Origin of the sequence: Pseudarthrobacter sulfonivorans, assembly GCF_001484605.1 — a bacterium.
Lineage (GTDB): Bacteria > Actinomycetota > Actinomycetes > Actinomycetales > Micrococcaceae > Arthrobacter > Arthrobacter sulfonivorans_A.
The window spans coordinates 2066401-2526478 of record NZ_CP013747.1 but is presented as its reverse complement, the minus strand read 5'-3'; the positions used below and the strand labels follow the sequence as shown (position 1 = coordinate 2526478).

Here is a 460078-nt window from a genome sequence, read left to right as displayed (position 1 = left end):
AGCTGCAGCGTGACATTACGGCGCAGGGACGGAACCCAGTAGCGCTTCTTCTGGATGTTCGGATCGAACCGACGCTTGTTGCGACGGTGCGAGTGCGAAATGCTGTGCCCAAAGCCCGGCTCGGCTCCGGTCACTTGGCAGTGTGCTGCCATGACTTCTCCTCAAGAATTGAATGTAATGATCCGCATATCTGCTGCAGGATCATGCGGCTAAGTGCGACCCAAAGTGATCAGGGTGAACGGTTCGTCACGCAACTTGAGCCCCTAACTACCGGCTACCCTGGAGAAAATTACCGGGCCACCGGAGCAATTGCGCACGCTCCGCGCACTTAGCGCTCACCAAGTCTACGAGTTCACGCAATTAAAGACCAATCCGGGCTCGGACGGTGTATAAGGGGGCGTTGCCTCAGGGGCGCGTGAGCTGGGCGTACTTGGGCTCCAGTCCGTCGCCCGAGGACTTGCCGGTGACGCGGCGGACCACCCACGGGCCGGCGAATTCGCGGACCCAGCGGGCGTTGGCGCGGAGGGCTTCGGCCCGGTTCAGCTCGGGCACCGGGGTCATGGGCGGGACTTCGATCGAGTGGTCGTGCTCCAGGACGGTAAGGACGCGTTTGGCCATGTTGGCGTGCCCGGCGGCGGACATGTGCATCCGGTCCTGGGCCCACATGCCCCAGTCGTAGTACTCGTTAAAGCGCCAGTAATCCACCAGCAACGCTCCGTGGTCCCCGGCAATGCCGCGGACCAGTTCGTTGTAGATGGCGGTGCGGCCGCGCATGGTGCTGAAGACTTTGGAGCCGCGGGCGTCGAAGCCGGTGAACAGCACCACGGTGGCTCCGGTCGCCGCCAGCTTGCGGATGCCGGTGTCGTATTCCGCCAGCAGATCGTCGATGTCGATCTTGGGCCGCAGAATGTCGTTGGCACCTGCGTAGATGGTCACCAGGGTGGGGTTAAGTTCGACGGCGGCGTCCACCTGTTCTGCCATGATCTGGCGGAGCTTCCTGCCGCGGATGGCGAGGTTGGCGTAGCCGAAGCCGGGATCTTCCGCGCCCAGCTGCTCCGCCACGCGGTCCGCCCAGCCGCGGACGCCGTTGGGGCGGCTGGGATCGTCATCCCCGACCCCTTCCGTGAAGGAATCGCCGAGCGCTACATACCTGGTCGAAAAGTCCATGGCGTCAGTCTTTCATCTGTTGCCGGGAGCAACCAAGGCGGGGCCTGTCCGGACGGTGTCCATCAGGGCGACGGCTTATGGCCGGCTTTCGGTCTCGCGCAGGATCCAGTGGTCATCGTCCAGCCGGGCAACGATCTTTTCGCCGATGCGGGCAAGGTCATTGACGTCACGTTCCGTCAGGGCGTCCAGGAACTTGGTGCGCACCGCCTCCACGTGCCCCGGTGCGAGTGCCTCCAAAGTGGCCATCCCGACGTCGGACAGGTGTGCGGTGGTGACCCGTGCATCGCGGGGGTGCGGACGCCGCTCCAGCCATCCGCGCTTCTCCAGTTTGGCAACCACATGCGAGAGCCGGGACAGCGACGAACTCGTGCGGGCGGCCAGCTGGCTCATCGGCAGGAAGCGGCCCTCGGCCTCGGACAGCATGGCCATGACGTTGTAATCAAACAGGGACACCTTGCCGGCCGTGTGGAGCTGGTTGTCCAGGGCAGCCGGCAGCAGCGTGTTGATGCTCAGGAGTGCCAGCCAGGCACGGCGTTCGTCGGCGTTGAGCCAGCGCGGTTCGGTCATGCGTCCATTCTAGAAGCAGAGCGTGGTTGAGCGTTCAAGTGACGCACCAGTTCCCGTGGACCCATCCGGGTAGGCTGACTTTATGTTTGTTGTATCGCTGACCTACAAGGTGCCCGAAGACATCGTGGACTATCACCGCCCTGCGCATATGGCGTGGGTTAAGCAGGCGTTCGACGACGGCGTGTTCCTTGCGTCCGGACGCCTGGTTCCGGCGGTGGGCGGTGTGCTGTTGTCCAAGGCCGACCGAATCACACTAGATGCTGCGTTGGCCAAGGACCCCTTCTACAGCAACGGAGTGGCCGAGTTCGAAGTTATCGAATTCACCGCCACGACCGTGGCTGAGGGTTACGAAAACCTGCTGGACAACTAGGCCCCTGGCCCCTGCACCAGCAGGCTCCGAGGAACTGCCCGGCATCCGCGGCAGTTCCCCGGGAGGACCTACTGCTCCAGAACCAGCAGCTGCGCCTTGTCCGGCTCCCAGGTCACGAACAGCTCCGCGCCTGACGCGGGCCGACCCGACGCATCGGAACTGAGTTCGCGCACCTGGAGTTCGTGGCCGCCGGCCGTCAGACGGTGGCGCACCGTGGCGCCCAGGTTGGTCGAGGAGACCAGCGACGCCTTGCCGCAGTTGTCCGTGCTTGCCTCGGAGCTGAACTTGAGGTTTTCCGGACGGATGGACACGGCGTATTTCTCGCCGGTGACGCCGCGGTCGCGAACCCTGCCCAGGCCCAGGCCGCCGAGGTCAACCAGCGCCTCGCCGTCCTTGCGTTCCAGGACGGTGCACGGGATGAGGTTTGTGTCGCCCAGGAAGCTGGCCACCCAGTCCGTGAGCGGGTGGTTGTAGACCTCTTCGGGCGGGCCCGACTGGACGATCCTGCCGTCCTTCATGACCACGATCCGGTCCGACATGGCCATGGCCTCGTCCTGGTCGTGCGTGACGAAAAGGACGGAGATGCCCAGGCTCTTCTGCAGCGTCTTGATCTCTTCCTGCATGTGTTCGCGGAGCCGCTTGTCGAGGGCAGCCATGGGCTCGTCGAGGAGCAGTGCGGCCGGGTTGAACACCAGGGAGCGGGCCAGGGCCACGCGCTGCTGCTGCCCGCCGGAGAGCTGGCGTGGCTTGCGGTCGCCCATCTTGCCCAGGCCCACGCGTTCCAGCGCGCTATCGGCGCGTTGACGCCGTTCGGCTTTGGGTATCTTGCGCATCCGGAGCGCGAACTCCACGTTTTCGCGGGCGCTCATGTGCGGGAAGAGGGCGTAGTTCTGGAACACGACGCCCAGGTTCCGGTCCCGGGGCGGGAGCGAATCCACGGGCTTTCCGTCGATCAGGACGCTCCCGGACGTGTGCTCCTCGAAGCCGGCCACCATCATCATGGTGGTGGTCTTGCCGGATCCGCTCGGTCCCAGCAGGGTGACGAATTCGCCGGGTTCCACCACCAGGTCCAGTTCGTCGACGGCAACTACGTCGCCGTACGTCTTGCGGACCTGCCGGAGTTCAATGGAACCCTGCGCGGACGCCGTCGTCCGGGTGCTTGCTGCTGCGGAAATCACTGAAGTAGTCATGGGCCTTCCTTAGTTTGGTGCGGACACGGCCAGCGGCAGCATCCTGGCGGTGGAACGCCGTTTGAGAACGAACATGACCTGGAACAACAGCCCCAGGGTGGCCACGGTGACCAACAGAGCCGAGGACACCGCGATTTTGGGGGTCAGGTTGAACTGGATGTCGGTGAACATCTTCACGGGCAGGGTGGTGGCGCTGGGCGACTGCATGAACAGCGACATCACGGTCTCGTCGATGGAGACCGAGAAGGCGAACAGCGCCCCGGAAACCAGCCCAGGCAAGATGACCGGCAGGTAGACGTGTCGGAACACGGACAGCCATCCGGCGCCCAGGCTCTGCGCCGAATTGACCAGCGCCGGGTTCAGTCCGGCAAGGCTGGCACGCGTGGTCAAGTACACGTACGGGGTGGCGATGACGGCATGCGCCAGGCCGATGGGGAGGATGCTGCCCAGCACGCCGAGCGAGATGAAGAACTGGTAGAACGCCAGCGCCAGCACCACGGTGGGGACGATCATCGGCGCCAGGATCAGCCCGACGACAGCCTGCTGGCCCGGGAACTTGCGCCCGTGCAGGCCGATCGCCGCGGTCGCGCCGAGAATCACACCGATCACGACGGCGATCGCTGCAGATTGGAGGCTGGCCGTCAGGGCCGAGGTCCAAGCCTTATCAGCGAAGAAGCCGGCGACGGCGGCGAACGAGATTCCTTCGGGCGGGAACGTGATGTAGCGGCTGTCATTAAGAGCAACAGGCACCACGATCGCCGTCGGGACCACCAGGAACAGGAACACCGGAATGGAAAGCAGCGTCAGCAGTCGCTGCCGGGGATTAGTTGTCTGCATGTTGGCCTCCCGCCTTGAGCACTCGCTGGTAGATGGCAACGAGGATGCTGACCAGCACTGTCAGGATCACGGCCAGGGCCGCGGCCCCGGAGAAGTCGGTGAGCTGGCGCGCGTAGTAGTCGATCTGGTTGGCGATCATCATGTCGCCGGGTCCGCCCATGACCACCGGGGTGATGAAGAAGCCGGTGCTGATGATGAACACGAGCAAGCCTGCCGCGGAGATGCCCGGCGTGCTGAGCGGCAGGGTGATCCGGCGGAAGATTGAGGCTTCCTTGGCCCCGAGCGAACGCGCCGCCAGGGCAAGCCGGTCATCGATGGAAGTCAGCGAGGAGAAAATCGGGAACACCGCATACGGGAGCAGGCAGTGAACCATGCCGATGATCACGGCCAGCCGGTTGTGCAGCAGCTCAATGGGAGCATCGGTGAGGCCCACCGTCTGGAGGAAGGAGTTCACGATGCCGTTGTCCTGCAGGAGCACGGCCCACGCGAAGTTCTTCACCAGGATGCCGGTCCAGAAGGGCAGCAGCACCACGGCGAACAGGATCACGCGGGTCACCGTGCCGGAGCGCCACAGCACCAGGGCAATGACGTAGCCCAGGACCACGGTGACGACGGTGGATGCCAGGCTGATGCTCAGGGTGTTGATCAGGGAACGGACCACCAGCGGGTCTTCGAGGACGCGCTGATAGGCGTTGCCGGTGAAGCTCGAGCCCACCAGTTTGCCCAGCGGGCTGAGGAACAGTACGACGTCGAAGGCCAGGATCGGGGCCAGCAGCAGCCACCAGGTGGTGCGCCGCCGTCGGGGTTTCTCCTGCTCCGGTGCCGGGGCGCGTCCCTCCGGACGCGCGCGTTGCAAGGTTGCGTTGCTCATGTCAGCTGGCCTGCCACAGCTTGAACTGCTGCTCGGTCTTCTTCAGGTTCTCCGACCACCACTTGTCGTCACGGACCAGGATCTTGTCGGCCAGGCGCGGACTGGTGGGCAGGGTGTCTGCGACTTCCTTGGGCAGCTTGGACAGTGCCGGAGTGTTGGCCAGGGTCAGGTTGGTGACCGTATCGAAGGCGGCGCCGGCCTCGGCGTCGTTGGACATGAAGTTCATCAGTTTGAAGGCGGCTTCCTTGTTCTTGGCCCCCTTCGGCACCACGAAGTAGTCGCCGGCCAGCACCGCGTTCTCCGCGCTGAAGTTCAGCTTGGCGCCGTCGTTTCGGGCCGCGTTGATGCGGTTGTTGAAGCTCGTGGACAGCGAGACCTCGCCCGAGGTGAGCTGCTGGATGGGCTCCTGGTTGGCCGCGTGGTAAAGCAGGCGGTCCTTGCCGGGGTGGTGGCCCAGCACGCGCAGGGCCCGGTCGACGTCAAGCGGGTAGATCTTGTCGAACGGCACGCCGTCGGCCAGGAGTGCGGCCTCCAGCACGGAGCTGTCCGAGAGCTGGTTGTAGACCGAGCGCTTGGTATCGTACTTGCCCTGGTCGAAGAACTGCGCCCAGTCCTTGGGGGCCTGCGCATCGGGGATGGCCTTCTGGTCCCAGGCCATCACGAACAGGAAGCTCAGGTACTTGATGCCGTACTCCGCCTTGGCGTAGCCGGGCAGGCCCTTGTCGCTGATGATGTCGTAGTCGAACGGCTCCAGGAGGCCTTCTGCCACGGCCGTTTCGTATTCCGGGGCGGTGATTTCCACGAGGTCCCACTGCACGTCCCCGGACTGCACCTGGGCCTTGAGGGAGGCCAGGCTGGTGTTGGCCAGCAGCGTGGTTTGGATCCCCGACTGCTTGGAGAAGGGGTCCAGAATCGTCTGGGTCAGCTGGTCATTGTAGGAGCCGCCGTAGGAGGTGACCGTGACTGTCTTGTTGGCTGCCGCGCTATCGGCGGGCTTTGCCCCGCAGCCGGACAGTGCCAGGCCTGCGAATGGGGTCAACGCTGCTGCTTTCAGGAGTTTCCTGCGGTCAAAATGAAGGGAACTGTCAGTCATCGCGGTGGTGCCTCTCAAGGCTGGGGCCCTCCCGGCGCACGCCAAAGGACGCCGTGTGCCGAAGGGGCAGGTTGGGGATTCCGCGTTCACGCTGGCATCCCGACGGCGGCGGTTCACGCCCCGAACGGCCCACGCAGCGCTGAGCGGACTAGAGCTGACGCGTTGAGTCGTCGTCAGTGCCGCAACAGTATCTGTGATGTTGCACACAAGTCAACAGCTGTTTACAAACCGCTTGCTTTCGGGCTGTTCTTGAGCACCGCGTCCCGGTCCATCAGCTTCTTCAGCCCGCGCTTCCGCGGCACCTTGACCGGTTCTGGCCAGCGCGGCGCCAGTGCATCCCCGAGGGTGACGCCCCTGATTTTGCGGCCAAAAAGCGGCAGCACCCAGTCGTTAACCCAACGACGCTGCCGCTGTTCCCACTCCCGGAGGCTGAGCCGCGCCGGCGGGTCCCAGTCCTTGAGCCGGATTTTGTGGGGCACCCCGAGCTGGTCCAGCACCTGCCCGGCGAGGTATTTGTGGCCCGCCTTGGACATGTGGAGGCGGTCCGAGTCCCACATCCGCCGGTCATGGAAGGCGTCCAGGCACCAGTAATCCACCAGGACTGTCCCGTATTTCGCAGAGATCTCGCGGACGCGCTGGTTGTAGACCGTGTTCCGCTTCTTCAGCAGCTCCAGAACGGCCGAGACTTTGACGTCGAAGCCGGTGAACAGGACCACCGTGGCCCCCGTCCCGGCGAGTCGCGCCACGAGGTCCTCGTACTCGTCCATCAGGGCAGCCATGTCCGTGCCGATGTCCAGGATGTCGTTTCCGCCGGCGTACAGCGTGATCAGCGTGGGCCTCATGGCCAGCGCCGGTTCCAGCTGCTCGGTGATGACGTGGCGCAGGCGCTTGCTCCTGATGGCCAGGTTGGCATATTCCCACCCCGGCTCAGCCTTGGCCAGCTTCTCGGCCACCCGGTCAGCCCACCCCCGGACCCCGTTGGGCAGCCGCTCATCCCGGTCCCCAACACCTTCTGTAAACGAGTCCCCCAAAGCGACAAACACCCGCCGGCCCTCACGGTCCGAAAGCAAAGGATTAGAACCCATCCACTGAAAGTAACCGCCCAAAGAAACACCAAGGTAAACGGACAGCAACAGGATGTGCAGAAGGGTTGAGATCTAGGGGCAGAGTGCAAGGGAGCGTTTGCAGTGCCGGGTGCAAGGCGTGTCCACCAAGCCGCCGCCTCTGATCATCAGCAGCTGCTCAGCCTCTGTCACATTTTTGCGACCGATGGTCACGATCAGGTAACGTTGGCGGCTGGCCCCAATGCAGGGCCCCGGGCGCCCGATCACTGGACCCCCGATGCGCCCCTTCGGCGCCTGCTAGCTCCGGCCCCACCAAGGGGCCCAAGGATGCTTTCCGCACTCGTCATCGTCTCAAGTGCATCAGTCGTTTTCTTCCAGTCCTAGCCCGGAGGTATCTTGTTCAAGAAAATAGCCATCATAACGACCATGGGTGCTTTGTCCCTGACAGGATGCGGCCTAGCCCCTACGACCAATGGGGCGTCTGCCCCATCCTCGGCTGGCCGCGCGTCAGCACCTGCCACTCCAGCCCCAACTGCCGCAGCCACGGCGTCTTCAGCCGCAGCGTCTCCGGCGCCCACGGCTTCGAGCAGCGAGACCCCCGCTTTGGCGGCGGCAACCCCGGCGGCAGCCGTCACGCCGCCGGCGCCCGCGCTTGCCGCTGCCCCGGCCCCGGCCCAGCCGGGGCCCGCAGCCGGCCAGGCTCTCGCCACGACGGGTGACGGTGCGCAGGCAGCTGCCGCCTTCGGTTGGGGCCCGGTCCTGACGGGCGACGAATTCTCCAACACCGGCGCACCGGACCGGACAAAATGGAGTGTCTATAACAGTGCAGGGCATGCCGGCAAGGGCCTGCGCAGTCCCCAGGCTTGGTCGGTTGCCAACGGCGTGGCCACCGTCAGCGGAGACGCAGCCGGCACGACTGGCGGCATGTCGGCAAAGTTCGCGGAACAAAAGTATGGTCGCTGGGAAACGCGCATGAAAACCAATTCACGGGACCCGAAATACCACCCGGTCCTGATCCTCAACAACAACGCTGCCCCGAACTGTGCCGAGATCGATTATGCCGAGGGCAGCTCAGTCACCTCCGTGATGAGGTTCTTCCTGCACTACGCCTGTGGTGGAGCGGATTTCCAGACCACAGCGGCGACGCCCGTCGATGGCACACAGTGGCACAACTACGCGGTGGAGTGGACCCCGGCCGGGATCAGCGGATACGTCGACGGAGTAAAGACCTTCACTGACACGAACCCGGCGCACCAGCCCTCTGTGGCCATGAAGCAGACATTGCAGCTGGATTGGTTCCCGGACGGCTCCGCCACCAAGCCCTCGCAGATGCAGGTCGACTGGGTCCGCGTCTACCGGTAAGACAGACCCACCGGGACCTGGCGAGTTCCAGCGGTCGTTGCAACACCCTGACTTTCGGGAGTGGCAACGACCGTGGTTCGTTAAGGTGATGATTCATCAAGATCCCGGTGGTAGGGGAAGGGCCAGAAGCGCTCGGCTAGACCTCGGCCTTACCCTGGCGCCAGTACCCCATGAACGCAACCTGCTTGCGGTCGATCCCGACGTCGCGCACGAGGTACCGCCGCATGTCCTTGATAACGGCGGCCTCGCCGGCGATCCAGGCGTAGAAGGGCATGGCGCCGGCGGGCATGGCGGGGTTCTTGGTGGCCTCAATTTCGGCTGTTTCCATCCGCGCGGGGGTCTCCCAGAGGATGTCCACGTCCACATTGACGTCTTCGGGCTCCGGGCCCGCGCCGGCGTCGGACGCTTTGATTCCCACCCAGCCGGGAACGGGAACTGCAGTGCGCACTGCCTGCTGCAGCAGCTCGCCGTGCGGGCGTGAGCGGCCGATCGCGGCACCCCGGGCAAGCCAGGTGATGTCGACGTCGGCGGCTGTCTTGAGATCGAGGAAGTCACCGGCCTCCGGTACTTCCAGGAAGGCATGGCCGCTCATGTAGGACGGCAGGTTTTCGAGGATCGCGGAGATGGCCGGGATGGCGGTTTCGTCGCCGGCCAGCAGGACACGCTGGGCCATACCCGGCCGCCACTCGATGCCGGAGTAGATCTCGGCCGTGACACAGTGGGCGGCGCGGTTGTTGGGGCCGATGAGGGTGATGGCGTCACCCGGCTTGGCGTTCAGGGCCCAGTTCGCGGCGGGTCCGCCGTGTCCCTCGGCGTCGAAATGCATCACAAAGTCAACGTCAATTTCCGGATAAACGGCATCAAGCCGGGACTGACGGACCGTGTAGGTGCGCATCGAGCCGCGGACTGCGGGGTCCATGGCCAGCCATTCCTGGTACCAGCCGGTCTGCGACATTTCGAAGACCGGCAGGGGCAGCCGGGTCCCATCGGACGCCAGGGACGGGATCATCAGCTTGATCCGCAGGTCCATGGTCTCGCCGTGAACGCCGAAGTCCCGCAGCGAATAGCCGCCGAAGGTGATCCGGCGGAAGTTGGGGCTCAGCTCCTGCACCGAGGAAACAGTCACCTCGAAAGCCAGGGTCATGGGCTCGGTGGCGGCGATGTCGCGGGTCTTCATGAAACGAGCTCCAGTTCGGTTGCGGTGGCGTGGTGGCGGCCGATGGGGATGATCAGGGGTGTGCCCGAGACCGGATCGGGAATCACCCGGGACTCAAGGCCAAAGACGTCACGGACCATCTTTTCGGTGACAACGGTTATGGGGTCACCCAGGGCCACGATCTCGCCGCCCTTCATGGCGATGACATGGTCGGCGTAGCGTGCCGCGAGGTTCAGGTCGTGCAGGACGATGGCCACGGTGGTGCCGCGCTTGCGGTTCAGATCCGTGATGAGGTCCAGGACCTCTACCTGATGGGCAAGGTCCAGGTAAGTGGTGGGTTCGTCCAGCAGAAGCACTTCGGTTTCCTGGGCCAGCGCCATGGCGATCCAGACGCGCTTCCGCTGGCCGCCGGAGAGTTCGTCGACGTTCCGCTCAGCGAGTTCCAGCGTTTCTGTCGCTTCGAGCGCGCGCTGCACGGCGGCGTCGTCCTCGGCGCTCCAGCTGCGGAAGAAGCCCTGGTGCGGATACCGGCCGCGGCCCACGAGGTCGCGGACCGCGATGCCGTCCGGCGCCGTGGGGTGCTGCGGGAGGAGGCCCAGGGTGCGCGCCAGTTCACGGGCCGGGCGGGCGTGGATGTCCTTGCCGTCCAGCGTGACCACGCCGGCTGCCGGTTTGAGGAGGCGGGACAGGCCGCGGAGGAGCGTGGATTTGCCGCAGGCGTTGGCGCCTACAATCATGGTCACCTTGCCCTCGGGGATATCCGCCGTGAGGCCGTCCACCACGCAGCGCTGGTCGTATTTGAGGGTGAGGTCCTGGGCGCTAAGAACGGCCATGTCAGGCATCCTTTCGGTTGGCGGTGACCAGAAGCCACAGCAGGAACGGGGCACCGAGCGCGCCGGTGATAACGCCGACGGGCAGCACGGTGCCGTCCAGCAGCAATGGGGCGAGGTTGGCCGCGACGTAGTCGGCGGTGAGGACAATCAGCGCACCTACCAGGGCCGACGCCGGGAGGCTGGCTTTTCGGGTGAAGCGCCGGGCGATGGGCCCAGCCAGGAACGCGACGAATGAGACCGGCCCGGCAGCCGCCGTCGCCACGGCGGCGAGTGCGACGGCGGTGACCACCACGGCGAGGCGCGTGAACCCGACGCGGATGCCCAGCCCGGCCGCGGCGTCGTCGCCGAGTTCCAGGATGCGCAGCGGCCCGGCAAGGGCGATGACGGCGGGGACCAGGACCAGCAGCGCCAAGGAGAGCATGCCCGCCCGGTCCCAGTTGGCGGAGTTGAGGGAGCCGTTAAGCCAGACGAGTGCGTCAGCTGCCGTGCGGATGTCCGCGCGGGTCATCATGAAGTTGACCACCGCGTGGAGGGCGGCGGCGATGCCCACACCGGCCAGAATCAGCCGGTTGCCCGCGGCGTTCCCCCGGTTGCCGCCGCCTGAGCCCAGTGACGGTCCGCGGGAGATGGCGTAGATCAGCGCTGCGATACCCAGCGCGCCGCCCAGTGCCGCTCCGGACACGGCGGGACCTGTGGCGCCGAAGATCACGATGGCGGTGACCGCGGCCGCGCTCGCTCCGTAGCTGATGCCGATCACGTCGGGGCTGGCCAGCGGGTTGCGGAGCATGGTCTGGAACAGGCCGCCGGAGAGGCCGAACGCGGCACCGATCATCACCCCGATGACGGCCCGGGGCAGCTTGTTCTCCATGACAATGAAGCTTGCGCCGGGGATTTTCTCGCCGCCGGTCAGGTGCCCGATGAGGATCTTGAAAAAGTCCGGGACAGTCACGGTGTAGCTGCCCAGGAGGACGTACACGGCGAACATAACCACGACGCCGAGGGCCAGGGCGGCGGTCCGCCAATGTTGCTCTATCAGTTTTGGTCGTTTAGACCCGGTTTTGGCAACCGGAAGTGATAGGTCAACGGGGGGTTTGGTTTCGACGAGGTTCACAGGCCGGCCCCCTTGCCGCGGCGGATGAGCCAGACGAAGACCGGCGCACCCACGAGTGCGGTCATGATGCCGGCCGGGACCTCGCCGGGAAGCAGCACAACGCGGCCGATGATGTCCGCGCCGAGCAAAAGTGCCGGCGCGAGGACCAGGGAGAACGGCAGGATCCAGCGGTAGTCGGGGCCAGTGAGTGACCGGACCGCGTGCGGAATGACCAGGCCAACAAAGCCGATGGGCCCAGCCAATGCCGTCGCGGAGCCGCACAGCAGCACGATGCCCAGGGCGGTGACCCCACGCGTCAGGCCCACACGCTGGCCCAGGCCGCGGGCGATGTCATCACCCAACGCGAGGCTGTTGAGGATGCGGCTGGTGCCCAGAATTATGAGTGCCCCGACGGCAAGGAACGGGAGGCCCGGGAGCACCACTGCCCAGTCGCGGCCGGAGATTCCGCCCACCTGCCAGAAACGGAAGCGGTCCAGGGTGTCCTGGCTGGAGACGAGAATGACGCTCATCAGGGAATAGAGTCCCGCACTGAGGGCTGCCCCGGCGAGGGCGAGCTTGACCGGCGTCGCACCGTCCCTGCCCATGGACGCGACGAGATAGACCACGACGGCGGCGGCTCCGGCGCCGATAAACGCGAACCAGATGTAGCCGCTCAGGGAGGTGACGCCAAAAAGGTAAATGCCGGTGACCACGGCCAGCGCGGCGCCGGCATTGACACCCATGATGCCCGGATCTGCCAGCGGATTGCGGGCAACGCCCTGCATGGCGGCGCCGGCCAGGCTCAGGGCACCGCCAACGAGGATGCCGAGGACGGTGCGCGGGATGCGTGCGTGGACCACGGCGTGGTCCCCGTTGGCGGCGTCGAACTGGGTGAGCGCCTGCCACACGGTGGTCAGGGAAAGGCCCCGGGCGCCGATGGCCAGGGAAGCGGCGGCTAACAAAGAAAGTACGACGACGGCGGCCAGCAGCCAGGCAACCTGCCTGGTTCTGGCCTTCCCGCCGGCGCTAGCCAATCGACCGGCGCGAACGGACACTTGGGGCCCTCGTTGCGACCCGATCGGGGCCCAAAGTGTCCGTTCGCGCTGTCCGGCGGGTGCCGTCATCGTACTTTCCGTCATGGAGCGGTGCTTACTTCACTGCATCCGCGGCGGTGGCGAGCTGCGGGAGGAAGGTGTCCAGCGCCCACGGCAGGCTCAGCGGCGAGGAGGCGGAGATTGCCAGGACCAGGCTCTTGTCCGCGTCGGCAACGAACGCGCCGTTCTTGACGGCCGGAATCTGGCCCAGCAGGGGGTCGTTCTTGACCGCCGCGGCGGTCGCGGTATTCTCAACCGAGCTCAGGAAGATATCGGCCTCAAGTTCGTTGGCTTTCTCGGCGGACCATGTCACGAAGAAGTCCTTGGAGCCGGCGGAAGCCTTCTCGGCGACCGGGGCAAGCTTCATCCCGATAGCTGACAGGAACTTCGGACGGTTGTCATTGGCGGTGTAAAAGCCCGTTGCCGTGAGGTCCGCGGGATCGGTGTAACCGTAGATGTAGCTCTTGCCGGCGATCTGCGGGTACTTGGCAGCTTCCGTCTTGACGGTGGCCTCAGTATCGGCGATGAGCTTGGTAGCTTCAGCCTCCTTGCCCAGGGCCTTGCCGATGATCGAGGTTGAATCCTGCCATGAGGTTCCGTAGGCAACCTCGGGGTGCGCCACCACGGGGGCGATCTCGCTGAGCTTCTTGTAGTCCTCTTCGGTCAGGCCGGAGTAGGCAGCCAGGATGACGTCCGGTGTGAGCTTGGCGATCTCGGTGAAGTTGATGCCGTCAGCCTCGGAGAACTGGACCGGAGCCTTGTCGGAACCGAAGCCCGCGCCGAGTTCCTTCAGCGCCGCGTCCTTCCACGGCGTGGAGCCCTGCTCGTTGCCGCCCCATTCGTTCTTGGGGACGCCCACCGGGACTACGCCGAGGGCAAGGGCAACGTCGTCGTTGACCCAGGAAACGGTGACTACGCGCTTGGGCTGTTCCTTGACGGTGGTTTCACCGAAGACGTGCTTGATGGTGACCGGGAACTGCGAGCTGCTGGAGCTGGAGGTGCTGGCGTCCGAGGTGGAGGACGCGGGGCCGGTGGAGCAGGCGGACAGTGTGAGTGCCGCGGCGGCCAGAACGGCCGTTGCCTTGCCGGCTGACTTGAACAGCGTGCGGCGGGTGGCGCTCGGGCCGGAGAAGAGGGGGGAAGTCACGGAACTCCTTAGGTGAATGATGCGAACCTAAGTAAGGCTAGCCTAGCCTGCTCAGAATTAGAAAAGCTTTCCATTGCGTAATTGATTATGTGACGCAACAAATAGCGCCAGGTCATTGCCGGCAGGGGTGAACGGTGGTTCACTCTTAAGAGGGTAAACATGCGTTCACGACGCCTCACCCCGTCCCGGTCCACACCTGAAAGCACCTGATGCCGCGTTCCAACGCCCTGAACACCAAACGGAGCCCGTCCCCGTCCGCCATCACCGCCGTCCTGGCCCTCAGTGGCACGGTGGTGGCCCTCATGCAGACACTCGTGATTCCGCTGCTTCCGGATTTCCCCGAACTTCTGGACGTGACCGCCGACGACGCCTCCTGGCTGGTAACCGCCACTTTGCTCTCCAGTGCCGTGGCAACGCCCATCGTGTCCCGCAGCGCGGATATGTACGGCAAGCGCAAGATGATGGTGGTGTGCCTGGCGATCATGGTGGCCGGTTCCGTAATGGCAGCAGTTGGCGGATCCTTCGTGTGGCTGATCATCGGCCGCGCACTCCAGGGCTTCTCCGCCGCCCTGATTCCGGTGGGCATCAGCATCATGCGCGATGAACTGCCCAAAGAGAAGATGGGCTCCGCCGTTGCGTTGATGAGCGCCACTTTGGGAATCGGCAGCGCCTTGGGCCTGCCCCTGGCGGGACTCTTGTACGAGAGCCTGGGGTGGGCCTCGATCTTCTGGGTGTCCGCTGCCGCAGGTGCACTGCTGCTCGTTGCCGTGCTGCTGGTGGTTCCGGAATCAAAGGTCCGCACGGCCGGGCGCTTCGATTACGCAGGAGCGCTGGTGCTGTCCGCGGCTTTGGCAGCCCTGTTACTGGCGATTTCCAAGGGCGGCACCTGGGGCTGGGGCTCGGAGCCGGTGCTGCTGCTGTTCCTTACGGCCGCAATACTCCTGGCCGTCTGGGTTCCGTACGAGCTGAAAGTCAGCCAGCCGATGGTTGACCTGCGGACATCCGGGCGCCGACCGGTGCTCATGACCAACGTGGCCTCGCTGCTCATCGGTTTCGCGATGTTCGCCAACATGCTCCTCACCACCCAGCAGCTCCAGCTGCCTACCGCCACGGGCTACGGTTTCGGACTGAACGTGATCACCGCTGGCCTGTGCATGGTCCCGTCCGGGCTCGCCATGATGGTTTTCGCGCCTGTTTCCGGACGTATCATCCGGGTCTCCGGCGGCAAGTCCGCGCTGATCGCCGGTGCCATTGTGATGATTGTGGGCTACGTGGGCCGCGTCTTCTTCTACGACTCCATCGCGTGGGTGATCATCGGTTCAACCGTGGTCAGCGTCGGCACAGCCATCGCCTACGCCGCCATGCCGACACTGATCATGGGCGTGGTGCCGCGCACCGAGACGGCCTCGGCCAACGGGTTGAACAGCCTGGTCCGGTCCATCGGCACCTCGACATCCAGCGCCGCGGTTGCCGCCGTCCTCACCTCAGTCAGCATGACCGTCGGGGCGGTGCAGCTTCCATCCTTCGACGCTTTCAAGGACGTCTTCTGGCTGGCTGCGCTGGCATCGGCCGCCTCGGTGGTGGCCACGGTCTTCATTCCGCGGGCCACCGCGGGCCACCGCTCCCCCGTCTCCGGATCTGCAGCGGCGGAAATCGTGGTGCAGGGGCGCGTCCTTGCGCCTGACAACCGCCCCGTCACTCCCGCCGTCGTGACCGTGCTTCAGACCGCCGGCGAGCCGGTGGACTGGAGCCGGGTGGATGCGGAGGGCAACTATTCGGTGGCCCTCCCCGGCGCCGGGAAGTACCTCATGGTGGCCAACGCAGCGGGCTGGGCACCGATGGCCGAGGTCTTCGACTTCGACGGCCGCACCCGCCACCAGAACTTCCTGCTTCGGGACCGGCTGGAGATCGCCGGCCTGGTCACCGCCGGCAGTGAGGCTGTGGCAGGCGCGGTGGTGACCCTCCTCGAGGCAGGCGGCGGTTATGTGGCAACCACGCTTTCGGACGACGACGGCGCGTATGCGTTTCCGCTGCCCCTCGCCGGCCGCTACATCGTGACCATGCTTCATCCGATGACCCACGAGGCCATGGCGCAGAAACTCGCGGTCGACAACCGCTCCATGACGCTGGACTTCGCCGCGCCGCGTGTGGAGGAAAAGTCCACAGAGCCGGTGGGCGCATGAGCAGCCCCAGCCACGACGCGATCCTCAGCGCAGCCGGACGCCTTTTCGGGCAACGCGGCTACCGTGCCGTCACGGTGCGGGACATAGCCGCGGACGCTGGCGTTTCGGCGGCCCTGGTCATGAAACTGTTCGTCTCCAAGGAAAAGCTCTATGCCGCCGTCCGGCCCGACGAATCGCAGCTCGCCGAACTGGAGGTCCCGACGTCGGAACTCGGCAGGGCCCTCGTCTTCCGTGTGTTGATGCGCCGGGAACGCGGAACGCAGGAGCCGTGGGCCGTCATCCCGTTCGCCGTGCTGGACTCTCCCGACCCCGAGGCAGCCCGGACGGATGTCCGCGAAAGGTACCTCGCCGCCATCGCGAGCCTGATCGGGGACACAACACCGGAGCGGCGGTTCGCCTCCACCGTGGTGGCCCTGATGACCGGCTTCGGCGAGACCGTCCGCACGCTGGGCCTCTTCGACGGCTGGGACTTTGACGAGCTGGTGGGACACTACGGCGCAATCGTCCAGGCCCAGATCGACGCCTGCACGGCTGCCCTCAACCAATAGCAACGCGGGGTCACATATGGCCCTTCCCGGCGGGAATTTTGGGCGTTATGTGACCCCGCGTTGGAGTCAAGAAGACTGGTTAGCGGAGCACGATGTCCACGGGGTTCGCCTCGGACCGCCACTGACCTTCTGCGCCGGGCCTGGGCCGGATCACCGGTGCCGTCAGCACGCCTGAACGGTTGGTGCGCTTGTCCCGCAGGATTTCGGTGACCGAGCCCAGATGGCGCGACAGGTCGATCACGTTCTCCGGCGCCGCCAGCAGGAGCTGGAAGCCGAACTCGTGCAGCGCCTTGATGCCCGCACCCGCGAACTCCTCCGACGCCAGCACAAACGCCTCGTCCATCATCACCGTGCCGTAAGTGGTGAACCCCTGCTCGGCGATGCCCAGCTGGTAGCTCAGCGCCGCGGCCATGATAAACGCGGTGAAGCGCTGCCGCTCGCCGCCGGACATGGAACCGGTGTCGGCGTGCATGTACACGTCGGTCCGCTTGCCGCCGCCCTTCCTGCCCGACGCCGGCCCGGTCACCTCACGGTGCTCCTTGCACTGGATAAACAGGTGCCCGCGGACGTCCAGGACTTCGGCGCGCCAGCGCCGGTCCTCGGGGGTGGGCGAGCCGAGCCGCTTGACGAGCGTTTCGAGGGTCTTGTAGCGGGCGGTGAGCTCGGCGTCGTCGCCTCCCCCGGCTTCCGGGCCGGAACCCGCGCCGGATCCGGCGCGGGCGGGGCGCGTGTGCCGGGCTTTCAGCGCGTTCTGGATGGCGTCCTTGAACTGCTTGGCCGTGGCCGGCAGGGTCTGCTTGATGTCCAGCTCCAGGAAACTGCCCTCATGGAAGTTGACCTCCGACAGGATGCCGTTGAGCGGCAGGATGCGGCTGGTAATGGACCGCCGCTCCTCGTCCAGCAGGTGCAGCAGCGTGCTGAACGATTCATGCGTGCGCTGGTTGAAGAACTGCCGAAACTCGGACTCCTGGGCGGGCAGGCCGTCGCTGACGATGGCGTGGTAGCGGCCTTCAAACTCCCCTGCCGCACCGATGGAGGTGCCGTGGTCCGCGGAGATCGCGGAGCCCCACTCGCGCACAAAGCCCTCGAAGATCCGGGTCAGCCGCTCGGAGGTTGCCTGCCCGCGCGTCTCGGCGGCGTGCAGCTCCCCCAGCAGCGCCGTCCGTACACGGTTGGCAAGGTTGTCCAGCTCGTGCATCTCGCTGACGTCGCCAAAGTCCGTGAAGTACGGTTCCAGCGCCGTGACGGTGGCGTCCGACGGCGGCGCCTGCTCCAGGCGGGCCCGCGCGGCTTCCAGCAGCGAATCGGCAGCGCTCATCTGCCGGTCCAGGGCCTTGTATTCGCTCTGCAGGACTGCTGCGGCTTCGGTGCTGGCCTGGTGTTTCTGCCGCGCCGCCTCAATGTTGGCCCGCAGCGGTTCCAGGTCCGCCTGTGCTGCGAGGGCGTCCTTGAGGCGCTGTTCAATCCGGGTGAGTTCCTCCGCGGCGACTGCAGCCGATACCTGTTCCCAGGGGCGGTGGTCCTCCGCAATCAGCCGCAGGGCGTCGAGCTGCCGGCTCATGCCCTGGTGCGACTCTTCGCGGCTCTGGGCCAGTTCGGCCGCCTTGGCCAGCTCCTGTTGCAGGTCCTCTACCTGGGCGGCCACGAGTTCCAGTTTGGCGGCGTTGTCGAAACCGAGCACGTAGTCCTGGCGGCTGGTGAAACGGTCGTCCTTCTCCACCGTGTGCCGGTTGCGTTTGACCACACCGCCCAGGCTCAGGCCCTTGTCCAGTGCGGCCAGCTCGTTGGGGTCCTCGACGCACGGGTAGGCGAAATCGAGGGCGATCCGCTCCCGGATCCATTCCCCGGCGTCCGCCACCGCGCCGCTGGCGAGGATGTCCAGCTTGGTGAGCAGATCGCCGTCGCGCGCGTCCTCCACGGCGAGGGCGCCGCCCGCGAGCGGCTTGGATACGTCCACCGCGCGCAGGGCGCCACGTACTTTGTTGTCGTTCAGGTAGCGGGTCACCGCGGCGAAATGTTCGCCGGGGACCAGCAACGTGGTGGCGAGGTTCCGGAGGGCACGCTCCGCGGCCGGCCGCCAGTGTTCCTCCCCTTCGGCGAGGTCCATCAGCTCGCCGCCGAACGGCATCCGGTCCTCAGGAACGCCAGTGGCCGCGGCTATGGCCGCACGGTTTTCAATGCTCGACGGCGGCAGCAGGGACTTGCGCGTCTTCAGTGACAGCAGCTCCTGCTGGGCTGCCGCCAGCTCACGCTTTTTGGTGGCGTGGCCGTCGAAGGCTTCGAAGCGGAGCTCCTGCAGGGCCTGGGAGTCGTCTTTGAGCTCGGCCGACCTGGCGGCAGCCTGCTCGTGGGCCTGTTCCCAACCGTCAGCGGTCCACTCCAGCTGCAGGCCGGCGTCGGACAGGGCCTTGCGGGCCGCTTCCTCCACCTGCTCGCGCAGCCGCAGACCCACCTTGGCGTTGTCCAGCGACTGCTCGATCGCGGAGATCGCGTTGCCGCCCTGGTTGTTGTAATCGGTCTCCAGCTGGCGCAGATCCTTGGCCAGCCCGTCGCGGACCGAGCGCTCCGCGCCCAGCTCTTTGGCTTTCGCCTGGGCCAGCTCCTTGAACCGCGCCAGCGTTTTCTGGTGGACCGTGACGGCGAGCTGCTGCTTGTAGGCTTCGAACTCCTCGCCGGACAGCTCACGGAGCCGGTTTGCGTCGAGGAGCGACTGCGCGTATTCCTTGTTCAGGCCGGGCACGGGGGCCAGCTGGTCCCGCTGCTGCCGCACGTCCTCCAGCCGCTGCCGGATGGACATGAGGTTGCTGAATTCCTCCACCACGTCATCGGCCGCGGCGAGGGTGGCGGGGGCGTCCAAGACCTGGTCGCGGAAGAAGGTATTGACGCTGCCGCCCAGGCCCTTGCCGGCCTGGATCACGCGCAGCAGGGGCAGAGCCTGGTCCGAACTGATGCCGAGGAGCCGTCGGAAACGCTCCGCGAAGGCCTTGTGGACATCGAAGATCTGGGCGTCCGGGAAGATCGTCTCCAGCGCAGCCTTGGTGAAGCGCTTGTCCGCGATGCCCTCGATGGCCGGCAGGTCCAGCGGCTTGCTGTCGATCACGTAGAAACGCCCAACACTGGACTCCGTGCCGTTTTTGGGCAGGTCGAACAGTGCGGACACCGTGATGCGGGTGCCCGCGGCGTTATCAAACGTCAGGGCGACGGCGGACCAGGTGGCACCCGGGCGCTGGAACGCACTGGCCGAGCCTTCGCCAACGGCCTTGTCGCCCACCTTGCCGCGCATGTACGTGAAAGTGGTCCTCTTGTCCTCCACAGCACCGCCGGCACGCTGGGCCGCGGCCTCGTTGGAGCGCGGCCGGGCATCGAATACGCGCAGCATGGCGTCAAACAGCGTGGACTTGCCCACGCCCGAGTTGCCCGTCAGCAGGGTTCCGTTCCGGTCCACGTGCATCGTGTGCGCCCCATGGAACGTGCCCCAGTTGACCACCTGCACCAACGCCAGGCGCATCTGACCGGGGTTCGTGAGATCGCCCATCGGCAGCATGGTTGCGATGCTCATGCTTCTGCCCCCTCGATGGGTCCGTTCGCGGCGCCACTCGTGCCCGGAACCTGCGCACCCACGGACGACGACGCCGATGCCGCCCAGGGAGTGGCATCGGGCCTGTCGGAGCCGGGCGACTCGCTGCTTGCAGCGGAGTCGCCCGGCGGAGGGGCGGGGGCGGCATCGGCGTCGTCGTCCGCACCAGAGTCTGTGTCGAGTTCTATCAGTGCTTCTGTGCCTGTTGGGTCTGCGGTTGCTGCTACCAGGGCTTCGATTTGGGCGGGGATGTCGCCGATGTTTTCGAAGGGGAGGGCCAGCGGGAGGGCGTTGGAGATGGTGTAGACGTCATCCAGGCCGGTGGTGAGAAGCAGCTGGCGGGCCAGGAGCTTGGTGATGGCCCGGGTGACCACGTCCGAATCCCGCAGCGCGTCCTGCTGTCCGGCGGGCTGGTAGTGGGCCACGAGGTCGGCGATTTCCTCGCGGGTGATGGTGGCATCGGTCTGGGCCGTGACGTGGCGGTCCAGCAGCATCCGCAGGCGGAGCAGCACGATGGTCTCCACCCGGCTCAGCGCACGCTGTTGGCGCAGGATGCTCGACCGGCTACTGCCGCCGATGGCCTCAGGATCCACCGGGCGCAGGACGGCGATCTTGCGCTCGTGGTCCAGCTGCAGGGTCAGGAACAGCTCGGACAGGCGGCTGCGCAGGATGATCTGATTGTCCAGCAGCGTGGTCCACAGCTTCTCGTCGCGGCCGCCGTCAACGTACGGACCCTTGAGCAGCTTGACCAGCGCCTGGCGCACCTTCATCGAGAGAACGCCGGTGTCGCCGGGAAACAGTGCCGCGCCGTCCACAAAAGTGTCGCGGGGAGTGACTCCGGCGCCCCTGGTGATTGAGCCTGTCGAAATCCCTTGGATCTCGGGCTCAACCGCCGGTGCGGCCTCCTCAACGGGAGGTGCCGCCGTCGTAATTTCTTCAGTCATCGTCAATCCTTCTTGAGGGTGACCACCGGCAGGTACGCCGTGCGGGTGGTGCCGTCGATCTGTTCGTAGTCCAGGCCATCCCAGGCCTCGCGGTCAAAGGCCGCGCCATCCTGGAGGGCGTGCGAGAGGAGTGCGCGGATGGAGTTGATGTGCTGTTCCTCCGGCGGCAGCTGCCCCCAGGCCTCGGCCAGGGTGGACGCGCCGGCCACGGCGGCCCGGATGGCGTCGGGACGTGCTTTGCCCGTCCTCGGCGAGCGCACCCGGTCTGAGTCGCTGAAGGCGATGGGGTCAGCCAGCTTGGGCGGAACGGCGAACTCGTCCGGGTCGTAGAGCTTGACCATGGCCAGCGATTCGAACCCGGCGTTGAACAGCACCGGACCGCGGACCAGGCCCGGCCGTTCGCGTTCATACGGCAGGGACCTGATGGCCTGCTCGGCCTCGCGCAGCACCTTCCGGAGACGGACGGACTGGCGGAAGTCGTCGCTCTGGACGTAGGTGTTCAGGCTTTCGCTGAGCTTGCCGTAGATCCGCTGGATCTGGCTGTGCTGGTGGCGGAGCTCGGCCACCAGGTTCTTGAGCGTCTCGCGGTCCTCCGGCGAAAGGTCGTCGGCGAACTGCCGGCTGAGGACCTCACCGATGGCCGACCGGAACCGGAGCTGCTGCTGCGGGTCTTCGAGGAATGCGGTGAAGGAGCGGAAGGTCCTGCCCTCGGGGCTCTGCCGCAGCCGCTTGTCCGCGTCGAGCACCTGCGCCATGGTGGCGCCTTTGCTCAGCGACTCCTCGATGATCTGGTTGCGCAGCTCGCCCACCAGTTCCTCGATGCGGTCGCGCATCTTTTTGTAGTCGGCGGGCAGGCTGGCGGCGAGGTCCAGGATGTTCCCGGCGGCTTCCACCGCTTCGTCGTCGTCCAGCAGGCCGTCAAAGTCGCCGGAGCTGATGTCCTGGATCAGCTGCTGCCGTTCCCCGATCTCGTCCTCAAGGGATTCCAGCCGGGCACTCTGGTCCGGATTGGTCTCATTGGCCAGCTTCTCCACGTCTCCCAGCAGGGTACCCAGCCGGGAGCCGTTCAGCGTGGACCGCTCGCTGGAGAGGCTGTCCAGGAATGCAAGCACGCGGGCGGCCGGCTCGGTCACCTCGTAAACGATCTGCCCCGACTGGTTGCGGCGGGTCAGGAAATGCTTGCGCGTCCACTCGTCCGCATAGTTCCTTCCGGACGACGTGCCGATGGCGGCACCACCCGGCCCGGGTTCCTGGCGCCGGAGCTGCTCAAGGAAGGAGTCGACGTCGGCGTGGAACTCCTCGAGCGGAAGCTGCGGACGGGTGCGGGTAAAGGATGCCTGCAGCACCGCGATCACCCAGGGCGCCGAGCGCGTCAGGGCCCAGGCGGGTCCCTTCGTGAGGAGTTCGAGGTCCCGGAGCCGGGCACTGATCGCGTCAGCGGATGACCTGGCGGAGCGGGGCACGCGCTCTCCTTCAGCTGCTGGGGGATGGTTGGGCAGCGCGGATCGCGAAAACTGCCAACTACAAGGTTAACGCAGGCCCCGCGACCGAATAATCGTTGTACCTTGCTGGCCGCGGGAGCACACTGTTTAGATCACCTGAGAGGAGTTTGTCATGCGTGAAAAAGCTGTACTGATCACCGGCCTGGCGGCTGCGGCAGTCATTCTGGGTGGCGCGACAGTGGCGGTCGCCGCGAGTACGCGGACCAGCGGAGATCAGCCCTTGAGCAAGATCGGGGTCAACGTCGACCGGTCAGTGCCGGTGTCCACCGTCCCGGGGCCCGAGCGGGACGACGATTCCAATCTGGCACCACTTAACACTGCGGACCATGACCAGGCCGCGAACGCCGCATTGGCCAGGGTGGGCCAGGGCAGTGTCATCGAGGTGGAACGGGAAAATGACGGGAACGTCGCGTACGAGGTTGAAGTCAGGCTGGACAACGGTTCCCAGGTTGAAGTGGGGCTCGGCGCCGACTTCGCGGTCCTGAACCAGGCCGCCCCGGAGTTCGACGACGATTAAACGCAAGCGCGGACAGTGACTTCCGCGACCGCTCCGTGACCTACGTCCCGGTAGCATTGCGATCCCGTATCAACCCGCCATGACGGCGGGGCAGGTCTGGCTGGGACGCCTCAGCACCCCCTACGCTCATGCTACTGATCTCAACCGAAGCAACGGCGCAGCAGGGGGAACAATGCAGTTCGACTTAAGTGCAGTGGAGACGGCCACCATGGTGTTCATCGGAACCCTGGTGTTTGCCCTGGTTCTGGTGGGTTTCGTCCTGACAGCGGGCTTCCTGGCCCTGGTCATGGTGGGGGTAGGCAAGTTCGCCTGGTTCCTCGCCTCCACGACGCTGCTGACGGTGGTCCACGGGATCAACAGCGGCTGGGACAGGCTGGTCCACCACGCCTCCGCCGGATCCCCGGGGGACTTCCAGGGCCAGCCATCCCCTAGCACTGGAAGCTACCCGCGGGTAATGTTGAGAGACAGCTGAAGGGTTCTCCAACCCGGCGGATCCATGGCTTGAACCGGCCATCCCGGTCAGAGGAGATACCCCATGAGCTTCGCCACTGACAGTCCCGCCACGAACCCACCTGCCACCGAAGTTCCTGCCACGGATGCCCCGGACGCCGAAGTCCCCGTCGCCGCGGCCAATATCGGGCCCGAAGCCACCGCGGCGGACGCCCGGGCACTTGCTGAAGCCTCCCGCGAACTCGACTGGGACCGGCCCAGCTTCGCCAAGGGACTCTACCTGGGGAATTTCGACCTCAGCCTCATCCACCCCTGGCCGAAAGCGAACGCCGATGACGTGGAACGCGGTGAGGCCTTCATGGAGCGCCTCACCGCGTACGCCCGCACCATGTCCGGGCGCGTGATCGAACGCGAGGCCCGGATCCCGGACGAGTACCTCCAGGGCCTGGCGGGCCTGGGCGTCTTTGGCATGAAAATCCCGCAGGAGTACGGCGGACTCGGCTTGTCCCTGGTCTACTACGGCCGGGCCCTGGCGCTGCTCGGCAGCGTCCACCCGAGCATTGGCGCCCTGATCTCCGCGCACCAGTCCATCGGCGTCCCCGAGCCCGTGAAGGTCTTTGGCACGCCGGACCAGAAACGCGAGTACCTGCCGCGCTGCGCCGGCGGTGCCATCACGGCTTTCCTCCTGACGGAACCGGACGTGGGCAGCGATCCCGCCCGGATGGGCAGCACCGCCGTTCCCACGGACGACGGCGGGAGTTACGTCCTGGACGGCGTGAAACTTTGGACCACCAACGGTGTGATCGCCGAGCTCGTGGTGGTGATGGCCGTGGTGCCGGCCCACACCGATGCGGACGGCACCGAACATAAGGGCGGCATCAGCGCCTTTGTGGTGGAAATGGACTCCCCCGGCATCACCGTGGAGAACCGCAACACGTTTATGGGGCTGCGTGGGATCGAAAACGGCGTCACCCGCTTCCACCAGGTGCGGGTGCCTGCGGCAAACAGGCTGGGCCGCGAGGGCCAGGGCCTGAAGATCGCCCTCACCACGCTGAACACGGGCCGGCTTTCCCTGCCGGCGTTGTGCGTCGCGTCCGGCCGCTGGAGCCTGAAGATCGCCCGGGAATGGTCCAACGCCCGCACCCAGTGGGGCCAGCCGGTGGGGAAGCACGAGGCCGTGGGCAAGAAGATCGCCTTTATCGCCGCGTCCGCCTTCGCCCTGGACGCCGTCTTCGAACTGTCCGCGGAACTCGCCGACGCCGGGCAGAAGGACGTGCGGATCGAGGCTGCCCTGGCCAAGCTGTGGTCCTCCGAGATCAGCTACCGGATCGCCGACGAACTGGTCCAGATCCGCGGCGGCCGTGGCTTCGAGACGGCGGAGTCCTTGGAAGCCCGGGGAGAACGCGCGGTTCCGGCCGAGCAGCAGCTGCGCGACCTCCGGATCAACCGGATCTTCGAGGGCTCCTCGGAGATCATGAAACTCCTCATCGCCCGGGAAGCCGTGGACGCCCACCTGGCCGCCGCGGGCGACCTTGCGTCCGTGGACGCGAGCCTCCAGGACAAAGCGAGGGCCGCCGTCGGGGCTTCAGGTTTTTATGCCCGCTGGCTGCCCAAACTGGTGGCCGGCGCCGGAATGGACCCCCGGTCCTACAGCGATTTCGGCAGGCTGGCCAAGCAGCTGCGCTTCGTGGAGCGGTCCTCGCGCCGGCTGGCCCGCCAGACGTTCTACGGCATGGGGCGCTGGCAGGCGAAGCTGGAGTACAAGCAGGCGTTCCTGGGCCGGGTGGTGGACATCGGCGCCGAGCTGTTCGCCATGGCCGCATGCTGTTCCCGGGCCGAAATGATCCTTCGCACCACGCCGGAACGTGCCGCCAGCGCCTACGAACTGGCAGAGGCATATTGCGAGCAGGCCCGCGTCCGGATTGACGAGTACTTTGACCAGCTGTGGCGGAACACGGACGACGGCGACCACATCCTCTCGCGCAAGGTCCTGGCCGGGGATTACACCTGGCTTGAGGCGGGCGTACTGGATCAGTCGGAGGGCACCGGCCCGTGGATCGCCGATGCGACGCCGGGGGCATCCAGCAAGGAGAACCTGCACCGGAAGTACCGCTAGCAACTCATAAGCAGGCTTGTTATCGCTGGTCGCCAGTGGTTGAGTTGACCCATGAGCAACCAAACGGACCCCGAGGACAGATTTCCGCCAACGACGCGGAACGAGAATCTACGGAATGAAACTGCTCGTGACCAAGCCTTCGCCAATAGCGAGCCCACGCGCGCCTTCGATCAGACGCCGGCGCCGTATGCCGAGCGGGACTATGCTGAGCAGGCCTATGCCCCGGCAGCCGAAGCGCCGGTGGCCGACGCTTCGGTGCTGGATCCACGCCTGACGGATCCGCGCCTGACCGACCAGCAGACGGCCGTGGCCAGGGAGAAGGAACAGTTCGGCGGCATCAAGGTGGGCTCGGCCTTTTTCGGCTGGCTCGCTGCCACCGGCATGGCCGTCCTGCTCACAGCCTTTGTGGCCGCAGCCGGAACCGCGGTGGGCCTGGCGAACAACACCGACGTGAACGAGGCCGTCAACCAGGTGACGACGAACGGCGCCGTAGGGCTGGTAGGCATCATTGTCCTGCTGGTGGTCCTGTTCGTCTCCTACTACTCCGGCGGCTACGTCGCCGGCCGGATGGCACGCTTCAATGGCGCCCGGCAGGGTTTTATGGTGTGGATCTGGGCGCTGATTGCCGCGGTTGTGATTGCTCTGCTGGGCATCATCGCCGGCCAGCAGTTCAACGTCCTAGCCAATTTGAACAGCTTCCCGCGGATCCCCATCAATGAAGGCGAACTGACCCTCACCAGCATCATTGCCGCCGTTGTGGTGGCCCTGGTTGCGCTGGGCGGTGCCGTGCTAGGCGGCCTGGCGGGCATGCACTTCCACCGCAAGGTGGACCGCGCCGGCTTCACCCCGGACGAAACGTACAGCGGCTGAGTCTTACGAGGCCAACCGCTCACGGGCGTTGCGTCCGGAGCCGGTCGGTTCTACACCACGTTCGGGCTGATTGATCTCGACCCACACCGCATCGAGGGAGAGGCCAACGACGTCGGCGATCGCTGCGATGGTGGGGAAGGCAGGGGTGGCTACGCGGCCCGATTCGATTTTCCGGAGGGTCTCCGGTGAGACCCCTGCCTCGAGCGCGGTCACGAGCATCGAGCGTTCTCCCCTGGCGCGACGCAGCAGGGCACCGAGGCGCTGTCCTCGTTCGACTTCAGCGGATGTGAGCGGCATTCTGACCATGGCTCCAATACTAATACCGGGATAATATGGCCGGGATAGTTATTGGTTCCGCGAGAAAAGGCGCCGCATGATTGAGATCCTGAACCACACCGAATTGGCCCGAGCAAAAGTCGCCGGCGCCCTCGTCGCTGACATCTTGCACACACTGAAAAGCCGGAGCACGGTCGGCACAAACCTTCTCGACATCGACCGGTGGGCTGCGGCCATGATCGTCGAAGCTGGCGCGCTGTCCTGTTACGTCGACTACGAGCCATCGTTCGGCCGCGGGCCATTCGGCCACTACATCTGCACGGCCGTCAACGACGCCGTGCTCCACGGGCTGCCCCACGACTACGCACTTGCCGACGGCGACCTGCTGACACTCGACCTCGCCGTCTCCAAAAACGGAGTCGCTGCAGACTCTGCCATCAGCTTCATCGTGGGCGCCTCCAAGCCCCCGGAGAGCGTCGCCATGATCAGCGCGACCGAGCGGGCATTGGCCGCAGGAATAGCTGCTGCCGGACCCGGGGCCCGCATCGGCGATATCTCGCATGCCATCGGCTCCGTCCTCAGCGAGGCGGGGTACCCGATCAACACCGAATTCGGCGGTCATGGCATCGGGTCAACGATGCATCAGGACCCGCACATAGCGAACACCGGACGGCCAGGCCGCGGATACCAGCTGCGCCCCGGGTTGCTGCTCGCGCTTGAGCCATGGGTCATGGCCGACACCGCGGAACTCATCACCGACGCCGACGGGTGGACGCTCCGAAGTGCGACCGGCTGCCGGACAGCACACAGCGAGCACACCATCGCCATCACCAACGACGGAGCCGAAATCCTCACCTTGCCGACGCAGGCGCAACCCTGAGGTGGAAGCCACGCCCGGGCTTTTCCTCCTGACGCCCCAGGGCAGTTAGGCGAGCATTACGGCGTCGACGTAGTACCAGCGGCGGTTCTCGCGGACAAAACGGCTCGTTTCGTGGTGGACTCTGCGTTCGCCGTCGTGCCGGTAGTGGGCTTTGAACTCCACGGTGCCCTCAGAGTCCAGCGGGCCGCCGCGGCTCGTGGACAGAATGTCCAGACGGCGCCACTCCATGGCCGGGTCCAGCTCCAGATCCGAAGGCGCGGTATCCGGGTGCCAGGTTTTCCGGAGGTATTCGACGTCCAGCAGGACAAACGCGCTGTAGCGGGAGCGCATCAGCTGCTCCGCCGTGGCCGCTTCGGCCCCGCCATTGTGGAAGCGCCCGCAGCAGTCCGTGTAAGCCTCGCCGGACAGGCAAACGCACGGGGCGGCGGTGATCGGATTCTCGGTCATGGTGCTCCTGTCGCGGTTGTCCGGACCGCTTTCGGCGGCCTCGTGGATCCCTTCCGACTATAGGCCGCAGCCGGTGTTGTCATATCCGGTAACAGCTTCGAAACAACCTCGGACGAACCACGCCCGGGAGCGGCAGGACCGAAAAATAGTCCGTAAGGTGGAGGAGGGCTGTTGCCCGTGGTGATGAGTGCCGGGACGGACTCCGCCGCCGGCAGAGAGGAGAGATGACGTGGGAGATTCAACGACGATCGCTCTCAACCTGACTTTTTTCGGCACGCTCGGCCTGGCGCTCCTGATGTTCCTGGGCCTGTTCCTGCTGGTGGTCATCACCTTGCTGCTTGCCGGCGCCGGGCGGCTGTTTGTGCTGACCGTAATGGCCCTCTTTGGGCGGCTCCCCAAACACGAAACCCTCCCCCTGATCCGCCTGACCGGGGAGTCCGTGCCGCCGTCGGGCGCCCCCGTTGAAACGCACGACGACGGCGCTGCCGCCCCGTCTGCCGGCCAGCCGGCCCGCGCCGGGGTGCTGCGCTCAAAGGCCGGCGCCCTACGGACGACAACCGGAGCGGCCCTGTCCACGATGTTTGCCCACGGCGCGGCCGCCGTGGCCGCAGTGAGCGCGCCGCGCAACTGGCGCAAAGCCCTTCAAGACGCCCGCACCTTCCTGAAACCCTCCGAACTCCGGCCCCGCTTCCACCATGCGGCGGAGCATCACCCACTGCTCACCGCGGCCCGCAAGGAACCCCCGATGCTCGCCGAGGACTGGGCTGCCGCGGTGGCCGAAGCGGATGCCCGGGCCATGGCGCGCGCCCGGGCCGCCGCCCCCGAAATCAAGATCTCGGTCCGCGACCTTCCCGGCCCCTCCGTTCCCGCAGCGAAAGTGGAAGCGGTGGCTCCGTTGGTGGAGTCGGCGCTGCACCAGGACAACCCTGCGCGGGACAATTCCAACCGCGACCCCAGCCGTGAGAGCGCCGGCCTTGGTGCCGCCCGCTCCTTCACGAAGCCGCCCGCCCCCGCGCCCCTGTCCGTGCTGGACACCGGCTCGCTGGTGTCGTTGTCCGGCCACGCGAACGTCCTCAAGGCCAAGCTGCCTGCCGACCGGAGCTGAGGACCGTGCGGCTCCCGGGCCGTCACAAACCGTCACTGCCCCGGCCCGCGTTACCCCGTGCTACGAAAAGCGAAGCAGCATGGCGCTTTCCTGCAGCACGGCGCCGAATTTGTGTAGCGTCGTGACGATCCACAGCAATCCGCGTGGGAAATCGATCGTGAGGAGCCGGGGATGAGCCTCAGCGAACTTCGTATGTTCGGGCGGTCCGGCACGCCCATCAGCCCGCTCACACTGGGCACCATGAACTTTGGCGAAGGGCCGGGCGGCGCAGCCGGCGGCGCCCAGGCAGGCGGCGCCCCCACCGGTGCGGATGAAAGCATCCGCATCATCCAGGCCGCCCTCGACTCCGGCATCACCGCGGTGGACACCGCCGACGTGTACTCCCAGGGTGAGTCCGAACAGGTGGTGGGCCGGGCGCTCCGCGGCCGCCGCGACGACGTCTTCCTGGCCACCAAGTTCCACGGCCAGATGAGCGCCAACCCGGCCCACTCGGGGAACTCCCGGCGCTGGATCATGCAGGCGGTGGAGGGCAGCCTCCGGCGGCTGCAGACGGACCGGATCGATCTGTACCAGGCGCACCGGCCGGACTACAACACCGACGTGCTCGAGACCATCACCGCCCTGAACGACCTCATCCGGCAGGGAAAGATCCTCTACTACGGCACCTCGGTGTTCACCCCGGCGCAGCTCGTGGAGGCCCAGTGGCTGGCCACCACCAACCACCTGATCCCGCCCGTAGCCAACCAGGTCCCGTATTCGATGCTGGTCCGCGGCAACGAACGCGATGTCCTGCCCATTGCGCAGCAGTACGGCCTGGGTGTACTCGCCTACGGTCCGCTGGCCGGGGGCTGGTTGACCGGCGAGTTTGTTCTCGATGCCGGCAAACCGCCAACCCGAGTCCATTCACTTCCGGGACGCTACGACATTTCCGGGCCGTCCAGCGAGCGGAAGCTGCTGGCTGCGGACGCGCTGGCCCGGCTGGCCGACAAGCTGGAAATCTCGCTCGTGGAACTGTCCATCGGGTTCGCGCTGAACCACCCCGCCGTCAGCAGTGTGATCATCGGCCCGCGCACCGAGGACCATCTCAAGGCCTATCTCAAGGCCGCGGACACCCTCCTGGGCGAGTCCGTGCTGGATGCGATCGACGAACTGGTGCCGCCCGGGACCAACTTCGTGGAGCGCGACGCCGGGGCGATAGTGCCGTCCCTGGAGTACGCGGAACTCCGCCGCCGCTGATCGCGGGGGCGGCCGCACCGCCGTCGTGCGTTTGCGGAAAGCCCTTTCCCTCAATAACTATCTCCGCTAGCGTGGAAACCATGGAATTCAGATACCTCGGAAACAGCGGCCTCAAAGTCTCGGAAATCACGTTCGGCAACTGGCTGACGCACGGCTCGCAGGTGGAGAACGACGTCGCCACCCAGTGCGTACGCGCAGCGCTCGACACCGGCATCAGCACGTTCGACACGGCGGATGTCTACGCGAACACCGCCGCGGAAACCGTCCTCGGCGAGGCACTGAAGGGCGAACGCCGCGAGTCACTGGAAATCTTCACCAAGGTCTACGGCCCCACCGGCCCCAAGGGCAAAAACGATGTTGGCCTGTCCCGCAAGCACATCATGGACTCGATCAACGGCTCACTCAGCCGGCTCCAGACGGACTACGTGGACCTCTACCAGGCCCACCGATACGACTTCGAGACGCCGCTGGAAGAAACCATGCAGGCGTTTGCGGACATTGTCCGCCAGGGCAAGGCGCTGTACATCGGCGTCAGCGAATGGACCGCAGACCAGCTCCGCGACGGCCACGCGCTGTCCAAGGAACTGGGTTTCCAGCTGATCTCCAACCAGCCCCAGTACTCCATGCTGTGGCGGGTCATCGAAGCCGAGGTTGTGCCGGCGTCGGAAGAACTGGGTGTGTCCCAGATTGTCTGGTCCCCCATGGCGCAGGGCGTGCTGAGCGGCAAGTACCTGCCCGGCCAGCCAGCACCCGCGGGCAGTCGCGCCACGGATGACAAGGGCGGCGCCAGGATGATCGAGCGCTGGATGCGTGACGACGTCCTCGCCGGTGTCCAGGACCTCAAACCGATCGCCGCGGAAGCCGGGCTCTCCATGCCCCAACTCGCGGTTGCCTGGGTGCTGCAGAACCCGAACGTTGCCTCCGCCATCGTCGGGGCGTCGCGCCCTGAGCAGCTCGCAGACACCGTGGCCGCCGCGGGTGTGACGCTGGAGCCGCAGACCATGAAGAAGATCGACCACGCCATCGGCCCGCTCGCGGAACGCGATCCGGCGCAGACCAAGTCCCCCGCCACGCGCGAAGCGTAGAAGCTCCTCTCCTGGAGTTTTTGTCCAGATAATGGCCGGAAAATGCACGAGCGGCCCCATTATCTGGACAAAAAATCCGGGCTGGGGCGGGGCGGGGCGGTCTTGCCGTGGAGAAGCCCGGTGGTGCCGCCATCCCGGTGTGCCATGGCCTTCCTACCTCTCGGTAGTGGTAAGTCCCTTTATAGTGTTCCTGCGCGTTGAGGCTGGCAAGAGCAGCCTTCCGAGAACGCGACGCCGTATACTCGGTGCCAGCCATGACCAGTCTTCCGTCCTCCCCCGCCAGCGTCCGCATTGATGCCTGGCTGTGGGCGATCCGCGCCTACAAGACACGCTCTGCCGCCACCGCTTCCTGCCGCGCCGGGCACGTGCGGCTGAATGGAAGTCCGGCCAAAGCTTCGGCCACTCTGGTCACGGGCGACACCGTCACGGTTCGGATGTCCGGCTTCGAACGGACACTCGAGGTCCGCCGCCTGATCGCCAAACGCGTGGGCGCAGAGGCCGCTTCGCACTGCTTCACCGACCACACACCGCCGCGACCGGTAGCACCGGCCTTGGGTCTCCCGCAGCGGGACCGTGGTGCCGGGCGTCCTACCAAGAAGGACCGACGCGAGATGGAACGGCTTAAGGGCTCCTAGTTCCGCACCTTGGCCTGCACGAGATTCGCGAACGGCAGCCGGCCATGCTCCGCAACAAAAGCTGCGTGATACGCGGCCTCGGCTTGGTTTACTTCTTCGGCGGGCACCTCTTTCCACGCCATGATGAGTTCATCCGTGTGGGTCAGCTGCCAGATAAGGCGGCCGTCCCAATGGCCCGGCGGCCTGCCCCGCCCAAAATCCAGGAACTCCTTGATCTGATTCCGAAGGCCGCGGTTGCCCTTGCTTCCCGGCCCGGCCTTGCCAATGTAGAGAATGTCCGCGCCGTCCACCCATTCCGCCAGAATGGCCGCCGCAGGCAGGGTGGGATTCTTTTTCTTGAAGGTTCCGGCGGTGCTGATCTTCAGGAAATGCGGCTCGAACTCATTCGGCCGAAGGACGGCGAACACCCCGGTGCCCTGCGGAACCCTGATGATCTCAAGGCTGTCGAAGCTCCGGAAGCCGGCAAAGCCGTCGGACTTGAGCGTTTTCCTGTTCATCATCATGACGTTACCCGGCCAGGCGCCGGTCCGGAGCTAACTTGCACTGCGCACCTAAACTCCCAAAAGCGTAGAGTGGGCATAGACGCCTGTTTCTGGACGCCGTGCTGCTGAGGGAGAGATCGTGACGATTGACTGGGACGAAAAAAAGGCCCTGCTACAGGAACCAAACATCGCGGCGGTAACGCAGCTCTGCGATGAACTGATGGAAAAGAAGCCAGGGTCCGTCGTCCCCTACATCGACCCCGTGCACGACGAGGACGAATGCCGGATCGTCAGCCTCCACGTCAGTCCGGGCAAGGGCACCGAATCCGGCTTCGTCTCCCATTTCAACGATGACGAAGCCGCCCGCCGGGCCACCCAGATTTACGAACTTGCCGAGCTTGATGCGCGCTATGTGATGCCGTGGAATGCGTACCCGTGGGTGCGGGATCCGGAGCTTCCATCGGCGCTGAACGTCCAGGAGAAGACTGACGGCCTGCGGCCCTTCCGGCAGTTCCTGAAGATCAACCGCCGTGTCTCCGCAGTCATCGCCCACGGCACGGACGCTTCCACGTTCCTCACCCTCTTCGAGAAGACCTACCATTCTTCCCTGAAGAACAGCGGCATCAAGATCTACAAGGCCAGCGCGCTCGGCGGGCGGGCCTTTGCTGTTTCCGAAGCAAAACAGGAGGATCTCCTCACCAAAAGCGTGGACGTCTACAAGGACGCCATGCAGCGGGCAGGCATCCAGCACCTCTAGCCACTCGCGAGATGGCAGTTCGCGGCAGTTCCGGAGCCGGACACTGCTGCCAAGTGCCATCTCGTGGACGCACGACGGCGGGAAACACGTCTCTGCCGGACAGCCCACCGCGGTGCTAGGTTGGGCGAATGGACGTGCTCAACTGGCTGCTCGACTCTGATCCCGCCATCCGCTGGCAGGTCCTGGGCGACCTCGCCGACGCGCCTGCTAACGAGATTTCTGCCGAGCGGCACCGCGTTGCCACCCATGGTTGGGGCGTGCGGCTGCTTCAACTGCAGGGCACCGACGGGCAATGGGACGGCGGCACGTATTGGCCGGCAAATGACGACGATCCGAACAGCCAGCCCTGGACCGCCACGACTTACAGCCTGTTGCTCCTCCGGGACTTCGGATTGGACCCTGCCAGCCGGGAGGCCAGGCACGCGATCACTCTGGTGCGCGACAACAGCCGTTGGGAGGCAGGCAAGCAGCTCTTCTTCGAGGGTGAAATCGAACCCTGCATCAACGGCATGGCCGTGGCACTCGGGGCATACTTCGGCGAAAACGTGGACGCGGTGGTGGAGAGGCTGGGCCGGGACCAGCTCGCCGACGGCGGCTGGAACTGCGAGGCAGAAAGAGGCTCCAGGCGCTCCTCTTTCCACACCACGATATGCGTCCTGGAGGGTCTCCTTGAGCACGAACGTTCCACCGGCGGGACCTCCCAATCGCGGCAGGCGCGGCGGCTCGCAGAGGAATATCTCCTGGAACGCGTCTTGCTGCGGCGAAAGTCCACTGGCGAGATGATTAGCCCGGACTGGCTGCAATTCTCCTACCCCACTCGCTGGTACTACGACGTGCTCCGCGGCCTGGACTACTTCCGCGCCACCGGCCGCAATCCAGACGAACGCATGTCGGAAGCAGTGGACGTGGTGCGATCCAAACAACAGCCCAACGGCACATGGCTGTTGGAGAACACCCACCCCGGTCGGGTCCACTTCGCTCTGGAAGCCGGCGACGGACAACCAAGTCGGTGGAATACTCTCCGCGCCCTGCGAGTGTTCAAGTGGTTCGACGCTTCGTGACGGCATACCTGCTCCACCCTGCTTAGCCTTCCAGCAGCCTCCGCCGGTGTTTCAGCTCCTTCACCCACGCCCTGGTGACCATGTCGGGGAACGGCGAGCCGCCGTCGTCGTCCTTCGCCGGACCTCCAAGTGCGGCGAACGCGGTGCCCGCCTCCAGGTCGGCGATCAGCGGACCTGACGCCCTCAGCGCGAGCTCCAGCACCTGGGCGGCCGTGCGGTCAGTAAGCCCCAGGTCCTTGCTCCAGCCCAGAAAATGGCGCCGCGAGATCCCGCTCCGCTTTCCTTTCAGGGTCAGTGCAAGGGTCTTATCCCCGTAAACCACGGTGGAGGGAATGTCGTAGACCGGGGCGATGGTCCACTCGCCATGCGGCTGCTGGACCATGGAAACGTTCTTGGCGTGCAGGTCCCCGTTGCCGCTCAGCCACGCAAATGCCCCCTGGATGGCCAGGTTCCGGAGTGCCGGGAGAGGCGCCGAGCAGTAGTCGGCCAGAGCATGGCAGACCTGGCCGAAAGCCACGTTGTACTTATCCGCCGGGTAGAGCTTCAGGACCTGGGCCCCGTCCTCCACCGCCAGCCGCCTGACGTCGTCGGGCCCGCCGCCGGGAAGCGGGATCCGGTCGAAACGCTCCACCAGCAGACCCGGCCGGCCCGCGACGTCCCGGATCAGCCGGACCCGGCTCAGCGGAATCCGCAGCCTGGCCGCATACCGGAACATCACCAGCTCGTTCTCCACCACATGCGGGAATTCGGGGGCGTTGAGTTTGAGGATGAACCGCCTGCCGGCGCTGGCCACAGGGAGCGAGATCATGCCGGCGGACAACTTGTCCTGCACACCGGCGAGCGCCACGGGGTCAATAAGGTCCGGATCGCCGAGCAACTTGTCGAAATCAACCGGCAGCTTGGGATCCAGCTGGACAGCGTGCTCGTCCGGGTCCAGCGCTTCGCCGTGGCCTACGATCTGGACGTCGCCCACCGGATTCCCGCCGGCTGCGATCAGCAGGGACAGGTCGTCGTCGGCGCTGGTCTTGATGGAGCGCCGCAGCGCGTTGAGCCGGCGGCCCTCGGGCAGGAGGCCGGTGAAGTAGGGCGGCGCCGCCCCCGCCGCGGAACCGACGGGAGCAGCGGTGAGCGGCAGGGAACTGGCGACGGCGGGTCCCCCTGAAGCGAGGTAAGCCGGCACGTAGCGGAACCGGGTGCCGCCGTCGTGCCGTTCAAGCCGCGCGGCGAGCACTCCGGCCTTATAGACGTCGGCGATGCGGTGCCTCATCGCTGAGTTTCCTGGCTGCTGGAGTGGCCTGCGAGCGCACGTGCCCCCTTGCCGGTCCTGGTGGTGAGCCGGAGCTCCAGGCCCAGCGTGTCCAGGACGGCCAACAGGGAATCCAGCTGGACGCTTGGCTTGCCCTGCTCAACGAACCTGACAAAGCGTTCCGAAACCCCGGCCATGTCGGCGAGGTCCTGTTGGGTCAGGCCCAGCGATATGCGCCGCGAGCGGACCTCAGCGGGCAGCAACTCGGTGAAGGCTTCATCCATGGCGCTCCAATAGGTACGATCGTTCCGTTTTGCTGACAATTTCGAGCCTACTCCGGGTGCGGAAGATTGAATAGGTGCAGACCGGCACGAACGTACCGGCACGCGAGTGGACCCCACCACCCCCCGCCGCAAGCCGTAGCGCGCACCTTGACACGGCTTAGTGACAAGTGCCATAGTCGTCACATGGACCTGTTGGACAGCTGGACAGCTAGACAAGATCGCGTGGTGCGAGTGGGCGCTGCCGAAGCCGTCTTCGCCTCACTCCGGGGGGCCATCGAAGGCGGCAAGATTCCCGTCGGTACCCGTCTTGACTCGGAAACTTCGCTGGCCAAGCAGTACGGCGTGAGCCGCACCATGGTCCGGGAAGCCCTGCGTTCATGCACCGCACTCGGGCTCACCGCCACGCACACCGGAAAGGGCACGTTCGTCATCGCTGACCGCGTTGCCCCTGACCTCAAGCTCGGCAAGTATTCCGCCCGCGCCCTGGTAGAGGCGCGGCCGCACATCGAAGTTCCTGCAGCGGGCCTTGCCGCCGAGCGCCGCAGCAACGAAGATGTGGAGGCACTTCGGGAAATTCTCCAGGAGATGTCCCGCGCGGATGATCTGCAGCAGTGGGTGCTCCTGAACACCGAGTTCCACGCCACGATCGCCCGGTGCAGCGGAAACGGCGTCTTTGAACAGTTTCTGTCCGACATTGTCGATGCAATGGCGAACCAGTCGAACACGCTCAACCTCGTGGCGGACCGGCGAGCCGAGTCCGGTGAAGAACATGCCCGCATCTTCGAAGCCATCGAGAGCGGCTCGGTAGAAGGTGCACGCGAAGCGATGACCCAGCACTTGCATGGCGTGGAATGCGCCTTGAGCACTGTTGTCCCCGGAGGAAAGACGCCGCCCGGCCTCATCCCTTAGTCCACTGGCCCTAAGTCCCCCGTCCTGCCCGCCCTCCTCCTGAGTGTGCTGGTTATCTTGCCCAACTGTTCGCCGCCCGCCTATTCTGCGGCGCAGTTCAAACGTGCCTCCCGCACACGCTGAACGTATTCCGTCCAAGCCCGTCAACGAAGCCCTGTGAGGACCAGCATGACCACCAGCCAGACCACCATTGATGCCGTACCCGAAACCCGGTCCGAGCATGACCTCCTGGGTGACCGCGATGTCCCCGCGAACGCCTACTGGGGCGTCCACACGCTCCGGGCCAGGGAAAACTTCCCCATCACGGGGCAGCCGCTGTCCTCCAACATGCACCTGGTCCGGGGACTGGCCGCAGTGAAGCTTGCCGCCGCTCGCACTAACCGCGAGCTGGGTCTGCTTGACGCCGAACGCGGCCAGGCGATCGAGCAGGCGTGTACCGACGTGATGAACGGACAGCTCAGCGACCAGTTTGTGGTGGACGTGATCCAGGGTGGCGCCGGGACGTCGTCGAACATGAACGCGAACGAGGTCATCGCCAACCGTGCCCTCGAAATCCTCGGCCACGCCAAAGGCGACTACGCCCGCCTGCACCCCAACGACCACGTGAACCTCAGCCAGTCCACCAACGATGTCTACCCCACCGCCGTGAAACTGGGCACCATCTTCGCCGGCCGGGAACTGCTGGACGCACTGGCCGAACTCGAAGAGGCCTTCGCCGCCAAAGCACTGGAATTCCGCACGGTGGTGAAGATGGGCCGCACGCAGCTGCAGGACGCCGTCCCCATGACGCTGGGCCAGGAGTTCGGCACCTACGCCATCACCATCGGCGAGGACCGGCTGCGCCTGGCCGAGGCGGAACTGCTCATCCACGAAATCAACCTCGGCGCCACAGCCATCGGCACCGGCCTGAACGCCCCTGCCGGCTACGCCGAGGCAGCCTGCCGGCACCTGGCCGAGGTCACCGGGCTCCCCCTGGTCACCGCCGTCGACCTCATCGAAGCCACCCAGGATGTGGGCGCCTTTGTGCACCTGTCCGGCGTGCTCAAGCGCGTGGCCGTAAAGCTCTCCAAGATCTGCAACGACCTCCGCCTGCTCTCCTCCGGCCCCCGCGCCGGCTTCGGTGAGATCAACCTGCCGGCCGTCCAGTCCGGCTCCTCCATCATGCCCGGCAAGATCAACCCGGTCATCCCGGAAGTGGTCAGCCAGGTGGCCTATGAGGTCATCGGCAACGACGTCACCATCACCATGGCCGCGGAGGCCGGGCAGCTTCAGCTCAACGCCTTCGAACCCATCATTGTCCACAGCCTCCACAAGAGCATCTCCCACCTCGAAGCAGCCTGCCGCACCCTCACGGCACGCTGCGTGCGGGGCATCACCGCCAACACCGAGCACCTCCGGCTCACCGTGGAACAGTCAATCGGCCTGGTCACCGCCCTGAACCCCCATCTCGGCTACGCCACCGCCACCGCCATCGCCCAGGAGGCTCTCGCCACCGGCAAGGGTGTGGCCGAGCTGGTGCTCGAACACGGCCTGCTCACCGCCGCCCAGCTCCAGGAACTCCTCAGCCCCGAACGCCTGGCCAACCTCAGTAAGTAGTTCCACCCGCACGTCCCTCCGATCACCATCCTGATACGGGGCACATCGTTGTGCCCAAAATCCCGCCGGGGCTCAAGGCTCAAAGACGAGGGCCCTTCCAGAGGGCTGAATCTCGGCATCTATCAAAGGACTGACCTTGAAAAACAAATCAACGAAATGGATCCTGGCCTCGCTCCTGATGGGAATCATCAGCGGCCTGGTGTTCCACTGGCTTCTCCCCGCGGATGTGCGGGGCGCCTTCGTTGCCGTCTTCGACACGGTGACACACATGTTCCTGAACCTGATCAAGATGATCATTGCCCCGCTGATCTTCGCCACCCTGGTTTCCGGCATCGCCGGAGCTGCGAAATCAGCGGGTGTGGGAAAGCTCTTCGGCCGTTCGATGATCTGGTTCCTCTCCGCCTCAGTCCTGGTGGGCGCCTTTGGCTTCATCATGGCCCACCTGCTCAACGTGGGCTCAGGCCTTCACCTCGTGCCCACCGGTGATGCCGGGCTGGAGTCCAAGCCGCTCGACTTCCAGGCTTTTATCACCAACATCATCCCCACCAGCGTCTTCTCGGCCCTGACCACGAACAACCCGCTCCAGATCCTGGTGTTCGGCGCGCTTTTCGGCATCGCCCTGCTGAACCTCCGGAAAAAGGGCCACTCCTCCATCGCTGACGCGATCGACGAACTGATGAAGGTCATGTTGAAGGTCACCGGCTACGTGATGCTGGCAGCCCCGGTGGGCGTTTTCGCCGGAATCGCCTCGGCATTCACCGCGAAGGGCCTCGACGCGTTCGCCACCTACGCCTCATTCATCGGCGGATTCTATGTATCGCTCTCGGCCCTGTGGGTCATCATGATCGCCGTCGCCACGGCGTTCCTCGGCCGGGCGGCCTTCCGCCTGGTGCGAATGGTCCGCGAACCCATGGTCATAGCGTTCGCCACGTCCAGCAGCGAAGCGGCGCTGCCCAAACTCATCGAAGGCCTGACCAAGTTCGGCATCGAAAAGCGCACCACCGGCTTCGTACTGCCACTGGGATACTCGTTCAACGTTGACGGTTCCATGATGTACATGACCTTCGCTTCGGTCTTCCTCATCAACGCCTACGGTATCGATATGGACCTGGGCCAGCAGATCGCCATGACGGCCATGCTTCTGCTCAGCAGCAAAGGCATGGCCGGCGTGCCACGGGGTTCGCTTGTGGTGGTGGCTGCCGTCATCCCCGGCTTCGGGGTCCCGGCCGCCGGTATCGCGGTACTGCTGGTAGTGGACCAACTGCTGGACATGGGGCGCACCGCCACCAACATCCTCGGAAATGCTATAGCCACCGCCGTCATCGGAAGGAAACACGACAACGCTATGCCCGACGCCACGGGGCTCCCGGTTGCGGACGCAGAAGAAGCCCGGGCCCCCGCTCCAGCAATGCACTGATCGAGTCACACCCGGAAGGCATTAGAAATGGTTCATTCATTCAGGTTCCCCGAACACACAGACCGTCCCCGCGACGTCCGGTCGAGGATCATCGAGCATCTTGCCCGTAATGGAGCGAGCAAGGTGTCCGACATCGGCAGCGCCATCAATTCCTCCAGGGAAAACGTCCGCTACCACCTGGCGGCACTTGAGGCCGCTTCGCTGGTCCGCTCCAACATTTCCCCCGGGACAAGGACCGGCTGCACTCCCTTTTACGCCCTTGCCCCTGCGACTGCTCAGACCAGGGAGCGCATCCACTGATCCGCGGCTGATGCACGGTTGCGGAGCTCGCCCGAGGAAGATGGCCTGCCCCTCCTCGGGCGAGCTCGCCCGTATTGCCGGTCAGTCAGCACCTTGGTTGACACGGCGTGTGACTAGTGCCATATTTTAGGGGTGAACCTGTCAGACAGCCGGACAGCAGGACAGCCTGCGGAGTCCATCCGCGAGCAGCCCCCCGGAGCCCAGCCCCTGGCCCGCCTCAGCGCTTCCGAGGCGGTGTTCAACGCCATCCGTACCGACATCGAATCCGGTCAGGTACCGGTGGGTGGAAAGCTCAGCTCCGAGGCCACCCTTGCCCAGCAGTACGGGGTCAGCCGCTCGGTCATCCGTGAGGCCCTCCGCTCCTGCACTGCCTTGGGCCTGACCGTCACCAAGACCGGTAAGGGCACGTTTGTGGTGGCCAGCAGCGTGGCCAATGACCTGACCCTCGGGCAGTATTCCGCGCGGGACCTTACCGAGGCCCGCCCGCACATCGAGGTTCCCGCAGCAGGACTGGCAGCGCAGCGCCGGACGGATGAGGAACTCGAGACGCTGCGGCACATCGTCGCCGCCATGAGCACTGAAACGGACCCTGAATCGTGGGTGGCCCTGGACTCCAGCTTCCACGCCGCCATCGCCCGCGCCAGCGGCAACAAGGTGTTCGAAAGTGTCGTCGCGGAGATCAGGGACGCGCAAGCCCACCAGTCGGAAACCCTGAACATGGTGGCCGACCGCCAGCACGCGTCGGACATCGAGCACCAGCAGATCCTCGCCGCCATCGAGGCGGGCTCCGCCGAAGCCGCAAGCAAGGCTATGGTCGAACACCTCCGCGCCGTGGGCGTTGCCCTCGATTCCATCCTTAACAAGTAGCCCTAGGACTCCATGCCAGCCCCTGCCCTTTCCGCTGCCCAGACTGCTGCCCCCGGCACCGCCGCAAGCGGCTCCCGGACCGGCACCGAAGCCGGGACGCTCCCCCGGCACGCACCCCTGGTGGTCGCCACCCGCGACGGCCTGATGGAAAGCGTTCACTACGGCTCGGCCATCGCCACTGCAGCCGACGGCTCGATCCTCGCGGCAGCCGGCGACCCCCTGGCCCCGTTCTACCCGCGCTCTTCCCTCAAGCCCCTGCAGGCCGTGGCCATGGTCCGCGCCGGCCTGAACCTCCCCGCCGACCTGCTCGCCCTGACCGCAGCCAGCCACTCCGGCGGAGCCATACACCGCGGCGGCACCCAACGCATCCTCGCCATGCACGGGCTTGCTGTGGGCGACCTCGAGAACAGCACCGACCTGCCCTATGGCACCAGCGAGCGTGAGGACTGGCTGCGCACCGGCTTCCTCGCCACGCAGCTGACCCAGAACTGCTCCGGCAAGCACGCCGCCATGGCCGCCACGTGCGTCATCAACGGCTGGCCGGTGAAAGGTTACGTCGACCCGTCCCACCCGCTGCAGCAACTGATCGCGGCCACGGTCACCGAGCTAACCGGCGAGGAGCCTTTCGCCCGCAGCACGGACGGCTGCGGGACACCCCTCTTCGCTCTCACCCTCCGCGGCATGGCCCGCGCGTTCGGCGCCATCGCGGCAGCCGCGGCGGCCGCCACAGCGGTTACCTCTGTCAGCACCTCCGACGACGGCGGGACGGCCCCGCAGCTTGCGGAAGCCGCCGTCGGACTGGCTATGCGGCAGCACCCGGACATGGTGGCCGGCGAGCGCCGCGATGTCACCGAGCTGATGAGGTTGCTCCCCGGCTCAGTGGCGAAAGATGGCTTCGAAGGCGTGCAGCTCGTCGGCCTGCCCGATGGCCGCGGCGTGGCCGTAAAGATTTCCGACGGCGGCGACCGCGCCCGGATGCCCGCCACCGTCCGCATGCTCGAATCCCTCGGCGTGGCCACCGCGCCGCTGGCCGGCATAGGCACCGCCCCGGTTTTGGGCGGCGGCCGCACAGTCGGACTCCTCCGTACCACCGATTTCCTGTCCAAGCCCGTCAACGAAGCCCTGTGAGGACCCCTATCATGACGAATTCCCCCATCACGGACCACACGGTCCCGCCCCAGGCGCATGCCAGCGAGTCAGCCCTGCACGCGGAGGACAAGGGCTACCACAAGAGCCTCAAGCCGCGGCAGATCCAGATGATCGCCATCGGCGGGGCGATCGGCACCGGCCTGTTCCTGGGCGCCGGCGGCCGGCTTAACGCCGCGGGCCCGTCGCTGGTCATCGCGTACGCCGTGTGCGGTTTCTTCGCGTTCCTGATCCTGCGGGCGCTGGGTGAACTGGTGCTGCACCGCCCCTCGTCGGGCTCGTTTGTTTCCTACGCCCGGGAATTTTTCGGCGAGAAGGCCGCGTTCGTCTCCGGCTGGTTCTACTGGCTCAACTGGGCCACCACCACCATCGTGGACATCACCGCCGCCGCGCTCTACATGAACTTCTTCGGCAACTACATCCCGTGGATGGCTGCTGTCCCGCAGTGGGCCTGGGCCCTGATCGCCCTCGTGGTGGTCCTCGCCCTGAACCTCGTCTCTGTGAAGGTCTTCGGCGAAATGGAGTTCTGGTTCGCCCTGATCAAGGTCGCGGCCCTGGTGGTCTTCCTCGTGGTGGGCACCTACTTCGTCATCTTCGGCACGCCCGTGGACGGCCAACCGGTGGGCCTCAGCCTCCTCTCGGACAACGGCGGGGTCTTCCCCAACGGCCTGCTCCCCATGATCATCCTGATGCAGGGCGTCCTGTTCGCCTACGCCTCCATCGAACTCGTGGGCACCGCCGCCGGCGAGACCGAAAACCCGGAAAAGATCATGCCCAAGGCCATCAACTCCGTGGTCTTCCGCATCGCGGTCTTCTACGTCGGCTCCGTCATCCTGCTCGCGCTCCTGCTGCCGTACACGTCCTACGAAAAGGGCGTCAGCCCGTTCGTGACGTTCTTCGGCTCCATCGGCATCCAGGGCGTGGACGTCATCATGAACCTCGTGGTCCTCACCGCCGCGCTCTCCTCGCTGAACGCCGGCTTATATTCCACCGGACGCATACTCCGCTCCATGTCCGTGAACGGCTCCGCCCCGAAGTTCGCGGGCCGGATGAACAAGGCCGGCGTCCCCTACGGCGGCATCGCCATCACCGCCGGAGTGTCCCTGCTCGGCGTCCCGCTGAACTACCTGGTGCCCGCACAGGCCTTCGAAATCGTGCTGAACGTCGCGTCCGTGGGCATCATCATGACCTGGGCAACCATTGTGCTCTGCCAAATCCAGCTCCAACGCTGGGCGAACAAAGGCTGGCTCAAACGCCCGTCATTCCGGATGTTCGGCGCCCCGTACACCGGCTACCTCTCGCTGCTCTTCCTCGCGAGCGTCCTCGTGATGGTGTTCATCGAATCCCCGCTCACCATGCTGGTCACCGCCATCGCCTCCGTGCTGATGGTGTTCGGCTGGTACGCCTGCCGGGCCCGCATCCGTGAAATCGCCGAGACCCGCGAAGGCTTCACCGGCATAGCTCCCGTCGTGGCCAACCCGCCGGCGGATACCTTCAAGAAGTAACGCCCTGCCGGCCAGCCGGCCGTGACGCCCGACGGCGGCACCCGGGTTCTGTTTCCACGGAACCCAGGTGCCGCCGTCGTCACTTCCGCAGTCCTCTTGACGCCTGACAGGCGCAGGTCTAACGTCGGCCGCATCCTGCTGTTTCAACGTCGAACCCAGTTAAGGAGCACCAGAGTCATGCCGGAATTCATGGACGTTCATCGCAACATGGTCGGAATCACCCAGGAAGCCCTGCGCGCAGCCCACGACGCCGATCTTGCCATCCAGAGCGACGAGAGCGTTGACTTCAAATCTGCCTGGGCCGATCCCGAGTCGGGCCTGGTTTACTGCCTGTCCGAGGCCCCTTCGGCGGACGCCGTACGGCGTATTCATGAGCGCGCGGGCCACCCCGCCGACGAGGTCCACCCCGTTCCGATCAAGGTCTGATCAGGCAGCAGAGTCCGACGGCGGCACCTGGGTTCTGTGGACACGGAACCCAGGTGCCGCCGTCGTACGTTCCGTAATGCAACGCTCCCGCAACCCTTCGCCGCGGGTCGATCGCCTATGCTCAGCAGAGCGCCTCACAGTGCGTTTGCAGTTCCACGACGAAGTTTCAAAGACACGTTCAATGACGAACCACCCGGGAGACACGGCATGACCAACTGGCGCATCAGGGATTTCCATTCAGCAGACCTGGACGGGATCCTGCACCTCTGGGAGTCGCTCAAGGCCACTGACGTGGAGCCCGTCTACGCCCTCTCCGAGGTGCTGGCATCCTGCGAAAAGGACCACGCGGTGGTGGCGGTGCAGGGCGATCAGGTGGTGGGCGCCGCCGTCGGACGCGCCGCGCATGACCAGGGCTGGATCGTCTTCCTGGCTACGCTGCCTGAATACCGCGGGCGCGGGATCGGCACGTCGCTGCTCGCCGCCGTCGAAAACCGCATGGCCCCGCACGGCCTCAACAAACTCTCCGCGCTGATGCCGGAAGCGGAAACCCGGGTGGAGGCGTTCCTCAGCCGCGGCTTCGCGCTCAAGAAGAACCTGCGTTATTTCGAGCGGACCATCCCCGTCCAGCGTCAGGAGCTCGGCGCGTTGGGCCAGCTGGGCGGCCGGATTCTGGCCCGGGACCTGTGGGAGAACGTGGCCGGCATGCGCAAGGAAAAGGAACTCCTGGAACGCCGGCTTGTCCTACCCCTCGCGGAGGCCGACCTCGCCGATGAATACGGCGTGGTGCCGCCGCGTGCCGTGGTGCTGTTTGGTCCTCCCGGCACCGGCAAAACCACGTTTGCGAAGGCCATCGCGTCCCGGCTCGAATGGCCGTTCGTGGAGGTTTTCCCGTCCCGTCTGGCCTCCGATCCCAAGGGCCTCGCCGGCGCCCTGCGCGAAACGTTCCTCGAAATCGCGGAGCTGGAGCACTGCGTGGTGTTCATCGACGAGGTGGAGGAGATCGCCTCCCAGCGTTCGGGTGAACCGCCGTCCCCCTTGCAGGGGGTCACCAACGAGCTCCTGAAGATCATCCCGGCGTTCCGCGAACAGCCCGGCCGCCTGCTGGTCTGCGCCACAAACTTCATCCGCGCGCTGGACAGCGCCTTCCTTCGCCACGGCCGGTTCGACTACGTCATCCCCATCGGCCTCCCGGACCGCCAGGCCCGCGAAGCCATGTGGCAGCGCTTCATCCCGGCCACCGTGGTGGACGATGTGGACGTGGAGCTCCTGGTGGAACGGACCGAGGGCTTCTCCCCCGCGGACATTGAGTACGCCGCCCGCAGCGCCTCCCAGCGCGCGCTGGAAAAGGCAGTGTACGACGACGGCGGCGCGGCTTCCGCGGGCAGCGTTTCAGTCCGCGAGGCGGTCCGGAAGGGGCCTTGCACGGAGGACTACCTCGACGCGGTCGGCGATACCCGGACCACCGTGAGCCAGGAGGTCCACGAGCAGTTCCTTGAGGACATCGACGCACTGGGGCGGGTCTAAGCCACCGGCCCGGGGCGCGAACGGACACTTAAGCCCCCGCGCGCGAACGGCTCTGCACTGCCGCGGCGCCCCTTGAGGTCGAGTCCTTGCGGGTTGCTCCTGGCCGCTGAGTTATGCACATAGGCATTCATCCTCGCGGTCATTGTCAGACCCTGCTGGGATGCTTTGAGTATGGATAGCAGAGCGGCTGTGGCGACGGCGGAGGCCCTTTCGGCGTCCTTCGCAGGGCTGGCTTCTGCGATCCGTGAAGGTGCCGAAGCCTCCGGTCCCTGGGAGGCTGATCCGTTGCGCCGGGTGGCGGGTGGTTTCCTGGACGGGCTGGCCGAGATCTCGCGGTTGGACGCGAAAAGTGCCGCCCTGAAGGTCTGGCTGGCCGCCGGTTACAGCGCTGCTGCCGAGGCCCTGGCGGGTCCGGCCGAGTCGCCGCAGGACCACACAGGTCAGGAGATGGCTGTCGTCGCTGAGGTCGCTTGCGCCCTGACGGTCAGCGAACGCAGTGCCGGTGCCCTGCTCGCCGAATCCCACGTACTGACCACGGCCTTGCCGCTGACGTTCGCGGCATTGCAGGCCGGGACGATTTCGTGGCAGCACGCCCGGATCATGGTCGACGAAACCACCAACCTTGACCCCACCGGGGCGCAGGGGTTGGAGGCACATTTCCTGGACCCCTTCGTCGTAAATCCGGCACGTGGCCGCGCCGGTGAGCTCATCCCCGGCCGGTTCCGGCACAAAGCCCGGACCTGGCGGGAGCGGCACCACCCGGTCAGCATCGAAAAACGCCACACAAGGAGTGCCGCGGACAGACGGGTGGAGTATGCCCCGGACCGGGACGGTATGGCCTGGCTCTCCGCCTACCTGCCCGCGGATCAGGCCGCGGGGATCTGGGACCGTACCACCGCCGGCGCCCGCGCCCTCCAAGGCCCCCATGAGGACCGGCCCCTCACTCAGCTCCGCGCCGACACCGTTGCCACCTGGCTCCTCACCGCCGGCACTGAGACGACGGCCGAGAAAAGCACCAATAACGGGGTTGGCACCGCTGGTGTGCCTTCGCCCGCGGCGCAGGTACTGGTGACCGTGCCGGTGTTCGCGCTCATGGGCCTCACAGACGAACCCGCAACCCTCGACGGGTACGGGCCGATCCCGGCCTCCATCGCCCGCCGACTCGTGGCCGACGGGGCATCCTCGTTCCGCCGGGTCCTCACCGACCCGCGCGACGGGGCGCCGCTCGAGATCGGACGGACCAGCTACCGCATCCCCCCTGCGATGCGGCAGTGGTTGAGACTCCGTGACGGGAAGTGTCCTTTCCCCGGTTGCAGCAACCAGTCCCTGGACAACGAAGCCGATCACCTCCTCGCTTGGGCCGACGGCGGCACCACCGGTATTTCGAATCTTGGCCAGCCGTGTCCCAAACATCACCGGTTGAAGCACACCACCGGATGGAGACCCACCGAAGCTGGCACAGACGAACCACCCGGCTGGATATCACCCACCGGCCGCCGGTATCAAAGTGAACACCAGGACTGGGAACCTCCCCAGTGGCCAGGCCAGATCATGAAGCAACTGGAGCGCCGAGGGCTTGGTCCGGCGCTGCCCGAACATGACCCACCCGACCATCCATTGTCTAAAGCCCTGCCCACAGATCCCTTCCCGGAGTGGGCCTGGCTACGGCAAGTTCTTCTCAAAGAACCGGCTCCAAACCCGTACTTGCCCGTGCCTGACCTTTTTTGGCTACCTGCGCTCTGGAGCTGGCCACGGCCCTGACGGTAATCTTTGACCCATGTCATCCAACCCCCTCCGTCACGCCCTTTCACGCATGGGTGGCCGGGATCCCCATGAGAAGCACCGGGCCGCGACCCCGCTGGAACTCTTTTTCGACCTGACCTTTGTTATTGCCTTCGGGGTTGCCGGCAGCCAGTTCGCCCACCAGATTGCGGAAGCCCACTTCGGCGCCGGGCTGCTCGGATTCTCCTTCGCGATGTTCGCCGTGATCTGGGCCTGGATCAATTTCACGTGGTTCGCCAGCGCCTACGACACCGACGACTGGGTGTTCCGCGTGGTCACCATGGTCCAGCTTCTCGGGGTGCTGATCCTGGCCATGGGCATTGAGCCGATGTTCCACTCGCTCGTGGAGGGCGACCACGTGGACAACGCCGTGATGGTGGGCGGCTACGTGATCATGCGCCTGGCCCTGGTCTTCCAGTGGCTGCGCGCGGCACGGCAAGATCCGGCACGCCGGCGGACCTGCCAGCGGTACGCCACGTACCTTGGCGTGGTGCAGCTCGGCTGGATCGCGGTGCTCATCATTGACGCGGACATCCTGACCACGTTCCTCGTGGCTGCGCCCCTGTTCATCCTGGAAATGGCCACACCCTACGCCGCGGAGCGCAGCATGCGGACCCCGTGGCACGCGCACCACATAGCCGAGCGCTATGGGCTACTCGCCATCATCGCCCTTGGCGAATGCCTGATCGGGGCGATCGAAACCCTACGCGCCATTGTGGCCCTCCATGGCTGGAGCGTCGACGCGGCGCTGGTGGGATTCGGCGGAACGGCCCTCGCGTTCAGCATGTGGTGGATCTACTTCATCCTGCCCGCCGGCCCGGCCCTACATTTCCAGCGCCACCGCTCATTCTTCTTCGGCTACGCGCACATGCCCATCTTCGCTGCCATCGCCGCAACTGGCGCCGGGTTGCACGTGGCGGCCTACTATGTCGACCATGAGGCCCACATCAGCGCCGCCGTGGCCGTGGCCAGCATCGCGGTCCCCGTGGCGCTGTTCAAAGTCTCCCTGACCTGGCTCTTCAGCATCATGATCTGCGTGGACCGGACCGTCATTGCAGTGGCGGCCGGCGTCGTGGCCGCGCTGGCGGGCAGCGTGGGACTTGCCACCGCCGGGGTCTCGGTGCCGATCTGCCTGCTGGTGGTTGTGCTGGCGCTGGGCGTGTCGATTGTCATTGATGAGAAGCGCGGGATCGAACGAATGAACGCAGCCCTGGAGCAGATGAAAGCAGGAGCCTAAGAGGATCCGTCCGGCCGGCTGTCCGCCGTTTCCGGGGCCTGGACAGGCTCAGCGACTGGAGAGTCTTCGTAGGAGAGGTTCTCGTAGTCCGTGTCGTCCTCGTCGTCGAGCCGGTCGTCCAACTCCGCCAGCAGCCAGGGATTAACCCGCGCAAGGATCTTGCGGACTTCCTCGACGTCGACGGCGGCATACAGCACCGGACGGGCATCCCGGTACTTGGTGACCGGCGGTTTGTCAGGCCACTTCGCGGCGAGAGCTCTGACCCGCTCGGGCAGGGAATTATGGGCATTGTCCGCGATCTTCACGAGTGCCGCGTCGTGGTCCTCGGCAATGAAGTGCATCCCGGCCTGATAGTCATCGGGATTGTCGTGCAGCCGGTTGGTGACGCGTTCAATGATGTCCGCTGCCCGCTCGGAAACGCCCATATCCAGCAGTGCCTGCCGCGTGATGGGAGTGTCCTCGGCAATGTCATGAAGGTAACCGGCAATCCGGATATCGTCGTCGAAATCTGCCAGGGCATCACCTACCGCAATCACATGGTCACGGTAGGGCCGCTTGAGCTTGTCCTTCTGCCGATTGTGGGCCACCTCGGCCAGGACCTTCGCGGTCTCGACAGTGAATCGCGGTTGAGGGATTTGTGCTTCAGTGAATTCGGGTGCCGACATAGCTTCAGCCTACGCGTACGGCAGCAAGTGGCCTCACGTCCGCAGGGCCACAAGGATCCGTTCGCGCGCTGCCTAGGGGCCGGTCCAGACCCACGCTTCCCGCGGAAGAGCACCCGGCTCGAACGCCGCGAGTGCGTTTTCCAGCGTCCCGGCCGGCAGCCCCAGGGACTGCAGGATGAGGTTCCGCACGTCAGCGGCGGAAACGCCGGCACGGGCGAGATCGGCCAGCGTCACGGCGCCGTCGCGCTTGGCCAGCCGGGCGCCGTCGGAATTCACAACCAGCGGCACATGCGCATATTCCGGGACAGGAATATTCAACAGCCACGCAAGATATGCCTGCCTCGGCGTGGACGGCAGCAGGTCATCGCCCCGCACCACCTGGTCGACGCCCTGTGCAGCGTCGTCCACCACGACGGCCAGGTTGTAGGCAGTCACGCCGTCGTTGCGGCGAAGGACAAAATCGTCCACCACGCCGGTGAAATCACCGTGCAGCACATCCCGTACGTTGTACTCCGCTACCTCGGCGCGGAGCCGAATGGCAGCCGGTCGGGTGGAGCGTTTGAACTCCAGCTCGGCAGGATCGAGGTCCCGGCAGGTGCCCGGATACGCGCCCTGGGGCGCGTGCGGCGCGGACGGCGCCTCCTGGATTTCGCGGCGCGTGCAGAAGCATTCGTAGGTGCGGTCCGCAGCAGCCAGCCGGCCGATCGCTTCGGCGTAGACGGCGCCGCGGTCCGTCTGGCGCACGACGGCGCCGTCCCATGTCAGGCCCACGGCCTCCAGATCGCGGAGCTGCTCCGCCTCCGCGCCGGCCCGCGCCCGGTCAAGGTCCTCGACGCGCAGCAGGAAGTCGCGTCCCGTGGACCGGGCGAACAGCCAGGCAAGCATCGCGGTGCGGAGGTTTCCTACATGCAGTTCGCCGGAGGGGCTGGGGGCAAAGCGTCCGGCAGGGGTCATGGACCAACCCTAGTCCGGGGCAGCACAAGAGCCCCTCAGCTACCGATGACTTCGGGGATCCGACGTCGGTGGCTCAGGGGCTCTTGCCGTGTGTGCAGAATGACCGTGGTGTGAACAAGTGTCAATCAGCGGCGTCCTCCTTGCGGGAGGCGGTGTCCAGTTGCCGGGTGGTGTGCCGGGGTTCCTGTAGCCTGCGGGATTCGGCGGTAGCCTCAACCCTTGTTGCCACAATTTGAGCAGACGCCATACAGTTGGCACAACTAGCAAGCATTTCGTTGGTCAGTCTGACCAATAGGGACCACAAGCTCCGACGGGAACTGATCAGATTGCAGCAATTGGACGCCACGGACAAGCGCATCCTCAATGCCCTGGACGAGGACCCGCGCGTCCCCATCATGGTGCTGGCCCAGCGGCTGGGCCTGGCGCGCGGGACCGTCCAGTCGCGCCTGGAGCGGATGACGGCGTCGGGCGCTCTCCGTCCCAACAGCAGCCGCGTGCTCCCCTCCGCCCTGGGCAGGGGTGTGGCCGCGGCCGTCAGCGCCGAACTGGACCAGAGCCACCTCAACGAAGCCATCGCGGCCCTCCGAAAAATCCCCGAGGTCCTGGAATGCCATGCGCCTGCCGGCGACACCGATCTGCTGATCCGCGTGGTGGCCACCAGCCCGGACGACCTCTACCGCGTGTCCGAAGAGATCAGGCTCTGCCCCGGCATTGTCCGGACGTCCACCAGCATGTTCCTGCGGGAAGTCATCCCGTACCGGACCACCGGACTGTTGCAGGACTGAGTTCCGTCTCTCCGGGCCCGCACTCGACCCCGCACGGGGAGCTCTCCCCATCGCCCTCGCGGACGCATCGCAGCTAGGCTGGCACGGGAATCCATTCAGGGGGAAACATGGCGGGAAACTTTTACGGCGGCGACGTTGCCCAGTTGCGGCAGCTCGCCAAGGACCTGGCAGGTGGCGCCACCAGGTTGAGCGTGCTCGGCCAGCAGTTCAGCAGCGTCATCGGCACAGGCGCCTGGAAAGGGCACGACGGCGAGCGCTTCCGCAGCGACTGGACGTCATCGCACATGAAGCTGCTGAAGTCCGCAACGGCAGGGTTGGAGTCGGCCTCCAAGACGGTGCTCGCCAACGCCGACGAGCAGGACAAGGCCAGCGACGGGGCCGGTTCCGGCGGCGGCTCCGGGAGTGGTGGCATCGGTTCCGGGAACGGCGCTGCCCAGGACCTGACGGACCGGCTGAACGGCATGACCCCCGAAGAACGCCAGTCCTACCTCGGCAGCGAGGAATTCAGGCAGTGGGCGCTTGAAAACCCCGAGGCCGCAAAGGCCGCCATGGATGCGGCCGCCGATTCGGGGCTGATCGACAAAAGCTCCGAGGAGTACGCGGATTTCCTCAGCGACTACTGGAACAACCAGGCCATGCTGGACATGGGCATCGACCCCGCCAGCTGGGACACCTCCAAAGGCACAGAACACAACTGGGAGACCATCAAGAAGGTCTACGACTTCTACGGCCAGGCATACCTCTCCAACCCGGACCTGCAGTGGGCCGGTATGGCCAACATGATCGGCCCGTCCTTCGCCGGCGGCTTCAAGGACATGGCCATGCTGCGGGACCTCGCCCAGCAGATCGCGGACAATCCGGCCTCGGACATCCCGCTCCCCATCCTTGATCAGATCGAACAGCTCGCAGGCATGACCGACCAGGAGATCCGTTACTACGAGACCAGCATGCTGGATATGAACAAGGAGATCTTCCTGGACCAAGCCCGCCAACATGAGGCCTACATGAACGGCGGAATCGACGAGATCAATAGACTGCGGGACTCGGGTGCCATCGATACGGGTACCGCCGAGGAATGGGCGAAGATCGATTCCGGCGACCCGGACCTGATCCAGGAAGGCAACACCGCCCTCCTGTACCGCGAGCAGAACGAAATCATCGCGGACGACTACGACGACATGCGGAACCACCCTGGCGGAGAGGCCGTGACGTACATGGTCACGCTAGCTGGCGAGCCGTCCATCCCGGGCGCAAAGAGCTACCCGGAAGTCTTTCCCTACACCTTCAGCGTGGAGAGCCCCGGCCCGGAAAACGTGCCCTTCACCAACTGGGACAACCCCACCCAGTTCCGCACCGACTTCACCACCGGCTTCCCAGATGGGAACATCTCCAACGCGGACCAGCGGTGGGAGCTCATCCGGCAGGACACCCTCCCGGCATACCAGAACCTCCTTGCGACGGATCCGGGACGTGCGGAGCAGATTATCGGTTCGGACTTCAACGACCGCGTGGACCAGCACCGCCCCACCAACAACATCCCCGGCCTCATGGACCGCTTTGTGGATGGCTTCGGCGCGGAGGTCCACCAGTGAATGGCACATGCCCAACCGCACCTCGGCGCCAGAGGCGCCAACCCGCGGTCGTACTCCTCGCCCTTTCCGCTTGCCTCGCCCTGACGGGCTGCCAGATCAGTGGCACCACGAACGAACCGACCTCTCAAGGGAGCACCATGAGCACCTCGGAATTTTCCACCCTCGACGCTGCCGGCGTTGACCGGATCCGTGACTCCAAGACCGCCCGGCTGGACATGAGTTCGGGAAAGCTGGAAAAGGCTGCCGTCCGGGTCACGGAAGACAGCTATGGGCCCGAGATCAACACCAAGGACTCGGGAAAGATCAAGCTCACCATCGTTGCTCCGAGCGGCGAGATCAGTGGGGAAACGGACCGCATCCGATTGAACACCACGAACAAGCGACCGGACTTCAGCGAGGTCACTTACTTCCTCACCGCTGGCTCTCCTGACGAGTATTTTGAGCTCATCCGGGACGGTGTGGCGCGGTACGGGATCGACGCCGACTCCGCCGAACGCTGGATCGCCGGTGCCCAGCGGGACCCGGAACGAAAGACCGATTTCTCCATCACCTCCGGCACCTCCACAGGCCTGGACGTGAACTACGACCTCCGGTACGACGGCGGCAAGGACACCCAGGTGATCATCGTCCACGTCCGCCCCACGGACTGAGGCAACGCAGGACGGACGCATCTCAAGGGCACAAGCGCTAAAGCGGCGGGCCCGCATTGGACTTGATGTTCTTCATCACCAGCGTGGACGTCAGCCGCTCAACCCCGGGCAGTGACGTGAGCTCGGCGTCGTAGAAGCGCTGGTAGCCGGGCAGGTCCTCGGCGATGACCTTCAGCAGATAGTCCGGGGAGCCGAACAGCCGCTGTGCCTCCACGATGTTGGGATTGTCCGCCACCCGGTTCTCGAAGATCTCCATGGTGGAGCGGTCCACCTGGCGCAAAGTCACAAAGACAATGGCCTCAAAACCCAACCCGACGGCGGCCGGATCGATGTCCGCCTTGTACCCGCGGATCACGCCCGACGTCTCCAAATCCCGGAGCCTCCGGTGGCATGGCGCCACCGTGAGCCCGACCTTCGCGGCCAGCGCCGTGGCGGTCATCCGGCCATCTTCCTTGAGGTGGCGCAAAATGTTTCTGTCAATATGGTCAATCACGCAAATATCTTACCAATTCTGGCTCGAACTGAGCGAAAAGGGTAAGCACTTATGGCCGGAAACTTCATAAGGTTTGTCCTGTATCTAATCGGACAGGAGCCCGCCATGAATCCCCAGTTGTTTTTCGCCTTTGTGCTGGTGGCAGTCGCCCTCGCCTGCACCCCCGGCGTGGACTGGGCCTACTCCATCACCGCCGGGCTGCGGCAGCGTAGCTTCGTCCCGGCCGTGGCCGGACTCTGCGGCGGCTACCTCCTGCACACACTGTTGATGGTGGCAGGCCTCGCGGCCCTGCTGTCCGGCCTGCCCGGCGTCCTGGGCTGGCTGACCGTGGCCGGCGCGGGCTATCTGCTGTGGCTGGGCATCAGCACCCTCCGCTCCTGGCGCGGGGCCTCCTTCAGTGCGGCAGACGCCGTCGGGAAGCCCGCCAACCAGCTCCGCACCTTCCTTCAGGGCATGGGCACCAGCGGCATCAACCCCAAGGGGCTGCTGTTCTATGTGGCGCTGGTGCCGCAGTTCGTCAGCCCGGAGGCCTCCCTCCCTGTCCCCGTCCAGTCCGGCCTGCTGGGCCTGACGTTTGTCCTGCTGGCCGGGGCCGTCTACACCTGCGTGGCGCTGCTGGCCCGCAAACTCCTGCAGTCACGGCCCGGCGCTGCACGGACAGTGACCCTGGCCAGCGGCATCATCATGGTTGCCCTCGGCCTGGTGCTCCTCTCCGAGCAGCTGGTTCCGCTGGTTGCCGGGCTCACGCAGCAAGCCTAGGCCTTGCGCTCCATAAACCATTCCGTGAACTCGGACGCCCGTCCGTCCGGTTCGAGGCGGATGACCCACAGGTTGTCGTAGCTGGGATTATCGCCGAGATAGTCCGTGAACCCCTGCACAAAGGCCAGCCCGCCGTCGGTCCCCAGCACGCTATCCGCCCCCAACAGCGTCCAGTCAAAGGTCCAGTTCCCGGGGTCGTCCTGCGCCTCCAGCCAGCCGGCCACGATCTGCTCGCGGCCCCGCCATGCGTCGGCATCGTGCGGCCGGGTGGCGTAGACGGCTTCCTCGGTGAACAGCGCCCTGATGTCCTCCGGGTCGTTGGAGGTCCACGCCGCGATGTACTTTTCCATCCAGGACCGCACTGCGTCGCTCATCCCTCCGTTGTACTCCGGGGCGGCCTGGTCCACAAGGCAACTCCACAAGGCAACGCCACCAGGCAAGTCCCTAAGGCCGCCCGCACCCGAAGCCTATTTCCCGTCCAGGTTTTCCCACTCCTGCTCCCACAGTCGGCGCTCGTTGATGTCCTTGCGGATGACTTCGAACGTTTCCAACTCCGCCGGCCGGCCGCGGAGCCAGTCCCGCGGGTTGAGGGATTTGCGGCCGTTGTCGAGCACCAACAGGGCACGGTCGGTGAGGGCGTCGTTGCGGAGCACCACGTCTGTTTTCCGACGGCGGAGCACCTCCTTCAGGGCCTCGTGCGCCTTTGCGCGGGCGCCGAGTCGCCGGAGCGCGCGCCCGCGGAGCAGCAGCAGGGCCGCCGAGAGGTCGTCGGAGTTCAGCAGCCCCTCGGTCCAGATCACCACTTCCTTGTCGCGTCCCAGCGCGAATGCCAGTGCGCAGCGGGCCAAGGCTGAAGGCAACGACGGCGGCAGCCCGGCCACCGTCTGCAGCGCGGCTTCCAGCTGGCCCGTCTCCCGCAGGGAGTGCGACAGGGCCAGGAAGACCGATTCCTGGCTGAACAGCACGGGGACTTCGATGCGCTCGGCAACTTCCACCCGGGTGACCACGCGCGTGAGATAGGTGGCCGCATACTGGTTGGCGTCGTCGTCGTTCCTGATGGACAGGCCGCGCTGGAGGAGTTCGGACGCGCGCAGGTAGCCGCCGTGCTGGTACGCCAGGAGGCCTGCCATAACGGAGCAGAGCCCCGCCCAGCCCGGATACATGCGGCCCACGGCGATGAGCCGCTCAGGTTCCCTGCTGGTGAAGATGGCATCGTGGACTGCTTTGGGCGCCTTGCCCGGCATCCGCTTGAGCCTGGGGACCTCGCCGTCCACGGCAATCAGCGCGGCATCCCGGCCGCCCAGCACTCCGTGGATCAGCCCGCCCACACTGCCGGCGAGTTCCCGGACGGGGGTCTGCAGGTGGACGTTCCCGAACGGCGTCAGGTCACGGGTGTCCCGGTAGATCGGTCCTCTGGCATCCCCCGCGGTCATATCTCCATGCTACGTGGCGGACCTACGTGGAGCCTTACGTGGCGGCGGCCACCCAGAGCCCGATCACCCAGGTGCTGGCAGCCAGGCATGCCAGCCCGAACTCGGCGAGCATGCCCAGGCCAGTGGCTTTGAGGGCGGCCCAGCTTGTGGTGGTTGCGGTGCCGAAGTTCCGGGTGCGGAGGAACTCGCTGAGCAGCAGTCCCACGGCGAAACCCACAAAAAGCCCCACCACCGGGATGACGAACATGCCGGCCACACCCGCTGCCAGGCCGATCACCACACTGCGGTTGGGAATGCTGTGCTCCCTGAGCTTCCGTCCGGTCAGCACGGCGCTGGCAGCCATACCGGCCAGCACAAACACCATTCCCACCGCGAAGACCACCCAGCCCGTGGTCCCGGCGCCACCCCAGATGGCCCACGCCAGCAGGCTGAGCCCGATCAGGAAGCTGCCGGGCAGGATGGGGATGATGGTGCCGGCCACACCCACCAGGATCGCCAGACCGCACAGGATGCTCACCACGGTTTCGGAGTTCATGAGCCCCAGTTTAGGGTGGCGCAGCGGTGAGCCCGGCAGCTTAACGCCCGACGGCGGCGTCTCCCCTGCGCGAGGAGGCACCGCCGTCGAGCGTTATGTCAGGTTGTGGCGGCGGAGGTTACTCGGCTTCCACGGCGGCGGCGACGGCGGCCGTCACTGCCGGGGCAACGCGCGGATCCAGGGGACTGGGCACGATGTAGTCCACCGAAAGGTCAGCTTCCGCCAGTTCGGCAATGGCTCGTGCTGCGGCAAGCTTCATGGCGGGCGTGATCCGGCGGGCACCAGCATCCAGCGCGCCGCGGAAGATTCCAGGGAAGGCCAGGACGTTGTTGATCTGGTTAGGGAAGTCGCTCCGGCCGGTGGCCACTACAGCGGCGTACTTGGCGGCCACCTCGGGGAGGACTTCGGGATCCGGGTTGGAGAGGGCGAACACGATGGAGTCGGCGTTCATCAGCTTCAAATGTGCCTCGTCCAGCTTCGAGGAGGAAACCCCGATGAACACGTCAGCGCCGAGCAGCGCTTCGCCGGGGCCGCCTGTGACACTGCGGGGGTTGCTGCGCTGCGCCATCTGGGACTTTTTGCTCTGCGGGTCGGCGGCGATGTCGGCCCGCTCCCGGTTGATGACGCCCTTGGAGTCGAGCAGGACAACATCCGTGATGCCGGCGGCGAGCAGGATTTCGGCGACGGCGATGCCAGCGGCTCCGGCACCGGAAACCACCACACGGAGGTCCGCGAGTTCGCGGCCGGTGACCTTGGCGGCGTTCGTCAGGGCGGCGAGGGCCACCACGGCCGTGCCGTGCTGGTCATCATGCATGACGGGGCAGTCCAGCGCCTCGATGAGCTTCTCTTCCAGCTCGAAGCAACGGGGGGCCGAGATGTCCTCAAGGTTGACGGCGCCGAAGCTGGGGCGGAGACGGACCAGCGTTTCCACGATCTCGTCAACGTCCGTGGTGTTCAGGACCAGGGGAATGGAATCCAGCTCGCCGAAGGTCTTGAACAGGGCGGACTTGCCCTCCATCACGGGCAGTGAGGCGGCGGCGCCGATGTTGCCCAGGCCCAGCACCGCGGTGCCGTCGCTGACCACAACCACCAGGCGCTGCGCCCAGGTGAGGGTCTTGGCGAGTTCCGGGTTGTTGTGGATGGCGCGGCTGACCTCGGCCACACCGGGGGTGTAGGCGATGGAAAGGTCGCGCTTGTTGGACAGCGGGACCGTGCTGGTCACCGAGAGCTTCCCGCCCTGGTGGGCGTCGAAGATCTCGGCCTCGCTCAGGGCAGTGGCTGCTGAATTGTCGGTCGGTGCGATTACGTCAATGGACACGTCGTTGTCTCCTGGGGCTAGCCGTGGGCGCACGGCGCAGAATGGCTCAAGCACAGGGAGGCTCAAGGTGGTCATATTCGGCGCTTCGTGGGCCCAATGGTGGCGGGCCCGGGGTGAAGCCCTTGCAGATGCTGGTTGCCAGCCACTCCGGTCCTGCCATAATAATCAGCGCTGGCGGGCCAAAAAGTGCATTCGACGCTCCGGGACCGTGCCAAATCGTTTAATCAGGCCGTTTTGTGAGCCACGTCACGGTATAAAGACGTATTTATTGGCTGATTGGTCTAGACCAGTTACGCCGATCGGTGGGCAGCGCGGGCCCCGGAAGCTACCGGAGCAAGCAGGGTGCAGGCCTTTTTGAGGTCTTCTTCGGCCTCAAACAGCGAGAGCCGGCGGTTGCGGACGGACTGGACCAGACCAGTGACGGTCAGCAGGAGCACCCGGGCCGCCACGGCGTCGTCGGAGGCGGTGGCTACAGCCGTTTCGCTCAGGGCATCGATTTCATGCAGGAGCGCCGTGGTGTCCTTGTCTTTGAGGTACACGCAGCGGGTCAGGCACTGCTCGACGGCGGGCTGCATCACCCGCATATGGAAGATCTCCATCACCACGCCGGTGAGGGCGCGGCCACCGAAGCTGGCCGCCGACGTGCGGGCCCTGCCCTGAAGCTCGTCCAACTGCTGGCGGTAGAGGGACAGCATCAGGTGGTTGGCCGTGGGGAAATAGCGGTAGACGGTACCCAACGGCACGCCGGACTTCTCCGAAATTTCCGCGAGGTCCACGGACTCCAGCCCTTTGCGGGCAAACCCTGCGGCAGACTCAAGGACGCGCGTATAGCGCAGCCGTTGGCGCGGGGTGGAGGGCCGGGCGGCCATGGACGGATGGGCTGAAAGTGTCTCGGGCATCAGGATTCCGGGGTTGTGTTCCTATGGTGCAGCGGCAGGGAGAGTCCCCATCCCGTGTGCCTGCAGTCCGCCTCAACTATACGGCACAGGCAAAAGCCGGAATCAGTCGACCCCTCGGATCTTGACCACGAACACCGCGCCCAGCAGGCCGATGACGGCCGCCGTGGTGAACAGCGTGAGGTACCCCCCGAAGTACGTCACGGCGAGGAATGCGAGGACGGGCGCGAACACCTGCGGAAGGGAGTTCGCCACGTTGATGATGCCCATATCCTTGCCCCTGTCTGCGGCAAGGGGAAGGACCTGCGTCAGCAGCGCGAAGTCAACGGCAAGGTAGGCACCGAACCCCACGCCCAGGATGCCGGCTCCAATAAGGGCGCCGGTCCACACTGGGAAGAAGGCCATTGTCAGGCCCGCCGCGGCAATGATGGCCGAGGACCCGATCACAAACGGCTTCCGCCGGCCCAGCCGGTCGCTCCACGGCCCCGCTATCACCGCAGTAATCATCACCATCACCGCGTAAATGCCGGTCAAGGTCAGAACCCCCAGGGCCGGGTCCTCGTGTTTGAGGACATCCCGGAGGAAAAAGAGCAGGTACACAATGATCATCTGGTTGCAGACGTTGACCAGGAAGCGGGTGAGCCAGGCCCAGGCGAAGTCCGGGTGGCGGGCGGGGCTGATCCAGAAGCCGCGCAGGAATCCGGTCCAGGTGAACGGCGGCCGGGCCTCCCGCGGGAGCGGCGGATCGTTGCGGTGGAAGAGGTATGGCAGCACGGAGAACAGCAGGGCGGCCGCACACATGGTGTACCCCACCATGAAGTTTCCCGAGACCACCGCCCCGAAGACCGCGCCGAGGAGGATGCCCACCGTCTGGCCCATCGCCGCCAGGCCGCCCACGCCACCGCGCTGGAGTACGGGCACCCGGTCCGGGACGGCGGCGGTGATGGCGGCGTACGCGGCGTTGGCGCCCAGCTGGACCAGGCACCAGAAGAGGACCATCAGGGCCACGGCCGTGGCCCCGGACATCGCCAGCAAGGCAGCGGTGGCCAGGACGGCGCCGGCCAGGACCCACGGGGCACGCCTGCCGAACCCGGAGACCGTCCGGTCGGACAGGGCCCCAAAGAGCGGGTTGGCCACCAGCGAAACGGCGGCGCCACACCCTGTCACGAGGGACAGGATGGCTTCCTTGTTGGCCTCGTCGATGCCGATGGCCTGCTGGCCGATAAAGACGTTGATGGGACCAAAAAAGGCCGCATTAATGCCGACGTTGACCAGCACCAGCCCGGTCACCCAGCGCGCGGTGACCTTCTGCGTCGGCTCGGCGAGCGCCGCCGTCGGACTTTCCGATCCTGCTCCGGGAGCCGACGCCGCGCTGGGATCCGGTGCTGCGGGTGTGTCGGACAGGCTCATGCTGGTTCCCCCTGGAACGGTTACTGATTCTGAAAATCAGACTATCGTGGGCTGCATCGCCCCGCTTTGTTATTCGGAGCCCAACTTGTGCGGCAAAGGAAAGCGCGGAGCCCGCCACGACAACACCTGGAGATCCAATGACCGCATCTGCTGCAGGCAACACCACCCGCCCCGTCAACACCGCCGACCTCTACGACGAGCGCGGTGAGGATCTGGCGTCAGTATCACTCCAGTTCCAGTCGCTGGGCGGCCGTTCACACTTCAGCGGCCCGGTGCGGACCATCCGCTGCTTCCAGGACAACGGCCTGGTCAAGTCCACTTTGGCCACCCCCGGCAATGGCGCCGTGCTGGTGGTGGACGGCGGCGGCTCGCTGGCCACTGCGCTGATGGGGGACATGATCGCCGAGAGCGCCGTGGCGAACGGCTGGGCCGGCGTCGTAATTAACGGCGCCATCCGCGACCGCGAGGCGATCTCCCAACTGGATCTGGGCGTCAAGGCGCTAGGCAGCAACCCGCGCAAGAGCGCCAAGGCCGGCGCCGGTGAGGTTGACGTGGACGTAGTGCTCGACGGCGTGACCTTCCGTCCCGGCGTCACCGTCTGGTGCGATCCGGACGGCATCCTCGTGGAGCGCTGATCGGGGCCCGCCAGCTGCGGTGGGGGCCGGCCGGGGGCCCGGGCGGGGGCTGCCCGTCCGGAAGAAAGATCTGGCTGCGGGAATGAAACGCGAACTAACATAGTTACTGAAAGCAACTATCGAGCGTGATCCCTTTTTCTTTCCTGGAGTAGCCCATGTCCAAAACAACCGCTGTGCGTGCCGCCGGCGAAACCCTGACGCAGCGTCAGATCGTCACCGTGATGGTGGGGCTCATGCTGGGCATGTTCCTGGCATCCCTGGACCAGACCATCGTGTCCACATCCATTTACACCATCGCCAACGACCTCGACGGGCTGTCCCTCCAGGCGTGGGCCACCACCGCCTACCTCATCACCTCCACCGTCAGCACGCCGCTGTACGGCAAGCTGAGCGATATTTTCGGCCGCCGCCCGCTGTACCTGACCGCCATCGTCATCTTCCTGGCCGGCTCGCTGTACGCCGGCTCAGTTCACTCCATGACGGAACTGGCCATCGCCCGCGGTGTCCAAGGCCTGGGCGCCGGTGGCCTGCTGGCCCTCGCGCTGACCATCATCGGCGACATCGTGTCCCTGAAGGACCGTTCCAAATACCAGGGCTACTTTATGTCCGTGTTCGGCATCTCCTCCGTGCTCGGCCCGGTGGTGGGCGGCGCGTTCGCAGGTTCGGCCAACATCCTGGGCTTTGACGGCTGGCGCTGGGTGTTCTTCATCAACCTGCCCATCGGCCTGGCGGCCCTGGCCGTGGTGTTTATGTTCCTGCACCTGCCGGCCAAGCACGTGAAGCAGAAGATCGACTACTTCGGCGCAGCCGCCATCACGCTCGCCATCGTCCCGCTCCTCCTGGTGGCGGAACAGGGCCGCAGCTGGGGCTTTACGTCGCTGAACTCCTTCCTCTGCTACGGCCTGGGCGCGATCGGCATCGTCTGGTTCCTGCTGGCTGAAAAACGCGCCGGCGACTACGCCCTGATCCCGCTCCGGCTCTTCCGGAACGCTACTTTTGGCCTGTCCTCGCTGCTGAACTTCATCATCGGCATCGGCATGTTCGGCGCCATCGCCATGCTGCCCATGTACCTGCAGCTGGTCAAGGGGCTCACGCCCACCGAAGCCGGCCTGATGATGATCACCTTCACCCTCGGCATCCTGACCGGTTCCATCACCGCGGGCCGCACCATTTCGGCGTCGGGCACGTACCGGATATTCCCCATCGTGGGAACGGGCATCCTCACCGCCGCCGCGCTGGTTATGGGACTGTCCCTGGGCGTGGAAACGGGCCTCTGGGTTCCCGGCGTGATCGCCGTGTTCTTCGGCATGGGCCTGGGTTTCTGCATGCAGCCGCTCACGCTGGCCATGCAGGTCTCCGTGCCCCCGAAGGACATGGGTGTGGGCACCTCCTCCGCGGCGTTCTTCCGGTCCATGGGCGGCGCGGTGGGCACGGCCGTGTTCATCTCCATGCTGTTCAGCCTCGCCGCGAGCCGGATCGCCGACACGATGAAGTCAGCCATGTCCAGCGCCGACTACCAGGCCGTGCTGCGCGACCCGGCCGTGGCCGCGGACCCCGCCAACGCCAAGCTGTACGAGTTCTTCCAGAATGGGGCATCGAACGAATCGCTCAATGACACCAGCTGGCTCCATACGGCCAACAGCGTGCTGACCCGCCCCATCACGGAGGGCTTCGCCTACGCGATCGACACCGTGATGCTCACCGCCGCCGTGCTCACCGGGATCGCGTTCCTGATCAGCTTCGCCCTGCCGAACAAGAAGCTGACGGACCCGAAGGTCGCCAAAGAGCCTGTGGCGGCGCACTAAGCCGCTAGATTCTCCGCACTCGCGCGGCAACCTGTCACGGCAGGCAGTCTTTTGGACTGCCTGCCGCTGTCGTTCCGCGGAATCCCGGGCTTTTCCGTGCCGACCGGCCCAAAAGCGTGCCCTGCGTGACGCGCGGGCGCACCGGACCCCCTTACGGAGGTGGCGGACGACGACGGCGGAACACCCCGCCGTCGTCGTCTTTCTGTTTCGGAGGGTACAAGTCGCAAGTGGAACGGCGGGCGGTGACGTGCCACACTGTTTAGCGCGTGTGCGCCGGCCTGTGAGCCGGTACCGCAGCCGACGACGTCCGCACCGCATCCACCCGACCCCCAAACCCAGGGAGCAGCATGCCCACCGCCAAGGAGCAGACCACCGCCAAGATCCCGCAGCGGGTGATCTGGCTGGCACTCGCAGGCGCGGTGGGCGGATTCCTGTTCGGCTTCGACTCCTCCGTGGTGAACGGTGCAGTGGACGCCATCAAGGACGAGTTCGCGCTCTCCGAGGCCGTCACCGGCTTCGCCGTGGCCATCGCCCTGCTGGGCTGCGCGGCAGGCGCGTTCCTCGCCGGCAAAGTCGCCGACCGCTACGGCCGCATCCCCGCCATGAAGCTCGGCGCGCTGCTGTTCCTGGTCAGCGCCATCGGAACCGGCTTCGCCTTCGGCGTCTGGGACCTGATCTTCTGGCGCCTGGTGGGCGGCCTGGGCATCGGCCTGGCCTCGGTGATCGCACCGGCCTACATATCCGAGATTTCCCCGCGGCAGGTCCGTGGCCGGCTGGCGTCGCTGCAGCAGCTGGCCATCACCACCGGTATCTTCGCCGCACTCCTGTCCGACGCGCTCTTCGCCACCACCGCCGGCGGGGCGGACCAGGCCTTCTGGCTGGGCCTGGAGGCCTGGCGCTGGATGTTCCTCGCCGCGGCGGTTCCCGCCGTGGTTTACGGCTGGATCGCTTACACCCTCCCGGAATCCCCGCGGTTCCTGGTGTTCCAGGGCAAGGAAGACGAGGCCCGCAAGGTGTTCGACTCCATCGCGCCGTCCGAGGACACCGACCGGCACATCCGCGAGATCCAGGACGCCATCGAAGAGGACAAGCTGTCCGGCCAGAAAGGCTCGCTCCGCGGCAAGACCTTCGGCCTGCAGGCAGTGGTCTGGGTGGGCATCGTCCTCTCCGTCCTGCAGCAGTTCGTCGGCATCAACGTGATCTTCTACTACTCCACCACGCTGTGGAAGGCCGTCGGTTTCCAGGAGAAGGACTCGCTCACCATCTCGGTGGCAACCTCCATCACCAACATCCTGGTGACACTCGTGGCCATCGCCCTGGTGGACCGGATCGGCCGCCGCCCCATTCTCCTGGCCGGGTCCATCGGCATGGCAGTCTCACTGGGCACCATGGCGCTGGCGTTCTCCGCCGCGGTCGGTTCAGGCTCCGAGATCTCCCTGCCGGGCGCCTGGGGTCCGGTGGCCCTCGTGGCGGCCAACATCTTTGTGGTCAGCTTCGGCGCGTCCTGGGGCCCGCTGGTCTGGGTGCTCCTCGGCGAGATCTTCCCGTCCAGGATCCGGGCCCGCGCCCTGGGCCTGGCCGCGGCCGCGCAGTGGGTGGCCAACTTCGCTATCACGCTCAGCTTCCCCGTGATGGCTGCCGCTTCCCTGCCCCTGACCTACGCCATGTACGCACTGTTCGCAGCTGCGTCGTTCTTCTTTGTGATGTTCAAGGTGCCGGAGACCAACGGCATGTCCCTGGAGCAGGCCGAGACGCTGTTTGTGCCCAAGGGTTCCAAGAAGGCATAGCGTCCCGGGGTCAGAGCGTGAGCTTCATGCCCTCATGGCTGGCGTCAAAGCCGAGGCGTTCGTAGAACCGGTGGGCGGCCGTCCGGGTCTTGTGCGTGGTCAGCTGCATCAGCGTGCAGCCGCGGCGCCGGGACTCGTCGATGGCCCACCCCACCATCAGGTTTCCCAGGCCCTGGCCACGAAGGCTGCCCGCCACGCGGACCGCCTCAAGCTGCGAGCGCCAGGAGCCCTGCCGCGAAATGCCGGGCAGGAAACTCAGCTGGAAGGTGGCCACGACGGGGCCGTCGGCTGCCCCCATCGGGTCGTACTCCCCCACTACGAGCAGGTGGCAGGGGTCGGCGTCGATCGCTTCGAAGGCCCGCTCGTAGGGCTCCATCCCGTGGCCCAGTTCGCGGCTGGCGCCCAGGGAATCGTCGGCCAGCAGAGCCACGATGGCAGGCAGGTCCCCGGACACGGCGTGCCTGAGGCGGAAGGTCCCGCCGTCGACGTCGGCAGTCAGCAAGGCGGTCAGGGCGCCGGGGTTCGTGGTCATCTCCCCAGCATTCCACAAGGCTTGCGACCCTATCCCCCCGAGACCCTCTCTCACTTTCGGTGCCTTAAAACGCCAACGCTCGCTCATCCATGCAGTTCACAGGTGAGAGAGCGTTGGCCAAAAACCCGCAGGAAGTGAGAGAGGGTTCCGGGAAAACCCGCAGGAAGTGAGAGAGGGTCAGGCCGGGGCCTTCGCCCCTTCCGCCTGGCGTTCCTCCACCAGCGTGGACACCGCCGCGAACAGCGGGTGCTCCGGCGCCAGCCCGGTGATCTTGGCCGTGGCGTCAGCCGCCGATGATGCCGCCAGGATCTGCGCGAGCTCGGTGGCCTCGGCGTCGGCGGGGTCGGTGAAGCGCAGGGCAGCGGCGATGGCACCCAGGAGCGCCTCCGGCACGATCCCGCGTTCGGCCAGTTCGGCAGCCGGGCCGATGAACCGTTCGTGCCGGCTGAGCTTGCGCATCGGGGCGCGGCCCACCCGGTTCACGGTGTCCGGCAGATGTGGGTTGGAGAACCGGACCAGGATCTTCTGGACGTAGGCCTCCTGCTCATCGTTGTTGAAGCCGTGCTTGGCCACAAGGAGCTGCTTGGTTTCCTCGAGGACCGCGCGGACGTCTTCCGCCACGTCCTGGTCGGCCATGGCCTCGGAGATCTTTTCCAGCCCGGCCTCAAAGCCGAAGTACGCAGCGGAGGCGTGCCCCGTATTCACGGTGAAGAGCTTCCGCTCGATGTAGGGCGAGAGCTCGTCCACGAAGGTTGCGCCTGGGATGACCGGGGCCGCATCGCCAAACGCTGTCCGGTCGATGACCCACTCGTAGAACGTCTCCACCGTGACGTCCAGGCCCTGGCCCGGCGCCTGGTTGGGCACAATCCGGTCCACGGCGGTGTTCGCAAACACCGCCGCGTCGTCCAGGGAGCCGGCGGCGTCGTCCCAAAGGGCGGCGACTTCGGCCCGCAGGATGTCCGTGGCGTTAATGGCGTTCTCGCAGGCCATGACCTGCAGCGGCGCCAGCCCGGCAGCCCGCGCCGCGATGCCCTTGGTGATGGCGGGGGCCACGAACTTCAAGATGTGCGGCCCCACGGCTGTGGTGACAATGTCCGCCGTCGCGATTTCCCGCACCAGCGCCGCTTCCTGCGTGCCGGAGTTCAGTGCGCGGAAGTTGTCCACCGTCCGGACGATGGGGTTCTCCCCCACCTCGTGGACGTTGTAGCTGTCTGCTGCCGCGAGCTGGTCGATGAGTGCGTCCGCGACATCCGCGAAGACCACCTCATAACCGGCCTGGTGCAGCAGCAGCCCCACAAAGCCGCGGCCGATGTTCCCGGCTCCGAAATGTACTGCCTTCACTATGCGTTCACCTTTCCGAACAGCTCCAGGACTTCCTCAACGGACGTGGCCGCTTCCAGCTGCGCCACCTGGGCCTTGTCGGTGAAGACCTTCGCGATGGAGGACAGGATGTGGAGGTGTTCGTTGTTGATGCCGGCCACGCCCACCACAAACTTGACCTGCTTACCGTTCCAGTCGATGCCGTCCGGGTAGCGGATCACGGACACCGCGGACTTCAGGATGTGGTCCTTTGCGGCGTTGGTGCCGTGCGGGATGGCCAGGAAGCTGCCCATGTACGTGGATACGGATTCCTCGCGCTCGTGCATGGCCGCGAGGTAGCCCTCGTCCACGGCGCCGCGGGCCAGGAGAAGCTGGCCTGCTTCGTCGATGGCCGCGTCACGGGTGGTGGCGGTGCCGTTGAGGATGACGCTGTCGGCCACGAGGATGTCCGACGGCGCGACGGCGGTGGGTGCCGTACCGTTGCCAGCGGCGGGTGCCGCATTCACCGGGGCACTGGCAACGTGCGCGCCGTGGCCGGCGCCAGCTGCGGTGCCGGCAGCACCGGCGGCGGCAGCACCGGCGTCGGGCGTTGCGCCTTCGGTGTTGTGCTCCTTGACCAGTTCCACAATCTCGTCGTACCGCGGGCTGTTCATGAAGTTATCCACCGAGAAGTGCGCGGCGCTGGACGTGACGGGCTTGGCGCGTTCGGTCAGGTCCTGGTGCGTGATCACCACGTCGTAGGTGTCACTGAGGTTGGCGATCGCCGCATTGGTGACCTTGACGTCCGGGAAGCCGGCAGCCTTGATCTTGTTCCGCAGCACCGAGGCGCCCATGGCACTGGAGCCCATGCCGGCGTCGCAGGCGAACACGATGTTCTTGATGGGGCCGGCCAGGACAGCCGTGCCCACGCCTGCACCGGCGCCGGTCAGCACCGAGGAGACGGAGCTCTTTTTGCCCTTCATCGCTTCCATCTTGGACGTGGCATCGCTCAGGTCCACCTCGTCGCTGTGCTTGGTGGTTTTCAGGATCACCGAGGCCACCAGGAACGAAACCGAGGTGGCGAGCACCACCGCGAGGATCACCCCGACGTAGCTGTCACGGGACGTCTGGGCGAGCACGGCGATGATTGAACCAGGCGCCGCCGGCGCAACGAGGCCGGAGCCGGTGATGGCCAGGGTGGCGATACCCGTCATGCCGCCGGCGATCGCGGCCAGGATCAGCAGCGGGCGCATCAGGACGTACGGGAAGTAGATTTCGTGGATGCCGCCGAAGAAGTGGATGATCGCTGCGCCGGAGGCCGAACCCTTGGCCAGGCCCTTCCCGAAGAACATGTACGCGAGCAGGATGCCCATGCCGGGGCCGGGGTTGGCTTCAAGCAGGAACAGGATGGACTTGCCCTGCTCCAGCGACTGCTGGATGCCCAGCGGGGTCAGCACGCCGTGGTTGATGGCGTTGTTCAGGAACAGCACCTTGGCGGGCTCGATGAAAATGCTGGTGAGCGGCAGCAGGCCATTGTTGACCAGGAACTGGACCACGTTGCCGGCGGCCGTGCTGAAGGCCTGGACCAGCGGCGAGATGCCGTAGAAGCCCAGCATCGCCAGCAGCGCGCCCCAGATACCGGCCGAGAAGTTGTTGACCAGCATCTCGAAGCCGGGGCGGATCTTGCCCTCCCACAGGAGGTCGATCTTCTTCATGGTCCAGCCGCCGAGGGGGCCCATGATCATGGCGCCGATGAACATCGGGATGCCGGCGCCCACAATGACGCCCATAGTGCCGATGGCTCCCACCACGCCGCCTCGGACGTCGTAGACCATCCGGCCGCCGGTGTAGGCGATCAGCAGCGGCAGCAGGTATGTGATCATGGGGCCAACGAGGCCCACATTGGGCACTCCCTCGGCGTTGGTGCCGAAGCCGCCCAAGGCAGGGACCGGGATCCAGCCCTTCTCAATGAAGAGGGCCGTGATGAGGCCCCACGCGATGAACGCGCCGATGTTGGGCATGATCATGCCGGACAGGAACGTCCCGAACTTCTGGACGTGAACCCGCAGGCTGGTGCGGGGTTTCGCAACTGTCTCTGTTGCCATGTGCTTTCCTAACCGTCATTCCTGCTGCAGCGCAGGATGGGTCCGATACTTACGACGACGTGTTGGTGGAGATTCGGTGAAGCCATTCGAGGAAAAGTTTGAGTTCCGAGCTTGAAAGCTGGTCTGAGTGCGAAGCCTGAAGTGCGGCATTCAGGGCAATCGCAGCCACCACCACCGAGGACTTGCCGGAGTCTTCCGGGGCTGCCCCTTCGGCCTGTGCCGCAGACACCGCAAAGATCATGGCGTCCCGGGTCATGGTGGACAGTTCAAGGTTCCGTTCGGCGGCGGGTTCCGCAATCAGCATCAGGGTCACACCCACGTTGGCGGCCAGGATGGACCTGGCTGCTTCGCGCGGCTGGACGTTCAGCTGGCCCGCTGCCGCTGCCTTGTTCAGCATCTCCTCCATGAGCGCCTCGGCATCGGCAACGATGGCGGGGCGGCTTTCCGGGCGGATATTGCCGAACATCACCAGGTACAGTTCCGGCTGCTTGAGCCCGAACTGGACGTGGTTATCCCACATCCGCCGGATATCTTCCAGCGGATTTCCGGACGGGGCGAAGTCCCTCTCGCCCGCAACATACTCTTCAAAACCTGCGGCGACGACGGCGTCGAAGAGACCTTCCTTGTCACCGAAGTGGTGGTACAGCGTGGGCGCCGTAACCCCTGCCAGCTGCGTGATCTGGCGGGTGGAGACGGATGCTCCCGCGGACTTTGCCAGCAATTCGGCCGCTGCACGCAACAGACGCATTTTGGGGGGAAGCTGGCCATCCAAACTCATAGCCGCTACCCTATCACCTATAGCATTGCTATATGAACTGAATCACATACAATTTTTTCAGGCACGTTTCCGCCCTCGCACATAGTGGTCGCGGCGGCCCCGGCATGGCGCCGGGATAACCTAGGCGGGCCTGGCTACCGGCAGAGAATGAGGACCTTCAGTGCAGACCTTCCCAGGAGTTGGCGTCAGCCCCGGCCGCATCATCGGAACCGTCCGGCAGATGCCCAAACCGATCAGCGAACCCCCTGCAGGTGAGCAGCTGGCCGGCGGTACGTCCGCCGAAGAAGCCACGGCCGGGCTCAAGGCAGCCTCTCAGTCCGTCCACGACGAACTTAAGGCCCGGGCCGCGCACGCCACCGGAGATGGCAAGGCCGTCCTGGAGGCCACAGCGCTGATGGCCAAGGACACCATGCTGATCAAGGGCGCGGCCAAGCTCATTGCCCGCGGTCTCTCGAGCGAGCGCGCCATCTGGGAATCCGGTTCCTCCGTCGCGGAGATGCTCCATAACCTTGGCGGCTACATGGCCGAACGCGCCACCGACGTCCTGGACGTCCGCGCCCGGATCGTGGCGGAACTCCGCGGCGTCCCTGCGCCCGGCATCCCCACCTCCAGCACGCCCTTCATCCTGGTTGCCGAGGACCTGGCACCGGCCGACACCGCAACCCTGGACCCGAACAAGGTCCTGGCACTCGTAACAGCCGGCGGCGGCCCACAGTCCCACACCGCCATCATTGCGCGTTCGCTTGGCCTGCCGGCCGTCGTGGCTGCTATCGGAGTGGACGAACTCCCTGACGGCACGGAAGTCTATGTTGACGGCGCCGCAGGCAGCATCACCGCCGATCCCGATGGCTCGCTGCGTGCCGCAGCGGATGCATGGGCGGCCACAGCTTCCCTGCTGGCCGAGTTCAGTGGCACGGGCACGACGGCGGACGGCCACCTGGTGCCGCTCCTCGCCAACGTGGGCGGCGGCAAGGACGCCGAGGCGGCCGCCAAGCTGGGCGCCCAGGGCGTGGGCCTTTTCCGCACCGAATTCTGCTTCCTGGAACGCGATACCGAACCCTCCGTGGAAGAGCAGGCAGCCGCGTACAAGAGCGTGTTTGATGCCTTCCCGGGCAAAAAAGTGGTTCTGCGTACGCTCGACGCCGGCGCCGACAAGCCGCTTCCGTTCCTGACCGACTCCACGGAGCCCAACCCTGCCCTGGGCGTCCGCGGCTACCGCACGGACTTCACCACACCGGGCGTGCTGGACCGCCAGCTGGAAGCCATCGCCCTGGCCGAGAAGCAGTCCGAAGCGGACGTGTGGGTCATGGCCCCAATGATCTCGACGGCGGAAGAGGCGGCCCGCTTCGCCTCTATGTGCACCGACGCCGGCATCAATACGCCCGGCGTGATGGTTGAAGTCCCCTCCGCCGCACTCACCGCCGAGGCCATCCTGCGCGAGGTGGGTTTCGCGAGCCTGGGTACCAACGACCTCACGCAGTACGCCATGGCGGCCGACCGCCAACTCGGCCCGCTGGCAGGACTGAACACACCCTGGCAGCCCGCCGTGCTGCGCCTGGTGGGATTGACCGTGGAAGGCTCCCGCGCGGAAGGCCACAACAAACCCGTGGGCGTCTGCGGTGAGGCGGCCGCTGACCCGGCCCTCGCCGTCGTACTTACCGGGCTTGGCGTCAACACGCTGTCCATGACCGCGCGGTCCCTGGCCGCCGTGGCCGCGGTGCTGAAGACCGTTACGCTGGCCGAGGCGCAGCAGCTGGCCAAGCTGGCGCTGTCCGCGCCCAGCGCCACCGAAGCCAAGGCCTGGGTACGGGAAAAACTGCCCGTCCTTGAGGAACTCGGCCTCTGACCGGCCGGTTCGTACCAACCGCCCGCCTTCGACCCACCGCCCGCCGCTAGCCACAAAGAAGCACCCACCAGGAGGAACAATGCCCGAACGCATCGCCACCATCGCCAGCCGCTCCGGCCTGCACGCGCGCCCCGCCGCGCTGTTTGCGGAAGCCGCCGGAGGCGTGGGAGTTGAGGTCACGATTGCCATGCAGGGCGACCCGGAGGACGACGCACTGGACGCATCCAGCATCCTGTCGCTGATGACCCTGGGCGCCGCCAAGGGCGATGTTGTGGTGCTCCGGGCTGAAGGTGACGGCGCCGACGCGGCACTGGATTCGCTGGTCAAGCTCCTGGAAACGGACCTCGACGCCGAATAGGGGCCCAGCTGGTGATCGCGGCGGCCGCTGGTCCCGGGGCAGTGTGCTGGAAAACGTGGCCATGGCCGGAGATTTCCGTCATGCTGCCCTGGGGGGCCTGGGAAGCCAGCCGACGGCACCAGTCGGGCCCGGCCACCGGGTCCCTGCTGCCCCGCAACACCAGCAGCGGCTGGCTGATTCCGCGGATCCTGGCCTCAAGGGGATACTGCATCATCACTGGCAGCTCGGTGAGGTACCAGCGTGGGCCGGCCCGGAAATAGTCCGCGAAGACGATGGCATTCGCCGACGGGCTCTCGCTGAACATGGCGTCGCGGGTCAACGCCAGCGCCTGCCGCGCAACCGACCTGCGGCGGGGGTCCACCACGGGACCCATCAGCACCACGGCGTCCACGAGCTCCGGCTCCTGCAGGGCGAGTTCAACGGCATGCTGGGTTCCCATGGAATGCCCGATCACCACGCAGGACGTCACGCCGGCGGCGGCAAGCGCTGCCCGCACAAAAGCCACATACTCACCCACCGGCACCTGGCGCCGGGGCTTGGGCGCGTCGCCAAACCCTGGGAGGTCAAAGGAGTAGACGTCGGCTGCGAGGGACAGCTCCCGGTGCAGCCGAGCGAAGTAGCGGTGGGAAACGCCGATGCCGTGGAGAAGGACATACGTCGGTCGCTGCACATCGCCTGCTGGCGCCACGGAGCGGTACAGCCTGCCCGCTAGCCCGCCGGATTCAATGTCCTCGCCATCACTGAGCTTCATCCCGCGAGCTTACCGCCGCCGCCCGGAAGTGCGCGGGTTAGGCTTCTGGCATGGCACTGATAGCTCCACGCGTCACGGCTGGCCTGCCCGCCGACGACGCCCTGAACCTCGCGCGTTCCCTCCAGGACAGCAACGACATCACCGTGTTCGTGGACGGCACGGTCCACCGGCTGACGCCCCAGGCGAGGGACGCGGTTGTGGACCTGCTCGCTCGGCTGGGCCGCGGCGAAGCGGTGACCGTCAGCAGCGTGGAGGAAATGCTCACCACCTCCCAGGCGGCCGAACTCGCCGGGATTTCCCACACGTACCTGCGCAACATGACCGATCGCGGCGAGATCCCCGTGGAATACCGCGGCACGCACCGCCGGATCAGGCTGGCCGCCATCATGGCCTGGCTGGACCGGCAGAAGAAGCCAGAGCAGCCAGAGCAGGCCTAGCCCCGTCGTGAGCTGGCTCAGGGGTGGGCGGGTCCCGGGTGTTGAGTCCCGGCGCGCGAGCTAGATCCGCGGGCGCGCCGCCCAGCGCCGCATCTTCAGTGCAGCGTGGAGTTCCAGCCGGGGCATCCCCTTCAGCGGGTCCACGCCCAGGAGCTGCCGGATGCGGCCCAGCCGGTTGTAGATGCTGCTGCGGTGCAGGTGGAGTTTGGTGGCCACGTCCTGGACCGAGCCGTCGTTGTCATAGATGAGCTCAAGTACAGGGAGAAGCTCATCGTTACGGTCGTGGTCCTCCAGCGTCCGCACATAGACGGACCCGGAGTCAGCCCAGGCGCCGGCTCCCCCGCCCGCCGATGCCAGCAGCTGGTACACCCCGGTGGCACGGCAGTCCACCAGCTCGCCGAGCTGGGGGTCCACAGCCGCCGCCTGCGCCGCCAGCCGGGACTGCCGGTAGGCCTCGGCAAGCTCGCGCGGCTTGGCAAAACCCTCACTGATGCCCAGGATGATCCGGTGCACCGGCCGGCCCGAGCGTTTGGCCAGCTCCAGCTGGTAGTGGACCAGCACCTGGGCATGGTTGGCCCGGCCCACCGACTCACGGAACAGCACCACCGAATGGGTTTCCGTGCCGGCGCTGAACAGCGCCACGTCCACCCCCACCGTGGCCTGCAGGGCGGCTGAACGGTGGATCAGCGTGGAAGCGATGGGATCCGGGCCGCCGGCCCAGCCATCGGCGTCGAGCACCGTGACCATCTGCCACGGCCCCTTGCCCTGGATTTCCTTCCAGCCCGCCACGGCGGCCACCGCGTTGGCCTCGCCGGAACAGGCGGCCAGGAACTCGCGTTCGCGGCCCCGCCGAAACTCGGACTCGGCGGTGTTGGAGTCCAGCAGCAGGCCGGAAAGCAGCTCGATCTCCGGGGTCACGTCCGGCAACTGGGAGAGGATCGCCGTCGGACTTTCCTCTGCCGAGTCCTGCTGCACCCAGAGGTAGCCGACGCGGAAACCGCGCACCATCAAGGGGACGCACACCCGGCCCAGCATCCCGAGCTCCTGGTTGGCGGGAATCGCTACCGGGCGGACCGCCGTGGCGATGCCATGGGAAAGCTGCCAGGCGCTGACATCGGCCGGGACCCGCTTGCTCAACAAAAAGTTCACCCGGACCCGGTCCGCGTGGGACTGGTTGGAGCTGTAAGCGAGCAGCAGGCCGTCCAGGTCCTCCAGCGACAGCCCCCGGCCAAGCTTCTGCGCCACCTGCTCCACCAGTTGTTCCACGTCCTGCTGCATGGGGTAACCCTACTGCTCCGGCAGGCATCCCGGCGAACGAACAGCAGGCGACACCTGACGCCCTGACGCTGAACATTTGTCGACCCACGAAAGCAGAAATTCCCGGAATCACGGGGAGCTTACGCGCCCCGAACCCTGCTTTCCTGTCAGTTGGGTCACAACCGGATTTATTCTGGAATCACAACTTCCCCCGCAATTTCGGGCCTACCCGGCCCGAGAATATGGAGCCACAAATGATCATCGGTGTCCCCAAAGAGATCAAGAACAACGAATTCCGCGTCGCCATCACCGCTGCTGGCGTTCACGAGTTCCGCACCCACGGCCACACGGTCCTGGTAGAGCGCGGCGCAGGCTTGGGCTCAGGGATCACGGACGAGGAATACGCGATCGCCGGCGCCGAAATCGTTGCCGAAGCCGACGACGTCTGGGGCCGGGCCGACATGGTCATGAAGGTCAAGGAACCCATCAAGGCCGAGTACCACCGCTTCCGCAAGGGCATGATCCTCTTCACGTACCTCCACCTCGCCGCCGAACCGGAGCTCACGCAAGCGCTCATCAACTCCGGCGTCACCGCCATCGCCTACGAGACCGTGCAGGAAGGCCGCACGCTGCCGCTGCTGGCCCCCATGTCCGAGGTTGCCGGCCGTTTGTCCGTGCAGGTCGGGGCCACCTCCCTGATGGCACCCGCCGGCGGCAAGGGCGTGTTGCTCGGCGGCGTACCGGGCGTCCGCCCGGCCAAGGTGGTTGTCCTGGGCGCCGGTGTTGCCGGCACCAATGCCGCCGCGATGGCCCTGGGCCTGGGCGCCGACGTCACCATCCTGGACATCAACATCAACCGCCTCCGCGAGCTCGACGCCCAGTACCAGGGCCGACTCAAGACAGTTGCCTCCAACTCCTACGAGATCGAGAAGTCCGTCGTCGACGCCGACCTCGTCATCGGCTCCGTCCTGATCCCCGGCGCCAAGGCCCCCAAGCTGGTCAGCAACGAACTCGTGTCCCGCATGAAGCCCGGCTCCGTGCTCGTGGACATCGCGGTGGACCAGGGTGGCTGCTTCGAGGACACGCACCCCACCACACACCAGGAACCGACGTACAAGGTCCACAACACGATCTTCTACTGCGTTGCCAACATGCCGGGCGCCGTACCCAACACCTCCACCTACGCGCTGACCAACGTCACCCTGCGCTACGCCGTGGCCCTGGCCAACCTGGGCGTCAAGGCCGCCTTCGACCGCGACCCGTCCCTCGCCGCCGGCCTCAACATCGCCGGCGGAAAGGTTGCTCACCGCTCGGTCTCCGAGGCGCACAACCTGCCCCTCGTTTCGGACTGGCACGAGCTGGTTTCCGCGTAACTCTCCCCATGGTGCGAGAACGACCGCGGGAATCGCTGCGCACTTATCGCCGGATTGGCAGCCATCCAGTAAGCGTGCGTCAAAGCGACGAAGGAGCAGCACGCGTTGGATGACTGCCAATCCGGCGGACTTCGACAGGGTTAGCCGCCGATCGCGCGGAGAGCGTTCACCTGGCCGTGGCCGTTGAACCCGTTGTAGCCGGCACCGCCCTGGCACACCTGAGGTGCGCCGTTGTCCGTTGCAGGGAACGGGGCGTACACACTCATGTCAGCCGGGCAGTCCATCTTGTCGGCGGTGGTGTTGATCCGCGATGCCACGGTGCCCGGGTTGCTGACTCCGGTGCTGACCACCAGCGCCGCGACACCGGCAACGTGAGGTCCGGCCATCGATGTGCCTTGCAGGTAGCAGTACGTGGCGCCGCTCGAGTCGATCACCCTGCTGGCGCACGGTGCGGCGGACGGCCAAGCGGAGAGCACGCGGCCGTTAATGGCGGCCGCCGTCTGCTGCAGGATCGAGTCTCCACCAGGCGCGATCACGCTGACGGCGCCCACACCGTAGCTGGAGTAGAACGACTTGATCAGCTTGTTGCCGTTGGCGCTCACGCCGATCACGCCGGGAACTTCCACCGGAACCACGGCGCAGGCGTTGGTGATGTCGCGCGTGACCGGGGTGGTGTTATCCGGGCTGGTGACATCCTGGGTGGGATGAGCCAGGTCGTCTGACTGATTGCCTGCCGAGGCCACAATTGTGGTGCCGTTTTGCTGGGCAAACTTGATGGCCCGGCGCTCGGCTTCCCAGATGGCCCGCTGGGTGGGGTCATTCTTGCAGTTGAAGAGCCAGGGATCGGCAAAGTAGCTGTTGTTGGTGACCTGGATACCGTTCGATCCTGCCCACATGAAGGCGCAGACCACGGCCTCGGGGAAGAAGAAGCCGTCATCATTGCCGGCCTTGATCCCTGCAATCTTTACGTTGGGCGCAACGCCCACCATGCCGATGCCGTTCTTCGCGGCGGCAATGGTGCCGGCCGTGTGGGTGCCGTGGCCGTTGTTATCCATCCAGGCCGCCGGGGTCTGGTCCGGGACGCCGCCAACGCAGGAAACGCTCTTGGAGAAGTCAACATTCAGAGCCAGGTCCGGGTGCGTGTAGTCCAGTCCGGTGTCGATGTCGCCCACCACCACCGAGGCGCTGCCGCCGTTGATGGCGCGCGCCGCCGCCGGGGCCTGGATCTGGTCCATATCCCATTGGAGCGCGGCCAGGTTGTCGTCACCGGGTGCCGGGGTGCCGGGTGCTATGGCCGCCACAGCCGCACCGGAGTTGTCGTCTTCGACAGCCACGGCGAAGCCTGCTGTGGAAGCGGCCCCCTTAACGGAAGAGTCTGCCGCGCGCAGGGCCGCATCGAAGCCGCCTCGGTCTGACTTCACGATAGCCACACCGATCTGCGGATAGGCCTGCACCACGGTGCCGCCAGCGTCCCGCACAGCCGCAAGCGACCTGCCGGAAACCCCGTTGGCCTTGTACAGGACGATGTAGGTTTGGGTTCCCGCTTGGGCATTTGCCTGCATTCCGGTTTTGGCAGGCTGTCCATTGGCCGATAACGCCGCAGGAGCCGCGGCGGTCGAAAGGCCAATGGCGAGGGCGAATGCCCCGATTGGCGCCACAAGCTTGGTGAATCTTTGCATGGTGTTGCTCCAATTCTGCCGGCGGGCACCACGCGATCGCAGGTGCCGCTGGCAAGAGTCAATCGATCACGATCCTGACGGCTGTTTGCCTCGGATCCTTCCGGGCTACACCTGCCCAACAATTCGGTATCACCCGCAACAAGTGACATTAGTGACTCACCTCACGCAATTTCAAGAGCCGGCGGTTTCGGAGGCCCGGGCTGATTCGATAATCTTCAGCACCTCGACGGCGTCTGCCGGGTCTACCGGGAGGGGCAGCGCGGAGGCGGTTCCGCCGTCGTCGATCTTGGCTGCCAGGAGCCGGTAGAACTCGGGGTAGGCACCTCGTTCCGTGGGCAGCGGATCGAGGTGGCCGTCGCGGCCCAGGGATCCTGCCCATTCCGGTGCCTCAATGCCGTACTCAGTGTCCAGCGGGCTGCCGCCGGCAACGATGTACGGTTCCTGAGGGTCGATCCCGTGCTTGGTGAACGCGCCAGTGGCTCCGAGAATGCGGAAGCGCGGGCCCTGCTGGGCGCAAAGCATGTTCATGCTCAGGTGGCTGGTCACCCCGGAGTCGTGGTTGAGCACCAGGAAAACGTCATCGTCCACCTTCTCGTGCGGACGCCGCGCCTGCAGTTCCGCGTGGGCCACGGCGGCTGGACCGAAAAGCAAAAGCGCCTGGTCGATAAGGTGCGTGCCCAGGTCGAACAGCACGCCGCCGCCGTCCGCCGCCGTGGCGCTGGCTTTCCACGCCTTGGAGATGTCCGGGGACCAGCGCTCGAAGCTGGACTCAAAGCGGGTCACGCTGCCCAGTGCTTCGCCGGCCAGCAATTTCCGGACCGTGAGGAAATCGCCGTCCCAACGCCGGTTCTGGAAGACCGTGAGCACCCGGCCCAGCCGCTCCGCGAGGGCGATCAGTTCCTGCCCCTCGGCAGATCGGACCGCGAAAGGCTTGTCCACCACGACATCCAGCCCGGCCTCCAGGGCGGCCTTCGCCAGCGGGAAGTGAGTGGCCGGCGGGGTCCCCAGCACCACAAGATCAAGGTCACTGGCGAGCGCAAGGACCGCATCGCCGTCGGGCACTGTTTTGGTGCCGGTGTACCGCTGCGTCGCGGCGGCCTGCCGGCCGGCGTCGGACGTCGCGATCACGTCCAGCGCGTAGCGGGGATCCGCCGCGATGAGCGGCGCGTGGAAAACGCTCCCTGAGAGTCCATAGCCGACGACGGCGGTGCGGATACGGTGTTCGGGTTCAGTCCAGGTCATAGGGGAAACGGTACCCGCACGCTCTCTCACTAGTCCGAAAATGGAGGGGACGTGACCGCGGTCGGTGCGCACTGTGGTGCACTCCGTCGTGGTCTGGCGGGTGTTGGTGTTGGTATGAAGACGGGGTAGGGTCAGGCTGCGGGTGCGAGGGTGACGGTGTAGCCGAGGGCTTCGAGCTGGCGGATGTGGCCTCGTTTTCTGCTCTCGGGGTCGGTGCGGCGGCTGAAGTAGTCGGGGCCGAGGTCGTTGAACCGGGCGTCCGGGTCTTGGAGCAGGTGCCAGATGATCACGAGGATGGAACGTCCGGTGGCGACGATAGCGCGTTTCTTGCCCCGCCGCCGCGCGATCCTCTGGTGGCGTTCGCCCAGAAAGGTGTGAGTTTTGCTGGCCCCGACGGCGGCCTCGCCCAGGACCCGGGCGAGATAGCGGTTGCCGTGTCCGGTCGAGCCGTTTCCCTTGGTCTTCCCCGCGGAGGAGTTGATGCCCGGGGAGAACTTCGCCCAGGAACACAGGTGCCCCGCGGTCGGGAACCGGGTCATGTCTACCCCGATTTCGGCGATAATAGCGGCAGCAGCGACGGGGCCGATGCCCGGGATCTCATCCAGGCGTTCCGCTGCCGCCGCGAAAGGGGCCAACTGCCCCTCGATCTGTTCATCGACCGCGGCGATATCGGCATCGATGCCGTCGATCCTTGCCAGCATCCGGGCCAGCAGGAAGGCGTGGTGGTCATCAAATTGGCCGGTGAAGGCCTCCTCAAGTTCGCTGATCTTCCCCCCGCATCCGGGTCCGGGCCAGCTGCGCGAGCCTACTCGGGTTCCGTTCGCCGGCGATGAGCGCCGCCATCATTTCCCGCCCGGACACCCCGAAAATATCCGAAGCGACGACGGAGAGCTTGATGCACGCGTCCTCGAGGAGTTTTTCGACCCGGTTCTTCTCCGCGGTCCGGGTTCCGACCAGATCAGCGCGGTACCGGGTCAGGTCCCGCAGCCGGCGGATCGGGGCAGGCGGGACGAAACTGGGCCGCAGCATCTGCCGCTCGGCGACCTTGCACAGCCACACGGAATCGAGCACGTCCGTCTTCGGCCGGCCCGGCAGATGCTTCACGTCGCGGGCGTTGACCAGCCACGGCTCGAGCCCGTGCGCCTCCAGGAGGTAAAACACCGGCTTCCAATAGTCCGAAGTCGCCTCCATCACGACCCGCTCGATCCGGAGGTCCACGAGATGGTTGGCCAGCTCCATCAACGACCGCGTCATCGTGGAGTGCGTGGACACCTCCTGCAACCGTTTCCTCCGGTCCCCTTCCGCGGGGACCCGGACACAACACACGAGTTCGGCCTTGCCAATGTCGATCGCGGCGACTCTGGCAATGATCTGATCCTCATCCTGGGTTTCAGCCAGCATGGCTACTGCTCATCTCCTCACAGAGCGGAACTTCTGATTATCGAAGCGGCCGCCCGCGGGGATCACCGGGAAAAATCGGAATCTAGTCCTCGTTCTCGGTAAAAGGAAACAGTGAAGGGCCCACGGCGTGATCCCCGGCGCCCGGCTTAATGACGGACTGAAAGAACCATAGTGACTACGGCGTCGGCAGGCGACCACAGGCACATTTTCAGCCCGGAACGGGCGCCCCGCAAGGGGCATACAGGCTTAATGTGCATTAAAGCCAAACGCTCTCTCACCTCCCGCGGATGACTGGCCGGAAGTGAGAGAGCGTTGGCGAAAACCCTGCGTTAAGTGAGAGAGCGTTGCAGGGAGGGTGTTACTTCTTGATCCAGCCCAGGGTGGACCAGTCCGGAACCTGGGAGAGGCTCTGGAACAGGGACGGGCCGTAGTTGGCCAGGCCGGTGCGGACGAAGGAGATCTGCGGGCCGTTCATCACAACACCCATGGAGAAGTACTTGGCCATGTGCTCCTTTTCAACTTCCATGGCTGCCTTGTTGCGCTCGGCGTTGTCCTCGATGGAGGCGAGATCGGCGATCTTCTTGTCCAGCTCGGCATCGCCAAGACCGTTTTCGTTGACCTTGGAGTCGTAGTACTGCTTGACGGCATCGGTGGAATCCGGGCCAACGGTGTAGCCGGAGACGCTCATGTCGAAGTCGCGGCCGCCGATGACCTTGCCGAAGTCGGCGGAGGCACGCTGGTCAATACCAACATCCATGCCGCCGGCCTGGAGCTGCTTCTGCAGGGTCTGGGTGAAGGCGAGGGTGGTGGGGTCGTCACCGAAGTTGCTGATCTTGAAGGCGGCGGGCTTGCCGTCCTTCTCCATGATTCCGGCGGCGTTCGGCGCGTAGCCAGCGTCGGTCAGGACCTTCTTGGCAACGTCCGCGCCGGTTTCCTTCACAGGGTAGTTGTCCTGGTAGTAGTCCGAGAACGGCAGGACCATCATGGAACCGGAGCTGGGCTCTTCCCAGTTCAGGCCATTGAAGCGGACCTTGCGGAGGGCTTCGCGGTCAACAGCGGCGAAGATGGCCTCGCGAACGGCGACGTCGGTGATCTTCTGGGCATTGATGTTCATGCCACCGGCGAAGAGGCGCTGGCCACGGCGGACCTCGGAGTCCTTGGTGCCCTCAAGCTGCTTGTACAGGGCGATGGTGTTGGCGGACATGGCATCGATCTCGCCGTTCTTGAAAGCAGCGATCTGTGCGCTGGTTTCCAGCTGGCGGAAGACGACGCTTTCCAGGACCGGCTTGGTGCCCCACCACTTGTCGTTGGGAACCATGGTGACGGTCTTGGCTGCGGCGTCGTACTGGTCCACCTTGAAGGGGCCGGCCATCCATTCCGGATGCATTTCGCCCACGAAGCCTTCGTTGAAGATCGCAGGCGTGTTCACGGCCGGGTGGATCAGGCCGAAGAAGAGCGAATCCACGGGGTAAACCGGCTGGGTGGTCTTGACGATGATTTCTTTGTCGCTGCTGCCAGCCTCGACGGACTCAACGAATTCATAGGCCCCCGAGCTCACAATGTCGTAGCCGGCATCCGGACTCTTCAGGATGTTCCAGGTGTTCTGGAAGGCCTTGATGTCGATCGGGGTGCCGTCGTTGTACGTGGCCTTGTCGTTGACCTTGATGGTGACGGTCTGCTTGCCGTCCACAACCTTGCTCTCCACCGACTCGCAGAAGTCCTTGTTCGGCGTTGCCTTGCCGACGAAGTCGACCTTCCAGCAACCGCCGATGCCGCCACTGTTCACGGCCACCGGGTTGATCGGGGCCATCATCGCGGAGTTGTCCGAGCTGTTGCCGTTGTTGGAGAACCCGTTGAAATCCGGCCCGATGCTGCCCAGCGGCAGGGTGACCTTGCCACCAGGCTCAAGATCAGCGGCCGGCTTCTCGTTGATGCTGATGAGCTTGGCCAGGTCACTGCCCGTTCCCTGCCCCTTGGCGGTTTCCGGTCCGGTGGGTGTTCCGCCACCGCCGCAGGCCGTCAGCGCCAGGGCTGCGGCAATGGCCGCTGCGCCGCCGATCTTGGTCAGATTCCTCATGGTTTTCCCTTCATAGGTGCGGGTGGTGCTTGTGATGGGTCGAAAAAATCTAGGGTGCATGGGGTTCCGCCGTTTCGTGGACCACCAGCATGTGCTCGTCCAGTTCACCATCCGGGAAGAAGCAGGCGAACTGCTGATCCGGTGTAGGCGCCGGGCCGGCCTCCAAAATCTCCACGGCAGCGGAAGGCTGCACGGCCTCGAGCGGGGGCTCCAGTGCCAGGCAATGCTCCTGTTTCGCAGCGGGAAGCGCCGCGAAGACGGGGCAGCGGGTGGCGAAGTTGCAGCCTTTCGGGGCATCCAACGGAGAAGGCAGGTCGCCTTGAAGGATGATCCGCTCCCGAGTGCGCTCGAACTGCGGGTCCGGGACAGGGATCGCGGACAGCAGCGCGCGGGTATACGGGTGGCGTGGGTTATCGAAAACCCGGTCCACCTCCCCGATCTCCACAATCTTGCCCAGGTACATCACCGCCACCCGGTTGGAGATGTGGCGGACCACGGACAGATCGTGGGCCACCATGAGGTAGCTCAGGCCCAGCTCCGCGCGGAGCTTGTCCAGGAGGTTGATGACGCCGGCCTGGACCGAGACATCCAGCGCGGACACGGGCTCGTCCAGGACCACCAGTTTGGGGTTCACGGCCAGTGCCCGGGCGATGCCCACGCGCTGCCGCTGTCCGCCGGAGAACTGGTTGGGGAACCGGTTGACGTGGTCCGGCTGCAGGCCCACCAGATTCATCAGTTCCATGATGCGTTTTTTGATGGCCCGCTTATCCATGCCGGCGTTCTGGAGCGGCTCGGCCAGAACCTCGTAGACGGTGAAGCGGGGGTCCAGGGCGCCGGTGGGATCCTGGAAAACCATCTGCATTTCCCGGCGCATGGCGCTTTTGGTCTTGGCGTCGGCGGCCTGCTTGTTGCTGATGCCGCCGATGATCACCTCGCCGTCCTGGTCCTTGTGGAACTCCATGATTTCCAGCAGGGTGGTGGTTTTGCCCGAACCGGACTCGCCCACAATGGAGAAGCACTCACCTTCGCGGATGTCGAAGCTCAGGCCGTCCACGGCCTTCACGGTGCCGATGCGCCGCTTGAGCAGGGCACCCTTGGTCAGCGGAAAGTGCTTACGGACATCCCTGAGTTCCAGCACGGTTGAGCGCTCCCCGCGGGGGATGAGGTCAAAGCGCGAGACCGGGACCGGCGGGGCGGAAAAGATCTCGTGGACATCCACGTCCCCGCCGAGGGAACCGGATTTGATGCAGGCTGCCTGGTGGTAACCAGTTCCCGGAACCGGGCTCAAAGAGGGCTCGCCGTCCAGGCAGGCATCGGTCACCAGCGGGCACCGCGGCGCGAAGGAGCAACCGGTGGGGGTGTGCAGGAGGTTCGGCGGGATGCCGTCGATGGGGACCAGCGAGGATTTCTCCGCGACGTCCACGCGTGGCACCGCCCCGAGCAGGCCCATCGTGTAGGGCATCCGGGGATCGTAGTAGATGTCATCCACGCTGCCGGTTTCCACCGGCTTGCCGGCGTACATCACCATGATGTCGTCGGCGATGCCCGCCACCACGCCCAGATCGTGCGTGATCATCACGACGGCGGCGCCCGTTTCCTCCTGCGCCGTATGCAGCACCTCAAGCACCTGGGCCTGGATGGTGACGTCCAGGGCCGTCGTCGGCTCATCCGCGATCAGCACGCGCGGGTTGTTGGCGATGGCGATGGCGATCATCACGCGCTGGCGCATGCCGCCGGAGAACTCGTGCGGAAAAGCCCTGAGCCTGTTCCGGGGGCTGGGAATGCCCACCATTGCCAGGAGTTCGACGGCGCGGGTTTCCTTCGCCGCCTTGCTCATGCCGGGGTTGTGGATGGTGAGGGCCTCGGTGATCTGGGTGCCCACCGTGTACACCGGCGTGAGGGAGGACAGCGGGTCCTGGAACACCATGGCGATGTCGTTGCCGCGGTACGCACACATGGCTTTGTCGCTGAGGCCCAGCAGTTCCTTGCCCTTGAGCCTGACCGAACCGGAGATCTCGGCGGTGGCGGGCAGCAGGCCCATGATGGCCAGCGATGTTACCGATTTGCCGGACCCGGACTCCCCCACGATTCCCAGCGTTTTGCCGGGCATCAGGTCGAAGTTGACGCCCCGGACGGCATGCACAGCCCCGTTTTCGGAGTTGAAGCTGACGTTCAGGTCCCTGACGGACAGGACAGCGTCCGACGGCGAGTGGAGACCGGCGATGTGGAGCTGCTCAGCGGCTGTGGAGGCCGGGTCAGCCGGCTCAAGGAAGGTGCTCATTTGCTCTTCTTCTCTGCGCTGTTCTTTTTGGCCCGGCCAACCGAACTGGAGCTCGGGTCGAAGGCGTCGCGAAGGCCATCGTTCATCATGGCCAGGGACCCCGTAAGCAGGAACATCACGGTGAGCGGGACCCAGAACATCCACGGGAAGGTCTGGACCTGGGACGTGGCGCCGCCAATCAGCACGCCGAGGCTAACATCCGGCACCTTGATGCCGATGCCGATGAAGGAGAACGCCACTTCGGCCAGGATGGCCCCGGTGACGCCGCGGGTGATGTCCAGGACCAGCAGCGACCCGATGTTGGGGACCAGGTGCCGCCACACGATGCGCCGGGGCGGGACGCCCATGTACTGGGCCGCCTTGACGAAGTCCCGCTGCATCAGCGACATGGACATAGAGCGGATAAGCCGCGCGGTCCCCATCCAGCTGAACACCAGGAGCACGATGATCAGCAGGAGCCAGCTGGGGAGGTTCTTCTTCAGGCCGTCCCCTCCGCCGCTGGTGGCCACTGCCACCACCAGCAGGGCGGGCATCATGATGAGGGCCTCCAGGACGAAGAGCATCACCTTGTCCACTTTTCCGCCGAAATAGGCCATGGTGCAGCCATATACCGCGGCGACCAGGACGGACACGAGGCCCACGATCAGACCGATCAGGATGGAGATCCTGGTGCCTTCGACAGTCATGGCGTAGAGGTCGATGCCGGCCTGCGACGTGCCGAGGAAGTGGTCGCCGGAAGGCGGCATGCCGATATTGAACGGGTCGATGGTCTCCTTGTCCCAAGGAGTGAAGTACCCGCCGACGAAGGAGAAGATGGTGAGGCCCAGGAAAACCGCCAGCCCGGCGACGGCAGTCTTGTTCCGCATGAAGCGGCGGAAAATGATGGTGGACTTGGCGATCACCACATCGGTTTCGAGGTGCGCGTCCTGCGCCACGGCTGCCGGATCAACGGCGTTGAGGTTGGTCATGGCTACTGCACCCTCACTCTCGGGTCAACAAGCGTGGTGGCGAAGTCGGCGAGGATGGCGCCCAGGGCGAAGATGACCGAGCCGTAGGCGAGGGTGGCCGTGGCCGCATTCACGTCCTGCAGCGAGATGGCGTCAATGCTCCAGGACCCCACTCCGGGCCAGGCGAAGATCTTCTCGGCGAAGAAGCCGCCGGCGAAGATGGCCGGGATAGTGAAGGCGATGCTTTGGGCGACCGGGATGAAAGAAACCCGGAGGGCGTGCCGGGTGATGGCCTGGTTCCGGGTGAGCCCCTTGGCCCGTGCCGTCCGGACGAAGTCCGCATTGACGTTATCCAGCAAGTACTGGCGCTGCGCGATCTGGTACGAACCCCAGCCGACGAGGGTGATGGCGATCGTTGGAACTGCATAGTGGCCCACCATGTCCACAAACTGCGCCCACCCGGGCTGCATGCCCGGAGTGGAGATGCCCGTCACGAAGAAGATGCGCTCCCCGACGGTCTCGTTGATGTTGATGGCACCAAGCTGGACCAGGAAGTAGGCAATGGGGGCGGGCACGATGTATGCGAGGTAGCTATAGGACGTGATCACGCGGTCCTGGAACTTGTACTGCCGGGCCGCCGAGTAGACCCCGAGGGCGACGCCGATGACCAGCGTCAGGATGATGGATGCGAGGAAGAGCCGGGTGGAGATCCACACACGGTCCCCGAATTCAGCGTTGATGAAGGCGCCGTTGGGGCTGCGTCCCCAGTCCCAGCGGGTCACGATCCCGGTGAGCCACTCAACGTAGCGCTCCCATGGGCTGAGGTCCGGATCCAGACCCTTCAGACGCATGGAATTGGCGACCTGCTCGGGGGTGGGACGGGGAATCCGTTCCTGTTCGAGGAGGGCTGGCTTGAGGGAGCTGACCGCCAGGAAATAGCCGGCTGACGTGGTCAGGAAAATCATGAAGACGTAGGTGATGCCGCGCTTGGCGAGGTACCTGATCATGTGGCAGCTACTTCAGGATCGTTGCCGCCGGGATTCTGGAAGAACCCTGCAAGGGATCGTCCTGGGCTGGCAACGGACTTCCTGCCTTCACTACATCCACGTTCCAGATCCTTCCGATTTCCCCGCCAGCAACGGGTCTCGCCGCCACCGGGTCTCCACCAGCGTGTGGCCGGCCTCCCGCGACCAGCGCAGAGTAAGTCCGGGTGGACTATGTTGCGGGTCACATTCCAGAGGAAACTACCACAGAGTAGCGTCGGAAATGCGGGCACCTGAGCGGAATCCGTGCGCTCCGTATCAGATTGTTATGAATAATTCAGTGGAATTGATATGACTGGACGAGCCACTGGATTCAGGCGTACTCTACCGCCCGCGGACCACCCGCGTAACAAGTTCCCGCCAGGAGTCCGTCAGCCGCTCGGGCGCCAGGCCGTGGACGCGGACGGCGTGCAGGAGCCGGTCCGGATCCAGTGTTGCGGTCAGGGACATGGCCATCAGCAGCGGATCCGCATCCATGCCCTCCTCCCGGAGGAGGAGCTCGATGTGGCGCTGCCACAGCTTGGCTGCCGGGACCTCGTACCGGCTGCGGGCCGAAGCCTCGGCGGCCCTCGCAAGGTCCCCATGCTCCATCACATACGCGATCCGCTCCGCACCGAAGGCGATCAGCCGCTCCAGGCCCGGGGCGCCCGGCCCCAAGGGCGGCGGGCCGAACATAAAGCGGGCCTGGAATGCGGCCTCGGAATCGCTCAGCAACGTCATCATCAGCCCGGCGCGGCTGCCGAATCGGCGGAAGACGGTGCCCTTGCCCACGCCGGCCCGCTCGGCCAGCCTGTCCATGGTCAGGGCGTCCGGGCCACACTCGGCAATCAGCTCCCGCGCCGCGCCCAACAGCCGCTCACGGTTCCGGGCAGCATCACTGCGCTCAGCGGGCGGGCCGGAGAGCGAACCGGGCAGCAGCGGGATAAAGCTCACAGTCCATATCCTAGACCCGGGAATAATAATCGGACTACGGTCCGTTTAGTCCATGAAGGCACCAAGCCTCCACCCTTCCACCGGCCAGCGGTCCCGCCGCGGCCCACTAAAGGAGTCCGTATGTCGAAGAAGAGCACCGTCCTTACCCTTGTTGGCAGCCTCCGCGCCGAATCCACCAACCAGAAGCTCGCCGAAGCAATCCAGCTGAACGCTCCCGAGCAGGTTGACGTGGTCATCCACGAAAGCCTGGGCAACATCCCGTTCTACAACGAGGACATCGACGTCGAGGGCCAGGTTCCCGCCGCGGCCGCCGCCCTCCGCGCAGCAGCCAACGACGCCGACACCATTCTCCTCGTGACCCCGGAGCACAACGGCACCGTGCCCGCATCGCTGAAGAACGCCATCGACTGGCTGTCCCGCCCCTTCGGTGCCGGCGCCCTCTCCGGCAAGCCCACCGCCGTCGTCGGTACCGCATTTGGCCAGTTCGGTGGCGTGTGGGCACAGGACGAAGCCCGCAAGGCAGTGGGCATTGCCGGCGCCCAGGTGCTTGAGGACGTCAAGCTCGCCGTCCCGGGCTCCATGGTCCGCTTTGCCGAGCTGCACCCGAAGGACGATGCCGAGGTAGTGGAGCAGATCAAGGGCGTCTTCGACGCACTCGCCGTCGCCCAGCCGGCAGCGTAAGGCAGCCGCACGCAGCAGCGCCAAGCAACCAAAAGCCCCGGGCACCGCAAGGTGGCCGGGGCATTTGTTATCGCACCGTGAGCGGACCGGCGCTCACGCCCGTACGTGTGACCAAGTCTTGTTCCAACCGGTACCTCGCGGGCATTTTCAGGGCTGATGGACCGCCGTAACGTTTAATGCACGGAAAGCATTCGGGGATGGAACGCGGTGCGGACATGGCAGGCAGGCGGAGCGCCGGAAAGCTGATGGCGACGGCGGCAGCACTTACGCTTCCGCTGTGGCTGGGATGCTGCGCCCCCAACCCCAACCCGTCTGCCGGGAGCAGCGTCGCGCCCGGCGCAACCACCATTGAACACTCTGACCGCGCCCACCCGCCCTTGGTTCCAATTCCCCAGCCGCAGGCACCTCCGCCGGTCACCGCTGCGCCCGCCGAAACCACCGGCCCGTCCGACGCTTCACCCCCCGAGCCCTCGGGCCACGCCTCAGGCGGGACGCCCGGAACACCCGAGCAGAGCTCCGGCACCACTCCCTCGTCCGGAACGGCTTCGCCCGGAGTCGGTGCGGCTCCCGGTTCAACTACGCCCATGGGAGCAAGCCCCTCGCCGGCCCCCGAGCCTTCGGCGCCGCCCCCGCCCCAGCCGGCCCCTGGCCAGTCCGGCGGATCCCAGACGGTGACTGTCTACTACGTGCTGCTCGAGGACGGCGGGGCCGGAGGTGTGCGCTTTGGCTGCAACGACAGCCTGGCCGGCGACCGCCGCACCGTGGCCGGCTCCACGGAGCCGTTGGCCAATGCCATGCGCGCCCTGCTGGACAGCGCCGCAGAACCTGCCCCCGGCCTGTACAACTCCCTGTCCGGCTCAACCCTCACGTTCCTGTCCGGCACCTTCGACGGCACGGCCGTAACGGTCTACCTGTCCGGCTCGATCCGTCCGGCGGGGGTGTGCGACATCCCGCGCATCGAGGCCCAACTCACGCAGACTGCCGTCGCCTCGGTGGGCGCCATCCGCGCCGAGGTCTACGTCAACGGCGTGAGGCTCGCCGACGCACTACGCCTCAAGTAGCGCAATTGATCAACAGATGTTGCCTTATCGGCAACTGCCGGCTGTATCCTGAGGATGTGAGCCACGAAACACTTGATGCCGGCGAAGTGCAGTTACCGGCCGAAGCCATTGATGCCATCGAGCGCGCGGCCACGTCCGCCCACCGCGCCGCCCATCCCCACGAGGCGCTTTTTTCGGAGCGCGCAGCCAACATTAAGCAGTCAGCAGTGCGGGACGTTTTTGACATTTCGATGCGCCCCGGTCTGGTGTCCCTTGCCGGGGGCAGTCCGTACCTGCAATCCCTTCCGCTTGAGCGGCTGGCCGCCACGGCGGCAAGCATCATCGCCAACGAAGGGCTCACGGCTCTGCAGTACGGCGGCGGGCAGGGCACGGAAGAACTGCGCACACAGATCTGCGAGGTGATGGCGGCTGAAGGAATTCTGGACGCGCTCCCGCGGAATGTGGTGATCACCGCGGGCTCCCAGTCGGCCCAGGATGTAGCCACCAAGGTCTTCTGCAACCCGGGGGACGTGGTGCTGGTGGAGAACCCCACGTATGTAGGCGCCCTCAATACGTTTGAGGCCTACCAGGTGGAGGTGGCCACCGTGGAGATGGACGACGACGGCCTGGTGCCTGAGCTGTTGGAGGCCCGGATCGCCGCCCTCCAGACAGCTGGGAAGAACATTAAGTTCCTCTACACCATCCCCAACTTCAACAACCCCTCAGGAATCACCCTGGCCGGGGAACGCCGCCAGCGGGTTGTTGATATATGCCGGAAGGCGAATATTCTCGTGCTGGAAGACAACCCGTATGGGCTCCTCCGGTACAACGGGACACCGCTGGAACCGCTCCGCGCGGCCAACCCCGCCGATGTCATCTACATGGGATCGTTCTCCAAGATCTTCGCCCCTGGTCTTCGCATCGGCTGGGCATTGGTCCCGGAGCACCTCCAGCGGCGCTACTACCTGGCATCCGAATCTGTCACGCTATGCCCTCCGACGCTGAACCAGATGCTGGTGTCCGCCTACCTCAGCGACTATGACTGGAAGGGCCAGATCGAGACCTACCGCGGACTCTACGCCGAACGATGCACGGCGATGCTGGCCGCCCTGGACGAACACATGCCAGCCGGCACCAGCTGGACCAGCCCGGAAGGCGGCTTCTTCGTCTGGGTCACGCTGCCGGCAGGCGTGGATACCTATCCCCTGCTGCAGAAGGCGATCGACGCCGGCGTGGTCTTTATCCCCGGGGCTGCCTTCACACCGTCCGATTCGCCGTCCAATAAGCTGCGGCTGGCGTTCAGCGCGGTGCCGCCCGACGCCATCAAGGAAGGTGTCCGCCGTTTGGCCCCGGTACTGCGCGAAGCCCTTGGAGCGCTGTAACGTTGGCCGGACTGAGTGTGGCCAAGAGTGAAACTGAAAGAGGAGTACAAAGCATGAGCGGAATTATTGTTGTTGGCGTTGACGGCAGCGGCACCGCCAAGAAGGCCGCCGAATCGGCCCGGGATCTCGCCGCCGCCGTGGGCGCCTCGCTGCACGTCGTCTCAGCCTTCGACAGCGACCGTACCGAGATCTTCGGCTCTGGCAGCGACCAGTGGATCGTTTCCGACGCCGACGGTGCCGAGCATGTTGCCAAGACAGTGGCCGAGTCCCTGGCCGGTTCCATCAAGGTGACCTACTCGGCGGCCCGCGGCAAGCCTGCCGAAGCGCTCATCAAGGAAGCCGAGCGCCTGGACGCCAAGATGATCGTGGTGGGCAACCGGCGGATGCGCGGCATTGGCCGGGTCCTGGGAAGCGTGGCCAACAGCGTGGCCCACAACGCCACCTGCGACGTCTATATCGCCAACACCTACGACGCCGACTAACTGGCAACGGCACACCATGCACCAGCCGCACCGCAGCGGTGCATGGTGTCTGTTCTCACCCCCTTAAAGCCGGTTTCGGCACCGGGCAGGCGATAAAATGGAAGTGCCCTCAACGGAGCGGACAACCACTCTCCACTCCAGCCAAAGGGGCCCCCTTGCTTACTCTTCAGCGCCGCCAACTTGTAGGCCACGACATCCTCCTGGCCCGCCACGGCAACCACATCTGCTCCATGCGGGTGGACCGCGGCAACGGCCGCGTCATTGCGCTGCTGGATGACGGCTCCGTGGACAGCGCCCCCAACCTCATCGCGCCGGGGCTGCTCCTGCCGGAGACCCTGGAGAGCGTGCTGCGCGGCGACTGGAAATTCTTCGCGGCCCTCTCAGGCATTGCCCTGGTTCTGGGCGGCCTGATGTTCGCCACATTGCCTGCCTTGGCTGGCGCCATGGCGGGTAATCCCGAGATGGTCGAGATGATGACGGCCTACTCCGCCTACGGCTACTGACGCCAGGCTTCCGCTAGAGGAGCCAGCCGCGCAAAAGCCACCACAGGCCGGCCATCACTATCCCGCCGAACAGCGATCCGGCCACCACCTGCGCCAGGGTGTGTGCGCGGAGCACCACCCGGGACCAGCCGACGGCGGGAACCAGCAGGAGTAACGGCAGCCAGGCCGGACCAAGCATCAGGACGGAAATAACTGCCGCCGACGACACCGCCGCCGCGTGGCCGCTGATCTTCCAGAAGGGGCTCACGGCGGCCAGCACAACGATGCCGCCGACTATGGCCAGCACCATGACCATCACGCTTCGCGGCGCACCGGCGGCTTGCAGCACCACCAGGCCGGCGGCCACGGACGCCAGTGCCATGAGCAGCACGGGTGCCCGCTGTTTGCGGTTGCTGACGTGGTGGTCCGTGACCTTGCCCAGCCTTACGAGCCCCAGGAGTACAACGAGCGGCAGTACGCACACAAACAGCGCAGCCAAGGCTCCATAGCCGATGGTGCCTGGGAATCCGGCCTCGACCACAGGGCTGACCAGGAGCTGAAGCGTCACCACCACCGGTGGTTGGAATACCTCTGTCAGCCATCTGGCTGCCCGGTTCCTGGACTGAATGGCGGTTTGGTTCACGGTGTTGATGTTCTGACTCCCGGCGTCCTAGTCCAGCAGGAGCGCTGGCTCCTCAAGGATCGCGGCGACGTCGGCCATAAAGCGGGCGGACAGGTCCCCGTCCACCACCCGGTGGTCAAAGGACCCGCCGAGGGTGGTGATCCAGCGCGGGATGACCTCTCCGTCCAGGACCCAAGGCTTCTGTTTGATGGTTCCGAAGGCAACAATGGCCACTTCACCCGGGTTGATGATCGGCGTTCCGGTATCAATGCCAAGCGCACCGATGTTGGTGATGGTGAGCGTTCCGCCCTGCATTTCGGCTGGCTGGGTCTTGCCCGCCCGGGCCGTGGTGGCCAGGTTGTTCAGGGCCAGCGCCAGCTCCTTGAGCGACAGGTCCTGCGCATCCTTGATGTTCGGCACCATCAGCCCGCGCGGGGTGGCTGCAGCGATGCCGAGGTTCATGTAGTGCTTGACCTGGATCTCGGCGGCGTCGGTCCCGTCCACGTTGTCCACCCATGTGGCGTTGACGCTGGGGTTCCGGGCGGCGGCCCAGATGACGGCCTTGGCAAGGATCAGCAGCGGGGAGACTTTGATTCCCTCAAAGTCGCGTGAAGCCTTCAGCCGCTTGACGAATTCCATGGTGCGGCTGGCATCAACATCAACAAAGATGCTCACGTGCGGCGCGGAGAAAGCCGACTCCACCATCGCCTTGGCCGTCGCCTTGCGGACGCCCTTGACCGGAATCCGTTCAATCCGCTGGTCCTGGGGCTTACCTGCCTTGCCCCAGAAGCCCTCGGCCTGGTCCAGCTCTGCATCGCGCTGGGACTGGTAGCTGACCAGGTCTTCGCGCGTGACTTCGCCGCGGGAGCCGGTGGCCACCACATCGGCGAGATCGATCCCCAGATCCCGGGCGATCTTGCGGACGGGAGGCTTGGCCAGGACGCGGTTCACGAGGCCTGTGATCGTTCCGCCGAGAGTGGGCCGGTTATCGACCATTCCGCTGGTTGAGCTCGTCTGGGTCTCGACAGGCTCGACCACCGGGTTTTCGGTGATTGAGCTTGCCGAAATCGCTGGGACCGGGGCTGACCCGGCCTGGGCGGCAGGTGCCGCCTTCCGGGGACGGCGCTTGACGGCGTCGGCCTTGGGGCCAGATCCCACCAGCGGACCGCCGGCCAGGGCACTGCCTGAAGTGCCGCCGTCGTCCGCGGGAAGCTTGCCATAGAGGGGCTGGACGGGAGTTTCAGGGGCCGGGACATCGGCCGGCGTCGGGTCACCGGAGACGGCGTCAGAGACGCTGATGATGGCGGTTCCGACGTCGATGGTCACGCCCTCGGGGACCAGCAGTTCGGTGACGGTGCCGGCGAAGGGGGACGGCAGCTCAACGAGCGACTTGGCGGTCTCGATCTCGCACAGGACGTCGTTGATGGCAACGGTGTCCCCCGGCTTGACCTTCCAGGCGACGATTTCCGCCTCGGTAAGGCCTTCGCCCACGTCGGGCAGGTTGAACTTGTTCAGAGTCATGGTGTCCTCTTTCGCGGCAAGCGTGAGCGGGAAGCGTGAGCGGGGAAGGTGCCTGCGCCTAGTAGGCCAGGGCGCGGTCCAGCGCCTCGAGGATGCGGTCGATGTCGGGGAGGTAGTCTTCCTCGACCTTGGCCACCGGGTAAGGCATGTGGAAGCCGCCCACACGGATCACGGGAGCCTCCAGTGAGAGGAACGCACGTTCGCTGATCCGGGCAGCAATCTCGCCGCCGATGCCGCCGAACGTCGGTGCCTCATGCGCCACCACGAGCCGGCCTGTCTTCTTGGCGGACGCCGTGACGGTGTCGAAGTCGATCGGCGAAATGGAGCGCAGGTCGATGACCTCGATGCTGTGGCCGTCCTCGGCGGCGGCGTCGGCAGCGGCAAGGGCCACCGGCACGAGCGGGCCGTAGGCCACCACTGTGGCGTCCGTGCCCTCGCGGAGCACATGCGCTTTGAAGGGATCGGCCGACGCGCCGGGGTTCTGGGTGTCGACCTCGCCCTTGAGCCAGTAGCGGCGCTTCGGTTCGAAGACGATCACGGGGTCCTGGCACTCCACGGCCTGCCGGATCATCCAGTAGGCGTCGTGGGCGTTGGACGGTGTGATGATGCGCAGGCCTGCCGTGTGGGCGAACAGCGCCTCCGGTGATTCCGAATGGTGCTCAATGGAGCCGATGCCTCCGCCGTAAGGGATCCGCACAACGACGGGAACGGTGAGGTTGCCGTTGCTGCGGGCGTGCATCTTGGCCAGCTGGGTGGTGATCTGGTTGAAGCCCGGGAACACAAACCCGTCGAACTGGATCTCGCAGACGGGCAGGTAGCCGCGCAGGGCCAGGCCGATGGCCGTGCCGATGATGCCGGACTCGGCGAGCGGCGTGTCCACCACGCGGTCGGCACCGAACTCCGCGAGGAGTCCGTCCGTGACGCGGTAGACGCCTCCCAGTGCCCCGATGTCCTCGCCCATGAGCAGGGTCCGCGGATTGTTGTCCAAGGTGGCGCGCAGGCCCTCGTTAATGGCCTTGGCTATGGTCATGGTGGTCATCAGCGGGCCACTCCTGTCGCTGCGTCATCCGGGTCCGGGCTGCCAGGTTCAGCGCTGTTGTGCTCCGGCGTTTCGGCGAAGCCTGCGCTGTACTCCTCAAACCAGGCCAGTTCCTCGGCCACCAGGGGGTGGGCCTCGACATAGGTGTTGGCGAAGGCGGTCCGGATGTCCGGGGTCTCGAGGTCGTAGGTGGTCTTGCGGACGTAGGCGGCGAGTTCGTCGCCGTCGGCCTTGACCTGGTCAAAGAACGCGTCATCGGCCAGCCCCTGGGCACGGAGGTACTTTTCCAGACGGTCAAGCGGATCCTTGGCCCGCCAGAGGGTTTCCTCGGCGGATTCCCGGTACTTGGTGGGGTCATCAGCCGTGGTGTGCGCACCGACGCGGTAGGTGAACGCCTCGATCAGCACGGGCCCCTTGCCCTCGCGGGCATGTTCGAGCGCCCACTCGGTCACGGCGTGGACGGCGATCGCATCGTTGCCGTCCACCCGGATTCCCGGGAAACCGTAACCCTTGGCACGGTTGGACAGCGGAATGCGGGTCTGCACCGAGCTGGGAACGGAGATGGCCCAGTGGTTGTTCTGGCAGAAGAACACCACCGGCGCGTTGTAGGAGGCGGCGAACACCATGGATTCGTGGACATCGCCCTCGGAACTGGCCCCGTCACCGAAGTAGACCATCACCGCGGCCTTGGGCTCGGCCGGCCGGTCCTGCGCCCCATCCGCGGCGACTGCGGCGGCCGCCTTCTGGTCCCGCTGGATCCCCATTGCGTAGCCGACGGCATGCGGCGTCTGCGCGGCGAGGACCAGGGTGTAGAGATGGAAGTTGGTGTCCTTCGGGTTCCAGCCGCCGTTCGAAACCCCGCGGAACTGGCGCAGGAGCTCCGCCAGGTCCACATTGCGGGTCAGCGCCACGCCGTGCTCGCGGTAGGTGGGGAAGATGTAGTCCTGCGGCTGGCTGGCCCGCCCGGAGCCGATCTGCGCGGCCTCCTGGCCGGTCAGCGGGACCCACAGGGCCAGCTGGCCTTGGCGCTGGAGTGCGGTTGCCTCCACATCAAAGCGGCGGATCTTGGCCATGTCAGCGTAGAAGCCACGCAGCTTTTCACCGTCCAGCTTTTCCGCGTACGCGGAGAAGACCGGATCCGTCCCCAGGGTCCCGTCAGGCGCCAGCAGCTGCACCATAGGCTCGGCCGGACTGCCCAGTTGGGCCTCGGCCTCAGCCTCGAGTTGGTCGTCTGCCGCTGTCTCATCGAACTCGGTGGAGGGCAGATGTGTGGCGCCCATACCGTCTCCTTGCTTGCCGCATGCGGATGCATTGCAATGTCGCTGGGATATATGCCGCTAGAGGAATGCATTCCTGTGCTGGCATATATATTGGCTTACTGGTCCTTACTTTATCTTCAGTAGGTGCCGCTCCTGATGCATGTTAAGCGCTAGGAACGTCGTGGCGCCTTTGTATAGTTTGCACAGAGATCGAGAAACCGGCTGTTGGCCTCTGCCTCGCCGATGCTGACCCGCACGCCATCGCCGCCGAAGGCGCGCACCGAAAGCGCCTGCGTGCCCGCCAGTTCGGCAAATTCCGAGCTGTTGTCGCCCAGGTTCAACCAGACGAAGTTGCCCTGCGCCTCGGGTACGAACCAGCCGAGTTCACGCAGTCCGGAGGTTACGCGGGTTCGTTCGTCCACGATGCTTTGTACCCTTTCTACAACCAGGGGGTAATTCTGCAGCGACACAATGGCTGCATTTTCAGCGATCTGTGACACGGCGAAGGGTGTGGCCGCCACGCGCAGGTACTGGGTCAGCACAGGGTTCGAGACGCTGTAGCCCACCCGCAGGCCCGCCAGTCCGTGTGCCTTGGAGAACGTCCGGAGCACCACAACGTTCGGGTATTTGCGGTACATCGCGATGCCGTCCACAGCATCGCCGGCGCGGATGAACTCTTGGTAGGCCTCATCAATCACCACCACGACGTCGGACGGGACGGCCTGGATGAACCGCTCCGTTTCGGCAGTGGTCAGGATGGGGCCGGTGGGGTTGTTCGGGGTGCAGAGCAGGATGACTTTGGTGCGGACCGTTACGGCTGCAGCCATGGCATCCAGGTCGTGGCGTCCCTCGGCCGTCAGCGGAATGCGGACGCTCTCCGCACCCACAAGGCCCACGCTGATGGGATACGCCTCGAAGGACCGCCACGCATAGATCACCTCGTCCGCTTTGCCGTCGTCGTTCTGGCCGGCGAACGTGGACAGCAACTGGTTGAGGGCGCCGAGGCTTCCGGCGCCGGTGACCACGTCCTCGGCCGGCACCGCCAGGAACTCGGCGAGCGCCGCACGAAGCTTGCTGCTGAGGGGGTCGGGGTAGCGGTTGAAGTCCGTCTGGTTGGAAATTGCCTCCAGCACTGCCGGAAGAGGGGGCAGGGGGTTCTCGTTGGAGGACAGCTTGTAGCTGGCAAGCCCATCCACGGCGACGGGAGGCTTTCCTGCGGCGTACCGGGGTAGCCGGCTAACCACGGGGCGCGGCCGGATTTCGCCAGGCAGGATCTCCGATGAAGTCATGCAAACTAGCCTACTTCGCCTGACCGGCACGGGCCGGGTGGGCGCTCAGGCGGGGCCCAGGGGCAGTGTGACAGCATGGGCCTATGCGCTCTTTCATTGTTCGAGTCCTTATCAACGGGCTGGCCCTCTGGATTGCCAGCTGGATACTGCCGGGCCTGGATATCTCAACTTCCGCCACTACCGAGGCGGTGGCCACCACGGGCGTCACGCAGGGCACGGAGACCATCGGCGTCGTTCTCGCGTACCTGTTTATCGGGCTGATCTTCGGCGTGGTGAACGCGTTTGTCCGCCCCCTGGTCAGCTTCCTGTCCTTGCCCATCACCATCCTCACGCTGGGACTGTTCACCATCGTCATCAACGCCGCCATGCTGTATCTGACGTCCTGGCTCAGCAGTTACACGCCGGTGAACTTCAGCATCGATTCGTTCTTCTGGACGGCCGTCCTCGCGGCCATCATCATCACACTCATTTCGCTGGTTGCCGGGCGGCTGACCGGCGCCGGCAGGCGCTGACCGGCGAGCCAGATCTGCTCGGCCGGATTGCCTAGCAGCATCATTTAGCGCTGTGTCGGCTGCGGCGACGGCACCGGACTATCACGTCGCACCGGCTGGGGTGAGGACGGTTGCGCTGAGGGTTGCGGCGGCTGAGGTGGCGCCTGCGCCATGGGCGTTGGCACCGCCCCAGGGGCCATCGCGGTCTCGGGAGGCTTCGAACGGGACAGCGCGAAGCGGGTGGCCGTTGCCATACCGCCTGCCCCCAGGACGCCGCCAAGAACCGCGGTTGACGCCATCAGAGAGGGATCGTCGCTTGCTGCGACGAGCCGCGCGGCTCCCTGGTAGTTGTTGAGATTGTGGCCCGGCCCAATACCGAATTCGCCACCTTCGGGCGTGGTTACTGGGCTGTTGAGGGTCACCGTAACCCGGTTTCGGGCGTCCGGGTTCGGTGTACCGTCAGTGCCGGGCACCCAATCCTGCCTGTGCTCCAGGTGAAGAGCAGTGACGTCGGCGTCCGGAACAATGCCACCCACGGGAGACCCTGCGGTGAGGACATATTTCATGTCGTACTCGTTAAGGAATAGATCGTCGGCCGCCAGGTTCATTGCATGGATTCCACCTTGGCTGTAACCCACGGCCACTACGGGTGCCCCCTTTTCCGCGCCGGCAGCCTGCAGGGCCCGTAGCACCGCCGCGTTGATTTCTGCGGAGTTGTGCCCCAGCCCTTCAACGATGCCGGCTTCGTCGAAGGGATTCACTCCGCCCATTTCACCTCCCGTCTGCGTTCCGGGAATGACCACCACGTAGGCCTTCTTTCCGCCGTTATCCACCTCGATGACTTCGATGTAGCCTTCACCGCGTTCATCGATGATCCGTGCCCGTTCCAACAACGCAGCCGGAGAACCGTCGAATTCAATGGGCAGCGTCTCCTTCTCTTCCAACGTGACCGAACGCGGCTGAAGGATTCGGTTTGAACGCCCGGACACACCGGCGAGCAAAGATACCGCCGCCGCAATATGCCTGCCCGCCGCCATGTCTGCCGCGAGCGCTACCCAAAAGCGCTCCGGGGAGACTGCCAGCAAGGCAGCCATGGCAATAGGTCCCACGGCGAGTTCTGTGACTTCCCTGTTGGGAACCGGACCCAAGCCGAGGTCTACCGCCTGCCTGCCAAGGGTTTCGGGGCTCGTCAGTCCGCCGCCAATTCCGCGCGAGAATCCCGCCCACGCTTCCGCCGTTTCGTAGTCCCTTTTGCAGTCCCGCACCTGGCTGCTGATTCCCTGCAGCTCCGTACGGACAGCCTGGACGCTCCACTGCGCCTCTCCGACGCCAATCAGGGCCGCCGTTCCGGTGGGACGCGCTTCATCCTGGTACGGGCACAGGTCTTCCCAGATGCGGCGGACCTCCAATTCCACGGCAGCCAGCTCCCCCGCGGCAGCGTCGAGCTTCTCCGCGCCGCCTACGAGCTCCTCCAACTGAAAACTGATCCCTCCGATGCCGCCCCTGATTTCCATGCCCCCGTCCACGGCAGGCCCTGTCAGCTGGATAGGGCCGCCGCTGCCGGATGGCGTCACCTCGGCCATCAGTACCGCCCCGCAGGGTTGCCGGCGGACGTTCCCACCGCCTGCGCGTGGCGTTTCACCGAAGCCAGCGCGTCCTCGAGCCGTACCCTCGCCCTCCCTAGAGCCACCTCCTGAAGAGCCACCGAGTTCCTGTACGCCCTCCCGGCAGGTGACTGCCAGTCCAAAAGCTGGATCTCGCGAAAGCCGCCGAGGACCTTTTCCACCCTCCCCAAGCAAAGGTCAACCCGGGCCGCCAACTGCTGAACCTCATAACCTCGGGACATGCATGCCGCCATGTCGGCTGCCGTCACGTCACTGCCCATGCCCGTTCCCCCGTCCCGGATACCCGCCCGAACTTCTCGTCCGTCAAGGCCAACTCCTGAACCCCGACGCTACGGAATGCCGCCCCCACGACGGAAGCACCGCCGTCGGCTATGTGGACAAGTCACGCCGCTGTTCACATGCGACGGACCGCTTAAGCGGCAGTGAGGAGTTCATGAAAGAATCAGCACATGCCTGAAACTGCCGCCACAGCTGATACCCGCACGCCCTCCGGACGCCTGGCCCTCGCCGCGTCACCGGACCAGATCGCCCTGGGTCCGCTGGACGGCCGTTACCAGTCCGCCGTTGCGCCCCTCGTTGACTACCTGTCCGAGGCAGCCCTGAACCGTGACCGCGTGGCCGTGGAAGTCGAGTGGCTCATCCACCTGACCAGCAACAATGTCCTTCCCGGCGCAGGCCGGCTCACCGCGGAACAGCAGGAAAAGCTCCGCGCGATCGTCACCGAATTCAACTCCGCCTCGGTGTCCGAGCTCGCCGAAATCGAAGCCGTTACCGTCCATGACGTGAAGGCTGTGGAGTACTACATCGGCCGCCGGCTGCCCGCCATCGGCATCGAGAACCTGACCGCCATGGTCCACTTCGGCTGCACGTCCGAGGACATCAACAACCTCTCCTACGCCCTGGGCGTCAAGGGTGCTGTGGAGGACGTGTGGCTGCCCGCCGCACGCGCCCTCGTTGCCCAGATCAGCAAGATGGCCGAGGACAACCGCGCAGTCCCCATGCTGTCCCGCACGCACGGCCAGCCGGCCACGCCCACCACCCTGGGCAAGGAACTGGCCGTCATCGCGCACCGCCTGACCCGCCAGCTGGACCGGATCGCGGGGACCGAATACCTGGGCAAAATCAACGGCGCCACCGGCACCTATGCAGCCCACGTGGCCTCTGTCCCCGGCGCTGACTGGCAGCAGGTGGCCAAGTCCTTCGTCGAGGGCCTGGGCCTGACCTGGAACCCGCTGACCACCCAGATCGAAAGCCACGACTGGCAGGCCGAGCTCTACGCCGACGTCGCGCGGTTCAACCGGATCCTGCACAACGTCTGCACGGACATGTGGAGCTACATCTCCATCGGCTACTTCGCCCAGGTCCCCGTGGCCGGCGCCACCGGATCCTCCACCATGCCGCACAAGGTCAACCCCATCCGGTTCGAGAACGCCGAAGCGAACCTGGAAATTTCCTCCGGCCTCCTGGACGTGCTGGGCTCCACGCTGGTGACCTCCCGCTGGCAGCGCGACCTCACCGACTCCTCCAGCCAGCGCAACATCGGTGTGGCGTTCGGCCACTCCCTCCTGGCGATCTCCAACGTCGCCAAGGGCCTTGACCGCCTCGATGTTGCCGAAGACGTGCTCGCCGGGGACCTGGACACCAACTGGGAAGTTCTGGGCGAGGCCATCCAGATGGTCATGCGTGCCGAAGCGATCGCCGGCGTCGAAGGCATGGAAAACCCGTACGAGCGCCTCAAGGACCTCACCCGCGGACAGCGTGTGGACGCCGCCCGTATGCAGGAATTCGTCCAGAGCCTGGGCCTCTCCCCCGACGCCGAGTCCCGGCTGCTCGCCCTCACACCCGGCAAGTACACGGGCATCGCTGACCAGCTGGTGGACCACCTCAAGTAAGCACGCCCGCGGGCACAAGAAGTACGACGGCGGCGCCGGGTCCTTGGAGGGCCCGGCGCCTTTCGGTGGTTGAGCTTGCCGAAACCGGTTGCGGTGGGCGCGCCCGACGTCGGCCCGGCAGGCAGACGCCGGATCTCGCCGCCGGATGCGAAACTGGAGTCATGAAGCTGCTCCTCATCCGCCACGGACAGACCCCCGGCAACGTACTCGGCCAGCTGGACACCGCCCACCCGGGGCCGGGGCTGACCGAGCTGGGAGAACGCCAGGCCGAGGCCATGGCACGGTCCCTGGCCAACGAGCAGATAGGCGCAGTGTACGCATCAACACTTCTGCGGACCCAGATCACGGCCGCCCCGCTGTCCCGGCTCCACGGGCTTGAGCTTGAAGTCCTGGATGGGCTGCACGAGATCGAAGCAGGGGCGCTGGAGAAACTGACCGACCACGAGTCGCACATGCGCTACATGGGGACAGTGTTCGCATGGGCAGCCGGTGACCTGGAGCGCCGGATGCCGGCGGGCCCGGACGGCCACGAGTTTTTCGAACGGTACGACGCCGCGATCAACCGGATTGCCGAGCACGCGGCCAGCAATGGTGGCTCCGCCGTCGCGGCCGTGGTGAGTCACGGAGCGGCCATCCGCACCTGGACCGGGCTCCGCGCCGCCGGCACCGACCATGAGTTCGCAGCCCGCCACGTCCTGTCCAACACGGGCATCGTGGCCCTGGAAGGGGACCCCGGCGCCGGTTGGAAGCTGATCCACTGGGACGGGAGCCCGGTGGGCGGCCTCGCTCTCGCGGATCCGACCGCCGAGGACCCCACGGGCGGCGCCGCGTAGCCGCTGCGAAACACTGGACGCCATGTGGCGGGGCGTCCATGATGAAGTCAGGCATGGGGCTTCCCCAGGGGACCACGGCCAGTGGTGCCAGCCCTTGCCGTGGAGGCGCAGTGGAATGTCACGCGAAACCGCACCGGCTGCCCAGGGAGGGGCTGCCGGCCCGTTCGAGGCCAACGATTCCTTCTTCGCGGACTACTACGAGCACGTCGCGGCGGAGGACCTCCTGGACTACAGTCCGGAGACCCTGGGCCGGCGGGCCCGGTACCACGCGGAATTGGCGGGGATCCGCGCTCCCGGACAGTCCGTCGTCGGGGTCCTGAATGAAACCGATGCGAGCATCGTGATGGTGGTCGCCAATGACATGCCCCATCTGGTTCACTCGGTGACAGCCGAGCTGACCAGGGAGAGTGCGTCGATCCGGCTGCTCGTGCACCCCACGTTCCGGGTGCGGCGGGACCCTGAAACGCATGCGTTGCTGGACGTCGCGCATGGGCCATCGCGGGCCGGACTGACAGCGGCGAACGCGGGCCATGCGGAAATCCCGGACGTCCGCCCGGACGAGTTGGACGGCATCCAGGATGGGACCACAGAGACTTGGGTGGCCGTGGAAATCGGCAGGCTGCCTGGGGACTCAGGCGCCGAGGAAGTCATCGCGAACCTCCACGGGGTGCTGGCCGATGTTCATGCAGTCGCCGAAGACCTCCCAGCCATCCATGCCCAGGTGACGGCCGCCGTCGGCTCCGTTGACAAATTCCCCAGCGCCACGGTCCCGGCTCCGGATCAGCTCCGGGAACTGCTGCTCTGGCTGGACAACGGCAACTTCGTGTTCCTCGGGTACAGCGAATATGAGCGCACGACGGCGGGCGGCCGGGATGCGCTGCGCGTGCGGGCGGGCGCGGGGCTGGGGCTGCTCCGGGAGGACCGTCCGGAAGGCGGGGCTGGTCCGGCCTCCGGCGCACCTCACACAGAGGAGTCCGGGGAGGCAAGCCTCCACAGCCCGCGGGCACTCACCCTCGCTACCTCGGATCTGCGTTCCTCGGTCCCCCGGCCCGCCTACCTGGACGAGATCCGTCTTCGGATCTTCGACGATGGCGGAGCCGTGGCCGGAGAACGGCGCTTTGTGGGCCTGCTCGCCCCGGGCGCCACAGGCCAGTCCGTACGCCGCATTCCGGTGGTCCGGGACAAGGTCCTGGCCGTGCAGGAGCGCCTTGGTTTCAAGGCTGCCTCGCCCCAGGGCAAGGAACTGCTGGCGGTGCTGGAGTCGTTTCCACTCGACGAGCTGTTCCATATGGAACAGCTCGATCTGGCCCAGCTGGCCACGGAGATCCTGCGCCTGCAGCAGCGCCGCCAAACGCGGCTTTTCCTGCGGCCGGACAGCATCGGCCGCTTCATGTCCGCCCTGGTTTTCCTTCCCCGGCGCCGCTACAACACTGCGGTCCGGCTCAGGATCGAGCAGGAACTCAGGCACGCCTTCAAATCCCCGTCCATCGAGTTCGAGGTCCGGCTGGGCGACTCCCCCATGGCCCGGGTGTTCTTTCGGATCCGGCTGGGCCCCGGGACGCCAGCACCCGGCGTCGACCCCCTGGAGCTGGAGCGGCGTGTAGTGGCGGCAAGCCGCTCGTGGACGGAGGGCCTGGACGAGTCCCTCCGTGACCGATTCACCGCAGAGGAGGCGGCGCGGCTCTCGACACTGTGGTCGGGCTCGTTTCCGCCCGGCTACCGTGCGGACCACGACGCCGAGGACGCGGTCCGCGACATCGCCGCCTTCGAGGAATTCGACCTTGACGGGACGGGCGGGCGGGCGCTGGACGACCCTCTGTTGACTGTCTATGTCCGGCCGGAAGCCACGCGGCCGCCGGCAGAGGACGCACGGATGCGCCTCTACCTGACCAGCGCCCAGAGCCTCACCCGGTTCCTGCCATTCCTCCACAACCTGGGGCTTGAGGTGCTGGACCAGCGTCCCTTTGAGCTTCGGCGCGCCAACGGCCAGGACCTCTTCCTCTACGACCTCGGGCTGAAGTACCCGCCCGGCATCGATCCCCTGGAAACCAGCATGCTGCTGGCGGATTCGTTCTGCGCGGCCATGCGCGGAGACATCGAGTCGGACGGCTTCGATGCCCTGGTAATCAGGGAGGGGGTCAGCTGGCGCCAGGCCGTGGTCCTCCGCAGCTACGCCAAATACCTGCAGCAGCTGGGCACCCTGAATTCCTATGGCTTCATGGCGGACAGCCTGCTGTCCAACACCCGGGCCACGCACGCACTGCTCGCGCTGTTCCACGCCAAATTCGTTCCCGGCATTGACTGGACCAGGCGCCTCCGCGACACGGCCGCCGCCAGGAAGGAACTGATGGCCGCGATCGAGGAAATCCCCAGCCTCGACGCCGACCGGCTGCTCCGCACGTTCATGAACCTGATCGAGGCCACACTCAGAACCAACTACTTCCTGGACAGGCCCCATGTGAGCTTCAAGCTCAGCCCGGCCGCCATCCCCAACGCACCGTTTCCGAGGCCCAAGTTCGAGATCTGGGTCTACTCGCCGCGCGTGGAAGGCGTTCACCTCCGCTTCGGCATGCTGGCCCGCGGCGGCCTGCGCTGGTCGAACCGCAGCGAGGACTTCCGCACCGAAGTCCTGGGGCTGGTCAAGGCCCAGAACGTCAAGAACTCGGTCATTGTGCCCACCGGGGCCAAGGGCGGCTTCTACGCCAAACGGCTTCCGGATCCTGCGATTGACCGGGCCGCATGGATGGCCGAGGGGCAGGAGAGCTACCGGATCTTCATTAGGGGAATGCTCGATGTCACGGACAACCTGCTTGGTTCCGGAAACGGCGGCACGGTGGTAGCCCCCAAGAATGTGGTCCGTCACGACGGCGACGATTACTACCTGGTGGTGGCCGCAGACAAGGGGACGGCTGCTTTTTCGGACACCGCCAACGAGGTGGCCCACGCGTACAGCTTCTGGCTCGACGACGCCTTCGCCTCCGGCGGGTCCGTAGGCTACGACCACAAGGAAATGGGCATCACGGCCCGCGGCGTGTGGGCGTCGGTGAAGCAGCACTTCAGCGAGCTGGGCCTGGACACGCAGCAGGAGAATTTCACGGTCGCGGGCATCGGCGACATGAGCGGCGACGTCTTCGGCAACGGGATGCTGCTCTCCCGCCATATCGTGCTGGTGGCGGCCTTCGACCACCGGCACATCTTCCTGGACCCAAACCCCGATCCGGACACCTCCTATGCAGAACGCCGGCGGCTTTTCGGGCTGCCCCGGTCCTCCTGGGCCGACTATGACGCCCGGGCCATCAGCGCGGGCGGCGGCGTCTACCCCCGGTCCGCAAAGACCGTCCCGATCAGCGATCCGGTCCGGATCGCGCTGGGCCTCGAAAGGGGCCGGAGCAGCATGGCGCCGCAGGAACTCCTCCAGGCCATCCTGCGCGCCCCCGTGGATCTGATCTACAACGGCGGCATCGGCACGTACATCAAGGCCTCCAGCGAAACCCAGGCCGAGGTGGGAGACAAGGCCAACGACGCCATCCGCATCAATGGACACGAACTGCGGGCCCGGGTCATCGCCGAAGGCGGGAACCTTGGCGTCACCCAGCGGGGCCGGATCGAAGCCGCGCTGCACGGCGTTCTCCTGAACACCGACGCGATCGACAACTCGGCCGGCGTCGACTGTTCCGACCACGAGGTCAACATCAAGATCTTCGTCGATGCGATGATCGCGGCAGGACTGATGCGCCGGGAGGAGCGGACCGGGTTCCTGCATTCGCTCACCGATGAGGTGGCCAGGCTCGTCCTGAAGGACAACACCGAGCAAAACGCGCTCCTCGTGGCCGAGCGGCAGCTCGTGCTGAACTGGAGCCCCGGGTTCGAGCGGACCATGGACTGGCTGGAAACCACGGCCGACCTGGACCGGAACCTCGAAGGGCTGCCGAGCACGGCGGCCCTGCACGCCCGCCTGGAGCACGGGGAAGGTCTGACCTCCCCCGAACTGTCCGTGCTGGCCGCCTACGCCAAGATCGAACTGGCCCGGGAACTGAACGCCAGCGACCTCGCCGACGACCCCTGGTTCCACCAGGCCCTGCGCAGCTATTTCCCCCGCCAGATCGTGGAACGCTTCGGCGCCGAACTGGACAGGCATCCGCTGCGCCGTGAGATCGTGGGAACCGTCATGGCCAACGACATCGTCAATATCGGCGGAATTACTTTCGCGTTCCGCGCCATCGAGGAAACCACGGCCAGCGCCGCCGCCGTGGCCAGGGCCTTCGTGGTCCTGCGGGAGGCTTACGATCTGGATTCGATAGTCGCGGCCCTGGCCGCACTTCCCCCGGAATTCCCCAGCAAGGAAAGCGCCGGGGTGGCCTTGCACATGCGCAGGCTTTTGGACCGCGCCACCCGCTGGTATGTGACCCATGACCACAGGGACCAGCCGATCGCCGAAGCCCTGGCCCGCATCAGGCCGACGCTCGACAACCTGCGAAACAGGACCTCGGACTACTTGCGCGGGGCCGGTCTCGACCTTGTGGAGGACCGTCTGGCGCACTGGGACCGCGTTGGCCTGCCTGCTGAGCTCGGCAAGCGTGCCTCTGATTTGCTGGAAAGCTTCGCCCTCCTGGACATCTCGCTCATCTCGGAACAGGTCCGGGAGCCCGTCACCGCGATCCTCGACGTGCACTTCGCAATCTTCGAGCGCATTGGCGTAGTCAGGTTGTTGCTTCGCATCACGGACCTCCCCAGGGCGAACCGCTGGGAAGCCCTTGCCCGGGCGGCGCTGCGCGACGATGTCTATTCGGCCGTCGCCGACATGACCACGTACGTGATGAAGTCCACTCCGCAACAAGCTGCAGGAGTCGATGCCGCTGAACGGGTCGTGGCCTGGGAACGCGGGCACCAGGAGCAGCTTGCCCGGATCAAGGACACGTTTGCTGAAGTGACCAAACCAGGGGACGTGGACATCGCTTCGATCTCCGTCGCCCTGAAGCTGCTGCGAACCCTGGTCCGCCGGTAGCCCGTAGTTCTCCATCCGCTTACGCGCAGGAAACACCGCGGTAACCGCAGCCTCTTAGGCTTATCAGGCATCACCCTTCGGCGAAACGAGGCAGTCATGCAGACCAACCCACGGCTCAACATCAGGCAGGTCACCTGGGCCAACCCTGTGGGTGCCGATCTGCGCAGGGCCCAGCAGGCGGAACTGGACGCCCGCTTCGGTACCCCTGACCACGAACCGGGGACCCCGCCGTCGGGCGCTGACTGTGCCGTGTTCCTCGTGGCGTACGACAAAGGTTCGGGACAGCCCGTGGGCTGCGGCGGACTCAGGCTGCTGGACAGCGCCACGGCCGAAATCAAGCGGCTCTATGTGCTCCCGTATACGCGCGGCTCTGGCGTGGCCAGCTCCATCCTGGCAGCCCTCGAAGCCGAGGCGCACAAGCAGGGCATCACACGCATCAAGGCCGAAGCAGGCTCGGCCCAGCCGGACGGCCGGAACTTCTACGAGAACTCCGGCTTCGATTCCGTCCCCAACTTTGGCGCTTACGTGGGCGTGGAGCACTCGTACTGCTACGCCAAGTCGATTGACTCGCACAGCGCCGCCCACACTGCCATGGCCTGAGCCAAATCCGGGCGGCGGCCCGTTACACAACAACCGCTACGACGTAACGTGCGCCGCGGCACGCTAACCTCGCCATATGGAATCCACTGACATCACCTTCCGCACGCGCAAATGGATCCGGCCGGAGGACCTGAACGCCAACGGGACCCTTTTCGGCGGAAGCCTGCTCAAATGGATCGATGAGGAAGCGGCGATCTATGCCATCCTTCAGCTTGGCAACGGCCGCGCGGTCACGAAGTACATCTCGGAGATCAACTTCGTGAGCTCGGCAGTGCAGGGAGACCTGGTGGAGATGGGCCTGACGGCGACGCGCTTCGGCCGGACGTCCTTGACTATGCGCGCCGAAGTCCGCAACATGATCACGCGCCAAAGCATCCTCACCATCGAAGAGATCGTCTTTGTGAACCTCAGCCCGGCCGGCAAGCCCGAGCCCCACGGCTACACCGAAATCACCTATGAGCGGGACCGGATTCCCACGCATCACCTGACGGAAACCCTCATTCAGGACTGAGCAGGACGTGTCAGTCATCCGTCACTGACACGTCAGGAGCAGGTCCCTCAACGTTCACGGCCCGTTAATGAACCGTGCGCTGGATGTTCCCTTGACCGGACAAGACTAGTCAGCCGGGCTGTTTATCAAATCGATAGCATATATAGCCCTTATCTGACCGGTCCGGCTATAGAGTTGCCGGAATATGCTCCGGTTCGTTCCAGTGAAGAAATGAGTCCTGATCGTGCGTAAAGTCCAAACCCTGGCCGCCGCCGTCCTCGCCGTCACCCTGCTTGCCGGTTGCGGCGGAGGAACGCCCACCCCTGCAGCCTCCGGGGATGCTTCGTCCGCGCCGGCCGGAGGTTCCGGCGAAACCCTCGTGATCTACACGAATTCCAATGGTGAAGGCCGGGGTGAGTGGCTGACCGCAGAGGCCGCAAAAGCAGGCTACAAAGTCGAAGTTGTTGGCGCCGGCGGAGCAGACGCCACCAACAAACTGATCGCCGAAAAGAACAACCCGATTGCTGATGTGGCCTTTGGACTGAACAACATGTACTTCGCACAGATCAAGGCCGCGGACGCCCTTGAGGCCTACAAACCGGCCTGGGCGGGCGAAGTTGACCAGGCGCTCGGTGACGGCGAAGCCTATTGGCCGCTGGTAAAGCAGGCCATCCTCCTGGGCTACAACTCGGACAAGGTCACCGCCGACGCCGCTCCCAAAGACTGGACGGACCTCTGGACCAAGGACGAATTCAAGGACCGCTATGAGCGCGTCACCGGCATGGGAACTGCCACGGCACAGCTCGTGTTCGCCGGTATCCTCACCCGTTACAAGGACGACTCCGGTGACCTCGGCATCTCCGACGAAGGCTGGAAGCAGGCTGAGCAGTACTTCCAGCACGGCAGCCCCGCGGTACCCAAGACGGATCTTTTTGCCCGCATAGCCAGCGGCGAAGCGGACATGGGCCAGATGCCGTCCTCGATCATCGCCGAACGCGAGAAGACCTTCAAGGTCAACGTGGAGACCGTCAAGCCATCGGTCGGCGTTCCCCTCGCCGTCGAGCAGGTGGCCCTCGTTAAGGGGACAGACAAGAAGGAAGAAGCGCAGAAGTTCATCGACTGGTTCGGCAGCGCGGATGTGCAGGGCGCCTGGGCCAAGAAGTTCAATTCGATGCCTGTGAACAAGAGTGCCGCAGCGAAGGCCAACCCTGACGTGGTGGACTTCTTCGCCGACCTCAAGCAGCAGGACATCGACTGGGAATTCGTCCAGGAAAACATGGGCTCGTGGGTGGAGAAAATCGAACTGGAATACATGCAGTAGTCGTCCGGCCCCCTTCCAGCCCCACCAGACAGGTTTCACCATGATCCGCTTGGACAACATCGAAGTCACGTTCGGCGATTTCACTGCCATCCCCAACCTTGACCTCCATGTCAGGCCGGGAGAATTCTTCACCCTGCTGGGTCCATCCGGCTGCGGCAAAACAACGGCGCTCCGGACACTGGCGGGCTTCATTGAACCTTCCAAGGGAAGCGTGCATGTGGACGGGAAGAACGTCACGAAGCTGCCCAGCGACAAGCGCCAAGTGGGCATGGTGTTCCAGAACTATGCGCTGTTCCCCAGCATGAGCGTGTGGGAAAACATCGCCTTCGGCCTCCGGGTCCGAAAGGAGAAATCAGCCGAAAGCGACCGTCTTGTGCGTGACATCGCGCACCGCGTGGAGCTCAGCGATGAACAGCTGCACAAGAACGTGGCGGAGCTTTCGGGCGGTCAGCAGCAACGCGTGGCAGTTGCCCGTGCCCTGGTGCTCAAGCCCAAGATCCTGCTCCTGGACGAGCCGCTGTCCAACCTGGACGCGAAGCTCAGGCACCAGTTGCGCCAGCAACTCAAGGACCTGCAGAGCGAGTTCGGGATCACCACGGTCTACGTGACACACGACCAGGACGAGGCCCTGGCCATGAGCGACCGGGTGGCCGTCTTCAACAAGGGTGTCGTGGAGCAGGTGGGCACACCCCAGAGCATCTACGACCAGGCAGCCACGGAATTTGTCTGCAACTTCATCGGCGACAGTTCCGCCCTCACTCCCGAGTTCATGGCCGAAGTGAACCGGATCTCTGGCGCCGGACTCAGCCTCGCAGCAAACTCCTACCTCCGCGTGGAAAAGGCGTCCCTGACCCCGCCCGCGGACGGAAGCGCTGCCGTCGGCCTGTCCGGGAAGGTGGTGTCGCGCACCTACCACGGCCTCCACAGCCGCTACGTTGTGCGCAGCCACGGCGCGGAGATCCGGCTGCTGGTCAGGGAAGACGGCGGCGTGCACCCGGAAGCCGGCACCGCGACCACCCTTTACGTCCAGCCCGGACACATCCTGCAGTACCACGCGGACAGCGGCAAGGCGCTGGACAGACTGGACCAGGCGGTGTCCCTGCCATGAGCGCCGCGTCCGCCAAGGTTATGGTGCGCTCCCCGTTCGTCCTGATCGTGGGCGTAATCCTGACCTGGTTTATTGCGGCGTTCCTGGTGTGGCCCAACCTCAACGTCCTGATTGCCACGTTCTTCCCGGACGGCAGCTTCTCCGGCCGCGCCGCCGAAAAGCTGTTTTCCTCGCAGCGGGCCATGAAGTCCCTGGGTAACAGCTTCCTCCTGGCCGCGGCGCTGTCTGTCACGGTCAATGTGGTGGGGATTTTCATTGTCCTGGTCACGCAGTACTTCAGGATCCGCGGATCCAGGATTTTGTTCCTTGGGTATGCCTCTACGTTCATCTATGGCGGCATCGTGCTGGCGGCCGGATACAAGTTCATCTACGGGGACAAGGGCATCGTCACGTCCCTGCTGCTGCAAGTGTTTCCCACCATGGATCCGGCGTGGTTCTCCGGCTTCTTTGCAGTCCTGGTGGTCATGACCTTCGCCACCACCACGAACCACATGCTGTTCGTGGCCAACGCGCTTAAGGGTGTGGATTTCCAGACCATCGAGGCCGCCAAGAACCTCGGCGCGTCCGACTGGACCATTCTGCGCCGTGTTGTCCTTCCGATGCTCAAGCCCACGCTGTTCGCCGTCACCATTCTGTCCTTCCTCACCGGCCTGGGTGCCCTCAGCGCCCCCCAGGTGCTCGGTGGCAGGGATTTCCAGACCATCACTCCCATGATCCTGACCTTCACCAACAGCCCCACATCGCGGGACCTGGCAGCCCTGCTGGCCGTCATCCTGGGTGTGGCCACCATCCTGATGCTGGCCGTGATGACCCGGATGGAGAAGGGCGGCACCTACTTTTCGGTGTCCAAGGTTTCGTCCGCCCTGCAGAAACAGCAGATCACCAACCCGTTGGCCAACGCTGTCGTCCACACCGTCGCCTACCTGCTGTTCGCCGTGTACACCTTGCCGGTACTGCTGATTGTGCTCTATTCCTTCGCCGACGGGGCGGCCATCCAGACCGGGCAGCTCTCGCTGGGCAGCCTGACACTGGACAACTACATCCGCGTCCTGACCCAGGAATCCGGCCTGCGGCCGTTCATCGTCAGCGTCGTTTACAGTGCCCTCGCCGCGATCATCGCGGTGGGCGGGCTGCTGTTTGTGGCCCGGCTGCTGCAAAAGTACAAGAACTGGGCCACCACGGTTTTCGAGTACCTGCTCCACATCCCGTGGATCCTGCCGTCGGCGCTCCTCGCCCTCGGACTGATCATCAGCTACGACCACCCGAATCCGCTGGTGGGCGGTGCGGTGCTCACGGGCACCACTGTGATCCTGCTGATCGCGTTCGTGACCGTCAAGATCCCGTTTACCCTCCGCATGCTTAAGGCCTCATTCGCCTCGGTGAACTCGTCACTGGAGGAAGCGGCGGCCATCATGGGCGCCAAGACCCTCTACGTGTTCCGCCGCATCCTGCTGCCCTTGGTACTTCCGGCCGCTGCCGCCATTACAGCGCTGAATTTCAACAGCCTGCTGGACGACTACGACACCGCCATCTTCCTGGCCCACCCGCTGGTCCAGCCGCTGGGCCTGGTCATCAAGGCCAACACCGATGGCGCTGAAGGCGTGGCCGGCGTGGCCAACACGTTCGTGTACACAGTGCTGCTGATGGTCATCACCGGATTGACGATGTACTTGGTCTACGGCCGGACCAGCAGACGCCGCACCACGCAGAAGCCCCGCGGGATCCCGGGGACGGCACCGGTTCCGGGTTCGTCGTCGGTCGACGTTCCAGGCGACAAGGAGCCAGCGGCGCCCATACGCTGACCGGCTGGCGGAACATGCCCGACGACGGCGTGCAAGGTCCGCAGGACGGGCTGCAGCCGTGTCCTTGGGGCGTACGGCATAAGATCGATAGCCGGACCCATTGAAAGGACCCCCTTGGCCAAGCTCTACTTCCGCTACGGCGCCATGAACTCGGGAAAGTCCACCGGGCTCTTGCAGGCCGCCTTCAACTACGAGGAGCGGGGCCAGCGTGTCCTGCTCGCCAAGCCCGATGTGGATACCAAAGGCGATACCGACATTGTGTCCCGGCTGGGCATGACCCGGTCCGTGGACTTCCTGATCTCCGCCACCACGCCCGTGCGTGCGGTCTTCGCCGCCCATGCTGCCGGCGATGACCCCGATGCTTTGCTTGAGCACGTGGACCAGAAGCCGGTGGCCTGCCTGCTGGTGGACGAGGCCCAGTTCCTCACCCCGGACCAGGTGGATGACCTGTTCCGCGTCGCCGTCCTGGACAACGTGCCGGTACTCGCCTACGGCATCAGGACAGACTTCCTAACCCGCGCCTTCCCGGGATCACGCCGGCTTATGGAGGTCGCCCACACGCTGGAAGAGCTCAAGACCATTTGCCGGTGCGGGCGCAAGGCCATCTTCAACACCCGTCGCGTCGGCAACGAGGTGGTGTTCGACGGCGACCAGGTGGCCATCGACGGCCAGGACGTCTGGTACGAATCCTTGTGCGGCTCCTGCTATCTCGAGGAGTCCGGCGGCCGCCTGGGCTCCTGAGTTTGCCCCCGCGGCACCCGCCGCACCCGCCGCCAAAGGACAGGCGCCAGCACCACCACAATGCCGACGGCGGCGCCGATCACCGTCTCAACGATCCGGTCGCGCAGGAGGCTGGTTGGCGAGGCCGGCGCCACCAGCAGCGTGGAGATCAGGGCCAGCGGCGTCACGAAGACCTGCGCCAGCAAGTACTGGCGGGCAATGAACAACTCCGCACCGAACTGACACAGGGCCATAACCAGCACGGTCTGCCACGGTTCCAGGTTCAGCAGCAGGATCCCGGCCAGCACCACGAGTCCAAGCACCGTGCCGATGATCCTCTGCACGCCGCGGCGGACCCGGTACACCGTGGTGTGCCCCACCAGCGGCACCACCGCAGCCACCATTGCCCAGTAGTTGTGGCCAAAACCCAGCCTTTGCCCGGCCAGGGTGGCCAACGAACCGGCCAGCCCGGCTGCCACGAAATAGCCCAGGCCCTCCAGCCAGGCCGTCCGCCGCTCATCCGGAGTGCGGCGGAGCGGACGCGGCCAGACCCAAGGGGTGCGGTGGCTGGGAAGCAGCCGCGAAGAGAAGCCGATCAGCAGGCAGAGCGCGGTGGTGAGGACGGCCACCAGCATGCCTTCCCACAGCGGCGGCTGGTTGGGGATCGAGGCAATGGCCGCGAAAGCGAAGATGTGGAACAGTGACCCGGCAGGCCGCAGCCGAAGCCAGGAGATAGCGACGGAACAGCCGCCGGCCACCACGGTCGTGGCCAGGACCAGGAGCCAGGTGGTGCTGGGCCCGTCCAGTCCCCAGGCACCGCCGGCGCGGGCCGCAAGCGAGGCGAGGAGAATGACCAACAGCATCAGCAGGCCGGCGCGGAGCTGAAGGAAGAAACGCGAACCGTGCGGCTCGCCGCGGCCGTAGATCCCGGTGAATGCGCCGAAAGAGGCGAAGATCGCGAGGTCCAGCCGGCCCAGCAGCACCAGCGTCAGAAGCGGGACGAACACTCCGACCGCACATCGGAGGGCCGGGTCGTGGTCCTTGGTGGCTGGAGCGATGCTGAACATCTCAGCGAGGATCTTCACGTGCTGATGGCGCCTTCCTGCAGTACAACCGATACATCACTGGCGGGCGGCCGCGCTGACGTCCCCATCGATCCTACGCCGCCGCCTGTTCCCACAATCGGAACGGCAGGGCAACGCCGCCGAAACACCCCGCTGTGATCCTTGAGGCATGAAGCCCACTGCAACGAACCCTGCCGCGGCTGATTTGAGCTGTGAAGTCTGCGGCCTGATGCCGGAACCCACCAAGACCCGCCTGACCTTGGCCAACGTGGCCGTTATGCTCCCGATCGAACTGCTGGTCCACGCCCTCGTGGTGGGAACGCACCTGCCGTATCTTGCCAAGGTGCTGGTCCTCACGCTCACGGCCACCGTGCTGGTGATCTGGGTGGCCGAGCCCTCCGCCGCCCGGATGCTCCGCGGCTGGCTGCACGCGCCGGCGCTCCGGCACCGACGGAAGCTGGGCAGCGCACCGGCGTTGTGGCGGGCGCGGACGGTGCTCCAGGACCACCCGGGTTCGCTGCAGAAGATCACCCGGGCCCTGGCCCGCCTGGACACCAACATCCTCAGCATCCATGTCCACCCTGTTGCCGGCGGCGTGCTGGACGAGTTTGTGCTCTCGGCGCCGGGGAACCTCAGCGAACGGCACCTGCTGGAGGCACTGCACGACGGCGGCGGCTCAAGTTCGCGGGTCTGGCCCACCACCGCCCTGGCCATGGCGGACGGCCAGACGAAGGCGCTGAGCCTGGCGGCCAGGATCGCCGACGCCCCGGACGAACTGCCGTTGGCAGTAGCCGAACTGCTTGGCGCCCGCATTCTCACGCCTGCGGAGGCGGTCCTGGAAAAGCACGACGCCGGCACCCGACTGAAGATCCCCACCGCCTGGCACGGACCAATCACCTTCGCCCGTCCCGGCGAACCGTTCACACCCGCCGAGTCGGCCCGCGCGCACCGGCTCGCCGAGCTGGCCGAAATCCTGGCGCACCGGCCGGCGTCCGCTCCCCGCACGTAGGCAGCGCTACCCAGCTGGGGTTACATCCGGATGGTCAGCGCGCCGGGCTCAATGGTCATCAGGACGTGCTTGCCGTCGCCTTCGTGGTCGCCGTCGAGCTGGTAGTCATCGTTGTGCTCGAGGGTGATCTCTACGGATTTGCCCTGGTAGTACTCCACGGATGTGTCCTTACCGCGGCCCTTGCCGATCATGCCGGCCACCACGGAGAACCACCCGAATTTCCCCCTCGGTGCCAGCACGGCCACGTCCAGCAGGCCGTCATCCATCTTGGCGTCCGGGAAGATCTCCAGTCCGCCCTGGACCTTGCCGCAGTTGCCCACCATCACGCTGCGGACCCCGCGGTGCACTACTGTTTTGCCGTCGAGGACGATGGTTGCCTTCACCGGTTTGCCGGGCAGGTTCCGGATGCCGGCGTCCACGTAGGCCAGCCAGCCCACCTTGTCCTTGAGGTCCTCGTTGGTGTCGGCCATGATGGTGGCGTCGTAGCCCACTCCGGCCATGACCAGGAAGACCTGCTCCTTGTCCGGATCATTGCGGGCGGCCCGGACCACGTCGATCGTCCGCTCCGTGCCCGCCAGGGCCCCGGCCATGGCGCCGTCAAAATCCGTGACGTCCATGCCCAGATTCCGGGCCAGGAGGTTTCCCGTGCCGAACGGAAGCAACCCCATGGGCACGTCCCCGCCGGAAAGAACCTCGGCCACACACCGCACGGTGCCGTCGCCGCCGGCGGCAATAACGACGTCGGCCCCTTGCTTGAGTGCCTCCTTCGCCTGGCCGACGCCGGGGTCCTCCTTGGTGGTCTCCAGCCAGATGGGATCTCCCCAGCCGTTCTCCGAGCAATGCTTCGCCGCCAGGGCACGCACGTCGATGTCCACCGGCTTGGCTGGATTGATGATGATGGCCGGGCGCTTGAGGGCAGTGGGGCTGTTGGCTGTCATGGTTTCCTTCGCTGACATGGGAATTGGGCCTTGGGGACAGCGTACTTCGCTACAGCGCCTTCACCGCGCCCAGCACCTTGGCCAGGGAATCCTTGGCGTCGCCGAAGAGCAGCGAGGTCTGCGGCTCGTACAGGAGCTCGTTCTCGATGCCTGCGAATCCTGGCCGCATGGAGCGCTTCAGGAAGATCACCTGGCGGGCGTCGGCCACTTCCAGGATGGGCATACCGTAGATCGGCGAGCCGGAGGACGTCTTCGCGGCCGGGTTCACCACGTCGTTGGCGCCCACCACCAAAGCGACGTCGGCCATCCGGAATTCGGAGTTGATCTCGCCCATCTCCTTAAGCGATTCGTACGGCACATTGGCTTCGGCCAGGAGCACGTTCATGTGCCCGGGCATGCGGCCGGCCACGGGATGGATGGCGAAGTCCACCTCGATGCCGCGGGCTTCGAGGGCCAGGGCCAGCTCGGCCGCGGTGTGCTGGCCCTGCGCCACCGCCAGGCCGTAGCCGGGGACAATGATCACCCGCTGCGCATAGCCCAGGAGCACGGCCACGTCCTCCGCGCTGGAGGACCTGACGGGACGTTCGCTCACGGCGGTGGATCCCGCCGTCGAACCTCCCTTGAAGGCGCCGAACAGGATCCCGGCCACGCTGCGGCCCATCGCGGCGGCCATGGCCCGGGTGAGGATGGTACCGGAGGCGCCCACCAGCGTGCCGGCCACCACCAGCAGCACGTTGCCGAGCACCACGCCGGACGCCGCCACGGCCAGGCCGGTGAACGCGTTCAGGAGCGAGATGACGATGGGTACGTCCGCGCCGCCCACCGGCAGCACCAGCAGCACGCCCGCGGCCAGGCCCAGCACCATCAGCAGCACCGCGAGCGCCAGGGAACCGGTCAGGACGACGGCGACGGCGGTGCCCACGGCGGCGAGCAGCACCGCGGCCATCACCACGGGAAGGCCCGGAAAAACGATGGGCCGGGTGGTCATGAGCTCCTGAAGTTTGGCGAAGGTGACCCCGGAGCCCGCGAAGGACACGGCCCCCACCAGCAGGGTGAACACGATGGCGACGCGGACCCAGGGGTCGGCGGTGTGGCTGAGTTCCAGCAGCGCCACCAGGGCTGCGGCGCCGCCGCCCACGCCGTTGAACAGTGCCACGAGCTGCGGCATCTGGGTCATCTGCACGCGCCGTGCCACCGGTGCGGCCACAGCCGACCCCACCGCGATGGCACCGATGATCCAGGGGATGTTGTCCAGCCGGGCGGATAGGAAGACCGTGACGACGGCGAGGAGCGCACCGAAGGCACCGATCAGGTTGCCGCGGCGGGCAGTCCGGGGCGAGCTGAGGCCGCGAAGGGCAAGAATGAAGAACACCGCGGCGGCGAGGTAAAGGAGCGAGGTCCAGACCGGGTCGAGGAGGGTCACTTTGCGTCCTCCCTGCCGGTGGCTTCCTTGAGCGGGGCTTCCTGGCGGACCACGTCTTTCCGGGCACGGAACATATGCAGCATCCGGTCCGTCACCACAAAGCCGCCCACCAGGTTGGCGGTGGCCAGCACCACGGCCAGCAGCGCCACGGCCAGGATCCCCGGGTCCGCGGCCTGGCCGGCCACGATGATGGCGCCCACCAGGATGATGCCGTGGATGGCGTTCGCGCCGGACATCAGCGGAGTGTGCAGGGTGCTGGAGACCTTGGAAACCACTTCGAAGCCCACAAACACCGCCAGCACGGTGACCGTCAGCAGGCTCATGCCGTCCATCAGATTCCCCCCTCGTTCTGGACCCTGTCGTGCTGGAGCCCCTCGATCCGGATCCCGTCGTTCCGGACCTGATCGTCCTGGACCCGGGGCGGATGGTTGGGCAGGGCGGGGACAAGTGCCGCCAGGGCCTCGGCCGTAGGCAGGTGCCGCACCGCGCCGTCGTGCGTGAGGCACGCGCAGGCGATCACGTCGTCGTCGAAATCGGGGGCAACGGTGCCGTCCCGGACCATCAGGGCGAGCAGGTTGGCCACGTTCTTGGCATACAAGCGGGATGCGTCCTGCGCCATCGCGGACGGGGCGTCCTTCAGCCCCACCAGCGTGACGTGGCCCTGCCCGTCGGCGGTCGGAACCAGGATGTCCTCACCGGGAACAGCGCCCTCGACGTTACCGCCGGATTCCGCAGCGAGGTCGACGACGACGGAGCCGGGCCGCATGCCCTGCACCATTTGGCGGCTCACGAGGAGCGGTGCGCGCCTGCCCGGGACGGCCGCCGTCGTAATCAGCACATCCGCCGCGGCGACGTGCGGGGCGAGGAGTTCACGCTGGAGCGCGCCGCGGTCGGCGCTGAGTTCACGGGCGTAGCCACCCGAAGCCTCCGCCGTTTCCAGATCCAGCTTGATGAACGTGCCGCCCATCGACGCGACCTCGTCAGCGGAAGCGGGCCGGATGTCGTTGGCGGAGACCCGGGCCCCCAGCCGTTTTGCGGTGCCGATGGCCTGCAGCCCGGCAACCCCGGCGCCTAGCACCAGCACCCGGGCAGGCGGGACAGTGCCGGCGGCAGTCATGTACAGCGGGAAAAAGCGCGGGAGCCGGATGGCGGCTTCGAGCACGCAGCGGTAGCCGGCCACCAGGGCCTGGGAGCTGAGCGCATCCATGGACTGGGCGCGCGAGATGCGGGGCACCAGTTCCAGGGCGAAGGCGGTGACGCCGGCCTCCACGAGCGCCTGCACGGTGGCGAGTTCGGACGACGGCGAGGCCAGGCCAACGGTGACGGCGCCCCTCTTCAGGGCTGCCGCCGTCGGGGGTTCCAGCGGGCGGACGTGGACCAGGACGTTCAGTTCGCCGGGATCCAGGTCCTGGACGATGCGGGCGCCGGCGTCGGCGTAATCGTGGTCTGAGTGGCCGGCGGCGGCCCCTGCTCCTGCCTCGATCAGGACGTCCAGGCCGAGCCCCGCCAGCTGCTTGACCGTTTCCGGCGTGGCGGCCACACGCCGCTCACCCTCATGACGTTCCCGCGGTATGCCCAGTTTCAAACCGCCAACTCCCTTACGGACGTAGTTGGCTCGAGTCTATGACCCCTTGCGCGAACTGGCAGCTAATTCCCTCAGATTCGCGTTTTGGGGGCATTTGCTGCCTGTTCGCGCGACTGCCTGCCGCGGCCAGCACCGGGCGTTTAGCGCCGTGCGGTCAGGTCCGCCGAGACGAGCTTCGCGGTAGCCACGATTTCGCGGGCCACGGCGGCCAGATACGCTTCCGGGTCCGGCTGGGCCGCCACCGATTGGGCCTGGAGGGACACGTTCACCGCGGCCACCACTTTGGTTGGCCCGTCGTACACGGGAGCGGCAACGGACATCAGCCCGATCTCAAGCTCCTGGTCCAGCAGGCACCAGCCCTGGGCGCGGACGGTGTCCAGCACCGCCAGCAGCTCGGGAACAGTGCCCAGCCCGCGCGGCGTCAGCGGTTTGATGTCCGCCGCCGCCAGGTAATCCTTGAGCCCGGCGGGCGGCAGGGCCGCGAGCAGCACCCTGCCCATGGACGTGGCGTAGGCCGGGAAGCGCGTGCCCACGGTGATGCCGACGTTCATGATGCGGCGCGTGGTCACCCTTGCGATGTAGGCGATGTCCGTACCGTCCAGCACCGCCGCCGACGTGGACTCGCCCAGCTTGAGGGACAGTTCCTCCAGGTGGGGCTGGGCCAGCTGCGGCAGGGACAGACCGCTGAGATAGGCGTAGCCGAGCTGCAGGACCTTGGCCGTCAGCGCAAAGGTCTTGCCGTCGGTCCGTACGTAGTCCAGCTCCACGAGGGTGTGCAGGAAGCGCCGGGCAGTGGCTCTTGTCAGGTCCGTCCGTGCCGCCACCTCGGTGAGGGTCATAACCGGGTGGTCGGTATCGAAGGCGCGGATCACGGCCAGCCCGCGCGCCAGCGACTGCACGTACTGGTCGCTCGCCTGCGGGGCGGCCCGTGAGTCTGCAGGTGCGTTGGTCATGGTTACCAATCCTATTCGGCGCGAAAGGACAGTTGCGGCCCTCCCGACCGGCGCGACAGGACAGTTGCGGCCCTGGAAACGCCGGTCCTCGGGGGCTTAAGTGTCCGTTCGCGCCGGGGGGGTTTAGTTTCGACAGGCTCAACCAACGACGGCGGCGGCTGACTTGAGCGGGACGGGCACCAGGTCCTGGAGTTCCTCGAAGGTGCAACCGAACGTCTCACGGACAGTGACGCCGTCGGGCCCGGTGAGGAAGACGGCCTTGTCCGTGTACACGCGCGTCACGCAGCCCACGCCTGTGAGTGGGTACGTGCACGCTTCCACGATCTTCGACGCGCCCTCGCGGGTCAGGAGCGTCATCATCACAAACACGTCCTTGGCGCCGGTGGCGAGGTCCATCGCGCCGCCCACAGCGGGGATGGCGTCCGGGGCGCCGGTGTGCCAGTTGGCGAGGTCACCGGTTGCCGAGACCTGGAACGCGCCGAGCACGCAGATGTCCAGGTGGCCGCCGCGCATGATCGCGAACGAGTCCGCGTGGTGGAAGTAGGAGGCCCCCGGCAGCTCCGTGACCGGGATCTTGCCGGCGTTGATGAGGTCGCCGTCGATGTCGTCCCCTTCAGCCGCCGGACCCATGCCCAGCATGCCGTTCTCCGTGTGGAGCGTGATGTTCTGCTCCGGCTTGAGGTAGTTGGAGACCAAAGTGGGCTGGCCGATGCCGAGGTTCACGAACGAGCCGGGCGCGATGTCGCGGGCCACGAGTTCGGCGAGCTGATCGCGGCCGAGGGGCTTGTCGGACGTCTGAATACTGGCCTGGCTGTTGGTCTGTGCGCTCATGTTCAGGCCACCTTCACGATGCTGTTGACGAAGATTCCGGGGGTCACGATGTTCTCGGGGTCGAGACCGCCGGTGGGCACGATCTCGGACACCTGGACCACCGTGTGCTTCGCGGCGGCGGCCATGATGGGGCCGAAGTTCCGGGCGGTCTTGCGGTACACAAGGTTCCCCACGCCGTCGGCCTTCAGGGCCTTGATCAGTGCCACGTCGGCGTGTATGGGTGTCTCGAACACCTGGCCACGGCCGTCGATGATGCGGGTTTCCTTGCCCTCGGCCAGCATGGTGCCGTAGCCGGTGGGCGTGAAGAACCCGCCGATGCCGGCGCCGGCGGCGCGGATCCGCTCGGCCAGGTTGCCCTGCGGCACGAGCTCCAGCTCAATCTCGCCGGCGTGGTATTTGGCGTCGAAGTGCCACGAATCGGACTGCCGCGGGAAGGAGCAGATCATCTTCTTCACCCGGCCTTCCTTGATCAGCAGCGCCAGGCCCTGGTCGCCCTGTCCGGCGTTGTTGTTCACCACGGTCAGGTCCTTGGCGCCGCAGTCCATCAACGCGTCGATGAGCTCGAACGGCTGGCCGGCGTTGCCGAACCCGCCGATCATCACGGTGGAGCCGTCCTTGATGCCGGACACGGCCTCGTTTACGGAATCAACAAATGTCAGCATCGCTTATGCCTTTCCTGCAGTTACGTTTTCGAGGACAACGGCGAGGCCCTGGCCGACGCCGATGCAGATCGCGGCGACGCCCCAGCGCTCACCGGAGGCCTGCAGGCTCCGGGCGAGGGTGCCCAGGATCCGGGTTCCGGACGCGCCCAGCGGGTGGCCCATGGCGAGCGCGCCGCCGTGCCGGTTCACAATTGCCGGGTCGATGCCCCAGGCGTTGATGCACGCCAGGGACTGCGCTGCGAACGCTTCGTTAAGTTCGACGGCGCCCACCTGGTCCCAGCCGATGCCCGCCTTCGCGAGGGCCTTGTTCGCGGCCTCCACCGGGGCGTAGCCGAAGAACTGCGGATCGTTTCCGTGCGCCCCGCGGCCCGCGATGCGCGCCAGCGGTTCGAGCCCGAGCAGCCCGGCGGCAGCTTCACTGCCGATCCAGGCCGCGGAGGCGCCGTCGGACAGCGGGGACGCGTTCCCGGCGGTGACGGTGCCGTTTTCGGTGCGGAACACGGTCTTCAGCCCGGCGAGCTTCTCCGCCGAGGAGCCAGCGCGGATGCCTTCGTCGCGGACCAGGTCGGTGCCCGGGACCGGGGCGACGAGGTTGTCGTAGAAGCCCTCGTCCCAGGCGGCGGCGGACAGGTTGTGCGAGTTGGCGGCGAACTCGTCCTGCTGCTCGCGGGTCACGCCGTACTTCTCGCGGAGCCGTTCGGTGGCCTCGCCCAGGGAAATGGTCCACTCCTTGGGCATGGCCTTGTTCACCAGGCGCCAGCCCAGCGTGGTGGAGGCCAGGGTCATGTCCCCGGCCGGGTAGGGCTTCTCCGTCTTGGGCAGGACCCAGGGGGCGCGGGACATGGACTCTGCGCCGCCCACCAGCATCAGCTCGGCGTCGCCGGCGTTGATCTGGCGCGAGGCGATGATCGCCGCGTCGAGTGACGAGCCGCAGAGCCGGTTCACAGTGGTGCCCGGGATCGAGACCGGCAGGCCGGCCAGCAGCGTGCCCATCCGGGCGATGTTGCGGTTCTCCTCGCCGGCGCCGTTGGCGTTGCCAAAGACAACCTCGTCGATCCGCTCGGGGTCCAGACCAGGGGCACGCTTCACGGATTCCTTGATCACGTGCGCGGCAAGGTCATCCGGGCGGACACCGGCAAGGCCTGAGCCGAACTTGCCGAAAGGCGTGCGAACGGCGTCGTAGATAAAGGCCTGGTTCATGAGTTGTTGTCCATTTCCTTAAAAACCTGCTGGGCGGTCTTGAAAGCGGTGTTGGCGGACGGAACCCCGCAGTAGATGGCGGTCTGGAGCAGGATTTCCTTGATCTCATCCCTGCTCAGGCCATTGGTGAGGGCCGCGCGGATATGCATGGCCAGCTCTTCCCAGTGCCCGTGCGCCACCATCGCGGTGATGGTCACGGCCGAGCGCATCTGCCGTGAGATGCCCGGCCGGGTCCAGATGCCACCCCACGCGATCCGCGTGATCATGTCCTGGAAATCCTCGGTGAACCCGTCCTTGTTGGCGTTGGCCCGGTCCACATGCGCGGCGCCCAGCACCTCGCGCCGGACCGCCATGCCGCCTTCGTAAATCTCCTGGCTGGTGGCATCGGGCTGGACGACGCCGTTCCGTTCTCCCCCGTTCGGGGCTGCGCCGCTCACTTGGCTGCCCCGCGGGATTCGCTCCAGGTGATGAGGGTCCGCAGCAGTTCGGCAACGTGGGCGGGCGCCTCGGCGGGGGCCAGGTGCGCCACTCCCTCGAGCGTCACGGCATTCGCCGTGCCGCCGCCGGCGGTAATCCCGTCAACGATTTCTTCCGCGAACGACGGCGGCACAACAGTGTCAGCCGCGCCCGCAACCGCCTGCGTGGGGACGGTGATGCTGCCGAGTTCGGCACGGACGTCGAAGCCTGCCAGGGCTTCGCAGCAGAAGGCGTAGCTGAAGCGGTCGGTGTCGCGGAGGGAGTGCAGGAGCCGGCTGCTCCGCTCGGGCTCACGGTCCATAAAGCCCGGCGCGAACCAGCGCTGTGCGGAGCCCTGGATCATCACGGGAGTGCCCTGGCTGCGAACGGTTTCGGCGCGTTCCAGCCAGGCTTCGGGGGTGCCGATTTTGGCCCCGGTGCACTGGATGGACAGGCTCTTGAGGCGTTCGCCGTGCTTGATGCCCAGCTGCAGGCCGGTGGCGCCGCCGAGCGAAACCCCGGCGTAGTGGAAGGCTTCGCCCGGCGCGATCGAGTCCACCAGCTCCACCACTGAATCCGCCAGCGCGGCGACGTCGAACGTCTCCGTGGCGGCGGGTGAGACGCCGTGGCCGGGGAGGTCCCAGGCCACCACATCGTAGTCGTTGCCGAGCAGGGTGGCCGTGTCGGACCACAGGACGGAGGACGTACCCAAGGAGGGTCCAACCACCAGCAGGGGACGATCGCCAAAAGCCCGTTCAGGTGAAAGCAGAACTGCCTTCAGGGTCGGTTTAGCCACGGTTGGCTCCGTTCTGGGTAGGTGTTGAAAAGTCGGAGTAGGCGGCCAGGATGCGGCGCGAGATTTCGGCTGCCTGGCCCAGGTAGCTGGCCGGTTCCAGGAGTTCGGCGAGCCGCAGATCGGTGAGCACGCCCGCCGGGACGGCCTCGCGGAGCAGCCGCCGGTAGGTGGTGCCTTGTTCGGCGGTGGGCGTCTGGAGCGTCCGGTCCACCACGGACTGCAGCTGCTCTTTGCCACTGCGGCCATCCTGTTCGGTCAGCAGCGGGGCCACTGCGGCGCCCACGCCTTCGGCCAGGAGCAGCGGACCGGCAAGGTCCAGGTTGCGGCGCATGGCGTCGGGGTAAACGTGCAGGCCCTCGACAAGTTCCCGGAGGTGTCCGGCAGCGCCGAGTGCCAGGCGGAGAAGCTGGCGCAGGGCCGGCCATTCCGTGTGCCAGGCGGCGTCGGGGCGTTCGTCGTTGAAATTGGCTGCGGCCAGGTGCAGCTGGGCCACCAGCTGGGGCGCCTGGAGGGCGGCGCCGCGGATGAGGACCGACAACACCGGGTTCTGCTTCTGCGGCATGGCCGAGGATACGCCGCGTCCTGCGGCGCGCGGTTCGGCGAGTTCAGCCACCTCGGGCCGGCTCAGGAACAGGACGTCCGTGGCGATTTTGCCGGCGGCGTCCAGCACCGAGGCCAGCGAATTGCCGAGCGCCGTGACGGCCAACCGGTTCGTGTGCCATGGTGCCGGGGCTGCGGCCAGGCCCAGTTGCCGGGCCAGCGAGTCGGCCAGGCCAAAGGGGTTGGTGGAGGAGCCTGCGGTCAGCACGGTTCCGGCGGCCAACGTTCCGGCCGCCCCGCCGAACTGCACCGGGAACTGCACGGTGCCCAGCTGCCGGCCGGCGGCGGCCAGCCCCTGGAACCACTGCGCTGCCCGCAGCCCAAACGTAAAGGGCAGGGAATGCTGGGTCAGGCTCCTGCCCACGCCCAGCGTGTCCGCATGCTGTTCCGCCAGCGTAGCGAGCGCCGCCGTCGTGCATTTCAGGTCTGCCAGCACCGCCTCCACCGTGTTGCGGGCGAGCAGCATCAGGGCTGTGTCCAGCACGTCCTGGCTGGTCAGCGTGGTGTGGACCGCCTTCAAGGCACCCACACGGCCGGCATCGAGCGCGGTGACATGCTTGCGCAGATCTGCCAGCAGCGGGATGACGGGGTTGCCGCCGCCCTGGGCCCGGAGCGCGATGTCTGCCGCGTCGTATCGGCCCGCCTCGGCGGCGGAGGCCACGACGGCGGCAGAACCGGCAGGCGCCAGGCCCGCCTTCTCCAGCACGGCGGCCCAGCCGGACTCGACGGCGAGGATCGCCGCCAGCACGGCGCGGTCACCGGTCAGCGCCGTCACCAGGGGCGACGCCGAGACAGGACTCAGCAGGCCGACGTCGCCGTCCGCAGCGCTTCCGAAGTGGCCCGTACCTTCCATGCCGGCGGCGTCCGTCACTGGAAGTCCAGGAAGACTGTTTCGCCCTCGCCCTGCAGGCGGATGTCCCAGGTGAGTCCGCCGTCGGGATCGCGGCGGGCAATGAGCGTCTTGCGGCGCTCCGGGTCCAGGGAGCTCAGCAGCGGGTCCTTGGCCAGGGCTTCCTCGTTCTCCGGCAGGTATACGCGGGTGAACAGGCGGTTCATCAGGCCGCGGGCAAACACGGCCACGGAGATGAAGGGTGCGGCACCGGATTCGGTGGGGCCGGGGTTCAGGGTGGTAAAGGTGTACACGCCAGAGTGGCCCACGGAAGCGCGGCCCCAGCCGGTGAAGGTGTAGCCGTCGCGGACCAGGGAACCGGTCTGCTGCACGATACTGCCGTCGGCGTCGGGCTGCCAGATCTCCAGGATGGCGTCCGGGATGGTCTCCCCCGCGCCGTCATACACGGTGCCCTGGAGGCGGATGGAGCCGGGCGAGCCGGGCGCCAGGAGTTCGTTGTCCTTCACGAACGGCAGGGCGTAGCCGTAGAACGGGCCGACGGTCTGGCCGGGGGTGGGAACAAGCTTGGTGGTTGTGCTCACGTTATTCCTCGTCTCCTGCTGCGCCGAGCGCCTCGTTTTCGGTCCAGGTCCGCTTGGAGCCGGTCAGCACGATGTCCCAGTTGTAGCCGAGGGCCCATTCGGGCTCGGTCAGGTTGTGGTCGTAGTTGGCCACGAGCCGGTCGCGGGCGTCCTGGTCCACGATGGACTGGTAGATGGGGTCCAGCGGGAAGAGCTGGTCGCCGGGGAAGTACATCTGCGTGACGATCCGCTGGGTGAACTCCGTGCCGAACATGGAGAAGTGGATGTGGGCCGGCCGCCAGGCGTTGACGTGGTTCTTCCACGGGTAGGCGCCGGGCTTGATGGTGGTGAACCGGTACGAGCCGTCGGGGCCGGTGATGCAGCGGCCCACGCCGGTGAAGTTGGGGTCCAGCGGCGCCGGGTGCTGGTCACGCTTGTGGATGTAGCGGCCGGACGCGTTGGCCTGCCAGATCTCCACGAGCTGCCCGGCCACCGGGCGGCCGTCACCGTCCAGGACCTTGCCGGCCACGATGATCCGCTCGCCCTGGGGTTCGCCGTTGTGCTGGATGGTCAGGTCCGCTTCCAGCGCGTGCACGTCCTGGTGGCCGAACGCCGGCGAGTAGAGCTCGATGGTTTCCGGGTCCGCGTGGTGCAGGCTTTTGGTGGGGTGCCGCAGGATGCTGCTGCGGTAGGGCGCGTAGTCCAGCCGGGGCTGCGTTTCGGCCGGGGCGCCGTCCTTGAGCGCCCGCGCGTAGGCATCGCCCAGGGCGTCGATCTCTGCACTGAGATCCTGCTGTGTCTCCACTGCGGCCTCCTTTTCTCTGGTTGTTGCTGCTAGGTGGTTGTTGCTGCTGCTGAGTAGCGTTGGTGGTGCTGTCTTACCGGTGCTGCAGGTGGTCGTACTGGACTGCGTGCCGCACGGGGGCGTTGGGAGCGCCGTAGCCGTCGTAGGCGCCGCAGCGTTCCACCATTTCGAAGAACACACTGCCCACGGTGGCCGTGTAGAAGTGGAGGAATTCGCCGTCGGCGTCCCGGTCGTACAGCAGGTTCAGCTCCTGCAGTGTGGCCAGGAAGTCCGGTGCCAGCCCGAAGCGTGCGTCCAGGTCCTCGTAGTAGTTCGCCGGGATCTGCAGGAACTCCAGGCCGCGGGCCCTGCAGTCCCTGGCGGTGGCCACCAGGTCATCCACCGCGAAGGCGATGTGCTCCTGGTAGGTTTTGCGCTGCTGGTTCAGCGGCGCCAGGTTCAGCACCAGCCGCACGGCGCGGTCCCCGGTGGCCATGACCTGCGAGCGGACCAGGCCGGTGGGGCTGGGGACCTCCGCGAACGGCTGGGGCTCCAACGCCAGTGCGCTCGTGTAGAAGAGGACGGCCTCGTCGAAGTGCTGCCACGGCTGCGCCAGGTTGACGTGGTCGATCACAGCGGTGGGGCCGGCGGTGGGATTTTCCAGCCCCTCTCCGAATTCACTGGTCCACGCTGCGGTGCCGTCGGAAGTGCCCTGGCACAGGAAGATCTCGGTGGAGTCCGGGGCGGCGAAGCCCTGGAACACCTCCTCGTTGGCCTGGCTCTTGCGCGGGACCGCGGGGGCCTTCAGCTGCTGGGCGCGGGCGGCGGCAATCACCGGGGAGGCGACGTCGAACCCCAGTGCGGCGATGGCGGGCGACGCATCCCCCGTTGCGCCGTCCCCGTCTGCCGGTGCGGCCTCGTTGATGATCACCCGGGCGTGACCCATGCTCCAGAGCTGCACGTCCTTGGTGCGGTGCCGGCCGTTGAACTCGAAGCCCAGCTGGCCCAGGACCGTTTCCAGCCCCTGGGTGTCCGCGGCCCTGACTTCGGCGAAGTTGTAGCCTGCGGGTTCGGCCACCTGTGGGAGTGTGGCCAGTTCCATGGGATAACGACGGCGGCCGGGGGCCGGGGTGCCAGCAGCGCCAGTGCCCGTCCCGGCGTCGGAAGCAGCGTCCAGCCATTTGGCGCTCTGTTCCTCCAGCCAGATGAGCGAGCGCATGGCGTCGACGGCCGTGCGCTCCACGTCCGACTGGCGGAAGACGTCGTTGAAGATCTCCAGCGACACCGGGCCGCTGTACCCGGCCCGGACCACGTGGCCCATGAACTTGGCGAGATCGAACTGGCCCTCGCCCGGGAAGACCCGGTAGTGCCGGCTCCAGGAGAGGACGTCCATGGAGAGTTTGGGGGCGTCTGCCACCTGGACGAAGAAGATCTTGTCCGGGCTGAAGGCCTCGATGGGGGCGGTGTCCCAGTTGCGCGACAGGATGTGGAAGGAGTCCAGGCAGGTGCCCAGGTTGGGGTGGTCCACGGCTTCCACCAGCTTGTGGGCGTGCTCGTAGTCGCTGACGTACTTGCCCCAGGCCAGGGCCTCGTAGGCAACCTTGACGCCGTGGTCCCCCGCCAGCGCAGCCAGCTGGCCGAGCTGTTCCGCCCGGAGGTCGTCGCTGTCGATGCTGGCGGTGGCCACGTTGGAGCAGACCAGGATGGTGTCCATGCCCAGCCGCGCCATGAGTTTGAATTTGGCTTCGGCGCGCCGGAGGTTGGCGGTGAGGAGGTCCCCGGACACGCTGTCGAAGTCGCGGAACGGCTGGTAAAGATCCAGCGTGAGGCCAAGGTCGGCCGCCATCTTGCGGACGTCCTCGGGCGGGAGCGGCGACGTGACCAGGTCCGGTTCGAAGATTTCAATGCCGTCAAAGCCCGCGATGGCGCAGGCCTGCATCTTTTCCTTCAGGGTGCCGGAGAGGCATACCGTGGCGATTCCGGTGCGCATCAGGCCGCCACCCCTTCCTTGGCCACGAGCGCCAGGAAATGGCTGCGCATGCGGTCCGCGTTGGCTTCCAGTCCCGTGAAAATCCGGAACGAGTCAGCCGCCTGGCCCACGGCCATGCGGCCGCCATCCAGGACCTCGCAGCCCTTGGCGCGGGCACCCAGGACCAGTTCCGTTTCGATGGGCCGGTAGACGATGTCCGCCACCCAGTGCCGGGATTCCAGCAGGTCCAGGTCCAGCGGGACGCCCGGGTGGGCGGCCATGCCGACGGGCGTGCAGTGCACCAGACCGTCGGCCAGGGGCATCAGCTGCGGCAGCTCCGCCGTCGTACGCGCTGTGACGGTGCTGCCCGGGAAGAAGCCGGCCAGCTCTGCGGCGCGAGCCGCGCAGCGGGCGGGGTCCACGTCCACCAGGTCCAGCGCCTTCACGCCGGCAGTGAGCAGGGCATAGGCGACGGCGGAACCGGCGCCTCCCGCGCCAAGCTGGACAACGCGGTCCAGCCGGGCACCCGGGAGGCCGGAGGCGAGCGCGGCGGCGAAGCCGGAGAAGTCGGTGTTGTGCCCGATGAAACGGCCGTCCTCGATGACCACCGTGTTGACGGCGCCGAGCCTGAGGGCATCCGGCGAGACCTCGTCCAGGTGCGCCAGGACAAGCTGCTTGCACGGATGGGTGATGTTCAGGCCGTTGAAGCCCAGGCTGCGGGCACTCTTGAGCAGGTCCCCCACGGCTTCGCCGGAGAGTCCGAGCTCCAGCAGGTCGATGGGGCGGTAGAGGTAGCGCAGGCCCTGCATATCGCCTTCGCGTTCGTGCATGGGGGGAGTGAGTGACGGCATGACGCCGTCGCCGACCAGTCCCACAAGGTAGGACTCAGTTCGATTGCTCATCCGGGCAGCTCCTTTGATACGGCACCCGGCGGGCGGTGGCGCTCAAGGCGTCCGCGGCGGGTCGGGTGATAGGGATTACAGTACAACACTTGTTCACTTCTCGCACGCTTGTTCTACATACGAACATTTCAAGGCTTTTTTACCGTTGCGGCAAGCGCGCAGCCAGCTCTGCCGCGGCTTCCTGCAGCAGGGGCACATGTGCCAGCAGGGCTTCCATGCTGAGGCGGAACACGGGAACGGCGGTGGCCAGGGAGGCGAACGCGTGGCCCTGTGAATTAAGCAGCGGCACAGCCACGGCGCGCATGCCGTTCTCGTTCTCCTCGTCCATTACGGCATATCCCTGCCGGTGGACCTTCTCGATCTCCGCCCGGAACGCGGCACGGTCTGTGATGGTGTGTTCGGTGAGGGGTTCCAGCTCGAGCTCTTCAAGCAGCGCCGCACGCTCCGAATCCTCGGCAAAAGCCACCAGCGCCTTGCCCACGGCCGTCGCGTGCAGGGCGCCCAGATGCCCGGGATCGCTGGTGACGCGGAAGGTCTGCGGGCCGTCCACCTTGTTGACCGTGAGGTGGCGGTGGCCGTCGCGGACACTGAGGATGGTGGCCTCCCCCGTCTGCTCGGTCACGCGGCGCAGGACCGGCAGCGCCGTGCCGGCAAATCCGTGATGGTTGGAGACGCGCTGGCCGAGCTGGAAGATTCGAAGGCCCAGATGGTAGCGGCGGCCGTCCGGCTCATAGTCCACAAACCCGTCCCGCGTCAGAGATCCCAGCAGGCGGTATGTGGTGCTGAAGGGGAGGTCGGCGCGCCGCGAGATCTCCGCGGCGCTGGCGCCGCGCGGCTCGTCGCCCAGGAGGACCAGCAGGCCCAGGGCCTTGCCCACCATGTCCGTACGGTCAGCTTTGGGCGTCTTGGGCTCAGCGGCGAGGTCGTCGGGCACTGTGGTTTGATTCACACTCATACGTCGATGTTGCCACATCGTGGGAACTATTTCTAGATGGTGATTATTTTCTTGACAAGTGACTGCGCTCACAGCCATCATTGCTGTATCGCACAAGTAGCTCCCACCATGTGGCTACTAGTCCGGGTCTTTCAACGGACTCCAGCCGCACCGCACCAAGCCTCCACACAGGCAGCTGCGGCTGCGACCCTCCAGATCCATCCGCGACAACGTCGTCACACCTAAGGAACTCCATGAGCCAGACACTTCCGTCCGCGGGGCCGGGCACCGTTGCCCCGTCCGGGACGCCAAAGAAGGCAGCCCTCGCCAGCTTCCTGGGCAGCGCCGTCGAATACTACGACTTCTTCATCTTCGGTTCCGCCGCCGCCCTGATCTTCCCAACGGTGTTCTTCCCGGACGCCGGCGCCAACGCGGCCGTGATGTCCTTCGCCACCTTCGGCTTCGCCTACGTGGCACGGCCGGTGGGCGCCGTTATCCTGGGCCACTTCGGTGACCGGGTGGGCCGGCGGAAGGTCCTGATGTTCACGCTGCTGCTGATGGGCGCCTCAACGTTCCTGATCGGCTGCCTGCCCGACTTCAACACCGTGGGCTGGTGGGCTCCGGCCCTGCTGGTGCTGGCGCGGCTTTGCCAGGGCCTCTCCGCAGCGGGCGAGCAGGCCGGCGCATCATCCATGACGCTGGAACACGCACCGGACAACCGCCGCTCCTTCTTCACGTCCTGGACCCTCACCGGCACGCAGGGCGGCCAGATCCTCGCCGCCCTCGTCTTCATCCCCGTCCTGGCACTCCCGGACGAGATCAAGTACGGCATCGGCTGGCGTGTCCCGTTCTGGCTCAGCGCCGTCGTCGTTCTTGTTGCGTTCTTCATCCGCCGCACCCTGCATGAGCCGCCGGCGTTCGAGGAAGCCCAGAAGACCGCCCAAATCTCCAAGCTGCCGGTCGCCGACCTCCTCAAGGACCACTGGCGCGACGTGCTGCGCGTGGTCTGCTGTGCCTTCATCGCCGCCGTCTCCACCGTGTTCGGCACGCTCGCCATCAGCTACGCCAAGACCGTGGCCGGAGTTGACGGCACCACCACGCTGTGGCTGGTGGTCGGCGCCAACCTGGTCGCTTTGGGCACCCAGCCGCTGTTCGGCAAGCTCGCCGACAAGATCGGCCGCAAACCGGTCTTCATCTACGGTGCCGTGGCCAGCGCCATCCTGACTCCGGTGTTCCTGCTCAGCCTGGAATCCGGCAGCATCCCGCTGATGTTCCTCGCGGCCATCGGCTTCTTCTCCTGCGGCTACGCGGCCTCCAACGCGGTCTGGCCGTCCTTCTACGCCGAGATGTTCAGTACCAAGGTCCGCTTCTCCGGCCTGGCGATCGGCACCCAGCTGGGCTTCCTGATGGCAGGGTTCGCCCCGGCCATTGTGGCGGCGATGGGCGGCATCAAGCCCGGCGGCTGGGTCCAGATCAGCATCTTCACCGCCGTCATCTGCGGCATCTCGGCCATCTCCGCCCTGACGGCCAAGGAGACGTTCAACGTCCCCACCAAGCAGCTCGGCCTGAAGTAACGCACTAGCCCAATTTTGAGACCGGATAGCCCGCCATTCCCCCAAATGGCGGGCTTTCCCTGTTGAAAAGTGGGCTATTCCGCCAGCAAAAAGTACGACGGCGGGCGGCGGGTTGGGTGCCTACGGTGAACTGGGCGCCTGCGGCCGGCCGGTCTCCAGCACCGACGCCAGGTCAAAGTTCACCGGCTCCTCCAGCTGGGCGTAAGTGCAGGATTCGGGATCCCGGTCCGGCCGCCAGCGCGAGAACTGGGCGGTATGCCGGAAGCGCTCACCTTCCATGTGGTCGTACCTGACCTCCACCACCAGTTCGGGCCGGAGCGGCACAAAAGTCAGATCTTTGCCCGCGCTCCACCGGCTCCCCTCCGCGTTGCGCGGCGTCCGTTCGCCTTCCGCCTGCTTGGCCCAGGCCCAGGGATGTCCGTCGAAGTCCGTGACCAGCGTCTGGAGTTCCTCGAACAGCTCCTGCCGGCGCTTCATCGGGAAGGCGCCGATCACGCCCACGCTGGCCAGGCCGCCGTCGTCCTTGTACAGGCCCAGCAGCAACGAGCCGATCGCGTCCGGTCCGCTCTTGTGCACGCGGTAGCCGGCCACCACACAATCGGCCGTACGTTCGTGCTTGACCTTGAACATCACGCGTTTGTCCGGCTGGTAGCTCCCCTCCAGCGGCTTGGCCACAATCCCGTCCAGGCCTGCACCTTCGAACTGCTGGAACCATTGCTCGGCGGTGGCCTTGTCCTGGGTCGCCGCCGTGAGATGGACGGGAGCCTTGCTGCCCGCCAGCGCCTTTTCCAGCGCTGCCCGCCGTTCGGCGAAGGGCCGGCCGGTGTAGTCGTCGTCGCCCAGGGCCAGCAGGTCAAAGGCCACAAACTTGGCGGGGGTCTGTTCGGCGAGGAGCTTGACGCGGCTGGCGGCAGGATGGATGCGCTGCTGCAGGGCATCGAAATCCAGCCGGTCACCGGATGCCCCCACCAGGACAATCTCGCCGTCCAGCACACAGCGGGGCGGCAGGTTTTCCTTCAGGGCTTCCACGAGCTCAGGAAAATACCTGGTCATGGGCTTTTCGTTGCGGCTGCCGATCTCCAGCTCATCGCCGTCGCGGAAAATGATGGACCGGAACCCGTCCCACTTGGGCTCATAGCTGAGGGCCCCGTCGGGCATTCCGCTGACGGCCTTGGCGAGCATGGGCGGGACGGGAGGCATCACGGGAAGTTGCATAGTGCCCATTCTTGCCCGGGAGGCCCGCCAGCGGTAGGCCTGTTTCAGCAAGAGCCCAGCTGAAAGCCTCGACACCGCACGGCGCGGGCCTGTAGACCTTAACGATGGTCACCGTCGGCTTTCACGCCTCGCATGAACAGATCAGCCCTGGGCAGCTTCTCAAGGACGTTCAGCACGCGGAGCAGGCAGGCTTTGACGCTGCCATGTGCTCGGACCACATTGAACCGTGGTCCGCCCGGCAAGGCCATTCCGGCTTCGCGTGGTCCTGGCTTGGCGCCGCGCTGGCTACCACAGACCTCCGATTTGGCGTGGTGACTGCACCGGGCCAGCGGTACCACCCCGCCGTCACCGCCCACGCCTCGGCCACGCTGGCGGCCATGTTCCCGGGCCGTTTCTGGATGGCCTTGGGGAGCGGCGAGAACATGAACGAGCACGTCACGGGCGAAGCCTGGCCGCCCAAGGAAACACGGCAGCGCAGGCTTGAGGAATGCGTGGACATCATCCGCCGCCTGCACCGCGGCGAGGTGGTGACCCACCACGGGCTGGTAACCGTTGAGCAGGCCCGGATCTGGGACGTCCCGCAGCCGCCTCCGCCGCTGATCGCCCCGGCCATCAGCGTGGAGACGGCACGCCGTGCCGCCGGTTGGGCGGACGGCCTGGTGACGGTGAACCAGCCGCCGGAGAAGCTCACGCGCATGCTGGCCGCGTACCGGGACAACGGTGGCCAGGGCAAGGCCGTCCTGCAGGTTCACCTGTCCTGGGCGCGGCGGGAGGAGGATGCCGTGGCCACGGCCCTGGACCAGTGGCGGACCAACACCTTCGCCCCTCCTGTGCCGTGGGACCTGCCCACCGCCGCCCATTTCGACGGCGTCAGCGGCCACGTGGGCGAGGACCCGGTGCGGGAATCGGTGAACATCTCCGCCAGCCTCGACCAGCACGCCGAGTGGCTGGCCGGCTACGCCGCGCTGGGCTTCGACGAGCTGTACCTGCACTTTGTGGGCCAGGACCAGGCGCCGTTCATCGACGCGTTCGGCGCCGGCGTCCTGCCGCAGCTGCGCGGCACGGCCCATCCCGGTTCACGTGTGCAGGAGGCTTCAGCGTGAGGATCGCCGAAACCTCGGACCTCTGGTGGAAGAACGCCGTCATCTACTGCCTGGACGTGGAGACCTTCTTCGACGACGACGGCGACGGAACCGGCGATTTCGCCGGCCTCACCCAGCGCGTGGACTACCTCGCGGCGCTCGGCGTCACGTGCATCTGGCTGATGCCGTTCTACCCGTCGCCGGACCGCGACGACGGGTACGATGTGACGGATTTCTTCACGGTGGATCCGCGGCTGGGAACCATGGGCGACCTCGTGGAGTTCATCCGCGGCGCCAAGGACCGGGGCATGCGGGTGATCGCCGACTTTGTGGTCAACCACACCTCCAGCCAGCATCCGTGGTTCGTGGAGGCCAGGAAGTCGAAGGACAGCCCGTACCGGGACTACTACGTCTGGCGAGCGGATACACCCCCGGACACGTCCTCCGAGGTGGTCTTTCCGGGCGAGCAGACGTCCCTGTGGACCAAGGACGACGCCACCGGCGAGTGGTACCTGCACATGTTCGCCGAGCACCAGCCGGACCTGAACGTGACCAATCCCAAGGTCCGGAACGAGATCGCCAAGGCCATGGGGCTCTGGCTTGAGCTCGGCTTGGACGGCTTCCGGCTGGACGCCGTGCCGTTCTTCCTGGAGACCCGGGGCCAGCCCAAGGACGAGGCCGCCAAACTCGACCCGCACGAGTACCTCAGCGCGCTCCGCAGCTTCCTGGGCCGACGCAACGGCAGCGCGGTGATGCTCGGCGAGGTCAATCTGCCCTACAAGGAGCAGCTGGAATACTTCGGCGGCACCGCGGGCAACGAACTGAACATGCAGTTCGACTTTATGACCATGCAGCACCTCTACCTGTCCCTGGCCCGCCAGGACGCCCGCCCAATGGCGGAAAACCTGAAGAGCCGTCCACCGCTGCATCCGGACAACCAGTGGGCCATGTTCGTCCGCAACCACGACGAGCTCACGCTAGACAAGCTCACCGACGCCGAACGGCAGGAGGTATTCGCCGCCTTCGGTCCCGAGAAGAACATGCAGATCTATGGGCGAGGACTCCGCCGCAGGCTGCCGCCGATGCTCAGCGGTGACGCCGAAAGGATCCGGATGGTGTACTCGCTGATGTTCTCGCTGCCCGGCACCCCGGTCCTCTTCTACGGCGAGGAAATCGGCATGGGCGAGGACCTTCGCCAGAAAAGTCGGGCCGCTGTGCGCACCCCCATGCAATGGAACGCCACGAAGAACGGCGGCTTCTCAAGCGCCAAGGCATCCGATCTGGTTGCCCCTCTGGCCCGCGGTGACTACGGTCCGGAGAACGTCAACGCGGCGGCCGCAAAACGGGACCCTGATTCCCTCTGGAACTTTATGGCCAGGCTGATCCAGCGCTATCGCGAGTCGCCGGAACTGGGCTGGGGTGAGTTCGTGGTGATCGACCAGCCCGAGCCGGCGGTCTTCGCCCACACCTGCACCTCGGACGGGGCCACCATGGTGCTGCTCCACCATTTCGGCACGGGGAAAGTGAAGGTCACCGGCAAGGTCGGCGGCGAGGATGCGCCGAAGCGGGCGTATAAGGGTGCCACCCTGCTGGACGTGCTCGACGGCGGCAACGTGCCGCTAGAGCCCGACGGCGGCTTCACCGTTGAACTGGGCCGTTACGGCTATCGGTGGTTCCGGGTGCAGCAGCCGGGTGACCAGCTGGCACCTTAGCCGGCGACGCCTGCCGCCGGCGGAAACGTATCGATCGCGGAGAACTAACCGGCTCCTAACGTTGAGGAAACCAGGGCGCAACATTGCCCAGCCACACTGGAAGTGCCGGCAAGCGCAGGCACCAGCTCCAGCCAGGAGGCCCCCATGTTGAAGGAAGCCAAAGCCCATGTAACAAGAGTCCGCGCCCTGGACCAGCTCCACCGCGGTGATGAAATCGAGGCCCGCCTCTCCGTAGGCCCCAGCTACGACGACGTGGTCATCCGCCGTGGCCGGGTCCAGGAGACAGCACCGGGAATCGGCGTTGTCTGGATCATGGACCATCACACCGGCTCGCGGAAAGCGATCAATACGGACGAATGCAGCGTCTGGCGGATTGCCTGACCGCGTGTTGGGCCGCTGGCGCAGCACCACTTGCGGAATCTTGCACCCTTGAATCTTGTACTCCGGAGTCTTGCACGACGACGACGGGCGCAGTCAGTCAGGACTGCCCGCCGGACCGCCCGAGAGATACTTCGGCCCTAACCTCCGGCCACCGACTGGATAACCAGTACCTCCTGGCCGGGCGACACCTCGGTTTCCAGGCCCTGGAGCCGGCGCACCTCGTCACCGGCAACGTAAATATTCACGTACCGGCGAAGCGCCCCGGTTTCGTCCCGCAGCCGCCTGGCCAGCACCGGGTAATCCCCGGTCACCGAATCCAGCAGGCTTCCCACCGTCACCGTCCCGTCGGCGGGCGCAGTCAGGATGGACTGGCCGCCGGCCAGCGGCTGGAGGATGCTGGGTAGTACCACGCTGATGTCAGGCACCGCGGGCCGCTGCCGTTTCCGGAACCGGCAGTCCAGCCGTAGAGACTACGGCGGCGCGGACACACAGGACGTCGGGGAGATGGCTGACAACCTCAGCAAACGTCTCCCCTTCATCCGCGCTGGCGTACACGGTGCCGCCGCGCGTTCCGAAGTAGACGCCGGCCGGCTCGGATGAATCCACGCCCGCGGCGTCGCGGAGGACGCTGTTGTACTCCCCCTTGGGCAGGCCCGTATCCAGGCGCTTCCAGGTGGCCCCGGCATCGTCCGTTCGGTGCACGGCAAGCTTCCCTTCGGGCGGGATCCGCTCGCCGTCGGCCTTGAGCGGCACAACCCAGGCGGTTCCTTCCCGGCGCGGGTGCGTCAGCATCACAAAACCGAAGTCGGCCGGAAGTCCCTCGGCGATGGAGTTCCAGTTTTCGCCATTGTCATCCGTGCGGTACACGCCGTGATGGTTCTGCGCGTACAGCCGTCCTTCCACGGCAGCATCCGCCGCGATCTTGTGGACGCACTGGCCGAACTCAGGATTGGGGTCCGGCATGAAGTAGGCCGAAATACCCTTGTTGCGGGGCTCCCAGGACTCACCGCCGTCGAGCGAGCGGTACACACCGCCGGTGCTCATGGCGACGTGGACGTTGTCCCCGGCCGGATTCACCACGATGGAGTGGGCGGCGGCGCCGCCGTAGCCCGCACCCCAGTCGCTGCGGTGAGGGTGGTCCCATAGCCCGCGGTTGAGTTCGAAATGCTCGCCGCCATCGGTGGATTTCCAGACCGAAATCGGTTCGGCACCTGCCCATACCACCCCTGGCCGCGACTCTGCGTCCGGGTAGATCTGCCAGATGCGCTCCACGGCCGCGCCGGTGTCTTCGGGAAACGTGATGGCGCCCTGTTCAGGTTCGGTCCAGGTGGCGCCGAGGTCATCGGAATGGGCCACAGTGGGGCCCCAGTGCTCGGACCTGACGCCCACCATGATCCGGGTACGGCCGTCCCGTGTGTCGATCCCGATGCTGGGGATTTCGCTCATCAGGAAATGCGGGCCGGAGAAGGACCATTGCTTCCGGTCCTGGCTGGTGGCCAGCCAGAGGCCTTTTTTGGTCCCGATCGCTAAGACAAAGTTCTCTGCGGTTGCCATGCACCCATGCAACCACCCCGGCCGGAGGGCCGCAACGCTTTTCTTCGCTATGTGGACTGGTCCGAGGGGACTGCTCCGGGTGTACCGGTCCGGCGTGGCCGTGCCGGCGGCGCCAGGGGCGTCCGGTCAGTCGACGAATTCGGACTGCGTCTCGATGAAATCCCAGTCGGCTTCGGTGAGGACAGCCACCGGGGTACCCGGATGCGGCCCGCCGGCTTCGGCGATGCCCTGCAGCACCGGCAGCGGCAGTTCCGCCGCACGGAGGTTTTCCCTCAGCCATTCCTTGGTTTGCAGGTCCAGATCCAGCCACCACATGTAGATTTCCATGCCGGTCACGCACCTTTCGTATGCTCCAACGTTAGGCGCCGCCCTGTCCACGTTCAAGGGGGCCACAACCTGGCAATGCTCCCGATTCCGCGTAGACGCAGGTAACGCCGCAGGTCAAAGGCGGAAAAAGACGAGTACCCGCTACTCGCGACCGCGCCCGTCCGGCGCCCCTAGCCTGAAGCCACAAGCAAAACTGATCATGCTTGCTGGGGGCATACAGAACCGTCGCTTCTCCCTTGCCGCCATGGTCCTTTCTGACAAGTCTGGGGAAACATCATGAAACGAACTTTCGCAACTTTGGGGGTTGTGGGGCTGGCAATGCTCAGCGTCACGGCCCCGGCCAGCGCGGCAGACAACTTCAGTCTTTGCCACAACGGACACACCATCAGCATTGACCTTAGCGGGGTGAACGGCCTGGGTGCCCATAGCGGTCACTCAAGGGACGTCATCCCGCCCAATGAGCTGCTGCCTGGCGGATTGAACTGGGACGAACAAGGGATGGCGGACTTTGAAAATGACTGCGAGGCCGTGACGCTGCCGCCGGTTGTGGTCCCACCGGTTGTGGTCCCACCGGTTGTTGTGCCGCCCGTCGTGGTCCCACCGGTTGTTGTGCCGCCGGTTGTTGTTCCGCCCGTCGTCGTGGACACACCGGCAGTGGTGGCTGGGGCCGCCGGCGCGGTCACACCGGCTGCGCAGACACCGGCACCGAAGGCAGCTGCTGCCAAGGCGCCCGCCGCAGCAGCAGCCGCTGTCAGCCAGGGCACCAACCAGGGCTTCAACGCGCAAACCGCCATCGGCGGATCAGATGAAAATACTACCTGGCTGGCCGGGCTGGGCGTCCTGCTAGGTGCGGGCACTGTGGTTGCAGTGCGCCGCAAATCCCGGACGGAATCGCCGACGGCGGGCTGACGCCCGCCAGAGCCTCCGGGGTCTGTTACCGAGGGCGTCCCGCCAAAACCTGGCGGGACGTCCTCGGCGCAATTTCAAGCGGGCGCACCCTCCCCTTTCTGAACGCAAGGCGTCTGAACGCAAAGGAACATCATGTCCAAGCACTCCAGCACTCGCGTCGTCCGCCGTGGCGTTCTGCGTGTCCTGGAAGTCCTGCGCGTCCGTGGATGGAACCGTGGAGATCTGGCAATCCTGCTGTGCGGAGTCCTGGGTTTCCTGTCCCTCACCTTCGGTGCACCCCTACTCAAGCACGGGGAAGCCGCCGTCCCCACAGCGGAACTGTCGGCACCATTCCGGGCCACGCCGTCGTCCGCTCCTTGGCCGCTGTCCGGCACGGGCGAAGCTTCGGGGGCAGCTCCAACGACGGCAACAGCCCCGGCCGCAGACGCCACCACCCCCGGCCCGGCCTTGCCGGAAGCCTCCGCACCCGTGCGTATCCTCTATCCCGCTGCGGCAATCGACACGGCAGTCCATCCTCTTGAACCGGACACCTCGGCCGTCGCCACCCGTACAGTGGAGCCGCCCACAACCATGGACGGGTATTGGCTGACACCGTTCGGGACTCCCGGCAACGGGTCGGGCAACACCACGTACATCATCGGACACAGCTGGGAGGGCCGGGACGCCCCGTTCAACCACCTCAGCTCCGCTGCCGTCGTCGGCGACACCTTCGACGTCGTCACCGCGACCGGCACCATCCCTTACCGGGTGGACAGCGTCACCACGTACCTCAAGGACAGCCTCAAGGACAGCCCCATCTGGGACATGGTGCCCAGCCGTGTGGTTCTGATCAGCTGCTACACGGAAGACCCGTGGGGCAAGAACGTGGTTGTCTCGGCGTCCCCCGCTGCCGCCTGACACGTCCACGCGCCGTCGGCCCTGTTCAAGTCGGCCCTGTTCAAGTGGCTCCGCGCAGGCACAGAATGGTCCTATGAGTCCCGAACGATTCAGTGGTCCGCCTCCGTTGCTCGTGGGCGTGTTGCCCCATCAGCACCCGGAAGTGCTGAAGACCGCCACCTCCCTGGCGGCCAAACTGGCCGTGCCGTTGCTGTGCGCCTATGTTGACGAGGCCAGCTACCTGGTGGAATGGGATCCCACCAGATCCGCACACCGGCTGTCGCTGCACCCGGACAAGGACGACGACGACATCCGCTCGGTCACCACGGAACTCAGGGGGGTGATCGCGGAAGCCGTGGCCGACGCCGCGGCGCCGGCCACCCCCGTGGACTGGACGCTGCGGACCCTGGCGGGGGATCCGGGCCGCGCCCTCGCTCGGCTCGCCGCGGAAAGCAACTCCCCCATGATCATCGTGGGAACGTCGGAACGGGGCCTGACCCACCGGATCTCCGAGATGCTCAACGGATCAGTGGGACTCTGGCTGACGCACCATCAAAGCCGGCCGGTGCTGGTGGTTCCCTACCGAAGGCCGGCGCATCAGGACGATGCCAGAGCCGTTAGCTGAGCCGTTACCTGAGCCGGCTGCCTCGCCCCACTCGAGCGGTTTTCGGGTGACCGATATAATAAAGCGAAAGTAGTTATTCGAGGTGGTAGCGGACGGCTGTACTGGCAAGTAAGCTAATTCAAGCAGAACGATCCGGCCGCAGTGGCCGGGTGAATCTGCCCAAATGCTGCTCCGGAGTGCGTATCCCCCAATAACGCACTCCGGAGCTTTTTTGTGCCCGCCCAGAGCCGCACCCACCCAACCTCGTGGCGCTCATCTCCGAATTGGATACCCCCAGGGGGTACTTGCCATATACCCCTATGGGGTATATGTTGGCTGTATGGAACCTTCGCAGGAAACTTTGACCACACACGCCGGCGTTGACCCGGCGCCTCCGCATGGCTACACCGCCAACAAGGAGGCATACCTGCGCAGGCTCAAGCGCATCGAGGGCCAGGTCCGCGGGATCGCCCGGATGGTGGATGAGGACAAATACTGCATCGACATCCTGACCCAGGTCGCCGCGGCCACCAAGGCCCTGCACGCCGTGAGCCTGGGACTTGTGGAAGAGCACATCGGCCACTGCGTGGTGGGCGCCGCCGGGGAACCCGATCCGGCCCTTCGCACTGAGGCCATAGACGCCAAAGTCCGGGAAGCCACAGCGGCCATCGGCCGCCTCCTGCGCTGACCAACCACCGCTAACCACCTGCCACCCATTCACGGCCGGCCACCGCCGGCCCCTTTGAAGGAGCCAGCCATGAGCACCACCTCCACCACCGTCAACGTGTCCGGCATGACCTGCGGCCACTGCGTTTCGTCCGTCAGCGAGGAGCTTGAATCGCTCGCCGGGGTTGAAACGGTCGACGTCGAACTCAACGCCGGCGGCATTTCCACCGTCACCATCACCTCAAGCCAGGAACTGTCGCCGTCCGAGATCGGCGAGGCAGTAGCCGAAGCCGGCTACCTGGTTGTTGCCAACGACGCGTAACGCTGTCCGATCGGGGGATCCCACATGAGTACAGACCATCTCCAGCACCAGCCCCAAAGCCGGGTGGTTGAACTGGATATTGAGGGCATGACCTGCGCCTCCTGCGTGAACCGCGTGGAAAAGAAGCTGGGCAAGCTCGACGGCGTCGAAGCCTCCGTCAACCTGCCGCTGGAATCCGCCCACGTCACGGTCCCGGCCGGCATCACGGACCAGCAAATAGTGGACACAGTCAACGCCACCGGCTACAAAGCAACGGTCCGCCCCACGCGCTACCCGAGCCAAAGCACCGCCCAGGAGCACCACGCCACCGATCACGAAACGGAACACGACCACAGTGGCGACATGAGAGACATGCGGCAGCGTGCGTCTAAGCGAGGCACGAGCGAGCACGCCGAGCATGTGTCTCATGGCGCCACGTCAGACGACCACACCGACCACATGTCCCACGGCCCGGCCGCCGCCAAGCTGCGCCCGCGCCTGATCGTGGCCGCGATACTGACGCTCCCGGTCCTCGCGATTTCGATGGTTCCGGCCCTGCAGTTTCCCAACTGGGGCTGGGTAGCCGGGGCCTTGGCGCTTCCGGTGGTCAGCTGGGCGGCCTGGCCCTTCCACCGCGCGGCGGCTGTCAATGCGCGCCATCTGGCGTCCACCATGGACACACTGGTGTCGATCGGCGTCGCCGCCGCCTACCTCTTCAGCCTCTGGCAACTGGCACTGGATCCCCGCATGACCGAGCACCCGGCCATGGAGGGGATGGAATCGGGTGGCCTGTACTTCGAAGTGGCCGCCGTGGTCACCACCTTCCTGCTCCTGGGCCGGTTCCTCGAAGCCAACGCCAAGCAGAAAGCCGGCGACGCCCTCAAGGCGTTGCTGAACCTCGGCGCCAAGGACGCCACCATCCTGCACCACGGATCCGAACATAAAGTCCCCGCCGATCAGCTCCGCGTGGGAGACGTCGTGGTGGTCCGCCCCGGCGAAAAAATCGCCACGGACGGTGAGGTGATCGACGGCGTTTCAGCCGTGGACGCGTCCCTGCTGACCGGCGAATCCGTTCCGGTGGAGGTGGAGCCCGGGAGCAAAGTCACCGGCGCCACCATCAACACTTCCGGCCGGCTGCTGGTGCGGGCCACCCGCGTGGGCGCCGAGACCACACTGGCCCAGATGGCCCGGCTGGTCTCGCAGGCGCAGACCGGCAAAGCCCCCATCGCCCGCCTCGCCGACCGGATCAGCGCGGTGTTTGTCCCGATTGTGCTGGCCATCGCTGTAGTCACGTTTGGGCTGTGGCTCGCGTTCAGCGGCCCGGTGATTGAACCTGCCGAGCTCAGGGCCGCCTTTACCGCCGCGGTCACCGTCCTGGTCATCGCGTGCCCGTGCGCCCTGGGCCTCGCCACTCCGGTGGGACTGCTCACCGGAACCGGCCGGGGCGCCCAGCTGGGCATCCTGATCAAGGGCCCGCAGGTCCTCGAAGACACCCGCACGGTGGACACCATCCTGCTCGACAAGACCGGCACAGTCACCACCGGAAAGCTTGCCGTGGGCAATACTCTCGCGTTTGAGGGTTTCCCAGGCACCGACTTGCTGCGGTTCGCCGGCGCCGTGGAGGCGGCATCGGAGCACCCGATCGCCCACGCCATCGCGGCCGCGGCGGTTGAAGCGCAAACCGGGGACGACGACGGCGGGCGGCTTCCCGCCGTCGAACACTTCCGTTCGGCACCCGGAGGCGGAGTGGTGGGAACCGTTGAAGGACGCGTGATTCTGGCGGGCCGGACCGGCTGGCTCACGGAGAACGGCGTCCGCCCTTCCGGCACGCAGCTGGAGGCGCTGGCCGCCGCGGAAGCCACCGGGGCCACGGCCATCTGGGTGACGGTGGACGGCACCCCTGCCGGCATCATCAGCCTCCGTGACACCGTAAAGCCGGGATCTGCGGAAGCTGTGGCAAAGCTGAAGAGGCTCGGGCTGCGCCCCATCCTGCTGACCGGGGACAACGCCGCGGTAGCCGCGCAGGTTGCTGCCGCCGTCGGCATTTCCCCTGACGATGTTTATGCAGGTGTCCTGCCTGCCGGGAAGGTGGACGCCGTCCGTCGGCTCCAGGCGGGAGGGTCCATTGTGGCGATGGCCGGCGACGGCGTGAATGACGCCGCCGCGCTGGCGCAGGCTGACCTGGGCATCGCCATGGGGTCCGGTACGGATGTGGCCATCGAGGCGGCGGACCTCACCGTCATGGGAAACGATCTGGGACAGGTGGCACAGGCCATCGAATTGTCCCGTCGGACGCTGGCCACTATTAAGACCAACCTGTTCTGGGCGTTCTTCTATAACGCCGTCGGCATTCCCGTGGCCGCCCTGGGCCTCTTGAACCCGATGATTGCCGGTGCCGCGATGGCGGCGAGTTCCGTCCTGGTGGTGGCAAACTCGCTCCGGCTGCGCAGCTTCGGCAAGTAGGCAGCGCCCACCCCAACTAGGTCGCGCTAACTGTCGTTATGGACGCTCAAAACGACTGTTGGCGCTACTCAGTTTGAGGGGACGCGCGGCTCAGGCGGTGCCGAAGCGCACCGCCGCGCGGGCCCTGGCCTTGGCGGCCTCTTCGTCCCGGTGCTTGGCGGGAGCGTGGGTGACCAGCGCATCCAGCAGGTGTTGGGTGATGTGGGCGATCTCGTGCACTGCCGCTTCGAAGGCGTCTTCGTTGGCCTTGGACGGCTTGGTGCTGCCGCTGACCTTGCGCACATACTGCAGCGCGGCGGCATGCACTTCTTCAGACGTGGCGTGCGGTTCAAAGTTATGGAGGGTTCGGATATTCCGGCACATAAGCCCATGCTAGGCTCTGGAACGCTTGGGATCGACCCCTGGCCCCGTACTGGATACGGGCCGCGCCCATGGGGAGTGGTGCATGGGCAGCGGTGCCCATCGACAGTGTTTTGGGGCCGGGATAGGTTCTAGGTAATGGATCTTCCGGATGAGCCGGGGGCCACTGGGGATGCCGATCTGGATCGGATCCAAGACAACGAGGAGAAAACTGATGGCTATTTGGGGCGCAGATGTAGAGCAGCTCAGGACTCTTGGCAGCAAGCTGCAGGCCGGTGCCGGCGAGATCGAGCAGCAGCGGTCCAACCTCTCCCGCGTGCTGGACAGCACCAACTGGGAAGGCCCGGACGCCAAGGCCTTCCGTGACGAATGGTCAGGCACGCACACCGCGGCGCTGAACCAGGTCGTCCAGGCGCTGAAGGATGCCGGCCAGAAGGCCACCAAGAACGCCAGCGAGCAGGACCAGGCTTCACGCTAACGGCGGAAGCTCTGCCGTGGGGCCCGGACACAGCACAGTGTCCGGGCCCCCTCGGCATTTAACGGCCGGGGCACAACGAAACGGAGGCACAACGGCGGGGCGACGGCGGTGCCCGAGCCGTGGCACGCGCCCTTTAGGGCAAGTCCTGCAGGACCAGGCACCCGGGCACTCAGGGCACGGGTTCGACGTCGTTCGCGTGGTCCAACGGGGCTGGCACACCGACAGTTGCAGCGGCCGTGCCGGAGCGCAGCTCGTCCAGCCGGACCAGAACCACCCCGCCGACAATGAGGACGCCGCCCAGGAGCTGGATGGCGCCGGGCAGCTCACCCAGAAGCAGCCAGGCCCAGGTCACGGCGAACAGTACTTCGGTCAGCGAGACGAAGGATGCAACCTTGGAGCCAAGGGCGCGTGCAGCGACAATGCCGGAAACGTACGCCAGGACTGTTGCCAGGATGACCAGGCCACCGAGGGAGACCCACCAGGGTGTGATCCAGGGGCCGAGCCTGGTATCCGCGGTGCTGAAGGCCATGGGAAGCAGTCCCGTGGCGGCCGCCAGCCACATAACGGCTGCCCCCACCAGCAGCCCGGCGGACGCCAGGACGATGGGCGGCAGGGAATCATTCTCCTTGGCCGTGATGAAGAAGTAGATGGCAAGGCATACGGCAGCGGCCACCCCCCACAGGACCCCGATGATGTCGATCTTGACCGTTCCGGTGAGGTCCAGGACGAGGACCAGGCCGCCGAGCGACAGCACTGTTCCGCCGAAGGTCAGCGCCCGTGGCCGCTTCTTGCTGGCTCCCCATAGCCAAAGGACGATGAGGACGGGAGCCAGGTATTCAAGCAACAGCGCTACACCCACGGACAGGCGGGCTACCGCGTTGAAGTAGAACAGCTGGCACGCGGCCACGCCGATCAGGCCGAATAGACCGATGGTGACCCAGTTGTCGCGCAGCTGGTACCACCGTCCGCGCAAAGCCAGAACGGCAGGAACGGCGAGAATCAGCGCGGCACCGGTCAGCCTTGCCGTCACGGCAGCGCCCGGGGACCAGCCGGTTTCCAGGAGCGCCTTGGCGAAGGAGCCGGAGAGCCCGAAGACGGCAGAAGAGAACAACGCGATTCCAAGGCCGGAGCCAAGCAATCCGCCCGCGGCTGCGGGGTTAGGGGCGGCAGTCACCGACGCCTCCTGTCAGGAGTAAAGTGGGGTAATGGTCCTGACATTACGCCCCACCTCAGTAAGGAGTCAAGATGGTCTTTGCCCCTGACACCGAAATAGCCCTGCGCGCCGTCGTCAACCTGATCAACACCGCCGCCAACGGACGCGAATCGCTCGCCAGGGTGGCGGACCTCGATGAGTTCCTTCAGTCCGAGGGGTTCAGTGGAGCCCGCGCCGGCGATGCGGCGGAGCTGTCGAGTGTCCACGAACTGCGCGGGCGGCTTGCCGCCCTCTGGACTGCAGACGAAGACTCTGCTGTGGCGGGTGTCAACCGCCTGTTGCGCGAGGCCAACGCACTCCCCCAGCTGATGAAGCACGATGAGTGGGACTGGCATCTGCACGCCACTGCCAGGGACGCGCCGCTGGCAGAGCGCATGGGCACCGAAGCCGCCATGGCCCTGGCGGACGTCATCCGGAGCAAGGAGATGGACCGCATGCTCGTGTGCGAGGCCGAGGACTGCGACGCCGTGGTCCTGGACCTCAGCCGCAACCGGTCGAAACGGTATTGCGATACCGGGAACTGCGCCAACCGCGCGCACGTGGCAGCGTACCGCGCGCGGCAGGCTACCGTTCGCTAGGAGTGGCTGGAGCCGGTACCGTCAGCGTCCGGAGTCTCAGGGGCGCCGCCGGCCTGGCTGGGGCCGTGTCCCCCGAATCCGTGCGACGGTTTCCGGGCTGAACTCAGGTTGACGCCGGATCCCTTGCCCAGGTGTTCGGAGTTCTCCTTGTGGCTCATGGCCAGCATGGCCGCGATCACCAGCGTGACGATGAACGCGATGCCGGCGCCCGTGAAGGCGAGGTCGAACCGCGGGGTCTTCGAGCTGCCGCCGGAGGCGAAGATCAGCACCGTAACGAAGGCGAGGACGGCCCAGAACGCAGAGAACATCAGCGGCCCCTTCACCGAGGTCCGCAGCTTGCGCGGTTTTCCTGGTTTCTGGTCTGCCAAGGTAGTTCCTCTCCTACAGCCATGCCGACGGGCGTGCTGGTTCGAATGTGTGTGGGGTTGTTCCGGGCACGTTTTCTACGCCGGGTAGAACCTTTCGCTTCTAGTTTACGGCTTCGCGGAGGCGGGCCGGGAATCGTGCCTTAGAGTCAGCCCCGACAGGACCCAGAGCACACCGGAGATGATGGCTCCGCCGCCGGCGACGCCCAGCAGGGCATGGGCTCCGAGGCTGATGAAGAAGGGAAGGATCGCCGCGGTACCAAGCCCGATGATGCCCGAGGCCAGCCAGTCGCGGGCCAGCATGTGCCGGCCGCGATACTTGAGGCCGCAGTACAGCTCCACGGCTCCGGCCAGGCCAAGTCCCACCGCCGCGACGACGCCGAAGACGCGGTCCCCGTGAAGCAGCGCCAAGGCAACACCGGCGCCGGCCAGGGCGGCCCCTGCAGCGGAGAGGATTTTGCCGGGCATGCCGTCCCGCGCGTAGCCGGTCTTCGGGATGGCCCAGAGCAGCAGCAGGCCCGTGACCAGCAAATACAGCCCGCCCGCCCAGCCCATGACCTGGACCGATGGTCCGGCCCAGAAAATGGTCACGGCGCCGAACACCAGTGCGGCCACGGCCCGGAGCAGCACCGGCTTCCACAGGTCTGCCTGCTGGGCGGTGCCGGCGGGAGCATCTGTGGGCGTCAGTGGTTGGTTCACCGGTCCAGTTTAGTGGCCGCCGGCCCTATGGCGAACCCAGCACCATCCAGCGGTCCGACCGGGCGCGCAGGCCCAGCGTCAGCGCCCGGGCGGCCATATACCCCAGCGCAAAGGCGGCCCACAGCCACACGAGGCCTGCAGCGGCGGACATGCCGGAGACGGCAACGGCCACGAGCATGGGGACGTAGACAGCGAGGTTGACCACGCCCGCCAGCGCCAGGTACTTGGCGTCTCCGGCGCCGATCAGCACGCCGTCCAGGACAAAAACATAACCGGCAAGAGGCTGACCGGCGGCCAGGATCCACAGGGCGTAGGTCAGCACGGACTGGACGCCGGCGTCGGAAGTGAAGAGCGCCCCTGCCCAGGGCGCCGCGACGGCCAGCAGGGCCCCCGTGACCACGCCGAATCCGATGCCCCAGCGGATCATGGTCCGGGTCAGGTGCCGCGCCCTGACGGCGTTGGAGGCGCCCAGTTCCTTGCCGATCAGGGCCTGGGCGGCGATGGCAAGGGCATCGAGGGCAAAGGCGAGGAACGAGAAGATGGTCATGGCCAGCTGGTGTGCCGCCAGGTTGACGGCACCTTGCCCCGTGACCACAAATACCGTGGCCAGGATGGCGATGCGCAGGCTCAGCGTGCGGAGCATAAGCCACGAACCGACCCGGGTCATTGCGCGGATGCCGCTCCAGTCGGGCCACAGGCTGATGCCATGCCGGGCGGCATTGCGCTGGACCATCACCAGATAGACGGCCGCCATGGCCCATTGCGCCACGCTGGTGCCTGCCGCCGAGCCCGCAACGGACCAGTCCAGCCCGTAGACCAGCCACAGGTTAAGGACAATATTCAAGGCAAAGCCTGCGGTGGCCACGAGCAGCGGCGTCCTGGTGTCCTGCAATCCGCGCAGGACGCCGGTGCCCGCGAAGATGAGCAGCATGGCCACCAGGCCGGGCATGGACCAGCGGAGATAGTCCACAGCGAATGAACGGACTTCGCCTTCCGCCCCCATAGCGGCCACCAGCGGTTCAGCGGCCCAGAAGCCGGCCACGGCCAGGACCACGCCGAGCAGAAGTGCCAGCCAGACGCCGTCGCGCCCTGCGGCGAGTGCCTTGCCCAGCTGGCCGTGTCCCATCGCGCGGGCCACCGCCGGGGTGGTGGAGTAGGCGAGGAAAACCATCAGGCCGACGGCGGTGTGCAGCACAGCGGAGGCGAGCCCCACGCCGGCCAGCTGGGCCACGCCGAGATGGCCCACAATGGCCGAATCCGCGAGCAGGAACAGCGGTTCGGCGATCAGTGCGCCGAACGCCGGCACGGCGAGCCGCAGGATTTCCCGGGCATGGCTGGCGGGACGCTGGACGGCAGCGGGGGCGGATTGGTTGGGCACGGTTTCAGCCTAACGGCCGGCACCGCCCACCTGGCTGCTCCGCTTCCGTGACGCCGGAAGTCATGACAAAGGACACAATGGCGGACCATTAGTTGACACTTCAACTAATGGTCAGGGAGACTCGATTTATGAATCAGTCACGCCTCACCACCACCGCCATCACCGTCCTGCGCGTCGCCCTCGGCTTCCTCTTCGCCGCCCACGGCTGGCAGAAGTTCAACGAATGGACCATCGCCGGCACCCAGGCCGCGTTCACCCAGATGGGCGTTCCGGCAGCCAACGTGTCAGCGCCCTTCGTCGCAGGCCTCGAACTGATCGGCGGCATTGCCCTGATCCTCGGCGTCCTCACCCGCGTGGTGGCCGCCCTGCTGGCCGTCAACATGATCGGCGCCTTCTTCCTGGTGCATGCCTCGGCAGGAGTTTTCGCCGACAAGGGCGGGTACGAACTGGTGCTGCTCCTGGGCGCTGCCGCCCTCGCACTCGCTCTCACCGGAGCCGGCCGCGTGTCCGTGGACCGCGCCGTGTTCGGCCGCATGAACAACAAGCTGGCAGTCCTCGCCTAAGCGGACTCCTCTTCAACGAGCAACGCCCGACGGCGGACAGGCACCCACGTGCCGGTCCGCCGTCGGGCTCTTAACGTCTTTGCAGTGGCCGGAGCGTCAGCCGGTCACCCCGGTCAGTTCGTTGGGCACGTGGTCCAGGTCCGCGCTTTTGATGATTTTCCCGGATTTGAGATCCACGGCATGGATCCTGGAAGCCGCCGGCTCCGTGATGAAGGCGGTTGAACCCTGGACAAACAGGGTGGGCCGGGGATCCTGCCAGGCATCCGGCTCCGTCCAGGCGCCAACCACGGAAATGGCAGCGGTCTCCTCGCCCGTCGTCGGATCAATCACATGAAGCGCCCCGTCCGTGCCCAGCACCAGAGCCTCCCCGCCCGGACCGCGGCCCAGGGAACGGAAGGAATAGCTGGCGCCCAGGTCCACCAGCTGCAGGGTCCCGGTGTCGGTGTCGACCAGCGAGATCCGGGTGGGCCGCTCCAGGCCGGCGTCCCTGTCCACCTTGTAATCGCCGAGGATCACGGGAGATTCGTGGCTTCCGGCCTGGTTGCCCATGCGGCCGTACGGGTCAGGGCTTGCAACCTTGGTGAAGGCGCCGTCGCGGTAGACCAGCATGCCGTCCTCACAGCCCACAACCACGGTTTCATGGCCCGCCACTGCCTCACCATGCACGCCGGGGCACTCCTCGTTGCGGAGCAGTTCACCGCGTCCCTGCCCGCCGCCATTTCCCGGCGCGCTCAGCAGCGCCAGGCCAGTGCGGCCCTCCTCGTTCCCGAGGGTGACCAGCAGCTTCCCATCCTCCAACGCGATGGCGACGCCGTGGTGGGCTTCGGGTGCGGTGTAGGTGCTGGTCTCGGGCAGGCCTGCCTTGAGCGCGTCAGTCAGCGCGGCCGGATCAAAGACCTCCACCTTCCCTGAACCGTCATTGAACAGCACTGTCTTCCCGGCGTGGTTGACCACGTGGCCGGCCTTGCTGGCGCTGAAGGCCCGGTCCGTCAGCCGAGGCGCGGCGGCATAGGAGTGCCCATGGTCGCCGTGCGCCTCGGTCCACACACCGGCATCGAAGACGCGGAAGGAATCTCCGGTGGCCACCAGAACGTGGCGGCCGTCGCCCGCCGGGCTGAGGCGGTTGAAGCCTTCCAGCGGCACTTCCTCCACGGGCTTCAGCGTCTTCGCGTCAAGAACCGTGATGCCCGCGTCGTGGGTCAGGACCAGCCGAGGGGTGGGGGCCTGGCCTTCCTTCGCCTGCCCTGCTGTGGCAGAAGCGGAAGTGCCGGCCGAGTCAGGGCCTGCGCCCTGCGACGGTCCGGAGCCCGCGCCCGGAGCAGCCCCGCACGCAGTGAGGAGCAGCGCCGAAACCGCAAGAACTGCCGGGAGAGCCTGCGGATAAGTGCGCATATGGACGGGATGTGAGTGAGTTTTTATCATATCGCTAACGATAGTCATTATCAATAGTGATGCAAATTGGATGACCTCGGCTGCGTCATGGCGGGACGCTCAAGGCGTCGCATTTTCACCCAAAACAAACACTTGACATCAAAAACTCCCAGAAAACCACCAGGAAACCCTTGACCTCTATAACGTTGTACTGATAAACCTGTGAGCGATAGTCCACAGAGAGAACTGCCCTGTCCGCCCCAAAAGGGCGGGCGGGGCAGTTCCTGTTGCGGGTATGTGTCGGCCCCGACCCTCCGGTAACACCGCGCCTCAGTAAGATCGCAGCATGACTGAGACCGCGGCCAATTCCGTAACCCTCCGCTTCCTGGCTGCCCCCACGGATGTGGGCCACAGCGGCTCGGTGGATGCGGGGACCGTCCTCGAATGGGTGGACAAGGCTGCGTACGCTGCAGCCGTGGGCTGGGCCAAGTCCTACTGCGTCACCGCCTACGTGGGCAACATCCACTTCGCGGACCCCGTGAACAGCGGCGACATGGTGGAGGTGGAGGCCACCATCGTCTACACGGGACGCTCCTCCATGCACATCCGGACCGTCGTCTCGTCAAGCGACCCCAAGGGCGGGCCTGCCACGATGCGCAGCCAGTGCATGGTGATCTTTGTGGCGGTCGGCGACAACGGCAAGCCGATACCCGTCAAACAGTTCGAACCGGTCACGGCCGCGGAGATCGAACAGCGGGACCACGCCCTGGCGCGGATCAAGGTCCGTGAACGGATCGTCGAAGCCATGAACGCCCAGGAATATACCGACGCCGGGACCGCCGAACGCGTGACGCTGCGGTTCATGGCCGCCCCCACGGACGTGAACTGGGGCGGGAAAGTGCACGGCGGAATTGTGATGAAGTGGATCGACGAAGCCGCCTACGTCTGCGCGTCCCGCTACTGCGGCATGGACACCGTGGCGGTATTCTCCGGTGGCGTGCGCTTCTACCGGCCCCTGCTGATCGGCCATGTCGTGGAGGTCGAGGCCAGGCTGGTCTACACCGGGACCAAAGGCATGCACATCGCCGTACACGTGCGCTCCGGAGATCCGAAGGGCAAGGAACTGAACCTCACCACGTATTGCCTCACAGTGATGGTGGCACGCGATGCCGACGGCAACTCGGTGCCCGTCTCCGGCTGGGTGCCGGTCTCGGCGGAGGATACGCGGCTGCACGCCCACGCCCGCGAACTGCTCGAAATCCGTGGGACCGCCCCGGGGAACCGGCTGCCCAACCACCTGCTGGGGCAGGGCTAAGACAAAGGGATCCACCTGCTGGGGCAGGGCTCAGCCAGCCGGGCGGGAACGACCCTAGAAGCCGCTGCCTCCGGCGTCGGCCGCCATGTTGGCAAACCGCGAGTAGTGACCCTGGAATGCCACCACAATGTCCTTGGTGGGGCCGTTACGGTGCTTGGCGATCAGGATGTCCGCCTCGCCCGCGCGCGGGGATTCCTTGTCATAGACGTCCTCACGGTGCAGCAGGATGACCATGTCCGCATCCTGCTCGATGGAGCCGGATTCGCGGAGGTCAGAGACCATGGGCCGCTTGTCCTGGCGCTGCTCGGAGCCACGGTTGAGCTGCGACAGGGCGATGACCGGAACCTGGAGTTCCTTGGCCAGCAGCTTCAGCGCACGGGAGAACTCGGAGACTTCCTGCTGGCGTGACTCCACTTTCTTGCCGGAGCTCATGAGCTGCAGGTAATCCAGGATCACGAGCTTCAGGTCATGCTGCTGCTTGAGGCGGCGGCACTTGGCCCTGATTTCCATCAGCGACATGTTGGGGCTGTCATCGATGAAGAGCGGGGCATCATTCATCCGGCCCATGGTGGTGGCGATCTTGGACCATTGCTCGTCCTTGATGGTGCCCTTGCGGAGGTCCTGCAGGCCGATGGTTGCCTCGGCGGACAGCAGGCGCATGGCGATTTCGTTCCGGCCCATTTCGAGCGAGAACATCACGGTGGCCAGGTTGTTCTTGATGGCCGCAGAGCGGGCGAAGTCCAGGGCAAACGTTGACTTACCCACTGCCGGACGGGCGGCAATAACGATCATCTGCCCCGGGTGCAGTCCATGGGTGAGTTCATCGAGTTCGTAGAACCCCGTTGGCACACCGGTCATGCCTTCCCCGCGGTGTCCGGACGCTTCGATCTCGTCCACGGTGGCTTCCATGACGTCCTTGAGAACCACATAGTCCTCTGCTGTGCGCCGCTCCGCCACGGCGTAAACCTCGGCCTGTGCCTGGTTGACCAGGTCCTCCACCTCACCGTCGGAACCGTATCCCAGCTGGACGATTTTGGTGCCTGCGTTGACGAGCCGGCGCAGAATGGCGCGCTCTGCCACGATTTCCGCGTAGTAGCCGGCATTGGCGGCCGTGGGGACAGTCTGGATTAGCTCGTGCAGGTAGGCGGGTCCGCCGATCCGGTTGATCTCTGCGCGCTTGGTCAGTTCGTCCGAGACGGTAACCGCATCCGCCGGCTCGCCGCGGCCGTAGAGGTCGATGATCGCCTCGTAGATGGTCTCGTGCGCAGGCCGGTAGAAGTCCTGGCCGCGGAGGATTTCCACAACGTCCGCGATGGCGTCCTTGGACAGCATCATGCCGCCGAGGACGGACTGCTCAGCGGGAATGTCCTGTGGTGGCTTACGGCTGCCTTCTGATCCGCGGGTACCCTCGATCGAGTCCAGGTGCGTTACTGACAAAGCTGCCGTCCTCCATAGTGTGCCGCGACTTGATGCGGCGAGTAAGTCATTCACCTGCCGGGGTGCCCTCCCGCGGGACCTCCACGGGACGGCATACGTTCAGGTCTATCAGCGGCCTCCGACAATGAAGCCCGGCGGGCCCGATTGAAGCCTCCGCAACGTTGAGTCTGCGCAACGCGTGTGGGAGTTATCCCCATGTTCCGCAAGTTATCCACAGAAAGCGCCGCAGCAGCCGGACCGAAGTCCTCCACTGCTGCGACAGCACATGTCCGCGACGGCGTCATAGCGCCCCAAAAGCAGGTATCCCGCAACGGTAGCCGCCACCGCCCCAGCGTCCAAGCCCACCAACCGGGAGGGCTGTGGATAACCTGTGCACTAAGGGGCATAGCTTGTGCACAGCCTGTGGGTGAACCTGTGGAAACAAAAAAACTTTTGCCGTATATAGGCCTCTGACCTGCGAAAACGTTCGTCGAGGATGTGGACTAAATTCTTTTTTTCCTAACCTTCATCCACAGCTTGCGGCGCGGCGCTGTTGAAAGATCCGGCTTTCCGGGCGCCTCCACCGGCGATTCATACCCGTTTAGTGATGCATCGCACACCTGCCGGCATCTTTTGACGCCGCAGCGAATCGGCTGTATGCGACGGCAGGAATGTGCTGTGGATAACGGGCATCTGGCATAAGCTCTGACTATGGGCGATGTACTGATGGTGTTTCTGCCGGCCGGCGTGCTGGCGGCAATAATCTGGGCATTTACGACGGCCCTCAGACCCCGTAATTCCGGGACCTCCGACGCCGAGAAGTACCAGCAGGACCTGGCGAGGCGCTCCGCGGAGCACTATGCCGAGCAGGTACGCGTGGCAACAGCCGTGCGTGCCCGCCTGGAAGCCAACACCCGGCCCAGCCAGAACGAACAGCAGCAATCGCAGCAGGAAGACCATGCCCGGGCAGCACGGCGCGGGCAGCCAGGAGCGGGTGCCGGCCAGTATGGCTATGCGGCGCTCCCCGGCGGGATTCTGGACCCTCAGCTGGCCATGCAGTTGCAGACAATGGCGCACGACGGGCACAAGATCCAGGCCATCAAACTCCTCCGCCAGGCAACCCAAACGGACCTGGCGACAGCCAAAAAGTATGTAGATCGGCTTTAGAAATGGAATCGCTCGTGATCCCCGTTATCATCCTCGCGGTCGTAGCCGCCGGTGTCGCATTGGCTGCCCGGGCGGTCAGCAGGCGGCAGGCGGCCGTCAAGCAGGCCGGCACGGCCCCTGCGCCGGATCCGACTGAGGTGGCCCGCCGGGCCGCCGCCAAGCTCTCTGAGGACCAGCACCGCAGGTTGTACGCGCTGATTGCCCAGGGACAGGCGATGGCGGCCATCAAGCTGTACTACGAGGCCACAGGAGAAGGACTGCGGGCATCCCGGGACGCGGTGGGGGCGTTGGCTGCCCACCCGCAGGCCTACCGCAGCCCTGCCGCTGAAGCGGCGGAGGCAGAGCCCGACGATGACGACACGCCCCAGCGGTTCCCCTACCGCTACCGCGCCATTGCCAGCAAGGGCGATGTGACGCGTGAGGTCAGCAGCAATATGCTCAACGACGAGATCTACGGCCGCATCCGCACGCTGGCGCGCAGTGGCGACACCGAAGGCGCCGCCACTGCCCTGACCAAGCACTCGGACATCTCCATGAAGCAGGCACGCGAGTTCATCGCCCTCCTGGACGACTAGGGCTCCTGGGCGACAGGGCTTCTAGGCGACTACGCTCCTGGACTCCAGGGCTCTCAGCCGCGGCACAGTGCGCCGTCCGGCTGTCAGAAGTCGAAGATGTCTCCCAGCCAGCCTTCCTTCTTTTTGGGCCGCCGGCGGTCGTGGTCGCGGTCATACCCCGGCTTGTCGTACTTCCGGTCATCGTAGCGCGGCTGGTCGTAACGGGGCTGCTCGTACCGCGGCTGCTCGCGGCGGGGTTCAAAGTTCGGATACAGAGGGGGCGGAACCGGAGCAGCGACAGGCGCCGCGGCCGCCGGGCGCGCCGGCGTAGGAGCGCGGCCGTTCATAGCGTCGTTGGCGCGGTCGATGATCTTGTCCAGCTCACCGCGGTCCAGCCAGACGCCGCGGCACTGCGGGCAGTAGTCGATCTCGACGCCGCTGCGTTCGCTCATGATCAGGTCAATTGAATCCACAGGACATTTCATGTTCCGGTCAACGACCGGGGAGACCGAATAGTTCAGCAGCCGGGATCCCGGGGCTGACGGGGGAGCTTTGCGGACGGGCGCGGACTTTGCGGACCGGCGCGCCTTAGCGTCCGCCGGAAATGCCTGCCAGGAGCTGCGCGAACGGCAGGGACTCCAGTGCCGACGGCTTGCGGCCGGGCTGATCCTCCGCGAGGAGGGCGGCAAACTCAGCCGCCGCACGGTCGATCCGCGACGAGAGGGGTGAGCCGCCGTCGTCCGTGTTTCCCCAGTCCTGGGGGCCCGCGAAAACGGCCGTAGCGGCCATCCTGGTGCGCAGGTAGCTGAACAGCGGGCGCATCGCGTACTCGAGAACCATCTGGTGGCGGTCCGTGCCACCAGTGGCACCCAGGAGGACAGCCTTCCCGTCCAGGGACTTGGGATCCAGGACGTCAATGAAGGACTTGAACAGGCCGCTGTAGGAGGCGCTGAACACGGGGCTAACGGCAATGATGCCATCGGAAGCCTCCACGCCGGCAATGACATCCGCCAGGCGAGGGGCCGCATAGCCGGTGACAAAATTGTTGGCGATGTCCACCGCGAGGTCCCGGAGCTCGACGACCTCAACCTTCACCTCGAAACCCGCATCGGCGAGGCGGTGCTCTGCTGCAGCGGCGAGCTGGTCGGCGAGCAGCCTGCTCGAGGACGGCACGCCCAGGCCGGCGGACAGTATGGTGATGCGGCGGGTTTCCACTTGGACTCCTGAGGTTCGATAAAGCCAATGCTACATGCATTTGCATGTATCTAGATAACTGATGCCTGTCCGCGTTTATTCCAGCGGTGCTAGGTCACCGGCGGTTGCACTCCGGGCGGCATGAAACGAGCATCTGCGTTTTCCGGGATGCGCGGGAGGGGCACCCCTCTACCTAAAGCGCTTACGGGATAAGTCCCCAATGCACCTAACAGATCACTCGGCGTTGCCCCTCCACACCTAGCTCTGGAGGGAGCACGAAATTCCCTATGTAGGACGCGATATAAAAAGCGAGTACTCAGTACTGGTGTTTACCTGGCCGGGCTGGCCATATGCTCAATTTACGGGCAGAGTCACTCGGCCGGGGGTTTCGAATTCCTCTAGAGGCACTGGCTGGATTAGTCGCCGGGGCCGAGACACCATCCGACCGAGACCACCCAGACAGGAGATGACCATGCGCACCTGGCAGACCAAGGCACTGCACTTCGACATCCACGGCCGCATCACGATCCGCGTTGACGCAAAGGCGCCGTCAGCGACCCAACTCCAGAGCATGTTGGCGTGTTTCGCCACCGACACCGAACGGCCGGCCGACATCGTCGTCGATGCCGGGCCGGAGCCTATGCCGGATGCGGGTCTGCTCGAGCACGAGCTCGCGTACACGGGGAACAGCGTGCGTTTCCAAGCCGATCGGGTCCAGGTCGTGAGGGACGGAGAGCAGTGGCGCATTCACGGGCCGGGCGAGCTGTTGACCTCCGTGGTCCCTGTTCTCGATGCCGCCATGGTCGGTCGAGGAGCCGGCATGATCCACGCGGCAACGATGGCGTACCGGGGTCACGCGATTGCGCTTCCCGCCGCCGGAGGGACCGGTAAGACGAGCACCGCCGCCAAGCTGATGCGGCGCGAGGGGTGGTCGTTCATGGGTGACGACTGGGCCTTCCTCGCCGAGGACGCCACGCTGCTCGGCTACGCGAAGCCGATGTTCATCAAGCCGCACCACCGGGACATCTACCCGCACCTGTTCGAAGGTGTCCGGAAGCCCCTCGTCCCGTCACGGCTCTCGGGGAGCGTCGGCCGTCTCACTACGGTGGTGCATCCGTACGTCATCCGTTATCCGCGCCTCGCGGACTTCTCCCGGCGATGGTCGCCGGAGCACCGCATGGTCGAGGCGGGGACCGCGTTCCCGGGGCGAGAAGTGACGACCTCGGCTCCGCTCGCGGCCGCCATCTACATCGAGCGCTTCGAGGGCGACCGGTCTCGGATCGTCGAGCGGACGACCGAGTGGATGGTCGACCGCATGATCGGCAATTTCCACATCGAGATGGCGGGCTTCTCGCAGCGGGTCGTGACTGGCCTGGCGGCCACGTCCGTCCTCCCGTGGCGCGAGCACTTCGCGGCGAAGGGGGTCGTGCTGAGCAAGGCACTCGACGGACGTCCCTGCCACCTGCTGCAGGTGCCCTCCGCGTACACGGCGGACGAAGCGTCGGACGACATCGTCCGGTATCTCGAGGAGCTGCTGCCGTCGGTCCTCGACCAGGAGGCCTGAGGTGCGGGACACAGAGCGTCACAGCCCTGCCGAGGTCACCGCGGTCACCGCGGTCGTTCCGGCCCGCAACGCCGAGCACCTGCTCCCGCGCTGTCTGGGGGCCCTGCGTCAGTCAGGTGTAGCCGAGATCATCGTGGTGGACGGATGCTCCACCGACCGCACCGTCGACCTCGCCCTCGCGGCCGGTGCCCGGGTCCTGAGTGACGAGGGGCGCGGCCTGCCATGGGCTCGAACGCTCGGTGTGCAGAGCAGCAGCACCCGTTGGGTCCTGCTCGTCGACGCCGACGTCGTGTTCGGGCCCACGGGGGTTGCCGACCTGCTCACGGAGCTGGTCGAGGGCGGCTACGACGCCCTCCAGGCCGGTCTGGAGAGTGTTGCTGGACCGGGCTACTGGGGGCAGGCGCTGGCACATCACCATCGCACCGGCCGCAGCCGCAACTGGTTCGGGCTCGTGGCGACGGTCGTGGACCGGGACCTGATGCTGGGCGTGGGTTTCGACGACTCGTTCAAGTCGGGAGAGGACATCGAACTGCGTTGGCGGATGCGGGAGTCAGGGCTGCGAACGGCGGTGTCACGCCGGGTCGTCGTCGAACATCGTTTCGCCGCAGACGACTTCGACTTCGCGCTCGACCAGTTCCTCATGGACGGAACGGGACTGGGACGGATGGTCCGCAAGCACGGCTGGCGCGGTGCGAGATTGGCGCTGCTGCCCTTCGCCGCGGCAGTCCGGGGCAGCGCCTTGAGCCTCGCCGCGGGCCAGCCTCGGTGGCTGCGCTACTACTTCGCCTTCTGCTGGTATAACTACGCCGGCCTGGCGAAGGGGTTGCGTCGTGAGCGCTGAGCGGGGGACCACTGTCAGGGACGGCTCGACCGTCCGGCACTCCGCCTTGCGCAGCTCGCTCGGCCTCATCGTGGGCAAGGCCGCCCAGACGGGCGCGGGTTTCGCCTTCTGGGTCGTGGCCGCGCGCGCGACGTCCGACCGTGAGGTCGGGCTCACCATGGCCGCCGTCGCGGCGGTGATGATCTGCACGCAGCTCGCGGTGCTGGGCGCCGGGTCGGCCGTGATCGTCGCCGTGGGGCGAGGGGAGCCGCCCGCGCGGGTGCTGGACGCGGCGTTCGCCATCGTGGGGGTCGCCGGCACCGTGCTGGCCCTCGGCTACCTCGTGCTGCAGTCGGCCGTGACGCCGGACACGGCCTCGCTATCGGTTCTCTTCTGGCTCACGTTCCTCGTGGCTGCCGTCACCGGCACCCTGGTCATCGTGCTGGACCAGGCGCTCGTGGCGTTGGGACGCGGTTCCAGCGCGAGCTTGAGGTACGCGTTGGGCGGCGGGGTCTCACTCGGGGCTGCAGCGCTCGTGTCCTGGGGGGCGCATGGCGCCTCCGCCGACGTGCTGATGGCCTGCTGGACCCTCGGGACGACCGTGGCATGCGTCGTCGGTGCAGTCCAGCTGCGAAGACTGGTCGGCTACCGGCCGCGATTGTCCTTGCGCCCGGCGCGCGGCCGTCCACTGCTGGCGGTTGGCCTTCCGTACCAGCTCCTCACCCTCACCGAGCGCGCTCCGGGGCTAGTGCTGCCGCTCCTGCTCGCGCACATGGTGGCGCCGGAGGCAGCTGCCTACTGGTATCCCGCATGGATGATGGCCTGGGCCGCCTACTCCGCTCCGATGCTGATGGGCATCGTCCAGTTCTCCGAGGGTGTCCGCGACCCGGCACGCCTGGTGTCGACCACCTGGGCGAGTCTCCGTTGGTCACTCGTCGTAGGAGGTCTGGCTGCCGCCGTCCTCGTCCTCCTCGCCCACCCGCTGCTCAGCCTGCTGGGGGAGCGGTACGCCGACGCGTCCGCCGGAGCTCTGCGGTGGTTGGCGGCCGGACTGGTGCCGTACGCGGTGCTGCAGGCCTACAACGCCGTGTGCCGGGCCCTCGGTCGCTACACGGAGGCGATCGTGGTCGGCGTGATGCTCGGAGTCGCCCTCTGCGCCGCAGCGCTGTGGACCGCCGACAGGGGCCCCAGCGCCATGGCCCTTGCGTGGCTGGTGGTGCTCTCCATCGGTGCCGCGGCGGTCGGCCTTCGGCTGGTCGCGGTCCTCCGGCGCCTAAGGAAGGACGCGCGATGAGACACACGATGACCGGCACGCTCGATGCGACCAGCCGCACGGAGGGACGCTGGAAGCCCCGTGACGTGTGGTGCGCGCTGGCGGGAGTTGTGTCGCTGGCGCTTGCCGTGGGGGCCGCCTCCACGGTGACCGTGCCCGTGAACAGCGATCTGGGGCTCGTCGCCGTGCTGCCCTACCCGTTCTGGGCGGGGGTCCTGCTTCTGAACGTCGCCTTCGTCGTGGCGCTGCGGGGGGATACCGCGGGCCCGGCGCGCCGCCCGGTCATGATATGGCTTGTCGTGGTGCTCGTGCTTGTGCTCTTTGGGACCGCAGCCTTCGTGACGGACGTACCGCGGGGTGAGGTCGCGTTCCGTCACCTCGGCGTCGCCGACGCCCTCTCGCGCACCCAGGGGATCGACCCGGACATCGACGGGTACTTCAACTGGCCGGGTTTCTTCGCGCTCCTGGCGACGCTGCTCCGGGCGACCGGTCTTGACCCGGTGGCCGTTGCCCTGTGGGCACCGGTGCTCAACATGGGTCTGTGGCTCGCTGCCCTGGGCGTGCTGACCGGCTACCTGACGCGCGATCCGCGACGGCGCTGGCTCGTGCTCTGGGTCTTCTGCCTCGGCAGCTGGCAGGACCAGGACTACCTGTCTCCCCAGGCCTTCGGCTTCTTCCTGTACCTCGTCGTGGTCGCGCTGCTCGTCGGCCCGTTGGCCGCGCGGGCTCCCGAGATCCGCGGCTACCGACGCGCCGACCTGGTGGCGTGGTGGCGAGGGCGGTCGCCCGCCGAGCCCCGGTCGGGGCACCGGGTGAGCGCGCTCGTGGTGACCCTATTGCTCGTCACGGTCATCTGCGCGAGCCATCAGCTGACGCCGTTCATGGTGCTTATCGCCATCACCGCTCTCACCCTGAGCGGACGTGTCTGGCCCAGCCGGCTGCCCCTGATCACCGTGGTCGTGCTGACGCTGTGGCTCGCCTACCCCGCGAGTGCATACCTCCTCGGGAACCCACCCCTCGCGGAAGCAGGACTGCAGGCCGCGACCGAGGCGAACGTCATCGACCGCCTCGACGGGACCGCTGGGCACGTGCTGGTGGTGCAGGTCCGGATCGTTCTCACCCTCGTGCTGTGGGCGCTTGCCGCGGCGGGGGCGGTGCGCGACTGGCGCAGAGGACGTCTCGACATCCGGGTGGTCCTCCTGGCCGTCACCCCACTGCTGCTCTTCCCCGCGCAGTTGTACGGCGGGGAGATGCTCATCCGCGTCTCGCTGTTCGCGCTGCCCTTCATCGCCGTGCAGGCGTGCTCGGTCCTGCTTCCCATGGAGGGCAGCACACGCTCCTCCTCCCGCGCCGCGGGGGGCCTTGCGCTCACCTGCTTCCTGCTGGCCGTGCTGACCGTGACGGGCCGGTTCGGGAACGCCCAGTATGACGTCTTCACCGATGATGAGATCGCCGCCGTCGCCGCCGTGCAGCGTCTCGCGCCCCCCGGCTCAACGATCATCTCGGCTGCCCACCCGACGCCGTGGCGCAGCGAGGCCTACCTCGAACACCGGGCCCGGACGATCGACGACATGTGCCGGTCCGACTTGTCGACGGCGACGTGCGGCCCACTTGTTTACGACTACGCCCGACACAGCCCTGGCGGTGCCGTCGTGTTGCTCACGCGCTCGTCGGAGGCGAGTCTCGTGGTGCAGGGCGCCAGCAGCGCGGGCGGCTTCGCCGAGCTGGAGAAGTGGCTGAGCGTGCAGGACGGCGTGGAGCTCGCGTTCAGCAACGTCGACGCACGCGTGTACCGGGTGACGCCATGAGCGGCGGCGGCGTCAGCCGGCTCACCGTGGCGCTCGGTCTCGCGGCCGTCGCGCTGTCGGTGGTGACACTCGTCGGGCTGCCGACACCGCTGCAGACGGTCGCCGCGATAGCTGTCCTGATCCTGCTCCCGGGGCAGGCACTGGCCCGACTCATGCAGGTGACCGACCTCGCGCTCGGCGTGCTGCTCGTCCTGGCGCTCGGCCTCGCCACGCTCACGGCGGTGTCCACGGCGATGTTCTACCTCGCTGTGTGGTCCTGGCAGGCGTGCGTCGTCACGATGGGCGTTATCACCATCCTCGCGTGCATGGCACGCGCACGGCAGGAGGCCGCGTCATGATCGACGTCATGTTCAACCTGGCGGGACTGCTCGCGGCTGCTGCCCTGCTCATCACCCTCATCGCGCTCGAGGTCCGACGCGCCGGACCAGACACCGGGCAGCCCACACGCCCGGGGCTCCTCGGCCGAACTGTGAGCCCCTGGGTCGTCGCCGTCATGTGGACGATGTACCTGCTCCTCTTCCTTCCACGAGTGCTGGGACTACTCGTGTGAGCCACGCGGCGCGGTGGTGGCTCCTTAGCGACCTCCACCTGGGCGTGTCGGACGATGACCCCCGGTGCCCCGGCAGAGTGCTATCCGAGTTCCTGTACCGCCAAGTGCTCGCAGCCTCAGGTCCGCAGCAGCACGTCGCCTTCGTCGGTGACACGTTCGAGCTGGTCGGGTTCGCCGAGGACGAGAGCCTGGCCCGGCTCGAGTCCATCCTCGCCCGCCACCTCGACACGTTCCGGGCGCTGAAGGCGTGTGCGGCGCGCGGCGTGCAGCTGCACTTCGTGTGCGGCAACCACGACGTGGAGTTGGCCCGGCCCTCGGTTGCCGCCCGCCTGTCGGCGCTGCTGTCACCCGCCGAGCCCACGCGGGTCCGGGTGCACCCGTGGTTCCTGCACGTGCCCCACGTGCTCGTGGCCGAGCACGGGCACCAGCACCACGCGCTGCACCGGATGCCCGAAGTGCTCCGCGCGGCGGTCAACGGCACCGACGAGCTGAACCTACCCCCGCTCGCCGCCTGGAACGCCCATCCGTCGAGGTCGCACCTGAGCCGTGCCGGGGCCGTTGCCCGGGCCTGCCTGGCGTCCGAGCGGGCGGAACGCCGCGTCCGGGAGCTCGCTTACGACGAGCTGTTGCAGACCGAGTCACTGCGGCTCGCGCTCGACGGGGTGGCCGTTCGGGACCTGGCGCGCCTGTCCCGGTTCCGGACGGTGTCGGCGCTCCCCGTCGCCGCGACTCGCATGGTGCTCTCGGCCACCGGGCGCAGAGTCACCGGCGAGAAGGCTCCTGCTGCAGCGGGCCGGTTCGCACGTACCCTCGAGGCGCACGGTTCCGGAGTGTCCTGGTACGTCTCGGGCCACACCCACCGGGCCCTCGAGTCGGCGCTCGAGGCGTGCCCCACCCGATACGTCAACACCGGCACGTGGTGTTCGGACGTCCGCGGTCGCGGACCTGACCAGTCGGACCGTCGGGCGTTCCCGTACGCCGTGGTCGACGTCGCCCGCGACGGCACCACCACCGGCGGGCTGCGGTACTGGCGTCCGAACGGTGGCTGAGCCGTACCGGTGTCAGCGCGCGGGGGGAGTATTCTGGCTCACCGCCGCTGGCTACCACCCGGACCGGCGCGGCTGACAAGTGACCTGGGCTCTGCGAGACTTCCGTCATGGCTGAAAACAAGACCCAGGCAACCGGCGCCTCAGTGGACGAATTCCTGGCCGCAGTCGAGGACTCTGTCAGGCACCGTGATGGCCTGCGGCTGCTGGCGCTCATGAGGGAGATCACCGGCAAAGAGCCCGAGATGTGGGGGCCGACCATCGTGGGCTTTGGGCGGTACCACTACAAATACGAGAGCGGCAGGGAAGGGGATGCGGCGGCGGTGGGCTTTTCACCTCGGAAGGCAAGCCTCTCGCTCTACGGGCTGATGTACGGGCCCGAGGCTGCGGAACTGCTGCCCCGGCTCGGGAAGCACAAGACCGGTGCGGGGTGCCTGTACGTGAACAGGCTCGAGGACGTGGACCAGGCGGTGCTGGCCGAGCTGATCAAGGCAGGCTACAGGCACGTGACCACGGCCCTTCACAGCCCCTGACTTCCCGCCTCCTGGCCAAAGCAACGCGGGGTCACTTAATGCCCCTCAAGAGGCCTTTTTCGGGCATTAAGTGACTTCGCGTTGCCTATGGAAGAGGGCACAAAAAACCCCCGCCGCCGGTGACGGCAACGGGGGTTTTTGTGCAGTTTGAGGCTGCGTAACCGGAAAGGCTACTTGCCTGCGACTACGTTGAGTTCGATCACAGCGGCAACGTCAGCGTGAAGGCGGACGTTGGCCTGGTAGGAACCAACCGACTTGATGTGTGCCGGCAGTTCAACCTTGCGCTTGTCGATTTTGCCAAGGCCAGCGGCCTCAACAGCGTCGGCTACGTCGGCCTGCTTGACGGTGCCGAACAGGCGTCCGGTCTCGCCAGCCTTGACGACGAGCTTGACCGGCTTGGCGGAGAGTGCAGCGGCCTGCTTCTGAGCGTCTTCCAGGGAAGCGTGCTCGCGGGCGGCGCGGGCAGTCTTGATGGACTCAACCTGCTTCTCGCCACCCTTCGACCAGGTCAGGGCGAAGTTGCGGGGCAGCAGGTAGTTACGTGCGTAACCGTCCTTGACCTCGACAACGTCGCCAGCGGCACCGAGACCGGTTACTTCGTGGGTCAGAATGAGCTTTGCCATGTTAGTCAGTCCCTTCCTTAGCCGCGGCCAGCGCCGGAGTAGGGCAGCAGTGCAACTTCGCGGGCGTTCTTGATTGCCTGGGCGATCTTGCGCTGTTCCTGCACCGTGACGCCAGTGACGCGACGGGCGCGGATCTTTCCGCGGTCGGAGATGAACTTGCGCAGCAATGCTACGTCCTTGTAGTCGATGACAGTGATGTCAGCGGCCTTCAAGGGGTTGGACTTTGGTTTGGGCTTACGGAGTTCAGCCTTAGCCATCGTGGAGCTCCTATTCTATGGAGCCCGTGGATGTTGATCCACGGGATGGTGGTGGTCCGACGGCGGCAGCCACGTCAGGTGCCTTGCGGCACTTTCGGCGGTCCCGGCGTCGGGCCTAAATGATTGGTTTAGAAGGGAGGTTCGGAATCGGGGCCGTTGCCCCAGCCACCACCTGCATTGGAGACACCGGGCGTCGCCCAGGGATCCTCCTGTGCAGCCGGCTGGTTGCCGCCACCGAAGCTTCCACCGGAGTTGCCGCCCTGGTTTCCACCAGTGTTGCCGCCTCCGAAGCCACCGCCGCTGTTGCCGCCGCCGAAGCCACCCTGACCACCCTGACCGCCGGAGCGCTGGGTGCGGTTGACCTTGGCATTGGCGTAACGCAGGCTCGGGCCGATTTCATCGACTTCGAGCTCGATAACGGTGCGCTTTTCGCCTTCTTTTGTTTCGTAGGAACGGCTCTTCAAACGGCCGGAAACGATCACACGCATGCCCTTGGTGAGGGACTCGGCGACGTTCTCGGCTGCTTCACGCCAAACCGCTGCGCGGAGGAACAGGGTTTCCCCGTCCTTCCACTCATTGGACTGGCGGTCAAAGGTGCGCGGGGTGGAAGCGATGGTGAAGTTCGCGACTGCCGAACCTGACGGTGTGAACCGCAATTCCGGGTCACTGGTGAGATTACCGATGACCGTAATAGTGGTTTCGCCTGCCATCTACTGCCTCCTTGTTCGATCCTGGGTGAAGAATTCGATCCTGCGGGGTAAAGAATGAAAATCGGAGCTGAAATTACTCAGCAACAACCTTCTGCTCTTCGGGGCGGGTGATCTTGGTGCGCATGATGGTCTCGTTAAGAGACAGCTGGCGGTCAAGTTCCTTGGCGGTGTCCGGCTTGGCGGTGAAGTTCACCACGGCGTAGATACCTTCGGACTTCTTCTTGATTTCGTAAGCCAGTCGACGACGGCCCCAGATGTCAACCTTTTCGATGGTTCCACCATCGTTGGTGATGACGTTCAGGAACTTCTGAAGCGACGGCTCAACGGTACGCTCTTCGACCTCGGGGTCGATGATTACCATCAATTCGTAAGGACGCATATGTGAACCCACCTCCTTTGGGCTAAGCGGTTACGGCATTTCCGTAACAGGAGGTTCATTTGCGATGCCGTGCGATGCCCGGCCAACAGAACGTAGGCAGGGCGCAGCACAGACTTCAATATCTTAGTGCATTTGGACCGGATAGGCGATTCGCGCTTGACTCAAGGCTACGGGCAGCGCGCGCGTCGCCGGAAGCGTCCGGCGGGCTATGTGGATAACCCGGGGAAACAGGCTCCGCGCATGAGGAAAAAGTCTCTGGTGCCCGCCGCGGAACAGGGCTATATTTGCAAGAACGGCTGGGTACCGTGCTGGGCGCAATGACGCGGCCAGGAAAGCCGGTCCGCGTGTCGCGCAAGCGGCTGGATGGACCCAGGATTTTGGATAGAGCAAGCAGTTCGGTCTCCTTCTTCGATGGATGGGGACCACATGTCGTTAATAGGCAGAAGCAGGGAATTGGACCGGATACTCTCCGTAATCCGGGGTCCTAAAGATTCAGCCCTCAAGGTGGTGGGCCGGCGCGGGATGGGCAAATCCGCCCTCCTGTCCGAGATTCCCCGCCTTTCCGACTTCCGGACCGTTTTTCTCACCGCGAGCGTGTCCGAGTCCGACTGGCCGCTCTCCGGCCTTACCGCGCTCCTCACCGGCATCGACGACCCCGTCCTTAATCGTTTCGCCGATGAACTGCTGCGCGATTCCAGCGGCGCCATGAACGTCCCCACTGTCTCCACCATGCTGCTCAACGGGCTGCACCAGCGCTCGTCATCCCGGACGGTCATCGTCATCGATGATGCCGACCAGCTGGACCCCAGCAGCCAGGCCGTGATCGGCTACCTGGCACGCCGGCTGACCGGGACGGACATGGCGCTGTTTATGAGCGTGCGGGAAGAGACTGCCGAAAGTCCCTTCGCCTCCCTGCCGGCCCTCCAGCTGGCGCCGCTGAGCTACAACGACACGGTCCGCATGTTGGAGTCCATTCCGGCTCGGCAGACCGCGACAGCGGCGGTCCACGCAGTTGCCGCGGCCACCCAGGGGAACCCGCTCGCCGCCGTCGAGCTTTTTGGGCTGCTGCTGGAACGCCAGGCCGAGGGAAAATACGCACTCCCCGTCCCGCTCCCCGGCAAAGGCAGCTTCGAGGCCGAGTTCGCCGCCACCGTGGGCGGGCTCTCGCCAGGTGCGAGGCAGGTCCTGGATCTCCTCTCGCTGTCCTGCCGCAGCGATATCGCCACCTTGGAACGGGCATACGACCAACTGTGGGGCGGGATCGACGAACTGCTGGCAAATGGCATGGTCAACAGGTCCGGACCACACCTGAGGATCCAGGACCAGCTGCTCCGGGGCTACGTTTATGCTGCCATGACACCGGCAACGCGGACCGCCAGCCACCGTGCCATGGCGGCCGCGGCGGAGCCCGCGGATCCCTATGCCCACCGCTGGCATCTGAGTTTTACCGCTTTGGAGCGGCAGACTCCGTTTGGCCTGCTCCGGTTTGCCGTTGACCTGATCCGAAGCGGCGAAGTGCCCTTCGCCGTCGAGTACATTGAACGGGCCCTGACTATCAACCCCTGGGAAGCGGAGACCACCGCCAGGCTCACCACGGTGGCCGAACTGCTGTTGAACAGGGGTGAGTTCGTCTACGCCAAGCGCTACCTGGACTGGGCCCAGCGGGTGACGAGGAACCCTGCCTTGGTCCTTCGACTGACAGGCCTCGCCTTCGAGATCCAGTTCATCCAGGGTGGCGCCGTGCGCTCCAGCATGGTGCTCCGGCTGGTGAAGGAATTCGGACAGCATGATCCGGCATTTGCAGCCCGCCTGCTCGTGGCCGGTGCGCTGTACTACGCGGACCGTTGGGAGCTTGAGGATGCCACGGGCCTGGTGCAGTACGCCGAGAAGTACCTGGACCATGCCTCCCCCGACTGCCTGGCGCTGGCGGAGAGCGCCCGGCGACTCATCGAGGTGATCAGCGGGAAGTCCGGACAGTTCGGCCGCAAGCCTGACGGCGGGAACGAAACGGTGGCGGCCCTTCTGGTACAGGGCCGCGCGCTGGCCTATGCCGAACACCATGCTGCCGCCCAGGAGGCCTTTGCCCGGGTGCGGAACGTCCTTGAGGCCAATACCGTCAATTGGCGGGAAACCGCCGATTTCTTTGCTGTGGACAACGAAATCCGTGCCGGCAACGTCCGGAAAGCCGTGAAACTGATCGAGGACCTTGAACTGGCCGAACCGGAAACCAAATACCACCGTGGAATGCGGCACGTCTTCCGGGTCTGGCGGGCCAATGCGCTCGGAAACGAGGAACTCGCCCACGCCTACGCAACAGACGCACAGCACTTCTCCGGGGCGGAAAGCCACCCGGCCATCACGGCGCAACTGGCCGCGTGCCAGGGGCATTTTGCCCTCATGCGCGGAAATCTCGCCGAGTCCTTCGCGCAGCTGTCCCGGGCAGCGGAGATCGGCCAGGCCTTCAGCAACCCGACTCTGCTGCGCTGTGAGGCCGATCTGGTCGAAGTCCTGGTCAGGCTGGGCAGGCACAGGGAAGCCGCCCAGGCACTGTGGCACTTGGAAAGCCGGGCGGTGGGCCTGCGTTCTCCCTGGCTCATGATGGCGGTTGCCCGGAGCCGGGCGATGCTGGCTGACGGCGAACAGTCCCTCCAGATGTTCAATGATGCACTTGCAGGCAGGAACGCCCAGGAGTCCCTGCTGGAACGCGCCAGGACACTGCTCTGCTACTCCGAACGCCTCAACGCCTTCGGCCGCCTTCGGAGCGCCCGGGACGGTCTGCTTCGTGCCAAAGTGATGTTCGACGAAGCGGGTGCCCATGCCTGGGCCCAGCACGTGGACTCGCTGCTGCTCGACGAGCGGGTGGAACGAGCCGGCACGCCCGACAATCCGGCGATGCTGATGCTTGCAGACCACGAACGCGTGCTGGCCCGAATGGTGGCCCGCGGAATGCGGAACAAGGAAATCGCGGCCACCCTCTATGTGTCCGTCCGTACCGTGGAGGTGCGCCTGACTGCGATTTACAGGAAGCTCGGAGTCGAATCACGAGCCCAGCTAACGGCCCTTGCGGCCGGCAAGGAAGCCGCCCTGGCTAAGGAGCCGTTCGTCCTTCCTGCCGTCTAGGACAGTAGCCGGGCGGCGTGCCCGGATGGGGTGCCTCCCGCCGCCGCGCCCCCGGCTGAGGCGCCCGCGTTGCAGGTACCCGCAGTTCCCGCATTGTTCCCGGTCAGCGCCCGCAGTACCGCCTCCGTTCCGCACCGGAACGGGACGGAACGGACTAATTTTGCAATAGGCAATGCACATCCCGGAGCTGCACGTGGGAAGGACTCGGACATGAGAACGGCCACCAGGAAGGCCGGTGCACGGTGACTGCGGAAACCGTCCTTGCCCGCATCAACGTCATGGAACCCTGGCTCGGCGACAAAGAAGCCCGAGCCGTGGCGGACGTCCTGGCCTCCGGTCTGCTCTCGCAAGGGCCCAAGGTCAGGGAGTTCGAAGCGAGGTTCAGCGCCTCTCAAGAAGTGCGCCACGCTGTCGCAACCTCCAGCAGTACCACCGCACTGCACTTGGCGCTGATAGTGGCCGGCATCGGTCCCGGCGATGACGTGGTGGTGCCGTCGCTGGCCTTCATCGCCACGGCGAATGCGGTGACGTATATCGGGGCACGGCCGGTTTTCTGCGACGTGGACCCCGCCACCGGAACCGTGACTGCGGCCACGGTCCGGGCGGCATTGACCCTGGATACGCGGGCCGTGATCGTGGTGGACCAGGCTGGCGTGCCCGTTGACCTGGACCCCGTCCGCGAGCTGTGCGACCGTCACGAAATCACTGTGATCGAAGACGCCGGCTGCGCGGTTGGCTCGGAATACAAGGGCAGGCCCGTGGGCTCGGGGGCCGACATTTCCGTGTGGTCGTTCCACCAGGACAATGTGCTGACCACTGGCGAGGGCGGCATGCTGACAACCCACCGGGCGGACTGGGCGGCACGGGCCCGGAGCCTCCGCGGCCACTCCCTGAACGTGCCGGCGGCGGACCGTCGCGGATCCCGCATTGCCGCGCCGGAGGTGTACGTCGAGGTCGGCTTCGACTACCAGATGACGGATCTGCAGGCCACCGTCGGCATCGTGCAGCTGGGCCGGCTGGGCGAGATAGTGGCTCGCCGCCGGGAGATCGCCGCGAAGTATGAGGCAGGGCTTTCCGGCCTGGCTGGTCTGCGGTTTGTGACCGACCCACCATACGGGACGGCCAACTTCCAGTCCTTTTGGGTCGAAGTCCTCCCGGATTTCGCCATTGACCGCGAAGAGCTCCTGGCCCGCCTGGCCGATGCCGGAATTTCGGCGCGCCGCGGCGCCATGGCGGCTCACCGGCAGCCTGCCTACCGGTGGCGCGAAACTGGCAACGCAGGGCTCCAGAACACCGAACGGCTGACGGACCGAACCCTGGTTCTCCCGATTTTCCACGGCCTAGACAACGTGGGCCTGAACCGGGTCATGAACAGCGTACGGGCGGCCGCCGGTGTACGCCGGTGAGCGAACTCGTGCTGATCGCAGCAAGCGGGCTGGCCCGGGAGGTCCTGACCATGGTCCGCGCCAGCGGGCAGTACGACGTCGTCGGGCTGCTCGACGACGATAAGGAAATGGCAGGCGTCACCGTGGACGGCGCGCCGGTGCTGGGGACCATTGACGACGCCTCCAAGTTCACGCACGCACTGGTGCTGGTATGCCTGGCCTCGGGAAAATCCCGGGAAACCGTTGTGGAACGGCTGGCGGTCCAGGGCGTGCGCGATGCCCGGTACGCCACAGCGATCGACCCCACCGTGGAGTGCCCCGAGGGTTGCCGGATCGGCCGGGGCAGCATCATGCTGCGGAATGTGACGCTGACGGCTTCGGTCACGCTTGGGGCGCATGTTGTGGCCATGCCGTCCGTGACTTTCACGCACGACGACGACGTGGCGGACTTCGCGACGTTCGCGGCCGGTGTGTCGCTGGGCGGCGGAGTCCGGATCGGCCGGGCGGCCTACCTGGGACTGAATTCCAGCGTACGTGCACGGACTTCAGTGGGGTCCTACGCGACCGTTGGAAATGGGGCGGCAGTGTTGAGCAACGTACCCGACGGCGAAACATGGGTCGGCGTCCCAGCCCACCCTATCGATCAGGAATGAGGCAGGGAAAGCACTCCGGCGGCAAGGCGCACTCCATGGCGGGGGCCAGCTTCAGTGCAGCCCGGTCCTCGACCGGGCTAAGTTCGTCGACGCGTTCGCTCACTGGACCTCCCTCCATGGTGTGCCTATGAGCGCTGTCCCGGCCGATGCGCGGCCCTCGATATGCGCGATCCGGCGCCCTCGCAGATAGCCAGCGGCAGTGCACGCCAGAACGGCCATCACCGCACCAGCGCGGCCCAAGCCCTGGGGGTTTGATCCCCGGCCCCAGTCACGAATCCCGGAAAAAACGGCCCGCGGCAGTACGCTGCGCACGTATCGCCGCTCAGGGCCGAGTGCCCGCTTGTGGCCAACGATCTGGCTGACCTGGGCTTTGGAGATACCTTCGGACCAGGAACGCGACAACATGTAGGGGATGGTTCCCCTGTCGGCAGGGACGTGGTGACGAACCAGAGCGGCCGGCTCGTAGACGATCCGTGACCCAGGCGCGCCCATCTTGGAGCGGATGCAAATTTCGGTCTCCTCGCACCCGAGCGGTTTCGTGCCCTGCCGGCCGAGGGAGACATTGAAGCCGCCAACCTGGCGGAGGACTTCGAGCCTGAAGGACATGTTTGCGCCGATGACGTTCCGGACCTCGGAGGCCACCTTGGGCATTCCGCGGTGGCTGCATCCTACGATCCAGTCGAGCTCTTCACCGAAGTAGCCCGGACGGCCCGTTTCCCACACCGGTTCCACGCGGCCGCCGACGGCCAGGACATCAGGATCGTCATAAAGGGCAAGCAGGCGCTCCAGCCAGTCCGGCGCGGCTTCGGCATCGTCGTCCAAGAAAGCCACTACGTCGGAATCTGCCAGGCCCACCCCGGTATTTCGTGCGCCTGAGAGCCCCGGGGGGCCGGAGCTCTCGACTACTGTCACGTTGTCCACGATCTCGATGAGCCGCTCATACAGAGCCTCGTTGTGGTCAATCACCACCAGGACCTCCTGGGGCGCGACCGTTTGGGCCCGGACGGACTCGATGACATCCAGTAGCAGGTCCCAACGCTTCGCGGTGTAGGTACAAATGACAATAGAGGCCGTCGGCGGCGGGTTAAGGCTAAACATGCTGGCCTCCCCGAGCCGCGGAGAGAACCGTTTGGGGATCCATAGGCGTCCGCGGGACGCTGACATTTGCGTAGGTGTATTTCACCCGGCGGAGGGCTTCAGGTCTGGCGCCTGCGGTGGGCGCCTCCCACATGGTGCATTCGCGCGCCAGCGTTCCCAGTACCCGCCAGCCATCACGGAACGTCTGCAGGTTCGACGCGCCGGAGATCCGGTCCAGCTCCAGGCTGGGGACTTCGGCAATGCGCAGACCGGCCTTTGCCGCCCGGACAATCAGCTCGGTCTCAATTTCAAAGCCGTCCGATTCCAGCTGAAGGATCTCCAGGCATTCCCTCCGAAACGCAATATATCCATAGCAAAGGTCAGAGTAGTTGCTATGCAGGACCGCATTGGCCAATCCGGTCAGAGCGCGGTTGCCGGCCTTCCTCAGCCGGGTCAGGTCTTCGGATCCTCCGCCCGTGACATGGCGCGAGCCCTTGACGAAGTCGAAATCGTGCTGAAGCGGGGCAACGAACCAGCCGATCTCCTGGGGATCCATGCTGCCATCCGCATCCAGCATGACAATGATGTCCCCTGAGGCTGCGGCAAAACCCGAGCGGAGGGCCACGCCCTTACCCTTGCGCTGCTCATCGACGATGACAAGGTTGTCACGGATAGCGCGGGCTACCCCCACCGTGTTGTCCGTGGAACGGCCGTCCACGATGACAACCTCGTCCACATACGAGGGAATCCGGCGAAGAACCCACGGGATATTCCTCGCCTCGTTCAGCGTGGGAATGACGACACTGACTGACGCCCTCGGAGCTTCGAAGGCCAGCATCGGGAATGTTATTGGGAGCTGGGTTGAAATAGACAAATGCCTCACCACTTCATGACGCTTGCGGATTTAGTCAACTCCGCACTCGGCTCGGAAGTCGGGCGCGGCACTAGCGCTTCATCCGGTCATGGGTCTGGTCTCTGGCCCAGCTCTCATTCATTGCCATTGACTCTGGCCGTGCAAAGAGCCTACGTGGCGCTCCATGAGCTATCACGAGTAGTCAGTACTCGCTTTTAAGAGCACTCCCGCTGGCCGTTCGTAAGTACAGGGATTTACCAACGGGTGAATTCTTTAGGTATGGGGTATTAGGAACACAGTAATTATTAGGTACAGGGCTGTCATTGTGCGGCCTCATTGGGCGCTCCTACGCTGGGTGCCTAGGGCTTCTGCCGTCGTTTCTGTCGACGCATACACGGAGCTCAGGCGTGACATCCAAGAACCCAGGAGATCAGCCATGAAGATAAATAGGCCCGTCAAGTGGCTAAGCCAGGCACTCGCCCTTAGCACCCTATGCGTAAGGCGGGGAGGTGGTCGCTCGGCTGGTCTTCGTCTACGCGCGTCGCGGAATCTGCGGCTCCATGCACTGCTGACAGCGCTGCTGCTTGCGCTGGGTGGTGTTCTGGTGGTGCCGGTTGCGGCGTCGGCTGCTCCGGGTGATGTTGGGGTTGAGGGTCCGTCGCATTCGGGGACGGGGACGCCGACGGGCTCGAAGCGGGCGACGAGCGGGTTGTGGTTCAACGACGGGCTCTGGTGGGGGAACCTGTGGGACACTGCCAGCTCGGATTTTCATATCTTCCGGTTCAATGCCGCGTCGAGTTCGTGGGTCGATACGGGTGTGGCGACGGACCCGCGGGCGAACACTCATCATGACGTGTTGTGGGACGGGACGACGTTGTTTGTGGCGAGCTATCGGTTCGTCAACGACGGTGTGCCGGCTGAGGCGGGCTTCCCGACGACGATGCGGCGTTACAGTTACAGCTCGAGTACAAAGACGTACTCGCTGCTGGCGCAGAGTCCTACAAACATCAACAACTACCGCGTTGAGGCCCTGACCATCGATAAGGACTCGACGGGTCGGGTGTGGGCCACGTGGCAGCAGGGGAACCGGATTTATCTGAACGCCACCGGCACGGATGGCAAGACGTGGGGGACGCCGTTCCAGCATCCTGCGTCATTGAGCAACGTGTCTGTGGACGACACGTCGGCTCTGATCGCGTTCGGACCCGGCAAGATGGGTGTGATGTGGAGCCGGCAGGTCGGTGGCTCCACCGACGGCATGTACTGGAGCCACCGTGCCGACAGTGTCGGCGGAGCCCCGAACACCGGCTGGACCACTCCTGTGGCGGTGGTGTCGGGGCAGGGCAGCAGCGATGACCATATGAACTTGAAGTGGCTGGACTCCTCGGGTGATCGGGTTTTCGCCGCCGTCAAGACGTCCTTCACGTCGGCGCCGCAGCCGCTGATCCAGCTGCTGGCATTGAATGGCACGACCTGGTCGGCGCACACGATCGCGCCTGTCTCGGAGTGCCCGAACCGCGTGATCGTCCTGATTGATGAGAGCACGCAGAGGCTGCGTACCTTCGCCACCTATCCGAAGCCGAGTGGCACGACGAACGCTGGTGTCTGCACCACCTCGGGGGGTGCGATCTACGAGAAGTCCTCGCCGCTGAACAACATCAGCTTCACCTCCGCGAAGACGGCTCGTATCGTGGACGCGGACCAGTATGTCCACAACGTGACGTCAACGAAGCAGAACCTCAACAGTGCGGCGTGGGGCACGGCCAACAGCGGTCTGCTGTTGCTCGCCGATGTGAACGCCACAAACCGGTACTGGCACTCTTACGACCCCAGCGGTGGTGGTGGTGATACTACGGCTCCGACGGTGACGGGTACGTCTCCGACTGATGGGGCGACTGGTGTGGCAGTGACGGCGAATGTGACGGGGACGTTCTCGGAGGCGATGAATGCCTCGACGGTCACCTCGAGCACGTTCACGTTGACGGGGCCGACGGGGACGGTGCAGGCAGCTGTGACGTACAGCAGCGCGGGCAACATTGCGACGTTGAACCCGAATGCTGACCTGACCGCAAACACGACGTACACGGCGACGATCGAGAGCGGCCCCAATGGGGTGAAGGATGTTGCCGGCAACGCGCTGGCGACGGACAAGACCTGGACCTTCACCACGGCTCCCGCGGGTGGCGGCGATACTACGCCTCCGACCGTGACGGGAACCTCTCCGACTGACCTGGCAACTGGTGTGGCAGTGACAGCGAATGTGACGGGGACGTTCTCGGAGGCGATGAATGCCTCGACCGTCACCTCGAGCACGTTCACGTTGACGGGGCCGGGGGCAACTCCGGTGCCGGCCGCTGTGACGTACAGCAGCGCGGGCAACGTTGCGACGTTGAACCCGAATGCTGACCTGACCGCAAACACGACGTACACGGCCACGATCGAGAGCGGCTCCGCTGGGGTGAAGGATGTTGCCGGCAACGCGCTGGCGACGGACAGGACCTGGACCTTCACCACGGCTTCCGCAGGCGGCGGCACGCCGGAAACCGTCACGCTCACGGCCACCGCTGACAGCTATGTGACGAGCGCGGCGCCGGGGACGAACAATGGCACAAGTACCTTGCTGGGTGTGGACAACAGCCCGGTGGAGATCACGTACCTGAAGTTCGACCTGTCAGCGTATGCGGGCAGGACCATCCAGAGTGCAACGTTGCAGCTGCGCAGCGCCGGGAGCGGGTCAACGGGCACGCAGAACATCAAGCTGGTCGCCGATGACAGCTGGACCGAGACTGGGATAACGTACAGCCTCCGCCCGGCGCTCGGCACCAGCATCGGCACCCTCGGCCCGACAACCACCAACACCAACTACAACATTCCGCTGACGGTCAGCGGACTGACCAGCGAGCTCGGCCAACAGCTCTCCCTGGGAATGGACACCAGCAGCGGCGACGGCCTGGACCTCAACTCCAAGGAGGCCGGCAGCACCTTCGCACCCAAGCTCATCCTCACCCTGAGCGGTGGCGGTGGTGGCGGTGATACGACGGCTCCGACCGTGACGGGTACGTCTCCGGCTGCTGGTGCGACTGGTGTGGCGGTGACGGCGAATGTGACGGGGTCGTTCTCGGAGGCGATGAATGCCTCGACGGTCACCTCGAGCACGTTCACGTTGACGGGGCCGGGGACGACGCCGGTGCCGGCCGCTGTGACGTACAGCAGCGCGGGCAACATTGCGACGTTGAACCCGAATGCTGACCTGACCGCAAACACGACGTACACGGCGACGATCGAGAGCGGCCCCAATGGGGTGAAGGATGTTGCCGGCAACGCGCTGGCGACGGACAGGACCTGGACCTTCACCACGGCTCCCGCGGGTGGCGGTGATACGACGGCTCCGACGGTGACGGGTACGTCTCCGGCTGCTGGTGCGACTGGTGTGGCGGTGACGGCGAATGTGACGGGGACGTTCTCCGAGGCGATGGACGCCTCGACGGTCACCTCGAGCACGTTCACGTTGACGGGGCCGGGGACGACGCCGGTGCCGGCCGCTGTGACGTACAGCAGCGCGGGCAACATTGCGACGTTGAACCCGACTGCTGACCTGGCCGCAAACACGACGTACACGGCCACGATCGAGAGCGGCTCCGCTGGGGTGAAGGATGTTGCCGGCAACGCGCTGGCGACGGACAGGACCTGGACCTTCACCACGGCTTCCGCGGGCGGCGGCACGCCCGAGACCGTCACGCTCACGGCCACCGCTGACAGCTATGTGACGAGCGCGGCGCCGGGGACGAACAATGGCACAAGTACCTTGCTGGGTGTGGACAACAGCCCGGTGGAGATCACGTACCTGAAGTTCGACCTGTCAGCGTATGCGGGCAGGACCATCCAGAGTGCAACGTTGCAGCTGCGCAGCGCTGGGAGCGGGTCAACGGGCACGCAGAACATCAAGCTGGTCGCCGATGACAGCTGGACCGAGACTGGGATAACGTACAGCCTCCGCCCGGCGCTCGGCACCAGCATCGGCACCCTCGGCCCGACAACCACCAACACCAACTACAACATTCCGCTGACGGTCAGCGGACTGACCGGCGAGCTCGGCCAACAGCTCTCCCTGGGAATGGACACCAGCAGCAGCGACGGCCTGGACCTCAACTCCAAGGAGACCGGCAGCACCTTCGCACCCAAGCTCATCCTCACCCTGAGCTAGGTCAGGCAGGAAGAGCACTAAACATGGCCGGGACCCCATCCCTAGGGATGAGGTCCCGGCCACGTTTAGCCAAGGTCGCAGTACGTGAGTTCACTCCGCGGGGTGACCGTAGATTCATCCGTCACCCGTTGAACGTCATTGCGCACATCCGCATGCACATCTCCCTTTTTCAAGCCCGGTTTCCCGGGACTTTCTACCAGATGACAGAGAGGTCACCATGCGTATGGTCATCAGAATCCTCACCCCCTTGACGGTGGCTGGACTACTTGTGGGGCTCGCCGCTCCGGTCGCGAGTGCGGCCGTATTGCAGGTGAGCGCAACGGTCGAAACTGCCCCGATACACGGATCAGGGGATGCTGCGGACGACCCAGCCATCTGGATCCATCCCACCGACCCGTCGAAGAGCACCATCATCGGCACGGACAAGAGCACGGATGGGCACGGTCTTGTCGTCTACGACCTGTCTGGACGGGAGTTGTTCTACTACCCCGACGGACGGATGAACAATGTTGATGTCCGCTACAACTTCCCCCTCGGCAGCAGCCGCGTCGGCTTGGTCGGTGCCTCGAACCGGGCACGGAGCCTTGACTTCTACAAGGTCAACGAGTCGGATCGCTCGCTGACTAAGGTCGGCAGCTTCGCGCCCACTGCCAACATCGGCACGCCCCGCGGGTTCTCCTTCTACCACTCCCCGGAGACCGGTAAGTACTTCGCCTATGTCACCGATATCGGCAAGGTCGAGCAGTGGGAACTTGACGGCTCCACCGGATCAGTTACCGGCCGGCTCGTTCGCAGCTGGACGGTGAGCGGCCCGGCCCACACCGAGGGCCTGGTGGCCGATGATGAGATGAAGCGGCTCTACCTTGCACAGGAGGACATCGGCGGAATCTGGCGCTACGGCGCCGAGCCCGGGGACTCGACCGTCGGGACGAAAGTTGTCAACACGATCGAGAATGGCGGCGACATCGTCCAGGACATCAAGGGCATCAGCATCTACTACGGTAGCGGTGGCGCCGGTTACCTGCTGGCCGCGAGCCAGGGCTCCAACCGATTCCACGTCTATGCCCGCGACGACAACCGGCCGCTGGGAGCCTTCGCCATCCCGGCCGGGAACGGGATCGACGCTGTCACCGGCATGGACGGAATAGACGTCACCAACTTCGGCGTCGGTGGGCCTTTCCCCCAGGGCTTCTTCGTCACACAGGACCACGGCAACGACAACGGGCAGCGCCAGAACTTCAAGGTGGTGCCATGGCAGTCCATCGCTGCCGCCTACGCACCGGCTTTGCTCGTCGATGCGGCCTACGACCCGCGCAAAATCGGGGCTGGGACCACCACCCCCGATCCGCCTGACACCACGATCACGGGCAAGCCGGCTAACCCGACGAACTCCACAACGGCTCAGTTCAGCTTCACCTCGACATCGACCAGCGCGACCTTCGCCTGCTCGCTCGACTCGGCAGCATTCGTCAACTGCACCAGTCCGGTGTCGTACCCTGGACTGCTCGATGGCGCGCATACCTTCCAGGTTCGTGCCTCTGACCAGAACGGCGATGACCCGACCCCCGCCAGCTATACGTGGACCGTGGACACGACGCCTCCGGAGGGGGACACCACGCCCCCGGAGACGACGATCACGTCGGGACCACCTGCGACATCGACGTCGACCAGCGCCTCCTTCGCATTCACCTCGAGTGAAGCCAATTCGACATTCCAGTGCAGCCTGGATGGTGCGTCGCGCGTCGCATGCACCTCGCCCCAGACCTACACCGGGTTGTCGATCGGATCCCACACATTCGGTGTCTGGGGCACCGACGCAGCCGGAAACACCGACGCGACAGCAGCGACGCATCTCTGGAGCGTCGGCCCCAGCGATACGACGGCTCCGACGGTGACGGGTACGTCTCCGGCTGCTGGTGCGACTGGTGTGGCGGTGACGGCGAATGTGACGGGGTCGTTCTCCGAGGCGATGGACGCCTCGACGGTCACCTCGAGCACGTTCACGTTGACGGGGCCGGGGACGACGCCGGTGCCGGCCGCTGTGACGTACAGCAGCGCGGGCAACATTGCGACGTTGAACCCGAATGCTGACCTGACCGCAAACACGACGTACACGGCCACGATCGAGAGCGGCCCCAATGGGGTGAAGGATGTTGCCGGCAACGCGCTGGCGACGGACAGGACCTGGACCTTCACCACGGCTCCCGCGGGCGGCGGCACGCCCGAGACCGTCACGCTCACGGCCACCGCTGACAGCTATGTGACGAGCGCGGCGCCGGGGACGAACAATGGCACAAGTACCTTGCTGGGTGTGGACAACAGCCCGGTGGAGATCACGTACCTGAAGTTCGACCTGTCAGCGTATGCGGGCAGGACCATCCAGAGTGCAACGTTGCAGCTGCGCAGCGCCGGGAGCGGGTCAACGGGCACGCAGAACATCAAGCTGGTCGCCGATGACAGCTGGACCGAGACTGGGATAACGTACAGCCTCCGCCCGGCGCTCGGCACCAGCATCGGCACCCTCGGCCCGACAACCACCAACACCAACTACAACATTCCGCTGACGGTCAGCGGACTGACCAGCGAGCTCGGCCAACAGCTCTCCCTGGGAATGGACACCAGCAGCAGCGACGGCCTGGACCTCAACTCCAAGGAGACCGGCAGCACCTTCGCACCCAAGCTCATCCTCACCCTGAGCGGTGGCGGTGGTGGCGGTGATACGACGGCTCCGACCGTGACGGGAACCTCTCCGACTGACCTGGCAACTGGTGTGGCAGTGACAGCGAATGTGACGGGGACGTTCTCGGAGGCGATGAATGCCTCGACGGTCACCTCGAGCACGTTCACGTTGACGGGGCCGGGGGCAACTCCGGTGCCGGCCGCTGTGACGTACAGCAGCGCGGGCAACGTTGCGACGTTGAACCCGAATGCTGACCTGGCCGCAAACACGACGTACACGGCCACGATCGAGAGCGGCTCCGCTGGGGTGAAGGATGTTGCCGGCAACGCGCTGGCGACGGACAGGACCTGGACCTTCACCACGGCTCCCGCGGGTGGCGGCACGCCGGAAACCGTCACGCTCACGGCCACCGCTGACAGCTATGTGACGAGCGCGGCGCCGGGGACGAACAATGGCACAAGTACCTTGCTGGGTGTGGACAACAGCCCGGTGGAGATCACGTACCTGAAGTTCGACCTGTCAGCGTATGCGGGCAGGACCATCCAGAGTGCAACGTTGCAGCTGCGCAGCGCTGGGAGCGGGTCAACGGGCACGCAGAACATCAAGCTGGTCGCCGATGACAGCTGGACCGAGACTGGGATAACGTACAGCCTCCGCCCGGCGCTCGGCACCAGCATCGGCACCCTCGGCCCGACAACCACCAACACCAACTACAACATTCCGCTGACGGTCAGCGGACTGACCGGCGAGCTCGGCCAACAGCTCTCCCTGGGAATGGACACCAGCAGCAGCGACGGCCTGGACCTCAACTCCAAGGAGACCGGCAGCACCTTCGCACCCAAGCTCATCCTCACCCTGAGCTAGGTCAGGCAGGAAGAGCACTAAACATGGCCGGGACCCCATCCCTAGGGATGAGGTCCCGGCCACGTTTAGCGACGCGCCCGTCGCAGGATTCGAACCTGCGACACAAGGTTCAGGAATTTGATAGGCCGCACTTCTCGCCTGTTTATGCCGATGTTCGCGTTATGCGGACCTTTATGCGTCGTCACAGGTCAGATGGGGTGGAGAGCCTGGAATTATCGGCATAACCGCGGGGGCTGGCCCAAAGCACGGCTGCTGCTCACGTGTTGCGGGCAAGCCGTTTCATCGACACGTTCGCTCACTGGACCTCGCTCCACGGTGCGCGCGCAATGACGGTCCCGGACAGCGGGCGGCCCTCCACGTGCGCTAGCCGGCGTCCGCGTACGTACCCGGCGGCCGTCCAAGCCAGGACTGCGATGACGGCTCCCGCCCGGCCCAGCCCCTGCGGGTTGTCGCCCCGGCCCCAATCACGAATCCCGGAAAAAACGGCCCGCGGCAGTACGCTGCGCACGTATCGCCGCTCAGGGCCGAGAGCCCGCTTTTGGCCTACCACCCGGCTGACCTGGGCTTTGGAGATACCCTCGGACCAAGAACGCGACAGCATGTAGCGCAATGTCCCCCTGTCCGCCGGCACATGGTGACGGACCAAAGCCGCGGGTTCGTAGACGATCCGCGATCCGGGTGAGCCTATCTTCGAACGGATGCAGATCTCGGTCTCCTCGCAGCCAAGGGGCAAAGTGCCCTGGCGCCCCAGCGAAAGGTTGAAGCCGCCAACCTGGCGGAGGACTTCGAGCCTGAAGGACATGTTTGCGCCGATGACGTTCCGGACCTCGGAGGCCACCTTGGGCATTCCGCGGTGGCTGCATCCTACGATCCAGTCGAGCTCTTCACCGAAGTAGCCCGGACGGCCTGTTTCCCACACCGGTTCCACGCGGCCGCCGACGGCCAGGACATCAGGATCGTCATAAAGGGCAAGCAGCCGTTGAAGCCAGTCCGGGGCTGCCTCGGCGTCGTCGTCGAGGAAGGCCACAATGTCCGAGTCGGCAAGTAAGACGCCGGTGTTCCGCGCTCCGGACAACCCGCGTGGACCGCTGCTCTCCACCACCGTCACGTCATCCACAATTTCGGTGAGCCGCTCGTAGAGGCCCGCGTTATGGTCAATCACCACCAGGACCTCCTGGGGTGCAACTGATTGGGCCCGGACGGACTCTATGACGTCCAGCAACCGGTCCCAACGCCTTTCGGTATAAGCACAAATGACGATCGTTACGCTCGGGCGTGCACCACGATCCAGCATGCTACGCTCCCCGAACCAGGGAGAGAACCGTTTGAGGATCCATAGGCGTCCGCGGGACGCTGACATTTGCGTAGGTATATTTCACCCGGCGGAGGGCTTCAGGTCTGGCGCCTGCGGTGGGCGCCTCCCACATGGTGCATTCGCGCGCCAGCGTTCCCAGTACCCGCCAGCCATCACGGAACGTCTGCAGGTTCGACGCGCCGGAGATCCGGTCCAGCTCCAGGCTGGGGACTTCGGCAATGCGCAGACCGGCCTTTGCCGCCCGGACAATCAGCTCGGTCTCAATTTCAAAGCCGTCCGATTCCAGCTGAAGGATCTCCAGGCATTCCCTCCGAAACGCAATATATCCATAGCAAAGGTCAGAGTAGTTGCTATGCAGGACCGCATTGGCCAATCCGGTCAGAGCGCGGTTGCCGGCCTTCCTCAGCCGGGTCAGGTCTTCGGATCCTCCGCCCGTGACATGGCGCGAGCCCTTGACGAAGTCGAAATCGTGCTGAAGCGGGGCAACGAACCAGCCGATCTCCTGGGGATCCATGCTGCCATCCGCATCCAGCATGACAATGATGTCCCCCGAGGCTGCGGCAAAACCCGAACGGAGGGCCACGCCCTTACCCTTGCGCTGCTCATCGACGATGACAAGATTGTCACGGATAGCGCGGGCTACCCCCACCGTGTTGTCCGTGGAACGGCCGTCCACGATGACAACCTCGTCCACATACGAGGGAATCCGGCGAAGAACCCACGGGATATTCCTCGCCTCGTTCAGCGTGGGAATGACGACACTGACTGACGCCCTCGGAGCTTCGAAGGCCAGCATCGGGAATGTTATTGGGAGCTGGGTTGAAATAGACAAATACCTCACCACTTCATGACGCTTGCGGATTTAGTCAACTCCGCACTCGACTCAGAAGTCGGGCGCAGATTTATCGCTTTATCCGGTCATGGGTCTGGTCTCTGGCCCCAGCTCTCATTTAGCCTTCGACTCTGGCCGTAGAGATGAGCCTATGGCTGGCCTGAAGCGCCTGTCACCAGTGGCAGGTACTCACTTTTGAGCGCCGGACATACGTTTCCTACCCAAGTACAGGGGTTTGGCCGCCGGTCCGAATGTTAGGTATAGGGTTCTCATTCCGCCCATATTGTAGGGATTTGACCGCTGTATCTGGGCTAGCGCGCATAAGGGACTTCAGGTTGACGATTTCCAAGTGCCCGGGAGCCCCGATGAAAATGGCCCGTAGCGTCAGGTGTCCCGCCTTCCACGCAGCACCGCCGACATCCGCCAGCGGGCGGACCGAACGCTGGGAGGCCCCTTCCGGCCAGATAGCCGAATTGGCTGACCGCGTTCAGGCCACGCCTACATCGCAGTCCGGAAGAAAAGCTCCGTGACCGTTGCCAGCCGGTGCGGGTCCGCCACGCCGCAGAGCTCACGTGCGGAGTGCATCGAGAGCAGGGGCACGCCGACGTCGACAGTCCGGATCCCCAGGCGCGTGGCGGTCAGGGGGCCGATGGTGGAGCCGCAGGGCATCACGTTGTTGGACACAAATTCCTGGTACGGCACCTTCGCCTCCCCGCACAGCCTGGCCCAGAAAGCCGCGCCGGTGGCATCGGTCGCGTACCGCTGGTTGGCGTTGATCTTGAGCAGCGGGCCGCCGTTCAGGACCGGGTGGTTGGCCGGATCGTGCCGCTCCGGGTAGTTGGGGTGGACGGCGTGGCCGGCGTCCGCGGAAACGCAGAACGACGCCGCCAGCGCCTGCCGCCGTTGGCTCACCGTGGCGCCGAGTCCGTCGGAGATCCGCACGAGGACGTCTTCGAGGACGGGCCCGCACGCGCCGGAACGGGAGTTGGAGCCGATTTCCTCGTGGTCGAACGCCGCGAGGACGGCGATCGGCCCACCTGCCGCGCCGCCAGACGCAGCTGAAGAATGCGCGATCAGCGCCGCCAGCCCGGCGTGCGTCGCGGAAAGGTTGTCCAGTCGCCCGGAAGCGAAGAACTCACTGTTGGCCCCGAAAACCCCAGGTGCCTGCGTGTCTGCAATAACGACGTCGTACCCGCCGATCCTGGCCGGATCAACGGAAGCGCCGGGCACGTGGGACGCCAAAACCGCCAGCAGGTCAAAATCGGCGGGGTCCCCCAGGCCCCACACGGGGTTCATGTGCCGCTGCTTGTCCAGGGTGAGGCCGTCGTTCACGGCACGGTCAAGGTGGATGGCCAGCTGCGGGAAGCGGAGCATCGGCCCGGTGGCGGTGAGGTGCTCTGTGCCGTCCAGCATGACCAGCCGGCCCGCCAGCCGAAGTTCGCGGTCCAGCCAGGAGTTGAGCAGCGGCCCGCCGTAGACCTCCACGCCGGCCTGCAGCCAGCCGAAGGCTCCCGTGGTGGGCTTGGGCTTGAGCTTGAAGGACGGGGAGTCCGTGTGCGCGCCAAGGATGTTGAACCCGGTGGTGGGTCCGGCGTCTTCCGGGACCACCCAGGCGATCAGCGCGCCGTCGCGGACCAGGTAGAACGAACCGGCCCCGCCGGCCCAGGGCTCACGCTCGTCCAGGCCGGTGAACCCGGCTTCATCCAGCCGGCGGGCGGCCTCGTGGACGGCATGGAAGCTCGACGGCGATGCGCTGACATACGCGCCCAGGTCCTGGATGTGGTCACTGGCACTGGAGGCGGCGGCACTGGAGCGTGAAGGCATGGTTCCGAGTCTAGATGGTCACGTTGAGCCCCGCGGTGTAGCCGGCCGAAGCCGATCCGGTCATGGTTGCCAGCTGGTAGATGCCGCCGTCATTCCTGAAGACGTTGTCCGACTGCAGGGTGGTCCGCTTCATGTTCGCGACGCTGGCTTCGTAGCCGGGCGTGGCGTAGACGTCGTCGCAGGCGGCCTTGGTCAGCGCGATCTGCGATACCGCCAGCACCTGTCCGGCAGCCGTGGCGTTGCTCATGGACTCGAACACCTCGAAGTGGATATGCGGCCAGCGCCCGGAATAGGCTCCGGGGAAGATGGAGGTGAAGGTGACCTGGCCATTGACGTCCGCCTCCTGGACGCCGCGGAGGTAGTTTTCGTTTGCCAGTCCGGAATCGTACATGGAGTACCTGCCGTCCCGGTCGCAGTGCCAGGCGTACACGGCCGCACCTGCCAGCGGGACGCAGCCGTTGGCGTTGTCCAGCAGCGTCAGGGTGAACGTCAGCGGCACGCCTTCAGCCGAAGCAGACCCGGTTCCGAAGCTTGAGGTGATGTCCTGCCGCACTACCCCGGAGGCTGCCAGGACGTTGGGGCCGTTCGAGCCGTCACCGGGGTAGGGACCTGCTGTTTCCTCGGGGATCTCCACACCGCACTCCGCGATCGCCCGGGTAAGCGTGGGGCTGGCGGTGGGTGTCGCCGTCGTGGTGGCCGCACTGGCGGTGGCTGTGGCACTCTCCGTGGCGGCCGACGTCGACGTGCTGGCTGTGGTGCCTGACCCGCCGGGGGTGCACGCTGCCAAAGCGGCTGCCGCACCGCCGGCGCCGAGGAACATTCCGAGGGAACGGCGGCTGATCATGGTGGACAGATCAAACTCAAGGCCGCGGTCGTGGTTGGGGTGGGGAAGGTGGTTGCTCATGGCTCCATCCAACGCGCCCCGCCTATCCCCTGCATAGGCCCTTCCTGTGCGGAACCTGTGCGTCAGTAGGCCGCGCCAGCGTCAGTCGTCCGCGCCAGCGTCAGTAATCCGGATTGCTGGGGACCACCAGGCCTGTCTCGTAGGCGTAAACAACTGCCTGGACCCGGTCGCGCAGGTGAAGCTTGGTCAGGATCCGGCGGACGTGGGTCTTCACCGTTGCCTCGGAGAGGAAATACCGGTGCGCGATCTCGGCATTGGAGAGGCCCTCCGCCATGGCTTCGAGCATTTCTGTTTCGCGCGGCGTGAGGTCTTCGAGCAGCGAATCCCGCGGCGCGGTGGAGGGGGCCGGCACGGCTGCACCGCGGACATAGGTCTCCAGCAGCCGCTGCGTGACACGCGGGGCCACCACGGCATCCCCGCTGGCCACCACCCGGACGGCATTGACCAGATCCGACGGCGCCACGTCCTTGAGGAGGAACGCGGACGCGCCTGCCTGGAGCCCGGCGAAGGCGTATTCGTCCACATCGAAGGTGGTGAGGATGATGATCCGGGCGCAGGATCCGGAGGCGGTGATGGCGCGGGTTGCCTCGATACCGTCCAGCACGGGCATCCGGACGTCCATCAGCACCACGTCGGGTTTGAGGTCGCGGACCAGCCGGACCGCCTCGGCACCGTCGGAGGCTTCGCCCACAATATGCAGGTCTTCCTCGCCCTCGAGGATAAGGCGGAACCCCATCCTCAGCAGCGGCTGGTCATCAACCAGCAGGATGGTTATGGGTTGGGTTTCAGTCACGTGTGCCTTGCAGTCGGGGTGGACGGTTGTGGGGCTTCCGCGGGCTCGTCGGCCGGCCAGGTCAGGACGGCACACACGCGCCAGCCGCGGCCGCGCCGCCCGGCCACCACAGTGCCTGCGTAGATGCGCGCCCGCTCGGCCATCCCCGCCAGCCCCTGGCCGGAACCGGGCCCGACGCCGGAGCCTGGGAGTCCTGAACCCGGCCCGCCGCCATCGGAGGTGCCCGGGCCCGGGACTCCCGCGCCGTCGTCGAGCACTTCAATGGTGACCGTGGAGCCGGCCCGGACGATGCCCACGTCCACGCGTCCCAGCGACCGGCCGTAGCGGAGCACATTGGTCAGTGACTCCTGCACAATCCTGTAGACCGTCAGCTGGAAGGCCGCGTCGTCGGGCAGCGCCGGGCCGGTGTGCGAGTAGTGCAGCGGCAGGCCCGCGGTGCGGAAGCCCTCCAGGAGCTTCGCCAGGCTGTCGCCCGAAGCGAGCGGCAGCCGTGGCGCCGTGCCGCCGGCGTCGTCCCGGAGTACGCCCAGGACTCGCCGCATGTCCGCCAGGGCGGTCCGGCCCGTCCGCGACAGTTCGCCCAGCACTTCGCCGGCGCGGTCGGGGCTTTTCCGGACCACGACGGCGGCGCCATCGGAGAGGCTGACCATCACCGTCAGTGAGTGCGCCACGACGTCGTGCATTTCGCGGGCGATCCGGTTGCGTTCGTTGACGGACGCCAGGCTGGCCGTCCGCGCCGCCCAGGCGGCGATCTCCTGCTCATGTTCCCGCCGCTGCCGCACCGAGATGCCGATCCCGGTGGCGATGACGTTGGACAGGGCGATTGTGGCGCCGGTGGCGATGCTGGTCAGGAGGTGGAAGTCGCCGGGATTGCCGCCGGCATCGTGGACGAAGGAATTCTCCATGGGACCAACGGCGGCCAGCAGGTACAGCAGGGCCAGCGGCGCCGTGGCGGCGGCCATGGCCACCAGCGCGAACCGGCGCGTGTGCACCACGGCCACGGCATACAGCGAGAACCACAGGCCCGCCGAGACATTTGAGCCCCACGGGTGCAGCAGCGTGACCGCTACTTCCATCACCGCGACGAAGGCAGCCAACGCCACGGAGTGGGAGCGCCGGAAGAACAGGGCCCCGGCGACCACGAAGAGGAGCGCCGCCGCCAGCCAGGCGCCGGACATGACCGAGTCCACCACGGTCGGCGCCACCAGCAGCGCGTAGCTGAACACCACCACACCGTCCATCACCCGGGGGTGCTGGTAAAGGTAGCGCCGGAGCAGCCCGCGGCGCTTGGCCGTGATTTCGGCAAGGGACGCGTCGGCCTGGCTGGCCGGCGCGTCCCTGACGAGAGCCGCTTCATTCATGCTTAGAGCCTAGTGTCCGCCTAGACGTCGCGTTTCTTAAGCACAATCATGGCCGGTACCAGGAACAGCAGAACGTAGCCCAGGAATATCAGGCCGCCATGCCAGGGATCGATGATGCCGTCGATGTGGCCAATGGAGAGGAACCGTCCGCCGGCATCGCTGGGGAGGTACTGGGGCACGTACTTCCAGAAGTCGCCGGGTATGAACGTCATAAAGCTGGCCGCGATGGACAGGACAAAGAACAAGCCCACCAGGACTGTGATGCCGCCGGCGGAGTTGCGCAGCAGTGCGCCGAGCGACAGGCCGATCAAGGCCACACCGGCCACGTAGAGGCCGCCCGTGAAGACGCTGTACAGCACGCCTTCCGTGGACCAGTCCAGGTCGAAGCCCAGCCCTTGGAACACCGGCATGGCGATCAGGAAGGTGGCAACAGCAGCGATGGTGGTGATGACGTAGGAGATCACGGCGAGCAGGATTGCCTTGGCCACAAAGGCCGGCGTGCGGCGCGGGACGGCGTTCATGGTGGAGCGGATCATCCCCGTGGCGTATTCGGAGGAGATGAACAGGACGGCCAGCGAGCCCAGCACCAGGATGCCGATCTGCAGGCCGGCGTTGGGCAGGTTGTACAGGTCGAAGCCCGAGCCCGGCGGGAAGGACTGCGCCATCATTTCCGGCGTCAGGGTCTGGCCCTGGTCCCGCGCCTGCCTGGTCATTTCGTCCAGGAACGTGAATCGGATCAGGACGGCAAGGGCCCCGACGCCGACAATCGCGACCAGGGTCAGGAGCAGCAGGATGCGGGTGGACATCAGGGAGAACAGCTTGATCCATTCGGACCGCAGCACACCGGCGAAGGTCACGCCCTTGGTACCAGCGGTGGAGCGGACCCGGGAAGTTTGGGTTTCAGTCATGGTGGTCATCGTCCTTACTTTCCTGCCGTTGCCGGGGCGGTTTCCCGGGCGAACTCGCCGGAGGGTCCACCGGTCAGGTGTGAGTGGTATTCCACTTCGTCCTTGGTGAGATCGAAGTAGGCGTCTTCCAGAGACGACTGCTGCGGGGTGAGTTCGTAGACGAGAACCCGGTTGTCCAGTGCCACCTGGGCGATCTGGCGTGCGTCCAGGCCTGTCACTTCCAGGGTTTCGGGCTGGCCCTGGTCCACGGTCACGCCATCGCCGGACAGCAGGGCGGACAGCTGGGTGGCTGCGGACGTGCGGACCAGGGTCTTGACCTGACGGGTGCCCGCAATGATGTCCTGCACGGGGGCGTCCGCGATGATTTTGCCGCGGCCGATCACAATCAGGTGGTCTGCCGTCTGGGCCATTTCGCTCATGAGGTGTGAGGACAGGAAGACGGTCTTGCCCTGCCCGGCGAGGTAGCGGACCAGGTTGCGGACCCACAACACACCTTCCGGATCGAGGCCGTTGACCGGCTCGTCCAGGATCAGGGTCTGCGGGTCGCCAAGGAGCGCGTTGGCAATGCCCAGGCGCTGCCCCATGCCCAGCGAGAAGCCGCCTGCCTTCTTCCGGGCCACTGCCTCCAGGCCGGTCATTTCGATGACTTCATGCACCCGGGACGTGGGAATGTTGTGCGTCGCCGCCATGGCCCGCAGGTGGTTGTAGGCGCTGCGGCTGGTGTGGACTGCTTTGGCGTCCAGCAGCGCACCCACCTGGTGCAGGGGGGCCTTGTGATCGGCGTAGTGCAGGCCGTTGACGGTGACCGTGCCCGACGTCGGCCGGTCCAGTCCCATGATCATGCGCATGGTGGTGGATTTGCCGGCACCGTTCGGGCCCAGGAAGCCCGTTACCTGCCCTGCTTTGACGGTGAAGCTGACGCCGTCAACCGCCGTTTTGCTGCCGTAGACCTTTGACAGGCCTGTTGCCTCAATCATGGAAATGTTCCTTAGAACAGCAGCCTGGTGGCTGCGGGATGCGGGGAAGTTTTCGTGTGTACGCTCCACGCTACCGACGGCTCGGCCGGATTTCGCCTGTCTCAGGGATGATTCAGGGTCGAATCAGGGTAGTCCGCACGGATGATCAGGGGTCCCCTCAGGGGGCGCAGCAGCCTTAGGTGCGGGGCGAGTAGTAGGTCAAGGCACGCGGTTCCACCCGGATCCGGACGCTGCGCACGCCCGCCAGCGCCTCGCCGTCGACCGCCAGTGCCAGGGGGGAGCCCTCCGACTCAATCCGGACCTCGGTAGCCTCCCGCAGATGGGTGATCCGGGAGGTCGCCACCGTGCCGGTCAGCACCGACCACAGGAGCCGGAGCCGGGCAAAGGATTCGTCGGCGGTGATCATGCGGACATCCAGGACGCCGTCGTCCAGCACGGGCCGCGACAGGGGCGCGTGGTCCCGGGGGTAGTAGCGCCCGCGTCCGATGTACGCGATCCAGAGTTTGTGCCGGACACCGTCCACGGTCAGGGTGGTGGGTGTTCCCGCGGCGAAGGTCCGGAACATTGCCACCACGCCGGCCAGCGGTTTGCCGAGGGCCGGCTGCAGCTGCTCCCTGCGCCGGACCAGGTTGGGGTAGAGGCCGATGCTGGCCGTGTTCAGCATGACCAGGTCAGCCGTTTCCGGGTTGCCCGCCAGCCCGCGCTCCACGGTCACAAGGCCGACGTCGGCCCGCGCGGCTTCACCAGCGGCCGCGGCTGCCACAGCGTCCTTGAGGTTGGCAGTCCCCGTGTCCCGCGCGAAGTGGTTGAGCGTCCCGCCCGGGAGCACCAGCAGGGGAAGGGAATGTTCGACGGCGGCTGCGGCGGCGGTGCCAACAGTACCGTCGCCGCCCCACACGCCCAGGGCACGGGTGCGCGGGTGGGAAGCGGTGGCCTGGATGGCCTCTTCCAGGCTCTCTCCCAGCTCGACCGTTTTTATATACGCCTTGGGGAATACTTCCTGGAGTGCGCCTGCCGTTTGTTCCGTGAAGGAGCCGCCGAGCGTATTCACCACGATGCTGAGACCTTCACCGGCCGGCAGCTCCGGGGCCTGGGTTGCGGTGCGCGATACTCCGGGAAACGGTGGGCGGACGGGCCACCACTTACGGGTCACCAGCGCCGCCCCTGCGCCGATCGCCGAACCGAAGAACACATCCGATGGCCAGTGGGCCCCCGTGTGGACGCGGGAATAGGCCACCCCCAGCGCCGCCGGCGCAAGTGCCGCACCGACAACCGGCTTGACCAGGCCGGCGCCGAGCGCGAAGGCGATAGCTGAGGCCGAATGCCCCGATGGCATGGACGAACTGGTGGGCTGCGGATGGACGAACCGGAAAACCGGCAGATGCTCAGGGAGCGGGCGTGCCCGCGGCAACAGGGTCTTGAACACCACGTTGGTCACCGCCGATGCCACCGCTTGGGCGATCAGCCCGTGCAGGGCGGCCCGGCGGGGTTTGCCGGGGAAGGCGGCCATGATCGCCGCTGCCCCGATCCACAGTTTGCCGTGGGTGGCGGAGGCGGAGAGGCGCCGGAAAAACTCATCGTGGTTTCCACCCGGGAACGACGACACGCCGCGGACCAGGTGCCGGTCAAAGCGGCTGATCCAGCCCGGTCCATTGCGCCACACTCTGTACATCTCCCCACCCTAATACCGGTGGGGTTCCCCTACTTGGAGGACTGGGGCGCGGAGGACTGGGGCTTGGAGGGCTGGGACTTGGAGGCCAATGGCCTCGCGGCGCCGGCGAGGAGCAGTGCCACCAGGATCGGGGCGAGGATCGCGAGGAGCGCCAGGTGGATTCCCGTGAGGTCGCCCAGGTAGCCCAGCAACGGCGGGCCGGCGAGGAACGAAACATACCCCAAAGTGGATACAACCGAGACCCGCGCCGCTGCATGCTTCGGATCGTCGGCCGCCGCTGACATTCCCATGGGGAAGGCCAGCGCGGAGCCCACGCCCCACAGCGCAGCACCAACCCCGGCCAGCCAGATGTTCCCCGCGAGCACAAACAGGCACAGACCCGCGGTGGCCGCGGCCATGCTGGCCCGGAGCACTACGACGCGGCCGTAGATGTCGATCACGCGGCCGCCAAAGAGCCGCATCGCCGTCATCGCCAGGACAAACAAGGCGAACATCAGGGCACCGGTGGATTCCGAACTGCCCAGGCCGTCAACAGTGGCCTTGGCGATCCAGTCGTTTCCGGCGCCTTCGGTGAGGGTTGCACCCAGGACCACAACGCCGATCAGCAGGGTGCGGCCGTCACGCCAGGCCGATGGCCCCTTCACGGCCGTCGGTTCACCCTCGACCGGAGCGGCCTGGGCCGCGTGGGGGAGGAAATAGCGGGGCGCCACGAGGGCTACCACCACTACTACAGCGGCGATGACCAGCAGGTGCAACGGCAGGCCAATACCGAGTGTTGAGAGGCCCGCACCGATCAGTGCCCCCACAAAGGCCCCGCCGCTGAAGGCCGCATGGAACTGCGGCATGATGGTGCGCCGAAGCTTGTGCTCGACGTCGGCACCTTCAATATTCTGGGAAACGTCCCACAGCCCGACGCCAATGCCGAAGAAGAACAGGGAAACGGCAGTGCCCGGGATAGATTCCGCCGACAGGGAAAGGGCAATGCCCACCCCGGCCAGGGCTGACAGCAGACCGCCTGTGCGCACGGCATTGGCGGTGCCGATCTTCCCCACCACAAGTCCCGCCGTCGGAAGGGCGAGCAGGGAGCCGACGGCGATGCACAGCAGCAGCGTGCCCATCTGGCCGGAGGTCAGGTGCAGCGTCTCGGTGACGGCGGGGATCCTGGCGGCCCAGCTGGCAAAGACAAAGCCGTTGATCCCGAAGACCACAAAAGTGGCTGCGGCGGCTGCCCTGAGGGACGGTCCGGCCGTCGTGCTGGTGTTGATGCTCATGCTTTGACTACTTCCACCGAGAGCTTGTTGAGGTGTGCGAGTTCGTCCGCACTCAGGTCTTTGTCCGTAACTATCACGTTCACTGCGTCCAAGGGGGCAACCAGGGCCATCGCGGTGGCATTCCATTTGGCGCCGGCGCAGGCAACAATCACCCGCGCCGCGGATTCGAGTCCGGCCCGCTTCACTGCGGCGTCTTCCAGATCATGGGCCAGGAGACCGTCCCTGAGGTTCAGGGCGCAGGGCGTGACCACCGCCGTGTCGAAGCGCAGGGACCGGATGTTGGCTTCCGCGAGCGGGCCGCGGAAGGAGAGCTCGCCGGGAACCAGGCTTCCGCCGGGGAGCAGCAGGGCGGGACGCTGGCCGGCATGCGGGTCGTCGTCGGTGACCGTCGTCAGGGCGCGCATGGACATGGGCATCAGCGTCAGTTCGCGCCCGCGGAGGACGCGGGCAATTTCCGTGGCTGTGGTGCCGCTGTCCAGCCACACGAGTTCGCGATCTCCCAGCAGGCCTGCAACGGCGACGGCGATCCTGGCCTTCACGGCCTGGTCTTCGAGTTCGCGCTGGCCGTAGCCCGGGTTTTCGCCGCCGGCAATCAGGCTCCTGGCACCGCCATGAACCCTGCGCAGCACACCATGCGATGCGAGCAGCTCGAGGTCGCGGCGGATGGTGGCGCCCGATGCGTCGCACGCCTGGGTCAGCTCTTCCACCGAGATCTCGGCCTGGTGGCGAAGCAGCTCCCCGATCAGGCGGTGCCGCTCTTCAGTCTTCATGCTCATATGATAGCAATTTTTGATCATATGAGCGCCGTCCGATGCTCAGCGGGCGCGCTGAACCCGCTTTTCGTCCCACACGGGCTCGGCGGATTCGTAGACGCGGCCGTCGGAACCGAACACCAAGAACCGGTCGAAGGTGCGGGCGAACCAGCGGTCGTGGGTGACTGCCAAGACGGTTCCCTCGAAATGGTCAATGGCTTTTTCCAGTGCCTCGGCCGAATGAAGGTCCAGGTTGTCCGTGGGCTCATCCAGCAGTAGGAGTGTGGCGCCGGAGAGCTGCAGCAGCAGGATCTGGAACCGTGCCTGCTGGCCGCCGGAGAGGGAGTCGTACTTCTGCTCCGACTGCGACGCCAGGCCGTAACCGTCCAATGCGCCGGCGGCTGCCTCGCGGCCCAGGCCGGACCGGTGCTCGTCGCCGCGGTGCAGGATCTCCAGCAGGGTCTTACCCAGGAGGTCGGGCCGGACGTGGGTCTGGGCGAAGAAACCGGGGCGGATACGGGCGCCGAGTTTCACGGTCCCCTCGTGCGGCACTTCGGCAATATCGACGTCGGACACGGGGACGTGCTCCCGTTCCGGGTCCGTCCCGCCCGTGGCCAGCAGGCGCAGGAAGTGACTCTTGCCGGAGCCGTTGGAGCCGAGCACACCCACGCGGTCCCCGAACCACACCTCGGTGGAGAACGGCTTCATCAGCCCGGTCAGTTCCAGTTTCTCAGCCACAACGGCCCGTTTGGCGGTCCGGCCGCCCTTCAGGCGCATGCGCACGTTCTGCTCGATCGGCAATGCTTCCGGCGGGCCGGCCTCGAGGAACTTGGCCAGGCGCGTCTGGGCGGCCTGGTAGCGGTTGGCCATATCGGAGCGGAATGCCGCCTTGTTCTTGTACATGTTGACGAGTTCTTTGAGCTTCACGTGCTCCTCGTCCCAGCGCTTGCGGAGCTCTTCGAAGCGGGCGTTCCGGTCGGCGCGGGCGTCGACGTAGGAGCCGAAGCCGCCGCCGTGCACCCAGGCACCTGCGCCGTTGATGCCCGGCTCGAGGGTCACGATGCGGCCGGCGGCATTGTTGAGCAGCTCGCGGTCGTGGCTGATGAAGAAGACAGTCTTTTTGGACTCGTTGAGCTTGTCCTCCAGCCAGCGCTTGCCAGGCACATCGAGGTAGTTGTCCGGTTCGTCCAGGAGCAGGAGTTGGTCAGGTCCCGCGAACAGGGCCTCCAGCACCAGCCGCTTCTGCTCGCCGCCGGAAAGGCTCGACGCCGGGCGGTGCTGTGCGCGGTCAAAGGGCAGTCCCAGGGCGGCCATGCAGACCTCGTCCCAGACAGTCTCCACGTCATAACCGCCGGCATCTCCCCAGTCCACGATGGCCTGCGCGTACCGCATCTGGCTGGGCTCGTCGTCGTGCTCCACCATCGCGAGCTCGGCCTCGTCCACCTCCCTGGCCGCGGCGGCCAGGGCCGGCGGAGCGGCGGACACCAGCAGATCTCGGACCGTGGAATCGTCCCGGACCTGGCCCACGAACTGGCGCATGATGCCCATGTTTCCGGAGCGACCGATCACGCCTTCGTCCGGTACGAGGTCGCCGGAAATGATCCGGAAGAGCGTGGTCTTGCCCGTGCCGTTGGGGCCGATCAGGGCGGTTTTGGTACCGTCCGGGACCTTGAAAGTCACGCCGTTGAGCAGCTGCGTGCCATCGGAGAGGAAGTAGTCAATACCGGAAATGTCTATGTGGGCCACGCCAACAATCTTCCCACGCCCGCCCGACCCGGGTTTTTGTCCAGATAATATGCCTTCGAGGCAGTTCTGCGCGCATTATCTGGACAAAAAGTCGGGGGCGCTAGCCGGCGGCGGCGGCGGTCAGGAACTGCTTGAGCAGCGGACCCGACGTGGTGGCTCCGAGTCCGCCGTCCTCGACAAACACGGCCACGGCCAGGTCACCGTGGACGGCCACAATCCAGGCGTGCGTCTTGGGCGGGTTCTCCTTGCCGAACTCCGCCGTGCCGGTCTTGGCGCCCACCGGCGCGCCGGGAACTGTCGTCAGGAAGCCCGCGTGGCCGGACGTGACTACCGCCCGCATCATGTCGGACAGCGCCGCGGCCTCGGCGGCAGTGATGGGCTGGCCGGACGCCTTGGCCGGTGCTTCCGGCGTAACGGTCGACGACGGCGACGCGCCTTCCGCCGTCGTCCCGCCGGAGGTGTCTGCCGCGGCAGCCCCGGCGTCGGGGTTCAGGACCAGCTGCGGTGAGACGGGGGATCCCTTGCCCACGGAACCGGCCATGATGGCCGCTGCCAGCGGGGACAGGAGCACCTTGCCCTGGCCGATCATCGAGGCGGCATGTTCGGTGCCCGCAGCCTCGCCCGGAACGGACCCGAGGAATGCCGCGGCGCCCAGCGCGGGGGCCTCCACCGCCACGCCCATGGCGACGGCGGCAGCCTCCAGCTGGGCCTGCGTGACAGTGTCGCGCGCAGCGATGAACGCCGTGTTGCACGAGTGGGCAAAGGCATCGCGGAGTGCCACGGACCCCAGCGACGTTTCCGGGTAACCTTCCGCGTTCTTGAACGTCCGGCCGTCCACGGTAAGGGTGGGTGTGCATTCCACCTTCGAATCGGGCGTCAGGCCGTTGCGGAGCATGGCAAGCGAATCGACGATCTTGAAGGTTGACCCGGGCGCGTACTGGCCCAGCATGGCGGTGTTGTAGCCGTTGCTTCCCGGGCCTGAGGCCGCGGCGAGAACGGCCCCCGTGGAGGGGCGGAGCGCCACGATGGCCGACGCCGGGCCTACACCGGCAAGGGTGCTCTCGGCGAGTGACTGGAGGTTCGGATCAACGGTGGTTTTCAGTGGCGTGCCCGGGGTCGGGGCCATCTCGAAGACCACCCTGCGGGGATCCGTTCCGGCGGCCTGGATCTGTTCGCGGGTCAGGTCGGCCAGCTGCGCACGGATCACCACGGCGTCGGTGCCGCGGAGTTGCGCGTCGTACTGCTGCTGGAGCCCGCCGATGCCAGTCACGTCGCCGGCGGTCAGGACGCCGCCGGACGCCTCGATCTGCTCGGCCGTGGCCTCGCCGACGGTGCCGAGGACTGCCCTTGCGAACGTGCGGCTGGGTGCCAGCGGCTGGGCTTCCGGGATGGCGCGGGCACCGGGAATGGCCGTGATCTGCGCGTCCGTGACGGTGCGGCCCTCATCACGGAGAGTGATGGCCCGGACGAACGCCTCGGCACCGGAGGCCGCAACCTGTTGGGCGTAGGCGGCGGGATCCACACCCACCAGTTCGGCCAGTTTGGTGGCTGATGCGGCGGCGTCCGCGGATCCCAGTAGCAGTCTGTCGATCCCCACGTTGACCACGGGACGGTACGTGACCAGCTTCGCGTCATCCGCGCCCAGGATGTCGGCGCGTTGCGGCGACTGGGTGCCCTTGCTCAGGATTTCGTTGTCGGCGAGTCCGGGGACCAGGGCTGCCGGGTTCCAGACCGCCAGCCAGTTATCCCCTGACTTCGTGAACTCTGCGGAGACCGTGTATTTCCACTCGCCGGTGCCGATTTTCCAGGTGTAGTCCAGCGGAACGGTTGCAGTGTCGCCGTCCAGGGTGAGCTCGCCGGCCGCCACTGTGGGCTTGTCCGGCTCCAGGGCCTTGAAAACGTCCTGGACCTGTTGTTTGGCCACCCCGGAATCCTTGCCATCAAAGGCGACCGAGCCGACGTCGAGCGTGGAAAGAGCGGACGCAAACTGCTTGGCCGCGCTTTCGGCACCCCCTCTGCCGTCGTCGCAGGCAACCAAGGAGGCGCCGAGGATGAGTCCAGCTATGGCAAGCGATAGTTTCTTTGAGTTCCCCACGGCGCTATTATGCCCCGATTTGGAACGCGCCTGCTGTCACCCATTCCGCGCGAACGGACAGTTGAGGCCCTACCGCTGTGCGCGAAAGGACACTTGAGGACCGCTGTCAGGGGCTTAAGTGTCCTTTCGCGCCGGCATAGAGGCGGGGTTCAGAGGCCGAGCGAAGGGACCCCAAGACCAAACCTGTCTTTCAGGGCATGTTTCGCGGCGAAGAACCCTGGCATGCCCGTTACGCCGGGGCCGGGCGGCGTAGAGGAGGAACAGAGATACACGCCGGGCACGGGCGTCCGCCATGGAACGCGGGAGACGACGGGGCGCTGGATAAGTCCGCGCACATCCATGATGCCGGCACTGAAGTCCCCGCCCACGTAGTTCCGGTTGTAGCTGGCCAGTTCCGCCGCAGTGGTCACCCGGGTCTGCATCACCACATCCCGGAACCCGGGCGCGAAGCGCTCCAGCTGCGCGGTGACGGCCTCGCCCATGTCGCGGGTTGATCCGGCAGGCACATGGCAGTATGCCCACAGGATCTGCCGGCCGGCTGGCGCCCGGCCCGTGTCGAACCGTGATGGCTGGGCCACCAGGACGTAAGGGCGTTCCGGGTGTTTCCCGGCGGATACTTCGTTCTCGGCACGGGCCAGTTCAGCACGCGTGCCGCCGACGTGCACCGTTCCGGCGTCCCCCAGTTCCTTTGCTGCCCACGGAACGGGTCCGGACAGGATGAAGTCCACTTTGCAGGAACCATTCCCATAGCGGAACGCCTCCAGGGCTTGCCGATACTTGGCCGGGAGGCTGTCGCCTGCAATGTTCAGCAGGTCCCGTGGGGCCACGTCCAGCAGAGTGGCCCGCGCGCCGCGGAGTTGTTGGAGGCTCTCGATCGTCGCCCCCGTCCGGATCACCCCGCCGTGGGCACGGATGTCGGCCTCCAGCGCGGCCGCAATGGAGGCCGATCCGCCCAGCGGAATCGGCCAGCCTTGGGCGTGGGCCAGTGCGGTGAGCATGAGCCCGGCGCCTGCAGAGGCCAGCGAGGGCAGCTGCGAAACCGCATGGGCGGCCACGCCGCTGAGCAGCGCAGGCGCAAGGTCCTCGTGGAACCCCGCGTTCCACAGCCGCGATCCCTGCTCCAGTGTCCGCAGCCCGAAAAGCGCCGCCGCCAGGGGATCCCGGGGGATCCTCAGCAGCTGGTGCTGCGTCAGATCCATCACGCCGTCAATGCGGTCAACCAGCGGGCCAAGAAGCCTGCGGTAGGCGTCGCCGTCCCGGCCCAGGCCTTGGACAGTCCGTTCGAGGCTGTGATATCCGAGGGCCGCCCGTCCGCCGTCGAGCGGTGATCCGAACGAAAGCTCCGGGACCACCAGGTCTATCCGGCGGGCCAACTCGAAGTCGCGGAAGAAGGGTGATGCCAGCGCCATGGGGTGCACGGCCGAGCAGATGTCATGGAGGTGCCCCGGCTGCATCAGTTCGGCGGTGCGGGTGCCGCCTCCGATGGTGTCTGCCGCCTCGTGGACTTCGACGGAGAGGCCGGCGCGGGCCATTACGGCGGCTGCAGCCAGCCCGTTGGGTCCGGACCCGACGACGGCGACGTCAGGCATGGTGTTTCGCCCGCCAAGGGAGCACCGCATGCGAGGGATGGCGGGGGCTGAACCGCAACCAGTCCGGGAGTCCGTCGAACGGCCCTCCCTGTGGATCATCGAGGTGATGGCGGCGGACGGGATCGTAGTCCGGATCGTGGATGTCCCATACAACCCGGAACATCAAATATGCCGTTGCAAGCATATGTGCTGCCACGGCCAGGACGTAGTAGGGCATGTCAATATTGTGCTGGGTCGGGCCCTGGCTGGCCACCTGGCCCAGGTACATCCAGACGGCTGCCCAGTGCAGGCCTTCAACGCCCTGCCAAATAAGAAAATCCCGCCACCGCGGCCGGGCCAGCGCCAACAGCGGGATGAGCCACAGGACATGCTGCGGCGAATAGACCTTGCTGGTCAGGACAAAAGCACCCACGATGAGGAATGCCAACTGGGCCAGCCGCGGCCGGCGTGCTGCTGTCAGCGCCACCGCGGCAATCATGGTGCAGGCCAGCAGGAACACGGCCAGCGCCAGCCAGTTGATGGTTGCGGGATCCAGCACCGGCCAGCGCAGCCGCCGGGCCACCAGGTTGTAGGCGAACCATAGGGACCCGTAGCCGGCTTCCCTCGTCTCGGTGAACCTGAAGAAGTACCCCCAGCCGGACGGATTGGCCACCGCAACAGGCACGTTAATGGCCAGCCAGGCCGCTGCGCTGGCGCCCGCAGTGACCAGGAAACCGCGGATCCGCCCGGTCCGCAGGGCCAGCAGGAGGACGGCTCCGAGAACCAGGGCGGCATAGGGCTTCGTCGCTGTGGCGAGGCCAATCAGGGTGCCGGCGAGGACCAGCCTTTCCCGCGAAAAACACAGCATCCCCAGCGCCAACAATGCCACGGCCCACATGTCCCAGTTGATGGTTCCGGCCAGCACGATGCCAGGTGCCAGCGCCACCATGGCCGCATCCCAGGGGCGCCGCTGTGACATCCGGGCCGTAGCCAGCACGGTGACAATCCAGACGGCTGCAACCAGAGTGGCATTAACGTCGAAGTAGCCAAGAATCCGCGCGTCGCTGATGCCCTGGCCCGGGACCATCCAGGCAGTCACCCCGGCAATGAGTCCCATCAGGACCGGGTCTTCAAAGAGAGATCCCGGGCTCAGGACCGGGAACGTGCCGTCCCCCAGGCCGCGGTTGCGGAAGAATTCCGGGAAGTCGGAATAGCACGTGGAATAGAACTGGCCGGGGCTCGCCCAGCCGTTGGCCCGGCAGTAGCCCTTGATGGCGAGGCCGGCCAGCGCCGCCACGACGGTCAAGATGATCAGGACACGTTCCACGGTAAAAACGCCGGGGGAGACGAGGCCGGGCGCCGACCGGGCACCCATCGGCCCGCCGATCAGTTCCGTGAAGTTCTTCAGCAGCAGGTCGCTGCGGCTCGGAACAACCAAGCGGGCGCGCCGTGGGTGCGCCGGTGGCTTCGTCTCCTGCATGTCTGAGAGCTTACCCGGGACGTGCGCTGCCGGACCGTGGACTCCATACTCGGGCCCCGCCTCAGTTCATGCCGCCCATCTGCTGGTGCAACAGGACGAAAACGTCTTCGCGTTGCCGTTCCAGCAGCTGCCCGTTGAATTCCCGGCGCGCATCCCGGACGGGCCGGTCATCCCGGACAGGCTTCCGCAGGAAGAATAGTGCGTTCTTGATTCGTTTGATCATGGTGGTCACCTCCTTTCGGCGTGTAATTGGGCATGACAAATAAAGCCATTTAATGTCGGAGCAATAACGGCATAATTAGGCAGGGAAATGCCCGGTGGTTATGAATTGTTCGCGAATGCGAAGAAGGACCCAGTTGCAGCGGCAGTGCAGGCCCCAACAAAGAAGCTTGAGTTCCGAACTATGGGGATGCTGCGGCGCCGCGCGGACCAGCCCTGAAGCTATGCCGACAGGAGACTTCCAGCAGGCGTCGCCTGAGGCGAGCCACTAGCGCGAGCCATCCGAGAAGGAGGTGGCCTGGATATACCTCATTGCAAGTGACGCCGCCGCGTGGACGGGATCAGTTGCGGGAAGGCTAGGAGGCAGGGACTCCGTTAAGACGGCGCGCAAAAGCATCAGAGGCCGGGTTCGCGGTGATGGTCATCTTCCATCCGCTAGTCAAAGTAATCATTTTTCCCAACCTCCTTTTCCGTTATGCCGCTACCTCGGCTGACTGGCCTGGCAACGCGCGCCGCGACCCCGGCAAAGACGCTCTGGGGTCAGGAATAAAATTACCCTACGAATGCGGCAATGCGCCACTTAATTCGCAAAGTTTTTCAAGAAAGTTTATGAATGCGCCATTAGAGTCCCCAGCGGACAATGGCCGGGGTCCGCTTATCCCAGCCGAGCGTGCAGACTTTCGCGGTTCCCAGGATGAAATGGCGGCCCTCGGCAGGCGGCAGTTCCAGCCAACGCGCGGTGAGGATCCGGGAGAAGTGCCCGTGCGCCACGATCAGAACGTTGTCCAGGCCGGATTCAAGCACGCTGGCCACAATCTTGTCGGCGCGGGCTGCCACTTCGTCCAGGGTCTCGCCGTTGGGCACACCATGGGTCCAGATCAGGTAATCCGGGTTGTCCTTGCGGATCAGGTCCGAACTGATGCCCTCATAGTCGCCGTAGTTCCATTCCACCGCCAGCGGCTCATGCTGCGCGTCAGGGTAACCAGCCAGCTCCGCGGTCCGCCGGGCGCGGCGCAGCGGAGACGTCAGGACCAGGTCGAAGTCCACCTGGTCCAGCACCTTCCGGGCCTCCACGGCCTGCTGCTCGCCTTCCACGGTCAGGGGCAGGTCGGTGAGCCCGGTGTATTGCCCGCTCTTGGACCACTCGGTCTCGCCGTGGCGCAGGATCCAGAGCTGGGGGCGGGGCGCGGTCATCGGGTTATTCATTTGGACTCCTCGTTCGGGGAAAGTTCGACGGCGGCGGGAGACTCTTCTGCTTCCGGAACCGGGGGTGCTGCCTCGGGCTGCTCTGACCACCAGGCGAGCAGCCTCGCTTCGGCGTCGTCCGGTTGCAGCGGTCCGTGTTCCATCCGTTCCTCGAGCAGGAACTTGTAGGCACGGCCCACCACGGGACCAGGTTTGAGGTTCAGGATGGACATGATCTTGGCGCCGTCCAGATCGGGCCGGACCGCGTCCAGGGACTCCTGCTCGCGCAATACGGCGATCCGGTCTTCCAGGTCGTCGTAAGCGAAGGCGAGACGCTCAGCCTTCCGCTGGTTGCGCGTGGTGACGTCCGAGCGGGTCAGCCGGTGCAGCCGCTCCAGCAGCGGGCCAGCATCTGTGACGTAGCGGCGGACGGCCGAGTCGCTCCACCCCGCATCACCGTAACCGTAGAAACGCATGTGCAGCTCCACCAGCCGGGCCACCGCCTTAATAGTGTCGTTGTCGAAGCGGAGGGTCTTCATCCGCTTGGCCGTGAGCTTGGATCCCACCATGTCGTGGTGGCGGAAGCTGACCGCGCCGCCCGGTTCGAAACGCCGCGTAGCCGGCTTGCCGACGTCGTGCATCAGCGCTGCGAACCGCAGCACAAAATCGGGGGCCGGCACGGCGCCGTCGGCATCCGTTTCCAGGGCGGCGGCCTGTTCCAAAACCTGAAGGGAGTGCTGGTAGACGTCCTTGTGGCGGTGGTGCTCGTCGGATTCCAGCCGGAGCGCGGACACTTCAGGCAGCACAAACTCGGCGAGGCCGGTGTCCACCAGCAGGTCCACACCGACCCGGGGGTTCGCACCGCAGATGAGCTTGACCAACTCATCACGGACCCGTTCAGCCGAGATGATCTTGATCCGCTCGGCCATCTGGGTCATGGCCAGCCGCACGTCATCGTGCACGGAAATACCCAGCTGCGATGCGAACCGGGCGGCGCGCATCATTCGGAGGGGATCATCGGAGAAGGAGGCCTCGGGTGAACCGGGCGTCGCCAGGACAGAGGCGCTGAGGTCCCGGACGCCGCCGAACGGATCAATAAGTTCAAGGGAGGGCAGCCGCAGCGCCATGGCGTTGATGGTGAAGTCGCGGCGCAGGAGATCGTCCGTGAGTGACGTGCCGAATGCCACCGCGGGTTTGCGCGACTCCGGATCGTAGGCCTCGGCGCGGTAAGTGGTGATCTCGATCTGGAAGCCGGCTTTCCGCATGCCGATCGTCCCGAACGCACGGCCGATCTCCCAGAAGTTGTCCGCCCATTTCTTGATCAGGGCAACTGTCTGGTCCGGGCTGGCGTCGGTTGTGAAGTCCAGATCCGGCGACGTGCGTCCCAGGAAAAGATCCCTTACCGGACCGCCCACCAGGGACAGCTCGTGGCCGGCGTCGACAAAGCGCTGCCCGAGCTCCAGGACCACCGGGTCCACCTGGAAATCGACGGTGTTGGAATCAATCTTGTGATGTGCGTGCGCCATAGTTACTTAAGCTTGTCAGAAACCTGCGGCTTGGCAGGCCAAAATCTCCTCAAGATCGCTCCTATTCGCCTGCAGCCCCTCAAAGTGCGTCATACGCAGTCCACTTTGATGTCATGTTCCGGTCATCATGATCGGACAAGAGTCGTTAGAGTGGACTCCATGGCCCATCCCGTACCGAGCGCTCCCGGCAGGAGGACAAACGCACCGTTGCCGTCGGCAATTGGTGCCCACGTCGCGCCTGTCTTGCACTCGGCCCCGGCCTCGCTGCCTACGGTGGAGGAAATTTCCGCCGGCGGCGTTGTGGTGGACACGTCCGACGGCGAACTAAGGGTTGCCATCATCGCCCGCCTTAACAGGGGCGGACGGCTGGAGTGGTGCCTGCCCAAGGGCCATCCTGAAGGCAAAGAAGACAACGAGCAGGCAGCAGTCCGCGAGATTGCCGAGGAAACTGGCATCGAGGGCGACATCCTGGCGCCGCTGGGCAGCATCGACTACTGGTTCACTGTCAGCGGGCACCGCGTGCACAAGACCGTGCACCACTATCTGCTGCGCGCCACCGGCGGCGAACTCACTATCGAAAACGATCCGGACCACGAAGCCGTGGACGTCGCCTGGGTCCCCATCAAGGAACTCGCACGGAAGCTTTCGTTCCCCAATGAGCGCCGCATCGCGGATCTGGCCCGGGACGTCCTGCCCGAACACCTTTAAGGCTGCGTCCGCCGGAGCCGCATGTATGCCTGCTCCGGCATACAGCCTGTCCGTTGCGATACAAACAGCATCCGGGTGAGACGATGAACTCGATGTCAGCTACCAATCCCCCCTCCGATAAACCAGGCCGCGCCGCCCCGAGCGAAACCTCGAGTGAAACCCGGTCCAGCGCCATTATGGCTGCAGGCACCCTGGTATCCCGGTTCCTGGGCTTCGGCAAAACGTGGATGCTGGGAGCTGCCCTGGGGCTGAGCTCCACTGTCAACGACACGTTCATCAACGCCAACAACCTGCCCAACCTGATCTTCCTGCTGGTGGCAGGCGGCGTGTTCAACGCCGTGCTTGTCCCGCAGATCATCAAGGCCAGCAAGGCGCCGGACAGGGGAGCGGACTACATCAGCCGGCTGCTGACGCTCGCTGTACTCCTGCTGCTGGGCCTCACCGCCCTGGTCACGCTGGCGGCGCCCCTGATCATCGACCTGACCACGCAGGGATATTCGCCCCAGCAAAAATCGCTGGCCATCGCGTTCGCCTTCTGGTGCCTGCCGCAGATCTTCTTCTACGGCCTCTACGCCCTCCTCACGCAGGTACTCAACGCCAACGGCGCCTTCGGCCCGGCCATGTGGGCGCCCATCCTGAACAACCTCGTGGCCATCGGCGGCCTGGGGATGTTCATCTGGATTTACGGCGCCAACGAGATCAATTCGCACACCCTGGACAACTGGGGTCCCTCGCAGACGCTCTTTGTGGCGGGCTTCTCCACAATCGGCGTGGTGGCCCAGACGGCCATCCTGCTCATTCCGGTCTTCCGGCTGAAACTGGGCCTCCGTCCCCGGTTCGGCTGGCGCGGCGTGGGACTGGGGCAGGCAGCAAAACTGAGCGTATGGACGCTGCTGACCGCCGCCGTCGGGCAGCTTGCCTTCCTCTACGTCATGCGGATCGCCACCATCCCCGGCGCCGAACGCCTCCGCCTCGAACAGGCGGGGGACCCCGCCGCCGACTTCCTGCCCGGAAACGCCGTGCTGGAAGTGGCCAGCCAGCTTTATCTGCTGCCGCACTCGATCATTGCGTTGTCCCTGGCGACGGTCCTTTTCAACCGGATGACCCGTGCCTCGCAGGACGGCAACAAGGCCGAGCTGCGTGACGCGCTGTCCCATGGCCTCCGCACCATGGCCGTGGCCACTGTTTTTGGCGCCCTTGCCCTGTTCGCGCTGGCAGGGCCGCTGGGCATGTTCTTCTCCGGCGGGGAAAAGCAGGACGGCGTGATGCTGGCGCAGACGTTGACCATCCTTGCCCTGAGCACCCCGTTCATGAGTGCCAACTTCATGATGTCCCGGGTGTTTTATGCCAACGAGGACGCGCGGACGCCCTTCTACATCCAGCTCCTCCTGGCAGTTGTTTATGTGGCCGGCGCCTTCGCCATCCAGTTCCTGCCCGTGGGCCAGGTCATCTACGCGATCGCCATCCTCTACATGATCGGCAACATCCTCTCCGTGGTGATCAGCGCCTTCTTCCTGCGCCGGCTCCTGGGCCACCTCGACGGGCCGCGGATCGCCAACTCGTATATCCGGATGGGTTATGCGGCGCTCGGTTCTGCGATCGCGGGCGCCGGGGCCCTGTGGCTGATGGGCAGCTACAGCGCCGGCGGCTTCGCCTGGAAGGACCGGCTCGCCGCCCTGGTGACCGTTATCGTCGTCGGACCCATCATGCTGGTTGCCTATGTCTTCCTGCTGAAGGTCTTCCACGTCGCCGAACTCCGGGACCTCATGCGCCCCCTGTTGGGACGGCTGGGACGCGGCACGGGACCGTCCGGCGGCGGGGGAACGCCGTCGTCGGCTGCGGGTGCCGACGTTTCCGGAACGGAACGTCCGACGCCGGAACGCGCCACGGTCGCGGTGGACACCGGCCTGATTCCCCGGATTTCCGGCGAATTCGACGCCGCCTCCTTCCGCGCAGGACCCGTACCGGAACAACAGGCAGCGCCTACGGCGCCAGCTGACGGCGCACAAGGGGAAACTGAAGCAGTGGCTAACGGAGGCACTGAAACCGCCGCGGGATACCTTCCCGCAGAGGACGTGCCCGGCACAGCGCGGGGCGGGCTGCTGCGCGACGAGATTCCCCTTCCCGGCCGGCGCACGTTCCAGGGCCAGGCCGGACAGAACCCCCATTTCAGGCCCCGCCGGCCTCGAAAAAAGTGATCTTCTCGCGGTTTTTGGTTGCCTGTCGGCCACGGCGGCCATAGCCGATCGGCTAGGATCGACAGTGAACAGGGGTAGTTGCAGGCAAGCGCAGACCGGCTCGCCGGCTGGCTTTTGGCCGGTTTCTGACCGGCGGTGGCATCATCTACGCCGGCATTCCCGGACAGTCTAGGAGGAACACGTGTCCCACCCGATCGACGTTGGATCAGTACTCGGCGGCCGCTACAAGGTCACAGCCACGGTATTGACCTCACACGACCAGGATCTGGTGCTGGACGGGGTGGACCAGGTTCTCAACCGACCGGTCAGCATTCTGGTCGCCGGCCCGGACAACACCGAACAGGTGGCCCAGAGCGCCCGCGAGGTGGCTACCGGTGAGCGCCCGGGCAACGTCCAGGTCCTGGACCTTGGGGTCACTGAGGCCACCACGTACCTCATCACCAACCACACGTCCGCGGCAGACCTGTTGGACCTCGTGGTTGCCTCCGACGCGCCTTACGTCGAGCCGTTCTTCACGGATACCCTGGGCAGCGAAATTTTCGGCCAGGTGCGTTCACACGAACCGGAACCGTACGACGACGAAGAGAACGTCGACGCCGGATATATCAACTATTCGGACAACCACCACAGCCAGGTTGACCCACGCCGGTCGGCCGCACCGGTTGCTCCACCGCTTGTACCCCCGGTTGTTCCGGCCCGTCCGCCGCTCCGCCCGGCGGTCCGTCCGGCGTCGGGGCCTGCCAAGGCCGGAGCCGTTGGAGCAGGGGCCGCCGCTGCTGGCGCCACTGCCGCACATCAGCACGTCACTGCGCCGCAACCGGTGCAGGCTGCGGAGAACCGGCCAGTTTCCGGACCGGCCGAGCCCAAGGCAGGTGCGGGATCCGATTCGCCCAAGGTCTCCCTGTGGTCTGAGGACGACTATTCCAACGGCTCCCAGGACGCAGCCTACGACGAACCCGTGATCTCCCGAGCGCCGGAACGCTCCGATCGCGCCGCGGGCGCCGCGGGCGCCTTCCCGTCGCTTGCCCGGAAAGTGTCTCCGGCGGCCGCAGTACCGCCTTCCGGCGGGACGGATGACTATTACGATGACGACGAGCCCGAGCGTGAGCCCCGCTCGATGCGCTGGCTGGTGGGCGGGCTGCTTGCCGTGGTGCTGATTGCCGGGCTGGTCTTTGCGGTCACCAACCTGGGCAGTCTATTCAAAACGGGTCCTCAGGCGGCCCCATCCTCCACGTCGACGGGCTCCACCCAGCCAAACACCGGGTCGCCTTCACCCAACCCGAGCTCCGCAGCGCCGGCGGCACCGCCTGCCATCGACAGCATCACCCGCCAGGGGGATTTTGACTTCGCAGGCACCTACGACGTGGATCTTGTGAAGGCTTTTGACGGCAACGCAGCCAGCTACTGGTCAGACATGGAATTTGCCACCGAGGGCTGGGGCGGCCTCGCAACCGATGGCGTGCCCTTGTTCGTCAAGCTGAAGAATCCGGCGAAGGTTTCATCCATCACCCTGACTCAGCTCGGAGCCTCGGGCGGCAATCTCAGTGTCTTCACCAATGACCGGCCGTCACTGGACGGAGCCAAACTGGTGGGGACCAACAGCTTCACGTCAACAGATCTGACCATGCCACTGGCCGAGCCGGTGGAGGCACAGTACGTGATCGTGTCCATCAAGACGCTTCCCAAGCTGGCTGCCCCGAAGACCCGCTATGGCTTTGGCATCCGCCTGGCGGAGATCAAGATCCAGTAGGACCACACCTGCGTCGTTCCCGTTGAGCCGCGGCTGTTCTGCCCGGAGCATTGCTCCGCAGTAACAGACGCGGCTCAGCTGTTTTCAGACGGTAATCTGGTAGGGCGTCCCGTCCACGTGACGGGGTTATGGCCGCTGATGGTTCCTCCGTTCGCGCGGCGCCCGGAATATTCACCACCTAGATTCAGTTGTGCCATGTGGCCGGCCGCAAAAGCCGGCGCATCGACTAAGGAAGAGGTTCACCGTTCAGTGAGCAACGCAGAAAACACCGCGTCCGAAGTACGTGATGTCATCATCGTCGGCTCGGGCCCGGCCGGGTACACGGCCGCTGTCTACACGGCGCGCGCCAACCTGAAGCCCTTGCTTCTGGCCGGATCAGTTACCGCCGGCGGCGAACTGATGAACACCACCGACGTCGAAAACTACCCTGGCTTCCCCGAAGGGATCATGGGGCCGGACCTCATGGAGAACTTCGAGAAGCAGGCAGCCCGGTTCGGAACGGAAATCCAGTTCGAGGACGTCACAGCACTGGACCTCGACGGCGACATTAAGACTGTCACCATCGGTACCGGCGAGACCTTCCGTGCGCGGGCGATCATCCTGTCCACCGGATCCGCTTACCGTGAGCTGGGCCTCCCGAACGAAAAGCGCCTCTCCGGCCACGGCGTCAGCTGGTGTGCAACCTGCGATGGTTTCTTTTTCAAGGACCAGGACATTGCGGTCATCGGCGGAGGAGACTCGGCCATGGAAGAAGCCCTCTTCCTGACCAAGTTCGCCAAGTCCGTCACCGTTGTGCACCGCCGCGACACACTCAAAGCTTCCAAGATCATGGCGGACCGTGCCCTGGCCCACGACAAGATTTCGTTCATCTGGAACAGTTCCGTTGACGACGTCATCGGAGCGGACAAAGTCACCGGGCTCAAGATCAAGAACCTGCAGGACGGCACCGTGTCCGACCTCGCCGTCACCGGCGTCTTCGTCGCCATCGGAAACGACCCCCGCACCGACCTGGTCAAGGACTCCCTGGAGATGACGGCGGCCGGTACCATCGCCGTCGAGGGCCGGAGTTCCAAGACCAGCATCCCTGGCGTCTTCGCCGCCGGCGATGTCGTTGATCCCACCTACCGTCAGGCAATCACGGCCTCCGGTTCCGGATGTGTTGCCGCGATCGACGTGGAACACTACCTCGCAGACCTTCACGCGTAATCTCGCGTACCCGCCGTTCGAAGAGAGAGACAAGGTTATGAGCAACGCTAAAGACGTAACAGATGCAAGTTTTGCTGCGGACGTACTGTCCGCCGACAAGCCGGTAATTGTGGACTTCTGGGCTGAATGGTGCGGCCCCTGCCGCAAGCTGGGACCCATCCTCGACGAGATCTCGGTGGAATACAGCGAGAAAGTTAATGTCGTCAAGCTCAACGTCGACGACAACCCCGCCATCGCCGCCGAGTACGGAATCACGTCCATCCCCGCCGTTTACCTCTTCCAGGACGGCCAGGTGAAGAGCACTGTTATCGGCGCAAGGCCGAAGCAGTTCTTCGAAAAGGAATTTGCGGACGTCCTGTCCTAATCAGGTAGGGGACTTCTGTCCCATATGACCAGTGACACCGGCCTGTGGCCACTGCTTCCATGAAGCGGTGGCCACGCGTCTTTAAGACCGAGCCCGTCGACGCACAAGCACATTGCATCAACCTTCATTTGTTTCTTAACTTCAGTGATTGCTCAGAGTCGCTTCTGGAGACCCAGTGCAGGGATTGAGGGTCTTACCTATGAGGGCTAGTGGGCTGCAAATTCCAGTCAGACGTCCCCGCCGCCATCCTGGAGTTCGCCTTTCCGGATTCGGATTCTTGTTTCACGTGAAACATTGGCGATCGAGATGCAGAGCCTCGTACGTCTGGCCTCGCGCCCGTGAGGGAAAGCGTACGACAATGCGAGACACTTCGCAGGATGTACGGTCTTCGTTGGCTTCGGCCGCCGGGCCGCGGCAAGAAGGCATAGGTTCGCCGACAGTAGACAAGGTGTTTCCAGATTCCAGCTCGCTACGGGACTTCTAATGCCCGCCTACGCGAACCCGAGTGCTCTGTTTCACGTGAAACATTGGCGCTCGAGAGACATGGACTCACGTGAAACATCGACGATTCGTCAAGCCAAGCCGCGTACGGCGTGGCCACGCTCGCCGGACGGGCAAAAACTTCTTCGGCGTCGGTGCATGCTGATCCTTACATCCGAGTGCCCTTGCCGCACGACAATGCCGCAGCGATTCAGTTCGACATACTTGAATTCAGTTCGACTCACGACGGTAAGCAATCAACCCAGGATCCCACTTTCGCGACGATCATACTCTGCGCACTGATGCGTACCCCGCGCTTTGTTTCACGTGAAACACTGCCCAAGCCTGCATGAGTCTGCTCCCTCCAGCTCGTACTGGCCTGCCCGACGGCAACTCGAGCCAGGCCTCATGGATCGGGTTCACGCGATGAAGCACGTAATGCGTCCCGTCCATTCCCTGAGGAGAATAGCCGCGGCGCACTCAGACATTGGATCGAACTCTGAGCAGCGAATGCCAATTGGATTAGGTGGCTTAGTGGCCTTCACGCCCCTTTTCACCTCGCGGGGGACAACATGGAACCGGAGCATCGGACTACCGTAAGCACCCTGACCAGGCCAGCGTTCCAGTCTCGCTGGGCGTCCATGGTCTGAATCAAACTCCGATTCTCCCAGTTGACGCCTAGAAGATCGGGTGACGCCTTAGAAGATCGGGGTTCCAAGGGTTGGTCAGAGTCAACGCCGGTGGTCGGGGGAGACGGCGTGCGTCGGGAGAGACGGCGCTGGTCGGAGGAATCCAAGGAACGCCGGCGACGCCAGGTGACTGATATAACGCTAGGATCCGAGCAATTGGAATAGATCCCCGACAGCAAATCGCTCTGGCCCCTCGTAAATGACTGCTAGGTCAGAAATGCGCCCAAGCCTCATCGCCAAACCGCAGCATGTCGGTAATCTGCCACGACGGTATCCAGTTCAGTGGCAGCCTGACCAGTTGCCACAGTTCAGTCTTGTCCACCGCATGTCGACGACACGGCAGCGGGCAACTCAAGATTTCAGCGGCCCCCGGGAGCACACTCACACAGCGCTGGGACCCGCCAGCACCGACAAGTTGCCTGCGGACGAATTCGGGACCGTGGGCCTGGAGACTCACAAAGCCCGTCCGCCGATACCTCCAGCCTCGGATGGTGATTCGGGAACCGCACGGAGAGGCCCCGCGTCGCGCATTCGGCCTGTGCTCGCCGCTGGTGGGTCCATTCGGGATCATCGTCGTATTGTGCGAGGTGTCCATTGATGCCGATGGCCCGAAGACGAAGCACATGCGGAGATTGTCCAGGCCCGATATTGGCCCCGACCGCACCCAACGACGGTCTCGACACACACCTGTTGCGGCCTCATCCCTTGACAACGCCGTGCTCGTCTCAGCGGGGCCATACCAGGAGACGGGCCATACCAGGAGACCTCCTGGGCGCCATGGGCCGGGCCGGCAAAGACGGCACGAGGACACGGATCTTATTCCGGGCCGGATTGTTTCACGTGAAACAGTCCGTCCCCGGCGACGGCTTCGTGGATGGCAAGAGCTCGAGCGTACTGTTTCACGTGAAACGAACTGACCGAAAACTCCGTCCAAGCCTTCCCGGAATGGGATGCTAAGGACGCCGGCTTCGCATGTACTGGATGCTATCCCCTGAGGCCAACTGCGAGATGGCCGCAACCCCACGTCAAGCTCGTTGCGCCACGACCGACAATACGTACACACCCGGACCACCCGTACACAGCCCAGGCACACGAGGCATATTCTCCTCACCGCAGGTATTCTCTGCACTGCCAAGCCCCAATCTTGCCACAGGGCCCTATGCACGCTTGCGTGACGGTTGAGCCCTCGCCCAAGCCCTGCTGTCTACTGCGCCAGTGGGGGATCGACAGCCTGACCCTGGACTGGAGGAAGGTGATCTCCGTGTATCTGCCCGTGGCCCAACTAGGACCCGTGGCTTCGCCGCCACGCACATCTCTGTTGGCAAGATCGCTACGGCTGCCGTCCAGTCGGCGAAGGACGGTACCAGAGCACCCTTGCTCGATCATCAGCCAAGGACGGTACCAGAGCCGCCTGCTCGGTCGTCAACATGTCAGTCCGCACTGCAGATCCCGACCGGAGCGACACGCCTCCGCATGTGCCGATAGGATGCTCGTCTGAGCAAGGCACCAGGCACCGGCCGCGAACGCCTGCTAGGCCAGGTCATGAATCAGCTGGCCAATGCCGACTTTCCTGTTCGAACGGCGGCGCCCTAGGTGCCCGACCAACTCCACCCCAAAGACCTAGAGCAGGTGACAAATGTCAGCGGATGACGGAATCGTATCCATCCGAAGTGTGACTGTTCGGTTCGACTGGAGGGTTCCATCGCGTTGATGTCCACCGACTTCGAAGTTATCCCCAAATGTTATCCACACCGATATCCACAGGCTTATCCACCGGCCTGCAAATCGTGGATGCAGTACCCCTAGTGCCGTTCTTTAGATCAGCCGATACCCTCAAGCCGGCGTTGCTCCCAGGACAACTACCACGGACGAAGCGCATGCTCACGTAGGACTGGAAATATCGCCGGAAATCCAACTATTGAAGTCGCTTTCCGTCCCAAAAGAGAGTCAGGATCGGCCTTGGTAATGTTTCACGTGAAACGGGACTGCAGACGCTAAGCAATGCTCGTGCGGACCGCGCGTTGCAGGATCCGCTGGTGTGGGCCAAATCTCTTCGTGATGCCTGCCACCAAGCAATCTATCCACAAAGTTATCCACAGCGATATCCACCGCGATATCCACCGGGCAGTTCACACCTATGGGCCCAAGGCTGTCTTGGTTCCATCTGTTGTTGTGGCAAGTTTGCCGCACACGATGATGAAGAGTGGGCCGAGGAATCATAATCTTTCGGGCATTCTCTTTCCCGTAAACCAGGCTGCCGTCCGCCTGGCAAGCTGATTCACCTTCCGCCGGGCCATGATCAGACGTGGTTGCACGTGTGGTCGCTTCCCGATCGGCTCCGAACCTTTCCGAACAGTCCGGTCTGTCTCGATCTGCTGCACAGCAAGAGGACTCGGCTTCGACCAATTCCTTGTCCTCCCGGACACTCCAAGACTGGGCCTATTCTGTGCATCCCGCGGTCACGTCCTAGAGGGGCGAAGCCAAGTCACGGAGCTGGTCCAGGGACGCACTATGGCGAGCTACTCAGCGACATGCTGTGACGTCTTGGAGTGTCGCAGTCCCTGCCCAATGGTGGTTCCGGATGCGGCAGTTGGCGACCCTATTGGCCAAGCCAGGGGATCGAGGCGCCCTCCTGAGACTCGTATGTATCAAGGCGCCCTCCTGAGACTCGTATGTATCAAGGCGCCCTCCTGAGACTCGTATGTATCAAGGCGCCCTCCTGAGACTCGTGTGTATCGAGGCACCCTGCAGATTCGATTCCGTCGACTTCCCATCTCCACAGAAGACTGTTTGACGAAAGGCCCCGGGGGCGAGGTCGTACCTGCCTGCCTGCCTGCCTGCCTGCCTGCCTGCCTGCCTCAGCCGATGCTACCTATGCGCCGGCGTGCGGCCAGCAGCCCGACCCTAGCCCGATCATTCTGAGGTGCCTCGGTCTCGGGCATCGACACTGGCTGCCAGCTCAAGGGTCCTCGGATGTGCCAGGAAGCTATCCGTTCAGGCTAACGGCCCGGCGGATGGAACTCAGGCGTCAGGGTTGGGCCACGGCGGACGGATAAGCTTGACTCATGCCATGGCTCTCCACTGGATACGAACCCTCCGGACGGTTTGCCAAGGTCCCCGAGACATAGGCGGGCATGCGCTGGGTCAGCATGTTGTCGCCAGTCGCGGGCCGTCACTGCCGGCGGGGGATTGGGGGCGGCATCATCCTCAAGGCGTGAAGAGGACATCGTAGGCTCTATGCCGTCAACTCCCAAGGTCTGTGAATTGTCTCTGTTCCCACGGCGATCGAGATGGGAGGGCGCCTGGGCTGCATGTTTACAATCTGCGTCGCAGCCCGCTTGCCGACGCCGTGAGGGCGTCGGGTGTCGGGGCCATGGAGAGATGCCGGGCACAGTGCGCTGGACTCGTCACGATGTTTCACGTGAAACCATTTGGAGAACGACTGGGCGCAGGCCGCGTTTGCTCAGCAATCCCGGCTATCCTCACGAAGCTTGATGACCTGCTTCTGTTGGAGTGGTTCTGCCCGGCTTTGGCTGCGGACGAAGCCCCCCGGATGCTGCAAACCGAATTCACTTCACCGCAGCCGCAGCCGCAGATCAGGTGGCGCGCTGGCGACATCACGCGCCGAGAGCTTTAGACCATACCAACTTCATGTTTGTTCTCGATGGCACAGTCGCCTACATCCGGCACCTACCCTGTTGATGTTTCACGTGAAACAGCAACCGCGAGGCGACTTCCCATCTGAACCAGACGTTGCCGAACCCGGATGTTGCCGAACCAGATTGAAGGTCAGAATACTATCTGGCGACAGCTCCGGGGGAGACGTCCACCCTGGCGCATCCCCGTAGTCAACGAGCCAGCCGCAGGCTGAGACCAGCACCTGCACGCGTACGTGCGCTGCGCACCAGCTCCCTGGCACAGACCGGGGCAAGAGCATCGAACACGGTGTTCCCGCCGCTTGGCAGGATGAGCACAGCACCGACTGATTGGAAATTATGCGAATCGACGCAATCTTCACTACTTCGGAGCAATGGAACCCATTGGGTGCGCAACATCACGAGTCGCATCGAGGTGTCCAGCGATCCGTCGAATCCTCCACTCCTGCCTGATCGCCGTCTCGAGAGTTCGCGGCACCGCCATCCCCATCGCTCTCAGTGCCCACCTCCAGTGCGTCAGCAAACCCGAAGCCACAGAAGTCCACCGCTGCCGCGGGGACACAAGCAGAGACGCCAGTCGTTAGAGGAGTCCAGTCTTTAAGGGAGTCCAAGGCAGCAGACAGTGCCAAACTCGCGTCCACAACGGAACTATTCCACCGGGCCCAGAATGGTACGCCACGCGAACCGCGGGCTCGATCCCGGGGCGCGTCACAACAACGATGTCCACGCCAGTATTAGCTCCGGAGTGCAAAGATGGCGTCGATACAGACGAAAGAAGGGCCTGTTTCACGTGAAACAGGCCCTTTCTTTGAACAGAGAACGCTAGTTCTCAGATCCTGGCGCAAGAACTTCCATGATGCGGTTCAGGTCTTCAACACTGGCGAATTCAATGCTGACACGCCCCTTGCGGACACCCAGGGAAATCTTGACGTTGGTGTCTAAACGGTCTGACAACGAGGATGCCAGATAGTCCAGGCGCTCATGGCGGGCTCCCGGACGAGGGATGTTGTTCTTGGCAGGCTTCGCAGGATCCTGATAGAGAGTGACGGCCTCTTCGGTTGCCCGAACAGACATGCCTTCAGCCACGATCTTCTGGGCGAGGCGTTCCATGGCTGCCGCATCCGGCAGGGCGAGCAGCGCGCGCGCGTGGCCAGCGGAAATAACGCTGGCCGCCACACGACGCTGAACCAGGGGCGGAAGTTTGAGGAGACGCAGCGTGTTCGAAACCTGCGGACGTGAACGGCCAATGCGGTCCGCAAGTTGCTCGTGAGTGGTTCCGAAGTCTTCAAGCAGCTGCTGGTAGGCCGCTGCCTCTTCGAGCGGGTTCAACTGGCTGCGATGCAGGTTCTCCAGCAGTGCATCCCTGAGGAGGTCATCATCAGTAGTGTCCCGGACGATGGCAGGGATGGTCGCCATCCCGGCCGCCTGTACTGCCCTCCAGCGACGCTCACCCATCACCAGCTCATACGGTTCTCCACCTTCTTCGGTTGAAGTACGAACCACAATTGGCTGGAGGACGCCGATTTCGCGGACGGAGTGGATGAGCTCCGCCATGTCATCGTCATCGAAGACTGAGCGGGGCTGCTTACGGTTCGGATGGATGTCGGTGACCGGAATCTCGGCAAAACGCACGCCCGGGACTTCCACGAGGTCAACACCGTTATCCGGCATGCTGCTCTGGGATTCAGGCGCCTCGGACACAGACTCGCTAGTCGCGTCTTCACCTGGCGTGGGCGAACCGTCCACCGTCGATGTAGCTGCACCGCCCTTTACAGGAGCTTTCGCAGGAGCCTTGGCGGGAGCTTTTGCGGCCGGCAGCTTGTCTGCTGCCTTGGCCGGCGGATTCGCAGGGGAGGCCGTTCTCGGCGCGGCTGCTTCCTTCGTTACCGAAGCGTCGTTGGCCTGAGCCGGCGCAACCGACTCGGAAGCAACCGACTCGGAAGATGAAGCATCTGAAGCTGCCCCACCATTCCCTGAAGCGTCGTCAGGGGACGCGACTTTCTTACGGCCTTCAGGGAAGAAGAGATCCACAGGCCGCGACACAGCGCCGCCGTTGCCCGATGCACTACCGGCGGAACTTGGAATGAGTGCGCCAAGACCGCGGCCTAGGCCACGTCGCTTTTCGCTCATGGATAAATCCCTCCGATGGAAGAGCCAGACCTTGCCGGACTCCGGTTGTTGCAGTTCTTGAAGATTCTAGCGTTCAGCGATTTCGGCTGCGGCTTCCAGGTAAGACAGGGCTCCACTGGAGGAAGGATCGTACGTCATGACGGTTTGCTGGTAGCTCGGAGCTTCTGAAATCCGCACGGAGCGGGGGACTACAGCACCAAGGACCTGCTCGGGGAAGTGGAGGCGAACTTCCGCTGCCACCTGGGCTGCAAGATTGGTCCGTCCGTCATACATCGTGAGGAGAATAGTGGAGACCACCAGATCCTCATTCAGGTGCTTCTGGATCATCTCAATGTTCTTGAGGAGCTGACTGAGGCCTTCCAGTGCATAGTACTCACACTGGATGGGGATAAGGACCTCACCGGCAGCACAGAAGGCATTAACCGTGAGCAACCCGAGGCTGGGCGGGCAGTCAATGAAGATGTAATCGAGGCGTTCTTCGCCGTTCTTTGCCCGGGTCTTGGCATAGACATCGATCGCCCGGCGGAGCCGCTGTTCACGGGCCACAAGCGAAACAAGCTCAATCTCCGCGCCCGCCAGGTGAATGGTGGCAGGAGCACAGATCAGGTTGCTGATGTCCGGGCAGGGGGCCACGACGTCAGCAAGAGGGAAATCGTTGATGAGGACGTCGTAGATGCTGTCCACATCGGCATGGTGCTCGACGCCGAGGGCGGTGGAGGCGTTGCCCTGGGGATCGATGTCAATGACCAGGACGTTCAGGCCGGCTGCGGCCAGGGCAGCAGCGATGTTCACGGTGGTGGTGGTCTTGCCCACGCCGCCTTTTTGGTTGGACACCGTGAAGATACGGGTCTTCTCCGGCTTGGGAAGTTTCCGGCCAACCAGCCGTTCGCGGCGCCTGGTCTCGTGCGCGAGTTCCCGGGCGATAGGACTGGAATCGTCCATGGTGTCCATGACGTTGATCCTGCCACCCGTTGTTGTTTCACGTGAAACAGAGGCAAGAATTGCCATTTCCGCAACCGGATTAGGGTGACTTTCCCCTCGTCCGGGCGCGGAACCCATGCCCATGCCAGCAACTGATCGTGCTGACCCCAAAGACACAAACGGGGGTATCCGTTGTGTGGAGGCTTCGCTACTGGTCACTGGGACACACTCACTCTCGTTCGGCTTTTGCTGCCGTTGTCTAGCCTAACCGCTTCGCCCTGCAGACCAAGGCTACCGGGCCAGGACTAGGAGATCTTTCGGGACTTGTTAACGACGATCCGTACCACCGTGGTGGGTTCCTCCAGGAGGTTTTCACCGACAGTCACTACAGAGGTCTGGACGCCACCGAGTTTCCGGATGACCTTCGCTGCTTTTTCGATTTCCTCGCCTGCGCTGCGTCCCTTAATGGCCACAACTTCGCCCTTGCCGGCGAGCAATGGGATCGTCAGGCCGGCGAGGTTGCTCAGCGCGGAAACAGCCCGGGCAGTCACAACATCAGCTTCCACCATGCCAACCGCAAGCTCCGCGCGGGTCCGCATCACCGTGACGTTTGTCAGGCCGAGATCGTCTACCACTTCCTGGAGCCAGATCACCCGGCGTTCCAGCGGCTCGATCAGTGTCAGCTGGAGGTCCGGACGCGCGATGGCGAGGCAAAGTCCGGGAAGTCCGGCTCCGCTTCCGACGTCGGCAACATGGCTGCCGTGCGCGATCTCGCTTTCGATAACGGCACAGTTAAGGACGTGCCTGCTCCACAGCCGTGGGATTTCGCGCGGCCCGATCAGCCCGCGTTCGGTTCCGGACGTGGCCAGGTGCTCCACGTAGCGTTTGGCCAGGTCCAGGCGGTCACCGAAAATCTTCTCGGCCGCCAGCAATTCTGCTGCCGTGATGTCAACCATGATTAGCGGTTCAGCATTCTCTAGTCTGCGGACACTACGATGTGACGCCCGGCGCCTTCGCCCTCGGACTCGCTGACGAGTCCCAGGTCAGCGACGGCGTCATGAACGATTTTGCGTTCGTAGGCACTCATCGGCTCCAGTGCCACGGCTTTGCCGGACTCCTTGACCGAAGCTGCGGCGTCCTCGGCGATCTTCTGGAGGTGGCCGGCGCGCTGCTGACGGTAGCCGTTGATGTCCAGGACCAGGCGTGAGCGGTTCTCCGTTGCGGAGAGAACAGAGAGCCGGGTCAGTTCCTGAAGGGCTTCGAGGACTTCGCCGTCTTCGCCTACGAGGCTGTCGAGACCATCGGTTTCATCCTCGGCAACGATGGAAATGTAAGTGCGGCCGTTCCGGACTTCAATGTCAATATCGCCGTCGATGTCAGCGATATCAAGGAGTTCCTCCAGGTAATCGGCAGCAACGTCGCCTTCCTCTTCGAGGCGGCTGGCAGCGGATCCCTTGGGCGAAGCATCGGCGTCCGTCGAGGCTTCGTCCTGATCGTCAATGACCTCGTCGGAAAGGGCGTGTTCGGTGCTTTCGGCTGACATTACTTTTTCTTCCTGTTCTTACGCTGGGGCTGGACGCGCTGTCCCTTTTGTTCGATGACCGCAGCTGCGGCAGCTGCCTCCGCTTCGGCGTCGGCCTTCTTCCCGCCCAGAATGGGCAGGACCGGCAGGCCCTTGGCAGCCCGGCGCTCAGCGAGTGCCTTGGCGGCGGGGGAACCCGGCGTCGGCATGCGGCGGATAACGAAGAACTGCTGCGCCATGGTCCAGAGGTTGGTGGTGGTCCAGTAAATGAGGACACCGATGGGGAAGTTGATGCCACCGACGCCGAATACGATCGGTAGGATGTAGAGCATCATTTTCTGCTGGCGCATGAACGGGCTGGCCATGGCCTCTTCGGACATGTTCTTGGCCATGATCTGCTTCTGCGTGATGAACTGCGAGGCCGTCATGGCCAGGATCATCACGATCGACAGCGTCCACACGGCCACCACGTTGCCGCCCTCAGGCGTTCCGTGCAGCAGGGTTGCCGACAGCGGAGCACCAAAAATGCTCGACTCGTCGAACTGGACAACCTGTTCGTGGCTCATGGCCCCGATGCCCTTTTCCTGGTCACGGGCGGTGCTGATGCCGGACAGAACCTGGAACAGCGCAAAGAAGAACGGCATCTGGATCAGCATGGGCAAGCAGGCAGAGAACGGGTTGGTTCCGTGCTTCTTGTACATGGCCATCTGTTCCTGCGCCATTGCCTGGCGGGAGAGCTGGTCGGTCTTGCCCTTGTACTTGTCCTGGAGTTTCTTCAGGTCCGGCTGCAGCAGCTGCATGCCACGCTGCGCCTTGATCTGCTTGACGAATACGGGGATCAGGGCGGCCCGGATCACCAGCACCAGCCCGATGATGGACAGCGTCCACGTCCAGCCTGAGGCCTCAGGCAGCCCGATGCTGCTCAGGCCCTCGTGGAAGCCCACCATGATGATGGAAACCAGCCACTTGAACGGAAACATGATTGTTTCAAAGAAGTCCATACGATATCCCTATTCGTCAGGCCGCAAGGCGGCCTTCTCCATCAGTCTGAGCAGCCAGGTACTTGTCCGGGTTGTTCAGCACAACAATTGTGGGGGTCCGGTGATCGGGCCAGTGGCGGTGGCCGGCGGGGACATGGTCCACACCGCCGGCATTCCACGGATGGCAGCGCAAAAGGCGACGGGCCGCAAGCCAGCTGCCCTTCACTGCCCCGTGGACAGTGATCGCCTCAAGGGCGTACGCCGAGCAGGAAGGAAAGAAACGGCAGACCTGGCCATACAAGGGAGAAATCACCTTGCGGTAGGCCATCAGCAGCAGAATAAGAATGTTTCTGGGCAGGTTCCAGAGGAAGGTACCTACGGCGGCAGCAACAGGATGAAGGTAGTGGACGACGGCGGCAGTTACCTTACGCACGCTGTGTCCCTTCCTGTGTTGTACCGGTTGAACCGTTTACAGCAGCCCGCGGAAGGCGGCTGCCCAACCGGCTCATGGTTGATTCCAGTGCGGCGTTGTAGTCCGCCAGCAGTTGATCCCAGCTGGCGGCAGCGGACGCAGGCAGCGCCCGGACCACTATGGCGAACCCGGTACCGTACTCCCGCAGCGAGGCAGCACCGGCTTCTCTCAGTCTCCTCTTAACGAGGTTCCTGACCACAGCGTTCCCGACACCTTTGGAAACGATGAACCCGATCCGGCTGGGTTCGTCGGCAGCAATAGCTGCCGCATATAACACTACGTTCCGGCGTCCATTGCGGACACCGGAACGTACGGTTGTTGAAAAATCGGTTGCAGTCCTCAAACGGTTACGGGTGGCCAGCACCTTAAACTCGCAAAGAAAAGTTAAACCGACGAGTCAGTTATCTAGGCCGACAGTTCGGTGCGGCCCTTGCCACGACGGGCTGCCAGGATGGCACGGCCGGCACGGGTACGCATACGAAGGCGGAAGCCGTGCTTCTTGGCTCGACGGCGGTTATTCGGCTGAAAAGTCCGCTTGCTCACGTTAGTTACTCCAGTGGATCAAAGGTGCGCCCACCCGATCAGTAAAAGGGGAAGAACTGGCCGACGCTAAGTTTTGTATATGCACGCTTCCCCCGGCTGCTCCAACGCGGTGCGTCAGAGAGATTCAGAAGGGGCTAAAAAGCGTACACAAAGGACTTCACAACGTTAGGGCAAAATGCCTGCCAGAGTCAAACCGGGGTACCCCTGCGTCCCTGTCCCCGGCTGTGGTTAACCTGGCCCCACAGCCTGTGGATGAAGTGGCTCACAAGGCCTGTTTTCGAACCACAACGGTGTAATTATCCACAAGCTACTTCCCAGCTATCTTCTGGCCTTTTGTTCCCCTAGAGTGGCTCAGTAGCCGATTATCCACGGACTGTGCATAACCCTGTGGATGAAGCTGAACCAGCATCCTGGTTCGGGACTTGGGGCTGCACGTAATGCAGGTACGCAAGTTTTGAGGAACTGATTGATGACAGTAGACGAAGCCAACCACGCCAATACTGTCGGAAGTTCCTGGCGTCGGGTTGTGAGCCTGCTCGAGCAGGACGACCGCGTATCTCCACGGCAGCGGGGCTTTGTCATCCTGGCGCAGGCCCAGGGCCTGATCGGATCCACCCTCCTGGTGGCCGTTCCGAACGAACTGACCCGTGAAGTCCTTCAGACCCAGGTCAAGGACGCCCTGGATGACGCCCTGCATAACGTTTTCTCCGAGGACATCCGCTGCGCGATCGACGTGGACACCGATCTGGTGCCGCTCCACACGGAGCCGGAACCCGTCGTCGAACCTTCCTACTCGCCGGACCAGCTGATCGAACAGAAGCCGCAGCCGATGCTGCCGAGCACTTCCCACGAGTTCGGCCGGCTGAACCCCAAGTACGTCTTCGATACCTTTGTGATCGGTTCGTCCAACCGCTTTGCCCATGCAGCTGCCGTGGCCGTGGCCGAAGCGCCCGCCAAGGCCTACAACCCGCTGTTCATCTACGGTGATTCCGGGCTGGGCAAGACCCACCTCCTGCACGCGATCGGCCACTATGCCCGCCGTCTGTACAGCGGAATCCGGGTCCGGTACGTGAACTCCGAAGAGTTCACCAACGACTTCATCAACTCCATCCGCGATGACGAAGGCGCCAGCTTCAAGACCACGTACCGCAACGTGGACGTGCTGCTGATCGATGACATCCAGTTCCTGGCCGGCAAGGACCGGACGCTGGAGGAGTTCTTCCACACGTTCAACTCCCTGCACAACAACAACAAACAGGTGGTCATCACCTCGGATCTGCCGCCCAAGCAGCTGGCAGGTTTTGAGGACCGGATGAAGTCCCGCTTCGAGTGGGGCCTCCTCACCGATATCCAGCCGCCCGAGCTCGAGACTCGCATCGCCATCCTGCGGAAGAAGGCCCTCAGCGAAGGCCTCTCCGCCCCGGACGATGCCCTGGAATACATCGCTTCCAAGATCTCCAGCAATATCCGCGAACTCGAAGGCGCACTGATCCGGGTGACGGCATTCGCCAGCCTGAACCGCCAGCCGGTCGATGTTGCGTTGGCTGAGATGGTCCTGAAGGACCTCATCACGGACGACGGCGCCCAGGAAATCACGTCGAGCCAGATCCTGATCCAGACGGCGGAGTACTTCAAGCTCACCATGGAGGAACTCTGCAGCAAGTCCCGGACCCGCACGCTGGTGACCGCCCGGCAGATCGCCATGTACCTCTGCCGCGAGCTCACGGACATGTCCCTGCCGAAGATCGGCCAGGAACTCGGCGGCCGCGACCACACCACGGTGATCCACGCGGACCGCAAAATCCGTGAGCTGATGGCTGAGCGTCGTGTGATCTACAACCAGGTCACCGAACTCACCAACAGGATCAAGCAGCAGCAGCGCAACTCCTGAGCCGTCGCCTCTATACCTTATTAACAGGTGCATGTGGATAACCCTGTGGATACTTAAGGGGACAACCGAGCTTAATGGGCTTAAAACCCTTAAGCCGCCTGTGGATCAGCGAAAACCCAAAAATTGTTATCCCCATCCACAGCCTGTTTAAAACCTGCGTCACCCACAATCCATGAACAGGGCTTAACCGCTGGATCCTGCGGCCGGATCGAGTTATCCACAGTATCCACAGCAGTTATTAACACTACTAATCCCAAGAAATTGATTTCCCTCAAATAACAATCTCGATCCGCACCCCGAACCGGCCCAGGCCCAAGGGCCTCCGGACCCCAGGCGTCCTGACCGGGGATGGGTTAATCAGCAGTCTTGCGGCTAAGCTGTCAGCAGCGCTCCCATCCTCGGGTTTCTTTGTGGTTCAGCACTCGATGAACCATGCAGGTTCCGTTGTTGGGGCGCCACTACTTTTGGGCTCCCTGTGGGAGTTTCCGGTTCAGACAAGGCAGCAGCAATGAAAGGCGGCACCCTTCCGTGAAGTTCAGAGTCGAACGGGACGTCCTGGCAGAAGCCGTCACCTGGACAGCCCGGTCGTTGTCTCCGCGGCCGCCGGTTCCAGTGCTGTCGGGCCTGCTCCTGAAGGCTGAAGCCGGCACGGTCAGCCTCTCGAGCTTTGACTACGAGACCTCCGCACGGCTGGACATCCCCGCGGACATCACCGCCGAGGGAACCATCCTCGTTTCCGGACGCCTCCTCGCAGACATTTGTCGAAGCCTTCCTTCCGCTCCGGTGGTCGTGGAGACCGATGGCAACAAAGTGACGCTGACCTGCCGCCGCAGTAGCTTCCATCTGGCCACCATGCCCGAGGCCGAATACCCGCCGCTGCCTGCGTTGCCCGCCATCAGCGGCACCGTCCCGGGTGATGCATTCGCCCAGGCTGTGTCCCAGGTGATCATTGCGGCCAGTAAGGATGACACGCTCCCCATCCTGACCGGCGTTCGGATGGAGATCGAGGACGACCTCATCACGCTTCTGGCCACCGACCGCTACCGTCTGGCCATGCGCGAAGTACCGTGGAAGCCCACCACGCCGGGAATTTCCACCAGTGCGCTGGTCAAGGCAAAAACCCTCAACGAAGTGGCTAAGACCCTTGGCAACAGCGGCGACATCAACCTCGCCCTTGCTGACGATGACAGCCGCCTGATCGGTTTCGAAAGCGGCGGCCGCACCACCACGTCGCTGCTCGTGGATGGCGATTACCCCAAGATCCGCTCGCTGTTCCCGGATTCCACGCCCATCCACGCAACTGTCCAGACGCAGGAACTTGTGGAAGCCGTCCGCCGTGTGTCGCTGGTGGCCGAACGCAACACACCGGTTCGCCTCGCCTTCACCGAAGGACTGCTGCACCTGGACGCCGGCACCGGCGAAGATGCCCAGGCCTCCGAAGAACTCGAAGCCCAGCTCTCCGGAGACGACATCACCGTCGCCTTCAACCCGCACTACCTGGTGGAGGGCCTGAGCGTCATCGAAACGAAGTACGTCAGGTTCTCCTTCACCACGGCGCCGAAACCCGCGATGATCACGGCCCAGGCAGACGCCGACGGTGAGGACCAGGACGACTACCGTTACCTGGTCATGCCCGTCCGCCTTCCCAACTAGGTAGCAGAAACGTCGTTATGGGCGCTCATGACGACACTTAGTGCGACCTAGTTCGGCTGACCCGTTCAGCAACAGCCAACCCCGCGCAGAAAAGAGACCCACGTGCATATTGGACTGATCGGCCTTGGCAAGATGGGTTTCAACATGCGCGAACGCCTGCGCAAGGGCGGCATTGAGGTCACCGGCTTTGACCGCAACCCCGAGGTCACCGATGTTGCCTCCGTGGATGAGCTCATTGCGGCGGTTCCGGCCCCGCGGCTGATCTGGGTCATGGTCCCGTCAGGCGACATCACCGATGCCGTCGTCACCGAACTCCGGGACAAGCTCGACGCCGGCGACCTGGTGATCGACGGCGGCAACTCCCGCTTCACCGACGACCAAAAACATGGTGTCGCTCTGGCTGAGAAGGGGATCCGTTTCGCCGACTGCGGTGTTTCCGGCGGAGTGTGGGGCCTCCAGAACGGGTACGGGCTCATGGCTGGTGGCGACGCCGCCGATATTGAGCGGGCACTGCCGGTTTTTGATGTGCTCCGTCCCGAAGGCAAGCGGGCGGACAGCTTTGTCCACGTCGGCGGAATCGGTGCGGGCCACTACGCCAAGATGGTCCACAACGGCATCGAATACGGCCTGATGCAGGCTTACGCCGAAGGCTACGAACTGCTAGCTGCCAAGGACATTGTTGACGACCTGCCCGGTACGTTCCGCGCTTGGCAAAAGGGCACCGTAGTCCGCTCCTGGCTCCTGGACCTCATGGTCAAGGCGCTGGACGAGGACCCGGGACTGGAATCCATCGATGACTATGTCGAAGACTCGGGCGAAGGCCGCTGGACCGTTGAGGAAGCCATAGCCAACGCTGTCCCGGCACCGGCCATCACGGCTGCACTCTTCGCGCGCTTCTCCTCCCGCGAGGAAAACTCGCCCGCCATGAAGATGGTTTCAGCGCTGCGCCACCAGTTCGGCGGGCATGCCACCCGTCCCGCCAAGTAACATCCACCCCGGGACCCGCAGGTTCCGAGAATTGTCGAACACCGCGTGTACCTAGAACACCTTTCGCTCACTGATTTCCGCAGCTACGCCCAGGTTGACCTTCCCCTCGAACCGGGGGTCACTGTGCTCGTCGGGGCAAACGGCATCGGCAAAACCAACCTCATGGAGGCCATCGGGTACCTGGCCACCCTCAGCTCGCACCGGGTCAGCTCCGACGCCCCGCTGCTGCGGTTCGGCACGGACCGCGCGCTGGTCCGGGCCCGCCTGGTCCGCGGCGGGCAGACCACGGTCCTGGAACTTGAGATCAACGCCAGCCGCGCCAACCGGGGGCGGATCAATCGCAGCAATCCCGTCCGCGCCAGGGATCTCCTGGGAATCTGCCAGACGGTGCTTTTCGCCCCCGAGGACCTGGCGCTCGTCAAGGGAGATCCGTCCAATCGCCGCCGGTTCCTCGACGAGCTGCTTGTCAGCCTGATGCCCCGGCATTCGGCGACGCGCACGGACTATGACCGTGTCCTGAAGCAGCGCAACGCCCTGCTCAAATCCGCCCGGGCCGGAAAATTCACTGCCGGGCACGAGGCCACCCTCGATGTCTGGGACCAGCACATGGCCCGGGCGGGCGCCGAGCTGCTGCACGCGCGGCTGGAACTGGTGGAACTGATAAGCCCGCACCTGGCCAAGGCGTATGCCCAGCTCACGGATGGGTCCAAGGACGCCAACGCCGTCTACCGGTCCACCCTCCAAAACCTGATGGACGACGACGGCGGCGCGGCACCGGGTGCCGGTGGCGGTTCGTTGACGGATGGGTCCGGCGCTGCCGAAGATCTGCGGGACCTCACCGTTGAGGACCTCACCGGCCGCTATGTCCAGGCCTTTGCGGCCTCCCGCCGCAAGGAACTTGAGCGCGGAATTTCCCTGGTGGGGCCGCACCGGGATGAGCTCGAACTGATCCTCGGCGAAGCGCCCGCCAAGGGGTACGCCTCGCACGGCGAAACCTGGTCGATGTGCCTCTCCCTCCGGCTTGCCTCCTATTACGTCATGCTCGATGATGCGAGGACCGGCGGGTCCGCCCCGATCCTCATCCTCGACGACGTTTTCGCCGAGCTGGATGTGGGGCGCCGGCGTAAACTGGCGGCAATAGTCTCCGGCGCGGAACAGGTCCTGGTGACCGCCGCCGTCGACGCCGATATCCCGGAGGAGCTCTCCGGCCGGCGGGTGAAGGTCATCCCGGGAGGAATCGATGAATAAGGATGAAAAGGGCGGGCTGCAGCCCGGCCGGGATCCTGACAACATCGACGCGCCGCAGGCTGCGCTGAACCGCATGCGTGAGGCCGCGGCCGCACGCGGCGAAATCCGCCGGAAGGCACCCCCCAAGGCCGGCGCCGCCAAGACAAAGGGTGGGATCCGGGATACCCGGGGTTTCAGCCAGTTCCATTCCACCGGCCGTGATCCGCTGGGGCTCGGCAAAGTGGTGGGACGCCTTGTGGCCGAACGTGGCTGGAGCTCTCCGGTAGCGGTGGGCTCGGTCATGGCAGAGTGGGCCACGCTGGTGGGCCCGGAGATTTCAGCGCACTGCATCCCGGAGAGCTTCACCGATACCACCCTTCATGTGCGCTGCGACTCGACGGCTTGGTCCACGCAGTTGCGCCTGCTGAGCAACAGCCTGCTGGAGAAGTTCCGCACGGAACTGGGCGATGGCGTGGTCACCAGCATCCAGGTGCTCGGACCGTCAGCACCCAGCTGGCGCAAGGGCGGACGTACCGTCAACGGCCGCGGGCCGCGCGATACCTACGGCTAGGCACCGCCGTCGACCCTTGAATATTCGTCCGGCGGCGTGTAGGGCGGGCTAACGCCCTTGGGGCGTATAGGAACCCGGAGGCGGGACCTCGAGGGCGCCCTAGGCGGGGTCAATGGCCTCGCATCGGCACATCAAGGTCCCGCGACGCCCGCCGGAATGCGGGTTTGCAGCCCATTTCACGATAGAATCACAGCAGATAACTGGGCGCCGGTGAAACGTTGACTGAGTCCGTTTTCCGCACGCTCTCCGCAGGCGGACTGCGGTCCCGCACGTCGACGTATCCGTCAGCGCCATCAGCTTGTGCCTGTTGGCGGATGCTTTCCCCATGGAAGGCGGCCGCCGGCCATCATCGAAAAAGAGGAGTCGACAGCACCTGTGGCTAACGACAATACAGATACCCAGGCAGTGGAACGCGCAGCGGAGGACGTACCTACCCCCGATACGCCGGCGGAGGCCGTGACACCCCGGGAATACGGCGCAAGCGACATCACCGTACTTGAGGGCCTCGAAGCCGTCCGGAAGCGCCCGGGCATGTATATCGGCTCCACTGGCCTGCGCGGCCTGCACCACCTGGTCTATGAAGTGGTGGACAACTCTGTTGACGAGGCGCTGGCCGGGTACTGCACACACATCGAAATAGTCCTGCAGGCCGACGGCGGCGTCAAGGTTGTTGATGATGGCCGCGGAATCCCCGTGGACATGCATCCCACCGAGCACAAGCCCACTGTTGAAGTTGTTATGACCATCCTGCACGCCGGCGGCAAGTTCGGCGGCGGCGGTTACGCCGTCTCGGGCGGCCTCCACGGCGTGGGTATCTCCGTGGTAAACGCGCTGTCTAGCAGGGTGGACACTGAAGTCCGGCGGCAGGGCAATGTCTGGCGGATGTCCTTCGCCGACGGCGGCAAGCCCCAGGGCGGGCTGGTCCAGGGTGAAGAGAGCGCTACCACCGGCACCACCCAGACCTTCTACCCTGACGCTGGCATCTTCGAATCCACGGAATTTGATTTCGAGACGCTCCGCGCCCGCTTCCAGCAGATGGCCTTCCTGAACAAGGGCCTGCGGATCACCCTCACGGACGAGCGCACCGCAGCGTCGAACGCGGACGCCAATGATGACCTTGACCTTGACGTGGTGGTCACCGAAGGTGAAGTCACCGCTGAGCACCGCACTGTGGTGTACCAGTACGACGACGGCCTGCTGGACTATGTGAAGCACCTGAACTCGGGCAAGAAGGTTGATGTTGTCCACGAGGACGTCATTTCCTTCGAAACCGAGGACACGGAACGGCACATCGCGCTGGAGATGGCGATGCAGTGGACCAATGCGTATTCCGAGAGCGTCCACACCTACGCCAACACCATCAACACCCACGAGGGCGGCACCCACGAAGAGGGTTTCCGTGCCGCGATGACCTCCCTCATCAACCGCTACGCGCGGGAGAAGAGCATCATCAAGGAAAAGGACGACAACCTCACCGGTGACGATATCCGTGAAGGCCTCACGGCGGTCATCTCCGTGAAGCTGGCCGAGCCGCAGTTTGAGGGCCAGACCAAGACCAAGCTCGGCAACTCCGAGGTCAAGGGCTTCGTCCAGCGCGTTGTCACCGACGGGCTGGGCGACTGGCTGGAACGCAACCCCGGCCCCGCCCGCGATGTCATCCGCAAGGCTATTTCCGCGGCCCAGGCCCGGATGGCCGCCCGGAAGGCCCGTGACAATGCGCGCCGCAAGAGCCCGCTGGAATCCTTCGGGATGCCCGGCAAGCTGTCCGACTGTTCCTCGAAGGATCCCGCCCGCTGCGAGGTGTACATCGTGGAGGGCGACTCCGCCGGCGGTTCCGCCAAGCGCGGCCGCAACCCTGAAACCCAGGCCATCCTGCCGCTGCGCGGCAAGATCCTGAACGTGGAACGGGCCCGGTTGGACAAGGCCCTGGGCAACACCGAGGTCCAGTCCATGATCACCGCGTTCGGCACCGGCATCGGCGAGGACTTCGACCTCAGCAAGCTCCGGTACCACAAGATCGTGCTGATGGCCGACGCTGACGTTGACGGCCAGCACATCACCACGCTGCTCATGACGCTGCTGTTCCGCTACATGCGCCCGCTGATCGAAAACGGCTACGTGTACCTGGCGCAACCCCCGCTGTACCGGATCAAGTGGTCCAACGCGCCGCACGACTACGTCTTCAGCGACAAGCAGCGCGATGCCAAGCTCCTGTCCGGGCAGGCCGCCGGCCGCCGTATCCCGAAGGACAACGGCATCCAGCGCTACAAGGGCCTGGGCGAGATGGACTACACCGAGCTGTGGGACACCACCATGGACCCGGACCACCGGACCCTCCTGCAGGTCACCATGGACGATGCCCTGGCAGCGGACCAGACCTTCTCCACACTGATGGGCGAAGACGTGGAGTCCCGCCGAAACTTCATCCAGCAGAACGCCAAGGACGTCAGGTTTTTGGATATCTGACCGGTTCACCGAGTAGATATTCCAAACCCGACATATACCTGAAACGGAAAATATAAACGATGAGTGACGAGACACCCGAGAACCCGGCGGAATCCGCCGATCTTCCGGAAGCCGTTCTTGAAGGCGACGTGCTGGTTGACCGTGTGGAGCAGGTGGACCTGCAGACGGAAATGCAGCGCTCGTACCTGGACTACGCCATGGCCGTTATTGTGGGCCGTGCCCTTCCCGACGTGCGCGATGGCCTCAAGCCAGTGCACCGCCGCGTGCTGTACGCGATGTTCGACGGCGGTTACCGGCCGGAACGGTCCTTCAACAAGTGTGCCCGTGTGGTGGGCGAGGTCATGGGCCAGTACCACCCCCACGGCGACACCGCGATCTACGATGCGCTGGTCCGCCTGATCCAGGATTGGACCATGCGCTATCCGCTGGCCCTGGGCCAGGGCAACTTCGGTTCGCCGGGCAATGACGGTGCCGCCGCCCCGCGGTACACCGAAACGAAAATGTCCCAGCTGGCCATGGAGATGGTCCGGGACATCGACGAGGAAACCGTCGACTTCCAGGACAACTACGACGGCAAGAACCAGGAACCTACCATCCTGCCGGCGCGTTTCCCCAACCTGCTGGTCAACGGTTCCTCCGGCATTGCCGTGGGCATGGCCACCAACATTCCGCCGCACAACCTCCGCGAAGTAGCTGACGGCGTCCAGTGGTACCTGGCCAATCCGACGGCCAGCCGCGAGGAACTGCTCGAAGAGCTGCTGCTCCGTATCAAGGGACCCGATTTCCCTACAGGGGCAACGATTCTTGGCCACAGGGGCATTGAGGACGCGTACCGGACGGGCCGCGGCTCCGTCACCATGCGCGCCGTGGTCAATGTCGAGGAACTCCAGGGCCGCACGTGCCTGGTTGTCACCGAACTGCCCTACCAGGCCAACCCGGACAACCTGGCCATCAAAATCGCCGAACTGGTCAAGGACGGGAAGATCTCCGGCATTGCGGACCTCCGCGACGAGACCTCCGGCCGCACCGGCCAGCGGCTGGTCATTGTGCTCAAGCGCGACGCCGTGGCCAAGGTGGTGCTGAACAACCTCTACAAGCACACCGACCTGCAGAGCAACTTCTCTGCCAACATGCTGGCCATCGTGGACGGGGTTCCGCGCACGCTGAGCCTGGACGCCTTCATCCGCCACTGGGTAACGCACCAGCTGGACGTCATTGCGCGACGTACCCGCTACCGTCTGCGCAAGGCCGAGGAAGAGGCGCACATCCTGCGTGCCCTCCTGAAGGCACTGGACGCGCTGGACGAAGTCATTGCGCTCATCCGTGCGTCCAACACCACCGAAGCCGCACGCGACGGCCTGATGCAGCTGCTGGAGATCGACGAACTGCAGGCCCGGGCCATCCTGGACATGCAGCTGCGCCGCCTGGCAGCCCTGGAACGCCAGAAGATCCAGGACCGCCATTCCGAACTCGAGGCCCTGATCGCCGAGTACAACTCGATCCTTGCCTCTGAGGAACGCCAGCGCGAAATCATCAGCACCGAGCTGGGCGAGATTGTGGCCAAGCATGGGGATGACCGCCGCACCAAGATCCTGATGGGCTTCGACGGCGACATGTCCATGGAGGACCTGATCCCCGAAGAGGAAATGGTTGTCACCATTACCCGCGGCGGCTACGTCAAGCGCACGCGCAGCGACAACTACCGGTCGCAGCAGCGCGGCGGCAAGGGCATCAAGGGCGCCCAGCTCCGCGGCGACGACGTGGTGGAGCACTTCTTCGTGACCACCACCCACCACTGGCTGCTTTTCTTCACCAACCTCGGCCGGGTCTACCGGGCGAAGGCGTACGAACTGGTGGAGGCCGGCCGTGATGCCAAGGGCCAGCACGTTGCCAACCTGATGGCCTTCCAGCCGGACGAGCACATCGCCCAGGTCCTGGACATCACGGACTACCAGCAGGCCCCTTACCTGGTGCTGGCCACCAAGCGGGGCCTGGTCAAGAAGACCCGGCTGGAGGACTACGACACCAACCGTTCCGCCGGCGTCATCGCGATCAACCTGCGTGACGAGGACGAGCTGGTTTCCGCCCAGCTGGTCTCCGAAACGGATGACCTCATGCTGGTGTCCCGCATGGGCCAGTCCATCCGCTTCACCGCCACCGACGATGCCCTGCGTCCCATGGGCCGGGCCACGTCAGGTGTTACGGGCATGAAGTTCCGCGAGGACGATGAACTGCTGGCGGCGGACGTCGTTACGGACGGTTCGTTTGTCTTTGTGGTCACCGAGGGCGGGTACGCCAAGCGCACCGCGGTGGAGGAATACCGCCTGCAGGGCCGCGGCGGCCTGGGCATCAAGGTGGGCAAGTACCAGGAAGAACGGGGCCACCTCGTGGGCGCCCTGATTGTCCAGGAAGAGGACGAGGTCCTGGTGGTCATGGAAGGCGGCAAGGTTGTCCGTTCATCCGTGGCCGGCGTACCGGCCAAGGGCCGCGACACCATGGGTGTTATCTTCGCGAAGCCGGACAAGAACGACCGCATCATTGAAGTGGCAAGGAACAGCGAACGCGGCCTCGAGGGCGAAGAATCCGTGGACGATGACGTAACGTTGGCTGAAGAGGCCGGGTCCCCCGAGGGATCCGCAGGGTCAGCAACAACGGCAGAAACATCACCGGCTGTTGAGTCAGAGGACGCCTCCGGCGACGCTGAGCCGAACGAAGACTACACCGGAGGTAACGAGTGAGTAATCCCGACTCATATCCCAAGCCGAGCAGCAATGTCCCCGGCGGAACGCCGCCGCCCGCGGCCGCACCCCGGGTGAACGCTCCCGTCCGTCCGCAGCAGCGCCCACCGGCCCCTACGGGCGCGCCGGGGCAGCGGCCGGCCGTTCCCGGCCAGCGCCCTGCGCAGGATCGGGTTCCGGCAGGCCAGGCCGGCCAGCGTGCCGGGGAGGGCAGGCTTCCGGCAGCCCAGTCCAGCCAGCGCCCAGTGCAGGGCCGGTCTCCGCAGGCCCAGCCCGGCCTGGTCAAGCCCGCGCCCAAGGCCAAGGTCAGGCGTGCACGGCTGCTGGTCAGCAAGGTGGATCCCTGGTCGGTCCTGAAGATGGCATTCCTCCTGTCGGTGGCGCTGGGAATCGTCACCGTCGTGGCCGCCATCGTCCTCTGGACTGTCCTGGACCTCACCGGAATCTTCGACCAGGTGGACAGCCTCCTGGGCACCCTGGCAGGCTCCGAAGGCGGCGGGTTCGAACTGAAGAAGGTCGCATCCCTGGGCCAGGTGGCTTCCTTTGCCACGATTATCGCCGTGGTGAACGTTGTCCTGCTGACGGCGCTGTCCATGCTGTCAGCGGTGCTTTACAACATCTCCGCAACGCTTGTTGGCGGCATCGGCGTCACCCTTACGGACGACTGAAAACCCACGATTTCACCGGAAATTCTCCGGCGAAATGCCTCGATTTGAGATCGGGCCGGGATGTGCTGTAAAGTCATGTCTCGGCCCGATGAGGCATCGGGGCGTATAGCTCAGGCGGTTAGAGCGCTTCGCTGATAACGAAGAGGTCCCAGGTTCAAGTCCTGGTACGCCCACGGAACCTGTGCAGGTTCGAAGGAAGGTTCGGTTTGCTTCACGGCAGGCAGGATCGGAACGGGGAGCATGTGAAGAAGTTGCTGGTACTTGCAGCTGCGATCGCAGGCGTCCTGCTCTACAGGAAAGCACAGGAATCCGAGGCCCGGAAAACAGTTTGGAGCCAGTCGACCGACAAGGTCGAATAGGCCGGATTCCCGGACCGGGAGCTTGCAAAAGGCTCCACGGTTCTAGGGTATGATTGACGGGTTGCTTCTTATGGGGGCATGGCGCAATTGGTAGCGCACCTGCTTTGCAAGCAGGGGGTTCGGGGTTCGAGTCCCCGTGCCTCCACCATAAGGAAGTCCCGGACAGCCGTAACGCTGTCCGGGACTTTTTCGTTAAAAGCAGAACAGTAGGGTTGAACGGTGAACTTTCTTCTTGCGGCCGTGGGCGTCCTGGGCGTGGCGTCGTCCGGGCCGTTGATCGCCGCAACCCTCGGTGCCACCACCGTCAGTGCCCTCGCCATCGCCTTCTGGCGCAACGCCATCGGGGCCGCCGTCATGGCCACTCCCACCGTGGTCCGCGAACCCCGGCAGTTCGGCCGGATCACCGGCCCCGAGTTCCGCTGGTCGCTGCTCGCCGCCGTCGCCCTGGCCCTGCACTTTGCCTGCTTCATCACGTCCCTCCAGCTGACGTCCGTGGCTGCCGCCACCGCCCTGGTCTGCCTGCAGTCGGCCTGGATCGCCGTCTTCCAGCTCTTCCGGGGCACCAGGCACCGCTGGCAGGTGCTGGCAGGGCTGGGGATCGCTTTTGGGGGCGTTGTCACCATCACTGGGTTCGACATGGGATCCTCGCCGGAGGCGCTCGTGGGCGACCTGCTGGCCGTTGCCGGCGGGGCTCTGGCCGGCCTCTACACTCTCGCCGGCGGCAAGGCCCGCCAGACCATGACCACGGGAACGTACACCACGCTCTGCTACGGGATGTGCGCGGCCTTTGTGGCGGTGCTGGCGCTCTTCAGCGGCCAGCCGCTGGTGGGGTTCGACGCCATTGGTTGGGTGGGGATCCTGGCCATCACCGTGTGTGCCCAACTGGTGGGCCACACAGCCTTCAATCACCTGCTGGCCACGATGAGCCCGCTGCTGGTCTCGATGATCATCCTGCTGGAGATCCCCGGCGCAGCCGTGCTGGCCGCGGTCTTCCTGCACGAGACCCTGCCCGCCGGCACCTACGGCGGGCTGGGGCTCATCCTCGTGGGCCTCGCCGTCGTGGTTCTGGGACAGCGGTCAGGCTTCAGGAAACGGCGTGAAGGTTCCGCCGCGCGTGGGGATGAACCGCCGTCGGACCGTCTGGCGGAACTCGGCACGGACTAAGGCAAGGTAAGGGCCGTACGGGTGGCTTATTGCCCGCCGCGGCGGACAGGCTGGGCGGTGTTGACCGTGTGGATGGCCCGCAGGAGCTTCGCCGGGAAGTAGACCGAGAAGAACACCACCATGGGTGCCTTGAGGGCCATTTTCTTGACGTTGTGCGCCTTGTACGTGCGGTCGAAGCGGGTCACGTAATACCGGTAGTCCCGCGGTGAATCCTCGAGCCGGCGGGCGGACATCCCGGATACCATCTGGGGCCAGTACTGGACCTTGAGTTCGTGGTCCGCGAGGTGCAGGGAGAGGTCGATGTCCTCGTGCATCTCGTCCTTCTCGTCCCGGCAGGTTTCGTCCCGGATGGTTTCCCATGCCGTAGCCCGCAGGGCCATGTTGGAGCCGAACAGGAAGTGGTACTGGTGCTTGGCGAGCTTGAGCATCAGCTGACGCATCTTGTCGTCTGCCTTGAGCCCGAAGCGCCGCATCGGCATGTCGTAGTAGACCACCGGTCCGGTGGCTGCCTGGACTGACGGATCAAAAAAGGCCTTCTGGACCTGCTCCACCCAGTCCGGCTCGACAACCGAATCGGCGTCAATGCGACCCAGGACGTCGCCGGTGGCATGGTTGAGGCCAAAATTTCGGGTGGGAATCAGGCCCTGGTCCCGATCCTGGCTGAGCAGGATGATGGGACTTTCCGGATACTCCAGCTGCATCTGCGCCACGATGGCGGCGGTGCGGTCAGTGGAGAGGTTGTCCACCACGATGATTTCGTGGGCCGGTACCGACTGGTACACCGCAGCGATGAGACACTGCCGGATGACACTTTCCTCGTTGTAAGCCGGGATGACAATGGACACGCGCGGCAGCTGTGCTGCGTCGTTCAGGGCATCCCCAGAGGATTTATCGGCTGACATCAGTTCAAATTTAGCACCGATCAGGGTTCGTCCCGCCAGCGACTGGGTCCAGCTCGGACAAACACTGGGAAAACACTGAAAGGGCCCCGCACCAGGCGGAGCCCCTTCAGTGGGCGGCGCGAGGGCGCCGGAAGTGCTAGCTGCTGCTCTTGTCCGCGGAACCGTTCATGTTGGCCGCAATGTTCTTTATGGCGGTCTTGGCATCGGTGGACGCCTTGGCTGCTGCGTCTGCCGATTCATCGGCGACGTGCTTGGCCGTCTCGTCCGCGTCCTCCGCGTCCGCGGCAACATCCTCTGCCTGGCCGGCCACGGCGTCAGCGGCCGAAGTGGTGGCGGCTGCAGCCTTGCTGGCTGCGTCCCCGGCCGTGTCCTTGGCGTCGTTCACGGTGGTGGCAGGAACCGGCGCCGGAGTCGGCGTGACAGGAGACGGGGTCTTCCACGGATCTTCTACGGGCTTGGAGGCCTTCCACGCGGCGACGCCGGCGGCGACGGCCGCGGCGATGATGCCGAACACCAGCCAACCGCGCTTCTTGGGCTTCTGGGGCTGGGCGATCTGGACTCCTACAGCCTTACCGGCTTCGTGCGCGGCGGCCTTGATATGGGTGCCGGCTGTCTGTGCCTGTTCTTGGAGGGAATGCACTACGCCGGAATCGGCAAGCCGCTGGGCGACGGCGTCCACGTGGGACGGCGCGCTTTCCAAAGTGCGGTGCACGGCGTCGGACGCGTGCCCGATCTGGTCCGAAAGGCGCGGCAGGTATTCCACCACCACGCGGTCCCTGGCGTTCTGGATGACGGGAGTGGCCTTGTCCAGGGCTTCGTACAGGCGCGGTGTGGCGACCTCAACGGCGTCGTGGATTTTCGGGGCAAGCTGGGCGAGCCCCTCCTGGATGCGCGGTGTTACTGTTGCGACGCCGTCGGCAAGGTTGTAGGCCGCGGTCTTGAGCCCTTCCTGAATCCTGGGAGAAGCGGTGTCCAGGCCATGCTGCAGGCGGGGAACTGCCCAATCCACGGCTGCTTCCACGCGGGGGGATGCCCAGTCCTTGGCGTTCTCAACCGCGCTGTTGACTGACTGTTCAAGGTCACGGGCAATACGATCCGATTTCTTCACAACTACCTCCCGATTAATGTGACGGTTCTGTTGTTAGCCTACGTGCCTTGACCTGCACCGGCTATTCTTCCCGCGGATTTCCGGCTGATTTCACCCAGCGCGGAACTGCCGGTCCAGCCCCTTTCACGTTGACCTGCCGTGAAAGAATAGGCGGCATGACTGCAATCGCAACTGCAAAAGCAACCATCCACACGAGCCTCGGCGACATCGTCGTTAATCTCTTCGGCAACCATGCACCGAAGACGGTCAAGAACTTCGTTGGCCTGGCCACCGGGGAGCAGGCCTGGACCCACCCCGAGACCGGTGAGGACAAGACTGGCACGCCGCTGTATGACGGCACCATCTTCCACCGGATCATCAAGGACTTCATGATCCAGGCCGGCGATCCGCTGGGCCGCGGCGTGGGCGGACCCGGCTACAAGTTCGACGACGAGATCCACCCCGAACTCAGCTTCAACGCCCCGTACAAGCTGGCCATGGCCAACGCCGGCATCCAGGCGGGCAAGGGCACCAACGGTTCGCAGTTCTTCATCACCACCATCCCCACCGACTGGCTGCAGGGCAAGCACAGCATCTTCGGCGAGGTTGCTGACGAGGACTCCAAGAAGATCGTCGACGCCATCGAGGGCGTCCGCACCGGAATGGGCGACCGCCCGGTTGAGGACGTCACCATCAACAGCATCGACATCGAGCAGCTCTAACCCATCACATGAGCTACGGAATTCCGGCAGCTGAGCCGTCCGCGCAGGTTCCGGTGTGCCCCAGGCACCCGGACCGGCCCTCCTATGTGCGCTGCCAGCGCTGCGGCCGCCCTGCGTGCCCGGACTGCCAGCGGGCGGCCGCCGTCGGATTCCAGTGTGTTGACTGCGTCAACGAAACAAAGCGCACGACGCCGGCGGTCAAGACTGTCTACGGCGGCGCCGTGGCAACCGGGAAACCCGTAGTGACGTTCGGAATTATCGCCCTGTGTGCGGTGATGTACGTTCTGCAATGGGTGGTCCCCGGCGAGTGGATCTACCAGAACCTGGCGTTCGCCAATGTTTTTGCCACTCCCGAATTTGGTGAGTTCGAACCTTGGCGGATGCTGACGGCGGCGTTCCTGCACTCCCAGGGATTCATCCTCCACATTGTGCTGAACATGTACATGCTGTGGATTTTCGGCCAGGCACTCGAACCGCTCCTGGGCCGGGTCCGCTTCCTGGCGTTGTACCTCATCTCTGCCATCGGGGGGTCCGTCGGCTACCTCTTGCTGACCCCCGGCTACGTGCCCGGCGTGCCTCTTGCCGGAGTGGTGGGCGCCTCGGGTGCGATTTTTGGACTCTTCGGGGCGATGCTGCTGGTACAGCGGCACCGCGGCGGGGATACGCGGCAACTGTGGGTCCTGATCGCCATCAACGGCGTGATCGGATTTGTGGTCCCCCAGATCGCCTGGCAGGCGCACCTGGGCGGGCTCGTCACAGGCGCCCTTTGCGCTGCCGTGATTGCGTACACCCGCCGGGGCCCACGGCAGGGCCTGCTGCACGGGGCCGGACTGGTGGCCGTCGTTCTCCTGCTGGCCCTGGCGAGCTGGCTCCGCGTCACGGCCGGCTGACCGTCCGGGTCCTCGGGCCCAGCTCCAACAGACCACTTAGACCCCGGTGTCCCAACGGACACCGGGGTCTTTTCTGTGCCTCATGAGGCCTCCGCACCACGCTGCCGTTCACTTGCTGGGTGCGTCCCCGCGTGCGAGCAGCCCGTGGTCCGTGTCAGGCCTGACGACGGCGCCGAAGTTATCCACAGGGGTTATCCACACTGTTGGTAACTTACACGGGTGTAGTTCAGGATTTCGATGAGCTCCTGCTCCCGCATGTCCGCCCTTTTGCCGGACTTGATCATCCGGTTGTCCACAATTGTGGAAAACATCTGGGGATGCGCCTGTGGTTAAGTGGAAAAACACGCCATTTGAGCCCGGCCTGTGGATATCCTGGCCATTTTCCGCGTGGGGGGCCCACAGGCGGGGGTCCGGCCTGCCCGTATCAACAGGGTTATTCACAGTGTTAATAACTTACAGACATGTAGTTAACCTTCGGTGTTTCCCCGACTGGGGCAGCTGAGGGGTCCCCTCGGGCCATCCTGTGGATTGTTGTCCACAGCTGTGGATAACTTGTGGGTAGTCCAGTGTTAGTAAGTGGATAACATGCGTGTGTGCGAGGGTGTTCGTACGCAGAACCAACACATACGAGCTTCCAGCCAGGAGGACCGCCTTGAGCGCCGCAACAACCCAGCACATCTACCTCGACAAGCAGCACCCCGCGGTTTGGCGCGCCCTTAACGGGCTGGGCCTGAAAGTGCGCGAAGCCGCCGACGCGGCCGGGGTAGACCGCAAGACCATTGAACTTCTCCACGTCCGGACCTCCCAGCTCAACGGCTGCGCCTATTGCCTCGACATGCACGTGCGGGACGCCGTGGAGGCCGGCGAGAGCCCACAGCGGCTCGCAGTGTTGTCGGCATGGCGGGAGACGGCCCTGTTCACGGAGAAGGAGCGTGCGGCCCTCGCACTGGCCGAATGCATCACCGAACTGCAGGATCACACGGCACGCGAACGTGAAGAAGGATATGCCCGTCAGCACCTCACGGCGGACGAGTTTTCGGTGGTCAGCTGGCTGGTAATCACCATGAACGCCTTCAACCGGGTGTCCATCACCAGCCACCATCCTGTCCGCCGGGACCGCTGACCAAGGACGCCATGTTCGGGTCCGTGTGAATTATCCACAGCCAATCCACAATGTTAATAACTGTCCGTCAGAGCGCTTTGGATCCGGTCCCGTGCGCCATGGCCTGCATGCGCGGCTGTCGCTTCCGGCGCTGGGAAAGATATACACATTGTGGATAACTTTCCCAACAGCTGTGGACAACCTGCCCCGGCGGAGCGCCCGGTCAACTCCCCGCTGAGCGTCCGGTCAGCCGGTCCAGACGCCTGAGGATCCGCGCCGGTGGCTGTCCAGAAGATGGGTGTCCACCATGCCGATGGCTTCCATCAGCGCGAACATGGTGGTGGGGCCAACGAACGAGAATCCCTGCTTCCGCAGTGCCTTGGACAGCGCCACCGATTCCGGTGACTGCGTGGGGATGTCCGCGTGGGTGGCCGGCTGGGGAGTGGTTGGGGGCCGGAACTGCCAGACGAAGTCAACTAGGCCTTCCCGTTCGCGCAGCGCGATGGTGGCGTGGGCATTGGTGATGGCGGCACGGATCTTGAGCCGGTTGCGGACGATGCCGGGATCCTGGAGCAGGCGCTCAACGTCAGCTTCGGTAAAAGCGGCAACAGCGTCCGGCTGGAAGTCGAGGAAAGCCTGACGGAAGGCAGGGCGCTTCCGGAGGATGGTGGCCCAGGAGAGACCTGCCTGGAAGCCCTCAAGGCAGATGCGCTCGTAGAGGCCCTGTTCGTCCCGGACGGGGAGGCCCCATTCGGAGTCGTAGTACTCGCGCAACAGCGGATCCACGGCGGCCCACGGTGGGCGGGCGAGGCCGTCGACGCCCAGGACAGTTCCGTCCACACCCTCGTTTAGGGGCTGGGCGGCGGCAGCGGGAGTCATGCGGGTCCTGCGGTCAGGTCAGGAACGCCAGCGCGTGGTCATCAGGAAGCCGATGATGGCAATGCCGAAGCCGGCCACGATGTTCCACGACTCCCACGCCTGGACAGGAAACCGGCCCTCGCTGATGTAGAACGTGATGATCCAGAAGAGCCCGATGATCATCAGGCCGAACATCACCGGCTTGAACCAAACAGCGTTGGGCTTATACGCCTGCGCCGCGGAAGCGGGCTGCGCGGCACTGGAAGTCTTCTTGCGAGGCTTTGACTCGGGCACGTGCTCTCCTTGGCGGACTGGAGCAAGCTCGGCGCCGCGGGCTTGATATCCTGCAAGAAGGAAGTTGCCAGCGGTCTGCGCGATCTTGGTCAAATCTGGATTCTTACTAGCAGTCAATTCTAGCCGTAGTTCAGGGCATTCAAACGCCCATCGCGGCCACCCCGGAGGAGAACGCGTGGTAGTGCAGGAGAAGGCGAGGCGCGCCGCCACGCGGCCCGCCCGTGCGGCGCCCGCCCGCGCTTCCATTCTGCGTGGCACAGTGCAGGTGCTCGGCGAGCTGCTCATCACAGCCGGCATTATCCTCCTGCTCTTTGTGGGCTGGCAGCTGTGGTGGACCAACATCGAATCCGACGCCAAGCAGAGTGCCGTCATCAAGGAGTTCGCCCAGGGGCTGGGCGGCGCGATGCCTGCAAGCCCGGAACCGGATCCATCGGCAGCGCCCGTGGATTACGGCACCCCGGCCGTTGCCGCGGCACCAGGCCATGCCGGCACCATCGGCATCATGTATATCCCCCGCTTTGGCCCCAACTACACGCGACCCATCGTGCAGGGAACCACCGGGGATGTCCTGGATACGCTGGGGCTTGGCCATTACGCCAACACCGCCATGCCCGGCGCCGTCGGGAACTTCGCGGTGGCCGGACACCGACAGACCCACGGTGCCGTCCTGGACAATATCCACACCCTTGTCCCGGGGGACAAAATCTACGTCCAGACCAAGGACGGCTACTACATCTATGTCTTCCGCAACAACCAGATTGTGATGCCGTCCCGGACCGATGTCCTGGAACCGGTCCCCACCCGCCCCGGCGTCACTCCCACCGAAAGCTTCCTCACCATGACCAGTTGCAATCCGCGCTTCGGCGCCGAGGAACGCATCATCGCGTACGCGCTGCTGGATAGCTGGCAGCCTGCCTCGGCGGGCCCGCCAGCCGAGATCGCCGCCCAGGTGGCCGCAGCCGTGGGAGGAAACTGAGTATGTACGGCTGGATTTTCCGCCACCTGCCGGGCCCCCTCTGGCTGCGGATCCTCACGTCGCTGGTGCTCATCGCCGGCGCACTGATCCTGATGGTTCAGTTCCTGTTCCCATGGATGTCCGGGTTCACCGCATTCACCGACTCAACGATTGGTTCTGCAAGCCAGCCATGACCACAACCAAAATCCTGGTCGTAGACAACTACGACAGCTTCGTTTACACCCTGGTGGGCTACCTCCAGGAACTCGGCGCCGAGACCACCGTTGTCCGCAACGACGACGTGACCCTCGCTGAAGCCATCGAGATGGCACAAACGCGCGACGGCGTCCTCATCTCACCCGGTCCGGGCAACCCCGCCGAGGCGGGCGTGTGCATTGAGCTGATCAAGTGGTGCGGGGCGAACAACAAGCCGATGTTCGGTGTGTGCCTGGGCCATCAGGCCCTGGCCGAAGCCTATGGCGGCACAGTGACCCACGCGCCGGAGCTGATGCACGGCAAGACCTCGCTGGTGGAGCACAACGGCACCAGCGTCTTCGCCGGGCTCCCCTCCCCCGTGACAGCGACGCGCTACCACTCGCTGGCAGCGGTAAGGGACACCATCCCCGACGTCCTGGAGATCACCGCCGAGACCGCGACCGGCGTCGTGATGGGTCTGCAGCACCGCACTGCCCCGCTGTGCGGCGTGCAGTTCCACCCGGAGTCGGTCCTGACCGAAGGCGGCTACCAGATGCTGGGCAACTGGCTCGAGTCCCTGGGAATGGCGGGAGCCGCCGCCCGTGCCGCCACGCTGAGCCCGCTCATCCAGCACTGACCGGCACACGCACGAACAACGCGGGGTCACTTCGCGCCCATGTTCCCCTTCGGGATGGGCGAGAAGTGACCCCGCGTTGCTTTAAGGAGCGGGCGGAGGCTTAGCCCTTTTTAGTGGCTGAGGGCGTAGCCGTTGGCGTTGGCGATGGCGGCGGGGCCGGTTCCTTGGCCACCACAATATTGATCGTCTTGCCCTGGTCGACGGCGGCATTCACGGGGTCACTTTGATCCGTGACCCGGCCCGCCTCCACCTGGGAGTTCTCCACTTCCTGGACGTTGGGGACCAGGCCCAGTTCCTTCAGCGCCGTTTCCGCCTCGGCACGCGTGCGGCCCCGCAGTTCAGGCATGGACACCTTGCCGGTGGAAATCACGATCTCCACCGTGGTGCCCACTCCCACCATCTGGCCCGGTGCCGGGCTGGTGGTAATCACACGGCCGCCGGGAACGGTGGCGCTGTTGGCTGTGGTGGTGGAAGGGGCTCCCACGAGTCCTGCCTGGCGCAGGATGTCCCGCGCCGCGGCTTCTGTCTGGCCCGGAAGGTTCTCCGGAATCTTGACGGCGCTTGGGCCTTCAGAGATATTCAGGATCACCTCCGCATTGGGGTCAAGCGAGGTTCCGGCCACCGGGTCAGTGCCGATGGCCGTCCCACTGGGTATGGTCTCGTGCTTGTTCCGTTTGATCTGCGGCCGCAGGTTGGCACCATAAAGTTCCTGCAGGGCCGCCGACTCCGTCAGGGACACGACCGCCGGGACCGCCACCTTGGGCGGCGCTGGAGCTGGCTGGTTCATGATGTTGTACAGCCAGAGACCGCCGCCGCCAAGAACCAGCAGGGTGAAGATCACCAGTGTGGCAATCCACGTACGACGACGGGACTTCTGCCGGGCGGTCCGCTCACGTTCCGGAGCGAAGCCCAAGGGCAGTTCATCGACATCCGACTGTCCCAGGGTGGCGGCCGCCATAACCGGTACGCCGTCAGTCCGGGTGTCGTCCGCATTGCGCTGCCAGCCGGTGGGGGCATCGTCCAGGAAGCCGGCTCCGGTGAGCCCGAACGCCTCTGTCACGGGCGGGCGTTCCGGCGTCGGGACGTGGTCGTTGGGATCGGTGGGCGCTTCGGTTGCGGCCAGCGCGGGCACGGACACGCCCGCCCGGGCGGCGCGCAGCGCACGCCGGAAGGCGGCCGCGTCCTGGAAACGGTCCGCCCGGTTCTTCTGCAGAGCCTTGGCCAGGACACTGTCCAGGGCGGCCGAGACCTCCGGGTTCACGCTGCTCGCGGGCTCCGGGATTTCCCTGACGTGCTGGTACGCCACGGACACGGGGCTGTCACCAATAAAGGGCGGGCGGGCGGTGAGCATTTCGTACAGCAGGCACGCTGCGGAGTAGAGGTCGCTGCGCGCATCCACTGTTTCGCCCCGGGCTTGCTCGGGCGAGAGGTACTGGGCAGTGCCCACCACGGCCTGGGTCTGCGTCATGGTGGCGGATGAATCGGCGATGGCCCGGGCGATCCCGAAGTCCATGACCTTCACGGAATTGGAGCCTTCGCAGTACATCACGTTGGCGGGTTTGATGTCCCGGTGGACGATGCCCGCCTTGTGGCTGTATTCAAGGGCAGAAAGCACGCCCAGGCAGAAGTCGATGGCCTGGTCAATGCTGACTTCCTTGGCCCGGATCAGGTCGCGGATGGTCCGGCCCTCAACAAACTCCATCACGATGTAGGGCACCCGGACACTGTCCTCCGAGCCATCCGGAACCGTATGTTCGCCCGTGTCGTAAATGGCGACGATGGACGGATGGTTCAACGCCGCCACGGACTGCGCTTCCCGTTTGAAGCGCGCCTGGAACTGCGGATCACGGGCCATATCCGGGCGGAGAAGCTTGATAGCAACGGTCCGGCCAAGCCGGGTATCCACTCCGCGGTGGACATCCGCCATCCCCCCGCGGCCGATGATTCCGCCGAGTTCGTAGCGACCGCTCAGGACACGCTGGTTATCCACCGGGAGGCTGTCCTCCCGGTGCAGCGGGGTGCGGGCCGAATCACTCACTGTCAATCCTGTCGGCTACGGCGCGCAGGTAGGGGGCAGCCCGGGCAGTTGGCCGGGGTTGCATTTGGACAGGGTGGACGTTGGCTCAGCGGAGGCCGGCGTGGATGGCGGAGCGGTCGGCGTGCTGGCCGGGACCGGGACGGCGTAGGTCACAGTCACTTCAGCCCCCTTGGGCACGGTGCCCGTGGGGTTGACCTGCAACACCGTTCCGGCGGCGGAAGTACTCTGCTGCGGGATGACCCGGACGGACAGGCCCATGGTTTCCAGCGCCCCCTGGACCTGACGGTAGTCCTTCCCGAGGTAGGCCGCAGAAATGATGTCCACCGTGCTGGGCGTGGGCGTTGGAGTGGGCGCATCGGTGGTCCGGCTGGGCGTAGGTGTAGCGGATGCCGAGGTCTTTGTCGGGCTGGCGCTGGTGGACGGCGGGGTGCTTGATGCCGAGTTGGTGACGGTATTTGCCGGGTTAAAAATCCCCTGCTGCGTCAGGAAGAACCCCACCAGCGCGAACAGGACCAGCACGATCAGGGCGACCAGTGGCCACGTCCAGGGGCTGCGGCCGCGACGGTCGGGCTCGTCGGCTGGCTCGTCGTCGTACTTCTCTTCCTCCTGCACCCAGCTGCGCTCCGCAGCCAGCGCGTCCGCACGCGAAAGCGTGCTCCCGGCTCCAGTGGCTGCGCCTGCGGCCGCGGCGCCGACTGCAGCTCCGCCGGCAGCGGCACCCAGCACGGGCAGTGCGGACGTCGACGTCGTGTTGCTGTCCTTCTGGGCGATGACGCCGGTGGGGGCCGTGGCAATGTCCACCGGCGCGGTAATGGGGCCCGTGGTTGCCTCGAAGAGCAGCATGCCGGGAACCGCTGCGTGCGCGGCGTCAATATCGCCGTTGCGGATGGCCTCGGCGGCTTCGGACAGCTTGATGGCGTTGGCCGGGCGGTTCTTGGGGTCCTTGGCCAGCATTGACATCAGGAGCGCGCGGACCGGTTTGGGCAGGGTCTCCGGAAGCGGCGGCGGGGCGTCGTTGACCTGGGCGAGGGCAATGGCGATCTGGGATTCGCCGGAGAACGGCCGGTGCCCGGTGAGGCACTCGTAGCCGATCACGCCGAGTGAGTAGATGTCCGAGGCGCCGGTAGCGGTCTGGCCGGTGGCCTGCTCGGGGGCGAGGTATTGGGCGGTGCCCATCACCTGGCCCGTCTGCGTCAACGGGACCTGGTCGGCCAGGCGGGCGATGCCGAAGTCGGTGACCTTGACCCGGCCGTCGGGGGTGATCAGCAGGTTGCCCGGCTTGATGTCGCGGTGGACCAGCCCCTGGGCGTGGGCGACGGAAAGCGCGCGCGCGGTCTGCGCCATCATGGACAGCGTCCGGTCCGGGGACAGCACCTGCTCGTGCTCGATGATGCTGCTCAGCGGCTGGCCCGGAACGAGCTCCATGACCAGGTAGGCGGATCCCTCCTCCTCGCCGTAGTCAAAGACATTGGCGATGCCCACGTGGTTCAGCAGTGCGGTGTGGCGTGCCTCGGCGCGGAACCTCTGGAGGAAACCGGGGTCCCCAGTGTATTCCTCCTTGAGCACCTTGATGGCGACAATGCGGCCCAGGACCTGGTCCTTGGCCTTCCAGACCTCTCCCATCCCGCCGATCGCAATCCGCGTGGTCAGCTGGAATCTGCCGCCGAGGGTGATTCCCGTTGTAGGCCTCACTTATTCAACACCGCCTCAAAAATCTTCTTCGCGTTCGGACTGGTTAGCTGTGCGCCGGTGGTGATGTCTACGCCTTCCATGACGATGGTGACACTCACCTCCGGGTTGTTCGCCGGGGCAAACCCGGTGAACCATGAGTTGTTCAGGCCGTTGCCCAGTTCAGCGGTTCCGGTCTTGCCGGCCACTTGGACACCGGGGACGGCAGCCCCGCGGGCTATGCCCTGGCTCACCGCACTGGTCATCCACTCGGTGATCTGCCGGGCAATTTCCGGGGTGGTGGACGTCCGGAGCGCTTCAGGCTGGGGCTCGTCAATGACCCTGAGGTCCGGGGACCGCACGGTCTTGACCAGGCTGGGGCTCATCTGGACGCCGTTGTTGGCGATTGCCGAGGTCATCAAGGCGATTTGTAGCGGAGTGGCGCGCACGTCCTTCTGGCCGATGGCGGACTGGGCCAGGCCTGGCCCGTCCAGGTCATCGGGGAATCCGCTGCCCCTGGCGTAGGCGAGCTTGAGCTGGTCGCCCAGATCCTCGCCGAAGCCGAATTTCGCAGCCTGCTCGGCGATGGCGTCGCGGCCCAGGTCGAGGGCAATGCTGGCGAACGGCGTATTGCAGGATTGCTGCAGGGCGAAGGCAAAGCTGGCCTTGTCCTGGGTGTAGCAGTTGCCTCCGGCGTAGTTCGGGAGTTTGTACTGGATCCCCGGGAACGGCATCTCGGCCGGGTTGGGGAGCACGCTGTCCTTGTTGTACTTCCCGGAGGCGAGGGCCGCAGCCGTATCCACCAGCTTGAAGACTGATCCCGGAGCGAGCAGCTCGCCCGTTGGTCCGCTGACATTCTGGTTCAGGTTGATGCCGGGTACCTTGACCAGCTCATTGATGTTGGTGGTTTCGGCGTTGGGGTCCTGGGTGGCGATCAGGTTGGGGTCATAGGACGGCTTGGACACCATGGCCAGGATGGCGCCGGTCTTGGGGTTGGTGACCACAATGGATCCCCGCTGGCCGTCCGGGATGAGGTCGTAGGCGAGCTTCTGGATGGCGGGATCGATGGTGAGTTCCGCCGAGGCGCCCTTCGGCTGGTTGCCCAGGAAGAGCTGGCCGATCCGGTCGAAGAACTGCTGGTCTGAGCTGCCGGCCAGCTGATCGTTCATCGCAACTTCCAGGCCAGTGGCACCGTAGTTCCGGGAGAAGTAGCCGGTGAGGCCTGCATACAGTGCCGGCTGCGCGTAGGTCCGCTGGAACTGGCAGACCTCCGAGGTGCCTTCCACCGATTCGGCCACCGGCTCCCCGCCCACGATGATGGCGCCGCGGTCGTTGCAGTAATTCTGCAGAATGGCCCGCTGGTTCAGGGGGTTGCCCTTGAGGTCATCGGCACCGACCACCTGGACGAAGCTGATGGCGCCGAAGATCAGGGCAAACATGGCGATCGCTGCCACCCAGGAATTACGGATTGCTTGGTTCACGCTCGTTTCACCGCCTCGGTGGGAGTATCAATTCCTGCAGGTTCCGCAGCGCCGCCGGGAGGAAGTGGTGTGGTGTCCACCGGTCCCCGCGCCGTATGGGAGATCAGCAGGAGCAGGCCCACGATGATCCAGTTGGCCAGCAGCGACGAACCGCCGGCGGCGAGGAAAGGCGTGGTCAAACCTGTCAGCGGGATCAGGCGTGTGACTCCGCCGATCACGACGAAGCACTGAAGGGCGATGGCGAAGGAAAGTCCGCAGGCCAGCAGTTTCCCAAAGGCATCTCGGGTGCCCAGCGCCGCCCGGAACCCTCGTGTGAACAGCATCACGTACATCAGCACCACGGCGAACAGTCCGATCAGGCCCAGCTCCTCGCCGATGGACGCGATGATCATGTCGCTGTTGGCGAAGGGGACCAGGTCCGGCCGGCCCTGGCCCAGGCCGGTACCCACCAGGCCGCCGTTGGCCATGCCGAAGAGTCCCTCGATGACTTGCCGGCTGCCGGTCTCGTACACGTCTGGGCTGAAGGCGTTCAGCCAGCCGTAGATGCGGACTTCGACATGGGAAAACACCTGGGCTGCCACGAAGCCGCCACCCAGGATGAGGCCCACGCCAATAACCACCCAGCTGATACGGCTGGTGGCCACGTAGATCATCACGATGAACAGGCCGAAGAACAGCACGGAAGACCCGAGGTCGCGCTGGAAGATCAACACGCCGATGCTCACCAACCAGGCGGTGATCATGGGACCCATGTCCTTGAACCGGGGGAACTGCAGCGGGCCGATCTTGCGGCCGGCCAGCAGAATGAGGTCGCGGTTGGAGGAAAGATAACCGGCGAAGAATATAGCCAGGGTGATCTTGGCGATCTCACCCGGCTGGAACGTCATGGGACCCACCCGGATCCAGACCCGGGCGCCCAGGATTTCGCCGGCCGAGATGCCGGGCACCAGTGGAAGAATCAGCAGGAGCGCGCTCACAGCCAGCGAGATGTAGGTGAAGCGGCGCAGCACCCGGTGGTCCTTGAGGAACCAGATCACGCCGATGGCCACGGCCATGGCGATCAGGGTCCAGCGCAGTTGGTTGTTGCCGGTGTCCTCCCCGGGGGCGTCGAGGCGGTGGATCATCGCGAGACCCAGGCCGTTGAGTGCCACCACCAAGGGAAGTATCACCGGATCGGCATATTTAGCCCGGATCCGCAGGACCACGTGGAAGACCAGGGCGGCCACCGCGAGGAGGCTGGACTGGAACCAGAAATCGGAGTCGAACGCCTTCGCCTGGTCAACGCCCACCAGCATGTTGGCGCCGATGCCCACAGACAGGGCGAGGATCAGCAGCAACAGTTCGACGTTGCGCCGGGGCTTGGGGATGGTGCTGAGCTGGCTCACTGGCCCCCCTCACAGACGGTAGTGGGGGTGGGTGAGGCGGCAGGGGCCGGCGCTGCCGCAGGAGCGGACGGGTCCGGCGACGGGACAGGTGCGGTGGGTGTTGCAGCCGGCGCAGTTGTTGGGGCCGGAGTGGGCGAGGGGGTCAGGCACTCATCCGGCGGAGCAATGGTGCCGGTGCCTTCAAGGTTCTTCACGATCCGCTGGGCGTCGTAGAGGTCACGCGCGGGAACTGTCTGCCGGACGCGCTGCTGGGAGAACTGGGGCAAGGAATCCATCCGGATCTCTGTTACGGCTTCGAGGGTTGAAAGCTGGAGGGGACCAAGCCGCTGCGACACACCGTTGTAGATGGCCACACGGGAATCGTATTCCCCGATGTAGTAGCGGGTCTGGGTCCAGGCGTAGCCGAGCCAGAGGCCCAGGGTCAGCACCACCAGCACGGACGCGGCGATGGACATAGTGACCCAGCGGCGGGGTTTGGGCTGTCCCAGGAGGTCATCCGCCTCAGCAACGGGGGCGTCGGCCTTGTGCGTCAGGACGGTGGCGGCCCGCCGGGCCACGGTGCGGCCGGCGATGGTGGGAATGGAGCCGGACTCGGCCGCAGTGGCCGCAGCACCGACGAGTTCGTGCGGGCGCGATGCGAGTTCCTGCCGCAGCACTTCGGCCGAAAGGTGCTCGCCGAGATGGGGGTCGGTGGAGGGCGGCGGTTCCGCGGCAGCTGGCTTTTCGGGGGCTTTGTCGGCGGCGGGCTTTTCGTCGTCGGCCGCCTCGGGGTCCGGTGAAGCGCTGGTGGCGTCGCTGGCCGCGGCGAGGGCTTCGGTGAGCAGCTGTGAAGGGATGATGTCGACGGCGGCGGTACTGACGTCGTCGGACGTTTCCTCGGTGATTTCCACCATGACCACGGTGACGTTGTCCGGTGAGCCGGCTTCCAGCGTCAGGTTAACCAGGGTTTCGACGCACTCACGCAGATCTTTTGTCTCGCGGACGGTCCGCTCCACCACGTGTCCGGCCACATAGTTGAGCCCGTCCGAGCACAGCAACCATCGCTCCCCGGGTTTGACGTCCAGGGTGTCCAGATCCAGCTCGGGGCTGGCGTCCACGTCGCCCAGGACGCGCATGAGGACGTTTTTGTGCGGGTGGGTTTCGGCCTCTTCGGGCCGGAGCCGGCCCTCATCGATCAGCCGCTGGACGAACGTGTGGTCCACGCTGACCTGTTCAAACTCGCCATCACGCAGGCGGTACGCCCGGGAGTCGCCGATATGCGCGAAGTGCAGCTTGCCCTCGGCGAGCAGCAGGGATGTGACGGTGGTGCCCATGCCGGCGAGCTTGGGGTTGATGTGCACCAGCTCGGATAGCAGGGAGTTGGCCGTCTGGATCTCGTCGGCGAGGACCGTGCCGGCGTCGCCGTCGTAGTCGCCGTGGTCCAGGTGCAGCATGTCCAGCACGGTGGCGGCGGAGGCAACATCGCCGCCCGCGTGGCCACCCATGCCGTCCGCGACCACTGCCAAATGGCGGCCGACGTACGCCGAGTCATCATTCTTGGCCCGGATGCGTCCCACATCCGAGCGCGCGGCATAGCGCATGATGAGGGGCCGCTGGACGGGTGTGGCCCCGCCGGCGGGAATGTCAGCGGCCATGGCTACGGCCTCAATTCGATGACCGTCTTGCCGATCCTCACGGGTACACCAAGCTCAACGGGCAGAGCCCGGGTAAGTTGCTGGTCGGCCAGGTAGGTGCCGTTAGTGGAGCCAAGATCCTCGATGAACCATCGACTGCCTTGCGGGAACAACCGCGCGTGGCGGCCGGAGGCGTAGTCGTCCTCAAGTACCAGTGTGGCTTCCTGAGCGCGGCCCAACAGGATGGGGCTGGCGGCCAGGGGGATGGTGGTTCCCTTGAGCGGGCCTTCGGTGACCACCAGTTGGTGGGCCTGCTGCTTGAGCGGCTGCGGCGGAGCCTCGGCCAGTTCCGGGTTCTTGCGAACCTGACGGGCGGTGGGGGTGCCGGCGGCGGCTTTGCGGCCCACCATCAGGTCCCGGCGCATGGCCGAAACGATGCTGAAGATGAGGACCCAGAGCAGGATCAGGAACCCAAACCGCAGGGCAGTGATGGTCAGGTCGCTCATGGGCGGCCCCCAGGGTTGGCGGGAAGCAGGCGGAAGATGATCTTTGTCCGTCCCATCGTGATGGTGGAGCCGTCGGTCAGTTCGGTGCTGCCTGCCAGTTTATGGCCGTTGACGTAGCTGCCGTTAGTGGAGCCGAGGTCCACAGCGCTGGTGACGCCGCTGGCGGTGCGGATCTCGAGGTGGCGGCGCGAGACGCCGGTGTCGTCAATCAGGATGTCGGCCTCGGAGGACCGGCCCAGGACGATGGAGGGGGCATTGAGGGAGTAGCGCTGGCCGTCGATGTCCAGGACGGGCTGCAGCCGTACGGGCGGGCGGCTCGGGGCTGCCGGCATGTTAGGCCTGGCCGAGGAGACTCCGGGGCCGGCTTTGGACTTCTCAGTGGAGGAGACGATTTCGAAGTCCCCAGCGCGCAGCTCCTCGGCACGGCGGAACGAGATCCGCACCGAGCCCTGCAGGGTGTAGCCCTGGCTGCGGACATGGTTGATGACAACGTCGCAGAGTTCTTCGGCCAGCGGCGTGCCCCAGTCCTGTGCCCTCCTGAAGTCGTCGTCACTGAGTTGGACGTCGAAGACATTGGGGGCCAGCGTGCGGCCGGCGGCGATGGTGAGGGCTTTGTTGTCCACCTCGCGGCGGAGCCGGCTGGCGATTTCCACAGGTTCCACCTGGGCGCGCGAACCGGTGGAGAAGACACCGCGGACGGCTTTTTCGATGCCGCGCTCGACCTTGTCCAGCAATCCCATGGTCCTTCTCCTTTCCCCCCGACTGCGGGGCAGTTTTCGTTCCGGAACTCAGCCAACAATGCAGTTCAGAACCCAGCGGCCTGCCTGGCAGTGGCAGGCACTACTACATCAGATACTACTGGGCAGGCCTGTGAATGACCTTAATCCACAACGGCCGGGCCCCCGGAAAAGTTCGCTAGGGGTTCCCTGCCGGCCCCCTCCCGGCGGGGAATTTGACCGCTCCCGGGGCTCAATTGGTGTTTTGCCGCCGATGTCCGTTATGCTTGATCTCGCTGCTTTTACAAGGTTGCGGATACGGGAAACCGGCCGTAATTCATGGAAAAGAAGTTGCGCGCGAGTGGCGGAACGGCAGACGCGCTGGCTTCAGGTGCCAGTGTCCGAAAGGGCGTGGGGGTTCAAATCCCCCCTCGCGCACGCAATCAAAAGAACCCCGGTCTTCGGACCGGGGTTCCTTTCTTTAACGCTGGGCCTCTTCAACAGGATGAGGCTGAGAAAGCCCTGCGCCTACTCGCGTAACGCCCCGAAGCCCGCAATAAGGGCCTCAAGCCCGAGGCTGAACGCCACGTCCGCAGGTTTCTCGTGCCGCAGCGCGGCCAGGCTCCGGACTGCGCCCGTGAAGCTTGGCGTCGACTCCGCCATGCTGCCGGAATCGAAAATATCGGCTGGGGCCGTGACGTCGTAGGCGGATCCGAAGATGAATGATTCCAGGGCCACGATGGCGGACACGATCCGCTCCTCCGGGAATCCGGCCGCCCGGAATCCGGCGCTGACGGTCTCATACATGGCGAGGGTCTGCGGTGCGTCAGTCACGGGAAGTACTGCGATGACGGGAATCAGGGGCGTGTGCTCTGCGAAGACGTCCCGGTAACTCCAGGCCCACTTCCGCACGGCGGACTCCCAAGGTTCCGCCGCGAATGCGGTCACATCCACCAGGGCAGTCAAATGGTCTTCCACGAGGAGGAGCACGTCCCGCTTGGATTCCACATGGTTATAAAGGGCCGACGGCGCCACGTGCAGTGAGCGGGCCAGTGCGGCCATGGTGAGACCGTCGTAGCCGTTCTTGCCGATGAGCCGCAGGGCTGCTGCCGTGATGCCCGCCAGGTCCAGGACCGCGGCGGCGGGCCGCCCCGCGCGGCGCCGTGCCGCACCGGTTTTCGGCACGGGCTCGCGCTCCGTGGCAGTTCGTGAAGCGGCTGGTGATGCCGGCATTGCTGGCCTTTCTGCGGGCAGATGTCTCCAGCATTATTCCACCCGGCACTTCCTTGCGGACCGCAAAACAGCTATAGTTCTAATAAATGAATGGCATTCATTTAGTGGTTCGTGTCACTCGACCGGCCATAGAGAGGACATCATGCTGAATCTTGACCGTGACGTTGTGATCGTTGGCGCCGGACCCTCCGGGCTCACCGCTGCCCGCGAACTGAGGAAGGCCGGCCTCAGCGTGGCAGTGTTGGAAGCACGGGACCGCGTGGGTGGCCGAACCTGGACCGACACCATTGACGGGGCCATGCTGGAAATCGGCGGCCAGTGGGTCTCCCCGGATCAGACCGTACTGCTGGAGCTCCTGGACGAGCTCGGCCTGAAGACATACTCCCGCTACCGGGAGGGCGAGTCCGTCTACGTCGGCGCCGACGGGAAGAAAACCCGCTACACCGGTGATTCCTTCCCGGTGAGCGCAGCCACCGGGGCGGAAATGGACAAGCTGATCGGCATTCTGGACGGCCTCGCCGCGGAAATCGGCGCCACCGAGCCGTGGGCCCATCCCAAGGCCCGTGAACTGGACACCATCTCCTTCCAGCACTGGCTGCGCCGGAACTCGAACGACGAGGAGGCCTGCAACAACATTGGCCTGTTCATCGCCGGCGGCATGCTCACCAAGCCCGCGCACGCGTTTTCGGCGCTGCAGGCGGTCCTGATGGCAGCCTCCGCCGGGTCCTTCAGCCACCTCACCGACGAGGACTTCATCCTGGACAAGCGGGTCATCGGCGGGATGCAGCAGGTGTCCCTGCTGCAGGCAGCGGAACTGGGTGCCGACGTCGTACTTAACAGTCCGGTGCGCACGGTCCACTGGGAGGATGCCGGGGAAGGCGGACACCGCGTCAGCGTTGTCTCGGAGCGCGCCACCGTGAATGCGCGTTTTGTGATCATGGCCGTGCCGCCGAACCTCTACTCGCGCGTCTCCTTTAACCCGCCGCTTCCGCGGCGGCAGCACCAGATGCACCAGCACCAGTCCCTGGGCCTGGTGATCAAGGTCCACGCCGTCTACAGCACGCCGTTCTGGCGTGAAGACGGACTCTCCGGAACGGGTTTCGGTGCCGGTTCGCTGGTCCAGGAGGTCTACGACAACACCAACCACGGTGATTCACGGGGAACCCTGGTGGGCTTCGTCTCGGATGAAAAGGCCGACGCCGTCTTCGAGCTGAGTGCCGAGGACCGCCGCCGCGCCATCCTGGAATCGATTGCCGGGTTCCTGGGGGACAAGGCCCTGGAGCCAGAGGTCTACTACGAATCCGACTGGGGGTCCGAGGAATGGACCCGGGGCGCGTACGCGGCCAGCTACGATCTTGGCGGCCTGCACCGTTACGGCAAGGACCAGCACGCCCCCGTGGGCCCTATCTACTGGTGCTCCTCGGACCTCGCCGCCGAAGGCTACCAGCATGTTGACGGAGCCGTCCGCATGGGCCAGCGCACCGCGGCGCGCATCGTGGCTGCGGCTGGCGCTTCCGGTGCGGCAATCGAGGCCGCGGCCGCCGTCGGCTGAGCGCACCAGCTCCACCCCATTCAGCGTCGAATGAAAGAGAGGCAAGGCCATGAGTCCCAAAGAAGTGACAGCACAGCCACCCAGCGCCCCGGGCAATGGCCTGGCTGAAAAAGGCCTGAGCGGGAAGGGCCTGAAGGCGGGCGCGGTGGGATTGCTGGGCGCCGTCGTGATCGGTGTCTCCTGCATCGCGCCTGCGTACACGCTGACCGCGGCGCTGGGGCCAACGGTTTCGGAAGTGGGGGTCCAGCTGCCGGCGATCTTCCTGGTGGGATTTATCCCCATGATCCTGGTGGCGTTCGGCTACCGCGAACTGAACAATGCCATGCCCGACGCCGGCACCTCGTTTACGTGGGCATCGCGCGCCTTTGGTCCGTGGATCGGCTGGATGGGTGGCTGGGGGCTGATTGCAGCCACCATCATTGTGCTGTCCAACCTGGCGGCGGTCGCCGTCGACTTCTTCTACCTCATGCTGGCCCAGCTGTTCGGGAACCCGGAACTGGGCGAGCTGAGCAAGAACTTGCCGCTGAACATCGCCACGACCCTGGTGTTCATCGCCCTGGCTTGCTGGATTTCCTATCGGGGCATGGAAGCCACCAAGGGCGTGCAGTATGTACTGGTGGCGTTCCAGCTGCTGGTGCTTGGCTGGTTTGCCGTTGCCGCCTTCAGCCACGTGGCCAACGGCTCGGCGTTTGATGCGACCGCCATTTCGCCGGACTGGTTTAATCCGTTCGCGGTCGGATCCTTCTCAGCCTTTGCTGCCGGGGTTTCCCTCTCCATCTTCATATACTGGGGCTGGGACGTCACTCTGACCATGAACGAGGAAACCAAAAATCCGGAGAAGACTCCGGGGCGGGCAGCAACCGTCACCGTGGTGGTGATTGTGGCGATCTACATGACCGTTGCGCTGGCAACCCTGTCCTTTGCGGGGGTGGGCGAAACCGGCCTGGGCGCCGGGAATCCGGACAACCAGTCGAGCATCTTCGCCGTCCTCTCCGGGCCGGTGATGGGACCGTTCGCCATCCTGATGTCCCTCGCCATCCTGAGCAGTTCGGCCGCCTCGCTGCAGTCAACGTTTGTGTCTCCGGCGCGGACCATGCTGTCGATGGGTCACTACAGGGCACTCCCGGGCCGTTTCGGCAAGGTCAGCCCGCGCTTCAAGTCCCCGAGTTACGCCACGATCGCCGCGGGCGTTGCCGCCGCAGCCTTCTACGTCATCACCCGGACCACCTCGGAGAACGCGCTTTGGGACACCATCACGGCGCTGGGCATGATGATCTGCTTCTACTACGGCATCACAGCCCTGGCATGCGTCTGGTTCTTCCGGGCCCAGGCGTTCAGCAATGGCCGCGCCTTTTTCTTCAAGTTCCTGGCGCCGCTGCTGGGCGGAGTCATCCTGCTGGTGATGTTCTTCAAGACCGCCGCCGATTCCATGGACCCCGAGTACGGCTCCGGATCATCGGTGGGCGGGCTGGGGATGGTGTTCATCCTGGGCATGGGCGTGATCCTGCTGGGCGTGGTGATCATGCTGATGATGTCCCGGCTGCGGCCCGAGTTCTTCAAGGGGCAGGTGCTGGCCCGCGGCCGCGAGGAGCGCTGAGCGCGGGCGGTGCCTAAGCGGGTGGGCGTACCGAAGCCGTGAACCGCCGTCGGGAATTTGCGAGGTGGCTGCGCATGGCGGCTGAGGCGGCGGTCTCATCGCCGTCGGCGATGGCGGCAGCGATGGACCGGTGCTCGTGCACCACCTGGTCAAAGTGGTCCCGTGCGTAATGTTCGACGCCGGTGAGCAGCCGGGTGCGCGGCATCGCGATCATCGTCTGGCCCAGGGCGGCGAGGCAATCGGAGTAGAAAGGGTTGCCGGAGGCGGCCGCGATTGCGCGGTGGAACTCGAAGTCCGCCTTCATGGCGTGGCCGGGGTGGTCAGCGCTGGCGGCGAACTGTTCCAGGGCAGCATTGACCGCCCGGAGCTGGCGGTCGGAGTGGTTGCGGGCGGCCAGGGCCGCAGCTTCGGTCTCGACGCCCAGCCGGAATTCCAGCAGGTGGATGCGGTCTTCGATGCTGGCGACGGGGCGGCTGCCCGGGACTGGCTGGGGGCCGTCGTCGGGCGGGGTCAGCGCGAAGCTGCCCCGCCCGCGTTCGGTTTCCACCAGCCCTTCGGCCTGGAGGCGCGTCAGCGCGGAGCGCACCACGGTGCGGCTGACGCCGAAGTCGACCATCAGCGCGTTTTCGCTGGGAAGCTTGTCGCCGGGCTGGATGACGCCGTCCACGATGCGGGTGCGAAGGTCGGCGGCGAGGTCCGCGGTCAGGTTCCGGCTCATGCGTTCAAGGTTACGCGCCGAACTCCACGGACTCGGTGGTCCAGGCGCGGGCCTGGTCACTGAGGGTCACGCCCAGGCCGGGACGGTCCGGGACGAGCATGCGGCCGTTCTTGGTTTCGAGGCGCTCGTTGAACAGCGGATCCAGCCAGTCGAAGTGCTCCACCCACGGTTCCCGCGGGTACGCCGCGGCGAGGTGCAGGTGGATCTCCATGGCGAAGTGGGGCGCCAGGCCAAGCCCGCGTTCGTCCGCGAGGGCAGCGAGGCGCAGGAACTGGGTGATGCCGCCGACGCGAGGTGCGTCCGGCTGGATGATGTCGCAGCCGTTGGCGGTGATGAGGCCCTTGTGCTCGGCCACGGACGCCAGCATCTCGCCCGTGGCGATGGGGGTGTCCAGGACGTTGGCGAGGTGCGCATGGCCCTCAAAGTCGTAGGCATCGAGCGGCTCTTCGATCCAGATGAGGTTGTACTGCTCCAGCTGGCGGCCCATGCGCAGGGCAGTGGCCCGGTCCCACTGCTGGTTGGCGTCCACCATCAGGGGAACATCCCAGCCGATGTGTTCGCGGATGCCGGCCACGCGGCGCAGGTCTTCCTTGCTGTCCGGCAGGCCCACCTTGATCTTGATGCCGCCGATGCCTTCCTCCAGCAGGACGGTGGCGCGGTCCTTGACCTCTTCCAGGGAGGCATTGAGGAAGCCGCCGGACGTGTTGTAGGTCTGGACGGAGTCCCGGTAGGCGCCCAGGAATTTGGCCAGGGACAGGCCGGCGCGCTTGGACTTGAGGTCGTACAGCGCGATGTCGATCGCGGCCAGGGCCTGCGTGGCCACACCCGAGCGGCCCACCGAAGCGCCGGCCCAGAGCAGCTTGGTGTAGATCTTGCCGATGTCGTTAGGGTCCTCGCCGATAAGTCCCTGTGCGACCTCCTTGGCGTGGGCATACTGGGCGGGGCCGCCGGCGCGCTTGGAGTAGCTGAAGCCGATGCCGCTGTGGCCCAGCTCCGTAGTTATCTCCGCGAACAGGAACACCACTTCTGTCATGGGCTTATGGCGGCCGGTGAAAACCTTGGCGTCACTGATGGGGACGGCCAGCGGCAGCCGCGCGGTGGAAAGCTTGACGTGCCGGATGGCATCAACGGTACTCATGGTTGCTCCTCGAAAGCAGGCTGTCCGGGCTGCGTTGCCCTCTTACTTATAATACAAGTCTGCTACTTGTATTACAAGGGAGCGCTATTCTTTGGGGCGCAGGGTTGGTGTAAGCCACTCAATTCTTCGCCTGGCGTAGATACTGTGGGGCGCTGCCTGGCTGATTCCGAACTCGCGGGCCTCGCCGTCGAACTGGCGCTTGTCGTTCTGGTCCAGGGTGCTGACCCTTGTATACCGATCCTTTGACCTGCCACTGAAATCCTGCGCCGAAGGCGTCAGGATGAAATCTATGACTCCCAAAGGGGGTGTGTCGAGAAAGCGGGAAATCGATCCTATTCTGACAACTAATTTGGACAATGCCTGACGTCAGGTTGGGGTGTACTTGAGTCTGACGGGAGCCTGAAGGACCGCGTCGAGCAAGGGCTGCTAAGCAGTGATTTGGTTCCTGTTTTCTGGGCAATCGGAGATACTTCAGCGGCAGGGGTGTTCGCTGCCCTCATCGACTGCCTTCATCAGCAGCGAGTACGCCAGACCCCGGCCCACGATGGCGCGGATCGTGTGCACGTTGGAACTGCTGTAGACGGGATCTTCGAATCGCTTTGCGCAGACAACAGGTTTCTTAAGGCAGACTCGCAGGTTAGTTTCTGCTGCTGAAGGCCGCATCGAACGAGGTGTTCGAGGCGGGGAAATCGAATTTCTTCAGCGCGGCGAGGGCTTCCGGTGCACCGTGGAGGCGGTCCATGCCGGCGTCCTCCCATTCGACGGAGATGGGGCCGGTGTAGCCGATCGCTGCCAGGGCCCGGAAAGACGATTCCCAGGGCACGTCGCCGCGGCCCGCGGAGACGAAGTCCCAGCCGCGGCGGGGGTCGCCCCAGGGCAGGTGCGAGCCGAGGACGGTGTTCCGGCCGGTGGGGCGGAGCTTCGTGTCCTTGCAATCGACGTGGTAGATCCGGTCCTTGAAGTCCCAGATGAAGGACACGGGGTCCATGCCCTGCCACATGAAGTGGGACGGATCCCAGTTCAGGCCGAACGCTTCGCGGTGGCCGATCGCTTCGAGGGTGCGGACGGTGGTCCAGTAGTCGTAGGCGATTTCGGAGGGGTGGACTTCGTGGGCGAAGCGGACGCCGCATTCGTCGAAGACGTCCAGGATGGGGTTCCAGCGGTCCGCGAAGTCCTGGTAGCCGGCGTCGATGACCTTTTCAGGGACGGGCGGGAACATGGCGACGTACTGCCAGATCGAGGAGCCGGTAAATCCGACGACGGTGTCCACACCGAGTGCCTTCGCCAGCCTGGCGGTGTGTTTCATTTCCTCCGCGGCGCGGGTGCGGACGCCCTCGGGGTCCCCGTCGCCCCAGACCTTCGCGCCCACGATCGCTTCGTGCCGGAAGTCGATGGGGTCATCGCACACGGCCTGGCCTTTGAGGTGGTTGGAGATGGCCCAGACCTTGAGGTTGTATTTGTCCAGGACGGCGAGCTTGGATTCGACGTAGCCGGGTTCGTCCCAGCGCCAGGCGTCCAGGTGGTCCCCGGATACGGCGATTTCGAGGCCGTCGTAGCCCCAGCCGGAGGCCAGTTTGGCGACTTCTTCGAACGGGAGGTCGGCCCACTGGCCGGTGAACAGGGTGTAGGGGCGGGGCATATCAGGCTCCTTCAGAAGCAGGCGCTGGGTCAGCGACAGCGGTGATCGTGCTCTTGTTGTTGGCAGATGCTTCGACTGCGGCCAGGACGCGCTGAACTTGCAGTCCGTCTTCGAACGACGGGGAGGGCGCTTGACCGGTGTCGATGGCTATGAGGAAGTCGCGGATCTGGTGGGTGAAGGTGTGTTCCCAGCCGATGATGTGGCCCTGCGGCCACCAGGCTTCGAGGTACGGGTGTTCGGGTTCGTTGACCAGGATCCGCCGGAAGCCCTGTTCACGGACCGGGGCGGTGGCGTCCAGGAAGTTCAGTTCGTTGAGACTTTCCAAATCGAAGGTCAAAGCGCCATCCGTACCGTACACCTCGATCCGGAGGCTGTTTTTCTGGCCGGTGGCCACACGTGATGCTTCGACGGACCCGCCCATGTCCCCGGTGAGCCACAACGTGGCCCAGGCGGCGTCGTCGACCGTGACGTCCTCAGTACCATTCGGCCCGGGGCGCTGGGCGATGAAGGTCTTCAGCACTCCGGACGTCTCCAGGATGGTTTGTCCGGTCAGGTACTGGATCTGGTCGATGGCGTGGGAGGCGATATCTCCCAGGGCGCCTGAGCCAGCTGTTTCCTTGCGAAGCCGCCAGGTCATGGGGGATTGGGCGTCGGAGAGCCAGTCCTGGAGGTAGGCGGCTCGGATGTGCCGGACAGTACCCAGCCGCCCTTCAGCGATCAGTTCGCGGGCGAGTGCCAGAGCGGGGACACGGCGGTAGTTGAAACCGATCATGGACTGCATGCCCTTGGACCGGGCCGTCGCGGCGGCGTCCGTCATGGCCTCGGCCTCGGCCAGGGTGTTCGCCAAAGGCTTTTCGACCAGGACGTGCTTGCCTGCCTCCAAAGCCGCGATAGCGATCTCTGCGTGCATCCAGCCGGGTGCGCAGATATCCACAATGTCGATGTCGTCCCGTTCCAGAACGGAGCGCCAATCGGTGGCGGACTCAGCCCAACCGTACTTGGCCGCCGCTTCGGCCACCTGGGTAGCGTCCCGGCCAACGAGCACCTTCTGCTCGAAGGCCGGGACGTCGAAGAAGCTGGCCACGTTCCGCCACGCATTCGAGTGGGCCTTTCCCATGAAGGCGTATCCGATGGCGGCCACGCCCAACGGGCGGTCGGCTTGCGAAACCTGCCGGGAAACCGGGCTCTGGTCAGTGTGGGCGGGGGTGGTCATGGTTCGATTCCTCGCTATTTCTGTAGGGTTGCGGTTTCCGGTGCCCAGTCCTCAGGGAAGGCTGCCAAGTCAAGTGCGTTGCTGGTCACGTCCACGAACGAGCCTGATTCCACCTACTCCGCGATGGAGACCGTGGTGTCTAGCACGTGGTAGGCGAGGTCGCCGGTGGCTCCGTGCGGGACGTCGGCACGGATGGAACTTGCCCTGTCGAGAACGCGCATGCCACGGCCGTTGACCGGACCGGTCGCCGGGATGATTTCCGGTTCTTCAGCGTCCGGACGCCGAGCTTGAGTTCGCCGTCGAAGTAGTTTTTATCCGGCAGCGAGAGCGTCGCCTCGGAGATGTTCCCGGCGCCGATGATGGCGACTCCAACCGGTCCCTTGCGGGTAGAGGCGGTGAGGTGCTCATACGTTGGCGCCTTCCGCTGCCTTGGCCGAGGGACCTGCGGCGTTAAGGAACGTCAGGCTTTCCGTGATGCCTTCGAAGATGTCGCCGGAGTAGTCGTCGAACTCCACCACACCCACTTCCAAGGACTTGGCGGCGCCGATGACGTCCCACACGGCGACCTTGCCCTGCCCGGCGGGCTGCTGTGCCTTGGTGTCGGTGTTCAGCGGGCCGTCCTTGATGTGGATTAACTTCACCCGGTCACCCAGCCGTTCCAGCATCGCGACGGGGTCCTGACCGCCGACCGCGACCCAGTACGTGTCCACTTCCAGAACCAGTTCGGGGTCAAGGAGGTCGGCGAAGTACTCTAGCGCCGTGCGGCCCTCGATGGTGGACTCCAGCTCCCAGGCGTGGTTGTGGTATCCGACGCGGATGCCGTATTTGGCGGCTTTTTTGGCTGCCGCGTTGAGCTTCGCGGCGGTCGCCTGGATGGTGGCGGCGTCCTGCCAGTGCTCAGCCGGAAGGTAGGGCTCAATGACCGTGGTGATGCCCAGTTCCTTGGCAGCAGTGAAGATCTCGTCCTGGTCCTGGCTCAACAGCGGCGCGTGGCCGGAAGGAGCAGCGAGGCTGTTTTCCTTCAGGGCAGCTCCGAGCTCCTTGGCCGTGGCCACGAAGTTGTACGGCTCAACCTGCGTAAAACCGATCTCCGCGACCTTCCTGAGGGTTCCAGGCAGGTCGTCCTGGATTGCGTTGCGCAGGGTGTACAGCTGGATCGAGTAAGACATGGGTTTCCTTTGCGGGTTACTTTTGGGCAAGGTTAGGCGGCGGAGGCTCAGGAATTCGCCGTTGCGAGGACCGAGTGGCGGTTCCTCCCCCTGCCCGAGACAAGGACGTGTCCTTGCTGCGACTTCCCCTTGTCCCAGGCGGCGACTTGCCAGATGTTCAAGGGGTAGCCGAGGACTTTGTGGGTTGTTGAGCTGTCGGTACGGACGGCAGTCATTGTTCGTTCCTTCCAAGTTGTTTGGGAAGACCAGTAGCCAAGCCCTTGAAGTACGTGTCGACCGGGCAAGGCCCCTGGGCAACGAGAACCACGTCCATAGCTGGTAGCTGTCAGCACGTTGAGATGGCGGCCTGGTCTACGTGCCGCCGCTTTGGAACCAGCGTTTGTCCGGGGCGCATCATTCTGAATATGGCAGCCTGGTTCAGGAGACGGGGTGGATTCTATCGATCGCCGCACGGGCCCTGAATCAGGTTGACGGACTCATCATTCAGGGGTGCATGACGGCTACGGCTCGTTGAAGCGTGGCGAAGTCCTGTGTTTCGGCTTCTTCCGAGAGTGTCCGGATGGCGCGTCGCCAGGTGGAGCGGTGGGCTGATTCGTATTGCGTTGGCAGGAGCAGTTCGCCCTCGTGCGTGGTCATGCGGACTTCGGCGGGGATTGCTGTGTCCGGTGCGGGAAGAAAGACCGTGATGCTCTCGTCCTGGGTCAGAAGCCGGATTTCGAGGTGCGTGTGCTCTGCGCCGGTGACGACCGCGGAGACCGTAACAGGAGCGCCACCGGCGAGGGTCCCGGACATCTGATAGCCGTACTCATCGGCATGGAGCCGGCGGATCGAGCCAGGAGGAAGCGAGTTTTCTCCCACGATGTGGGCTATTGCTGTCAACTGGTCCAGTAGGACCTGGTTGAGGTCTACTCCTGCTGGCACAACGAGGCGGGATTCGAGCAGCGTCACAGGTGCGACTAGTCGGTCTGCGGCTTCCGCAGCCTTCTGGACGGCGGGGTTGGATGCAAAGGCCCAGTCGAACAGGATCCTGGAGCTGGTCTTCGGTGCGGGACCAGTGGTCGAAGTTGGTGAAATTACGACTGTCGCCCGGGCACCCCGGTCGAGCGCCTCCTGCGCCCGCTCCGGCCACCCGGTTTTGCTTCCGTCGAGGGCTACGATGTCAGGTTCTAAAGTCGCGTTTGCCAGGGAAATGGGGAGCGAGGCGACTACGGCGTCGATGGAACCGGTTTTGCGCGCAGTTTCTTCTGCTGCCACTGTGAAGGGGTTGCTCATGCGTGGGCCTCCTCAGGCTGTACTGCCGGGGACATGTCGGCTATTGCAGCCGCCCCGGCCGCGTTTGCTATTTTCAATGCGAAGCTCAGGTCCTCGATCAGGGTTCTGGCTGCGGGAGCGGTGTCGGTGCCGGCGATGATGCCCGCGATGCGGCGCCACTCGCCTTCGTACCCGTTGTATGTGAGCGGGCCAGCGACCACCTTTCGGCCCGCTGTGCTGAATTCAGCAATGGCGGATCCGGCCTGCACGTAGGAGGGGGTGAAGGTAACCTTCAGCGCAGACTCCGGGCCGTAGGCCTCAAACGTCCAGTCGGGCTTCCATGATTTGTTGATCGAGGCCAACAACTCGATAGTCCGGCCACCTGCGCGCAACACGATCGAGTAGCCGAAGGGTTTGGCGATCGCAGCATGCAGTACCTGAAGATCGTCGAAATCCGGCACGAAGCGACGGACGAGCGGAAGGTCGTGGATGGCAAGGCCCAGCACCATCCCCTCAAAGCGTGCCTTGATGACGGACGGGTCGCTGTAATCAGGTGTTGGCATGGCAGAAGGACGGGCAATTACCTCGGTTGCGAAGTCCTCAAAACGGGCGTTAGGCGGCAGGACAATCGAGGATCGTATGTAGTGCGCCGTCTCGGGAAGGTCACCCCACATTTTTTCTGCGGCCAGCCAGCCGGGATCAAAGGTGTGCATAGCCCCGACGATGACTGGCACCCCGGTTTCCGCTGACACCTTGCATATGTTCGTCGCCTCCTCGGCTGATACTGCAAAGGGTTTTTCGCAGAGCACAGCCTTTTTGCCGGCCCGGCAAGCGGCTATTACCTGTTCCGCGTGGAACTGATGGGGGCTGCAAATCGCCACGACCTCAACGTTGTCATCGGCCAGCAGGTCGTCGATGGAGGAGGACGAACGGGCACCCACCCGTCCCGCAACCGAGTCAGCAACAGCCGGATTGACGTCCATGATGTGGCTCACCTTGAAGAGGTCTGTTAGGCGGGCAAGGCTGGGCAGGTGGATGGCCTGGGTTACTGGCCCGGCCCCCAGGAAGCCAACACCTATGCGTTCGTCCTTGCTTTTTAGCGGAGTTTCTTGGTCTACATTCATTTCAAGCCTGTCTGCTTATGGCGTCCGAGGTGGCGGTTCGGACGGGGATCGGTGGGGAAGCTATTCCCTGTGCTGCTGTGGGGCTTTGGCCGAAGCGTTCTCTGGCTATGGCATTCGTTAGGGCGAGGGCTCGGACATGTCTGCACGCTGTCGTAGCTCCAGCCCGAATCCGTACTCGTACAGGGGGTCATCAGTATCGCCCGGGACGTCGGGTCGGGACGAGGCCACTGAAGCGTTCGAGCGGGGGAGCTGAAACGGAAGTCGGCCGACGGGATCAACGTCACCCGTCAAGGCCTGGAGGACCGCCTCATCACATGCCCCGTAGACGGCCGCGACGGCGGTGCAGTTCGGTTCCAGCGGCGTGAGTATTGCCGGGCGGTCGAGATGCGGGACCAAAACGACGGGAACCTTATCCGCGAGGCGCTTGACGCTGATGACGGTCTCATCTCCGAACTCCAAATTTCCGGCGTGGAAGCTGGCCTCAAGCATGTACCGGTCGCGGTACTCGAATGGAGCGTTGAGGCGCACGATCGCCACGTCCGCGTCCCCGGGTTCCGTGGCGGGCCGCAACCCGGCCATTGCCAGGGCGTCTGGACTGATCTCCGCCGAATAAACACGGAGCCCGCGGGCCAGGGGCAGAAGAGGCGCGCCGTTGACCATGTCATTCTTCAGTACTGTGACGGATCGAGCCTGTGCGCGCCGGCCTGCTTCCACGTACTCGGGAAGTGCCGTCCGCGCCTCCGCGTGTGCTTCGTCCACGTAGGGGTTGTCAAACAGTCCCAGTTCGAACTTGACCTTGAGCAGCCGGCGTACCGACGCGTCAATCCGTTCCTCCCGGATCAGCGCCTTATGGACCAGGTTGACGATCAGTTCCGGGCATTCTTCTCCCCCGAACTGGTCACAGCCTGCCTCGACGATCTTGAGGATTCGTTCCTCAACGGACAGGTCTTCCACTCCCCATGCCCGGGGCGGCAGTTGACGCCCGAAGAGGTTTGACTCGGTGACCAGGCCCCAGTCAGTGCACACCACCCCGTCGTACCCCAGTTTTTCGCGCAAAAGACCGGTGATGATTTGCCGGTTGTAGCCGAAGCCGACCTGCTCGACCGGCTCCCCGTCGAGCTCCAGCCCAACCGGTAACCCGTAATAGGGCATGATCGCGGAAACCCCCCGAGCGATGACGCGTTTGAACGGTTCCAGGTGGTGTTCGAACATGCCGCCGGGATAGACCTGCTCGCGGCCGTAGGGGAAGTGCGGGTCCTCTCCGTCTTGTTGTGGTCCGCCGCCGGGGAAGTGTTTGGCCATGCAGGCGACGCTGTCGCCATTGAGCGGCTCGCCCTCAAATCCGTCAAGATATGCCAGGGCGAGGCGGGCCACGAGGTCGTTGTCCTGGCCGAAGGTGCCGTATTGGCGCGCCCACCGTGGTTCGGTCGCGAGGTCCAACGTGGGGTGGAGTGCGGCGCGGATGCCGATGGCCGTGTACTCCGCCCGGGCGATGCCTGCGAACTGGCGGACCAGCTGCTCGTCACCTATCGCGGCGAAGCCGAGGGGTTCAGGCCAGGCAGAGAAGTGGACGGCCATGAACGAGGCCCCCCAGTTCTCAGCGAACGAGTGGCGGGGGTCTGTTGAAAGTGTGACGGGGATGCCATGAGGGCTCGAGGAAACCGCCAGCCGTTGCAGCTCGTTCACCCACCGGGCGGCTAACGTCGGGGTGGGAAGCTGATGGACGTTAACGTGGTTGATGAGCTTTTCGGACACGAGTTCGTGCGTTCCGCTGCGACCGGGCCTGGGCTCATCGTCGGCCAGCCTGCCACTTTCGGCAGCGCTGACTACGCTGTGGAACATCAGGCCGGCCTTCTCCTCCAGGGAGAGCCGGCCGAGGAGGTCCTCGACCCGCTCTGCGACGGGGAGCCCCGGGTTTTCATACGGGTCCATGATGCCGTTGCCGTTGAGGTCCCGGTACACGGTGCCGTCTGGTGTGCGCAGGAATTCCGGCGTGAGGTCCACGCTCATGCTGCCTGTTCGGCGGTTGCGGTGACCAGCTGGCGGCGTGCTTCGCGGCGTTCGCGTTGCTGGGCGGGGTTCGGCACCGGAGCTGACATGAAGAGCCTCTGTGTGTAGGGGTGGGCTGGCTGGGAGGTGACTTGGGCGGCGCGGCCCTTTTCGACGATGTGCCCCTTGTAGAGGACGATGACGTTGTGGCTGATATGGCGGATGACGCTGAGGTCGTGGGAGACGAAGAGGTAGGCGACCTTGGTGGCTTCCTGGATTTCGACCAGGAGGTCCAGGACTGTTGCCTGGGTGGTGAGGTCCAGGGCTGAGACGGGTTCGTCGCAGACGATCAGGCGTGGTTTGACGGCGATGGCCCGGGCGATGGCGATGCGTTGGCGCTGGCCGCCGGAGAATTCGCGGGGCAGCCGGCCGCCGGAGTTGGCGGGGAGATGGACCCGGTCCAGGAGCCCGCGGACCCGTGCCAGAGCATCTTTTTTGGTGGTGCCCTGAATGGTGAGGGGTTCGGAGAGGATGTCCTCGACTGTCATTGACGGGTTCAGGGAGGTGTAGGGGTCCTGGAATACCACCTGGATGTCTCGGCTGAGGGCGCGCCGGTCGTGGCGGCTGGCGTGGGTGATGTCCTTGCCGTCGAAGCGGATGTGCCCGGCGGTGGGTTTGGCCAGGCCGAGGATGGCCCGGCCGATGGTGGTCTTGCCTGAGCCGGATTCGCCCACCAGGCCCAGTGTTTCGCCTTGCCGGATGGCGAAGGAGATCTCCTCCAAGGCTTTGAAGGCCGGCTTGCGGCCGTGGCCGGGGTATTCCACGGCGAGCTTCTCGACTTCCAGGAGCCGGTTGGTGTTCGTCATGGTTTACTCCTTGGCTTGCAGGGGTGACGGAAGGTCATCGTCGAAGGGATAGGGGCGGGTTGGGCTGTCCTCGAGCATGGAATCGAGGAGTTTCTGCGTGTAGGCCTGGGACGGTGAGGTAAGGATCTTCTCCACGGTGTCCACTTCCACGAGGCGCCCGTCCTGCATTACGGCCACCCGATCGCAGATGTCGGCCACCACGCCGAAGTTGTGGGTGACCATGACCACGGCCATGCCCGTTTCGCGTTGCAGGTCCCGGAGCAGGTCGAGCACTTCTGCCTGTACGGTCACGTCCAGGGCCGTGGTGGGCTCGTCGGCGATGAGCAGGCGGGGGTTGCAGGAGACGGCGCCGGCGATGAGGACGCGCTGGGCCATGCCGCCGGAGACTTCGTGCGGGTAGGACTTGAACGTCTTCTCCGGGTCGGCGATCCCCACCCTGGCCAGCAGCGCCAGGGCACGGGACTTCGCGTCGGCTTTGGAGAGCCCGAGTTTGGTCCGCATGGGGACGGTGAGCTGGTGCCCGATCCGGAAAGACGGGTCCAGGTTGCTCATCGGTTCCTGCGGGATGTAGGCGATGTCGGTGCCGCGCAGGGCCGTACGGTCCTTTGGTCCCATGGTGGAGAGCTCTTTGCCGTCGAACAGGATGGAGCCTTCCGAGACGCGGCCGCCCTCAGGCAGCAGACCCAGGATGGAGAAAGCGGTCTGGGTTTTTCCGGAGCCGGACTCGCCTACGAGGCCCAGGACTTCGCCGGGTGCGACGTGGAGGGTGACGCCGTGGACGACTTCCTTTTGCCCGGGGCCGATGCCGTAGGCGACTTTGAGGTTCTGCACGGACAGGAGGGCGTTCTCCGGGTGGGCTGGCGCCGGCGTAGCCGCGGCTGCGGTGGCCGAAGGCTCGACGGCGGGGCGGGCCGGGAGCCGGACGGCGCGTGTGGTGCCATGGCCGCGATCTTCCAGGGCGTCCCGGAGCGCGTTGCCGAAGAGAACGAGGGCCATGCAGACCAGGCCGATCGCGAGGCTGGGCCAGAGGATGAGGCCGGGGTTCAGTGCGATCTTGCGGAAGCCTTCGTTTAGCATGTTGCCCCAGGAGGGGACAGAGCTGTCGGTGACGCCGAGGAATTCAAGCCCGGCCTGGATGGCGATGGCGATGCCGGCCACGCGTGCGGCCTGGATGATCACCGGTGCCCTGACCACCGTAAGGATGTGGCGGGAGATGATCCTGGCATCGCTGAGGCCGGACACTCGGGCCGCGTCAACGTAGAGTTCGTTGCGGACCGACTGCACTGCTCCGCGGACCACCCGGAAGAACGCCGGCGTGAGGAGCACACCGAAAACAGCCATGGCAATGTACACGGACGGGCCCACCACGGCGCGGACGGCGAGCAGGACAACGATGCCGGGAAGCGCCATGTTGAGGTTGTTGAACCATGACGCGCCGCTGTCGAACCAGCCGCCATAGTAGCCGGCGAGCAGACCGGTTACGGTGCCTATGACCAGTGAGATGGCGAGGGCGATGCCTGCGCCGATGAGGATGACTTGGCTGCCCCACATGAGGCGGCTGAACGTATCCCGGCCGGAGCTGTCGGTGCCCAGCAGGTGGCCCGGGCCGGGCGGGCGCGTGGCTTCGCGCAGGTTCACGCCGTTGGGGTCGGGCAAACCCAGGAAAGGAACCACGATGGCGATGACGATGACAACCAGGAGCACAATGCTGGAGATCAGCCCGAGGGGGTTGTGGAGGAAGCGCCGGATCAGGCCTGAGCGGGCGACGACGGGTTCGACGTCGGTGGGAACTTCGGTCGCAAGTGTCATGACAGTCGGACTTTCGGGTTGAGCCAGGCGACGAGGACGTCGACGATCAGGTTGACGGCGACGACGATGAGCACGACGGCGAGAATGACGCCGACGATGAGGGGCAGGTCGGTCCGGCTTGTCGCTTCGACGGCGAGTGAACCCAGTCCTGGCAAGGCGAACACCACTTCGATGACGACGGCGCCGCCGAGGATGCCTACTACCTGGACGGCCAAGCTGGTCAGGCCGTTCGTGGAGGCGTTGCGCAGCACGGACGTTAGGATGATCCGGCGCTCGGACAGCCCGCGGCTGCGGACGGTCCGGATGTAGTCATTGCGGAGCACCCCGAGAGTGGCAGAGCGGACCTGTTGGGCCACCCCTGCCACACCGCCGATCGCGAGGGCAATGACCGGCAGGGTGATGGTCCTGACCCAGCCGGCCGGGGACTCGGTCAAGGGGATGAAGCCCGTTGCGGGAAACACCTTCTGCTGGATGGCGAAGTACGTGACCAGGAACAGGGCCACGATGAAGGGTGGCAGCGCATCTCCGAGGGTGGCCAGGATCTGCAGGGTACGGTCCACCCAGCCTTTGCGTACCGCGGCGTAAATGCCGGCCGCGAAAGCGAGGACGCCGGTCAGCAGCGTCACCACGATCACCAGGCTCAGGGTGACCGGGAGCCGGATCATCAGGGTGTCCCAGACCGGCTGGCTGCTGAAGTACGAGACGCCGAGATCGCCGGAAATCGCCTTCATGAACCAGGCGAAGTACTGGATCATCAGCGGCTGGTCCAGGCCGAGCTCCTGGTTCTTCAGTGCAACCTGGGCCTCGGTGGCGTTTTCACCCAGGATGTTCCGGGAGATGTCCCCCGCGGTGGGGAAGAGCAGCACATAGGCCAGGAAAGACACCGCCACGAGCAGGACGACGGCGGAGAATAAACGCCGCAGCAGAAAGTTTGTCACTTGGGACTCCTATGTCCGGGTAGTCACGGGTGCCGGGGCCGTAGCTCCGGCACCCGTGGACTGCTACTTGCCCGTGGGCTTGTAGTTGTAGATGGACGGAACTGCCTGCTCCGCCTGGTTCTGAACATCAACCTTGTCGTTGTGGTAGAAGTGCTGCTCCAGCCGGTAGATGGGGCTGAACCAGTACTCGTCAACGACGATTTTGTTTATCTCTTTCGCGGCTTCAGCGATGGCCTTTTCATCCCCGGTTTGGGCCTTCGTGATCAGTTCATCGATTTCAGGACGCTCAGTTTTGAAAGGGTTCCAGGTTGCGTTCGGTGCGAGCAAGAGCTGGATGTGACGCCAGTCATCGCGCTGCACCAGGCTCATATAGGCGACCGAGAACTCGCCGCGGAGCATCGACGCAATGGCTGTGCCGGGTGCCCACTGGTGCCGGGTAACGTTCACCCCGACGTCCTTCCAGTTCTGTTCGATACCGTCATAGATCGACGGGTCAAAGGCCTGGCTGACTGGCAGCGTCACGGCCAGGTTCTCCGCTCCGGCTTCCTTCAGGAGTTCACGTGCACGGTCGGGATCGTAGGCGTACTTACCATCAAGGGCCTGGTCATATCCCTGGGTGGCGGGGCCGAAAGTTTGGCTGGTCAGCTCACCCTTGCCTAGGCCAACGCTCTGCAGCAGGGCCTCGCGGTCGATCGCCAGGGACAGTGCCTCGCGGACCCGGACATCCTTGAGTTGCGGCATCTTGGTTCCATCACGGTCAAAGAACCAAATGCCTTCCCAGTTGGTGGCGTACGGCTTGTGCAGCAGTCCCGCGCCTTCAGCCTCTGCCGCCGTGGCGGTCCGTTGGAAGACCGCAGCGTCGACCTGGCCTGACTTAAGCGCATTCAGGCGTGCCGTCTCTTCGGCCAAAACCTGGAACTCAACCTTGTCATACGGGAGCTTGTCGCCCCAGTAGTCAGCATTGCGGGTCATTGTGATCTTCGAACCTGCAACGGTGTTGGCGACATCGAGAACGTAGGGACCGGAACCAACCGGGTTGGTCTTAATTCCGGTTGTCTCGAGTGCCTTGGGGCTACCCATGTAGCCAGCGGCGTTCGTCAGGGAGTACGGAAGGCCGGGGTCGGCTTCCGAAAGCTTCAATACAGCAGTTGTGGTGTCGGGCGTCTCCACCCCGACGACGGAGTCCATCGAACTGGCAAGCGGCCCGTTTGCCTTCTTGAAGTGCTCCACATTGGCCTTCACCGCAGCAGAATCGAAGGCCTCGCCGTCCGTGAACTTCACACCCTCGCGCAACTTCAGTGTGTAGGACAATCCGTCCTGGCCCGGCTCCCACGAGGTAGCCAGCATCGGGCTAAGCGCCCCGTCTGCTTCCCGCTTGATCAACGTGTCATAGACGGCCTGGTAGATCGGCGCCAGGTGACCCTCATTGGCCTGCGCGGGGTCGTAACTCTGGGGCTCCTGCAGGGCGCCGATCCTCAGAAGCGGAGCCGTTGCGGGCCCTTCCTGATTGGAAGTGGACTCCTGCGGAGTGCCGCTGCAGCCAGTGAAAGCCAAGGCTGACACCAGTGCCGCCGCCGCAGTGGCGACAAAACGTCTTTTGATACTCATCATGTCTCTTCCTAAAACTCCGTTGTGGTAGGACAGCGCACTCCGTTCTCCAGAACGAGGTGCATTTCCGTAGCTCCGGTCCAATAATCACCGTTCGCTTACTTTTAAGAAATATAAGCGTCTGGTAACTTTTTTGCAAGAGGCTCGATGCAGTACGCCTCATCGAACCTTGAGATTCGTTGGGAGTCGGGGCAGGAGGAAGGCCCTGTTCTGGCGCAGGGTCACATTGCAGAACATCCATAAAGACCCCCGGCTGTGCGCGATACCGGTCTTCAGCGGGCCTTACCGGGCGAGACGTAAGATCCCACGGTGTTCGGGGCAGGCCGGCGTCGTTCGATGGCGGGGTCCTCGACGAGCCGGAGCGCCCGGAACGGAAGCCTAGAAATGTCGCCGGACACCAGATGCGCGGGATCCCCTTCACTGCAGAGCCAGAGTGAAGGGGCAGTGTGCGATTTCGGCCCGATCCGCTACCAGCCCGCCAGACCGAGGGCCAAGCGGGACGGCCCAACAATTATGGATCGCTCAGTTTTCAAAAATATAAGCGTCTGGTAACTTTTTTGCAAGGGCTCGTTCAAAACGGAACAGAATGGCGGTGACGGGCGTGGCAGAGAAGCCGGCGACCAAAGGCACGTACCCCAAAGGCGTCGCGCGCCGTAAGCAGATCGTGAGGGCGGCAGCCCGCATCTTCGCCCAGTATGGCTACCACGCAGGGTCCTTGCGGAACATCGCCGACGATGTCGGCGTCACCAGTGCAGCCTTGATCAGACACTTTCAGGACAAAGAGGGCTTGCTCACGGCCGTACTCGAATACTGGGATGAGGAGAGCCAGGTGGCCAGCAGCACAGCTCCAGGCCTCGACCACATCCGCCAGCTCCCGGCAATGATGGAGTACCACCTCACCCATCGGGGCCTCATAGAGCTCTTCCTGACTCTGGCCACAGAAGCATCGAATCCGGAACACCCCGCACGGGATTTCATCGTGAAACGGTACGACAGCACGGTGGCGAGCCTGAGCTCCCGGATACGCGAGGCGATTGACGCCGGGGAAGTTTTCCTGCCAGCGGAGCAGGTCGAAAGCGAAGCCAGGGGACTTATGGCCCTGATGGACGGCATCGAGCTCCAATGGCTCCTCCAACCCGAGCTCGATCTAGTGGCCCTTTTCAGCAGCCACCTGGACCACACCCTCGCAAGGTGGACGGGCGAGGTCCAGCCGTTAAGCAACAGTACTGAGGCTTTCGTGGTGCAAGGCATAGCCTGACGGCGATCCTCCTCCTGCAAGCTACCGCTCCGTCCCGGAGGGAGAATTATCCGGTCCGATGCGCAAACCCTGAGGTGCGACGTGCTGCACACGGTTCAACGACAGAGAACGTTGTGTCCGGGTAGGCGCAGGTGATCGCGTGAACGGTGCCAAGGACAGGGTCAGGGGTGGATGCGATCAGCGTGGCGTCTGCGTTGGCCCAACCGGCGATGTAGCCGGCACGGGGGCGTCCGCGCCTTCGCAAGCGAGCCGCTCGCGGCGAGTCGCTACGGCAACAGCGTCTAGGAGTTCCAACTGCGCATCAGTAAGCGGTTCACCGAGATTCGCGGCAACGCTGAACAGGGGGCCCGACCTGCCAGCCGAGCCTATTCTGGCGCCGAGGCAACCTCTTTGGCTAGGGGCGAACAAGGCCCTTTGTCGCCCGAGGCCGTCCAGCGAACAATCGTTAGATCGAGGTGGCGGTCGAAGAGACTAACCAGTTCCACGCTGGGGTCGAGGAGCCATTGAAGCTCTAGTCCGTCCATGACTGAGATTAGAGTGCGACACTCTGCCGAGATCTCAATCGAGTCCATTCGTATCACCTCTCCTCGCTGGACCGCGGACGCAAGGTGCCATGTGAACCGTTCGAGCGTCTGAGCGTTTCGTTCACGGATGAAGTTACCGGCCGGGTGGCCGGGATTCGACGCTTCAGTGCTCAGAGTGAGAAATAGCTCCAGGAATCCCCGATGATTCGCGTTGTATCTCATCACCGAGCGGAGACCCTCGAAGTACTCGACGCCGGCGGCATCTCCATCCGGCTTCGGGCTTTGTTCCCCCCAGTAGCGAAGCACCTCGACGAGCAGGTCCTCCTTGCTCTCGAAGTGTCGCATGAGGGCTGCCGGTGTGACCCCCACCTCAACCGCAATCTGCCGGAGCGAGCCCGCTCCGTAACCATAAGTCGCGAAGACCTCGCTCGCCTTCGCGAGGATCTGCTTACGTCTCATGAGACCGCTTTTGTAGGGGCCGCGGGTATGTCGGATCTCGCTCATCTGACCGTCTCCCAGTGATGTCATGAAAATCGTCGAAACGTCTTTATAAATGTTATCTCGACGTCTTGTTTAAATGTTATTGCGCTTATACAGTTGGCGAAACGTAATCACGCGGATACTTTTCGCTGACCGTGGATACCGTCCCCCGGAGTGGACGACCATGCTCCCAGGTGGGCATTCCCTGTACGTAGTTCCAATGTCAAGGAGGACAAATGAAACGCGCCGGACTAGTTTATTTCGCGGGGTTCACGATCATTTCGCTCGGGCTGCTGACGGGATGCTCGGGATCATCCAACGCAGCGAACACAAGCGCTGGTAGCAACGCATCTGGATCTGGCGTCAAGATCGGGGGCGTGGTCCAGAACGCTTCTGATCCGTTCTTCGTCACGCTTATGTGCGGCGCCTCCAAGGAGGCCGAGGCCGAGGGTGCGACGATGACGTGGAAGCCGACAAACTCGACATCAATCCAGGAACTCCAGGCCAACCTCGACGCGGTATCGCTAACCAATCCCGGTGGAATCCTGATGTCCGGCAGCGGAGATAGCAGCTACAACACCAAGATCCAGAGCCTGCAGCAGACGGGTACCCCGGTCGTCGTCGTAAACGTCCCGGTGATCCCTCCGGTCGAATACGCCCAGATCACGAGCTCATCAGATAACACCGACTTCGCCCACTATGTCGCAAAGGACATCGGTCACGGCGGCGAACTCGGCATTCTCGGTGGCATCGCGGGCGCGAAGATCTTCACATCTCGCTACCAGCCTGTAATCGACGCGCTGGGCAAGGTCGCCCCCGATGTGAAGGTACTGCCCGTCCAGTATGACGACGTCGATCGCACCAAAGCAGCATCCGTGGCATCCGCGCTCATCGTCGCGCATCCCGATCTCAAGGCAATCTACGCGGTGAGCGGCCCTGAGGGCGCCGGAGCCGCAGCTGCGGTGAAGCAGGCAGGCAAAGCCGACAAGGTCAAGGTGTACACCTACGACGCGACACCCGAGGTCGTCCAAGGCCTGCAAGAGGGCACCATCAGCGCTGCCCTCGCTCAATCCGCATATCGCATCGGACAGGAGGGTGTGAAAGCCATCCTGGACTACCGAAAGGCGAACCCTGGCACCACGCCGGTCATGCCGGACGCTAGCAAAAATCAAACGATCCCCTTGAAGATCCTCACGAAGGAGAACGTGAACGACGCCGATTCGAAGGCGTTCCAGTACGTCTCCACCTGCAACTGAGGTATTCCAGTTGCGCCGGTGACCTGCACGGGCCGACGCAACTGGAATTCCATCCATCATCTGAAATCCAAGGACGCCGCCATGAACCGCCCAGAAGCGATGACCAATGCCGGCCCAGTAAGAGGGGTATGGCGCGGGGGATCGGCCGCCTTCTACGGAATCCCCTTCGCCGAGCCGCCTGTTGGCGAGAACAGGTTCATGGAACCCCGCGCACGACGCCCATGGTACGGGGTTCGGGACGCCTCTCGGCCAGGGCCCACACCGCAACGAAGGCCATTTATGGCCGTCTCATCCGTGCCCGAACCTAGCTATCCGGGGGATGACACACTCCTTGTGAACGTCTTTACATCCGCCCCGGGAAATCCCGACGCACGCCTGCCGGTATTCGTATGGATTCACGGAGGAGCCTATGTCGCGGGTTCTCCGTCGAGCAGCTGGTACGACGGGCGAGCGTTCAACCGCGACGGAGTCGTCACTGTCTCAATCTCCTATCGACTCGGATTCGACGGGTTCGGATCGATTCCGGGGGCGCCGGAGAACCGTGCCGTCCGCGACTGGCTCGCCGCTTTGGAATGGGTCCAGGAGAATATCGTCGCGTTCGGTGGAGACCCCAGTCAGGTCACCATCGGCGGGCAAAGCGCCGGCGGCGGTGCAGTACTGACGCTGCTGACGATGCCACGTGCTCAGCACCTGTTTCGTGCGGCAATCGTCGGGTCCGGCACTACCGACCACGTGGAACTCCACGAAGCGCGCGACCAAACCGAAACTATGGCCCGTCTCCTCGGCATCGCCTCGAATCGAGAGGCGTTTGCAGACCTTGACGAGGACGCGATCCTCGACGCCCAAGACGTCGTCGCACCGAAGTCTGAGCCCGACGCCGGGCGAGTAGTCGCCAACGCCCTCGGAGATGGTCGAATGCGTCTGCGTTTCGCACCTGTAGTCGACGGACCTCTGGTCGAGTACGACGTCATCGAAGCCGTGCGCCGCGGCATCGGTAGCGACAAACCGCTACTCATCGGTGCCACGGCACATGAATTCAACATGATCGGCATGGCAGCACAGGACGCAGTTGCGGACACCCAAGCCCTAGACCTACTTGAGAAGTTCGGCTATGACGGCGACTTCGCGAAGCGATTCGTCCGGGAACTGAACATATCCACGCCGACAGACCTTGTTGGGCAGGGCATCACCGAACGACTGTTTCGTGGGTCGACAGAACTCATCGCATCACTTCGGACATGCTCGACCTGGCTGTACGACTTCCGATGGAAGAGTCCGACGATCGGAATAGCGGTGCACTGCCTTGAACTGCCGTACGTGTGGGATCACCTCGATGCCGAGCTGGTCTCGACCTCATCGGGCGATAACCCGCCAGCGTCTCTCGCACGCGAGATTCACTCATCGTGGGTCCGATTTATCACCGAGGGCGAAGCCCCGTGGCCGAGTTATAACTTCCGTCGATCCGGACGGACTTTCGACGTCGAGTCGCGAACGGTCGAAGATCCGTATCGCCTCTCTCGCGATTTCCTCGTAGCCAGAACCCCCGACAATGATGTCGATCCTCACATTCTCATCACGAAGGAGTGACCAGTGACAGATTCCATCACTACAGGCCAGCAAATACTTGAACCGACGGTCGACAACCGAAGAATTGCGATCGCCGGGCGACATATCGCCAAGCGTTTCGGTCATGTGCAGGCGCTCTCGGACGCAAGCATCTCTGTGCATGCAGGGGAAGTCGTCGCCCTTTTCGGGGACAACGGGGCTGGAAAGTCAACGTTTCTCAAGGCGCTTCTGGGCATGGAGAAGCCCGACGCCGGCGAAGTCATCGTTGGCGATGAGGTCGTGGAACTCGGGAATATCCGCGATGCGCAGAGCCTCGGCATTGAATGTGTGCACCAGGACCTCGCACTGGCAGCGGAACTTTCGGTGGTGGACAACATGTTCATCGGGCACGAGGTCTTGCGGTCCGGCGCGCTTGGAAAGTTTGGTGTGCTGGACAGGGCAGGGATGACCGAGCGTGCCGACGTCGCTCTGCGAGAACTTTCTATCAAGTTGCCCTCGTTGAAGGTGCCTATCCGTGACCTCTCCGGGGGGCAGAAACAAGCCGTCGCCGTTGCGCGGGCGGTCATGTGGGGACATAACGCCGTACTGATGGATGAGCCGACGGCAGCTCTCGGCGCTCGGCAGAGCGAAATCGTCTGCGATCTGATGCGAACGATCGCAGAGCGCGGTCTCGGTGTCCTCGTCGTCTCTCACGACCTCCCCCGCGTGCTCAAAGTCGCGGACAAGGTCACCATTCTCTGGCGCGGGAGCACCACTCTCGAAGCGCCGGCATCATCCCTCACCGTCCCCGATGTGGTGGCGACCATGGTCGGTTACAAAAAGGAGGTCGCAGCATGAGCATCGCAAAAGTCGCCCGGACGCGAAAGCAGGAATCGATTGCCCCACAGCCCATCGATGCTGATCTACGTGCCGTTCCCAAGAAGCCATTAATCCAGCGACTGCTCGCTCACACGGCAACGTGGGTCTTTCTCGTCGACGTCGCGCTCATTCTCGCCTTCGGCCTTCTGTCAGAGCAGCAGTCGTTCTGGAGTCTGGCCAACATTCAGTCACTGCTCCTCGGCGGAACACAAGCCCTGCTGCTGGCGCTCGGACTTGCGCTGCTGCTCGGCGCAGGGGTCTTCGACTTCTCGCTCGGCGCCAACCTCGTGCTCTCCTCCGTGACAGGCGGCCTGACCGTCCAGGCAATTGCCGGCCCTTACGACCCCCAGGGGGTCTACTCGGACGTGGGGTACGCGTTGCTCGCCGGTTTCGTCGTCGCAATCGTGACCGGAACCCTTTTCGGCCTCGCGAACGGATTGATCATCTCCCTCCTCGACATCAACCCACTCATCGCAACTCTTGGCACTATGGGAATCGGAACCGGCATCGCGCTCGTGATCACCAACGGCGGGAACATCTCCGGACTGCCGTCGCAAATCCAGAGCGCAATCGGCCTGAACATGATCGGCGGTGTCCTTCCGCTTCCGACCCTCGTCGCGCTTGTCGTAGCTGCTCTCGTCACCTTGCTCCTCAAGTACACCCGATTCGGAATGAGGTCACTTGCAATGGGGTCGTCGCGAACCGCGGCGGAGCGCGCCGGAATCAAAACCAGACGACAGACCATCCAGCTGACGATGATCGCGGGCGCATTCGCAGGCCTAGCCGGGTACATCGACCTGGCGCGATTCGGGTCGACCTCTGCCTCGGGACACACCCAAGACGCGCTCAACGCCATTGCGGCCGTCATTATCGGTGGCACACTGCTCGTTGGCGGTCGCGTAAGCATTCTCGGCGCAATCTTCGGAACCATCCTCGCGGTAGTCCTTCAGACCGGACTGGTCATTATCGGCGTTCAAGCCTACTGGCAACTCATCGCGGTCGGTGCAGTCCTCATCATCGCAATCGCAATCGACCGATTCCGCTACACGCTACAAAAGGCATGACGCGAGTAACACGATGACCAGAACTCCTCTCGGCTAGGCATCATCGGTGGCCGGCCAGGTCAATGCCCGAGCTTCGACCGTCCGGTCAGACGAAGCGAACACGAGCCGCCACGCGCTTCGCGACCGCCAGGTCTCCGCCTGCTTTATGGATGCATCCCGCAGTTGACCGCCACGCCCGTTTCCACCCACCGACCCATCACCGCGTCCCGAGGAGGGAACCCCGGATGCCCACTACCGCAGGCCTCGCCACACTGACCGAGTTCGACGTGCCGATACCAATGCGCGACGGTGTGGTGCTCCGCGCGAACATCACCCGTCCGGCGGATGGGGAGCCGGCGCCCGTGCTCCTTATACGCAGTCCCTACCCGCTGGAAGCCATCCGCTTCGAAGTCGACACGATCGGGCGAGGCCCGCCGCGGGCCTCACCCTCGTGGTCCAGAGCACCGCGGCACCGGGGCCTCTAACGGCAACGTCGAGCGACGGGGAGCGTGGCAACCTACGGCCGCTCCTACCTCGCACACGCGCAGGTCTACGAAGCCGGTGCGCACCCTCCAGCACTAATGGCCATGGGCTTGTGCGTCGTCCCGAGCGATTCCTACGAACTCACATATACGGGCGGGGCGCTCGCTCTGGGATCTACGCTGTTCTGGGCGATGGGAATGGCCGGCAACCTGACCGCTCGCCGCGCGATGCGTGGCGAGGATGTCGCCGCCGACCTCGACGAGTTCACGGCAGCAGTGAACGACTTCCCCACGCTGTACCGCACCACCCCGCTGACGGACATCCCGATCCTCGACAAGCACTTCCCCAGCTGGCGGAAGTGGCTTGAGCACCCAGCGCGTGACGAGTGGTGGCAAGCGCGAGCAGTTCCCCGCCGTGACGATATCCCCACAGTTGTCGTGGCAGGGTGGCACGACCTCTTCCTAAACGGAAGCCTCCAGCAGTTCGCCGAAGCAGCGCCGTACGCGGGCTCCCGGCTGGTCATTGGGCCGTGGGGCCACGGAATGCCCGGCACGGCGCTCGAAGACGTCGATTACGGCCGTGCCTCTTCGGGAATGGCGGTCGGACTCGATGCCGAGATGCTCGACTTCCTCGCGAGCCACGTCCGGGGCGAGTCCTCTGATTCCAAACCTGCCAGGGCGTCAGGGTGTTCGGCATGGGGAGAACCGCTGGCGGGACGAGCCCAATTGGCAGCCGACAGGCACCACTCAGACCGACCTGTTCCTCTCCGCCGACGGAAGATTGTCTGCCGACGGGGAGATCGTAGATCCCCCCGTCCACTTTCGTGTTCGACCCCCGGGACCCGTGCCCACGATGGGCGGACCCCACTTGTTGCCGACGGGGATGCCGCGAATGCCAGAGGCTCGTGTGACCAGCGCCCGCTCGATCTGCGCCAAGATGTCCTGCGGTTCACCACCGAGCCTCTGGCCACCAATATGGACGTGATCGGGCCGGTGATTGTTACGCTGTTCGCCGCGGCCTCGGCGGCCGACACCGACTGGACGGCCAAACTGGTCGACGTCTGGCCCGACGGCCGGGCGCTCAACATCGTCGACGGAATCGTCCGTGCCCGGTACCGGAATCCCTCCTGCGGGGAGGAGCTCCTCGAGCCAAACCGCCCTCACGAATTCGTCATCGAGCTGGGGGCCACAGCGCAGCGGGTCACTGCATCCGGCTCGATATCTCCAGCTCGAACTTTCCCCGCTTCGACCGCAATCCTGGCACGGGGGCTCTCCCGCAGACACCGTTGAAGAGGACTTCGTGATTGCCCACCAGAGCGTTCTGCAAGGGCCCGAACACCCGTCGCGGTTCACCCTGCATCGTGCAACTTGATTCGGCTGGGGGTCTTAACTGGCGTGGAAGCAGAATCTCTACATATCTTTCAGGCCGCCCGCAGGGGTTCATCAATGCCATCCTGTGCTAGCCAGAGAATGTCTCGTCCGGGAGTTACAGCGACAATTCGGCCCTAGTAGTACTCTGTTAGGTTTTGGGGTGAAGCCCTTCTAATCCCTTTGGGCGTCTGTTAATTTCGGATCATCCGGGATGAAGAGAGTTGCAGCGGTGCGGAGCGCCTTGGAGAACTTTGTGGCCGAAGTGTTCGCGTCGTTGCCGCGGAAGGATCAGTGGCCAAGGGCAGCCTCTATTGCGCTCAATGCCATTACGAACGCGCCCGCGATCATCGTCAGCTGGATGGTCTGTCGTCTGGTTTTGATTCCGGCGCGCTCCGCCGCGGTTCGCGACGACCCCATTGCAAGTGACCTCATTCCGAATCGGGTGTACTTGAGGAGCAAGGTGACGAGAGCAGCTACGACAAGCGCGACGAGGGTCGGAAGCGGAAGGACACCGCCGATCATGTTCAGGCCGATTGCGCTCTGGATTTGCGACGGCAGTCCGGAGATGTTCCCGCCGTTGGTGATCACGAGCGCGATGCCGGTTCCGATTTCCATAGTGCCAAGAGTTGCGATGAGTGGGTTGCGGGGAAGCGCCGGGCGCAGCGGGGCACCCGGCACCTCAAACCCCTAGCGCAGTCTTGCTACGCATGTCCTGGCCGCATCACTGCTCGAACAGCCAGTCGAGCATGACATCGTTGGTGTAGGTCGGAACCCAGGAGAAGTGGTTGAAGACCGGTGTGGTTCCCGCGGGGAAAGTGGTGAATAGGTGCTGGCTGCCGGTGGCTGCCGCACGGTCATGGGCTTCCTCAGCCAAAGCCTCCTGCTGCTCGTCCGGCAATGTGCCCGCCCACTCGCTCCACGTCACCGGGTGCCCGGCGGCTTCCAATGCTTTGAAGATGCGATAGTCCGAGCCCGGAGCGTCATAGGGAACGACCACGTCGTCTGCAGAGTGCACGGCCCAGATGGGGAAGTCACCCAGGGTAGCCACTGAGGCCGCTTCATTGCCCGATCCGCAGACGAGCAGCGCCCCTGCGAATAGCTCCGAGTTAGCGGGAAGGATGCCCCACGAGCCATAGGACCCCATCGAGAGTCCAGTCAGGTAAACCCGGGCCGGGTCTATTGCGGGGTTCTCCGCAATCGTCTTCTTTACCAGTTCGACGACGCCGGCCTGCATCTCACCTCGCCACCACGCGCCGTTGGTGAGGCTAGTGGGGTCTGCTTGCGGCGATAGCACGAAGGAAGGATCCGACTCCTGGCGCTTCGGATCGGCGAATGCGACGGAAATCTGGTTGCCTGCTATCTGGCCAAGGTTGTTGGTTCCGCTCTCGCCATAACCGTGAAGAGTGACCACAAGCGGGTATTTCCGCTCTTCCTGGACCTCTGGCGTAAAGAAGCGGTATGGGAGAGTGACGCCCGACTGGGCTGAGAATGTACCGGCGTCGTACTCATCGACGATGAGGTTCCGGACTCCACTGTTGGCGACGTCCCGGCCCGGGTGCGCGTTAATTCGCTGGTTCGCACCTTCAATGATCTTCGTCTGGCTCACGTCGTAGCTGCCGGTGAGGTCGTAGAACGTGGTGAATCGGCCGCTGTCATAGGACGCGCGTGCCAGGGGGTCGTTCTCGTCGAGCTCGAGAATGATGTACTTGCCCGGTTCCGAGACTCCGCCGACCTCGATGTCCGAGGACGTGAAGGCGTTAACAACCGCCCTTTCGCCGGTGAGCGGAGCAACTCCGGGCTGGTTGAGGGTCACGTCGACGAGGAAGGAGCTCTCATCGATGTCGGCGGCGCCGAGGTCCACGATGCCGTTATACTCGACGGCGAGGCCGGTGACTTTGAGGCCGAGTGGCGTGACCTCCGTGATCACCGTCGAGTCGATGGCCTTCAGCGGCCGGTCGTTGCCGGAGTCTGCGTTCGCGACGCCGGCGCCAAGAAATGTGCTGGCGAGGGCTGCGGCCGCAACGGCGGTGATATGGATCTTCCTGTGCTTGAGCATAAGTTCTTTCTCTTCGTTGAGTGGTGGTGTGAGCGTGGCCGTCGGCCTACCGGGTCTCGGTGGCGCATCGGGTTCCTGCATCGTTACCCGTGGGGGAGCAGCTGCCAGCGGGAATTGCTCTGTCCACGCCGAAGCATCACGTTACTTATCCGTACAGTCAACCGGTTGACAAACCTCAAAAGTATCCGTGCGATGACATTTCGTAACTGTATAAGCGCGATAACATTTGCACAAGACGTTTCGCGGATTTTCATGACATGGCTGGGAGACGGTCGAATGAGCGAGGTCCGACATACCCGCGGCCCATACAAAAGCGGTCTCATGAGACGTCAGCAGATCCTCGCGAAGGCGAGCGAGGTCTTCGCGACTTATGGTTACGGAGCGTCGCTCCGGCAGATTGCGTGGATGCTAGGACATCATGGAGTTTTTGGGCGCTGCTAGATCCAATGAGTGCCGCCAGAGCGTTCCCCCGCCGAACGTGGAACGCCATGATAGTTGTGACGCTCCCGAATGAACGTACTCATCACGGAACCGACGGCGCGTTCGAGCGGGACGTTTTCAGGGCCGACCATGGTGATCAAGCAGGCGGCTTCGTGTGGGTGGCGGCGGACTTGCATCCGATGAACCCGCGAGCCGACGACAACAAGACGCGCCCTGGGCTTCAGTCGTTCAACGCCGGCTGTATAAAGCCCAGACCAATCCTCGGCTTTGACTGCGGCCACCTGTCTACCTGGTTCAGGAACTCTGCTGCCGCAGTCCTGTTTTCTTGATTTTTCCGCTGGCGGTCCGCGGCATCTCCGCCACGAACACGACAGACTTCGGAATTTTGTACCGGGCGAGCCGGCCGTTGAGGTGTTCCTTAAGTTGGTCTTCCGTGAGGTGGGCGCCTTCACGTAGCAAGATGACGGCACGAGGCACTTCACCCCACTTTTCATCGGGAACGCCGATGACTGCGACACTGGCCACTGCCACGAGCTCGGTGATGGCCTGTTCCACTTCGGCCGGGTAGATGTTTTCGCCGCCCGAAATGATCATGTCCTTGAGCCTGTCGGAGATGAAGACAAAGCCGTCGGTGTCCTTGTATCCCATGTCCCCGGATTTGAACCAGCCATCGGCCGTTGTGGATTGGTCGATGGCCTCCGGCCGGTTCCAGTACTGGCCAATGACGTTGGGGCCCTTGATGTGGATTTCGCCCACGGTTTCGGGCGGAGCCTGGTTGCCGTCAAAGTCGGTGATCCGTACGTCGGTGAAGAAGTGGGGCAGTCCTGAGGAGCCGGCCTTTTCCCGCGAACGGTCCGCCGGGAGAGTGGTGGCGCCCGGGGCGGTCTCGGTCATGCCGTAGCCGTTGGAGAAGTGCAGGCCCCGCTGCTCGTAGGCGTCCAGGACCCTCAGGGGAACGGCTGAGCCGCCGCAGGTCAGCTTTGTCAGGGAGCTCAGGTCGGTGCCTTCCCAGTCCGGATGTTCGCAGAGCATCTGGAAGGTGGTGGGCACGCCGCTGAGGGTGGTGGCGCGGTGCTTCTGGACCAGTTCGAGGGTGCGCTGGGGCTCGAACTTGGCTTCCAGGACCACGGTTCCGCCTTTGAGCAGGGTGGGCAGCACGCCCATGTCCAGGGAGGCGACATGGAACATCGGGGAGATCATGAGCGCCACGTCCGTGGACGCGAAATCGAAGTCCACGATGACGTTCATGCAGTTCCAGACCACGTTACCGTGGGTCAGAAGCGCCCCCTTGGGCCGCCCGGTGGTGCCCGAGGTGTAGAGGATCATGGCGCCGTCGTCGAGCCCCACGGTCTCATCCCGGAACTCCTCCGTGCCGGATGCGAGGACCGCTTCGAAGTCCTCAACGGAAACCACGGCCTGGTCCCGGGGAGTGGCTGTTGTCGCCGCCGCAGTGTCGGCGGCGTCGTTGACCACGATGCGCCGTGCTACCGGGGTGGCGTCCGACCCGCGGGTGCCGAGCACATCGAGGCTCTGGGAGTGCACGAGGATGTGTGCCCCGCAGTCCTGGAGCTGGAACTGGATTTCGGGGGGTGCCAGCCGGGTGTTGAGGGGGACGAAGATGGCCCCCAGCAAGCCTGCGGCGAACAGGGTCTCGAGGAATGCGGGGTGGTTTTCGCCCAGGTACGCCACCCGGTCGCCCTTGGCCACGCCGCGGTCGCGGAGGGCGTTGGCCAGGCGGACGCTGCGGTCCGCGAATGCCTCATAGCTCAGCTCCCGGTTGCCGCTGATGAGTGCGGTCTTGTTACCGGACTTCGGGCGGCGACGCTGCAGCCAGGAGCCGATGCCAAAGTTCTCCACGGGGGTCCTTTCATGAAGTAGGGAAGAGGCGAATTACTTGTAGAACCGGGCCAAAAACTCGGCCACAACAGCGGGGCGTTCCTGGCCCTCGATCTCGATGGTATTCGCGACTTTGATCTGGGCACCGCCCTTGACCTCGGTGACTTCGGCGATGGTGGCCTGCATGCGGATCCGCGAGCCCACCTTCACGGGGGAGGTGAAGCGGACCTTGTCGAGGCCGTAGTTGACCTTGGCCGTGACGCCGTCGACGTCGAACAGCTCGCCCCAGAACGGAATGATCAGGGACAGGGTGAGGAATCCGTGCGCGATCGGTGCGCCGAACGGGCCGTCCTTAGCGCGTTCGGGGTCGACGTGGATCCACTGGTCATCGCCGGTGGCGTCGGCGAATTTGTTGATCTGGTCCTGGGTGATTTCAATGTATTCGGTGACGCCGAGGTCGGTGCCGGCGAGGGTGAGTAGTTTGTCGAAATCGACGACGAGGTTGGGCATCTTTGGCTCCTGGATGGTTCTTGGGGTGGAAAAAGCGTGCGGTTAGGGTGTGGTGCTGTCCAGCCCGAGTAGGCGGACGGCGTTGTGTTTGAGGATCTTGGGCCGGACGTCGTCCTTGAGCGGGAGGTCCGCGAACGCGCCGAGCCATTTCTGCGGGGTGATCAGGGGGAAGTCGGTGCCGAAGAGGACTTTGTCCTGGAGGACCGAGTTGGACATGCGGACCAGGGATTCCGGGAAGTACTTTGGTGACCAGCCGGAGAGGTCGATGAACACGTTGGATTTGTGGGTAGCGATGGAGTTGGCTTCGTCCTGCCAGGGCACGGAGGGGTGGGCCATGATGATCTTCAGTTCGGGGAAGTCCGCGGCGACGGCGTCGAGCAGCAGCGGGTTGGAGTAGCCAAGTTTGATGCCGTAGCCGCCGGGAAGCCCGGCGCCCATGCCGTTCTGTCCGGTGTGGAAGATCGCCGGCAGGCCCAGTTCCTGGAGGGTTTCCCAGAGCGGGTAGAACTGTTCGTTGGATGGATCGAAGCCCTGCAGGGACGGGTGGAACTTGAAACCGCGGGCACCCAGGTCGATGGCCTGGTGCTTCGCACCCTGGATCGCCTCGGTGCCGGTGCGCGGGTCCACGCTGCCGAACGGGATCAGGACGTCGTTGTTCCGGGCCGCGCCGGCGATCAGGTCGTCGATGCTGTTGGGTTCGTGCTTGAGCTGGGTGCGGGCGTCGACGGTGAAGACGACGGCGGCCATGTTCAGTCCGCGGTAGATCTCCGCGATGCGGTCCAGCGAGGGCGTGCGGTCCTCTGATTTGAAGTACTTGGCGGAGGCTTCGGTTAGGGCCGGCGGCAGGGACTGGTGGCCGTGGCCATCAACCTCGAGGTGCACGTGCATGTCGATCGCATCGAGCTTCGCGGCGTCGATGCCCAGTTCGTAGCGGGTTGCGGCCATGTCAGCGCGCCTGGGCGGGTTCGGGCTTGAGGTCCTCGGGCAGCGGGAGGAATTCCTCGCCGACGCTTTGGAGCTTGTTCCCGAAGAGGGCGTCAAAGTTATCGACGAGGTCCTCGTAGCCCCAGCCGCCCTCACGGTATTCGGTGGCGGCGGCCTCGGGGTGGGTCCAGAGCTGCAGCCGGTCACCGCCGGCGCCGATGACCTGGCCGGTGATCCCGGCCGCCGCGTCGGAGGCGAGGAAGGCAATCAGCCCGGCGACGTCGTCGGCCGTTCCGAAGCCCAGCTCGTGGCGGAAGAAGGCCGGCATGGCCTCGCCGCGTTCGTCCGCTTCCACGGCCTTCTGGAAGTACGGGACGGTTTTGGTCATGGCGGTCGCGGCGACCGGGATGACCGTGTTGACGGTGACGCCGGCCTTTTTCATCTCCAGGGCCCAGGTCCGGACCATGCCCACGATCCCGGCCTTGGCGGCGGCGTAGTTGGTCTGGCCGAAGTTGCCGCGCTGTCCGGTGGGGGAGCCGATGGTGATGATCCGGCCGGCGATGCCATTCTCCTTGAAGTAGCCGAACGCTTCCCGGGCACACGTGAAGGTGCCCTTCAGGTGGACGTTGATCACGAGGTCAAAGTCCTCGTCGGTCATCTTCAGCAGTGACCTGTCCCGGAGGATCCCGGCGTTGGTGACCAGGATGTCCAGCCGGCCGAAGGTCTGCACTGCTTCCTGCACCAGCTGTTTGGCAACTTCAGTGCTGCCGACGGGGGCGACGACGGCGACGGCGCGGCCGCCGTCGGACTCAATGGTGCGCACAGCGTCCGCGGCGACGTCCGCGTCAACATCGTTGATAACGACGGCGGCACCCTGGCGGGCGAGTTCCCGGGCGTAGGCAAGGCCAAGTCCCCGTCCGCTACCCGTGACGATTGCTACTTTGCCTGACAGGCTCATCGCTGCTCCTTTGCTAACTGACTGTGCATCCCGCCGTTCGGCATGGGATGCTGTTCTGTATCCATGAGAATATAGATTGTTGTAAATGTCAACGATTTATTTTGGGAACTATTTGGAGCGGGCCATGACAGTCGAAATACGGGGCGAAAAGCTGTCCGGCGCGCAGAAGCTGGTGGATGCCCCAATCACCGATGCCGTGGGGTTCCTCTTGGCTAAGCTGCACGCCGCCGGATCCGTGCTGAACAACCAGGCGTTGGCTGACTTTGGCCTCAAGGAACGCTCGTACTCAGTGCTTGTCCTCGCCAACAGCGGGCTGGAGCCGACCCAGCGCGAGCTCGCCGACTTCCTCAGCCTGGATCCAAGCCAGATTGTTGCCCTGGTGGACGGCCTGGAGAAGCGCGGCCTCGTAACCAGGGCTGCCGGAAAATCGGACCGCAGGGCCAAAACCGTAACTGTCACGGCGGCTGGCGCCAAACTCCACGCGCGCGCTTCCGAGGCAGCCGCCCGCGCCGAGACCGAGACGCTGCAGGTCCTCGAAGCAGCCGAGGTGGCCACCCTCAAGGCGCTGCTGCGCAAAGCGCTGTGGGGCCGCGCGTAGTAGTACCCGCAAACGGACATCTGATCAAAAGCTCTTGGCAATGGTCATTGCAGCGTGTGCAGCACGTCGCACCTCAGGGTTTGCGCATCGGACCGGATAATTCTCCCTCCGGGACGGAGCGGTAGCTTGCAGGAGGAGGATCGCCGTCAGGCTATGCCTTGCACCACGAAAGCCTCAGTACTGTTGCTTAACGGCTGGACCTCGCCCGTCCACCTTGCGAGGGTGTGGTCCAGGTGGCTGCTGAAAAGGGCCACTAGATCGAGCTCGGGTTGGAGGAGCCATTGGAGCTCGATGCCGTCCATCAGGGCCATAAGTCCCCTGGCTTCGCTTTCGACCTGCTCCGCTGGCAGGAAAACTTCCCCGGCGTCAATCGCCTCGCGTATCCGGGAGCTCAGGCTCGCCACCGTGCTGTCGTACCGTTTCACGATGAAATCCCGTGCGGGGTGTTCCGGATTCGATGCTTCTGTGGCCAGAGTCAGGAAGAGCTCTATGAGGCCCCGATGGGTGAGGTGGTACTCCATCATTGCCGGGAGCTGGCGGATGTGGTCGAGGCCTGGAGCTGTGCTGCTGGCCACCTGGCTCTCCTCATCCCAGTATTCGAGTACGGCCGTGAGCAAGCCCTCTTTGTCTTGAAAGTGTCTGATCAAGGCTGCACTGGTGACGCCGACATCGTCGGCGATGTTCCGCAAGGACCCTGCGTGGTAGCCATACTGGGCGAAGATGCGGGCTGCCGCCCTCACGATCTGCTTACGGCGCGCGACGCCTTTGGGGTACGTGCCTTTGGTCGCCGGCTTCTCTGCCACGCCCGTCACCGCCATTCTGAGCAGGAGTCCTGTCCGCGAAGCCCTGCGGATTCTCACCAGCGAGGGAATCGTCAACATGCCGGCGGGCGGTTCGGGGGCCACGGTACGCACCCGTTCGCTCGAGGACCTGGTGGAGCTCTATGACCTCCGTATTTCCTTGGAACCGGAGATCGCAAAGTTCGTCACCCAGGGAGCGATGCGCAGGGACATCGACGCACTGCGGACCTTGGCAGAGAAGATGGCCGCTTCCTCATCCGTTCCCGAATGGATGCGGCTGAATTTTGATTTCCACACGACGCTCTACAAGCTGGCAAACCGGCCTCACACGGAGCATTTCCTGAAGAACCTGCTCTCCTTGGTACAGCCATATACCCAAACCAACATCGAATGGCTCGGTGGCAGGAACCGCGCCGATGACGAGCATGCCGAAATGATCAAGGCCATAACGGACGATGATCCTGAAAAGCTCGCCAAGCTCTTCGTAACCCACCTCGTCGCTGCCCGGGACCAACTGGTCGAAAATTTTGAGGCCGAAGACAAGGATGACCCACTCCTGCATTTGCGCGGATTCACTTCCACAACGCCCAGTTGAGCACAAGGACCGAAGGACCTGCGAAAATGCCAGATGCTTCAGGAGACGGGAGTTTCGCAATCACTTCTACTCCCGTTGTTTAACCGGCAGGGGCGGGTATTCATGAGGCGGGAGTAGGCCTCGTGAAAAGGAGGCAGACCTTTGGAAAAGCCTTTAGAGCCACCGATAGGCCGTTAGGATCCGTCAGATCACAGGTCTCAAGTGCCTCCACATCCGCGGGGTCCAGAATCGTGCAATCAGTGATGGGTACCGCCGTGGGCGTCGCAGCGGTGCCGTCACACGCGGTGTGTCCTCCGGGGTCAATGCCAGGTCGGCTTAGCCGCCTTAGCGGCGCCCACGGGCCATCCAAAGCCGTACCATTGAATGGAACTTCAACCGACGACGCGAAGGATCCAGCCGTGGCAAATTCTGCATCAGGTGATTCCGTGGTGGACCGCGTGGTTCGGGTGATTGCGGCCTTTCCTGAGGGCGTGACGTCGCTACAGTTGTCCGACCTCGCTTACAGGTCAGGCCTTCCGTTGTCGTCGGCCCACCGGCTGGTCCGGCAACTTTCCGAGCACGGCCTGTTGGAACTTGGCGTCGGTGGGAATGTGCGGCTCGGGCTGCGGCTATGGGAACTCGTCAACAGGAATTCGCCCACGTTGGCACTGCGCCAGGCGGCGATGCCCTTCATGGAGGATATCCAGCAGGTCCTGAATCAGAACGTGAATCTGGCCGTGCTGGATGGCTGGGAAGCGCTCTTTGTGGAGCGGCTTTCGCGGCGTGGATCCGTCGCTAACCGGGCACGGATTGCAGGGCGAATGCCCGTACATATTTCCTCTGCCGGACTGGCGTTAATGTCGCACCAGAGCCGTGAGATGCAGGCGGAGTACCTCGAGCAATTCGCGGACCCGGCCGGTAGGTTGACTACCGACGGCGTCCGCCATTTGCTGGCCGAAGCTGCCCAGCAGGGCTACGCGCAGCTCGCTGGCATCGTCGACCCGGATACCTGGGGCATCGCGGTGCCGGTCACGGACGGCAAGCGCCGCACGGTGGCGGCACTCGGCGTCGTGGTCCCCCTGGCGGAGATGCGCCTTCAGGCGCTGGTTCCGGCGCTCCAGACGGCGGCGCGGGGGATCGGACGCCAGCTGGGCGGATGGCGGCAGGACTGAATCCGACTTCCGTTCAACGGAATTTGTCTAACGCTAGTCAACCAGCGCACGCCACACTGATTCCAGACTCATCCCGATCCGAAACGCCGGGATCCGCAACGAAGCGAGGAACACCATGGCACGCACAACCATCATCACCCAGGTCGCCATCATGGGCGCAGGCCCTGCCGGCCTCATGCTCTCCCACCTGCTGGCCAAGCAGGGCATCGAATCAGTCGTGGTCGAGATCCGCAGCCGCAAGGAAATCCAGGAAACCGTCCGCGCCGGCATCCTGGAGCACGGCACAGTCAACATGCTGGTGGAGTCCGGCGTCTCGGACCGTGTGCTCCGCGAAGGCGACCGCCACGACGGGATCGAGCTGCGGTTCAACGGCGAAAGCCACCGCATCGATTTCAAGGACCTCGTGGGCGAGTCCGTCTGGCTCTACCCCCAGACCGACGTGTTCGCAGACCTCGCCGCACGGCGGGAGGCCGACGGCGGCGACGTCCGCTACAGCGTCACGGACACCACCGTTCATGACCTCGAAGGCAAGCCGAAGGTCTGGTTCACCGACGCTGACGGCGCGGAGTTCGAGATCCAGGCAGACTACCTCGTGGGCGCCGACGGTTCCCGCAGCCACTGCCGTTTTCAGATCCCCGAGGCCCACCGCAAGTGGTACTTCCACGAATACCCGTTCGCCTGGTTCGGCATCCTGACCGAAGCTCCGCGCAGCGCCGACGAACTGATCTACGCCAACTCCGAGCACGGCTTCGCCCTGATCAGCCAGCGCACCGAGACCGTCCAGCGCATGTACTTCCAGTGCGACCCCAAGGAAAACGTGGCCGAGTGGGATGACGAACGCATCTGGTCCGAGTTCCGCAAGCGCGTCAACGGCAACGGCTTCGAGCTCAAGGAAGGCCCCGTCCTGGAAAAGATGGTCCTGCCGTTCCGCAGCTTCGTGCACACCCCCATGCGCCACGGCAACCTCTTCCTGGCCGGCGACGCCGCCCACACCGTCCCACCTACCGGTGCCAAGGGCCTCAACCTCGCCATCCACGACGTCAAAGTGCTCTTCGAAGGCCTCGACTCCTTCTACTCCAACGGCTCCACCGCGTTGCTCGACTCCTACAGCGACCGCGCGCTGGACCGGGTATGGAAGGCTCAACACTTTTCCTACTGGATGACGTCCATGCTGCACACCGTCCCCGGCGCCGACGACTTCGACCGCGCCCGCCAACTCGGCGAGCTGCACTCCGTGGTCTCCTCCCGGCACGCCAAGGCCTACTTGGCGGAGTCATACACAGGCTGGCCTGCAGTCGGATAGACGTCCGCCTAATGTGAAGGAACAGGAGAGTGATGACTCCCGAGCGTGCTTTCAAGATGGGCTTGAATGTCCTCAGGTGAGCATCCTGGTGGGTAAGCCACAGGGAAGGTGACGCCCGCGAGCTCGGCGAGCTCGCGGGCGCGACGCATCACCGAGGCCATTGAAAATCTGCGTGTCCAGTGGCCGAGCCCATGGCCGCAAGATAAATCCCGCCAAGGCAAACCGCGGCTACACGCCGCTCTCGCCGCGGTGTGAGTCCGGCGGGGCAAGCATTTGCACGCGCCAGCTATCCTGATGGCCGCGAGCGTCCGTTCGACGGCGCAGAACAGGCCGACGCCCGGATCCCTGAGCATCGTGGAAGGAATCCCGGAACACCAACCATTCATGCAATACCCAATGCATGGAAACATGCATTAGATGCAGGTAACCTATTAGCTTGCAGCGTAACGGGGCAGATCCGGGCAGCGCAGCCGAATCGCTTCAAACGCACAACACGTCTTTGACCTGCGGAAAACGTCGGATTTTTCATGGACTGGGAGTTCTCGGATCCAACACAACTCCCGTACTTCCACGCCGATAATGAATCTTATGTAAAGTAGTACTCTGCGTATCTCATCGGATGAATCATTCAGGCCCTCTCCCGCGGAGTTCCGCGCCACGCGTTGGAGGCGGCCTTGCGCCGCGGCGTTCGGGGGTTTTTCCGACTCCCGTCGATGTTCCCAGTCATGACTGGGCGGGCCGGGCTTGTGCGCCGAATGACAGAAAAAACGCCTCTGACCTGCGGATTTGCTGAGATGATGCATTTAATGAAACATTGATTCAGATTTTGAAGCAGGTTTAGGAGGCGGAATGGCAGTCGATGGATCCGGACGGGTGCACCTTCTGGGCTCCGTCCAGCTGCTTCATCCTGAACAGCAGACCTTCGATCAGATGCTCGATGGCTGGCGGAACCAGCAGCTGTCTCGCAACCTGAAGTTCGACACCATCGACCAGCGCATCCGGTATGTTCGCAGGTTCGTGGATCATGTGAATGAATTTCCGTGGCATTGGACGCCGGCCCATGTCGAGGAGTATTTCGGGGACCTGCGCTCGATCCGGCACTTGAGCCACTCGACGCTTCGGGCCCACCAGTCCGCGCTGCGTCACTTCACGTCGTACGTCGCCAATCCAGATTATGGCTGGGACCGGGTCTGCGAACAGCGCTTTGGTACCCATCCGGCCCAGGTCTTCTATGAGTGGAACACCGCCACCCATGTGCAGGAATTCGAAGGCCGACCCTCCAAGCGTGCCTACACGAAAGAGGAACTCCAGAAGCTCTTCGACCACGCCGATGACGAGGTTCAGGTCATTGAGGCCTCGGGCAAGAAGGGTTGGCAGGCGGCCTACCGCGACGCTGTGATGCTCAAAATGGCTTACTCCTACGGGCTTCGGTTCAATGAACTGCGGCACCTGCAGACCGTCGACTTCGCAACCAACCCGCACGCGCGCAAGTACGGGAAATTCGGTGTCTGCAAGGTCCGGTTCGGCAAGTCCCGCAAGGCATCACCGCCCAAGCCCCGCAGCGTCCTGACGGTCTTCGACTGGACCACCGGCGTCCTCGAGGATTGGCTCGCCAACGGCCGGGGAACCCTTCACACCCTCGACCTCTTCCCCAGCGAACGCGGCGGACTCATCGTCGAATCCACCCTCCTGCGGCGGCTCCGGCGGTATCTGGACGAGCTGGGAATGCCGCCGGACGGGCTGGACCTGCACTCCCTGCGGCGCTCCTACGCGACCCACCTGCTGGAGGCCGGATGGGATCCTAGATTCGTGCAATACCAAATGGGCCACGAATACGCCTCCACCACCGGCATCTACCAATTCGTCAGCGACGACTTCCGCAACACCACGCTGCGGGCGTCCCTGGACCGCACGATGGACCACGCACTCGGCAAACAATCGGGAGGTCAGCGATGAAGCGCCAGGTCGAATACACGTGGCGGCTCTCCGAGCTGATGGCAGCACGCGGCCTGCACAACACCACCGACCTCATCCCCTTACTCGCCGAGCGCGGAATCACCCTGTCCCGGCCCCAGGTCTACCGCATCGTCAACCAGAAGCCCGAACGGGTCGCCCTGCAGGTCATCGCAGCGATCTGCGACATCTTCTCCTGCGGCCCCGAAGACCTCATCACCGTCACCGCCGCCGACGTCCGGGCACGCAAGACCGGAACCGCCAACTCCCCCAACGTCGTAGACCTCAACCGCACCGTCCGCCCGCGCCGCGCCCGCATCATCGACGATGACCACTGAACACCCCGAAGGACTCACCCCGCGCAACACCGTCCGCGGACGGCCCCGCACAACCGGAACCGTCCAGTGCGCCCGCTGCGGCCGCAACGCCGGCAAGACCCGGGCGAGCTGGCCCGAAGGCAAGATCTGCGGTCCCTGCTTCACCGTCGCGACCCGCACCCACGGCACCTGCCCCGACTGCGGCCACCACAGACTGCTCCCCGGCCCACCCGCAAAGGATGGAGGACCACGGTGCGCACCCTGCGCCGGTATCCTCCACAACTTCCACTGCGCCCGATGCGACCAAGAAGGCGAGTTCTACCGCCGCGGCACCTGCGCCCGCTGCGCACTCAGGGACGACCTCACCACCCTGCTGCTCACTCATCCGGCCGATCCAACAATTGCAAACCGCCTGATCGAGGTCCTCTGCCAAGCCGATCGCCCGGAAAGCATCATCACCTGGAAACGCTCTGCCAAGGTCCAGACGCTCCTGACGGCCGTCTCGAGCGGACAGACTCCTCTGACCCACGAAGGCCTCGACAGCCACCGCGAAACGGCAGGACGGGCAGCCGACCATCTCCGGGCGCTACTCGTGCATCACGGGCTCCTCCCCCACCAGGACCCCTATCTGAGCCGCTTCGAAACCTGGATCGACGACAAGCTGCGCGCCCTGCCCGCCGAAGTTGCCAAACCCGTCGAGCATTTCGCCAAATGGCACCACCTCCGACGCATCCGTGCCATGGCAACGCCGGACAAGCCAGCCCAGCGCCCGGTGCACTCCGCCAAACAGGAGATCACTGAAACCATCAAGTTCCTGGACTGGCTCTGGCAGACCCACAGCCGCACAGCCGCCACCTGCACCCAGCAGGACGTGGACACCTGGCTCACGACCGGGCCGACCACCAGAAAAGCCATCCGAACTTTCTTCATCTTCGCGAAAAAGACCGGCACGAACATGCGCGTCGAAATCGGGCACTACGCCGCTAAAGGCCGGCCTGCCATCCCGCAGGACCAACGCCTTGCCTGGCTAAAGGAACTGCTCACCGGCACCAGCGAGTCCCTGCCCTACAGAGTCGCCGGGACACTGCTCCTCCTCTATGCCCAACCACTGGTCCGGGTGGCCGCGCTCCGCACCGACGCGGTCAACATCAACGACACCACCGGCACGATCACGATCTCCCTAGGCACGCATCCAGTGCCTGTCCCACAGCCTTTCGCGGAACTCCTCAGCCAGCACCTCCGGAACCGCCCCAACCTCCGAACAGCATCAGGTACAGAAAGCCACTGGCTCTTCCCCGGAACCAGGGCAGGCCAGCACCTCCACCCGAACACGATCATGCTCAGGCTCCGTGGCCTCGGAATTGAACTGCTCGGCTCACGGAACACGGCACTGGACGAGCACCTCTCCGTGACTCCGCCACCACTGGTCGCCGACGCACTCGGCTACAGCTACCAGGTCGCCTTCCTCCACGCAGATGCCGCAGGAGAAGCTTGGACGCGTTATGCCGGTGAGCGCACGTGAATAGGGCGCCATTACGCGACCTCGTGCGAGACTTCCAAGCATGGTGACTACCGCTTTCTACTTTGCGACCCTTGAGGACCAAGCGACGCTACTCGACTCCCTGGGAGAACCGGACAAGGTCACATTGCATCCGTGGCCAGTTGTTCGAAATCCCCTGGTTGCCCTCAGCCGCGGGGACGCCCTCGCCACCCCGCAGGTGATGGTAGTCAATCGGGACCTCGGCCCACCGGTGCCGGTCCGCCCAGGTGACGGCGCGCTGGATCAGCCGACGAAAGCCGGCGTCTTCAACAGGCTCAATTGGGGCCGGTTACACCCTGCCCTCGACGAAGCTCTAGTGGACTCGAATGCCTCCCCTGTGCTTCTCTGGGTCCCCGCCGAAATCGGCAGTGAAGTCATAGGCGTCAGCCAGCTCGGATCGCAGGCCGACGCAATGGCAGCAATATCGGCAGATTATGAACGCTGGGTCAACCGAACGACCGGCTGGATACGACGCAAGGGAACGAAAGTCTGGGGCCTTGAGCAAGGCACGGTTCGGCCCGATCTCAACATACAGCTCGGCTTCATCAACAGTGTCTACGCACTTCCCGGAGCTCTTCGAGCACTCGAGCAAGGTGCGGCCGGACGCTAACGAAGCGCAGCCGCACCCAATAATGAGCGCCTGTTCCGAGGAGAATACGCACCAACTCGATACGCAGGGGTGCCAGTAACTTAGTTGAAGCTTCAACTAAGCTGCCTCTTTCCTGACGATTTGCTAGTGCACCCCGATCGGCCAGGCTTTTGTGAGATCGGCCCTGCCGCGGCGATCCAGCCTGAGGCGCAATCTCAGCAGATTGATGCGCAGCTGCAACAACGACACTTCGAAGGATCGCGATGGCGAGAATGCTGATTATTGGACCTCCCGGTTCCGGAAAGGAAAGCCGGCGCAACGCATTTCCGAGCGACTCTGCGATGCTGCGATCTCCACCGGCGATATCTTCCGGTCGAACGGGAAGGGCCAGATACTTCTTGGCATCGAGGCCAAGTACATGGACGCCTGGGACTTCGTTCCCGACGGCGTGACCAACAGGATGCTGCGTGACCGTCTCAGCGGGTTCGACGTCGAAAACGAGTTCCTTTTGAACGGCTACCCGCGCACCACTGGCCTAACCGTAAACCCCCGAGCAGGTCAGGACGTTGAGCAGTCAGCCCTACCCGTGCGCAGGCGCGGGACCCACTGATTCCCGAATGATGAGGCGAGGGGACAGCGTTGTGCTCGAAGATCTGGACGAACCCTTGCGCGAGCCCACAGCATCGAGCAGCGCCGAGGCGGCCATAAGGCCGGCCTGTTCAGCCGGAGTTGAAATCGTGGTTAGCGGCGGCCATGACATGGATGTTCCGAAGATGTCATCACACCCAACAATGCTAATGTCCTGGGGCACCCTGATCCCACGTGTTCGGAGGCGCTCAAGCATGCCAAGGGCAATGATGTCGTTGAAGACAAGGCAGGCGGAGGAACCGGCATGTACAGCGGCGTCAGCCGCTGCAGCCCCTTGGGACAAGTGCGGACTGAAGGGGCCCAGGCTTCGGACGGCCACTCCCAGCTCCTTGCCTCTGTCCTCAAGGGCAGTCAGGCATCGGACTTCGTTCCACGTGCCGATGTCTCCCCGGATATAGGTGATCTCTGAATGGCCCAAGGCGACCAGGTGTTCCATGGCCTGCACGCTTGCCGAGGGAGTGTCAATGATAATGCTGGGGACTCCTTGAATGTCCCGGTTAATGGTAACCATCGGCAAACGTTTATTGATCTCCCGAGCCGCAGACTCGTCCAACGTCGGAACTACCAAAACTGCCCCGTCGCAAGTACCCTGAAGCTCCTCAAGAATCTGTTTTTCCTGGGTCGGGCTTGAACCTACAGTCACAACCATCTGCCGAAATCCGGCTGCTCGGAGCTGAGCGTCGACCCCTCTCATGACGTCGAGACAGAATGGGTTCTCCAGTGTATGGACCACCAACGCAACCATTCCGTGGCGCCCGTCTCCCCAACGGTTCCGAGGACGTTCCAAAGACACGTATTCCAGTTGCCTCGCCGCATCCTCGATCCGTATCCGTGTTTCCTCGGACACCCTGTCAGGAGCCGTGAGAGCACGGGAAACAGTGGACGCAGCAACGCCGGCCAAGGCCGCCACGTCGCGCATGGTCACGTGCTGCTTGACACCCTGATCTGCAGACGCTGGCACTTTGCTCCTCGGAGTTGAAAACTGGCTGCTGACCCTCATTATTGCAGGAAGTGCTGCAACAGTTGCAACTGGTGCAGCAGCCGGCCACGTGCGGGGTTTTCGATTATCGAGGATGCCAGGTCCGTCCGGCAGAAGAAAGACGTGTGGGCATCAGTAAGTCAGCACGACCGCGAGATACTCATCGAGATTCTGTTCGAGCTGGTCGTATAGCAGAGGAGCGTCAACGTAAGGAACGACGTGGGTCCGGATCGAGCTGAGCTGAAGGGCACCGCCGCAGACTTCAAAGACGCATGGAACATCGAGCTTTCGTTGCTCCGGCGAAACAGTGTGTTCGTGAGCACCGATGACTGTTAGGCCCTTCAGATGAATGTCCGTGTACGGATCAATCTCCATCGTGTTGCGCGGGCTACCCAGCAAAACAACCCGTCCACCTCGAGCAGCGACTTTGAGACACGCGCTGATGTTGCTCTCAATGCCGGCCGCTTCAATGACGAGGTCCGGAGCGGCAGCGGGATTGGCCGCGTACCACTCCTCCAGCGACTGCGCTCCGAGGTTAATTGTTTCGCAGCCGAATTGCTTGGCCCTTTGAAGTCGGCCAGCGGAGTAGTCAGCAGCGGCAACGTCGGCCCCTGCGATGCGGTAGAGCTGTGCACACAGAATACCGACCAGACCCAACCCGCTGACGAGGACCTTCTCGCCCAGTGCGGACGGAGCTCTTCTGATCGATGTCATGGCAATCTGTGCCAGGCCGAAGAACACCGCGTCCTCGGCTGCGACACCGGCCGGAACAAGGCGGCAACACTCAGCGGCAACTACGGATGCCGTGGAATGCGGGCTCGGGTGCCAGACAAGATCTCCTGCCTTCAATTCTGTGACATCCTTACCGGTTTCCTCCACGATGCCTACGCTCGCGTAACCGGGATAAAAGGGATACTTCACCCAGTTGGCCATTCTGCCGCCAGTTGCGAATGCCCTATGCCTATGGCGCAGAACTGCGAGCTCAGTACCCGGGCTGATCAGCGATGCCAGGTTGCGAACCCGGACCTCCGCTGGTCCGGCCTGGGGCAGGGTGAACGATTCGATTTTGCAGATGTCCTGGGCTTCAAAGATGACCCTTTGTTCCTTTGGCATGGTTCACGTCTCTCTTTCAGGGAGTCAGACGCTCCCACAGTGCTGTTCTCACGCACTGAGTCAGTGGAGCGGTTGGGTTATTCAGAACTGATCTGCGCAGGTCCGGTGGATCCACGGATAGTCAGATGTGTTGGGAGGGTGGCTCGTGTTCGTGCGTAACGAGCCCCCTCTGGCTGCAGCTGGTCGGTCAGCATCATGGTTGCTATACGGGCCGCCTGCTGGGTAGGAGATGTCATCGTGGTCAAGGGTGGGTTACAGAAATCAGCCCCGAAGATGTCATCGCAGCCGACGACACTGATGTCTGTCGGGACACAAATGCCCCGGGCGGAAAATCGCCGCAGCATGCCAATGGCAACAAGGTCATTAAATGCAATGCATGCGGTAGCACCACTGTTGAGCGTTGCATCTGCCGCCGCGGCCCCCGACATCTCCGTCGGAGTGAACGGACCGATCTTCGTCACGTCTACGTCAAGCCGACGCCCGGCTGTTTCGATTGCATCCCAGCGTGACGCTGCCGAGGACGATGTCGCCGGACCTGAAATGTAGGCGATGTGACGGTGGCCGAGAGAGTAAAGGTGTTCGACGGCCTGGCTCATGGTCGATGACGTGTCGATGACGACAGAGGGGACCTGCCCCACCGTGCGGTTGATGATAACCAGGGGCATGCTGCCTGCAACCTCGAGGACTTGCTCGTCCGAGAGGCGCGTGGCTCCGAGAATGGCTCCGTCCGCAGTCTTGCCCAATCTCTGGAGGACCTGCATTTCCACCTCGGGCGACTCGTCCGTGTCGCACAGCAATTGAAAGCATCCTGAGGCTCTCAGCTGGGCTTGGTTCCCTCGGACCATGTCGAAGTAGAACGGGTTGGTCACATCAGGAATGAGCAGGGCTACAACGCCGGTCCGACCCATCCGCAGGGACTTTGCAAGCGGGTTGGGCAAATAGTTCAGCTCCGCGGCGGCCAATTCCACGCGCTTGCGGGTTGCGCCCTGGACGCGGCCGGGATTACTCAGGGCCCTGGAGACTGTGGACGTGGCGACTCCCGCGAGTAAGGCTACGTCGCTGATTGTCGCTCTTGGGGTCAAGGCGTCCTGCTGAGTCAAACCGGGCCTCCTTCTCTTCGAACCGGAATGCAACAAACATACGGCGTCCGGCAATTTTTGGCAATCATTGCATTTGTTGCGCAACGGAGCTATATATTGATGCAGGCCGATTCGTGGCGAGCGTCACAGTCCGCGAATGGAACCCACTAGAGAAAGAAACAAACAATGAAGTCTGTTAGAAGCCTCGCGGCATTGTTGGCCGTGGCGGCCGCCTCAGTCTCTCTGAGCGGCTGTGGCGGCGGAACCGCCCCCCAGGGACCCGTTTCGACCGCAATCGACGGCAAGGGCCAGACACTCAATGCCTACCTCCCGGCCGATTCGGTGAACAGCGAAGCACAGAAGGCGTGGTTCGCGGAGGTCGGCGCCAAATTCAAGGAAGAGACAGGAGCTGAGGTTCACTGGGAGACCTTCGCCTCAGCTAATGAAGAGCTCACGAAAATTCAGACCTCAGTGGTGTCCGGGCAGGGCCCGGACCTCTACGGCATCGGGACCAGCTTTACCCCCACTGCGTATTCGACCGGGGCCTTCGTCAAGCTCGACGACACCCTCTGGAGCACCATGGGAGGACGCGACAAGTTCGTGCCGGCCCAGTTGGGTATCTCCGGGCCCAATGAGGACAACCAGATCGCCGTTCCTCTGGCGACAGATCCCTTCGTAATCGCGTACAACACAGAGCTATTCCAGGCCGCAGGGATGGACAAACCGGCGAACAGTTGGGACGGTCTTGTCGAACAGGCGAAGAAGCTCACCACTGACACGGCATACGGCATGGCAATTCCGTATAAGGACAATTTTGCACCGTGGAAGTTCATCTGGGGCATGAGCGCCCAAGCCGGAAACCCGCTCGTTGATGGCAAGAGCGTCAGTCTGGATGACTCCAGCACCGTGGAGGCCTACGAGACATTCTTCGGCTGGTTGTCCAACGATAAAGTAGTTGACCCGGCCTCCGTAGGCTGGAACTTCAGCCAGGCAACGGCCGAGTTTGCCTCAGGCAAGGCAGCCATGCTGCCCATGGCGAGTTCACGTATTATCCCTACCCTGGAGAAATCCGCCGTTGCAGGGAAGGTCAAATTCGCCCTACTGCCGACGACTCCTCCGGGTGAGACGAGCCGTCCCAGCGACGGAGTCGAGGCAGCCAGCATTATCGGCGGCACCAACCTGGTAATCGCCGACTATTCACAGCAGAAGCATCTCGCTGCAGCCCTCATCAAAGTCATGACGGGCGAAGAAGCCCAGCTCTCCCAGTACACAAAACTAGGCATCCTCCCCTCCACGAAGGCGGCCCAGGACGCGCTGCCCGCCTCCAATTACGACTACAAGCCGTTCCTGGAAGCAGCATCCAAATCGAAGGCGACTCCGTTTACAGCCGCATGGAGCGACGTCCAGTTGGCAATGACAAATGTGGTCGTGCAGTCCCTGCCTGAACTTTCGTCCGGAACCCTGGACAGAGCAAAGATCAAGCAGCGCGTGGAGGAAGCACAAAAGTCAGCCGAAAGCGCAGTTGAAAGGATCAAGGGCTAGCCCATGTCGATCTCCACTGGAAAGAGACTGCGCCCGCAGTTAGACGATCAGCCCGACGTGGCTTCCGCAACGTCCAAAGCCACCCTCAATGGCGGGCGCCGGGGTGTGACCCAGAGAAACCGCCCGCTCTGGCTCCTGGCCCCGGGTGGAATGATGATGCTTCTCATCATCGTTATCCCCCTGCTCATTGGGCTGTACATTGCATTGATCGACCTGGACCAGTACACGCTCCGGCAGTGGATGGCCACACCCTTTGTGGGCCTTGCCAACTTCATTGAGGCGATCACGGAAACGTCGCTGCTCAAAGCGATCTGGCTCAGCGTGTCCTACTCCGTGCTGTCCACGCTACTCACTGTTCCCCTCGGGGTTGCCGCCGCGGCGGCAACACAAAATCACTTCAGAGGGCGTGGAATCGTCCGCTCGCTGTTCCTCATCCCGTACGTCATGCCCGCATTTGTGGTTGCAACAGTGTGGCAAACCATCTTCCAGCCCGACGGAATTCTCAACCAGGTGCTCAACACCCAAGGAACCCTCTGGCTTAACGGGCCCAACAGTTACTGGGCCCTCGTCATCGCCCAAGTATGGTCCGCATGGCCCTTCATCTACCTAATGTCCTTGGCCGGACTGCAATCTGTGGACCATGAAGTCCACGAAGCCGCAGCACTTGATGGTGCCATGTGGTGGAAAAAGCTCCGATACGTCGTCTTCCCATATTTGAGGGGTCCGGTGGCTTTGGCCTGCCTCATAGGGACGCTGCACCACATCAACAACTTCACGCTGCCGTTCGTTCTCTTCGGCGTACCAACACCAATTGATGTTGAAGTTCTCCCCATCCTGACATACGTAACGGCGTTCCAAAGCCTGCGGTTCGGCCTCAGCGCCGCCATGGCCATCGTCTCCCTCGTACTCATCATGATCCCCCTTTTCATCTACCTCCGAGCCGTAAAGCTCGACACCACCGAAGAACCCGGAGGCACGAAATGACACAGCAGCAGCCGGCATCCCCTAGACAGGTCGGGACAAACATGCGCCAGCAGGACGTCACGCGTCTCCTACCAACGCCCGTCCGGACGAGCGTACTCATCCTGATGTGCGCCCTGGTCCTAGGGCCCGTTCTATACATCGTGCTTGCTTCTCTGAACACAGACCTAGGAGTCGCAAGCGGAGAGATAATCCCCAAGCACCTCACCATCGAAAACTACATCAACGTCTGGACCACCGTCGGCCTGGCCAAGGGCATCGGCAACAGTATCCTCATCGCCGGTCCCGTCGCCGTAGTGTCGGCCATACTTTCCGTCGGAACGGCCTACGTTCTGGTGCGGTTTGCCTTCAAAGGACGCCTTTCCGTCCTCCGCGGGCTACTGGGCCTCCAGAGCATCCCGGGAACACTGTTACTACTCCCGGTATTCGTACTCTTCGCTTCCGCAGGCACTTATCTCGGCGTCGTCGTTATCGGCACTCGATGGGGAATGTTCCTTACCTACCTGACCTTCGCACTGCCGTTCTCCACCTGGGTGATGGTCACTTACCTGCGGGGACTTCCGCCAGCACTGGAAGAAGCTGCCCGGATAGACGGAGCAAGCAACCTTGGCGTGTTGTTCCGCATCATCATCCCCCTCAGCTGGCCAGGCATTGTCGTTTCCGGCATCTTTGCCTTCCTACTCGGCTGGAATGACGTGCTCTTTTCCTCCGTTCTGAGCAATCCCGAAACACAGACGGCGGCTGTCGCCCTACATCTCTTCAGCGCGGCACAAGACGGAGGGGCACTCCCCCTCTATGGCCAGATGATGGCCTCAGCCCTCATCTGCGCCAGCCCGGTCATCATCCTGTACCTTGCCTTCCAGCGGTACCTCGTCGGTGGCCTCACCGCAGGAGGCGTTAAGTGACTAAGCAAAAGATCACACCGGAACCATGGATCCTCACCGGCTTTGGAGACGAAATCCACACAGACCCGCGAATTCAGATAGCCGTTCTCAAAGCCCTTGGCGCGAAGCACATCGAGATCCGCAGCGCCTGGGGAACCAACATACTGGACCTCAGCGAACCACAGCTCCACGAACTGCGGTCGCTCATGGACACCAACGGCATCAACGTCTCCGCCGTCGCGTCACCCATCGGAAAAGTCGAGATCGAACTTCCGGTGGAACACGAAGTGGACCGGCTTCGCACTGCTATCCGCGCCGCCGATATCCTGAAGGCCAAATTCATTCGCATCTTCTCGTTCCACTGTGGCGCAGCTACAGGCGAGGCCAGCATTCGCGACGCCGTAATGGAGCGTATGACGGCGCTGGCAACACTCGCAGAGGACGCCGGCGTCGTGCTGCTGCACGAAAACGAGAAAGACATCTACGGCGACAATCCGGCTCGGATCCTGGACATCATGGAAACCGTCGATTCCCCTGCCCTGAAAGTCGCCTGGGATCCGGCCAATTTCGTCCAAGTCGGAATCTCCCCCTTCGATGAGGCCTATGCCCTGCTCCGACCCCACGTCGCCTACCTTCAGATAAAGGATGCACGAGCATCGGACAAGGTGGTGGTTCCCGCAGGCGAAGGCGACGGTGATATCCCACGGACGATCAGCGCCCTCAAAGCTGACGGGTATTCGGGATTCATCTCCGTCGAACCCCATTTGGCCAGCGCCCACCTGCTCGGCGGCTTCTCGGGTCCAGCCGCCTTCGGCGACGCAACCCGCGCCCTGACCAGCATCCTCGCCGACGCTGGAGTCCAGACCGCATGAAACCCATCAGGGTCGCCATAGTCGGATGCGGTGCAATCAGCAAGACCCATGTACGCGCCATCCAGTCTTTCCCAACCGCCACGATCACAGCCCTCGTAGCACCTTCTGGGACCTCATCGAACGACTTGGCAGACAAGATCCAGAATGAGAATTGTCCCCGTCCAGGAACATTCACGACCCTCACCGAAGCGCTGAGGGCAGACAACTTCGACCTCGCCGTGATCACGACGCCCAGCGGCCTGCACGTCGAATTAGGAATGCAAGCACTAAGCGCCGGCAAACATGTTGTCATCGAAAAGCCCGTGGATACTGATTTGTCCCGAGCAAAGAAACTTGAGGCTGCCGCAGTGCAGGCCGCGTCCCGGGGCATAGTGGCATCAGTAATAAGCCAACACCGCTTTGATCCAGCCAGCATGGTCGTGTCCCAAGCCACAAAGCAGGGTAGGTTCGGCAGGCTCGCATCGGCCGTAGCTTCCGTCCCTTGGTGGCGAAGCCAGCGCTACTACGATTCCCAGGAGTGGCGTGGGACATGGGGCACCGACGGCGGCGGTGCCTTCATGAATCAAGGCGTCCACACCGTTGATCTGCTTCTCTCATACTTCGGACGACCGATCGAGATATACGCACGAACAGCCTTGCTCGCCCATGAACGGATAGAAGTAGAAGACACTGCTGTAGCCACCGTCACTTTCGCGAACGGCGCTGTGGCGGTGTTGCATGCCACAACCGCCGCCTACCCCGGCCTCCCGACCCGCATCCAGATCATGGGCTCTCAGGGGTCAGCCGTCATCGAAAACGATCGCCTCGCGTATTTCCACTGTGCAGACGGGACCCCGACAGCACCAGACATGGGACTGTTGGGCGACGAGAACCGTGCAGCAAGGGAACTCGCTGAAGACCACATGATAGGGGCTTCCGGGCAGGACCCAACCGTAGATGCGTCTGGTCACATCCGTCAATACGACGATGTGATTCGCGCCATTAAAAACGGCGGCGAGCCTACCGTGACGGTTAGCGACGCTGTCATGGCTCTGATTACTATCCGCGGAATTTATGTTTCTGCAACCCTCAATCATCCCGTCCTTTACGGGGACATAGCAGCCGGAAAGTACTCCGGCGTAGACGTGCGGCCTGGCGTGCCCGGCCGAGGAAGTATGTGAGCGTGAAGTATTCCGTATTTACGGCGTCCACTCCCGAATGGACGCCGCAAGAAACAGCTACCATGCTGGCAAGGCAGGGGTGGGATGGCGTCGAATGGCGTATCACCGATCAGAAAGAAAATTCCACACCGGGATTCTGGGCGGGCAACAAGTCGACTTGGCCCATGACCCGCTTGGAGGAGAACCTGGAGACCATGGCCTCGGTGACACGCAGCGCCAGCCTGGAATTCTCTGGTCTCGGCAGTTACGTCACCTGCTCCGAGCATGAGGACGTCGAACGCATTCTGGCCGCCACGGCATGCCTGGGCGCCAAGCAAGTACGCATCCTGTCCCAGCCCCTGGGCACGGCTACCTGGGGCGGCCGACCTGCATCTGGCATCCCCGCCCGCAATCTCTTTGAGCAAGCACGACAGGACTTCCAGTGGATCGCTCAGCGGGCTGAACATTACGGCGTTAAAGCACTCCTGGAGCTCCATCAGTGGACCATCGCACCATCAGCATCGGCCGCGCTCCGACTCTTGGACGGACTCAATCCCCGCCACGTCGGCGTAATCCACGACTTGGGCAATCTTGTCATAGAAGGTCAAGAAGACTACTTCGCAACATTCGAGCTTCTCGGTGACTACCTCGCGCACATCCACGTCAAGAACGCAGTATGGAAGCCAATCGACAACCACGATACTGACCTTCCTGGCGTCATCCGCTGGGGCTATGCATGGGCCCCGCTAAAGAAGGGCCAAGCGAGCGTGGAAGACTACTTTACAGCCCTGAACCATTTTGGATATGACGGCTGGGTCACCGTTGAGGATTTCTCCACTGAACTGAGCATTGACCAGCGCACTGCGGACAACCTTGCTTATCTGAAGGCGGTAGCCAAGGCGAGTGTCCAGGCTCACTGAATGAAGCCCCGGCCCGGGCAGGACATTGGTCAGCGTTATTACCCAGCACAGCTATCCGTGCCGTCCGGCACATGCACGGATGCCACGGAACCGGCAAAAGCCATGGGTGGGTAGCGAGCCTGTTTCCATGGCTGCACTTTTGTCCGGCCTATGTGCTCAAGCAGCGGGCCAGCCGGTGTGCGGGGAGGTCTGTGCGAACCTCCTGGCCGAGTTCACGCTGCCCCTCCTCGATCAAAGGGCCAGCAGATCCCGTCTGGCATCCGCGGTCCAGTTCCAAGCGGCCTCACTGAGAAGTGACCGTTCAGGGTTCCTCAAACGAACAGCCTTTGGTCTGAGGCGAAGAATTCTTGTTGCGGACGTAGGGTTCTGCTCAGGCTAGGCCTCGGGGCTATTGAGTCTCGGACTCACGGAACCGTCCAGCCTTAGATTGCGGCCGTGAATTTCCTCGCGGGTTCGCCGGCCGGGGTCGGGTCTGTCCGGCCGGGATCCCGGGCCATTTCCTGCCGCGGTTGTATTTGCGCTGTAACCGCCGAAGTTCCCGCAGGGTGGCAGCTTCGACTAGTTCGGTGATCGAGGCATAGCCTTCGAAGTGGCCGACAGCGTTGAGCGCGGCGCGGATCTGGTCCGTGTCCTCCTCAGTGAAGTACGGCGAAACGGACTTGGTTTTCCTGGGAATCGGCATTCTTCGCTTCCGCACTACGAGGCTTTTTCGCTCGGTCTTTAGCGCGTGCGTTCTGCTGCGGCGCCCGGCAAGCTGATGATACCCGCCGGGTTCGCGTCCTTGCGGAACCACGGATCGTCGTCGGCATAGCCGCCGACGCCATCGCCCATCTCGATCGCGGGCTCTGCGGCCTGGCTGGTGGACGTTGGTGATGCCTGGCGGCCGCCCTGGAGGCGGCTAGGTGTTGCAGCTGTGTAGCGCAGGGAAAGTCCGATTTCGTCAACCTCGAGCTCGATGATGGTGCGGTATTTTAGGGGCGACGATCGGTGCTGCTGCGGCGGTCGGCCCGCTCCTGGGCGGCGTTCTGATCCAAGTGTTCGGGGATTTTGGCTGGCGGATGGTGTTTCTGATAAGCGCCCCGCTGGGCGTGCTGGTGATCGGTGCCGGGATCGTGTTGCTACCCAAAACGCAGTCCGAAGGCAACTGCGCAGCAGGCTGCTGCGCAATTGGCCCATCGGCCCAGGTTCCGGCGAATGTCGTCATGTATTGGATGTTGCGGGCTGAGAGCCCCTTCATGTCTGGGAACTCTGCGCGGAGGTCTTCGGACAGAAGTTTGATGACCTGACTCCCCCACCCCTGTTTCTCCTGCTGTACACGGACGGAATTTCCGATGGACCAGTACAGCTCAACGAGCTGGGTGTTGACGGTTCGCAGTGCCTGAGTGCGCGCGGCGCGGACGCGGTTCTTGAGCTCGCCGAGGAGGTCGGTATAGCCAGCGGGGAGGGCGAGGTCACGGGCGTCAGTCATGCATTCGATCCTATCGATCCAGCCCGGCCCAAACGGCAGTCGAGCGAGCTTGAACCGGGTGTCCAATCGCAGGCGTCCTTGTTCTGCGGGCTTGCCCGCTGGCTTCCAGAGCTGTTGTTCGGCCACTAGATAGTTGCGGCCAAGGCCAGGGATCTCTTCGGGTCGAATTCCCGGCCGCCAATAGTAGAGCTGCAAGTATCCAGGTGTCCTACAGGCTGGGTCCGCGGCGTCCCTGTTCCGGGCCGGTAGTGGGTACGCGGCGTGCAGCCTTAAGCTTGGCTTCCTCAGCGACTTGGTCTTCCTGGGCCTTGCGGATCTGGGCCAGTTTCTCGGCAAAGTCATTCGTGGCGGCAGGCTGCTTCTGCTGTGCAGCGGCCAACCTTTCCTGCCACGACTTCTTGGCTTCCTCGCCAGCAGCCTCGCCGGTGGAGCGCTCTTCCTCCCGGCGTGAGGCAATGTCCTTCAACGCCTCGTTGACGGCTTCCGGAGCATGCTCCGGTTCCGGTGCACCCCTGCGGGCTTCCAGGTTCTCGCGGACCTTCCGGGCCGTAGCAGCAACGTGTTCATCCCGTTCCTGCTCCGGCGTCAGGGTGACGTCCTGGGAACGTTCCTCACGCAACACGTCCACCACGCGCTCTGCCGGCGTCGGCTCGACGGCCACCGTTGCCTGGACCTCGGCAGCCTCGGCCATGAGCTTCGCGTCGTCGGCCGACAGCGGTTCCTTGGCGGTCTGGGCGGAGTATTTGTGCATGGCGGTGACACGTGCGGCCAGCTCGGCACCGGTTCCCTTCTCCATGAACTGGGCAGGCAGGACCGTCGTTTCCGTCTCCGGGATCCGGTAGGTGTCGCGGAAGGTCTTGACCTCCACGGCAAGATCCCGCCACTGCTGCTGCTTTTGCGTGTCCGACGTTATGGGCCCGAGAGCTTCGGCCCATGCCGGCGGTTCTGCGGCCAGCTGGGATCCGAGACGGTTGACCTCCTGGGCCATGAACTCGCGGCGTCCTTCGAGTTCGTTGCGCCATAGTGCCGGGGTGTCCTGGTGGGTGATGACGTCCGCTGGGGCCATCCATGCCGGCAGACCATCCGGTGCCGGGGTGGTGGCAACGGGCGCCGGGAGACGCCGACGGAGCATCTGCTCTGCTTCGATCCGGCGGAGGAGCTGATCGGCTGCCTGGACGCGGGAAGCGTTCTCGTCGCGGCTATAGTTGGTGACCGCGCCGCGTTCGTAGGCTTCATCTGCACGGACGGGCTCAGGCATCAGCTCCCGCAGGGCTTTCTCCTTCTGGAGGCAACCGGCGAGCCAGCGGGCCTTGGCGGCCGCGGAGGGATCGTTGATCGTGTCGTCGGTGCGGAGCTGTTCCTTGGCGCGGGTGATCCGGGCGTCAAGGTCATCGTCGGTGACGTGGCCGTGGAGCCGTGCCTGCCAGGGGGTTTCCTTGGTCTCCTTCAGCCAGTTCCGGGCGAGGTCCCGGCGCTCAGCCCGCCCTGACGGCAGTCCTCGGCAACCAAGTGGAACTGGCTACCATCCAGCTCGGCGAAGCGATGCCGCAGATCAAAGCCGGAAAGGTCACGCCGCTCCTGGTCTTCTCCGAAGACCGGAACAGCTTCCTCCCGGACACGCCGACGGCGAAGGAGTCAGGCTACGACGTCCCAGTTGCCCAGTACCGTGCAGTCGCGGCGCCCAAGGGCACCTCGCAGGCAGCCAAAGACAAGCTGCTCGCCGCCTTCCAGGAGACCTTCAAGTCGGAGGCCTACAAGGAGTTCAACAAAAAGAACTCCCTGACGCCGAAGGAAATCTCGGGTGAAGAAGTAGTCACCGAGTGGAAGAGCTACGCGGCGAAGTACAAGGAACTGGTGGAGAAGTACGACATCAGCCTCAGCGGAACAAAGTGAATCCTATGAAGGACTCACCCGCAGGAACCACAGGCGAAGTTCTCGATGACCTGACCCCCGAACAGCTCGCGGCCCAGTGGGAGGACGAAAAGCCTCCGGCCGCCGGAGCCCTGGCCAACGCGGCCTCGTCGCTGGTGGTCGTGGGGGTGGGCCTCGGTGCCGTGTTCCTTTCCCTGGCGATGGGACTGGGAACTCCTGACAAGCCGCAGCCCGGCCTGTGGCCGTTCATCATCAGCTGCGTCATGGTGGCTCTCGGGCTGTTCCAGCTGATCGCCGGCCGGCACAACCGGGATGCGGAGAAGTTCACCCGCATGTCCAGTGCGCCGCTGACCGGACTGGTGACCCTGGCCGCCATGGTGGCCCTCATGCCGGTCATCGGGTTTGAGCTGCCGGCCCTGGCGCTGTGCCTCATCTGGATGCGCTTCCTGGGCGGCGAAACGTGGCGCTCCACGCTGGTGGTCAGTGCCGCCGTCGTGATTTCCTTCTACGCCATCTTCGTCCTCGCGCTCCAAACCTCCATCCCCCATCTCTTCTAGGAGACCCCCGTGGATTTTCTGAATCCCGTCATCAACGGATTTGCCGTTGTCCTGGAGCCCACCAACCTCCTGTACTGCCTGCTTGGCGTGGTGATCGGCATGCTGATCGGTGTGCTGCCCGGCCTGGGGCCCGCGGCAACCATCGCCATCCTTCTTCCGCTCACGTACAACGTGGAGCCCGTCACCGCGATCATCATGCTGGCCGGTATCTTCTACGGTGCCCAGTACGGCGGCACCATCACCTCGGTCCTCCTGCGGCTGCCTGGCGAAGCGTCCTCCGTGGTCACCGTCTTCGACGGCTACCAGATGGCAAAACAGGGCAAGGCCGGCACGGCGCTGGGCCTGGCGTCCATCGGCTCCTTCATCGGCGGAACCGCCGCTATCATCGGCCTGACCTTCCTCGCGCCCCTCGTGGCGAGCTTCGCGCTGGACTTCGGTGCGCCCGAATACACCGCCCTGGCGATGCTCGGCATCCTCCTGGTGGCCACCATCAGCAGCGGATCGAAAGCCAAAGCGCTCATCGCCGCGGCCCTTGGACTCCTGCTCGCCACCGTTGGCCGGGACATCTTCACCGGCGAAAGCCGCTTCACGTTCGGCAGCCTGCAACTGGCCGACGGCATCGACTTTGTGCCGATCGCCATGGGCATCTTTGGCCTCGGCGAGATCCTCTACAACCTGGAGGAACGGCATCGGGCCGCCAAAGCGCCGTCGAAAGTCACCAACGTCTGGCCCTCCCGCCAGGACCTCAAGCAGGCTTCCGGCGCCATCGGCCGGGGATCCGTCCTGGGTTTCTTCCTCGGGATCTTGCCCGGCGGCGGCGCCACGATTGCGTCCATGGCCTCCTACGCCATGGAGAAAAAGCGCGCCAAGCAGCCCGAGCGATTCGGCAAGGGCGCACCCGAAGGTGTGGCCGGGCCGGAAACAGCCAACAACGCTGCCGCCACCTCGTCCTTCATTCCGCTGCTGACCCTCGGGATCCCCGCCAACGCCACCATGGCGCTGATGTTCGGCGCGCTGCTGATCCAGGGCGTAACCCCCGGCCCGCAGCTGGTGGAACAGAACCCGGAGCTGTTCTGGGGTGTGGTGAACTCCATGTACATCGGCAACATCCTGCTGCTGATCATGAGCCTGCCGCTGGTGGGAATCTTCGTGAAGATCCTCCGCGTCCGGGCCGCCATCCTGGCGCCCGTCACGGCCCTGATCACACTCTTGGGTGCCTACACCATTAACAACAGCATGTTCGATGTCACCCTGGTGGTTGTCTTCGGCATCGTGGGCTACCTCATGAAAAAGTTCGGTTTCGAACCTGGTCCACTGGTACTGGCCTTTGTGCTCGGTGAACTGCTCGAAAGCTCGATGCGCCGCTCGCTGCTGGTCTTCGGCGGCGATCCCATGGGCTTCTTTGGCCGCCCGATTTCGGCCACGCTGCTGCTGGTCTTTGTCCTGGTAGCGGTGCTCCCGGCCATCCGCGGTGCCATTGCCAAGCGCAAGTCCCTGGCCACCCCGGCCGTCATGCCTGAGATCAAGGAGAAAGTATGAGCATCGTCGTCGGATTCGTTCCAACACCCGCAGGAGAAGCCGCACTGACGGCAGGAATCGCCGAAGCAAAGCTCCGCAACGAGGACCTGGTGATCGTCAACTCGGCGAGGGAAGGCGCGTTGGTGGACAAGTCAGTGGCGCCCGACGACGTCCTCGCACAGGCAGCCAGCCGCGCCACCGAAGCCGGCGTGAAGACCACCGTCATCCAGCCGCCGTACCTCAACGATCTTGCCGACGAGTTCCTGGAATTCGCCCGGGAGGCCGATGCGTCCCTGATCGTCATCGGCCTGCGCCACCGAACACAGGTGGGTAAGTTCATCCTGGGCAGCCACGCGCAACGGATCCTGATGCAGGCGGACCGGCCCGTCCTGGCGGTCAAGGCCGGTACTTCGGACACCTAAATGCTTCGGGCTACGGCACCACTGTCAGCGCGGCGAGGACGGCGGGGAGCAGTACGTCATTCCGTCCCCAGACCGGATCCAGGATCTCCACGTACCAGGAGTCGGCGAGCAGGAGCGCCAGTGTTTCATTGGTTTCCTCCGCCCAGTCCAGGATCTGCTCTTCCTGCACCGGAGTCTCGCTGGAGCCGAGGACGGTAACTACCTCGTCGCCGTCGAGCGTTACCGGGATGGCGGCGCTGCTGGCCTCACCGGGGGCGTGCGCCACCGTCACCAGCTCAGTCCGGGTGGAGAGGGCCAGGAGTTCCACGGCCGCCTCTGCGCTGCAGAAGCCGGTCACGTACTGGCGCTGGGCTGATTTCTCGGTCCGCAGGCCGGGCTGGGATTCCTTGGTGAACAGTCCGTTCCTGTTGAGGGCGGCAAGCTCGGTGGCGATCGCTTCTGTTTCGGCGTCGTAGCGGACCGTAAAAGTGGCGGCCTGGTATTCGCTATGGCCCTCCAGCCAGCGCGCCGTCAGTTCCCCGGCCGCTGCAAGGGTGATGGCCTGCCGCCATGCCCCCTTATCCTCCAGGCGCCTGCCGAACTGGTCACGGATTTCCGCTTCTGTGGGTTCCATCCTCGGATGCTACGGCGCCCCGCCGCCGGACTCCAGTGGCGGCGACACAGCAGTTAATGTCCGACGGCGGGAAGTTCCGCAGGGATCCCGGCCGCCCGTTCCGCCGCGGCGAGGGCAAGGCCAAAGCGGACGACGGCGGGAGCGTAGCCCTGGTGCGGCACGGCCCGCAGCTGCTCGGCCTCCCTCATGGCGCGGATCAGCGCGGACGTTTCGGGCAGCCGGACGTCCGTCATGGCGGGGTAGTCGATGCTGCTGGCAGGGTCCAGTTCGTAGCGGCTCCACCGGGCCAGGAGTGCTTCATGTTCAGCCTGCGCCGCGGTGTGGACCGGCCGGTCCTGCCGCAGCTGCCGGCGGCGGTCCTGCCAGGCCAGGATCTGGGGACTGCCCCGGTAGGCGGCCACGCCCGCCCCTGCGCCGAGCGCGGCGAGGACTACGCCGGACCACGGTGACGCGAGTGTGGGAATAAGGATCGCCGGAAGTGCCACGGCAGAGCCCATAAAGACGTCCCAGAACACGGGGTCCGGGGCCCGGACGGCAGGGTCCGGCGTCGAATGCCGGCGGACAGCCAGGACGGTGGCAGCCACCGCGCACACCAGCACCGCACCCCAAAAACTCAGCTGCAACGCTCCAAACAGGACGGATTCTGCGAATGCCGGCACTGCGGCACCTCCCCGCGTCAGGCCCGGCCCAGGATTCCGGGTTGCTCCTTCCATTGCATCCCTTCCGGCCACCGGGGTCAATGGCGGGACCGGCATACGGGCACGGTTGCCGGACTGGAGGTTCCCGCGCCTGCTGCGGGCCGGGTAGCTTGGGACCATGAGACTGAAAATGTGCAGCATCCATGTCCAGGATCCAGCCGCCGCCCACACGTTCTACACCGGGACCCTCGGGTTCGAGACGCTGATGGCGATGCCCGAGTACAACCTCTTCATCATCAAGGATCCGGGCTCCGACGCCGGTTCGGTGGGGTTGCTGCTGGAGCCCAGCGACAACCCGATCGGCGCCAATTACATGAACGCACTGCACGACGCCGGGATCGCGGCCATCACCTTCGGGGTTCCGGATGTGCAGGCCGAGTACGACCGGCTGGTGGCTGCCGGCGTGAAATTCCAGGGCGAGCCGTCAGAGGATCCGTCCGGGATCAGTGCAGTCTTCGACGACGGCTGCGGCAACTTCGTGCAACTGCACCAGGACTGACGTCCCAGGGCTGACTTTCCTCCAGAAACAACGGAGGCCTGTCCGCGGATCCGACCCTTCAAGGTTCGGACCCGCGAACAAGCCTAGGAAAAGCGCAGGTGACTCAGAAAGCGGGGGCTACTCGGCCTGGGCGCGGGCTTTCTTGGCGTCCTTTTTGGCAGCCTCGTCCTTGACGCGCTGGGCTTCGGTGCGGACGGCGGCGTGGGTGGAGCGCTCGGTGACCAGCCAGGCCGGGGGAGCCTGCAGCAGCGCGGTGATTTCCGCCGTCGTCAGCGCTTCCTCAACACCGCTGCGGGCCAGGCCGCTGATGGAGACGTTCAGCTTCTGGGCCACCACCGGGCGGGGGTGCGGGCCGTTACGGCGGAGCTCCACGAGCCACTCCGGCGGGTTGGCCTGCAGTTCGGCGAAATCGGCGCGGCTGATGGTTGAATCCTGGAACTCCTGCGGTGTTGCCGGCAGGTAGATGCCAAGCTTCTTGGCAACGGTGGCCGGCTTCATGGACTGGGAGTTTGCAGAGGTCATGGTTCAAGGGTATCCGGCTGCCTGCCTGAAAGGCACCAACTCAGTACCAGCACTGCGCCATCTCAGCACCACCTCTGTACCAACCCCGCACCGGTTCCGGCATTGCGGGACCGCGCGGGCGGTACTGTGAAGACGTGCCCGCAGACAATGAATCCCCCCAGAACGCCAGCCCCGTCGAATCGCCGGACCAGGAGGCGCCCCGCGTGCTCCGCTTCGCCTATGTGGCCGGCGTGACCCCGGGCAAGTGGATCCGTCGCTGGGAAGAGCGCGTGCTGGACATCCCGCTGGAGTCGTTTATGTCCGACGACGGCGCCCAGCTTTCGGTATTAAGCGACGGTTCCGCGGACCTCAGCTTTGTCCGGCTTCCGGTGGAACGGGAGGGCCTCAACGTGATCCCCCTGTATGAGGAGCAGCCCGTGGTGGTGGCGCCCAAGGGGCACGAGATTTCAGTGTTTGAGGAAGTGGCCCTGGCCGACCTGTCGGCAGAGACTTTCCTGGACGTCGCCGAAATGGGTGGCCCGGAAGCGGCCATGCAGGTGGTGGCGTCAGGTGCGGGGCTGGTGATCCTGCCCATGTCCGTGGCCAGGCACTTCAACGTCAAGGACACCGTTGCCCGCAAGCTGACGGGTGCCCCGGTCACGGAGATCGCACTGGCATGGCCCAGCGATTCCACGGACGACATCATCGAGGAGTTCATCGGGATTGTCCGCGGCCGCACCGCGGCAAGCTCCCGGCAGCCCTCGGCCCAGCAGGAGAAGCCCAAGAAGGAGCCGAAGCCGGACCGGCGCGGCCCCGCGGTCAAGAAACCGAAGGTAGCCCAGCGTTACGCGCCGAATCCGGACAAGGGCCGCGGCAAGGGCTCACGCAAAAAGGGCAAGCGCTAGCTTGTGAGGAACGCGGGGTCACTCCCTGCCCAATAATCCCTGGTTATTGGGCCGGAAGTGACCCCGCGTTGCCTTAACAGAGGCGGCCGGGAACTACGCCGAGCAGGCTTCCGTCAGTGCTGCGACTGACTCAGCCGGCACCTGGTCTCCGGCTTCGGCGATCTGGCCCAGCGGCGTCGTAATTTCCGCGGGCACCCCGGCAGTGTCCGCGGCGGACACCAGCCCGCCCAGCAAAGCCTTGTCCTGAACGCTGACCAGCCCGTCCTCCACCACGGTGCAGACCTGCTTCCTGACCTCGTCCGAGGCTGCGGTGGCCACCTTGGAGGCGGCATCGTTCGCGGTGGTTTCAGCGACTTCCTGGACCGATCCGCAGGCGGAGAGGAGGAGCATCAGGGGGACGGCGGACAGAGCTGCAAGGCGGCGTTTCATTCGTCCAGCCTAACGGCTCAGTCTGTTCCTGCTTCGCCGTGCACTTCGCTCAGGTTGTATTCGGAGCGGTCCAGATACGCCAGAAGCAGGTCAGCAGCACGGTCCAGTTCCCCGGCTTCCAGGGCCAGGCAGATCGCTTCGTTGTCCGGCAGGTAGTGCTGGTAAAACTGCGCGTCCACGGTGGCTTTGTGGAAGAACAGACGCATCTCCGCCAGGACCTGGCCCATGATGCTGTTCAGCCGCGGGCTTCCCGCCATGGCAACAATGGCGCCGTGGAAGTGCTGGTTGGCGGTGCCTAGGGCTTCGTCGTCACTGGCCGCCGCGGCACGCTTGCCTTCCTCGACGGCGGCCCGGACAGCGGCCACGTCCTCCGGGCTGCCTCCGGCGCGCAGGGCGCTGACCTCGATGGCGCGTCGGACGGTATAGACGTCGTGGACATCGCCTGCCTCCAGGCTTGCCACAAAGACGCCGCGGTTGGGATGGCGGACCACCAGGCGTTCGCTGGCAAGTTCAACGAAGGCCTCACGCACCGTGTTGCGGGAGACGCCCAGGTCCTCCGCAATGGTGGATTCAGTGAGCCGCGTTCCGGGAAGCAATGCTCCCTCCGCCAGTTGCAGGCGGAGTTCATCCGCCACCCGCTCAGCCACGGATGGAACTGCCACCCGCAGGCGGCCTGAGGCGGTCCGCGTCGCCGCGTGATTCGCCGGAACGCGGGAAGAGGGGACGATCGGTTCTGAAGAGGCCATACTCGAGAATTTACACGATCGTCACATTGTTGAATCGAAGGATTGTTGAACAATCCGTAAATTTAGTGCATCCTAGTAGGACCACTCAATGAGACGGGGATCACAAATGGCAACGATTGACCTGAACAGCGACGTCGGCGAGTCCTTCGGACGCTGGAGCCTGGGCGATGACCTGGCGATGTTCGGCTCGGTGTCGAGCGCGAACGTGGCCTGCGGATTCCACGCCGGAGATCCCAGCGTCATCCGCAGGACCTGCCGCGAGGCCGCTGCTGCCGGCGTTGTCATCGGCGCCCACGTCGGCTACCGGGACCTCGCCGGTTTCGGCCGCCGTTTTCTGGACATCAGCCCCACGGAACTGGCCGACGACGTGGTGTACCAGATCGGTGCCCTGCAGGCCCTGGCCGCCGTTGAGGGAGCCCGGGTCCAGTATGTGAAGCCGCACGGCGGACTGTACAACGCCATCGTGACGCACACAGCGCAGGCCCAGGCCGTCGTCGACGCCGTGAAATCGGTTGACCCCAACCTACCGATCCTCGGCCTCCCAGGTTCGGAAGTCCTGCGGCTTGCCGAAGCAGCCGGACTGCGCGCCGTGACCGAGGCGTTCGCGGACCGCGCCTACAACCCGGACGGCACCCTGGTGTCGCGCTCCCTCCCGGGAGCAGTGCTTGAGGATCCGGAACAAGTGGCGGAACATGTCCTACGGATGGCCACGGAATCCGCCGTCCGCGCCATTGACGGGACCACCCTCAAAATCCGCGCGGAAAGCATCTGCGTGCATGGTGACTCACCGGGGGCCGTAGCGATGGCCACTGCAGTGAAGTCCGCTCTCGGAGACGCCGGTGTGAGCATCGGCTCCTTCCTCTAGCCCCCCCATCCCATGGCCGCACACCGGCCACCCCGTACCACCCCTCATCCCCCCGGAGGAAACCATGACCAGCACGAACAAGGCCGCAAAGGCCGCGGCAAGGAAGCCGCCGCCCGGCGCGCTCAAGGCGTACGTCGCCAGCCTCACCGGCACTTCGCTTGAGTACTACGACTTCGCCATCTACTCGGTGGCCTCGGCCCTCGTTTTCCCCAAGATCTTCTTCCCTTCGGACGATGAATTCGTGGGGCTCCTCCTGTCCTTCTCGGCGTTCGCCGTTGGCTACCTCGCCCGCCCGATCGGCGGCATCGTGTTCGGCCGGCTCGGCGACAAGGTGGGCCGCAAGTACGTCCTGGTCTTCACCCTGGTGCTGATCGGCGTCGCCACCGTCCTCATCGGTGCGCTGCCTGACTACTCCGCAATCGGGATCTGGGCCCCCATCATCCTGGTGCTCCTGCGCCTGGCCCAGGGCATCGGCGTCGGCGGTGAATGGGGCGGCGCTGTGCTGCTGTCCAGCGAATTCGGCGACCCCAACAAGCGTGGTTTCTGGTCCTCCGCAGCCCAGATCGGGCCGCCCGCCGGCAACCTCATGGCCAACGGCGTACTTGCCATCCTGGCAGCCTCGCTGAGCACCGAAGCGTTCCTCTCCTGGGGCTGGCGCGTAGCCTTCCTGGCCTCGGCCCTCCTGGTGGTCTTCGGCCTGATCATCCGCCTCAAGCTTGAGGAAACCCCGGTCTTCAAGGCCATCGCAGCCCACGGCGACCAGCCGAAGGCGCCGATCAAGGAAGTCTTCACCACCCAGCCCCGTGCGCTGGTCTCCGCTGCCCTGTCCCGCGTCTGCCCGGACGTCCTCTACGCACTGTTCACCGTTTTTGTGGCCGTCTACGCCACCAAGGAACTGGGCATGACCACCGGCAACGTGCTGGCCGCCATCCTCATCGGCTCCTCGTTCCAGCTCTTCCTCATCCCGCTCGCCGGCGCACTCACCGACCGGTTCAACCGCCGCTGGGTTTACGGCATTGCCGCTGCCGCCACCGCCGTCTACATTCCCCTGTTCTTCCTGATGATCGCGGGCAAGTCCGTGGTGATGCTGATCATCGGCGTGGTGATCGGACTGGCCCTGCACGCCTTTATGTACGGCCCGCAGGCAGCCTTCATCACCGAGCAGTTCCCGGCCCGCCTCCGCTACGCCGGCAGCTCCCTGGCCTACACCCTTGCCGGCGTCATCGGCGGCGCTGTGGCTCCGTTGATCTTCACCGCACTTTACGGCGCAGCGTCCGGCGGCTGGTACCTGATCGCCGGGTACATCCTCCTGACGGCCATCATCACGATCGTGGGCATGCGCCTCGGCCGCGACCCGCAGCCGGAAGAGGACCTCCGCCTGCTGCACCGCGACGACTCGCGGGAGAGCCGCGCCTGAGCGGCGCGGCCTGATCCCCATGGAAACAGTCAGCAAGCGCACTGCCGCGGCCCGGGTGCTCGCCGTCAGGCCGGTAGGTACGACGGCGGTGCTCGCCGAGCTCTCCGGGCTCCACGACGTCCTGGCCCTCCAGGCCCTCCTGCTGGAGGAGCCGCTGCCCGGCCAGGTGGACGTCCTGGCCGCCGCCGAAACCGTGATGGTCAAGGCGGATTCACCCGCTGCGGCCCGCCGGATGGCGGCCCGGCTGCTGGCGATGGACCTGACGGTCCAGTCCCACGCCGAAGGCAAACTGGTACGGATTGAGACCGTGTACGACGGCGACGACCTCGCCGAAGTGGGTCGGCTCACCGGGCTGGGTACCGACGGCGTCATCGCCGCCCATACCGGGCAGGTCTGGACGGTGGCGTTCGGCGGCTTCGCGCCGGGCTTCAGCTACATGGTGGGGGAGAACCAAGTGCTTGAAGTCCCGCGCCGGAGTTCGCCCCGGACGGCCGTTCCCGCAGGTTCCGTGGCCCTGGCCGGCAACTATTCGGCCGTGTACCCGCGGAAGTCCCCGGGCGGCTGGCAGCTGATCGGCCGCACCGCGGCCCCCATGTGGGACCTCAGCCGGGAGCAGCCGGCCCTGGCCGCGCCCGGTGACCGCGTGCAGTTCAGTGCGGTCCGCGAGCTCATTGAAGTCGCGGCGCCGCTGGTTGCGTCGGCGGATTCCGAAACCCCGGATTCCGAAACCCCGGGTTCCGGGGAACCGGACGTCCAATCCGGCCTGCTGATCCTGTCGCCGGGGCTCCAGAGCCTGATCCAGGACCTCGGCCGCCCCGGTCACGCCGGGCTCGGCGTGTCCTCAGCCGGGGCACTGGACCGCTCCTCCCTGCGCCGCGCCAACCGGCTCGTGGGCAACGACCCGTCGGCCGCCGTCGTTGAATCCGTTGCCGGCGGGCTCCGCGTGCAGGCCGTGGGGGACCAGGTGCTGGCAGTGGCCGGCGCGCCGTCGGCACTGACTGTAGTGACGCCGTCGGACGTTCCCGACTCAGATGCTGCGGAAGACGAAGCTGACCAGTCCGCGTTTGACCAGTCCGAGCAGGTACGCGAGGTGCCCATGGCCACGGCGTTTGCCTTGCTGGACGGCGAGATCCTGACCATCGGCGCACCCGAGCGCGGCTTCCGCAGCTACCTGGCCATCCGCGGCGGCGCAGCGGTCGATGCGGTGCTGGGGAGCCGGTCCACGGACACCATGTCCGGGATCGGACCTGCACCGCTGGCCGCCGGGCAACTGCTGGCAGCCGGCGCCGCCACGTCCTCCAACGTGGTGGGCAACCCTGAGCTGCAGCCTGACTTCCCGGACACCGGCGTCACGGTCCTGGAGATCGTTCCCGGACCCCGCGATGACTGGTTCGACGCCGCAGCACTGGACTCGCTCTGCGCCCAGGATTGGGCAGTGACGCCCCGCTCGAACCGCGTGGGCATGCGTTTGGACGGCCAGCCGCTCAGCCGAAGCCGGGACGGAGAGCTGCCCAGCGAGGGAACCATGGCCGGCGCGCTCCAGATCCCGCCGGAGGGACAGCCCGTACTCTTCCTGGCCGACCACCCCATCACCGGCGGCTACCCCGTGATCGGCGTGGTGGTTGACCACCAGCTGGACCTGGCCGCCCAGGTTCCCATCGGCGGGTCCATCCGGTTCCGTTGGGCTCCCGGCTACGGGCTGCCCACGAGCTTTTCCCATTCTTCCCCTGACATTTCCCAGACAAAGTGAGCAACTGATGCGCAAGGTCCTGATCGCCAACCGCGGAGAAATCGCCGTCCGCATCGCCCGCGCCTGCGAGGACGCCGGACTGGAGTCCGTGGCTGTCTACGCGGACGTGGATGCCGACGCCATGCACGTGGGCGCCGCCACCGAGGCGTACAGCCTGGGCGGCAACGCGCCGTCGGAGACATACCTCGATATCCCCAACCTGCTGCGCGTGGCCGCGGAGTCCGGGGCGGACGCGGTGCACCCCGGCTACGGCTTCCTGTCCGAAAACGCCGGCTTTGCCCAGGCGGTCCTGGATGCCGGCCTGACTTGGATCGGGCCCAGCCCGGAGGCAATCCGGCAGCTGGGCAACAAGATCACGGCGCGCGAGATCGCCGTCCGCGCCGGCGCCCCCTTGGTGGCCGGCACCGACGGTCCGGTGGATTCGGCCGCGGAGGTCCGCGAGTTCGCCGAGGAGCACGGCCTGCCGATCGCCATCAAGGCGGCCTTCGGCGGCGGCGGGCGCGGGCTGAAGGTGGTCCGCGAGATGGACCAGATCGAGGAGTCCTTCGATTCCGCGGTGCGCGAAGCGGTGGTGGCCTTCGGCCGTGGCGAGTGCTTTGTGGAGCGTTATCTTGACCGGCCCCGGCATGTGGAGGCCCAGGTCCTGGCGGACCAGCACGGCAATGTGGTGGTGGTGGGAACGCGCGACTGCTCGCTGCAGCGGCGGCACCAGAAACTGGTGGAAGAGGCTCCCGCACCCTTCCTGACAGAAGAGCAGACCCAACTGATTTACGACGCCGCCAAGGCAGTGTGCCGCGAAGCCTCCTATTCGGGGGCCGGGACGGTGGAGTTCCTCGTGGCCGCCGACGGCACCGTCGCGTTCCTCGAGGTGAACACGCGCCTGCAGGTGGAGCACCCCATCACCGAGGAAACCACCGGCGTGGACCTGGTCCAGGAGCAGTTCCGGATTGCCGCCGGTGAGCCGCTCCGCTTCACTGCCGATCCCACGCCGCGCGGCCACTCCTTCGAGTTCCGGCTCAACGCGGAGGACGTGGGCCGGGGCTTCCTGCCGTCGCCCGGAACCATCGCGACCTTCAGCGGCCCGACGGGACCGGGCATCCGGCTGGACTCCGGGGTTCGCTCAGGCTCCATCGTGGCGCCGCAGTTCGATTCGCTGCTGGCCAAGCTGATCGTCACCGGCGCCGACCGCCAGCAGGCGCTCCGCCGGGCCCGCCGCGCCCTCGCCGAAATGGAGATCACCGGCGTGGCCACCGTCCTGCCGTTCCACCGTGCCGTGGTCCAGGCGCCGGACTTCACGTCCGAGACCGCGCTCGGCATCCACACCCGCTGGATCGAGACTGACTTCGCGGATTCCATCGCGGCGGATCCGGAGTTCGGCACGTCCGTTCCGGACGGTGAGCGCCGCACTATTACCGTCGACGTCGACGGCCGGCGCCTCGCCGTCGGCCTGCCCGCTGACCTGCTGGATGGCTGGGCGCGCTCCGGCGCGGCCGTTCCGGCGGGTGTCTCCCTTGACGGGGCTGGTTTGGATGGCGCTGCCGACGGCGGTCCTGCGGCAGGTGCCGCTGATCCCGGCGAGCTGCGGGCCGACATGGCCGGGACCGTGGTCAAGTGGCTCGTGGAGCCGGGCGCCGACGTTTCGGCGGGGGACGCCGTCGTCGTTCTTGAGGCGATGAAGATGGAGACGCAGGTGACCGCCCACCGCGCCGGAATGCTGACCGGGATCCGCGCAGAAGCCGGCGGGGTTGTCAACGCAGGAGCCGTGCTGGCGCTGATCGGCTGAGCGGGACTAGGCGGAAACTCTAGTCTTCCGTTTAACAAGGAAGGTCCGGCCGGCGTTCTCACGCGGCCGGACCTTCCTGACGTGTGGAGGTTCTTCAGTCGACGTGCTTGGACAGGGCCACCAGGACGCCTGCCATGGCAAAGTACTTGTTGCTGCCGAGATCGCGGACCGTCTTGATCCCGAGGCCGGCAAGGAGTTCGTCGTGCTTGTCCGTGAGGCCGGCCAGGGCGGACGGCGGGGCGTCCAGGACTTCCTCCAGGCTCTTGTTCTCGTAGTCCTTGTCGAGTTTCTTGCCCAGCTCAATTGAAACGGCCATGATCATCCTTTGCTTGAACGAAACAACAGTCACAACCCGGCGGCAGCATCACCGCGGATCCCGGGGCCGCGGAAACTACCCGATCCCCAGATGAAACACACTCTAGTACTAGGGCCTGCGGCGCAGCCGGGATCCCCGCCGTCGGAGTCGGAAGAGGAAAGTGTTTGACTATGCTTCATGACACTAAATCGAAACCCGGCGGTTGACTCTTTTCTTGAGTCACTGGACCACCCGCTGAAGCCGGTGATCGAGCGCCTTCGGGTCGCCATCCTGGACGCGGATGACGCAATCACGGAGCGCATTAAGTGGAGGGCGCCGAGCTTCTGCTTCAACTCTGTCGACCGAGTCACGTTCAACTTGCGGCCGCTGCATCACGTGCAGCTGATTTTTCACCGCGGCGCGAAGACCATCGAGGATGACTTTCCTTTTGATGCGTCGAAATGGAGCGGGCTTTTGGAAGTGATCGGGCAAGACCGCGGCCAGGTGATTTTTCCCAGCGCGGAAGCGGCGGCAGCCCGGCAGGACGAATTTGTTGCGCTGGTGCGGGAATGGGTGCGGGCCTAACCTGCACGATTCGACGGCTTTGGCTGGCGGTGCCCTGGCATGATTCTGATAGTCTTCAGTCATCCACGGGCCTCCCGGTCGCCTCTTTGTCCGGTTGTAGATAACGAGTGGGAACTCGCGATTTATCGCGAATGATTAGGAGGCTCTAATGCATCTGACGCCACGCGAAAATGAAAAACTGATGATCGTGGTTGCTGCCGATCTTGCACGACGGCGGCAGAAGCGCGGACTTAAGCTCAACCATCCGGAATCCGTCGCGATTATTACGTATGAGCTGGTTGAGGGCGCCCGCGACGGACGCCGGGTTGCGGACCTCATGAGCTATGGCACCACCATCCTGACCAGGGAAGATGTCATGGAAGGCGTCGCCGACATGATCCATAACGTCCAGGTCGAAGCGACGTTCCCTGACGGCACCAAGCTCGTCACCGTGCACAATCCCATTCGCTAGGCGAAGGAGAACCCCATGAAACCCGGCGAATACATCCTCCGCCCGGAGCCCGTTACGTGTAATGCGGGCCTCATTCCCCGCGCCCTCAGCGTGATCAATCGCGGTGACCGCCCCATTCAGGTGGGGTCCCACTATCATTTCTTCGAGGTGAACGATGCCCTCGAGTTCGACCGGGAGGCGGCCCACGGCTTCCGGCTGGACATCCCGGCGGGCACCGCTGTGCGCTTCGAGCCCGGTGATGCCAAGACGGTCAACCTGCTCGCTCTCTCGGGCGAGCGTGCGGTGTTCGGATTCCGGGACCGCATCAACGGCCCGCTCGAGCCGAGCCGCGGCCTGATCTCCCTGCAGGACGACACCAAGTGAGCTTCGAGCTGAGCCGCAAACAGTACTCGGACCTCTACGGCCCCACCACGGGCGACGCCGTCCGCCTGGCCGACACTGATCTGTTCCTCGAGATTGAGCACGATCACACCAACTACGGTGAAGAGGTGGTGTTTGGCGGCGGCAAGGTGATCCGTGACGGCATGGGCCAGAACGGGCAGCTGGTCCGGGACGATCACATCCCGGACACCGTGATCACGAACGTGATCGTGTTTGACTACACCGGCATCTACAAAGCCGACGTGGCCCTCCGGGACGGGCACATCTTCAAGATCGGCAAGGCCGGAAACCCCCAGATTTCCCGGGGCGTGAACATCACCATCGGCGTCGCCACGGACATCATCGCGGGTGAGGGCAAGATCCTCACCGCAGGCGGCATAGACACGCACGTGCACTTCGTGAGCCCCGACCAGGTGCCCGTGGCGCTGGCCTCGGGAGTCACCACCCTAATCGGCGGCGGCACCGGACCGAGCGATGCGAGCAAGGCCACCACCGTGACGCCGGGCGCCTGGCACATTTCACGCATGCTTCAGGCCGTGGAGAACCTCCCGATCAATGTCGGCCTGCTCGGCAAAGGCCACGCCAGCGCAATCGAGCCCCTCGCGGAGCAGATCCGGGCGGGTGCCATCGGGCTGAAGGTGCACGAGGACTGGGGCGCCACCACGTCCTCGATCGACATGTCGCTGCGCGTGGCCGACGAGTATGACGTGCAGGTGGCCATCCACTCCGACACCCTCAACGAGTGCGGCTTCGTCGAAGACACCATCCGGGCCATCGGCGGCCGGGTCATCCACACGTTCCACACCGAAGGCGCCGGCGGCGGGCATGCCCCGGACATCATCAAGATCGCGGCGCTGCCCAACGTCCTGCCGGCGTCGACCAATCCCACCCTGCCGTACACGGTCAACACCATCGACGAACACCTCGACATGCTGATGGTCTGCCACCACCTGAGCCCGGACATCCCCGAGGATGTGGCCTTCGCCGATTCGCGTATCCGCAAGGAAACCATCGCAGCGGAGGACGTGCTGCATGACATGGGCATCTTCTCCATCACCAGCTCTGACTCCCAGGCCATGGGCCGGGTCGGCGAGGTGGTCCTGCGCACCTGGCAGGTAGCGGACGCCATGAAGCGCCAACGCGGAAAGCTCGACGGCGACCCCGCGGTGGGAGACAACTTCCGGCTCAAGCGCTACGTGGCCAAATACACCATCAACCCGGCGATCGCCCACGGCATCGCGGACGCGGTCGGAAGCATCGAGGAGGGAAAATTCGCCGACCTCGTGCTCTGGGACCCGATGTTCTTTGGGGTCAAGCCCGAGCTCGTGCTCAAGGGCGGGCAAGCGGTCATGAGCGTTATGGGGGATCCCAACGCCTCGATCCCCACGCCGCAGCCACGCACCCTCCGCGGCAATTTCGGGGCGCTCGGCACCGCGGTACATGCCTCCTCGATCACGTTTCTTTCCAAGGCCGCCATAGCCGCCGGAGTCCCCGAGCAGCTGGGCCTGCGCCGCGTGATCCGGCCGGTGAGCGGTGTCCGTACCCTCACCAAGGCAGATATGAAGCACAACGGCGAGACGCCGGATATCGGCGTTGACCCGGAAACTTACGAGGTGACTGTCGACGGCGAGCCAATCACGGCGGAGCCCTCAACGGTGCTGCCCATGGCGCAGCGCTACTTCCTCTTTTAGACACATATCCCTAAGGGGGCATATATGATCATCGACCACGTCATCGCCAACCGGCACGATCTCCCCGACGACGAACTGGCTGGCCTCCACGAGGAGCAGGTCCTCCTGCCGAGCGCGGAACTCGTCAAGAAAATCCAGCGGGTGACCACCGACCACGGCCGCGAGCTGGGCATCCGGCTCAGCGATGCCGCGGGCCCGGTGCGGGATCTCCGCGACGGCGACATCCTGTTCCGCGACGACAAAACAGTCATCGTGGTGACTGCGCTGGCAACCGACGTCCTTGTTATCGCCGCGCGCAGCATCCGTGAAATGGGGTTTGTTGCGCACAACCTCGGCAACCGGCACATGCAGGCGCAGTTTTTCGACGCCGACAGTGAATATGCCGCGGAGGTGATGGTGGTGCAGTACGACCACACGATCGAGGACTACCTGATCCACGTTGGTGTGCCGTACTCGCGCCAGGAACGTGTGGTGCCCGTGCCGTTCCGCCATGCCGAACACACCCACTGAGCACGTGAACGAGCCGCCGTCGTACCTGCTGCCACTGTTGCAGCTCTCTGATTCCGCGCTCCCCACCGGCGGGTTCAGCCATTCCTTCGGTATGGAAACGTTTCTGGAACGTGGCCTCATCGACGGGGAAGCGAGCTTCGCCAGCTGGCTGAGCCAGTTTGTGGGCATCCAGCTGACCTACAGTGACGGGTTCGCCCTGCGCCTGGCGTTCGAGGCGTCCTCGGTTGACGATATTGCCCGGGTCGACCGGATGATCGCGGCGGCGGCGCTGCCCCGTGAAGTGCGCGAGGCGGGGACCAAGATGGGCGCACGGATGCTGGCCATCTCCGGCACGGTGGCGCCGGGAGCCCGGCTCGCGGGCTACGCGGCCGACGTCGGATCCGGGCGTTGCGCCGGGCATCCGGCGGTCGCGTTCGGTGTCGCCGGCCGGCAGTTGGGCGTCCCGCTGGAGGAATTGCTCGCGAGCTACCTCTTCACGGCGGTCACGTCGCTGACGCAAAACGCCATCCGGGCCATCCCCATCGGGCAGGACGCCGGGCAGCGTGTGCTGCTGGGAACGCATCCCAAGATCATGGAAGCCGTCCGCCGGATCCAGGCACTGGATGCCGACGACTTCGGGATCACGGCCCCGGGCCTGGAAATCGCCCAGATGCGCCACGAACGCCAGCGCGTCCGCATGTTTATGTCTTAGCAGTCCGCGGTTCGCCGCACCCAATATTTAGCAAGGAGCACCATGAAACTCATCAAAATCGGCGTCGGCGGTCCTGTCGGCGCAGGCAAGACCCAGCTCGTGGAACGCCTGACCCGCCACCTCAGCGCCGAGATCTCGATGGCCGCGATCACCAACGACATCTACACCATCGAGGACGCCAAGATCCTCGCGGCCAACGGGATCCTGCCACTGGACCGCATCATCGGCATCGAAACCGGCGGCTGCCCGCACACCGCGATCCGGGAGGACACGTCGATGAACTCGGCCGCTGTGGAGGAGCTGCGGCTGCGCCACCCCGGGCTCGAAGTCGTCTTCATCGAAAGCGGGGGAGACAACCTTTCGGCCACGTTCAGCCCGGAACTGGTGGACTTCTCGATCTACATCATCGACGTGGCGCAGGGCGAAAAAATCCCGCGCAAGGCCGGCCAGGGCATGATCAAGTCCGACTTCTTCATCATCAACAAAAAGGACCTGGCCCCGTATGTGGGTGCCGACCTCTCCGTGATGGAGGCGGACACGCTCGAGTTCCGCGGCAACAAGCCCTACTGCTTCACGAACCTCAAGACCGACGAAGGCCTGGAGCACGTCACCAACTGGATCAGGCGCGACGTGCTCATGCTTGACCTCCGCCAGTGACGGGTGCGCCTGCGCCCGAACTCCCGGTGCGCCGCGCCGCCGTCGAACTCGCCGGTACGCTCGCCCTCACCGTGGGTGTGCGGGGCGACCGCTGCATCGCCACGAGCCAGTACCACCAGGGCGCGCTGCGCATCCTGCGCCCGCACTACCTCGATGACACCGGCCAGGTCTGCTACGTGGTGGTCAATCCCGGGGGCGGGTACGTCGGTGGCGACGAGTATGAAATCGACATCACTGTGGAAACAGGGGCCCGGCTCCTGCTGACCACGCAGTCCGCGACGAAGGTCTACCGCACTCCCGGGACCCATGCCGAACAGCGGACGCACATTCGCCTCGGCGCCAACGCGAGCCTGGAATCTGTGCCGGACCCCCTGATCGCTTACCGCGGGGCGACGTACCGGCAGGCCACAGTGGTGGAGATGCACGGCAGCGCCTCGCTGGTGATGGCCGAGATCCTCACCCCGGGCTGGTCCCCGGACGGCACGCTGTTCGGCTATGACGAAATCCGCCTGCGGAACGAGATCTCGGTCGACGGTCGCCTGGCGGTGCTCGACAACCTGTTGATCCGTCCAGTGACCGGAGCGGCGCCGATCAACGGCATGGCCTTCCTTGAGGACTACACCCACGTCGGTTCCCTCCTGGTCATGGATGTCCGCGTGGACGCCGCACTGCTGAACGAGCTGAACGAGCTGTTGCTGCCGCTCGCCGGCGGCTGCAACCTGGGAATGTCACTGCTCGACGGCGGCCTGGTCATCCGGGCCTTGTCCCACGCCACCGAGCCGCTGGACGCCCTCATCCGCGCCGGCGTCGATTTTCTGCGATTCCGCTGGCACGACCAGCCCCGCCTCAACCTTCGAAAGTACTAAATGAAAGCCCTCTTGAACCACCACGAGCGGGAAGCCCTCCCGACGGCCCGCCGCTTGGCGGTCACCTTCGCGGCAGTCGCCGCCCTCCACATCGTTATGCTCGCGCTGCTGGCCGATTCGCTGCGCACAAACCACAACCCTGTGGTGCTCGGCCTGCTCATCACGGCTTACCTGGCCGGTGTGAAGCACAGTTACGACTGGGACCACATTGCGGCGATCGACAACTCCACCCGCCGCTTCGCCGCCCAGGGCCGCAGCCCCGTCAGCGTGGGCTTCGCCTTCAGCATGGGCCACAGCATGGTGGTTGTGCTTGCCGGGGTGCTTATGGTCAGTGGTGCCGGCATCATTCAGGACGCACTTAATGACGGCTCGTCCGCGAACATGGTTTTGAGCATTACCGGGGCATCCGTCTCGGGCCTGTTCCTGCTGACCATCGGTGTTTACAACGCCGCCGCTTTCCGCCGAACTGCTGTGCTGTACCGGCGGGTCAAGGACGGCGCGACCGTCACCCGCGAGGCACTGGCCCCGACCGGTCTCGTGGCCCGCCTGCTCGACAAACCGCTCTCCCGCGTCAACCGCCCACGCGACATCTTTGTCCTGGGATTCCTCTTCGGCCTCGGCTTCGACACGGCCTCGACGATCGCGTTCCTGCTCCTCACGGCGACGGCCGCCCTCGCCGGCATCTCCCCGGTGGCGCTGATGGCTCTGCCCTTCGGCTTTATGGCGGCGATGACACTGTGCGACACGGTGAACGGCGTCGCGATGATGAAGATGTACCGGAGCGCCGTGGTGGATCCCCGGCGACGGATCGGCTTCAACATGGTCATCACGGGTGTGTCTGCAGCCTCGGCACTGTTCATCTCGGTCATAACCATCGCAGGCGTACTGCACGGGATGCTCGGACTTACCGACCCGGTGACCACCTTCCTGGCCGAGCTCGACCTTGGCCACGCCGGACTGGTCCTTGTGGCGATGCTGCTGTTCATCTGGGGTGCGCATACCTGGGTGCGCCGCGTCGGCGAAGCCGCCTCTGCCGCCTCTGCCGCCTCTGCCGCAACGGGTGGAAACCCGCAGGGATAGGGCTCGACGGCGGGATCGCCTTGGTGCCGCCGGCGCCAGGCCGGGGGCGGCGCTACTCGGCGGACGGCCGCTGCCGTTGCCGTTTCGTCGCCGACCGCTGCTCCTTGGCGGCGAGTCGCCGGCGGTTCGAACCACGCGTGGGTTTGGTCGCCCGACGGCGGGGGCCTGCGGGTGCCAGACCTTCCGCCACGAGTTCGGCGAGCTTGGCCAGGGCGGTCTCGCGGTTGCGCAGCTGGGAGCGCTGCTCGGAGGAGGCCACGGTGATCACCCCGGCGACGAGGCGTGGTCCGAGACGGGTGAGCAGCATCTGCCGTTGGTCATCCGAAAGTACGGCGGAGCCGGCGATGTTCCAGGAGAGTTCGGCGCGGCTGTCCGTCGTGTTGACGTGCTGACCGCCTGGCCCGGACGATCGCGAGAACCGCCAGCGGAGTTCCGACGCGGGAATCGTGAGCGCGGTCGACACTTCCAGATCCATGGAACCAGCGTTGCACACTATGGGCGCGATCCAGGCCCGCAGGCTCGCGCCGCGGAGGGAGGTACTGGCAGACCCCTGATAAGCAGAGCCCTCGCTAGGTCCGGTATGACCGGGGTTGTATTGAACGTGAACCCCAGCCGTTCCCCCACCCATAGACCGGAGCCAGCGTGACCGCCGTCGTAACCCCGATTCCCGCACGCGAGCAGGCGGTCGGCCGCCCACTGGCGATCGTGCTCGGCCTGCTGACCATTTTCGGACCTATCTCCATGGACCTTTACCTGCCGGTCCTCCCAGCTCTCACCGCAGGGCTTCAAAGCACGACGTCGGTGGCCCAGTTGACCATCACCGCCTGTCTGCTGGGCCTCGCCATCGGCCAAGTAGTGGCCGGGCCGCTTTCGGACCGCCTGGGGCGGCGGATGCCGCTGCTGATCGGCGTCGTTGCCTACACACTTACCTCTGCGCTCTGCGCGCTGAGCCCAACCATCGAGACGCTCATCATCGCCAGGTTCGTCCAGGGCCTGGCCGGAGCCGTGGGCATCGTCATTGCGCAGGCCGCCGGGCGGGACGTCTACTCGGGCGCCAAGCTGCTTCGTTACTACGGCCGCCTCACGGTTCTCGGGGGACTGGCTGCCATCGTTGGGCCTGTCATCGGCGGGCAACTGGCAACCGTCACCGACTGGCGCGGAGTCTTCCTGTTCCTCGCAGCCGTCGGCGTCGCCGTCCTGCTGGCGTCCTTGGTGGTCTTCCAGGAGACCTTGCCGGCGAACCGTCGGGTGACCGGAGGCCTCTCCCACACAATCCAGGATTTCCGCCGGCTCCTCGCTGACCCGGTTTTCGTCGGAGCCGTGCTGATCACCGGCTTCACGTACTCGGCGGTCTTCGCCTATTTGAGCGGAGCAACGTACATACTCCAAGGCATGTATGGGCTCTCCCCGCAGGGATACTCGTTGGCCTTCGGCCTGATTTCATTCGGCTTTATGGTCTTTGGATTCATCGCCGGCCGGCTTTCTGAACGGTGGTCCGAACGTGGAACGCTCACGCTGGGCCTGATCATGACGGCGGCCGGCGCCATGGGGCTGCTGGGGACGGCGTTCCTGCACCTGCCGCTGGTCGCGATCATTCTGTCCCTGTTCACCATGGTCAGTGGGGTGGCCGTCACCAGCCCGCCAGCCACCTCACTGGCACTCAAGGATTATCCCGATATCGCCGGGACGGCCTCGTCCTTGCTGGGGCTGGCCCGGTACGCCTTCGGCGGCAGCGCCGCACCCTTGGTAGGTATCGGCGGAGCCAACGACGCCGTCCCCTTTGGGATAGTCGCGGCCGTTTCCGCGACAGCAGCAGTCCTTTGCCTGGGGCTGGTGAGGAGGAGGCGTGGTCCGAGTGTTCTCGGCAGGACGTAAGTCACCCTTCGAGCGTCCCCCCGCACGCTCTACCGCCGCCAGAATCGCCTGGCCCAGTTCCACAGGTTTGGTGAACTGGGGCCAGTGGCCGGTGGGGAGGTCCACGTCAACTCTTCAATAGCGCTCCCGTTGATAAAGCGCCGATAACCTGCCTTCCGTCAAGCGATTTCGACGGCTTCTCCGCGCACGATGATCCCGCCGAGCGGTGGAATATGAATGGTGAGTCTGCTCGGGCGGCCGACGTGGCTGCCTTGGAACACCACCACCCGGCTGGGTGGTTCCACAAGCGAAAGCAGGCGGAGGTATCCGCCGAAAGCAGCGGCAGCCGAACCCGTCGCCGGATCTTCAGTGATGGCGCCCACCGGGAAGAGATTGCGTGAGTCAAACTCACCCGCTCCGATCTCGCAGAGTGTCGTTACGGTACCGGCCCAGTTTTGGGCGTCCATCAGCGTGCGCATGGGATCCGGGTCGAACACGAATGAGTCAAAGGTCCTTCGATCAGCGAAGACCAGTATTGGATGCCAGTTTCCGGCAAAGGCGAGCAGCGGCGGGTAGGTGGGGTGCAATTCGTCCCGACCCACGCCGAGCAGCCCGAGCAGAGTGTCCAGAACACCTGTCGGGAACTCGGCGACGCGAGGCTCCACACTCGTGAAGGATGCCGTGAGGTCAGCTCCCTGGCCTGCAGATTCGATCGAGACTGGCCCCACCGACGTATCGAACTTAAAGGTTCCCGTACCGTGAAGCCTCGACAGCGCGACAGCCAGTGCAATTGTGGCATGGCCGCAAAACGGCACCTCGGCAATCGGGGAGAAGTACCGCACACGGTTTCGACGTGAGTCTCCGTCAACGGCTGCCTCGGTGATAAATACCGTTTCCGCGTATCCGACATCGGCCGCGATGACCTGCATCTGTGCGTCGTCGAGGCGGGTTGCGTCCAGTACCACTCCGGCCGGATTTCCTCCGCCAGGGGTCGTGGCAAAGGCGGCATAACGAAGTACGTCGGGAGTCTGATTCATTGCTACATCCTCGGTGGGTTGTGAAATACGGGCGTGGTGAAGACCAACAGGGCGAAGCGAAATGCGACTGTAGCACTAGTCCTGTACTGCTCGGCCGGCGATGGCGAGGGAGATGTGTCGCGGGAGGCGCTGGGCCATTCCGGCAAGCATGCGATTTATGAAGCCGGAGACGACGCTTACGGGTGTAGTGCGGCGATCGAGAGCGCGCAGGGCAGTGTCGATGACGGCGCTGGCGCTTTGCAGCCGGCCGACCGCTGCGGCCTGGCTCCCGAGGACATCGAAGAATTCGGTGCGGGTGGCTCCCGGGCAGAGCGCGAGTACCCGAAGGCTGGATTCCCTCGTCTCATGTGCGAGGGCTTCCGTGAAGCTCAGGACAAATGCCTTGGTTGCTCCGTACACCGCCATCCCAGGGACCGGCTGAAATGCTGCAGTGCTGGCCACGTTGATGAGTGCGCCCTTCCCGGCGGCGAGCATCTCGGGGAGGAATGCCCGCGTGGTCTCGACGAGAGAGGCCACGTTCAGGGAGATCTCCGAGGCGATGACCGCAGGGTCCTCCTCGACTAAGGGCCCGCTCGTGGCGAAGCCCGCGTTGTTGATCAGGGTGTGGATGCGGATGCCGCGGCCGGCGAGCTCGTCGCGGACTTCCGCTCCGGCTCCCGGCCGGCTCAGGTCCTTCGAGAGCGTTGTGACCGAGATGCCGTGCGCGTCGCGGAGCTTCTTGGCGAGATCCTCTAGCCGGTCGGTCCGCCGTGCGACCAGCACAAGGTTGGCCCCGCGCGCCGCAAATCGTGTTGCAAACTCGGCGCCGAGCCCGGAGCTCGCTCCAGTGATGAGTGCCGTGGTTCCGGTGTAGCTCATGATCATGTCGAATCCGTTCCGTGTCGCGGCTACTCCATGTAGCCAATGTCAACATAGTAGGCACGAGCATCATTGTTGTCAATGACTACTTTGTGGCTATAATGAGCTCATGACCGATCAGCCCTACCATCACGGCAGGCTCCGCGAGGCGTTGCTCGACCGTGCGACAGAATTCATCGAAGAAGCAGGAGTCGAGGGACTTTCGCTGCGGCAGCTCGCGCGTGACTTGGGCGTGAGCCACGCGGCACCGGGCAAGCATTTCCGTGACAAGCAGGCGCTTCTCGATGCCCTCGCCCTTGACGGCTTCCGCAGCATGAATGCCAGGATAATGGGAGCGTCTGAAGCGGCCGGAGACCATCGGTCACGCTTTGTCCGGATCGCTAGGGCCTATGTGGACTTCGCGGTCGCCCACCCGGTCCTGTTGGCCGCGATGCACTCCACCAAGCACCATCCTGATGCCAGTGATGAACTGCGCAGCATCGGCGAAGACGGCATAAGGGTCGCCAGGGCCATCATCGCTGAAGCCCAGGACGCCGGGGAGTTGGCGCCAGGCGACCGCGAGAGGCTCGCGCTCGTCTGCTTCGTGAGCCTGCACGGAGCCGCTGTGCTGGCGGCGGGCAACCTCCTGGATGGAACATCCATCGACTCCCTAACCGTTGCGACAACCGACCTGTTGTGGGCGGGAATGGTCGCAGGCATGCCCGCGCCCCAGGGAGCCTCGGGAATCGGCGCATGAGCCGCTCCATTAGATGAATTCGGCGTCATGAACCCTCGTTGAGTCCGAGCTAGCCATCAGGCAACTTTCGTGGCGGGCCGGAGCACACCCGGATGATGACCGCCAGCTTGCCATGGCCACCGGGAGATCTGCATGGTGCCGAATAACGGCGGTCTCTGCGCGATCGAGCGTCCATCGCCACGCGTCCGGGTGTGAATTGCTCACGGTATCTGGCTGTCGAGCCGAGACCTACGCGGAGGTTCGTGTTACCGGAGTGCGAGTCGAGTCTGAGTTTGGGCGGCGCCGGCATCGGCCTTGAGTTGGCGCAGCAGTAGATCGAGGGCTTTCGTGCTTGGCACAACGACGTGAAGGATGTAGTCGTACGGGCCTGTAACGTGGACGGCGTCCCGTACGGCGTATTCAGTTCCGGCCCATTTTAGGAAGGACGTCGAATCCGTGTCCGGTTTGAGGCGCACGTCGATGAATCCCTCAAGCCCCGCTCCAGGATCAGGAACTTCGCTGGCGAGTATTGCCCGGTAGCCGACGATGACGCCACTTGTCTCGAGGCGGCGGACGCGGGCTGCGGCTGCGTTGGTACTCAATCCAACCCGATGGCCAAGTTCGCTGAACGTAATCCGCGCTTCGCTCTGCAGAATACCTAGAATTAGTTTGTCGATGCTGTCCACGCCGCGATCCTACCCGTCTGACGTCGATATTCTCTGCTGCACCGCGGTCGCCCCTGCATAGTGCATACATGGACTACATCACAGCACTAGGCAGCGGACTGCTTGCCGGCATCGGCTTAGCCGCACCCCTCGGAGCGATCGGAGTGCTGCTGGTGCGCGAAGGGTTGACGAACGGATTCAAGGAGGCGGCTCCGGCCGCTGCCGCAGTCGCGTTGATCGATGCGAGCTACTGCGTTCTAGCTGTCGTGGCTGGCGGAATAACGGCTCCGATTATTGCTTCGTGGGGTGACGCTCCAGCCATCGCAGGAGGGCTCGTCCTCATCGCCTTGGGTCTCTTCGGTATGTATCGAACCTGCACAGATGTCCCCGCTGGCGTGGGAAGAGCTGACTCCGCGCCCTCGTCGAGGTGGCGTCGATTTGGGCTCTTCGTCGGGCTCACCGCGGTCAACCCGGCGACCCTTCTGTACTTCGCAGCGCTGACAATCGGGCTCGGAGGAGTCCTGTCGTCGCTCGCTGGATCAGTTACGTTTATCGCGGGAGCCGCCCTCGCGTCGCTGACATGGCAGTTGGTGCTCGTGTTTGCTGGCTCGTTCTTCCGCGGACGTGTCACTGCCAAGGCTCAACGCTTGCTCTCGGTGATCGGGAACACGATAATCATTGCCCTCGGGCTGGCCGCGATCATCTCGATCGTGCTCTAATTTCGATATCGCATTTATGGGGCTGGCCTAGTTGCAGACGACTTCGCCCGCGTCGTGGCCCTTCCGGCAGGCGCCTGCCCCTTCCGCACCCGCGTTGACCCCGCCAACGACGGATCAGAAGAAGTCTCGGACGCGGCCGACCGCATCAGCGCCGAAGTCCTCACCCGCATCGGCCTCCAAGACCTGCTCACGATCAGACCGGCACCGGTCACTGCCCATTGCCAATCCCGCAGTTGCCGTGGAAGCCAGGCACCTCCCTAATCCTGTTCCGCGGCAGCCAAGGAGACTCACTGTCCTTGGCTCGGCAACTCATGACAAAGGAGCCAGGGTATTCGTTCCCTTGCCTTAGGCAGCTTCTTGACGTAGCGGCACCTGCCGTTGGGTGTGGGCGGCATGGAGGGCGAGGGGGAGCGGCATCCCGGGTGCCGCGCACTAGTATTTCTAGGTCATTTGACCTAAACTCTGATTATGAACGATCTACTCGAACACCAGCCTGCCGGTCCCGTCCTGATCGTGGGTGGATACGGCACTGTTGGAACGGCCCTTACCCGGCTCGCTGCCCCCCTGTGGCCCCTTGTCCTCACGGGCAGAAATCCTGCGGGCGGTGCCGCTCTGGCCAAAGAACACAACCTCGTTGTCCGGAAGTGGGATCTTAACGACCCGACGCCGTTCGACTCTCCGGCGCGGGCCGTCATCAGCACGGTCAACGATCCCGATGACCGGGTTCTGCGCGCCGCCGTCAGCGCGGGAATCCCCTACGTGGACATCACCCGCTGGACGAGCCGCCTTACCAGGGCAGCCACGCAGGCCACACTGCTCAACCCGACCGCGCCGGTGCTGCTGACATCCGGATGGATGGGAGGCGTCATCAGCCTCGTTGCGGCAACATTGGCCGAAGAAGCGGACGGCGCACATCAGATCGACGTTGCCATCCGCTACGACACCAACGACCGGGCTGGTGCCGACTCCGTGGACTTCATCGACCGGCTGGGGCAGGACTTCGAGGTCCGGAAGGATGGCAAGCCCCTGGTCGTCAGCCCGTTGAGTGACACCCGCTGGGTGGATATTGCCGGGCACCGGACCAAAGTTGCGCGGCTGGACACTCCGGAACAGTTCACCTTTCCGATGACCCTAGGGGCGGAGGCAGCCGCCACCCGCATCGGTTTCAGTTCCAACGCATCAACTACGGCGCTCCTGGCGGCGAAGGCGGTGGGACTCTTCCGCTGGGGCCGCGGAGAGAAATGGACATCGATGAGGCGATCTCTCCTGTACTCGCCGGGCAGCGGCGGCACCGCGCACATCCGGGTTGATGTCCAGGGCAGAGAAGGTACTCGCACTGCGGTGATTTCGGACCCTGCCGGGCAAGCCCACTTGACAGCGCTGGGAGGATTGCTCGGTCTCCGCAATGTCCTGCACCAGGATTCACGGCCCGGTGTCAACTTCCCCGAGACCACGCCCCGCCTGGCCGAAGCACTCGCCGAACTCGAGCTGCATGGTGTGACAATATTGAAATCATGACCGGGAACAAGGGGGCACTCAGGCAGGCAGCGCTCCTTGACGCTGCTGAAGAAGTTCTGGCGGCGAAAGGCAACGCCGGCTCGGCAATGCGTGATTTTGCAGCCGCGGCCGGGGTCCGGGTGGGCCACCTGCAGCACTACTTTCCCACCAGGGCGGACCTGATCCGGGCCGTTCTTGACCGATCGCTCCAGCGCTCACTTCAACGGCTCAACGACATGTCCGGGATCGGCGTCGGCGACGGCCCGGGAGCGGGGGAGTCCCTGACCCGGGAACACTCAGAGCGGTTAATTGCCGCGCTCCTGGCTGAACACTCGGATCCGGCCGGAATCGGCATGCACGTTGAGGTCTGGGCCATTGCCTCGGCAGACGAGCAGATTGCCGCGGCGGTCAGAGCCTTCTACGCCCGCTACGCCTTGCACGTGGCTGATCTCGTGCAACAGACCAGGCCGGAACTCGCGAAAAAACAGCGGGATGCGGTGGCCGGCACCATTGTCAGTCTCTTTGAAGGGGCAGCCGTGACGCGCTCGGGCATCGGTGGCCTCCGCACCGAGGACACCGATGCCGAGCTGATCCGCACAGCACAGTGGCTGATACACGGCGCCTGAATCCGCCTCATACCGGCGGCCGATCGCAGGTTCCATTCCGCAGATTCTGTAATAGGGACCCCACCAGAAGTGGCTACCAGCTCGCTCGACTTGACGTCTTAGCATCGTGAGATGTCCTTGTCCGAGGAACGCAAATGGGTGATTGTGTCAAGTATTTCTGGCCCCGGAAGGACGGTTGAAACTGGCCCCACCCCGGCACGTTCGTGCCGGTCGAAATTTGTGGCCGGTTCAACGATCGCGCCGCGTGCGCTGCGGAACGTCACTTTGCCTTGGGCCGCTGTGACGGCGTGATGGGTGTGGGCCTCGGCCGCTCGTTGAAGGTTCCGCGTGACAGGCCGGCTGAATATTTTGTCACGAAAATGTCGAGCATGCTTCTCTAGTCAGTGGATGAAACTTGGTCGTAAAGTGAGCGCCATCACTCACTTCCATGCTCTAGGGATCCGCCCAGGTAATCGAACGTTCGCGAGGCATGGTTCTTTCGGTCATCTCCATGCCGGTTTGCCACGATCACAAGTTCTGAATCCGCACCCCGACACCAGGTTGGCATTATGCGTCACCATTATGATTTAGCGGCCGGTCTTCCTCCTGTTCAGGTAGGGAACGATGTGTTGGTATATCGATCGGCTGTCCAGGTCGTCTTCCGGTTGATCAATGAGGAGAGGCCACGCCTCCTGTGGTTGGTTCAAAATCAGGGTAAGCGCGAACAGCCCTTGCTTGCCTGGAGTCATGGAAGACGGTGCAAATCCCCCGATCCGATCGCCGTCTAGGCAGGCGAGGAACCGAATCTCCCCGGTGACAGTGAGGACGTTGCTTGCAACCTCTCTGGGAGACCGTCCTTACTTTAATCTTCTGCCGGCCCGAAGCCAGGGCTTCCAGGAAGTCACCAGTCTCAGACCTGACCAAATCGAGGTGGATAGCACCGTTTCCTTATCGACGTAGTGGTTTGATCGTTGATTGAAATCTTGCGAAAGAGCGTCGAGTCTCTCCTGCTCGTGACCTTTCCAGATCAAGCTCGATGTCATCCAGTACGGGCATCTTGCCTTCAAACTGTTCCTTCAGCCCCTGCAGATGCTCCAACCTGGTCGTCATGGCCTTGGAGATCTTTCCCAACTCGGACTTTTGTTCGCCTTTCAGCCGGGCGAGGGTACAGCTGTTGAACAGCTATGAGGTTCAACAAGGCATCCTGCTTCTTGAGGCTCTGGACACTGATTTCCAGCTCGGTGTTCCTGCCGTTCTTTTCGATCAAAGCAGCGTTGTCGAGCTTTATCTTTTGAAGCGAGTCATTCAGGGCAATGAGCTTCACCAGGCGGTGCTCCTCTGCGGTGAAGTCAGCCGTGAACTCGACCGTTTTCATGCGGTGTTGTTAGGACATTGCGGCCGGTTGCGGGCTGCGGCTGGCGGACTTTTCGGTGTCGTCGTGCAGCTGTTCGGCTTCATCGTCGAGATCGGACGGCGGCTTTTGCATGCTCTTGCGGCCGATTACTGCCGTGGCGATCGCATTACCCAGTATGTTTGTTGCGGTGCGCCCCATGTCCAGGATCTGATCAACTACGAGCAGCAGGGCGATGCCGGCTATGGGGATCCCGAATGAGGGCACGACTGCCGCGACGATGACCAGAGAGCCACGGGGTACACCGGCCATGCCTTTGCTGCTGAGCAGCAGCAAAGCGACCATGGCGAGCTGTTGGCCTATTCCCAGGTCCACGCCGTAGGCGTTGATGAGGAATACGGAGGCGAACGTCATGTACACCATTGAACCGTCGAGGTTGAACGAGTAGCCCAGGGGCAGCACGAATCCGGTCGTCTTGCGGTCCATGCCGTAGCGGGCCATGGATTCGATGAGCTTTGGGAATGCGGCTTCGCTGCTGGAGGTGGAGAAGGCGACGAACATGGGTTCACGGACCAGCGCTAGGAGGCGGAACGCGGCACGGCCAAGGATCAGGGTGGCCACCCCGATCATGAGCGCCCACAGGCCGGCGAGGGAAAGATAGAACCCGCCGATGAAGGAGCCGTAGGTAGCGAAGGCGCCGATGCCCTCATCGGTGAACGCTGCAGCGACGGCGGCAAAGACGCCGACCGGGGCGGCCAGCATGACGTAGCCGGTCAGCTTCAGCATGACGGGGACGAGTTCTTCGATCAGGTCCGAAATCTGTGTGTGGCCCTGGCGTTTCATGGCAAGCAGTGCGGCACCGAACAGGAGCGCGAATACGAGGATCTGCAGGGCGTTGTTCGTGGACATCGCAGCGATGACGCTCTGCGGAACGATCTTCTCGATAAAGGACTGGAAGTCCAGGGTGGTGGTGTCCAGCGTTGTGGTTTCACTGCCGGTCGCGGTGAGGTCTAGGCCCTTTCCGACGTTCAGCATGTGTGCCATGAAGAAGCCAATGCCGCCCGCGATCACTGACGCGCTGAGGAACCAGGCCAGGGACTTAGTGAGCATGCCGCCTAGGCCCAGGGACTTGGTCAGGGTAGTGATTCCAGTGACGATGATGGCAAAAATCAATGGCGCGATGACCATTTTGATCAGGTTCAGGAACAGATGGGCGATGGTGTCGAACACGGTGACTAGGCCGTCGCGGGATGCGGCTGGCATTACGGCGTGGGCGATCAGGCCTCCAGCGACGCCTGAGATCAGCGCCGCGACAATGAATATGGTCATTTTGTTTTTCACGAAACAACTCCTTGGAAGTGGGCACGACAACATGGCCTCACGGTGGAGGTTAGTGATGCTGGCGGGGAGGGGGCGAAGTGGCGGCGGGGGAGCTGCGGGGCGAAGTTGCCCGGGCTGCATGTGGGGCTGAAGTCAGCGGATCTTGCGGGAGGTGCGGGTGCCCAGCCAGCAGCGGCCAGACGATGTGGTGTTGGTGTTAGAGGGTGTCCCGTGTCACGGCGATGGCCTCGACTTCGACCGCAGCGCCGAAGTGGAGTTCCTTGACGCCCGCAACGGCGCGGGCAGGGCAATGGGAGCCGATCCAGGACGAGTAGATTTTATCGAAGGCGCCCCAGGCCTGGATGTCGGTGACGTAGACCCTGACTTGGACGAGGGCCGAGCGATCCACGCCGACCGCGGCGAGGCAGCTGTCCATGTTCGACAGGGTCTGTTCTACCTGGGCTTCGAAGGGTTGGTCGGTGATCGGGGTGCCTTGGGCGTTTACGGGCAGTTGGCCGGAGATGTAGGCCGTTCCGCCCACCACGCTGACGTGGCTGTAGTGGCCCAGCGGCGGGGTGAGGTCAGGGGCGTTGGTCAGCTCCGGGACGGGGGCAAGGACGTTCTGTCCCATGGTTTCTCATTTCAGATAGTTGTAGATGGTGGCCCTGGAGACGCCGAGCGTCTCGCTGACGGTTGGAATGGATTTCTTGATGTCCATGAAGCCGTTGTCACGCAGTTTTTTCGTCAGTTCGCGGCTGGCTGACTGATCCAGGCTCAGTGGCGTCAGTCCCCGTTGGGCGGCGTAGTCGGCGATGAAGGCGCGAATGTCCTCCAGGCTCTTGGGACGCAGACTCTCCTCGACGATAGGGGCTTGTTCGTCGGTGCGAACGAGGGCGGCGAACGTGTGGGACAGCGCGCCGAGCATGGACACGTCCACGTTCAGGCATAGGGCCGCGATGTAGTTGCCGTTGCTGTCCTTGATCCCGACGGAGGTGCTTTTGGCGGCCCGTCCGTCAGGAAACGTGTTCGAGTAGTTCTGCAGGACTTCGGGGAAACCGGGGTCATGGATCCGCGCGATGCCAAGTTCGGTGGCGGAGTCCCCGGGCTCGCGTCCGGAGATGTTGTTCTCGATCGTGCGCACTGTATGCAGTGGGTCGCGCAGGTCGTGAAGGACCACTTCGCACAGGCCGGGGAAGGTGCGTCCCAGTGCGATGGTGATCTTGTCGAGCTCCTTGAGGAGGTGCTCGGCTTCCTGGTACTCCGGAGGTTGCATTTGATTTCTCCATCAGTTTAGGATTTGGGCCATTTTGTCGGCGGCTTTAAGGGCGGACCCGGTTAGTACCATGACGGTCCGTTCGTCGGGGGCCAGGAATCCCTGGGCGGCGAACCCGGGCACGGCGGCCGCCGCTACCGCGCTCGTGGGTTCAGCATAAAGGCCACGGGAGGCCAGTTCCCGCACCGCCGGTGCGATGTGTCCCTCGGCGACGGTTTGAAACGTCCCCCCAGAGGCCCGGACGGCGGCGAGGACCTCCGGTCCGCGCACGGGTCTGGCGATGGACGTCCCCTCGGCGATGGTGGGCTTCCAGTCTCTCTCGACGGCGTCCAGCGCGGAGATGGCGTGGGCCCTGGCAAGCGGGGAGCAGTGTTCGGGTTGCGCGACGAGGATCCGGGGCAGCCGTGCGATCTGCCCGGCCCGCAGGAGCTCACCGAAGCCGATGGAACAACCGAGGACCAGGCTCCCGGCGCCGGCCGGGACGATGATGTTCTCCGGCGCCTCGAAGCCAAGATCTTCCCAGATCTCGTAGGCGATGAGCTTGACCCCTTGGAGGAAGTACGGGTGCCAGTTGTGGCTGGCGTAGAAGAACTGCTCGGATTGGCGCAGCGCTTCGGCGGCCGTCTCATCGCGGGTTCCGGGCACCAGCTCAATTTCGGCGTTATGGAACCGGCTTTGAAGAATCTTGTTAGCTGAGGTGCTGGCCGGGGCGAGGATCTTGGCGTGCATCCCGGCGGCGGCTGCATACGCGGCAACTGAGGAACCACCGTTGCCGGAGCTGTCCTCAAGAATGCTGGTGATGCCGTGGCTCCGCAGGATGGAGACCATGACGGAGCTGCCACGGTCCTTGAAGCTCGCGGTGGGATTGAACCACTCAGGCTTGACCTTCACTTCGATACCTCCGATGTTCGTCGTCAGCATCGGGGTGCATCCCTCACCCAACGTCACGCGGTCCTGGATGTCGACTGGCAGTGCCGCCCGGTAGCGCCACTGCGACCGCTCACCCGTGTCAATATCGGCGGGGTCGATACCAGACAGGTCAGAGATCATCAGGGGTGAGGAGTCGTCCCCACGCCACCGGGGCTCCTCGATCGAGTAGCGGGTTCCGCTGCGGTCGTACAGGTACGGCGGGATTGTTTCAGACATTTCGATCCTTGTTGACGAACACTTCAGGGAAGTAGGCGAATAACACTTTGTGCAAGTATAGACAAAGTGTCAGAGAACACAAGGGGCTGTGTCACAGTTCTTGGGGGACTAGGCCCCTTCCCGATGTAATCCATGCGCCCTCACCGTGGCCATCGCAGAAGTCATGTGACATCCCAAAGCGTGAACGGCCTTTACGACGTCATGAAGCGCGCCAACTCGCTCACCGCGGGCATGACCCTGGAGCTTGATATGACCCGGGCCCGCATCGAGCCCGACGCGCTGGAAGAACTCCAGGCCTGCTCGAAGTCCCGCCACCTGCCTGCCCGCGTCGATCCGCTCCAGTCCGACTACAGGCTGAGCATCCTCGCACCCGACAGCGCGGCGCCCCTGGCAGCAATGGCTACACAGGCAGCCTGATCCGCAACAGCAATCTCCCCGTCAGGGTAGGAAATCCACCCTCGTATCGCCGCTCGAGTCGCCGAAGCCACGTCCCAAGATGACGCCCCCACGCTTTCTGGGGCTAAACACCGCTAGGAGGATGCGTCACGCTGACGGCGTGCTGTCGTATTCTGCGCCCTGACGAAGACGGCCTAACCTTCGCACTCGATGCAGTACGAGTGGCCCTTGCTCTCGCGGGCGAGTTGAGACCGGTGCCGGACCAGGAAACATGAATAGCAGGTGAACTCGTCCGCCGCCTGGGGAATGAGCTGAACGATGAGCTCCTCGGCGACGATCTCTCCCCCGGGGGTTAGGCCCTCATCGAGTGCATCGGCTTCGTCCAGTTCATTGACGACGCTGCGGGCATCCGGGGCATTCGCAGACTGCAAAGCCTCCAAGGAACGGTCCTGTGACTCCTTGACATCGGAACGGACTTCGTCGTAATCGGTTGCCACTTTAGGTGATTCTCATTTCTGACTTTTTCTACGATGTTCATTCTGACGAGACTGCAACGTACACCAATGCGCCGTTGTTCCCATGTCAAAGGACCGGACGCCGACGGGCCCACGCTTCGCAGCCCGCGTCGGCGCATTCCCCTCGCCCCAACGCCAGAGCATTGGGCCGTCCCCGGAACGTACAACTCCCCCACGGGCGACGGCTGCTGATAGCGGACGTTACGTAAAGTTGTTCTCTGCGTATCTCATCAGATGAACCCTGATCCAGGCCATGCATTGAATGAGCCATGCGCCGCGGACATCAAACGGTCCATCAGAGTCGGATCAACGTTGACGGAAGACAGCGGGATCAACGAATGTCACTCCTGGGCCCGACGCTCACGCCGCCCGTTCCACCGCTGCCAGGATCGCCTGGCCCAGCTCCACAGGTTTGGTGAACTGGGGCCAATGGCCGGTGGGGAGGTCCACGTACTCGACGTCGCGGATGCGGGCCAGCTCGGCGGTGAAGGGATGGCCGGCGTCGATCCATTCGGTGAGGAGCGACGACGGGAACTGGCACGCGATCACAGTCGCCGGAACGTCGTACCTGCGGACGTCATGCAGGCGCTGCCGGCCATGCGCAACGCCCCTGGGCTCGGGGATGGCGCGCGCCCGGAACGACGCGCGCAACTCATCGGTGAGGTCCACCAGATCGGCGTCATCGAAGCCATCCCACGGCGGCAGGGGCACGTCGTCGCCCTCGGTGGGCAGCCCGTCATTGATGACGCCGCCCTCGCCCAGGGGTCCGCTGTCCACGTAAATATTCCGGGCAACGCGGTCCGGCCGTGCGTCCGCCACGCCGTGGATGACCGCGCCACCACCGGAGTGCCCCACGAGGACCACCTTTCCGTCGAGACCGTCCAGAACGTCTACGACGGCGGCAATATGGTCCTTCAGAGTGATGCCGCCACGCCGTGCGCCCACAGATTCAAGGCCGGGAAGAGTCAGTGGATGGGTTGTGTGCCCCGCCGCCTTCAGGGCAGGCGTCACCTTCTCCCACGACGACGCGTCCAACCAGAAACCGGGTACCAAGATGATGTCCATGACGGAACCCTACTCCGCGACCCCGGCGCTAAGTAAGGCGCCGGGCACGACCGGGGCGGTCAGGCCGCCGTCGCGCATTACAGCGACGGCGTCGGTCAGCGGGACGAATTCGGTGTCGTGTGTGACCATCACCGTGGCCACCTGGAACTCGTCGGTGACCCGGCGCAGCAGCCCGACGATCGACGCGCTGCGCGCGTGGTCCAGCGCCGCCGTCGGCTCATCCACCAGCAGCACCTTCGGGCTGCCCATAAGCGCCCGGGCAATATTCACCCGCTGCCGCTGCCCGCCCGAGAGCTGGTGCGGGCGCTTGCCGGCGGACTCAGCCAAGCCCACTAGATCCAACAGGTCAAGAGCCCGCGAACGCGCGGCCTTCAGCGGGTTGCCGCGCAGGTGATGCCCAATCATCAACTGCTCGACGGCGGTCAGGGACGCCAGGAGGTTGGGCTGCTGGAAGATGATGCCCACCGTCTCCCGCCGCAGCGCGGTCAGTTCCTTGTCCTTCAGCCCTCCGGTGTTGATCCCGTCGATGATCACGTCCCCGCTGGTGGGGCGGACCAGGGTGGCGGCGACGGCCAGGAGGCTGGATTTGCCCGAGCCGGACGGGCCCACCAGCGACACCATCCGGCCGGCTGCGACCCGGAGGCTGACGCTGTCCAGGGCCTTGATGGTTCCGCCGCCGTCCGGGTATTCGAGGGTGACGTTGCTGAGGGTCAGCGGGTGGGTGAGGGCGGAGCCGGCGGTAGGGGTGAGGGCTGCAGTAGTAGTAACAGACATGGGAAGTACCTTTCAAGAGTTTCAGGGAGAGGAATTAGTTGCCGCCGAGGGCGATCAGCGGATCGATGGTGGTCACCCGGCGCACGGCCAGGGCGGCGCCCGCCAGGCCCAGCGCCACAATTCCCAGCACGGGAAGCAGCGTGGTGGCCGGCGTGACCAGGAAGGGTGCGGCCTGTGCCGCGGCGAATCCGCCCGGAATTCCGACCGCCCCGCCCAGGCCCGCGCCGGCCAGCAGCACAATGGCGGCCTGGGTCATGGCATCGCGCAGCACGTAGCCGCCGGATGCGCCCATGGCCTTGAGGACGGCGATATCGCGGGTGCGCTGCACGGTCCAAACCGTCAGGAAGGCCACGATCACCAGCGCCGAAATCCCGTACAGGAACGCCTGCATCAGCATCAGCGACCCGTTCTCGCTCTTGAAAGAACCCAGCGCCTGGAACGAACCCGTGAGGCTGGTGCTGACCGTACGCGCCATCGCATTCGCGGCGTCCTCGTCCACTACGGCCCCGTCTTGGTACGTGACGGCAACGACGGTGGCCACCGGGATGCTGCCCGGCGCGCTGCCGGCCGCCGGCGCTACATGCGCCACCTCGGCCCAGGTGGGCAGCGCCGTCCACACCACCCCGGTGTGCGAATACCACTGGTCATCCACGACGGCGGCGACGGTCACCTCAGTGCCACTCACCGTGGCCGTGTCTCCGACGTCGAGCGAGAGATCTGCGGCGACGGTCGCGCCGATCACCACCGACCCCGCCTGGACCTGCGACGGCGCCAGGTGGCCGTCGTCGGCAACGCCGAACACCGCCACATTGGCGGTGCCGCCGTCGCCGCCCTGCAGACGGGACTGGCTGATGCCCAGGGCTTCGGCGCTTGCCACGCCCGGGACCTGCTTCCAACTGTCCACCTGCGCGGCCGTCACTTCGCTTTCGGTGAAGGACGCCGTGGGCTGGTTAGTGCCCGGGGCGCCAAAAACGATGCTGTCCACCGGCCCGGAGCCAGCGCCGCTTCCCGTCTGGCCACTCCCCAGCTTCCCGATGGCGGACGTGGACTGGTCGCCCAGCCCTGCGGTGAGCCCGGAGAGCAGCACCAGCAGCAGCGTCACCAGGGCCACCACGCCGCCCATCAGGGCGAACCTGCCCTTGGCGAACCGGATGTCGCGAATAGCGAGAAACACGTTGTACTTCCTTCAGTGGGGGTGGAATTCCTTCTGAATCCACTCTCCGGCGCATCGGCCCGGCCCACATCGAGGATTTAGTTGAGCCCGGCGGGACAAGAGGTTGAAGAGGCGGTCAACCTTTTGGTTGATCCGCACATTCCCGCAGGCGCCTAAGCTGGTGAAATGCCTGCCGCGGACCCACAGACCACCCCGTCGGGGGCTGCCATCCTGCGGTTCCTTCGGGTGACGCTTCACGTCGGTTTTGCCGTGCTGCTGCTGGTCGCAATCCTGCGGCTCCACTTCGCTGACGGAGCCGTCGGCACGCACGGCGCCGGCACTCCCCTGGGAGCGCAGCGGCTCGCCTGGTCCGCACTCGCCCTTGCACTCGCCGCGGCTTACCTCGCCGGCACCATCCTGGAGAAGCGCTTCGCCGCCGGCCGCTCCAGCTTCAACCCGCACCCCTACGCCGCCCCCTGGCTGGGCCTTGTCACAGCACTGTGGGGCGTCCTCCTCGCCGGCAGCGCCGAATTTTCCTGGGTGGCCTTTCCGCTCTTCTTCCTCCACCTGCATGTTCTACCTCGCCGGATTGCGCTGTTCACCATCGCCGCGATGACGGCCGCCGTCGTGGCTTCGCAGTGGGTGGCCAGCGAGCTGCCGTCGCCCACGTTACCCATGGTCCTGGGGCCGGGGCTGGGTGCCGTTTTCGCCGTGGTCACCGGGCTGGCTTACCGCGCGCTCTACCAGGAGAGTGAAGCCCAGCGGCTGGCGGCGGACGAACTCCGGCGCACCCGCGCAGAACTTGCCAGAACCCAGCATGAGGCCGGCGTCGCAGCTGAGCGTGAGCGCCTGGCCCGCGAAATCCACGACACCTTGGCGCAGGGCCTGTCCAGCATCGTCCTGGTGGCGCGGGCGGCAGAGAAGTCCCTGGCCAGCGGCGATCTTGCCACCGCCGCGGAGCGGTTCGCGCTGGTGCAGCAGACGGCGTCGGAAAACCTCGCGGAGGCCCGCAGCTTTGTCCGCGGCCTCACCTCGCCCCAGCTCCAGGAGTCGTCGCTCCCGGAAAGCCTGCAACGGCTCTGCGGCGAAACCGAAACGCTGGCCGCCGCGCGCGGTGACGGACTCCGCTGCCGCTTCGAGCTGGTGGGCGACCCCGCGGAGCTGCCGCCGCAGTACAGCGTCACCCTGCTCCGGGCCGCCCAGGCCAGCCTTGCCAACGTGAGGCTCCACGCCAAGGCGAGAACCGCCGTCGTCACCCTTGCGTTCCTCGGGGACGAGGTCACCATGGACGTGTACGACGACGGCACGGGCTTTGTGCCGGAAACGCCGGGGTCCGGCGTGGCCGGCCGGGCGGACGGCAGCGGGTTCGGGCTGCGCTCGCTGGCTGCCCGGGTGGCTGAGCTGAACGGCTCCCTGGAGGTGGAGACGGCACCCGGCGAGGGGACCGTCGTCGCCATCCGGCTGCCGCTCACCGGGACGACGGGGGAGCGGGACTGATGGGGGAGCGGGACTGATGGGGGAGCGGGACTGATGGGGGAGCTCCGTATTCTCCTGGTGGATGACCATCCCGTGGTCCGCGCGGGCCTGCGCGCCATGCTCACTGAATTCGCTGACTTTAGCGTGGCTGCCGAGGCCGCCGACGGGGACGCCGCGCTGCGGGAACTCGCGCGGCTGCGGACACTGGGGGACCGCGTGGACGTGGTGCTGATGGACCTGCAGATGGGCGCCGGGATGGACGGTGTCACCGCCACCGCCGCGATCCGGAAGCTGGACGCCCCGCCGCCGGTCCTGATTCTGACCACCTACGACACCGAGGCGGACATCCTGGCCGCCGTCGAGGCAGGCGCCAGCGGCTACATGCTCAAGGACGCGCCGCCGGAACAGATCCGCCAGGCGGTACTGTCGGCGGCGGCCGGCCAGACGGCGCTGGCTCCGAAGGTCGCGGCACTGCTGATGTCGCGGATCAGCAGCCCGGAAACTGCCCTCACAACCCGCGAGGTCCAGCTGCTTGAACTGCTGGCCACCGGCCTGACAAACCGCGCTATCGCCCGGCGGCTTTTCATTTCCGAGGCCACCGTCAAAACCCACCTCGTGCACATCTACGGCAAGCTCGGCGTGGACAACCGGACCTCCGCCATCGCCCTGGCCACGCAACGCCGGATTATCCGCACTCCAGGCCTGTAACGGTGCGATACTGGGCGTTCATCGCTTAGTCGTCAGGGGGACTTTGGACATGGTCCTGGATACCGCCACGCTCAGGGTCGCCTTCGGCGTGATGGCTCTGGTCCTGGGGCTGCTGTTCTACTTTTCGGCCTACCGCTACACGCGCTCGCCCTATAGCGGCTGGTGGTGCCTCGCGCTGGTGTTCTTCCTGGCCGGATCGGCCGCCTTCCTGCTCAACGGAACCGCGCATCAGTGGTGGGCCAACACTCTCGGCAACGTCCTGCTGGTCCACGGCGGCGTAGCCGTGTGGGCCGGTGCCCGCTCGCTCCGGGACCTGCGGCCGCGACGCTGGCTATTCACGGGGCTGCCGCTGGTCACACTGGTTGCCACCGCCGTCGACGACCCCGGCACCGACGTCTGGGCAGGCGGCGCAGTGTTCCTCGCCGCGATGTGCGTGACTATGGCGCTCGCTTCCCGGGAACTCTGGCGCCTGGAGCCGGGCTATTCGCGTGTGCGGGTGCCGATGGCCGTTGCGGCGGCCGTGATGGCCGTGTTCTATTTCGGCCGGCTGGTGTACTTCGTACTGGAAGGCCCGGACGGACCCACCTTCGCCACGTTCTTCGGGTCCGCAGGGACCACGCTGGTGACCATGGTGCTGCTGGTGGTGGTGTCCTTCAGCATGGCTGCCTTGAGCACCGAACAGCAGACCCGCGCCCTGCGCATGGTGGCCACCCGGGACGATCTCACGGGCCTGCTCAACCGCAAAGCATTCCTGGATATGGTCACCGAGCTGCTGAACGACAGGGCCGTCACCCAGGGAACAGGCGCCCTGATCCTCGCGGACCTGGACAATTTCAAGGCCGTCAACGACACCTACGGCCATGCTGCCGGGGATGTCGCGCTGCAGGCCTTCGCCGGGGCGTGCCGGGACACTGTCAGGTCCACGGACCTGGTGGGCAGGTACGGCGGGGAAGAATTCGTCCTTCTCATCCCGGGGGCCTCCGCCGGACGGGCGGAGAAAATCGCGGAGGAGGTCAGCCGGCGCCTCGCCCAGGTCCCCACCGCCGACGGACTTCAAATGCCCACGGTCAGTTATGGTGTGGCGCTGTACGACGCCGGGACCTCCGGCCTGGAGGACCTCATCGCCGCTGCTGACCGGGCCCTCTACGCCGCCAAGTCACTGGGACGGAACCGCACCGTTCACAGCGACCGGCTCAGCTAGCCGTCAGTTCAGCTTCCCCGCCAGCCGTTCCCGCATGGCCACGCTGGCTGCATTCAGCCCGATCAGCTCCACGTCCCGCCCGTGCCGGCGGTACTTCTCGGTCACGGCGTCCAGCACCGCGACGGTTGAGGCGTCCCAGAGGTGCGAGGCGTGCAGGTCCACAATCACCCGGCTGACGTCCGGCCCGGCGTCCAGGGCGTACTCGAACTGCGTGTACAGGTCGTTGGACGAGGCAAAAAACAGCTCGCCGTCCACGGTGTAGGTGGCCACATTTTCGCCGTTAAGTTCGACGACGATCCGTTCCACCGTGACGAAGTGCGCCACGCGCCGGGCGAACAGCGCCGTGGCCGCCAGCACGCCCGCTCCGACGCCGATGGCCAGGTTGTGCGTGGCCGACACCACCGCCACGGTGATCACCATGACGGCGGTCTCGGACTTGGGCATCCGGCGCAGGGTCCGCGGGGCGATGGAGTGCCAGTCGAAGGTAATGGCGGACACGAAGATCATTACGGCCACCAGCGCGGCCATCGGAATCAGGCCCACAACATCGCCGAGCACCACCACCAGGACCAGCAGAAAAACGCCGGCCAGGAACGTGGACACGCGGCTCCGTGCCCCGGATCCCTTGACGTTGATCATGGTCTGGCCGATCACGGCGCAGCCGCCCATGCCGCCGAAAAAGCCGGTGACGATGTTCGCCACGCCCTGGCCCCAGGACTCGCGGGTCTTGTTGGACCGGGTGTCCGTGATGTCGTCCACCAGTTTGGCGGTCATCAGCGATTCGAGCAGCCCCACCAAAGCCATGGACAGTGAGAAGGGTGCCAGAACCTGGAACGTCTCCCACGTCAGCGGCACGTTGGGGATAAACACCGAAGGCAGGGTCTCGGGCAGCTGGCCCTTGTCCTGGACGGTGGGCACATCCACGCCGGCCAGCACGGCAAACAGGGTGAGCACCACGATTGCCACCAAGGGTGAGGGCGCCGCCGTCGTGATTCTGGGCAGGAGCACCACGATGACCAGGCCCACGGCCACCAGCGGATAAACCATCCACGGCACGCCGATCAGTTCGGGAATCTGGGCCATAAACACCAGGATGGCCAAGGCGTTCACGAAGCCCACCATCACCGAGCGCGGGATGAACCGCATCAATCGTGTGACGCCGAGGACCGCCAGCAGGATCTGGAAAACGCCGGCCAGGATCACCGCCGCGATCAGGTGGTCCAGGCCGTGGCTGCGCATCAGCGGAGCGATGACCAGGGCGACGGCGCCGGTGGCGGCGGAAATCATGGCGGGCCGGCCGCCCACAAAAGAGATGGTGACAGCCATGGTGAACGAGGCGAACAGGCCGATCCGCGGATCCACGCCCGCGATCACCGAGAAGGCGATCGCCTCCGGGATCAGGGCCAGTGCCACCACCAGGCCTGCCAGCGCCTCGGTCTTCAGCCGCCGCGGCGAGCGAAGGGTGGCGCGGACTGATTGGAGCTGCTGGGGCGTGCCGGTCCGGGCATCGGGGACGCTTCGTGCGGCCATGGCTGGGTCCAATCGTGCTGGTGAAGCCGGAAGTGGTGGCTTCATTCTGAGGCGGGGAGGGGGCGGCGCGACGCCTCATTGCGAAATAGGGGGCACGTCCGCCCTTACCAGTCTGGGGCACGCGCTAAGCCAACTGCTAAAATGACTGGGTTGTAGACCGGCCTATAGCTAGTCCAGCCAGCGCCGTAACGTAAGTAGGGGACCAACAAGACATGACGGCAGGCGGTTCACACATCGGCACTTCGGAGAGCGTCCCCGGTCCGTCGAAAAAGACGGCTGCCGGCGCGGAGCTCCCGGAGGCTGCCGCGCCCGCCCTAGCTCCCCCCCCGAAGCGCCGGGTGTACATCGCCACCTGGCAGGGGTTCCTCGGCGCCCTCATGATGTTTGTGGGCTCGATCGGAACGGGCTGGATCGCCAACGGCTCACCCATGATCCGCCAGCCGGTGGTCATCGCGCTGCGGACCGAGGGCTGGGGCGTTACGTTGTCCACCGTGCTCCTGACGGTAGGCGCCATGCTCCTGATGCGGTCCTGGCTCCGGCTGGGCCAGCGCCTGGACGACTGGGGCGAACACTCGCTGCGGTCGGTGGTCATAGCCATTTCCGCCTGGTCCCTGCCGCTCCTGCTGGCCGTCCCCATCTTCTCCCGCGATGTCTATGCCTATACCGGCCAGGGCCGCCTGGTCATGGAAGGCCAGAACCCTTACGCCGTGGGCATTTCCACCCTCAACAACTGGTTTGCCCTCGGCGCGGACCCGGCGTGGGCCGAGAACAGGACCCCCTACGGGCCCTACTTCCTGTGGCTCGCCCGCGGCGTGGTGGAGCTGACAGGGGCGCAGCCCGATGTGTCCGTCCTGCTGTTCCGCCTGATCGCCGGCGTCGGGGTTCTGCTCTGCGTCATTTACGTGCCCAAGCTGGCCGAACTGCACGGCATCAACGGAGCGCGGGCACTCTGGATCGCGGTGGCCAACCCGCTGTTCCTCATCAGTTTCGTGGCCAGCGCCCACAACGACGCGCTGATGGTGGGCCTCGCCGTCGCCGGTGTCTACTTCGCCGCGACGAAGCGCTACCTGGCCGGAATCCTCCTTGTCACGGCCTCCATCGGGATCAAGCCGATCACCGTGCTGCTCCTGCCGTTCATCGGGGTCATGTGGGCGGGGCACGCCGCCTCGTGGACGCGGAAGTTCCTTATTTGGGGAGCGACGGCGGGAATCAGTTTCGCCGTTCTGGCCGTCAGCGGGATCCCGTACAACCTCGGGTTGGGCTGGGTCTGGGCCATCATGGACCCGACGCCGGGTTACACCGGCTATTCGCCGTCGGGGTTCCTGGGGCAGCAGGTTGAGTTCCTCGGCAACGTGCTGGGACTGCCGGGCGGCACCATCGCGGACCTCTTGCGGACCGGCATGAAGTGGGCGGCCATCGGGCTGGTGCTGCTGCTGATGTTCCGTGGCGATTACTCGCGGGCGGTGCGCCGGCTGGCCCTGGCGTTCGCCGCCGTCGTGATGCTTTCGCCCATCATCCAGCCCTGGTACATTCTCTGGTTTGTGCCGTTCCTTGCCGCCACCGGCATCCGGAACGACTGGCAGATCCGGTGTCTCTACGTGGGCGTGACGTTTTTTGTGGTGTTCGGAGCCCAGGACCAGCTCTCGGTCTGGTCCTTTGTGGAGCTGGCCATTGACGCGTCGTCGCTGGCTTTCGTGACGGCGCTGCTGTTCACGTTCTATCTGCTGGTCCTGGACATCCACACGCGGAAGCTGCTGATCGAGGGCAAACCCTCGGACTGGGCCCGGCGTGGTTGGCGCTGGGTCCTGGACCAGCGCCGCAGCACTAGATAGCCAGCGCCCGTTCCGTCAATAGGCTCTGCCACGCGGCTACGGCCTGATTCTTGACCTGAACTGCAGTCGTTCAACTAGCGTGCAGGATGGAGCCGTCGCGGCGCAACAGCTCCATCCTGACCGCAACTGCCTGCAGGCACTTCCTGGGCTGCCAGCCTAACCCGCGTAATGCACCCCGTACTTGGCGCGCGGGTCGAGCACGTGGTGTCCAGGAGCTACGGGAACGGCGATGCCCAGATCGAAGATTTCGATGCGCCGGGCATGGCCGGCTTCTGGGGTGTGCTGATAAAGGAGTTCGATGACGTGGCCGTCGGGATCGGCAATGTAGATCTGCTCCACGTAGTCGTCACGGACCCGTGGTCCACCCGCACGCTCCAGCCCCCGCTCCCGCATTGCCGCCAGGAACGGCTCAAACGAATCCACCATGACCGCGAAGTGATGGCACAGCCCAGTGCGCAGTTCCTCGCCACCCCACTCCGGCGCATGACGGGACAGCCGTCCTGGTTCGGATTCCTGGACTACGTGAACTTCAACATCGCCGTTATGGAAGTACGCGCCGTGGAACACAAAGTCTGTGGGCCGGTGGATCTCCTCGAATCCGAGGACGTTGACGTAGAAATCCCTGGTGTCGGCAATGTCGGAGACAACGAGGCACACATGATGCATGCTCATGGTTCGTGCCGGCAATTCCTTAGTGCGGGACTTGAGGAGCTGGTTGTGGCGCATGGAGGGCCCTTCTGTTCGGCAGCCTCGTCCATGAGGCTGGTGTGGAAAACGAACCTCCAGTATTGGAGCCACGGCAACAAAATCGCAGGCTGAAGGCACAAACTGGCGGGTATTGGAACGGATGTTCAGGTTCCCGCGGATTCATTGACCGGCGCATCCGGTGACGGGTTGGATCGGGTCGGCCCGAAAACCATATTCAGTGACGTGCGGCACAGCCGCCGCCACCGCCTTGTCGCGAAGGAGCGATATGTACCCGATCTGGTATTCCATGACGATGGTGGTCCTCAGCATCGTTGTCCTGTTCTTCATGATTGTGAAACTCAAGATCCACCCCTTTATCACCATGACGGTTGTCGCCGTCGGCCTTGCCCTGGCGATGGGCGTGCCGCTCATCGATCCCAAAACAGGCATCTTCGCCGTGATGGAACCTGCCATGGGGAAGCAGTTGGGCCACATGGTCCCCCTGATCGCCCTGGGCTGCGTGATCGGCGAAATCATCCGCCGCTCAGGCGGCAGTGAAGTGCTGGGCGAAAAGATGCTCCAGCGCATAGGAAACAAACGCGGCCCACTGGCCATGACCATGTGCGGGCTCCTCGTCGGCAGCACCATCTTCTTCGACACCGCCGTGATCCTGCTGGCGCCCGTCACCATCGCCGTCGCCCGCCAGTCCCGGAAGTCCATCATCTTCTTCGCCATCCCGATGGCCATCGCCGTCCTGGGCATGCACTCCATCGTCCCGCCGCACCCGGGGGCTGTAGCCATCGCAACGGCGCTGAACGTGAACTTCGGGCTCCTGATCATGTATGGGATGCTCGCGATGCTGCCCGGCGTGGGCATCGCCTTCCTCTATTCGCAGTGGGCGGCCAGGAAACTGACTGCCAACGGCACCTTTGACCTCGACGCGGCCTACGACGGCGGGGCCTCCGAGGAGATCACTCCGGCTCCCGCGAAGGACAGCACGACGCCGGCCTCCGACAGTAGTAGAGTGCCGTCAGGCAGCGGTGGTGCTTCCTTTGCAACGACAGCCGTGGCGACTTCACCGGCACGCTCCGCCACTTTTTCCTCCTTGGAAGGACACGAGCGTCCCGCCGTCGGCAAACTGCTGTTCGTCCTGCTGCTCCCCATTGTGCTGATCCTCATCCAGACCCTCGCCGGCTCCCTGCACCTCGGCGGGCCTGCCCAGACGGTACTCGACATCCTGGCGTTCCTTGGCACTCCCTGGCTGGCTCTCACAATCACGGTCTTCTGCGCGTATGCACTCCTGCTGACGCCCAGGGTCCGGCGCGGAGAGAGCATCTCGTTCTTCGGGATGCAGGGCATGAAACCGGTGGGGGAAATCCTCGTCTCCACCGGCGGGGGCGTTGCGTTCGGCTCCATCATTGGTGCCTCCGGCGTGGGCAAACAGCTCCTGGACACCCTGGCAGACATCCACCTTCCGCTGGTGCTGTTCGGCTTTGTGCTCGCCGCAATCCTGCGGGCAACACTGGGAACTACGACGGCGGCAGTCACGTTTGTGGCGGTGCTGCTGGCCCAGTCCTTCGACACAACGAGCCTGAATCCCAGCCAGCTCGCGCTGCTGGCTGTGGGCGTGTCCGCCGGCGGTATGTGCCTGTCCAACTTCAACGATGCCGGCTTCTGGGTGCTGTCCCGCTACTTCGGCATCAGCGAGCAGGTCATGCTCAAAACCTGGACGGTCGGAGTCACCATCATGGGCTGCGTGACGGCGACCATCGCCTCACTACTGTGGCTCGCGGTGTCCTGACGTCCTATCCGCCCTAAGCAGGGATAGCAGGGCGGCGGCGGTGGTGTGGTCAGTGACCAGTTCCGAGATCATGCCACCGCTGATGGCTGCGGCTATCGGCACCACCTTGTGGGGGCCGGCGGCTACGGCGATCCGTTGCGGGATGTGCTGTAGGTCGTCGGCACCTATTCCCAGCACAAACGGCGCGACTCCGGCTTCAACCCGCGAACCGTCCGTCCGGAGAAAGTGGCCGCATAGATGGCCCACAGCACCCTGCAGCTCGAGCCGGGCGAGTTCCTGGGCAGGAATGGGACTGTAGACGCCCGTGCCATCGAAACGCTGCATTGATCCGATGCCAACCAGGGCAACCTCGCAGCGCTGTCCGAGCTCTAGCGATCCCCGGACCAGTTCCGAATCAAGGGCAGCGTCGAGGGCTCTCCCGGACCTGTACACGAAGGGTGCGGGGAGCGCACGGAAGGCCGCGCCCAAGCGGATGGAAATGAGCTGGGCCGTGTTGGGTCCGCTGCCATCCAAGAACCGGCCGCATTCCCCGGCTTTCCCGGTGCCGCCGGGAGTGCTGCCCGCCGGGCACCCCAGAAGGTCAACCACTGTCAGGCCGGGACGGTGGGCAGCAGCCAGAGAGTCCACCACTGAGGACAACGACCGGCTCGACGCAACGCCAAAAAGCCGGGTCGCGGCGAGCTGCGACTCCAGGTAGCGTGCCGCCACGTACCCCAGCCTGCTCGACGTTCCATACAGGGCGCGGGGCTTGTTCGTGGCTACCACGCAGCGGCGCAGGCCTGTCCGCCGTCGTAGTTCCGTTTCCAGTTCCCGGACGCGGTCCACCGGGGGGCCGATCCTGAACTGGACAACGCCCCGTGCGCGCGCCTCCGCCAGGAGGCGCGACACACTGGGGCGCGATAGGTGTTCAGTTGCGGCGATCTCGTTCTGCAGCATGCCGTGAACGAAGTAGCTGCGGGCTACCCGCCCCAGAAGTTCGTCGTGCAGGTCCTCCTCTGCCCGGCCCACTGCCTTGTCAGCCTGCTGTGGTCAGCGCTGCCGAGCGGGCGCGGACAGCCTAAGCGTGCTTCGGACAAGGTCCACGGCCTCCTCCACCGTAAGCTCGGCCGGAACCCGGATATGCGCTTCGTCCGCTATCGGCGTTTCCAGCGTGGCGAGCTGCGAAGCCAGCAGCGTGGCGGGCATGAATTCGTGCTCGCGGGTTTCAAGTCGTTGCGCAATAATCTCGGCTGCGCCGTCAATGTAGATCAGCAGCAGGTCAGGCACGTGGCTGCGCAGGAGGTCGCGGTAGGCACGTTTAAGGGCGGAGCAGGCAACAACACTCGGATGGCCCTCGCTGACTCCTTTGGCAATGGTCCCGGCCACCACGTTGAGCCAGGGAATCCTGTTCTCATCGGTGAGCGGCGTGCCCGCTGCCATAAGGGCCTTGTTTGACGCCGGATGAAGGTCATCGGCATCGATAAAAGGAATGCCAAGGCTTTGCCCCAGGGCTGCGCCCAGGACGCTCTTGCCGCTTCCCGAGACCCCCATGACCACCATGGGGCGGAGTGTAATGCTCACGTTGTGCTCCCGCCCGCAGTGGACGGCGCCGTTCCCGAAGCAGCCGGAGCGAAGCTGAGCAGCACCTTGCCGGATTCGGCCGAGTTCTTGGCCGTTTCGAACGCCTCAAGCCCGCGTTCCAAGGGGAAGACGTGGGTAATGACGGGGTCCACAAAAAGAGAGCCGTCCGCCAGCGCCGTGATGACGTCGTCGATCTCATCATTGAATCGGAACGAGCCAAGCAGTTCCAGCTCCCGCGTAATCGCCAGCGAAATCAGGACCGGCTGCGGCCCTGACGGCAGGAGGCCAACCATCACAACCTTCCCGCCGCGCACCGCACCCTTGATGGCCGAAGCCAGGCCGTGGTGGCTGCCGGAAGACTCAATAACGACATCCGCCTGCACCGCCACAATTGCCTCCGCGTCGCCGGCCTGCAGGACCTCGTCCGCCCCGACAGCAGCAGCGATCTCCAAGGGCTTGGCGTGCATGTCGACGGCGGTGATCCGGGCGGCGCCGGCCCGTTTCAGGACGGCGACAACGAGCGCGCCGATGGGGCCGCTGCCGATCACGAGTGCCGTCTTGCCGGCCACGTCCCCGGCTCTTGCCACCGCGTGCCAGGCCACGCTGGCGGGCTCGATCAGCGCCGCGGTCTTCAGATCCAGGCCGTCCGGCAGGACCCGCAGCATCCGGGTTGGCAGGTTGGAGTACCGGCTGAAGGCCCCGTTTGTGTGCGGGAACCGGGCGGCGCTGCCGAGGTAGGTGCAGCCCGGTGACAGGTTGGGCCGGTCCTCGGGATATTTGACGATGCCAGGGCCTGCTCCCGGCCCCGGCCCCGGCGTCGCCGGATGCACGGCAACGGCGCAGCCCTCTGCCGGACCTGTTCCGTCTGCCGCAGCGCGGACCACCACCCCCACGATTTCGTGTCCGAGTACCATGGGCGCTTTCAGCACCGACTCCCCGGCCGCACCGTGCAGCCAGTAGTGCAGATCGGAGCCGCAAATGCCGCCGTAAGCTATTTCAACCACAGCCTGGTCCGCGGGTGGTGGAGTCAAAGGGATGTCCTCAACGCGAAGGTCACCGGCTGCGTGGGCCACTACGGCGGGACCTGATTCAGGCAGCGGTGCTTTCCTGGTCACTGTTGACGCCGTCACTGGTGAAGTTGTCATCAGACCACCACCGTCATTCCGCCGTCGATGAAGATGGTCTGGCCGTTCACGAAGTCCGAGCCGCTGGATGCAAGCCACACCGCCGGGCCGGCCAAGTCCTGCACCGTCCCCCACCGGTTCGCCGGGGTCCGGCCCAGGATCCAGGAGTTGAACTGCTCATCGTCCACGAGGTTCTGCGTCATCTCGGTGTGGATGTACCCCGGTGCGATCCCGTTGATCTGCAGGCCCGAGGCCGCCCACTCGGCCGTCATGGCCCGTGTCAGGTTCCGCAGCCCGCCCTTGGCCGCGATGTACGGTGCGATGGTGGGACGGGCCAGATCGGTCTGGACCGAGCAGATGTTGATGATCTTGCCGTGGCCCCGGGGAATCATGTGCCGGGCAGCCTCGCGGCCCACCAAAAACGCGCTCGTCAGGTCCGTGGAGATCACCCGCTCCCAATCCGCCACGTCCAGCTCCAGCATCGGCACCCGGTGCTGGATCCCGGCGTTGTTCACCAGGATCTCCAGCGGACCCACGTTCTCTTCCACCCACGCCACACCGCGGGCGGCCTCCGCGTCGCTGGTGACATCGAAGGCGCAGCTGTGCACCTGGCCCGGCGCAAAATCCGCGGCCATCGCGGCCGCGGCGTCCTTAAGCCTTTCGGCATTGATGCCGTTCAGCACCACCGTCGCGCCGGCGTCGGCCAGTGCACGGGCCAGCGCGTTGCCGATCCCCCGGCTCGATCCCGTCACCAGGGCAAACCGCCCGGTCAGGTCAAAAAGTGGACTCATAGCGCTGTCTCCTGGACGGTAGTGCGGGCAGTGGCATCAGCTGCTGCTGCGATGGTCGTTGCGGCGGCTGCGCTGAGGTTGGCAATGGTTTGCCGCACAACGGCCAGGTCCTGGTCACCCAGGCCCTGGTCCTTGAGTTCCCCGTAAAGTTCGACGGCGGCCGTCGCCATCGGCACGGTGGCCCCCGCGGCGGCGGCGCTCGCCATCACGAAGGATAGATCCTTGTGCATGAACTTCGCCGGCCCGGTGGGCGCATAGTCCTTCGCGGCCAGGCGGGGTCCGACGAAGTCCAGCACCTTGCTGGCCGCAAGGCCTCCGGAAAGCACCTCGAAGAGCGATTCAACGTCCATGCCCGAACGCTCGGCGAGTTCGGCAGCTTCGGCGAGCGCCGCCGTCGTGGTTCCCACGATCAGCTGGTTGCAGGCCTTGGCAAGTGACCCGGAACCAAGTTCGCCCAGGCGCCTGACCGTGGTGCCCATCGCTTCGAGGACCGGCCGGAGTCGCTCGAAATGCTCACTCGGACCGCCAGCCATTATGGCCAGGGTTCCGCGTTGGGCACCTTCCGTGCCTCCGCTGACGGGAGCATCCAACACGATGGCGTTCCCGCCGCTGGCGTCGGCAACGGCAAGGCCGAAGGCCTTGACCCCCACGGGCGAAACGCTGCTCATGACCACCACCAGCGTTCCCGGCGGGGGCGGCGCCAACCGCCAGTCGTCGAGGAGGCCGGAGGCGGCGTCCTCGATGAAGGAAAGGTCAGGGAGCATAAAGATGATCACTGGCTCGTCCCGCAGGGCCGCGACGTTCCTGGCACGGGAACCACCCAGCCCCACGAAGTCATCGACGGCGGCGGTGGAGCGGTTCCAGGCGGTGACCGACCACCCGGCCTTGAGCAGATTAGCGGCCATAGGGGCACCCATCAGCCCCAGCCCGACGAAGCCTGCACTCAACGGAGTGATCGTGCTGTTCGCCGGGCCGGTGGCCTGCGGGTTGATATCGTTGTTCAATTTCCAACCTTGGTTCCCGGGCCGAGGCCCGTGTTTACTTAAGCAAAAGTTGAGTGCCGGACTGCCCCGGACTACTTGCCCCAGATGGTGCGGTACGCGTCCTGGTAACCCACTGGATCCCAGGCATCCGTGGCAGTGGTGTTTTCCTTCGTGGAGACGTGGATCTGCGGGACGTAGCCGCTGGCGGGCTCGTTGTTGAAGGCGCGGTTGAGCTCATCCACGATCTGCCATCCCTCGGACTTCAGGGGCGACGGAACCGTCGCGGCCTGGTATTCGTCGGCCTTGATACGCTGCAGCGCTGAGGAGTCACCGTCGCCGGCCCCCACGTTGAACGGTCCGCCGCCGGCCTTTACGCCGCCTGCCCGCAAGGCGGCCGCAGCGTTTTCGTAGTAGACGTCGTTGATGGCCACTGAATAGGTCCAAGCTTCGTTGTGCTTGCTCAGCAGCGAGGACACTTCCTGTGGCATCCTGGCGCTGACGTCGGAAAGCGGAACGTTGTCGTACTCCAGGACCTTGATGCCCGAGCAGGTTTCCAGTTCCTTCTTGATCATCTGCGATTTGCCCTCGGCGAACGGGATGGAGGAGTCAGTGAAGATCACGACGCCGGCATTGCCGTTCGATTTGGCGATGACGTAGTCGGCGCTGATTTTTGCGACGTCCTCAACCTTCGTGGTGATGTTCGTGAACAGCAGCGGGTCGGTGCTGGGTCCGGGTGTGGAGAGTGCCTGCCAGGCGGCCAGCGGGATGTTCGCCGCGTTCGCCTCGGCAACCTGGGCTGCCGTGGTCTTCGGATCGAATCCGCCGATGACGATGCCGTCCGGTTTGGTGGTCAGGGCCTGGCTGAAGGCGCTCTGGATGCCCGCGGGAGTCCCGAGTCCGTCGATGACCTTAACATTCCAGCCGATGGCCGCTGCCGCTTCCTGCAGTCCCTTCGCCACACCGGCGACGCCGGGGTTGGTCATGGACTGGGCGACGTAGACCAGGGTCTTTCCCGCGGCAGCCTTGGGCCCGGTGGTGGGTCCGTTCCAGAGGGTATCCGATTTGGACGCCGCGTCAACATCCTTCTGAGCGGTGGCCACGACGTCGGCACAGCCGCTGTCCCCGGCAGCCGTTGCGCCGGCGGCGGCCGACTCGGAGGATCCGCTGGTACAGGCCGTGAGCCCAAGGGCCATAATGGCGCCGGCCGCGAGCAGCAGTCGGGGGGCAGAGTGGTTCATGGTGAAGCCTTTCAGTCATGGGGAAAGTGCCTGTTGGTGCGTTGGGGGTGTTACTGGTGGTGGTGCGTTGGAGCCGTGGCGCCTAGTGGGCAGTGGTGGCCGGGGCCGGCGGAAGCGCTGCAGTAGTGGCAGGTCCGGCGGGAGCCGAGGGGCCGGCGTCGTCCGCTGTGGGCAAGGTGGGCGGCGGGGCTGCCACTGCGCCGGCCCGAAGCTTGCGCCGGGCGGAGTACCCGGCCAGGCCGACGGCGATCAGCAGGGTGACACCGTTGAAGAGCGGAGTGACCCAGAACTGGGCGCCCAACTGGGAGATGCCGGCCAGGCCGATGGCCAAGGTGATGACCGCAACCAGGGTGCCAATCACGTTGGCGCGTCCGGGCTTGATGGCCGTGGCTCCCAGCAGCGCACCGACGAAGGCCGGCAACAGATAGTCCATGCCGACGCTGGGGTTTCCGATCTGCTGCTGCGAGGCGAGGAGCACCCCGGCCACACCGGTGACCACTGCGGAGAATGCGAAGGCGTAGATGGAGTAGCGCTTGGTGGGAATCCCCATCAGCGCGGCGGCGCGGGGGTTGGAACCCAGCACGTAGAAGTAGCGTCCAAGCGGCAGCCGTTCAAACAGGATCCACAGGATCACGGCGACGATCAGCAGGTACACCGCAACGATGGGGACTCCGGCGATTTTGGAATCGTAGAGGTCCTTGAAGGAGACAGGCAGGCCTCCGTCACCCGGCACCACACGGGCGCCGTTGGTGATGGCTCCAGTGATGGCATACAGGACAGTTCCCGTGCCCAGGGTGGCAACAAAGGAATCGATCTGCCCGAATTCGACCAGGAGGCCGTTGATGACGCCCACCAGCGCCATCACGGCGATGGCCACCAGGGCGGCGATGCCCCAGGGCATGTTGCCGTCCACAATGAGCTTTAGGACGATGACGTGGGAGAGCCCGAGGCCATACCCGATGGAGAGGTCGAACTTTCCGGTGGCGATGGGGATCATGGCCCCCAGCGCCAGCAGTGCCGGAATTGCCTGGTTGCTGAGGATGGCGTTGAAGTTCCGGCCGGAGAGGAAGGTCTGCGGCAGGATCAGTGCAAATACCGCGAACAGCACCACCAGGATGAGGACGAGTCCGTAGGGTCCGAGGAGGTGGGCTGCGCCGCCGCGCTGGCGATTGGTGTTTAGCTGGGTCATGTGAGGATTACTCCGAAGTGAGAGCAGCACCGGAGGCCGCCGCAGTGAGGTTTGAAATGGTCAGGTCAGCGCCGGATAGCTCCGCGGTGACGGTTCCCTGGACAAAAACGAGTGCACGGTGGCAGACGTTGGCGACTTCCTCGAAGTCGGTTGAGATCATCAGGACGGCGAGCCCGGCCGCGAGCGACTCTTCCAGCAGTGTGTAGATGTCTGCTTTGGCGCCGACGTCCACGCCAGCGGTGGGTTCTTCGAGGATGATGAGCTTCCTCCGAGTACTGAGCCACCGGCCGATCATGATTTTCTGCTGATTGCCGCCGGACAGCGTGGCAATCGCCACTTCCGTCAACGCCGGCCTGACGCCGTACCGCTCCACGAGTTCACCGGCGAGCTTCCGTTCGGCCTTGGGGCTGGTCCAGGCGAACGGGTTCTTCGAGCGGATGCCGGGATTTGGCAGGAAGTTCTCGCGGAGTGTCAGCTCGGGGGCGCAGCCTTCGTCCATCCGATTGCTGGTGACGAATCCAACGCCGGACTCCACCGCGTCCGACGGCGTGCGGGGCTGGTACGCCTTTGAATCCAGCAGGACGGTTCCGGAGGTGATCCTGTATGCGCCGGCGAGGGAGCGCCCGAGTTCCATGTGGCCCGCTCCGGTCAGGCCCACCATGCCGACGACTTCTCCGGCGTGAACGGAAAACGACACAGGCCGGGTCTGTGTTGTGGCCAGTTCACGGACTACTAGGCGCTCGACATCCGGTTGCACCCCGGTTCCGGAGGTGTAGCTGACGGGCTTGTGGCCCACGATGTCCACGACAAGCTCCCGAGGGGATTTTTGGGCGATGGGGCCGCTATGGATCAGCCGGCCGTCCCGCAAGACGGTGACGGTGTCCGAGATGGCGAAGACTTCGTCCAGGCGGTGGCTGACGTAGAGGAGCCCGTGGCCGTTGCTGCGAAGTTTCTCCAGCACGTCAAAGAGCCTGCGGGAATCCGCTGCCGGAAGGCTCGCCGTGGGCTCATCGAGCACAATGACCGAAGCGTTTGAGGCCAGTGCCCGGGCGATGGCCACCAGTGACTTGTCCGCGCGGGTCAATTCCGAGACGTACCGGTCGGGTTCGAGGTGGGAGGCCACGGTCTGAAGCGCCTGGGCGGCGTCATCCCGGACCTGGCGCCAGGAGATGAATCCGCCGGCGCGGCCAAAGCCGGTGCTCAACGCAATGTTCTCCGCGATGGTCATGGAATCCACCAGGCCAAGGTCCTGGTGGATGAAAGCCATGCTCGCCGTTGCTTCGGGGGTGCCGAGTGCATGCCCCGCGACTGTGATTTCGCCGCTGGTGGGCGAGTACAACCCGGAGAGGATTTTGATCAGTGTGGACTTGCCGGCGCCGTTTTGGCCGAGCAGCGCGTGGATGCTGCCGGCTTCCAGCGTGAGGTTGACCTCCTTTAAAGCCGCGTTTACTCCGAACCGCTTGGATAGTTGTTCAATCTGAATCAGCGGCTTCGAGGGGGGATGAAGTCCCATGTTCGCTCCTTGCAGCCCCAGTGCTGCGAAAAATTCTGGGTGGTCACCAATGACCTGATTGACCAATATCCTGTACTACAAACAACATGTTGGTCAAGAGCGAGTCGGTAACTGGTACCAGCTCTCCAGGGGAGAGGGGGTGCGCGCCGCATGGAAAGTGCGCTCAGGCGAGGAAATTAAAGCGAGTGGGAGCTGAGCGGGTTGGCCAGGGCGCGGGCGATTTGCTGCAGCTCCTCCACGATCTCCGCGTGGTCCAGCTCGTCAGCCCGGGCCTTGAGCAGGGTGGCGCTGATGGCGAACTGTGCAGGCTCACCCGGGATGTCCACCACGGGTATGGCGAAGCACACCACCCCGATGGTGGTCTCTTCGTCATCCATGAAGTAACCGCGGTGGCGGGACTTCTCCAGGTCGGACATGAGTTCAGAGATGCTTGTCAGGGAGCGTGAGGTAAACGGCACAAAGGTTTTGCCCCGGTACCGGTCCTCCACGACGGCGTCAGGCAATGTGGACAAAACGGCCTTGCCTGTGGCGGTGACGTGAGCGGGGAAGCGGTCGCCGATGTTGGCCGTGAGCCTGATCGGGTTGGTTCCCTCATAGCGCGCCAGGTAAAGGACGTCGGTTCCATCCAGCAGTGCCAGCCGGGCAGCCTCACGCGAAATCAGCCGGGAGCGCCGGCACAAGGCGTAGAACTCGGACAGCTGGTCAGCCGAACGGAGGTAGTCACCGGCGAGAGACAGGATCCGCCGCCCCAGCGTGAACCGCCCGTCCGAGCGCCGGAGCATCCCTTCGCCTTCCAGCGCAGCGCAGATATTGGCTGTGGACGACTTGGCCAGGTCCATGGACTTCGCAATCTCAGGCACGCTGAGGCCGGCCTGGCCAGCAGCCGCGATGAAATCCAGGATGGCCATCGCCCGCGTTATGGCCGGAACTGAGCTCTGAGCGCCGGAATTTGTCTCTGTTGTCATTTTAGTTCCCTTGTCCAAGATCTTGACTTGTGACCAGTATATTGGCTTATCATTACCGAGTCACCCCTCCTGACTCCCGATTCACGACCGGTGGCAATCAATGCATCCGGGCAAGCTCCCAGAGGAGCATCCATAGCGGGATCCAGAGCGGTCCCTAATTTCAAGGAGTACGCCGTGTGCGCGGAAGACATCAGGGCAAGTTCACTCTACCGAGCCCCAACAACCAACGGGCCTGCCGTCGAGCAGGACCGCTTCGAGGAGGTCTTCGAACAAGTCAAAACCTGGGGCACCTACAGCAACCCCTCGGCGGGGGCCTGGCAGACCGTGACGTCCGCCTCGGTCCTTGAAGCGGCTTCCCTCGTCAGCAGTGGACGCGTAGTACCGACTGCCCTGCCGTGGAACACGGTGAGCGGACCGTCCAACGCCAACCCGGCCCTGCACTACATGACCGATCTTGGTGTGCGGGAAGCCCCGGAACCGTCCTGCAACAAGGACTTCATCGGCGTGGACTACCACGGCAAAGCGGTCAGCCATCTGGATGCCCTTAGCCATATCGCCTACAAGGGACTCCTGTACGAAGGACAGACCTCCAAGGACGTTGTGACCGCCACAGGGGCCGAGTTCGGATCGGTCAGCGCGCTGGGCTCCCTGGTGGCACCTGCCGTGCTTCTTGACTTCACTGTCCTGTTCGACGTGCCGTGGCTCGAACCCGGAACAGCCATCCATGCCGAGGACATCCTTGCGGCTGAAGCACGGCTCGGCCTGGACATCAGGCAGGGCGACGCCGTCCTGATCCGCACCGGCCACTTCCGCCGCGCCCGCGAACTCGGGATCTGGGACTCCTCTGACCTGAGCGCCGGGCTGCACGTTGACTGCATGCCGCTGCTGGCAGAACGCGGAATCAGCCTTTTGGGTGGCGATGGCGACTCCGACGTCCGTCCTTCCCCCACTCCCGGCATCCACTCGCCCATCCACATCCTTGCGATCACCGCGATGGGACTGCCCCTGCTTGACAACCTCGACCTCGAAGAACTCGGCGCTGCCTGCGCCGAGGAGGACCGCTACCGGTTCATGTTCATGGTTGCTCCCCTCAATATTCCCCGCGGCACCGGTTCGCCCGTAAACCCCTTGGCGGTCTTCTAAATGGCATTCACAGTAGGAATCTCCCCTGACTTCCTGGACTCCGACGGCAACAACGTCTGGGGCGACATCGGCCTTGCCGGCCTCGACGACGCCGGACTGAACTGCGAGTACATGAAAGACGGGGCCGAGGTCCTCACACCGGCACAGCTGGAGCGCTACGACGCCATCCTCTACGCCGCCCCCGCCGTCATGGCGGAATCCTTCGCGGGAGTGACGAATCCACCGCTCATCCTGGCCCGGTTCGGCGTCGGATTCGACGCAGTGGACCTCCAGGCCTGCACGCGTGCAGGAACGGTAGCAACCATCACTCCCGACGGTGCCCGCGGCCCGGTGGCCACAGCCACCTTGTCCATGCTCCTGTCCGTCCTGCACAACACGGTACTGAAGGACCGCTTAGTCCGCGAAAAGTCCTGGGACCGCCGCGAAAGCTTCATGGGCACGGGGCTGACAGGCAAGACCATCGGCCTGCTCGGCGTCGGAAATACGGGCGGTGAGCTGATTCGTTTGTTGCAGCCCTTCGGCGTCCGGTACGTGGGCCACGATCCCTTCTGCCCGCCCGAGCGGGCCCGCGAACTCGGTGTGGAATTGATGGAACTGGGCGATGTTGCCACCGAGTGTGACGCCCTCATAGTGATGGCGGTCCTCACCGAGCAGACCCGCCACATCGTCAATGCCGCGATTCTGGAGCGGATGAAATCCACTGCCGTGGTCATCAACATGGCGCGCGGTCCCATCATTAACGAGCAGGACCTAATCTCCGCCCTGGCCATCGGAAGCATCGCCGGAGCCGGGCTGGACGTGTTTGAACAGGAACCCGTCACCAACGAGCTCATCGGCATGGACAACGTGACGCTGTCCCCGCACTGCCTCTCCTGGACTGATGAGATGTCCCTGGGCAACGGCAGCAGCTGCGTACGCGCAATCGTCAACGTGGCCAACGGACGCACGCCCGAATACGTGATCAACCGCGACGTCCTCGAGACAGTGGCCTTCAAGGAACGACTCGCCCTGAGGGTCGGCTAACAAACCCCCGCAAGAACAGAAAGTAAAAGCATGACAGAGACTGCGTTTGAAAAAATGGAAGTGGTCGTCCACCACGCCCGGGAAGTGGACCAAACACTGAATTCCCGCGTCCGCGAGTTCCAAGCACGGGCCCTCGCACAAAGAACCGCCGGAATTCTCGTCACCAAGCACGGACCGGGACGGTTCACCATCGAGCTGAGCCACGACGTACCGTTCGGCTACACACATGAGAAGGCCTGATTCGCTGGCTGGTTCCCGGCCGCGCAGCCTCCGTGAAGCTCCCGGAGGCTGGCGCCTGGGTTGTGAAGGACTTCAGAAGTGAAACGCGCCTTGAGCGAAGTGGACGGCAAGGATTGGAACGTTGCTGAATTCGCGGCTCGGGAGCAAGCGTGGCAACGCTCCCGCCGCGACCATCTGAGGTGCCTGGCATGCGGCGGGCACGCTTCTTTCCGTGCCGAAACCAAGGACCGCCGCCCCACCTTCGCCGCAAGACACAGCAGCACTTGCACCTTAAGGAACCGCACGCCGTGGGGCGTGTTCAGATACCTGCAGTAGCGCAACGACGGGTTAACCGGCCTGCGTGCCCCCAACCAGACAACATCAGGAGTCCCATGCGCATCGCCAGAATCAAAACTGCCGACGGCCCGCAATATGCTGTGGAGCGGAACGGCAGCTGGCATCACACAGTTAACCCATTTGAAGACGCGCTCAGCTACACCGGCGGAATAACCCGAGACGACGAAGCGGTCTTCCTCGCACCCGTCCTGCCCGCCGTCGTGCTCGGCATCGCGCACAACCGGACGCTGAACAGCCATCCGCTGCCCATCCAGGCGTGGCACAAGTCTGTTCACACGGTGGCCAACCCCGGGGATCACATAGCCGCCGCCCGGGGCCGCGGCACGGTCAACGTCGAAGGTGAGCTCGCCGTCGTGATCGGGAAAAGCGCTACGGAACTCACCGTCGAGAATGCCCTTGAGCACGTTCTCGGCTTCACGTGCGTCAATGACGTTACCAACGTGGACCAGGGCGCGGTGGACGAACGAAACTTCCAGGGCAAGGCCGGAGGCAACTACACCCCCCTCGGTCCGTGGATCGAAACTGAAATCCCGGATCCGGATCTCGTAGGGATTGACGTGATCATCAACGGAGTGGTCAAAGCGAAGTCTGGGACGTTCAACCTGCCCTCTTCCGTGGTGGACTGCCTTGTCTACGTAACGTCTTGGCTGACCCTTGAACCCGGAGACGTAGTAATGACAGGCGCTCCGGGAACCGCAGTAGCCGTGCAGCCCGGCGACCGCGTCAACGGCGTTCTTGGCGGAATTGGAACCCTGACCAACACGATTGCCTAGGTGCCGGCCCCGACCTACGTGAGACGCCGTCCATTCTCGCGGGTCCACATAGCCACTGACCACGCCGGCGTACAGCTGAGCGCCCACCTGGTCAGTCACCTCACGGCAAAGGGCTTTGACGTGGTGAATCATGGACCCAAAGACTATGACCCACAGGACGACTACCCGTCTTTCTGCCTCAACGCGGCGCTGGCCGTCGTGGCGGATCAGCAGGCCGGGGTGCATGCGCTGGGTATCGTGCTGGGCGGCTCCGGGAACGGAGAACAGATCGCCGCCAACAAGGTCAAGGGCGTCCGTGCAACAAAATCGCCACATACGAGACCACCTGCGAAGTCGTCGACTGATGCCCAGGATCGCCGGTCCCGGCGTTGAAAATGCAATCAACTGAAAGGCATTGAATACGGTTCTGGATCGTCCTATATTGCTGCTATCGGGCAACAATCGCCCGTGGGCCGAAGCCTCGAGTCAGCGGTGACTTTTCATCGGACAAGCCGGCACTCCGAGGTCGGCTGTCGGAGGCAGGTCACTTTGAATTCCGGTGCAGCAGCAAGCAGCAGCAAGGGCTCCACTGATCCTGAGTACGCGACGAATCTTCGCCGGGCAACTTTCGCGTCAAGCGTGGGAAGCGCCTTGGAGTACTATGATTTTGCCCTTTACGGGCTTGCCTCCGCCCTGATCTTCAGCAGGGTTTTCTTTTCCAACCTTGACCCTGCCACGGGGACTGTTGCCAGCTTTGCCACATTCGGGGTTGCATTTGTTGCTCGGCCCCTGGGCGGACTTTTCTTCGGCACAGTCGGCGACAAGCTTGGCCGGAAATGGGTGCTGGTGGCCACCATCCTGCTGATGGGCGGGGCCTCCACACTGGTGGGTGCATTACCAACGTACGACCAGATCGGTATCTGGGCGCCGGCCCTTCTGGTCCTGATGCGGCTCCTGCAGGGTTTTGGGGCGGGGGCGGAGCAAGCGGGGGCCACTGTACTGATGGCCGAATATGCGCCGGTGCGTCGTCGGGGGTTCTTCGCTGCCCTGCCGTTTATCGGTATACAGGCCGGCACCCTGTTGGCTGCCGGCGTCTTCATCTATTTGGGGACTCTGCCCACGGATGTGCTGCTCTCGGGGATCTGGCGGATTCCTTTTCTGGCTTCTATCCTGCTTATCGCTATCGCATTGTTCATCCGCCTCCGCCTCAGAGAGAGCCCCACGTTCATCGTGCTCGAAGAGCAGGAACAGATCTCCCACAGCCCGCTGCGTGAAGTGTTCAGTCGGTCCTTGATCAACGTGCTGCGCGGCATCGGGCTGCGGATGGCGGAGAACGGCGGCTCCTACCTCTTCAATACCCTTGCCGTCAGCTTTGTGGTCACCACAGTCGGTGTGGAGAGCTGGATCGGTCCACTGGCAGTCGCCGTCGGCTCGCTCGTTGGCATGGTCTCGGTCCCGTGGGCCGGCGCTCTGTCGGACCGTTTCGGTCGGATTCCGGTATATCGTTTCGGTGCCGGCGTCCTGCTGGTGCTGGCCTTCCCCGGTTGGTGGCTGCTGTCCCTGGGCAATCCTGTGGTCATCATCCTGGTTATCACGGTGGCTATCGGCTTCGGAGTCAATACGATGCTGGGTTCACAGTGCGCTCTCTTGCCCGAACTCTTCGGCAACCGCCACCGCTACATTGGTGTCGCTACAGCCCGCGAATTCAGCGCGGTGCTTGCCGGCGGGATCGCGCCCGTGGCGGGCGCGTGGTTGATCAGCATCAGCGGCGGTGCGTGGTGGCCGGTGGCGACCTACGTCTTCGTGCTGTCCGTCATTACGTTTGCTACTACTTTCCTGGTGCCCGAAACACGCGGCCGCGATCTGACGCTGATCGAGGACGCCTCGAGGGATACCGCCGACCAGGTGAGTCAACGTCCGACGCCGACCTCGCCAAGGAGCAACCGCGGCCACGGCAGCTTGGCCTAACTAAAACCCTCACCTTTTCAAACCTGCGGTCAAATCTATTGGAGGAACCGGGGATGGCTGGATGGAACGCCGACACAGCGGCCGGCCCGTTAGGGGCCGGGACGGTCACTCTGGTGGAGGGCTCCTCCTTCTGTATCTCATTGCCCAATGGGGATATTCATCCCGAACACCCGCACGGGGTCTTCTTTGAGGACACTCGGATTCTGTCCGGCTGGAACCTGACTGTTAACGACGAGCCGCTTGAGTCCCTGGCAGCCAATATGAAGGAGCCGTACCGGGCGCTGTTTGTAGGGCGCGTCCCTCGTTCTGACGGGTACGCTGACAGCCCGCTGATCGTGGAGCGCCTGCGGGAGGTGGGTGCCGGCATCCAGGAGCAGGTCACTATCCGCAATTACTCCGTGGAACCTGCTGAATGCGTCATATCTGTAAGCATTGCGGCGGACTTTGCGGATCTTTTCGAAGTTAAGGAGGCGCGGATCCAGCGTCGCTGGGATGAATCCCGGGTAGTTGAGGGCGATTCGTTGACCATCAGGGGTGCTTGGCAGGATGTCCGGAAGGGCATTCTTGTCCACGCCCCCGGTGCGGACGTCTCACCGGAAGGCCTCAAGTACCGTATCTCCGTCGCGCCGCACACTCAGTGGAGCACGCTCCTCACCGCCGTGCCCAGCGACGAAACAGCAAGTCCGCGTCCGCCGTCGTTCGTCAAGGTGGGTGAGGACGGATTATCTCCCATGGACCGGCGCCGGCAGGAATGGGTGGCCAAGATTCCTGTGCTGCACATGGGAAACCGCTCCATCGAACGGACTTTACGGCGGAGCTACGACGATCTAGGCGCCCTTCGCATCGAGGACCCGAATCATCCCGAGCGCATTGTGGTGGCTGCCGGAGCACCCTGGTTCATGACCCTGTTCGGCCGCGACTCGCTGTTGGCCTCGGAAATGGCGCTGCCGGTGGACCCCTCACTGGCCTTGGGTACGCTGCAGACGTTGGCGGACCGCCAAGGCAGCGCGGTGGATCCCATGAGCGAGGAGGAGCCCGGGAAAATCCTGCACGAAGTCCGGCTCGATGTCTCCAGCGGCCTGGCACTAGGCGGAAAATCCATCTACTACGGCAGCGTGGACGCGACTCCGCTGTTCGTGTTGGCGCTTGGATCGGTTAGCCGCTGGGGATTCGCCAGGGACACCATCGCAGCCCTGCTACCGCACGCCGACCGGGCGCTGGCGTGGATCAAGGATTACGGTGACAAAGACGGTGATGGGTTCGTCGAATATGAGCGTCTCAACCCCCGGGGGCTCGTTAATCAGGGCTGGAAGGACTCCTGGGACGGAATCAACTTCGCCGACGGCCGCCTGGCCGAGCCGCCCATTGCGCTTTGCGAGGTGCAAGGCTACGTTTATGCGGCATACACAGCGCGCGCATGGATGGCCTACGACGCTGGTGACGTGGCTTTGGCGCATGATTACGCCGACCAGGCAGCGCAGTTGAAGAAAAGGTTCAATGAGCAGTTCTGGATGCCTGACCGCGGGTACTACGCGATCGCATTGGACGGCAAGAAGCGGCAGGTTGACGCCTGCGCCTCCAACATGGGCCACTGCCTGGTCTACGGCCTCATCGACGAGGACAAAGCACCGCTTGTCGTGGAACGGCTGATGTCTCCGGAGATGTTCAGTGGCTGGGGCGTGCGGACCCTCGCGAGCGACATGGGCGCCTACAACCCAGCGAGCTACCACAACGGCTCGGTCTGGCCTCACGACAATGCGCTCATCGCCAGCGGCCTGCTGCGGTACGGCTTCATAGCCCAGGCACAGCGGATATCTACGGCCATCTTGGAGGCAGCCGAGTTCTACGACGGCCGCCTGCCGGAGCTGTTCTGCGGTTTCAGCCGAGACCAGATTGCCGAGCCTGTCCCTTACCCGACGGCCTGCTCGCCCCAGGCCTGGGCGGCCACCACACCCATCCGGCTGGTGACGAATCTGATGCGGTACGACACCCATGTCTCCCTCGGCGGGCTATGGGTGGATCCAGTCTTGCCCGAGTCTTACGGCGACCTGCATATCAGCAACGCCCCCGTGGCTGGGGGCCGGATCACTATCGACATCGTTAGCTGCATCCCCTCCGTTCTAGGGCTGCCAGAAGGACTGAAATTGCGTCCGGGGCAACGGCCTTACCTGACTGAACTGGTGGAGCAAGCCGGCTTACACCGAGAGCCCCGGCGGCGTTAGTGCGCCCGCTGACGTAGTCAGGCGGCCTGAGGGACCGCCTGCGATTTGCGGCCCAGCTCCGCGGTCCGCTTCACCGACCACCACAGCAGCACCACCAGGAGCACGTTGCGCGTGGTCAGGATGGCGGCCATGACCGGGTGGGCGTGGATCAGGGGCGTGTAGAACAGTGGGTAGATCACAAAGGTGGTCACGGCGATCCCCATGAGCAGCGCCGCCGGGACCTTCCAGCGGTCCCAGTCGTGCGTGAGGCCCGCGATGATCACGGGGGCCAGCCAGACAATGAACTGCGGCGAACCCACCTTGTTGAACACAATGAATGCCGTGGTCATCATCAGCGCGCCCTCAAGGAAGAGTTCCTCCCGCTCTGCGCCGCGGTTCAGCGCCCGGACCAGCAGGACGGCGGCTACCACGGCGGCGAGGATCAGCAGGGGCTGCATCAGGAAGGCGGCCACGTCGGCGCCCGGGCCGTAGACCTCGGTGGAGTTGATGGCCGTGTTGTCCGCCATCTTGGACCCGGCGATGTTGAATACGCTGAGCCACACCCACGGTGTGGAGAACGTGGCTTCAAGCTGCATGCCACGTTCGCCCTGGTTGGTCAGGAAGTCCATGATGTGAGGCAGGCCGCCGGAAAGGTACGTGCCCAGGCCCACGACGGCGGTGACTGCGACGCCGGACGCCAGCACTTGGATCCGCTTGCGGCTGGCAATGACGATCGGCACGAGGACCGCTGCCGGCCACACCTTGAGCCAGGTGGCCACGCTAAGCAGGATCCCTGCCACCACGGGGCGTTCGGCCGCGTACAACAGGGCAATCAGCACGATGGGGGCGGTGATGCCCTCCACCCGGGCGAAGCTGAGGTAACCCATAAAGACGGTGAAAAACAGCCACCACCAGGCCGGGGCGATTCCCTTCACCTTCCGCGGACCGCGCGTCAGGAAGGTAAGCCCGACGGCGTTGAGCGCTGTGATGATCAGGAACCAGCACAGGAGGTACAGGCTGGGTCCGGCAATGTTCGCGAGGAAGATCGGGATCTGCGCCAGCACCGGGTAGACCCAGGGGCTGATCTTGCCGTCCAGGCTGTCCGGGTTGTAGCCGTCCATGGCCCACTGGCGGTACTGCTCGGTGTCGCTGAACGTATCGCCGTTGAGGAAGAAGGACGCCATCCAGCCCAGGAAGTACAGGTGGATGACCGCGAAGCCCCACCAGACGCTGGACGGACGGGCGAACCAGTCCACTACGCGGGCGGGCAGGACGGTGCTGCGGACGCTGACCAGCCGGTCGAAGAACTTCGTGGAAATCTTAGGACTCCTTGAGCGCGGGGACGGACGCTGAAGTCTTTTTGCCCAGCGAGTACAGGCGCCGGACCGACCACAGGAACAGGACCACCAGGAGGACGTTGCGGATGGTCAGCACGCCGGCCATGAGGGGGTTGTTGTGGCTGAGCGCATCGTAGAACAGCGGGTAGATGAAGAACGTGGCCACGGCGATGGCGATGAGCATGGCCGCGGGGACCCGCCACTCATGCCAGCTGTGCGCCAGGCCCACCGCTACGGCCGGGGCCAGCCACACCATGAACTGGGGCGAGCCCACCTTGTTGAACACCACAAAGGCGGTGGCCAGGGTGAGCGCGCCGGCCAGCAGCAGCTCGGTGCGGTCCACGCCGCCGTCGGCCTTTCCGTTGCCGTTGAGCTTGCCGTTGTGCAGCGCCCAGAAGGTCAGCCCGGCCACCAGCAGCGCAGCAAGGATGAGGAGCGGCTGCATCAGCACCGACATCACGGCCGTGCCGGGGCCGTCCACCTGCATGGAGTTGATAGCGGTGTTCATGTACATCCGGGAGTCGCCGATGTTCAGCACGGACAGCCACAGCCACGGGGTGGTGAATGTTGCCTCGAGCTGCATGCCCCTGTCGCCCTGCTGGGTCAGGAAGTTCAGCAGCTTGGGCACACTGCCAACCGCGGCGGCGAGTGCCACCACCACCGCTGACGTGGCCACACCGGCCAGCACCACCAGGAGGCGGTTCTTGACGACGGCGAAGAGGGCCAGCATGACGGCGGCCGGCCACACCTTTACCCAGGTGGCCGCGGCAAGCAGGACCGACGCGATAAACGGCCGGCCCACACCATAGGCCAGGGCCACCAGGACGATCGGTGCGGTGAGGCCGTCCACGCGTGCGAAGCCAAGCCAACCCATGAGCAGGGTGAAGACCAGCCACCACCAGGCTGCCGGGATGGCGGCTTGGTTGCGGCCACGGTCAGTGAGCTTGGCCAGGGCCCAGCCGTTGAGGATAGTGGTCATCAGCACCCAGAGGAAGAAGAACGGTCCGGGACCGGCAAGCCCTGCAAGTGCCATCGGGATCAGCGCGAGGATGGGGTACACCCATGGGCTGGGGCCGCCGCTGAGGTTCGCTTCATCGAAACCCGCCCGGGCCCAGTCGCGGTAAATGAAGGTGTCACTGAACGCTTCGCCGCGCAGGGACAGCAGCGCCGCGAAGATCAGGAAACCCAGGTGCACCAGGACAAAGCCCGTGAGCAGTCCACGGGGCGTGTTCAGCCAGGACCGTGCTGCCGCAGGCAGGATGACATTGCGGATCCGGGTGAGCGTGGCGAAGAATGCGTCCGTGGAAATGGCGGAATCCTTGTCAGAGAGGGGCATAAACAGGTGCCGGATCTTGCCGCGGGGCTGGAACCGGGAGCATCGGAGGTCCGCTTACAACAGCCTCCACCATGAGTCAAGGGTAGTTGAATGTCGCCGGTGCCCAATAATCCTGCGGCTCCGTGAACGGTCTACTCGGACTTGGTCTGGCGGTAGCGCTCGATCTGTTTCAGCCGCCGCAGGAGGCTGTCGCGCCGCGGGTGCGGTACGGCGTCGGGCGTCTCTGCGGTGAGGTCAATGTGTTTGGTGCCGTACTGCCAGAGCAGGAGGTCATCCAGCAGGCGGTCCGGGCCGGGGGAGTAGCGGTGGTCCAGGGCCTTGCGGACCTCGGTTATCCGCTGGGCGCTGAGCAGGCCCGCCAGCTGGACGGTCTGGTTGAGCCCGTGGGCCGCCATCAGTTCGGCCGCCCAGCCCCAGTCGTCGTCCACCTTGCGGTCCACATGGGGCAACAGGGTGCGCCAAACGTCGCGGATCCGGTTGGGGGTAAGCTGCGCGGCGCCTTCACCGTCCATGTCCCAGTAGCTGCGGACTTCCTCGTAGCGTTCGTGCAGGTCCGCGAAGGCGCTTTCCACGGTTTCCAGCATGGCGGCGGTTGCGGTGAACTGGCGGTCGAAATGCGGCGTCCAGGCGCGCGGGTCCTCGGCCTTGAAACGGATATCGTGCTCGATCTCGCTCCACGCGTGGGCGAAGACGGTGCGGATCTGGCATTCAAAGAAGTAGCTGCCGTTGGCCGGAACGTCCGGGTTGAAGGCCTGCTGGTAATCCTTGACGGCCTCGTTCTGGATGGTGCGCAGGATGAGGTGGCGGCTGGAGTAGCCGTACGTGCCGGACTCGATGGAGCCGATGTCCTTCTCGCGGTCGCCGCGGCAGTCGAACACCTGGCGCTGGCGCTTGATGATGTTGGCCACCAGCGCATTCTCCGCGGGCAGCTTGGTGATAACGCGCACGCCCACCATGTCGTTGAGGGTGCGGAACGGGTCCGGGAACTTCAGTACTGGCGGACCGCCGGGTTCCAGCGGTTCCTCAATCCGGGAAATTTTCTCCCGGAACGATTCCACCGATTTGGTGCGTCCGGTGACAAACAGCGGCGTGACCTCGGTGTCCTTCAACATGTCGCGGAGGATATGGAGAACGTCCTTGGTGACCAGCTTCAGGGCAGGGCGGACGCGCTCGTAGATCTCCACGTTCTCCTGCACGGATTCACGCAGGCTGATGTCCAGGCTGTCCCAGTTACTCGGCATGCCCCCAGCTTACGGCGGGGGTGTGACAGCGGGTTGTCATGCGGCACAGTGTTATGCCGAGGTGGAGTTGCGGACCACCAGGGAGCTCTCCAGCGTCAGCTGCGGCTGCTCCAGCCGGTGGCCTTCTATGAGCCGGCGCAGCTGCCCGCCTGCCTTCAGCCCCAGCGAGGTTGCCGGCAGGTGCACGCTGGTCAGGCTGGGATTGCTGGTGGCAGAGTACGGCAGATCGTCGAAGCCGGCGATGGCCAGCTCGTCCGGAATCTGCACGCCTGCCACCCGTGCTTCCTGGAGCACGCCGTAGGCGTGCGTGTCAGTGCAGCAGACGACGGCGGTGACCCCGGCTTGCTGCCATGCCGGCCAGGCGGCGGCGAACGCGGCGGCGGACGCGCCGACGTCGATGGTGGTACTGATGATGTGGCCGGGCTCCACCGCTATTCCGTGGGCCGCTGCCTCGTCCAGGAAGGCTCCGCGGCGGATGGCGAACGTGGCTGTGCCGGTGACGCTGTCCACGTAGGCCACCCGGCGGTGCCCAGTGTCCGCCAGGTGCGCGGCCAGCTGGCGCGCGCCGTGCGCAACGTCCAGATTCACGGACGGGGCGTAGGCCTCCAGCCCCGGGGCATCGAGCAGGACCACGGGGCCCGCGGCGGAAAGATCGTCCAGGAATTCGGCGTTGGGGGCACCCACCAGCAGCCCGGCCGGCCGGAGCGCCATCAGCTTCCGGACATCGCCCGCCTGCGGAAACTCGCCGGCCGGGGTGACGGACAGCAGCAGCTGGTAATCAGCCCCGAGTGACTCCCGGACCCCGGCGATCACCTTGGCGAAAAACGGGTTGGAGATGTCCGGAGACACGAGGATAACGATGGAGCTGACACCTTTGGCCAGTGAGCTGCCGATCCCGTCCACCACGTACCCGAGCTCGGAAATTGCGTCCCGCACCCTGGCGATGTTGTCCTCAGAAACGCGGCCGGCGGTCTTGCCGTTGGCCACCAGGGAAACGGTCGCCGTCGAGACGCCGGCGCGGGCCGCGACCATGGCGGCCGTGATCCGCCCAGAGCGGACGGATTGCTGCACCTGCTCCGCGGATTCCATACGTCGATCGTAATAGGCCGGGACGTTCCGCATTGCACCCGCGATCCTACGCGCTGACCTCCTGAACGCGGGCGTCATCCGGCGATGCGGTGAGGGGCACAAGTTCCGGCCGTGACGCCGTGCTTTGGATCGGGACAGAGGATCCGCTCCGGGCCGATTCGAGCACAGATTCCATGACTTCAAGCGCGTGGTGAGCCAGCCGGCCGCCGGTGCGCGGTTCTGCTCCCTCCGGCGTCGCCGCCAGATCGGCGATGCCGAACCCTCGGCCGGAGTCCACGTACCCGGCCGAGACCGGAAGGGTCGTCCAGGAGTCGGCGCCGAGGGTGAACAGTTCCACGTCACCGTCGAAGTGGTTCGGATCCGGAACCACCAGGGAGCCGCGCTCACCGTGGATCTCAATGTTGGAGGACCTGGTCTTGACGGCGTCGAAGCTCATGACCAAGGTGGACAGAGCCCCGTTCGCGTGGACCAGGATTCCCGTCACGTGCGAGTCCATATTGACCGGAATTACCTCGCCCTTCCGGGGGCCCGATCCGATGGTCCGCTGTGTCCGCGTGTGGCTGGCCGCCCCGGTCACGGAGACCACCGGCCCAAGCAGGGTGACCAGCGCACTGACGTAATACGGGCCCATGTCCAGAAGCGGGCCCCCGCCGGGCTGATAGTAAAAATCGGGGTTGGGGTGCCAGCGTTCATGGCCGGGCGTGACCATCGTGGCGGTGGCCGAGATGGGGGAACCGATCAGGCCGTCGTCGATCGCTTTGCGGGCGGTCTGGATGCCGGTTCCGAGGACGGTGTCCGGGGCGCAGCCGACGGCGACACCGGCCGCCGCCGCTGCTTCCAGGACTTGGCGGGCCTCGCCGGTCGTGGCCGCCAGCGGCTTTTCCCCGTAGACGCTCTTGCCCGCGGCGATTGCCTTGAGGGCCACTTGGGCGTGGGCGGCGGGAATGGTCAGGTTCAGGACCAGGTCCACGTCATCGGCGGCGATCAGTTCGTCGACCGTGAGCGCCCGGACGCCGTCGTAGTTATCGGCGACCGCCTGCGCGCGGGACGGATCCAGATCCGCCACCGCAACGAGTTCGATGGCATCGAGCCGCCGGAAGTTTGCGAGGTACTGGGCGATGATGGCCCCGCATCCAATGATTCCTACTTTCAACGGCTTGCCCACAGCAGGCCCCTTTCGATGATGGTGCGGACGTTGCTGTCCTGGAGGATTTCCACCCGGTGTCCGGGGGTGGCGACGAAGATCCGTCCCTGGCCCCATTGCCGTGTCCAGATGGCCGGCGAGGTCACCTCGCGGTTCCAGGGATCCCAGGCGCGGACCTTCTGGGTGGTGGTGGCGAGGACATCGACGTAGTCGTCGGCCAGTACCCAGTACTGTTCGGTGACCAGTTCGAAATCCCCGATGCCGCGCGTGATGGGATGGATTTCCGCGGCGGGAAGCATGTTGATGGTGTACGGGACGTAGTTGTCGGACTGTTCGCCGGTGCGCTCGTCGGGGTGGTTGCCGGGATGGCAGGCAAACTGTCCGCCGATCAGGTGGAGGTAGTCCGAGGTATTCCGGTAGGAGTCGGCGATCCCGCCGTGCCAGCCGGCCAGGCCGGTGCCATTCTCGACGGCGGTCCGCAGGCCGTCGAATTCATCCTTCTCGATGGTGGACATCGTCATGCACTGCATGATGAGGTCAACGCCGGCAAGGTAGTCGGCATCGGCGTAGATCTTGGGGGATTCTTCGACCCGGACGTCAAAGCCGTTGTCCTTCAGGTACGGAATGAAAAGGTCTGTGGCCTCTATGGGCTGGTGTCCATCCCAGCCGCCACGGACCACGAGTGCGGTCTTTCTGTCTGTCATGGGTTTTCCTTTGCTGGGGTTCCGTGTTCTGTACTCAACGTCCTAGACCTTCTGCCATTGGCTGGAGTTCGCCGCGCTGTCCTCGACTGCGGCCAGCACCTGCTGGACCTGTAACGCATCGGCGAATGACGGTTCTGGCCGGCGGTTCTCCGCAATGGCGGTTACGAAGTCCACCACCTGGTGGGTGAAACCGTGTTCGTAGCCCAAGCCATGGCCGGTGGGCCACCAGTTGCCGACGTACGGATGCTCGGGCTCGGTGACGAAAATCCGCCGGAAGCCCGCGTCGGGGGATTCGGCCGCATCGTAGAAGGACAACACGTTCATTTCCTCGAAATCGAAGGCCAGCGACCCCTTGGTGCCGTTCAGCTCGAGCCGCATCGCGTTCTTGCGGCCCAACGCGTAACGGGTGGCCTCGAAGACACCGATGGGACCGCCGTCGAACCGGGCGCTGAAGATCGCGGCGTCGTCGACCGTGACGGAACCGCGCGGCGCGTCGTTGCCCGAATCGCCGTGTCCGCCCAGGCCGACGAGAGCGCCGGCCAACGGGCGCTCAGCAACGAATGTTTCCAGCAGGGCCGAAACGCCGGTTATCGTCTGCCCGGTGATCCACTGCGCCGCGTCGATGCTGTGCGCACCGATATCGCCGAGGGAACCGGAACCGGACTTGCTCTTGTCCAAGCGCCACGTCATGGGCGCGTTCTCGTCTGAGAGCCAGTCCTGCAGATACTGCGCCCGCACGTGCCGGATGGTTCCGAGCCTGCCCTGCTCCACGAACCGCCTGGCCAGGGCCAGCGCGGGCGTCCGCCGGTAGCTGAAGCCGCACAACGAGAACACTCCGCGTTTGGCGGCTGCCTCCGCCGCAACGGTCATCCGCTCCGCTGCCTCAACGGAGTTGGCGAGAGGCTTTTCGCACAGCACGTGCTTGCCCGCCTCGAGGGCGGCGATCGCGATCTCGGCATGCGTGTCGCCAGGTGTACAGATGTCGATCAGGTCAATGTCATCGCGCTCTATCAGCCGCCGCCAGTCTGTCTCCGCGGAGTTCCAGCCCAGCTTGCCGGCCGCTGCGCGGACGCCGTCTTCGTTCCGGCCGGCTACAGCCGTCAGGTGGGGTTCAAGCGGCAGGTCAAAGAACCGGGGTGCTGTCCGCCATGCGTGGGAGTGGGCGGCGCCCATAAAGGCATAGCCCACCATGCCGACGCGCAATGGCTTTGCGGAGGTCATTGATTTCCTTTCGTAAGAATTTCGGGTTACTTGCTGAATCCGGCGGTCAGGCCGCTGAGCAGCTGGCGCCGGGCGATGACGTAGATGACCAGCAGCGGCAACGTGGCGAGCACCACGGATGCCAGCACAGCGGGGATGTTGACACTGAACTCCCCTTGGAATGTCCATAGCGACAAGGGGAGCACCCGGGTGGAAGGGCTCTGCGTCAGGATGAGCGGGAAAAGGAAGCCGTTCCACACGTGCAGGGCGTTGTAGATGCCCACGGTGATGACGGCGGGCTTGGTCATGGGCAGGGCAAGCCGCCACATCATCGCCCAGTCTGAGCAGCCGTCCAGGCGCATGGATTCGAACAGTTCGTTGGGCACATCCCGCATGAAGTTGGACAGGATGAGGACGGAGATGGGGATCGCGAAGGCGATGGACGGGAGTACCAGTGCGAGCAACGTGTCGTAGAGGTGGGCCCTGGTGATCATCCAGTAAATCGGAATGATCGTGGCATGCAGCGGAATGGCCAGGCCCAGGAGGAAGAGGTTGTTGGTCCAATTCAGGAACCTGCCCTTGCCACGGACAATCGCGTAGGCGGCCATAAACGCCACGAACAATCCCGGCACCACACTGCCCACGGTCACAATGAGGCTGTTCATGAAGTACTTGGCGAAGTCGTTCTCAAGCACCAGTTTGTAGTTGTCCAGCGTCGGCTCGGTGGGCGGCATCATCGGGTTCGAGGTGAAGAAACCGGCCTGGTTCTTCAGGCTGGTCACCACCACGTAGTAGACGGGGATGATGATGAACGCCAACCAGGCCCAGCCGCCCAGGCCACCCAGGAAGTTGGGCCGCTGCCGGGCAGTGCGGGCGGTGCGCCGGTTCGGGCGCCGGCCCGCATTGCCCGGACGGCGTACGACGTCGGCAGGAGACGTGGGTAGCTGAATCTCGGTGGCCATCAGGCACCTTCCAGTTGGCTGTCGTTGCGGTTTTTCCCACCAAGGCGCTGCAGCAGCAGGGCCAGGACCAGGCCGATCACCACCAGGATGACGCCCAGGGCGCTCGCCGCACCCATGTCATTGGCCTTGAATCCGGTCAGGTACATGTGAAGGGGCAGCAGGCGGGTGGCATAGCCGGGTCCGCCGGCGGTCAGGACGAAAATGAGGTCAAAGTACGCCAGTGAGCCCACCACCATCAGCGTGGAGGAGGTGATGATGGTGTACTTCAGCTGCGGCAAGGTGATGCTGAAGAACTGCTGGATGCGCCCCGCGCCGTCGATCTGCGCGGCCTCATACAACGACGTGGGGATCTGCCGTACGCCGCCTTGATAGATCAGTGTGTGGAACGGCACGAACTGCCACGCGATCACAAAGACGACTACGAACAGCACCAGGTCTGAATTGCCCAGCCAGTCCTGCGTAAGGAGCGGCAGTCCCAGGCCCGGACCCAGCCCGAAGTTGGGATCCAGCAGTGCCTTGAACGCGATGGCCACGGCGGCCGAGGACAGCAGCAGGGGCACGAAGTACAGGACGGCAAGCGCCGCCCGGTACTTCTGGCCTGCAGCCGTGAAGACGCCCAGCAGCAGGCTGATCGGCGCCTGGACGATGAAGGAGAAGAACATGATCTTCGCGGTCACCAGCAGTGCGTTGCCCGTGATCGGATCGGTCAGGACCGTGGTCCAGCTGGAGAGCCCATCGAGGGTGATTTCGCCCAGCCCGTCCCATCTCGTGAAACTGAGGAACAGCACACCGAACAACGGGATGATCGCGAAGAGGAGGAAGAAAACGAGGGCTGGGGCGGCCAGCCACCCCGACGGACCCCTTTCCAGGGTCCGCCGGGAAGCTCTGGTGGTAACTGACACAGCTATTTTCCGATCGTTGCGTTCATCGTTGCGACAAACTGCTCCGGGGTGATCTTGTTCAGGAAGATCTGATCCAGGTTGGCGAGCATGGCGTCGCCCTGTGCCGGGCTCAGTGCCTGGTCCCAGGAGAGCTGGAAGTTGGGAGCATCCTTGGCCAGGCCGTACGCGAAGTTCAGGAATTCCTTGTCCGGCGACGCGTCCAGCTTGCTTTCGATGCCGGTGACCACCGGCACTGCGCCGGAGTCGATCAGGGTCTGGGTGTCGGCGTCGGTGAACATCCCCTTCTTGATGTACTCAAGGGCGGCTGCCTTCTGGCTGTCCGTTGCCTTTGAGGAGACGGACCAGAAGTTGGACGGGTTGCCTACGATGTTGGCGGGATCGCCCTTGCCGCCTTCAACGGTGGGGAAGGTGGTGAAGCCCAGCTTGCCGCCTCTGGTGAAGTCCGGCGCGTCCTTCTTCATGCCTTGGTAGATCCAGCCGCCGTGGAGCACCATCGCAGCTTTGCCCGTGTAGAGCAGGGCTTGGTCCGCGTTGGAATCGGCTGCGATCGAGGAGAAGCCATTGATGAAGCCGCCCGCGTTGACCAGGTCCTGGATCTTGGTCAGGGATTCGAGCACCGCAGGGTCTGACCAGGCATCGGGCTTGTTGGCTGCGATGTTGTTGAACACGTCCGGTCCGCCGATGCGGTCCACCAGGTATTCAAGCCACATCAGGTCCGGCCATTTGGACTGGCCACCCAGGGAGAAGGGAGCCACCCCGGCCTCTTTGAACTTCGGTACGAGGGCCATAAGCTCGTCCCAGGTTTTGGGTGGCTGGGCGCCGATCTTGTCGAACAGATCCTTGTTGTAATAGAGCACAACCGGCTGGACGTTGTTGTTGGGCAGGGCGTAAATCTTGCCGTCCACCTGGCCGTTTTTGATGATCGACGGCAGGTAGCGGTCCTTGACTTCCGGGTTTTCCGCAATGAAGTCCGTGAGGTCCTCGATCTGCCCGGCGTCAACGTAGGACTTGAGGACACCGCCACCCCATCCGTAAATGAAGGTGGGCCCTTCACCGGCGCCGATGGCGGTGCGCACTTTGGTTTTGTAGGCGTCGTTGGCGAAGAAGTCGAGCTTGATGGACTGGTCAGTGTGTGACTTGTTCCAGGCATCAACGGAGGCCTGGAAGTTGGCCTGGTTCCCGCCGGTCAGGGCCCACATCGAGGGTGAATCGGCGCTGACATTTGCGGGGCCGCTGGAACCGCAGGCGGCCAGGGAGAGCGTCAGCGCGGCGGCCAGGGCCGTGGAACGCAGCTTTCGATTGAACATATGGTTTCCGTCCATCCTTCGGGGGTCGTCACTGAGCGCCCGGTGTGAGTTCAGAATCCAGCCTCAGGAGAGAGGGAGCGCTGTGACTGGAGTTGGTTTCATCCAAAGCCTTCGAAATATTTCGATAATGCTTTCGGATGAGTGAAATAAAGGTAATGGACATCACAAGGGGGCGTCAAGGCTTTTTGTGCCACAAATCCACTAGTGCATTGACGCAACGGGCGGTTTGCTGCAAAACTGGCGGAGCGAAAACTTTCGAAAATCGAGGAGCAGTAAATGACGGCCGTCGAGCAACGCGGAAAGCTCACCCTGGCAGCGATTGCCCAGGAGGCCGGCGTTTCCGCGCCCACAGTCTCGAAGGTCATTAACGGCCGGGATGATGTGGCGGCGGAGACCCGGTCCAAGGTGATGGCCGTGCTGGCGCGCACCGGCTACAAGTCCCCGGTCCAGCAGCGGCGGAACCTGGCGGGCCGGCAGGCGGTGGAGGTGGTCTTTGATTCGCTGGACTCCGCCTACTCCATCGAAGTCCTCAACGGGATCCTGGATGCGGCCGGCGCCGCCGACATTGAAGTGCTGCTGAACGTCACCAGTAAGCAGGGGCCTTCGCGGTTGACCCCGGAGCAGCGGGCCCGCCGCATTGTGGACGAGGGGCGCTGCGGAATGATCGTGGTGACGTCCGCGTTCAGTGAGCTCCAGCTTGATGCCTTCAACCGGAGGGGGGTTCCCACTGTGGTCATTGATCCGCTCAATCCGCCAGCCGGAAACGTGGTCAGCATCGGCGCCACCAACTGGGCTGGCGGTAAGGACGCAACGTCCCACCTGCTGGATCTTGGCCATCGCAGGATCGCCTACCTGGGAGGTCCGGATGGTGCCGAATGCAACCAGGCGCGGCTCCACGGCTACCTGGCTGCCTTGCGGGCGAGGAACGTCCCGGTGGACGATCGCTACATCGTCCAGGGCAGCTTCAGGTCCGAGGCCGGGGTCCGGGGCATGAAGCAGCTGCTGCAGCTGGAGGAGCCTCCCACTGCAGTTTTTGCCGCAAATGACACCGTTGCCCTGGGTGCGCTTGCCGAGGCGCGCCGGCAGAACGTGCGGGTGCCGGAGGACCTGAGCCTGGTGGGGTTCGACGGCACGTACCAGGCAGAGGAATCCGTTCCTGCGCTGACCTCCGTGGCCCAACCGCTGCAGGAGATGGGCCGGGCAGCGCTGCGCTTCATCCTGCGCCAAATGCGCGGAGAGACGCTGGACTCCCGAAGGGTCGAGTTGGCCACGAATCTCGTCATCCGCGAATCCACGGCTCCGCCGCTGGCGCTCGTGCCCCTGGCCTGAACTGCACGGCCTGAACTGCACGGCCTGAACTGCGCGGCCTGAACTGCGCGGCCTGAACTGCGCGGGCGCAGCAAGACGTCAAGCGTTTGACGTGCAGCAACGTTAAGCGCTTGACGCGCGGCTTGGGCAGGTGTCATGATCTCCGTGAATACTTTCGGCCACTGCTTCGGCAGGCCCCAATGACGTGGAGATTTAACGTGGAATCCAAACCGATGAAACCCGGCCCCAAGAAAATCATTCTTGACTGCGACCCCGGGCATGACGATGCCGTGGCCATCCTGCTCGCCCACGGCAACCCTGACATTGAACTGCTGGCCGTCACCACCGTTGTGGGCAACCAGACGCTCGAAAAGGTCACCAAGAACGCGCTCGCAGTCGGGACCATCGCCGGCATCACCGGGGTGCCTTTTGCCGCCGGCTGCGGCCGGCCCCTGGTCCGCACCATCGAAACCGCACCGTCCATCCACGGCGAGACCGGCATGGACGGCCCCGCCCAGCCCGAGTCCACCATCGAACTGGACCGGCGCCACGCCGTCGACCTCATCATTGACACCGTGATGTCCCACGAACCGGGCACCGTCACCCTGGTCCCCACCGGCGGCCTCACCAACATCGCGCTGGCAGCCCGCAAGGAGCCGCGCATTGTGGAACGCGTCAAGGAAGTTGTCCTGATGGGCGGCGGCTACCACGTGGGCAACTGGAGCGCCGTGGCCGAATTCAACATCATCATCGACCCCGAGGCCGCCCACATCGTGTTCAACGAGAGGTGGCCCGTGGTGATGGTGGGACTGGACCTCACGCACCAGGCCCTCGCCACCCCGGACGTGGTGGCGAAGATCGCAGCTGTGGGAACCGGACCCGCCAAGTTCGTGATGGAACTGATGGAGTTCTTCACCCAGACCTACAAGGACGCCCAGGGCTTTGACTTCCCGCCCGTCCACGATCCATGCGCAGTGGCCTATGTGATCGATCCCAGCATCGTCACCACCCGCAAGGTTCCGGTGGACATCGAACTGCAGGGCACACTGACGCTCGGCATGACCGTGGCCGACTTCCGCGCCCCCGCACCGGACGACTGCACCACCTCCGTGGCCGTTGACCTGGACCACGCCCGGTTCTGGGGCCTCGTCACGGATGCCCTGGTGCGCATCGGCGAACCTGCCGTTCTTGAACCTGCCGGCCTCGCCGCAGCCACGGGAGGCAAGTAAATGAGTGCCACCCTCACCGATGCAAAGACCAGCCGCGGCAACGTCACCGCCCTGATGGTCGCCCTGCTGGCCGCGTGCGTCGCCTTCCAGCTCAACGCCTCCATGCTCAGCCCGGCCCTGGTCACCATGGGCAAGGAACTGAACACCGATCAGGCCGTCATCGGCCTCTCCCAGACCTGGTTCTTCACCGCGGCCGCCCTGATCTCCCTCTTCCTGCCCCGCCTGAGCGACATCATCGGCCGGAAGAAGATCCTCATCGGCATGATGCTCCTGATGGCCGTCGGTTCGGTCATCGCGGCCATGGCCCCCGACGTGACCTGGCTCTTTGTGGGCCGTATCATCCAGGGCGTCAGCGGCCCCACCGTGCCGTTGTGCCTGATCATGCTGCGCTCCGCCGTCAGCAACCCGCGCAAATACGGGACGCTCATGGGCCTCATCACCGCCGTCAACGGCGGCGTGGCCGGCGTTGACTCCTTTGTGGGCGGCTACTTCGCCGAACACTTCGGGTTCCGCAGCATCTTCTGGCTCATGGTGGTCCTGGCCCTCGTCGCCACCGCCCTGATCGCCTTCCTCGCCGGCGAGAGCAAGCCGGCCGCAGGCACCTCCATGGACTGGCTGGGCGTGTTCTTCATCGTCGTCGCCGTGGGTGCGCTGCTCACCGCCCTCAACGAGGGCTCCAAGCTCGTGGGCGCCTTCGCGCCTGGCACGCTCCTGCTGGCCATCGGGCTGGTGGTGGTTGCCGCCGTCGCGTTCTACTGCTTCTGGACCGTGGAAAAGCGCGCCAAACAGCCCATGGTGGAAACCGTCCACTTGCGCCAGCGCTCCACCTGGGCGCCGCTGCTGACCACCACGCTGACCATGACCGGCATCTTCGCCGTGATCAACGGGATCGTACCGGCGTATGTGCAGGCGGCGGACCCGGGATTCGGCATCGGCCCCACCGAAATGTCGCTCATCATCCTTACCCCGTATGCCCTGCTCGGCTGGCTGGTGGGTCCCCTCAGCGGCAGGCTCGCGCCCATTCTCGGCTACACCAAGGTCCTGCGCATCGGCATGCTGGGCAGCATCGCCTCCCTGGCCATCATCGCGTTCTTCGGCCTCAGCAGCCTGCCCATGATGATCGCCGGAACCGTCTTGCTGGGCATCATGTACGCCGGTACGGTCAACATCATGCTGAACGGACTCGGGGTTGTCCTCTCACCCGCCGGAAACCCGGGATTCCTGCCCGGCATGAACGCGGGAGCCTTCAACCTGGGCGCCGGCCTGAGCTTCCTGGTACTGCCGGCAGTGCTGGTGGCCACCTCGGCCCTCGGCGACGCCCAGGCGTCCTACCTCTCCGTGGTTGTGACGGGCCTGGTCATCACGGTGGCCGCGTTCGCCGCGTCGCTCCTCATCCCCAAGCCCGTCGAGGCTGAGGTGACCGAATGAGTTCCGCAACAGCCGGCACCCAAGGCCGGATCGTCGTCGTCGGTTCCCTGAACGCGGACCTGACCATCTATTGCGAGCGGCTGCCGCTGCCCGGTGAGACGGTGCACGGCAACGGATTCGCCGTGAACCCGGGTGGGAAGAGCGCCAACCAGGCCGTCGCCGCCAGCCTGCTGGGCGGGAACGTCAGCCTGGTGGGCGCGGTCGGTGCGGACGCCAATGGCGACATGCTCCTGTCCTCGGCTGCCGGCGCCGGGGTGGACATCTCGGGTGTGCGCGCTTCAGCAACTGAGGACACCGGCGTCGCCGTCATCGCCGTGGATTCCAGCGGCGAGAACAACATCATCATCTCGGCCGGCGCCAACGGCACCCTCTCGCCGGCGGACGTCGCCGTCGAGGCTGAAGCGTTCGACGGCGCCGCGGTGGTCTGCCTCTGCCTGGAGGTCAGCCTGGACACGGTTGAGGCCGCCGCCCGGGCAGGGCGCGACGCCGGCGCCACAGTTCTGCTGAACCTCTCGCCTTACGCGGAGATCCCACAGCAGATTGCGGACCTGACCGACGTCCTGCTGGTCAACGCCCATGAGGCGTCGCTGTTCCTCGGCTCCGCCGCAATTCCCGGCAGCGACGCGGATGTCAGCGATTGGGAAGCGGTCAGGCTGCACTTCGCCGAGCGGGGCCTGCAACGCGTCCTGGTCACGCTGGGGGCCTACGGCTCCGTGGTGCTGGATTCGCTAGCCCCTTCCGGGCAGCAGCTGGTCCGGGTGGCACCCATCAAGGTCAAGGCCGTGGATACCACCGGCGCGGGCGACGCCTTCACGGGGGCGGTAGCCGCCCGCCTGGCAGCCGGTGCGGCGCTGGCCGACGCCGCCGCCTTCGCCTCGATTGCCGCCGCGCTGGCCACCACCCGCAAGGGAACGCAGGCAGCCTATCCGCAGGTGACGGACGTGGAGCGCCTACTCGCTTCGGTTGCAGGCGCACTGTGACGGGCGCCGTCTGACGGGCTGACGGAAACGCGGGAAACGCCGACGGCGACAGCTGACTGTCGCCGTCGGCGTTTCTTGTATTTGGGGTTGCGGAGCCCGGGCTACCGGCTGTGGCTACCGGCTGGTTTCCGCTGGTGAACGGCGGCCGGCGTGAACCGGGCTGTAATTCAGGTCCGGGGCGTTTCAGAGACCGGCGGGAGCGCTGGCCCGGGCGGCGAATCCCAGGTCTGCGGACGCCGGGTGGGCGGCGGCGTCCGTTTGGTCGGCCTCGAGGTATTTGCGGTGGACAGCTCCGGGGCTTCTTGGTCGTTGACCCCGCGCATCAGCACAGCGTTGATTTGACCGGTCCAAGGCCCACGGCGCGGGCCTCTTCGGCGCCGGCGAGCACATTGCCGAGGAACGGGCGGCGGGTCAGTTGGAGTAAAAACATCCTCGTGCAGGGAGTCCCGCACCGCGGCGATCGACGAGGTCCGGTCGGATCAAGGGTTCGCCACCGGTGATTCGGAGCTCCCTCACACCTAGTCTCTCGATACCGAGGCTCACGATTCTCCGGATCTCTTCCGCCGCCATGAGGGCTTCCTTCGGCAGCCACTGCATGCCGTCTGCCGGCATGCAGAATGCGCAGCGAAGGTTGCATTTGTCTGTGACTGACAGCCGCAGGTCGGTTGCTTGGCGGCCAAAACGGTCCAGCAACTTCGAAGGTAATCCTGCCAGGCGTGACATACGTGCGGGCCCTTGATTGTTGTTCCTGGCCCGGTGGAGTACTGGGATGCCCAGCTGAACGGTCATGGTTTTGGGGCTGGTGCCGCGTGGCGGGTGCTGTTGCCGTCAGGGGGTGCCAAGGTCGCTGTCAATGTACGAGCCGGGGCGGTTTTCGGTGTGGTGTTGGCAGTTGCAGCAGCTGTCCAGTTGTAGTTGGACGGTTACTGGGTTTGATGATTCGAGTTGGATTTCCATGGGTTCCGTTCCGTTCTTGCTTAGGCGGAGGGTTGGTTTTTGATCGTGGTGATTGTGCATGTGATGGCCTTTGCTGCTGGGTGGGGGTGTGGGTGTGCCCCGGTGGCACGGGCTGGGAAGCCGCGTGCTACCGGGGCGGGTTGTTTCTGAGGGTGGGGTTTAGGTGCTGTCCCGGTCTGTCTGTCGGGTCTGGATGGTTGGGATGCTGCCTGTGTGGGTGCCGCCTTGGTTGGAGTCCGGGTCCGGACACGAATCGGCGCACTCGTGCTTTGTCACGAGGTCGAATTGAACGCCGCCGTGTTGTTCCACGCCGGTCCTGATGGCCCGTTCGACGACGGATGTGGCCAGGCGCCGTCGCAGGGACAGGGGATCGCGGCGCAGGTCCTTGGCGAGGGCAAAGCAGAGCAGGAGCATGACGAGGATGAACGGTAGCGCTGCGACGATGGTGATGCGTTGCAGGCCGGCCAGGGCTTCGGAGGGTTCGTCGCCGCCGGCCAGCAGCATGACCGCGGCCACGGCGCCGGTGAGGCTGCCCCAGAAGATCACCACTCCGCGGCGGGGGTGTTCGGCGCCGTTGGAGCTGAGTGATCCCATCACGATGGAAGCGGCATCGGCGCCGGTGACAAAGAAGATCGCGACCAGGACCATGGCCAGCACGATGACGCCGGCAGTGAGCCAGCCCGGCATGCCAAGGTTCTTGACCAGGTCGAAGAGTGCACCGTCGAAGTTGACGGAGGATACTCCGTCGGCCGTTGTTACCAGCCCGGGCGTGCCTGCCTTATCGGCTTCCTGCTGGACATGGAAAGCGGCTCCGCCGAAGATTCCAAACCAGATGACGCTGACGACGCTGGGGACCAGCAGCACGCCGGTGACGAACTGGCGGATGGTGCGGCCGCGGCTGATGCGGGCAATAAACATGCCTACGAAGGGCGTCCAGGAGATCCACCAGGCCCAGTAGAAGATGGTCCAGCTGGTCATCCAGCTCCGAAGGGCTTCATCGCCGACTGCTTCGGTCCGGGACGACATCTCGGCCAGGTCGCGGGCGTAGTCGCCGACGGCGGACGGGATCAGGTTGAGGATGAACAGGGTCGGACCGGCAATGAAAACGATGAGTGCGAGGACGACGGCCAGGACCATGTTGATGTTGGAGAGCCACTGGATGCCGCGGCTGATGCCGGAGACGGCCGAAGCGACGAAGCAGAAGGTCAGGACGGCGACGATCCCCACGAGCACGGGAGTGCCGACTTCGCCGAACCAGCCGTTGGAGGTCATGCCGCTGCCGATCTGCAGGGCGCCGAGGCCCAGGGAAGCGGCTGTGCCAAAGAGGGTAGCGAAAATGGCCAGGATGTTGATGAACTTCCCGAGCGGGCCTTCCACCATCCTGATGCCGAAAAGTGAGGTGAAGGCTGCGGAGACCAGTTGCCGGCGGCCGAGGCGGTAGGTGCCGTACGCCATGGCAATGCCGACCACTGCGTACATTGCCCAGGGGTGCAGGGTCCAGTGGAAGATCGAGGTGGCCATGGCCGTCTGGATCGCTGCGGGGGTGCGTCCGTCCACGGTTCCGGGCGGGGGAGAGATGTAGTGGTAGAGCGGTTCGGCTACACCGTAGAACATCAGTCCGATGCCCATGCCGGCGGCGAACATCATCGCGACCCAGGAGACGGTACGGAATTCGGGTTTCTCGCCGTCCTTGCCCAGCGGGATATTGCCGAACTTGCCCAGGGCCAGCCACAGGACGAACACTACGAACAGGGAAGCCAGGACCATAAAGAGCCAGCCGGTGTATTCCATGACCCAATTCAGGGCAACCGTGGAGGACGAGGCGAGGCTGTCCCGGCCGGCAAATCCCCAGATAACAAAGGCGATGGCTATGGCGCCAGTGATCCCGAAGGTGACTTTGTCGAGCGTAAGCGAGTGGTTCCGGCGCAGGGAGACGGCCTGCGCGGTTTTGGCAGTACGAAGCTCTTCAAGGATCTGTTCGTATTCTTCTGAATCCGGCAGTGGTTCTGCGCCTCCGTCCTCCGGATCCAGGACAGCAGGGTTGGTGTTTTCTCCCGCGGGGACACCAATGACTGTTTCGGTGTTTCGCGTACTTTCGGGCTTTTCGTTGGGGGGAGTTGCTGCCAAAGCGTTGTCGGCAGTCAACTCCTCGGGGATTGAGGGTTTTAAGTCACGGCTTATAGCCATGAGCGAATCCTTTGCTCGGCGGATCATGGGCTTGCGGCTAAAACATGGCCTTGAGAGGTGAGCCCGGGGGGAAGGTTGGGGGCTTCCTCCGATTCAGGGCCTTGTGCATGGGGCACCTCTTTGGGGCCAGGGATCAAGTTTGCTTAGGTAAGGCCGGAAGCCTCCCATCGTTCGGCACGGATCAACACATTTCCTCGGACTAGTTGCTGAGGTAGCCGTTCGGGTCCAGGACATACTTCGTGGCGGCTCCGGCATCGAATTCCGCGTACCCCCGAGGGGCATCCTGGAGCGAAATGGCCGTGGCGTTGACCGCCTTGGCGATCTGGATCCTGTCATGCAGGATCGCCATCATCAGCTGCCGGTTGTACTTCATCACCGGGCACTGGCCGGTCGCGAAGGAGAGGGACTTCGCCCAGCCGGTGCCCAGGGACAGGGACAGGCTGCCCTTCTGGGCCGCCTCGTCCGCGGCACCCGGATCCCCGGTGACATAAAGGCCGGGAATGCCCAGGGACCCGCCGGCGGCGGTGAGGTCCATCAGCGAATTGAGCACGGTAGCCGGCGCCTCCTGGGCCCCGGCGCCGTGCCCGCGGGCCTCGAAACCGACCGCGTCGATACCGGCATCGACCTCCCGGACGCCGAGAAGCTGCTCGATCTGGTCAGCCGGATCGCCGACGGCCACATTGACGGTTTCGCAGCCAAAGGATCGGGCCTGGGCCAGGCGATCCTCATTGAGATCCCCCACGATGACCACCGCGGCCCCCAGCAGCTGCGCGCTGGCCGCCGCGGCAAGCCCCACGGGACCGGCCCCGGCAACATAGACGGTGGACCCGACGCCGACACCTGCCGTAACGGCCCCGTGGAAACCGGTCGGGAGGATGTCCGAGAGCATGGTCAGGTCCATGATCTTCTCCAGGGCCTGGTCCCGATCAGGGAACCGCAACAGGTTCCAGTCCGCATAGGGGACCAGGACGAACTCCGCCTGCCCGCCGACCCATCCACCCATGTCAACATAGCCGTAGGCGGACCCGGGACGGTCCGGGTTCACGTTCAGGCAGATTCCGGTCTTGCCCTCCTTGCAGTTCCGGCAGCGCCCGCAGGAGATGTTGAAGGGGACCGAGACGATGTCCCCGACCTTGATGAACTCGACGTCGGGCCCGGTCTCGATGACTTCCCCGGTGATCTCGTGCCCCAGGACGAGGCCGGCCGGAGCGGTCGTGCGGCCACGAACCATGTGCTGGTCCGAGCCGCAGATGTTGGTGCTCACGGTGCGCAGGATGACCCCGTGCGGGACCTTCCGGCCGACATTGACGGGATTGACGCCGGGGCCGGCCTGCAGTTCAAAGGTGGGAAACGGGGTATCGATGATTTCCACGATCCCCGGGGCCTTGTATGCAACGGCTTTGTTACCTGACATTGAATGGCTCCTATGGGTTGGCGATCGAACCCTCACGGTGATGTTGGTCGCATCAGACTGTCCGTGAGGTAGTTGTTGTCAGTTTCCGTGAAGCAAGTTGGGTCAATTGATATGTGCAGCGCATATCGCTACGGGCAGCGAAGGCGTTCAGGCTGACTGTGGCGATGGATGGGGGGTATGGCGGCCGGCATCTTTATCGCACATGCCCTCGAGCCGGTGGTGCATTTATGTCCCGCATGTGGGAGCGGCTAGGCATCGATCACCAAATCGGTCCGCGCGGTGGAGCAGCAGGGCAGGAACTTGCCTGCATCGATTTCCCGTGCCCGGATCCCGCCCTGGTGGTTCATCTCCACCTGCCCGGAAAGCTTGACGACCTTGCAGGAGCCGCACATGCCCTCCTTGCAGTTCGCGCCGATCCTGACGCCCGCACGCTGGGCCGCCCCGAGGATGTGTTCGGCGGGGTCGATGCGCACGTTGATGCCGGTGCGCATGAAGGACAGGGTGAGGCTTCCCGTTCCGACCGTGTCGAAGCTTGAGGCATCGGGGGACCCTGCCTCCGGCCCCACTTCCGGACTGCCGTCGGGGGCTTCGGGGCAGGGCGCGTCCGGGTCGGCGGTTTCCAGCGGCAGCCCCGTGGCCTTCAGGGTTCCCTCGGCGTCGTAGCCCGGCTCGTAGAGCCCGAAAGCGGTGGGCTGGCTTTCGTAGTAGTCCTCGGCGGATTGGGCGATTTCCTCAGCGATTTCCTCCGCAATGTCCACTGCAAGCGCGAGCTCCGCCTGGTATTCAAGGATCGTCTGGCGGTCTCCCGAGAAGAATTCTATGTAGATGGAGGTGTCGTCGACGCCGACCTTCTTGAGGAGCTCGGTGGCGGTGTTCAGGTAACCCTCGGGGCCGCAGGCATAGACCTGGCGGCCGTTGGCATCGGGGGCCACCTCGTTGAGCATGGCCGCCGTCAGCCGTCCGCTGAGCCCTTCCCATCCCTCGGGTATGCTGCGGTCGCCCAGGGAGTAGAAGACCGTGACTCGCGAGTCCACGGAGGCGATGTAGGCCAGCTCTTTGTGGAAGGCAAAGCCTCCGGCCTCCGCTCCGTGGTACAGCACCACAACATCGGCCTGTCCAGGAAGGGAGTGAATGGTCCGCACCATCGACATGATGGGGGTGATGCCTGCGCCGGCGGCCAGCAAGAGGTACCGTGCCCGGCGATCGGCATCTGGCAGATGGAATGCCCCGACCGGTCCGAGCATCTCGAGGACGGTGCCGGGCTTGATGTTCTCGTGCACCCACGGTGAGACCAATCCCGTGGGATCGCGTTTAACTGTGATGTCGAAGGTCCACGGTTTGGTGGGCGAACTGGACAGCGAGTAGCTGCGGTCCACCGGGTCCCGGTCCTCGCCGTTCACGGGGAAGGCGACGTTCACGTACTGGCCCGCACGGAACGCCAGCGGCGCACCGTCAGAGCGACGGAACACGAAGGTCATCATGCCGCCCACCTCGGGAACGATCTCGACACATTCGGCCATGAACTCCTGCGGATGCCAGGGACCCAAAGCACGGGCGGCACTGGCGGGTCCCTCGGTGCTGCCCATCACCCTGTTCCACGGCATCTCAAGACCGCGAATGCGCTGTGGTTCCTGGGTTGCCGTCTCGGTGAGGAGTTCAATCATGCCAAGTGCTCCTGCACGCGCTGGACATACCAGTTGATGAACGCCTCCACCTGGTATTCGCTCTTCATGTACGGGCCGGGCTCGTAGGCGGGGCTGCTGGCGCCCTTCTGGCACAGCTCCACGAACGCCTTGTCCTGCAGATTGGTCTGCTTCCAGGTGTAGGTGAGTTTGTCCAGATCGTAGTCGACGCCTTCCTCGGCATCGTCAGCTACCAGCCAAGTGGTGCGTACCAAGGTCTGGTGTTCGTTGATGGGGAAGACGCCGAACGTGATGACGTGGTCCCCCAGGAAGTGGAACCAGCTGTTGGGCTGCAGGTGCATCGAGCAGCGGCCAAGGCGGAAGTCCCGCAAGTCGCCGAGCAGCTTCTTGGAGAGCCTGCGACCATCGGGCGAGAACGATTCGCCGTCACCATCGAGCGATTCCCGAGAGATGCGGATTCCCGCTATGCGCGTGTCAAGCTCCTCCACCACCTCATAGGGGAGGCCATAGCGGCGGCAACGCTCCTCGAGCGAGGACTGTGCTTCCTTGTTGCGGTCCCACACTTCCTCAAGATGGGCCGGGATCAGCCCCTCGGTCAGGCCCCAGGTGGGAAAGAGGGAACAGGCGAGCTCCGGGTGGCCGTCGCAGTGGTAGCACTCACGGTTGTTCTCCATGACGAGCTTCCAGTTGCCCTCCTCGACGATGTTCTGCTGGTAGGCGACTTTCGTCTTCGACAGATCGTGGGGCGCGAGGTAAGGCTCGAAGATCTTAGCGGTTTCGTCGAAATCCGTCGGCGGTTCGTCCGCTATGCAGAGGAAGATGAGCCCGGCGACCACGCGACTGTGGGCACGCTTGAGGCCGAAGCAGCCCTTGTCGAACTTCGTCTCACCCGGTGCCGAGGCGTGGATTAGATTGCCGTCGGGGGAGTATGTCCAAGAGTGGTAGCCGCATACGAGGTTTCCCGTTGACCCAGCGGGTTCGGTCAGGACGCGGGCGCCGCGGTGGCGGCACACGTTGTGCAGGACGTTCACGCCGCCGTCGTCGTTGCGCAGCACGATCAGGGAGTAGGGCCCGTAGTCGACGGTGACGTAGTCGCCCGGCTCCGGCAGTTCGGCGATGCTGGCGGCAAAGATCCAGTGCTGGCCAAAAATGGCCTGCATGTCGATGCCGAAAATCGTCGGGTCGGTGTAGAAGGGGGCATCGAGGGAATATCCCGTGCGCCGGAACTCGAACAACTCGCTGATTTCCGCCAGCTGCTCTGCAGGCAAGGATGAAGCGAGTTTTCCGCGTGAGTTGAGGGGCAAGACTGGAGCAGACATGTGTTTCCTCCCGGGAGGCGTGGGTAAGTGTGTGATTCGTGGGGACCACGGCTGCGTGGGGTGCGAGCGGCGTTGTCGAAAACCTTGTAACCATGAGATTAGGGATCATTGATCCGCAACAAAAGCGCAAGATTTGGAAGATATCCGTGCACAATAGGTGCATGATCGATGCGAGGCTCATCACACTTCGGGTGTTTGCCCGGTGCGGCACCATTGGCGCAACCGCGGAGCTCACAGGGTATTCTCCCTCCGCCGTCTCCGCGCAATTGCGGGAGCTCCAGCGTGTGCTTGGAATGCAGCTGCTGACGAAGGACGGCCGGGGCGTGCGGCTGACCGCCACGGGCCGCTTTCTCGTGGCCGGCTCGGACACCCTCATTGCCGAATGGGAGCGCCTGCGCGCAGCAGCCATGGAGGCCGGCGACCAGGTGCAGTCCCGTTTTGGCCTGGGCGGTTTCTCCACGGCGGCCGCACAGTTGCTCGCGCCGCTGGCCGCCACCCTCCGCTCGACACGCCCACTGCTTGAGGTGCAGGTACTCGAGGCCAACCCGGCCCGCTGCTTCGATTTGTTGGTTGCCGAGCGAATCGACCTTGCGGTCATTGTTGCCATGCAGTCCGACACCTACGCTGAGGACGATCCTCGCTTCGAACAGACCGTTCTGCTCGACGATCCCCTGGACGTGATCATTCCCGCTGACCATCCGTTGGCATCGCGGGAAACGGTGACGCTCGAAGAGCTCGCGTCGGAACCATGGATCACCGAAGCCGCCGGTTCCACCTACCACTCCCTCTTCACGGCGGCGTTCACGGCAGTCGGGGTGACACCGCGCATTGCCCATGAGGCCGTTGAATGGGAAACCCAAATCGCCTTCGTGGGTGCGGGGCTGGGCGTGGGCCTGCTGCCGCGACTGGCACCCTTGCATAGCGCCGAAAACGTGGTTCGACTGCGCATCAGTGGCAAAGGGAAGCCCTCGCGCCGCATCGTCGCTGCGGTGCGCAGGGGCAGCATCGCATCGCCCCTGATCCAGGAGTCGCTGGGCATCCTGCAGGTCAGCGCCAATCGGATCCTCGCCGCCCGACCCGAAGACGATCTCTGAAATCGCCTGGCCGCGATTCGTTGCCGGGGGGCCAGCAGGTCTAAAAGGTGGCGACACGACCGCGGCCGGCCTTCTGAGCCGTACTAGGCGGGGCGGCCCTGGATGAGCCAGAGCGCGTCCAAGCGGCTCACGAAAGGGCCGTTCGCGGGCTGTAACCACGCCCGGCGTCCTTCGGCTGCACGGCTTCACCCGCTGCAATCAACACAGCTCTGGCTTATGTTCTGCTCGCGGTCGTCCTGGCGATTCTGAGGGTCGATATTCGTGAGCTCGTCGGTCCGGTCACGCTAGTGCCGCGTGGCGGGTGGTGTTGCCGTCAGGGGGTGCCAAGGTCGCTGTCAATGTACGAGCCGGGGCGGTTTTCGGTGTGGTGTTGGCAGTTGCAGCTGCTGTCCAGTTGTAGTTGGACGGTTACTGGGTTTGTTGGTTCGAGTTGGATTTCCATGGGTTCCGTTCCGTTCTTGCTTAGGCGGAGGGTTGGTTTTTGATCGTGGTGATTGTGCATGTGATGGCCTTTGCTGCTGGGTGGGGGTGTGGGTGTGCCCCGGTGGCACGGGCTGGGAAGCCGCGTGCTACCGGGGCGGGTTGTTTCTGAGGGTGGGGTTTAGGTGCTGTCCCGGTCTGTCTGTCGGGTCTGGATGGTTGGGATGCTGCCTGTGTGGGTGCCGCCTTGGTTGGAGTCCGGGTCCGGACACGAATCGGCGCACTCGTGCTTTGTCACGAGGTCGAATTGAACGCCGCCGTGTTGTTCCACGCCGGTCCTGATGGCCCGTTCGACGACGGATGTGGCCAGGCGCCGTCGCAGGGACAGGGGATCGCGGCGCAGGTCCTTGGCGAGGGCAAAGCAGAGCAGGAGCATGACGAGGATGAACGGTAGCGCTGCGACGATGGTGATGCGTTGCAGGCCGGCCAGGGCTTCGGAGGGTTCGTCGCCGCCGGCCAGCAGCATGACCGCGGCCACGGCGCCGGTGAGGCTGCCCCAGAAGATCACCACTCCGCGGCGGGGGTGTTCGGCGCCGTTGGAGCTGAGTGATCCCATCACGATGGAAGCGGCATCGGCGCCGGTGACAAAGAAGATCGCGACCAGGACCATGGCCAGCACGATGACGCCGGCAGTGAGCCAGCCCGGCATGCCAAGGTTCTTGACCAGGTCGAAGAGTGCACCGTCGAAGTTGACGGAGGATACTCCGTCGGCCGTTGTTACCAGCCCGGGCGTGCCTGCCTTATCGGCTTCCTGCTGGACATGGAAAGCGGCTCCGCCGAAGATTCCAAACCAGATGACGCTGACGACGCTGGGGACCAGCAGCACGCCGGTGACGAACTGGCGGATGGTGCGGCCGCGGCTGATGCGGGCAATAAACATGCCTACGAAGGGCGTCCAGGAGATCCACCAGGCCCAGTAGAAGATGGTCCAGCTGGTCATCCAGCTCCGAAGGGCTTCATCGCCGACTGCTTCGGTCCGGGACGACATCTCGGCCAGGTCGCGGGCGTAGTCGCCGACGGCGGACGGGATCAGGTTGAGGATGAACAGGGTCGGACCGGCAATGAAAACGATGAGTGCGAGGACGACGGCCAGGACCATGTTGATGTTGGAGAGCCACTGGATGCCGCGGCTGATGCCGGAGACGGCCGAAGCGACGAAGCAGAAGGTCAGGACGGCGACGATCCCCACGAGCACGGGAGTGCCGACTTCGCCGAACCAGCCGTTGGAGGTCATGCCGCTGCCGATCTGCAGGGCGCCGAGGCCCAGGGAAGCGGCTGTGCCAAAGAGGGTAGCGAAAATGGCCAGGATGTTGATGAACTTCCCGAGCGGGCCTTCCACCATCCTGATGCCGAAAAGTGAGGTGAAGGCTGCGGAGACCAGTTGCCGGCGGCCGAGGCGGTAGGTGCCGTACGCCATGGCAATGCCGACCACTGCGTACATTGCCCAGGGGTGCAGGGTCCAGTGGAAGATCGAGGTGGCCATGGCCGTCTGGATCGCTGCGGGGGTGCGTCCGTCCACGGTTCCGGGCGGGGGAGAGATGTAGTGGTAGAGCGGTTCGGCTACACCGTAGAACATCAGTCCGATGCCCATGCCGGCGGCGAACATCATCGCGACCCAGGAGACGGTACGGAATTCGGGTTTCTCGCCGTCCTTGCCCAGCGGGATATTGCCGAACTTGCCCAGGGCCAGCCACAGGACGAACACTACGAACAGGGAAGCCAGGACCATAAAGAGCCAGCCGGTGTATTCCATGACCCAATTCAGGGCAACCGTGGAGGACGAGGCGAGGCTGTCCCGGCCGGCAAATCCCCAGATAACAAAGGCGATGGCTATGGCGCCAGTGATCCCGAAGGTGACTTTGTCGAGCGTAAGCGAGTGGTTCCGGCGCAGGGAGACGGCCTGCGCGGTTTTGGCAGTACGAAGCTCTTCAAGGATCTGTTCGTATTCTTCTGAATCCGGCAGTGGTTCTGCGGCTCCGTCCTCCGGATCGAGGACAGCAGGGTTGGTGTCTACATCCTCGGAGACACTAAAGGCTGCTTTACTCCTCTTTCCACTTCCAGGTTCTTCGTTGCGGGGAGTTGCTGCCAACGCGTTCTCGGCAGGCAACTCCTCGGGTGTATGGGATTTTAGATCACTATTTAGAGCCATGAACGGTCCTTTGATCGGTGAGGCACGGGCCTACGGCAAAGCATGGCCCTCGGGAATCAGGCCGGAAGGTTGGGGGGGCCTCGTCCGATTCGATGATCATGTTGTTGCCGTCGACAATTTGCACTTCGTGGTGCCCACCGGCAGTTTGCCGGGGGTGCATCCGGGGCTCCGGTGCATGGGGCACCTCTTTATGTTGAGGGGATTGATTTCGCGCTAAGTGGGTTAGGCGGGATCGTTCCGCATGGCTCAACTGTTTTCGCAGTAAGCAACAGATTGCGCTCGATAATAAGAGATGTCAAGGGTTGGGATTGATTTGCCGGGAATGTGACACTCAGCGGGGGATGCATCAAGCTGTTGCGTATCACGAGGGTCGTTGCGCAAGAGGCAGTTGAAGGGAGAGCTGTGGAGGACCATGTCATCATCCACAGGGTTCCCGATGGCTGCGGACCACACGGTCGTTGAATGCGGTTGGTTCTACATGCCAAGCCTTGTGGAAAGCGCAGGGATCCTCGACCCCATGAGTATTGCTAGGCGTGGCCCGTTGGGCCGGGCCTACCGGCGCCTGTAGCCCATTTTTGTGCTGATGGTCAGGCCTGCATCCTTGAGGCCGTCAACAAGCCCGGGCTGTTCTTCCGGCGTAAACCGGAAGGCGGGGCCGGAAATACTCACCGCAGCGATGACGTTTCCCAGGTGGTTGTAGATCGGTACTGCAACCGCCGTCAGCCCGATCTCGAACTCCTCGTGAACGACGGCATAGCCATTGCGGGCGACGTCCAGCAGCTGCTTCTCCAGCTCCGAGCGGTTGGTGATGGTACGAGGCGTGCGGGCTGGGAGGCCGATCCTCTTGAAGATCGCGTCCCTTTCGTCGGCAGTCAGGGCAGCGAGCAGCACTTTTCCACTGGACGTGGCGTGCAGGGGTGTCAGGCTGCCCACCCAGTCATACGTGGCCAGCGTTGAGGGTCCCATTGCCTGGTCCACGTTAACCGCAAAATTCGATCGCAGCACGGCCAGGTTGACTGTTTCCTTATATGCCGCTGCGAGGCTCTCGAGGACCTCCCTGGCTTCGTGAACTACGCTCAACCTGCCCGGGATGGACGATGCCAGGCGCAGGATGCCAAATCCCAGCTGGTACTTTCCACGTTCGCTGTTCTGCCGCACCAGCTCGCGCCCGACCAAGGATCCCACAAGCCTCGACACGGTGGACTTGTGTATGCCCATCTCTTCGGCGATTTCACTGACGCCGGCGTCGCCTTCGCGGGCCAGGATGTCCAGGATCTGGAGGGCGCGGTCCACCGATTGGACGCCTCCAGCCTGCGCATCTGCGTCCTTGTCCGGGTCATTGCGTGCGGCCATCATGCCTCGTGTCGTCATCTATGCCGGGTGTGCGAGCCCGGAGGGAGGTTCCAGCCAACCTTCCGGCTCATCTTGATTCATCCTAGACCGACACTGCCGCAAGGGCGTCAGGCGCGGCAACGCAGGACACCCCGCCGCGGAAATCCGCAGCGGGAGCTGCACCCAGATTGGCGCGCAGCTCTATTACTTGTGAGGGACGATCAGAAGGAAGTTGTTCGCCTGCGCCGACCCATTCCAGGGTGCCGTCCGCGAAGAATTGCTCCTTCCAGATCGGCACACGGGCCTTGATGCGGTCCACAAGCTGTGAGCACACCTCAAACGCCTGGCCACGGTGGGCTGCTGACACGGCACAGACCAGTGCAGGATCGCCCACCTCCAGCATCCCGACGCGGTGGGCGGCCCAGACGCGGACCGGCTTGTCCGCCTTCCCGGCATGCTCCGCGACCAATTCCGCCACGACTTCGGCCAAGATCTGATGTGCCGTGGGGTGGGCCGAATAGCTTAACCTGCTGACGGCCATGCCGCCGTCGTGGTTCCGGACCACTCCGCTGAAGCTGACCACGGCCCCGGCTTCGTCGCCCTGGACGGCGGCTGTGGCCCGGTCCACTGAGATGGGGTCAGCGCTGAGCTCGGCGAGGACAACGTCAAAGCCTGGCATAGGTTTCCTCGCGGGCCACCTTCTGCGGACAGCCAAGCCTTTCGCGACCGGCGTAGACGTTCAGGCTGTGTCCCCGGCTGAATCCAACCAGCGTCAGTCCGGTCTCGACGGCGAGGTCGGCGGCCAGGCTTGAGGGCGCGCTCACGGCAGACAGGACGGGAATGCCGGCCATGGCGGCCTTCTGGACAAGTTCGAAGGACGCGCGCCCGGACACCTGGAGGACGGTGCCACTCAGAGGCAGCAGGTTTTGGCGCAGCGCCCATCCCACCACTTTGTCCACAGCGTTATGGCGTCCGACATCCTCCCGGAGACAAAGCAACTCAGGGCTGGCGCCATCCACCTTGAACAGGCCGGCCGCATGGACGCCGCCCGTCTTTTCGAAGACCGCTTGGGCCTCGCGAAGCCGCTCCGGCAACCCGGCGAGGACATCCACGGGAATCTGCAGCGTGTCCTGGGCAGGATCGAAGGGAAGGGTCTTGCGGACGGAGTCGATCGAGTCTGTCCCACAGATGCCGCAGGAGCTTGAGGTGTAGACATGCCGCATGGTGTCAGGCATGGGTACATCCGGCCTTAGCTGGGCCTCGACTACGTTATATGTCTGTTCTCCCCCGGCATCGCCGGCGCAAAAGCGCAGCGATACCAGCTCGGAGGGGGAACTGATGATGCCTTCCGAGACCAGGAACCCGGCCACCAGGTCAAAATCGTCCCCCGGGGTCCTCATGGTGACAGCGAAGGAGCGGCCGCCGATGCGGATTTCCAGGGGCTCCTCGGCGGCGAGTACGTCTTCCTTGAACCGCACCGGGTATTCGGCGCCGGAACCCTCGAGGTGGAAGCGGTGGATCTTGCGGCGCTGTGTCATGCGGGCCATGCTGTGCTCCGTGCACGGGTGGTGGTGGAACGGATTGTTTCGTTGGCCTGCGTCCAAGGGAGTGGGAGCACAGGAACTGGCTCGCCGGACTGGACTCCAGCAGGGGGAACGGCCATGACGCCGTCGGCCCAAGCCAGTCCACGCATCATGCCGGGCCCCGTATGCGAGGCGGGGAAGGCAAGCCCCTCGATAAACGTGCACGGAATCAGACGCGTACGGCCGGGGCTCGGATCAACGTCAGCCGCGGAGGTCACCTGTCCAACGGCGCTCAGGGGCCTGCCTCCGAGTGCCTCCAGCAGCGGTGCACCCATAGTGATGAGAGCCATCATTGCTGCCAGGGGGTTACCGGGCAGCCCGACGACGAAGCGGCCGTCCGGGAGCCCGGCCAGAACTGCCGGGTGACCCGGCCGCATGGCGATGCCATCCAGCAACAGCTGTCCGCCAAGGTCAGCGATGACAGCGCGAAAATGATCTGTCCCGGAACAGCCGGTTCCGCCGGTGGTTATGGTCAGGTCCGGCATCCGCCCGGGGAACGCGTCAGAACCGCCAATTGCCGCGAGCCACTCGGGGTAGGAGTCCCCGATCCGCAGGGAGCCGGCAGGCGTGCCCCCCAGAAGGGAAATGACCGTCCCCAGCTGCGGACCAAAAGTGTCCCTGACATGTCCTGGTTTCGGAACGCCTGACGTGACCACCTCGGAACCGGTCAATACGATGCCGACCACCGGCTTGGCCTGCACCTGCACGTTGTCGTGGCCAGCCACGGCGGCGAGGGCAATGTGGCCCGGGTTCAGTGTTGTGCCGGCGGGGATCAGCACCTCACCTGCAGCAGCTTCCTCGCCCGCGAGACGAATGTGTTGGCCGAGGCCCGGCTCGCCTTCCTTTGCGTTGTCAGTGAGCCGCAGGACAAGGCTGCCGTCGGCATCTTGGTGGATCTGGCCACTTTCCTTGCGGAGTATCGACTGGGCGCCAACAGGTACCAGTCCGCCGGTGGCTATGACGCTGGCACTCCCGGGGCGCAAAAGGGGTTCGTGGCCGGCAAGGATCCATGGACCGACGCCGTTGATTGCCCAGCCATCCATGGCAGAAGAGTCGTAATGGGGGAGTTCGTGCAGGGCGGAGACGTTGCGGGTAAGCGCGTGGCCTGCTGCCAATGCGAGGGGAACCTCCACGGGCGCGAGTGGAACCGCGCAATCGAAAGCCAGTTGCCGGGCTTCGAGCCAGGTGGGGGAGGGATGTCCGGAAGGTGGCCATGCAGAGCGCAACTCCGAACTGCTGCCGATGGTGGCGGTATCTTGGGCCAGCAAGGGTGCCCCTTTCCTGTAGGTAGTGATGCATAGAAACGTGCGGGCCGGGGGCCACCGCAGTCCCTGGCCCCATCAGCTGGCGTGCTACGCCGTGACGTATCCATTCGGGTTCGGCACGAAGTTTGTTGCCGAGCCGGCGTCGAATTCGGCTAGCCGCGGGGAGCATCCTCAAGTGGGATCGCTGTGGCGTTCACTGCCTTGGCGATCTGGACCTTTTCATGCAGGATGGCCATCATCAACTGGCGGTTGTACGACACGACATGATTGCCATGCACTTGTCCGGCGAGTGCCGGCGTTGCCCCGTTGCCCGAAAGCGGTGCTTCGATGAGGATACCTCCCCAGGTTTCAGGCCACCGAAGCACCATTTACAGGAACGGGACAGTTCATCCTTCGCGAGGACGAAGACGTCAGTGGGATGCCGGGCCGGGTGGCACAGCATCCCGGTCCTGCCTAACGCTGGACGGCCGCGCCCCGGACGGCATCGGCCTGGGCCTGAGTGACATCAGACATTGGTTCTCCCTTGATGGTGTCTGTGTTGAGTGGCATTGACCTGTGGCGGCTGGCAGCCCCGGGGGGCATGTCCAGAGAATTCTCATCGGCCGTGGATGAGGCTCAGCGCTTCGGCCCGGGCGGCCGGAAGGCGCAGTTCACCGCGGACTGCGGACGTGATGGTCTTGGCCCCGGGCTTGCGGACGCCCCGCATTGACATGCACAGGTGCTCGCACTCGATCACCACAATTGCACCCAAAGGCCGCAGCGACGTAACCAGCGCGTCCACCACCTGCGTGGTTAGCCTCTCCTGGACCTGCGGCCTACGCGCAAAGACGTCCACCAGCCTGGCAAGCTTGCTGAGGCCGGTCACGAGTCCCTCAGCGGACGGGATGTAACCTACGTGCGCCACGCCATGGAACGGCACCAAGTGATGTTCGCAGGTGGAATAGAACGGGATGTCCTTAACGATGACCATTTCACCGTGGCCGAGGTCGAAGGTCCTGTCAAGGACGGCAAGGGGATCCTCATGGAGCCCGCCGAACATCTCCGCGGCGGCGCGGGCTACACGGGCCGGGGTGTCCACCAGTCCCGGCCTTTCGGGGTCCTCCCCGATGGCCAGGAGGTATTCGCGGACAGCCCGTTCCACCCTTGGCCCGTCCACACCCTGGGTGACGGTCGCTTCCGTCGTCAGGACGGAGCTCACGCTTCGGCCCGCTCAAGCCGCACGATAACGGACTTGGAGGTCGGCGTGCCGCTGGTGTCGGCTACGGAGTCGAGTGGCACGAGGACGTTGGTTTCCGGGTAGTAGGCCGCCGCGCAACCCTTGGGCGTCGAGTATGAAACGATGCGGAAGTTTTCGGCCCGTCGTTCGGTCCCTTGGAATTCGGAGATGAGATGGACCATGTCCCCGTCCGTGAACCCCAGCTCAGTAATGTCGTCGGCGTTGATCAGGACGACGCGGCGCCCGCCGTGGATGCCGCGGTAGCGATCATCCTTGCCGTAGATGGTGGTGTTGTACTGGTCATGGGAGCGCAGGGTTTGGAGGACGAGCCGTCCCGCGGGGACCCTGATGAATTCCAGTTCGTTGCCTGTGAAGTGGGCCTTGCCCGAAGCGGTATCGAACTTCCTGGCGTCCCGGGGCGGGTGGGGAAGGACGAACCCTCCAGGGTTCTGGATCCGCTCCTCGAAGTTCTCGAAGCCGCTGAGGACCGCTTCGATGTGTTTCCGGATGATGGAGTAGTCGTCCTTCATGGCGAGCCAGTCGGCTTTGGGGGTATTGGGCAGCGGGAGGTTGTCGCTGCCGGTGAAGATTTTGTGGGCGATGTTGCAGACAATGGCCACTTCGGAGTGCAAGTGGTCGCTGGCGGGCTTAAGCCGTCCGCGGGAGGCATGGACCGCGCTCATGGAATCCTCCACTGTTACCCTCTGGTCGCCGGTGCGCTGGGTGTCCTTCTCGGTACGTCCGAGCGTCGGAAGAATCAGCGCACGTCGACCCGTCGATACGTGGGAATGGTTCAGTTTCGTGGAGATCTGCACCGTCAGGCGGGTGTTGGCTAGAGCCTGTTCCGTGACCTCGGAATCGGGGGCTGCCCGCACGAAGTTGCCGCCCATGCCGATGAATACGCGGACCTTGCCGTCCCGCATGGCGCGGATGGCGGCCACGGTGTCGAAGCCATGCGCCCTGGGGGAGAGGAATTGGAACTCATGGTCAAGCCGGTCGTGGAAGCTCTCCGGCATCTTCTCGAAAATGCCCATGGTCCGGTCGCCCTGGACGTTGGAGTGGCCTCGGACGGGGCAAACGCCGGCTCCGGGCTTGCCGATGTTGCCTTGGAGAAGCAGGACGTTGACCACGTCGCGGAGGGTGGGTACCGAGTGCTTGTGCTGGGTCAGGCCCATGGCCCAGCACACGATCGTGGCGCTCGAGGCCAGGAGGCGCTCGCCTGTGGACTTGATCTGTTCCAGTGTCAGTCCCGTGGCTTCGACAATGTCGTCCCATTCCGCCTTTTCGAGGTACCGCAGGTATTCGTCGATGCCAACGGTGTGGTCCTTGATGAACTCATGGTCCAGCACAGTGGGGAGGCCGGGGGTCTTGCGCCCCTGGGCTTCGGCTTCGAGAAGGTATTTGCCAAGCCCCTGGAAGAGGGCCTGATCGCCGCCGGCGCGGATTTGGAGGAAGTCGTCGGTCAGTTGTGTCCCCACCACCATTCCGGAAATGTTCTGCGGATTCTCGAACCGCAGGAGCCCGGCCTCGGGAAGCGGATTCACGGAGATGATGACGGCGCCGTTCTTCTTCGCCTTCTCCAGCGCGCTGAGCATGCGCGGGTGGTTAGTGCCGGGATTCTGCCCCGCCACGAAAATCAGCGACGCCGTTTCCAGGTCGGTGAGGCTGACGGAGCCTTTGCCGATGCCGATGGTTTCCACCAGGGCCGAGCCGGACGATTCGTGGCACATGTTGGAGCAGTCGGGCAAATTGTTCGTCCCGATGCCGCGAACGAGGAGCTGGTAGGCGAAGGCTGCCTCGTTCGATGTCCGCCCGGAGGTGTAGAAGACCGACTGGTCGGGGTGCTCCATGTCCCTGATCTCCTGGGCGATCAGCTCATAAGCGTCGTCCCACGCGATGGGCTTGTAGTGGGTTGCGCCTTCATCGAGGAGCATCGGATGCGTCAGCCGGCCCTGTTGACCCAGCCAGTAGTCGTCGCGCGTCTTCAGGTCCGCAATGGAGTGCTTCGCGAAAAATTCAGGCGTGACGCGGCGGCGCGTGGCTTCTTCAGCCACCGCCTTGGCGCCGTTCTCGCAGAATTCCGCAGCATTGCGCTTTTCGTGTTCAGGCCAGGCACAGCCCATGCAGTCAAAGCCGTCAACCTGATTGACAGCCAAGAGCGTCTGGATGCTGCGCAGCGGGCCCATCTGCTCGAGGGAAATTTTCAACGCGTTCGCAACAGCCGGAAGGCCAACGGCAGTCGTTTTGGGCTTCGTGAGGCTCAGTTTTGACTCGTCGATATTCTGCTTGGGGGCTTTGGAAGCCATGTGATCTTCCCTTCAGATCTTGGCAGGAAACAGTGGAATGGAGGTGTTGCCCGAGGCCAGCGTGGTGGTCGGCTGCAATGCGCGGAGATCATCCAGGAGGCCAGGCAGGCGGCCGAGGTCGTTGAAGGTGTAGACATGGAACCCGGCAAAGAGGGGATCGCCCGCCAACTCCTGGTGGACTTCGCGGATCAGGCGTCCGCTGTCGTAGCTCAGGAAGTCGTCCCGTCGCCAGAGGGCTCCCGCCATCCCGGTCCCGCGGGCCAGCTTGAGGGAGCGGCCGACCCCGAGGCGTGCTCCCAGGGAGACCAGTTTCCTGATGGACACCGGGCCGGGGACTCCAACCCACACGGGCAGCTCGATGCCGGCTTTGCGGATTGTCCGGAGGTACCGGCTGATCGCCTCGGCGGAAAAGCACATCTGGGTGACCATTGAGGACGCCAGTGGCGCTTTGACCCCGAGGCTGCTGCTGAGTTGCTTCTGGCTAAGCTGCGGGTGGCCTTCCGGATAACCGGCGATGCCTATGGAGAAGTCGGGTGAATAGGCGTTGACCGCCTCAAGGAGTTCTCCGCTCCAGGCATAGGGGCCGGCGGGCGTGCGCCGGTCACCGGCAACGAGAAACAGCTCCGAGACACCGGCCTGCTGCAGTTGCAGCAGCAGCGAATGGAGTTCTGCCTTACCCGTGATGCTGCGGGCTGCGAGATGGGGAACGGTGTGGTATCCCAGGCGCGCCAGACTTACGGACGCCTCTACGGTCCGTGCAGGCCCGTGGTGCGGGAGGCACGTCACGCTGACGGATCCTGTGGTGTCAAAAGCCGCGGGGAGTTGTGTGAGCAGGTCGGCGGACGGAACCACTTCCAGCCGTATCCTTGCAACAGCTTCTGCGCTCATTGCTCTCCGTTAGGGTTGACATTTTTTTGATGGGATATTGATATATCAGTTCTAGGAATACTATGTACAGGAGGCCTTCGCGTCAAGGCTCAGCCGTGCATCGGGAGGAGACTTGAAAATGGTAAGCGGTGGAGAACTACGTTCGGATGTTGGGGGGTCCTTAATGCCAACGAGGCAGGTGGACGAGTCCTTCGCCGACTTCGCCTACAGGGTGCTCTGTGATGAACTGATCGTTTTGGACATCAAGCCTGGTGAACCATTGAATGACGAAGTGATTTCCAGGCGGCTCGGAGTGGGGAGGACACCCATCCGGGAGGCCATGAAGCGCCTTGAGGGCGACCATCTGGTGGTGGCGTATCCCCGCCGGGGAACATTCGCCGCAGGGGTGGACATCACGGATCTGGCTGAAATCTCCGAAATCCGGCACCTTTTGGAGCCTGCGGCCGCAGCACGGGCTGCCCGGATGGCATCGCCGCAGCTCCGGCAAGAGATCAAGGAATTTGCCAGGGAAGTCGGGGAGCTCCTGCCGGTAATGCACTCCCAGCGGGACCTGATGCGCCTGGACATGCGGGTACACCGGATGATCTACCGGGCCACAGGGAGCCGGCATCTTGAGGATGTCCTGATCCGGTACGACAACCTGGCGACGCGGATCTGGAGCCTGGTGCTGGAGAAACTTCCTCCGGTATCCGAGCACATTGCCCAGCACATTGAGCTGCTCGAGTGCATCGCGGAAGGGGATTCCGAAGCTGCTGCGCGGCTGACCACCAAGCATGTGACGGACTTTGAGAACCTCATCAAGGCCGTCCTGTAGCCCATTGGCAGGACACGGCCTTTGCGCCCGTGAAGATCGCATGGATCTGCACGGGCGCGGAGACAACAACTGGGCCTAATCGAAGCAGGGGTACCTGCCGTGGGTCATACGGCTGTTCCCCGGACCAAGGCATGCGACTGTTCCCGCGCGGCCTCGGTGGTGTGAAGGAGCAGCAGGGACGTGGTGACTGAGCCGACGCCACCCGGAACGGGTGTCAGCGCCCCGGCGATGCCCCGGACGCTGGCTTCGTCCACATCCCCCACGAGGGATCCGTCGGATAGGACGTTGGTGCCGACGTCGATCACAACAGCCCCGGAGGAAATGTGGCCGCCGTTCAGCAGGCCGGTACGCCCGGCGGCGACCACCACGACGTCGGCCGCCTTGGTGTATTTCTCCAGCGCCCCTGACCTGGAGTGGCAGACGGTGACGGTGGCGTCGCGTTCCAGCAGCAGCAGGGACAGCGGTTTTCCGACGACGGCTGAGCGTCCAATCACGACGACGTTCCGGCCCGCAACAGGGATGTCGAAGTGGTCCAGGATCTCGGTGACGGCCCGTGCAGTGGCGGGGGCGAACGAGGGCTGGCCCACGGCCAGCCGGCCAAGGCTCAGAGGGTTCGCGCCGTCGATGTCCTTCTCGGGGGCGATGTGCCCAACCAGCGCATCTGCGTCAACGCCGGGAGGCAATGGCGTCTGCAGGATGATGCCGTTGACGGATGGCTCGGCGCTGAGGTCCTTCAGGACTGAGGCCAGAACCTGTCCTGTTGCGTCGTGGCCCAGGTCCACGATCCGGCAATTGATGCCCGCGCTTTCTGCAGCCCGTTCGATGGACCGCACATACCAGAGCGTGGAGCCGTCGTCGGTGGCCACAACCACTGCAAGGGTGGGGCGCACGCCGTCAGTTTCGAGGTTCCGGGCTTCGTCGTGGGCCTTCTGCTGAATGAGCTTCGCCAGGCTTCGTCCAGAGAGGAGTGTGGTGCTCAACCGAGAATCCTTTCGCGCACGCGCTTCACTAGCGAGTCGGCTGCCAGGACGACCTTTTCCTCAAGGCCGTCCGTCTGCTCAGCCAGCCGGGAACGCGCTTCGGTGTCCTTGATGGCCACCACATTGATGTCGATGTTCACCCGTGCAGTGGTGGCGGCTGCCCGGGCTGCGTCGACGGCGGCGGCGACGTCACTGATCACGTTGGCATTGGCCACCTCGAACAGTTCCGTGGCAAGATCCACGACGGCGCCGGCAAGCAGGATCAGTTGTGCCGGTGTATTCGCCGCCTGGACGAGCGCGTCCTGGATGGATGCTGTCCGTTCGGCCTTGAGGTCGTCAGTACCGGCGGGGAGCTTGTAGGCATCGATGACGCCTTGGAACGCGTGCTGGTCGGCGTCCGCGAGGCGCAGGGCCTGGGCCACCAGGCCGTCGGCGCTGCTGATGATCCTGGCGACGAGTTCGGCGTGCTGTTCGTATTTCGTGCCGGTGGTGTACCTGGCCACCATGGCGACAAGCGCCGCCCCCTGGGCGGCGTGGAGAGCCGCGGCTGCGCCGCCGCCGGGGGTGGGTTCGCGCGAGGCAAGCCTGGCAAGGTAGTCGCTTATTGTTTCTGAATTGATCATGTGTCTTCCTGGGGGCTGAAGCTCTAGTCGACTGGCCTGGGCATGGATGGGCCATGGAAAAGCAGCGGCCCGGACTCTGGTTGCGAGGAAATGAGTCCGGGCCGCGTGCCCTTGAATGGCCCGGCGGCTGTTAGCCGCGGAGCCGGGTCATCGTGGGGTCGTACAGTGGATCGGCCGTGACTGTGGCCTGGATGCGCCGGCCAAAGTACTCGATTTCAACCGAGTCACCCAGGGAGACGGCGGCGGGCAGGTACGCGTAGGCAATTGGCTTGGCAACGGTGTAGCCATAAGCGGCGCTCGTGACGTAGCCAACTGCCTGGTCCTTGTAGAAGACAGGTTCCTTGCCCAGCACGATGCTGCGGCCGTCGTCGACCGTCAGGCAGCGAAGGCGGCGGGCGGAGTTTTCCTCGGTCCGGCCTTCCAGTGCTGCCTTGCCGACGAAGTTTTCCTTGGTCATCTTCACGGCGAAACCGAGTCCCGCTTCCAGCGGGTCGTGCTCGGTGGTCATGTCGGTGCCCCACGAGCGGTAGCCCTTTTCCAGGCGCAGCGAGCTGAACGCGGCGCGGCCGGCAGCGATCACGCCGAACGGCTGCCCTGCCTTCCACAGTGCGTCCCACAGGCGCTGGCCGTTGTCCGCGCTGGTGTACAGTTCCCAGCCCAGCTCGCCGACGTAGGACAGCCGCATTGCGGTGACGGTGACGCCGCCGATGACAACCTTCTTGGCCCGGAAGTAGCGCAGGCCGTCGTTGGAGAAGTCGTCGCTGCTGACGGTGGTGATCAGGTCCCGGGCGAGGGGTCCCCACAAGCCGATGCAGCAGGTCCCGCCGGTGGTATCGCGCACCTGGACCCAGTCGCTGGCGGTTCCGTTTTCCGTCTGGTGGCGTGCGGCCCGCTCAAAGTAAGCGGTGTCGATGTTTCCGTTGGCGCCGAGCTGGAAGGTGTCTTCGCTCAGGCGGGCCACGGTGATGTCGCTTCGGATCCCGCCGGCGTGGTCCAGCAGGAGCGTGTAGGTGACCGCCCCCGGCTTCTTGGTCATGTCGGCGGTAGTCAGCTCCTGCAGCAGCTTCAGGGCTCCGGGGCCGGAAACCTCAAGGCGCTTGAGCGGGGTCATGTCGTACATGGCCACCGCGGTGCGGGTCTTCCAGGCTTCGGCGGCGGCGATGGGCGAGCTGAACATCCCGGCCCAGGCGTCACGTGCGGGCGGCTGCCATTCGTCAGGCATCTCCTTGAGCAGTTCGGCGTTGGCTTCGAACCAGTAGGGGCGCTCCCATCCGCCGCCCTCCAGGAAGAAGCCGCCCAGCTGCTTGTGACGGGCGTGGAACGGGCTGACTCGGAGATTGCGTGGCGAGAGCTTTGGCTGCAGCGGGTGCAGCACATCATAGATTTCCACGAAGTTCTGCTGGGACGTCTCGCTGACGTACTCGGGGGTCAGCTGGACGTCTTCGAAACGATGGATATCGCAGTCACCAAGATCAATGCTGGACTTGCCGGTGGTCAGCAGTTCGGCAACGGCGCGGGCAATGCCGGCGGAGTGGGTCACCCACACGGCCTCAGCCACATAGAAGCCGTCCACTTCCTTCGATTCGCCCACCAGGGAGCCGCCGTCCGGGGTGAAGGAGAAGATGCCGTTGAAGCCATCCTCGATTTCGCTTTCGCGCAGGGCCGGCAGCAGCTGCTTGGTGGCTTCCCACGCAGGAAGGAAGTCCTCCAGGGTGAAGTCCAGGCGCGAAGGCATATTGTGTTCGCTGATGCTGCTGGGCTCGTAGCTGCCCAGCTCGTCAAGATCCACGGGCATAGGGCGGTGCGCGTAGGAACCAATGCCGTAGCGCTCGCCGTGTTCGCGGTAGTAGAGGTCCTGGTCCTGGTGGCGCAGGATGGGAAGCGAAGCGCCGTTGGGCAGTTCGTTCTTGCCCTGCTGTGCCGGTACGGGAGTGGTCTTGACGTACTGGTGGGCCAGCGGGAGGAGCGGGACAGACATCCCGATCATCTCGCCGATCTTCGCGCCCCAGAAGCCGGCGCAGGAAACCACGATGTCCGCGGGGATGACGCCTTCAGCGGTCTCCACTCCTGTGACCCGGCGGTTGGACTGTTCGATTCCGGTGACCTCGGTGTTGCCGATGTACTTAACCCCGGCGGCTTCCGTGCGCTTGATGAGCAGCTGGACTGCGCGGGCGGCGTGTGCCAGGCCGTCGCTGGGTACGTGGAGGCCACCCAAGATGTCTTCCTCATTGATGAGCGGGTAGAGCTCCTTGCATTCCTCGCGGGAAAGGATCTTGCCGTCGATACCCCACGCGGCGGCATAGCCGAGCTTCCGCTTCAGGTCCGCGAGGCGGGTCTCGGTGGTGGCAACTTCCAAACCGCCGACCTGGTTGAAGCAGCTGACGCCGTCCTCGCTCAGGGACAGGAGCTTCTCAACCGTGTACTTGGCGAAGGCAGCCATGGTCTTTGAAGGGTTCGTCTGGAAAACGAGGCCCGGGGCGTGGGACGTGGAGCCTCCAGGCATATTCAGGGGGCCCTGGTCCAGGACGGTGATGTTGTTCCAACCCCGCGCGACCAGTTCGTCGGCCAGGTTCGTGCCGACGATTCCCGCTCCAATAATGACAATGCTTGGCGTCGAAGCCATGTGGTTTCTCCTGCTGATTTTCGTGTGTTGTCTCTGCTGATGTGGTGGTGGTGCTTACCGGAACACGACAGTGCTGGTTTGGTCCAGCAGCACACGGTGCTCGCAGTGCCACCGCACGGCGCGGGACAGTGCAAGCGCTTCCGCATCCTGCCCGACTGTTGACAGTGTGGTGGGACCGTAGCTGTGGTCCACCCGGATGACTTCCTGTTCGATGATTGGCCCTTCATCGAGTTCAGCAGTCACGTAGTGGGCAGTGGCACCTACCAGTTTGACGCCACGGTCGTACGCCTGGTGGTACGGGCGCGCTCCCTTGAAGCCAGGAAGGAAGGAGTGGTGGATGTTGATGGCCCGGCCTTCAAGGGAGCGGCAGAGGTCATCGGAGAGCACCTGCATGTACCGGGCGAGCACAACGAGGTCGATGTTGTGCTCGTCGACGAGGTCCAGCAGGCGCTGTTCGGCGTCTGCCTTCGTCTCGGGGGTCACAGGGAGGTAGACGAAGGGCAGGCCGGCGGCGTCGGCCATTGCCCGGTGGGTTTCATGATTGGACACCACGAGGACGATGTCGCCGCCGAGGCTGCCACCGCGCCAGCGGAAGATCAGGTCATTCAGGCAGTGGCCGAACTTGGACACCATGACCAGGATGCGCTCCTTGGTCTGGTCATGGAAGCTGAACTTCATCTCGAAGCGGTCGGCAATGGCGTTGAACTCCTCCTGGAGCCGTTCCGGCGTGTACTCGGGGGAACCCGAGAATGCGGTGCGCAGGTGCAGCGTCTCGCGGAGCCCGTCGTCGAACTGCTGGTGCTCGTCGATGTTGAAGCCACGTTCGAAGAGAAAAGTGGTGACCGCTTGGACAATACCGGCACGTTCGACGCACGACAGTGTGAGTACGAACTTCTGGGCCTTGTCCTTCACGCGGGGGTCGTTCTGAGTCAGCGTGCTGGTTGATGAGTCTGTTGCCACTAGGGTCATGTCTCCTCCTTTAGGTATCTTCCCAATAGATATATTCGCAAATCAGGAACTGATATATTAGGATTGGGAATCAGCGTATACTGGTCACTGGGCGAGGTCAATAGCCTGTTTGGCTTGAATGGAAAGGGGTCCAGGTTATGGCAGTTGAAGCGTCGGCGATCGCGGCAGATGTGGTCAAGAAGTCGTTGGCGGACGTGGCGTACGAGCGTATCCGCGACCGGCTGCTGATGCTTGACATCAAACCCGGCGATCTTCTTAACGACGACCACCTCGCCAGGGACCTCGGCGTGGGGCGGACTCCAGTGCGGGAAGCTTTGAAGCGGCTTGAGCTCGACCGTCTGGTGGTTTCGTATCCGCGCAGGGGCACCTTTGCCACCCGAGTAGAGGTGACAGACCTTGCTTTCATTTCAGAAATCCGGACGCAGCTTGAACCGCTCGCAGCGTCCCGTGCTGCCCGGGTGGCCACGGAACTGCAGCGGGAGCGGTTGCGGGCTGTGATGCGGGCTGTTGAATCCTTCGATACCCATGCGGCCTCCGTCGTCGAAACTCTGCGCCTTGATGCGCGCGTCCATCAAGGCATCTACGCGGCTGCGGCCAATCCCCACCTTGAGGACGTCCTGATCCGGTACGACAATCTCGCCACCCGCATCTGGTGCATGGTTCTGGATCGCCTTCCCGATCTTTCCCGCCACGTGCATGAGCACCTGGACCTGCTCGGCGCAGTGATTGACGGCGATGAGGCACGGGCCGCTGACCTGGCGAGGAGCCACGTCAGTGGCTTCGAGGATGCCGTCCGCAAGGCGCTCTTCACCTGATCCAAGCCCCACCTCTCAAACGTTCGACCAGAAGCGCGGCCCTTCCAGCCGCGCTTCTGGCGCCTCTGGGACGGCTTGAAAAATCTGTTGACACCCACATGGCTGAATAGCATACTTGAGTCACGAAACTAATATATCAACAGGATATTAGATAGCAGAGGAGAAAAGATGGTCGACGTTCTGACCCGTACGCTCGCAGAGACCGATCCTGCGATCCATGCAGCCGTTCAGCAGGAGCTCCTGCGCCAGCAGGGCACGCTGGAGATGATCGCCTCTGAAAACTTTGCGCCGACTGCCGTCATGGAGGCGCAGGGATCCGTCCTGACCAACAAGTACGCCGAAGGCTACCCTGGCAAGCGCTACTACGGCGGCTGCGAACACGTTGACGTGGTCGAGCAGCTGGCCATCGACCGTCTTAAGTCATTGTTCGGCTCCGAATTCGCCAATGTGCAGCCCCACTCAGGCGCCCAGGCCAACGCGGCGGCGATGTTCGCCCTGATCCAGCCCGGTGACACCATCCTGGGGTTGAACCTCGCACACGGTGGCCACTTGACGCATGGGATGCGAATCAACTTCTCCGGCAAGCTCTACAAAGTGGTCCCGTACGGAGTCGGCGAAGAGACCATGCTGATTGACATGGCTGAAGTCGAGCGCCTGGCGGTTGAGAACAAGCCGAAGCTGATCGTCGCCGGCTGGTCCGCCTACTCCCGGCAGCTTGACTTCGCCGAATTCCGCCGTATTGCGGACCTGGTAGGCGCCTACCTGATGGTGGACATGGCCCATTTCGCAGGCCTGGTGGCCGCAGGGCTTCACCCCAGCCCCGTGCCTCACGCCCACATCGTCACGAGCACCACCCACAAGACCCTTGGCGGCCCGCGCGGTGGTGTGATCCTGACCAACGACGCCGACATCGCCAAGAAGGTCAACTCCGCGGTGTTCCCCGGACAGCAGGGTGGCCCGCTGGAGCACGTCATTGCCGCGAAGGCTGTGGCGTTCAAGCTCGCTGCTGAGCCGGCGTTCCGCGACCGCCAGGAACGCACCCTGGAAGGCGCCCGCATCATCGCAGAACGCATGCTGTCTGCCGACGTTGCAGAGGCCGGCGTGACCGTCGTCAGCGGCGGCACCGACGTGCACCTGGTCCTGGTGGATCTGCGCAATTCGGAACTGGACGGCCAGCAGGGCGAAGACCGCCTGCACCGGATCGGCATCACGGTCAACCGCAACGCCGTGCCGTTCGACCCGCGACCGCCGATGATCTCGTCCGGTCTTCGTATCGGCACGCCGGCACTGGCCACGCGTGGGTTCGGGAAGGCAGAGTTCACCGAGGTAGCGGACATTATCGCCGCAGCACTCAAGCGCGAGTTCAGCGACGAGACTGTGGCGGAACTGCGGCAGCGGGTTGAAATCCTGGCCGGAAAGTTCCCGCTCTACCCCAACCTCTCCTCTGACGCGAACGAGGTGGCATAATGGCCGATCTGCTTCCGGAGCACCCGGAATTCCTTTGGCACAACCCGGACCCGAAGCCTTCCTACGACGCAGTCATCGTTGGTGGCGGCGGGCACGGCCTGGCCACCGCCTACTTCCTGGCCAAAAACCACGGCATGACCAACATCGCCGTCCTCGAAAAGGGCTGGCTGGCCGGCGGCAACATGGCCCGCAACACCACCATCATCCGGTCCAACTACCTCTGGGACGAGAGCGCGGCTATCTACGAGCACGCCCTCAAGCTCTGGGAAGTCCTGCCGGAGGAGCTCGAATACGACTTCCTCTTCAGCCAGCGCGGCGTGATGAACCTCGCCCACACCCTGGGTGATGTGCGCGAAAGCATGCGGCGCGTGGGCGCGAACAAACTCAACGGAGTTGACGCCGAATGGCTGGACCCGCAGCAGGTCAAGGAACTCTGCCCCATCCTGAACATCAACGACAACATCCGCTACCCGGTCATGGGCGCCACGTACCAGCCGCGCGCCGGCATCGCCAAGCATGACCACGTGGCCTGGGCCTTCGCCCGCAAGTGCGACGAACTGGGCGTGGATATCATCCAGAACTGCGAAGTCACCGGCTTCGTCAAGGACGGCAACCGCGTGGTGGGCGTCAAGACCAACCGCGGCACCATCAACACCGAAAAGGTGGGCCTGTGCGCCGCCGGGCACAGCTCGGTCCTGGCCGAAATGGCCGGCTTCCGGCTCCCCATCCAGTCCCACCCGCTGCAGGCGCTGGTTTCCGAACTGCACGAACCGGTCCACCCCACCGTGGTCATGTCCAACCACGTGCACGTCTACGTTTCCCAGGCACACAAGGGCGAGCTGGTCATGGGCGCCGGAGTGGACTCCTACAACGGTTACGGCCAGCGCGGCTCGTTCCATGTGATCGAGCACCAGATGGCGGCCGCCGTCGAGCTCTTCCCGATCTTTGCCCGTGCGCACGTACTCAGGACCTGGGGCGGCATCGTTGATACGACGCTGGACGCCTCCCCGATCGTGGGCACCACTCCGGTGGACAACATGTTCGTGAACTGTGGCTGGGGCACGGGCGGCTTCAAGGGCACGCCGGCCGCGGGCCTCACCTTTGCCCACACCATCGCCACGGGAACGCCGCACGAACTGAACAAGCCGTTTGCGCTGGAGCGGTTCGAAACCGGTGCCCTGATCGACGAACACGGCGCAGCCGCCGTGGCCCACTAGAAGAGAGTCCGGACATGCTCCTCATTTCATGCCCCAACTGCGGCTCCCGCGACGAGACCGAGTTCCACTACGGCGGCCAGGCCCACGTGGCCTATCCGGAAAACCCTAACGAACTGAACGACCGCGAATGGGCCGAGTTCCTGTTCTACCGGGACAACACCAAGGGCGCCTTCGCCGAACGCTGGCTCCACAGCACCGGCTGCCGCCAGTGGTTCAACATGCTCCGCGACACGGTCACCTACGAGATCCAGGCGATCTACCCCATGGGCGAGCCCCGGCCTGACGCAGCCGCCCCGGCACGTGAGTCCGGCACTGCCAGCCTCGCCCCGGACAGCACCACCACCGGGACCGCTGCGCCGAGCACCGCCGCAACAAGCATCGCCGCCAGCACCTCACGCGCCAGCACCACCGCCCCGGAAGGAGCAACCAAGTGACTTCCCAGAACGCCCGCCTCGCCGCCGGCGGACGCATCGACCGCACCATTTCCTGGCGATTCACCGTGGACGGCGAGGAATTCACCGGCCACCCCGGCGACACACTCGCTTCGGCACTGCTCGCCAACGGCCGGATCGCCGCCGGCAACTCGCTGTACGAGGACCGCCCCCGGGGCATCATGTCCGCCGGCGTGGAGGAATCCAACGCACTGGTTCGCGTTGAAGCCCGGTTCCCGGGCCACGTGGCCGAGTCCATGCTTCCCGCCACCACCGTCACCCTGGTGGACGGCCTGAAGGCCGAACTGCTTCACGGCCTGGGCCGCCTTGACCCCGAGGAAGACCGGGCCGAATACGACAAGAAGTACGTCCACACCGACGTCCTGATCATCGGCGGTGGCCCTGCCGGCCTGGTCGCGGCCCGTGAAGCGGTCCGCACCGGCGCCCGGGTGATGCTGATGGACGACCAGCCCGAACTGGGCGGCTCCCTCCTGTCCGGGTCTACGGCCCCCGGCCTCGCCGAGACCATCGAGGGCAAGCCGGCCCTGGAGTGGGTGGCGGACGTGGAAGCCGAACTGGTTTCCGGGGCCGAAAGCACAGTCCTGAACCGCACCACGGCCTTCGGCGCCTACGACGCCAACTACGTCATCGCGGTCCAGAACCGCACCGACCACCTGTCCAGCCCGGCAGCGCCGGGCGTCTCCCGGCAGCGGATTTGGCACGTGCGTGCTAATCAGGTGGTGCTGGCCCCTGGCGCCCACGAGCGTCCCCTGGTCTTCGAGAACAACGACCGCCCCGGCATCATGCTGGCCTCCGCCGCCCGCAGCTACCTTAACCGTTACGCCGTCGCCGCCGGCCAGCGCGTTGTCATCAGCACCACCAACGACAGCGCCTACGCCCTCGCCGCGGACCTGCGGGCCGCCGGCGTCAAGTTGGCAGCCGTCGTCGACGCCCGCCCCGCCCTCACCCAGGTGGCAGCCGCCGCCGTCGAAGCCGGCACCCGGGTTCTGATCGGCAGCGCCGTGGCCAACACGGCAGCCGGCGACGACGGCCGGCTGTTCGCCGTCACCGTCCGCAGCATCAACGACGACGGCGAGCTCACCTCCGGCGTCGAAGAGATCGCCTGCGACCTGCTGGCAGTCTCCGGCGGCTGGAGCCCGCTGGTGCACCTCCACTCCCAGCGGCAGGGCAAGCTGCGCTGGGACGATGAACTGGCCGCTTTCGTGCCAAGCACCGTAGTTCCGAACCAGCAGACCATCGGTGCCGGCCGCGGCAGCTTCGAACTCGCCGACGTGCTTGCCGAGGGCATTTCCGCCGGCGCCGCCGCGGCCATCGCCGCAGGGTTCACTTCAGAAACCAAGCCAGCAGTCCTCGGCGAGCCGAAGGCGTCCGCCCCCACCCGCCAGCTCTGGCTGGTACCTGGCCAGGCCGGCACCCCGGATGGCTGGCACCACCACTTCGTGGACTTCCAGCGCGACCAGTCAGTGGCTGACGTGCTGCGGTCCACCGGTGCCGGCATGCGGTCCGTGGAGCACATCAAGCGGTACACCTCCATCAGCACCGCCAACGACCAGGGCAAGACCTCCGGCGTCAACGCGATCGGCGTCATCGCCGCCGCGCTCCGGACCGCGGGCGAAGCGTCCCGCGGCATCGGCGACATCGGCACCACCACGTACCGCGCACCGTTCACTCCAGTGGCGTTCGCAGCACTGGCCGGACGCCAGCGCGGCGAGCTGTTCGACCCCGCCCGCGTCACGTCGATCAACCCGTGGCACGTTGCCCAGGGCGCACTGTTCGAGGACGTAGGGCAGTGGAAGCGCCCCTGGTACTACCCGCAGGCCGGGGAAGACATGGACGCAGCCGTGCTGCGCGAATGCGCTGCAGTCCGCGAATCCGCCGGGTTCATGGACGCCACCACCCTCGGCAAGATCGAAATCCGCGGCAAGGACGCCGGTGAATTCCTCAACCGGATCTACACAAACGCGTTCAAGAAGCTCGCCCCGGGTTCCGCCCGCTACGGCGTAATGTGCCTGGCGGACGGCATGATCTTCGACGACGGTGTGACCCTGCGCCTGGACGAGGACCGGTACTTCATGACCACCACCACCGGCGGCGCCGCGAAGGTGCTGGACTGGCTGGAGGAATGGCTGCAGACCGAATGGCCCGAACTCGACGTGCACTGCACCTCGGTGACCGAACAGTGGAGCACCATTGCCGTCGTCGGGCCCAAATCCCGCGCGATCCTGGCAAAGGTGGCCCCCGAACTCGCCAAGGACGGCGGGCTGGAAGCCGAAGCCTTCCCGTTCATGACCTTCCGCGAAACCACCCTCGCCTCAGGCGTGCGGGCCCGGGTCTGCCGGATCTCCTTCTCCGGCGAACTGGCCTACGAGATCAACGTGCCGTCCTGGTACGGGCTGAACACCTGGGAAGCCGTGGCGGCTGCCGGGGCTGAATTCAACATCACCCCGTACGGCACCGAAACCATGCACGTGCTTCGCGCCGAAAAGGGCTACCCGATCGTCGGGCAGGACACCGACGGCACCGTCACCCCGCAGGATGCGGGCATGGAATGGGTGGTGTCCAAGGCCAAGGACTTCATCGGCAAGCGCTCCTACGCCCGGGCCGACGCCCGGCGCGAGGACCGCAAGCACCTGGTCAGCGTGCTGCCCGTGGACGGCACCATCCGGCTGCCGGAAGGCACCCAGCTCGTGGAAAAGGGCATCACTACCAGCCCCGCCTACGGCCCGGTCCCCATGCAGGGCTTCGTGACCTCGAGCTACCACAGCGCCGCCCTGGGCCGCTCGTTTGGGCTGGCACTGATCAAGAATGGCCGCAACCGCATCGGCGAGACGTTGCTGGCCGCAGCCGGCGACCAGCTAGTTGATGTTGTTGTCGCAGAAACCGTACTTTTTGACCCCGAAGGGACCCGCAAAGATGGCTAATTCAGCAGCACTCGAAGGCATCAATGGACTCCGGGACATCCGCCGCAGCCCCGCTTCCCACCTGGCCCCGGCACTGGTGGCAGGCTCCATCCGGGGCAAGGTTGTCCTGGCCGAGGGCCCCTTCCAGACCATGGCAGGAATCCGCGTAGACCCCAGGTCTGAAGAGGGTGCACGGATCGCTGCGGCCACCGGCGGCCTGCCGGCACGCTGCGGCGACGTGGGCGGCGCTGACGGCGTCAGCGTCCTCTGGCTGGGACCGGCGGAGTTCCTGGTGGTTGCACCTGAAGAGGCCCACGACTCCCTGGGCGGCGACCTCATCGGTTCCCTCACCGAAGCGCTGGGCGACGCCCCCGGCCAGGTGGTGGACCTGTCCGCCAACCGCACCACGTTTGAACTGTCCGGCCCCCGCGCCCGGGCCGTCCTGGAAAAAGGCTGCGCCCTTGACCTGCACCCGCGCAGCTTCACCCCGGGAACCGCCCTGAACACCGAGGTGGGCAACATCCCGGTGGTCCTGCAGAAGACCGGGGAGGAAAGCTTCCGGCTTTTCCCCCGCGCCTCCTTCGCGGACTTCCTGGGCCGGTGGCTCCTCGATTCAATGCGCGAGTACGCCTCGCCAGAGGTCCCCTAAATGGCACTCAGCGTCCTGGACCTGTTTTCCGTTGGCATCGGGCCCTCGTCGTCACACACAGTGGGCCCGATGCGGGCGGCGAAGCTATTCGCCGACGGACTCAAGGGCGACGGCCACCTGAGCGCCACCAGGCGCGTGCAGGCTGAGCTGTTCGGTTCGCTGGGTGCCACCGGGCGGGGCCACGGCTCGGACAAGGCCGTGGTCCTGGGCTTCAAAGGACTGGACCCGGAAACCGTGGACACCGCCACGGCGGACGACCAAGTGGCTGCCGCGGCCCTCGACGCCGAACTCCTGGTCGGTGGCCACCACCGGGTGGACTTCAACTGGGACGAGGACGTGGTGCTGCACCGGCGCAAGTCCCTCCCGGCCCACCCCAACGGCATGACCTTCCGCGCCCTGGACCACGCCGGGGCGGTGCTGAGCGAACGGAGTTTCTACTCGATCGGCGGCGGCTTTGTAGTGGACGGCGATGCCGGCGCCGAAGACAGGGTGGTGGCGGACTCCACCGTCCTCCCGTACCCCTTCACCACCGCCGACGAACTCCTGGAGATCTGCAAGCGCGAGGGCATGTCCATCTCCGACGTTATGCTCGCCAACGAACTCACATGGCGCAGCGAAGCGGAACTCCGGGAAAAACTGCTGGCACTCTGGGCAGTCATGCGCGAATGCGTGGACAACGGCTGCGCCGCGGAAGGGATTCTTCCAGGCGGCCTTAACGTCAGGCGACGGGCGCCGTCGTTATTCCAGACCCTGACGGCAGACACCGGAGTGACCGACCCGCTCCGGGCGATGGAGTGGGTGAACCTGTTCGCTCTGGCCGTCAACGAGGAAAATGCCGCTGGCGGCCGGATCGTCACCGCACCCACGAACGGCGCGGCCGGCATCGTCCCCGCGGTGCTGCACTACTACGTGAAGTTCGTGCCCGGCGCCAACGACGACGGTGTGGTCCGTTTCCTGCTGGCTGCGGCCGCCGTGGGAATTCTGTTCAAGATCAACGCCTCCATCTCCGGAGCGGAGGTGGGGTGCCAGGGCGAGGTGGGCTCGGCCTGCTCCATGGCGGCCGCCGGCCTGTGCGAGGTCCTCGGCGGAACGCCCGAGCAGGTGGAGAACGCCGCCGAAGTAGGGATCGAACACAACCTCGGCCTGACCTGCGACCCTGTGGGCGGCCTGGTGCAGATCCCCTGCATCGAACGCAACGCCATCGCCAGTGTCAAAGCCATCAACGCCGCGCGACTGTCCCTCCACGGGGACGGCAGCCACAAAGTATCCCTGGACAAAGCGATCAAGACCATGCGGGAAACCGGCGCCGACATGAAAAGCAAATATAAGGAGACGTCCCGGGGCGGCCTCGCGGTAAACGTCATCGAATGCTGACTCGGTGAAGTACGTGTAGCCCCGGGTGTGCACATACACCCGGGGCCAGTCCCTTAACTCGAATGCCTGGCTTCGCAGGCGCCCCGTCCCCTTGGAGCAAGAAGTGACCCTAAAACGACTCCCCTACGAACATATCGCTGTCACGGGCAGCAGCCGCGTCAAGCGCGGCATGGCCGAGATGCTCAAGGGCGGCGTCATCATGGACGTCGTCAACGTTGAACAGGCCCGCATCGCCGAAGACGCCGGTGCCGTTGCAGTCATGGCGCTGGAACGTGTTCCGGCCGATATCCGTGCCCAGGGCGGCGTGTCGCGCATGTCCGATCCGGACATGATCGACCAGATCATCGACGCCGTCTCCGTCCCGGTCATGGCCAAGGCCCGGATCGGCCACTTCGTAGAGGCCCAGGTCCTGCAGTCCCTCGGCGTGGACTACATTGACGAGTCCGAGGTCCTGACCCCCGCGGACTACGTCCACCACATCGACAAGTGGAACTTCACCGTTCCCTTCGTCTGTGGCGCCACCAACCTTGGTGAGGCCCTGCGCCGCATCAACGAGGGCGCGGCCATGATCCGTTCCAAGGGTGAAGCCGGCACCGGCGACGTCTCCAACGCCACCGGGCACATGCGCCAGATCCGCGCCGAGATCGCCAAGCTGGCCGCGCTGCCCGAAGACGAGCTCTACGTCGCGGCCAAGGAACTGCAGGCCCCGTACGAACTGGTCAAGGAAATCGCAACCACCGGCAAGCTCCCCGTGGTGCTGTTCACCGCCGGCGGCATCGCCACCCCTGCAGACGCCGCCATGATGATGCAGCTCGGCGCCGACGGGGTGTTTGTCGGTTCCGGCATCTTCAAGGCCGGCAATCCGGCCCAGCGTGCCGCCGCCGTCGTCAGGGCTACTGCCTATTACGACGATCCAGACGTCATCGCCCAGGTCTCGCGCGGACTCGGCGAAGCCATGGTTGGCATCAACGTGGACGAGATCCCGCAGCCCCACCGCCTCGCCGAGCGCGGTTGGTAAAAAGGGGCGGCTGTGACGGGAAACCAACTAGAAAAGGCTGCCAGCGGACGTGGGTTGCGCACAGACTGGGCACGCCTCACGGGCCATACGGTTGAGGTCTGGTGCATGGACGAATACATTGTGACGGGCGTTGTTGACCAGGCCTCAGCAGACGACTCCGTGCTCTGGATTGCCGCAGCCGGAAACGACAGGCGACGGCTTTTCGACAAGCGGAGTGGATTTCAGGTCCGGGCCTAGGCCGCAGTGCCTTGGGAGTTGTTTCCTCGGCTCTTGGCCGTACCCATGGTTGCCGCGGGCCGGAACGGGTACAACTGAGTGATGACGACTTCCCTGGTGCTTGGTCCCATGATGCGGTATGTGGATGAGACCTCGGCGAGCATCTGGGTGGAGACCCGGAGCGATTCCCGCGTCACCGTCCGGGCCGGCGGCAGGGACTGGGCGGCGCGTACTTTCGCCGTGCACGGCCACCATTACGCACTGGTGGAGGCGGACGGACTGGAGCCCGGAACGGTGCTGCCGTACACCCTTGAAATCGACGGCGAACACGTCTGGCCGGATTCGGCCACCGGGTTTCCGCCGCCGGTGATCGCGACCCTGAAGCCCGGAAAGCCGCTGCGCCTGGCCTATGGCTCCTGCCGCACCAGCGTCCCGCACGACGAGTCCGGCAACCGGACGCACGGCGTCGACTCGCTCCGCGCCTACGCCCTGGCGATGGCCTCAGGCGGTGACCTGCCGTGGCCGGACCTGGTGGCCTTCCTCGGAGACCAGGTCTACGCCGACCTGACCAGCGAACAGATGCAGCAATTCATCCGCGCCCGCCGCGACATCGACGAACCGCCCGGCGAGGAGCTCAAAGACTACGAAGAATATGCCCACCTCTACAATCTCGCCTGGTCCGACCCGGCGAACAGGTGGCTGCTGTCCACCCTGCCCAGCGCGATGATCTTCGACGACCACGACATCCGCGACGACTGGAACGCCTCGCTGAGCTGGAAAAGGGAGATGGAAGCCACCACGTGGTGGCACGGGCGGATTGTCTCGGGGCTTGCCTCCTACTGGGTTTACCAGCATCTGGGCAACCTGTCCCCGCAGGAGCGGCATGACGATGCCATCTGGCAGCGGATCGCCGGGCACCAGGGCGGGGCCGAACTCGACGTCAGCGCGGAACTCGACAGTTTCGCGGAACGCGCGGACCGGGACCCGGAATCCTACCGGTGGAGCTTCTGCCGGGATTTCGGGGATACCAGGCTGATCGTGGTGGACTCCCGCGCCGCCAGGAATCTGGACCCGGAAGCCCGCGCCCTGCTTGACGACGACGAAATGGCATGGCTTGACGGCCGCATGCGCGGCGGATTCCGCCACCTGCTGGTGGCAACGTCACTTCCTTTCCTGCTGCCGATGGGCCTGCACCACGTCGAGTCGTGGAATGAGGCCGTGTCCGAAGGTGCGTGGGGGAAGCGTCCCGCCCGGGCCGGCGAGAAGCTGCGCCAGGCGGTTGACCTGGAACACTGGGCCGCCTTCCAAAAAAGCTTCCAGGACGTGGCTGCCATGGCGGCCGCGGTCGCCGATGGCAAGCGTGGCCCGTCACCTGAGACAGTGACCTTCCTGTCCGGGGACGTCCATTTCTCCTACGTCGCGGAGGTGGAACGCTCCTCCGGCAGCCGGATCATCCAGGCAGTCTGTTCCCCGATCCGCAACCCCCTTCCCCGGCTGATGAGGTACTTCGGGGCCGTCATGGCCTACGGCCTGGCTTCACCGGTAGGTGCCATGGTGGCCCGCTCGGCGCGGGTGCCGGACCCGCCGTTCCGCTGGAAGCGCGTCGAGGGACCCTGGTTCAACAACAACCTGGCCAGCCTCGAGGTGGTCCCGGAGGGGCTGAAGCTGTGGTGGCAGACAGGCGTGGTGGAAGACGGCGACGAACTTCACCCACGGCTCGAGACTGTGGCATCCGTTATTGTGGCGTCCCGGGAGGAACGCGGGAGCCCACGTGTCGGGCGGGGTTTGGACAGGCTCACCCGCCGGCGCGCGGAACGAACCTAGCTGGCCAGGACCTAGCCGGCCAGGTGCACAATACCTTCGAGGTACCGCACGCACGTGCCGGAGAGCAGGGTGCGCTCCCCTTCCACACGGCAGAGCACGGTCCCGCCGCGTGCCGAAAGCTGGCGGGCGGATAGGACCGTGCTGCCCAGCCTGCCGGCCCAGAGCGGTGCCAGCTGGGAGTGCGCCGAGCCGGTCACCGGGTCCTCGGCAATGCCGGCCCGGGCACCGAAGAACCGGGAGACGAAGTCGTGGCCGGTTCCGTAACCCTCCGCCGTGCCAATGCTGCTTGGAGCCTGCGGCGTTGCTCCGGTTCGCTGCTATCGAAGCCCATCACCACTGTCTCTGCACGGATCGGAGGCCACGCCTGCCAAGACAATGGCACTGACTTCCCTAAGCGTGCTGCGCGTCGCGCGGGTCTGCCGCATCAGCTGCTGCAGGGCGGCGTCCTCGGTGATGGTGTGGCGCTCCATGAGTATTCCGCAGGCCCGGTTAATCAGGTCCCTGCTGTAGAGAGCCGATTGCAGGCTCGCACTGATGCGTTCCGGAGTTTCGGCAGTCTGGATATGCGACAGAAGAGTGGCCGCGGGGGAGGCAAAAAGCTCCATGAGGGCGGCGGTGGCATCTTCGAAGGCGCCGGGGGAGGCCGCGTAAATCTTCATTGCACCTATGGCCTGCCCGTCGGCGATCAGCGGGGTGCTGATCACTGAGCGGATTGGCATGTCAACGACGGCGGCGCTCCAGTTTGGCCAGCGGGCTTCAGTTGCAACCTCATGGATGAGGATGCTCTGTTGGGTGGTCCAGGCTGTCAGGCAGGGCCCCTGGACCAGTTCATACTGAAGGGCGTCGGCGCGTTCAACGATGCTGTCGGTAGACCCGGAACTGACCGGGCGGGCATGGGGATCAAGGATTGAGACACCTGCCCCAACAGTCCCCGGGATGGAATCCCTAACGGCGCGGGAGAGGTGCTGGACGGCGTGGTCCACTTTTCTTCCGTGAGGAGCAGCCCCATGATCCTGCCCAAGGCAGTGGATAGTTCATCCAGGGGATACTTCTTGATCATGGTTTCTGCCTCCGGCCATTCTGCGTGACCGGCCTCCGGCGGGCCGGATGAGCCTGTTTGTGACCGTTCAGCACTTCAGGTAAAGCCTAGCGTGCGTGGTGGGCTGCGGGCCCGGACCTGCACGGATTCAGGCTGTTTGGCTATTCATCGTAGGTGGTGGGTAATTCCCGTTCGCCGCCAATTCCGGAAATGATGCCGGCGGCCACCTCCTTTAGCTTGATATTGCGGTAGCTGGAGGCCTTGACCAATATCTGGAATGCCGCATCGCGGTTGCACCGGTTCTGCGCCATGATGGCCCCAATGGCCGTGTCAATGACAGTGCGGGATTTCAGGGCGGCGGCGAGGTCGTCACGCGCGTCGCGCAACTGTGCGATGTTCAGGGCAAGGTCCAGCGCCTTGGCGGCGATGCCCGCCAGGCCAACAGCCGCATCAATCCCGTGATGCGGGAAGCCGTCCGTGTTGGGGGAGTAGAGGTTAATCACCGCCTGGGCAGGAGCCTGCAGATGCATTGGTACTGCCAGGATGGAGCCGATGCCCATCTGGCGGGCAGCCTCGTTGTATTTCGGCCAACGGGCATCGGCGTCCAGATCCGGGACGTGGACCATCGACTCTGTCCGAAGGGCTGTCAGGCAGGGTCCATGGCCGATGCTGTTTTGCAGTTCGTCCAGGTTCCACGCACGCATGTCACTGCTGGCAGCAGCGACCGGCCGCTTCTGCCGGACTACCGTGATCCCGCAGGACAAGTGGTTCCCTGGCTGCGACAGCTGGGTGGCAAAAATCGCGGCGGTGTCCGTCAGGAATTCACGGACGTCGGAGCTTGCCAGGACGAGGTCCTGCAGGTGGAGCACAAACTCGTGCAGGTGGGCGCCGGCGCGTCCAACGTTGCCGGATTCGGGTTCTCGGATATCAAAGTCCTGGGACATGTGCACTTCCCTGTCCGTCCGCCGTGATCTCCTTGATGGCGGCCTGGATGAGATCCATCTGCAGTGGGGCCAACTCCACCAGCTCGTGCAGATAGGCGTCCACCCCGAGCTGATCGACGTTTCCGCCGATCCCGTAATAGTAGGTCCATAGCCCCGGGAGGCTGATGTTCCCGCTCTGGAACTGGGCGGCCGCAAACTTGCGCTGGTCCGCGCCGAAGGCAGGCTGGGGGGTGCCCAGTCCGCCGTCGTCCATCATTTCTCTCCGCCTCCGGTGATGACGGGGATATCCGAGGCGTGGTACAGGATGTCCTCGGCGATGTCATGCAGCCGGCGGTTGCTGCTGCGGGAAGCAAGGTGCAGGAGCTTGACGGCGGTTTCATGGCTGCAGCGGTTCTGCACCATGATCAGGGCAACGGCCGAGTCCACAACGGCCCGGGACCGCAGCGCCGACCTCAAATGCTCCGGGTAGGGGTCCGAAGGGTGCACACGGATTGCCAGCCGCAGAATCCGGGAAAGCGATGCAGCGTGCTCCTCAATGGCGGTCACCGTGTCCGGGGCAAACGTATTCAGCTGGGTTGAGTAGCAGTTCAGGGCGGAGCGGGACCCGTTGTCTGTGGGGATGGGGACGGCCAGGATTGTCCGGATGCCTTCGTCTGCGACCGCGGCGGCATACCAGGCCCAACTCTCGTCAGCCTGAAGATCACGGATGAGGACTGTGCGCTGCTCCCGCAGCGCCGTCAGGCAGGGGCCGTCGTCGAATGCGTACTGGCGTTCGTCCAGGCTCCGGGCCGTCTCCGTGCTGCTGGCTACCGTCGCTGGCCCGGTCTCCCGTTCCACCGTGATGGCACAGAGCAGGGGCGTGTCCCCGCCTAGCAAGGACGCGGAGATCGCGGTCAGTCCCAGGAGGAATTCGGTGAAACCCGGACTCTCAAGAAGCAGGTCCTGTAATTGCTCCGCCGTCGGCAGGGCGTCATTCTCGGCCATGCGGCCTCAATTCCAAACATCGCCGGGGTCACACGACCCGGCTGGCGGCTGTGCGCTCTCTTCGCGCGCGGCCCGTATATTCAACCCCGGACCTATATATGCCACCCCGAAATCTCCTACTACCGACACTACGCCCTTCCAGGGCAGCCGCCGGTGGTCCCGGTGGCGTATTAGCAGCCGGGAGTGGCCCCGGAGCCAATGTATTCAGTGCGCGTCCGCCACGGCGGCGAGCTGCGGACCCAGCCGTGCAGCCATCAGCCGGTAGCCCGTATTGTCGGGGTGGAGCGTATCCGGCATCAGTTCGGCGGCTTCGCCGGGAGTGAAGACGGCGGCGCCGTCCACGCAGTGGAACCCGTGGTCGCCGCGTTCCCGCAGGACACGCACGACGGCGGCTGTTGCGTCCCGGTAGTCCCTCAAGGTCATCCCGACGGCGTTGGGCAGCTCCTCCCGGGGCAGCGACACCATGGGGGTGATGACGGCAATTGGCGCGTGGGGATGGGCTTTGCGGATGTTCGCCAGGAATCCCAGGACCTGGCTTGCGTAACTGCGTTCGGAGAAAACGGCTGCGTTGTAGGAGTTGATGCCCAGGCAGAGCGAGATGAAATCGGCCGGCAGTTGCTGCAGCGTTGACTCCGCAGCCGGATCCAGCTGGCACTCGCCAGCGAATCCAAGTGAGGTGAGCTGCCAGCCGTACCGGTTCGCCACCAGGGCAGGCCAGGTTTCCGACGGGCCGTCCGCCTGCTGGCAATGCGTCAGCGAGCTGCCGTACGTCAGCCAGCGTTTGCCGGACTCCGTCACCGGCTGGACGCCCCCTCCATTCAGTGATGCTTCCCGGATCCTGACCGTTCCAAACTGGGGGAGCCATAGCTGGACCGACGTCCCGGGCTTGAGGGGTCCCAAGGCGAGCTCGTAACTCACCCTGCCGGCTGCGGTGACCCGGTGGGCGAGCTTCCCATCCACCAGCACGTCAAACGGCGAGCTGTCGGCTGTGCCTTCCGCTTCCAGGACCAGCGTTCCTGACGACGCCGTCCAGCTTGCCCGGATACCGGCGCCCATGGTGGCCCGGTTCTCGAGCCCGTCGGTGGCCGGGGACATTAGCAGGGCCGGATCCAGCCGCCGGAAGTGTTGCCAGCCTTCGGTGTCCGTGATGACCCGAAAGGCCCCGGTCCAGTGCGCGTTGATGGAATTCACGGGCACAAATCTACCGGTTTCCTGCTCGGCGACTTTGCCCGGAGGCACCACGCTGTAGGCTCGGCACATGGCTGATCTGCGGCGTCGGACGTTTGTCTTTCGCACGCTGGTTGGTGCGGCTGCCGCGGCGGCCGTTGGAAATCTCGGCGCCGCGTGTTCGCCCGGCGCCGAGCGGGACGGTACCGCCGGTGGCGGTGCCAAGGGGGATGCAGTGAAGCGGCACAAGTACCAGTACGGCGAGGACGCCAGCCAGTGGGGCGAGCTTTTCCTGCCGGAGCTGCCGCCCGGCGCCGAGCACCGCGGCGTGGTGGTGGTGATCCATGGCGGCTACTGGCGCTCGCAGTACGGCGCAGAGCTGGGGGAGCCCATCGCCAAGGACCTGGCCGCCCATGGCATGGCCGCCTGGAACCTTGAATACCGCCGGGCCGGAAACGGCGGCGGCTGGCCAAACACCTTCATTGACGTGCTGGCCGGTATCGACAAGCTGGGTGACCTCGCGGCAAAGCATGCCCTGAACCTGGGTCCGGTGGTGGCGCTGGGCCATTCAGCCGGCGGGCATCTGGCCGCCTGGGCTGCCGGCCGGGGCAAGCTTGCCCAGCTGGGAATGCCGGATGCTGACCGCCAGGTGCCCCGCACCTCAGATGCCTCCGCGGTGCACCTCACCGGAGTGGTCAGCCAGTCTGGCCTGCTCAACTTGGCCGAGGCGGAGAAGCTGAACCTCAGCAACGGTGCGGTGAGCAACCTCCTGGGCGGGTCGTCGTCGAAATATCCGCACCGCTACAAATACGCCGACCCCATGACCGTCCTTCCGCTGGCCGTGCCGGTGATCGCTGTCCATGGATCGGAGGACACCACGGTTCCCTTGGGCCAGTCCGCGTCCTATGTGAACGCCGGAACCACAGCAAACATGGAGACCCGGCTGGTGAGGGTTCCCGGGGACCATTACGCCCTGATCGACCCCAAAACGCCTGGTTACCGGGCGTGCCGCGAGCTTGTTCGGTCCCTTTTGCGTTAGATTCGGCGCTCCTGGGTTAGATTCGGTCCCTCAGGGTTGGAACTGCTCAAAAATACGTTCGCAATATCTAGACATTGGACGTCCCATCTCCTGTACCCTTGAGATGTAGGACAAGTCGCGACCCCTAAGCGCGGCAAGGAGGAGACCCACGTGGCCATCGCATCGCAAGAAGTATCGCCCGCCCGTTTCAGTGCGCAGCTCCGTTCGCATGCCCTGCAGACGCGGATCATGGACCTCATTCTGGACCGCGGCCTTGACGTCGGTGACGCGCTGCCCACCGAAAGTGAGCTCTCCGCCGAGCTCGGCGTGGGCCGCAACACCGTCCGCGAGTCCCTGAAAGTACTGCAGGCACTGGGCGTCATCGAGATCCGGCATGGCTTTGGCATGTTCGTTGCACCCAACAACTTCAGCGCCCTGGTGTCCGGCCTGACGTTCCGCGGCCGGCTGTCCCTCCGCCACAAGGGCGAGGAAGCCATGGAGCTCATCGATGTGCGCCAGGCCCTTGAGTCCGGGCTGATCGGACCGGCCATTGACCTGCTCACCGACGAGCACGTGGCTGACCTGCGCTCCACCATGGAAGCCATGGAGGACGCGGCCAAGAAGGGGGAGCCGCTGCATGAGCACGACGCCGAATTCCACCGCCGCCTGTACGCCCCCCTGAACAATGAGCTGCTCATCAACCTCATGGATGTGTTCTGGCAGGTTTACCGCAAGATCCACCTGGCCATCGGTACCGGTCCGGTCAACCTCGAGCAGCAGACGCAGGACCACTGGGACATCTTCGAGGCCGTGTCCAACAAGGACAAGGCACTTGCGTCCGAACGCCTGCAGCGCCACTTTGACGGCATCCGCCTGAAACTCAAGGACGTCGCGGCCGCCTAGCCCGTATTCCCCTAGTCCGCCCGCGCCCCGGGCGGACTTAGCCCTGCCCTTTTCGTAGAGAGTGCCCTTGTTGTGGAAATTTTCGTTGTGCCTACCGCCTCAGCCACCGGTTCCGTAGCCGCCGGGATCCTCGCTGCCGTCATTCGCAGCAAGCCCGACGCCGTCCTGGGCGTGGCCACGGGCGGATCGCCGCTGCCCATCTACGCGGCGCTCGCCAACCACCGGCTCGACATGTCCTCCGTCCGTGCCTTCGCCCTCGACGAGTACGTGGGCCTGCCCGCCGGACATCCCGAAAGCTACGCCGAAGTTGTCCGGCGCGAAGTGACTGGGCGGCTGCATCTGGATCCTGCCAACGTTGCCGTGCCGGACGGAAGCGCCGCGGACCCCGAGGCCGCAGCCGCTGACTACGACGCCGCCATTGCCGGCGTTGGCGGCGTCGACGTGCAGATCCTCGGCATCGGCCACAACGGCCACCTGGCCTTCAACGAGCCCGGCTCCGCCCTGGACTCCCGGACCCGCGTGGAAGTCCTCACGGAACGCACCCGCGAGGCGAACGCCCGCTACTTCAGCACCCCGGAAGAAGTGCCGCTCCGCTGCATCACGCAGGGTCTGGGCACCATCTTGGAAGCCCGCCACCTCCTGCTGGTGGTCAACGGCGCGGACAAGGCCGGCATCCTGGCCGCCGCCCTCAACGGGCCCGTCACCGCTGACTGCCCGGGGTCGGTCCTGCAGCTGCACCCGCACGTGACGGTGGTGGCTGACGAAGCCGCAGCCTCGCAGCTGGCGCAGGGGAGCGGGCAGGTCGCCGTGCGCGTGTCCGGGGCGGCCGCGAGCGTCTAGGGCTTGTTGGTTGCCCTAGCGTTCCTATTGCGAATCTGATGACTCAGGAGTGTGCCGAGTAGGGTCAGCGGGACGAGTCCCCTGCAACGGCCTCAACTTCGCCGGTACGGACAACGCTCCCCCAGAGCGCAGTTCCACCCAGCTGCCAAATGAGCTGATCCCAGTCTTCGGTTGCCTCGTCCACGGTTCCGGCAGCCCTCAGGAAACCTGTTCGCGGGTCATCCCGAAAGGAACCTGGTCTGACAGGGTTGCGGTGTAGCGGCCCGGCGCGACGCGGGTCACCAGGATGCCGTGCGTGCCTGTGAGGAGGGCGACTTCCTGAAGGCGCCGGACGGCAGCATCAAGCTCTTCGTCCAGAAGGTGCCGGCTGGCGACATCTATTTCAATGCGGTCTATGGGGGTAGACATATCGGTTCCTTGTTAATAGTTGGGGCAGGGTTCTTGGTTATTCAGGCTTGACTGCGGAAACGGGGACCGGGCGGTCCTTGGCTTGGTCCGTCGTCCCTGCGGGTGCCTGGGATTCCGAAGTGGCCGGCGGGGAGGTCCTGAGCTTGAAACGCTTCCCGATGGTGCTGCCGCCGCCACCGCTGCGGTTTTTGTTGAAGATATCGAAGCCGACCGCCAGCAGGAGGACCAGGCCCTTGATGAGCTGCTGATAGTCAGTGCCGAGGCCCAGGATGGACATGCCGTTGTTCAGCACGCCCATGATCAGGCCACCGATCATGGCGCCGGCCACCGTGCCGATGCCGCCCTGGACGGCCGCGCCGCCGATGAATGCAGCGGCGATGGAGTCGAGTTCGAAGCCGGTGCCGCCGGCTGGCTGTGCCGAGTTGAGCCTCGCCGTGAACACCAGCCCTGCCAGGGCCGCCAGTACGCCCATGTTGACGAAGAGCCGGAAGGTGACGGCTTTGGTCTTGACGCCGGACAGCTCCGCGGCATGCAGGTTTCCGCCGATCGCGTAGGTGTGGCGGCCAAAGACGCTGTTGTTCATGAGCGCCGTGTACACGATGACCAGGACGGCCAGCACTATCAGGACGATCGGCGTGCCCCGGTAGCTGGCGAGGAGGAACGTGATGATCAGCATGAGCAGGGCGACGAACGTGGTCTTGGTGGCGAACCAGGCCATGGGTTCGTTTTCGAGGTCGAACTTCTTGCGGATGCGGCGTTCCTTGAGTGCCTGGATGAGCAGTGCAACAGTGGCACCCACGCCCAGGATGACGGTCAGCCATTCCAGCACCGATGTTCCCCCGGAGATGTCCGGGAGGAAGCCGCCGCCGAGGGCGCGGAGTTCGGCCGGGAACGGGGTGATCTGCTGGTTCTTCAGGGTGATCAGGGTGAGGCCGCGGAAGATCAGCATGCCTGCCAGCGTGACGATGAACGCCGGGATGCCGACATAGGCGATCCAGTATCCCTGCCAGGCGCCGACGAGCGCTCCCACCAGGAGGCAGGCGGGGATGGCCAGCCACCAGGCCCATCCCCAGTGGACCATCATGACGCCGGCGACGGCACCGATGAACCCGGCGATCGATCCCACCGAGAGGTCGATGTGGCCGGCAATAATCACCATCACCATGCCGATGGCGAGGATGAGGATGTAGCTGTTCTGGACCACCAGGTTGGTGACGTTCTGGGGCTCCAGCAGGATGCCGTTGGTCAGTATCTGGAACAGCAGGACGATCAGGATCAGGGCAACGAAGATGCCAACCTGCCGGAGGCGGCTTGTCAGGAAGCCGAGGGATTCTCGTAGGGCGGACATGGTCCTATTCCTTCTCTTTGGTCATGTAGTGCATGAGGGTTTCCTGGGATGCTTCGGCGATGGGCACCTCGCCGGTGATATGGCCGGCCGACAGGGTGTAGATCCTGTCGCAGATGCCGAGGAGTTCGGGCAGTTCCGAGGAGATGACAATGACAGCTTTTCCCTCCGCCGCGAGCCTGGCGATGATCGTGTAGATCTCGAATTTGGCGCCGACGTCGATCCCGCGGGTGGGCTCATCGAGGATCAGCACGTCCGGGTCCGAGAACATCCACTTGCTTAGCACCACCTTCTGCTGGTTTCCGCCGGACAGTTTGCCGGTGATGGCAGCAACTGAGGGCGCCTTGATGTTCATGCTCGTGCGGTAGCCGTTGGCCACCACCGTTTCCCGGTTCTTGTCCACCCAGCCGCCCTTGACCAGCTTGCGGAGCGCGGCCATGGAGATGTTCCGCTGGATATCCTCAATGAGGTTCAGGCCGTAGTGCTTCCGGTCTTCGGTGGCATACGCGATCCCGTGCCCGATCGCCTGAGACACCGTGGAGGTGTTGATTTCCTTGCCGTACTTGTACACCTTCCCGGACACCGCCGTGCCGTAAGTGCGTCCGAAAACGCTCATGGCCAGCTCGGTCCGGCCCGCTCCCATCAGGCCTGCGAGGCCCACCACTTCGCCCTTGCGGACGTTGAGGCTGGCGTTGTGCACCACCATGCGTGTGTGGTCCTGGGGGTGCCTGACGGACCAGTCCTCGATCCGCAGGACTTCCTCCCCGATCTTCGGGTCCCGGTCCGGGTAGAGGCTTTCCAGGTCCCGGCCCACCATGCCGCGGATAATCCGTTCCTGCGTGATCTGGCCTTCATCGAGCCGGAGCGTCTCGATGGTTTTGCCGTCGCGGATGATGGTGACGGCGTCTGCGACTCTGCGGATTTCGTTGAGTTTGTGGCTGATGATGATGCTGGTGATGCCCTGGCCCTTCAGATGCAGGATCAGGTCCAGGAGGTGGCCGGAGTCCTCGTCGTTGAGCGCAGCGGTGGGCTCGTCCAGGATGAGGAGCTTGACTTCCTTCGAGAGCGCCTTGGCGATTTCCACCAACTGCTGCTTGCCCACGCTGATGTGCTGGACCGGTGTGATGGGGTTTTCGCTCAGGCCCACCCTGGCCAGCAGCTTGGCGGCCTCCAGGTTGGTCTTCCGCCAGTCCACCCAGCCGTTCTTGGCCTGCTCGTTTCCGAGGTAGATGTTTTCGGCGATCGAGAGGTAGGGGCTCAGGGCGAGCTCCTGGTGGATGATGACGATGCCGCGTTTCTCGCTGTCGTTGATGCTGGAGAAGTTACAGGGCTCGTTTTCGAAAAGGATGTCCCCGTCGAAGGAGTTGTGCGGGTAGACCCCGGACAGGACTTTCATCAGGGTGGACTTGCCCGCCCCGTTCTCTCCGCAAATGGCGTGGACCTCGCCACGGTTCACGTCAAGGGTGACATCCTGCAGGGCCTTCACGCCCGGAAAGGTTTTGGTGATTCCTCGCATTTGAAGAATGGGTGTGTTCATCGTCAATTCCCACTGACTGGTTGGAAAACTGGACCGGCCTGCGGCTGCAGGGGTCTACGGGAAGGGGTTGCGGCCAGGCCGTGCGGCCGGCCGCAACCCCGCAAGATGGTTACTTGACGTCGGCGTCGGTGTAGTAGCCGGAGTCGATGAGTTCCTTCTTGTAGTTTTCCGCAGTGATGATCAGGGACTTGAGCAGGTAGGCCGGAACCACCTTGACCTTGTTGTTGTAGGTCTTGGTGTCGTTGACCTCCGGCTCCTGGCCCTTCAGCAGGGCGTCGACCATCTTCACGGCCTGGGAACCCAGCTGGCGGGTGTCCTTGAAGATGGTGGAGTACTGCTCACCGGCGATGATGGACTTCACGGAGCCCTTCTCAGCGTCCTGGCCCGTGACGACCGGCAGGTCACCCTTGGCGTAGCCGCCGGTGCTGGTCAGGGCCGAGATGATGCCGATGGAGAGGCCGTCATAGGGGGAGAGCACACCGTCGAGCTTGGTCCCGGAGCTGTAGGCCGCGGTGAGGATGTCCTCCATCCGCTTCTGGGCAACGGGGGCCTGCCAGCGCAGGATGGCTGCCTGCTCGAACTTGGTTTGGCCGCTGGGGACCTTGAGGGTTCCGGCGTCCAGGTACGGCTTCAGCGTGTCCATGGCGCCGGTCCAGAAGAAGTTGGCGTTGTTGTCATCCGGGCTGCCGGCGAAAAGCTCAACGTTGAACGGGCCCTTGCCCTCCACCTTCTTGCCGCTGGCATCAACCAGGCCCAGCCCGGTCAGCAGCGACGTTGCCTGCTGCACACCCACCGTGTAGTTATCGAACGTGGTGTAGAAATCAACGTTCGGCGTGCCGTTGATGAGGCGGTCGTAGGCGATGACCTTGACGTTCTGCTCCTTCGCCTTGGCCAGCACATCGGTCAGGGTGGTGCCGTCGATGGCGGCGACAATGAGCGCCTTGGCACCCTTGGTCAGCATGTTCTCGATCTGCGATACCTGCGTGGGGATATCGTCGTTGGCGAACTGCAGGTCAGTCTTGTAACCAAGTCCCTTCAAGGACTTTTCCACGTTTCCGCCATCGGCGATCCAACGCTCGGACGTCTGGGTGGGCATCGAAATACCCACCAGGGATTCACTGGGATTCGCAGCGGCTTCCGGGGTGGCTGTTCCGCCCCGGCTTCCGCACCCTGTGGCACCCACAGTGACTGCGAGGACGACGGCGACGGCGCCCAGGAATTTCCTAATTCTCACGATTTCTCCTCCCGCGGAAGCTTGTCCGCGAAGTGGTGCTGGGTCGGCAGGCGTCTGCGCTTGCCGGTGGAGCGGTACTGCTTTGGTGTGCAGGGCCCGAGCCCTAGACACCTGAATGGCTACCAACACAGGCGCGGAGTTCAATGTGCCGGAAGCCTAGTTCCGTCTCCTTGTTGTTAGCGCTAACAACAAGGTTATTGCAGAGTTGGATGTGAGTCAAATCACTTTTATTGGTGAGCGTCAACGCCGGGCGTCTCCACTCGGAACTCCGAGCGCCAGTGGCGGATTTCGTCGATCCGGCGCGGGCCGTCAGCGCGGAGAGAGCGTTCGCCTCGATCCCGAGCCGGGATGCGATTCCCCCGGGCGCAGACCCATCACGACCAAAGCTAGCGCAACGCCCGTTTGCGGCAGCGGCTCCAATGCACCGTATGAGGTTCCCCTTGTCAGTCGCGCCATGATGAATTGCAGCAAGGTCGGTCACTCGTCTTCTGGTCGAGCTCGATCGAGCCAGTCGCCGAACAACGCTGCGAGTAGTTCGGGCCGCTCGTGCATGAGCGCATGGCCGGCGTCCTCGATGACAGCCAGGGTGGCGTGCGGGTAGCACTCGAGCAATTCGGCCGCGTCGGCATACCCGACGACCGAATCGCGTCGTCCCGCCACGACCAAGGTCGGCGCAGAGAACGCGGTCGACCCGACGTCCACCGTCCACCCGGCGAAGATGCGCCCCAGCGCAGCCTCGTCCACAAGCGCCGTACTCGGCGCAACGCGGTCGCGGTACCGGCGAGCCGTGGCCTGTGTGCGCAAGACAAAGTAGTCCTCGAACCCCGCCCGCTGTGCAGGGTCGAGTTCGTCGTACGCGTCGGCGTCCTGGCGGACCACCTCGTGGCCAGGCACGCTTCGCGACCGCTCGGCGACGGGGCACAACAACGCCAGACCGAGCACAGTGTCTGGTCGCCGTGCGGCCACTCCACGAGCCAGGTAGGCGCCGTAAGAGTGCCCGAGCAGCATCACCGGTCCCGCGCCCAGGTGATCGATGAAATCGCCGAGCAGCGTCACCACATCGTCGTTGCAGGTCAGGCCGTCGGCCGTCGAGAGGCCCATCCCCGGCAGATCCGGATAGATCCGCCGGTATCGCGTGTCGGGAACGATGGCCTCGATCGCCGCCTCGATCTCGCGATGATCAACACCGGCGCCGTGCAACGCCACGAGCGGCACGCCGACGCCATGCTCGACGTAATGGACCAGGGCTTCGTTGATCCGGCACTCCATACCGACACCCTAATCGATGCCGACGACGCGAACCACGCGAGGAATAGCCGGTTGAGGATCCCTTTCGTGCACTCGAGCTTGTCCGTTCCGGGTTCCTCTATCGGGACTCCACAGCATGTCCAGCTAGTCCATGACTGCGCCGCGTGATGCCCGCCCCTGCGATCAGGCCCGAGGTGCAGCAGAGTGGTTCGATTGAGGCCGATTAGTTAGGGCGAACCTGGAGTCTTGCGTGGCTCCCCATCGAGGCAACAACGGCTGCCACGGCGGCGGCCAGGGCTGGGACGTAGAACCAGCCGATGCTTGCGGAGCCGATGACTACGAAGACAACAAGAGCGACAGTAGTCGCGACCGACACAGGAGTCCGCGCACGCCCTCGTAGCAGGAGAGGAAGCGCGGTCAGGGCCACGGGGATGAGCAACGACACGAAGATAGACGGCCCTACTGTCTCAAGCAGGGTCGGATGACTAACCTGCTCCGGCCCACCAGACGCTAGTTTTACCTGGGTGTACATGGGAATCAGTAAGAGAACCAAGGACGCAACTATCGCGAGTGAGACAGCAAGGACCTGGCGAACATTCCAAGAATCCAGATGACGTTTCATATGACTCCCCAGCTGTAGCTGTGTAGGTCAACGAAAGCACCGTTGGGGTGATTCCACTAGATGACGGTTGGGATCGAACAGAACGTCCCGGAAGCCCCGACTGCGGCTCACCCGCTTCGCCCATAGTGCTTGCAATCTACTACCGCCAGCTAATACCGTCTCGAGAAGGGGTTGCAAACCACAGGCGGAAGGCAATTCATGCTGAAGGAAGTCGCTGAGGGCGTTCTGGTTCACGAGAGCGAGTTCATCCAGAGTAATTCCGTTGTCGTGCAGGGCCGGGACGGTGTGTTGCTCGTCGACCCCGGTATAACGGTCGACGAAATGGCGGCCCTCGCGAACGACCTCCGCGAGTTGGGCCAGCCCGTCGTGGCAGGCTTCTCGACGCATCCTGATTGGGACCACGTGCTCTGGCACGCGAACTTCGGCGACGTGCCCCGTTACGGTACAGCCCGCTGTGCGGCCTCTATCCAAGATTTGCTGTCGAACGTGGATTGGAAGGCCCGCATAGCCGAGGGGCTCCCGCCGGAGTACGCCGAGGATATCCCGATGGATCTGCTCGGTCTCATTACCGGTCTGCCCGCCGATACTGCGCAGATTCCTTGGGATGGCCCCACAGTCCGGATCATTGAGCATCAGGCCCATGCCCCAGGCCATGCGGCGCTGTTGATCGAGGAGCGCGGCGTCCTCGTCGCCGGCGACATGCTTTCTGACATCCTGATGCCGTTCCTCGACCTCGAGGTCGCGAATCCGATCGAGGACTACCTCGCCGCGTTGCGACTGTTTGACAGCGTGGCCGACGACGTTGATGCCGTCATCCCCGGTCACGGCTCAGTCGGCGGAGCTGAGCAGCTACGAGCCCGTATCAAACAGGATCGCGCGTACGTGCAGGCCCTGCGAGACGGTGGTGTTACTGACGACGCGCGGGTCGGTCCATCGGCCACGTTGGATTGGCTGCCCGACGTGCATAGATGGCAACTCCAGAGGCTCGCCCAAAGAGAACAGAACGAGACGCCCGAATAGCCGTCGCATCCCGGGCGTCTCGGGGTGTCCCGACGACGGCCCGCCACCTGACCTGACCTGGCCTGACCGAATGTCGCAGAATCCGTTTAGGCCGCAACGAAGAGTCGAATGGCTCGCTGCGGATTGATGGCGGATCCGTCAGCCATCTCGAAGAAGTAATTACACTGCCACTGCTGGGATTTTTTCGCCTGCCGATTCGTCGTAGCTGACCACGGCGGATAGACGCGGAACCCTCGCTTGCCTCCGGCGCCGCCCACGGACACGACGCCATGCTTGACGAGCGCCGCCTTCGGAAACGCGAATGCTCCGACTCGGGAATCCTCCCGCACGCAGATCACCAGCACGTCGCTGTACTCCTCCGCAGGCAGAGGTTCGGTCGACCCATCGAGAGAGCGCCGCCACACTGTCACGAACAAGCCCACCTTCGTCGGGGTCAGCTTTCCGACCCTGAAGCGAACCGGAGACCGACGGATTTCTGAGATCGCGGCACCGTACTCAGCGTTGTCGGCCTCGACTTTGGCGGGGGAACAGACGAGGCCGAGGTCGCCGAGAACCCTCATCACCATGGCGACATCCGGATGGACCTGAACACCAGACATAGCACTCCCATCGAAACGAATCCCCGACAGGAGCGACGGGGCAGCACACGAAGAGCTCAGCCCTCACCACCCCGACGATATCCGCACGTGCATGTCTCACGTGCACGTCTTTCGGAAAGAGGATCCTGGAAACGAATCCTCTGATTCACAAACAACCCCCAAAGGGTCGGTTTGAAGGCTCTAAACGGGACATTCTGCGGAACGCCATGCTGGTCTTTGCGGCACGTTGAACGCGCTTGGAATTCGCGCTACGTGAGCTCCACCAGCCCAAGGCATTCGATCACAACGTGTTCAGGCTGCCGGGGATCGTCACCCCAAATACGAACCGGAAGTTCCCCTGTGAGGGTCCTGATGCCGGCGATGCGGTCCAAATAGACAGTCTCGATCTCAACAAGCCTGCGGCTCGTCGGAAGGATGCCATCGAAAAGCAGGATGATTTTGGACGAAGAGGGGGCTTCGTGAGTGATTCGGAGTTCAACGTCACCGTCTACGTCGTGTTGGACGGCAAGGGCGAGCATGCTCTCACTTTGCCAAATGTTGGCTATTCCGTCGATGTCCGGAACGTTGGGGTCGTCTTCGGTTATCAAGAGCATTAAGGCATTCGGATATGCCGCAGTGGTCTTAAGTAGCGGACTCATATCGGGTGGCTCCCTCACTGTGAATGGTCAGCCCCAGCCTATGGACCCGGGGTTGACCGCAGCTGTACCCATGTCTTCTGGACTGTGCCGTCCCGTAACGGGGCTCCTGTGCTCTTTCCGTTGTCTCTTTGCGTATTACTCCTAGAGGTCCGCGACTTATCTAATTCCACTCCGAATAGACAATCTCGATTGTGGTTGCTTTCTCGGCCGGCCGTCCGTAAATCAGCGCGTAACGCGAGTACGGCTCCGGCCGTCCGTCTCTCGTGAAATGGTGGTCCTCCCAGCGAAGGAAAACCTCGAATGGGTGGCCGTCTGCGTTCTTCGCCGCCCATTCGATGACGTCCGTGACCTGCTCGGCCTCAGTCACATCCCATTCATCCACGTACCAGGCGAAATGCGGTGCAGGCGGCGGGGTCCAGAATCGAACTCTGTAAATCGGCGCGGAATCACCACCCCCAACGGAATCACTCGAATCAGCCCGGACGCTACGCATGGGCCGAGCCTACGCCCAGGGATGAGTCTGAAGAACGGCCAAGGCCTGGTCAGGCCTCGGCCTGCGGCAGCACCAGCAGGTAGCCCGCCGGCAGATCGCTGCTCCAGCGTCGCGGCTCGCGGACTACGAACTGCGGCGCCAGCTGCTCGGGGCTGAGCAGGCTGTTGGGCGCAGGCGATGGACCCCACTGCCCGCTGCCGTGCGGGTAGAGCGGATCCAGGACGCGGACGCCGGTGACCGAGAACTCCGGGAACTGGTCGGGATCGCCGAGAGACTCAAACCCGCTCATCACCCACGCGTGGCGACCGCTCCACATGACCAGCCCGACCGGCCGGCCCGTTTCGGTGATGGCACGCGCCGCCGTTTGCAGTGCGTCCTTGTAGTCGGCGATGCTGACAACGGCGTATGGCCCCATCCCGACGTCGGCCAGCACCTCTGCCCAACCGAGCGGATTTGCACCGTTGAACGAGTTGGACGAACGTGCCCGGGCCCTCTCCCACAGGTCGCCCTGCTGAGCGCGATCGGCCCACGTGCCGCCCCCCGTGTCATCGATGAGGTTGTGCGCGATCTGGATGCTCGCCGCAACACACCAGTCGAAGGTGTACTGCGGCACGAAGTCCCCCTCCTGGTAGAGGTTCAGGGCAAACGCCTGGGGCACCGCCGTTGGCGTGGGAACCGGCGTCGGGGTGGGGGCCGGAGTCCGGTGAGGGGTGGGGGCGACGTCGCCAGCGGCTGGCCGGGCCGAGGACGTCGCTATCGGTCGATCAGTGGCGGTCTCGTCAAAGCCGATCGCGGGCGCGCACGCCGTGAGGAGCATCGTCAGGGCGACGAGCCTAGCCAGAAGACGGGCAGGGGCACCGGTCATAATCGAAAGTCTAGCGCGATGTGGCCAGGTCCTGACCGGGACTATAGGCGCCGTTCGCAGGGCGACTGTTGCCCGCCGTCGTTCACCTGGGACGCCTCCTGAAGGAGAAACGCCCGACGGCGGTGGCCGGGCGGGGTGCCTTGCGCCAGGCCCGGCGGTCCAGCGCCACAGTGGCCAGAACCGCGAGGACGACGACCACGAAGTAGATCAGCTCCGCGCGGCCGGCGCCGGCGCCGGCGAAGCCGAAGGAACCCGTCGTGAAGGTGCCCTGGCTGTTGTGGAACAGGAGCGTCAGCAGGACGCTGCCGCCTGTGCGGTTGAAAAGCCACACGTAGAGGAAAGTGATGGCGAACGTCGTCGGCAGGCCGATCAGGCTTAGCCCGCCAAAGAGGACCAGCGGCAGGTGCCACATGGCCACGAGGACGCCGAGAATGGCTGCGGACAGCAGCGGCGGACGGGATGCCTGAAGCAGCGGCAGGGCGTAGCCGCGGAACCCGGGTTCTTCGCCCAGTGGTCCGTCCATCGGATTGACCAGCCGGACGGCGAAGACGGTAAGCAGCCCGCTCCACGTCAGCTGTGCGAGGCCCGGAGCGGAGGCCCCGAGCGCCATGGTGATGAGCCCCGTGACCAGGACAAGGACGGCGGGGAGGAGAAGCGCGACGGCGTACCAGACCCACCCGACGCGCCACCGGATGAGTCGCCGTCCCCAGGCAAGGAAGCCAGGGCGGCCCTCGGCCAGGGCGATGACGATAATGGCCGCAGCAAGCGGGCCTATCGGCAGGAATTCCATGCGGGGAATCAGCCCTGACGCGTAAGCGGGCCACGATGCCCAGGAAATCGCGTAAGTCAGGACAAAGAATGCCAAAAGCCTGTGGTGCCTTAGCCAGCCAGTGGAACGGCGCATGATGGCTCCAAACAGTCACTGCAAGGTGCTCCAATTGTCCGCCCTTGCAAGCGTGCGCGCCAGTGCTGGACGCATCCCGGCAGCCCGTCACCCTGGATGGTTTTTCGTACATATTTTGCCCGGGTCAATTGGCGTGCATGTCATTGGCCCGCCGCCTGCAACTTGGCAAGATCATACGCAGTCGTGGATGTGTCCCCACTCACACCACGTCCACTCCCCGCCCCGTTCTGCGTCATTGTCGACGCCGATACGTCCTGTCATTGCCCGTGCCGGTCCGAACATAGGAATCCCATTGCTGCAATCAAGTGTTGTTCACACGCCTGACGCCCCGGGGCTGCCCGTGCTGTCCCAGGCCGTCGCTACTGACCAGTTCGTCCTGACATCTGGGCAGGTTGGTCTTGACCCCGTCGAAGGGGCGGTGCCGGAGTCCTTCACGGAGGAAGTCGGGCAGGCCTGCCGCAACCTCCAGGCAGTCCTCCGGGCAGGAAACTGTTCCCTGGCGGACGTGGTCCGGACATTTTGTGTTCTGACCGATGCCAGCCAGCTTGCCGAATTCAACGCCGAATACATCCTCTGGTTTCCGGGAGACAAGCCGGCCCGCACCACGATCGTGGCTGGCCTCGTCGGACCCTTCAGGGTCGAAATCGAGGCCACGGCCCTGAAAAACGACGGATGAACACCCCACTTCCTGCGGTGGTTGTGGTGGGTGCCGGCGTCATTGGCCTCACCACGGCACTTGTGGCAGCGCGGGCGGGCCACAGCGTCACGGTCGTGGCTGCGGAAGGCCCCGAAGAGACGGTTTCCTCGGTGGCCGCCGCGATCTGGGCCCCCTACCATGCAGAGCCAGCCTCGTGGATTGAACCCTGGGCGGCCACTACCTTCGAGGCACTCGCCGAAATTGCTGCCACGACGCCGGACGCAGGCGTGCAGATGCGTGAAGGAGTCGTCGTTCACCGTGCGGGAACCGCGCCGCTGCCGTGGCCGGCGACTGTTGCCGGCAACCGACATGCCCGTGCGGACGAGTTGCCGGATGGGGCCACCGGCGGGATGGTCTGCACCGTGCCGATCGCCACCATGTCCATGTACCTGCCGTGGCTGCAGCAGCAGTGCACGTCGCTGGGAGTGACGTGGGAATGGCGTGCGGTACAGTCCCTCGCCGAAGTGGCCCGCGAAGACACGGTGGTTGTCCTGGCAACGGGGCTGCAAAGCCATGGCCTGCACCATGACGACGGCCTCTACCCTGTCCGCGGGCAGGTCGCCCGCGTCGGGAACACGTCGGTAAAGCAGTGGATCATCGACGACGCAAACCCCGCCGGATCCACCTATGTCATCCCTCGCGTCGATGAGGTGATCTGCGGCGGAACCGCCGAGATTGGAGCAACGAGCCTGCTGCCGGAACGGGCAACCGAGCACAGAATCCTGGACGCTGCCCTGAAGTTATCCCCGGCTCTCGCGGGCGGAAAGTTTCTGGGCAGCAGGGTTGGACTGCGCCCCGGGCGGCACCTCATTCGCCTGGAACTCCGGGACGAAGAGGACGGCCCGGTCATACACAGCTACGGTCACGGCGGTTCCGGCGTGACAGTTTCCTGGGGCGTCGCCTACGCAACCCTGGCTCTGATCGGCAAGGCGGCGCCGCCGTCGTCGTCGCAACAGGGAACGGTGACGCGGCCCCTCTAAGCGGCCCGCCACCAAAACACACCGTTAGCCCGCCGAAGAGCCAGGCCCCACCGCCGTGGCCTGGCTCAAACGCGCCTAATTAGCGAAAAGGAATCATCATGAAAAAACTCACCACCGCCCTGTCCCTCGTGGCAGTTGCCGGCGCGCTGCTCACCTCGGGCTGCGCGAACAATCCCGCGGCCGAAGCGTCCAAACCCTCCGAAAATGCTCCCGGCGCAGTAGCCCCCAGCACTCCGATCGCGACGACCACAGATGACCGGATAGCGGCGCTGCTGCCCCAGAGCATCCGGGATAAGGGCGAGATCAAGGCGGCGGGCAACATCCCCTACCCGCCCTACACAATGTATGACACGGACAGCAAGCCGACCGGCTTTGACTATGACTTGTCCCAAGCCCTGGGGCAGAAACTCGGCATCCCCGTGTCCTTCAACCAGCAGGCGTTTTCCACCATCATCCCGTCTCTGCTGTCGAAGAAGTTCGACGTCATCCTCAGTGCCATGAATGACACGCCGGAACGGCAGAAGACCCTCAACTTCGTTGACTACACGCACGGCGGTTTCATCATCCTGGTCAAGAGCGGCAACCCCGACGGTGTTAAGGCCCTCCTGGATGTGTGCGGCAAGACCGTATCGGTGCAGAAGGCAACGGTCCAGGGAGAACTCCTGCGGGGACTCGAAACCCAGTGCAAGGAAAAGGGCCACGACGGGGTCCAGGTCCTGGAATTGCCGACGGATCTGGACGCCCAGACGGCCCTGCGCGCGGGCAAGAGCCAGGCCTATGTGGTGGATGCGCCGGTAGCCGAGTACGTGGTCAAAACCGCCGGCGACGGCAAGGCTTTCGAGCTGGTCCGCGACGCCGAGTTCCCGGCCGGCTACTTGCCGGTGTTCAGCGGCATGGGCAACCTCAACACGGATCCGGAATTCACCGAGGCATTGCGGGCAGCCTTTCAGGCCCTGATTGACGACGGAACGTACAAAAAGATCCTGGACCGGTACTCGTTGACGTCCTACGCGGTGGATTCGGCCGCCGTCAACCAGGGAAAGTAGAGCCGCGATGACCTCCCCGATTTCAACCGGGACCGCACCCAGAGTCGCCCCGGCGGCAGACGTGACGGCGATCCCTTTGCGACGGCCGTGGCGGTGGATTAGCGCAGTGGTACTGCTCGGCGTCGTCGGCCTGTTTACGCAGTCCCTGCTGACCAACAAGAACATCGAGTACCCGGCCATCGGGCGCTATCTGTTCGACACCCACATCCTGGCCGGTGTATGGCTGACGCTGGTGCTGACCGTACTTTCCATGGTGGTTTCGACGCTGCTTGCGATCCTCATCGCGGCGATGCGGCTCTCAACCAACCCGGTGCTGTCGACCCTGTCGTGGCTCTACGTCTGGTTGTTCCGTGGCACGCCGCTCCTGGTGCAGATTGTCCTGTGGGGCTACCTGGGCCTTCTGTACAGCAGGCTGTCCGTCGGAATTCCCCTGACCGATATGGTCTTCTGGTCCGTGGACACCAATTCCCTGATCACGGCGTTCGTGGCCGGCTTCCTGGCCCTGACACTGAACGAGGCCGCCTACTCGTCCGAAATCGTCCGCGCCGGCATGCTCTCCGTCGATGAAGGCCAACGCGAAGCAGCATATTCGCTCGGCATGTCACCCCTCTACACCTTCAGCCGGATCCTCCTGCCGCAGGCGATGCGCGTCATCATCCCGCCCATGGGCAACGAGCTCATCTCCATGCTCAAGAACACCTCACTGCTCTCCGTCATTGCCGTCCTGGAGCTCTACACCCAGGCGTCACTCATTTCCTCGCAGAACCTCAAACAGGTCGAACTGCTGGCGGTGGTAAGCATCTGGTACCTGTTTATGACCAGCGTGCTGTCCGTCCCGCAGTACTACCTGGAACGCCGCTTCGGCCGGGGCGCCTCACGGACCCTGCCACCCACCCCGCTCCAGCGTTTGCGCGCCATGGTGGCGGACCGGACCCGACCCACCGAGACCCCGCAGGTGAAGCCTTGATACGAGAATCATCCCCATCCCCGACGCAGCAGTCCGTAAAGCCGCTTGTGCGCATCGAGAACGTCCGGAAGAGCTTCGGCAAAAACGAGGTCCTCAAAGACATCACCCTCGACGTCAACGCGGGAGAAGTGACGTGTCTGCTGGGTCCCTCCGGCTCCGGCAAATCGACGCTACTCCGCTGCATCAATCACCTGGAAAGCATCGACGGCGGCCGGATCTACGTTGACGAAGACCTGATCGGTTACCGGCAGCAGGGCGAGAAGATTTACGAGATGCACCCGAAGGAAATTGCCAGGCAACGCCGCAACATCGGCATGGTGTTCCAGAAGTTCAACCTCTTCCCCCACAAGACGGCCATCGAAAACATCACCGAGGCCCCCACCGGGGTCAAGGGGCTGCCGAAAGCGGATGCCCTTAGGCGGGCCATGGAGCTTCTGGACAGGGTGGGGTTGGCCGACTGGGCCGGCCACTACCCCGCACAGCTCTCCGGCGGCCAGCAGCAACGCGTGGCCATTGCGCGGGCGCTGGCCATGGATCCAAAGCTGATGCTCTTCGATGAGCCCACATCCGCCCTGGACCCTGAACTTGTGGGCGACGTTCTCGACGTGATGCGCTCCCTCGCATCCCAGGGCATGACCATGATCGTTGTCACCCACGAAATAGGCTTCGCCCGCGGAGCCGGCGACCAGGTCGTCTTTATGGACGGCGGGGTTGTTGTCGAGCAGGGCGACCCTGAGCAGGTCATCAGCGCGCCCCGGCACGAACGGACGAAAGCATTCATCGAAAGCGTCCTCAAGTAGCCGTAGGGCCAGCGGGGAGGTGCCGGCTACGGCCGGTACCTCCCCGCTGGAACGCGCAATGGCTACGCTTTCGGGTACCCCGAAATCGACGGAGCCTTCCGGCGCGACAACGTGGTCAGGGGGTACAGGGCCAAAAGGACCGCGGCCGCGTCCCGCGGCTTCTGCAGGTTGAGCCCCGTGTATTTCTCGAACGTCGAGAGCCGGTTCACGATCGTATTGCGGTGGCAGCCCAGCAGCGCCGAGGTCTCCACCAGGCTCCCGGAGTCGAGGAAAGCGGATACGGTCTCCAGGAGCCGCTCCCGTTCCCCCTCTGAGCAGCGGCGCAGATACGGATACACCAGGTGCGCCGGGTCGCACCCGACCTGGGCGAGGCGGTGATGCGTGACGGATTCCCACCGGTCCTGCAGCCGGAAAATGCCGGTGCCGCCCATGGGAAGGTCGGTCATGATTTCCCGCGCGGCAATCACTGCCATGCGCACGCCCGCGAAACCATAGACCGGGGGCGCCACCGCCGCGGCGATGCCGTCGAACACGGATCTTTCCTCGAAGCTAAGATCGGTCCGGCTTGATGTCCGGCGTTGCAGGATGATGAGCGTGTGATGGCCCTGGTCAAAAGCGAAGGCCCGCTCGTCCCACTTTGCGTGCAGGTTAAGGCGCCGCTGAACGGTCAGGCTGTCATCCCGGCTGACGGCGGCGACAAGGAACTCGGCATCCGCGTTGATCCTGAGCGCGCCCACGATACGGGCCATGTCCGGTGGTGACGGCTCCGCGGCGGCGAAGAGCCGCGTCAGATACTGGTGCTGCAGGTCCGCATCTGCTCTTTCAAGGTCTTCGTACTCAACGAGGTAGCTTTCCCTGACACGTGTGGCGAAAATATCCACGACCTGCCACACAAGTTCAGTCCGGTGCACAAGCAGGCCCGGGCTGGCGCCCAGCGACGGCGCCGACAGCGCCTCCCACAACAAAGAGAAGTCGGTCCGGATGGCCCGGACGAGGCTCTCCAGCGGCACGCGCTGCCGTGCCCGTCTGGCACCCAGTTCGGCGGCCAGGGATTCCAACGCCTTCAGGTCAGTTCCGTCCCTGGCCAGGCCCTTAAGCATCGCGCGAAAAGAGTCCTCGCTGCTGCTTCTCAGGTCCTCCATGGTCAGTCCGGATTCCGAGTAGGCCGGATCCACAAGGATCCTGCTGAGGAAATTCTCCGCAAGTTCGGGTACCTGGCCGCTGAGGACCCCAATGATCCGTTGCCAATCTGCGTCGTCGGTCAAGATCGCCTTTCTGGAATTGTCCTGCATCCAGCATGTATCCCCGCCGCCAGAATTCCACTGTACGTTCGTACATTTTCTGCCTCCCGTTCTTCCCCTACCCGTCATGGTCCCGCGCCCGGATCCTTGAAAAAATCAATACCTGTCGCCCAGTGGCGGCAATCACACTTCAGGAGTTTTGCATGAACGCAACAGACCTGGCCCAGGAACGGCCCCGGGCCGTCCGCCCGGACGAACAGGCGGGATACAAGAAGGGCCTGTCCAACCGGCAAGTCCAGATGATCGGGATCGGCGGCGCCATCGGCACCGGCCTGTTCCTCGGAGCCGGAGGCCGGCTGGCTTCGGCGGGCCCCATCCTGCCCGTCGTCTACGCCGTCTGCGGCATCTTTGCCTTCTTCGTCCTCCGGGCCCTCGGCGAACTGGTCCTGCACCGACCCTCCTCCGGTTCGTTTGTGTCATACGCCCGGGAGTTCTACGGCGAGAAAGCGGCCTACGTTTCAGGCTGGGTCTACGCCATCTCATGGGCGCTGACAGCGATCGTGGACATCACCGCCATCGCGGTCTATTTCCACTACTGGACTTCGTTCAGCAGCGTCCCGCAGTGGGTCCTGGCACTTGCTGCGCTGGCTGTGGTCACCGCCGTCAACCTGATCTCCGTGAAGGTGTTCGGTGAGCTCGAATTCTGGTTCTCCGTGATCAAGGTCGGCGCCCTCGTGATCTTCCTGCTGGTGGGCGGCATCTTCTTTGCCGGCAATTTCCCGGTAGCCGGCCACAGCCCCGGGTTCTCCCTCATCACAGACCACGGCGGCCTGCTGCCGAACGGCCTGCTTCCTGCCGTGGTGATCGTGCAGGGCATTGTGTTCGCCTACGCGGGCATCGACCTCATCGGCGTCGCCGCCGGCGAAACGAAGAACCCCGACAAGGTGATGCCCAAGGCCGTCAACGCCGTCATCTTCCGCATCGCCATCTTCTATGTCGGAGCCACGGTCCTCCTCGCCCTCCTGCTGCCCTTCAACGCCTACAAGGCCGGCGAATCGCCCTTCGTCACCTTCTTCGCAGCCATCGGCGTGCCCGGCGCCGGCGACGTTATGAACTTCGTTGTGCTGACGGCGGCCCTGTCCAGCCTCAACGCCGGGCTGTACTCCACGGGCCGGATCTACCGTTCGATGGCACAGACAGGCGCCGCCCCGAGGTTCATGGAGAAGATGAGCAAGGGCGGCGTGCCGTACGGGGGGATCCTCTTCACCGCGGCCATCACGCTGCTCGGCGTCGGGCTCAACGCGGTGGTGCCGGCCATGGCGTTCGAGATCGCCCTGAACGCGACAGCACTGGCAATCCTGTGCACCTGGGCGACGATTATCCTCTGCCAGCTCAAGCTGTTCCGGCTCGCCCAAAGAGGAGTCCTGAAGCGGCCTTCCTTCCGGATGCTCGGTGCTCCCTGGACCTCCTACCTGACCCTCATTTTCCTCGGCGGGGTCCTGATCCTTATGCTCTTCGACTTCCCGGTGGGGACCTACACCATCGCCTCCCTGGCGATCTTCATTCCCGCGCTCATTGCCGGCTGGTTCGCCGTCCGCAAACGTGTCAACGAGCTCGCCCTCGTCCACCCCGGCAGCCACACGCTGCCAGTCATTTCCAGCCCGGCCCAAACCAACAAAACGGAAAGCAGCCTCCCATGAGCACCTCCTCGATCACCACCGGCACTGCCACCGCTGACGCCGAAGCCTTCCTTCGCGATTTCCGCAGCCTCTCGGCAATCGGCGAAACCCCGGGCCACGGGGTGGACCGCCAAGCGGCGACGGCGGCCGACGCCCAGTCGCGTACCTGGTTCACCTCTCTGGCCGAGCAGTACGGATTCCGGACCGAAGTTGACCGGATCGGCAACGTGTTCGCCCTCCTGGAATGGACCCCCGGCGCTCCCTACGTACTGGCCGGTTCCCACCTGGACAGCCAGCCAACGGCAGGCAAATACGACGGCGCCTATGGGGTCGCCGCGGCCCTGCACGCCGGTCGTCGGCTGGCCGAGACCACCAACCCCGACGACGCTCCCAAGTACAACCTGGCCATCGTGGACTGGTTCAACGAAGAAGGCTGCCGCTTCGCCCCATCCATGATGGGCAGCAGCGTCTACACCGGCAAGCTCCCGGCCGGCGAAGCCCTGGCCGTCACGGACAACCACGGCATCACCGTGGCCGAAGCCCTTGACGCGATCGGGCACCTCGGCTCCGGCACCGGTCCCCGGGCTGCCGCCTATGCCGAGATCCACATCGAACAGGGCCGGTCCCTGGAGGACTCGGGCACCACGATCGGCCTCGTGCATTCCTGCTGGGCGGCTGTGAAGTACACGGCGACGGTTCACGGGGAGCAGGCACACACCGGTTCCGCCGTTATTGCCGACCGCAAGGACGCCCTGCTCGGTGCCTCGCACCTGGTGGTGTTGCTCCGCGAGATCGCCAACGCCTTCCCGGGCGCCGTCCTGCATACGTCTGTCGGCCAGCTGAGCGTCTACCCCAATTCACCGGTGGTCGTCCCCAGCAGGGTGGACCTGGTGATGGACCTTCGCAGCGCGGACGAGGACGTGCTCGCATCGGCCCGCCAGCTGCTCCGCGAAGGCATCGCACGGATCGAGCAGGAAGCCAACGTCACCATCGAAACTGCGGAATCCCATGCCTGGGGCGTGCTCCCGTACCAGCCCGCCGGCGTGGACCTCGCGCGCGACTGTGCGCAGAAGCTGGAACTCACCAGCGCGCCGGTCTTCACGCTCGCGGGCCACGACTCCATCAACATGAAGGACATCGTTCCCACCGTCATGCTGTTCGTGCCGAGCGTTGACGGAATCTCCCACAACGAGAAGGAATACACGCACGACGACGACGTCTGCGCCGGCGTGGACCTGCTCACCGAAGTCGTCGCCCGGCTCTGCCGGGGAGACCTGGACGGCGCACAGTGAACACTGCTCCACGCCCGGAGCTGAGGGTCGCGGTCCTGCAGGCCACCGGCCTGGTCAATTCGGCAGCGGAGAATCTCCGGCGCCTTTCCAGCCAAGCCCGTGAAGCGCGGCGGCGCGGTGCCGATCTGCTCGTCACCCCGGAACTCTTCGTCTCCGGCTACGCACCCACCCTCGTCCACACCAAGGACGGCACGGTCCACCGCGAGCAGCTGGCCGCCATTGCCCGGGAGTACGCCATCGGGCTGGTGGCATCCACAGTGGAGCACGAAGGAGGACGGCACTACATTTCGGCGTCGTTCTTCAATGCCGAGGGAACCGAGCTGACCCGTTACCGCAAGCAGAACCTCTTCGGAAGCAGCGAAAAGTCGGTTTTCACTCCCGGGGCCGATGCACCGGCCATCGTGGAGTTCCACGGAGCCAACGTTGCCTTGGGCATCTGTTTCGACGTCGAATTCCCCGAGTTCGTGCGCGCAGCCGCCCTCGCGGGCGCGGAGTTGCTGTGTGTGCCCACGGCGGTTCCGCTCCGGGAATCCGACAGCACCGGCGCGCAGCCGTTCGACACCCGGTTGATCCCCTCTATGGTGGTTCCCACCAGGGCTCTGGAGAGCCAGGTCTACATCGCCTATGCCAACCATGCGGGCCCGCACTTCGCAGGCTTGAGCACCATCGCCGACCCGTACGGACGGCACCTCTCAGCCGCAGCGGCAGACGGCGAACTCATCGTCGCGAACATCAACCTCAATACACTCAGCCAGGCCCGCAGGGATACCGACTACCTGTCCCGGTTCGCCCCGGGCACCGAAGCCAACACCAACGAAGGACACCAGTGAGCATCGCAGCCACAAGCACTCCGACTGCACCCAAAGTCACCATGCTGAACCCGGACTTCCCGTTCCCGTACGACGAATACCTCGGCCACTCCGAAGGCATCGGTTCCGTTCCGGCGGACATGTACGGCGCAGAGGTAGCCGTCATCGGCGCCGGGCTCTCCGGGCTCGTCGCCGCCCATGAGCTCATGAAAATGGGCCTCAAACCGGTCATCTATGAATCCTCACGGATCGGCGGCCGCCTGCGGGCCGGCAGGCCCGACGGCCAGCCCGGCCCCGTCGCGGACCTGGGCGGCATGCGCTTCCCGCGCTCTGGAAAATCCTTCTTCCACTACGCCGACATGCTGGACATCGAAACCCAGCCGTTCCCCAACCCGCTGACCCCTGCGGCCGGAAGCACCGTGATCGAGCTCGCCGGCAGGGCCTACTACGCCGAAACCGCCGCGGACCTTCCGCAGTTCTTCGCAGATGTCGCAGCAGCCTGGGACGACTGCCTCGAAGAACGCGCACACTTCTCCGCCATGCAGGAAGCCATCCGCACCAGGGACCTGGCCACCATCAAGAAGCTGTGGAACGAGCTGGTTCCCCGGTTCGACGACGTCTCGTTCTCCGGTTACCTGGCCACGTCCAAGGCGTTCTCCGCCCTGCCCTTCGAATACCGTGAAGCCTTCGGGCAAGTGGGGTTCGGCACGGGAGGCTGGGACACCAACTTCCCGGACTCCTTCCTGGAGATCCTCCGCGTTGTCTATGTGGACGCCGACGCCGACCAGCACCGCATCATCGGCGGTGCCCAGCTCCTCCCGGAGCGGCTCTGGAACCACGCCCCCGACACCATGGCCCACTGGCCGGCGGGCACCAGCCTCGCCTCCCTGCACGGGGGCAACCCCCGCGGCGCGGTCACTTCCGTCAAACGCATCCTCAACAGCGACGGAACCCCGGGCGACATCGCCATCACCGACAAGTGGGGCGGCACCGCGCACTACCCCGCCGTCATCGCCACCTGCCAGAGCTGGCTGCTCTCCGCACGGATCGACGTCGATGAGTCGCTGTTCAGCCATAAGCTCTGGACGGCCATCGAGCGCAGCCACTACCTGCAGTCATCCAAAACGTTCGTTGTTGTTGACCGTCCGTTCTGGAAGGACATTGACCCGGAAACCGGAAGGCAGGTCATGAGCACCACGCTCACGGACCGCCTGACGCGGGGGACCTACCTGCTGGACAACGGCCCGGGCCAGCCGGCCCTCATCTGCCTGTCCTATACATGGAACGACGACGCCCTCAAATGGCTCCCCCTGGACGCTGACGAGCGCGTGCGCCTGATGCTGCATTCGCTCAAACAGATCTACCCAACGGTGGACATCGCCTCGCACATCATCGGCGATCCCATCACCGTCTCCTGGGAAGACGACCCCAACTTCATGGGCGCCTTCAGCGACAACCTGCCCGGCCACTACCGCTACCAGGAACGCCTGTACACCCACTTCATGCAGGAGGGGCATGAGCCCGCACACCGGGGCATCTACCTGGCCGGCGACGACGTCTCGTGGACCGGCGGATGGGCCGACGGCGCCGTCACCACCGGACTCAACGCCGTCTGGGGCGTCATGACGCAGCTCGGCGGCAAGACCCAGGCCGGAAACCCCGGCCCGGGCGACCGCTTCGAAGAACTCAAGCCCATCCGCTTGCCCTAAGGGCCCTCCGGCCTCACCTGACAGGAAGGTACATTCATGAGCAAAAACCCGTCGTCCAAAAGCCAGACATCGTTTGGGCCGCAGAACTGGAGCGGGCTGGACGCATCAGACGACGTGCAAGTGGTCAGTTCTGACGGCCACAGCTATGCCGCCGTCATCGATGCCAAAACTGCCGACTCCTCCGTGGTGTGGATTCGCCGCCGTGACATCGGAACCAGGCACATGCTCGAACACCATGACGGAATTCTCATCGTCCCCGGTCCCTGATCACGGCGGCTCCTGACCACGGCGGATCCCGCAGCCCAGTGCCGGCGCTAGACCCCGACGGCGGGGCGGCCCAGGGTGCGCCCCTCGCGCAGGACCAGGACGCGGCGGAAGTTGCGGTCCACCACTACGACGTCGGCCCGCAGCCCCGCGCGGAGGCTTCCGAATTCCTGCGACTGGCCGATGATGGCCGCCGGAACGGCGGTGGCTGACAGAACAGCGGCGGCCGGCTCCACCCCGGCGTTAATGGTCCGCCGCACAACATCCAGCAGGGTGGCCGTCCCGCCGGCGAGGGTGCCGTTGCTGAGCCGGGCCACCGCTCCAATGACGGAGACGGCTGCGGGGCCAAGCTCGTAGTCGCCGTCGGGCAGTCCGGTGGCGGCCATGGAGTCGGTCACCAGAACTACGTTTTCGGCCCCCACCAGCTCGAAGACCATCCGGACCGTTTCGGGGTCCAGGTGCGCGCCGTCGGCGATGAGTTCCACGGCAATCGTGCCGGCCCCGGCCAGCCGGAGGCATGCGGCAACAGGCCCTGGACTGCGGTGGTGCAGCGGCGGCATGCCGTTAAAGAGGTGTGTGATGGTGGGGCGCGATGCGGTCCCCAGGCCTGATGCCGCCAGCAGCTCCGCCGCCTCGGTGAGGGAGGCCGCCGTCGTCCGCGCGTCCGCGTCAGTGTGGCCCAGCGACGGCGTGACGCCGTGCTCGGCGAGCATCCGCACCACGGCGTCGGCGCCGGGAAGTTCGGGCGCGTACGTCATGGTCCGCAGGTGGCCGCCGGCCGCGGCCAGCAGTTCGCCCAGCAGGGGGAGGTTCGGTTCGCGCAGGTACCGCGGATCCTGGGCGCCGCATCGCGCGTGGGACAGGAACGGCCCCTCGGAGTGGATGCCCGCGATGAGCCCTTCATCGGCAAGTAGCCGCAGGGTTTCCAGGCCGCGCAGCAGGTCCTCGCGGGACGCGGTCACCGTGCTTGCCAGCAGCGTGGTGGTGCCGCTGCGGTGCAGGAAGTCCACGGCGGTCCTGGCAGCCTCGCTGTCGCCGCTCGGGAAGTCGCCGCCCACGGCCCCGTGGCAGTGCAGGTCCACGAGGCCGGGCAGAATCATGCTGCCCCGCGGCAGTTCGAGTTCCTCAAGGCCGGGCAGCGACGCCTCATCAAGACCGGCGCGGGGCCCCACATATACGATGCGGCCGTCCGCGACGGCCACCACTGCGTCGTCCTGGATCGAACCGTCGGTCAGGACCGTGCCGGCCAGCAGGTAGTTCCCGGGCTCAGCGCCGGTGGGCTGTGTTTGTTCCGGCTGTACTCGTTCCGGCGGCGGGTTCACTTCAGGGCCTCGGCGAACCAGCCGGTGATGGTGGCCGGGTGCGTGATCGCGGTACCGACGACGACGGCGAACGCGCCGGCGTCGAGGCACTGCCGGGCCTGGGCGGGGGAGTGGAGGCGGCCTTCGGCGATGAGCGGCACGCCGAAGCCGGCCGCGGCGATCTGCTTCAGCAGCTCCAGGTCGGGGCCGTGCGTCTTGGGGCGCTCGCCGGAGTAACCGGACAGCGTGGTGCCGATCAGGTCGACCCCGGCCTCGACCGCCGCGGCAGCGTCGTCGAACGAGCCGCAGTCCGCCATCACCAGCGCGTGGGAATCCTGGTGGATGCCCGCCACCGTCTGGGCCAGGGTCAGCCCGTCCGGACGCTCCCGGCGCGTGCCGTCGATCGCCACCACGTGGGCGCCCGCGTTGGCCACCGCCAAAGCGTGCCGGAGTGTGGGAGTGATGAAGACGCCGTCGTGACCGTCCTTCCAGAGCCCGATCACCGGAACCTCCACCGCTGCACGGGTGAACTGCACATCGGCCAGGCCCTGGACACGGACGGCGGAGGCGCCGCCGATCACTGCGGAAGCGGCGAACTGCGCCGTGGTGCGCGGGTCCCGCAGCGGCTCGCCCGGATACGCCTGGCAGGAGACGATGAGTTGCCCGCGCAGGGCTTCAAGGGCTTCGGGGGTCAGAATCACGGTCGGTTCCTCTGGAAGGTTGGCGGAGCGGGCTGAAGATCAGGGTGGGGCGTGGGGCGTGGGGCGTGGGACGACGGCGTCAGGACGGAGTGGTGGTGAGGACCAGTCGCGCGGCGCCCACCATTGCTGCTGCGTTGCCGAGTTTAGCGGGAAGGACGGGGAGGCCGAGCAGCGCGGGCAGGAGTTCGGCGCGCAGGGCGCGTTCCATGGGACGCCACCAGGGCGCGCCGGCGTCGGAGAGCCCGCCGGAAACCACCACCACTTCGGGGTCCAGGATGTTGGCGAGTCCGCCCACGGCCTGGCCGGCGGCAGAGGCGCCCATGCCCACCGCCTGGATGGCTATGGCATCGCTGTCGCCGGCGAGGGCAAAGACGCCGCGGGCGTCCAGCGCCGGTTCCTTGCCGCCGAGCCGCACGTACGCCTCGTGGATGGCGGGCCCGGAGGCGATGGCCTCAACATGCCCGGCGCCGCCGCAGACGCAGCGAATAGCCTGGCCCTCGTGGAATGCGTACGGCGAGGCGAAGTGGCCCACGTGTCCGCCCGCGTAGCGGTGTCCCAGGACCGGGTGCCCGGCCAGGACAAAACTGCCGCCGACGCCGGTGCCGAAAGCCACCAGGAGCGAACTTGCCGTCCCGGCAGCGGCACCTGTCCAGGCCTCGCCGAGGGCGTGCGTATGGACATCGTTCACCGCCCGCACAGCCGCCGGCGGCAGGCCAAGCCGGGCGGCCAACCCTGCGGTCAGCTCTGTCCCGGCCCACCCGAGGATGGCATCCGTAGCGGAAACCACCACCCCGCGTCCGGCATCGATAACGCCGGCCGAACCAACGCCAACCCCTGCAACGTCCAGGCCCGCTGCTTGAGCCCGGACAAAAAGGGAAGAAACCAGCGCCGCAGTAGCGTCCAAAATGGCGTCGCCACCATCCCGGTTCAGAGTCGGAATAGTCTCCGAAAACAAGACCTCCCCGTCCGCGGAAACAACCCCGGCTGCAGTCTTAGTACCCCCAAGGTCAACACCGATCGCGTACATCATTCTCTTCCTAACAGGGGATCTCGACAGGCTCGATCACCTGGGGTCTGGTTGATCACGGAAGCAGCGCTGGACATGGTTCTTTTGCGTAGGCTGCGTTGTTGCGTGAGGAACGAGCGCAGCAGCCGGCAAAAGGAGCATGCCCAGCGCCCCGGCCGCGAAGACTACATCAGGCCGTTGCGTTCCAGGATGGCGCGGATTGCCTTGGTCTCGTCTTCGTCCAAGGAGAGCATGGGCGCGCTCATGACGTTCGTCTTGATGATGCCCATGAGCTGCAGGGCGGTCTTGAAGGCGCCCAGGCCGGCGGCGTTTCCGGACATGCGGCCGGGCTTAGGGGTGTAGACGATTTCGAAGACGTCGGCCAAGCGGTCCTGCTCGGCTGCGGCCTGGGCCCAGTCGCCGGCCTGTGCGGCGTCGAACAGGCGGCGGTAGCCCGCCGGGTCAACGTTGCCGAGGCCCGGAACAACACCCTGGGCGCCGCCCAGGAGGGCGCCGTCCACAACCACTTCGTGGCCGGTGAAGATGTCGAAGTTGGGGATGTCCTTGGCGGCCAGCAGCAGCTGGCGGAACGAGACGTCGTCGCCGGAGGAGTCCTTCACCCCGGCAATGACGCCCTCGCGGCCCAGCTCGACCAGAAGGTCGGTGGGCAGCTTGAAGTGGGTGCGCACCGGCACGTCGTAGGCGAAGACGGGAACGTCGACGGCGGCGGCGATGGAGCGGAAATGCGTGCCGTTCTCCTGGGCGTTGGAGATGGCGTAGTACAGGCTGGTGGCCACGATCGAGTCGGCACCCAGCGCGATGACGCGCTTGGCTTCTTCGATGACGCGGTTGGTGGTCTGCTCCACAGCGCCCACGATCAGCGGCACCTGGCCGGCGTTCACGCCTGCCACGGTCTGCACGACGAGGTCGCGCTCGGTGTTGGTCATGTGGGTGACCTCGCCGGAGGATCCCAGCACAAACAGGCCGCTGACGCCGCCGTCGAGCAGGTGCTTGGTGACGTTTTCCAGCGACGGTACGTCGATGGCGCCATCGACGGTGCGGGGGGTTACGACGGGCGGAATGACGCCCTGGAAACGGGAAGCGACGGTGGTCACAGAGTTCTCCAAATATTGATGGTTAGACGAAAATTTGAGGTGGGAAAGCTAGATGTGGAGCAGGCTCGGGGCGGCGCCCAGGAGCTTTTTGGTGTAGTCGTTGGTGGGGCTGTCGAAGACCTGGGTGGCGGTGCCCTGCTCGACGATCTTGCCGAAGTACATAACGCAGATGCGGTCCGAGACGTAGCGGACGGTCTGGATGTCGTGCGAGATGAACACCATGCCGAGGTTCAGCTGGGTCTTCAGGTCCGAGAGCAGGTTCAGCACCTGGGCGCGGACGGAGACGTCAAGGGCCGACGTCGGCTCGTCCGCCACGA

The 460078-nt window shown here is 64.7% G+C and carries 421 protein-coding genes, 3 tRNA genes and 10 pseudogenes (2 of these 434 running past the window's edge); 198 read left to right on the top strand and 236 right to left on the bottom strand.

The genetic code is table 11. The annotated features are described in order from the left end of the window. From rpmB to AU252_RS11310, 3 genes are all read right to left on the bottom strand, one after another. On the bottom strand, positions 1 to 152 hold the 5' portion of the coding sequence (gene rpmB, locus AU252_RS11320; RefSeq protein WP_056342125.1) for a 50S ribosomal protein L28. The gene continues 85 nt to the left of window position 1, outside the view; 152 of the gene's 237 nt are visible here — the first part of the coding sequence; its start codon is at positions 150 to 152; its stop codon lies beyond the left edge, outside the window. Between the two features lie 253 nt (positions 153 to 405). After that, complete coding sequence (locus tag AU252_RS11315) at positions 406 to 1167, bottom strand: SGNH/GDSL hydrolase family protein (protein ID WP_058930802.1); 762 nt, start codon at positions 1165 to 1167, stop codon at positions 406 to 408. Between the two features lie 75 nt (positions 1168 to 1242). Next, a complete protein-coding gene (locus AU252_RS11310; protein ID WP_056342119.1) occupies positions 1243 to 1734 on the bottom strand; it encodes a MarR family winged helix-turn-helix transcriptional regulator in 492 nt (163 codons plus the stop codon). Between the two features lie 82 nt (positions 1735 to 1816). On the opposite strand from AU252_RS11310, the gene AU252_RS11305 reads away from it, so the two are divergent. Then, the gene (locus AU252_RS11305; RefSeq protein ID WP_058930801.1) at positions 1817 to 2104 is read left to right on the top strand and encodes a YciI family protein; all 288 of its coding nucleotides are present in this window, start codon (positions 1817 to 1819) and stop codon (positions 2102 to 2104) included. A gap of 68 nt (positions 2105 to 2172) precedes the next feature. On the opposite strand, the gene AU252_RS11300 is transcribed toward AU252_RS11305, so the two are convergent. From AU252_RS11300 to AU252_RS11280, 5 genes are all read right to left on the bottom strand, one after another. Further along, positions 2173 to 3294, bottom strand: coding sequence for an ABC transporter ATP-binding protein (locus AU252_RS11300; protein ID WP_058930800.1), 1122 nt, complete (start codon positions 3292 to 3294; stop codon positions 2173 to 2175). Between the two features lie 9 nt (positions 3295 to 3303). After that, on the bottom strand, positions 3304 to 4131 hold the full coding sequence (locus tag AU252_RS11295; RefSeq protein WP_056342111.1) for an ABC transporter permease: 828 nt from the start codon (positions 4129 to 4131) through the stop codon (positions 3304 to 3306). Then, entirely contained in the window at positions 4118 to 5002 is an 885-nt protein-coding gene (locus tag AU252_RS11290; RefSeq protein WP_058930799.1) for an ABC transporter permease, read from the bottom strand. Before AU252_RS11290 ends, AU252_RS11295 begins: the two co-directional genes overlap by 14 nt. A gap of 1 nt (position 5003) precedes the next feature. Next, positions 5004 to 6095, bottom strand: a complete 1092-nt coding sequence (locus AU252_RS11285) for an extracellular solute-binding protein (protein WP_058930798.1) — start codon at positions 6093 to 6095, stop codon at positions 5004 to 5006. 221 nt (positions 6096 to 6316) lie between these two features. Then, a complete protein-coding gene (locus tag AU252_RS11280) occupies positions 6317 to 7180 on the bottom strand; it encodes an SGNH/GDSL hydrolase family protein (protein WP_058930797.1) in 864 nt (287 codons plus the stop codon). A gap of 582 nt (positions 7181 to 7762) precedes the next feature. Between AU252_RS11280 and AU252_RS11275 the strand changes: the two genes are divergently transcribed. Next, positions 7763 to 8521 (top strand): glycoside hydrolase family 16 protein, encoded by a 759-nt coding sequence (locus AU252_RS11275; RefSeq protein WP_083510354.1) that lies wholly within the window; start codon positions 7763 to 7765, stop codon positions 8519 to 8521. 136 nt (positions 8522 to 8657) lie between these two features. On the opposite strand, the gene AU252_RS11270 is transcribed toward AU252_RS11275, so the two are convergent. The 5 genes from AU252_RS11270 to AU252_RS11250 all read right to left on the bottom strand — a co-directional run bounded on the left by AU252_RS11270 (position 8658) and on the right by AU252_RS11250 (position 13841). Next, complete coding sequence (locus AU252_RS11270; protein ID WP_058930796.1) at positions 8658 to 9698, bottom strand: siderophore-interacting protein; 1041 nt, start codon at positions 9696 to 9698, stop codon at positions 8658 to 8660. After that, entirely contained in the window at positions 9695 to 10510 is an 816-nt protein-coding gene (locus tag AU252_RS11265) for an ABC transporter ATP-binding protein (protein WP_058930795.1), read from the bottom strand. The genes AU252_RS11270 and AU252_RS11265 overlap by 4 nt, the downstream gene beginning before the upstream one ends. 1 nt (position 10511) lies before the next feature. Next, the gene (locus AU252_RS11260) at positions 10512 to 11495 is read right to left on the bottom strand and encodes a FecCD family ABC transporter permease (protein ID WP_058930794.1); all 984 of its coding nucleotides are present in this window, start codon (positions 11493 to 11495) and stop codon (positions 10512 to 10514) included. 122 nt (positions 11496 to 11617) lie between these two features. Then, positions 11618 to 12739 (bottom strand): FecCD family ABC transporter permease, encoded by a 1122-nt coding sequence (locus tag AU252_RS11255; protein WP_205630669.1) that lies wholly within the window; start codon positions 12737 to 12739, stop codon positions 11618 to 11620. 10 nt (positions 12740 to 12749) lie between these two features. Continuing rightward, a complete protein-coding gene (locus tag AU252_RS11250) occupies positions 12750 to 13841 on the bottom strand; it encodes an iron-siderophore ABC transporter substrate-binding protein (RefSeq protein ID WP_058930793.1) in 1092 nt (363 codons plus the stop codon). 209 nt (positions 13842 to 14050) lie between these two features. Between AU252_RS11250 and AU252_RS11245 the strand changes: the two genes are divergently transcribed. Continuing rightward, entirely contained in the window at positions 14051 to 16024 is a 1974-nt protein-coding gene (locus tag AU252_RS11245; RefSeq protein WP_058930792.1) for an MFS transporter, read from the top strand. Next, entirely contained in the window at positions 16021 to 16572 is a 552-nt protein-coding gene (locus AU252_RS11240; protein ID WP_058930791.1) for a TetR/AcrR family transcriptional regulator, read from the top strand. The genes AU252_RS11245 and AU252_RS11240 overlap by 4 nt, the downstream gene beginning before the upstream one ends. Before the next feature lie 79 nt (positions 16573 to 16651). On the opposite strand, the gene AU252_RS11235 is transcribed toward AU252_RS11240, so the two are convergent. Genes AU252_RS11235 through AU252_RS11225 form a run of 3 tightly spaced genes read right to left on the bottom strand, consistent with a single transcriptional unit; the run spans position 16652 to position 22556 of the window. Further along, positions 16652 to 20131, bottom strand: a complete 3480-nt coding sequence (locus AU252_RS11235; RefSeq protein ID WP_058930790.1) for an ATP-binding protein — start codon at positions 20129 to 20131, stop codon at positions 16652 to 16654. After that, positions 20128 to 21093: a DUF4194 domain-containing protein gene (locus AU252_RS11230; RefSeq protein ID WP_058930789.1), complete on the bottom strand. Its 966-nt coding sequence runs from the start codon at positions 21091 to 21093 to the stop codon at positions 20128 to 20130. The genes AU252_RS11235 and AU252_RS11230 overlap by 4 nt, the downstream gene beginning before the upstream one ends. 2 nt (positions 21094 to 21095) lie before the next feature. After that, positions 21096 to 22556, bottom strand: a complete 1461-nt coding sequence (locus AU252_RS11225; RefSeq protein WP_058930788.1) for a DUF3375 family protein — start codon at positions 22554 to 22556, stop codon at positions 21096 to 21098. A 151-nt stretch (positions 22557 to 22707) separates the two neighbouring features. Here AU252_RS11225 and AU252_RS11220 point away from each other — a divergent pair, with 151 nt between their 5' ends. The 4 genes from AU252_RS11220 to AU252_RS11205 all read left to right on the top strand — a co-directional run bounded on the left by AU252_RS11220 (position 22708) and on the right by AU252_RS11205 (position 26548). After that, positions 22708 to 23112, top strand: a complete 405-nt coding sequence (locus AU252_RS11220) for a PepSY domain-containing protein (protein WP_058930787.1) — start codon at positions 22708 to 22710, stop codon at positions 23110 to 23112. Between the two features lie 172 nt (positions 23113 to 23284). After that, entirely contained in the window at positions 23285 to 23584 is a 300-nt protein-coding gene (locus AU252_RS11215; RefSeq protein WP_058930786.1) for a hypothetical protein, read from the top strand. A gap of 63 nt (positions 23585 to 23647) precedes the next feature. Continuing rightward, positions 23648 to 25678: an acyl-CoA dehydrogenase family protein gene (locus tag AU252_RS11210; RefSeq protein WP_058930785.1), complete on the top strand. Its 2031-nt coding sequence runs from the start codon at positions 23648 to 23650 to the stop codon at positions 25676 to 25678. Between the two features lie 51 nt (positions 25679 to 25729). Then, positions 25730 to 26548 (top strand): hypothetical protein, encoded by an 819-nt coding sequence (locus AU252_RS11205; RefSeq protein WP_058930784.1) that lies wholly within the window; start codon positions 25730 to 25732, stop codon positions 26546 to 26548. 3 nt (positions 26549 to 26551) lie between these two features. Here AU252_RS11205 and AU252_RS11200 read toward each other — a convergent pair whose 3' ends face one another. Further along, on the bottom strand, positions 26552 to 26854 hold the full coding sequence (locus AU252_RS11200) for a helix-turn-helix transcriptional regulator (protein WP_058930783.1): 303 nt from the start codon (positions 26852 to 26854) through the stop codon (positions 26552 to 26554). Between the two features lie 67 nt (positions 26855 to 26921). On the opposite strand from AU252_RS11200, the gene map reads away from it, so the two are divergent. Further along, positions 26922 to 27704: a type I methionyl aminopeptidase gene (gene map / locus AU252_RS11195; RefSeq protein WP_058930782.1), complete on the top strand. Its 783-nt coding sequence runs from the start codon at positions 26922 to 26924 to the stop codon at positions 27702 to 27704. A gap of 45 nt (positions 27705 to 27749) precedes the next feature. Here map and AU252_RS11190 read toward each other — a convergent pair whose 3' ends face one another. Continuing rightward, positions 27750 to 28151, bottom strand: coding sequence for a YchJ family protein (locus tag AU252_RS11190; protein WP_058930781.1), 402 nt, complete (start codon positions 28149 to 28151; stop codon positions 27750 to 27752). Between the two features lie 229 nt (positions 28152 to 28380). On the opposite strand from AU252_RS11190, the gene AU252_RS11185 reads away from it, so the two are divergent. From AU252_RS11185 to AU252_RS11170, 4 genes are all read left to right on the top strand, one after another. Next, the gene (locus AU252_RS11185; RefSeq protein WP_058930780.1) at positions 28381 to 29256 is read left to right on the top strand and encodes a hypothetical protein; all 876 of its coding nucleotides are present in this window, start codon (positions 28381 to 28383) and stop codon (positions 29254 to 29256) included. A 171-nt stretch (positions 29257 to 29427) separates the two neighbouring features. Further along, the gene (locus AU252_RS11180) at positions 29428 to 30492 is read left to right on the top strand and encodes an aldo/keto reductase (RefSeq protein WP_058930779.1); all 1065 of its coding nucleotides are present in this window, start codon (positions 29428 to 29430) and stop codon (positions 30490 to 30492) included. 80 nt (positions 30493 to 30572) lie between these two features. Beyond that, positions 30573 to 31577 carry an aldo/keto reductase family protein gene (locus tag AU252_RS11175; RefSeq protein ID WP_058930778.1) on the top strand — a complete coding sequence of 335 codons (1005 nt, stop codon included), beginning with the start codon at positions 30573 to 30575 and terminating at the stop codon, positions 31575 to 31577. A 254-nt stretch (positions 31578 to 31831) separates the two neighbouring features. Continuing rightward, positions 31832 to 32212 (top strand): RNA-binding S4 domain-containing protein, encoded by a 381-nt coding sequence (locus AU252_RS11170; RefSeq protein ID WP_058930777.1) that lies wholly within the window; start codon positions 31832 to 31834, stop codon positions 32210 to 32212. Here AU252_RS11170 and AU252_RS11165 read toward each other — a convergent pair. After that, positions 32209 to 32715, bottom strand: a complete 507-nt coding sequence (locus AU252_RS11165) for a hypothetical protein (RefSeq protein WP_058930776.1) — start codon at positions 32713 to 32715, stop codon at positions 32209 to 32211. The two genes, AU252_RS11170 and AU252_RS11165, sit on opposite strands and share 4 nt — an antisense overlap. 118 nt (positions 32716 to 32833) lie before the next feature. On the opposite strand from AU252_RS11165, the gene AU252_RS11160 reads away from it, so the two are divergent. Both AU252_RS11160 and AU252_RS11155 read left to right on the top strand, forming a co-directional pair. Then, positions 32834 to 33451 carry a uracil-DNA glycosylase gene (locus tag AU252_RS11160; RefSeq protein ID WP_058930775.1) on the top strand — a complete coding sequence of 206 codons (618 nt, stop codon included), beginning with the start codon at positions 32834 to 32836 and terminating at the stop codon, positions 33449 to 33451. A 128-nt stretch (positions 33452 to 33579) separates the two neighbouring features. Next, positions 33580 to 34512, top strand: coding sequence for a hypothetical protein (locus AU252_RS11155; RefSeq protein WP_058930774.1), 933 nt, complete (start codon positions 33580 to 33582; stop codon positions 34510 to 34512). A 22-nt stretch (positions 34513 to 34534) separates the two neighbouring features. Here AU252_RS11155 and AU252_RS11150 read toward each other — a convergent pair whose 3' ends face one another. Together AU252_RS11150 and AU252_RS11145 are read right to left on the bottom strand one after the other, a co-directional pair. After that, positions 34535 to 35779 (bottom strand): type II toxin-antitoxin system HipA family toxin, encoded by a 1245-nt coding sequence (locus AU252_RS11150; protein ID WP_058930773.1) that lies wholly within the window; start codon positions 35777 to 35779, stop codon positions 34535 to 34537. Beyond that, the gene (locus AU252_RS11145) at positions 35776 to 36042 is read right to left on the bottom strand and encodes a helix-turn-helix transcriptional regulator (protein WP_058930772.1); all 267 of its coding nucleotides are present in this window, start codon (positions 36040 to 36042) and stop codon (positions 35776 to 35778) included. Before AU252_RS11145 ends, AU252_RS11150 begins: the two co-directional genes overlap by 4 nt. A 183-nt stretch (positions 36043 to 36225) precedes the next feature. Between AU252_RS11145 and AU252_RS11140 the strand changes: the two genes are divergently transcribed. The 11 genes from AU252_RS11140 to AU252_RS11095 all read left to right on the top strand — a co-directional run bounded on the left by AU252_RS11140 (position 36226) and on the right by AU252_RS11095 (position 48751). Beyond that, positions 36226 to 36951 carry a FadR/GntR family transcriptional regulator gene (locus tag AU252_RS11140; RefSeq protein WP_058930771.1) on the top strand — a complete coding sequence of 242 codons (726 nt, stop codon included), beginning with the start codon at positions 36226 to 36228 and terminating at the stop codon, positions 36949 to 36951. Between the two features lie 168 nt (positions 36952 to 37119). Then, positions 37120 to 38547, top strand: a complete 1428-nt coding sequence (locus AU252_RS11135; RefSeq protein ID WP_058930770.1) for an aspartate ammonia-lyase — start codon at positions 37120 to 37122, stop codon at positions 38545 to 38547. A 136-nt stretch (positions 38548 to 38683) separates the two neighbouring features. Continuing rightward, positions 38684 to 39964 carry a dicarboxylate/amino acid:cation symporter gene (locus AU252_RS11130; RefSeq protein WP_058930769.1) on the top strand — a complete coding sequence of 427 codons (1281 nt, stop codon included), beginning with the start codon at positions 38684 to 38686 and terminating at the stop codon, positions 39962 to 39964. Positions 39965 to 39991: 27 nt separating this feature from the next. Then, complete coding sequence (locus tag AU252_RS23160; protein WP_083510352.1) at positions 39992 to 40264, top strand: winged helix-turn-helix domain-containing protein; 273 nt, start codon at positions 39992 to 39994, stop codon at positions 40262 to 40264. 132 nt (positions 40265 to 40396) lie between these two features. Then, complete coding sequence (locus AU252_RS11125; protein ID WP_058930768.1) at positions 40397 to 41131, top strand: FadR/GntR family transcriptional regulator; 735 nt, start codon at positions 40397 to 40399, stop codon at positions 41129 to 41131. A 12-nt stretch (positions 41132 to 41143) separates the two neighbouring features. Further along, positions 41144 to 42259: an asparaginase gene (locus AU252_RS11120; protein ID WP_058930767.1), complete on the top strand. Its 1116-nt coding sequence runs from the start codon at positions 41144 to 41146 to the stop codon at positions 42257 to 42259. A gap of 11 nt (positions 42260 to 42270) precedes the next feature. After that, on the top strand, positions 42271 to 43782 hold the full coding sequence (locus AU252_RS11115) for an amino acid permease (protein WP_058930766.1): 1512 nt from the start codon (positions 42271 to 42273) through the stop codon (positions 43780 to 43782). A 177-nt stretch (positions 43783 to 43959) separates the two neighbouring features. Beyond that, the gene (locus AU252_RS11110) at positions 43960 to 44208 is read left to right on the top strand and encodes an SCO4226 family nickel-binding protein (protein WP_058930765.1); all 249 of its coding nucleotides are present in this window, start codon (positions 43960 to 43962) and stop codon (positions 44206 to 44208) included. Positions 44209 to 44415: 207 nt separating this feature from the next. Continuing rightward, a complete protein-coding gene (locus AU252_RS11105; protein WP_058930764.1) occupies positions 44416 to 45732 on the top strand; it encodes an ATP-binding protein in 1317 nt (438 codons plus the stop codon). A 171-nt stretch (positions 45733 to 45903) separates the two neighbouring features. Next, positions 45904 to 47493, top strand: coding sequence for an HNH endonuclease signature motif containing protein (locus AU252_RS11100; protein WP_083510351.1), 1590 nt, complete (start codon positions 45904 to 45906; stop codon positions 47491 to 47493). Positions 47494 to 47509: 16 nt separating this feature from the next. After that, complete coding sequence (locus AU252_RS11095) at positions 47510 to 48751, top strand: low temperature requirement protein A (protein WP_058930763.1); 1242 nt, start codon at positions 47510 to 47512, stop codon at positions 48749 to 48751. Here AU252_RS11095 and AU252_RS11090 read toward each other — a convergent pair. Both AU252_RS11090 and gluQRS read right to left on the bottom strand, forming a co-directional pair. Further along, positions 48748 to 49416, bottom strand: coding sequence for a bifunctional (p)ppGpp synthetase/guanosine-3',5'-bis(diphosphate) 3'-pyrophosphohydrolase (locus AU252_RS11090; RefSeq protein ID WP_058930762.1), 669 nt, complete (start codon positions 49414 to 49416; stop codon positions 48748 to 48750). The genes AU252_RS11095 and AU252_RS11090 overlap by 4 nt on opposite strands. Positions 49417 to 49488: 72 nt before the next feature. After that, positions 49489 to 50370, bottom strand: coding sequence for a tRNA glutamyl-Q(34) synthetase GluQRS (gene gluQRS, locus AU252_RS11085; RefSeq protein WP_058930761.1), 882 nt, complete (start codon positions 50368 to 50370; stop codon positions 49489 to 49491). Positions 50371 to 50696: 326 nt separating this feature from the next. Here gluQRS and AU252_RS11080 point away from each other — a divergent pair, with 326 nt between their 5' ends. The 3 genes from AU252_RS11080 (at position 50697) to AU252_RS11070 (ending at position 53397) form a co-directional block, all read left to right on the top strand. Next, positions 50697 to 51155 carry an Lrp/AsnC family transcriptional regulator gene (locus AU252_RS11080; RefSeq protein ID WP_205630668.1) on the top strand — a complete coding sequence of 153 codons (459 nt, stop codon included), beginning with the start codon at positions 50697 to 50699 and terminating at the stop codon, positions 51153 to 51155. A gap of 107 nt (positions 51156 to 51262) precedes the next feature. Further along, entirely contained in the window at positions 51263 to 52747 is a 1485-nt protein-coding gene (locus AU252_RS11075) for a hypothetical protein (RefSeq protein ID WP_058930760.1), read from the top strand. Between the two features lie 137 nt (positions 52748 to 52884). Then, complete coding sequence (locus tag AU252_RS11070; protein ID WP_346425658.1) at positions 52885 to 53397, top strand: hypothetical protein; 513 nt, start codon at positions 52885 to 52887, stop codon at positions 53395 to 53397. Between the two features lie 37 nt (positions 53398 to 53434). Here the strand turns inward: AU252_RS11070 and AU252_RS11065 are convergent, their stop codons facing one another. Further along, complete coding sequence (locus AU252_RS11065) at positions 53435 to 53890, bottom strand: Lrp/AsnC family transcriptional regulator (RefSeq protein ID WP_083510350.1); 456 nt, start codon at positions 53888 to 53890, stop codon at positions 53435 to 53437. A 105-nt stretch (positions 53891 to 53995) separates the two neighbouring features. Here AU252_RS11065 and AU252_RS11060 point away from each other — a divergent pair, with 105 nt between their 5' ends. Beyond that, positions 53996 to 54649 carry a LysE family translocator gene (locus tag AU252_RS11060; protein WP_058930757.1) on the top strand — a complete coding sequence of 218 codons (654 nt, stop codon included), beginning with the start codon at positions 53996 to 53998 and terminating at the stop codon, positions 54647 to 54649. On the opposite strand, the gene AU252_RS11055 is transcribed toward AU252_RS11060, so the two are convergent. The 6 genes from AU252_RS11055 to AU252_RS11030 form a co-directional block, all read right to left on the bottom strand. Continuing rightward, the gene (locus tag AU252_RS11055; RefSeq protein WP_058932888.1) at positions 54646 to 55023 is read right to left on the bottom strand and encodes a YybH family protein; all 378 of its coding nucleotides are present in this window, start codon (positions 55021 to 55023) and stop codon (positions 54646 to 54648) included. The genes AU252_RS11060 and AU252_RS11055 overlap by 4 nt on opposite strands. Before the next feature lie 93 nt (positions 55024 to 55116). Beyond that, positions 55117 to 56082: a hypothetical protein gene (locus AU252_RS11050; RefSeq protein WP_058930756.1), complete on the bottom strand. Its 966-nt coding sequence runs from the start codon at positions 56080 to 56082 to the stop codon at positions 55117 to 55119. A gap of 34 nt (positions 56083 to 56116) precedes the next feature. After that, positions 56117 to 56617: a DUF456 domain-containing protein gene (locus tag AU252_RS11045; RefSeq protein ID WP_058930755.1), complete on the bottom strand. Its 501-nt coding sequence runs from the start codon at positions 56615 to 56617 to the stop codon at positions 56117 to 56119. Positions 56618 to 56735: 118 nt separating this feature from the next. After that, positions 56736 to 57935, bottom strand: coding sequence for an NAD(P)-dependent malic enzyme (locus AU252_RS11040; protein WP_058930754.1), 1200 nt, complete (start codon positions 57933 to 57935; stop codon positions 56736 to 56738). A 290-nt stretch (positions 57936 to 58225) separates the two neighbouring features. Next, positions 58226 to 58834, bottom strand: coding sequence for a TetR/AcrR family transcriptional regulator (locus AU252_RS11035; RefSeq protein ID WP_058930753.1), 609 nt, complete (start codon positions 58832 to 58834; stop codon positions 58226 to 58228). A gap of 102 nt (positions 58835 to 58936) precedes the next feature. Continuing rightward, positions 58937 to 60241: an MFS transporter gene (locus AU252_RS11030; RefSeq protein ID WP_058930752.1), complete on the bottom strand. Its 1305-nt coding sequence runs from the start codon at positions 60239 to 60241 to the stop codon at positions 58937 to 58939. Between the two features lie 137 nt (positions 60242 to 60378). On the opposite strand from AU252_RS11030, the gene rraA reads away from it, so the two are divergent. The 3 genes from rraA to AU252_RS11015 all read left to right on the top strand — a co-directional run bounded on the left by rraA (position 60379) and on the right by AU252_RS11015 (position 64468). Continuing rightward, positions 60379 to 60876, top strand: coding sequence for a ribonuclease E activity regulator RraA (gene rraA / locus AU252_RS11025; protein WP_058930751.1), 498 nt, complete (start codon positions 60379 to 60381; stop codon positions 60874 to 60876). Positions 60877 to 61031: 155 nt separating this feature from the next. After that, positions 61032 to 62681, top strand: a complete 1650-nt coding sequence (locus AU252_RS11020; RefSeq protein WP_058930750.1) for an MDR family MFS transporter — start codon at positions 61032 to 61034, stop codon at positions 62679 to 62681. Positions 62682 to 63028: 347 nt separating this feature from the next. After that, positions 63029 to 64468, top strand: a complete 1440-nt coding sequence (locus AU252_RS11015) for a sugar porter family MFS transporter (protein ID WP_058930749.1) — start codon at positions 63029 to 63031, stop codon at positions 64466 to 64468. 10 nt (positions 64469 to 64478) lie between these two features. On the opposite strand, the gene AU252_RS11010 is transcribed toward AU252_RS11015, so the two are convergent. The 4 genes from AU252_RS11010 to AU252_RS10995 form a co-directional block, all read right to left on the bottom strand. Continuing rightward, positions 64479 to 65000 (bottom strand): GNAT family N-acetyltransferase, encoded by a 522-nt coding sequence (locus AU252_RS11010; protein WP_058930748.1) that lies wholly within the window; start codon positions 64998 to 65000, stop codon positions 64479 to 64481. A gap of 177 nt (positions 65001 to 65177) precedes the next feature. After that, on the bottom strand, positions 65178 to 66341 hold the full coding sequence (locus tag AU252_RS11005) for a mannitol-1-phosphate 5-dehydrogenase (RefSeq protein ID WP_058930747.1): 1164 nt from the start codon (positions 66339 to 66341) through the stop codon (positions 65178 to 65180). After that, complete coding sequence (locus tag AU252_RS11000) at positions 66341 to 68404, bottom strand: PTS mannitol transporter subunit IICBA (protein WP_058930746.1); 2064 nt, start codon at positions 68402 to 68404, stop codon at positions 66341 to 66343. The genes AU252_RS11005 and AU252_RS11000 overlap by 1 nt, the downstream gene beginning before the upstream one ends. A 49-nt stretch (positions 68405 to 68453) precedes the next feature. After that, a complete protein-coding gene (locus AU252_RS10995; protein ID WP_058930745.1) occupies positions 68454 to 69182 on the bottom strand; it encodes a TetR/AcrR family transcriptional regulator in 729 nt (242 codons plus the stop codon). A gap of 160 nt (positions 69183 to 69342) precedes the next feature. Between AU252_RS10995 and ptsP the strand changes: the two genes are divergently transcribed. Continuing rightward, positions 69343 to 71028 carry a phosphoenolpyruvate--protein phosphotransferase gene (gene ptsP, locus AU252_RS10990; RefSeq protein WP_058930744.1) on the top strand — a complete coding sequence of 562 codons (1686 nt, stop codon included), beginning with the start codon at positions 69343 to 69345 and terminating at the stop codon, positions 71026 to 71028. A 79-nt stretch (positions 71029 to 71107) separates the two neighbouring features. Next, on the top strand, positions 71108 to 71386 hold the full coding sequence (locus AU252_RS10985) for an HPr family phosphocarrier protein (protein WP_058930743.1): 279 nt from the start codon (positions 71108 to 71110) through the stop codon (positions 71384 to 71386). Here AU252_RS10985 and AU252_RS10980 read toward each other — a convergent pair. Then, a complete protein-coding gene (locus tag AU252_RS10980) occupies positions 71352 to 72137 on the bottom strand; it encodes an alpha/beta fold hydrolase (RefSeq protein WP_058930742.1) in 786 nt (261 codons plus the stop codon). The genes AU252_RS10985 and AU252_RS10980 overlap by 35 nt on opposite strands. Before the next feature lie 50 nt (positions 72138 to 72187). Between AU252_RS10980 and AU252_RS10975 the strand changes: the two genes are divergently transcribed. After that, a complete protein-coding gene (locus tag AU252_RS10975; RefSeq protein WP_058930741.1) occupies positions 72188 to 72574 on the top strand; it encodes a helix-turn-helix domain-containing protein in 387 nt (128 codons plus the stop codon). Between the two features lie 60 nt (positions 72575 to 72634). Here the strand turns inward: AU252_RS10975 and AU252_RS10970 are convergent, their stop codons facing one another. Continuing rightward, entirely contained in the window at positions 72635 to 73852 is a 1218-nt protein-coding gene (locus AU252_RS10970; protein ID WP_058930740.1) for a PucR family transcriptional regulator, read from the bottom strand. Between the two features lie 233 nt (positions 73853 to 74085). On the opposite strand from AU252_RS10970, the gene ald reads away from it, so the two are divergent. Further along, entirely contained in the window at positions 74086 to 75204 is a 1119-nt protein-coding gene (ald, locus tag AU252_RS10965) for an alanine dehydrogenase (RefSeq protein ID WP_058930739.1), read from the top strand. A 140-nt stretch (positions 75205 to 75344) separates the two neighbouring features. Here ald and AU252_RS10960 read toward each other — a convergent pair whose 3' ends face one another. From AU252_RS10960 to AU252_RS10925, 9 genes are all read right to left on the bottom strand, one after another. After that, positions 75345 to 76883, bottom strand: a complete 1539-nt coding sequence (locus tag AU252_RS10960) for a S8 family peptidase (RefSeq protein ID WP_058930738.1) — start codon at positions 76881 to 76883, stop codon at positions 75345 to 75347. 171 nt (positions 76884 to 77054) lie between these two features. Beyond that, positions 77055 to 78125: a Gfo/Idh/MocA family protein gene (locus tag AU252_RS10955; protein WP_058930737.1), complete on the bottom strand. Its 1071-nt coding sequence runs from the start codon at positions 78123 to 78125 to the stop codon at positions 77055 to 77057. Between the two features lie 131 nt (positions 78126 to 78256). Continuing rightward, complete coding sequence (locus AU252_RS24545) at positions 78257 to 78826, bottom strand: transposase (RefSeq protein WP_240484379.1); 570 nt, start codon at positions 78824 to 78826, stop codon at positions 78257 to 78259. A gap of 52 nt (positions 78827 to 78878) precedes the next feature. Then, the gene (locus AU252_RS24540) at positions 78879 to 79526 is read right to left on the bottom strand and encodes an IS110 family transposase (RefSeq protein ID WP_240484378.1); all 648 of its coding nucleotides are present in this window, start codon (positions 79524 to 79526) and stop codon (positions 78879 to 78881) included. Positions 79527 to 79884: 358 nt separating this feature from the next. Further along, the gene (locus AU252_RS10945; RefSeq protein ID WP_058930736.1) at positions 79885 to 81603 is read right to left on the bottom strand and encodes an ABC transporter family substrate-binding protein; all 1719 of its coding nucleotides are present in this window, start codon (positions 81601 to 81603) and stop codon (positions 79885 to 79887) included. Positions 81604 to 81652: 49 nt separating this feature from the next. Next, entirely contained in the window at positions 81653 to 83884 is a 2232-nt protein-coding gene (locus AU252_RS10940) for a dipeptide ABC transporter ATP-binding protein (protein WP_058930735.1), read from the bottom strand. Beyond that, positions 83881 to 84852 (bottom strand): ABC transporter permease, encoded by a 972-nt coding sequence (locus AU252_RS10935; RefSeq protein WP_058930734.1) that lies wholly within the window; start codon positions 84850 to 84852, stop codon positions 83881 to 83883. Before AU252_RS10935 ends, AU252_RS10940 begins: the two co-directional genes overlap by 4 nt. 2 nt (positions 84853 to 84854) lie before the next feature. After that, positions 84855 to 85838 carry an ABC transporter permease gene (locus tag AU252_RS10930; protein ID WP_058930733.1) on the bottom strand — a complete coding sequence of 328 codons (984 nt, stop codon included), beginning with the start codon at positions 85836 to 85838 and terminating at the stop codon, positions 84855 to 84857. A gap of 360 nt (positions 85839 to 86198) precedes the next feature. Next, positions 86199 to 86807, bottom strand: a complete 609-nt coding sequence (locus AU252_RS10925; RefSeq protein WP_058930732.1) for a TetR/AcrR family transcriptional regulator — start codon at positions 86805 to 86807, stop codon at positions 86199 to 86201. 120 nt (positions 86808 to 86927) lie between these two features. On the opposite strand from AU252_RS10925, the gene AU252_RS10920 reads away from it, so the two are divergent. From AU252_RS10920 to AU252_RS10900, 5 genes are all read left to right on the top strand, one after another. Continuing rightward, positions 86928 to 87488, top strand: coding sequence for an NAD(P)H-dependent oxidoreductase (locus AU252_RS10920; RefSeq protein WP_058930731.1), 561 nt, complete (start codon positions 86928 to 86930; stop codon positions 87486 to 87488). A 197-nt stretch (positions 87489 to 87685) separates the two neighbouring features. Further along, positions 87686 to 88549 carry a GerMN domain-containing protein gene (locus AU252_RS24535; RefSeq protein ID WP_240484377.1) on the top strand — a complete coding sequence of 288 codons (864 nt, stop codon included), beginning with the start codon at positions 87686 to 87688 and terminating at the stop codon, positions 88547 to 88549. Positions 88550 to 88605: 56 nt separating this feature from the next. Continuing rightward, a complete protein-coding gene (locus tag AU252_RS10910; protein ID WP_058930730.1) occupies positions 88606 to 89910 on the top strand; it encodes a PLP-dependent aminotransferase family protein in 1305 nt (434 codons plus the stop codon). A gap of 53 nt (positions 89911 to 89963) precedes the next feature. Next, entirely contained in the window at positions 89964 to 90392 is a 429-nt protein-coding gene (locus AU252_RS10905; RefSeq protein WP_058930729.1) for a universal stress protein, read from the top strand. A 155-nt stretch (positions 90393 to 90547) separates the two neighbouring features. Beyond that, positions 90548 to 90895 carry a hypothetical protein gene (locus AU252_RS10900; RefSeq protein WP_058930728.1) on the top strand — a complete coding sequence of 116 codons (348 nt, stop codon included), beginning with the start codon at positions 90548 to 90550 and terminating at the stop codon, positions 90893 to 90895. Positions 90896 to 90908: 13 nt separating this feature from the next. Here AU252_RS10900 and AU252_RS10895 read toward each other — a convergent pair whose 3' ends face one another. The 5 genes from AU252_RS10895 to AU252_RS10875 form a co-directional block, all read right to left on the bottom strand. Continuing rightward, the gene (locus AU252_RS10895) at positions 90909 to 91517 is read right to left on the bottom strand and encodes a phosphatase PAP2 family protein (protein WP_430929479.1); all 609 of its coding nucleotides are present in this window, start codon (positions 91515 to 91517) and stop codon (positions 90909 to 90911) included. A gap of 27 nt (positions 91518 to 91544) precedes the next feature. Further along, entirely contained in the window at positions 91545 to 93017 is a 1473-nt protein-coding gene (locus AU252_RS10890; RefSeq protein ID WP_058930727.1) for a dihydrolipoamide acetyltransferase family protein, read from the bottom strand. Between the two features lie 58 nt (positions 93018 to 93075). Next, positions 93076 to 94056: an alpha-ketoacid dehydrogenase subunit beta gene (locus tag AU252_RS10885; protein WP_058930726.1), complete on the bottom strand. Its 981-nt coding sequence runs from the start codon at positions 94054 to 94056 to the stop codon at positions 93076 to 93078. Continuing rightward, complete coding sequence (locus AU252_RS10880; RefSeq protein WP_058930725.1) at positions 94056 to 95336, bottom strand: thiamine pyrophosphate-dependent dehydrogenase E1 component subunit alpha; 1281 nt, start codon at positions 95334 to 95336, stop codon at positions 94056 to 94058. Before AU252_RS10880 ends, AU252_RS10885 begins: the two co-directional genes overlap by 1 nt. A 149-nt stretch (positions 95337 to 95485) precedes the next feature. Continuing rightward, complete coding sequence (locus tag AU252_RS10875) at positions 95486 to 96604, bottom strand: histidinol-phosphate transaminase (protein ID WP_058930724.1); 1119 nt, start codon at positions 96602 to 96604, stop codon at positions 95486 to 95488. 83 nt (positions 96605 to 96687) lie between these two features. Here AU252_RS10875 and AU252_RS10870 point away from each other — a divergent pair, with 83 nt between their 5' ends. Then, the gene (locus AU252_RS10870; protein ID WP_058930723.1) at positions 96688 to 97116 is read left to right on the top strand and encodes a phage holin family protein; all 429 of its coding nucleotides are present in this window, start codon (positions 96688 to 96690) and stop codon (positions 97114 to 97116) included. Positions 97117 to 97160: 44 nt separating this feature from the next. Here AU252_RS10870 and AU252_RS10865 read toward each other — a convergent pair whose 3' ends face one another. Together AU252_RS10865 and AU252_RS10860 are read right to left on the bottom strand one after the other, a co-directional pair. Continuing rightward, positions 97161 to 98678, bottom strand: coding sequence for a hypothetical protein (locus AU252_RS10865; RefSeq protein WP_205630667.1), 1518 nt, complete (start codon positions 98676 to 98678; stop codon positions 97161 to 97163). Continuing rightward, complete coding sequence (locus AU252_RS10860) at positions 98678 to 98980, bottom strand: hypothetical protein (RefSeq protein WP_058930722.1); 303 nt, start codon at positions 98978 to 98980, stop codon at positions 98678 to 98680. Before AU252_RS10860 ends, AU252_RS10865 begins: the two co-directional genes overlap by 1 nt. A 189-nt stretch (positions 98981 to 99169) precedes the next feature. Here AU252_RS10860 and purB point away from each other — a divergent pair, with 189 nt between their 5' ends. From purB to AU252_RS10815, 9 genes are all read left to right on the top strand, one after another. Beyond that, complete coding sequence (gene purB / locus AU252_RS10855) at positions 99170 to 100612, top strand: adenylosuccinate lyase (protein ID WP_058930721.1); 1443 nt, start codon at positions 99170 to 99172, stop codon at positions 100610 to 100612. A gap of 161 nt (positions 100613 to 100773) precedes the next feature. After that, on the top strand, positions 100774 to 101445 hold the full coding sequence (locus tag AU252_RS10850; protein WP_058930720.1) for a histidine phosphatase family protein: 672 nt from the start codon (positions 100774 to 100776) through the stop codon (positions 101443 to 101445). A gap of 115 nt (positions 101446 to 101560) precedes the next feature. After that, complete coding sequence (locus AU252_RS10845) at positions 101561 to 106450, top strand: NAD-glutamate dehydrogenase (protein WP_058930719.1); 4890 nt, start codon at positions 101561 to 101563, stop codon at positions 106448 to 106450. Positions 106451 to 106546: 96 nt separating this feature from the next. Next, a complete protein-coding gene (locus AU252_RS10840; RefSeq protein ID WP_056341852.1) occupies positions 106547 to 107050 on the top strand; it encodes a GNAT family N-acetyltransferase in 504 nt (167 codons plus the stop codon). A 76-nt stretch (positions 107051 to 107126) separates the two neighbouring features. Beyond that, positions 107127 to 107561: an acyl-CoA thioesterase gene (locus AU252_RS10835; protein ID WP_082575848.1), complete on the top strand. Its 435-nt coding sequence runs from the start codon at positions 107127 to 107129 to the stop codon at positions 107559 to 107561. Between the two features lie 223 nt (positions 107562 to 107784). Beyond that, positions 107785 to 108861 carry an extracellular solute-binding protein gene (locus tag AU252_RS10830; protein ID WP_058930718.1) on the top strand — a complete coding sequence of 359 codons (1077 nt, stop codon included), beginning with the start codon at positions 107785 to 107787 and terminating at the stop codon, positions 108859 to 108861. Between the two features lie 40 nt (positions 108862 to 108901). Continuing rightward, positions 108902 to 109969 carry an ABC transporter ATP-binding protein gene (locus AU252_RS10825; RefSeq protein WP_058930717.1) on the top strand — a complete coding sequence of 356 codons (1068 nt, stop codon included), beginning with the start codon at positions 108902 to 108904 and terminating at the stop codon, positions 109967 to 109969. Beyond that, positions 109966 to 111771, top strand: a complete 1806-nt coding sequence (locus tag AU252_RS10820) for an ABC transporter permease (RefSeq protein WP_058930716.1) — start codon at positions 109966 to 109968, stop codon at positions 111769 to 111771. Before AU252_RS10825 ends, AU252_RS10820 begins: the two co-directional genes overlap by 4 nt. A gap of 114 nt (positions 111772 to 111885) precedes the next feature. Further along, positions 111886 to 112512, top strand: coding sequence for a thymidine kinase (locus tag AU252_RS10815; RefSeq protein WP_058930715.1), 627 nt, complete (start codon positions 111886 to 111888; stop codon positions 112510 to 112512). Here AU252_RS10815 and AU252_RS10810 read toward each other — a convergent pair. Beyond that, positions 112476 to 113576 (bottom strand): FUSC family protein, encoded by a 1101-nt coding sequence (locus AU252_RS10810; protein ID WP_058930714.1) that lies wholly within the window; start codon positions 113574 to 113576, stop codon positions 112476 to 112478. The genes AU252_RS10815 and AU252_RS10810 overlap by 37 nt on opposite strands. Positions 113577 to 113724: 148 nt before the next feature. Between AU252_RS10810 and AU252_RS10805 the strand changes: the two genes are divergently transcribed. Continuing rightward, positions 113725 to 114564, top strand: coding sequence for an ACT domain-containing protein (locus AU252_RS10805; protein ID WP_058930713.1), 840 nt, complete (start codon positions 113725 to 113727; stop codon positions 114562 to 114564). 20 nt (positions 114565 to 114584) lie between these two features. Here the strand turns inward: AU252_RS10805 and AU252_RS10800 are convergent, their stop codons facing one another. The 16 genes from AU252_RS10800 to AU252_RS10725 form a co-directional block, all read right to left on the bottom strand. After that, positions 114585 to 115502 (bottom strand): diacylglycerol/lipid kinase family protein, encoded by a 918-nt coding sequence (locus AU252_RS10800; RefSeq protein WP_058930712.1) that lies wholly within the window; start codon positions 115500 to 115502, stop codon positions 114585 to 114587. 49 nt (positions 115503 to 115551) lie between these two features. Continuing rightward, a complete protein-coding gene (locus AU252_RS10795) occupies positions 115552 to 116925 on the bottom strand; it encodes an NAD(P)(+) transhydrogenase (Re/Si-specific) subunit beta (protein ID WP_058930711.1) in 1374 nt (457 codons plus the stop codon). Then, the gene (locus tag AU252_RS10790) at positions 116922 to 117257 is read right to left on the bottom strand and encodes an NAD(P) transhydrogenase subunit alpha (RefSeq protein ID WP_058930710.1); all 336 of its coding nucleotides are present in this window, start codon (positions 117255 to 117257) and stop codon (positions 116922 to 116924) included. Before AU252_RS10790 ends, AU252_RS10795 begins: the two co-directional genes overlap by 4 nt. Beyond that, positions 117257 to 118510, bottom strand: a complete 1254-nt coding sequence (locus tag AU252_RS10785) for a Re/Si-specific NAD(P)(+) transhydrogenase subunit alpha (RefSeq protein ID WP_058930709.1) — start codon at positions 118508 to 118510, stop codon at positions 117257 to 117259. Before AU252_RS10785 ends, AU252_RS10790 begins: the two co-directional genes overlap by 1 nt. A gap of 140 nt (positions 118511 to 118650) precedes the next feature. Then, entirely contained in the window at positions 118651 to 119463 is an 813-nt protein-coding gene (locus tag AU252_RS10780) for an IclR family transcriptional regulator domain-containing protein (RefSeq protein WP_058930708.1), read from the bottom strand. A gap of 138 nt (positions 119464 to 119601) precedes the next feature. Continuing rightward, positions 119602 to 120294 carry a 3-oxoacid CoA-transferase subunit B gene (locus AU252_RS10775; protein WP_058930707.1) on the bottom strand — a complete coding sequence of 231 codons (693 nt, stop codon included), beginning with the start codon at positions 120292 to 120294 and terminating at the stop codon, positions 119602 to 119604. Between the two features lie 2 nt (positions 120295 to 120296). Beyond that, complete coding sequence (locus tag AU252_RS10770) at positions 120297 to 120956, bottom strand: 3-oxoacid CoA-transferase subunit A (RefSeq protein ID WP_058930706.1); 660 nt, start codon at positions 120954 to 120956, stop codon at positions 120297 to 120299. Between the two features lie 3 nt (positions 120957 to 120959). Continuing rightward, complete coding sequence (locus tag AU252_RS10765; RefSeq protein WP_058930705.1) at positions 120960 to 122156, bottom strand: thiolase family protein; 1197 nt, start codon at positions 122154 to 122156, stop codon at positions 120960 to 120962. Further along, a complete protein-coding gene (pcaC, locus tag AU252_RS10760) occupies positions 122153 to 122593 on the bottom strand; it encodes a 4-carboxymuconolactone decarboxylase (protein ID WP_099093385.1) in 441 nt (146 codons plus the stop codon). The genes AU252_RS10765 and pcaC overlap by 4 nt, the downstream gene beginning before the upstream one ends. Next, entirely contained in the window at positions 122590 to 123408 is an 819-nt protein-coding gene (locus AU252_RS10755; protein WP_058930703.1) for an alpha/beta fold hydrolase, read from the bottom strand. Before AU252_RS10755 ends, pcaC begins: the two co-directional genes overlap by 4 nt. Next, complete coding sequence (locus AU252_RS10750; RefSeq protein WP_058932885.1) at positions 123401 to 124861, bottom strand: lyase family protein; 1461 nt, start codon at positions 124859 to 124861, stop codon at positions 123401 to 123403. The genes AU252_RS10755 and AU252_RS10750 overlap by 8 nt, the downstream gene beginning before the upstream one ends. A gap of 14 nt (positions 124862 to 124875) precedes the next feature. Next, positions 124876 to 125439, bottom strand: a complete 564-nt coding sequence (gene pcaG / locus AU252_RS10745) for a protocatechuate 3,4-dioxygenase subunit alpha (RefSeq protein ID WP_058930702.1) — start codon at positions 125437 to 125439, stop codon at positions 124876 to 124878. Position 125440: 1 nt separating this feature from the next. Next, the gene (gene pcaH, locus AU252_RS10740) at positions 125441 to 126223 is read right to left on the bottom strand and encodes a protocatechuate 3,4-dioxygenase subunit beta (protein WP_058930701.1); all 783 of its coding nucleotides are present in this window, start codon (positions 126221 to 126223) and stop codon (positions 125441 to 125443) included. Positions 126224 to 126296: 73 nt separating this feature from the next. Beyond that, positions 126297 to 128192: a bifunctional sugar phosphate isomerase/epimerase/4-hydroxyphenylpyruvate dioxygenase family protein gene (locus AU252_RS10735; protein WP_058930700.1), complete on the bottom strand. Its 1896-nt coding sequence runs from the start codon at positions 128190 to 128192 to the stop codon at positions 126297 to 126299. Further along, positions 128192 to 129073, bottom strand: coding sequence for a shikimate dehydrogenase (locus AU252_RS10730; protein ID WP_058930699.1), 882 nt, complete (start codon positions 129071 to 129073; stop codon positions 128192 to 128194). Before AU252_RS10730 ends, AU252_RS10735 begins: the two co-directional genes overlap by 1 nt. Before the next feature lie 139 nt (positions 129074 to 129212). Beyond that, on the bottom strand, positions 129213 to 130028 hold the full coding sequence (locus tag AU252_RS10725) for an IclR family transcriptional regulator (RefSeq protein WP_058930698.1): 816 nt from the start codon (positions 130026 to 130028) through the stop codon (positions 129213 to 129215). A gap of 233 nt (positions 130029 to 130261) precedes the next feature. Here AU252_RS10725 and AU252_RS10720 point away from each other — a divergent pair, with 233 nt between their 5' ends. Further along, positions 130262 to 131581 carry an MFS transporter gene (locus AU252_RS10720; RefSeq protein WP_058930697.1) on the top strand — a complete coding sequence of 440 codons (1320 nt, stop codon included), beginning with the start codon at positions 130262 to 130264 and terminating at the stop codon, positions 131579 to 131581. A gap of 120 nt (positions 131582 to 131701) precedes the next feature. Here the strand turns inward: AU252_RS10720 and AU252_RS10715 are convergent, their stop codons facing one another. Next, entirely contained in the window at positions 131702 to 132796 is a 1095-nt protein-coding gene (locus AU252_RS10715; protein ID WP_058930696.1) for an ATP-dependent DNA ligase, read from the bottom strand. 104 nt (positions 132797 to 132900) lie between these two features. Between AU252_RS10715 and AU252_RS10710 the strand changes: the two genes are divergently transcribed. The 3 genes from AU252_RS10710 (at position 132901) to AU252_RS10700 (ending at position 135971) form a co-directional block, all read left to right on the top strand. Further along, positions 132901 to 133899, top strand: a complete 999-nt coding sequence (locus AU252_RS10710; RefSeq protein WP_058930695.1) for a TIGR03885 family FMN-dependent LLM class oxidoreductase — start codon at positions 132901 to 132903, stop codon at positions 133897 to 133899. After that, positions 133896 to 135590 carry an alpha-amylase family protein gene (locus tag AU252_RS10705; RefSeq protein WP_058930694.1) on the top strand — a complete coding sequence of 565 codons (1695 nt, stop codon included), beginning with the start codon at positions 133896 to 133898 and terminating at the stop codon, positions 135588 to 135590. Before AU252_RS10710 ends, AU252_RS10705 begins: the two co-directional genes overlap by 4 nt. A gap of 144 nt (positions 135591 to 135734) precedes the next feature. Further along, positions 135735 to 135971 carry a hypothetical protein gene (locus tag AU252_RS10700; RefSeq protein WP_056341782.1) on the top strand — a complete coding sequence of 79 codons (237 nt, stop codon included), beginning with the start codon at positions 135735 to 135737 and terminating at the stop codon, positions 135969 to 135971. Between the two features lie 137 nt (positions 135972 to 136108). Here AU252_RS10700 and AU252_RS10695 read toward each other — a convergent pair whose 3' ends face one another. The 3 genes from AU252_RS10695 to AU252_RS10685 all read right to left on the bottom strand — a co-directional run bounded on the left by AU252_RS10695 (position 136109) and on the right by AU252_RS10685 (position 137852). Next, positions 136109 to 136396, bottom strand: a complete 288-nt coding sequence (locus AU252_RS10695) for a MoaD/ThiS family protein (RefSeq protein ID WP_058930693.1) — start codon at positions 136394 to 136396, stop codon at positions 136109 to 136111. Next, entirely contained in the window at positions 136389 to 137525 is a 1137-nt protein-coding gene (locus tag AU252_RS10690) for a WD40/YVTN/BNR-like repeat-containing protein (RefSeq protein WP_205630666.1), read from the bottom strand. The genes AU252_RS10695 and AU252_RS10690 overlap by 8 nt, the downstream gene beginning before the upstream one ends. 126 nt (positions 137526 to 137651) lie before the next feature. Continuing rightward, positions 137652 to 137852, bottom strand: coding sequence for a hypothetical protein (locus AU252_RS10685; protein ID WP_058932884.1), 201 nt, complete (start codon positions 137850 to 137852; stop codon positions 137652 to 137654). Between the two features lie 276 nt (positions 137853 to 138128). Here AU252_RS10685 and AU252_RS24145 point away from each other — a divergent pair, with 276 nt between their 5' ends. The 6 genes from AU252_RS24145 (at position 138129) to AU252_RS10655 (ending at position 143671) form a co-directional block, all read left to right on the top strand. Beyond that, positions 138129 to 138761: a hypothetical protein gene (locus AU252_RS24145; protein WP_167349809.1), complete on the top strand. Its 633-nt coding sequence runs from the start codon at positions 138129 to 138131 to the stop codon at positions 138759 to 138761. A gap of 132 nt (positions 138762 to 138893) precedes the next feature. After that, entirely contained in the window at positions 138894 to 139658 is a 765-nt protein-coding gene (locus tag AU252_RS10675) for a class F sortase (RefSeq protein WP_240484376.1), read from the top strand. 73 nt (positions 139659 to 139731) lie between these two features. After that, positions 139732 to 140262, top strand: coding sequence for a universal stress protein (locus AU252_RS10670; RefSeq protein ID WP_058930690.1), 531 nt, complete (start codon positions 139732 to 139734; stop codon positions 140260 to 140262). A gap of 319 nt (positions 140263 to 140581) precedes the next feature. Continuing rightward, positions 140582 to 140929, top strand: a complete 348-nt coding sequence (locus AU252_RS10665) for a metal-sensitive transcriptional regulator (RefSeq protein WP_058930689.1) — start codon at positions 140582 to 140584, stop codon at positions 140927 to 140929. Positions 140930 to 140998: 69 nt separating this feature from the next. Next, on the top strand, positions 140999 to 141229 hold the full coding sequence (locus tag AU252_RS10660) for a heavy-metal-associated domain-containing protein (RefSeq protein WP_058930688.1): 231 nt from the start codon (positions 140999 to 141001) through the stop codon (positions 141227 to 141229). Between the two features lie 24 nt (positions 141230 to 141253). Continuing rightward, positions 141254 to 143671 (top strand): heavy metal translocating P-type ATPase, encoded by a 2418-nt coding sequence (locus AU252_RS10655; protein ID WP_058930687.1) that lies wholly within the window; start codon positions 141254 to 141256, stop codon positions 143669 to 143671. A 90-nt stretch (positions 143672 to 143761) separates the two neighbouring features. Here AU252_RS10655 and AU252_RS10650 read toward each other — a convergent pair whose 3' ends face one another. Next, positions 143762 to 144034 carry a DUF2277 domain-containing protein gene (locus AU252_RS10650; RefSeq protein ID WP_058930686.1) on the bottom strand — a complete coding sequence of 91 codons (273 nt, stop codon included), beginning with the start codon at positions 144032 to 144034 and terminating at the stop codon, positions 143762 to 143764. Between the two features lie 211 nt (positions 144035 to 144245). Between AU252_RS10650 and AU252_RS10645 the strand changes: the two genes are divergently transcribed. Further along, positions 144246 to 144509, top strand: coding sequence for a WXG100 family type VII secretion target (locus tag AU252_RS10645; RefSeq protein WP_058930685.1), 264 nt, complete (start codon positions 144246 to 144248; stop codon positions 144507 to 144509). Positions 144510 to 144678: 169 nt separating this feature from the next. On the opposite strand, the gene AU252_RS10640 is transcribed toward AU252_RS10645, so the two are convergent. Next, complete coding sequence (locus tag AU252_RS10640) at positions 144679 to 145683, bottom strand: EamA family transporter (RefSeq protein WP_058930684.1); 1005 nt, start codon at positions 145681 to 145683, stop codon at positions 144679 to 144681. Between the two features lie 71 nt (positions 145684 to 145754). On the opposite strand from AU252_RS10640, the gene AU252_RS10635 reads away from it, so the two are divergent. Continuing rightward, positions 145755 to 146300: a CGNR zinc finger domain-containing protein gene (locus tag AU252_RS10635; RefSeq protein WP_058930683.1), complete on the top strand. Its 546-nt coding sequence runs from the start codon at positions 145755 to 145757 to the stop codon at positions 146298 to 146300. On the opposite strand, the gene AU252_RS10630 is transcribed toward AU252_RS10635, so the two are convergent. The 3 genes from AU252_RS10630 to AU252_RS10620 form a co-directional block, all read right to left on the bottom strand. Beyond that, on the bottom strand, positions 146297 to 146668 hold the full coding sequence (locus AU252_RS10630; protein WP_058930682.1) for a hypothetical protein: 372 nt from the start codon (positions 146666 to 146668) through the stop codon (positions 146297 to 146299). The genes AU252_RS10635 and AU252_RS10630 overlap by 4 nt on opposite strands. Positions 146669 to 146773: 105 nt before the next feature. Beyond that, complete coding sequence (locus AU252_RS10625) at positions 146774 to 147364, bottom strand: hypothetical protein (protein ID WP_058930681.1); 591 nt, start codon at positions 147362 to 147364, stop codon at positions 146774 to 146776. 25 nt (positions 147365 to 147389) lie between these two features. Then, on the bottom strand, positions 147390 to 148742 hold the full coding sequence (locus tag AU252_RS10620; RefSeq protein ID WP_058930680.1) for an MATE family efflux transporter: 1353 nt from the start codon (positions 148740 to 148742) through the stop codon (positions 147390 to 147392). A gap of 128 nt (positions 148743 to 148870) precedes the next feature. On the opposite strand from AU252_RS10620, the gene AU252_RS10615 reads away from it, so the two are divergent. Beyond that, positions 148871 to 149305 (top strand): DoxX family protein, encoded by a 435-nt coding sequence (locus AU252_RS10615; protein WP_058930679.1) that lies wholly within the window; start codon positions 148871 to 148873, stop codon positions 149303 to 149305. A gap of 96 nt (positions 149306 to 149401) precedes the next feature. Here AU252_RS10615 and aztD read toward each other — a convergent pair whose 3' ends face one another. Next, positions 149402 to 150697, bottom strand: a complete 1296-nt coding sequence (gene aztD / locus AU252_RS10610) for a zinc metallochaperone AztD (RefSeq protein ID WP_058930678.1) — start codon at positions 150695 to 150697, stop codon at positions 149402 to 149404. Between the two features lie 325 nt (positions 150698 to 151022). Here aztD and AU252_RS10605 point away from each other — a divergent pair, with 325 nt between their 5' ends. Beyond that, positions 151023 to 151991 carry an acyl-CoA thioesterase gene (locus AU252_RS10605; RefSeq protein ID WP_058930677.1) on the top strand — a complete coding sequence of 323 codons (969 nt, stop codon included), beginning with the start codon at positions 151023 to 151025 and terminating at the stop codon, positions 151989 to 151991. Positions 151992 to 152045: 54 nt separating this feature from the next. Here the strand turns inward: AU252_RS10605 and dnaB are convergent, their stop codons facing one another. Next, complete coding sequence (dnaB, locus tag AU252_RS10600; RefSeq protein ID WP_058930676.1) at positions 152046 to 153428, bottom strand: replicative DNA helicase; 1383 nt, start codon at positions 153426 to 153428, stop codon at positions 152046 to 152048. A gap of 690 nt (positions 153429 to 154118) precedes the next feature. On the opposite strand from dnaB, the gene AU252_RS10595 reads away from it, so the two are divergent. Together AU252_RS10595 and AU252_RS10590 are read left to right on the top strand one after the other, a co-directional pair. After that, positions 154119 to 154574, top strand: a complete 456-nt coding sequence (locus tag AU252_RS10595) for a hypothetical protein (RefSeq protein WP_058930675.1) — start codon at positions 154119 to 154121, stop codon at positions 154572 to 154574. A 2-nt stretch (positions 154575 to 154576) separates the two neighbouring features. After that, entirely contained in the window at positions 154577 to 155149 is a 573-nt protein-coding gene (locus AU252_RS10590; RefSeq protein ID WP_058930674.1) for a hypothetical protein, read from the top strand. An 83-nt stretch (positions 155150 to 155232) separates the two neighbouring features. Here the strand turns inward: AU252_RS10590 and AU252_RS10585 are convergent, their stop codons facing one another. Then, a complete protein-coding gene (locus tag AU252_RS10585) occupies positions 155233 to 155613 on the bottom strand; it encodes a zf-TFIIB domain-containing protein (RefSeq protein WP_058930673.1) in 381 nt (126 codons plus the stop codon). Positions 155614 to 155716: 103 nt separating this feature from the next. After that, the gene (locus AU252_RS10580; RefSeq protein ID WP_058930672.1) at positions 155717 to 156343 is read right to left on the bottom strand and encodes a CE1759 family FMN reductase; all 627 of its coding nucleotides are present in this window, start codon (positions 156341 to 156343) and stop codon (positions 155717 to 155719) included. A 451-nt stretch (positions 156344 to 156794) separates the two neighbouring features. Here AU252_RS10580 and AU252_RS10575 point away from each other — a divergent pair, with 451 nt between their 5' ends. The 8 genes from AU252_RS10575 (at position 156795) to AU252_RS10540 (ending at position 163916) form a co-directional block, all read left to right on the top strand. Then, a complete protein-coding gene (locus AU252_RS10575) occupies positions 156795 to 157886 on the top strand; it encodes a hypothetical protein (protein ID WP_058930671.1) in 1092 nt (363 codons plus the stop codon). A gap of 1 nt (position 157887) precedes the next feature. Then, a complete protein-coding gene (locus AU252_RS10570) occupies positions 157888 to 158727 on the top strand; it encodes a glycosyltransferase (RefSeq protein ID WP_058930670.1) in 840 nt (279 codons plus the stop codon). Next, positions 158717 to 160000, top strand: a complete 1284-nt coding sequence (locus AU252_RS10565) for a lipopolysaccharide biosynthesis protein (RefSeq protein WP_058930669.1) — start codon at positions 158717 to 158719, stop codon at positions 159998 to 160000. The genes AU252_RS10570 and AU252_RS10565 overlap by 11 nt, the downstream gene beginning before the upstream one ends. Before the next feature lie 8 nt (positions 160001 to 160008). After that, a complete protein-coding gene (locus AU252_RS10560) occupies positions 160009 to 161787 on the top strand; it encodes a hypothetical protein (RefSeq protein WP_058932882.1) in 1779 nt (592 codons plus the stop codon). Next, positions 161784 to 162125 (top strand): hypothetical protein, encoded by a 342-nt coding sequence (locus tag AU252_RS10555; RefSeq protein ID WP_058930668.1) that lies wholly within the window; start codon positions 161784 to 161786, stop codon positions 162123 to 162125. Before AU252_RS10560 ends, AU252_RS10555 begins: the two co-directional genes overlap by 4 nt. Next, entirely contained in the window at positions 162122 to 162337 is a 216-nt protein-coding gene (locus tag AU252_RS10550; protein ID WP_058930667.1) for a hypothetical protein, read from the top strand. The genes AU252_RS10555 and AU252_RS10550 overlap by 4 nt, the downstream gene beginning before the upstream one ends. Continuing rightward, complete coding sequence (locus tag AU252_RS10545; protein WP_058930666.1) at positions 162334 to 163386, top strand: hypothetical protein; 1053 nt, start codon at positions 162334 to 162336, stop codon at positions 163384 to 163386. The genes AU252_RS10550 and AU252_RS10545 overlap by 4 nt, the downstream gene beginning before the upstream one ends. Before the next feature lie 107 nt (positions 163387 to 163493). After that, on the top strand, positions 163494 to 163916 hold the full coding sequence (locus AU252_RS10540; RefSeq protein ID WP_058930665.1) for a DUF1801 domain-containing protein: 423 nt from the start codon (positions 163494 to 163496) through the stop codon (positions 163914 to 163916). Between the two features lie 170 nt (positions 163917 to 164086). On the opposite strand, the gene rplI is transcribed toward AU252_RS10540, so the two are convergent. From rplI to rpsF, 4 genes are all read right to left on the bottom strand, one after another. Beyond that, entirely contained in the window at positions 164087 to 164539 is a 453-nt protein-coding gene (gene rplI, locus AU252_RS10535; protein WP_056341694.1) for a 50S ribosomal protein L9, read from the bottom strand. Positions 164540 to 164556: 17 nt separating this feature from the next. Continuing rightward, a complete protein-coding gene (gene rpsR, locus AU252_RS10530) occupies positions 164557 to 164796 on the bottom strand; it encodes a 30S ribosomal protein S18 (RefSeq protein WP_003800144.1) in 240 nt (79 codons plus the stop codon). Positions 164797 to 164924: 128 nt separating this feature from the next. Beyond that, positions 164925 to 165506: a single-stranded DNA-binding protein gene (locus tag AU252_RS10525; RefSeq protein ID WP_056341689.1), complete on the bottom strand. Its 582-nt coding sequence runs from the start codon at positions 165504 to 165506 to the stop codon at positions 164925 to 164927. 73 nt (positions 165507 to 165579) lie between these two features. Continuing rightward, the gene (gene rpsF, locus AU252_RS10520; protein ID WP_011693941.1) at positions 165580 to 165885 is read right to left on the bottom strand and encodes a 30S ribosomal protein S6; all 306 of its coding nucleotides are present in this window, start codon (positions 165883 to 165885) and stop codon (positions 165580 to 165582) included. 363 nt (positions 165886 to 166248) lie between these two features. On the opposite strand from rpsF, the gene AU252_RS10515 reads away from it, so the two are divergent. From AU252_RS10515 to AU252_RS10505, 3 genes are all read left to right on the top strand, one after another. Then, positions 166249 to 169005 carry an AAA family ATPase gene (locus AU252_RS10515; RefSeq protein WP_346425655.1) on the top strand — a complete coding sequence of 919 codons (2757 nt, stop codon included), beginning with the start codon at positions 166249 to 166251 and terminating at the stop codon, positions 169003 to 169005. A 242-nt stretch (positions 169006 to 169247) separates the two neighbouring features. Then, positions 169248 to 170411, top strand: a complete 1164-nt coding sequence (locus AU252_RS10510; RefSeq protein ID WP_240484374.1) for a DegT/DnrJ/EryC1/StrS family aminotransferase — start codon at positions 169248 to 169250, stop codon at positions 170409 to 170411. Next, positions 170408 to 171043 carry a NeuD/PglB/VioB family sugar acetyltransferase gene (locus AU252_RS10505; protein WP_058930663.1) on the top strand — a complete coding sequence of 212 codons (636 nt, stop codon included), beginning with the start codon at positions 170408 to 170410 and terminating at the stop codon, positions 171041 to 171043. The genes AU252_RS10510 and AU252_RS10505 overlap by 4 nt, the downstream gene beginning before the upstream one ends. A gap of 99 nt (positions 171044 to 171142) precedes the next feature. On the opposite strand, the gene AU252_RS10500 is transcribed toward AU252_RS10505, so the two are convergent. Both AU252_RS10500 and AU252_RS10495 read right to left on the bottom strand, forming a co-directional pair. Further along, positions 171143 to 172141, bottom strand: coding sequence for a glycosyltransferase (locus AU252_RS10500; RefSeq protein ID WP_058930662.1), 999 nt, complete (start codon positions 172139 to 172141; stop codon positions 171143 to 171145). Then, on the bottom strand, positions 172134 to 172958 hold the full coding sequence (locus tag AU252_RS10495) for a glycosyltransferase family 2 protein (RefSeq protein WP_058930661.1): 825 nt from the start codon (positions 172956 to 172958) through the stop codon (positions 172134 to 172136). The genes AU252_RS10500 and AU252_RS10495 overlap by 8 nt, the downstream gene beginning before the upstream one ends. A 451-nt stretch (positions 172959 to 173409) precedes the next feature. Between AU252_RS10495 and AU252_RS24530 the strand changes: the two genes are divergently transcribed. Beyond that, a complete protein-coding gene (locus AU252_RS24530) occupies positions 173410 to 177177 on the top strand; it encodes an Ig-like domain-containing protein (RefSeq protein WP_083510348.1) in 3768 nt (1255 codons plus the stop codon). Between the two features lie 217 nt (positions 177178 to 177394). Further along, complete coding sequence (locus tag AU252_RS24525; RefSeq protein WP_083510347.1) at positions 177395 to 180721, top strand: phytase; 3327 nt, start codon at positions 177395 to 177397, stop codon at positions 180719 to 180721. Positions 180722 to 181016: 295 nt separating this feature from the next. Here AU252_RS24525 and AU252_RS10480 read toward each other — a convergent pair whose 3' ends face one another. The 18 genes from AU252_RS10480 to AU252_RS10400 form a co-directional block, all read right to left on the bottom strand. Continuing rightward, on the bottom strand, positions 181017 to 182015 hold the full coding sequence (locus AU252_RS10480) for a glycosyltransferase family 2 protein (RefSeq protein WP_058930660.1): 999 nt from the start codon (positions 182013 to 182015) through the stop codon (positions 181017 to 181019). A 1-nt stretch (position 182016) separates the two neighbouring features. Further along, complete coding sequence (locus tag AU252_RS10475; protein WP_058930659.1) at positions 182017 to 182832, bottom strand: glycosyltransferase family 2 protein; 816 nt, start codon at positions 182830 to 182832, stop codon at positions 182017 to 182019. A 534-nt stretch (positions 182833 to 183366) separates the two neighbouring features. Then, the gene (locus AU252_RS10470; RefSeq protein WP_058930658.1) at positions 183367 to 184692 is read right to left on the bottom strand and encodes a M18 family aminopeptidase; all 1326 of its coding nucleotides are present in this window, start codon (positions 184690 to 184692) and stop codon (positions 183367 to 183369) included. 10 nt (positions 184693 to 184702) lie between these two features. Next, on the bottom strand, positions 184703 to 185596 hold the full coding sequence (locus AU252_RS10465; protein ID WP_058930657.1) for an intradiol ring-cleavage dioxygenase: 894 nt from the start codon (positions 185594 to 185596) through the stop codon (positions 184703 to 184705). Positions 185597 to 185696: 100 nt separating this feature from the next. Next, positions 185697 to 186389 (bottom strand): response regulator, encoded by a 693-nt coding sequence (locus AU252_RS10460; RefSeq protein WP_083510346.1) that lies wholly within the window; start codon positions 186387 to 186389, stop codon positions 185697 to 185699. Next, entirely contained in the window at positions 186386 to 187750 is a 1365-nt protein-coding gene (locus tag AU252_RS10455; protein WP_058930656.1) for a sensor histidine kinase, read from the bottom strand. Before AU252_RS10455 ends, AU252_RS10460 begins: the two co-directional genes overlap by 4 nt. Positions 187751 to 187770: 20 nt before the next feature. After that, positions 187771 to 188667 (bottom strand): ABC transporter permease, encoded by an 897-nt coding sequence (locus tag AU252_RS10450; protein WP_058930655.1) that lies wholly within the window; start codon positions 188665 to 188667, stop codon positions 187771 to 187773. Positions 188668 to 188672: 5 nt separating this feature from the next. Next, entirely contained in the window at positions 188673 to 189635 is a 963-nt protein-coding gene (locus tag AU252_RS10445) for an ABC transporter ATP-binding protein (protein WP_058930654.1), read from the bottom strand. Between the two features lie 175 nt (positions 189636 to 189810). Beyond that, complete coding sequence (locus AU252_RS10440; RefSeq protein WP_058930653.1) at positions 189811 to 191307, bottom strand: bifunctional phosphatase PAP2/diacylglycerol kinase family protein; 1497 nt, start codon at positions 191305 to 191307, stop codon at positions 189811 to 189813. Between the two features lie 29 nt (positions 191308 to 191336). Continuing rightward, on the bottom strand, positions 191337 to 192578 hold the full coding sequence (locus AU252_RS10435; RefSeq protein WP_205630664.1) for an MFS transporter: 1242 nt from the start codon (positions 192576 to 192578) through the stop codon (positions 191337 to 191339). Beyond that, complete coding sequence (locus AU252_RS10430; RefSeq protein ID WP_058932878.1) at positions 192575 to 193348, bottom strand: DeoR/GlpR family DNA-binding transcription regulator; 774 nt, start codon at positions 193346 to 193348, stop codon at positions 192575 to 192577. Before AU252_RS10430 ends, AU252_RS10435 begins: the two co-directional genes overlap by 4 nt. Before the next feature lie 45 nt (positions 193349 to 193393). Next, positions 193394 to 195076 (bottom strand): ABC-F family ATP-binding cassette domain-containing protein, encoded by a 1683-nt coding sequence (locus AU252_RS10425; protein WP_058930652.1) that lies wholly within the window; start codon positions 195074 to 195076, stop codon positions 193394 to 193396. 100 nt (positions 195077 to 195176) lie between these two features. Next, positions 195177 to 197171 (bottom strand): penicillin-binding transpeptidase domain-containing protein, encoded by a 1995-nt coding sequence (locus AU252_RS10420; protein WP_058930651.1) that lies wholly within the window; start codon positions 197169 to 197171, stop codon positions 195177 to 195179. A 149-nt stretch (positions 197172 to 197320) separates the two neighbouring features. Further along, the gene (locus tag AU252_RS10415; RefSeq protein ID WP_058930650.1) at positions 197321 to 198760 is read right to left on the bottom strand and encodes a phytoene desaturase family protein; all 1440 of its coding nucleotides are present in this window, start codon (positions 198758 to 198760) and stop codon (positions 197321 to 197323) included. Further along, positions 198753 to 200219, bottom strand: coding sequence for a glycosyltransferase family 87 protein (locus tag AU252_RS10410; RefSeq protein ID WP_058930649.1), 1467 nt, complete (start codon positions 200217 to 200219; stop codon positions 198753 to 198755). Before AU252_RS10410 ends, AU252_RS10415 begins: the two co-directional genes overlap by 8 nt. A gap of 61 nt (positions 200220 to 200280) precedes the next feature. Beyond that, complete coding sequence (locus AU252_RS24140; protein WP_167349827.1) at positions 200281 to 200442, bottom strand: hypothetical protein; 162 nt, start codon at positions 200440 to 200442, stop codon at positions 200281 to 200283. Between the two features lie 617 nt (positions 200443 to 201059). Continuing rightward, complete coding sequence (locus AU252_RS10405; protein WP_058930648.1) at positions 201060 to 201644, bottom strand: histidine phosphatase family protein; 585 nt, start codon at positions 201642 to 201644, stop codon at positions 201060 to 201062. Beyond that, positions 201641 to 203149: a CCA tRNA nucleotidyltransferase gene (locus AU252_RS10400; protein WP_058930647.1), complete on the bottom strand. Its 1509-nt coding sequence runs from the start codon at positions 203147 to 203149 to the stop codon at positions 201641 to 201643. Before AU252_RS10400 ends, AU252_RS10405 begins: the two co-directional genes overlap by 4 nt. Before the next feature lie 207 nt (positions 203150 to 203356). Between AU252_RS10400 and AU252_RS10395 the strand changes: the two genes are divergently transcribed. The 6 genes from AU252_RS10395 to AU252_RS23855 all read left to right on the top strand — a co-directional run bounded on the left by AU252_RS10395 (position 203357) and on the right by AU252_RS23855 (position 210208). After that, on the top strand, positions 203357 to 203857 hold the full coding sequence (locus AU252_RS10395; protein WP_058930646.1) for an NUDIX hydrolase: 501 nt from the start codon (positions 203357 to 203359) through the stop codon (positions 203855 to 203857). Positions 203858 to 203949: 92 nt separating this feature from the next. Continuing rightward, entirely contained in the window at positions 203950 to 206055 is a 2106-nt protein-coding gene (murJ, locus tag AU252_RS10390; protein ID WP_058930645.1) for a murein biosynthesis integral membrane protein MurJ, read from the top strand. Between the two features lie 181 nt (positions 206056 to 206236). Beyond that, a complete protein-coding gene (locus tag AU252_RS10385; RefSeq protein ID WP_058930644.1) occupies positions 206237 to 207805 on the top strand; it encodes a hypothetical protein in 1569 nt (522 codons plus the stop codon). A gap of 249 nt (positions 207806 to 208054) precedes the next feature. Next, positions 208055 to 209011, top strand: a complete 957-nt coding sequence (gene trxB / locus AU252_RS10380) for a thioredoxin-disulfide reductase (protein WP_058930643.1) — start codon at positions 208055 to 208057, stop codon at positions 209009 to 209011. Between the two features lie 37 nt (positions 209012 to 209048). Further along, positions 209049 to 209375, top strand: a complete 327-nt coding sequence (gene trxA / locus AU252_RS10375) for a thioredoxin (RefSeq protein ID WP_058930642.1) — start codon at positions 209049 to 209051, stop codon at positions 209373 to 209375. Between the two features lie 593 nt (positions 209376 to 209968). Continuing rightward, positions 209969 to 210208 (top strand): hypothetical protein, encoded by a 240-nt coding sequence (locus AU252_RS23855; protein ID WP_157768970.1) that lies wholly within the window; start codon positions 209969 to 209971, stop codon positions 210206 to 210208. Positions 210209 to 215022: 4814 nt separating this feature from the next. Here the strand turns inward: AU252_RS23855 and AU252_RS10365 are convergent. The 8 genes from AU252_RS10365 to rpmH form a co-directional block, all read right to left on the bottom strand. Further along, the gene (locus AU252_RS10365; RefSeq protein WP_058930640.1) at positions 215023 to 216330 is read right to left on the bottom strand and encodes a ParB/RepB/Spo0J family partition protein; all 1308 of its coding nucleotides are present in this window, start codon (positions 216328 to 216330) and stop codon (positions 215023 to 215025) included. A gap of 66 nt (positions 216331 to 216396) precedes the next feature. Continuing rightward, the gene (locus tag AU252_RS10360; protein WP_276203744.1) at positions 216397 to 217470 is read right to left on the bottom strand and encodes a ParA family protein; all 1074 of its coding nucleotides are present in this window, start codon (positions 217468 to 217470) and stop codon (positions 216397 to 216399) included. 86 nt (positions 217471 to 217556) lie between these two features. Beyond that, the gene (gene rsmG, locus AU252_RS10355; RefSeq protein WP_058930639.1) at positions 217557 to 218207 is read right to left on the bottom strand and encodes a 16S rRNA (guanine(527)-N(7))-methyltransferase RsmG; all 651 of its coding nucleotides are present in this window, start codon (positions 218205 to 218207) and stop codon (positions 217557 to 217559) included. 20 nt (positions 218208 to 218227) lie between these two features. Then, on the bottom strand, positions 218228 to 218794 hold the full coding sequence (locus AU252_RS10350; RefSeq protein WP_058930638.1) for a protein jag: 567 nt from the start codon (positions 218792 to 218794) through the stop codon (positions 218228 to 218230). After that, a complete protein-coding gene (gene yidC, locus AU252_RS10345) occupies positions 218794 to 219774 on the bottom strand; it encodes a membrane protein insertase YidC (RefSeq protein ID WP_058930637.1) in 981 nt (326 codons plus the stop codon). The genes AU252_RS10350 and yidC overlap by 1 nt, the downstream gene beginning before the upstream one ends. Before the next feature lie 16 nt (positions 219775 to 219790). Further along, the gene (gene yidD, locus AU252_RS10340; protein ID WP_058930636.1) at positions 219791 to 220186 is read right to left on the bottom strand and encodes a membrane protein insertion efficiency factor YidD; all 396 of its coding nucleotides are present in this window, start codon (positions 220184 to 220186) and stop codon (positions 219791 to 219793) included. Next, entirely contained in the window at positions 220179 to 220589 is a 411-nt protein-coding gene (gene rnpA, locus AU252_RS10335; RefSeq protein ID WP_056342732.1) for a ribonuclease P protein component, read from the bottom strand. Before rnpA ends, yidD begins: the two co-directional genes overlap by 8 nt. Positions 220590 to 220630: 41 nt before the next feature. Beyond that, positions 220631 to 220768, bottom strand: coding sequence for a 50S ribosomal protein L34 (gene rpmH, locus AU252_RS23140; RefSeq protein ID WP_003800212.1), 138 nt, complete (start codon positions 220766 to 220768; stop codon positions 220631 to 220633). 469 nt (positions 220769 to 221237) lie between these two features. Here rpmH and dnaA point away from each other — a divergent pair, with 469 nt between their 5' ends. From dnaA to AU252_RS10280, 12 genes are all read left to right on the top strand, one after another. Next, positions 221238 to 222659 carry a chromosomal replication initiator protein DnaA gene (gene dnaA / locus AU252_RS10330; RefSeq protein WP_056342735.1) on the top strand — a complete coding sequence of 474 codons (1422 nt, stop codon included), beginning with the start codon at positions 221238 to 221240 and terminating at the stop codon, positions 222657 to 222659. Positions 222660 to 223187: 528 nt separating this feature from the next. Further along, a complete protein-coding gene (gene dnaN / locus AU252_RS10325) occupies positions 223188 to 224312 on the top strand; it encodes a DNA polymerase III subunit beta (protein WP_058930635.1) in 1125 nt (374 codons plus the stop codon). Between the two features lie 102 nt (positions 224313 to 224414). Continuing rightward, positions 224415 to 225299 (top strand): phosphogluconate dehydrogenase (NAD(+)-dependent, decarboxylating), encoded by an 885-nt coding sequence (gene gnd / locus AU252_RS10320; protein ID WP_058930634.1) that lies wholly within the window; start codon positions 224415 to 224417, stop codon positions 225297 to 225299. Positions 225300 to 225344: 45 nt separating this feature from the next. Further along, positions 225345 to 226547, top strand: a complete 1203-nt coding sequence (gene recF, locus AU252_RS10315) for a DNA replication/repair protein RecF (protein ID WP_058930633.1) — start codon at positions 225345 to 225347, stop codon at positions 226545 to 226547. Then, entirely contained in the window at positions 226540 to 227097 is a 558-nt protein-coding gene (locus tag AU252_RS10310; RefSeq protein WP_058930632.1) for a DUF721 domain-containing protein, read from the top strand. Before recF ends, AU252_RS10310 begins: the two co-directional genes overlap by 8 nt. Positions 227098 to 227472: 375 nt before the next feature. Next, the gene (gyrB, locus tag AU252_RS10305) at positions 227473 to 229563 is read left to right on the top strand and encodes a DNA topoisomerase (ATP-hydrolyzing) subunit B (protein WP_058930631.1); all 2091 of its coding nucleotides are present in this window, start codon (positions 227473 to 227475) and stop codon (positions 229561 to 229563) included. 59 nt (positions 229564 to 229622) lie between these two features. Further along, positions 229623 to 232301, top strand: coding sequence for a DNA gyrase subunit A (gene gyrA / locus AU252_RS10300; protein ID WP_157768969.1), 2679 nt, complete (start codon positions 229623 to 229625; stop codon positions 232299 to 232301). Then, positions 232298 to 232969, top strand: coding sequence for a DUF3566 domain-containing protein (locus AU252_RS10295; RefSeq protein WP_058930630.1), 672 nt, complete (start codon positions 232298 to 232300; stop codon positions 232967 to 232969). Before gyrA ends, AU252_RS10295 begins: the two co-directional genes overlap by 4 nt. Positions 232970 to 233068: 99 nt before the next feature. Then, positions 233069 to 233142: transfer RNA gene (locus AU252_RS10290), tRNA-Ile, on the top strand. Positions 233143 to 233211: 69 nt separating this feature from the next. Beyond that, positions 233212 to 233328: a DLW-39 family protein gene (locus AU252_RS24520; RefSeq protein WP_210412373.1), complete on the top strand. Its 117-nt coding sequence runs from the start codon at positions 233212 to 233214 to the stop codon at positions 233326 to 233328. A 72-nt stretch (positions 233329 to 233400) separates the two neighbouring features. Further along, a tRNA-Ala gene (locus AU252_RS10285) sits at positions 233401 to 233476 on the top strand. 71 nt (positions 233477 to 233547) lie between these two features. Further along, a complete protein-coding gene (locus AU252_RS10280) occupies positions 233548 to 234492 on the top strand; it encodes a DMT family transporter (protein ID WP_058930629.1) in 945 nt (314 codons plus the stop codon). Positions 234493 to 234518: 26 nt separating this feature from the next. On the opposite strand, the gene AU252_RS10275 is transcribed toward AU252_RS10280, so the two are convergent. Continuing rightward, positions 234519 to 235394 (bottom strand): glycosyltransferase, encoded by an 876-nt coding sequence (locus AU252_RS10275; protein ID WP_058930628.1) that lies wholly within the window; start codon positions 235392 to 235394, stop codon positions 234519 to 234521. A gap of 136 nt (positions 235395 to 235530) precedes the next feature. Further along, a complete protein-coding gene (locus AU252_RS10270) occupies positions 235531 to 236502 on the bottom strand; it encodes a hypothetical protein (protein ID WP_058930627.1) in 972 nt (323 codons plus the stop codon). Between the two features lie 155 nt (positions 236503 to 236657). Between AU252_RS10270 and AU252_RS10265 the strand changes: the two genes are divergently transcribed. The 3 genes from AU252_RS10265 to AU252_RS10255 all read left to right on the top strand — a co-directional run bounded on the left by AU252_RS10265 (position 236658) and on the right by AU252_RS10255 (position 239216). Further along, complete coding sequence (locus AU252_RS10265) at positions 236658 to 237203, top strand: peptidylprolyl isomerase (RefSeq protein WP_058930626.1); 546 nt, start codon at positions 236658 to 236660, stop codon at positions 237201 to 237203. A gap of 8 nt (positions 237204 to 237211) precedes the next feature. Further along, on the top strand, positions 237212 to 238093 hold the full coding sequence (locus AU252_RS10260; protein ID WP_058930625.1) for a rhomboid family intramembrane serine protease: 882 nt from the start codon (positions 237212 to 237214) through the stop codon (positions 238091 to 238093). A 652-nt stretch (positions 238094 to 238745) separates the two neighbouring features. Continuing rightward, on the top strand, positions 238746 to 239216 hold the full coding sequence (locus AU252_RS10255; RefSeq protein WP_058930624.1) for a carboxymuconolactone decarboxylase family protein: 471 nt from the start codon (positions 238746 to 238748) through the stop codon (positions 239214 to 239216). Between the two features lie 225 nt (positions 239217 to 239441). Here AU252_RS10255 and AU252_RS10250 read toward each other — a convergent pair whose 3' ends face one another. Continuing rightward, positions 239442 to 240074, bottom strand: coding sequence for a DNA-3-methyladenine glycosylase I (locus tag AU252_RS10250; RefSeq protein WP_058930623.1), 633 nt, complete (start codon positions 240072 to 240074; stop codon positions 239442 to 239444). 18 nt (positions 240075 to 240092) lie between these two features. Continuing rightward, positions 240093 to 240347: a cell division protein CrgA gene (locus AU252_RS10245; protein ID WP_058932876.1), complete on the bottom strand. Its 255-nt coding sequence runs from the start codon at positions 240345 to 240347 to the stop codon at positions 240093 to 240095. A gap of 175 nt (positions 240348 to 240522) precedes the next feature. On the opposite strand from AU252_RS10245, the gene AU252_RS10240 reads away from it, so the two are divergent. Genes AU252_RS10240 through AU252_RS10235 form a run of 3 tightly spaced genes read left to right on the top strand, consistent with a single transcriptional unit; the run spans position 240523 to position 242134 of the window. Continuing rightward, complete coding sequence (locus tag AU252_RS10240) at positions 240523 to 241323, top strand: class E sortase (protein ID WP_058930622.1); 801 nt, start codon at positions 240523 to 240525, stop codon at positions 241321 to 241323. Positions 241324 to 241325: 2 nt separating this feature from the next. Further along, positions 241326 to 241496, top strand: a complete 171-nt coding sequence (locus AU252_RS24135) for a hypothetical protein (protein WP_167349826.1) — start codon at positions 241326 to 241328, stop codon at positions 241494 to 241496. Next, positions 241493 to 242134, top strand: a complete 642-nt coding sequence (locus AU252_RS10235) for an aminodeoxychorismate/anthranilate synthase component II (RefSeq protein ID WP_056342783.1) — start codon at positions 241493 to 241495, stop codon at positions 242132 to 242134. The genes AU252_RS24135 and AU252_RS10235 overlap by 4 nt, the downstream gene beginning before the upstream one ends. A gap of 100 nt (positions 242135 to 242234) precedes the next feature. On the opposite strand, the gene pknB is transcribed toward AU252_RS10235, so the two are convergent. The 7 genes from pknB to AU252_RS10200 are packed head-to-tail and all read right to left on the bottom strand — an operon-like array spanning position 242235 to position 251565. Beyond that, positions 242235 to 244172 carry a Stk1 family PASTA domain-containing Ser/Thr kinase gene (gene pknB, locus AU252_RS10230; RefSeq protein WP_058930621.1) on the bottom strand — a complete coding sequence of 646 codons (1938 nt, stop codon included), beginning with the start codon at positions 244170 to 244172 and terminating at the stop codon, positions 242235 to 242237. Between the two features lie 15 nt (positions 244173 to 244187). Then, positions 244188 to 245864, bottom strand: coding sequence for a protein kinase domain-containing protein (locus AU252_RS10225; RefSeq protein WP_058930620.1), 1677 nt, complete (start codon positions 245862 to 245864; stop codon positions 244188 to 244190). Further along, positions 245861 to 247321 carry a peptidoglycan D,D-transpeptidase FtsI family protein gene (locus AU252_RS10220; protein ID WP_058930619.1) on the bottom strand — a complete coding sequence of 487 codons (1461 nt, stop codon included), beginning with the start codon at positions 247319 to 247321 and terminating at the stop codon, positions 245861 to 245863. The genes AU252_RS10225 and AU252_RS10220 overlap by 4 nt, the downstream gene beginning before the upstream one ends. Next, positions 247318 to 248706 carry an FtsW/RodA/SpoVE family cell cycle protein gene (locus AU252_RS10215; RefSeq protein WP_058930618.1) on the bottom strand — a complete coding sequence of 463 codons (1389 nt, stop codon included), beginning with the start codon at positions 248704 to 248706 and terminating at the stop codon, positions 247318 to 247320. The genes AU252_RS10220 and AU252_RS10215 overlap by 4 nt, the downstream gene beginning before the upstream one ends. Further along, positions 248703 to 250340, bottom strand: a complete 1638-nt coding sequence (locus AU252_RS10210) for a PP2C family protein-serine/threonine phosphatase (RefSeq protein WP_058930617.1) — start codon at positions 250338 to 250340, stop codon at positions 248703 to 248705. Before AU252_RS10210 ends, AU252_RS10215 begins: the two co-directional genes overlap by 4 nt. A 2-nt stretch (positions 250341 to 250342) precedes the next feature. Continuing rightward, positions 250343 to 250825: an FHA domain-containing protein FhaB/FipA gene (locus AU252_RS10205; protein WP_056342800.1), complete on the bottom strand. Its 483-nt coding sequence runs from the start codon at positions 250823 to 250825 to the stop codon at positions 250343 to 250345. Beyond that, positions 250822 to 251565, bottom strand: coding sequence for an FhaA domain-containing protein (locus AU252_RS10200; protein ID WP_058930616.1), 744 nt, complete (start codon positions 251563 to 251565; stop codon positions 250822 to 250824). The genes AU252_RS10205 and AU252_RS10200 overlap by 4 nt, the downstream gene beginning before the upstream one ends. Before the next feature lie 331 nt (positions 251566 to 251896). On the opposite strand from AU252_RS10200, the gene AU252_RS10195 reads away from it, so the two are divergent. Beyond that, positions 251897 to 251979, top strand: a tRNA-Leu gene (locus tag AU252_RS10195). A 90-nt stretch (positions 251980 to 252069) separates the two neighbouring features. Here the strand turns inward: AU252_RS10195 and AU252_RS10190 are convergent. Then, positions 252070 to 252774, bottom strand: coding sequence for a TetR/AcrR family transcriptional regulator (locus AU252_RS10190; protein ID WP_058930615.1), 705 nt, complete (start codon positions 252772 to 252774; stop codon positions 252070 to 252072). A gap of 142 nt (positions 252775 to 252916) precedes the next feature. Between AU252_RS10190 and AU252_RS10185 the strand changes: the two genes are divergently transcribed. Both AU252_RS10185 and AU252_RS10180 read left to right on the top strand, forming a co-directional pair. Continuing rightward, on the top strand, positions 252917 to 254326 hold the full coding sequence (locus tag AU252_RS10185) for a flavin monoamine oxidase family protein (protein ID WP_058930614.1): 1410 nt from the start codon (positions 252917 to 252919) through the stop codon (positions 254324 to 254326). A 49-nt stretch (positions 254327 to 254375) separates the two neighbouring features. Then, on the top strand, positions 254376 to 255923 hold the full coding sequence (locus tag AU252_RS10180) for an APC family permease (RefSeq protein ID WP_240484370.1): 1548 nt from the start codon (positions 254376 to 254378) through the stop codon (positions 255921 to 255923). Between the two features lie 13 nt (positions 255924 to 255936). Here the strand turns inward: AU252_RS10180 and AU252_RS10175 are convergent, their stop codons facing one another. The 14 genes and pseudogenes from AU252_RS10175 to AU252_RS10115 all read right to left on the bottom strand — a co-directional run bounded on the left by AU252_RS10175 (position 255937) and on the right by AU252_RS10115 (position 271388). Beyond that, on the bottom strand, positions 255937 to 256641 hold the full coding sequence (locus tag AU252_RS10175) for a FadR/GntR family transcriptional regulator (RefSeq protein WP_058930613.1): 705 nt from the start codon (positions 256639 to 256641) through the stop codon (positions 255937 to 255939). Between the two features lie 10 nt (positions 256642 to 256651). Next, positions 256652 to 257779, bottom strand: a complete 1128-nt coding sequence (locus AU252_RS10170) for an L-talarate/galactarate dehydratase (RefSeq protein WP_058930612.1) — start codon at positions 257777 to 257779, stop codon at positions 256652 to 256654. A 637-nt stretch (positions 257780 to 258416) separates the two neighbouring features. Continuing rightward, positions 258417 to 259418 (bottom strand): sugar phosphate isomerase/epimerase family protein, encoded by a 1002-nt coding sequence (locus tag AU252_RS10160; RefSeq protein ID WP_058930610.1) that lies wholly within the window; start codon positions 259416 to 259418, stop codon positions 258417 to 258419. Between the two features lies 1 nt (position 259419). Beyond that, a complete protein-coding gene (locus AU252_RS10155) occupies positions 259420 to 260631 on the bottom strand; it encodes a Gfo/Idh/MocA family protein (protein ID WP_083510345.1) in 1212 nt (403 codons plus the stop codon). A 14-nt stretch (positions 260632 to 260645) separates the two neighbouring features. Continuing rightward, positions 260646 to 260971, bottom strand: a pseudogene (locus AU252_RS23585) (Gfo/Idh/MocA family protein); the annotation flags it as partial. A gap of 64 nt (positions 260972 to 261035) precedes the next feature. Next, a complete protein-coding gene (locus tag AU252_RS10150) occupies positions 261036 to 261800 on the bottom strand; it encodes a sugar phosphate isomerase/epimerase family protein (protein ID WP_058930609.1) in 765 nt (254 codons plus the stop codon). Positions 261801 to 261847: 47 nt separating this feature from the next. Then, on the bottom strand, positions 261848 to 262015 hold the full coding sequence (locus AU252_RS23850) for a hypothetical protein (protein ID WP_157768968.1): 168 nt from the start codon (positions 262013 to 262015) through the stop codon (positions 261848 to 261850). A gap of 268 nt (positions 262016 to 262283) precedes the next feature. Then, complete coding sequence (locus AU252_RS10145) at positions 262284 to 263072, bottom strand: hypothetical protein (RefSeq protein WP_058930608.1); 789 nt, start codon at positions 263070 to 263072, stop codon at positions 262284 to 262286. Next, complete coding sequence (locus AU252_RS10140; RefSeq protein ID WP_058930607.1) at positions 263069 to 264175, bottom strand: Gfo/Idh/MocA family protein; 1107 nt, start codon at positions 264173 to 264175, stop codon at positions 263069 to 263071. Before AU252_RS10140 ends, AU252_RS10145 begins: the two co-directional genes overlap by 4 nt. A gap of 117 nt (positions 264176 to 264292) precedes the next feature. Then, positions 264293 to 266185, bottom strand: coding sequence for a glycoside hydrolase family 3 protein (locus tag AU252_RS10135; protein WP_058930606.1), 1893 nt, complete (start codon positions 266183 to 266185; stop codon positions 264293 to 264295). Further along, positions 266182 to 267030, bottom strand: coding sequence for an ATP-binding cassette domain-containing protein (locus AU252_RS10130; protein WP_058930605.1), 849 nt, complete (start codon positions 267028 to 267030; stop codon positions 266182 to 266184). Before AU252_RS10130 ends, AU252_RS10135 begins: the two co-directional genes overlap by 4 nt. Before the next feature lie 3 nt (positions 267031 to 267033). Continuing rightward, positions 267034 to 268839, bottom strand: a complete 1806-nt coding sequence (locus AU252_RS10125) for a dipeptide/oligopeptide/nickel ABC transporter permease/ATP-binding protein (protein ID WP_058930604.1) — start codon at positions 268837 to 268839, stop codon at positions 267034 to 267036. Further along, on the bottom strand, positions 268836 to 269777 hold the full coding sequence (locus AU252_RS10120; protein WP_058930603.1) for an ABC transporter permease: 942 nt from the start codon (positions 269775 to 269777) through the stop codon (positions 268836 to 268838). Before AU252_RS10120 ends, AU252_RS10125 begins: the two co-directional genes overlap by 4 nt. 63 nt (positions 269778 to 269840) lie before the next feature. Further along, positions 269841 to 271388, bottom strand: coding sequence for an ABC transporter substrate-binding protein (locus AU252_RS10115; RefSeq protein WP_058930602.1), 1548 nt, complete (start codon positions 271386 to 271388; stop codon positions 269841 to 269843). Positions 271389 to 271986: 598 nt separating this feature from the next. On the opposite strand from AU252_RS10115, the gene AU252_RS10110 reads away from it, so the two are divergent. Continuing rightward, complete coding sequence (locus AU252_RS10110) at positions 271987 to 272643, top strand: TetR/AcrR family transcriptional regulator (RefSeq protein ID WP_167349825.1); 657 nt, start codon at positions 271987 to 271989, stop codon at positions 272641 to 272643. A 365-nt stretch (positions 272644 to 273008) separates the two neighbouring features. On the opposite strand, the gene AU252_RS10105 is transcribed toward AU252_RS10110, so the two are convergent. Next, a complete protein-coding gene (locus AU252_RS10105; protein WP_058930601.1) occupies positions 273009 to 273671 on the bottom strand; it encodes a TetR/AcrR family transcriptional regulator in 663 nt (220 codons plus the stop codon). Between the two features lie 212 nt (positions 273672 to 273883). Between AU252_RS10105 and AU252_RS10100 the strand changes: the two genes are divergently transcribed. The 6 genes and pseudogenes from AU252_RS10100 to AU252_RS25000 all read left to right on the top strand — a co-directional run. After that, positions 273884 to 274903, top strand: coding sequence for a sugar ABC transporter substrate-binding protein (locus AU252_RS10100; RefSeq protein ID WP_058930600.1), 1020 nt, complete (start codon positions 273884 to 273886; stop codon positions 274901 to 274903). A gap of 81 nt (positions 274904 to 274984) precedes the next feature. Beyond that, the gene (locus tag AU252_RS10095; protein WP_083510343.1) at positions 274985 to 276490 is read left to right on the top strand and encodes a carboxylesterase family protein; all 1506 of its coding nucleotides are present in this window, start codon (positions 274985 to 274987) and stop codon (positions 276488 to 276490) included. 3 nt (positions 276491 to 276493) lie between these two features. After that, positions 276494 to 277306, top strand: coding sequence for an ATP-binding cassette domain-containing protein (locus AU252_RS10090; RefSeq protein ID WP_083510342.1), 813 nt, complete (start codon positions 276494 to 276496; stop codon positions 277304 to 277306). Beyond that, entirely contained in the window at positions 277303 to 278391 is a 1089-nt protein-coding gene (locus AU252_RS10085) for an ABC transporter permease (protein WP_058930598.1), read from the top strand. Before AU252_RS10090 ends, AU252_RS10085 begins: the two co-directional genes overlap by 4 nt. 62 nt (positions 278392 to 278453) lie before the next feature. Next, on the top strand, positions 278454 to 278855 hold the full coding sequence (locus AU252_RS25005) for a CocE/NonD family hydrolase (RefSeq protein WP_430929477.1): 402 nt from the start codon (positions 278454 to 278456) through the stop codon (positions 278853 to 278855). A gap of 15 nt (positions 278856 to 278870) precedes the next feature. Continuing rightward, positions 278871 to 280156, top strand: a pseudogene (locus AU252_RS25000) (CocE/NonD family hydrolase); the annotation flags it as partial. Positions 280157 to 280511: 355 nt separating this feature from the next. On the opposite strand, the gene AU252_RS10070 reads toward AU252_RS25000, so the two are convergent. The 6 genes from AU252_RS10070 to AU252_RS10045 all read right to left on the bottom strand — a co-directional run bounded on the left by AU252_RS10070 (position 280512) and on the right by AU252_RS10045 (position 286948). Next, entirely contained in the window at positions 280512 to 280901 is a 390-nt protein-coding gene (locus tag AU252_RS10070; protein ID WP_276203743.1) for an ABC transporter permease subunit, read from the bottom strand. Between the two features lie 43 nt (positions 280902 to 280944). Next, positions 280945 to 282279, bottom strand: a complete 1335-nt coding sequence (locus AU252_RS10065) for a hypothetical protein (RefSeq protein ID WP_058930594.1) — start codon at positions 282277 to 282279, stop codon at positions 280945 to 280947. 735 nt (positions 282280 to 283014) lie between these two features. After that, positions 283015 to 284577 (bottom strand): o-succinylbenzoate--CoA ligase, encoded by a 1563-nt coding sequence (gene menE / locus AU252_RS10060; protein ID WP_058930593.1) that lies wholly within the window; start codon positions 284575 to 284577, stop codon positions 283015 to 283017. Positions 284578 to 284610: 33 nt separating this feature from the next. Beyond that, positions 284611 to 285066, bottom strand: a complete 456-nt coding sequence (locus AU252_RS10055) for a MaoC family dehydratase (protein WP_058930592.1) — start codon at positions 285064 to 285066, stop codon at positions 284611 to 284613. A 42-nt stretch (positions 285067 to 285108) separates the two neighbouring features. Continuing rightward, positions 285109 to 286011 carry an amidohydrolase family protein gene (locus tag AU252_RS10050; protein ID WP_058930591.1) on the bottom strand — a complete coding sequence of 301 codons (903 nt, stop codon included), beginning with the start codon at positions 286009 to 286011 and terminating at the stop codon, positions 285109 to 285111. A gap of 1 nt (position 286012) precedes the next feature. After that, the gene (locus AU252_RS10045; protein ID WP_058930590.1) at positions 286013 to 286948 is read right to left on the bottom strand and encodes an SDR family NAD(P)-dependent oxidoreductase; all 936 of its coding nucleotides are present in this window, start codon (positions 286946 to 286948) and stop codon (positions 286013 to 286015) included. Positions 286949 to 287072: 124 nt separating this feature from the next. Here AU252_RS10045 and AU252_RS10040 point away from each other — a divergent pair, with 124 nt between their 5' ends. Continuing rightward, positions 287073 to 287546 (top strand): MarR family winged helix-turn-helix transcriptional regulator, encoded by a 474-nt coding sequence (locus AU252_RS10040; protein WP_058930589.1) that lies wholly within the window; start codon positions 287073 to 287075, stop codon positions 287544 to 287546. 146 nt (positions 287547 to 287692) lie between these two features. Here the strand turns inward: AU252_RS10040 and AU252_RS10035 are convergent, their stop codons facing one another. Further along, the gene (locus AU252_RS10035) at positions 287693 to 288349 is read right to left on the bottom strand and encodes a TetR/AcrR family transcriptional regulator (protein WP_167349825.1); all 657 of its coding nucleotides are present in this window, start codon (positions 288347 to 288349) and stop codon (positions 287693 to 287695) included. On the opposite strand from AU252_RS10035, the gene AU252_RS10030 reads away from it, so the two are divergent. The 8 genes and pseudogenes from AU252_RS10030 to AU252_RS09995 all read left to right on the top strand — a co-directional run. Beyond that, positions 288321 to 288941: a GntR family transcriptional regulator gene (locus AU252_RS10030; RefSeq protein WP_167349824.1), complete on the top strand. Its 621-nt coding sequence runs from the start codon at positions 288321 to 288323 to the stop codon at positions 288939 to 288941. The two genes, AU252_RS10035 and AU252_RS10030, sit on opposite strands and share 29 nt — an antisense overlap. Positions 288942 to 289339: 398 nt before the next feature. Beyond that, a complete protein-coding gene (locus AU252_RS10025; protein ID WP_058930586.1) occupies positions 289340 to 290092 on the top strand; it encodes an IclR family transcriptional regulator in 753 nt (250 codons plus the stop codon). Between the two features lie 115 nt (positions 290093 to 290207). After that, complete coding sequence (locus tag AU252_RS10020) at positions 290208 to 291395, top strand: 4-hydroxybenzoate 3-monooxygenase (RefSeq protein WP_058930585.1); 1188 nt, start codon at positions 290208 to 290210, stop codon at positions 291393 to 291395. Between the two features lie 849 nt (positions 291396 to 292244). After that, on the top strand, positions 292245 to 293351 hold the full coding sequence (locus tag AU252_RS10015) for a tyrosine-type recombinase/integrase (RefSeq protein WP_058930584.1): 1107 nt from the start codon (positions 292245 to 292247) through the stop codon (positions 293349 to 293351). Continuing rightward, positions 293348 to 293686 carry a helix-turn-helix domain-containing protein gene (locus tag AU252_RS10010; RefSeq protein WP_058930583.1) on the top strand — a complete coding sequence of 113 codons (339 nt, stop codon included), beginning with the start codon at positions 293348 to 293350 and terminating at the stop codon, positions 293684 to 293686. Before AU252_RS10015 ends, AU252_RS10010 begins: the two co-directional genes overlap by 4 nt. After that, positions 293676 to 295187: a recombinase XerD gene (locus tag AU252_RS10005; protein ID WP_083510339.1), complete on the top strand. Its 1512-nt coding sequence runs from the start codon at positions 293676 to 293678 to the stop codon at positions 295185 to 295187. The genes AU252_RS10010 and AU252_RS10005 overlap by 11 nt, the downstream gene beginning before the upstream one ends. 40 nt (positions 295188 to 295227) lie before the next feature. After that, on the top strand, positions 295228 to 295815 hold the full coding sequence (locus AU252_RS10000; protein WP_058930582.1) for a hypothetical protein: 588 nt from the start codon (positions 295228 to 295230) through the stop codon (positions 295813 to 295815). Between the two features lie 251 nt (positions 295816 to 296066). After that, positions 296067 to 296326 (top strand): annotated as a pseudogene (locus AU252_RS09995) (nucleoside monophosphate kinase); the annotation flags it as partial. Between the two features lie 48 nt (positions 296327 to 296374). Here AU252_RS09995 and AU252_RS24995 read toward each other — a convergent pair. From AU252_RS24995 to AU252_RS09980, 3 genes are all read right to left on the bottom strand, one after another. Further along, positions 296375 to 297361, bottom strand: coding sequence for a LacI family DNA-binding transcriptional regulator (locus AU252_RS24995; RefSeq protein WP_430929484.1), 987 nt, complete (start codon positions 297359 to 297361; stop codon positions 296375 to 296377). 192 nt (positions 297362 to 297553) lie between these two features. Then, complete coding sequence (locus AU252_RS09985; protein WP_058930580.1) at positions 297554 to 298534, bottom strand: zinc-binding dehydrogenase; 981 nt, start codon at positions 298532 to 298534, stop codon at positions 297554 to 297556. Positions 298535 to 298611: 77 nt separating this feature from the next. After that, entirely contained in the window at positions 298612 to 299634 is a 1023-nt protein-coding gene (locus AU252_RS09980; RefSeq protein WP_058930579.1) for a LacI family DNA-binding transcriptional regulator, read from the bottom strand. A 165-nt stretch (positions 299635 to 299799) separates the two neighbouring features. Here AU252_RS09980 and AU252_RS09975 point away from each other — a divergent pair, with 165 nt between their 5' ends. From AU252_RS09975 to AU252_RS09950, 6 genes are read left to right on the top strand one after another with little or no spacing between them, the layout of a single operon-like run. Beyond that, on the top strand, positions 299800 to 301155 hold the full coding sequence (locus AU252_RS09975; RefSeq protein ID WP_167349822.1) for an ABC transporter substrate-binding protein: 1356 nt from the start codon (positions 299800 to 299802) through the stop codon (positions 301153 to 301155). A 3-nt stretch (positions 301156 to 301158) separates the two neighbouring features. Continuing rightward, positions 301159 to 302139, top strand: a complete 981-nt coding sequence (locus AU252_RS09970; RefSeq protein WP_083510337.1) for a carbohydrate ABC transporter permease — start codon at positions 301159 to 301161, stop codon at positions 302137 to 302139. After that, positions 302136 to 303041 (top strand): carbohydrate ABC transporter permease, encoded by a 906-nt coding sequence (locus tag AU252_RS09965; RefSeq protein ID WP_058930578.1) that lies wholly within the window; start codon positions 302136 to 302138, stop codon positions 303039 to 303041. Before AU252_RS09970 ends, AU252_RS09965 begins: the two co-directional genes overlap by 4 nt. After that, the gene (locus AU252_RS09960; RefSeq protein ID WP_240484369.1) at positions 303038 to 303892 is read left to right on the top strand and encodes a sugar phosphate isomerase/epimerase family protein; all 855 of its coding nucleotides are present in this window, start codon (positions 303038 to 303040) and stop codon (positions 303890 to 303892) included. Before AU252_RS09965 ends, AU252_RS09960 begins: the two co-directional genes overlap by 4 nt. Then, complete coding sequence (locus AU252_RS09955) at positions 303889 to 305052, top strand: Gfo/Idh/MocA family protein (protein ID WP_058930577.1); 1164 nt, start codon at positions 303889 to 303891, stop codon at positions 305050 to 305052. The genes AU252_RS09960 and AU252_RS09955 overlap by 4 nt, the downstream gene beginning before the upstream one ends. Positions 305053 to 305054: 2 nt before the next feature. Continuing rightward, a complete protein-coding gene (locus AU252_RS09950; RefSeq protein ID WP_058930576.1) occupies positions 305055 to 305951 on the top strand; it encodes a sugar phosphate isomerase/epimerase family protein in 897 nt (298 codons plus the stop codon). A gap of 388 nt (positions 305952 to 306339) precedes the next feature. Here AU252_RS09950 and AU252_RS24125 read toward each other — a convergent pair whose 3' ends face one another. The 3 genes from AU252_RS24125 to AU252_RS09935 all read right to left on the bottom strand — a co-directional run bounded on the left by AU252_RS24125 (position 306340) and on the right by AU252_RS09935 (position 308677). Then, positions 306340 to 306633 (bottom strand): ParB family protein, encoded by a 294-nt coding sequence (locus tag AU252_RS24125; protein WP_240484368.1) that lies wholly within the window; start codon positions 306631 to 306633, stop codon positions 306340 to 306342. A 258-nt stretch (positions 306634 to 306891) separates the two neighbouring features. Then, positions 306892 to 307419, bottom strand: coding sequence for a DUF1016 N-terminal domain-containing protein (locus tag AU252_RS24290; protein ID WP_205630663.1), 528 nt, complete (start codon positions 307417 to 307419; stop codon positions 306892 to 306894). 208 nt (positions 307420 to 307627) lie between these two features. Continuing rightward, positions 307628 to 308677: a hypothetical protein gene (locus AU252_RS09935; protein ID WP_058930575.1), complete on the bottom strand. Its 1050-nt coding sequence runs from the start codon at positions 308675 to 308677 to the stop codon at positions 307628 to 307630. Between the two features lie 218 nt (positions 308678 to 308895). On the opposite strand from AU252_RS09935, the pseudogene AU252_RS09930 reads away from it, so the two are divergent. The 4 genes and pseudogenes from AU252_RS09930 to AU252_RS09915 form a co-directional block, all read left to right on the top strand. Continuing rightward, positions 308896 to 309312 (top strand): annotated as a pseudogene (locus AU252_RS09930) (Bug family tripartite tricarboxylate transporter substrate binding protein); the annotation flags it as partial. 5 nt (positions 309313 to 309317) lie between these two features. Beyond that, the gene (locus AU252_RS09925; RefSeq protein ID WP_058930574.1) at positions 309318 to 309848 is read left to right on the top strand and encodes a tripartite tricarboxylate transporter TctB family protein; all 531 of its coding nucleotides are present in this window, start codon (positions 309318 to 309320) and stop codon (positions 309846 to 309848) included. 9 nt (positions 309849 to 309857) lie between these two features. Beyond that, the gene (locus AU252_RS09920) at positions 309858 to 311387 is read left to right on the top strand and encodes a tripartite tricarboxylate transporter permease (protein WP_058930573.1); all 1530 of its coding nucleotides are present in this window, start codon (positions 309858 to 309860) and stop codon (positions 311385 to 311387) included. Further along, positions 311384 to 311788 (top strand): universal stress protein, encoded by a 405-nt coding sequence (locus tag AU252_RS09915; RefSeq protein WP_058930572.1) that lies wholly within the window; start codon positions 311384 to 311386, stop codon positions 311786 to 311788. The genes AU252_RS09920 and AU252_RS09915 overlap by 4 nt, the downstream gene beginning before the upstream one ends. 10 nt (positions 311789 to 311798) lie before the next feature. Here the strand turns inward: AU252_RS09915 and AU252_RS09910 are convergent, their stop codons facing one another. Both AU252_RS09910 and AU252_RS09905 read right to left on the bottom strand, forming a co-directional pair. Then, complete coding sequence (locus AU252_RS09910; protein WP_058930571.1) at positions 311799 to 312401, bottom strand: DUF6919 domain-containing protein; 603 nt, start codon at positions 312399 to 312401, stop codon at positions 311799 to 311801. 53 nt (positions 312402 to 312454) lie between these two features. Further along, on the bottom strand, positions 312455 to 313060 hold the full coding sequence (locus tag AU252_RS09905; protein WP_058932868.1) for a hypothetical protein: 606 nt from the start codon (positions 313058 to 313060) through the stop codon (positions 312455 to 312457). 157 nt (positions 313061 to 313217) lie between these two features. Here AU252_RS09905 and AU252_RS09900 point away from each other — a divergent pair, with 157 nt between their 5' ends. After that, the gene (locus AU252_RS09900) at positions 313218 to 313598 is read left to right on the top strand and encodes a VOC family protein (RefSeq protein ID WP_058930570.1); all 381 of its coding nucleotides are present in this window, start codon (positions 313218 to 313220) and stop codon (positions 313596 to 313598) included. A 117-nt stretch (positions 313599 to 313715) separates the two neighbouring features. Here AU252_RS09900 and AU252_RS09895 read toward each other — a convergent pair whose 3' ends face one another. Continuing rightward, the gene (locus tag AU252_RS09895) at positions 313716 to 314120 is read right to left on the bottom strand and encodes a DUF5997 family protein (RefSeq protein WP_058930569.1); all 405 of its coding nucleotides are present in this window, start codon (positions 314118 to 314120) and stop codon (positions 313716 to 313718) included. A gap of 134 nt (positions 314121 to 314254) precedes the next feature. Between AU252_RS09895 and AU252_RS09890 the strand changes: the two genes are divergently transcribed. Further along, a complete protein-coding gene (locus AU252_RS09890; RefSeq protein WP_058930568.1) occupies positions 314255 to 315004 on the top strand; it encodes a LysR family transcriptional regulator substrate-binding protein in 750 nt (249 codons plus the stop codon). Positions 315005 to 315097: 93 nt separating this feature from the next. On the opposite strand, the gene AU252_RS09885 is transcribed toward AU252_RS09890, so the two are convergent. Both AU252_RS09885 and AU252_RS09880 read right to left on the bottom strand, forming a co-directional pair. Next, complete coding sequence (locus tag AU252_RS09885) at positions 315098 to 315433, bottom strand: hypothetical protein (RefSeq protein WP_058930567.1); 336 nt, start codon at positions 315431 to 315433, stop codon at positions 315098 to 315100. Positions 315434 to 315450: 17 nt separating this feature from the next. Then, positions 315451 to 316161 carry a GntR family transcriptional regulator gene (locus tag AU252_RS09880; protein WP_058932867.1) on the bottom strand — a complete coding sequence of 237 codons (711 nt, stop codon included), beginning with the start codon at positions 316159 to 316161 and terminating at the stop codon, positions 315451 to 315453. A 124-nt stretch (positions 316162 to 316285) separates the two neighbouring features. Between AU252_RS09880 and AU252_RS09875 the strand changes: the two genes are divergently transcribed. The 4 genes from AU252_RS09875 (at position 316286) to AU252_RS09860 (ending at position 321994) form a co-directional block, all read left to right on the top strand. Then, a complete protein-coding gene (locus AU252_RS09875; protein WP_058930566.1) occupies positions 316286 to 317044 on the top strand; it encodes a LamB/YcsF family protein in 759 nt (252 codons plus the stop codon). A gap of 64 nt (positions 317045 to 317108) precedes the next feature. Further along, positions 317109 to 318461, top strand: a complete 1353-nt coding sequence (locus tag AU252_RS09870; RefSeq protein ID WP_058930565.1) for an MFS transporter — start codon at positions 317109 to 317111, stop codon at positions 318459 to 318461. 19 nt (positions 318462 to 318480) lie between these two features. Then, positions 318481 to 320211 carry a carboxyltransferase domain-containing protein gene (locus tag AU252_RS09865; RefSeq protein WP_058930564.1) on the top strand — a complete coding sequence of 577 codons (1731 nt, stop codon included), beginning with the start codon at positions 318481 to 318483 and terminating at the stop codon, positions 320209 to 320211. 7 nt (positions 320212 to 320218) lie between these two features. Beyond that, positions 320219 to 321994, top strand: a complete 1776-nt coding sequence (locus AU252_RS09860) for a biotin carboxylase N-terminal domain-containing protein (protein ID WP_058930563.1) — start codon at positions 320219 to 320221, stop codon at positions 321992 to 321994. Positions 321995 to 322088: 94 nt separating this feature from the next. Here AU252_RS09860 and AU252_RS09855 read toward each other — a convergent pair whose 3' ends face one another. Then, entirely contained in the window at positions 322089 to 322310 is a 222-nt protein-coding gene (locus AU252_RS09855; RefSeq protein ID WP_058930562.1) for a hypothetical protein, read from the bottom strand. 243 nt (positions 322311 to 322553) lie between these two features. Between AU252_RS09855 and AU252_RS09850 the strand changes: the two genes are divergently transcribed. The 9 genes from AU252_RS09850 to AU252_RS09810 all read left to right on the top strand — a co-directional run bounded on the left by AU252_RS09850 (position 322554) and on the right by AU252_RS09810 (position 329201). Then, the gene (locus AU252_RS09850; RefSeq protein WP_205630662.1) at positions 322554 to 322874 is read left to right on the top strand and encodes a DUF1801 domain-containing protein; all 321 of its coding nucleotides are present in this window, start codon (positions 322554 to 322556) and stop codon (positions 322872 to 322874) included. Positions 322875 to 323022: 148 nt separating this feature from the next. Continuing rightward, on the top strand, positions 323023 to 323325 hold the full coding sequence (locus AU252_RS09845) for an urease subunit gamma (RefSeq protein ID WP_058930560.1): 303 nt from the start codon (positions 323023 to 323025) through the stop codon (positions 323323 to 323325). 15 nt (positions 323326 to 323340) lie between these two features. Then, positions 323341 to 323688 carry an urease subunit beta gene (locus AU252_RS09840; RefSeq protein ID WP_058930559.1) on the top strand — a complete coding sequence of 116 codons (348 nt, stop codon included), beginning with the start codon at positions 323341 to 323343 and terminating at the stop codon, positions 323686 to 323688. Next, positions 323685 to 325397: an urease subunit alpha gene (gene ureC / locus AU252_RS09835; protein ID WP_058930558.1), complete on the top strand. Its 1713-nt coding sequence runs from the start codon at positions 323685 to 323687 to the stop codon at positions 325395 to 325397. The genes AU252_RS09840 and ureC overlap by 4 nt, the downstream gene beginning before the upstream one ends. Before the next feature lie 24 nt (positions 325398 to 325421). Beyond that, complete coding sequence (gene ureE / locus AU252_RS09830) at positions 325422 to 325907, top strand: urease accessory protein UreE (protein ID WP_058930557.1); 486 nt, start codon at positions 325422 to 325424, stop codon at positions 325905 to 325907. After that, on the top strand, positions 325888 to 326598 hold the full coding sequence (locus AU252_RS09825) for an urease accessory protein UreF (protein ID WP_058930556.1): 711 nt from the start codon (positions 325888 to 325890) through the stop codon (positions 326596 to 326598). The genes ureE and AU252_RS09825 overlap by 20 nt, the downstream gene beginning before the upstream one ends. A gap of 42 nt (positions 326599 to 326640) precedes the next feature. Then, positions 326641 to 327255, top strand: coding sequence for an urease accessory protein UreG (gene ureG, locus AU252_RS09820; protein WP_058930555.1), 615 nt, complete (start codon positions 326641 to 326643; stop codon positions 327253 to 327255). Next, complete coding sequence (locus tag AU252_RS09815; protein WP_058930554.1) at positions 327252 to 328121, top strand: urease accessory protein UreD; 870 nt, start codon at positions 327252 to 327254, stop codon at positions 328119 to 328121. The genes ureG and AU252_RS09815 overlap by 4 nt, the downstream gene beginning before the upstream one ends. Then, complete coding sequence (locus tag AU252_RS09810) at positions 328122 to 329201, top strand: HoxN/HupN/NixA family nickel/cobalt transporter (RefSeq protein ID WP_058930553.1); 1080 nt, start codon at positions 328122 to 328124, stop codon at positions 329199 to 329201. Between the two features lie 52 nt (positions 329202 to 329253). Here AU252_RS09810 and arfB read toward each other — a convergent pair whose 3' ends face one another. Beyond that, positions 329254 to 329676: an alternative ribosome rescue aminoacyl-tRNA hydrolase ArfB gene (gene arfB / locus AU252_RS09805; RefSeq protein ID WP_058930552.1), complete on the bottom strand. Its 423-nt coding sequence runs from the start codon at positions 329674 to 329676 to the stop codon at positions 329254 to 329256. A 167-nt stretch (positions 329677 to 329843) separates the two neighbouring features. On the opposite strand from arfB, the gene AU252_RS09800 reads away from it, so the two are divergent. Then, on the top strand, positions 329844 to 331076 hold the full coding sequence (locus AU252_RS09800) for a multidrug effflux MFS transporter (RefSeq protein ID WP_058930551.1): 1233 nt from the start codon (positions 329844 to 329846) through the stop codon (positions 331074 to 331076). Between the two features lie 18 nt (positions 331077 to 331094). Here AU252_RS09800 and AU252_RS24510 read toward each other — a convergent pair. The 3 genes and pseudogenes from AU252_RS24510 to AU252_RS09790 all read right to left on the bottom strand — a co-directional run. After that, a pseudogene (locus tag AU252_RS24510) lies at positions 331095 to 331181 on the bottom strand (alpha/beta fold hydrolase); the annotation flags it as partial. 53 nt (positions 331182 to 331234) lie between these two features. After that, the gene (locus tag AU252_RS09795) at positions 331235 to 332092 is read right to left on the bottom strand and encodes a PhzF family phenazine biosynthesis protein (protein ID WP_058930550.1); all 858 of its coding nucleotides are present in this window, start codon (positions 332090 to 332092) and stop codon (positions 331235 to 331237) included. Between the two features lie 75 nt (positions 332093 to 332167). Beyond that, the gene (locus tag AU252_RS09790) at positions 332168 to 332950 is read right to left on the bottom strand and encodes an SDR family NAD(P)-dependent oxidoreductase (RefSeq protein WP_240484367.1); all 783 of its coding nucleotides are present in this window, start codon (positions 332948 to 332950) and stop codon (positions 332168 to 332170) included. 109 nt (positions 332951 to 333059) lie between these two features. On the opposite strand from AU252_RS09790, the gene AU252_RS09785 reads away from it, so the two are divergent. Further along, on the top strand, positions 333060 to 333686 hold the full coding sequence (locus AU252_RS09785) for a TetR/AcrR family transcriptional regulator (protein ID WP_058930548.1): 627 nt from the start codon (positions 333060 to 333062) through the stop codon (positions 333684 to 333686). Between the two features lie 245 nt (positions 333687 to 333931). Here AU252_RS09785 and AU252_RS24785 read toward each other — a convergent pair whose 3' ends face one another. Beyond that, on the bottom strand, positions 333932 to 334351 hold the full coding sequence (locus AU252_RS24785; RefSeq protein WP_058930547.1) for an Lrp/AsnC family transcriptional regulator: 420 nt from the start codon (positions 334349 to 334351) through the stop codon (positions 333932 to 333934). Between the two features lie 68 nt (positions 334352 to 334419). On the opposite strand from AU252_RS24785, the gene AU252_RS09775 reads away from it, so the two are divergent. From AU252_RS09775 to AU252_RS09760, 3 genes are all read left to right on the top strand, one after another. Further along, entirely contained in the window at positions 334420 to 335049 is a 630-nt protein-coding gene (locus tag AU252_RS09775; RefSeq protein ID WP_058930546.1) for a LysE family transporter, read from the top strand. Between the two features lie 468 nt (positions 335050 to 335517). Beyond that, entirely contained in the window at positions 335518 to 336567 is a 1050-nt protein-coding gene (locus AU252_RS09765; RefSeq protein WP_058930544.1) for a hypothetical protein, read from the top strand. Beyond that, positions 336564 to 337172 carry a TetR/AcrR family transcriptional regulator gene (locus AU252_RS09760; protein ID WP_058930543.1) on the top strand — a complete coding sequence of 203 codons (609 nt, stop codon included), beginning with the start codon at positions 336564 to 336566 and terminating at the stop codon, positions 337170 to 337172. The genes AU252_RS09765 and AU252_RS09760 overlap by 4 nt, the downstream gene beginning before the upstream one ends. A 427-nt stretch (positions 337173 to 337599) precedes the next feature. Here AU252_RS09760 and AU252_RS24880 read toward each other — a convergent pair. From AU252_RS24880 to AU252_RS09735, 6 genes and pseudogenes are all read right to left on the bottom strand, one after another. Next, positions 337600 to 338008 (bottom strand): annotated as a pseudogene (locus tag AU252_RS24880) (TrlF family ATPase); the annotation flags it as partial. A 206-nt stretch (positions 338009 to 338214) separates the two neighbouring features. Beyond that, positions 338215 to 338526 carry a hypothetical protein gene (locus AU252_RS09755; protein ID WP_058930542.1) on the bottom strand — a complete coding sequence of 104 codons (312 nt, stop codon included), beginning with the start codon at positions 338524 to 338526 and terminating at the stop codon, positions 338215 to 338217. A gap of 9 nt (positions 338527 to 338535) precedes the next feature. Beyond that, positions 338536 to 339843, bottom strand: coding sequence for a dicarboxylate/amino acid:cation symporter (locus AU252_RS09750; protein WP_058930541.1), 1308 nt, complete (start codon positions 339841 to 339843; stop codon positions 338536 to 338538). A 196-nt stretch (positions 339844 to 340039) separates the two neighbouring features. Continuing rightward, positions 340040 to 340453, bottom strand: a complete 414-nt coding sequence (locus AU252_RS09745; RefSeq protein WP_058930540.1) for a RidA family protein — start codon at positions 340451 to 340453, stop codon at positions 340040 to 340042. A 6-nt stretch (positions 340454 to 340459) separates the two neighbouring features. Then, a complete protein-coding gene (locus AU252_RS09740) occupies positions 340460 to 341095 on the bottom strand; it encodes a helix-turn-helix transcriptional regulator (protein ID WP_058930539.1) in 636 nt (211 codons plus the stop codon). Between the two features lie 12 nt (positions 341096 to 341107). Beyond that, positions 341108 to 342241 (bottom strand): pyridoxal-phosphate dependent enzyme, encoded by a 1134-nt coding sequence (locus tag AU252_RS09735; protein ID WP_058930538.1) that lies wholly within the window; start codon positions 342239 to 342241, stop codon positions 341108 to 341110. 165 nt (positions 342242 to 342406) lie between these two features. On the opposite strand from AU252_RS09735, the gene AU252_RS09730 reads away from it, so the two are divergent. Then, positions 342407 to 342658 (top strand): hypothetical protein, encoded by a 252-nt coding sequence (locus AU252_RS09730; protein WP_157768965.1) that lies wholly within the window; start codon positions 342407 to 342409, stop codon positions 342656 to 342658. 173 nt (positions 342659 to 342831) lie between these two features. Here the strand turns inward: AU252_RS09730 and AU252_RS09725 are convergent, their stop codons facing one another. From AU252_RS09725 to AU252_RS09710, 4 genes are all read right to left on the bottom strand, one after another. Beyond that, positions 342832 to 343134, bottom strand: a complete 303-nt coding sequence (locus tag AU252_RS09725) for a DUF4193 domain-containing protein (protein WP_058930536.1) — start codon at positions 343132 to 343134, stop codon at positions 342832 to 342834. 378 nt (positions 343135 to 343512) lie between these two features. Further along, positions 343513 to 344217, bottom strand: a complete 705-nt coding sequence (locus AU252_RS09720; protein WP_058930535.1) for an alpha/beta fold hydrolase — start codon at positions 344215 to 344217, stop codon at positions 343513 to 343515. A 9-nt stretch (positions 344218 to 344226) separates the two neighbouring features. Next, positions 344227 to 344991 carry an ABC transporter ATP-binding protein gene (locus tag AU252_RS09715; RefSeq protein WP_058930534.1) on the bottom strand — a complete coding sequence of 255 codons (765 nt, stop codon included), beginning with the start codon at positions 344989 to 344991 and terminating at the stop codon, positions 344227 to 344229. 34 nt (positions 344992 to 345025) lie between these two features. Further along, positions 345026 to 346165 (bottom strand): ABC transporter permease, encoded by a 1140-nt coding sequence (locus AU252_RS09710; protein ID WP_058930533.1) that lies wholly within the window; start codon positions 346163 to 346165, stop codon positions 345026 to 345028. A 165-nt stretch (positions 346166 to 346330) separates the two neighbouring features. Between AU252_RS09710 and AU252_RS09705 the strand changes: the two genes are divergently transcribed. Genes AU252_RS09705 through AU252_RS09695 form a run of 3 tightly spaced genes read left to right on the top strand, consistent with a single transcriptional unit; the run spans position 346331 to position 349529 of the window. Further along, on the top strand, positions 346331 to 347641 hold the full coding sequence (locus AU252_RS09705; protein WP_058930532.1) for a sensor histidine kinase: 1311 nt from the start codon (positions 346331 to 346333) through the stop codon (positions 347639 to 347641). 33 nt (positions 347642 to 347674) lie between these two features. Beyond that, on the top strand, positions 347675 to 348328 hold the full coding sequence (locus AU252_RS09700; RefSeq protein WP_058930531.1) for a response regulator: 654 nt from the start codon (positions 347675 to 347677) through the stop codon (positions 348326 to 348328). A gap of 49 nt (positions 348329 to 348377) precedes the next feature. Further along, on the top strand, positions 348378 to 349529 hold the full coding sequence (locus tag AU252_RS09695; RefSeq protein ID WP_058930530.1) for a GGDEF domain-containing protein: 1152 nt from the start codon (positions 348378 to 348380) through the stop codon (positions 349527 to 349529). Positions 349530 to 349532: 3 nt separating this feature from the next. Here AU252_RS09695 and AU252_RS09690 read toward each other — a convergent pair whose 3' ends face one another. Continuing rightward, positions 349533 to 351059 (bottom strand): SulP family inorganic anion transporter, encoded by a 1527-nt coding sequence (locus tag AU252_RS09690; RefSeq protein WP_058930529.1) that lies wholly within the window; start codon positions 351057 to 351059, stop codon positions 349533 to 349535. A 212-nt stretch (positions 351060 to 351271) separates the two neighbouring features. On the opposite strand from AU252_RS09690, the gene mptB reads away from it, so the two are divergent. Next, positions 351272 to 352891, top strand: a complete 1620-nt coding sequence (gene mptB / locus AU252_RS09685) for a polyprenol phosphomannose-dependent alpha 1,6 mannosyltransferase MptB (protein WP_058930528.1) — start codon at positions 351272 to 351274, stop codon at positions 352889 to 352891. A 156-nt stretch (positions 352892 to 353047) separates the two neighbouring features. On the opposite strand, the gene AU252_RS09680 is transcribed toward mptB, so the two are convergent. Continuing rightward, positions 353048 to 353617 (bottom strand): VOC family protein, encoded by a 570-nt coding sequence (locus tag AU252_RS09680; protein WP_058930527.1) that lies wholly within the window; start codon positions 353615 to 353617, stop codon positions 353048 to 353050. A gap of 247 nt (positions 353618 to 353864) precedes the next feature. On the opposite strand from AU252_RS09680, the gene AU252_RS09675 reads away from it, so the two are divergent. Then, a complete protein-coding gene (locus AU252_RS09675; protein ID WP_058930526.1) occupies positions 353865 to 355379 on the top strand; it encodes a GntP family permease in 1515 nt (504 codons plus the stop codon). Here AU252_RS09675 and AU252_RS09670 read toward each other — a convergent pair. The 9 genes from AU252_RS09670 to AU252_RS09630 form a co-directional block, all read right to left on the bottom strand. After that, entirely contained in the window at positions 355356 to 356387 is a 1032-nt protein-coding gene (locus AU252_RS09670) for a sugar-binding transcriptional regulator (RefSeq protein ID WP_058930525.1), read from the bottom strand. The genes AU252_RS09675 and AU252_RS09670 overlap by 24 nt on opposite strands. Positions 356388 to 356408: 21 nt before the next feature. Then, a complete protein-coding gene (locus AU252_RS09665; RefSeq protein WP_058930524.1) occupies positions 356409 to 356939 on the bottom strand; it encodes a gluconokinase in 531 nt (176 codons plus the stop codon). Continuing rightward, complete coding sequence (locus AU252_RS09660) at positions 356936 to 358084, bottom strand: L-idonate 5-dehydrogenase (RefSeq protein ID WP_058930523.1); 1149 nt, start codon at positions 358082 to 358084, stop codon at positions 356936 to 356938. The genes AU252_RS09665 and AU252_RS09660 overlap by 4 nt, the downstream gene beginning before the upstream one ends. Continuing rightward, a complete protein-coding gene (locus AU252_RS09655) occupies positions 358084 to 358854 on the bottom strand; it encodes an SDR family oxidoreductase (RefSeq protein ID WP_058930522.1) in 771 nt (256 codons plus the stop codon). The genes AU252_RS09660 and AU252_RS09655 overlap by 1 nt, the downstream gene beginning before the upstream one ends. Further along, positions 358851 to 359810, bottom strand: coding sequence for an NAD(P)-dependent oxidoreductase (locus AU252_RS09650; protein ID WP_276203747.1), 960 nt, complete (start codon positions 359808 to 359810; stop codon positions 358851 to 358853). The genes AU252_RS09655 and AU252_RS09650 overlap by 4 nt, the downstream gene beginning before the upstream one ends. Before the next feature lie 119 nt (positions 359811 to 359929). Further along, positions 359930 to 361075: a substrate-binding domain-containing protein gene (locus AU252_RS09645; RefSeq protein ID WP_058930521.1), complete on the bottom strand. Its 1146-nt coding sequence runs from the start codon at positions 361073 to 361075 to the stop codon at positions 359930 to 359932. A gap of 82 nt (positions 361076 to 361157) precedes the next feature. Further along, positions 361158 to 362264, bottom strand: coding sequence for an ABC transporter permease (locus tag AU252_RS09640; RefSeq protein ID WP_083510335.1), 1107 nt, complete (start codon positions 362262 to 362264; stop codon positions 361158 to 361160). 7 nt (positions 362265 to 362271) lie between these two features. Then, the gene (locus AU252_RS09635; protein WP_058930520.1) at positions 362272 to 363777 is read right to left on the bottom strand and encodes a sugar ABC transporter ATP-binding protein; all 1506 of its coding nucleotides are present in this window, start codon (positions 363775 to 363777) and stop codon (positions 362272 to 362274) included. Positions 363778 to 363953: 176 nt separating this feature from the next. Next, positions 363954 to 364742 (bottom strand): IclR family transcriptional regulator, encoded by a 789-nt coding sequence (locus AU252_RS09630; RefSeq protein ID WP_205630661.1) that lies wholly within the window; start codon positions 364740 to 364742, stop codon positions 363954 to 363956. A gap of 174 nt (positions 364743 to 364916) precedes the next feature. Here AU252_RS09630 and AU252_RS09625 point away from each other — a divergent pair, with 174 nt between their 5' ends. From AU252_RS09625 to AU252_RS09595, 7 genes and pseudogenes are all read left to right on the top strand, one after another. Then, positions 364917 to 365885, top strand: coding sequence for a cyclase family protein (locus tag AU252_RS09625; protein ID WP_240484366.1), 969 nt, complete (start codon positions 364917 to 364919; stop codon positions 365883 to 365885). Next, a complete protein-coding gene (locus AU252_RS09620) occupies positions 365886 to 366908 on the top strand; it encodes an NAD(P)-dependent oxidoreductase (RefSeq protein WP_058930519.1) in 1023 nt (340 codons plus the stop codon). Positions 366909 to 366938: 30 nt separating this feature from the next. Continuing rightward, positions 366939 to 367148 (top strand): hypothetical protein, encoded by a 210-nt coding sequence (locus AU252_RS09615; RefSeq protein ID WP_240484365.1) that lies wholly within the window; start codon positions 366939 to 366941, stop codon positions 367146 to 367148. A 371-nt stretch (positions 367149 to 367519) separates the two neighbouring features. Beyond that, positions 367520 to 368257 (top strand): fumarylacetoacetate hydrolase family protein, encoded by a 738-nt coding sequence (locus AU252_RS09610; RefSeq protein ID WP_058930518.1) that lies wholly within the window; start codon positions 367520 to 367522, stop codon positions 368255 to 368257. Positions 368258 to 368275: 18 nt separating this feature from the next. Beyond that, positions 368276 to 368557 (top strand): annotated as a pseudogene (locus AU252_RS09605) (RpiB/LacA/LacB family sugar-phosphate isomerase); the annotation flags it as partial. Between the two features lie 228 nt (positions 368558 to 368785). After that, entirely contained in the window at positions 368786 to 370204 is a 1419-nt protein-coding gene (locus AU252_RS09600) for an MFS transporter (protein WP_058930517.1), read from the top strand. A gap of 53 nt (positions 370205 to 370257) precedes the next feature. Next, entirely contained in the window at positions 370258 to 372426 is a 2169-nt protein-coding gene (locus AU252_RS09595) for an amylo-alpha-1,6-glucosidase (protein WP_058930516.1), read from the top strand. Positions 372427 to 372443: 17 nt separating this feature from the next. On the opposite strand, the gene AU252_RS09590 is transcribed toward AU252_RS09595, so the two are convergent. From AU252_RS09590 to AU252_RS09545, 10 genes are all read right to left on the bottom strand, one after another. Then, positions 372444 to 373661, bottom strand: coding sequence for a glycosyltransferase 87 family protein (locus AU252_RS09590; protein ID WP_205630660.1), 1218 nt, complete (start codon positions 373659 to 373661; stop codon positions 372444 to 372446). A gap of 64 nt (positions 373662 to 373725) precedes the next feature. Further along, positions 373726 to 375078 (bottom strand): glycosyltransferase family 87 protein, encoded by a 1353-nt coding sequence (locus AU252_RS09585; protein WP_058930514.1) that lies wholly within the window; start codon positions 375076 to 375078, stop codon positions 373726 to 373728. Positions 375079 to 375209: 131 nt separating this feature from the next. Continuing rightward, a complete protein-coding gene (locus tag AU252_RS09580) occupies positions 375210 to 376319 on the bottom strand; it encodes a GTP pyrophosphokinase (protein WP_058930513.1) in 1110 nt (369 codons plus the stop codon). A 51-nt stretch (positions 376320 to 376370) separates the two neighbouring features. Then, on the bottom strand, positions 376371 to 377408 hold the full coding sequence (locus tag AU252_RS09575; RefSeq protein WP_058930512.1) for a LacI family DNA-binding transcriptional regulator: 1038 nt from the start codon (positions 377406 to 377408) through the stop codon (positions 376371 to 376373). A gap of 46 nt (positions 377409 to 377454) precedes the next feature. Then, a complete protein-coding gene (locus tag AU252_RS09570) occupies positions 377455 to 378573 on the bottom strand; it encodes a Gfo/Idh/MocA family protein (RefSeq protein ID WP_058930511.1) in 1119 nt (372 codons plus the stop codon). After that, positions 378558 to 379256, bottom strand: coding sequence for a ThuA domain-containing protein (locus AU252_RS09565; RefSeq protein ID WP_058930510.1), 699 nt, complete (start codon positions 379254 to 379256; stop codon positions 378558 to 378560). The genes AU252_RS09570 and AU252_RS09565 overlap by 16 nt, the downstream gene beginning before the upstream one ends. A gap of 42 nt (positions 379257 to 379298) precedes the next feature. Beyond that, positions 379299 to 380477: a Gfo/Idh/MocA family protein gene (locus AU252_RS09560; protein ID WP_058930509.1), complete on the bottom strand. Its 1179-nt coding sequence runs from the start codon at positions 380475 to 380477 to the stop codon at positions 379299 to 379301. A 26-nt stretch (positions 380478 to 380503) separates the two neighbouring features. After that, entirely contained in the window at positions 380504 to 381418 is a 915-nt protein-coding gene (locus AU252_RS09555; protein WP_058930508.1) for a carbohydrate ABC transporter permease, read from the bottom strand. Then, entirely contained in the window at positions 381418 to 382326 is a 909-nt protein-coding gene (locus AU252_RS09550; RefSeq protein ID WP_058930507.1) for a carbohydrate ABC transporter permease, read from the bottom strand. The genes AU252_RS09555 and AU252_RS09550 overlap by 1 nt, the downstream gene beginning before the upstream one ends. After that, entirely contained in the window at positions 382323 to 383627 is a 1305-nt protein-coding gene (locus AU252_RS09545; RefSeq protein WP_058930506.1) for an extracellular solute-binding protein, read from the bottom strand. Before AU252_RS09545 ends, AU252_RS09550 begins: the two co-directional genes overlap by 4 nt. Positions 383628 to 383903: 276 nt before the next feature. Between AU252_RS09545 and AU252_RS09540 the strand changes: the two genes are divergently transcribed. The 4 genes from AU252_RS09540 to AU252_RS09525 all read left to right on the top strand — a co-directional run bounded on the left by AU252_RS09540 (position 383904) and on the right by AU252_RS09525 (position 388572). After that, on the top strand, positions 383904 to 384956 hold the full coding sequence (locus tag AU252_RS09540; protein ID WP_058930505.1) for a LacI family DNA-binding transcriptional regulator: 1053 nt from the start codon (positions 383904 to 383906) through the stop codon (positions 384954 to 384956). Positions 384957 to 385135: 179 nt separating this feature from the next. Then, positions 385136 to 386164 (top strand): nucleoside hydrolase, encoded by a 1029-nt coding sequence (locus AU252_RS09535; RefSeq protein WP_058930504.1) that lies wholly within the window; start codon positions 385136 to 385138, stop codon positions 386162 to 386164. Next, the gene (locus tag AU252_RS09530) at positions 386165 to 387592 is read left to right on the top strand and encodes an MFS transporter (protein WP_058930503.1); all 1428 of its coding nucleotides are present in this window, start codon (positions 386165 to 386167) and stop codon (positions 387590 to 387592) included. Further along, positions 387589 to 388572 carry a ribokinase gene (locus AU252_RS09525; RefSeq protein ID WP_058930502.1) on the top strand — a complete coding sequence of 328 codons (984 nt, stop codon included), beginning with the start codon at positions 387589 to 387591 and terminating at the stop codon, positions 388570 to 388572. Before AU252_RS09530 ends, AU252_RS09525 begins: the two co-directional genes overlap by 4 nt. Positions 388573 to 388859: 287 nt before the next feature. Here AU252_RS09525 and AU252_RS24990 read toward each other — a convergent pair. The 5 genes and pseudogenes from AU252_RS24990 to AU252_RS09505 form a co-directional block, all read right to left on the bottom strand. Continuing rightward, a pseudogene (locus tag AU252_RS24990) lies at positions 388860 to 389361 on the bottom strand (radical SAM protein); the annotation flags it as partial. Between the two features lie 327 nt (positions 389362 to 389688). Then, entirely contained in the window at positions 389689 to 391716 is a 2028-nt protein-coding gene (locus tag AU252_RS09520; RefSeq protein WP_240484363.1) for a BCCT family transporter, read from the bottom strand. Positions 391717 to 391915: 199 nt separating this feature from the next. Then, positions 391916 to 393130: a formaldehyde dehydrogenase, glutathione-independent gene (fdhA, locus tag AU252_RS09515; RefSeq protein ID WP_058930500.1), complete on the bottom strand. Its 1215-nt coding sequence runs from the start codon at positions 393128 to 393130 to the stop codon at positions 391916 to 391918. Between the two features lie 248 nt (positions 393131 to 393378). Beyond that, a complete protein-coding gene (locus AU252_RS09510) occupies positions 393379 to 394794 on the bottom strand; it encodes a ferredoxin reductase (protein ID WP_058930499.1) in 1416 nt (471 codons plus the stop codon). Further along, complete coding sequence (locus tag AU252_RS09505; protein WP_058930498.1) at positions 394791 to 396092, bottom strand: aromatic ring-hydroxylating oxygenase subunit alpha; 1302 nt, start codon at positions 396090 to 396092, stop codon at positions 394791 to 394793. Before AU252_RS09505 ends, AU252_RS09510 begins: the two co-directional genes overlap by 4 nt. Positions 396093 to 396253: 161 nt before the next feature. Between AU252_RS09505 and AU252_RS09500 the strand changes: the two genes are divergently transcribed. Next, the gene (locus AU252_RS09500) at positions 396254 to 397186 is read left to right on the top strand and encodes a LysR family transcriptional regulator (RefSeq protein WP_058930497.1); all 933 of its coding nucleotides are present in this window, start codon (positions 396254 to 396256) and stop codon (positions 397184 to 397186) included. A 601-nt stretch (positions 397187 to 397787) separates the two neighbouring features. Here AU252_RS09500 and AU252_RS09495 read toward each other — a convergent pair. From AU252_RS09495 to AU252_RS09455, 9 genes and pseudogenes are all read right to left on the bottom strand, one after another. After that, the gene (locus AU252_RS09495) at positions 397788 to 399815 is read right to left on the bottom strand and encodes a BCCT family transporter (RefSeq protein WP_058930496.1); all 2028 of its coding nucleotides are present in this window, start codon (positions 399813 to 399815) and stop codon (positions 397788 to 397790) included. 552 nt (positions 399816 to 400367) lie between these two features. Next, a complete protein-coding gene (locus AU252_RS09490; protein ID WP_058932862.1) occupies positions 400368 to 401168 on the bottom strand; it encodes an IclR family transcriptional regulator in 801 nt (266 codons plus the stop codon). Between the two features lie 214 nt (positions 401169 to 401382). Then, a pseudogene (locus AU252_RS09485) lies at positions 401383 to 401826 on the bottom strand (molybdenum cofactor biosynthesis protein MoaE); the annotation flags it as partial. Continuing rightward, positions 401813 to 402694, bottom strand: coding sequence for a formate dehydrogenase accessory sulfurtransferase FdhD (gene fdhD / locus AU252_RS09480; protein WP_058930495.1), 882 nt, complete (start codon positions 402692 to 402694; stop codon positions 401813 to 401815). The gene fdhD and the pseudogene AU252_RS09485, both read right to left, overlap by 14 nt. Next, positions 402682 to 403998: a molybdopterin molybdotransferase MoeA gene (locus AU252_RS09475; protein ID WP_430929476.1), complete on the bottom strand. Its 1317-nt coding sequence runs from the start codon at positions 403996 to 403998 to the stop codon at positions 402682 to 402684. Before AU252_RS09475 ends, fdhD begins: the two co-directional genes overlap by 13 nt. An 84-nt stretch (positions 403999 to 404082) precedes the next feature. Continuing rightward, positions 404083 to 404258: pseudogene (locus AU252_RS23130) on the bottom strand (formaldehyde dehydrogenase, glutathione-independent); the annotation flags it as partial. A gap of 332 nt (positions 404259 to 404590) precedes the next feature. Beyond that, a complete protein-coding gene (gene folE, locus AU252_RS09465; protein ID WP_058930493.1) occupies positions 404591 to 405193 on the bottom strand; it encodes a GTP cyclohydrolase I FolE in 603 nt (200 codons plus the stop codon). Then, on the bottom strand, positions 405190 to 407517 hold the full coding sequence (locus AU252_RS09460) for an FdhF/YdeP family oxidoreductase (protein WP_058930492.1): 2328 nt from the start codon (positions 407515 to 407517) through the stop codon (positions 405190 to 405192). The genes folE and AU252_RS09460 overlap by 4 nt, the downstream gene beginning before the upstream one ends. Positions 407518 to 407529: 12 nt before the next feature. Then, positions 407530 to 408405, bottom strand: a complete 876-nt coding sequence (locus tag AU252_RS09455; RefSeq protein ID WP_058930491.1) for a methylenetetrahydrofolate reductase — start codon at positions 408403 to 408405, stop codon at positions 407530 to 407532. A gap of 163 nt (positions 408406 to 408568) precedes the next feature. On the opposite strand from AU252_RS09455, the gene AU252_RS09450 reads away from it, so the two are divergent. After that, a complete protein-coding gene (locus tag AU252_RS09450) occupies positions 408569 to 409219 on the top strand; it encodes a GntR family transcriptional regulator (RefSeq protein WP_058930490.1) in 651 nt (216 codons plus the stop codon). A 104-nt stretch (positions 409220 to 409323) separates the two neighbouring features. On the opposite strand, the gene AU252_RS09445 is transcribed toward AU252_RS09450, so the two are convergent. The 4 genes from AU252_RS09445 to purU all read right to left on the bottom strand — a co-directional run bounded on the left by AU252_RS09445 (position 409324) and on the right by purU (position 414414). Beyond that, positions 409324 to 410199, bottom strand: coding sequence for a bifunctional 5,10-methylenetetrahydrofolate dehydrogenase/5,10-methenyltetrahydrofolate cyclohydrolase (locus AU252_RS09445; protein WP_058930489.1), 876 nt, complete (start codon positions 410197 to 410199; stop codon positions 409324 to 409326). Then, entirely contained in the window at positions 410196 to 410822 is a 627-nt protein-coding gene (locus AU252_RS09440; RefSeq protein WP_058930488.1) for a cyclodeaminase/cyclohydrolase family protein, read from the bottom strand. Before AU252_RS09440 ends, AU252_RS09445 begins: the two co-directional genes overlap by 4 nt. Before the next feature lie 130 nt (positions 410823 to 410952). Continuing rightward, positions 410953 to 413445, bottom strand: a complete 2493-nt coding sequence (locus tag AU252_RS09435; RefSeq protein ID WP_058930487.1) for a GcvT family protein — start codon at positions 413443 to 413445, stop codon at positions 410953 to 410955. Between the two features lie 54 nt (positions 413446 to 413499). Continuing rightward, positions 413500 to 414414 carry a formyltetrahydrofolate deformylase gene (purU, locus tag AU252_RS09430; RefSeq protein WP_083510331.1) on the bottom strand — a complete coding sequence of 305 codons (915 nt, stop codon included), beginning with the start codon at positions 414412 to 414414 and terminating at the stop codon, positions 413500 to 413502. 137 nt (positions 414415 to 414551) lie between these two features. Here purU and AU252_RS09425 point away from each other — a divergent pair, with 137 nt between their 5' ends. The 10 genes from AU252_RS09425 to AU252_RS09380 all read left to right on the top strand — a co-directional run bounded on the left by AU252_RS09425 (position 414552) and on the right by AU252_RS09380 (position 426346). Then, entirely contained in the window at positions 414552 to 415229 is a 678-nt protein-coding gene (locus tag AU252_RS09425; RefSeq protein ID WP_058930486.1) for a GntR family transcriptional regulator, read from the top strand. A 168-nt stretch (positions 415230 to 415397) separates the two neighbouring features. Beyond that, positions 415398 to 416696 carry a serine hydroxymethyltransferase gene (gene glyA, locus AU252_RS09420; RefSeq protein WP_058930485.1) on the top strand — a complete coding sequence of 433 codons (1299 nt, stop codon included), beginning with the start codon at positions 415398 to 415400 and terminating at the stop codon, positions 416694 to 416696. Further along, entirely contained in the window at positions 416696 to 417913 is a 1218-nt protein-coding gene (locus AU252_RS09415) for a sarcosine oxidase subunit beta family protein (protein ID WP_058930484.1), read from the top strand. Before glyA ends, AU252_RS09415 begins: the two co-directional genes overlap by 1 nt. Before the next feature lie 14 nt (positions 417914 to 417927). Beyond that, positions 417928 to 418347: a sarcosine oxidase subunit delta gene (locus tag AU252_RS09410; RefSeq protein WP_058930483.1), complete on the top strand. Its 420-nt coding sequence runs from the start codon at positions 417928 to 417930 to the stop codon at positions 418345 to 418347. Beyond that, a complete protein-coding gene (locus AU252_RS09405; protein WP_058930482.1) occupies positions 418344 to 421286 on the top strand; it encodes a sarcosine oxidase subunit alpha family protein in 2943 nt (980 codons plus the stop codon). Before AU252_RS09410 ends, AU252_RS09405 begins: the two co-directional genes overlap by 4 nt. Continuing rightward, positions 421279 to 421914 (top strand): sarcosine oxidase subunit gamma, encoded by a 636-nt coding sequence (locus AU252_RS09400; RefSeq protein ID WP_058930481.1) that lies wholly within the window; start codon positions 421279 to 421281, stop codon positions 421912 to 421914. The genes AU252_RS09405 and AU252_RS09400 overlap by 8 nt, the downstream gene beginning before the upstream one ends. Continuing rightward, positions 421915 to 423288 carry an L-serine ammonia-lyase gene (locus tag AU252_RS09395; protein WP_058930480.1) on the top strand — a complete coding sequence of 458 codons (1374 nt, stop codon included), beginning with the start codon at positions 421915 to 421917 and terminating at the stop codon, positions 423286 to 423288. Positions 423289 to 423391: 103 nt separating this feature from the next. Beyond that, complete coding sequence (gene pdxS / locus AU252_RS09390; protein ID WP_058930479.1) at positions 423392 to 424306, top strand: pyridoxal 5'-phosphate synthase lyase subunit PdxS; 915 nt, start codon at positions 423392 to 423394, stop codon at positions 424304 to 424306. A 105-nt stretch (positions 424307 to 424411) separates the two neighbouring features. Further along, complete coding sequence (locus AU252_RS24780; protein WP_256370770.1) at positions 424412 to 424543, top strand: hypothetical protein; 132 nt, start codon at positions 424412 to 424414, stop codon at positions 424541 to 424543. Between the two features lie 81 nt (positions 424544 to 424624). Then, on the top strand, positions 424625 to 426346 hold the full coding sequence (locus tag AU252_RS09380; RefSeq protein ID WP_058930477.1) for an alkaline phosphatase D family protein: 1722 nt from the start codon (positions 424625 to 424627) through the stop codon (positions 426344 to 426346). A gap of 11 nt (positions 426347 to 426357) precedes the next feature. Here the strand turns inward: AU252_RS09380 and AU252_RS09375 are convergent, their stop codons facing one another. The 6 genes from AU252_RS09375 to AU252_RS09350 form a co-directional block, all read right to left on the bottom strand. Next, a complete protein-coding gene (locus tag AU252_RS09375) occupies positions 426358 to 426627 on the bottom strand; it encodes a PhzF family phenazine biosynthesis protein (RefSeq protein ID WP_083510330.1) in 270 nt (89 codons plus the stop codon). 36 nt (positions 426628 to 426663) lie between these two features. Beyond that, on the bottom strand, positions 426664 to 427329 hold the full coding sequence (locus AU252_RS09370; RefSeq protein ID WP_240484362.1) for a GAF and ANTAR domain-containing protein: 666 nt from the start codon (positions 427327 to 427329) through the stop codon (positions 426664 to 426666). 217 nt (positions 427330 to 427546) lie between these two features. Beyond that, complete coding sequence (locus AU252_RS09365; RefSeq protein ID WP_058930475.1) at positions 427547 to 428329, bottom strand: GAF and ANTAR domain-containing protein; 783 nt, start codon at positions 428327 to 428329, stop codon at positions 427547 to 427549. Continuing rightward, positions 428313 to 428585, bottom strand: coding sequence for a hypothetical protein (locus tag AU252_RS09360; RefSeq protein WP_240484361.1), 273 nt, complete (start codon positions 428583 to 428585; stop codon positions 428313 to 428315). Before AU252_RS09360 ends, AU252_RS09365 begins: the two co-directional genes overlap by 17 nt. Then, entirely contained in the window at positions 428582 to 429313 is a 732-nt protein-coding gene (locus tag AU252_RS09355; RefSeq protein WP_058930473.1) for a GAF and ANTAR domain-containing protein, read from the bottom strand. The genes AU252_RS09360 and AU252_RS09355 overlap by 4 nt, the downstream gene beginning before the upstream one ends. A gap of 204 nt (positions 429314 to 429517) precedes the next feature. Further along, positions 429518 to 430504 carry a GDSL-type esterase/lipase family protein gene (locus AU252_RS09350; protein ID WP_058930472.1) on the bottom strand — a complete coding sequence of 329 codons (987 nt, stop codon included), beginning with the start codon at positions 430502 to 430504 and terminating at the stop codon, positions 429518 to 429520. Positions 430505 to 430571: 67 nt separating this feature from the next. Between AU252_RS09350 and AU252_RS09345 the strand changes: the two genes are divergently transcribed. The 3 genes from AU252_RS09345 to AU252_RS09335 all read left to right on the top strand — a co-directional run bounded on the left by AU252_RS09345 (position 430572) and on the right by AU252_RS09335 (position 433241). After that, a complete protein-coding gene (locus AU252_RS09345) occupies positions 430572 to 431519 on the top strand; it encodes an alpha/beta hydrolase (RefSeq protein WP_430929475.1) in 948 nt (315 codons plus the stop codon). Positions 431520 to 431675: 156 nt separating this feature from the next. Further along, positions 431676 to 432401, top strand: a complete 726-nt coding sequence (locus AU252_RS09340) for a FadR/GntR family transcriptional regulator (protein WP_058932858.1) — start codon at positions 431676 to 431678, stop codon at positions 432399 to 432401. A 72-nt stretch (positions 432402 to 432473) separates the two neighbouring features. After that, on the top strand, positions 432474 to 433241 hold the full coding sequence (locus tag AU252_RS09335; protein WP_058930471.1) for a glucosamine-6-phosphate deaminase: 768 nt from the start codon (positions 432474 to 432476) through the stop codon (positions 433239 to 433241). Positions 433242 to 433439: 198 nt separating this feature from the next. Here AU252_RS09335 and AU252_RS09330 read toward each other — a convergent pair whose 3' ends face one another. The 5 genes from AU252_RS09330 to AU252_RS09310 all read right to left on the bottom strand — a co-directional run bounded on the left by AU252_RS09330 (position 433440) and on the right by AU252_RS09310 (position 439034). After that, on the bottom strand, positions 433440 to 433649 hold the full coding sequence (locus AU252_RS09330) for a hypothetical protein (RefSeq protein WP_056347896.1): 210 nt from the start codon (positions 433647 to 433649) through the stop codon (positions 433440 to 433442). Positions 433650 to 433686: 37 nt separating this feature from the next. Next, positions 433687 to 434997 (bottom strand): multiple monosaccharide ABC transporter permease, encoded by a 1311-nt coding sequence (gene mmsB / locus AU252_RS09325; protein ID WP_058930470.1) that lies wholly within the window; start codon positions 434995 to 434997, stop codon positions 433687 to 433689. Positions 434998 to 435001: 4 nt separating this feature from the next. Next, positions 435002 to 436531, bottom strand: coding sequence for a multiple monosaccharide ABC transporter ATP-binding protein (gene mmsA, locus AU252_RS09320; RefSeq protein WP_058930469.1), 1530 nt, complete (start codon positions 436529 to 436531; stop codon positions 435002 to 435004). 109 nt (positions 436532 to 436640) lie between these two features. Next, positions 436641 to 437765 carry a multiple monosaccharide ABC transporter substrate-binding protein gene (chvE, locus tag AU252_RS09315; protein WP_205630658.1) on the bottom strand — a complete coding sequence of 375 codons (1125 nt, stop codon included), beginning with the start codon at positions 437763 to 437765 and terminating at the stop codon, positions 436641 to 436643. A 477-nt stretch (positions 437766 to 438242) separates the two neighbouring features. Beyond that, complete coding sequence (locus tag AU252_RS09310; RefSeq protein ID WP_058930468.1) at positions 438243 to 439034, bottom strand: alpha/beta fold hydrolase; 792 nt, start codon at positions 439032 to 439034, stop codon at positions 438243 to 438245. A 799-nt stretch (positions 439035 to 439833) separates the two neighbouring features. Here AU252_RS09310 and AU252_RS09300 point away from each other — a divergent pair. Continuing rightward, a complete protein-coding gene (locus tag AU252_RS09300; RefSeq protein ID WP_058930466.1) occupies positions 439834 to 440655 on the top strand; it encodes an MBL fold metallo-hydrolase in 822 nt (273 codons plus the stop codon). Between the two features lie 86 nt (positions 440656 to 440741). On the opposite strand, the gene AU252_RS09295 is transcribed toward AU252_RS09300, so the two are convergent. From AU252_RS09295 to AU252_RS09275, 5 genes are all read right to left on the bottom strand, one after another. Beyond that, positions 440742 to 441254 carry a MepB family protein gene (locus AU252_RS09295; protein ID WP_058930465.1) on the bottom strand — a complete coding sequence of 171 codons (513 nt, stop codon included), beginning with the start codon at positions 441252 to 441254 and terminating at the stop codon, positions 440742 to 440744. 248 nt (positions 441255 to 441502) lie between these two features. Further along, positions 441503 to 441892 (bottom strand): hypothetical protein, encoded by a 390-nt coding sequence (locus AU252_RS09290; protein WP_157768964.1) that lies wholly within the window; start codon positions 441890 to 441892, stop codon positions 441503 to 441505. A 160-nt stretch (positions 441893 to 442052) separates the two neighbouring features. Then, a complete protein-coding gene (locus AU252_RS09285) occupies positions 442053 to 442259 on the bottom strand; it encodes a hypothetical protein (protein WP_058930463.1) in 207 nt (68 codons plus the stop codon). A gap of 175 nt (positions 442260 to 442434) precedes the next feature. Further along, the gene (locus AU252_RS09280) at positions 442435 to 443250 is read right to left on the bottom strand and encodes a hypothetical protein (RefSeq protein ID WP_058930462.1); all 816 of its coding nucleotides are present in this window, start codon (positions 443248 to 443250) and stop codon (positions 442435 to 442437) included. 82 nt (positions 443251 to 443332) lie between these two features. Continuing rightward, the gene (locus AU252_RS09275; RefSeq protein WP_083510328.1) at positions 443333 to 444154 is read right to left on the bottom strand and encodes a CPBP family intramembrane glutamic endopeptidase; all 822 of its coding nucleotides are present in this window, start codon (positions 444152 to 444154) and stop codon (positions 443333 to 443335) included. Positions 444155 to 444446: 292 nt separating this feature from the next. Between AU252_RS09275 and AU252_RS23845 the strand changes: the two genes are divergently transcribed. The 5 genes from AU252_RS23845 (at position 444447) to AU252_RS09250 (ending at position 448644) form a co-directional block, all read left to right on the top strand. Then, on the top strand, positions 444447 to 444830 hold the full coding sequence (locus AU252_RS23845) for a RidA family protein (protein ID WP_058930460.1): 384 nt from the start codon (positions 444447 to 444449) through the stop codon (positions 444828 to 444830). Beyond that, a complete protein-coding gene (locus tag AU252_RS09265) occupies positions 444827 to 445831 on the top strand; it encodes an FAD-dependent oxidoreductase (protein ID WP_058930459.1) in 1005 nt (334 codons plus the stop codon). The genes AU252_RS23845 and AU252_RS09265 overlap by 4 nt, the downstream gene beginning before the upstream one ends. A 98-nt stretch (positions 445832 to 445929) precedes the next feature. After that, the gene (locus AU252_RS09260; protein ID WP_058930458.1) at positions 445930 to 446877 is read left to right on the top strand and encodes an ABC transporter substrate-binding protein; all 948 of its coding nucleotides are present in this window, start codon (positions 445930 to 445932) and stop codon (positions 446875 to 446877) included. 7 nt (positions 446878 to 446884) lie between these two features. After that, the gene (locus AU252_RS09255) at positions 446885 to 447844 is read left to right on the top strand and encodes an amino acid ABC transporter permease (protein WP_058930457.1); all 960 of its coding nucleotides are present in this window, start codon (positions 446885 to 446887) and stop codon (positions 447842 to 447844) included. 47 nt (positions 447845 to 447891) lie between these two features. Further along, positions 447892 to 448644 (top strand): amino acid ABC transporter ATP-binding protein, encoded by a 753-nt coding sequence (locus tag AU252_RS09250; RefSeq protein ID WP_276203742.1) that lies wholly within the window; start codon positions 447892 to 447894, stop codon positions 448642 to 448644. Between the two features lie 62 nt (positions 448645 to 448706). Here the strand turns inward: AU252_RS09250 and AU252_RS09245 are convergent, their stop codons facing one another. After that, entirely contained in the window at positions 448707 to 449909 is a 1203-nt protein-coding gene (locus AU252_RS09245) for a helix-turn-helix domain-containing protein (RefSeq protein ID WP_157768963.1), read from the bottom strand. Between the two features lie 179 nt (positions 449910 to 450088). Between AU252_RS09245 and AU252_RS09240 the strand changes: the two genes are divergently transcribed. From AU252_RS09240 to AU252_RS09220, 5 genes are read left to right on the top strand one after another with little or no spacing between them, the layout of a single operon-like run. Continuing rightward, the gene (locus AU252_RS09240) at positions 450089 to 451585 is read left to right on the top strand and encodes an amino acid permease (RefSeq protein WP_058930455.1); all 1497 of its coding nucleotides are present in this window, start codon (positions 450089 to 450091) and stop codon (positions 451583 to 451585) included. Next, positions 451582 to 452856 carry a M20 family metallo-hydrolase gene (locus AU252_RS09235; protein WP_058930454.1) on the top strand — a complete coding sequence of 425 codons (1275 nt, stop codon included), beginning with the start codon at positions 451582 to 451584 and terminating at the stop codon, positions 452854 to 452856. Before AU252_RS09240 ends, AU252_RS09235 begins: the two co-directional genes overlap by 4 nt. Then, positions 452853 to 453686: a nitrilase-related carbon-nitrogen hydrolase gene (locus tag AU252_RS09230; RefSeq protein WP_240484358.1), complete on the top strand. Its 834-nt coding sequence runs from the start codon at positions 452853 to 452855 to the stop codon at positions 453684 to 453686. Before AU252_RS09235 ends, AU252_RS09230 begins: the two co-directional genes overlap by 4 nt. A gap of 41 nt (positions 453687 to 453727) precedes the next feature. Next, the gene (locus tag AU252_RS09225) at positions 453728 to 455374 is read left to right on the top strand and encodes a flavin monoamine oxidase family protein (protein ID WP_083510572.1); all 1647 of its coding nucleotides are present in this window, start codon (positions 453728 to 453730) and stop codon (positions 455372 to 455374) included. Positions 455375 to 455410: 36 nt separating this feature from the next. After that, a complete protein-coding gene (locus tag AU252_RS09220) occupies positions 455411 to 455641 on the top strand; it encodes a hypothetical protein (RefSeq protein ID WP_058930452.1) in 231 nt (76 codons plus the stop codon). 47 nt (positions 455642 to 455688) lie between these two features. Here the strand turns inward: AU252_RS09220 and nagA are convergent, their stop codons facing one another. From nagA to AU252_RS09195, 5 genes are all read right to left on the bottom strand, one after another. Next, positions 455689 to 456960, bottom strand: coding sequence for an N-acetylglucosamine-6-phosphate deacetylase (gene nagA, locus AU252_RS09215; RefSeq protein WP_058930451.1), 1272 nt, complete (start codon positions 456958 to 456960; stop codon positions 455689 to 455691). Further along, positions 456957 to 457640: an N-acetylmannosamine-6-phosphate 2-epimerase gene (locus AU252_RS09210; RefSeq protein ID WP_058930450.1), complete on the bottom strand. Its 684-nt coding sequence runs from the start codon at positions 457638 to 457640 to the stop codon at positions 456957 to 456959. Before AU252_RS09210 ends, nagA begins: the two co-directional genes overlap by 4 nt. 79 nt (positions 457641 to 457719) lie before the next feature. Beyond that, the gene (locus tag AU252_RS09205; RefSeq protein ID WP_058930449.1) at positions 457720 to 458670 is read right to left on the bottom strand and encodes an ROK family protein; all 951 of its coding nucleotides are present in this window, start codon (positions 458668 to 458670) and stop codon (positions 457720 to 457722) included. 161 nt (positions 458671 to 458831) lie between these two features. Then, positions 458832 to 459761 (bottom strand): dihydrodipicolinate synthase family protein, encoded by a 930-nt coding sequence (locus AU252_RS09200; protein ID WP_058930448.1) that lies wholly within the window; start codon positions 459759 to 459761, stop codon positions 458832 to 458834. 48 nt (positions 459762 to 459809) lie between these two features. Then, on the bottom strand, positions 459810 to 460078 hold the end of the coding sequence (locus AU252_RS09195) for an ATP-binding cassette domain-containing protein (RefSeq protein WP_058930447.1). The gene runs 538 nt beyond the window's last position; the window shows 269 of its 807 coding nt (coding positions 539-807); its start codon lies off the right edge, out of view — the gene reads right to left on this strand; its stop codon occupies positions 459810 to 459812.

What these genes read in the sequence shown, in the direction of transcription:
- AU252_RS09235 (WP_058930454.1), top strand. Translation starts at nt 451,582, where the DNA reads ATGAGCACCTCCTCGATCACCACCGGCACTGCCACCGCTGACGCCGAA.
- AU252_RS10820 (WP_058930716.1), top strand. Translation starts at nt 109,966, where the DNA reads ATGAGCGCCGCGTCCGCCAAGGTTATGGTGCGCTCCCCGTTCGTCCTG.
- gluQRS (WP_058930761.1), bottom strand. Translation starts at nt 50,370, where the DNA reads ATGACCCCTGCCGGACGCTTTGCCCCCAGCCCCTCCGGCGAACTGCAT.
- AU252_RS11255 (WP_205630669.1), bottom strand. Translation starts at nt 12,739, where the DNA reads ATGACGGAAAGTACGATGACGGCACCCGCCGGACAGCGCGAACGGACA.
- AU252_RS10935 (WP_058930734.1), bottom strand. Translation starts at nt 84,852, where the DNA reads ATGACCAACCTCAACGCCGTTGATCCGGCAGCCGTGGCGCAGGACGCG.
- AU252_RS10495 (WP_058930661.1), bottom strand. Translation starts at nt 172,958, where the DNA reads ATGCTGGCCTTCGAAGCTCCGAGGGCGTCAGTCAGTGTCGTCATTCCC.
- AU252_RS09785 (WP_058930548.1), top strand. Translation starts at nt 333,060, where the DNA reads ATGACCGATCAGCCCTACCATCACGGCAGGCTCCGCGAGGCGTTGCTC.
- AU252_RS11165 (WP_058930776.1), bottom strand. Translation starts at nt 32,715, where the DNA reads ATGATGATGAACAGGAAAACGCTCAAGTCCGACGGCTTTGCCGGCTTC.
- AU252_RS10880 (WP_058930725.1), bottom strand. Translation starts at nt 95,336, where the DNA reads ATGGGCGCCACACATCTGCCCTCCACCGAGTTCGATGAGACAGCGGCA.
- AU252_RS10890 (WP_058930727.1), bottom strand. Translation starts at nt 93,017, where the DNA reads ATGACTCTGAACAAGTTCAACCTGCCCGACGTGGGCGAAGGCCTTACC.
- AU252_RS09505 (WP_058930498.1), bottom strand. Translation starts at nt 396,092, where the DNA reads ATGTCTGCTCCAGTCTTGCCCCTCAACTCACGCGGAAAACTCGCTTCA.
- AU252_RS11105 (WP_058930764.1), top strand. Translation starts at nt 44,416, where the DNA reads ATGACCAACTGGCGCATCAGGGATTTCCATTCAGCAGACCTGGACGGG.
- AU252_RS11290 (WP_058930799.1), bottom strand. Translation starts at nt 5,002, where the DNA reads ATGAGCAACGCAACCTTGCAACGCGCGCGTCCGGAGGGACGCGCCCCG.
- AU252_RS10020 (WP_058930585.1), top strand. Translation starts at nt 290,208, where the DNA reads ATGGCACGCACAACCATCATCACCCAGGTCGCCATCATGGGCGCAGGC.
- AU252_RS10450 (WP_058930655.1), bottom strand. Translation starts at nt 188,667, where the DNA reads ATGACCACCATGACTGAAACCCAAACTTCCCGGGTCCGCTCCACCGCT.
- trxA (WP_058930642.1), top strand. Translation starts at nt 209,049, where the DNA reads ATGAGCAACGCTAAAGACGTAACAGATGCAAGTTTTGCTGCGGACGTA.
- AU252_RS10960 (WP_058930738.1), bottom strand. Translation starts at nt 76,883, where the DNA reads ATGCAAAGATTCACCAAGCTTGTGGCGCCAATCGGGGCATTCGCCCTC.
- AU252_RS10135 (WP_058930606.1), bottom strand. Translation starts at nt 266,185, where the DNA reads ATGAGCGTGGACCTCACGCCGGAATTCCTGCGCACACCAGACGGCACC.
- AU252_RS10575 (WP_058930671.1), top strand. Translation starts at nt 156,795, where the DNA reads ATGCGCACCTGGCAGACCAAGGCACTGCACTTCGACATCCACGGCCGC.
- AU252_RS09885 (WP_058930567.1), bottom strand. Translation starts at nt 315,433, where the DNA reads ATGAAACGCCGCCTTGCAGCTCTGTCCGCCGTCCCCCTGATGCTCCTC.
- mmsA (WP_058930469.1), bottom strand. Translation starts at nt 436,531, where the DNA reads ATGAACACACCCATTCTTCAAATGCGAGGAATCACCAAAACCTTTCCG.
- AU252_RS09450 (WP_058930490.1), top strand. Translation starts at nt 408,569, where the DNA reads ATGCCAACGAGGCAGGTGGACGAGTCCTTCGCCGACTTCGCCTACAGG.
- AU252_RS24290 (WP_205630663.1), bottom strand. Translation starts at nt 307,419, where the DNA reads ATGACTGACGCCCGTGACCTCGCCCTCCCCGCTGGCTATACCGACCTC.
- AU252_RS23850 (WP_157768968.1), bottom strand. Translation starts at nt 262,015, where the DNA reads ATGACTGCCGTCCGTACCGACAGCTCAACAACCCACAAAGTCCTCGGC.
- AU252_RS09985 (WP_058930580.1), bottom strand. Translation starts at nt 298,534, where the DNA reads ATGCCAAAGGAACAAAGGGTCATCTTTGAAGCCCAGGACATCTGCAAA.
- AU252_RS10010 (WP_058930583.1), top strand. Translation starts at nt 293,348, where the DNA reads ATGAAGCGCCAGGTCGAATACACGTGGCGGCTCTCCGAGCTGATGGCA.
- AU252_RS09745 (WP_058930540.1), bottom strand. Translation starts at nt 340,453, where the DNA reads ATGGGACAGAACGTCCTTGCCCCCGTCCCGGAGCTGACCAACGCCCCT.
- AU252_RS09620 (WP_058930519.1), top strand. Translation starts at nt 365,886, where the DNA reads ATGGCATTCACAGTAGGAATCTCCCCTGACTTCCTGGACTCCGACGGC.
- AU252_RS10690 (WP_205630666.1), bottom strand. Translation starts at nt 137,525, where the DNA reads ATGGCAACCGCAGAGAACTTTGTCTTAGCGATCGGGACCAAAAAAGGC.
- AU252_RS09290 (WP_157768964.1), bottom strand. Translation starts at nt 441,892, where the DNA reads ATGAGTCCGCTACTTAAGACCACTGCGGCATATCCGAATGCCTTAATG.
- gyrA (WP_157768969.1), top strand. Translation starts at nt 229,623, where the DNA reads ATGAGTGACGAGACACCCGAGAACCCGGCGGAATCCGCCGATCTTCCG.
- purU (WP_083510331.1), bottom strand. Translation starts at nt 414,414, where the DNA reads ATGACCCTAGTGGCAACAGACTCATCAACCAGCACGCTGACTCAGAAC.
- AU252_RS11100 (WP_083510351.1), top strand. Translation starts at nt 45,904, where the DNA reads ATGGATAGCAGAGCGGCTGTGGCGACGGCGGAGGCCCTTTCGGCGTCC.
- AU252_RS11000 (WP_058930746.1), bottom strand. Translation starts at nt 68,404, where the DNA reads ATGGCAACAGAGACAGTTGCGAAACCCCGCACCAGCCTGCGGGTTCAC.
- AU252_RS11285 (WP_058930798.1), bottom strand. Translation starts at nt 6,095, where the DNA reads ATGACTGACAGTTCCCTTCATTTTGACCGCAGGAAACTCCTGAAAGCA.
- AU252_RS24530 (WP_083510348.1), top strand. Translation starts at nt 173,410, where the DNA reads ATGAAGATAAATAGGCCCGTCAAGTGGCTAAGCCAGGCACTCGCCCTT.
- AU252_RS10970 (WP_058930740.1), bottom strand. Translation starts at nt 73,852, where the DNA reads ATGCAGCAGGACGTGGAACAACTGGTGGAGCAGGTGGCGCAGAAGCTT.
- AU252_RS24525 (WP_083510347.1), top strand. Translation starts at nt 177,395, where the DNA reads ATGCGTATGGTCATCAGAATCCTCACCCCCTTGACGGTGGCTGGACTA.
- AU252_RS10725 (WP_058930698.1), bottom strand. Translation starts at nt 130,028, where the DNA reads ATGAGTGTGAATCAAACCACAGTGCCCGACGACCTCGCCGCTGAGCCC.
- AU252_RS10275 (WP_058930628.1), bottom strand. Translation starts at nt 235,394, where the DNA reads ATGTCAGCCGATAAATCCTCTGGGGATGCCCTGAACGACGCAGCACAG.
- AU252_RS09700 (WP_058930531.1), top strand. Translation starts at nt 347,675, where the DNA reads ATGGGGGAGCTCCGTATTCTCCTGGTGGATGACCATCCCGTGGTCCGC.
- AU252_RS11235 (WP_058930790.1), bottom strand. Translation starts at nt 20,131, where the DNA reads ATGAGCATCGCAACCATGCTGCCGATGGGCGATCTCACGAACCCCGGT.
- AU252_RS09795 (WP_058930550.1), bottom strand. Translation starts at nt 332,092, where the DNA reads ATGAATCAGACTCCCGACGTACTTCGTTATGCCGCCTTTGCCACGACC.
- purB (WP_058930721.1), top strand. Translation starts at nt 99,170, where the DNA reads ATGCCTGAAACTGCCGCCACAGCTGATACCCGCACGCCCTCCGGACGC.
- AU252_RS09400 (WP_058930481.1), top strand. Translation starts at nt 421,279, where the DNA reads ATGGCTAATTCAGCAGCACTCGAAGGCATCAATGGACTCCGGGACATC.
- AU252_RS10995 (WP_058930745.1), bottom strand. Translation starts at nt 69,182, where the DNA reads ATGAGTTTGGATGGCCAGCTTCCCCCCAAAATGCGTCTGTTGCGTGCA.
- AU252_RS10140 (WP_058930607.1), bottom strand. Translation starts at nt 264,175, where the DNA reads ATGAATGTAGACCAAGAAACTCCGCTAAAAAGCAAGGACGAACGCATA.
- AU252_RS10265 (WP_058930626.1), top strand. Translation starts at nt 236,658, where the DNA reads ATGACTGCAATCGCAACTGCAAAAGCAACCATCCACACGAGCCTCGGC.
- AU252_RS09965 (WP_058930578.1), top strand. Translation starts at nt 302,136, where the DNA reads ATGACACAGCAGCAGCCGGCATCCCCTAGACAGGTCGGGACAAACATG.
- AU252_RS11055 (WP_058932888.1), bottom strand. Translation starts at nt 55,023, where the DNA reads ATGAGCGACGCAGTGCGGTCCTGGATGGAAAAGTACATCGCGGCGTGG.
- AU252_RS11035 (WP_058930753.1), bottom strand. Translation starts at nt 58,834, where the DNA reads ATGCCCGAGACACTTTCAGCCCATCCGTCCATGGCCGCCCGGCCCTCC.
- AU252_RS10875 (WP_058930724.1), bottom strand. Translation starts at nt 96,604, where the DNA reads ATGACTTCATCGGAGATCCTGCCTGGCGAAATCCGGCCGCGCCCCGTG.
- AU252_RS10440 (WP_058930653.1), bottom strand. Translation starts at nt 191,307, where the DNA reads ATGTACAGAGTGTGGCGCAATGGACCGGGCTGGATCAGCCGCTTTGAC.
- AU252_RS09865 (WP_058930564.1), top strand. Translation starts at nt 318,481, where the DNA reads ATGGAAACAGTCAGCAAGCGCACTGCCGCGGCCCGGGTGCTCGCCGTC.
- AU252_RS10655 (WP_058930687.1), top strand. Translation starts at nt 141,254, where the DNA reads ATGAGTACAGACCATCTCCAGCACCAGCCCCAAAGCCGGGTGGTTGAA.
- AU252_RS11045 (WP_058930755.1), bottom strand. Translation starts at nt 56,617, where the DNA reads ATGAACTCCGAAACCGTGGTGAGCATCCTGTGCGGTCTGGCGATCCTG.
- AU252_RS10055 (WP_058930592.1), bottom strand. Translation starts at nt 285,066, where the DNA reads ATGCCCAACCTCGTCGTCGATTTCGACAAACTACTCACCCTCGCCGGC.
- AU252_RS10715 (WP_058930696.1), bottom strand. Translation starts at nt 132,796, where the DNA reads ATGCAACTTCCCGTGATGCCTCCCGTCCCGCCCATGCTCGCCAAGGCC.
- AU252_RS09520 (WP_240484363.1), bottom strand. Translation starts at nt 391,716, where the DNA reads ATGGCTATAAGCCGTGACTTAAAACCCTCAATCCCCGAGGAGTTGACT.
- AU252_RS09255 (WP_058930457.1), top strand. Translation starts at nt 446,885, where the DNA reads ATGACCTCCCCGATTTCAACCGGGACCGCACCCAGAGTCGCCCCGGCG.
- AU252_RS09690 (WP_058930529.1), bottom strand. Translation starts at nt 351,059, where the DNA reads ATGGCCGCACGAAGCGTCCCCGATGCCCGGACCGGCACGCCCCAGCAG.
- AU252_RS11210 (WP_058930785.1), top strand. Translation starts at nt 23,648, where the DNA reads ATGAGCTTCGCCACTGACAGTCCCGCCACGAACCCACCTGCCACCGAA.
- AU252_RS24140 (WP_167349827.1), bottom strand. Translation starts at nt 200,442, where the DNA reads ATGATCAAACGAATCAAGAACGCACTATTCTTCCTGCGGAAGCCTGTC.
- AU252_RS09545 (WP_058930506.1), bottom strand. Translation starts at nt 383,627, where the DNA reads ATGTTCAATCGAAAGCTGCGTTCCACGGCCCTGGCCGCCGCGCTGACG.
- AU252_RS09460 (WP_058930492.1), bottom strand. Translation starts at nt 407,517, where the DNA reads ATGGCTTCCAAAGCCCCCAAGCAGAATATCGACGAGTCAAAACTGAGC.
- AU252_RS10415 (WP_058930650.1), bottom strand. Translation starts at nt 198,760, where the DNA reads ATGCCTGACGTCGCCGTCGTCGGGTCCGGACCCAACGGGCTGGCTGCA.
- AU252_RS09915 (WP_058930572.1), top strand. Translation starts at nt 311,384, where the DNA reads ATGAGCATCGTCGTCGGATTCGTTCCAACACCCGCAGGAGAAGCCGCA.
- AU252_RS09240 (WP_058930455.1), top strand. Translation starts at nt 450,089, where the DNA reads ATGAACGCAACAGACCTGGCCCAGGAACGGCCCCGGGCCGTCCGCCCG.
- AU252_RS10085 (WP_058930598.1), top strand. Translation starts at nt 277,303, where the DNA reads ATGAGCATCGCAAAAGTCGCCCGGACGCGAAAGCAGGAATCGATTGCC.
- AU252_RS10045 (WP_058930590.1), bottom strand. Translation starts at nt 286,948, where the DNA reads ATGAGCCTGTCAGGCAAAGTAGCAATCGTCACGGGTAGCGGACGGGGA.
- AU252_RS10400 (WP_058930647.1), bottom strand. Translation starts at nt 203,149, where the DNA reads ATGGCGCACGCACATCACAAGATTGATTCCAACACCGTCGATTTCCAG.
- AU252_RS10735 (WP_058930700.1), bottom strand. Translation starts at nt 128,192, where the DNA reads ATGCGCACCGGAATCGCCACGGTATGCCTCTCCGGCACCCTGAAGGAA.
- mmsB (WP_058930470.1), bottom strand. Translation starts at nt 434,997, where the DNA reads ATGTCCGCCCTACGAGAATCCCTCGGCTTCCTGACAAGCCGCCTCCGG.
- AU252_RS10250 (WP_058930623.1), bottom strand. Translation starts at nt 240,074, where the DNA reads ATGACTCCCGCTGCCGCCGCCCAGCCCCTAAACGAGGGTGTGGACGGA.
- AU252_RS10040 (WP_058930589.1), top strand. Translation starts at nt 287,073, where the DNA reads ATGACAGTCGAAATACGGGGCGAAAAGCTGTCCGGCGCGCAGAAGCTG.
- ald (WP_058930739.1), top strand. Translation starts at nt 74,086, where the DNA reads ATGATCATCGGTGTCCCCAAAGAGATCAAGAACAACGAATTCCGCGTC.
- AU252_RS10920 (WP_058930731.1), top strand. Translation starts at nt 86,928, where the DNA reads ATGTCGAAGAAGAGCACCGTCCTTACCCTTGTTGGCAGCCTCCGCGCC.
- AU252_RS10585 (WP_058930673.1), bottom strand. Translation starts at nt 155,613, where the DNA reads ATGAAATGTCCTGTGGATTCAATTGACCTGATCATGAGCGAACGCAGC.
- AU252_RS09295 (WP_058930465.1), bottom strand. Translation starts at nt 441,254, where the DNA reads ATGTCTGGTGTTCAGGTCCATCCGGATGTCGCCATGGTGATGAGGGTT.
- AU252_RS09555 (WP_058930508.1), bottom strand. Translation starts at nt 381,418, where the DNA reads ATGGCCACCGAGATTCAGCTACCCACGTCTCCTGCCGACGTCGTACGC.
- AU252_RS10930 (WP_058930733.1), bottom strand. Translation starts at nt 85,838, where the DNA reads ATGATCAGGTACCTCGCCAAGCGCGGCATCACCTACGTCTTCATGATT.
- AU252_RS10685 (WP_058932884.1), bottom strand. Translation starts at nt 137,852, where the DNA reads ATGGAAATCTACATGTGGTGGCTGGATCTGGACCTGCAAACCAAGGAA.
- AU252_RS09910 (WP_058930571.1), bottom strand. Translation starts at nt 312,401, where the DNA reads ATGGAACCCACAGAAGCGGAAATCCGTGACCAGTTCGGCAGGCGCCTG.
- AU252_RS10185 (WP_058930614.1), top strand. Translation starts at nt 252,917, where the DNA reads ATGCTGAATCTTGACCGTGACGTTGTGATCGTTGGCGCCGGACCCTCC.
- AU252_RS10945 (WP_058930736.1), bottom strand. Translation starts at nt 81,603, where the DNA reads ATGAGGAATCTGACCAAGATCGGCGGCGCAGCGGCCATTGCCGCAGCC.
- AU252_RS11115 (WP_058930766.1), top strand. Translation starts at nt 42,271, where the DNA reads ATGACGAATTCCCCCATCACGGACCACACGGTCCCGCCCCAGGCGCAT.
- AU252_RS09330 (WP_056347896.1), bottom strand. Translation starts at nt 433,649, where the DNA reads ATGTCTACCCCCATAGACCGCATTGAAATAGATGTCGCCAGCCGGCAC.
- AU252_RS11220 (WP_058930787.1), top strand. Translation starts at nt 22,708, where the DNA reads ATGCGTGAAAAAGCTGTACTGATCACCGGCCTGGCGGCTGCGGCAGTC.
- AU252_RS10615 (WP_058930679.1), top strand. Translation starts at nt 148,871, where the DNA reads ATGAATCAGTCACGCCTCACCACCACCGCCATCACCGTCCTGCGCGTC.
- AU252_RS10515 (WP_346425655.1), top strand. Translation starts at nt 166,249, where the DNA reads ATGGACCCAGGATTTTGGATAGAGCAAGCAGTTCGGTCTCCTTCTTCG.
- AU252_RS11120 (WP_058930767.1), top strand. Translation starts at nt 41,144, where the DNA reads ATGCCAGCCCCTGCCCTTTCCGCTGCCCAGACTGCTGCCCCCGGCACC.
- AU252_RS09790 (WP_240484367.1), bottom strand. Translation starts at nt 332,950, where the DNA reads ATGAGCTACACCGGAACCACGGCACTCATCACTGGAGCGAGCTCCGGG.
- AU252_RS24540 (WP_240484378.1), bottom strand. Translation starts at nt 79,526, where the DNA reads ATGCTGGCTGAAACCCAGGATGAGGATCAGATCATTGCCAGAGTCGCC.
- AU252_RS10525 (WP_056341689.1), bottom strand. Translation starts at nt 165,506, where the DNA reads ATGGCAGGCGAAACCACTATTACGGTCATCGGTAATCTCACCAGTGAC.
- AU252_RS10015 (WP_058930584.1), top strand. Translation starts at nt 292,245, where the DNA reads ATGGCAGTCGATGGATCCGGACGGGTGCACCTTCTGGGCTCCGTCCAG.
- AU252_RS09705 (WP_058930532.1), top strand. Translation starts at nt 346,331, where the DNA reads ATGCCTGCCGCGGACCCACAGACCACCCCGTCGGGGGCTGCCATCCTG.
- AU252_RS11265 (WP_058930795.1), bottom strand. Translation starts at nt 10,510, where the DNA reads ATGGCCGTTCTTAGCGCCCAGGACCTCACCCTCAAATACGACCAGCGC.
- AU252_RS10115 (WP_058930602.1), bottom strand. Translation starts at nt 271,388, where the DNA reads ATGATGAGTATCAAAAGACGTTTTGTCGCCACTGCGGCGGCGGCACTG.
- AU252_RS23160 (WP_083510352.1), top strand. Translation starts at nt 39,992, where the DNA reads ATGGTTCATTCATTCAGGTTCCCCGAACACACAGACCGTCCCCGCGAC.
- AU252_RS09760 (WP_058930543.1), top strand. Translation starts at nt 336,564, where the DNA reads ATGACCGGGAACAAGGGGGCACTCAGGCAGGCAGCGCTCCTTGACGCT.
- AU252_RS09855 (WP_058930562.1), bottom strand. Translation starts at nt 322,310, where the DNA reads ATGGCCGTTTCAATTGAGCTGGGCAAGAAACTCGACAAGGACTACGAG.
- AU252_RS09395 (WP_058930480.1), top strand. Translation starts at nt 421,915, where the DNA reads ATGGCACTCAGCGTCCTGGACCTGTTTTCCGTTGGCATCGGGCCCTCG.
- AU252_RS10560 (WP_058932882.1), top strand. Translation starts at nt 160,009, where the DNA reads ATGACCGGCACGCTCGATGCGACCAGCCGCACGGAGGGACGCTGGAAG.
- AU252_RS10150 (WP_058930609.1), bottom strand. Translation starts at nt 261,800, where the DNA reads ATGTCTTACTCGATCCAGCTGTACACCCTGCGCAACGCAATCCAGGAC.
- AU252_RS09765 (WP_058930544.1), top strand. Translation starts at nt 335,518, where the DNA reads ATGAACGATCTACTCGAACACCAGCCTGCCGGTCCCGTCCTGATCGTG.
- AU252_RS09675 (WP_058930526.1), top strand. Translation starts at nt 353,865, where the DNA reads ATGTACCCGATCTGGTATTCCATGACGATGGTGGTCCTCAGCATCGTT.
- AU252_RS10840 (WP_056341852.1), top strand. Translation starts at nt 106,547, where the DNA reads ATGCAGACCAACCCACGGCTCAACATCAGGCAGGTCACCTGGGCCAAC.
- AU252_RS10005 (WP_083510339.1), top strand. Translation starts at nt 293,676, where the DNA reads ATGACCACTGAACACCCCGAAGGACTCACCCCGCGCAACACCGTCCGC.
- AU252_RS11010 (WP_058930748.1), bottom strand. Translation starts at nt 65,000, where the DNA reads ATGACCACGAACCCCGGCGCCCTGACCGCCTTGCTGACTGCCGACGTC.
- AU252_RS10720 (WP_058930697.1), top strand. Translation starts at nt 130,262, where the DNA reads ATGAGCCAGACACTTCCGTCCGCGGGGCCGGGCACCGTTGCCCCGTCC.
- AU252_RS09265 (WP_058930459.1), top strand. Translation starts at nt 444,827, where the DNA reads ATGAACACCCCACTTCCTGCGGTGGTTGTGGTGGGTGCCGGCGTCATT.
- AU252_RS10790 (WP_058930710.1), bottom strand. Translation starts at nt 117,257, where the DNA reads ATGGACGGCATGAGCCTGCTGACGGTCACCGTGCTGGCGGTGTTTGTG.
- AU252_RS10310 (WP_058930632.1), top strand. Translation starts at nt 226,540, where the DNA reads ATGAATAAGGATGAAAAGGGCGGGCTGCAGCCCGGCCGGGATCCTGAC.
- AU252_RS11175 (WP_058930778.1), top strand. Translation starts at nt 30,573, where the DNA reads ATGGAATTCAGATACCTCGGAAACAGCGGCCTCAAAGTCTCGGAAATC.
- AU252_RS10940 (WP_058930735.1), bottom strand. Translation starts at nt 83,884, where the DNA reads ATGAGCACCTTCCTTGAGCCGGCTGACCCGGCCTCCACAGCCGCTGAG.
- AU252_RS09225 (WP_083510572.1), top strand. Translation starts at nt 453,728, where the DNA reads ATGCTGAACCCGGACTTCCCGTTCCCGTACGACGAATACCTCGGCCAC.
- AU252_RS10780 (WP_058930708.1), bottom strand. Translation starts at nt 119,463, where the DNA reads ATGACCAACGCACCTGCAGACTCACGGGCCGCCCCGCAGGCGAGCGAC.
- AU252_RS11300 (WP_058930800.1), bottom strand. Translation starts at nt 3,294, where the DNA reads ATGACTACTTCAGTGATTTCCGCAGCAGCAAGCACCCGGACGACGGCG.
- AU252_RS10065 (WP_058930594.1), bottom strand. Translation starts at nt 282,279, where the DNA reads ATGCTCAAGCACAGGAAGATCCATATCACCGCCGTTGCGGCCGCAGCC.
- AU252_RS09220 (WP_058930452.1), top strand. Translation starts at nt 455,411, where the DNA reads ATGAGCAAAAACCCGTCGTCCAAAAGCCAGACATCGTTTGGGCCGCAG.
- AU252_RS10465 (WP_058930657.1), bottom strand. Translation starts at nt 185,596, where the DNA reads ATGAGCAACCACCTTCCCCACCCCAACCACGACCGCGGCCTTGAGTTT.
- ureG (WP_058930555.1), top strand. Translation starts at nt 326,641, where the DNA reads ATGAAACTCATCAAAATCGGCGTCGGCGGTCCTGTCGGCGCAGGCAAG.
- AU252_RS11260 (WP_058930794.1), bottom strand. Translation starts at nt 11,495, where the DNA reads ATGTTCGCCGTGTACGTCCTCCTGGGCAGCTACACCGTGACTGTCCCG.
- AU252_RS10160 (WP_058930610.1), bottom strand. Translation starts at nt 259,418, where the DNA reads ATGCCCCGCCCCTACACCCTGTTCACCGGCCAGTGGGCCGACCTCCCG.
- AU252_RS09425 (WP_058930486.1), top strand. Translation starts at nt 414,552, where the DNA reads ATGGCAGTTGAAGCGTCGGCGATCGCGGCAGATGTGGTCAAGAAGTCG.
- AU252_RS24145 (WP_167349809.1), top strand. Translation starts at nt 138,129, where the DNA reads ATGAAACGAACTTTCGCAACTTTGGGGGTTGTGGGGCTGGCAATGCTC.
- AU252_RS09610 (WP_058930518.1), top strand. Translation starts at nt 367,520, where the DNA reads ATGCGCATCGCCAGAATCAAAACTGCCGACGGCCCGCAATATGCTGTG.
- AU252_RS10885 (WP_058930726.1), bottom strand. Translation starts at nt 94,056, where the DNA reads ATGACCACCATGACCATAGCCAAGGCCATTAACGAGGGCCTGCGCGCC.
- AU252_RS09845 (WP_058930560.1), top strand. Translation starts at nt 323,023, where the DNA reads ATGCATCTGACGCCACGCGAAAATGAAAAACTGATGATCGTGGTTGCT.
- AU252_RS10605 (WP_058930677.1), top strand. Translation starts at nt 151,023, where the DNA reads ATGACTGAGACCGCGGCCAATTCCGTAACCCTCCGCTTCCTGGCTGCC.
- AU252_RS11305 (WP_058930801.1), top strand. Translation starts at nt 1,817, where the DNA reads ATGTTTGTTGTATCGCTGACCTACAAGGTGCCCGAAGACATCGTGGAC.
- AU252_RS09615 (WP_240484365.1), top strand. Translation starts at nt 366,939, where the DNA reads ATGACAGAGACTGCGTTTGAAAAAATGGAAGTGGTCGTCCACCACGCC.
- AU252_RS10410 (WP_058930649.1), bottom strand. Translation starts at nt 200,219, where the DNA reads ATGCAGGAGACGAAGCCACCGGCGCACCCACGGCGCGCCCGCTTGGTT.
- AU252_RS11075 (WP_058930760.1), top strand. Translation starts at nt 51,263, where the DNA reads ATGGCGGGAAACTTTTACGGCGGCGACGTTGCCCAGTTGCGGCAGCTC.
- AU252_RS10860 (WP_058930722.1), bottom strand. Translation starts at nt 98,980, where the DNA reads ATGGGCAGTGACGTGACGGCAGCCGACATGGCGGCATGCATGTCCCGA.
- AU252_RS11190 (WP_058930781.1), bottom strand. Translation starts at nt 28,151, where the DNA reads ATGACCGAGAATCCGATCACCGCCGCCCCGTGCGTTTGCCTGTCCGGC.
- AU252_RS10800 (WP_058930712.1), bottom strand. Translation starts at nt 115,502, where the DNA reads ATGACAGCCAACAGCCCCACTGCCCTCAAGCGCCCGGCCATCATCATC.
- AU252_RS11180 (WP_058930779.1), top strand. Translation starts at nt 29,428, where the DNA reads ATGAGCCTCAGCGAACTTCGTATGTTCGGGCGGTCCGGCACGCCCATC.
- AU252_RS09355 (WP_058930473.1), bottom strand. Translation starts at nt 429,313, where the DNA reads ATGGCCGAGAATGACGCCCTGCCGACGGCGGAGCAATTACAGGACCTG.
- AU252_RS09415 (WP_058930484.1), top strand. Translation starts at nt 416,696, where the DNA reads ATGGCCGATCTGCTTCCGGAGCACCCGGAATTCCTTTGGCACAACCCG.
- AU252_RS09525 (WP_058930502.1), top strand. Translation starts at nt 387,589, where the DNA reads ATGAGTTCCGCAACAGCCGGCACCCAAGGCCGGATCGTCGTCGTCGGT.
- AU252_RS10175 (WP_058930613.1), bottom strand. Translation starts at nt 256,641, where the DNA reads ATGAGCCGGAACCTGACCGCGGACCTCGCCGCCGACCTTCGCACCCGC.
- dnaA (WP_056342735.1), top strand. Translation starts at nt 221,238, where the DNA reads ATGACAGTAGACGAAGCCAACCACGCCAATACTGTCGGAAGTTCCTGG.
- AU252_RS10000 (WP_058930582.1), top strand. Translation starts at nt 295,228, where the DNA reads ATGGTGACTACCGCTTTCTACTTTGCGACCCTTGAGGACCAAGCGACG.
- AU252_RS11310 (WP_056342119.1), bottom strand. Translation starts at nt 1,734, where the DNA reads ATGACCGAACCGCGCTGGCTCAACGCCGACGAACGCCGTGCCTGGCTG.
- AU252_RS09500 (WP_058930497.1), top strand. Translation starts at nt 396,254, where the DNA reads ATGATCGATGCGAGGCTCATCACACTTCGGGTGTTTGCCCGGTGCGGC.
- AU252_RS11090 (WP_058930762.1), bottom strand. Translation starts at nt 49,416, where the DNA reads ATGTCGGCACCCGAATTCACTGAAGCACAAATCCCTCAACCGCGATTC.
- AU252_RS10555 (WP_058930668.1), top strand. Translation starts at nt 161,784, where the DNA reads ATGAGCGGCGGCGGCGTCAGCCGGCTCACCGTGGCGCTCGGTCTCGCG.
- AU252_RS24125 (WP_240484368.1), bottom strand. Translation starts at nt 306,633, where the DNA reads ATGCCGATTCCCAGGAAAACCAAGTCCGTTTCGCCGTACTTCACTGAG.
- AU252_RS10500 (WP_058930662.1), bottom strand. Translation starts at nt 172,141, where the DNA reads ATGTTTAGCCTTAACCCGCCGCCGACGGCCTCTATTGTCATTTGTACC.
- AU252_RS09860 (WP_058930563.1), top strand. Translation starts at nt 320,219, where the DNA reads ATGCGCAAGGTCCTGATCGCCAACCGCGGAGAAATCGCCGTCCGCATC.
- AU252_RS09895 (WP_058930569.1), bottom strand. Translation starts at nt 314,120, where the DNA reads ATGACCTCTGCAAACTCCCAGTCCATGAAGCCGGCCACCGTTGCCAAG.
- AU252_RS10665 (WP_058930689.1), top strand. Translation starts at nt 140,582, where the DNA reads ATGGAACCTTCGCAGGAAACTTTGACCACACACGCCGGCGTTGACCCG.
- aztD (WP_058930678.1), bottom strand. Translation starts at nt 150,697, where the DNA reads ATGCGCACTTATCCGCAGGCTCTCCCGGCAGTTCTTGCGGTTTCGGCG.
- AU252_RS10235 (WP_056342783.1), top strand. Translation starts at nt 241,493, where the DNA reads ATGACCACAACCAAAATCCTGGTCGTAGACAACTACGACAGCTTCGTT.
- AU252_RS10205 (WP_056342800.1), bottom strand. Translation starts at nt 250,825, where the DNA reads ATGAGCGACCTGACCATCACTGCCCTGCGGTTTGGGTTCCTGATCCTG.
- AU252_RS10260 (WP_058930625.1), top strand. Translation starts at nt 237,212, where the DNA reads ATGAGCTACGGAATTCCGGCAGCTGAGCCGTCCGCGCAGGTTCCGGTG.
- AU252_RS10765 (WP_058930705.1), bottom strand. Translation starts at nt 122,156, where the DNA reads ATGAACCAGGCCTTTATCTACGACGCCGTTCGCACGCCTTTCGGCAAG.
- AU252_RS10635 (WP_058930683.1), top strand. Translation starts at nt 145,755, where the DNA reads ATGGTCTTTGCCCCTGACACCGAAATAGCCCTGCGCGCCGTCGTCAAC.
- AU252_RS09630 (WP_205630661.1), bottom strand. Translation starts at nt 364,742, where the DNA reads ATGACAACAGAGACAAATTCCGGCGCTCAGAGCTCAGTTCCGGCCATA.
- AU252_RS09955 (WP_058930577.1), top strand. Translation starts at nt 303,889, where the DNA reads ATGAAACCCATCAGGGTCGCCATAGTCGGATGCGGTGCAATCAGCAAG.
- AU252_RS11170 (WP_058930777.1), top strand. Translation starts at nt 31,832, where the DNA reads ATGACCAGTCTTCCGTCCTCCCCCGCCAGCGTCCGCATTGATGCCTGG.
- AU252_RS24545 (WP_240484379.1), bottom strand. Translation starts at nt 78,826, where the DNA reads ATGCTGGCAAGGATCGACGGCATCGATGCCGATATCGCCGCGGTCGAT.
- AU252_RS09715 (WP_058930534.1), bottom strand. Translation starts at nt 344,991, where the DNA reads ATGTCTGTTACTACTACTGCAGCCCTCACCCCTACCGCCGGCTCCGCC.
- AU252_RS09410 (WP_058930483.1), top strand. Translation starts at nt 417,928, where the DNA reads ATGCTCCTCATTTCATGCCCCAACTGCGGCTCCCGCGACGAGACCGAG.
- rpsR (WP_003800144.1), bottom strand. Translation starts at nt 164,796, where the DNA reads ATGGCTAAGGCTGAACTCCGTAAGCCCAAACCAAAGTCCAACCCCTTG.
- AU252_RS10550 (WP_058930667.1), top strand. Translation starts at nt 162,122, where the DNA reads ATGATCGACGTCATGTTCAACCTGGCGGGACTGCTCGCGGCTGCTGCC.
- AU252_RS11215 (WP_058930786.1), top strand. Translation starts at nt 23,285, where the DNA reads ATGCAGTTCGACTTAAGTGCAGTGGAGACGGCCACCATGGTGTTCATC.
- AU252_RS09735 (WP_058930538.1), bottom strand. Translation starts at nt 342,241, where the DNA reads ATGTCTGAAACAATCCCGCCGTACCTGTACGACCGCAGCGGAACCCGC.
- AU252_RS11020 (WP_058930750.1), top strand. Translation starts at nt 61,032, where the DNA reads ATGTCCAAAACAACCGCTGTGCGTGCCGCCGGCGAAACCCTGACGCAG.
- AU252_RS10980 (WP_058930742.1), bottom strand. Translation starts at nt 72,137, where the DNA reads ATGAAGCTCAGTGATGGCGAGGACATTGAATCCGGCGGGCTAGCGGGC.
- AU252_RS09435 (WP_058930487.1), bottom strand. Translation starts at nt 413,445, where the DNA reads ATGGCTTCGACGCCAAGCATTGTCATTATTGGAGCGGGAATCGTCGGC.
- AU252_RS09540 (WP_058930505.1), top strand. Translation starts at nt 383,904, where the DNA reads ATGACGGCCGTCGAGCAACGCGGAAAGCTCACCCTGGCAGCGATTGCC.
- AU252_RS10350 (WP_058930638.1), bottom strand. Translation starts at nt 218,794, where the DNA reads ATGTCAGCCGAAAGCACCGAACACGCCCTTTCCGACGAGGTCATTGAC.
- AU252_RS09640 (WP_083510335.1), bottom strand. Translation starts at nt 362,264, where the DNA reads ATGACCCAGCTAAACACCAATCGCCAGCGCGGCGGCGCAGCCCACCTC.
- map (WP_058930782.1), top strand. Translation starts at nt 26,922, where the DNA reads ATGATTGAGATCCTGAACCACACCGAATTGGCCCGAGCAAAAGTCGCC.
- rpsF (WP_011693941.1), bottom strand. Translation starts at nt 165,885, where the DNA reads ATGCGTCCTTACGAATTGATGGTAATCATCGACCCCGAGGTCGAAGAG.
- AU252_RS09260 (WP_058930458.1), top strand. Translation starts at nt 445,930, where the DNA reads ATGAAAAAACTCACCACCGCCCTGTCCCTCGTGGCAGTTGCCGGCGCG.
- AU252_RS10750 (WP_058932885.1), bottom strand. Translation starts at nt 124,861, where the DNA reads ATGGAAGGTACGGGCCACTTCGGAAGCGCTGCGGACGGCGACGTCGGC.
- AU252_RS09580 (WP_058930513.1), bottom strand. Translation starts at nt 376,319, where the DNA reads ATGCCGAGTAACTGGGACAGCCTGGACATCAGCCTGCGTGAATCCGTG.
- AU252_RS10125 (WP_058930604.1), bottom strand. Translation starts at nt 268,839, where the DNA reads ATGACACTTGCGACCGAAGTTCCCACCGACGTCGAACCCGTCGTCGCC.
- AU252_RS09595 (WP_058930516.1), top strand. Translation starts at nt 370,258, where the DNA reads ATGGCTGGATGGAACGCCGACACAGCGGCCGGCCCGTTAGGGGCCGGG.
- AU252_RS11015 (WP_058930749.1), top strand. Translation starts at nt 63,029, where the DNA reads ATGCCCACCGCCAAGGAGCAGACCACCGCCAAGATCCCGCAGCGGGTG.
- AU252_RS09440 (WP_058930488.1), bottom strand. Translation starts at nt 410,822, where the DNA reads ATGATCAATTCAGAAACAATAAGCGACTACCTTGCCAGGCTTGCCTCG.
- AU252_RS11145 (WP_058930772.1), bottom strand. Translation starts at nt 36,042, where the DNA reads ATGGATGAAGCCTTCACCGAGTTGCTGCCCGCTGAGGTCCGCTCGCGG.
- AU252_RS24535 (WP_240484377.1), top strand. Translation starts at nt 87,686, where the DNA reads ATGGAACGCGGTGCGGACATGGCAGGCAGGCGGAGCGCCGGAAAGCTG.
- AU252_RS09535 (WP_058930504.1), top strand. Translation starts at nt 385,136, where the DNA reads ATGACGTGGAGATTTAACGTGGAATCCAAACCGATGAAACCCGGCCCC.
- AU252_RS10865 (WP_205630667.1), bottom strand. Translation starts at nt 98,678, where the DNA reads ATGGCCGAGGTGACGCCATCCGGCAGCGGCGGCCCTATCCAGCTGACA.
- AU252_RS09530 (WP_058930503.1), top strand. Translation starts at nt 386,165, where the DNA reads ATGAGTGCCACCCTCACCGATGCAAAGACCAGCCGCGGCAACGTCACC.
- AU252_RS10775 (WP_058930707.1), bottom strand. Translation starts at nt 120,294, where the DNA reads ATGAGCGCACAGACCAACAGCCAGGCCAGTATTCAGACGTCCGACAAG.
- AU252_RS10435 (WP_205630664.1), bottom strand. Translation starts at nt 192,578, where the DNA reads ATGAGCATCAACACCAGCACGACGGCCGGACCGTCCCTCAGGGCAGCC.
- AU252_RS09455 (WP_058930491.1), bottom strand. Translation starts at nt 408,405, where the DNA reads ATGAGCGCAGAAGCTGTTGCAAGGATACGGCTGGAAGTGGTTCCGTCC.
- AU252_RS09205 (WP_058930449.1), bottom strand. Translation starts at nt 458,670, where the DNA reads ATGATGTACGCGATCGGTGTTGACCTTGGGGGTACTAAGACTGCAGCC.
- fdhA (WP_058930500.1), bottom strand. Translation starts at nt 393,130, where the DNA reads ATGTCAGGTAACAAAGCCGTTGCATACAAGGCCCCGGGGATCGTGGAA.
- AU252_RS09755 (WP_058930542.1), bottom strand. Translation starts at nt 338,526, where the DNA reads ATGAAAACGGTCGAGTTCACGGCTGACTTCACCGCAGAGGAGCACCGC.
- AU252_RS10170 (WP_058930612.1), bottom strand. Translation starts at nt 257,779, where the DNA reads ATGAGTACCGTTGATGCCATCCGGCACGTCAAGCTTTCCACCGCGCGG.
- AU252_RS09490 (WP_058932862.1), bottom strand. Translation starts at nt 401,168, where the DNA reads ATGGCCGCACGCAATGACCCGGACAAGGACGCAGATGCGCAGGCTGGA.
- AU252_RS09280 (WP_058930462.1), bottom strand. Translation starts at nt 443,250, where the DNA reads ATGACCGGTGCCCCTGCCCGTCTTCTGGCTAGGCTCGTCGCCCTGACG.
- AU252_RS10430 (WP_058932878.1), bottom strand. Translation starts at nt 193,348, where the DNA reads ATGAAGACTGAAGAGCGGCACCGCCTGATCGGGGAGCTGCTTCGCCAC.
- AU252_RS11095 (WP_058930763.1), top strand. Translation starts at nt 47,510, where the DNA reads ATGTCATCCAACCCCCTCCGTCACGCCCTTTCACGCATGGGTGGCCGG.
- AU252_RS11030 (WP_058930752.1), bottom strand. Translation starts at nt 60,241, where the DNA reads ATGAGCCTGTCCGACACACCCGCAGCACCGGATCCCAGCGCGGCGTCG.
- AU252_RS11280 (WP_058930797.1), bottom strand. Translation starts at nt 7,180, where the DNA reads ATGGGTTCTAATCCTTTGCTTTCGGACCGTGAGGGCCGGCGGGTGTTT.
- AU252_RS10905 (WP_058930729.1), top strand. Translation starts at nt 89,964, where the DNA reads ATGAGCGGAATTATTGTTGTTGGCGTTGACGGCAGCGGCACCGCCAAG.
- AU252_RS11060 (WP_058930757.1), top strand. Translation starts at nt 53,996, where the DNA reads ATGAATCCCCAGTTGTTTTTCGCCTTTGTGCTGGTGGCAGTCGCCCTC.
- AU252_RS11205 (WP_058930784.1), top strand. Translation starts at nt 25,730, where the DNA reads ATGAGCAACCAAACGGACCCCGAGGACAGATTTCCGCCAACGACGCGG.
- AU252_RS10595 (WP_058930675.1), top strand. Translation starts at nt 154,119, where the DNA reads ATGGGCGATGTACTGATGGTGTTTCTGCCGGCCGGCGTGCTGGCGGCA.
- AU252_RS11200 (WP_058930783.1), bottom strand. Translation starts at nt 26,854, where the DNA reads ATGGTCAGAATGCCGCTCACATCCGCTGAAGTCGAACGAGGACAGCGC.
- AU252_RS09645 (WP_058930521.1), bottom strand. Translation starts at nt 361,075, where the DNA reads ATGAACCACTCTGCCCCCCGACTGCTGCTCGCGGCCGGCGCCATTATG.
- AU252_RS09975 (WP_167349822.1), top strand. Translation starts at nt 299,800, where the DNA reads ATGAAGTCTGTTAGAAGCCTCGCGGCATTGTTGGCCGTGGCGGCCGCC.
- AU252_RS10130 (WP_058930605.1), bottom strand. Translation starts at nt 267,030, where the DNA reads ATGACGAACACCAACCGGCTCCTGGAAGTCGAGAAGCTCGCCGTGGAA.
- AU252_RS10190 (WP_058930615.1), bottom strand. Translation starts at nt 252,774, where the DNA reads ATGCCGGCATCACCAGCCGCTTCACGAACTGCCACGGAGCGCGAGCCC.
- AU252_RS09310 (WP_058930468.1), bottom strand. Translation starts at nt 439,034, where the DNA reads ATGGAGTGCCGGATCAACGAAGCCCTGGTCCATTACGTCGAGCATGGC.
- AU252_RS10660 (WP_058930688.1), top strand. Translation starts at nt 140,999, where the DNA reads ATGAGCACCACCTCCACCACCGTCAACGTGTCCGGCATGACCTGCGGC.
- AU252_RS11050 (WP_058930756.1), bottom strand. Translation starts at nt 56,082, where the DNA reads ATGACCGCGGGGGATGCCAGAGGACCGATCTACCGGGACACCCGTGAC.
- AU252_RS09365 (WP_058930475.1), bottom strand. Translation starts at nt 428,329, where the DNA reads ATGTCCCAGGACTTTGATATCCGAGAACCCGAATCCGGCAACGTTGGA.
- AU252_RS10050 (WP_058930591.1), bottom strand. Translation starts at nt 286,011, where the DNA reads ATGGCCGCAACCCGCTACGAACTGGGCATCGACGCCGCGAAGCTCGAT.
- AU252_RS09300 (WP_058930466.1), top strand. Translation starts at nt 439,834, where the DNA reads ATGCTGAAGGAAGTCGCTGAGGGCGTTCTGGTTCACGAGAGCGAGTTC.
- murJ (WP_058930645.1), top strand. Translation starts at nt 203,950, where the DNA reads ATGTCAGCTACCAATCCCCCCTCCGATAAACCAGGCCGCGCCGCCCCG.
- AU252_RS09740 (WP_058930539.1), bottom strand. Translation starts at nt 341,095, where the DNA reads ATGCAACCTCCGGAGTACCAGGAAGCCGAGCACCTCCTCAAGGAGCTC.
- AU252_RS10975 (WP_058930741.1), top strand. Translation starts at nt 72,188, where the DNA reads ATGGCACTGATAGCTCCACGCGTCACGGCTGGCCTGCCCGCCGACGAC.
- AU252_RS10870 (WP_058930723.1), top strand. Translation starts at nt 96,688, where the DNA reads ATGCGCTCTTTCATTGTTCGAGTCCTTATCAACGGGCTGGCCCTCTGG.
- fdhD (WP_058930495.1), bottom strand. Translation starts at nt 402,694, where the DNA reads ATGGCCCGCATGACACAGCGCCGCAAGATCCACCGCTTCCACCTCGAG.
- AU252_RS09380 (WP_058930477.1), top strand. Translation starts at nt 424,625, where the DNA reads ATGACGACTTCCCTGGTGCTTGGTCCCATGATGCGGTATGTGGATGAG.
- AU252_RS09825 (WP_058930556.1), top strand. Translation starts at nt 325,888, where the DNA reads ATGCCGAACACACCCACTGAGCACGTGAACGAGCCGCCGTCGTACCTG.
- AU252_RS11155 (WP_058930774.1), top strand. Translation starts at nt 33,580, where the DNA reads ATGGACGTGCTCAACTGGCTGCTCGACTCTGATCCCGCCATCCGCTGG.
- AU252_RS10645 (WP_058930685.1), top strand. Translation starts at nt 144,246, where the DNA reads ATGGCTATTTGGGGCGCAGATGTAGAGCAGCTCAGGACTCTTGGCAGC.
- AU252_RS09495 (WP_058930496.1), bottom strand. Translation starts at nt 399,815, where the DNA reads ATGGCTCTAAATAGTGATCTAAAATCCCATACACCCGAGGAGTTGCCT.
- AU252_RS10850 (WP_058930720.1), top strand. Translation starts at nt 100,774, where the DNA reads ATGAAGCTGCTCCTCATCCGCCACGGACAGACCCCCGGCAACGTACTC.
- AU252_RS10825 (WP_058930717.1), top strand. Translation starts at nt 108,902, where the DNA reads ATGATCCGCTTGGACAACATCGAAGTCACGTTCGGCGATTTCACTGCC.
- AU252_RS24995 (WP_430929484.1), bottom strand. Translation starts at nt 297,361, where the DNA reads ATGCGCGACGTGGCGGCCTTGGCCGGCGTTGCTGCGTCCACTGTTTCC.
- AU252_RS11150 (WP_058930773.1), bottom strand. Translation starts at nt 35,779, where the DNA reads ATGAGGCACCGCATCGCCGACGTCTATAAGGCCGGAGTGCTCGCCGCG.
- AU252_RS10095 (WP_083510343.1), top strand. Translation starts at nt 274,985, where the DNA reads ATGAACCGCCCAGAAGCGATGACCAATGCCGGCCCAGTAAGAGGGGTA.
- AU252_RS10955 (WP_058930737.1), bottom strand. Translation starts at nt 78,125, where the DNA reads ATGACCTGGACTGAACCCGAACACCGTATCCGCACCGCCGTCGTCGGC.
- AU252_RS24780 (WP_256370770.1), top strand. Translation starts at nt 424,412, where the DNA reads ATGGACGAATACATTGTGACGGGCGTTGTTGACCAGGCCTCAGCAGAC.
- AU252_RS11070 (WP_346425658.1), top strand. Translation starts at nt 52,885, where the DNA reads ATGAGCACCTCGGAATTTTCCACCCTCGACGCTGCCGGCGTTGACCGG.
- AU252_RS09275 (WP_083510328.1), bottom strand. Translation starts at nt 444,154, where the DNA reads ATGCGCCGTTCCACTGGCTGGCTAAGGCACCACAGGCTTTTGGCATTC.
- AU252_RS09565 (WP_058930510.1), bottom strand. Translation starts at nt 379,256, where the DNA reads ATGACAGACAGAAAGACCGCACTCGTGGTCCGTGGCGGCTGGGATGGA.
- AU252_RS10675 (WP_240484376.1), top strand. Translation starts at nt 138,894, where the DNA reads ATGTCCAAGCACTCCAGCACTCGCGTCGTCCGCCGTGGCGTTCTGCGT.
- glyA (WP_058930485.1), top strand. Translation starts at nt 415,398, where the DNA reads ATGGTCGACGTTCTGACCCGTACGCTCGCAGAGACCGATCCTGCGATC.
- AU252_RS09775 (WP_058930546.1), top strand. Translation starts at nt 334,420, where the DNA reads ATGGACTACATCACAGCACTAGGCAGCGGACTGCTTGCCGGCATCGGC.
- AU252_RS10365 (WP_058930640.1), bottom strand. Translation starts at nt 216,330, where the DNA reads ATGAGCGAAAAGCGACGTGGCCTAGGCCGCGGTCTTGGCGCACTCATT.
- AU252_RS11230 (WP_058930789.1), bottom strand. Translation starts at nt 21,093, where the DNA reads ATGACTGAAGAAATTACGACGGCGGCACCTCCCGTTGAGGAGGCCGCA.
- AU252_RS11140 (WP_058930771.1), top strand. Translation starts at nt 36,226, where the DNA reads ATGGACCTGTTGGACAGCTGGACAGCTAGACAAGATCGCGTGGTGCGA.
- AU252_RS10710 (WP_058930695.1), top strand. Translation starts at nt 132,901, where the DNA reads ATGGTCACCGTCGGCTTTCACGCCTCGCATGAACAGATCAGCCCTGGG.
- AU252_RS10770 (WP_058930706.1), bottom strand. Translation starts at nt 120,956, where the DNA reads ATGCTGACATTTGTTGATTCCGTAAACGAGGCCGTGTCCGGCATCAAG.
- AU252_RS09810 (WP_058930553.1), top strand. Translation starts at nt 328,122, where the DNA reads ATGAAAGCCCTCTTGAACCACCACGAGCGGGAAGCCCTCCCGACGGCC.
- AU252_RS10845 (WP_058930719.1), top strand. Translation starts at nt 101,561, where the DNA reads ATGTCACGCGAAACCGCACCGGCTGCCCAGGGAGGGGCTGCCGGCCCG.
- AU252_RS10100 (WP_058930600.1), top strand. Translation starts at nt 273,884, where the DNA reads ATGAAACGCGCCGGACTAGTTTATTTCGCGGGGTTCACGATCATTTCG.
- AU252_RS10480 (WP_058930660.1), bottom strand. Translation starts at nt 182,015, where the DNA reads ATGCTGGATCGTGGTGCACGCCCGAGCGTAACGATCGTCATTTGTGCT.
- AU252_RS09925 (WP_058930574.1), top strand. Translation starts at nt 309,318, where the DNA reads ATGAAGGACTCACCCGCAGGAACCACAGGCGAAGTTCTCGATGACCTG.
- mptB (WP_058930528.1), top strand. Translation starts at nt 351,272, where the DNA reads ATGACGGCAGGCGGTTCACACATCGGCACTTCGGAGAGCGTCCCCGGT.
- AU252_RS09935 (WP_058930575.1), bottom strand. Translation starts at nt 308,677, where the DNA reads ATGCCTGAGCCCGTCCGTGCAGATGAAGCCTACGAACGCGGCGCGGTC.
- yidC (WP_058930637.1), bottom strand. Translation starts at nt 219,774, where the DNA reads ATGGACTTCTTTGAAACAATCATGTTTCCGTTCAAGTGGCTGGTTTCC.
- AU252_RS10700 (WP_056341782.1), top strand. Translation starts at nt 135,735, where the DNA reads ATGTTGAAGGAAGCCAAAGCCCATGTAACAAGAGTCCGCGCCCTGGAC.
- AU252_RS10670 (WP_058930690.1), top strand. Translation starts at nt 139,732, where the DNA reads ATGAGTCCCGAACGATTCAGTGGTCCGCCTCCGTTGCTCGTGGGCGTG.
- AU252_RS11245 (WP_058930792.1), top strand. Translation starts at nt 14,051, where the DNA reads ATGCCGCGTTCCAACGCCCTGAACACCAAACGGAGCCCGTCCCCGTCC.
- AU252_RS10475 (WP_058930659.1), bottom strand. Translation starts at nt 182,832, where the DNA reads ATGCTGGCCTTCGAAGCTCCGAGGGCGTCAGTCAGTGTCGTCATTCCC.
- AU252_RS09360 (WP_240484361.1), bottom strand. Translation starts at nt 428,585, where the DNA reads ATGATGGACGACGGCGGACTGGGCACCCCCCAGCCTGCCTTCGGCGCG.
- AU252_RS09970 (WP_083510337.1), top strand. Translation starts at nt 301,159, where the DNA reads ATGTCGATCTCCACTGGAAAGAGACTGCGCCCGCAGTTAGACGATCAG.
- AU252_RS11110 (WP_058930765.1), top strand. Translation starts at nt 43,960, where the DNA reads ATGCCGGAATTCATGGACGTTCATCGCAACATGGTCGGAATCACCCAG.
- AU252_RS09655 (WP_058930522.1), bottom strand. Translation starts at nt 358,854, where the DNA reads ATGAGTCCACTTTTTGACCTGACCGGGCGGTTTGCCCTGGTGACGGGA.
- AU252_RS09575 (WP_058930512.1), bottom strand. Translation starts at nt 377,408, where the DNA reads ATGGAATCCGCGGAGCAGGTGCAGCAATCCGTCCGCTCTGGGCGGATC.
- AU252_RS09510 (WP_058930499.1), bottom strand. Translation starts at nt 394,794, where the DNA reads ATGATTGAACTCCTCACCGAGACGGCAACCCAGGAACCACAGCGCATT.
- AU252_RS10540 (WP_058930665.1), top strand. Translation starts at nt 163,494, where the DNA reads ATGGCTGAAAACAAGACCCAGGCAACCGGCGCCTCAGTGGACGAATTC.
- AU252_RS09720 (WP_058930535.1), bottom strand. Translation starts at nt 344,217, where the DNA reads ATGGACATCATCTTGGTACCCGGTTTCTGGTTGGACGCGTCGTCGTGG.
- AU252_RS09660 (WP_058930523.1), bottom strand. Translation starts at nt 358,084, where the DNA reads ATGACAACTTCACCAGTGACGGCGTCAACAGTGACCAGGAAAGCACCG.
- AU252_RS09560 (WP_058930509.1), bottom strand. Translation starts at nt 380,477, where the DNA reads ATGACCTCCGCAAAGCCATTGCGCGTCGGCATGGTGGGCTATGCCTTT.
- AU252_RS10470 (WP_058930658.1), bottom strand. Translation starts at nt 184,692, where the DNA reads ATGCCTTCACGCTCCAGTGCCGCCGCCTCCAGTGCCAGTGACCACATC.
- AU252_RS10730 (WP_058930699.1), bottom strand. Translation starts at nt 129,073, where the DNA reads ATGAGCAATCGAACTGAGTCCTACCTTGTGGGACTGGTCGGCGACGGC.
- AU252_RS10180 (WP_240484370.1), top strand. Translation starts at nt 254,376, where the DNA reads ATGAGTCCCAAAGAAGTGACAGCACAGCCACCCAGCGCCCCGGGCAAT.
- AU252_RS09635 (WP_058930520.1), bottom strand. Translation starts at nt 363,777, where the DNA reads ATGGGACTTCATCCCCCCTCGAAGCCGCTGATTCAGATTGAACAACTA.
- rraA (WP_058930751.1), top strand. Translation starts at nt 60,379, where the DNA reads ATGACCGCATCTGCTGCAGGCAACACCACCCGCCCCGTCAACACCGCC.
- AU252_RS24135 (WP_167349826.1), top strand. Translation starts at nt 241,326, where the DNA reads ATGTACGGCTGGATTTTCCGCCACCTGCCGGGCCCCCTCTGGCTGCGG.
- AU252_RS10805 (WP_058930713.1), top strand. Translation starts at nt 113,725, where the DNA reads ATGAAGCCCACTGCAACGAACCCTGCCGCGGCTGATTTGAGCTGTGAA.
- AU252_RS10590 (WP_058930674.1), top strand. Translation starts at nt 154,577, where the DNA reads ATGGAATCGCTCGTGATCCCCGTTATCATCCTCGCGGTCGTAGCCGCC.
- AU252_RS09345 (WP_430929475.1), top strand. Translation starts at nt 430,572, where the DNA reads ATGGCTGATCTGCGGCGTCGGACGTTTGTCTTTCGCACGCTGGTTGGT.
- AU252_RS10105 (WP_058930601.1), bottom strand. Translation starts at nt 273,671, where the DNA reads ATGAGCGAGATCCGACATACCCGCGGCCCCTACAAAAGCGGTCTCATG.
- AU252_RS11270 (WP_058930796.1), bottom strand. Translation starts at nt 9,698, where the DNA reads ATGAAGACCCGCGACATCGCCGCCACCGAGCCCATGACCCTGGCTTTC.
- AU252_RS11295 (WP_056342111.1), bottom strand. Translation starts at nt 4,131, where the DNA reads ATGCAGACAACTAATCCCCGGCAGCGACTGCTGACGCTGCTTTCCATT.
- AU252_RS11135 (WP_058930770.1), top strand. Translation starts at nt 37,120, where the DNA reads ATGACCACCAGCCAGACCACCATTGATGCCGTACCCGAAACCCGGTCC.
- AU252_RS10650 (WP_058930686.1), bottom strand. Translation starts at nt 144,034, where the DNA reads ATGTGCCGGAATATCCGAACCCTCCATAACTTTGAACCGCACGCCACG.
- AU252_RS09585 (WP_058930514.1), bottom strand. Translation starts at nt 375,078, where the DNA reads ATGCCCCTCTCTGACAAGGATTCCGCCATTTCCACGGACGCATTCTTC.
- AU252_RS10155 (WP_083510345.1), bottom strand. Translation starts at nt 260,631, where the DNA reads ATGACCACCCCCGCCCACACTGACCAGAGCCCGGTTTCCCGGCAGGTT.
- AU252_RS10835 (WP_082575848.1), top strand. Translation starts at nt 107,127, where the DNA reads ATGGAATCCACTGACATCACCTTCCGCACGCGCAAATGGATCCGGCCG.
- AU252_RS10210 (WP_058930617.1), bottom strand. Translation starts at nt 250,340, where the DNA reads ATGGCCGCTGACATTCCCGCCGGCGGGGCCACACCCGTCCAGCGGCCC.
- AU252_RS10455 (WP_058930656.1), bottom strand. Translation starts at nt 187,750, where the DNA reads ATGAATGAAGCGGCTCTCGTCAGGGACGCGCCGGCCAGCCAGGCCGAC.
- AU252_RS09840 (WP_058930559.1), top strand. Translation starts at nt 323,341, where the DNA reads ATGAAACCCGGCGAATACATCCTCCGCCCGGAGCCCGTTACGTGTAAT.
- rplI (WP_056341694.1), bottom strand. Translation starts at nt 164,539, where the DNA reads ATGGCAAAGCTCATTCTGACCCACGAAGTAACCGGTCTCGGTGCCGCT.
- AU252_RS09870 (WP_058930565.1), top strand. Translation starts at nt 317,109, where the DNA reads ATGACCAGCACGAACAAGGCCGCAAAGGCCGCGGCAAGGAAGCCGCCG.
- AU252_RS09875 (WP_058930566.1), top strand. Translation starts at nt 316,286, where the DNA reads ATGGCAACGATTGACCTGAACAGCGACGTCGGCGAGTCCTTCGGACGC.
- ureE (WP_058930557.1), top strand. Translation starts at nt 325,422, where the DNA reads ATGATCATCGACCACGTCATCGCCAACCGGCACGATCTCCCCGACGAC.
- AU252_RS09900 (WP_058930570.1), top strand. Translation starts at nt 313,218, where the DNA reads ATGAGACTGAAAATGTGCAGCATCCATGTCCAGGATCCAGCCGCCGCC.
- AU252_RS11315 (WP_058930802.1), bottom strand. Translation starts at nt 1,167, where the DNA reads ATGGACTTTTCGACCAGGTATGTAGCGCTCGGCGATTCCTTCACGGAA.
- AU252_RS11240 (WP_058930791.1), top strand. Translation starts at nt 16,021, where the DNA reads ATGAGCAGCCCCAGCCACGACGCGATCCTCAGCGCAGCCGGACGCCTT.
- arfB (WP_058930552.1), bottom strand. Translation starts at nt 329,676, where the DNA reads ATGGATCTGGAAGTGTCGACCGCGCTCACGATTCCCGCGTCGGAACTC.
- AU252_RS09695 (WP_058930530.1), top strand. Translation starts at nt 348,378, where the DNA reads ATGGTCCTGGATACCGCCACGCTCAGGGTCGCCTTCGGCGTGATGGCT.
- AU252_RS10145 (WP_058930608.1), bottom strand. Translation starts at nt 263,072, where the DNA reads ATGAGCAACCCCTTCACAGTGGCAGCAGAAGAAACTGCGCGCAAAACC.
- AU252_RS10405 (WP_058930648.1), bottom strand. Translation starts at nt 201,644, where the DNA reads ATGAATAACCCGATGACCGCGCCCCGCCCCCAGCTCTGGATCCTGCGC.
- AU252_RS10985 (WP_058930743.1), top strand. Translation starts at nt 71,108, where the DNA reads ATGCCCGAACGCATCGCCACCATCGCCAGCCGCTCCGGCCTGCACGCG.
- AU252_RS10200 (WP_058930616.1), bottom strand. Translation starts at nt 251,565, where the DNA reads ATGGGATTGCTGGACAAGGTCGAGCGCGGCATCGAAAAAGCCGTCCGC.
- AU252_RS09680 (WP_058930527.1), bottom strand. Translation starts at nt 353,617, where the DNA reads ATGCGCCACAACCAGCTCCTCAAGTCCCGCACTAAGGAATTGCCGGCA.
- rsmG (WP_058930639.1), bottom strand. Translation starts at nt 218,207, where the DNA reads ATGGTTGACATCACGGCAGCAGAATTGCTGGCGGCCGAGAAGATTTTC.
- AU252_RS25005 (WP_430929477.1), top strand. Translation starts at nt 278,454, where the DNA reads ATGCCCGAGCTTCGACCGTCCGGTCAGACGAAGCGAACACGAGCCGCC.
- AU252_RS10445 (WP_058930654.1), bottom strand. Translation starts at nt 189,635, where the DNA reads ATGATTGAGGCAACAGGCCTGTCAAAGGTCTACGGCAGCAAAACGGCG.